This is a genomic window from Fusibacter fontis, assembly GCF_055378735.1.
This window is the reverse complement of sequence record NZ_AP042445.1, coordinates 1,326,444-1,787,816: the sequence shown is the minus strand read 5'-3', so window position 1 is coordinate 1,787,816 and position 461,373 is coordinate 1,326,444. Positions and strand designations below refer to the sequence as shown.

The window sequence follows — 461,373 nt, the reverse complement described above, 5'->3', positions numbered from 1 at the left end:
TATGCAGGAAAAATCGTAGAGTCAGCATCAGCAGTTGAAATCTTTAAAAATCCAAAACACCCATATACAATTGGACTTTTGGATTCTATCCCAAATCTTGAAGAAGACAAGAAACGTCTTAACAGTATTGAAGGGATTGTACCAAACCCATTTGAATTGCCACAAGGTTGCTATTTTGAACCAAGATGTAAATTCTCTATGGAAAGATGTAAAACAGAGCAACCTGGAACATATACAGTAGGAGAAAATCATACTTCAGCATGTTTCTTGCACTGCCAGAAGGAGGGTAAATAGTAATGAAAGAAAAAATACTCGAAGTCAGAGATATAAAAAAATATTTCCCTATTAAAGGCGGTTTTTTACAAAGAACAGTAGCGAATGTAAAAGCAGTAGATGGCGTATCATTCGACGTATTAAGAGGCGAAACGATTGGTCTAGTAGGAGAGTCTGGTTGTGGTAAATCGACACTTGGTAGAACAATTGTAAGATTATATGAACCAACAGAAGGCGAGATCATCTTTAATGGTAAAGATATCTCGGGCTTTAAAGGTCAAGAGTTAAAACAATTAAGAAAACAAATGCAGTTAATTTTCCAAGATCCATACAGCTCATTAAACCCAAGAATGAACGTAAGTACCATTGTTGGAGAAGCGATGTTGGCACATGGAATGGTAAAAAAAGGACAAGAATTCAACGATAGAGTAACAGAAGTAGTTGAAATGTGTGGACTTTCGGCGTATCATTTAAACAGATACCCACACCAGTTCTCAGGTGGACAAAGACAAAGAATCGGGATTGCAAGAGCACTTGCACTAAATCCAGAATTCGTCGTATGTGATGAGCCAGTATCGGCACTTGACGTATCGATTCAATCACAAGTACTCAACCTCATGATGGACTTACAAGAGAAAATGGGTTTATCGTACCTCTTTATCTCGCATGACTTAAGCGTAGTAAAACACATCAGCGATAGAATTGGTGTAATGTACTTAGGATCGCTTGTAGAGATTGCAGATAAAAATGATTTATATGATCACCCAACACATCCATATACAAGAGCATTGTTATCGGCAATTCCAATTGCAGACCCAACAAAACTCAAGAAAATGGAAGCGATTATGGGCGAGATTCCAAGTAACGTAAACACACCAGCAGGATGTAAATTCCATACAAGATGTCCATATGCAAAAGATATCTGTAAAGAGATGATTCCACCTACAAAAGAAGTGGGAACAAGACACTTTGTAGCTTGTCACTTTGCTGGAGAAATTTAAGACGATTAAATGCCGATAGAGTGAAATTTTAACGCGGTTGATAAAGTCGTAGTAAGTTTATAAGTGAATTAATTCATAAAAAAGGTTACCTCAATTGTGTGAACAACATATTTGTGGTAACCTATTTTTATGAAAGGAAAAGGAGGTACATGATGAATCAACGAAATAAGCCCTTTAAAATGGATTTTCATGTGCATAGTCATTTTTCGCCAGATTCGAACGTAACAATGGAAGAAATGATTAAAAAAGCGATTGAACTGAATATTACGGATTTGGCAATTACAGATCACGTCGATTTTGATGCAGATTTAGCTTCCTATCAGTCTGATTGGGATTTTGATCGAGATGAATCCGAAAGAATGATTCAGCAACTCAAGTTTAAATATCAAGATAAAATTAATCTGTATCAAGGGCTTGAAGTGGGGATTCAGCCACATCTTGGTGAAAAGAATACAAATACAGTCATGAAAAATCAGTATGATTTTGTAATAGCATCTCTTCATTCTGTTGAAGGAAAAGACCTATATAATAGGAAGTATTTTGATTTGCATTCTCCAAAAGAATCTGTCTGTATTTACTATGAAGAACTCTATCAAAGTATCTCTCGATTTGATGCTTATTCAGTACTGGGACATCTAGATTTATATCTACGATATCAACCGAGTTTATCAAAAGTCACAATAGGACAGTATTATGATGAATTGACATGTGTTTTAAGAAAAGTCATTGAAGATGGAAAAGGAATCGAAATCAACGCTGGCGGTTTTCGTTATGGACTCGGGCATACAAATCCTCATAAAGAGTTGCTAAAGATTTATAAAGAACTTCATGGAGAGATTATTACATTTGGAAGCGATGCCCATTCGTTAAATTATTTAGGCGCTAATTATGATGAAACCGTGTATATGCTTAGAGAAATAGGCTTTAAGTATCTATGCACCTTTCATCAAATGAAGCCGGAATTTCATAAAATTGAATTGTAGAAGTATCAGGTACAAGATCTTTTAAGTTGTATGAAAGAGCTAGGGAGGTAAAAATGGACTCAGCTATTTTAGAAGAATTGAAACAAATGGCTTTATCGCTTGGGAGTCGATTGCTTATGGTATTGGCAATCTTGGTCATTGGATTTAAAATCACCAAATGGATTGAGAAGCGAATGACAAAAAATAAGGCTTGGATTAAAATAGATCCAACATTACAATCGTTTTTAAAATCTTTTTTAAGAATGGGTTTAAAACTGTTGGTTGTTATAACCGCAATCTACTCCGCGGGTGTTGAGATGACCACGTTTGTAGCTATTATTGGTGCAGCTGGACTCGCAATAGGTCTTGCTTTACAAGGAAGTTTATCCAATCTTGCTGGCGGTGTCCTGATTGTCAGTCTTCGGCCATTTCGCGTAGGGGATTACATTGAAGGAGTAGGGCAAGGGGGAACAGTTACTGAAATTGGCTTGTTTTATACCCACCTTAAGACGCCGGATAATCGTGCAGTAATCATTCCAAACTCAAATATTGCGAACAGTTCAGTTGTTAATTATGGCATATTTCCAACGCGTCGCGTAGAATTAGATGTAAATGTTTCCTTTAGAAACGATGTGAGTCAGATTAAAAATCTCATTCATAGTGTTATTGAAAGTAATTCACAAATATTACAAGACCCATTGCCTTTTGTACGGCTGTGGAATCATGGAGAATCTTCATTAAATTTCAAGGTGAGAGTTTGGGTGAAGTCCGACGATTATTGGGACGTATACTTTAACATGACTGAGCAAATTCAAACGATTTTTAATGAAAATAAGATTGAAATTGCAACACACCCATTAGTTTTAAATAAACAATCAGAATGATTTAACCTAAAAGCAGATCATGTCATTACAGTCGTTACCACATTAACGCGTAAATGTAAATCTTGTTAAATGAGATGTACATTTTATAAAACTGTAAATGATCTGTTTTTTTATGTTCAAATGCTTCAAATAATGCTTTAACTGAGTTTTATCATAAATTGTATCTTCTGCAATTTAGTCAGATCTCAATGTAAATATTTAATGAGATGAGAACATCTGTGCAAAATGTTAAGATTTCTTTATGAATATTTGAGTGGGACATTTTTTGTTACGCCGACGAATTGTAAAATGGCAAATGGCTCAAATAACCAAAGTATGAGTGATGATAGAAAATGAGGTGCTTAAAGGTAAAATTTGTGTAAATGTATTGTAATTTAAAGGCTGTAATGTCACAAAAGATACTTCGAGGTTCGAATCAATTTTCATTACCTATATTTAATTTGTTCAAATGAATATTATTTTCAAATAATCATCAAATGTAACGAAGTGTTAATAATTAAAATGTGAATTTTTCTTCAATTTTATTTTAACAAGAAATGGTGTAGAATGAGAAATATCTTAAAGCAACTTGTGAACAAAATTGAAACAAATCAGATTGAAGTAAATCAGTTCAATAAGACCAAATCTGATAAAATCGCACTTTCGTTAACACAATCAAATAGTAATGAACATTTTAAATGACAAAAGCGTGACTTAAATGTGAATAAATTATGTACAAAAACATGTTTTAGATCAGATAAGAGTCAGAAATTAAGCAACAGATGCACAACAATATGGCGTGAAAAAAAGAGAAAAGCGAGTGAATTTGAACATTTATTTATTTAATGAAAATTGTCAAACTATTCGTGAAATTCGTTTTTAAAAAAGTTACCAACAGGTTAAAAGAATTATCACAGCCATAAGTACTTTATACGAGGTACTTATATATAGTAGTAAATTGAATCCGTGAGTTTAAATTTGTATTATTTGATTTGTTATAAACCAAAGGTGGTTTATATAGAGCATCATGAAATGAGACATCTCATTTCAAGTTAAGCATTATAATATAAGGAGGAATTTCAAATGAAGAAGTCGCTAGTATTATTGCTTTGTTTAGTAATGATCGCATCTACATTTATGGTAGGCTGTGGCGCTAAAGATGACGAAGCAAAAGACACAACTAAATCTTCTGGCGAAACAACATCAGAAGCAACTGCAGAACCAAGTGGTACATTAATCGTTGGTATCACAGAAGCATCAGGTAACTTTAACCCTCATTACTATTCATCAGCTTATGATGGATATGTAGTAAACATGGTGTTCGACTCATTAGTTTCTAGAAACTTTGATGGCGAATATGAGCCTGCTGTAGCTGAAAGCTGGGAATACTCAGAAGATGGAAAATCAATCACATTTAAAATGAAACAAGATCAAGTGTTCTCTGATGGTACGCCATTAACAGCACACGACGTAGTGTTCACATACCAAGTACTTGCTGACCCATCTTACACAGGCCGTTATGGTTCTGTTGTAAAAGATATGTTAGGATACGATGAGTACTATGCTGGAACAACTACAGATTTCCAAGGCGTTGTAGCTCTTGATGATTACACAGTACAATTCAACTTCAAAGAAGCACTTCGTGTTAACTTTGAAAACTGTACATCAGCAATCATGCCAAAACACTACTACGGTAAAGATTTCAAAGTTGGCGATACGTCTTCTGTAGAAGCAATCACAACTGAAGCTATGGGTTCAGGTCCATACGTAGTATCACAATTCAAAGAAAAAGAACTTGTTTACCTTGAAAGAAACCCACTTTACACAGGTGAAGGTTACATGATTAAAGAAGTTATTCTTAAATTCGTTGACCAAACAACTGAAATCGTGGAATTAACAACAGGTGGCGTTGACTTATTAGCTGGTCAAATCGAACCAGAAAAAATTGCAGAAGCTAGAAACAACGGTTTCTCGATCAACCAATACAACAGAAGCGGTTACGGCTACATTAAATTAAACTGCCAAGCTGGCCCAACTGCTGATAAAAAAGTTCGTCAAGCATTATACTATGCATTTAACGTTAAAGAATTCGTAAACAGCTACTACTATGATAAAGATACAGATCAAGTATTAGCAGTTGTTCAATACCACCCATTCTCACAAATTTCTTGGGCTATCGACGATGCACTTCTTGATTCAATGATCGAATACGATTTCGACCTTGAAAAAGCAAAAGCATTATTAGACGAAGCTGGTTGGAAAGTTGGTCCATCAGGATTTAGAGAAAAAGATGGTAAAGTATTTGAACTTAAAGTTGCAGCTATGCCAGACCACGACATCTTAGCAACTCTTATCCCAATGTGGGAAAGAGACTGGGGTCAAGGTTTAAATGTTAAATTAACAGTAGCTTACCTTGAGTTCAACACAATTCTTGACTATGTAATCTACAACTCAGATGCAAACGTTGATCAATGGAGCTTATTCTTCTTAGCTACAACAATCACAACTCCAGATCCACATACTCTTTACTCTTCATTCCACACAGATTACATCGGAAGTGGTAAAGATAACACAAGCAGATACAGTAACCCAGAAGTTGATAAATTATTAGACGAAGGTAAAGCAATCATGGATATTGAAACTGCTAAACCAGTTTATCAACAAGTTGCAAAAATCTTAAATGAAGATGCAGTTATGATTCCTGTATATGCAAACACTTACTTTGACCTTTATGCACCAAAATTAGTAGACTTTAAAACAAGCTCACTCTATGACTGGGTAAAAGCGCTTAAAGATGCTAAAATTGTTGAATAATTAGGTAAAATAACTGAAAATAGGCGGTCTTCATTGACCGCCTTTATTCAAAATAGAAATAACTATTAAAGTGCTTAAGGAGTGAAGGGATGTTAAAGTATATTTTAAGGAGATTACTACATCTGATTCCAGTATTGCTCATCATTACGATCATTTTGTTCGCATTGCTTGAGATAATGCCAGGGGACCCAGTAAATGCATACTTGGGAATCGGATCAAATGCAACAGTAGAGCAACAACAACAGATTAGAGAAAAACTTGGCTTAGATGAACCTGCGTACATGAGATATTTCAAATGGGTAGGAAGAACACTAAGCGGTGACCTTGGAACATCATACAAATTTAGAAAACCAGTAACAGAAGTTATCGGTACATTTATCTGGAACTCATTTTATTTGAACTTACTAGGAATGATCTTTGCATTCTTAATCGCAATCCCAGTTGGGATCAAATCTGCGGTGAAGAAGTATGGAGTATTTGACAATTTTTGGACGGTCTTTTCGCTCATGGGCGTATCGATGCCGTCATTCTTCTTCGCACTCGTACTGATCTTTTTCGTGGCAATCCCATCAAAATGGTTACCACTTAACGGTATGAGAACAACTATCTACCTTGCAAAAGGATATGACAGCTTTGGACAAGAAGTACTAGATGTACTTAAACATATGATATTACCACTTACAGTTGTAACGATATCAAGTTTAGCAAGCTTAACAAGATATGTAAGAAATGCTGTAATTGAGGTAGTAAATCAAGATTATATTAGAACAGCAAGATCAAAAGGCTTATCAGAGAAAGTGGTTATATACAAACATGCATTTAGAAATGCACTTTTACCAATCGTAACATTACTTGGTATGTATATTCCAGGATTGTTCGGAGGATCAATCTTACTTGAAACTGTATTTATCTGGCCGGGAATCGGTCAAATTCTCTACACTTCAATCTTAGACAGAGATTACTCAATGCTTATGGCGGGAAATACATTCTACGCAATCTTGATGTTAGCAGGTAACTTGTTATCAGATATCAGTTATGCGTTAGTAGACCCACGTGTACGCGTTAAATAATCAGTAAAAAAATTGAAGGAAGAGAAGGAGGCGCACAAATGGCTGATAATAAAAAAGCGGTAAAAACTGAAAAAGTCGCTATGAAAAAGAAAGCAGTTGGACCTTGGCGAATTGCATGGGACCGATTTAAAAAGAATAGAGTAGCGGTGATTGGAGCGAGTTTGTTCGTGATCATCGTATTAATGGTAATCTTTTTACCGATGGTATCGCCTTATGAGATATCAGAATTTAAACTAGAAGATAAAGAATTACCACCAAGTGCACAGCACTGGTTAGGAACAGATGAACAAGGTCGAGATGTTCTCCTTAGACTGTTTGTTGGAGGAAGAATTTCGATATTAGTAGGTTTAATGGCAGCAGGTGTAGACGTTATCATCGGAGCATTAGTAGGTGGTATCGCAGGTTACTACGGCGGAAGAATAGACAACATTCTCATGCGTATTGCAGAGATTATCTACTCAATTCCATTTACACCAACGATTATTTCGCTTTCAGCAGCACTTATGTGGCGAGTAAGTTCAGAGCAAAAGATGTACTTTGTAATGCTCTTAATCGGTATCTTAAGCTGGCCAGGTCTTGCGCGTTTGGTAAGGGGACAAATCTTATCACTTAGAGAGCAAGAGTTTATGCAAGCAACAGAGATTTTAGGTATCTCAGATAGATCGAAAATTGTAAAACACTTATTACCAAACACACTTGCATATATCATCGTAAGTGCAACACTTGGTATGGCAGGCGCAATCTTAACAGAAGCAGGTTTATCGTTCTTAGGTTTAGGTGTAACACCACCGACGCCAACATGGGGTAACATGGTAGAGCGTGCGAGAAATACAAACGTATTTAGATCAATGCAGTGGTTATGGATTCCACCAGGGGTTATGATCATGTTAACCGTAGTAAGTATCAACTTATTAGGTGAAGGTTTAAGAGATGCGTTCGATCCGAAAGAGATAAGGTAGGTGTAAAGATGAAAGAGATATTAGTAGTTGAAGACTTAACAACGCACTTTTTTACAGAAAAAGGCGTAGTAAAAGCAGTAGATGGCAACTCGTTCGTCTTAAGAGAAGGCGAAACATTAGGTGTTGTAGGAGAATCGGGATGTGGAAAAAGTATCACAGCGATGAGTATCCTCAACTTAATTGAAAAGCCTGGAAAAATCGTAAGAGGATCGATCAAGTTTAACGGAGAAGAGTTAGTTGGAATTGATGAGAAAAAACTCAGAACATATAGAGGAAATGAGATTTCGATGATTTTCCAAGAGCCAATGACATCGCTTAACCCAGTATTTAAAATTGGAGAGCAAATTGGCGAATCGTTAAAACTTCACCAAAACATGAAAAAACATGAAACACATGATAAAGCGATTGAACTTTTAAAACTCGTTGGTATTCCAAGAGCAGAAAAAGTAGTTAATGACTATCCACACCAATTATCGGGTGGTATGAGACAAAGAGCGATGATTGCGATGGCGCTTGCATGTAATCCAAAGATTTTAATTGCAGATGAGCCAACAACCGCACTTGACGTAACAATTCAAGCACAGATTTTATCTTTGATGAATGACCTTCAAAAGAAAACAAACACAGCGATTATGCTGATCACACATGACCTTGGTGTTGTTGCACAGATGGCACACCATGTACTCGTTATGTATGCAGGAAAAATCGTAGAGTCAGCATCAGCAGTTGAAATCTTTAAAAATCCAAAACATCCATATACAATTGGACTTTTGGATTCTATCCCAAATCTTGAAGAAGACAAGAAACGTCTTAACAGTATTGAAGGGATTGTACCAAACCCATTTGAATTGCCACAAGGTTGCTATTTTGAACCAAGATGTAAATTCTCTATGGAAAGATGTAAAACAGAGCAACCTGGAACATATACAGTAGGAGAAAATCATACTTCAGCATGTTTCTTGCACTGCCAGAAGGAGGGTAAATAGTAATGAAAGAAAAAATACTCGAAGTCAGAGATATAAAAAAATATTTCCCTATTAAAGGCGGTTTTTTACAAAGAACAGTAGCGAATGTAAAAGCAGTAGATGGCGTATCGTTCGACGTATTAAGAGGCGAAACGATTGGTCTAGTAGGAGAGTCTGGTTGTGGTAAATCGACACTTGGTAGAACAATTGTAAGATTATATGAACCAACAGAAGGTGAGATCATCTTTAATGGTAAAGATATCTCGGGCTTTAAAGGTCAAGAGTTAAAACAATTAAGAAAACAAATGCAGTTAATTTTCCAAGATCCATACAGCTCATTAAACCCAAGAATGAACGTAAGTACCATTGTTGGAGAAGCAATGTTGGCACATGGAATGGTAAAAAAAGGACAAGAATTCAACGATAGAGTAACAGAAGTAGTTGAAATGTGTGGACTTTCGGCGTATCATTTAAACAGATACCCACACCAGTTCTCAGGTGGACAAAGACAAAGAATCGGGATTGCAAGAGCACTTGCACTAAATCCAGAATTCGTCGTATGTGATGAGCCAGTATCGGCACTTGACGTATCGATTCAATCACAAGTACTCAACCTCATGATGGACTTACAAGAGAAAATGGGCTTATCGTACCTCTTTATCTCGCATGACTTAAGCGTAGTTAAACACATCAGCGATAGAATCGGTGTAATGTACTTAGGATCGCTTGTAGAGATTGCAGATAAAAATGATTTATATGATCACCCAACACATCCATATACAAGAGCATTGTTATCGGCAATTCCAATTGCAGACCCAACAAAACTCAAGAAAATGGAAGCGATTATGGGCGAGATTCCAAGTAACGTAAACACACCAGCAGGATGTAAATTCCATACAAGATGTCCATATGCAAAAGATATCTGTAAAGAGATGATTCCACCTACAAAAGAAGTGGGAACAAGACACTTTGTAGCGTGTCACTTTGCTGGAGAAATTTAAGAATAACCAAGATAAGAAAGGAACACACTATGTTTAGTAAGTTAAAAGAGGGTTTTAAAAAGAAAGAAATAGATGCTGATAAGAGAGATGTCATCTTTGAAAAAAATGATTTCTTAGCATTAACTATTGCTGCAGCAATTACTATGTTGCCAGTGCTTCTCGGAATTTTTGCTTTCTTTGGCTTAATAGCATGGTTGATGTTCGGTTAAAGAAAATGACGGGTTATCACATAGTGATAACCCGTTTTTTATTATAATGATTCGTAAAAAAGCAGTTGAACATTTTATTGTGTGAGTATAACTGTCTCAATTTTTTCAAAAACGGATTTGAAAGAATAGGGAGGAAATGTAAAACTATTACGTTAATAATACGTTAATTCTATTTTGAATAAAAAAAACACCTTCAACAAACTGTTGAAAGCGTTCTCTTTACTGGAGCCGACGATCAGAATCGAACTGACGACCTACACCTTACCATGGTGTTGCTCTACCGACTGAGCTACGACGGCACATCCTTAACAATTATAATCAAAATAAACACAAAAAACAAGCACTAGTTTGAAAATACATAAAGATTTGGAGGCTCATATGTCAGAATTTAGGTTTGCAAAAAAACATCGAGAAAAGAAGCCCATTTTTTATCGTTATTGGGTATTTTATTTTATCCTTGCAACGATATGCTTTGTTGGTCTTTTCGCTTGGAGCGAAAGAGATATAGAGATGCAACAGCCATCAGATGATTGGTCTATTGGGTATGAAGTTAAAACAAATTTGCCAGATGACTATCGATTAATGAGTCAAACTTCATTATCAAATGATCAAGGGTATGCATTAGCCTATCTAGATCAACCGAATCAAGTTGTAAAACTAGAATGCTTTGATTGGTTCGGCCACTCAACACATCAAGCTGAAATTGCTCAGGATCATTTGAAAATTCCTTATAACGATATTATGGTAGTACAGGTGTCAGAATATGAGGGACAACTTTATGTGTATTATAGCGACCGTAAGGTGCTATATCGCCTCGCGCTAGATCTTAAAACATTTGATGAAAAATCACATGAATTGTTAACGGAAAATGCTGAATTTTTTGATGTCGAAGGCGCGTATGTTCTCAGTGGAAATAACGAAGAAACGCATTTGTATCAAGGTACAGAAGTATTAATGAGCTATAATGACTATGAAGATCTCACCAATGTTGTTCTTGAAGTCAACAACGAAGTCGCATATTGTGGCATTAATTCATATGAAAAAGGCGTTGTGCTCATTCATAGTGATGACAATGAAAATGCCGTTATTGACATAGAAGATGAAGTTTCGACAAAGTTTTATGGTTATTTCAAAGACATTCATGTTGAAAACGGTCTAATTACAGTCATGTCGAGTAAGTACAATCACTTATCTGCGGGTGCACCCACTTTAATGGGGGTATGGCAATATAATGAACAGACGCTAGAGCCTAAACCACTCAAGTTGTTCTATCACGTGAAAACGAGTTTAAATCCAATTATTACACATGTGGAAAATGATCAGATAAGTTATATATTAGGAACGCAACAAACGATTGATAAAGCGAGTAAAGGTCTTTCAAGATATCCTCAAACGAACGGGGGAATTTTCACAAATGTCTCTCTTTTCACACGAGATGGGGATGTTTTAGTTGAGAATACCAGATTGACCATGACGCGTAAGTATCCAATTGGATACGAGTACTACACGCGAGAAAATGGTGTGAATCAGATTACTTGGTGTGATCGATATGCAGATACATCAACACTTGTGATGGCAGGTCAAGGTGAGGCGTGGATTAAGTACGCAAAAGAGAATTTTAGAATGGGCTTGTCATCCCTTTTATCGGCAGCGGCACTTGCGATCGGGAACACGATTTTCTTTGGAGTCATCTCATGGTTGATCAGTCTTTCGCCATTTTTCAAATATATCGCACTTGCAGGCGTGATCCTGTATCTTTTCAATCGATTCAGTAAAATTTCGAGAGAACGTAAACATGCAATTGTAATGTATATGATGATTGCAGTATTTTCAGTTACTAAACTCATCATGATAGCTGCACCTAAATCGGATTATCGTATGTTTGCTCATATTTATCCTTGGTTATTTGGAAATACAGTGATACTTGCGGTTACCTCTATTGGAACAAGTTTATTATCGCTCTTAATCTTTAAACTATGGCAAAAACAGCATTATTATTATACAAATCGAGTATCTCAATTTTTTATGTTCTTTGGATTTGATATGTATTTCTTCATGTTGAGTATTATGGCGTTTTTTATTTCAGCATTAATGAAAAATAACTTTATGCTGTAAAGCGAATGATATTCAAATTAGTAAATCAGTAGATCAATTAATCAATAAATCAATAAATCTTAAATTCTACTAAATATAAAAAAGGTGAAGGCTATTTATAAAAGCCTTCACCTAACACTTCTCTTACATTTGAAATCATCACGAAAGCATCTGGATCAATGGTTTTAATATACGCTTTTAATCGAATAAACTCTTTTTTATCCATGACAGAAGTGATGATTTCTTTCTCACTCATCGTATAGGCACCTTTTGCTGAGTATATCGTTGCACCGCGTTCTAGCGTGTCGACGATATATTTTTGTATGTGGTCACTTTCTTTCGAAATGATAGAAACATTCACTTTCAGATTAAATCCTTCTATTGCCGTATCGATAATGAAACCATTCATTAGAATCCCTAAAAACGCATAGATGGCAAGTTCAATCCCAAAACTATAAGCAGCAAGTGATACGACGATGAAATCCGCCATCAAAAGGGCTTTTCCAATTTCAATGTGGTGATATTTATTGATGACTTTCGCAATAATATCTGTTCCGCCAGTAGAAGCGTCTTGATTGAAGACAATTCCAAGCCCGATTCCTTGAATGAGTATTCCGACGATCAAATTCACAAATAAGTCATCTACCAATGGTGCTTGAATTTTGAAAAATGTATCAAGGACATAAATAATACCGGTAAGTAAAAAGCTTGCATAGATGGTTTTTGCACCGAAATCACGTCCAATGGTTAAAAATCCAACGATAAATAGAATAATATTGAGTACTAATAAAATTTGCCCGATACTAAATGTCGGGATGATGTCGTTGATGACCATGGCTAAACCGGTTATGCCACCTGTTGCAAGGTTTGCAGGAATTAAGAAAAAGCAGATGCCAATTGCGACGAGTAACGCCCCAAAGGTAATAAAGATATAATTTTTTAGTGTGTTCATAAAGCGTCCTCCTTTGAATAAATGATTTGTATGCTCACGAAGCATCTCTTTCTATTATAGTGGGTAGAGTTGATTTTATCATCAAAATTTCTTATAATTAAGTAACGTTAATATTTATGGAAATTGCATCATTACTTTTTAAGTGCCAAAATCATCTAGTATTCAATTTAAAATGGCTCAATTACGCAATTTTAAAAATTGAGATTCTAATAAATTAGAACTCGATTCTAATAAATTAGAATTATGCAATTTTCTAATTTGTGTAGTTCAAATAACGATCTAAATTTTATCGAAATACTGTAGAAATACAATAAAAACACAATAAGAACACAATAAGAACACAATAAAACTATAAATAAAATAATGGAAGGTGAATTATGACCTATACGATGTTAGAAATCGCATGGCTTTTCCTTGTATACGCGTTTATCGGATGGTTGTGGGAGACGCCTTACGTGTCAATCAAAGAGAAGAAGTTCGTCAATAGAGGGTTCTTAAGAGGCCCCGTTATTCCGATCTATGGATTTGCTGCGACGACGATGATGTTGTCCATGTCGCTAATCGAATCACTGCTTGTATATGACGCCGTAATCAATGTTGTACTCTCCATGATTTATATTGCAAGTATAGCATCTGTCTGGGAATATATGACATCGTTTATCATGGAATACTTGTTTAAAACCCGATGGTGGGACTACTCTGAAAGAAAATTCAACATTAAGGGGCGAATTGCTCTAGATGTGTCTATATTTTGGGGCGTTGGTGGATTTATTTTATGGCGATTTGTCAATACACACGTAATGGCGCTCTATCAATTGATTCCAGCGCTTTACATGGAAACTTTTTTGGTGATTTCATATATCGTCATCTTTATTGATACCGTGACAACGGCGATTGAACTCATTAGTTTACGTAAGTTAGTAGTGAAAATGCAAGAAGCTTCAGAAGAATTAATTGCTACTTTTGTGGAAAAAATGGATACCCTCACTGAGAATATCGAGGGCTTATCTGAAACGATTAGTCATAATTTAGATGAACAAAAGCAAAACTTTGTAACAAAACTTAACGATGCTAAAACAACTTTTAAAGGCAAAATGCCTTATAGACGAATCGAAGGTTTTAAGACCCCATCGGAGTTTTTAGATAATATGATGGATGTTTTAAAGTCTAAAGTTCAAGAATCTGAAACTGCCTTGACGCGTTTTTCTGACAGCTTGACGCATTTAAAATCTAGTTCAAGGTTCTTTAAAAAATATCCACAAGCACGTACAAAACAATTTGAAAGACTCTATGTCACTCGAAATCACTTAATGAATCGAAAAATGACACAAAATAACCAACAGGATATGTTGGAAAAAATCTCTAAGGATTCGATGGATTCGAAGTAAGTTATCAATAAGACAACCTATCGCTCGATAGGTTGTTTGACTATAATGACATGTGGAAACCAGTTTAACAAAGAGGTTTCCACAACGGATGCCTCGTAATACCGATCCTTTCCCTTTGGAGTTAGATCCGTATAAGTTAAATCCCAGTTATTTGGATCATAGACTTCGTAATAGAGCTTCGTATCTACGCGAACATATCCTTTGACGACAATAAAATGACCTGTGACATTTTGATAAAATGCGCCTACATGATATTCAGAATTTGACTCATAGGGAATATAACTCATATCGTTACATATAATGACAAGATTTCCTGCATCAATTGCGTTTGTAATCGTATAAACATCTTGATAATCAAGTTGATGCGCTTCTATTTGGTAGCGTTCAAGTGCAGAGAGAATATCATCAGTCGTCCACCAGCCACCTGTTGAATGGTATTTTTTTCGCGCCATTTCAGCGGTCACATCAAAATTCTCATAAGCCCATTTTCCCACCATTTCAATGCAGGAAGGCCCACAATTGTCTCCAGAATGGGTACCAGTATGACCTTGATCGACATACCACTCGTAAGCTCGGTTATTGCCAACGTAACTGATAAAAGTTGTTCCCAGTCCCCAGTTTTCGACTTGTGCTTTTATAATAGATTCTTGTACAGCATTGGCTTCTTGATTCAGCTGTGAAGGTAGCAGCGCACTTGATTCCGATTGAGAAAATCTCTCTGCATAAGGTGCGGATGTCAGAACGGATTGAACGGGATCAGGTTGAATGATGATGAGCGCCAATACCATAAGGATGAGCCATAGGATTTTTTGACTTTTACGTGCTTGAGATGAAAATGGATTCATATTGAACTCCTATCAATAAAGGAAATAATGACAATCATGCTTTTATTATACCCTTAAAACAATGAAACAACATAAAATATGTCTGAGGGTCGATAGGCGATAGGCGATAGGTGATAGGTGATAGGTCAAGAAAATTAAGATGAATCTTAAGAATTTTCTAATCGAATACTAACCATTATCGGTCATAATGAAAATGAAAGCGAAATCACTACTTATCTGTGGAAATTGCATAATTACCTTTTCGGTGTGAAAGTCATGTGTTGATAAAATTAAAATAGCTCAATCACGCCATTTCAAAAATTGAGATTCTCACAAATAAGAATGATGCAATTTTCTAATCAAATAAAAACGAAACTATTCAAAGGGGAGTACATAATGAATAAAAAATTTGGAAAAAGAGGAATCGTCATCGGATTAGTTGCACTATTGCTCGTATCAACAACGGGATGTAGTGGAAATAATGACTGGATGAACGGCAATAACATTTTAGATGCAAAAATGGATAAAAGTGTTGAACACGTATCTGACTTAAGTGATGTCAAAACATTAGAACTCAACATCGATTTATCTGTGAGCGGTGTAGAAATTGAATCCACTTCATCAGATGAATTGACTTTCAGCCAAAAAGCTTCACATGATAAGCTACTTGCCAAAATGGATGAAAATAAAAAAGGCGATAAGATGATTCTGACATTTAAAAACGACCAATCCATTGATTTAGGATCGGTCAATCAAAATGCAATGGCGACGATTTCAGTACCAGATTCAGTAGAAATTATTCTGATATCGAACTTAGACGTCGGTGGGCTTACAGTGAATATGGATGACTTAACATTCTTAGAAGTGGATGCGAGTTCGGACGTAGGCGAAGTTGTCTTAAATAGTAAAAAAGCGCAAAACAAACTAGAATTTATTCAAATGGAGACAAATGTAGGCGAAATTGTCGCAAATCTTAATGGAGAACAAAAACAGTTACAAGATATAATCACAAGTACAGATACAGGTGAGATTACCATTGACCTCGCTGGTGATTTTGGAAAAGCTCTCAATATTGCAGTAGAAACCAATGTCGGCGATGGCACGGTTAACTTAGGTGGCATATATAAAAAGGCGGTTAAAGTGATTGCCAGTTCAGATGTGGGTGAGTTGAACATAGGAATTCCTAAAAATAATGCTGTAGAAATGACCGTGGATGCACCAGAATTTACATCGGAACTTGATACCAATGGAATTGACTTTAGTCAATCAAAAAATAAATGGATTCTCGATGGCGATAAGCCTGTGATCACACTTGATTTGACTGCGAATGTAGGCGATATTTCCGTAGATTTTGCGAAGTAAGAACGTTTCCCCTATTCCATTTTAATGAAAAATGCATTAAAATAGGGATATAACATGTGAAAGGGGTGCGATTATGTCGGAGAAAAACATGGAAATGATGAAAAAACTGCTAGAAAAGAAAAAAGAGCAGCAACAGCAACACAATCAATTTCGCCCTGATAAAGGAAAAGGCATTAGCAGTAAACCGAAACGCAATCAAAAAGTAGGCGGAGCGAACAATAAAGTGTAATCATGTCAATAAGTGGAGAATGGTGTGAAATCCTATCAAATAGTGAAAGTATACAATAACAATGCAATTCTCGTTTTAAATCCAAGCACAAATGAAGAAGTCATATTTGTTGGCAAAGGCATTGGATTTGGTAAGAAACAAGGAGAGTATCAGAACATTGCATCTGAGTTAGTAGAAAAAACGTTCTTTACTTTTGATGATAAATTGAAACATGACTATATTGAATTGATGAATCAAATTGATGAGCAAGTTTTCATGACTTGCTCTGAATTTCTGCTTAAGGCAACGAAAGTCTTAGGGCCGTTGAATCAGCGAATTTACGTTGTGTTAACGGATCATATTAGTTTTGCACTTGAGAGATTAAAAGCGGGAATGGAAATCCATAATCCGTTTATGGATGAAATTAAATGTCTCTATCCGGAAGAGTTTAAAATGGGAATTCTTGCGAGAGACATGATTTTAAACGATCTTTCAGTGGATATAGGCGAAGAAGAAATCGCAAGTATTGCGCAACATTTAAGTGCAGCGAGAGAGCAAATCGATGTCAAGCAGTCTGTCAAGCAGACGCGCGTGATTAAATCGCTTGTTGAGATCGTCGAATCAGAATTGGGGATTAAGATAAAGAGGGATTTAACTTACAACCGCTTGATTCAGCATTTGAGAAGCACCATTGAGCGCGTACAAAAAGGAACTTATGCGACGAATCCGTTATTGGAATCTGTAAAACGCGAATTGCCAGAAAGTTATCAAATCGCTTTAAAGTTAAAGCAAGTCATTGAAGACGAGTTTGGAATTCCGATGAATGACGATGAAGCGGGATTTATGGCTATACACATTAACCGAATTGAACGACAATAAAATCAATATGACGTGTTACTGTTAAATCAGGCATGAGTCAACAATAGAGTTTTCTATTGTGATTCGTGCTTTTTGTTTTTTGTTTCGAAAGGCTAAATGACGATAAGAATCATCGTGACAATAAAAATCATCATGACAACAAGAATCATCATGACAACAAGAATCATCATGACAACAAGAATCATCATGACGACTCTTTTGTGAGGAGGGAAACGTGGAAAAACAACAATTTTCAAGACTTCAAAATCTCAGTAAAGCTATCATGGTGCCGCTTATTGTGATGCCTGTTGTCGCTATTTTTATGTGCTTCAGCGCGATATTACCTGATGGCGCAGGAGAAGTGATGCGAACGGTTTCTAAGGCATTATTGAGTCATCTTGGATTACTCTGTGCGATTGGGGTATCTGTAGGCATTGCAAAGGAACATCATGGAATTGCGGGACTATCAGGAGCTGTGGGGTTCATTGTGTGCCAAAGCACCTATCAATCGATGAGTTCGTCACCAGACAATGGCGTGCTGATGGGCATCCTAATGGGATTACTCGCAGGGGTGACTTATAATAAAATGTATAAATGGTCACTTCCGGCATATCTAGGTTTCTTCAGTGGCAGACGGTTGGTGCCGATTGTAACAGCTGCAAGTGCCTTGTTCATGGGTCTTTTGTTTTGGCAACTGTTACCGACTCTACACATTGGACTTCAATTGACTGAAGACCTCATCACACACATAGGAATATTGGGTGTTGGCATCTACGGTTTACTGAATCGTCTTTTGATTCCATTTGGATTACATCATGTTTTAAATACAATTATTTGGTTATTCTATGGAACGTTTACTGATGTCTCAGGTTACATTTCACAAGGTGAAATGTGGCGCTTTTTCGCTGGAGATGCTCGTGCAGGTAGTTTTATGGCAGGCTTCTATCCAATCACTCTTTTTGGTTTGCCAGCGGCATGTCTCGCGCTAAAAAACTCAGGTAAAAATCAAGTTAATTCCAAAGTCCTCATGATTGCGGCTCTGGCATCATTTTTAACGGGAATCACAGAACCGATTGAATTCCTTATTCTCTTCATTTCACCATGGCTTTTTATAACTCATGCAGTGATTACTGGATTGGTCATGATGACTACCTCGGCATTTGGAATCCTGCACGGATTTGGCTTTTCTGCTGGTGTGATGGATTATCTTCTGAATTTTCATCTTGCGACGAAACCGCTCCTGATCCTTCCCATTGGAATTGTCACGGCGGGGATTTACTATTTCATTTTCAGTCAAGTGCTTAAGCGAAAGTCATTGCGGGATGATGCCTTAAAATTCTCTCTTGATGAAAATGGTATGGATTCGGTTGTTCGAATCGAACCGGTTTCTTCAATTGCCTCACAATATATACAGGCACTTGGTGGACCTGCAAATTTACTGGAAATCGATGCATGTATTACACGTTTGAGGTGTCGCGTCAATGATGCAGCTCTTGTTCGCGAGGAGGCAATGGTTCAAATCGGCGCAATGGGAATGATAAAACCGAATGCGCATCATGTTCATATAGTCGTTGGTACTGAAGCGGAGAAAATTGCTGAAGACATTCAGCGTTATCTCAATGAAATAAATGAATGATAGAATGATTAAGGGAGAGTGAAAATGGTGAGTGAAAAAAAACAATATCACGTAATACATGCCAAAAAAATGGTTCAAGGTGAAAGCGTCATTGAAAACGTGAGCGTTATTTTTTCCAATCAAATTGAGATGATGATACCCACAGAACAATATCAAAGTGAGGCGTATCAAAGTGAGCAATCGTTAAATAAGATTGAGACTGAAACTTATGCGGATTGGCTTATGCCGGGATTTATCGATTTGCACATTCACGGTGCTAATGGAGCAGATACGATGGACGGTACGTATGAAGCGCTTGAAGTGATTTCACAAGCACTTGTTAGATCGGGGACAACAGCTTATTTACCAACGACGATGACAGTTGAACGAGAAAGAATCCTGAAAGTTTTGGAGACCGTTCGCGTATTTCAAAAAGATCAACTCAACCAATCTGCGCATAGAATAGCAGCAGGTGCAACCGTCATAGGTGTTCATTTAGAAGGGCCGTTTATCAATCCTATTTTTAAGGGGGCACAAGCGGAGACGCATATTCAAGCACCTACGGAAGAATGGATTCTCCCCAATTTAGATGTGGTGAAGATGGTGACTTTTGCTCCGGAGATGGATGTCGATTTTCAATTTACAAAAGCCATGAAAGACAAAGGCGTGTTACTGGCAATGGGGCACTCAGCATGTGATTTTGAAACAGCTCTGAAAGCTTATGATGAAGGTGTTCAGCATGTAACGCATTGTTTTAATGCCGTAACTGGATTACACCATCGAAATCCAGGTGTTATTGGTGCGACTTTGACAAAACCGTTTTCAGTGGATGTGATTGCAGATGGCATTCACATTCATCCAGGGTTTATCGGTGCATTTTTAAAACACATTGGAGTAGAGAATAGCATTCTGATAACGGATTCAATGCGAGCAGCAATGATGCCAGAAGGTGAATATGACTTAGGTGGACAACGCGTGTTTGTGAAAGACGGCGCATGTCGGCTTGAAGATGGCACCTTAGCAGGGAGCATCTTAACAACGGATCAAGCTTTACAAAATCTCATAAAATGGTCAGATTTTAAGGTCGCTCAAGTGGTTCAAATGTTATCAGAAAATCCTGCAAAAAAAATAGGCGTCTTTCATGAAATGGGAAGTCTTCACATTGGAAAAAGAGCGAATTTTGTCATGATGACGAATCAGTTTGAACTTCAAAGTGTATTTGTAGATGGCGTTAAGAACGTATAAGTAGCAGTGAACACAATGGATTAGATAAAGATAGTTGAAAAATAGAAGTGTTGACAAGTAGATGTGTCAACCAATGGAGGATAAACATGAATATCATTATTGTGAAGGATTATGAGGAAATGAGTCGAAAGGCAGCGCACCTTTTTGTCGCGCAATTACTGAATAAACCCAATAGTGTTCTGGGACTCGCAACAGGATCGACCCCACTGGGACTTTATAAGGAGTTAATCAAGTTTTATCAAGAAGGTATGATTACTTTTGAACAAGTAATTGCCTTTAATTTAGACGAGTATATGGGCTTAAAATCATCACATGAGCAAAGTTATGCGCATTTTATGGAAAAAAACTTTTTTAGCCACATTAACTTGCCACTGGAAAATCGATTCATTCCTTCTGGTGTTGCCAGTGATATTGATCGGGAAGCGCATGAATATGATCGAAAGATTACGCATGCTGGCGGGATTGATTTGCAGGTGTTGGGAATTGGCAGAAATGGACATATTGGATTTAATGAACCCGATCTGAAGTTTGAAGCGAGAACCCATCAAGTCACGCTCGATGAACAAACCATTCAGGATAACTCAAGATTTTTTGATTCTATTGAGGAAGTTCCAAAACTCGCCATTAGCATGGGCGTTAAGACCATCATGCAATCGAGAGGCATCGTTTTATTGGCATCTGGAAAGGAAAAGGGCGAAGCTATCAAGAAAATGCTCAGTGGCAATATTACGCCTGAGTTGCCAGCATCAGTGCTACAGCTCCATCCAAACGTAACGGCAATTATCGATGTTGAAGCAGCTTCACAGCTTAATCTTCAGGAACTTCGTGATCAATATCAAATCAGTTCGCCATCACAGGCAAAAGGGGCAATATGTTCGGATTTAGAAAAGTAAAAAAACAGATAATCCTACCGCCTATATCGGGTGAAATAGTCCCACTTGAAGCTGTACCAGATAAAGTGTTTTCAAAGAAAATGCTTGGAGATGGATTTGCGGTCATTGGCGATTCAAAGTGGGTCGTTGCACCTGTATCAGGTCGTTTGATTCATATATTTTCCACAAAACACGCTTTCTGCTTACTGACAGATGATGGTCTTGAAGTCTTGGTTCACGTGGGGATTGATACGGTCCATCTACGCGGGCAAGGCTTTACCGTAAAACAAAAGGAAGGCGACCATGTCTTACAAGGGGATGTCGTCTTCGAGCTGGATTTAACGATATTACAGCAGCATTCGCAGTGGTTGATGACGCCGGTAGTCATTACAAATCGTGAGCGCATACAGTCACTTAAAATTAACTATGGATGTCAGCAATCAATAGCAGGCGAAGTTCAGTTTAAGTAAAAATACAATCAATAAGGATCGCAATCAATAAGGATCGCAATCAATAATGATTTCTATAAATTAAAGTTGTATGAAATACAGGTCAGACAATAAAGGATTAAAAGGATTAAAATGATAAAAGAAGCGTGTGTAGGGTCATATTTAGAAGCTAAAAGTGCTGTTGCAAAAGGTGCAAATCGACTTGAACTATGCGATAATCTGAAAGAAGGTGGAACGACGCCAAGTTTTGGAACTATCCAACTGGCACAACAAACATTAAACGTTCCACTTGCCGTGATGATCCGTCCCAGAGGCGGGGATTTTATCTACTCAGATGATGAAATAGACATTATGAAGAGGGATATTAAAGTATGTCGTTCACTTGGCGTTGAAGGCGTCGTCTTTGGTGTTTTGACGCATGATCATCAAATAGATGTTAAAAAGATGACTGAACTGATTCAATGTGCGTTGCCGATGAAAGTGATTTGTCATATGGCATGCGATGAAGTTGAAAATCGAGACTGGATGATCGAGCAACTGATGGAGCTAGGGGTTGACCGCGTTTTAACAAAAGGTGGTAAACAGCATGCATTGGCACATTTAGACGAACTTAAAAGAATGAATGAACAAGCCAATGGGCGCATTGTTATCGTTGCCGGTGGCGGTGTAACCAGTGATAATTATCATGAAATCATTGAAAAAACTGGCATTCAAGAAGTTCATGGAACACGAATTGTATAATGAAATGAATAACGCTATCGTTGAATCGCTCAAGCATCTGTAAAAGAAGATTTCATATCCTTCTTTTTGGTGCGATTCAACCGATAGCGTTTATTTTTAGTATGAATAATCCAAAGAATCTGCTCGAAGTGACTTGATGACTTCCACTGCAAGACTAACCGTTGAATGAAGATCTTCAAGTGCTGCAAAATTATAATGCGTGTGAACGTATCTCGAAGGAACACCTAAGACAAGTACGGGAACAGCTTTGCCTTGAACATGAATTTTACCTGCATTGGTGCCACCTTTTCTTCTAACGGCACTTTGATAAGGAATGTGGTGGCTATCCGCGAGGTCTTTTGCAAAATCAATAAATCGTCTGTGGCTGATATAACTCGAATCCATGTGGCGAATTTGCGCACCTTTTTTCAGTGCGCACTGCGCTGTAAACGTATCAAAATATAAATCGTCTGCCGGTGACCCTTCAAAGACGATGGCAAAATCAGGATGTACCAACTGACTGGTCACATAAGCCCCTCTCGTTCCAACCTCTTCTTGGCTGGCTAATGCACCGATTACGTCGATGCCGATATCTCCCATTTGATGAAGTCTCTTAAGGGTTTCAATTACTGAGACGCACCCTAAGCGATTATCAAATGCCTTTCCAAATAAGATGCCGTTTTGAGCGTGATACGAAAATTGAACATCAGGCGCTACTGGATCACCTACTTGAATACCCATAAGTTCAGTGACTTCATCTCGAGTGGTAACACCGACATCGATCATGAGCGTTTCAAGTTCTATAGGTGCACTTTTTTCTTTTTCAGACATAAAATGAGGTGGTTTAGAGGCAACAATCCCTTTAACAAGTGAACCGCTTCTGGTTTTGATATGTACAGTATGAGCGGGAATGTTGGTCGTAACCCATCCGCCTAAGCTCGCTATAGCAATGAGTCCATTAGATTTTATACTTTGAACCATAAATCCTACTTCATCTAGATGCGCATCGAGCATTAAAACGGGTCGGTTGCCAGTATTGCTTTTGAGGGCAAGGTAAACGTTGTTCATAGCATCCACAGTCATATCGAATTCCGTACAATACGGTTTGAGTGCAGACACAACATCTTCTTCAAAACCCGAAGGACCAAACGCATTTGTCAAATCTTCAATTAGTTTTAACATGAGAAACCTCCAAACCATTTTATAGATATGATATAATAATTGAGAAATCGCATGATTCTGTTCGCAATTTCTACAAATAATTATATCACGAAATAGAGGCCTTTTAATGAAAGAATTTCGGCAATCGAAATAATGCTTTGTAGAGGAATGAGCTCTGTTTCTAGAACTGAGGCCCCCATGAAACTGTTAAGCAAGAAAAATCCTATTTGTCCAATCTTTACATTATCAAAGGCCATCTTGCGGCCGTTAAATTCCAATGACACACAAGATATTTTTGATCTGAGATCCAATCCGGCGATTTTTCAATACACAGATATGACGCCATATGAATCCATCAAGCGGGCTGAAAAGTTTATTCGTTCAGTCGTTAAAGATGTCAATAAACGCGAAGTATATTTCTGGGGTGTTGAAGTCGAAGGTAAAATAGTAGGGACTATCTGCCTTTGGAATTTTGATTTCTTTTATGAAAAAGGGGAGATTGGATATGAACTATCTCCGGCGTATCAGGGAAAAGGCCTTATGACTGAAGCGCTGAAACACGTTCTAAATTTTGCAGAACATGATCTCAAATTAAAGGCGGTTGAAGCCATTACACATTATGACAATCAACCTTCGGTTGCACTTTTAAAGAAATATGACTTTATCCATCAAGGCATAGCAAAAGAAGTGGATCCTTCACTGGATGAGTCGATTGAGATGATGCTTTATTTAAAAAAATTATAACAAATTTGAGGAGTGTAATGGTGAACATGGAGCAAAATTCAAAGAACCAATCCAACCAATCCAACCAATCCAAACAATCCAAGCAATCACCGAGAAAGGAAGTCAATTGGGACAAAGTGATCAGGAATCTCACCCCGTTTATTATGGTGCTGATCGTGTCGATTATCAATGTCGGATATGGACCCAATTTCGAAAAATACTATCTCAATAGCGTGAATAAGTGGATGAATCAGCTGATGAGCATCGTTTCGGGCTTTTATCGAGATTCACTCGGTGAAATGGCCGTCTATTTACATATCATTCTTCTCGTGGTGATCGGCATTGTGTTATTGTTGAAGCTATTTAAAGGCGGATTTTTAAAGAGCATTTTACAAATACTTCAATATGTCGCACTTGTTTATACTGCATTTATGATTCTTTGGGGATTTCATTACAATCGAGATGGCATCCAAGAGAGAATGAACTTTGAGGTTCAATACTATGACGAAAACGCACTATACGAGCTTGCTTTGGATCTTACAGATGAAGCAAATGCGTTGAGAAACGAACAACTTGAAGATGAAAATGGCGTCATGAGAACAAATGGCAACTACCGTTCTGTATTTGCGCGTGCTTCGGAAGGGTATGATGAGATTGCCCAAACGTATGCATTTTTAGGGGGATTTTATGGCAAGCCAAAACCAATTAAAGCATCTGAGTGGTTGAGTTATACTGGAATTACTGGGATTTACTTCCCATTTACCGCTGAGGCAAATGTCAACATCAACGTACCCGATTTGTTGCTGCCAGCGACGACACTTCATGAAATGGCACATCAACGGGGAGTTGCACCAGAAGATGAAGCCAATTTTATCGCTTATGTGACATCGTGTGTACATCCGGATGCAGATTTTCGCTATTCCGGTACGGTACTTGCCTTAATTCATACAGTAGCAGCTTTAGAAAGTTCAAATCCCGAATTATCCAGTCAAATTCGAAGTCATTATTCAGAGGGACTTAAGCGAGATTTGACGGCTTATAATCAATTTTGGAAACCTTATGAAGGAAGCATCAATGAAATTGCAACAGACGTAAATGACGCGTACTTAAAAGTAAACAATCAATCGGATGGCGTTAAAAGTTATGGAATGATGGTGGACCTATTGTTGGCGTATCGAAATCGTTAACCACGTAATATATTTTAAATATATCAGAAAATGTTCGTGACATTCCTCTCGAGAACGGTTATTATAGTAACTAAAATATAACCACTCGGGAGGTTTTTTATGCAAAAATTTAAGCGAGTCCTCGTGGCAAATCGCGGTGAAATTGCGATTCGCATCTTTAGAGCGTGCCATGAACTTGGGATTCGAACGGTTGCAATCTACTCTGAAGAGGACAAAGAATCACTTTTCAGAACGAAAGCAGATGAGTCTTATCAAATTGGAAAAGGTCTTGGTCCTCTTGAAGCCTATCTTAATATAGATGAAATTATTCAACTTGCGAAGAAAAAGGCGGTAGATGCCATTCATCCTGGGTATGGATTCCTTTCTGAAAATCCTGAATTTGCAAGAAAATGTCAAGAAGCAGGTGTTGTGTTTATTGGACCGGATCACGAGATGATGAATCAACTTGGCGATAAAATTCAATCTAAAAAGGTGGCTATTTCTGTAGGGGTTCCTGTCATACCTGGAATCGAAAAAGCCATCGCGTCGGACGAAGAGGCGGTTAATGCTGCTGAAGTTTGCGGCTATCCAGTGATCTTGAAAGCGGCAGCTGGCGGTGGCGGAAGAGGGATGCGTATCGTCAGAAAACCGGAGGATTTGATAAAAGAGTTTCACAGTGCGAAAAGCGAAGCAAAGAAGGCATTTGGCATTGACGATGTGTTTGTTGAAAAGTACTTAGAAAGTCCAAAACACGTGGAAGTACAAGTCCTCGGAGATGAATATGGAAATCTCGTACATCTCTTTGAACGCGACTGTTCCATTCAAAGACGTCATCAAAAAGTCATCGAGTATACGCCAGCTTTTACGCTTTCTCCTGAAAAACGACATGCGTTATGCCAAGATGCGCTTAAAATAGCGGGAGCAGTCCACTATAAAAATGCCGGAACATGTGAGTTCCTCGTAGATAAAAATGGGGATCATTATTTTATTGAGATGAATCCTCGAATTCAGGTGGAGCATACGGTAACTGAGATGGTAACGGGCATTGACATTGTACAAAGTCAAATTTTAGTTGCTCAAGGATACGCACTTGATTCAGATGAAATTGGGATACCCTCACAAGAAAGCATCACGCTAAATGGTTATTCCATCCAGTGTCGAGTCACCACAGAAGACCCATCGAACCACTTTGCACCTGATACGGGGAGAATTGACGTTTACCGCTCGGGATCCGGTTTTGGGGTTCGATTGGATGGTGGAAATGGATTTACTGGAGCCGTCATTACGCCACACTATGACAGCTTACTGGTCAAAGCCACGACACATGGTAGAACGTGGGAAGATGCGATGCGAAAATCAAGACGTGCATTATCGGAACTCAAAATACAGGGCGTGAAGACGAACATTGGTTTTCTTATGAATGTCCTCAATCATGAGCGTTTTATCGCGGGTACGTGTGATACCAATTTCATAGCAGCGCATCCGTCGCTTTTCAATATCGTGCCAAAGGGCGACGTTGAGAAAAAAGTGCTTTCGTATATTGGAAACATCGTAGTCAATCAAACCAAAGGAAATAAACCTGAGTTTGATAGTCCTCGAACTGTGCATTATGATCGGGAAGTTTCTAAACAACAATTACAAGGAACCAAGCAACTTCTCGATCGAGTTGGCCCAAAGGGATTGGTCGACTGGATTCAACATCAAAATAAACTTTTAATCACCGATACGACGATGCGAGATGCACAACAATCCCTTATGGCGACGCGTCTGAGGACCATTGACATGAAAAAAATAGCGTCTGCTACAGCGCATCATGCAGGCGACTTGTTTTCGCTTGAAATGTGGGGGGGAGCAACCTTTGACGTCTCCTATCGGTTCTTAAACGAATCTCCATGGGAACGACTGGATCTTTTGAGAGAAAAAATTCCAAACGTGCTCTTTCAAATGTTGATACGTGGTGCCAATACGGTCGGCTATAAAAATTATCCCGACAATGTTGTCAAAGCATTTATTCAAGAATCAGCCAAACGTGGAATCGATGTTTTTCGAATCTTCGATTCTCTTAATTGGCAAAAAGGCATGGAAGTTGCGATTGATGCGGTTCTTGAAAATGGAAAAGTCGCTGAAGCGTGCGTCTGCTATACGGGAGATATTTTAGATGCGTCAAGAGATAAATATGCGCTGAATTATTATGTAGAAAAGGCTAAGATGATTGAACGCTCGGGGGCACACATTCTATGTATCAAAGATATGTCGGCGCTCTTAAAGCCTTATGCAGCAACTAAGCTCATTAAGGCGTTAAAAAACGAAGTATCGATGCCCATCCATTTACACACACATGACACCACAGGCAATGGTGTCGCAACGATCTTGATGGCTGCTGAAGCAGGTGTGGATATCGTCGATGGTGCATTTTCAAGTATGTCCGGACTGACTTCACAACCTTCGCTGAATTCAATTGTCGCAGCATTAAAACACACAGAACGCGATACCCAGTTGAGCAGTGAAAAATTACAGCTCATCAGTGATTATTGGGAGGATGTAAGACCAGTTTACAAGCAGTTTGAATCCGATTTAAAATCGACATCTGCAGAAATCTATCAATATGAAATTCCAGGCGGTCAATACTCCAATCTAAAGCCGCAAGTTGAAAGCTTCGGACTGGGACATCGATTTGGAGAGGTCAAAGAGATGTTTCAAACAGTGAATCAGATGTTTGGAGATATCGTAAAAGTGACGCCTTCTTCGAAAGCGGTGGGAGATATGGCGATTTTTATGGTTCAAAATGACTTAGATGAGAACAACATCATGGAAAAGGGTGCAGAACTCGCTTATCCAGACTCAGTTGTGGCGTATTTTCAAGGGATGATGGGACAGCCGGACGGAGGTTTTCCAGAAGCGCTACAAAAATTGGTGCTAAAAGGGGAAAATGCCATCACATGTCGCCCAGGTGAATTGCTTGAACCTGAAGATTTTGACGCCATTCGTACTAAATTAGAAAACCAATATCATCGCGCATTTCAAATGGATGAAATACTAAGTTATGCACTTTATCCAAAAGTATTTGAAACCTATATGGAAAATCTGAATCACTTGGGAGATTTATCTCGCGTGGGATCCGATGTGTTTTTTCACGGCATGTCAGAAGGTGAAACATGTGAGGTTGAACTGGAATCAGGTAAAAAACTCATTGTGAAGCTTGTTGAAATTGGCAGTCAATCGATAGAGGGTGAGCGAAAATTGACCTTCGATGTCAATGGGAATCGCCGCGAAATATTCATTGAAGATCAGCATGAAACACAGCAAATCAAAAAAGTCACCACAACACTTGCTGATTCGGAGAATCCTTATGAAATTGGCGCATCGATTCCAGGAAAAGTCATGAAGTTACTGGTTCGATCTGGAGACGAGGTAAAAGAAAATCAATTGGTTGCAATTGTTGAAGCCATGAAAATGGAAACCAACATCCTCGCATCAGTGAGCGGTAAAGTGGACACAGTTTTTGTAACGGAAGGTCAATCGGTGAAATCAGGTGAACTTTTAATACGATTGGAAAGTTTATTTTAAGGTATATATTCAATAAGAAGTCAAATGCCTTAAAAAACAGGAGGTCATTATGTATCACTTGATAACTGGAGGAAGCTCTGGACTGGGTTATGAAATTGCAAAATTACTGATACTCATGGATGAACACGTGATTATTTTAGGTAGAAATGTTCAAAAATTAGAAAGTGCGCGTTTAAAACTCCAAGAAATCTCACAAAAAGCAGATGTCCTCGCTTATAGTCTCGATATTTCAGAAGAAAAGGACATTGAAGGGTTTATAGAAACACTTGAATCATCAGGAAGACGCATTAAGCACCTTTATAATGTCGCAGGAACGACTTTTTATGGATCGGCGCTAGAAGTGACAAAAGAAAGCATCGATGAAGTCTTAAGAGCCAATCTAATTGGGTTGATGCTCTTTACATCGAAGATGTTATCTTATATGCTAAAAGATAGGGAAGAAGGAAAGCGAATCATCAGTGTCCTCTCTACCGCAGCACTTGTGGGAAAACGATATGAAACACTCTATAACGCTGCAAAATGGGGCGCAAAGGGGTATTTAGAATCGTTACGTGCAGAACTTCAAGATGTACCTATTGAGGTGATCAATGTCTATCCAGGAGGGATGAAAACACCATTTTGGAATGACACAGCATCTGACTATGATATTGAGCAGTTTATGGATCCGGCAGATGTAGCCAGAAATATCGTCAGAGCGAGTATGGACAAAAAGGTCTATACGACAGATATTACCATCAATCGCCCGAAGTCAATTTAATCCAATCTAAATAATATTAATCCATATAAAAAACATTTGAATTTAAAGTTTCTTGATTTTTAAAGAAAAAGGCAATCGTGCAATTTTAACAAATAATAGTCTACAGGAGTTTCTATGATTGAGTTTTTTCAGTCCAATGTAACTGCACAAAAAGCGTTGATCTCCATCGTTTTGGTGCTCATCAATATTCTATCGGTTCAAATCATGAGTAAAATTCTCTTTAAAGCCATTAAAGAGACCTCGACGTATTACAATTTAAGAAAGCGATTTTACTATTTATTTACAGTAATCATGCTCATTATGATCTACTTTGTTTGGTCAGAATCCAATAACAATTTGATGACTTACATGGGATTTATTTCTGCTGGTATAGCCATTGCGCTTCGCGAGATTTTCACCAATATCGCCGCATGGTTTATCATCGTCTTTCAAAAACCGTTTGAAGTGGGGGATCGCATCCACGTCAATGGCATCACAGGGGATATTATTGATATTCGCTTATTTCAAATCGTTCTGGTGGAGGTATCGTCAAAAGAGTTTGGTGAACAAAGCACCGGCAGAATTGTCCATCTACCGAACAATTTCTTATTTCTACACGCTGTAACAAATGCCAATAGGGGCTTTGAATACATCTGGAACGAAATTGAAGTCCATATCACCCTTGAAAGTGACTGGGAAATGGCAAAAGAACTCCTGATGGAAATTATCAACAGGCACTCGCTGCATTTAACCAAGGAAGCAGAAGAAAAGCTCTATGAAGCGTCTAAAAAGTATATGATTTATTATCATAACTTGACGCCAATTGTCTATTTAAATGTCAAACCGGGTTACATTGAGCTGAATATTCGCTATCTTTGCGAACCTCGACAAGCGCGTGTAACTGAGAATCAAATTTGGCAAGACATTCTGGTAGCGTTTAAAAATGAAGGCGATATTCATTTGATTTAATATCAGATATAACAAGCGGATGATCAGCAGCATCTCTTTGTGGTTAGCGTCATCAAATTTATAATTGAATCACGAACTTTACGCACTAATAACCTATGTTTTACAAAACGATAAACCCTCCATAATATAAGCACACTATGATAACGGTGTAGCGAAAATATTATTGGAGGGTTTTTATTTATGAAAAGTATGGTAAAACGCTTTTTAGCAGGACTGATTGCAGTACTATTGGTATTTGCTGGCTCAGTTTATTTCACACAAGGAAAAGAAGTCAACTTCGCTGATGCAAAAGACAACTATTGGTCGGGGAAAACACCAAAATACATCTTTATGTTTATTGGTGATGGTATGACATATCCGCAATTTACAGCTGCAAGCGATTATCTTGGCGTTGTAAGTAATGAAAACAAAAAAATTGAATCCGATGCATTAACATTTATGGAATTCCCAGTAGCAGGAAGCGCAACGACTTTTGACTCGACTTCATTCTGTCCAGATTCTGCTTCGACTGCAACCTCATTATCGACAGGCTATAAAACACTCAGTGGTGTCATCAACATGGATGAAACTAAAAAAATCGCATACGAAACAATCGCTGAAAAGCTAAAAAAACAATTAGGCTATAAAATTGGTATTATTTCTTCAGTGCCAATCAATCACGCGACACCTGCAGCATATTATGCACATCAACCGTCTAGAAACAACTATTATGAAATTGGACTTGAATTGATTAAAAGTGATTTTGATTACTTTGGCGGTGGAGATTTCTTATTGCCAAGAGGTAAGAAAAACGATCAACAAAGTGTCTATGATTTGGCGAAAATCAACGGATACCAAGTTTTAAATACAAAAGAAAGCATCTTGGGTTTAACAAAAGCAAGTGGTAAAACGATTGCAATTGCACCAACTACAATTGGAGGTGCGCTACCGTATGAAGTAGACAGAAGCGCATCAGACTTATCATTAGCAGACTTTACAAGAAAAGGAATTGACGTATTACAAAACGAAAAAGGGTTTTTTATGATGGTAGAAGGTGGAAAAATTGACTGGGCATGTCATGCGAATGATGCGACTGCAGCGATTCAAGATACCATTGCGTTTGATAACGCAGTAGCAGAAGCTGTAAAATTCTACAATAAATATCCAGAAGATACACTCATCATCGTTACAGGTGACCATGAAACAGGTGGTATGAGCATTGGTTTTGCAGGTACTGGCTATAGCACGTATTTGACACAATTAACGGAACAAACCATGTCATACGAAGCATTTGATGCTCAGATAGAAACTTATAGAACACAAAAAACTTCTTTTGAATCTGTTCTAGTGGATTTAGAGAAAAACTTCGGACTGGTAACAGAAGCAAACAAATCAAAAACAACCTATAGTAACATGGTTTTAACAACTTCTGATGTTGAAAAACTTCAAAAGGCCTATACGTTGAGCATGATCCCTGTAAAAGAACGAAAATTAACGGAAGAAGATGCTTTACTATATGGTGGATATGAGCCACTATCAATGACAGTGACCCATCTTTTAAACAACAAATCGGGTATTGGCTGGACATCGTATTCACATACAGGAATTCCAACTGCAGTATTTGCCAGAGGTATGGGTTCAAGTATGTTCAGTGGTGCATATGACAACACAGATGTATTTTTAAAGCTTAAAGCTTTGACAAAAGTTAAATAAATCATGCATAATTGAGTACGATTAATTTTAAACGGCGTAGTGAAATGGGTTATCTCCTCGGATGACCCATTTTAATGTTTAAAAATTTTGGTGACGTAAAAGCTGAATAACGGAGGAACTTAGGATGCAACCGTTCAAACGCACAAATAATATAAATACCACAGACAATAAATGGAAATTATGGATGCCAACATTATTTATTTTTATATTAGTTCTAATACTGTTGGCCATTCCTTCTAGCTATGAGGAGAAATTATTTGAGCATACCAGCCGTGAAAAAGTTGAGATTCTCGAAACGGACAATTCCAGCATTCATACAACAGGCATGATTCAGCAAGGAGAACAAACCTGTGAAGTGCTTATAAAAAGTGGAACATTTAAAGGCCAAAAAGTAACAGCAATCAATACGCTTATGGGAAATCTGGAAAGTGATAAAGTATTTAAACCGGGAGATATCGCACTGGCAGTTTTAGATTTAGACACGAACGAACAAGTCGTTGAAAACATCACACTTGTTGATCATTATCGACTCAATTGGATTTTATGGTTATCAGTTGGATTTGTCGTTTTTATTGTTGGTTTTGCTGGAATGATTGGACTCCGCTCGCTTTTATCATTTGTTTTAACCATCCTCGCAATATGGAAATTGTTGATTCCATCCCTATTATGGGGAATCAATCCGATCTGGATGGGACTTGCATTGACGATTTTTTTAACAGTGGCAATCATCATGCTGGTATATGGATGGGATAAGCGCACACTGTCAGCTTCGCTTGGTTCGGTATTAGGTACGTTGCTGACGGCACTTTTATCTGTCATCTTTGTCAAAGCCTTTAAAATTCATGGAGCTGTAATGCCTTTTTCAGAGAGCCTATTGTACTCTGGATATTCATATTTAGATTTGACGAGTATATTCACAGCCTCTATTTTTATTGCTTGTTCTGGCGCGATGATGGATGTCGCAGTGGATATCACATCTGCAATAGATGAAATTATGAAAAAAGCCCCTCAAACATCAAAACGAGAGGCAGTTAAGTCTGGTCTTAATGTTGGAAGGGCTGTCATGGGCACGATGACCACCACATTACTACTGGCGTATTCAGGTGGGTTTATTTCACTACTCATGGTGTTTATGGCGCAGGGGACGCCAATGATCAATATGATCAATCTTAAATATGTGTCTTCAGAAATCCTTCATACGCTGATTGGCAGCTTTGGACTCTTAACAGTAGCGCCATTTACAGCACTAACGAGTGGTCTCTTCATGGGAGGTGTTCAAGTGTCTGATCTCAACAAAAAGGAAAATTGCAGTGATGACCGAAGCGATGAAGTCCGCAGTTGGTCCAGCGAGCCAAACGCCAGTTAATCCCCAGAATGATGGCAAAATAAGAAGTAGTGGAATGAGTAAGATCACTTGTCGAAGTAAGCTTAAAAAGATGGACTTATGTGCTTTTCCAACGGCTTGAAAATAATTGGCACTGATAATTTGAAAACTGACAACCGGGAGCATGGAGAGCCAAATGCGCATCCCCTTTGTAGTGATTTCCACGAGCTTTGGATCGTCATTAAAAATTTTAATGAGCGGAACCGTTAAAAACTGAGTCATTAAAAATCCAAAACATGCGATAACAGCAGCTGCAAAGATTGCGAGTTTGAGTGTGAGCTTTACGCGATCGTATTGTTTCGCACCGTAATTGTAACCAATAATTGGCTGCGTCCCCTGATTGATACCGAATAAAGGCATCAAGAAGAAGATGGCGATTGCATTGACAACGGTCATTGCACTGATAGCGAGATCACCACCAGCAGATTTTAGAGCATGATTGGCAATAATGGTTACAGCACTTGCGGCAATTTGCATTAAAAATGGGGATAGACCAATGGAAATGATGCTGATCACGATGCTTTTATCCAGTTTCAAATGCTTACGTTGAAGTTTAAGTTTACTTTTTTCAGACGTAAAATGACGAATGACTAAGACCATGCTCACAAATTGAGAAAAAATAGTCGCAACGGCTGCTCCAGCAATTCCCATTTTAAATGTAAAAATAAGAATTGGATCGAGAATGATATTCACAAGTGCACTGATAATCACGGTATACATGGCCATTTTAGGACTGCCTTCTGAACGCATGATACCTGTTAAACCAAATCCGAGTCCTTGAAAAATAGATCCATAGAGAATTATCGTCAAATAGGAATTTGCATAATCAAAAGTCGCATTGCTTGCACCAAAGAGATAAAGTAATGGTTCTTTGAACACAAGTCCTAAAGCCATGACGACAATCATGATGAGCGTGAGGAGTGTAAAGGCATTTCCTAGGATATGTTCCGCATCTTCTTTTCGTCCTTGACCAAGTCTTATGGAAATTCTTGCGCCACCACCGATTCCAACAAGCATACCAAATCCCATGAGGATGGTCATGAGCGGGAGTGATAAACCGATTCCTGTCATCGCAAGTGGACTTAGCCAACCGATGTACATTCTATCGACAACATTGTAGAGTGCATTGACGAGCATGCCGATAATTGCGGGTACGGAGAATTTCCAGAGTAAAACGCCAATGCGTTCATTTTTTAAAAGTTCATTATTTGTCATGTTGGTGTCCTTTCGTGTTGCAGTTAAAGTGTCTAAATGCACGTGCATTTTCCATGAGTTTGTCCATCAGGGGTTGGAGCATGAGAATTTCATCGTCTGAAAAATCTTTCAGCAAAATAGATTGCCATTGCTTCGTCAATTTTTTTAGATCTGCTTGTGTCGCATAACCCGCTTCAGTAAGTGTGATGCGGTTAACTCGACTGTCTTTTTCATCTTTCGTTCTCATGATTAAACCCGACTCTTCAAGTTTTTTTACAGAACGTGCGACAGTTGCCTTATCGACTTCAAGAGACTTTGTCAACTCATCTTGACTGGCACTCACGTGATGAAATAAGTAAAAAATAATGGACATATGACCAGCGCCTATATCTAAATTATTCGTTTTACCTGAATAAAATGACTGACTGGTGCGGTAGAGCATAGAAATTTGTCGTCCAATTTCAAAGTCGGATGCATGTGTGGTCTGTTCTATTGTTTTCATGTTGTTGCCTCTTCTCAAAATACTGTTTTAATTTAGTTGATAGCGCAACTAAATGCCTTTATCATCATACTGCTAAATAGTTGCGCAGTCAACTGTTTTTCGTATGAAGTTAGATTTTATTATTAGTGATTAAAAGAATTTGACTTAAAAGAAAATTTGATTAGAGCAAAATGATTGGGGTAAATTATGCACATAGAATAAAGTCATAGGAGCGTGTAAGATGAATGTAGAAAATATCATCCTTCAAATGAGTGGTATCGATTTGGCGAGTATTCGAGAAGAAGCTGTAAAGCAGTTGATAGAAGAGGATTGTAAAAAAAATGGATACGATCACGAAACGGATGAAGTGATGACCATTTATATCAATATCGAAGGGACTGCTGTGACTGCTTATTATGTAACTGATCGCTTTAGCGGATCAGTAAGAATCAACTAAGTAAAGTGTTTTTTCAAGGCGCATCGTGCCTTCCCCTCAAATAGCATTAAGCAAAAACCTGCATTCGGAATGCAGGTTTTTTGTTGCGTAAGAATGAATTCAATTTAGGATTAATCTATTTTTAAGAGAATTTTAATGAATATTGGTTATACTAAAAAAGTAAGAAAATCATATGAATCATTGAGGTGAAAGTTATGTTACAAGTAAAGAATGTTACAAAAGTTTACACTGGAGGTAAAAAAGCCGTTGACAATCTTTCTTTGGAAATCAAAGAAGGGGAAATCTTTGGTTTTATCGGACCTAATGGAGCGGGTAAAACGACGACGCTCAAGATGATTACGGGGATTATTGCACCGTCAAGTGGAGAGGTAACCATTGGTGGACATAGCATCACAGGAGATCCTGTAACTGCGAAAAAACAGTTTGCATTTGTTCCAGATCATCCAGAGATTTACGATGCAGTAAAAGGAATTGATTATTTGAATTTTATTGCGGACATGTACGAGGTATCTAAAGCGGATCGAAAATCAAGAATTGAACGCTATACAAAGCTGTTTCAAATCGATGACGCGCTAACGCAATCGGTCAATTCGTATTCTCACGGGATGAGACAAAAATTATTGATTTGTGGTGCACTTTTACCAAATCCTAAATTATTTATTTTAGATGAACCACATGTAGGGCTTGACCCACAATCGTCAAAAGTCCTTAAAGACTTGATGAAAGAGCATTGTGAAGCGGGCGGAACAGTTCTATTTTCTTCTCACGTTTTAGAAGTTGTAGAAAATTTATGTGATCGCGTAGCGATAATACATAAAGGACAATTGATTAGCTGTGCAACGCTCGATGAAATTAAACAAGATCGAACTGTTTCATTAGAAGATATTTTCTTGGAGATGACGAAAGATGAATAAATTATGGGCAATGACGCGGATTCAGCTTAAGGATTTCATGAGTCGATATACACAGCAGATGAATGTGAAGAACAAATTCTTAGGCAGATTAATGATTTTATTACCAATTGTAATTGTACTGCCTTTTGTGGCAGTGATTTCTCAGTTTTATGAGATCTTTTCAATGATCCATGCACCGGAACTCACGGTGACCTATACGTATATTATTGCGACGGTATTTGTATTTTTGATGGCAGTCCCACTGGTGATTTCAGTATTCTTTTATTCTAAAGACATGTCATTGGTCTCAACACTGCCTGTGAGTGAACGAACCATTGTATTTTCTAAGTTATCCACGGTTTACGTATACTTAATTGTCGTAAGTGGAATCGTGCTTTTACCTGGTGTTGGTTTTTATGCGTTAAAGGATGGTGTTAAAGGTTTATCCATCCTGATGGGACTAGTAGGAACCATTCTATTACCAGTTCTTCCAATGATCGCGGCCACTTTACTTACGATGCCATTTATGAATTTTATCGGGGGTAAAAAGAATCGAAATCTTATCATGGTTATTGGAAATGTGTTGATTATCGCAGCGATACTTGGTTTTCAAGTGTTGATGTCGAGAATGGATATGCGACCTGAAGAATTACAACGCATGTTATCTTCAAATGATGGCTTAATTGCCTTTATGGGGCAAAAATTCCCACCGAGTATTTGGCTGACAAAGATGGTTAAGGGTTCATTCCCAGATACGATATATTATCTCTTGTTAAATGCTGGTTTTGTGCTGTTATTAGCACTTCTTGCAAAAACTCTTTATAAAGGTGCAATGGCCAAATACAATGAACAAAGCACTTCAGTGAGCAAATCAAAAGGTAAGATTTCATATCGATCTCAAAGTAAATTAGTTTTACTGATTAAACGTCAATTTGGGATTATTTTTAGTAATCCAACTTTCATGTTGAATACTATCATGACCGTATTTTTACCACTGGTACTATTTGGCGTCTACTTGTTGATGGGCACCATGACCATGGACACACTGAGAGCGCCAGAGCTTAAACCGTTTTTAGTATTTATCTATACGGGAATTGTGTGCTCACCATGTATCATGGGAAGTATCTCAGCTACTGCAATTACACGCGATGGGAAATCATTTTGGGAGCTAAAAGTACTACCAATTACCACTGCACAAAACATTTTCTCTAGAATCATAACGACGCTGTTGATCAATTACACGGCATCCATCGTTATGGCGATTGTATCGGTATTTTTAATGCCAGTGAGTGCGATGGATATACTTGTCAGCGTGGGCGCATGTATTGTTTCGACGATATTTTTTACAAATGTTGATTTTATGATCAATATCATGAGACCGACACTCAACTGGACAAATCCAACAGCTGCAGTAAAGAATAATATGAATGTGATGATTTCATTTATTCCTAGAATTGTAGTGGGGGGCATCGTGTTTGCAATCCTTAAATTTGGTCCGAATTTAGATGCTTATGGTATCATTGGTGCATTTACTGGACTCATGTTAGTGGGCGCAGTGACAACATCCTTGTTGATTCGAGGTTCGTTTGGCAAGAAATTTGCGGCAATTGAGTCGTAAAAATACGATTGAGTCGAAAAATAAGTGTAATCGAGAGAAATTTCTATGAAAGAGATTCTCTCGATTTTTTTGTATCAAATTACTCATCAATTTCAGACATAAAATACAGGTATCCAACACAGGTATCCAACACAGGCATCCAATACAGGCATCCAATATAGGACTGAGTACTAAAGATTGGCAATAATGGATTTAGAGGGATGTTTATGATTGGATGAATCAAAATGAGATGGCTGTTCACCCAAAAATCTCAGGGCGAAATCGCGAAGTGGAAGAAAATACATACCTGGGCTTTTAAAGTTTTTCAACAGAATATTGAGTCGAATATTGAGTGATTTTGACTGATAGCGTTTATCCGCGTAATTCAATGAGAGTGAAAGCGCGTGATAGAGATTGAGCGATGTCTTAAATGCATAGCTAAATCCCTCAGCCGAAGTGGGACTTGTTGCTCCGGAAGCTTCACCGATGAATGCAAGTGGCAATCGTTTTCCAGAATCAGAATAATAATTCTGCGTAAAACAAAGCTTGCGTCCAAATGATGTTCGTTCAATAAACGCGCTTTCGGTTTTAATGCTCGTTTCAAGATTCAGCCCTAGGTGTTTTTCGAGTTTGCGTTCTAAAAGTGCCATATTTTGATGAACATTTTTTTCATTAACTGGAATCGCGGTACCTACAATGAAATGCTGACTTTTCTGAATGGTCCACGAATAATAGTTCGTCACATCTTTTGAGAAGACTCCCGTATAATAAGGCAAATTGGATTGCAATGGATACCATTTTTGAATGCTGATATAATTCGCGCGATGTTTTTGATTTGGGAAAAGATGACGTCGAACAAATGAATTCGCACCGTCTGCACCGACTAAAAATCGAGCTCTAATGGTGGTAAAGTCTGAAAACGTCACGTGCCAATGGTCTTGTTCGGCTTGAATATGGGTAATGAGCTTTCCGCAGATGGTATGAACGGTATCTGGTATCATTTGAAATAGATAACGGTCAAATTTTTCTCGGTGGATATTGAGGTAATGCCGCTTAAAATAACTTTCAATTTGGTGATCAAAGTCGATAATCTTCACTCGAAATAATTGTGGATCTTCGAGGAGATGATTTGGAAGGGTGAGTCCCATTTGACCCATGAGTTTTTGAGCGTCTGGGGACAAAAGCCCACCACAGGCTTTCTCGTAACGCGAATCATGAGGTGCATCCAAAGCGCGTTTATCGACGATAGCCACGGAGTATTTTTGATTCATTTTAGGGTCATTCCCAAGTAGTCTGGCGAGGTTTGAACCCGCTGGTCCTGCGCCACATATGAGTATATCGTACATAAGATTTCTCCTTTATTTGTCGTGATTGATAGGCTGTTTGATAAAAGTGTACAGATTTAGGTCGTATTCATGAGATAATCATAGAACTGAATTTATCGATTGTCAATAAAAAACTATCGAATATAAATCAAAATATATCGAAAAACAACTCGACACTCAGCAAAACTAATTGTATTCTTCAAAAAAATGCGTATAATAGGATGTAGGGGATTATAATCTAGAGGATTATGATGTCTACATAGAGAAATCTAATAAGACGAAATTAGAAATAAAGCGAATGGTGGGAAACGAGATGAAAAAATATCAAGAGTGGTTATTACGATCGTTTATTATATGTTTTGGAACGGGTATTGCGATGACGTGTCTGTTTTGGCTGCCTGATATTGCTGAACGTTCAGCGCAGGTATATCCTCATGTGGCGTTTTTAAAATCACCGGTTTATTGGTGGATGATCATTACGACGATTCCGTTCTACCTTGCACTTTATCAGACAAATGCACTTCTCAATCTCATTCGACAAAAAGAAGCTTTTACAAGTCGCTCTACAAAGCTGCTCGGGTCTATTGCTCGATGTGGATTTATCATAGCTGTTTCGTATGCGTTGTTAGGTGCGATACTTGTGATATTTCAAGTGTTTCATGTGGGCGTTGCACTTGCGATGGGATTTCTAATATTGACGTCATTGACGATTTCATTTTTTGCAAAACTTCTTAAAACTCTATTAGAAGAAGCGTTGCGTATTAAAAATGAAAACGATTTGACCATATGAGGTGACGAGATGCCAATCATTATTAACTTAGATGTCATGCTAGCCAAGAGAAAGATGAGTGTCACCGAATTGTCTGAAAAAGTGGATATCACCATGGCCAACTTATCCATCCTAAAAACTGGAAAGGCAAAAGCCATTCGATTTTCAACCCTTGAAAAGATTTGCGAAGTGCTTCAGTGTCAGCCAGGGGATATCATCGCCTATGAGAGCGATAAAGAATAAACACTAGAGCCATCAAAAAAAATAAGAGTGAGTTTTCTGCATGATAAAGGGCAGAAAAGCTCACTCTTTTCAGTTTGTCGAGATATTATTGCGATATTATCTCGCTTTCAACAATTTTAGAATTTTTTCTCTTTTTCAGTACAACTCCAGCAAATCCAGCTATTGCCAATAGACACACAATTCCAATGGTCACAGGTATAATAGGGAAGGCCTTTTTACGGATCACGATGCTGCTATTCCAGTTGGAATTGCCTTCAGCGGATAAAACGTAATAATCGCCTTTTTCATACTCTTTTAATTCTTCTTGAGACAACCGCATTCCATTGAATTCAATTGTCTCAATGTCGAGTTGATGATTGATTCTCAATTGATCCACATGGTCATCAGATTGTATAAATTGATCGAAATCATAAAAATCGAGTAAGTGAATTTTTGAGTCAGAAAAAATTGAACTCTTATGCGTTTCGTAGAAGGAAACTGTATTAAAGAGATTACTTGAGGTTGAGTTGAGATCAAATGTTCGAGTGAGAATCAATTTAGGCGATTTGCCTTTTTTGTATTCTGTTTCAATGCCAAGTTTTTCAAAGTATTGAACAACTGCATCCATATCATACTGTTCAGCACTGGATGGATCAAGTTCAACTTCGAATTCGGTTGTAAATGATGAACGACTTTCTAGCGTCCTAGTCAAATGAACTCTAGATGCTATTAGGCTTTTGTTGAAATCAAATGAAAACATTGCATCTGAATAGGTTGATGAGAGGACGAAGTGATCTTCAGTTTGCTCGTCAATCGTCATGTCCGTATAATATTCACATGAATCATCAAAATACCCTTCACCTTTTATCTCAAAAACAGCTCCTTGCTGGGATTCTAAATAATAATCTAAAAGAGCACTAGCGCTGATATAGGTGTCAAAATGAGCGGACTTTCGAACGGGATTTGAACCGTTCGTATCAAATACAAATGTTCCAATATCGTACTTTCTAAGGAATGATTGATAGTCAGACAAACGCTCAAACTCATAGGTGAAAAAAACTTCGTCATTTGATTTTGTCACCTTTACAGCACCTTTTTCTTTATACAAGCTTTCGATATACTGTGGGTCAAACATACTGATTTCAGATGAATCAAACACAGTAGAGATAGAGAATATAGAGTGATCTAAGTCGTTTAAAACATCCACGCGCTTGGATTTAAGTGCAAACGGTAAATTAAAGGATGCAGTATCATTTTCGTAAATGTTTGGATCGATTTCTTTAAATTGCGCACGATATTCATGGGAAGTGATAAAACTATCTGAGGACTCTGCTGTAATTCCAGAGGCTGCGACGGCATCAATTGCCCATTGTAATAAAAGTCGACTCACACCTGTTTCTTCATAAACCAAGTTGAGTTCAAAAGGGTTATCGGGATTCTTTTGTTCTTCAAATGTTGCGTTGAAATCAGTACCTAAAATAGATTGAGTCTTTTCAATATAGGTTTCAATTGTATCGAACTCGTATAAAAATTGATATCGAATACCATTTCCGTCGGGATCTTGATAGGTTGTCATTTCAAGAATGGCGGGCTTATTTTTTGTAAGAACATCCGTTAAAGCATCCGCACCACCTGTAATGCGATCCAGTGATTCGTTATCGACGTGAACATCAAAAACACGCGCACCAGAAAAGTTGTCGTCGAGGATGAGTGTTTGTTCCACGCTGGCGCCACAGCCAAAGAGGAGAAAACTAAATCCCAAAATAAGCAGGATGAGTTGAATTTTTTTAGTCATTGATTTTTACCCCCAATAATTCTACGGATAAATCTCGTAGTATTTTTTCATCTGCATTCCAAAAATAGCATTTATCATCCATATAGCATAACGCGCTACCTGAAATTGTGTCGACAGTAAGCGAAACATAGTTGGGCATTTTTAATAGTAATTCATGATTCGAAAGGGAATAAATCGCACCTTTAGATGAATCGTAATAAAAATCATGTTGAGTTGAGAACTCGTATAGTTGCGGTAAAGTCGTACTTTCGCCGGCAACGACTGAGTAAATTGTAGAATCAGTCGTTGTAGAGTAAAAAACATCTGAAATTGTTACATAATATTCGTTATATGCATCACAGATAACCTTTGTTTCATTTGATTTAAAATCATATGACAAAAGTTGACCTTCATCATCTGACACAATGGCAGTATGACCTTCAGTCAAAGCGATAAATTCATAGTCTGAGTCAATAGCTCCCTGTTCTTTTCCATTCAGATCATAAATGAACCCATCATCTACATTGTAAACATATTGACCGTCAAACGAGAATGATAGGGAGCCGTTGAGTTCAATAGACTTCTGATTGATTTTTTCACCCTTAAGATCATAAAAGTTGGTTTTAGATCCATTTTGAATGGCATAACAAGTCTTTCCAAAAGTGAACCATTTGGTTTCGTTCATTGAATCGACCTTTTGAATTGTCTTTTTATCGAGATCAATGGTATACACACCTTTTTCAGTTGCTTTAAGGAGTTGATTTGAACTTGCAATAAAGAATTCTCCAGATTGAATAAATTCTCGATTGACACGACTTTTACCCGATGCATCTGTAGAGGCATTTTCATCATCATAAGAGGAATCCTCTGAGTAGTTATCAAAATAATCGGTATCTTGATGGCTTGAACGAGTTGAATTTGAAGATTCATTGTTCAACATAGGAAGACTGAGAATGAGTGTGAGAACAAGAAGGATTCCGGAAATCCATACAAATCGATTCATAATGACAGTTACTTTGCGAATCCGCGCTAAGACGGGTTCAATGAACGCTCCTAAGTAGTAGGCAACGGCAGATATTCCCATAATCCAAACGATTGGCAACAGGATGCTAAACAACAAAGGGTTTCCAATAGACATTGAAACATTGGCATCAGACATAAATGTCGCTTCTGCATCAAAACGGACAGTTGAGCGTGACAAAAGTGCGAAAACGAAACATATGATTGCTGCAATACCAGCAAATTTACCAGCGCGCATAAAGTAGACTTTCGTTTCTTCGTGTGCCTGTTTTCTAAATAAGTGATAAAGCGAACCAATTAGAAGAATCGTAGAAATAACCCCTATTAGAATAAATCCAAATCGAATATCGCCATTCATCGTCTTGATGCCAGAAATGGAGAGCGTTTCATTTCCAGACTGCAATATCAATGGAATTGAAAATACACGCAGGATCGAATAAACAAGCGCATTGAGTATCCCCATAATCATCATCATGAGTGTGCCCAAAATACCAGAAGTATTGCCTTTTAAGCTGAACAACTGAGGTGTCACCAAATTTACAAAATTCATCATGGCGATAAGCCCGAAGTATTTGAAACACAGATGATGTTCTTTTACAAAACGCACTGGTGATGAAGAGTCGCCGAATGACTTGTTCAATGTCTTGCTGAATGTTGAAACTATAGGTGTTATCTTGATTTTTAGTATTTTACAAGCAAGCCATTGATAAATCCACACAATAATAGGCAAAATGATCAAGTTGTGAAACACACCCGATGAAATCTTAGCACTAAAAAATGATGAGTCGATTGTGATGGTAAATATAAAGGATAAGAGAGTCTGTAGGATGCCTATGATCAGCGAGGAGGCGAACAAAACAACATTTGACAACTCATTTTTCTTAGAGATCAATTTATATAGGAATAATGTGAGTGTCATAACGCCAAAGATTCCCAGTTGAAAGAAAATAAGACCTACTGAGAAGTTCATAATATTTTCATACTGATCGATACTCAAATGTAACGAGTTGTTGGATAAAATACTTAAAAAGAGTACGGGATTAAACATCTTGAGAGAGAGCCCATCCATTAGTGAAAAAAATGAAAACGTCTGGTCAAAACCATCGAGTAAATCGATCATTGAAAATGCAACCAACGACATCATAATTGTTGCGAGGACAAGTAGTAGCAGATAAGCGGGAATACCGATACATGCAGCCTCTTTTAAGTGAGATAGCTTGAATTTTGGTTTGTCAATTTGCTGAAAGTGTGCGCCACAAGACGTACAGAATTTTGCTTGATCTGTATTCTCAGATTGACAGTATGTACAATTTCTCATATAAAACTCCTTTTCTAATAATAACGATATTATAACATGGAATAATGTTTATTTGAATGAATAAATAAAGGTGCTGTCATAGCAACAGCACCCGAGGTTGATTTTACATTTGAAATTTTATTCATCCGGTATTCATTTACTCAAATACGACAATGGCTTCTTTTGTACTTGTAAGCCAAGATACTTTTGCATTTAAGTTATTCACGACAAATGAAACTGGAACGTAGGTACGTCCATTTTTAGAAAGTGGAGCGACGTCCATTTCTGCGGATTGACCATTGATCTTGATGCTTTTTTTATTGAGCCACATCTCAAGAGTTGTTCCCCTCGCGACGATTGTCACCTTTTGTGTTGGACCATCCCACGCAACAGTCCCGCCCATGGCTTCGATCATCGCCTTAATTGGAATCATCACTCGACCGCTGATGTTTAGAGGCATTGTTCCTCTTCCAGGATCGAGTTCGCTAATGGTGCCATTGACATTCATCATTTTGTTATTGAGCTGAAGGACGATTACAGATTTATTACCGGTCGCTTGAGTGATGGTTTGAGGCGTCTTCACGGTATAAAAGCCAATTCTTGCGCCTAAGCTTTCACTTGTTCCCAATGTGGGATTTGCTTCTGCTAGAACAGGTACAATCGTATAGTAATAGGTGGTATTTGGTTCGACATTGACATCTACAATGGAAGTGCCTTCAATGTAGAAATCTGTGATAGAAATGCCAAGTTCATTAGAAACTTTAGATCTAAAGACGCGATAACCAAGCCCATTTGCTACAGCCCATTCTAAGCGAACGCCATTTTCAAATGGTGTTGCGCCATATTGAACGAGTAAATCAGATGGCTCAACTTTTTTCCACTCATAAGTGTATCGCACACCAATACTTCCAGGGCTACCTGCATAAACTGTCACATATATAGCGCGTTTTGTTCCGACTTCTGCCTTGTCAAAAAAGTCTAAGGTTAAATCTGCATACGTGGAATCTTGGAAAGTAGGGTCCCCATTTTCAGCTAAAGTCATTTTTTTAACCATTGTACCATCTTGATAGGTTCCTGTTGGAACGCGTTTGCTGGCAGTTGCATATCCTAAATCAAGGTCGGCTGTATCGGCACTAATATTAGGAGAGTAACCAACGCCAAGTCCACCAAAATTGCGACTGTATACATCTTGATAAAAACGAATAGCGACTTTGCCATTAGCTGAAATGACTTTTGAAGGTTCAGTCCATGAGTATTTCGCATGTAAATCCATCACTTGTTTAAAAAAAGTGTTTGGATTATATCCTCTGATTTCAATCGTGTTACCAGTCATCTCGGCAAAATAACCATCTGTTCCATTGAAATTTGCTAGTGGAATAAAACTGGACGCTAGGTCAAATCGATGCACATCCACTCTCACCCAAGCATATTCATCAGCAGCAAAACCGATACTAGATATTGGCACTAAGATGCTGGAAACAACTAAAACTAATGCCAATAGCAGTTGGAATTTCTTTCGCATATAAACCCTCCTCTTCATTCATCTACTCATACAAGTTACTCGTAATGGTATCTTTTCATACTGTTTCATTTACCCAATTTAATGAAAAAAAACGCAAAAAGTCACGTGACTTTTTGCGTTCATTCATAAATTTGCTATTAATCATATCTTGCTATTAATCATATCTTGCTATTAATCATATCTTAATATTGATTATATTTCGAGGTGGATTAAACATCGAGGTTGATCCTATCTCGACGTTGATTATAATCTAAATTTACTGATATTGACTTGCATTTCCTCAGCGAGTTTTGCTAAAGATTCACTTGCATCGGCGATTTGATCCATTGCAGCTGTTTGTTCTTGAACTGCAGCTGAAGCTTGCTCTGCGCTTGCTGCGTTGTTTTCAGAAATATAGGCAAGGTGTTCAACGATTTCGATGATTTGTGTTTTCTTTTGAAGCATTTCATCACTTGAATGGTTTAATGATTCAATAATCGCTTGAACCTGTTCTGTTGCATCAGCGATTCCCTTAAACTTCGTTTGTGTATCATTTAAGCTTGCAATTTGAAGTTGATTAATCGATTTTGAAGCAGTCATACTTTCTACCGCTATGCCCATCTTCTGAGTTAAATTCACGATAACAGATGAAATTTCCTCAGCGAATTGATTGGACTGCTCTGCTAATTTACGAATTTCATCTGCTACAACTGCAAATCCGCGACCTGCTTCACCAGCTCGAGCGGCTTCAATAGCAGCGTTAAGTGCGAGTAAGTTCGTTTGATCTGCTATGTTTTTAATCATAGCACTTGCAGCTTCAATGGTATGAACGTTGTTGTTTGTTTCTTCAATAATGAGCGCAACCTCATTTGACGCTTTTGTATTGTCTTCAGTTTTGCGTTGTAATTCATTTAATACGACGAAACCTTCATCCTTGAGTTTTTCAACGCGGTTAGAAGAATCACTTAAGTCACGGACTAATTGTTTTTCTGTCGTGATCAAATCCCCTAGACGTTCAATTTCTTTCGCGCCATCACTAGTTTGTTTTGCTTGATCTGTTGCGCCACCTGCAATTTCTTCAATCGTTCGAGCGATTCCATCCGCCGAATGAGATGACTGTTCGCTTGTAGCAGTTAATTCTTCAGAGGAAGACGAGATGTGTTCTGCACCAGAAGCAATACTTGAAATCAAGTGAACTAAGTTGTTTTTCATATGAAGTGTCGACTGTGCAATCACACCGATTTCAGAAGCATCATTTAGCAATTTTTCTTGCTGACTTAAAGTTAAATCGGATAAATCGTATTCTGCAATTCGGTTGATTTCACTTGATAAGAGTTTAATCGGTGCAACGAATTTTTTCATGATGTACAAGATGATAAAACCAATTACAACGGCAATTAGTACGAGGATAATGCCATTGATGGCAAACATAGTCAAGATTTTTCCATTAGCGTAGGCTAAGTCATAAGAAATCTTAAATACGCCGATAACTTGCGTATTTAATGGATCATAAATAGGTTTGTAGTGATAGAGCATTTTCGTTTCACGAACGGTAAAATCTTCACCTTTATACGCACGTTCAATATTTTTTTGTGTTTTTGAGTCAAATTCTGTTAATGCTTTTCCTACAACATTTTGATTTTTTTCGTTAGTTGAATACAGTAAAGCTTCATTTGTATAAATATCTACATGAGAAGAGGATGTTTCTTTAAAACTGGTGAAAAATGAATCACTATAGCCGATTTGAAGTGTACCTACGACATTTCCTGCCGTTTGAATTGGATAAAAAGCACGAATACCAATACCTGATGTACCAGCTTCAACGCCTGCATGCTTTTCTCCCTTTAATGCAGCGGCAATGGTTGCATTACTAGACTTGTCATCGCCTGATTTTTCAGGGTTATGCGCACGATAGAGCACCACGCCCTTTTCATCTCCGATCTCAAACACGGACATCCCTGTCAATTGGCTGAACTGTTGATAAATTGGATTTGCAAAGATAGCAATCTGCTTTTCGTTGTCATTCATAATGCCGTTAAGCAATTGATTGTTGGTAGAATAGAGCTGTGCCAACGCACTTGCATCATTCATTTTGTTCTCAATCATATTATCGAGCAATCTAACAGATGTCATTAAATCGTGTTCTGCATCGTCATTAAATCCATTTGCCGTTGATAATGTTAAAAATACTAATCCCGCAGCAATGACGAGTAGTAAAACAATAAAAATACTTGCGAGTCTTCCCGCAACTCCTTTAAACATAAGTTCCTCCCTGTTATTGACACTAAGTTTACCCTTACTTTATATTACTACCCAAAACGCATAAATTCTAATACAATTTTAAGAAATGAAAAGCAGGTACTTCAATTTGTTCTTTTTTTTGAACGTTGTTCATAGAAGATATAATTAATTATGATTTTGTGCGGGTACCAAATAATTTTTTTTATATGATAAATACGTTCATATGACTTTAAGTGTGAGAAAGAAATCTGACAAACAATTTAAAATTAATGTTAATTATTTATGAATTCTAAATATTATCTACTACAACTTAATTTTTTGTAATAAGCGCGTTATTTTTTATATTAAAAGTGTATTAATAAATACGCAGGGGCTAAAAATAAGGCGTGATGTATGTTATGATACTTATACAGAAACAAAAAGACAAACCTCAGGAGCGCATATGGAAAATCAGTATGAAAGACGCAAAAAATTTATCGTAAATATCATCTACTTTCTCATACTCTTATTGATGGGGTATATTACAGTAAAATACGCCATTGGATATGTAAGCCCTTTTATTTTTGCATTCCTTGTTGCATATGTTTTGAAAGGGCCATCAAAATTTATTTCTGAAAAGTTAAAGATTCCTCGAAAACCAGTAGCTCTATTGGTAGTACTTGTATTTTATGCCACTATTGGCGTGTTATTGTCACTATTAGGTGTAAAAATTATCACAGTGCTCATCGATATTTTTTCGAAATTTCCAAGTATCTATGAAAATCAATTGCAACCATTCTTAATCGAATCGTTTGAAGGGATTGAAAAAACAGTTTATCGATTGGATCCAGCGTTAGTAGATGCCATCAATCAAGGTTTTGATCAAGTGATCAAATCGCTTGGCAATTTGGTAACAGGTGCTTCTGTAAAAATCGTTACATCTGTTTCGGGCGTTGCGACGTCGTTGCCAGCATTTTTAATTAAAACACTTTTAATGATCATATCGACTTTTTTTATCGCAGGAGATTACGACAAAATTCAATCGTTTTTTATGAATCAATTTTCGCCAAATAGCAGTCGCGTATTTGTTCAAATTAAGTCGTTTGTCATAGAGACACTCTTTGTATGCTTTAGATCGTATGCGCTGATTATGTCTATTACAGCGGTTGAATTATCAATTGGTCTATCCATTATTGGGATTCCAAATGCCATATTAATTGCCATATTAATTGCCATATTTGATATTTTGCCGGTTCTTGGAACAGGTGGCGTGATGATTCCTTGGGGTGTTATTACGCTCATTCAGGGAAACATCGCCTTGGGAATTAGTTTACTTGTTTTATATGTGGTGATCACCATCATTCGAAACATTATTGAACCTAAAATCGTGGGAAGTCAACTTGGATTACATCCTATTATTACTTTGATGAGTATGTTTGTTGGGGTTAAACTTATTGGTTTTATTGGACTCTTTGGGTTCCCGATCGGGTTAGCCCTTCTTATGCATCTTAATGATACCGGTACAATCACGATCTTTAAAAAAGTGGATAACTCTGGCGTAGATGATATAAAAGATTTACGAAAAAAATAATTAGGCATAGGAGAACTCAATATGATTAGAAAAGCGACACTCATAGATGCTCAAAGAATTGCTGAAATTATCGTGTACGGCTGGAGATTTGCCTATAAAGGGATGATTGATGACACCTACTTATATGGTGAGTTATCTGTGGTAAAACGATATCAATCTCTATCAGAAGTGCTGAGTGGAGAACATGGTTTTTTCGTTTATGAAGAAGATGGGATTATGAAGGCATTTGTGCTCGTTAGCGAGCCAAGAGAATCCGCTGAAACATCGGACTATAGCGAACTCGTCGCCATATATGTGGAACCGCAGTTTAAAGGGATGGGCATTGGACAAAAACTGATTGCTTTCGCGGAAGAACTCTCGCTAAATAATCAAAAAAATGCCATACGCCTTTGGGTGCTTGAAAAAAATGAAAAAGCGAGAGCTTTTTATGAAAAATGTGGGTTTGTGCAGTTGAATGAGAACATGTTATTAGAAAAATTGAAACAAAATGAAGTAAGATATGAAAAGGTGTTATCAAAAGCTTAGACATATAAAAAAGAGATGAATTCATTAAATGGGGGAATTATGAAAATTCAAAGCGAAGCAAAGTTGACTTTATTTGAGTCAATTAGTATGATTGTTGGAAATAGTATAGGTACAGGCATTATTGCCGTACCTTTTTTAGCGACTAAAAATAACTTTTTGGATGTCGCATGGATGATATTGGTCGCATATGGAATCAATGTGATTTTGCATCTGATCATTGCGGAATTATCCTATAACAATGGTGGTGCTCAACTCGTTAAAAGTTTTGAAGGCGAGTTATTTACGGGAAAAGGCAAAAAAGTATTTAGCTGGATGATGTTTGCTGTATATGGTTTCGCGATTGCGTTGGGAATCAGTGGAAATATCAATGGTGGTGCACAAATAATAGAAGCGTGGTTTAACGTTCCATTTGAAGTGGCCCAAATAATCTACTATGTTGCTGCTGGAAGTGTGGTTTTCGCTGGAATGAAAGCAGTCGGTATTGCACAAAAATATGCGGTAATTGCATTAATTGCAATTGTGGGAATTATGACAGTTGCAACATTTACACTGCCATTGAATACAATCGCTATTGAAACGAGATCTCTCCCCAATATGTTGGCTTTGTATAGCATGATTGTTTTTGCCACATCAGCCAATCAATCTGTTATACAATCCGTAAAGGGATTAAATGGAGATGTCAAAAAAATCCGTGCATCCATTTTTATTGGATTTGGTATCTCGTCACTGTTTGTATTTCTCGTTACTGCGACGGTTTTATTAGGTGCAAAAGGGGAAATTACAAAAGAAATGGCCTATTTACAACTTGGACGTAGCATTGGGTCATGGGGCGCACTACTTGCAGGTATATTTTCGCTATTTGCATTAGTGACGACTTTTTGGACGCATACTTTGAGCTTAAGAGATGTGGTTCATGAACAAATTGGCCTTGGAAATAAAGTGTGCTGGATCATCGCAACGATTCCAACTCTATTATTTGCAATGTTTGGAGTGAGCAGTTTTATTATTTTGACGCGCATCATGTCGGGAGTTGTCGTACTAGTGGGGATTATGCTCATTATTACGTATGGAAAATCTCGAAAAAAAGCACAATCCAGTCCTATCTGTGGATTTATGGGGACAGTTCCTTTCCAATTGCTGATGGTGACGTCTGCCATTCTTTCGGCAGTTGGCGCACTTATTCCACTAAAATAAAAAGGAGTTTGATCGATGTATCAATCAGATCGTATCATACAAAAATCTGAGGATTGTTTTGATTTAAAAATTGAAACATCTGAATTTAAAATATTACAGCTTACGGATATCCACTTTGGATTTAGTGTTTTTTCTAGAAAAAAAGATGAAAAAGCGAAAGGGGATATTCAAAAACTTATTGAGATAACTCATCCCGATTTCATTGCAATTACTGGAGACAGTATATTTCCATACTTACCCAAATCGGGAACAAGAGACAATATTCGACAAGCGCATAAATTCATTGAATTTTTTGATGGTTTTAAGATTCCTTATTCATTGGTATTTGGAAACCACGATATTGAAATGGGTTCAAAAGGCAGTAAGGATGAAATTGCAACGATCTTTGAATCTGGAAAATACAGTGTTTTTTCAAAAGGGCGGTCTGAATTAACTGGGATGGGGAACTATCAAGTTAATTTGGTGAATTCAGCCGGAAATGTGTTTAGTTCGCTGATATTCTTAGATTCGAATATGTACCGAGATGGGTGGTTTTATAGCGGATTTGACTGTATACGGGAAGATCAGACGAAGTGGTGTATGGAGTCTTTAAGAAAGACAAAGAACGAGTTTCCAGACTGTTATCATGCATTTGCATTTTTTCACATGCCTTTACCAGAATTTAAAGAAGCCTATAGAAGGATGAAATTAGGCGATCCAGAGGTACAGTATCACTTTGGAAGTATCGGCGAAGAAGAAGATTACTTTGGTATTTCAAAGTATCAGCCAGACTTTTTCGAAGCAGCTGTCGACAATGGCTTGATTAGAGGTATCTTTTGTGGTCATGATCATTTAAATACACTCTCGCTCACTTTTAAAAATATTCGCATGACTTATGGTATGTCTATTGATTATTTGGGGTATAAACACATTGGAAAAAGGAAAATTCAACGTGGTGGTACGCTGATTACATTAGAAGATAACGGAGAGTGGTCTGTGAAACCCATTCCACTAAATAGTGTCGTTTCAACGTTTGTAAGAGGCATCAAGTCTCAAACTTAGGAGCTTTATATGAATAATAAATACGACTTTAGCAAACTCAGCGCGAGTATCAAAAATCGGTTTGCATTAACATTACTCGTTGTGATTTTGACGGTTTCTTTGGGGCGCAACTTTATACAAGCAGTCATCAATGAACATGTTCAAAATGCATCTATTTTTATATTGCTTTTAGTCGTGGCTTTAAGTGTCTTGAGCTATTTGATGATTCTTCGACCCGTGTTAAAAGCGTCACGTCAGCTTTTAGAAGATATTGATCATTTAAAGAGTGATTTATATGATAAGCAAGATGTTCTAAAATCTACACTTCATTCGGTAAGTGTTGCAGTCGTCGTATTAGATGAACAAAAAAATGTAGCTTCAATGAATCCTATAGCAGAAGAAATTACGGGCTGTTCAGAGTCTGACATGCAAGGAAAACACTATAAGAATTTGTTTTATAACGTGGATATTCAATATGATCAACAACCGATTAATCCCATTGAAACGATCTATCGATCGGCTGGAGCGATTAGTCGAATGGCCTATAATGGCTCCATATACCAGACAGAATCACCTGTGAAAATTGATGGCATCGTTCAAGCCATGTATAGTCCAACCCATGAGCTCCGTGGAAGTGTCATTACATTTCAGGATGTAACGAAACAAGCAACCTTAGAATCCGAGATGAGTGCTTTTTTAGAGGTCGATCTGGATATGTTTTTTGTATTGAGTGTAGACAAAACGCTACTAAGAGTTAATAAAATGTTTTTAGATGTAATGAAATATGAAGAGCATGAAGTGTTGAATCATTCTATTGAGGAATGGATATATGAAGAGGATCATGAAATTGCGACTCGCCATTTTTACTACGTATTAAATGATGATCAAATAACCATCAGTACGCTGAGAATGAAGAATAAAGAGCATGAAGTTCGGCATATTGAGTGGCGTTCAAAGAAAAGTTGGGATTTTCTCTATACATCTGCAAGGGATGTGACAGAACACGTTTTAAATGAAACGCGTTTAAAAGAAATTGCGATAAAAGACGAATTAACTGGACTTTATAACCGATATTTTTTAGATTCCTTTATTGGTCAAGAACTCGAACGCGCAGAAAGATATCATGAAACGTATAGTTTACTCATACTTGATTTGGACCATTTTAAAGTTGTCAACGATACATGGGGGCATCCAACAGGAGATGATGTACTCAGATTTATCTCAGAAGTTATGTTGAAACACAAAAGAAGTAGCGATCAGTTGATGCGTTTTGGTGGAGAAGAATTTATTATATTGATGCCTGAGACGGATTTTCAAGGTGCCAAAATCGCAGCAGAGCACATCCGTCAAGCCGTTGAAAATAGCGTCCATCCAGTTTCAGGAAAAATCACTATCAGTATAGGACTTGCCGAACATATGCAATCAGAATCATTTAGACACTGGTACAAGCGGGCAGATGATGCACTGTATCACGCCAAACAATCGGGTAGAAATCGAGTGGTTGTCGCAGAAGAATTGGACGCAGATAAATCGTTTATTGTACAATTTGCATGGCAACCAGAATGGGAGTCTGGGTACGAAATTTTAGACAATGAACATAAAAAACTACACGAACTCGCCAATATTTTAGTGGGAGTCCTCTATGAGTCGGATGAAACTGAGAAAATTATCCATGTGTTAGACAGTCTCATTGAATTTGTGGCATTTCATTTTGCATCAGAGGAACGTCTATTATCCGATATCGGTTATGTGGATTATGACATACATGCGGAGGCACATAAAAATTTGGTCGCAAAAGTGCTTAAATACAAAGAATCCTATTTGCAAGGACAATTAAAAGAAGCGGCGTTTTTATCCTTTATCATCGACGATATTCTCATAGGACATCTCGTTAAAATGGATTCCAAGTTTTTCCCAGTTCTGCAAGAAAAGTCGTATTATAGATAACCAAATAAATAAAAGAGCGTTTGCAGTGATTGCAATCGCTCTTTTTTATTGAATATCAAGTGTGGATTATTGAGTGTTTAAATCGAGTAAATGATAGAACTCTTTTTCCGGTCGACTGAAGTAGTAGCCTTGGTAATAGTCACATCCCATGGCCTTCAAGCATTCAAATTGCTCTTGGGTCTCGACGCCCTCAGCAACAACTTTAGCACCGACATTTTTCGATAGTTCAATAATAGACTGTACGATGCTTTTAACTTTGGGATGAGTGGTAATCTGCTTGGTAAAGCTGACGTCGATCTTAATCGCATCCACTGCGAAATTCTTTAAATACGACAGTGAGGAGTATCCTGTTCCAAAATCGTCTAAATGAATCTCATAGCCACTGATTTTAAATTTACGAATGTTATCAATGGCGATTTCAAGATGTTTTGAAAACGCAGTCTCTGTAATTTCAATGACGATGCAATTGCGCGGTAACTGGGCATTTTCAATGATGGTATTTAATTTTTCCACCACTAATGGGTCCAGCAACTCAAGAATGGACAAATTGACGGCAATTGGAAGCAGTGAAAGTCCGAGTGCTTTTCTTTCCATTTGAACCTTAATGACTTCTTGAATTGCAAAGCGATCAATGGCATCGATCAGTCCAGCAGATTCAGCGATTGGGATGAAGTGGCTCGGTGGAATAAGTCCGAGTTTACCGTGATCCCAACGAATAAGTGCTTCAACGCCTGTCATTTGACATTCTGAATCGTATTTTGGTTGATAGAGCATATAGAATTCTTCTTTGTCAATGGCGTGATGTAAGCCATTTTCAATTTGATTTTCATAGACCTTATGTTGGTACATCGCGTCGTCAAACCATTTGATCAGTGTTTTCGAATGAATTGCACTCTCTGCATAATCGAGATAAGTGAGCAACAGTTCTTCGATGAATTCATCAGAGTCATATAAATAATCATTTGTAACAACAGCAGTATCTGGAATTTTATAAGCGCCAACCGTTATGTTGACTCTTATAAGAATGGTATCTTGAATTTGTAGAGTTTTAAGTTGTTTTTGTAATTGTTCAAGCCATGAATGAATGTTTGCAACTGATAAAGTGTCATCAGATGGATTAAGCGGTGGTGTCAAGATGACATAGCGACCAGGGCTCATATCATATAACTCCGCATGATGATCAAGTCTAGAAAGAGTTGACTTGATTTTATCTGCAAATAGCTTATCGACATCCTCAATGGTGGATTGACCAAGTGCTTGAAAATAATGTGCAAATTCTTCAAACGTGACAAATAAAATCGCTCGATTTGCAAGCGCTTGATTTTTAATGTGATACGTCATTCTTTGAAGTAATTTTTTTCGATTTGGAAGCGCTGTCAGTGGATTGTTAAAAGCATAGTACTCCACTTCATTTTTGTATCGTTCGAGTTCATCGTAATTTTCTCGAAGTGTTTCTTCTGTTGCAGCCATTTCTTCATAGAGTGCTTGGAGTTCTGTGGTTCTATGATGAATATTTTTGCGCATATCATCAAAAGTGAGCGCGAGAATACTGATTTCATTGTTTTGTTCTAAGAGCTCGTCACTGAGTTGTACGTCATAATCACCCTCTGCCATTGCACTTGAAATGGAAGTGAGTGTCACGATTGGATCTGAAACGCGTTTTGAGTAATGGCGCACATACATGAGTGTAATGACGCCAGCAAGCATATAAAGAAGTACAAATCCAACGAGTGTATCAATGGAGCCAGCGAGCAGAAAACGTTTTGGTACACCGATCCAAAGCGTCCAGTCTTGTACTTTTAATGGAATTGACGTATAGACCTTATCGTTGATCTCAAATTGTTTGCTGTCAAGTTCAAAAGTGGGTGCAAAATCATAGACGGTTGGTACGTGTTCATAATCATTTCGTATGAGCGAAGCATCGTTAATTGCGACGAGCTTCCCATCTTTATATAAAATCATGGCTTTTGAACCCTCTGGTAAATCAAACTGTTCCATGATTTTTGAAAGTTGTTTTAAACTAATGGCCATGTTGACCACACCTTGTGTTTCTAAGTTGCTATCTTGAATGCGTTTTCTTAATACTGCAACAAGTTGATGACTGACAGAATCTACCGCTGGAGAACCAATATATACACCATTGATTGATAGCGCTTCGAGATGCCATGAATTGTGTTCCCAAGAGTAATTAGAATCCGGTTTCCAGCCATCTGAGCTGACGAGAAAACCATCGTCTTTTGGAGTATTAAAATAAGTGTAAAGGACATCTTCTCGACCTTCTGCCATGTGCACCATAATCGTTTCCATGAAGGATTCGGAATATTCTGGTGTGAATTCTATGGCTTTTGCTTGTCCTTCTACATAACCGATATGCTTATTCATATAAGCATTCACTTCAAAAGCAATCTCATTTCCCATGGCGTGTATGTATTTCTGATTCACATTTCTGAGAAGGCTTTCAATTCTAAAAGTCCCATATAATGCCATTCCTGTGGCAATTATAAATGTAATGATGAGCGTATTTTTGGCTATTTTATTTCTTACAGATTTCATTTTTCTTCCTTTTTTATCTACAGCAAACATGAACTACCACGTCACAAAGTTGTCTCGTATGTCAGGTCAGTTTCTTAAGCCTGAATCATTCTATCATAGTGAAATCACCCTTGCAGTATAATTGTCTGAACTGTAAAAAATAAGAAGAAAGTTTAATAATCCGTCTATCACAAATGTAATAGTTATAAATTTAACATTTTATCATCATGATTTTTTTGAAGGCTTAATAATCAATCCGAACAAAACGCCAAATGAAATCCCCAGTGCAAGTTGATCTAAGATGATTCCGAGCGCAACACCGAGTCCCATGAAAAGAGGGAGATAAGGCGTTTCACTTTCTTCTTCATCTTCTGATTCGTCAACTTCACTTGTTTCAGGCGGGGTAATAGTTTTAGTGGATTCAGCAATTTCAGTATTTTTAACAGTTTCAGCAGTCTCATAAGTTTCGAGATTTTTAGCAGTCTCACTTTTCATAGCGCCTGATGATGATTTGGTATGTGATTGTTTAGAAAATAAACGTTTCATTAATAATGTCCTCCGAAAATTTAATTAAACGAGTTGTATTTGTTACTTTTAGAGTCTTTTGTTTTAGTTTAACAGATATGTCTTAAATAAAAATAAAACTTCTCTGGAATTAATTTGAAAATTTTTCTGAGAAATAAATTTCTAAATATAAAAAAGGAAAATTTGCTTAACAGAAACAAAATGGAAATATATGTAAAAATAGATTATCATTTTAAATTAATTTTGGTATACTAATTGAGGATAGAATAAACAAGTTTGAATAATATTAATGACAATACATAATGTGGAGGCGTATTGAAACATGAAAAACTACAAAATTAACTATTTAGAACACTTTACAAATGTTGTAGGAAAAGAGTGGTTAAGTAAAAAATTCGAAAAGAGAACACGTAAATTGTGGATAATGATCTTAACAATCGCGATCATAGTCATGCAGTGTGGAATGTTCGCTAAGTATCCTTCTTTCGCAAATGCTAAATCATTCCCAGACGTGCCATCGAATCACTGGGGAAAAGCATTTATTGATTCGCTGTCATCAAAGGAAATTATCACAGGATATCCCGATGGCAGCTTTAAGCCAAATGAAAACGTTAAAATCAATGAATTTATTGCCATGACCGTGAAAGCACTCGGTTATAGCTATGAATCAAAGTCAAGCGATTGGTCAAAACCATACGTGGACAAAGCGATTGAACTTAAACTGATTCTCGATCGTGAATTTACCGATTATAACGCACAGATTAACCGTGAACAAATGACATCGATTATCGTGAATGCAGTAGTGTTAAAAGAGTATAGACCAACCAGTACGCTTGACACATACGTAAAAAATGAAATGGCAGATTATCACAAAGTAAGTGACTACTACAAACAAAACATTATTGATTCATACAAATTCGGAATCGTAACAGGCTATCCAGATAAAACCTTCAGACCGAAAAACAACTCAACTCGTGCTGAAGCTTCAGCAGTAATCATCAATATGCTCACTGAAGAATCCAGAAAACCATTTGTTCAAACTGATGCAAAATACGTTATGATGCCAGTAAATGATTTAGATGAATACGGAAATGACATTCAGTACCAAAAAGCCTTTTATGCACCTCTTTACCAAGGTAAGCCAGTGAATGAACTTGTAGATATCGCAGAGATGTTCATGAAACTCTCTGATGGTGGAAAAGGATATTTAGCACCTGGTTTATCAAGATTTGGTGAACTCTATGGATTTGGTGGATATCCATCTAAAGTTGAATTTGACCAAGCAAAATCAATTGAAAACATCTATGAACGTACGGATGCCATGATTAATCTAGGAGATATCACTTTTGTTGCACAGTTTAACGACTTTTCCAGTCAATATCGACCTTATCAACTTGCAGTAACTAAAAACTATTCAAGAGCAGATTACAACAGACCGTATTCAGAATATTTTTTAGAGCGATACGGAGATCAAATGAAGCCACTATTTAAGTATCTCTTTGAATCGGACTACGATAAAGCATGGCAATCATTTATAAAGGCACTTGATTATCAAGGCAACAAAGCTGCGGAGTTGAGGATTTCGTATAACGGTAGACAAATTACAATGTTTTATACAACAAACAATGTTAATCTTTATATTTCACTTAAAAAATAGGGGGCAAGCATGAAGAAACAAAAACTCGCACTACTTCTTGTCATGGTGTTGTTGTTTCAGCTGATACCGATATTTCCACATAGTCTTTCACAGGCTTACACGTTTCAGACCAAAACACCAAATTATGACGGAACCGTTCTCTTTGTCAAAGATCCTTACTATGGACTTTCTTGGTCCGAATATCGAACGCTAGAAAGTATTCCGTCCGATATACCGTATTACGTCACCATACAAGGCAGTAAATTTTATTTCAATACCGAAACATGGGCAGACAAAAAAATCATCGTCTATGGTTCATATGAGAACATACCAAGCAATGATTTTAAAAAAGCCACTGGACATTTAGACACACAAGGCAAGTATGTAGAAACACCCAATAAAGGCTATTATGAAGGGGGAACCGGAGAATATCGCTATCATGGATTTGATGGTGCGGGCAATAAATACACCAACGGCAATTTTCCCATCGATCAAGCATCGGGCAATAAGGCATCCACAAAAAACTGGATTTATCGAATTTGGGAACCAACAAGTCCCTATTTCAATAGAGATAAATTAACCGATACAAGTGATTACAATAAAATGGCAATGGGACTAAAAACCGAGTATTCCACAACACAAATTGCCATGACAATTAAATGGATCAACGAAGGATTACCCTTTGAACTGAATACTACAACTAATCCAACAGATAAAAATGCTTATAACTATGCACACGTCTTGTCACCTTCAACCACTTTAAAAGGTGGGGAAGTAGCAATGTACCATTACCGACCAGACCTTGCGACAAAAGTGTGGTATCAAGTGTTTACTCTCGATACCGTTAAGAAAAAAGAGCCGACACCGATTGTTACAACCGTGAAAATTCTAAGTAAGAACGATGATCTTGTATCAAGTAGTGCCACAGCTAATTACACCGTTGAAGTGAGTGCCACATTAAAAGACGAAGCACTCTTTGATAAAAAGGATTCAAAAGGTGTCGCAGATGGCGGTAAGTTCGATGAAGTGCTTAAATCAGCGAAGTACCACAGAGAAGATATATCCTCATGGACATTTACAATCGTGGATCAAGTAACGAATGAACTAAAAACCATCACACTACAAAAGGATAATTCAAATACGCGCAGTGCCACTTTTGACATCTCAATACCTTATGAAAAATACAAACACCTTGTATCGGTAGAGAAACCCGTTCTCAACGTGATTTTTAACGGTACAGCCACTTGTCAATTTAATACAGGTGAAAAAGCATATGATGATGATCGTACCGACACGGCAAATAGTCCGATCGAGAATATCAAAACGAATAATGTACCAGTACCAGTACACATTGAAATTGACTATGCGAAACTTGGAGAAATTTCAGCACCACATGAAATGCTCGATACCGAAAAGTTTCATATCGTAGATACCACTAATGATCCAAGATATAAAAGAACGGTTACGCTCAATGGTCAAGTTCTCAGTGAGGCGGATGAAGAAAAATTTATTTCCGGAAACTGGACATTCCCACTGATTGGCGCAGATAAACTCTATACGTATGTAGTAAATTATAACGATGGAGATAAACAAAATCACAATTATATTAACTATGTACTCGTTTACACAACTAAACCAAAAGCACAATTCAAAGTTACTGGAACATTTAAAGAAAATCGCTTAATTGAAGCGAAATCTGATGTCGTAAATGTCAATTCGCCGTATCTCATGGCAAATGCACATATTGAACAAATGCACTTTTATGCATCCAATCTTGAGGGCAGTGATACGCTGATTAAATACGGTACTCAAACAGAAGATCAACTCAGTTTTATTGTAAAAGCTAAAACACAAATCAACATACAAATGCAAAATACTACAGAAGTCCCTTCATCAAAGATTGAAAGAAGTGATATTCCCGAAGGATATTTTGATTCAGAAGTGTTTAAGTATAGACTGTACACGCTAGAAGATTATAAACCCGCACTAATAGCCAATGTATGGAACAGTCTACTGACACGAAATGAAAAACTCGATTTTTATTATGATGCTGCAAGCGTGGATCACGATAACATATCTGTGAGTACGTATAAAATCCTTTACGATTCTAACTCGGACGGAACGCCCGAAACAATTGTTAAACAAGGCAATTACGCAGACTACACAGAATATAAACCGACAGCACTCGGAAAATACAAACTCGTGTTTTATGCAGAGGAAACTTTCGGACAACCAACACTTTCACAGTTCATCACAGCAGACGATAAACGCACATTTACAATGGAAAGAGAGTTCTTAGTCGATAACCTCGCACCAATGACCAAAGTCTATACCGACATTGAATATGAATTTCCAATCGTAGACGTGATTGTACTCAACGATCAAGACATTTCAAGAGACTTAAATAACAGCATCGTTGCAAATAGAGTGAACTGGACAAATGGACTTAGACAATCCGGAGTAGAGGGAAATGTTCAAGTATGGGATTGTCACACGTATGTCTACTCGCAAGATGCATCAACAAGCATTGTAACTGGAAGTACACCACCTTCACCAACTGTGCCATATTCTAGTGGTGGGTATAGTGGAACACTCAGTAAAATCAATGAAGTGAATAATCAAGAGCAAAAAGATTATGGAGATTGGCATACGGTCACTGATACAAGAAAAGAAACTGCTTCAAGAAGTCAATCGGGAACTGGTGAAACACCAAGTACAATACCAGATAGTGTTTACTATGATTCGGGTGGATATACAGGGACGTTGACACAAGATAGTTACGACTATGACTCGTGGAACTTATATGATAAAAACAATAAAGTAATTGGTTTTGGTTTTACGAGAACAGCAACGTATAGTGGGATGGTATCTAAATCAGTCAGTAGCTATGTTTCAGACTGGCGCACGATAGATAACTACACCGGATACTACAGCGGTAAAATCTATAAAAACGTCAAACAAGAATTTACCCCAACACTTCGCAATCGAGCAGACAAGTACATCGTTTACTTTGCCGATGCGAACGTGAATAATAAAGCGGATATTGAAAAAATAAAAGCGAGTGGGACGTTCAAAGTGATCTTAGTTGGACACGACTCGACAAAATCACAATACCCTCATGATTACTTTATTCGGTCGGGCTATAAAACGTACGACATTTTAGGAAATTTAATAACCGTGAACGAACCACTCACTGCCATTATGAGTGAAGTCAACAAAATCATTGGCACAAACAATCCAAGTGAAAATAAGCAAACAGTTTTAGTGAACCAGACATTTAACCTAGCAAAATCCGATTATGATGATGAAAAAGATCCAATCACTGAAATCGGTTATGAAGTGGTTCACAATCCAAATTACTATGATAACTCACAAGGACTTGAAACAGGAACGTTTTCAGCATTTAGTGATGTGAATACGTCTTTCAGCAATGTACCACGTACATCGTTCTCGAAGCCTGGCATGTATTCCATTTATCGAAAGGTCAAAGACGTACCAGTGGGAAAGGCGACGTTTAGTAAGGATTCCAACATTGCCAAACTGGACATATACGTACACCGTAGACCCATTGCAGATTTTACCCTCGATTGGGACTACAACCCTTCAACATCCAGTTACAAAACATCATGGGTCGATTTATCGTATGACCTCGATCATCAATACACCGATGCACAAAGAGGCATCAGAGAGCGCAAAATCATGTACCGAAAAACATCGGGTGATAATGTATGGATCTATTCTATTCCAGATAACCTCACACCAGGTACGTATGAACTGAGATACATGGTCAAAGACATTGAGGGTGCGTGGAGTGATGAAAAGACAAAGACATTTACGCTTGATTCAGAAGCGCCGATGCAGTTATGGGGACAATTAAAACCAATGGATGTGGCATTTAGTATCAGTTCAGTTCCCGCATCAGAAAGCATCGTCGTTCACCAACTCGCCACCAATTACCATTTACCACATACACTCAAAATCAAATTAAAGAATGCGCAAGGACAAACGCTGGATGAGAAGGCGTTATTATTCAGCTCGCAAATTCCAAATTATAACAAAATAGGGAATAAATATCATTATACAGATCAAGTATTTACACTGAACCCAACACTCAAAGATGGCACATATTATGTTGAATGTACCGCGCAGTCTGTTTCGAATCCAAGTATTCAAAAAGTGATAAAGCTTCCATTTACGATTCGAACGCCGATTACTGTTAAGGGTCAAGTTGATGGATTTGAAGCGGGAGGAATGATGAAATTTACAGCGGCAGTGAATAAATACGCTTCAAGTGTTGTCGTAACACTTTTTCAGGGAACACATTTTCAACAAGATGTCATTTTAACGAAATCAAAGAGCATTCCAAATACTTTTGAAGGACAATTAGAGGTTCCAGAGGATCTTCCAGACGATCAGTACCAATTTGAATTTACTGCACAGACACCAAGTGGCAATCAAGCAGTAGATGGCGTCGTAAAGAATTACGTGGGAATACAGATAGTCAAGGCAGAGATTAAAGGTTACTGGAATCATTGGCGTGGCCAGCAAGATGTATGGGGAACTAGATTAGCGCTCAATCCACTTAGATTTCTTTCGTATGAAACCGTGCGCATTGAAGTGCTCATAAAAGGCAAACCAGAACAAGTGACAATGACGTGCTCGCCTGAACTCATGGCGATGCGTTACACAAATACAAAAGGCCAAACCTATCTCTATCGCGATGAGACGGGATTTGAGGTTGCGTTTCCATTAATGTTAAAGAAAGAACAATCCACAAGCGCTGGAGATGTATATGTTGTCGAGTATGTGTTACCTTTATGTAAAATGACATTAGACTGGGAGAACAATCGATGTGCACAACCTTACTGGATTTCAATACAGGTAAAAAAAGGGTCAACTGTAAAATACAAAGAGGTCTCAGGCATTGAAATCACTGGAAATATTTATGATTTGCTCTATGTACAACCGAAATATCGATAGATTGTTTAAATGTATACAAGAATATGATGCGATATTTTACATTCAAGTTATACTTACAATTAAATGAGCATATCGATTAGAAAATCAGCGATTTTAGATAAAAATACGCACCGAAAAAATGTCAACACAACATGAAATACAAATAGTAACAACATTGAAATATCAATGTTGTTATTTTTTTGACAGTCATTTTAATTTTTCGTACAATTGTGTTAATAAACAAAGAATCCGAGCGGTTAGAGGAGGGAATCTTATGGAGAAATTCAAAGTGATGGAAATCAAAGAGAGCATCTTTGAAGACAATAATCATCAAGCAGATTTATTAAGAACAGAACTAAAAGAAAAGAAAACATTCTTATTAAATTTAATGGCATCACCAGGGGCTGGAAAAACAACAACATTGGTCAAGACGTTAAATCATTTGAAAAACAATCTCGCAATCGGCGTTATGGAAGCGGATATCGATTCTGACGTAGATGCACAAACGATTTCAGAAACAGGTGTTAAAGTCATTCAGCTCCATACTGGCGGCATGTGCCATTTAGATGCAGATATGACAAAACAAGGACTTGAAGGACTTGGATATGAAGGTCTTGACTTGGTTATTTTAGAAAATGTCGGAAATCTCGTATGCCCTGCGGAGTTTGATACAGGCGCAGTTAAAAATGCGATGATTCTTAGCGTTCCTGAAGGAGACGACAAACCACTTAAATATCCACTGATGTTTTCTATCTGTGATGTCCTATTAATTAACAAAATCGATACACTTCCTTATTTTGATTTTGACTTAGCTAAAGTGGAAGAACGCGTTAGAAAACTCAACCCGAATATGGAAATCATCCCAATTTCAGCAAAAACAGGCGAAGGTGTTGAAAAATGGGCTGCATGGCTTGAAAAATCAGTAAAAGAATTTAAATAATTTAAATCATTTAAATCATTATGAGTCAGTGCGAGTGCACAAAAGGAGTATAACATGTCAAAACCAGATCAAAAAACCAACTTAAACAAATCCAAAAGATTTGAGTTTGCATTTTCATGGGCGGATGTCAATGGCAGACCATACAGACAAGAAATATTAGACTTAGCAAACAAAATTGGCCGAACAAAAGCGGGTACAAGTAGAGAAGCGATTCCATTTGGTCCAGAATACTACTGCTTAGAGCCAATTTTAGATCCTTTTCAAGCAAAAATTGCTTGCCATTTAGAGTTTAGAAAAAAACTCAGTGCTGAAGACGTAGCAAAAGCTTCTGGTGAGCCATACGAAAAAGTAAAAGCAGCGCTTGAGCACATCGCTTGGGCAGGTGTGGCATTTGTGAACACAGTGAACGGCGTGGATATGTACTGGCAAGATATCTTTGTACCTGGCCACCTTGAAATGATTAACAACAACAAAGAACTCGTGGCAAAATACCCACAAGTTGCTGAAGCATTTTATTATTTCGGAACGAAAAAAGGCCCTATGGCTGCTGGTATCATGCCAATAGGCGCTGGTCCAATGCGCGTACTTCCAATTGAAAGAGCCATCGATGGCGATTCAAGAAGAGCGAGCTATGAAGAAGTATCTAAACATTTAAATGAAGCGACGATTTTCTCGGTGTCAGATTGTTCGTGCCGTACTTCGAGAGAAGCAATGGGCGAAGGCTGTGGTCACTTAAAAGAAGAAATGTGTATTCAATTAGGTCATGCTGCTGAATATTACATTAAAACAGGTCGTGGTCGCGCAATTACGAGAGAAGAAGCATTTGAAATCATCAAACGCGCTGAAGATAACGGTCTTATGCACTCAGTACCAAATTTAGATGAACCAGGTCACACACATGCGATTTGTAACTGCTGTGGATGTGGATGTTATGCAATGCGTCTTGCAAACGAATTTGTGAACAACGATATCGTTCGCTCAAACTATAAATCAGAAGTAGATGAAACAAAATGTGTTGCGTGTGGAGAATGTGTAGACGTTTGTCCAACCAATGCGTTAAGACTCGGTCAAAAATTATGTTCTAAAACACCAATCGATGAAAAAGTCGTAAAAGTAACGCCTAGAGACACTGAATGGACTCAAGATCGTTGGAATAGCGATTACAGAATCAACCGTAAAAATACACTCGAATCCGGTACAGCACCATGTATTACAAAATGTCCAGCGCATATACCAGTTCAAGGCTATATTAAATTGGCATCGCTTGGTAAATATACAGAAGCACTCGAACTCATCAAAAAACACAATCCACTTCCAGCAGTTTGTGGTCGTGTATGTCCAAGACTTTGTGAAGAAGATTGTACACGTGGTGAATTTGACGAAGCAGTTGCAGTAGATGATATCAAAAAATTCATTGCTGAAAAAGATATGGAATCTGGTACGCGTTACATGCCTAGAAAACGTCATGACTACAGCGATAAGAAGATTGCCATCATCGGTTCAGGTCCATCGGGTTTAACCTGTGCGTATGACTTAGCATTAGATGGCTATGACATTACTGTATTCGAAAAACAACCTAAATTGGGTGGTATGTTAACACTTGGAATTCCATCTTATCGTCTTGAAAAACCGGTTCTCGAAGCGGAAATCGACGTCATCAGAGAGATGGGCGTTAAATTCGAAACAGGCGTTGAAGTCGGTAAAGATGTCACAATCGAAGAACTCAGAAAAAAAGGTTACAATGCGTTCTATGTGGCAATCGGTGCACAATCGGGTAGAAAACTTGGTATCGAAGGCGAAGAGGCAAGTGAAGTATTAAGCGGTGTAGATTTCCTTAGAACCATTAATCTCGGAAATGAACCAAGTGTTGCAGGTAAAGTAGTCGTAATCGGCGGTGGTAACGTTGCAATCGACGTTGCAAGAAGCTCAGCAAGACTTAAAAATGTGACTCAAACTGAACTCTTCTGTCTTGAATCAAGAGAAGGTATGCCAGCACACAGAGAAGAAGTGGAAGAAGCACTTGAAGAAGAAATCGGCATCAACAACTCATGGGGACCAACTCGCATTGTAACAGAGGGTGGAAAAGTCATCGGAGTTGAGTTTAAACGTTGTATTTCAACAGTGGATGCACAAGGAAGATTTAACCCACAATTTGACGAAGCGGACAAAAAAGTGGTTTCATGTGATTATGTGTTATTATCAGTTGGTCAAACATATGATTACGGTTCACTTTTACAAGGTGAGAACGTTAAATTAACTGGTAGAAATACCATTGAAGTGGATGGCATCACATTACAATCTTCTCAAGCAGATATCTTTGCAGGTGGAGACGTTGCAAGCGGTCCAAGACTTGCAATTGATGCGATCGCAGCAGGTAAAGAAGCAGCGGTATCTATTCATAGATTTGTACAAAAAGGTCAATCGCTTTTATTTGGCAGAGATACACAATCTTATATCATGTTAAATAAACAAAACTTAGCTGATCACTTAGATTATGATGGTACTGAAAGACAAAGAATTGCACACGTAGATGGTAAAGTTTCTAAAACGACATTTAAAGATTTACGTGGGGTCTTAACAGAAGAGCAAATTAAGAAAGAAACAGCTAGATGTATGGGTTGTGGTGCAACTAAAGTAGATGAATACCTCTGTGTAGGGTGCGGTGCTTGTACATTGAGATGTAAATTTGATGCGATTAAACTCGTACGTGTAAATGATGTTGAAGGCTTTGAAATTGATGCTTTACCAAAAGCAATTATGAAAAAAGCATTGACGCGTAAAGTAAAAATCGCTGTGAAGAAAATCAATCCATTTGCTGAAAAATAAGAAAAGAGGCGACTTAGATGCATGAATTAGGCATTGTATATGAAGTGATCAAAGTGGTGGATCGATTTGTAACTGAAAACAATGTAACAGAAGTTGAAAAAATCGTTTTGGAGATTGGCCAGTTATCACAGGCCATTCCAAAATATATCGAATCTTGCTACCCAGCTGCAATTAGTGAGACCCCTTATGAAAATACAAAGTTGGAAATTGTCATTATTCCAGCTGAGGGAAAATGTCATGCTTGTGGTGAAGTGTATAATGTAGTGGATTTGAGACGCGTTTGTCCTAAATGTCAGTCAGAGGATTTTGAACTGATCTCTGGGAAAGAATTTAATATAAAAGAGATACATGCATATTAAAAAAAAGGAGGCTTTATGCTGGGGTTTTTTGAAGGAATTACTGTAGAAAGTATTGTTGCATGGTTGATTTTGATGAGTGGTTTAGTCGTAATTAATGAATTGACAAGAAGAAATAAGACCATTTCAATTATGATCTTTTGTGTATTGCCAATTGTACTTGCAGGCGGTGTACTCGCTGGTATGCTAGGGTCGCCAACTGGAAAAACGTGGTTTGGGTGGGTTAAGGTAGTATCTGCACTTGCTGGCGTTTATGGGTTTATGTTAATTCGATTTACAAAATTAGGTGACAAGAAGTTTGCGGCGATTTTCCCAGTAGCAATATTGTCTTTAAATATTGCTGAAGCTGTAGTGAGAGAAGTTCAAGTTTTTATGACATTTAAAGAAGCGACGATTGATCCTGCAGGCGTCTTAGTTTTAGGCGGCGTATGGAATCTTCTCAACGCAATTGCAGGCGTTATTTGTATCATTACTTTGACAGGGTTTGTAGGAATTCGGGTTTCAAAAGACAAGTCAAAAGATATGATATGGCCAGACATGACGTGGATGTATATTATCGGCTATACGTTATGGAATTTTGCTTATGTGTATAATTGCATTTCAACTCGCTCGATGTACGCTGGCTTTGGGATTCTTTTAGCGGCAATCGTAGCTGAATATGTCTTCAAAAGAGGCGCGTGGTTGCAACATAGAGCTCAAATTTTATCATTATACGCAATGTTCTCTTTATCGGTTGATTTTCAGAGTAAATCGTACTTTCAAATTCTTCCAACATATGAAACGACTCAGTTGTGGGGTGTAAGTATAGCATCTCTGCTATTTAATTGTTTTGTATTTGGAATGATGATTTATACGATGAAAAAGACAAACCGCAATCCGTATCGACAAGAACTCTATACGCAGACAAAAGCTTATCAAAAGAACCTGTCTGCAAATCAGTTGTAAAAATTCAAAAACCTAGAAGAATGATAAAATCAAATTCTTCTAGGTTTTATTTAATTGTCATGTTGAAATACATATGAAAAAGAGCGATAATAGAAGAGATAAAAGTTAGTATAAGTAATAGAGATCATACAAGTTTACATAGGAGGAATTTATGAGATATCTAGCATTTGATGTACTTGAAAATTTCATGAAAGAAGTCTTTGTCGCAGCTGGATTACCAGAGGCAGATGCGGCACTTTGTGCAGATGTGTTGATAGAGTCGGACAAACGGGGAATTGATTCACATGGTATTGGTCGATTGAAACCCATCTATATCGATCGTATACGAGAGGGCATCATCAATCCAATCACGAAGATCGATGTTATCAAAGAGGGGTTAACGACTGCAGTTCTCGATGCCAACAACGGCATGGGGCAAGTGGTTTCAAAATACGCCATGAATATGGCCATTGAAAAAGCAAAGACCTATGGACTTGGCATGGTAGCCGTAAGAAATTCCAACCATTATGGAATCGCTGGGTACTATGCAACTATGGCCACTGAAGCTGGTATGATTGGAATCACCGGAACCAATGCAAGACCATCCATCGCACCGACATTTGGCGTAGAGAATATGCTGGGAACAAATCCACTGACGTTTGGTATTCCAACAGATGAAGCATTTCCATTTGTACTTGATTGCGCCACTTCGATTACACAACGCGGTAAAATTGAGGTGTATCAACGCATCGGTAAAGATTTACCTGAAGGTTGGGTCATTGGCGAAAATGGTGAAGCGCGAACTGATACAGAGCAAGTTCTCGTGGATCTCGTAACGGGAGGCGCTGCATTGGCACCACTGGGTGGAATCGGCGAAGTTCTCGGTGGTTATAAAGGATATGGATATGCCACTGTCGTAGAGATTTTATCTGCAGCTTTACAAGGCGGTGCATTCTTAAAAGCACTTTCGGGGCATCAAGATGGACAAAAAGTCCCTTATCAACTGGGACATTTCTTTATGGCAATAGATGTAAATGCATTTACAGAACTCGATGCATTTAAAAAGACAACGGGAGATATTTTAAGAGAGTTAAGACACTCTAAAAAAGCGCCAGGTGTTGAGCGAATTTACACCGCTGGCGAAAAAGAACACGTTGCCTTTGTAGAACGTTCTCAGACAGGTGTGCCAATCAATGAAGCACTTGAAAAAGATATTGCAACACTTAAGACTCTTTATGGGTTATCAGTTTAAATAGGAGGAGAACTTTATATGACGACATACTCAATTTCATAGTAGCAAAGCTATTATGAAACATACACTCATGGTTGAGTCACTAGTGATTAAGTCACATGTGACTAAATGAAATATGGAAAATGATGGCTTTGGCTACACTAAACGAATTTAAAAATGTTTAGGAGGCTAAAAGTGAGCTATCAAAAGGCAATCGATGTGTTACCACAAGAAATGATCGAACTCATTCAGAAGTACATCGATGGTGAATACTTATATATCCCGAGAAAAGCAGAATCTAAAAAAGCTTGGGGAGAAGAAACACAAACGCGTTCAGAACTAGAAAATAGAAATCAGTCCATTTACCGTGATTATCAGAATGGAAAGTCTGTCAAACAGTTGGCAGAACACTATTTTTTATCTGAAAAAAGCATACAGCGCATCGTCCGTGAGTATAAAAAAACGGAAGCTGCATAATAAGATGTATTCATATGAACCCCTATCAAACCTTTATGGTATGATGGGGGTTTTTTGGCGCATGTTTATTTCTGAAAAGTCTTTGAGGCTGACGTGTGCCGCTTGAAAGGTTATAGTAATTAAGGAAATGGCATTATCAAATGACATTTGTATAGAACATAAGTAGGAGGAAATATTATATGACGACCCCTTCAATGAATGCGTAGCAGAGGCTATCGCATAAGGAGAATCAATCTATAAATAAGAATGAATCACGCGTGTGATAGTCTTTGCAGAACCTTTATAAAATATGAGGAGATGCAAAATGAGCTATCGCAAAATAGAACACTGGCAAATTATCCCCACTCAAATGCCAGTTGTCATGAAAAATTGTTCAAAATGTGGGGAGAAAACACATTTTATCAACAGCAAAAAATTTAGAGTCAATGCCAATGGAAAGTCCATTGACGTGTGGCTGATTTATAATTGTGAACACTGTAAAACCAACTGGAATATGACAATTCACGAGAGAATTCATCCAAAATCGCTTGATGAAAGCACCTATGAGAAATACCTAGCGAATGATGAAGACCTCGCTGAGAAGATCGGATTTGATCGGACATTGCATGCAAAAAACAAATCGGAGCTTATATTTTTATCAGACAGTTATGACGTCTTGATTGAGTCGCCAGATGAACGATCAATTGCAACAGACGAAAGATCAATTGTAGCAGACGAACCGACAAACACGACTCTTTTGGGACATCTAATCGAACGAGATGTGACCATCAAATGTGATTTTGCAGTGGACGTCAGAATGGATCGTCTCATCGCGGACACACTTAAGATTTCTCGTTCAGAAGTGAAGAAAAGAGTGTTTGATGAAAGGTTTCTAAAGTCAAAAGTAAAAAATGGGATCACATTTTGTTATAAATAGACTTTGGGTTGTTTTTGACATATGTTATAATACATATAGACATATGCCAAAAATAAGGAGTGACGATGATGAATAAAAGAATGATTCTGTTAGTTGTCTTATTGACATTAATGGTATTTGCATTAACCGGTTGTGTTCCTGGAGACGGAAAAATCACTTCAGAAGATCCAGCTGGATTCTTTTGGGGTGTTTGGCACGGATGGATTGCGCCTGTTTCTTTGATTCTCGGATTATTTGATCACGATATTCGCGTATACGAAGTGATTAACACGGGATGGTGGTACGATCTTGGATTCTATATATCTGTCATTGCAGGATTTGGCGGGTTTAGACTTTCAAGAAAGATCAACGAGAAATCAAAAAAGAAAAGGGAGTAACGGATATGAAAATAGCATTGCCAACAAGAGATGAAAGAATTGACGATCATTTTGGACACTGTGCATACTTTACAGTTTATACAGTAAACGAATCCAAAGAAATCATTGAAAAAGAAGAAATTGCATCCCCAGAGGGTTGTGGTTGTAAATCCAATATTGCACAAATCCTTGCAGAAAAAGGCGTGACTTGGATGCTCGCTGGCAATATGGGTGAAGGCGCTGTACGCGTACTTTCTTTTTCAGGAATTCAAGTTGTGAGAGGCTGTTCTGGTCTAGTAGAAGATGCATTAAAACAGTGGTTAGACGGAACCCTTGTGGATTCAGGGGATTCTTGCCATTCACATGAATGTCATTAATAACCAAATGTGGATTAAAGGGTGTTGATTAAACATCCTTTTGTTTTTTTTTTGAAAGAAATCAGCAGAATGTTTCTATTTTAAAACATACTAACAAAAATGTGAGAAAAGTGTGAAAATTTTGAATTCGTGTTTTGATTTTAATACATTTTGTGGTAAACTATATGTAACAAGAAATATGGGGGGATTTAAATATGCACAAGATGGAATTATTTACCGCTATTTTCGACTATATTGAGAATTTATTTTCTATGAAACTTTGTGAAAAAGAAAAATTATCGATTCAGGAATCATTTGAGAAAATTGACTGTAAGGATGGCATCCAACGTTCGATTCGAGCAATTGAATTGGGACTCGGCATTAAATTACCACAAGAATTGTTTGAAGAAGAAAGAGTTTGCAGCAGCCACGTATCGTTAGAAGCATTACTCAAACAACTCAACTTTGAAGCATCAAAATGGACGATCGAATATCGAACAGATATGTGTTCAAATGAAGCAAGTGCATAAAGTTTACCAACCAGTAAGAAACGACGACTAATCGTGTTACTGGTTTTTTATTTTTTTGTTTAAAATGAAAGTTTATTTCGGTATAGAATGGTTATAAATCTAATGCTTGATCACATGAAGCAATCGAACTAAAGAAGGTATCCTAATGAGACTATTCCATGACAAAACCCTTAATAAAACCCTTAGCAAAATCAATAAAATTAAAACCTATAAAATCAAAATCATATTTGCAGTAGCAAGTTCTTTGTTGCTGCTATTTTTTATGTATACAGAGTGGAGAGTTACCTATTGTGACGTGGCAATTCCAAGTGGCGAATTTGAAGGCAAACAAATTCTATTGTTAAACTCGTATCATCCGAGTCTCAAGTGGTCTGAAGATCTTTCAAATGGAGTTATGCAGACGATTACATCCAATTACCCAAAAGATGTCAAATTCTACGTAGAATATATGGACTGGAAAGAGTTCCCCAGCGAAGAGATGGTATCAAGATTCAATGAATTGATGCAGTTAAAATATGCGAAACGTCAATTAGATCTCGTCATTGTATCTGACGATGCAGCGCTTTCGTATGCAGTGACACATCGTGAAGAGTTGTTTAGTGACGTCCCTATTGTATTTACTGGTGTCAATGATGGAAGTTATCACGAACTCGTGAAAGAGCGCATCAATATGACGGGGGTGTTTGAAACTGTTGAGATTGAAGACACGATTAAGATCGCCAAAATGGTGAACCCTGACGTAGAAAATATGTACATCATCTATGATCAGACTGAAAGTGGAAAAGCGATGGGAAAAGCCATCGAAGAAGCGGTAGAAGATCATTATCCTGAAATTAATACCATCATGGTAACGGATATGTCGATTCAAGCCATTGAAAACTATGTGGCGAAAATTCATTCCAAAGATGCCATCATGACAACGGCTTATTATGAAGATGTCATCGGTCAAACCATAGATTTTGAAGATATGATTGAGAAAATTTGTCGGGCAACGAATGCGCCAGTGTATTCTATCTACGACTTTGCCATTGGGCATGGGGCGATAGGTGGCAATATGTTAAGTCCTGCATTAATGGGAGAACGAGTAGCAGACATTAGCGTTAGGATTTTAAGGGGTGAACTTGCGGATCAAATTCCAATTTCAGATAGTCAAACGCATATTAAAGCAGTTGATTATCATGAAGCAGTTGCTTATGGCATTGATGTTTCCAAGCTTCCTAAGGACGTAAAAATCGTCAATCGACCATTAAGTTTTTTTGAACAATACAAAAAAATGCTTATATTGGTATTATCTATTATCTCGGCGTTGACAGTGTTTATTATTGTGATTTCCTTTTACTTGCGCAAGACCATTCAACTGAAAAATGAACTTGCTCGAGTAAATTTTGATCAACGTGGATTATATGACGAACTTGCTGCATCTGATGAGCAATTGAGAGCACAGTATGAGTCGCTAAGTACCATGTATGATGAACTTCAAGAAAGCAAAGACAAAAATGAACTGCTATTAGATGCCATTCGAGATTTGATTATCGACTGGAATCTTAAAGATAATGTCTACTCAGTATCCGATAGATGGCTCACGACGATTGATGCTGTGAATTCAAGCCTCAGTTTAGTCGACTATGTGAGTCGCTATATTTATGATGAAGATATAGAACCTTTCAAGAATTATCTGGAGCGCATCAAAACACAATCGATTCATGACAAAACCAATGAGTTCTATGAATATTTAACGCAAATTCGCTTATTTACCGCCAATAGTGGCTATCGATGGTTTTTACTTAAAAGTGTCATGAAACACGATATAAAAAACGAACCAATTCGCATGATTATCTCTCTAACCGATATTGATGAACTCAAAAAGATGGAAGATCAAATTCGATATGCAGCTTTCCATGACGAACTGACGGGATTTGAAAACAAGAATGCCCTGGAAAGTCGAGTGGTTAGGGATATGAGAAAAGGAGCTCTCTCATATAGCATTTTATTAATTGATATCGATAATTTCAAACGTATTAACGATACCATGGGGCATCGATTTGGGGACAAATACATTCAAAAAGTTGGACAAATACTTGAAAATACGTTGTTTGAGCAAAGCAGAATTTATAGAAATAGTGGGGATGAGTTTATCATCTATATGAATGGTACTGGTCAAGAGGCTATTGAACAAGCAAATGCACTTCTTCAAGCATCTAATATGCCTGTACTTGTTGAAATGAGTAAGTTTTCAAACTCCATTAGCATCGGAATTGCCGAATATCCCAAAGATGGAGATCACTTAGATTCCGTTCTTTCAAAAGCCGATTTGGCGATGTATCAGGCGAAAGATAACGGTAGAGGTAAGGTTGAAAGGTACGAAATGAAACTTTCGGAACATATCATTTGGAGAACTGAGATGGAAGAAGCACTTAAATCAGCGCTTCCTAACGGTGAACTCTATTTGGTATACCAACCTCAAGTCGATACACTTTCTCGCGAGATTGTTGGCTTTGAAGCTTTGATTAGATGGCAACATCCGGAGCTTGGCTTTATTTCACCCGCTAAATTTATTCCGTTAGCGGAAGAATCTCATTTGATTATGCCGATGGGAGCGTGGATTATTGACCGTGCGTGCGAGTTTATCGCGGGATTAAACAGTCATTTTGACCGAAAGTACCACATGTCGATTAACGTTTCTGTACTTCAACTCATTCAGCAAGATTTCGAGACCATTCTCGATGCCGCGTTTGAGAAGTACCATATAGATAAATCGCTATTTGTACTTGAAATAACAGAATCTGTTTTAATTCAGGCATTTGATGTCGCTAGTGCGACGCTTGATAGACTGCAAAAGAAAGGCATCCAAATTGCGCTAGATGACTTCGGGACAGGGTATTCTTCGTTAAGTTACCTTAGAAGTCTACCGATTAATATCTTGAAGATTGACAAATCTTTCATCGATCACGTCGGTACGGATTGTCAGCAAGATGAAATCGTGTCGTTGATTGTACAGATGGGAAGACAACTTAATATGTCATTGGTGGCAGAAGGTGTGGAGACTGAAACACAACATCAATTTTTAATGAAGACGGAATGCAATTTTATACAGGGATATTATTTCCATAAACCGCTTTCCGAAGAAGATTGTTATAGTGCTATAGAAAATGAAAATAAAAAATAAAATAAAATTGAAAATTCTGAAAACTAGTGATACTATTTTATATAGGGAATCTATCATTATTACAAGCTACACCTTGCTAGCAGGATTTTCATTTCTTTCAGGGCGTTGCCCTTTTTTTTATTGAATAATCTCATGATCGTGCGATTTATCGCTTGGAGGTCCTATGGATTCAAAAGAAATTGAGCAAATTTTAAAGAAAATCATTATTTCTGATCAAAACTTAACAGATGAATTCATGCAAATTCGCAAAAATATTAACGATCGCGAGCGTGCGATTAAAAATATCCGCAATGAAATGGAATCAAAGGCAAAGCAAGCACAGCATGCACATTCTGAAAAATTGATTGAAAGGATGACTCAAAAAACCAATGAGCAAATTCAGCAGTTAAATGATCAAACACAGGCTGAAATAATGAGAATTGAAGAGATTTACCAAACACATTTGAGTGAGCTAATCGATAAAGCTTTTTCAAAATTGACGATCGAAAGATGGTCATTGGAAGGAGATGACCAACGTGAGCGTTAGGTTACATGCTGCATCCAATGCAAAAACACGTGGCATTTTAGGAAATCTTTTAAGAGAATCCGATTTTATCGAATTATTAAAAATGGATCACATTGAAGAATTTTTCGACTATTTAAGCCGCCAAACGCATTATCGAGACTGTTTAAAGCAAGTTGAGGTGGATGAAGTGATGTTTTTCCAGAAGATGAGGCAATATTTTATTGAAACATATGAAAAATTGTATCATTTTTATATAGATGACTATCGGAAATTCTATCAAGCCATGCTTTTGAGATATGAAGTGGAAAACATAAAGCACTTTTTAAGGTCGATCTCTCAGAAGGAAAAAGTATCGATGCAGCAACTTCAGATTTCTCGTGTCAATCAAAGTCAAAAGCTAGATTATACCAAACTGGAAATGGCTCAAACGATCCCGGAATTTATAGATTTGTTGAAAGATAAAAAGTATCACCATGCGCTTCAGTCGTTTTTAGATGAAGAACCTACGAAGATGATTTTTCACATGGAAATGATTCTAGATCGATACTATTTCAACACACTGCAAGAATCAGTCCGTCATTTGAATCGACAGGACCAATCTGAAATTATGGCATTACTGGGAATGAATATCGATATGCTGAATATTCAATGGATTTTGAGAGGGCGAAAGTATTTTGATATAGCACCTGAAGAATTATTTAATTTCACATTAAACAATGGAAAACTTTACGACTATAAATGGTTAAAACAGTTTTGTTATATGCCAATCGAATCTTTTATCGAGAATATTCTTAAAAGCGAATATGGCGATATCCTCTTAGATAAAGAGTACATGCTCGAACGCGCCATGGAGCGGCATTTGTATGAAGCGGTTTTAAAAATGAAAAGAACAGCGGGTCAATCTGCATTATTGCCCGTTTTGATGTTGTTTCTATTTGAATATGAACTACGGGATTTATTTACCATCTATGAAGGAATTCGGGCTAAAAGTACATCAATTGAAACGCTTTTAATTCGTAATTTAAAAGGGGTGCAATAAATGGCAATCAAAAAATTAGATATGATCAATGTCGTCTGTAGGCGTGAACAATTAAACGAGAAATTGAGAGCTCTTATTTTAACTGAAAAAGTGGAGTTTATCGATACCTTCTTAGAAATTAACGAAGGGGATTTTAATATTGGGATGTCAGAAGAGAATGCAGATGAGATTTTAGACATGGAGGACATCTATCCACTGAAAGAAAATAAAGAACTCAAGCAATTGTTTAACCGGTTAGAGCATACACTCGCGCAATTAGATATGAAACCGAGATTAAACGTCAAGTGGGTTAATATCAAGATGGATCAGGCCATGCTTAGCCAATCTGTTGATGCTTTTTGTTGTAAATATGCAGTGATTTCAGAAGAAATTGAAAGCATCAAACGACAAATGACGGATCTTAAGAAACTTCAAATTATGGACTTCATGAAATTAGTGGATGTTGACATGAAGGCGCTTTTGAATATGGAGTTTTTCACAGTAAAACTCGGATTTTTAACACGAGAAAAGGCGAAGAGAATCTCACAAAACTACGATCACATCAAAGCGATTGTCCTTCATCTTGGGACGCATGAAGAAAAAGAACTCTATATGATTATTTCTCCAAAAAGCCTAGATGTTGAAATGGGAAGGATTCTCAGAAGTACGGATTTTATGGAGATTTATTTGCCAGAATCACTATTGTCCACGCCAAATGAAATGATAAAAACGATTAAAATAGAGCTAGATGAACGTGAACATCAGTTGGAATCGCTTCATTTGACCATCAAAAAGGAACTGAAGGATCATCGCGAGGAGATGGACGCGCTGTATACTCAACTGTTTTTTGAACTGAAAGTCGATCAGGTTCGTACAAAAGTAGCTGTAACTGAAAATTTAGCCTATTTTTCAGCTTGGATTCCAAGAGATCATCAAGCGGAGATAGTGACAATCCTAAACAAATCTTCTCAGACTTTAGTGGAAGTTAAGGGCTCAGAAGATGTCAATACCAACATACCGATTCCGACGCATATGAAAAACCATTTTTTTTTTAGACCCTTCGAAACCCTTGTGACAATGTACGGAGTTCCTTCGCATAACGAGCTGGATCCGACGCCGTTTTTTGCCATCGCCTACATGTTTTTATTTGGTGCGATGTTTGGGGATCTAGGGCAAGGCATCGTGATTGCAGTTGCAGGCGCATTGCTTCAGAAGATTAAAAAAATGGATTTTGGAGGCATTCTAACGCGTATTGGATTTGGGTCAATGGCGTTTGGCGTTTTATACGACTCGTTTTTTGGTTACGAACACGTCATTTCAAAATTCTTGCCAAATTTGTTTTATCTTCGACCAATTGACAACATCAATACCATGCTAATAGCGTCTATCATAGTGGGATTAATCCTAGTTTTCATAAGTTATATTTATAGTATTATTAACAAATGGCGACTGGGGGATATTGAAGAAGGCATTTTTGGCCGCAATGGGGTCAATGGACTTATCTTGCTTGGAACACTTATTTCTCTAGTGACGGAAATATTTTTACAGCATGCGTTTATACCGATTTTCCTGTATGAGATGCTCATTGGCACCAGTTTAATTTTGTTGTTACTCAGGCAGCCACTTTCAAATGCGCTATTAAAAAGGGACCGACTTTATGATGAAGCACCTGGGGCATATTATGTCGAAAGTGGATTTGATCTATTAGAAACCCTGCTGAGTTTTATGAGCAATACCATTTCTTTTATTCGTATCGGTGCATTCGCGTTAAATCACGTAGGGTTATTTATAGCTTTTCACACTTTGGCGAATATGATTGGAGGTTCTGGTGGCAGTATTTCGATGTTTCTCCTAGGGAACGTCATTATTATTGGACTTGAAGGATTGGTCGTATTTATACAGGGATTGAGACTTTTTTATTATGAGTTGTTTAGCAAATATTACAGTGGTGAAGGCACATTGTTTTCACCTGAAAAATTTTAGGAGGTTGCTATGATCTATGTAATCGGACTTGGAATCATCGTACTCGCTACAATCGCTATTGGAATATTTTATTATGTTCAGCCCTCTGTTGTGGAAGGCAACCGCAAGTTAAAACTGATTTTGGGATCAAATAGTATCTTCTTTATTTTGATACTCATTGCAGCAACAGTTTCAATTTTTTCTCAAGCATCTTTTTCTGAAACGATGAATACACAAGTTGACGCGCAGACGACGAGTTCTAGTGGACTTGGATACATTGCGGCAGCTCTTTCTACAGGACTAGCGACAATCGGCGCTGGATATGCGGTTGGAAGTGTGGGATCATCTGCACTTGGTGCTGTATCAGAAAATCCGAAAATACTGGGTAAAACGCTTATATTTGTTGGATTGGCAGAAGGGATTGCCATTTACGGTTTGATTATTTCCATCTTGATTTTAGGTAAACTCTAATGAAAACGTATTGTATTTGTGCGAGCGAACAGACACTTGTAGCCATGAGATTTGGCGGCATAGAAGGCATTTGTGTCCCGAATAGTGACCGGGCCAACGAACTCGTCAAACAGCTTGTCGACTCAAAAGAATATGCTCTTATCATGATTTCAGAGACATTGTATTCAAAGTTAAATCAAGAGATCTTTGACGTGAAAATCAATCATAAAGAAGTATTGATTATGATGATACCAGAACCGGATGGATTGCAAGATAAAGACTACATGATGAATTATATTAAGAATTCAATTGGGTTAAAACTTTGAGAGTGAATAGAACGAATCATCACATGAGTCAGAAAACAATGGATGATTTTAGATCAAAACGAGAAGGTGATTGAATGATAACAATCGATTCAAAGATTGAACTATTTAATAAAATGATTCGAGATAAAAGCATTGCAGAAGCATCTGCAATTTTAACAAGTCTCAATCAAAAATATGCTCAAATCATCGATGAAATGGATAGCAAATTGACCGTTCAGCGCTCTGAGTATCTTGAAAAAGTTGAGTTTAAAATGATTGAACAAAGTCAAAGAACTTTGGCAAAAGCAAAAACCGAGGCGAGTCATCGCATCATGATTAAGCGCAAAGAAATCCTTAATCGTTTAAAAGAAACCCTTTATGACGAGGTTCAAAAGGAAACATATACAGAAGGATACAGGCAGTATTTGATTCAAAAGTTGCAAACTGAGTTGTCAACTTTTCCTGAAACCACTCAGATTACCATTATGGCAAATGAAAAGGATATTCAGTTGATTCGCGCGAACTTTAGACAATTTGATCTTCGAATCGAACGGCAATTAATTGGTGGATTTTATTTAGTCATCAATCAAATTGAGCTTTTTGATTACTCGCTCAATCATGAAATAGAAGGTTTAGAACCGATATTGGGCTGTATGATTCGACAACTCTTTGAAACAACTGAGGAGGCCTGCGATGAAGGAAAGTAATGCAAAAGTGATTCATATCAATGGACCGGTTGTTAAAGGCAGTGGTTTAGAGACTTTTCAGATGCGTGAAATGGTATTAGTAGGAGAAAATCATCTTATTGGTGAGATCATCGGCATGCAAGATACGGTTGGAACCATTCAAGTATATGAGGAAACAGAGGGATTGACTTTACACGAATCCATACAAGGCCTTGGGATGCCGCTTTCGTTAGCGCTTGGACCAGGCATGATTGGAAGTATTTTTGATGGAATTGGTCGACCATTGAAAGCCATTCAAGAAAACCATGGGGATTTTTTACCGATAGGTGTTGGTCTACAGTCGATTTCTTTAGATCGAAAATGGGAAACCCAAATTTTAATTGAGACGGGAGATTTTGTAAAGCCAGGGCAGGTGATTGGAACGACGCAAGAGTCTGAGTTAATCATTCACAAAATCATGATTCCACCACATGCAGAAGGTGTTGTCGTAGAAGTCGTGAAGAGCGGGCTTTACTCAGGAAATGAAATCATCGCGAAAATACAAAACAAACGCGGCAAGATTTTTGAAGTCAGTTTGTTTCAAAGATGGCCAGTAAGAAAGCCGCGTCCTATCACTGAACGCCTCAAGATCAGTAAACCACTGATAACGGGTCAACGAATTCTCGATACGTTTTTTCCCATAGCCAAAGGTGGTACAGCTGCTATTCCCGGCGGTTTTGGTACGGGAAAAACGATGACACAGCATCAATTGGCCAAATGGTCGGATGCGGATATCATCGTCTACATTGGTTGTGGTGAACGTGGAAATGAGATGACGGATGTACTTGAAGAATTTCCGAAGCTCATTGACCCTAAATCGGGAAAGGCCATTATCGAACGAACGGTTTTGATCGCAAATACCTCCAACATGCCTGTTGCGGCAAGGGAAGCGAGTATTTATACAGGCATCACCATCGCCGAGTATTATCGGGATATGGGATATGATGTTGCCATCATGGCAGACTCTACATCTAGGTGGGCAGAAGCGTTGCGAGAAATCAGTGGGCGATTAGAAGAAATGCCTGCCGAAGAAGGGTACCCAGCCTATTTATCTTATCGGTTGGCTGAGTTCTATGAGCGTGCGGGATATGTTAGAACGCTCAATGGAGATGAGGCTTCAATCACGGTAATTGGTGCAGTTTCTCCAGCTGGTGGCGATTTTTCTGAACCAGTTACTGAAAATACGAAACGGTACGTCAATACATTTTTAGCACTTGATCGCAAACTTGCTTATGCGAGACATTATCCATCTATTAACTGGATGTCGAGTTACAGTGGATACTTGAAAATATTAAAAAATTGGTATGATGATTCCGTGGATGAGGGATTTATGCCTCTTCGCAATCAAATGATGCGGTTATTGCAAGAAGAAAGCAAATTACTCGATATCGTTCAGCTCGTTGGCGAAGATGTGCTACCGGATTCACAAAGAATTATTTTAGAGGTCGCACGCGTGATTAAAACGGGTTTTTTACAGCAAAATGCCTTTCATTCGGAAGATTCATATGTCCCACTTGAAAAACAATATCGCATGTTAGAAACAATTTGGCAATTATATGAACGTGCCAATGAGTGTACTTCCAAAGGGATTCCATTATCCAAGATACGAGAAAATGACTTGTTTGAGAGGGTAGCTAAAATGAAATACACCGTTCCCAATAATGACTTGTCTTCAATCGATCTGTTAAAACAAGACATGAATCTTTTTTTTGACGATCTATTAGTACGTTATGAAGTATCATGAGTTAACGCGTTATGAAGTATCATGAGTTAACACGTTATGAAGGATCATACGAAAGATAAAAAGGTGGCAAAATGGTAAAACATTATCTCAAAATAGATAAAATCGAAGGGCCTTTAGTTTTTTTAAAGGGCATTCAAGAGGCAAAGTATGGAGAAATCATCGAGATACAATTAGACGATGAAAAACGCATCGGTAAAATCATAAAAATCGATGAAGATGCAGTCGTTGCACAAGTCTTTGAAGGCACGTCAGGTCTGAGTACCTTTAACAGTAAAATTCGATTTACCGGAGAACCCTTGACGATGGGGCTTTCAAAAGCCATTTTAGGACGAACGTTTAATGGTATTGGCAAGCCGATTGATGGTGGCGATAACGTGTATGCGAAAAAGCAATATAATATCAATGCAGCTCCAATTAATCCAGTTTCGCGAAAATATCCTAGGGATTATATTGAAACGGGAATTTCGTCAATTGATGTCCTGACGACGTTGATTCGTGGACAAAAATTGCCAATTTTTTCAGGAAATGGACTACCGCACAAAGAATTAGCAGCTCAAATCGTCAGCCAAGCGAAAATCGCCTCAGAACTCAATTCAGAGTTTGCAGTTTGCTTTGTTGCCATTGGCGTGACAAAGGATGACGCCTCTTTTTTCATTGAACGATTTGAAGAAAGTGGCACGATGGAGCGCGTTGTTTTATTTATTAATTGTGCAGATGATCCTGTAACAGAGCGTTTGAGCATTCCTAAGTGTGCACTGACTGCAGCAGAGTATTTGGCATTTGAAGAAGACATGCACATCTTAGTCGTGATGACCGATATGACCAACTATTGTGAAGCACTCCGAGAAATTGCTTCTGCTAAAGAAGAAGTACCAAGTCGAAAAGGATATCCGGGATATTTGTATTCGGATCTTGCGAATCTCTACGAAAGAGCGGGCATGTTAAAAAATAAAAACGGCTCGATTACATTTATACCGATATTAACGATGCCAAATGACGACATTACACATCCAATACCGGACTTGACGGGATACATCACAGAAGGGCAAATAGTACTCGCTCGTGACTTAGCAAATCGTGACCTCAATCCACCTGTAAATGTCATGCCTTCATTGTCTCGACTCATGAAAGATGGCATCGGTGCTGGTTACACGCGCGATGAACATCCCGATCTTGCGAATCAACTTTTCTCCTCATTTTCAAAGGTGTTAGAAGTGAGATCGCTCGCTCAAATCATCGGTGAATCTGATTTGTCGGAACTCGATCAAAAATATATGGCATTTGGACGTAAGTTTGAAGAAATGTTCATCAATCAAAGTTTTGAAAAGAGACGGACCATCACTGAAAGTTTGGATTTAGGGTGGGAAATTCTCTCGATTTTACCTCCAGAGGCATTGGATCGACTAGATGATGAGACCATTCAAAAGTACTATAAAAAAGCATGATAAAAAAGCATGATAAAAAGAGGAAACGTAATGGAGAAGATGACACCAACCAAAGCCAACTTAATCAAGTCAAAGTCGATGCTCGCATTTTCAAAGCAAGGATATCAATTGCTTGATAAGAAAAGAAGTGTGTTGATACGTGAGATGATGCAGATGATTGATGAAGTGAAAGCACTTCAACAAGACATTGACGCGGTGTTTAAAGAGGTGTACGAAGCGTTACATCATGCCAACTTAACCACAGGATCTGAGGTCGTGTCTGACATTGCAAAGACCATCCCTCCGAATAGTTCACTTGAAATTTTAAATAGAAGCGTCATGAATGTTGAAATTCCAACAATTAAGCGAGAAAAAGTCGAGCTTCAGCCTTATTATGGCTTTTATCGCACCAACTCGTCTATTGATCTCGTCGTCGTAAAAATGAATGAGGTTAAAAACTTGATATTTAGACTTGCAGAAGTTGAAAACTCCGTATATCGCCTCGCTGTGGAAATCAAGCGCACCAGCAAACGTGCCAATGCGCTCGATAAAATTCAGATTCCTAAGTTTACTGAGATCACCAAATGGATAGAAGAATCTCTTGAAGAAAAAGAGCGAGAAGATTTCTTTCGCCTCAAGAGATTGAAGGGCAAATAAGTTGAAAGGCAAGTAAATTTAAAGGCAACAAATCCTTTGATTCGAACTTGCGAGTACAACGTCGTATTGTTTATAATGTGTCACTTTTAAAGTTTCATCAAAAGCGCCATATTTTAGGTAGATTCCGAGATTCATAAGTTTTGCAATCGGTATCTTTTGGGAAAATAATTCATATGTGAGGCCTGTATAAATCATGACTTTCAAATGACGGTTTACAGCTTCTCGAACAAGATGAATAAGTTCAAATGGCTGTTCTGACCACTCTAAACCGCCTAATATAATGCCCTCGTTAAATGGATTTGCTTGAATTTGATCTAGAAGCTCAGATACTTCTATTTCAAGATCGGGCATTTTTTTTATGTCTGAGTTAAAACAATTCTTGCAACCGATATGGCAATGAATCGCGCAGATAAGACAGCCGATAAACGGCGCATCCTCAGTTCTTTCGTGTTCGATGAGTTTATACCTTATCTTCATAATTGATGCCTCTCGTTAAATTCTTGTCGCTTACCGTCATTGAAGAATTTGACATTTCTCAGGTAACCGGTAATGCGCTGATATTTATCAATTTCCTCACCGCAGATGGGGCATGAGTCGGTTGCTTCGTTGATATAGCCGTGGTGCTTGCAGTAATAGTTAACAGGAGATAAACTCACATAAGGCACTTTATATTGAGTGCAGACCGTTTGAACTATTTTTTTAGCTTGTTGTCCGGTGATGGGTTTCCCTAAAAATACATGGATCACTGTCCCACCTGTAAAGAGAATTTGAATATCATTTTGATGATCAAAAACCTGTTGGATAGACTCGATTTTACCAACGGGGATATGGCAACTATTGGTATAATAGGGCGTTTCATACGTTCCTTGAGTTTTGATATCTGGAAAAATCTGCACATCCTTTTTTGCCAAACGATACGCCGTCGATTCTGCCGGAGTGGCTTCAAGATTATAAAGATTTCCCGTTTCCTCTTGAAAGTCTTTGAGTTTTTCACGCATCCATTCTAATACTTCGATGCTGAGTGCTTTACCTCTTTCGGATAAAATATCTTCCCCTAAGAAATTCTCACACATTTCATTGAGTCCCACGAGTCCAATGGTGCTAAAATGATTGTCAAATCCTCCAACATAAGTAGTAAACGCAGGAATTAGACCGGCATTCAAGACATTTTTTTCTAAAAATGAACGCTTGATTTCAAGACTGTCTTTTGCGAGAATCATATTCTTTTCAATGAGTTTAAATAAAGCTTGCTTGCTATTCGCTTGATAGCCATATCTCGGTAAATTAAGTGTTACGACACCTATGGAACCCGTGCTTTCGCCAGCGCCAAAGAGACCGCCATTTTTGCGTTCAAGTTCCCTTAAGTCAAGGCGCAAACGGCAACACATGCTTCGTGCATCTTCGGGTTTCATCTCGCTATTGAGAAAATTTGCAAAATAGGGATAACCAAATTTTCCTGCCATTTCCCAAAGGAGATCGTTAAGTGCATTGTCAAAATCAAATCGACTATGAATGTTATAAGTTGGAATGGGATACGCAAACGGACGTGAATTGGCATCTCCTTTAATCATCAGTTCATAAAAGGCGCGATTGAATAAATCCATCTCTTTTTGACAGTCCCGGTACGTATAAGACAAACGTTCTTTACCCATATATACGCGTTGATCAATTAAATCAAGAGGAGGCGTTAAATCCAATGTAATATTGCTAAATGCGGGTTCTGCACCTCCGCGCGAGTTGGAATTAATAGAAAAAATGAAATTCTGTAAATTTTGTTTCACTTCATCATAAGTGAGATCATCTTCTTTTATAAAAGGTGCAAGATACGTATCCACAGAACTAAAGGCAACAGCGCCCATAATCTCATTTTGATAAATCGTGATGAGGTTCGATAGCTGATTTAGAATTGAAGCAAAATGCTTTGCAGGAGATGACACGGGAATATTGGGGATGCCTTTGACGCCTTCTTGAATGATGCGTCTAAGTGAGTAACCACAGCAATAAAGCGTGATGCCGCCAAGATCGTGTATATGATAATCGCCCTCAATGTATCCTTTTGAAATTTCCGCCGGATACACATGGCGAAGCCAGTAATCCTTTGATACTTCGCTTGAGAGATGTTTATTGAGTGCCCCATAACAATAAGGTGAGTTTGAATTCTCCTTGACGCGCCAATCTTGCTGATTTAAGTATTCTTCCACAATTCTTTGACTTTCTAGCATATTAAGCCTCCTTGACCAGTTCGTTGATAGATTCAATCATAGATTTAATTCAACACACAAAAAAAGCACTTCCATCCAGTGGAAATGCTTCTGTAATCAAGAGAGTGTCAAGCGAATCATCATTCTGAAAAATCTTTCGAATCATCATTCTGAAAAATCTTTCGAATCATCATTCTGAAAAATCTTTTGATATACTTCAAGACCCCATCCCCGGGTGAGTATGTTTTGTTGGCAGGTCTCCTGACTCGTCTTCATCCGCATGTATCCCTTCCCGGCAGTGCCAGTGGTTTGATACAATTGTTCGACTTACAGTAGTGGGTGCTGTTCAGGCTTATCCTGATTCCCTTTTAACATGTGCGACCAACAAAGGTAGTGCTCTTAAATTGTGTTATCAAACAAATGATAGCACTATATATTGTGGTTTGCAAGAGGCGATTTTTTGATAATGAGCCAAATTCCCACTAACAATAGTCCTAAACTCATCCATTGAGACGTTGAAAAAAGCCACTGAAAGCCTCTTTCTGTATCCCCGCGAAGATACTCTAAATTAAATCGCATCACGCTATAGAGAATGAGGTAAACACCTGCTAAAAACCGAGATGAACGTTCTTTTTTTGCATACACAAATAAAATGAAAAAAATAAACAAGTTGAGAATACTTTCAACTAGTTGAACTGGAAACAATGGAATCCCCGATGGAGCGATGGGCGAATGTGTAAAAATCACATGAAAGGGTCCGTGATATGGAATCCCATAACAACAACCTGCTGCGAAACATCCAAGTCTGCCAATTGCGTGAATGAGCGGAATCGAAGGAAGAATCACAGACATCAGTCGACTAAAAGACACCTTAAACTGTTTCGAATAAATATACGCCATGGCGATGCCACCGATAAGCCCACCGTAGAACACAAAGCCACCAGATAAAATGCCCATTAGGACATCTGGATGCGAGAATAAGAAAGCTCTCTTCACCCAAAGCAAACGGGCATTTACAATTAAATATAAAAGTTTTCCACCAACTGCCAATCCAATCACTCCATAGATGTATGTAAAAAATATATCTTCTTTTAGGATCCCTCTATTTTTACTGAGGTAAAGTGATGCCAGAATACCTAAAATGACACCAATGGTAATCAATAGCCCATAGGTGGCAATATCTTTTCCCAAGACATGTAGCACTGGATACATATGAACCTACTTAGTAGCTTCCTAAGCCTAAACTAGCAATTGCACCTACACAAGCTACGCATGCGATAAATGTTAAAGCAGTTAATACAAGTGCGATGATGTTTAGAACAACACCTGCAGTTGCCATGCCAGATGGGCGTGTTTTCTTAGAATTGATTCCCAAGATCAATCCTACGATAGAAAGAATAAGACCTAATAAAGCACCATAGCCAAAAAAGATTGTAACCAAAGAAACAATACCGAGAACTAACGAAGCAATCGCTTTACCGTCAGCAGGTTGTTGTTGATTTGGTTGAGGTTGATAATTGTTTTGTTCCATATAAATAACCCTCCTAAAATATTATGCGTCTGTATAGACACTTTCATTGTAGCATTTATTGTGGAGAGTTTCTACTAAAATAGTTATATTGTTCTACCAAAATGGAAAAAGATGTAAAATGTTGTCTTTTAAAGCGTCTTAAGTATTTGTTGTTCTGTAGCCAGTGAAATAGTGTGTGAATTGTTTGTAATAAATTCACAAAAAAAGTGACAACAGAAAAAATGCTGATTATAATTGACATAGTAAAAATAAAATTGAAAAAACTCAACTTCGTATAACCCCATTAATATGGTATGGGGGTCTCTACCAAGCACCGAATACGCTTGATTACGAGGAAAATGCCTATGTGTATTTTCTTCGTAATCAGGCGTTTTTTTATGAAAAAGATGAGCATACACGGATTTAAATATTAGGAGGAAAAACGCATGAAAGCATGGCCAAAAATCGAATTACATTGTCACTTAGATGGGAGTTTGCGACCGGAGACAGTCTTAGAATTAGCAAGGGATCAGCATCCATTTACAACCATTGAAGAGATTACGGAAGTCCTTGTAGCCCCAGCGGATTGCGATTCGCTTGATACGTACCTTAAGAGATTTGAACTTCCCATCAGCATCATGCAGACAAAGGAAGCGCTGACACGAGTAACTTATGAGTTAATGGAAGACGCATCTGCAGAAAATGTTAAATATATTGAGATTCGATTCGCGCCCCAACTGCACACACAAAAAGGTCTCTCATTAGAAGAAATTATTGAAAGTGTCGTACTCGGCATTCGTAAAGCTGAGTTTGTTCACGATATCAAAGGCAATGTGATTTTATCCTATCTTAGAAATACCTCAGTAGAAGGTTTCTATGAAGTCATCAACGCAGGAAAACATTTAATCGGTAATGGCGTCGTGGCGGTCGATTTATGTGGTGGTGAACGCGATCGCTTTTCCGAACGATTTATTGAACCAGTGGCTTATGCGCGTTCTCTTGGTTATCACGTTACGATCCATGCTGGAGAGACTGGAATTGCAGCAAACATGAAAGATGCTGTGGAGATGCTTCACGCAGAAAGACTCGGACATGGTGTTGCGATGATTCAAGATCCAGAAGTTTATGAAATGATTGTTCAAAGGGGCATCGTCATAGAGTCGTGTCCGACGAGCAATGTACAGACAAAAGCCGTACCCGTTATTACAGAGCACCCAATAGATGCTTATTATAACAAAAACGTGAAACTGACAATCAACACTGACAATCGTACAGTGTCAAATACGACGATGTCAATGGAATACGAATTACTCACTCAAACGTTTCAGTGGACACAGGATCACTGGAAATCCATCTATGAAAATAGTATCGAGGCAACATTTGCTGATGATCAAACAAAAGCATTTTTGCGAGAAAAATTAATTGAACTCTAGTTTTTGTGTTAAGAACATGTAAAATCAATCCATTCTGTAAATAATTTCCTTCTAATCGTGTGAAAATGAGTTATAATTTTATATATAACGCATTTTCACACGATTTTTTTAATTAATCTACATATAATCAATCAGTTCGATAAGTCTAGCATTTGGGGGAGAAGATGAACAGCAAACTGATTAAAGTAATAAAAGTCGCACTATCATTTTTAATCATATTGGGATTATTTAGCTTATCTGCTTATTATGAGTACGATCGGTCCGTAGAAAATGAAAAACGCATTGTCAAAGATCATTTGACGGTTGTTCAGACGAGTCTTGACCATATCATACAATCTAGAATGATCAGTGCGTCTTCACTCGTATCGTTTATATCATCGGAAAATCAGATGCCCAAAGAACATTTCGATGTGTTTGCAAAGGAAATCTTTGACGATGGCAGTCTCATCAGAGGGATTTTTTATATCACAGATACGACCATTACACATATGTACCCTGAAGACCAAAAAAACGTCATCGGGGTAGATTTAGCAGAGATTGAAGATCAAAGAGACCTACTTTTGTTCGCAAAAGAGCATATGGTGGCGGTACTCGCGGCACCTGTTAATTTAGTGGAAGGTGGCGTAGGAATCATCGTCAGAATTCCCATTGCACGTGATAACATGTACGTTGGACAAATTGCCATTATTTTTGATTATAATCAAGTGATAAAGGCATCTGGTATTGCAGCTCTTTCATCTAAATACGACATTGAGCTCTCAACTATGGACGCCATCAGTTTAGAAGAACGCATCATTTGGACCAATCGAGAGAGTGATGCTTTGATTTTTAAAAAACAAGCGTTGTCTCAAGATGTTGAACTTTATAGTTCAAATATTGTGATTAAAATGTACCCTAAATCGGGTTGGAACGTATATTCTGCTTTGTTTTTTATGCTCATTATGACAGGCATATTAGTATCTATTGTGATGGCTTATTTTACAAACTATACTGAAACATCCAACAGTAAACTTAAGTTGACCAATAAAGAACTTGAAGTAACCATCAAACAATTAATTTCAAGTGAAAAGCAGCTTACACAGCAATATGATGAGATTTTAAATAAAGAAAGCACCATTCAATATTTAGCAGAACACGATGCGTTAACGGGTCTTTTCAACCGTCGTAAGTTTGTCGAAAATTTAGAAATGAATCTTCAGTACAAACAAGTTGGAACCATCATTTTGCTGGATCTAGATAACTTTAAAAATATCAATGACTCCTTAGGGCACCTTTATGGAGACAAAATATTATCTGAAGTTGCAAGACGAATAGAACATGCTGTGAGTGATAGTTCAGAAGTGTTTCGCTTTGGTGGTGATGAATTCGTCATATTAATTCCCAATACCGTTGATCCAAACGCAATAGAACCGTGCATAGAACAAGTCGCAAATGGAATCAAACAAGGTATTCAAATTGATGCCATCAAAAATCACATCTCTGCAAGTTATGGTATTTCGAGATATCCACTTGATGGAGACACCGTCATGGATCTGATGTCAAAAGCAGATATTGCGATGTATCACGCGAAGAAAAATGGCAAAAATCAACGACATTATTATGATGCGCATATGAGCTCTGAGTTTGAAAAACGCGTAAGCATTGAGAAAAAATTGCACGATGCGATAGAAAATGATTTGTTTATGATGGTATATCAACCTATTATTGAGGTTCAAACGCAAAAAGTCGTTGGCTTTGAAGCATTAATAAGACTCAAAGATTTTTCACTTGCACCGGATGTGTTTATTCCAGTGGCTGAAGAAACTCTGATGATACTCGATATTGGAAAATGGGTGATTTGTGAAGTGCTCGATCAGATCGTGCGCTGGAAGAATAGAGGCTTAGACATTTTACCTGTTGCAGTGAACGTATCCACCAAGCAAATTATTGATGGACAAGTCGTGGATTTTCTAAGAGAGTGCCTTGAGGCGAGACATCTTGAACCATCTGTAATCGAGATAGAAATTACTGAAAGTGTCTTACTTGAAAATCGCGAAGAAAGCATTAAAGTACTCAATCAATTAAAATCGCTTGGCGTTCGGATTGCACTGGATGATTTTGGTACAGGGTATTCATCTTTGAATTATTTGACATTTTTACCTGTGGATAGCATCAAAATTGATCGAAGTTTGAAAGAACGGTTTATCCATCATGAGCATTCAAAAATTATTGATAGTTTGGTGTACATTGCACATTCACTTGGATTTAAGGTTGTGATTGAGGGCGTTGAAACTGTAGAAGAATACAACAAATTAGCTCCAAAAGAGTGTGATTTTATGCAGGGATATTTATTTAGCCGACCAGTAACTGCGGATTATGTAGATAAATATCTAGTGGATACACAATTGAATATCTGGAATATTTAATAGATTTTCTGATAAGAATATGTTACAGTAAACGTGAACAATTTAATAAGATCACTCACTAGGGGTGCCATTTTATGGCTGAGAAAAGAATTCGTTCTTTACCCTCGTACCTGATCCAGATCATACTGGCGTAGGAAAGCTGAGATATTCGAATCATTCGATTAACGCGACCCTTTGTCGCGTTTTTTTTTCGGCTTTTTACCGCACAAGACAAGGAGGATTTATGGAAAACAAGACGTATTGCACGCAGATGGAAGCGGCAAAAAAAGGCATCATCACTCCAGAAATGAGGCGTGTAGCAGAAACTGAAAAGATGGACCTGAACTGGCTGGTTCAGCAGATGGCAAAGGGGCGAATTGTCATACCCGCTAACAAAAATCACGTAAATTTACAAGCTGTTGGAGTAGGAGAAGGATTGACGACGAAGGTCAATGTCAATTTAGGTATTTCAAAAGATGCACATGACTATGATTGCGAGATGTCCAAAGCGCTTAAAGCGATGGAAATGGGCGCACACGGGATCATGGATCTGAGCAATTATGGGAAAACTGCTGATTTTAGAAAAGACCTTGTCCATCGATCTACCGCGATGATTGGAACCGTGCCAATTTATGATGCACTTGGATTTTATGATAAAGAACTCGCCGAAATTGAGGCAGAAGAGTTCTTGGCGGTAGTGGATCAACACGGGAAGGATGGCGTAGATTTCATCACGGTACACGCAGGCGTGAATCGCCACACCATGCAAACATTTAAAAACAACCCAAGATTGACCAATATTGTCTCAAGAGGCGGGTCGCTTCTCTTTGCTTGGATGACGCTTACCGGAAAAGAAAATCCTTTTGTGTCGCATTTTGACGATTTACTCGACATTTGTCGTAAATATGATATGACGTTGAGCTTAGGAGATGCCATGAGACCGGGGAGTATCGCCGATTCAACAGATGCTTCACAGATTCATGAACTGATTGTTTTAGGCGAACTCACCAAACGCGCATGGGCGAAAGATGTCCAAGTGATCATTGAAGGTCCTGGTCATATGTCCATCGATGAGATCGAAAGCAACGTCATTTTGCAGAAGAAACTGTGTCATGGTGCGCCTTTTTATGTACTCGGACCACTTGTAACGGACGTCGCACCAGGATATGACCATATTACAGGCGCTATCGGTGGTGCACTTGCAGCCTCTAAAGGTGTTGACTTTTTGTGCTATGTAACACCAGCAGAACATTTGAGATTGCCAGATATTGACGACATGATTGAGGGGCTGATCGCATTTAAAATCGCTGCACATGCAGGTGATTTAGGTAAAAAAATTGAAGGTGCACGTCAGTGGGACAATGAGATGAGCGCTGCTAGACAAGCGATAGACTGGGAAACGATGTATGCTCTTGCCATCGATCCAGAGAAGGCTAGGCGTTATAGAGAAAGTATTGCAACAGAGGAAGCGCATTCGTGTTCAATGTGTGGAAAAATGTGTGCGATGAGGACGATCAATAAAGTGTTAAACGGGGAAGACTTGACTTTATTAAGTCAATAAGTATGAATAAATCTATTGTTTTAGGAGGAAATTAATCCGATGAAATCAACACGTAAGATGGTCTTATCAGGACTATTTATCGCAATAGGAACGATCAGTGCGGGAGTGCTTCATATCCCAATCGGTCCCATCAAAGCATTCCCAATTCAACATCTCATCAATGTGCTGTCGGCGATTTTACTAGGTCCTTTTTATGCCGTAGGCAATGCATTTTGTATATCACTACTGAGAAATCTCATGGGAACTGGAACGATATTAGCATTTCCAGGAAGTCTATTTGGCGCTCTCATCGCGGGGGTTATGTATACTAAATTTAAAAATTCTATGAGTGCATTTCTAGGTGAGGTTTTTGGTACGGGACTCATCGGTGCGTCAGTAGGGGTGCTCATACTCAATGGAAGCTTTGCAAACAGTCATCTGTTTTACTTGGCTTTTGCACTAAGCAGTGCGATAGGAGCTTTGATTGCGCTCGCATTCTATCAAATGTTACTCACTACCCCAATCTTGAAAGGGCAAAGTACGCGAGGTTAATGCAACAATTCCACCACTTCAAATTGACCTTTTGAGTTCACAAAATAAATCAGTTCAAGTTCGGCTCCAGCAGATACATCAGCCAGTGACTGAGAACAAATAAAAATGACAGGTTGTTGATTGACTTTTACTTCGATGCGTTCATGGTCGAGTTGTTGTTGAAAAACGCCTGTAATTTTTTTGGTCTTTTTACCATGTGCTAAAGGAGGGGTTGGTTCTTCGTTTGTCCATTTAACTGTTTGCGTATTGGCTGTTTCAATCTGTTGTTCGCTGTTATTTGCATGGAAGGGATTTGAAAATTGATTCTCGTAAACATTCACGATATAATGAGTTTGAAAGGATTCTTCTGATATGAGCGTCCAATAGGTATACACTAAAAAGAGCAGAAGTCCAAATGAAAGCAACACGGTATGATTCGATTTTAGTTTCCATTTCCATTTATACATAAGTTACCTCCAGGCAAATTAAGGTGTCTTTTTATTAGACGTAACTTATTATAAAATAGTTTCATTAAAGTTTGATTAGACTTCAGAAATTTATCACTTTTATGACAGTAAAATAAAATGAAATGTTCATCTCAAATTAAGTTTATTTTAATTAAAACTTAACTTTTCGTGGTTATAATGACAATGGATGATGACCAAATAATGTGAAAGGTCAATTAGGTAATAAATATGAATATTAAAAATGTAAAAGCGTATTTTCATAACATCAAAAAACCGACACTCACTGTCATGTCCCTCGCGGATAAAGTGAAAGGCCAAGGCGTTGGTGCAGCTTATCTTGAACAACTTGCATTGGTCACAGAGAGATTAGATGATCAGTTTGATTTTAGAATTAATACGTTTAAAGCGGGTGAAATTACACATTATCACTCCATTAATTTTAGATTTTATCTCCACGCACTTCTTCATAGAAAACATACTGTACGCGTGGGTTCGGTGCATTTTATACCAGAGACAGTAGAAGGGAGTATCAAGCTACCAAATTGGATGAAGAGAATTTTCTACTGGTATATTATAGAATTTTACAAAACTATGGACACGCTCGTAACGGTGAATCCAGTGTTTATTGATAAGCTAGAAGCCCTTGGTTTTCCCAGAGATAAGGTAACATATATTCCAAATTTTGTTTCAAAAGAACAGTTTCATCGTGTATCAAGTGATGAGAAGAGGAAGCTAAGAAAGAAATATGACATCGGTGAAGATGAATTTGTCGTATTGGGTGTTGGACAAGTTCAAACGAGAAAAGGCATTTTGGATTTTGTCAAAGTGGCAGAGAAGTGTCCTAATATTAAGTTCTTATGGGCAGGTGGCTTTTCATTTGGAAAAATTACGGATGGATTTGAAGCGCTCAATGAAGTCGTTAAAAATCCACCAAAGAACGTCAAATTTGTAGGCATTGTTGAAAGAAGTGAGATGAACGCACTTTACAATACGGCGGATGTGATGTTTTTGCCATCGTATAGCGAACTCTTTCCAATGACGATTTTGGAATCGATGAACGTAAAGCTTCCCATGGTGTTACGGGATTTAGAACTATATGAAGATATCTTATTTGACTATTACTTAAAAGCCAACGACAACGATACCTTTGAGATTCTCATCAAAAAATTAGCGAACGATGAAGATTTTTACAGGGATTGGGCAAATCAATCTGAAAAAGGCAGTTTATTTTATGAAAGAGATTCGGTAGGCAGCATGTGGGACACCTATTATGAAGCACTCTTAGACTATGAAAGTCGAGGCAGTTATGAAAAAAAATCACAAGCGTATAATTAAAGGGCTGTTTCCAATTGTGAGCTTAGTGATTGTATTTGCTTTTTTAATGTCAAATGATAAACTCGATCAGCTCGTAAAGGCCATTCATCAAATTAAACCAACATTTATCTTGATGGCGATGGGGTGCATGGTGAGCTATTGGTTATTAGAATCCATCATTTTGCATAAACTGATCCATCACACGGACAGTTCACTCAGTTTCAAGGAATCCGTACGCATCACGCTTGCAGGGCAATTTTTTAACAACGTCACACCATTTGCATCTGGTGGTCAACCGATGCAGCTTTATATGCTCCACAAAAATGAGGTGTCTGTTGGTGAAGGCGCCTCGGTGCTTACCAAAAAATTTATCGTGTATCAGGCCGTACTTGTGGTGTATACCCTTATGGTCATCGTATTTGGAGCAAAGTTTTTCCTATCACACATTCCAAATTTTACGTACTTAGGCCTCATTGGATTTGCACTGAACGTCATCGTTATCATGGCATTGGTCTTAATCGGATGGAACTACAAATTGACGAAAGGCATGATGATTCGCTTGTCGCGTTTTGTAAGAAGGCGTTTTAAAAATAAAAAAATGAACCGTTTTTGTACGAAAACATTGAAGCAAATGACTGTTTTCCATGAACAAATGCGAAAGTCAAAGGAAACCTTCCGGACTTGGATGAGCATCGTCTTCTATACGTTGATTCAACATACGTTTTATTTTTCAATTCCGCTTGTCATTGGTTATGGGTTTCAACTCCCACATCTTTCGATTCTATATATGATTGGTGCAGCTGCATTTGTCTCTATGGTCACGGCGTTTATACCGCTCCCAGGAGCTGCATTAGGTGCAGAAGGTAGTTTTTACCTCGTATATCAAATGTTTTTCCCATCCAATATTGTCGTTGCTGCGTTGCTTATCTGGCGTCTATGTACGTACTATTTGCCGCTTTTTGTTGGAGGTACGGTTGTAATGGCTGGAAGTAGATATGATCAAAAGCCTTTATTAGAGAATCAGTCGTAAGAAGACGCAATTTATGGTATAATTGAGCCAATCATCTAAATCATATTTAATGAGTCCTTAAAAATATCGAAAGGAGGATTGGTTTTGAAAAAAAGCACACAGAAATTGCCATCGTGGCACCGCCTAGACAATGCTGCGAACGTATTTCCATTAATTTCACATAAAAATTTTAGCAATGTTTTTAGATTGTCTGTTCAATTAAAAAAGCCAGTTCTTCCTGAAGTTTTACAGAATGCCTTAGCGCTTACGCTTCCAAATTTTGGAAACTTTAACTTTAGGATACGACGCGGCTTTTTTTGGTATTATTTTGAACCTGTAAATGTCGTGCCAAAGGTTCAAGAAGAATCATTAAGACCCTGTTTTTACATCGATACGAAAAATAAGAACCATCTTCTGATGCGTGTTTTTTACTATAAAAATCGAATTAGCCTTGAAGTGTTTCATGCCATAACAGATGGAACTGGCGCGACCAATTTTTTAAAAGCATTGACCACTAATTATTTACAGCTTCTCGATGGAACTGTGGTCATGAAAGAACAAGTTCGACTCAAAGTGCATTCAGAACTTGAAGATAGCTATGTAAAATATTCTCTCAAAAAATCTACAAAGCCGGAAAAATTGCCTAAAGCATTGCGCATGCGAGGCAAATTGATTCCGGCCTATAAAATCGGTGTGATTCATACTTTTTTAAGTGTAGAAGAAGCACTAAAAGTGAGCAAATCCTATGAATTGACTCTAACGGAGTATTTGATGAGCGTCTATATTTGGTCCATCTATCAAAGTCATCAAGTGGATCAATTGACGAAGAAGCCGATTCACATTGCATCGCCAGTGAATTTGAGGCGATTTTTTGAATCCACGACGAATATGAACTTCTTTTCACACATAGCAGTTCGCGTCGACACGCATCAAAACCGATATGATTTCAACGAGCTTGCTCAAATCGTAAAACAACAGTTTAGATCGGAGATTACAAAGGAAAAAATGCAAAATGTATTGTCACATGAAGTATCTATGCGACAAAACCTTGTGACGAGAATCTTCCCATTGGCACTAAAAAATCATTTTGTTAAATGGATTCATCTCAAATCCGTTCAATCTTACACCAGCACCATGTCCAACGTCGGAAAAATCGAGATGCCTGAGCCATATAAAGATGAAGTGGATTATTTTGAGCTTCTGATGAATACCTCCGCGAACGATCCGATGAAATGTGCGATATGTTCCTACGAAGACAAACTCGTGGTGACACTGTCTTCCCAATTGGTTCATACAGATGTTCAAAAAATCTTCTTAAGAAAACTTTCGAGCGATGGTCTTGAAGTGACTATTGAAAGCAATGGAGCGTTTTATGAAGTATTGTAACCAGTGTAAAATAAAGATCAAAGACGATATGAACCGCTGTCCAATCTGCGAAGCGCCACTTGAAGCGTTGGACGACCACGTTCACGAAAAGCGCTATCCCGAACTGGATGACATACAAGTAGAATACAATTTTGTCAAAAAAATCTTTACATTTGTATCTGTTTTGATCGTCATCACGTCGATTATCGTCGATTTTAAATTTAATGAAGGCATCATGTGGTCGGTTCTCTCAATAGGCGCTGTACTCTATAGTTGGACCGTTCTATATCACGCCATTAAAAACAACGTGCATATGGCGTCCAAGATATTGGTGCAGGCCATCTCAGCGTCCATTTTTCTCTTTTTAATCGATCAAATGATTGGATTTAGAGGGTGGTCCGTCAACTACGTGATCCCACAACTGTATATACTCGCCAATATTGCGATTTTTATCTTGATGCTCATCAATCGCATGGCGTGGCGTGAATACATGATTTATCAAATTGTTATGACGGTTATTGGGTTGATCCCAGTTATCATGATCTTAAATGGCGTCGTGACGAGACCACTATTTAGCTATATCAGCATCGGTCTCTCAGCGGCCATAATCGTAGGAACGATTATATTTAAAGATAAAACAGTGAAAGACGAACTGATTAGACGGTTTCATATATAGAGAAACCCTCACAGTAAAAAAATCATCACAGTAAGAAAATCATCACAGTAAGATCACCATCATATCAGGACAAGTCATCAGAAGATATACCGACCAGCTAACTTATAATTTTCTGGCATATCAAGTTCTGAATGAGATTCGTTAAAGTCCCAAGAACCTTTAATACCCGATGCGTGCATGCCAATTTCAAAATAGAGCATCGCAATACCCGCATCAAGCCCTTCAATCACAGGTGTAATCTTAGAATCGACTTCAATTAAGAGGTCGATTTCTTTTTCTTTAATGACAAAAATCCATGGTTGACGGTTTTCGTACGAAGGTGCAACGCGCATGTAAAAGAGAGCCTCGTGAAATCCGAGCTGTTCGAGTTCTTCAAGAGTCGTTGTATTGCCGAACTTCTGAACATAAACAAAGTCCGTAATCGGTTTTCTAAAATCTTCACACACCTTTGGATCGTATGTGCTAATATTGGGATATCCTAAATCTGTCAAAGTCGACAAACTGCTCTTATGTGTCGCAGAAAAAAGCTGTGACTGCTGATGATCTTTTTTTGGGTAACCAATGGCAATGAGTGCGACAAGTTCTTTATCGCTCTTAATGCCTAAAATCTCTTTTGCAGCCAATTGATCATCTACTCGAATCCAGCATGTGCCAAGATTTTCCTGGATCGCCTTAAGGACAAACCATTCACCTTGATAACCGGCAATTTTGTAATAAGAAGCACCCGAATGACAGAGCACGGCATAATAATGTGGTGCTTGAATCATTTTACCAAAGTATCCTGCTTTACCCACGAGCTTTTCAGCCGCTTCCCAACCGTGATCGATAAACACAAACTCAATGGATTGATCCCCTTTTAGGATGGGTTTTTCTAAAAAGAGGACATTGAGAAATTTTTTATCTTGCTCGCCAAATTTCTTTTTCTTATATTCCCGAACAGATTGTCGTTTTCCTATTAATTGTAATGTGTCCATAGGCACCTCCAAAACTGGTATTCTCAAGCGCAATAAATGGGCTTAACTCATACTTACCCAGAAAAATCATGAATATAGAGAAAAATACAGAGAAACTTAAATGAACATACAAACTTAAAAGGGATGACAAACTATGATATAATGGAGGTCGCAGTGTATCTGCCAATCCACAGAAAAATAGTTCAAGGGGGAAACCTTGTGAAACAGACGATTCAGACCTTTAAGACAACTTTACAAAAACACCCACTTTTATACTTATGGCTCACAGTATTTACCTGTGAGATGACCATGCGGCTTTTTATATGGGGCACCATTTGGACCAATAGTGTACTATTTGCCTCGCTTTTTGACACCGTTGCCGTGTGCATCGCCGGCTTTCTAACGCTGAAAATCCGCAATGACGCAAGACGTAAACGCCTCTTTTTCTTTACCATCCTCGTATTTTGTACGATTTTTATGAGCCAACTCATTTTCTATAAGATGATGACGACTTTTTATACATTTTATTCACTTGAAAACGCAGGAAAAACACTGGAATTTGCCGGCATGGCATTTTTAGGCTTTCTCAAAAATCTACTGCCTGCACTCGTAATGTACATACCGCTGGTTGGAGCGCTGCACATATACAAAAAGGGCGTCCAAATTGAACCACTGGATCAAAGAAAATGGCTGTTATTGCCGATTGTTGCGGTGGGCGTTCACTTATCCACCATCGGCATCTTACACCTTTGGGAACGAAGCGAAAACTCCCCATATTCGGTGTATTATCAAATCAACTGCCCGGAATTTTCCGTCAGCAACCTGGGCCTCCTGAGCTATATGCGCATCGACGCCCAGCGTTACTTATTTGGCTGGAAGATGAAAATCGATGACATCGAAGAAGCGGCACAGAATCCAACCGATGTCCTAGAACTCGAAGAAGAATCAAAAGATAACTCAACTGCCTCAGCCGCTGGCGCAAATGGGCAAAGCCATTCAAATTCGGGTGTAAGTGGTACTGTGACAGAGACGAATTCCCAAACAGTCAAAGATCAAGTGCTTCCAATTGACTTCGATGCACTGATTCGCGAAGAAGAAGATGACATCCTGTTGTCCATGCACCAATACTTTAAAGAAGTGGAACCTTCGAAAACAAATGCCTATACAGGAATTTACAAAGACTACAATCTAATCTTTATAACAGCAGAAGCATTCTCGCATTTAGCCATCGATCCAGAATTAACACCAACACTTTACAAAATGGCGCACGAAGGCTATTACTTTCCCAATTTTTACACGCCACTTTGGGGTGTGAGTACCTCAGATGGGGAATATGTAGCAAACACGGGATTGATTCCTAAAAATGGCGTATGGAGCTTTAGTCAATCTAGCGAAAACAATATGGCATTTGCACTGGGCAATCAACTTCGTAAAGAAGGATATCAAACCAATGCGTATCATAACCACACGTACACGTATTATAACCGCCATCTATCACATCCCAACATGGGATATGATTACAAAGGGGTCGGCAATGGCCTCGTCGTTGAAGATATATGGCCAGAGTCCGACAGTGAAATGATGAAAGTCTCCATTCCGGACTATATAAACGCAGAACATTTTCACGCGTATTATATGACCGTGAGCGGACATATGCATTATGAAGTGGATTCCAATAGCATGACAGCCAAGCATTTTGACCTCGTAAAAGATTTGCCCTATTCAGAAAATGTCAAAGGATATCTCGCGGCACAAATCGAACTGGATAGAGCCGTTGCCTACTTACTAGAAGAGCTGGAAAAAGCCGGTGTTGCAGATAAAACACTTATCGCCATCGGGGCAGATCACTATCCATATGGATTGAAGTTAGAAGAAATGGAAGAACTCGCAGGTCAACCCATCGACCCAAATTTTGAACTGTATCACAATGCATTTATCTTATATACACCTAATATGGAACCACAAACCGTTGAAAAATACGGTTCGAGTTTAGATATTATGCCAACCTTGTCTAACTTATTAGGGCTTCCATATGATTCGAGATTGCTTATGGGGCGCGATTTGTTCTCAGATTCGCCTGCCTTGGTCGTCTTTAGTAATTATAGCTACATCACAGACGTTGGAAAGTGGAATACCGCAGAGAAGGTATTCGAACCCTTTGTCGACTTGCCAGAAGAGCAACTGGAAACCTACCGTGAAAAGATGACGGAGTACGTAAAATCCATGTTTTATTTTTCGGCAAAGATCCTCGACGAAAATTACTATGACATAATAACTAAACAGTTAAATAAGTGATTCGTTTCGTTGAAAATGGGTATCTTTACAATAAGTGATTTTATGTGCTTATACCCTAAAGGAGTTGATCTCCATGTTGGACATGAGATTGTTTGACCCGAGAAATCTCAATAGAATTTCGGCATACGTATCCAATCGATCAAATGAAGTCAATAATCCCTATAAAATAGTGACGCAGTCAACACAAGCGAGCACTTCAAATAGAGCTGCCTCTTCACTTTCTGAGATGCAGCCACAGCCTACTGAGGCGAAGATTCAGTCAAGAATCCAGACAGGGCTTCAATCAGGTGATGTTCAATCAAATCCTCGGACAGAACAACCTTCTAAGAACTCAAGCGTTCAGAAAAAGCCAAGCAGAGCGGAACTCTCCTATGCTGAAGCGAAGAAGTTGCCAAGTACGTTAGACGCATACAATCAGTTTCAACTGGCAATTTATGAAGAAACTGAAGATGGCGACCAACTGAGCATCAGTGCAAATGGATGGGATCAGTGGAATAAAATGAAACCAGTGGATAAACCGGACATAGAAGATGAACTGGACGTAGAAGATGAAACGGACATAGAGGATGAACTGGACATAGAAGATGAAACGGACATAGAGGTTGAACCGAATGTAGAAGTAGATCCAAACGTAGGGGATGAGCTGGATTCAATATCTGAAACAGAGGCAAACCTACAAAACAGCATTCTAAATCCCAATACACAACTGAACTAATAAAGTACACTTCGTTTAAAAGAAGTGTATTTTTTTGCGCATTTTATGAAAAAACTATATCGGCGACAAATATATCGTTGACAAGTATAACGGCTGGCGATATAATGTGATTACAGTAGACGATATAACGGTAGGCGATATAACGTCAACCGATAACAAAATAAAAGTTAGGAGGTGCTTAAATGGGCGAAGGATTAGATCGAGTGGCTCTGACAGAAGGTGTGTATTACATACTTTTATCATTATTCGAACCTATGCATGGATACGGCATCATGCAAAATGTCAAAGAACTCAGTCATGACCGCGTAACGCTTGGAGCGGGCACGTTATACGGAGCCATTAATACATTACTAGAAAAGAACTGGATTCGAAGTGTGGATGGAGATAAAGATTCGAGAAAAAAAGAATACGTCATCACCTCGCTTGGCAAACAAGCTGTGGACGGTGAAATTGAACGACTAGACGAACTACTCAAAAATGGCAAAAACATCGTCATGGGGGTGAAAGCATGAGACATGTGATTTGGAAACCATACTGGAATTTCATGAAAGAAGAAGAATGGATCAACGAGATGGCATCGAAAGGCTTTTCGATGACGAGCTACAGTTGGTGTCGATATGTCTTTGATGAAACGCCGAACAATAAGTACGAGTACCGCATCGAATTACTCGACCATGCGCCGACACATCCAGAAAGCATTGCCTACTTTCGGTTTTTAGAGGAAAGTGGCATTGATTGTATCTCGACATACATGAGATGGGCGTATTTTAGACGGGAAAAAACAGATGAACCATTTGAAATCTACACCGATACAGAATCGAAAATTATGCATTTGACGCGAGTATATAAATTTTGGAAAGGACTAATCTATCTGGAACTATTCGCAGCACTATTGAATTTAGTCGTTGGCATAATTAACTTGTATATGTCCAGTCAACGTGGGATCTACATCAGTATCTCGCCATTTTTCAATTTAGGACTTGCAACAGGACTTGGCTTAATCGGACTTAGTCTTTTACAGATGAATCACCCGCTAAGAAGACGCATCCGCGAATATCAAAAGAGGCATATCATCCATGAATAAAATAAAAAAATCCGGACAATACGCAATATCAGTTTAGCCGTCGTATTCATGAGCTTAATCATTTTTAGTTTGCGCTGGATAGGGGTGAACACGTCAGACACGCTAGTTCGAATCGTGGGCAGTCTCGATTTAGTAGCAATTGTGGTCATGAGCTTTACGACGATGAAACTCAGACAATTTTAATAGGATTCTCATGCAAGCTGGACAGAAACCATTTACACTATTAACGACAAGATTCTTAAGGAGGACAATATGATCAAAATTAACAATGTATCAAAAGTATTTCGCGATAAAAAATTAGGGGACATATACGCAGTGAACAACGTGTCAACCCATATTGAAAAAGGCGAAATCTATGGTCTTTTGGGCCCAAATGGCGCAGGAAAAACGACACTTTTAAGAATGATGTCTACCATCATGACGCCGACAGAAGGCAGTATCACGATTAACGGTTATGACGTACTTACGCAGCCAGAACAAGTGAAACAATCCATCGGATTCCTTTCGGGCAATACAAAACTTTATAAAAAGCTCACACCAGTTGAAACCATGCGTTTCTTTGGAAATTTATACGGAATTGAAAAGAAAGAACTTGAGAAAAGAATTGAACGGATCCTCAATGCACTGGACATGAATTCATTTAAAGACAAAGTAGTTGAAAAGCTTTCAACTGGTCAAGTACAGAAAACATCCATCGCTAGATGTCTCATCCACGACCCTGAAGTTTACATACTAGATGAACCGACTTTAGGACTGGATATTTTAACATCGCGCGCGATCATTGATTTTATCATCAATGAAAAGAAAAATGGCAAAACCATAATCTTCTCGACGCATTACATGGAAGAAGCAGATGCCCTATGTGACCGAATCGGACTGATTCACAAAGGCAAAATCGTCGATTCGGGTACAATGGAAGAGATGCGCTTGAAAACTGGCAAACAAAATATTCGTGACATTTTCTTACACTACATTGATAGCGAGGCGATGGCAAATGAATAAAATATTGGCAATATTTAAAAAGGAACTGCGGACCTTTTTTAGAGATAAAAAGGCGCTGATTACGTTGTTTATCCCGATACTCATCTATCCAGTGATTCTGGTTTTCCTCATGGGGATGATGAATGTCGTGAATTCGAAAAATGAAGAAAAAATGATGCGTATAATGGTGAGTGATACAGTTGCACCGGGATTTGTGTCGCTACTAGAAAAAGAGAAAAATCTTGAAATTGAACAGAAAACATTGGCACAATCCGAGATAGACGCGCTTGATTTTGAAGCGGTGGATGGTTATCTTTCGGCAAGTATCGAAGGTGAACAGACCACATTTGAGATCACGTATCATTCGAGTTTTGAATCCAGTGGCCGTTTAAAATCCCTTCTTGAATCGACGTTTGAGACGTATTCAGAGAATGAAAAGATGATGATGCTCAAATCGTACAACATCGATGAAGCATTTACATCCGTTGTTCAGGTAACCGAAGAAAATATGAAGGGTGAAGAACTTTCAAGAATCATCAGCATGGTCATTGGCATGGTGCTTCCGCTCATAATCGTACTTTACGGAATTTTGGGAACCAATGTGTTGTCCTCTGATTTGAGTGCGGGTGAAAAAGAGCGTTTTACACTAGAGACGATCTTCTCTGTGCCAATTAAACGATACGAGATCATCACAGGAAAACTCCTAGCATGTTCAACAGTTGGTCTCATCAGTGGCCTTATTAATATCTTATCATTACTCCCAATTGCACTTGTGGTATCAAGCCAAGTGAGTGGTGTAGAGATCAATATATCAGTAGGACTAGTATTCTTTATATTACTACAACTGATTCCGATTATGATTTTAAGCAGTGCAATCTTTATCGGTATCGGGATGTTTGCAAGAACGTATCAAGAATCACAATCCTTTGCATCGTTTGCACTTATCGGGATGATGGTGCTCACATATATCTTCATGATTCCAGATCTTGAAATGAGCACGGGCATCTTATTTTTACCGATTACAAACACGACGCTTGTGATGAGAGAAGCGATTTTGGGCAGCTACAAGTTGATGCCAATTCTTCAGACATTACTTGTAAATTCAGGTATTGCGATATTGGCGATTGTATTTATGAACAAAGTATTTGCAAATGATCGTGTGATTTTCGGAGGTGACGCGAAATGAATTACAAAAAAATTCTAAAAATCATAGAAAAAGAATCGAGATCACTTCTTAGAAATAAACGTATTTTGATTGGACTCATTGCGCCGTTCTTCCTTATGCCGCTTATTTTGATGGGATTTAATTACTTTTCTCAAAGTACAGAAAAATCAGTTCAAGAGACAGCGAGTATCATCTGTGTAGAAGGGCAACTTCCAGAGGCGTTTGATGCACTACTAAGCGATTCAGATGTCATTGATATTCAGGATTCTGCCCAAATCAAGGACTTTGAGAAAGCGGTTGAAGATCAGACCATTGATGCTGTTTTATATTATGAAAATAGCGGAGAGTCACATCAGTTTAAGCTCAAATATGACTTTGGACGAACTTCAGGTCAAAGAGCATCAAAACGCGTGGGAGAAATCATCTCTGAGTTTAAAATGCAAGAACAAGAAAAATTGATTCAATCGGTTCATTTGACTTGGGAGCAACTCGATATCAACAAAATCACGATTGAAGACAAAGCGAGCCAAGTTGAAGTTGCCAGCCGTTCGGCAAGTAATTTCATCCCGTTGTTCCTTGTTTTATATGTTCTATTGATGATTCTCAACTTTGCATTTGAACTCACGACGACAGAGAAGGAATCGGAAACACTTGAGACACTTTTATCGGTTCCAATTACGCGAATTGAGATGATTTTAGGCAAACTATTTGCCTGTATCTTGTTTTCCGTAGTGTCAACTGCACTTGTGATTATTGGACTTGCACTGATGATTCCACTTTTCATGGATGCTTCGACACTTGGCATCACCATGACACCACTTTTGATGTTCAATGTATTTATGGTACTATTACCACTTTTATTTATTGGTTCGGGGCTCTGTATCGCAGTGGGGATGTTTGCCAGCACATATAAAGAAGCAGGCGCATATTCAACACCGCTTGTATTCCTCTTTATGCTTCCTGCATACGCTGGAACAACACCGGGAATCGAGATGAGTACCACACTGAGCATGATTCCGATTTTAAATTCGACGATTATGCTGAGAAATGCCTTGATGAATCAAGTTAACTTCTCGTACTTTACCATCACATTTGTGGTGAACTTGCTCCTTGCAATCTTTAGTTTAGGCTTTATGTTTAAAGTCTTTGCCACTGAAAAAATTCTCTTTGGTTCAGGCAAGGAATTCTCATTTAAACTAAGACGCAAAAACATTGAAAAGAGAACGCTACTTGAGAGCATCGACGTCTTTATGATTATTTCTATTATCATCATTTTATATGTGAATTTAAGCTTGTTGCTACCGATGAAACTCAAGTCAGAGACGATTTTTTACATCAATCAACTTGGCGCGTTTTTAGCGATACCAGTGTTCTTAATTTGGTTCCTAAAAGCAGACTTTAAAAAGTCGTTTGGTTTGAAACTACCAAAACTCAACAGTTTTGTACTTGGTGGTTTGATGTGGGTGAGTGCATTTGCGATATCGTTAATTTATCAAAATGTCATCATGCCACACATCTCGGAAGCGCCAACACTTGCAGGGCTTGAAGAACAGTTATCACAATGGCCGATGTGGTTACAATTCGTGTTTATCGCATTGACACCGGGGATTTGTGAAGAGGTCTTGTTTAGAGGATTTGCACTCAGACCACTTGAAAAATCCATGGGCAAAAAAGGTGCCATCATCGTTACAGCGCTGATCTTCTCAGTTGTGCATCTGGATTTAGTCCGCCTTGTTCCAACATTTGCGTTAGGACTTGCATTTGGTGCGATGGCCATCCAATCCGGCTCACTTTTGCCATCCATCGTCTTTCATGTGCTCAATAACAGCTTGGCGATGTTCTTACCAGCTGACTTCATGCCAACAACATGGCAACTGGCAATCGTTCTCGTAGTGGCATTGGCACTATTAGCGGGATATTCGAGAATGGTTAAAGGAAAAAAGGTTAGGGGATAAGGGGAAATAAGAACAAATAAGGATAAATATAAGGATTAAAATGGAAGTTAGATTTTAACTAGATTTGAGAAACGATGGCGCTTGTGATGAGTGCCATCGTTTTATTTTGTGTTATTTTGAGAGGACAAATGGATTATTTAATCCAATTGTAGTAAAAAAAAGGATGAACAGTATTGACATAGTAGCAAAAGTATACTATCATCAAGTTAGATAGTATACTTTTGCTACTTATTTACGGAGGTGTTTAGATATGTTTGATAGCAACGAAGAACAGAACTTTATAAGTACTTACAATAAAAATGATTATGAAAAACCATCTGTGACGGTGGATATTCTTATTTTCACAATTGAAAACGATGAACTGAAAATCGTTTTAGTTAAACGTAAAGAGATGCCTTTTGCAGGGTGTTTAGCTTTACCGGGCGTTTTTGTTAAAATGGATGAAACGTTGGAGATGGCTGCACGTCGAGCAATTGAAGAAAAGGTTGGAATCTGCGATGTCTATTTAGAACAATTATTCACATGGGGCGATATTAATCGCGATCCTCGAATGAGAATCATCTCGATATCCTATTTAGCGCTTGTATCAAGTGAACAACTTAAACTGATAAACGGTAACAAAGTTCTGGAAGTGTCGTTATTGCCTGTAAACAGAATGATTGATGAAAAAGAAAAACTCGCATTTGATCATCTTGAGATGCTCAAATATGCACTAGAAAGAATTAAAAATAAAGTGGAATATACAAAAATTGCATTTGAGTTTGTAGGTGAGGAATTTTCATTGCCAGCCCTTCAAACTGTGTATGAAATCCTTCTTGGAAAGCGTTTATACAAGGCAAACTTCAGAAAAAAAATCATGCCTCTTGTAAAAGAAACAGATAAGAAAACGGAAGGGGATGCACATAGACCAAGTAAATTGTATACATTAAAGGAGACGGACGATGAATCGCATAAAGGGTTTTATTAAGGATGAGATATTTGGATGGAAGGCTTGGGAGATAATATGGTTACTCTTTTCAATAAGTGTAATGGTAACTTTATCTTTGTATTGGGGGGATAATTTTAGAGGAATAGCAGCTGGTGTTACAGGAGTTCTGTGCGTCATATTAACAGGAAAAGGGAAAATGAGTTGTTATTTGTTTGGCGCTATAAATACAATATTGTATGCGTGGATCGCATTCGAAGCAAGATATTATGGCGAAGTGATGCTCAATAGTCTTTATTATTTACCGATGCAATTTGTGGGATGGTCAATGTGGAAAAAACATATAGACCAAGAAGCAAAAGAAGTGATTAAAGCAAGGCTTAGTATAAAAAAGGAAGTAATGGTTGCAATTATTTCAATAATAAGTGTATTTATTTACGGAACTGTGCTGAAAAAAATGGGAGGAAACCTACCTTATATAGATAGTATGTCAACTTGTCTTAGTGTGTTGGCGATGATCTTAAGTGTAAAGAGGCTTATGGAGCAGTGGGTGCTTTGGATTGTTATTGATGTGATCACTGTATACATGTGGTTAGTAGATTATATCAATGGTGGCTCAGATGTCGCGACCTTATTGATGTGGAGCATTTATTTGATTAATGCCATTATTATGTTCTGGAAATGGCATAAAGAAAGTCACAAGGAGTTTAGATATGAAGTATAAAATTGGCATGTATGGAGGATCTTTTGATCCTTTACATATTGGACACATACACGATATCATTCGAGCTGCATCCATGTGCACGGAATTATATGTAGTTATAAGTTGGTGTGAAGGGCGAGAAAGTACATCAAAAGAATTGAGATATCGTTGGATTTATAATAGTTTTAAACATGTAAGTCATATAAAAATTATCATGATTGAGGATAAAGCCATCAACAAAGAGGATTATAATACGGATTACTTTTGGGAAAAGGGTGCATTGGATATAAAAAATGCGATTAGAAAGCCGATTGATGCTGTGTTTTGCGGAAGTGATTACTTAGGGACAAATCGGTTTGAAAATTTGTACTCACCTGATAGTGAAGTGGTTTATTTCGATCGAAATGAAGTCCCTATAAGCTCCACGAATATTAGAAAGTGGGTCTATGATCACTGGGCTTATATTCCTCAGATCTGTAGATCTTATTATGTAAAAAAAGTATTGATTGTTGGAAGTGAAAGTACCGGAAAGTCTACATTAACTCAAAATTTGGCATTGGCATATAACACGAATTATGTAAGTGAAATTGGTAGGGATATCACAGAGATGGCTGGAAATGAAGAATTTTTAACTAAAGATGATTTAGTTGAAATACTCATCAAGCATAAAAAAAATGAAATAGAAGCGCTTAAAGAAAGTAACAAAATTCTCTTTATAGATACTGATTCTCTTACAACTAAATTTTATGCTCAATTTTTATTAAAGAATGAAGATGAGATACAGGATTTAAGTTTGTTATCCGATGCAATCAATAAAATCAATTCATTTGATCTAATTTTGTTTTTAGAACCTACAGTAGAATTTGTTCAGGATGGTACCAGAAATGAAGAAATAGCTTCCGATCGCTGGAAGTATAGCGAACAGATTAAAACGCTACTTAATGAAAACAACTTGAAGTACTACTCTATTTCAGGAGATTACTTGTCGAGATTTAATGAAGCGAAACAATTAATTGAGAAGGACTTGGGAATAACGACACAGTGGTAGATGATGAAATTATGTATATTAACATTATAAAGTGAGGGCTAATGATGAGTGATGCGCGCGTAATCGTTTGGAGAATTACACAAAACTGCAATATGAATTGTTTGTTTTGTTCATATAGTAATGAAGTGGATCGAAAGAGAGATTCTGCTAATGAAGAAAATATTACGAATTTTATTAATATTTTAGGTGAATATAAAAGACTCAACAATCAAGAAATATTAGTGAGTTGGATTGGGGGGAGCCTTTTCTATGGGAACCTATTATTAAATTATCAAAAAAACTAAAAAAAGATTTTGATATAAAAGTCAGCACAACGACTAACGGATTATTGTTAGATTCAATAGAAATCCAAGAGTGTGTTTTAGATTATTTTGATGAAATAGTTATAAGTTTGGACGGATTTGATGAATGTAATGATATGGCAAGAAATTTAAAGGGGCATTTTGAAAAAGTAACGAAAAACATTTCTACGTTAAGTGAAAGAAAAAAAGAACGTGGGAGCAATCTTGTAATTAAGGTCAATACGATTCTTCTGAGAAATAACATAGAATATTTTGAACAATTTTGCCAAAAAATACTTGATTTAGGCGTGAATGAATTAACATTTAATCAACTAGGTGGTTTTGATAGACCTGAGTTTTATCCGGAAAATAGATTCGAGAAACAACAGGTAGATGAGTTCTATACTAATTTTGAAAAGATCAAAACAAAATTTTTAAAGTCTGGATTAATTATACATGGTGGTGAGTCTTATGAAAAAAGGATAAAAGCATCTACTGAGAATCAAAAAATCGAAATTAGTGAGTGTCATCCTGGAAGTTGGTTTTGGTTCATCAATGAAAATGGATACATAAGTCCATGTAGTTATACAACATATGAGTACATGTATGACTTGAAAAATATACAAAACGCTGCTGATGTTGAGAATGTTGAGAAAGCATTTAGAAAAGATAGGGAAACAAAATTGTCAAAATGGTGTTCCGATTGTCATTGCACCCAAGTATATAATAAATTTATTTAATCGAAAAATAGAAATATGTAAAATGGCAATTATTAAATGGATAAAAAATGAGGTGGATATTTATGAATATTACAGGTACTTCAACGTATGTGAAAATAGAATTTGAAGGTAAAGTTGTAAAGGCGACAGGGGAACTCGTAGTTGGTGGTTTTTCTGCACTCAAAAGTTCTATGAAATATTGGAAAGAACCCTATCAAAGCGAAGTTTTTAACCTTGAAATTAGAGATAAAATTGTTGAAGAAGTCAATAAGTACTGTAGAAATAAAGAGTTTAAAGTTGTGTTTGAGTGATATAACGACCTTGCTAAAGAGTACAGAGTGTTTTGTTTGGATATTTGTAAATCAAAATATGCGTTCTAAGGTACTTATAGCGATGTGCGACAGCAAATAAAAACAATAACGCTAAGGAGAATATTAAATGTCAAATGAATTCGATCAGGCAAAAATAATTTCATACAGCATAATGGAAGCCATTTTTTTATGTCTCGTGATGACACATATGAAGAGTATAAGTCGTTTAATGTTCCAAAAGAACTGGAGTTAATTTGGGTGAAAGAGATGTTCAATGACGAACTAAAAAACCTTCAAAATATAGGTACAAGTTGTTATAGCGTTTCTAAATTAACAGATAGTATTTTATCTAAAATCAGTCAATATAACATGCGGGATTACCTTGAACCACTATTTACAGGTGTAATAAGTATAATTGGTCGGTTGGATTCATTTTCTAAGCTATTAATAGCTGAGTCAGCGATTAGAACATTTGAAGACTTCCAAAAAATGCATATGGTCACGAGAACTTCAAATTTAATGGATTTAATATACTTTTCTAAAAATATTTTAAATGACATAATTGAAAAGCCAATTATTGTAGATGCGTATTATAAACAAGTTAAGGATTTAAAGAACGAAATTAACCCAGAAAGAATTAGGGAGAGAGTATTTGAATCGCTATGTGATGTTAATAAAGCGGAAACGGATTTTTCAGATTAAGGGTTTATAGAAAATACATAAACTTAGAAATACTACAAGCTTTAATTAATAATTTCGAAATAATAATTCTACCGAGTACTAAAATTGACTTGTTAAAAGTGATTTATTTGAAAGCCCTTTTATTAATAAGATCAAATAACGAATAATTCACATGATTTGTTGTAAATAATTAAAATTAAAGATTTTGAGGGAGATATATTATGATAAAATTGGAAGATTATTTAAGTCATGACAAATATGCGATTGTTCAGGAGATTGATAAAATAGCCATAAGTCAGAGGCTATCTTGTGGGATGGCTGATCAAGAAACAGGAGTAGTATTAATAATCAAAGATAATCGTTTTTTTGTTTGTGAAAAACGAAGAAATGATATTTATGTTAGAAATGAATTTGATTCTGAAACAGTAGCATACGGATTAATACTTGTTTTATGTCATAAAAGATACGAACGAAATTATAATTTTAAAGATCGTACTGACTATGAAGAAGCAGCAAGTCAAAATGATTTTAAAAAGATAGATTCACTCATCCGAAAATATTGTAATGAAGAGCATTATAGTTTGTTAGAAGAAAAAGATAAAGCCGTCTGTATGTTGAAAAATGATGAACTGTTTGATGTTGTTTATATTAACCAAAATAAAAGAAGGGTTATTGTGAAAGACTATGACCTCTGCTCAGCTTCTGTAGTTACAAGGAATTATGCAAATATACTGAGAGATTTTGAACAATTATTTATAAAATTATCAGAAGATTTAGGGTTAGAAAGCGATTTGCATGATAGCTTTTTAGAACATTATATGTGGCAATAATGGGGAATTGTGAAATACCCAATTGATGTTCAGCGCAATTGCATTTTATAGTGTTATCAAAAATGCATTACTTCGTAGCTGGCACACGCATCATGACAGCGGACGGCTTTAAACCTGTTGATAAAGAACACATTAATTTAGGAGAACGCAAATGATTAATATAGAAGACTATTTAGATTACGAAAAAATTTGTATTTATAAAAGTGACGATGAAATATCAATTTGTCGTAAACAATCAGACGGAACTGCAGATCCAGAAATTCAAATTCTATTAAAATTTAAAGAAAATCGCTTTTTGGTTTGTGAACAAAACAGAAATGATATTTATGTGAAGGGTGAATTTGAAGAAGAAAATGTAGCCTATGGATTATTCATCGCCTTATACCATGAAAGTTACGAACGAAATTATAATTTTAAAGATGATGCTGACTATGAAGAAGCAGCAAGTCAAAAAGATTTTAAAAAGATTGATTCACTCATCCTAAAATATTGTAATAAAGAGCATTTTAGTTTGTTAGAAGAAAAAGATAAAGCCGTCTGTATGTTGAAAAATGATGAACTGTTTGATGTTGTTTATATTAACGGAAATAATAGAAGGGTTATTGTAAAAGAATATAACCTCTACTTAGCATCTGCAGTCACAAGAAATTACGCAAATAAATTAAGAGATTTTGAACAATTATTTGAAAAATTATCAGAAGATTTAGGGTTAGAAAGCGATTTGCATGATAGCTTTTTAGAACATTATATGTGGCAATAATGGGGAATTGTGAAATACCCAATTGATGTTCAGCGCAATTGGATTTTATAGTGTTATCAAAAATGCATTACTTCGTAGCTGGCACACGCATCATGACAGCGGACGGCTTTAAACCTGTTGATAACGAACAAAAAAGTTAGGAGAACGCAAATGATTAAAATAGAAGACTATTTAAATTACGAAAAAATTTGTATTTATAAAAGTGACGATGAAATATCAATTTGTCGTAAACAATCAGACGGAACTGCAGATCCAGAAATTCAAATTCTATTAAAATTTAAAGAAAATCGCTTTTTGGTTTGTGAACAAAACAGAAATGATATTTATGTGAAGGGTGAATTTGAAGAAGAAAATGTAGCCTATGGATTATTCATCGTCTTATACCATAAAAGTTACGAACGAAATTATAATTTTAAAGATCGTACTGACTATGAAGAAGCAGCAAGTCAAAATGATTTTAAAAAGATTGATTCACTCATCCTAAAATATTGTAATGAAGAGCATTTTAGTTTGTTAGAAGAAAAAGATAAAGCCGTCTGTATGGTGAAAAACGATGAATTGTTTGATGTTGTTTATATTGATAAAAATGATAGAAATGTTATTGTGAAAGAATATAATCTTTGCTCAGCTTCAATAGTCACAAGAAATTATGCAAATATACTGAGAGATTTTGATCAGTTGTTTGAAAAACTATCGAAAAATTTGGGATTTGAAAGCGAACTGCATGATAGATTTTTAGATCATTATATGTGGTAGTGAAAGTGAAATCTCATATAAATAATTATAGGTCAAAATTTTTAACGTGATGACTGAGCATTAAAAGATTTGTATGATCATGAGCCATTAACCATTTGACTAGTAAGTTGAACGGTTGATGGCTCAATTACTTGATTCTCACTCAACATCTTTTTCGTCGGAAAATTTAGTAAGTTCAAAAATGCATTAAATGGACTGAAAGATGACATTTTACAATTCTTCGACAAAAAAGCCGACGACATCGCCGAGCAACTTGACGAATTTACCGACAAACTCGCCGGCTCAGGCTGCCTCGTAGCAGGCACACGCATCATGACAGCGGACGGCTATAAACCAGTTGAGACCATCGCAGTGGGAGATCTCGTATACTCCGTAAATGAAACCACAGGCGCAGTAGAGCCAAAAGAAGTTTACGGCACATACGTTGGATTCAAAGACGAACTATACACCATCACCACATCGCAAGGCGCGATCACAGCCACTGAGGAGCATCCATTCTGGGTGGTCGGCAAAGGCTGGATTGAGGCGAAGGACTTATCAGAAAGCGACCTTTTAAAGGATGCTGGTGGAAATGGCATCGCAATTCAGAGCATTGTCCACACCAGCACCGAAGGCACAACCATCTACAATTTCTCAGTAACCGACAACCACAATTATTTCGCAGGGGAAAGCAATCTCTTAACGCACAACATTAACTGCGCCGACATTCATCCAAGGCTCAAAAACATGGTGGATAATGCGGGAAAAGTGGACGGGACGCAGTTCAAATCGTTGTTAGATGATATCGCAAGTGGTAAAATAAGTGCAGAAGAAGCCAAAGTCATCAAAGAACAACTCAAGGAAATGGCTGGCGGTACGGATTTATTTAAGGCTGAGATTAAGCAGCTGGATGAAGTCGTCGTAAAAACAGTTAAGTCACTTGATGCTCAATTTGATGAATTATTTGACAGTGCAGGCAATGTCATTCCTTCAAAGCTGAACGAAATGCGAGCAGCCGTTAAGTCCGGTAAATATTCATTAGATGAAATGAAGCAACTCGCTGTTAAATTTAAGAATAAAAACACAAACACATTTAATGGCATCAAAGGGGATCTCGGTGAAGGCATATCAGACGTCACCCACAAATTGAAATTCCCAGAGTATCGCCATGTAGGAGATATTCACCTACCTGGAAACAAAGGGTTTGATAATGTGTATATCAAATACGCAGACGACGGAACTGTAGAATCTGTAAGGATTGTGGAATCGAAATATGGGAGTTCAAAACTTGGGTACATTGAGCGAGGTGCAGAAAAACGACGAATTCCACAAATGTCTGTAGAATGGGTAGAAGATGTAACTGATAGAATGCGAGCAACACAAGATTCGTATTATATAAAAATTGCGAATATTGTAAATGCATCAATAGGAACGCGTAGTTTGATTCGGGTGTTAGATGTGATTAGTAAAGATACAGGCGAGATCACTTCAAAAATATTGCCATAAGGAGCATGAGAAATGGGTAAGGATTATTTGAAAAAAGTACCTACATTATACGAAATGTATGCTAAAGATATTGAGGAAGACGAAAAAAATTATAGTTTGAATGGATTCCCAGTTAACGTGGGGGGATTTTTGTCAATTAGAGCAAGACAATTTAAAACATTTGCATTATTTACGTATTTATTAAACAAAGACGTCGCTCTCATGAAAAATAGATTTTATTGTGCAGCGCTTTGTGGCTATAAGTCAATGGAAGCGTATGATAATGAAAATTCAAATGAACTACCATTGGGAGTTCTTTCAATGATAAGAATGGATGGCTTAGAATATGCAATAATTTCAGAAAATATGGACTTGGTTTTGCGATATGCAAATAAATTGGGTGGAAGAGGTAAACTAGATTCAGATGGCGTTAACAAAGTATATTATCATCATGGGTATATACTTAAGTATGTCGTTGAAGACAAATACGATCAAGCTCAAGAACATATTGATCGTGCATTAGACAAGAAAAAGTCGGATTATGTTGATTGGTATATCGAAGCAATAAAAGGAATCATTGATCACGATCAAGATCAAGTCAATAATTCACTCGCTGAGATGCTAAATGAACATAGGAAATCTAGAACCATCCGAAATACACCGGATGAATTTATATCTATTGTTGTTCTAGCAACAGCAAAACTAGCCCTAATGAAAGGCATCGAAATCACCCTTGACGATCCATTAGCACCGAGAGAGATCATCATGCCAACAGAAAATATCAGCTATGAAGTGGTAAATTTTTTAAAGTAAGCATTTAGCCATGAGTGATCAATCAAATCAATCAGTAACACAAAAGCAGTCAGTAAAACAATGAAGTCAGTAACACAATCAACAGACCTAAATGAGCCACCAGCCATTAAATCAAGTCGATGCTTGGTATAATGGTGGGTGGCTTTTTTGATGCATTGTCCACACCAGCACCGAAGACACGACCATCTACAATTTCTCAGTAACCGACAACCACAATTATTTCGCAGGGGAAAGCAACCTCCTAACGCACAACTTAGGTTGCGCGGAACTTCATCCAAATCTCAAAAGCATGGTGGATAATGCGGGTAAAATAGACGCGACACAGTTCAAATCATTGTTAGATGATATCGCGAGTGGTAAAATAAGTGCAGAAGAAGCCAAAGTCATCAAAGAACAACTCAAGGAAATGGCTGGCGGTACGGATTTATTTAAGGCTGAGATTAAGCAGCTGGATGAAGTCGTCGTAAAAACAGTTAAGTCACTTGATGCTCAATTTGATGAATTATTTGACAGTGCAGGCAATGTCATTCCTTCAAAGCTGAACGAAATGCGAGCAGCCGTTAAGTCCGGTAAATATTCATTAGATGAAATGAAGCAACTCGCTGTTAAATTTAAGAATAAAAACACAAACACATTTAATGGTATCAAAGGGGATCTCGGCGAAGGCATATCAGACGTCACCCATAAATTGAATTTCCCAGAATATCACCATGTAGGAGATGTTCACCTACCTGGAAACCAAGGGTTTGATAAAGTGTATATCAAATACGCAGATGACGGAACTGTAGAGTCTGTAAGGATTGTGGAGTCTAAATATGGGAGTGCGCAACTTAAAACTCATGAGAAAAATGGAATTAAATATAAACAAATGTCTCAGCAGTGGGTAACAGATGTAATTGATAGAATGCGAGCAACTAATAATAAATATTATATGGAAGTAGCAAGAATTGTTGAAGCTGCACAAGATACACGTAGCTTGATTTTAGTATTAGACAGAATAAGTAAAGATACAGGAGAAGTTACGTCTAAAATATTACCATAGGAGGGCTATATGGGGAAACAGTATTTAAAAGATATTTATATAGTAGTTAATACGTTTCAAGAGTGTATCAAAGAAGATATTGAAAATTTTGAAAAAAAAGGACTTCCAATCAATGTAGGTGGATTTTACATGAGTAGATCGAACAGTTTTAAATCACTAGCGATATCTGGATATTTGCATAATAAAGATGTTGCACTATTGAAAAATCGATTCTATTGTGCAGCACTTTGCGGCTATAAATCTACGGAATGGCATGATAAGCAGAGAAAAGAAGATTTAGGATCTGGGGTTCTGTCGATGGTAAATAAAAGATATTTATGGTATGCAATTCTGTCAGAAAATCCAAACATGATAAAAATCGTTGCGAATAGTTTGGGTGGACGAGGAAAGTTGGATCAAGAAGCTACAGATAAAATAACATGTAGCATGGGGTATGCTCTCAAATATGTCGTAGAAGATAAATACGACGAGGCGAGAGAACATTTGAATTTAGTATTGAGTAAGAAAATTTCAGAATTCATAAGACTCTATGCACATATCTTGATCGCAATTATAGAAAAAGATACCGGTGTTAATGAGTTGCTTATTCAATTGATTAAAGAATACAAAAAATTCAAATCAAACCTTAATACACCAGAGGAATTTATTTGTGTACCAGCATTATCATTAGCCAAACTAGCCCTATTGAAAGGCATCGAAATCACCCTTGACGATCCATTAGCGCCGAGAGAGATCATCATGCCAACAGAAAATATCAGCTATGAAGTGGTAAATTTTTTAAAGTAAGCATTTAGCCATGAGTGATCAATCAAATCGATCTGTTACACAAAACAGTCAGTAACTCAATGAACTAACCTAAATGAGCCACCAGTCATTAAATCAAGTCGATGCTTGGTATAATGGTCGGTGGCTCGTTTTGATTTGTTGTTCACACTCAAACGTACGGTACGAATATCAAGGCTCAAACCCATAGTGGACAATGCGGGAGCTTTATATCTTGTATGATATATTTAAACCAAGAATCTATCTAATTCCATAGTATGAAAAACACCCTACTGAAAAGGATTATCTCCATGCATTCTTCGATAAACTATGAAAAGTAGCCAACAAAAAAATACTAGAAGTGATAGACCAAGTAAGCAGAGCGCGAGAATTGTTTGATTATAATAGAATGCAATATTACAACCGCTCAAGTTTCAATCTGAATTCCCTAGCGAAGTCAGAGCCGTACATGCCTTCTAACAAACCAAGCAATGCATCAGTAGAAGCGATCTTCTGAAAGTGGATCGTATGAAATAGATGTTTAAGTTCGTCTTCGGATAACTCCTGAAAAACATCTGACAAGATCGCAGTGCCTTTTTTGTAGAGCACTTCAAATGCTTTTGGGTCATTTCTGTCGATGCCAATAATCGGAGGTGTCGTGTGATAGGTTTCTTTGTATTTGGCGATTCGATGGTCATACCATGGTTCACCAAATCTTGTTTTACAGGCGAGCATGCGTGAAAACTCAGCGAAGGATTCATTTAACCAATCTTCAAAGGTAGTCAAAGGTGCTTTGAGCCACCATAGATGCGCCAGTTCATGAGCCAAATATCCATAGATATCCTCAGCATATAAGGCTTCAGAAACATCCGTACTTAAGACGATGAGGCCTTCGCGACAATACCCTCCACCTTCAGTGCGCGGCGTAATCACGATTTTAAGGTCAGACGTATCGCGGTCGCCAAATTGATGCGTATAATAGGTGAGAAGAGAATCGCACATAATAGCGATATTCTTCGCCTTAGTCTCATCCGACGCAAGGGCATAATAGACAGATAAACCAGGCTGCTGAATCACCTGATGCGTAAAGTGCTTTGAACCAATGAGGGCAAAATCAAACAGTGCCTTTTTCAAATCGGCATGAACAAAGGTCATCTGTGCATCGCATGATACAGTAAGGTCGAATGTTGCATTTCCCATATCCTCCGTCACTGGAAAAACAGGCGCATAGATGCCAAGTTCGGTAAAATCTTCTGAGATCTCGCCAATAGGAAAATCGCCAAACGTCAATTGACCATCATACGAAAATTGAAAAGTAAGTGACTCACCTGTTTGGAGGGGGTGCTTTAAACGAAAAGTGAGGGGTCTCGAACAATCTAAAAAGCTAAGAGGGTCTCCATTTTGATCCATCGAATAATGGTCGATAAGAGGGCTTTCAAACGATATGTTCTTAAAATCTTTATGTAAGTAGAGTTTTAGGGTTTGTGTCGCGTTGTTGGTATTGTGAATGTACTGAAGGGTTCCTTTCACATCCACTTCATGACTTTGTGGATGGATCGTTAAGCTGAGTTGATACTGTGGATTCATAAGATGCTCCTTAACTCGATTTATTTATTATTATATCATTTTATTATTTTATCATATAAAAGCGAGCGTTGCATGTATCAAAGTAAAAAACCTATAGAATCAGCTAAGCGTTCATTTTATTGAAGCGAGCCGAATCTATAGGTTTTTTTATAGGTGGGATAAACTTATACTCTAGATTGATATTGATCTGCCACATAGTGGAAAATCACGCCAAGCGCCATAGCGCCTGCATCTGGATGTTCAAGACTTCTTTCGCCTACGTATGAAGCGCGACCTCTTGAAGCAACCATGGTTTTTGTTTTTTCAGCGCCTTCAGCAGCGGCAATTGCGCCAAGGTGAAGCGCCTCTGCAAATGATTGTTGACTTTCAGCAGCTGAAGAAAGGGCACGAATAGAAGGAAGGAGTGCATCGAGAAGCGTTTTGTCGCCTTCTTGCGCTTTGCCTCTTTTTTGAATCGCCGCACCTGCAGCAGTCATCATCTCAGCAAATGCACCAAGTGTTAACTCTGTTTGATCAGCAGATGCTTTAGAAGCGCCTCTAAATGCCGAACCCCAGATTGGACCCGACGCGCCACCGCAATGTTCTGAGATGATTTCGCTACAATCGTTTAAAAAACTACCAATTGATGTTGTATCGAGTTCGTTCCAGTTTTCTTTTAACTTTCTAAATCCTTTAGAGATCGACATCCCAAAATCGCCGTCGCCAGCTACCGAATCTAGCTCACAGAAATAAACTTCATTTTCAATAATAACATGTGCCATATCTGAAACCATCGTTACGAGATCAGCTGTTTTAAGTGTGTTCATGATAACCTCTTTCTATTCATCATCTTTCTATTAAATCATCTTAAGCGCTACAGTATTAACTGGCGATTGATAGTATTTTTTCAGCTCGTCATCCATTTTCATAATAGATAAAGAAGCGCCTGCCATGTCGATCGCTGTCATGTAGTTGCCAACCATCGTTTTATAAACCTTCACACCAGCTGCTTCAAGCGCTGCATGTGCATCATTGCTCATGAGATAAAGTTCTTGAAGCGGTGTTGCACCAAGTCCATTCACTAAAAGCACCACTTCGTCGCCACTTGCCACTTTTAAGTCAGCAAGAAGCATTTGAATCATCTCTTGAGCAAGCTCTGCGCTCGTTTTATTTGGACGTCTTTCAATACCTGGTTCGCCGTGAATTCCAACCCCGAATTCGATTTCATCTTCACCAAGCTCAAAAGTAGGCGTTCCTTTTGCAGGAACGGTACAAGACGTCAGTGCATAACCGATACTTCTCACTGAATCGATGGCTTTTTGAGCCACGGCTTTCACTTCTTCAAGTGACAATCCTTCTTCAGCTGCTGCGCCAGCGATTTTTTCCACAAGCACAGTTCCAGCAACGCCACGGCGTCCAATAGTATATAAACTATCTTTAACCGCGATATCGTCATTAACATAAACGCGTTCTACTTTAATTTCATCATCTTCTTCAGCCATTTCAGCAGCAGTATCAAAATTCATGCAATCGCCAGAGTAATTCTTCACGATGAGCAGCGTTCCTTTGTTAGAAGCTGTATTTTTAATGGCATTGTACACTTGAATCGATGAAGGGGATGCAAATACATCGCCACATACAGCTGCATCGAGCATGCCAACGCCTACATAACCAGCATGTGCCGGTTCGTGACCACTACCGCCACCACAGATCAGCGTCACTTTATCTGGGTTCAATGTTTTTCTTTGGATGATTTTGTATTTCGGTGTGTATTTGATCATATCAGGATGCGATTTTTCCATCCCAAGACACATTTCATGAACAATTGAATCCGTTGAATTGATAATTTTTTTCATTTAAGCCCCCAAAATATTTGCTGTATAGATTGCCGCGAAAACGTCGTCAGCAGTCACTTCAAACGGCATGTTGTGAATTGTTTCGCCTTCAGCACAAGCGAGTTTCGCAACTGCCATGACTTTTTCATCTGTAATGTCTTTAACCCCTAATGCATGAAGCGTCGTTGGTAATCCCACTGATTTACAGTACTGGATTACTTTGTCGATTTCTTTAGAATCGGCATTTTCAAGAACTAAATGAACAAGCACGCCAAAGGCAACTTTTTCGCCATGGAAACAGTGGTGCGTCTCATCAAGAGCTGTTAAGCCGTTGTGAACAGCGTGTGCTGCTGCTAAACCGCTACTCTCAAATCCAAGTCCACTGAGTAAGATGTTGGCTTCAATAATATTGTCGAGAGCAGTTGTTACGACATTTGCCTCACAAGCTGCTTTCGCTTTTACTGAATCCTCCATAAGCGTCTCGTAGCAAAGTGTTGCCGCTGCGATCGCCGCCTTTGTGCTCTTGCCCCCAGGAATGTTATTTGCGCTAGCACGAGCACATGAACGTGCTTCGAAATAAGTAGAAAGTGCATCCCCCATGCCCGCTACTAAGAATCGAACAGGTGCTTTTGCAATAACGTTAGAATCAACTAATACGAGATTTGGATTGCTCTTAAAGAAGATATACTCCTCAAAAGCGCCTTCTTCTGTATATATAACTGCCAAACTGCTGCATGGTGCATCCGTTGAAGCAATTGTTGGAACAATAATAACGGGTAAATTTTCAAAATGGGAAATTGCTTTCGCCGTGTCAAGGGCTTTACCGCCACCAAGACCAATGATGACATCACAGCCATGGGAAACGGCCACTTTTCTAAGTCTTTCGATTTCAACTTTTGAACATTCGCCTCTAAATGAAGTTTCAACCATCGGACAAGCCAATTTTTCTTGTGCAATTTTGAGATCTTCTGCTACGTATTTAAGGTCGTTATCAGATGCAACGAGTAAAGGTTTTTTTCCATATTCACTCACGATTTGAGTCATTTCTTGAAGCACGTGTTTGCCTTGTACGTATTTTGACGGAGCAATTAAAATTCTTTTCATATTCTCAATCTCCTCTTAATCATAAAATGTGTGACCGGTTAAACACATTATATGCAAGTGGGACAAAATCTACATCGGATAAAATAGCATCAAAATTATATAAAGAAATTGTAAAATATCACTTTTAAGGTGCCTGAAACAATAAAAAACAGCACTTTGTGCTGTTTTGTGATATTACAAAGACTATTTAATTGGTTGTTTTGGCTGTTGCCTGTGATCAAACTGTGTTTTTTCAATGTATCGCTGTTTGTACATGGCAGGTGTCACATTGTACTCTTTTTTGAACACGCGGATAAAGTAACTTGCATTTTCATAGCCGAGTTCGTCCGAGATTTGATTGATGTTTTTATTGGTCGTGGTGATGAGTTCCTCTGCTTTTAATAGCTTGAGCCTATTTTGATAGGCTGAAAAACTCATGCCAAATGCCTTGTTAAAGCACTTGCTAAAATAACTTTCGCTGATATTACAGAGTGCAGACACTTCTTCGATATAGACTTTGTCCGAAAGATGCTGATGTAAAAATTCAATTGCGGGTTTTAAAAAAAGATATTGAGTCGGAATATGATCAATATGATCCGTTTTTAACAAACCAGACGGTGTTGAAGATGCAGCATGAGCAGAGCCAGATGTTGTTGATGCACTTGCCGAAGAACCATGTGGTAAGCCTCTGTGTGAATTTTCATCAAGTGACCGTGATGCACCGTCCAGTTCAAGTTTGAGGAGTGCGCGGTCGACGAGAACTTTACTGATGCCAAAAAGAAGATTGCCAATGGCTTCTATTTTTTCATATGTCATCACGGGAAGCTTTTCAAAACTGTCCTCTAGCTGATGTTGAACCTCAAGTTCTAAAGCATATTCTTTCTTTGCGGCAATCCATTCGAGTTTTGAATCATCGCTGATGCGCACTTGACCTGCCATCAATGCTCCTAAGTACTGATTGTTTGCGATGATGGGCACTGCAAGGTCGACGATGCCCCGATGGCAAATATAGATATATGGCTTTTGAAGTCTCGCTGCTTCAAGTCCACCTCTGGAATCGCATTTTTGACAGAGGTCTTGATAAGGCACTTGCTGTCTAAGAAGATGACAATAAGACTGGCAACTGCTGTGCTCAGTCACTGGTACGCCTTTGTAATCTACGGTTAATAGCGCCATATCCGTGGATAGAGCGATGTCGTCCTGTAACGACTGAAAATCATTTATATCAATTATGTCCAGTAGTCGAATCATTTCTTTCATCTATTTTCTCCTGAATCGTTCATATAAAATAAGTGTACCATATTTTCATACGGTACACCACTTGAGGAGGAGAATTCACGATTCATTATTGGAAGAGATCTTTCTATTGGAAGAAATCTCACTATTGGAAGCAATCTCAATCTCTTTACTGGATGCGTGCTTTTTCAAGCGCATTTTCAACGGCTTTCATGATGCCGTTAGATGTAAAGGTTGCGCCACTGACCGTATCGACATCTGTGCTTTGTGAAGCGATGATGGCTGCGGGGATTTCTTCAACAGGTCGAGCGTAATATCTCGAGTGAACTTCGTTGTGTTCGATGACTTCTATTCGAATGATTTCATCGTTTTTGATTTCCACTTCTACGATCAATCCCGGTCTAAATCCAGTGGCTTCACCTGTATAGACGCCATCTTTGTAAATGGATCCAGAGGCTGCTTCAGTAGTTGCCTCCGTGGTTGCCTCAGTCGTTGATTTCGTAGTTGTCTCGGTCTTTGCTTCTGTAGTAGTTTCATTCGTTTTTTCTGTCGATGTTTCTGAGGATGCCTCAGTATGTGCCGTCGATGAAGATTCTGTCTCTGATTCTGTCACCGTTTCGCTAGATGCAGCTGTCGCGCTATCTTGTGTGTTTTCTGTAAAATTTTCATCAGACGTATCTGAAGAATCTGTTGAGATGGATTCTGAAGCAGTTAATGCCTCAAGATCCGATAGTATGAGGTGATGGAACTGAATACCGCCCACATCGACGATGTGGAGTACGATGGTCGCGATAAATATCACGGTCAATGCGCGATGGTAAAGCATCCATCCTTTCACTTTTTTCAACCACGCACGCATCATCCAGTTGATACCAAGTAATATGGAGACGATCCACGAGAGGGTACCGATATTAAAACTCAGGACTTTTTCACTTGAAAAATAGCCGTGAATAAAGCCGGTTAATATGAGGGCGATTCCCATGATCTTGTGATGTTTTCTCAAAAACCGATTGATTTTAGTGAGTGTGGGGGAAGGATTCTTTTTATTCACGATTCGTAGAACGTATATAATGCTCAAAAGAAAAGCGAGAATTACAGCAACCCATGCAGTGATAAAATTTAAATATAAAGTCATTGATGCCTCCTTGTGTTGGACTTGTTTCTATGTGTTTGACTTATTTCTATTTTAGTTGATAAAACTGAAATAAACCTTAAATAAGATGTGGTCATATAAAAGGCAAAATAATGTTTATTTTAAAAACTACTGGGTACATATAGCCTAAGAGGACATTTTCCTCTTCATAGATTGAAGAAATGATTTAAAAGCGTTTTAAAAGTAAGTTTTGAACTGAACTAAGTGATTGTTTTAGAAATTAGTTTTAAGAAGTTTTACGAGTTGAGAATTCGAGTCAAAATCGGTAAAGTAACAAGTTCATCAGTAAATTAACAAATGAGTAAAGAACGAATCGTGTTTTTTTAGTGTATGTTATGAATCTTCAATCTATGTATTAAGGGGAATTCAATTGAATTCCCCTTATTTGCGTTTAAAGTATGAAATTTGAGCTATTTGATGGTTATTTTCTACCTCTAAAATGCATCAAGTTCTTAGAAAAGACCACTAAAATCAATATACCATTTTCCGTCGATTTTTTCTAAGTCAAGGTATTCAGCTTCACCGTCGAGTTCTACTTCTACTGAAGCATAATCATCATCGATATCTACATCTGTAATCTCGATTTTGTCGATCCAATTTTTACCGACTTCATCTTCAAACATATCATTTAAATCTTCTAAATTTTGTTCGAGATACTCATCCAAATCTTCATCGTATTCTTCCATGTATTCTTTGAGGTCTTTCATTTCATCGCCTGGAATCATGTCTAAAAACGCATCGACATCACCTTTTTCAATACATTTAAAGAACGACATAATGGCTTTTTCAGGTGTTTTTTGTGAGTATCCACCACCTAAAATAAACATTCCCCCAACGACAAGTGCGATTACCACTACGAGTGCAATGAGTACTGGAATAAGTGGTTTTTTCTTTTTAGGTGTCTCAGCAAACTGCTCAGGTGTTAAAACTGTATTTTGAGTATACACAGGTTGCGAAGCTGGAGCTGGTTGTGGTATTGGTTGTGGAGTAGGTTGTGGTGTTGGCTGTGGAGCCGGAGCCACATAAACAGGTTCTTCAGAAGCTGGAGTTTCAACAACTGGAGTCTCAACAACAGGAGTCTCAACAACTGGTTCTTTAACCACGGGAGCAGCTTTTACTTCAAGAGTTGCGCCGCAATTCGTACAAAATTTTGCGCCTTCATCATTTTTAGTGCCACATTGTGAACAAAACATGCAATAAACCTCCAATAATTAATCATTCATCTTTCTTTTACAGATAAATATGTCAACATTATACTATAAATAGTAGAAAGTTGGAATCACATAAATTTTTATACATGAATTCTGTATGCGCAAATAATGCATTTAAGTTAGAAAATTGCATAATTCTTATTTGTGAGAATCTCAATTTTTGAAATGGCGTGATTGAGCCATTTTAATTTTATCAACACATGATTTTCACACAGAAAAGGTAATTATGCAATTTCCACAAGTCAATAAATTGTTAAATTTTAATAATGATTGTCCTGCTGTTTTGTGATATGTTTATACACGGTGTAGAATTTTACAAATGAGATATGTGAGTATGAAAACTCGTTAAACCGGGAGGAAAAAATTTACATGAGCACGAAACTTAAAGGGCGAATTAGCTCGAGAATCGTTAGAATGACCCTGATACTTGTCATCGTTTTAGTCGCAGCTCTATCGGGAATTACGTATTTTTCAATTATGAAAGACATGAAAATTAGTACCAAGTTAGATGCAGAGACAGCGGCAAAAACTCTAGAACAGATGTTTACTCCTAGTTTAATCAATCAAGTTAAAGACAATCCAAAAGTAGACAACGAAGCGTATAAAACCATCAGACGAGATCTGATTAAAATCAGACGTGCAATTGATGCAAAAGACCTTCATTACGCCGCAAGTCTTAACGATCAATTCGTTTATTTAGTAGATGGTATTGATGATGTAGATATTGCAACAAAGCCAAACCAAGCACTTGAAAGCAAAGAGTTAGATGCCTACAAGGAAGTTATAAAAACAAATGAAATCGTTGAAGGTGGACAAATTAGTAGCGATGGACTCACCTTGATTTCTTATTATTTTCCAGTCAAAGATGAAAGTGGCCAGGCAATTGCCGTATTAGGCGTTACATTTGACATTTCACCTGAAATTGCAAATTCTAGATCGACATTTGTGATTATATTAGGATTCTCCTTGGTATCACTTGTATTCATTGGCTTAATTATGATGATGATGATCAATAAAATGCTAAGACCGATTAAAAATTTAGCAGATGATTGTCAAAAATTGGCGAATTTTGATCTAACGACGACAATTTCAGCTGATTATAAGGGCGAGTTTAAAGTGTTAGCAGATTCTATGACGAGCTTAAGAGATAATAGCTACGGGTTGGTTTCTGAAATTAAAAAGATTACTTCAGAAGTGGTGATGAACTTTACAGAAGTGCAAGAGTCTAGTCACAATATCACAGGCATGGTACAAGAAACAACTGCTTCTTTAGAAGAAACTTCTAAAAATATTCAACAACAAGCAACTGAAATGGGACATTTAATAGAAGATACGCATTCACTTGAAACGACCATCCTTCAGATGAAAGAATCTGTTGATTCTTCAAATGTGGAAGGCGAAAAGGTAAAAGAACATACCAAAGCATCCAGTGATCAGATTTATCAGATGAAATCTCAATTTGTGGAAACTGCAGAAGGATTCACCGTGTTAAACCGCAAAATGACAGAACTCTATGAACGTTCAGGAACCATTTTAAGCATTCTTGAAACGATTAAAGGGATTGCAAATCAAACGAACTTATTGGCACTCAATGCGTCAATCGAAGCTGCAAGAGCGGGTGAAGCTGGAAGAGGATTTGCCGTTGTAGCAGATGAAATTCGAAAACTTGCAGAAGAATCTGCTGAATCAGGTGCTCAAATTGACCAAATCATCAAATCGGTTCTTGAAGAAATCAAGGCATCCAATGAGATTACAAGTGTGAACTATGAGATGATGAATAAATCCAATGCGCAGATTGAAGAGACGTTGTTACAGTATTCAACAGCAGAGCAATCCATTAACGCAATTCTTTCAAGTGTAGAAGTTCTAAAAGATCGAATTCAAGAAGTGACAGATGTCAAAACACACGTATTATCTAGTACGCGTAATGTAGAAGTCCTTTCACATAAAAATGCAGAGATGATTGAACGCGTGAGTGCAGCTTCAGAAGAAGAATGTGCAAGCGTTGAAGAAATCACGGCGAATATGGATGCGCTTAACGAACTGATCGATCACTTAAATGACCAGATTTCAAAATATAAAATGAACTAATTTAGAAATGAACAAGCTTTAAGTTGTAAATGAACAAGCTGTTAGAATGACAAGACCTCTCACGTGAGCAAGCGTGTGAGGTCTTTGTTTTTTAGAACAATTTGAACTTTTTATTGATTAGTGTTAAGTACAAAGACTATAATGAAATAAAAGTATGACTGATGAATATACAGATCATTCTTGATTAGAAATTTTAGGAGGAACATATGGCTAAAACAATTGACCCATCTCAACTTTGGAAGGACAGAAAACGCATACTTGGTATGCCGTTATCATTTACTGTATATACATTAAAAAATCAAAGACTATTCTTAAAAGAAGGGTTTTTAAACACGCGTGAAAATGAAATGCTCCTTTATCGTATATTGGACATGAATTTGAAAAGATCAATTATGGATCGCATTTTTGGAGTGGGGACCATTACGCTATACACCGTGGATGAAACGCATAAAGAACTTCTTTTAAAAAATATCAAACATCCAGAAAAGGTTCGAGATTTAATTAGTGCAGAAGTTGAAAAAGAGCGTGCAAAACTGAAAATTAGAGGTCGAGAAATCTATGGGGCTTCTGATGCACTCGAAAATGGTGAAGCAGCTGAACTAGATGTTCAATAAAATGAATATTTTTTGTGATAGTTGTGTGATAGCTGTATTATGAGGGTATACTTTCTATGAAAACATAGAGAGGTGATCGGTGTGAGTCAAAAAACAACGTATAAAGAATTGTTAGTGACCATTATTCAATCATTGGATCTCATCAATCCAATACTTAAGAATCATCATAGGCGTGTAGCCGTTATTGCATATTATCTCGGTAAACAATATGGTTTAAATTCAGCAGATTTAAAACTTCTCGTCATGTCTGCATCCGTACACGATATAGGGGCTCTGACCGTGAAAGAACGAGACGAACTTCTATTTTTAGATGTGAGCAATCCATACGCACATTCGTATTTAGGATCGATCATGATTGAGGGGTTGCCGTATTTTGAAGATATTTCAAAAGTCATCTTGCATCATCATATCAAATGGCAATTTTCTGATGGAATTGATCCAAGAATTGTCGAAATTTGTTCGATTTTACATTTAGCAGATCGAATTGATGTGTTAATCCATCCGGACGTTGAGAATGATAAGCAAGCAAAGGAAATAATAAGGCAATTACAACCATTGGTCGGCTACCTATTTAAACCGCGTTCTTATGATGCTTTTTTAGAATGCGCAGAAAATCCGGAATTTTGGTTTGATATTGACAATATGTCGATGCAAACCGTACTAAATTTTGTGTTGGCACGAGATGGTGAAATTCCATTGACAACCGAGTTGTTAGAACGGTTCGCTGAAACACTAGCAAAAGTTATCGACTTTCGCAGTGAGTTCACTGCCACACATTCTCAAGGGGTTAGTGCGGTGGCGTGTGCAATTGCCAGACTCGACCATCTAGAATCCGACACCATCTTAAAAATCAAAATTGCTGGACTCTTACACGATATCGGGAAGATGGGGGTCGCCGTTGAATTGATTGAAAAAAATGCACCTCTGACGGACAATGAATATGAGCGTATGAAAAAACATACGAGCTATACGTACGAAATTTTGAGCAATTTATCAAATTTAGAGGATATCACATTATGGGCTTCTGCGCATCACGAGAAACAAGATGGATCGGGATATCCGTTTCATCTCGCCCATGGAGAAATTAGCAGAGAAGCAGTCATATTAGCATTTGCAGATGTTTTTACTGCTTTAACAGAAGACCGCCCGTATCGAAAAGGGTTAGATCTTGGAGTCGTCATCAAACAGATGAAAATCAGTTTTGACTCTTGTGAGTACCCAGAGTTGATGCAGCTTCTCGAAGACAATTGTGAAACGCTCAACCAAGAACGCATCACCGCTCAAGAGAACGCGAAGCGATTGTATGAACAGATAAAAAATGAACTACAGCATTACAAAATTGGTTAATTATGCAATTTTCTAAATTAATTGCGTTTAGGAGTGATCATGAAACAGTTTCTATTTACGGTTAAGCAGAAGATGATTGGATTTGTATTGCCGACGATTATCATATCGACCATTGTCTTGGCGATTTTTGTCAATTATCAAGCGACCAATATCTTATCAAAAGAACATGCTCTGCAAATGGATTATATCGAATCAAATGCCATCGTCGCAGTGGAACAAATCGACGGTGGCTTTAGCATGCTTGATAAACAACTAGAAACTGAAATGGAAACCGCTGTCCTTAAATTCAAAGAAATATATGAAGAACAATATGCTAAAAATAACGGAGAAGTCGATCTGGAAAGTATTCAATCGAGGTTGGGAAATAAGTACGACCTCATTTTAATCAATTCCGATTTAACCATCTATGAAGCGACCATTAAAGAAGCCATCCAGTTTAATTTCGCGACGTTTGATGAAAAATTGGGCGAGAGAATGACGGCTGTACTGAAAGGCAATCAAGTCGTACATGAAAAAATTAGAACCAACGTTGCTACGGGATTGTTGACGAAGTTTTCTTATGTATCTGGCATGTCAAATACGGTTATTTTTGAAATTTCTTATAGCAATGAAGCGTTTGCTGAAAATGTGAAACAACTAGATCCAATTCGCTCACTTGAAGAAATTGCAGATACCAATCCAATCGTAAGTCAAATTCACGTTTTTGACGTTTATGGCTATCAGTTCACCAATAGCGGTGAAAAATATATGCCAACAGAAGAAAGTGTTGCAATGGTAGAACGTGCAATTAGAGAATCTTCTTTTGAAACTAAAGAAGGCGTGATTATTAAACGTGTGGTTTATTTACCAGAGCAAAACCAAAATCCATTGAGTGATCATAGTCGAATTATCGAGATTACCTATGATACAAGTGCGTATCAAAATGTCGTTAAACGCTTGATTTATCTTGTTTTTGGCGTAGGAATCTCCATGATTATCATCGTGATGATTGTACTGTATCTAGGCATTGATAAGATTACAAGACCGATATCTGAACTTTCAGAGATGGCTCTAAAGGTCGCAGATGGCGATTATGAAGTGATTTTGCATCATGATATAGAAGAAACCGATGAAATTAGTCGATTAAAACGGACATTTAATCTCATGGTAAAACGCGTTAAGAGTGCTTATTATGAAATTGAGAACAAACTCACCACGACATTGTTGTCTATGGGGGATGGTTTAATTGCAGTAAATAGTGATGATGAAGTCGAAGTGATGAACAAAATGGCGGAAGCCATGACTGGATGGACGATACAAGAAGCCTATGGCCGTCCTTTAAATGACATTTTTAAGACTGAAAATAAAAAAGAGTCTACAGAAGATATTGACAATTACTCTGATGATAAGTCATTGAGTTATGAAGTGATTAGCAATCGTTTTGGAGGAGAGCTTCCGATTGAAAAAACCATTGCGCCTATTATAGATAAGAAAGGGAAAACACAAGGTCATGTATTGGTGTTTAGAGATGTCTCAGATCAACGCGAAAAAATGAATCGAATTGAATATTTAAGTTATCACGACCAATTAACAGGTGCTTATAATAGACGGTATTTTGAAGTGGCATTAAATGCTCTTAATCAAGTGAGCAAGTTCCCGCTAAGCTTGGTGATGATCGACGTCAATGGACTCAAGCTCGTCAACGATGCCCTTGGACATAGTATGGGGGATGAACTTTTGAAAGCGGCAACGCTCTTTATTCAATCTGAATGTAGACGTGGGGATATTTTTGCACGAATAGGCGGAGATGAATTTGTGCTTCTACTGCCAAATACAGATGAAGTGGAAGCAGAGCTTTTAATGAAGCGAATCGATGCGAATTCAAAAAATATCCTGATGGATAAGCTGATCTTCTCATTTTCATATGGAATAGGGACAAAATCGACATTTGATATTTCCATTGAAGATATTTTTAAAATTGCTGAAGACAATATGTATAGAAGAAAATTATCTGAAAGTACGAAGATGAGACAGCAGATGATTGAACTGATCCTCAATAATTTGTACGAACAAAATGAAAAAGAGCGCACGCATTCACAAAGAGTGAGTAATTTGTGTGAAGCGTTTGGTGAATCCTTGAAAATGACTGAAGATGAAGTGCGTGAATTAAAATTGACTGGACTTATGCACGATATCGGAAAAATTGCCATTAATCCAGAACTCCTTGAAAGAAGACAATCGCTGACAGTGGCTGAAAAATTAGAGTTTGAGCGTCATCCTGAAGTTGGATATCAGATGCTTAAAACGGTCAATGAGTTTTCAAGAGTTTCTGAATTTGTACTGTCACATCATGAAAAGTGGGATGGAACCGGCTATCCAAGGGCATTAAGTGGTGAAGAAATTCCAGCAGCAGCTAGAATTATTGCTATTATTAATTACTTTGATCGCGTACATGAAGAGATGGTTCAAAGTGGTACGCTTAATCTTCAAGTATTGGAAGAGAAGATTCGCGCGAAGAGTGGAAGCTTTTTTGACCCAGAGTTAGTGGAAATATTTATTCGATTTATGAAAAACAAAATTGAAATGAGTACAAATTGAGAATGATTAATGATATAATGAATTGTAATCAATCATAATGAATTTTCAATGGAGGAATCAATGACATTTGAACTAAAAGATATACTATTTGCATTTGGACTCACGATTTTCGCAGGTCTATCAACAGGAATTGGCTCAGCACTCGCTTTCTATACCAAGCAGACCAATCATAAATTTTTATCAGCTGCTTTAGGATTTTCAGCAGGCGTCATGATCTATGTTTCCATGATTGAGATTTTTCCAAAGGCGAAAGAATCTCTTGTGGAAGTTTACGGACAGCATACAGGATATTTGATTACGACGATTTCGTTCTTTGCAGGTTTGGCTTTAATTGCGTTAATCGATAAGCTTGTTCCAGAAGGGGAGAATCCTCATGAGATCCATGATGTCACAGAACTTGAAAGATGTCAGGATGAAGCGTGTAAGATAGAAGTGATGGAGAAACACAAAAAACATAAAGAAAGAACAGATAAAGCGCTCTTAAGAATGGGATTGTTCTCAGCACTGGCGATTACCATCCACAACTTTCCAGAAGGATTGGCGACATTTACCGCTGCACTTAAAAACCCGACTCTAGGAATTAGCATTGCAGTAGCTATTGCCATCCACAACATTCCTGAGGGAATCGCAGTTTCTGTTCCGATTTATTTTGCAACAAACGATCGCAGAAAAGCTTTTAGAATGTCCTTCTTATCAGGGCTTTCAGAACCATTAGGCGCAATTGTTGGTTTTTTCTTGTTATATAACTTCTTTAGTGAATCGTTGATGGGGATTATCTTTGCAGGTGTTGCAGGTATCATGGTGTATATTTCACTAGATGAATTATTGCCGACAGCTGAAAAATACGGAGAGCATCACATCGCCATCTATGGACTCATCTCAGGAATGGTAGTCATGGCAGCTAGTTTAGTGATGTTTTCTTAGTGAAAGCTCATTAAGAAGCGGTGGAATGATGGTACTTAAAACGATTAAAGTAGCACCAATCATGCCTTGAAGTCCAACGACTTCTCCTAATAAAAGCCAGCCGAGAAACGCTCCGAAAATAGGTTCAAAGATATAAAGTAGAGAAGCACGAGCGGCCGAAATATGGCTTTGACCATAGTTTGAAATCAGGTATGCGATGCTGGTACAACCAATACTTAGGATTGCAAGATTTCCAATAACCAGTGGCGAATAGAAAGACGATGAAAAATACGCTAAAGGGGATTCAAAGATACATGCAGGTACAAGACTCATTAACCCAACCGTTAAGATTTGTACTGTTGCAATTGTCAGAGGATCTCCTTTTTTCGTGTAAATTTCCACCTTTAGGATATAAAAGCAAAGAATTAAAGTGCCGATTAAAGTGATGACATCGCCTTTATTGAGTCCTGTTTGTTTGCCGTCAAGCGTGACGAGTGCAAGGCCAATCAACGCAAATATCGTTGAAAACCAGACGCTTTTGCTTTGCTTTTTATGATAGAGGACGCTTAAGATCATCGGTACAAAGATGACGTTGCTGCCTACGATAAAGGCATTTTTGGCAATACTCGTGTATTTGAGACCATAGGTATGAAAAATAAATCCCGCAAAGAGCAATGCGCCAGTGATGAACCCGCCTTTGATGGCATCTTTGGTCAGGGTGAGTTTCTTAAAGAGGATTAAAAAACATCCCAGTAAAATGCCCCCCGTTAAAAAACGCGCTCCCATAAACGTAAAGACGCCCATAACATCTAGAAGGGGTTTCGTCAGTGCAAATGAAGACCCCCATAGCGCTACGGCAATTAATATCAATATTTCAGCTAAAAGTGCTTGGTATTTTGCTTTCATGTCTCCTCCAATTCATTCATTCAAAATCATTGTATCGAAAATGTCAAAAGTCGTCACGATATTCTTTGAAAATTCTGCATGACAATTATTTCATCACCTTTACCACAAAATTGTGGTATAATGAGTCTTGTGTTGTTTACATAAATTTAATTAAAGAGGCAATATGGAAAATCAATTTAACTTATTTAACTTATCAAATGAAATCATCAAGGCACTTCATGAAATGGGATATGAAGCACCTACACAAGTACAAGCAGAAGCCATTCCAATGGCACTTGAAAACAAAGATTTAATCGTCGTTTCAAAAACAGGCAGTGGAAAAACAGCTGCTTTCGGCGTCCCAATGATTGAAAAAATTCAAAAAGGTCGCACAAAACCACAGGCGCTCGTCATGGCACCTACAAGAGAACTTGCTGTTCAAGTGGATCAAGAAATCCGCAACATCGCAAAATATAAACACATACGTTCAACCGTGATTTATGGCGGACACAGTATGGTGACTGAAGTTGAAAAGCTTGAAAAAGGGGTCGAACTCGTAGTGGGAACCCCTGGTAGAATATATGATCACATGAAACAGGGCAATTTAGATCTATCAGATGTGAAGTTTCTCGTACTCGATGAAGCAGACCGCATGCTGGATATGGGCTTTTTAGATCAAGTTCAGCGAATCGTAAAAGAAATTCCGCGCGACAGAGTGACGATGCTCTTTTCAGCGACGATGCCTGAAGAGATTCAGTCGTTATGTCATCATTATATGCGCAATCCACAAAAAATTGAGATTGAATCCGATACAAAAACAGTCGATGCAATTACGCAGTATTACTATAAATTGCAACCCAATGAAAAAAGATTCCAGCTCGATAGAATCCTACGAATGGAACAACCTGAAAGTTGCATGGTTTTTTGCAATACCCGCATGACCGTTGATCGCGTCAATATCTTTTTAAATGAAAAAGGATATACATCCAAAGCGCTTCACGGAGCGAATTCTCAGTCAAGTAGAATGCACTCGATACAACAGTTTAAAAAGGGTGGATTTGAAATTTTAGTGGCAACAGATGTTGCTGCAAGAGGACTTCACGTAGATGATCTTTCGCTCGTTATCAACTACGATGTGCCCCAAGATAAAGACAATTACATTCATCGAATCGGTAGAACGGGTCGTGCAGGTCAGGGCGGAAAGGCATTATCACTTGTAACAAAAGACGACCAATACACACTGTATGAGATTGAAGAACACATTGGAACACTGATTGAAGAATTGCCATTGCCGACGGATGAAGACTTGAAGGATAAACCTAAAAAAGTACCGCCAAAACCATCTCAGGCACCGGCGAAACCAAGTGCTACACAGACGAAATCAAGTGCTACACAGACGAAATCAAGACCTTCACAAGGAAAGTCTAGTTCGACGCAGTCTAGGTCAAACTCAGCGCAGCCACACACGAATGCAGCTCAGCCACGATCAAACTCAACACAGCCAAGATCGAATGCAGCGCAGTCAAGAACCAATACTGCACATCCGAAATCAAGCGCAGCGCAATCGAAACCATATCCATCGAGACGTTCAAACCACTCGACTCCAACGGCAACGAAACCTGCTACACCGGTCTCAACGAGTCCGGTTACACCTAAAGCATCTCATCCAGTTGAGCAATCAGCAGTGAAGAAAGGATTCTTTGCACGTGTTATGGACAAGCTCTTCAAAAAGAATTCGGATATGAAATAAAATAAGCAAAATAAATAAGCATTATAAATAAGCAAAATAAATAAGCAAAATAAATAAGCAATATAAATATGTATGACGCTAATGAACACCTTTTACGAAGCACGCGCTTGGTGAAAGGTGTTTTTTCTGCATTTTATTTCATCAGTCAAAACTTTTTTAGTTTGCCATGCGTCCTATGGGTGTAAGCTTACTAGAGAATACAGGAGACAGTTATGAACTCAAAGAAAAAACAAACACAAGCGTTTCAAGCCTATTTGCTGGAAAACAAAGATGCGCATTATCGGTTTATCTATTCGTATACCCGTCATGCAGAAGATGCAATGGACGTCATACAAGACAGTATTGTTAAAGCGTTAAAAGCATTTGAAAAACAGCAATTTCCAGAATCGCTCAACAGCTGGTTTTATAAAATCATGGTGAATACAGCGCTTGATTATCTGAGAAAAAACAAAAAAATCGTCATTTATGACCCAGACGATTTTGAAAAAATATTGGAGTCGGAAGATACTTATATGAACTTTGACCTACAAAGTGCCATTGAAACGCTTCCAACCGAACTCAAGATGATCATCATGTTGCGCTATTTTGAAGACTTCAAGATCAGTGATATCGCACAGATCTTACAGCAAAATGAAAACACCATCAAGACACGACTCTATAGAGGACTAAAACTACTTAAGATTGAATTACAGGAGGAGGTCTAACATGAAAAAATTAGAAAAAAACGAACAATTAGAACAATTAAATCAATTAGAACAATTAGAACAATTAAAACAAGATTATCACACCATCAAGGCGCCAGATGCTCTTGAAGATAAAATCAAAGAATCCTTTAAAAAACAACATCATAAGGTCATCTGGATGCGTACTTTTACTTCGGTTGCTGCTGCATTTTTGCTCTTTGTAGCAGGGCTCAACATGAGTTCAAGCTTTGCCATGGCTTTGTCAGAAGTACCTGTCATCGGTGAATTTGTCAAAGTGCTGACGTTTAGATTCGAAAAAATTGAAAATGATAACGTCATGGCATCTGTTGAAACACCAGTGATATCAGGGCTGTCCGACAAAGAACTCGAAGCGACCTTAAACGAGAAGTACTATGAAGAGAACAAGGCACTTTACGAAACATTTAAAAAAGAAATCCCTGAAATAGAAGCGATGGATGGACATATGGGCATAGTTTCCGGATATGAAATTCTCACGGACACAGATGAAATATTATCCATTGGGCGTTACAATGTCAATATAGTAGGGTCTTCCTCAACCACGATGAAGTACGACACCATCGACAAAGTGAACAGTGTCATGGTGACTCTTCCAAGTCTTTTCAAGGATGAACACTATATTGAGCGCATCTCGGAATATATCATAGAAACCATGATTGCAGAGATGGAGGCAGATGACTCAAAAATCTACTGGGTGCTAGAAGAGGACATCGAACCGTTCAAAGCCATCCATCCCGATCAAAATTTCTACATCACTGCAGAAGGCAAACTCGTCATAGCATTTGACAAATATGAAGTAGCTCCGGGATATATGGGACTGGTTACATTTGAAATTCCAACTGAAATCATACAAGACTTGCTTGTAAATGATTATTATGTAAAATAAATCATTTTCATATTGACACTGGCGACCTACAGGCGTAAATTAAAACTGTAGGTGTGCTGGTGTGGCTCAACGGTAGAGCAGCGGTATCGTAAACCGCAGGTTAAGGGTTCGATTCCCTTCACTAGCTCCAGTCAAAAAGCTATGATCGCCCTTGTGATGTAGTGTCACAAGAGGCGTCATAGCTTTTTTTGGTATTATCTAGATTGAGAAAGAATTCTGATTATGGACGAGTAGGTGGTTCACCACTAGGTCGCTCACCCGTTGGACGTTCACCGCTTGGTGCTTCGCCACTCGGCATCTGACCACCTTTCATGCCGCCGTTCATGCCACCAAATTGTCCTGTTACAGTCTCGCCTGTTTCTGAGACTGTCATGATTTTAGAACTTAATGTTAACGTTGTTGTGAGTTTACCGCCCACATAGATGGAGTACGTTTCATCTAATTTTAAATCATCGTTGCTAAATACGATGGTTTGGAACTCTTTTGCTGGAGTGTGTTCCATGACTGTGTTGCCAGAACTGTCTTTGAGCGTCACAGTTGTTTTTGCAGATTGAACAGCTGTGAAATAGATCATAAGCGCATTGTTTTCGCTGTCTTCACTAGGTGCCTGTGCCATACCAGAGCTACCTGCTGCGATGAGTGTTCCACCGCTAACGCTTCCAGTTCCTGTATAATCAAGTGCGCCATTGCCGTTCATCACTGGACCATCGACGATCACAGTACCACCTTCGATATAGAAAACGCCATTTGAATCAAGACCATCGCCATCGGCATTGAGGTAAAGTGTTCCACCTGTTTGTTTGAATTCATAATTGCCTCCAGCTTCTAATCCCATGCCCATGCGACCTTGTTGAGCGTTTTCGCCTGCTGCTGCCGCTGTTGTTGTTGTTGTTGTTGTTGCTGTTGTCGAGACTGAACCAGCTGCGTTGATGCCATCATCAGAAGCGTTGAGTTGCGTATCGCCACCAGTAATGAGGATCATGCGCGCTTCTAAACCTTCGTAACTTTCATTAATCGTAATCGATCCATCGTGAATGATGAGATGTGTTTCTGCATGAATGGCATCATCACCAGCTGAAATCGTGATATTGCCACCATCTATTACAACATATCCTTTTTCTAAATTGGTTTCGTGATAGGATTGAATCGCATCGCCACCTGAGGTGAGATTAATTGTTCCTGAATGAATTGCAACGCCATCTTTCCCTCGAATTGCGTCATTGACTGCTTCGACGTTCACAGTTGCTTGTGCGATGACGAGATTGTCTTTAGTATCGATACCGTGATTGTAATTACCTTCAACATTTAAAGTACCAGTACCATTAATGGTCAAATCTTGCTTGCTGAAAATAGTTGCATCCGGTTCATCTTCGCCTTCAGAAAAAGTGTAATTTTCTCCATCTGTGAGGGTGTTCGTTGTGTCATCTGCCAATGTGAGGATCACTTTGTCCGCACTGATGACATAAAGTGCTGAAGAACGATCGTGATGAATTGTCGCTTCGTTAAGGACGATTTGTACGTCGTCTTCTTCACCTGCATTGACGATGATTTGGCCATTTGTTAAGGTGCCTGAAACGATATAAGTCCCTGCTGCTGTGATGGTAATCGTTGAACTTTCAACTTCAGCACCATCGCCTTTAACCACTGCAGTTTCACCTGATAGTGTGATGCTTGTGGCGTCACTTACGCTATATGATGAATCAAGGTCTTTCTTTGAATACTCTACCGTGATATCGCTGTTAGTGAGGTCATCCCAGTTGACGGTTTCTGAACTGTTGCCCGTGGCTTCTGTTGAACTGTCGCCAGAAGATTCTGCTGAACTGGTGGTTTCAAATGCCTCCACGGATTGGGCATCGCTACCAGATGTACTGGCGCTCGATTGGCATCCAGTGATACTAAAACTTAATATGAGTAGAATGAGTAAGGTTGTTAAAAATTTTTTCATAGGGTTCACCACTTTCTTTATGGATTATTTTTAAAGTCATTTTCAATCGTTTAGGAATCGCTAGCTCTTACGATAAATTTAGTATACGCATCTAAACTTAAACAGACCTTAAGTTAGAAAATTGCATAATTTTAATTTATTAAAATCTCAATTTTTGAAATTGCGTCATTGAGCCATTTTAAATTTAATAATACATGATTTTGGCACTTAAAAGGTAATTATGCAATTTCCACAAGTAAAAACAATACATGAAAAAAAATTGAGTTTTTCCTGTTGAGTAGATAAACACATGAGTAGATAAACACATGAATAGATAAACACTTTAACTGAGTGAACTCAATCTTTCTCAAAATGGATTCACTTGACAAAATGCCCGAAACCCCTTATACTTCAACATAAGTGGACTTATATAAATCCATTTTAAGTCATATTTAAAGGCGAAGAAGAGAAGAGTAATTTAGAAGATGCGCAAAGAGAGTTCTGGTAGGTGAAAAAGAACCGTTATTGACTAAATGAAGCAAGGCTCGGAGCTGTGTCCCGGAATGAATTGATGGGATGACGTGTGTTCACGTTATAGAACATGAGATTTTATGATTCAGGAAGATTCCTATTGGGAGTCGCCGAAGCAATCATAAGACAAGTAGGGTGGTACCGCGAGACAATCGCCCCTATAGCGTAAGCTGTAGGGGTGTTTTTTTATACAAAAAAAGGAGGCGTTATATATGTATACACCAAAAAGACCGAGACCGGAATTTCCAAAACGCGCAATTATCACAGCTGGGATGCCATACGGCAATAAGTCATTACACTTCGGACACATTGGCGGCGTATTTATTCACGCAGATACGTATGCAAGATTTTTAAAAGATAGAATAGGACAAGACAATGTCATCTTTGTTTCAGGAACAGATTGCTACGGATCGCCGATACTTGCAAGCTATAAAAAGCATATAGAAGAAACTGGCGAAGCCATTAGCATGGAAGACTATGTTTACCGGTTTTATCAGTTGCAAACGCGTATCTTAGCAGATTACGACGTAGCGCCAAGTTTATATGGTTCATCTGCATTTGGAAAGACAGGTGAAATGCACAAAAAAGTATCCAATGAACTTTTTAAAGCCCTTTACGCGCAAAATACATTGAAAGTCATGTCGTCACCACAGTTTTTTGATCCAGTTGAACAAGTTTTCTTAAATGGACGACAAGTCGTTGGAAAATGTCCAGTAGATGGATGTCAATCGGACAAAGCCTATGCAGACGAATGTGCTCTAGGTCATCAATACATGCCAGAAGAACTGATCGATCCCGTCAGCACTTTATCTGGGCAAAAACCAATTCTAAAAGACGTGAACAACTGGTATTTCGTCCTTGAAGAGTATATGGAGCACCTTAGAGACATGGTCAGCAAGATGCGTGCAGAAAAACACGTTCGTGCCAATGTGACCAATACCATGGACGAGTTTTTAAAACTACCAGTCATTTATGTCAAAAGAAATGATTACAATGCGCTTATTGAAAAAGGTGTATCTCTTGGAGAGACGACATTACAAGACGATGGGAAAAAGCCATCTGTCACATACGAATTCAACACACTTGAAGCGAGAGACCATGCACGTATCATTTTAGATGAGCAGGGCATTCGTTACCGCACAGGGAAGACGTTGGTTCCATTTAGATTATCAGGAAACATCACTTGGGGCGTTCCCGTTCCTGAAAAAGATGGACTCGAAGATCTGACTTTCTGGGTGTGGCCAGAATCGCTTTGGGCACCGATTTCATTTACATTGACCTATCTTGACCAACTTCAAAAGCCACTGGAAGATTGGAAAAAATGGTGGTTAGATAAAGAGTCAAAAGTATACCAATTTATTGGTGAAGACAATATATACTTCTACGGAATCGCTGAAATGGGAATGCTCATGGCATATTTGGGCATTCATCCAGAAGACAGCAATAACTTATCAGAAGTCAATTTCCCACAACTTGTTGCCAACTGTCACTTATTGTTTTTAGACTCTAAAGCGAGTAGTTCGAGCGATATCAAACCGCCAATGGCAGATGAACTCTTAAACTACTATACAAAAGATCAATTGAGAATGCACTTCTTAAGTCTTGGACTCTCTAAAAAAAGCGTGAGCTTTAGTCCAAAACCATTTGATCCTAGCTGTCCAGAAGACGCACCAGATGTGGTTCTCAAAGATGGTAACTTGTTGACAAACGTATATAATCGTCTATTGAGATCGTGTTTCTACACCTCGCAAAAGTACTTTGATTCAAGAGTTCCGCGCGTAGCTGTTGCTGAGGAAATGAAAGACATGATTCACAAAGCCATCTACGAGTATGAGCACAATATGGCCAGACAAGAGTTTCACCTCGTGATCTATACCATTGATGACATCATCAGAAATGTGAGCAAGTACTGGTCGAAGTATATGAAACAAGCGGATGATCAAGATGACAATGATCTGAGAGCACAAGTGGTAGCGGACTGTCTATATGCAGCTAAGAGCATCTTGACACTTCTCCACCCAATTACGCCATCGAGTGCAGAATTCGTGAGAGAGTATCTCAACCTCAACGAATCCCTCTGGTCGTGGGAACACATCTTTGAAGACATCACGGCACATATGGACGCACCTGAAACGCATGTGTTAAAATTCATCGAACCTAAATTTGACTTCTATAAAAAGGATGAAAGCCAATTCTAAGGACAAATCCAATTCTAAGAACAAATCCAATTCTTAAAATGATCGCAAAGGCGCATTCTGAATTCGAGTCATTATCGGATAAAATTGCGAAATAAGCGCGTGAAATTGGTACAATTTTGTTTATTTGGTTGTAAAAATGTGTATATTATCACTATACACGCTACTGACGCCGAATGAAGTGAGACGACAATACTCAGTACTCTGTGTATTGTCGTTTTTTTGATATTTATGAGGTTGGATGGAAAAGCGAGTGTGAAAAACAAGGGGGAACCATTATGGAAGGGTTGAAAGTAAAGAGAAGTTTGAGACGCACCTTTTTTGCGATATTTATCATCGCACTTCTGGTGGCAGAATTGGCAATAGGGTTTGGTACCTCAATGCAGGTATCATCCGTATTTGAAAATTCACAGAAAAAATCCGTGGACAGTTTATCCATGCAAGTGGGGATTTCTGTCAGCAATTATTTAACCGCATTTGAAACATCGATTAAAGCACTTGCTGAAAGTGAGAACGCACGCAATATCATGACGTCTGAGACAGCTGAAAAAGCATTACTTGCTGACTTAGACAAATATGTCAAAGCCAATTCCGACATCTTGTTTATCTACTTGGGGACGGAAGATAAACGCATGATTATGAAACCGGACGATGACTTAGGCGATTATGATCCTAGGACACGCGATTGGTATATTGCTGCCAAAGAGGCAGGAACATTTATATGGACAGAACCTTATTTTGATGATACCGTAGGTAAAATGGTGGTGACTGCCTGTCAGCCAGTTTATAGCGCATCCAATCAGTTCGTAGGTGTAATGGCAGTAGATGTTTTACTAGAAACCTTAAACTTACAGACAAAAGATATTAAAATCGGCGAAAAAGGCTATCCTATTATAGTAGATACCAATAACATCATTATGGCGCATGCCGATCCAGCTAAAATCGGAACAGAACTCGTCACAGCAGAGTTAAAAGATGCCATTAAAAATAAAAAGGCTGGCGTTGAATATGAATACGTAGAAGGCAAGGCAACAAAAACCAAATACGCATCGATTTATACCATTCCAGAAATCAATTGGTCCGTCATCTGTACACTTTATTATGATGAAATCCATGCTGAAATTTGGAAAATCATCAGCATGATGATCATCATCGCTGTGATCGCTATCGTCGTAGGCGGCGTTATTATTTGGGGCTTTACAAGTAAATTTAATAAAAATATCAAACGCCTTGTAGACTCAATGTTAAAAGCAAGAACGGGTGAATTGGGCGCACTTTCAAATATCGAATCAAAAGACGAGATCGGCGTATTGAGTCGATACTTTGACGACACACTTGTGGACCTAGGTAAACTCGTTAAAAATATACAAGACGTATCTGAAATGCTCACTCAATCGTCTGAAAGCCTTGCAGCAACAAGCGAAGAAGTTAGTGCCTCTGCTGATCAAGTGGCTAGAACAGTTGAAGATATTGCAAAAGGCGCTCAAGATCAAGCTGTTGACGCGGAGAGAAGTACCCTTGTGGCAAAATCACTTTCTGATAAATTTGTTGAACTCAATACGTATACAGACAGAATGGTGGAAAGCGCAGTATCTACAAGTCATGCATATGACCAAGGTATACAATCGGTTACAGAACTGAAGTCGAGAAATGGAGAGTCCATCTCTGCCAATGAAGATATTGAAGCTGTCATTAAACAATTAAATGAAAGAACCTTAGAGATAGGATCGATACTAGATACCATCACAAATATTTCGAATCAAACCAACTTACTTGCATTGAACGCATCCATTGAAGCTGCAAGAGCTGGTGAACACGGAAGAGGATTTGCGGTTGTTGCAGACGAGATCCGCAAACTCGCAGAACAAACATCGGAATCCGCGGTTCAAATCAAGGACATCGTGGGCAATATCATGAAAGATGGCTCACAATCCGTTAAGAGCATGAACGACCTCAAAGCCATCTCTGAAAAACAAAATGTCGCAGTAACAGAAGTGATTCATTCGTTTGATACCATCAAGAATGCATATCAGCTGATCTCGACGAACATCGATGCCATCGGCAATTCTGTCAGTGGACTCAATGTCGATAAGGAATCCATTGTAAGCAGTATTGAAAACATCTCAGCGGTATCAGAAGAAACTGCTGCAGCATCTGAAGAAGTTACAGCTTCTATGGAACAACAAACGTACGCAGTTGAAGAAGTGGCAAAAGCGGCACAAAGCCTCAACCAAATTTCAATTCAATTAAATGAAGAAATCATGAAATTTAAAGTTTGATAGGCATCTCGACTGGTGTATAATATAAGAGCATAAGAGTGAAAGAGCATCATCATTTTAGGACGACTATTATGAATTATGCTCTTTCTTTTTAGGTGAAATGAAAACAAATCGAGGTCATTATGAAATTAAATAGAAAATTGCACATACCACTCTATATACAACTCAAAGATCAATTGTTGCTTGTGATTCAATCAGACGCATATGCGGTTGGAGACACCATCAAGAGCGAGCAAGAGTTGATGAAAGAGTTTCAAGTGGGTCGAGCGACTGTTAGAGAAGCCATCAACGAACTGGTAAAAGAGGGCTTTTTAGAGAAAAGACAGGGGAAAGGCACCTATATCAAACAGAAAGAGACGAGTATTGGTTTTGAACCCCTTATCAGTTTAACCTACTCCTTATCGCTTAGGGGATGGGAGCATAAAAACGAAGTGCTGGTAGCAAAAACGCTTCAGAACACCCATTCAGAAATGAACATCGAAACAGATGAAATCTTTTATTTTGAGCGGAATAGAACCATCGATGGGCATCCGCTAGGACTAGAAAAATTTTATTCTCACATCGATTTTGTCAGCCGAAAAGGAGAATACCCCTTGGAAAACTCCATCGGTAAACTGTTATTAGAAGTGATCAAACTCCCTATTGAAAAGATGACACAAGAAGTCACAGTCGTCAGTGCAGATGAACGCGAAGCCGAGATGTTGGGTTTGAAGACAGGCTCCGATCTCATGTTTATGAAAAGATGGCTGTACGTCAAAGGATTCAAAGGCGTTTATCAATATTATGAATTAAAAGTACCCGTTGGAGTATCTGCTTTTCCGACAGAATTATTATAAAATCCACAGGTGATTCCACCTTTATAAGCGTCTTGATACGCTAAAATGAAGGGATTCACCGGTGGATTTTTTTTGTTTTACTATTCTGTAACAATGTGATATGATGAAACAAAGGTTCAAACGTCCGGACGACCGAATAAATGAGGTGTATATGAGACAACAAGAAAAATGGTTGAAAAAAGTACAAAAGAAAATCCATCAAATTGAAACACTCAAGCAAGTAGAGTGTAGCATGTATCAATCGTCAATCTACCTAAAGGGAACCACTGCAAGCTACGAGGATGTATTAAAAGCCGGATACATCGCAGCAAAATCGCCTTTCAAAGAGGTCATCAATGACATCGTCGCTGAAGACAGTGAGATGAGCCGCATCCATGTGGACAAGTTAAACAAGATCGAAGCCAATCGACTGGATACAGCTTATGGAGAAAAGTGTCTTTTGGAACATAAAGGACAGACTCAAACCTGTGATGTACTGGTGATCGGTGCGGGTATCGTAGGAAGTTCAATTGCTCGGGAACTTTCAAAATATCAGCTCAATGTCATTTTAGTGGAAAAATCCTACGATGTTGCCGTACACACTTCATCGAGAAATGACGGAATGGTGCATCCGGGGATAGCCGCTCATGCCAATTCTTTGAAATGCGCGCTAAATATCAAAGGCAATCACATGTATCATCGGATTTCTGAAGAACTAGAAGTGCCCATCAGATGGTGTGGTTCCTTGATATTGTTTCGTTCAAACTGGACGAAAATCAGCAAACCCTATTTTTGGATAAAATCTAAAAAAATCGGCATGAAAGGTCTAAAATTTTTAAATCAAAAACAAGTGTATCAAGCGGAACCTCATCTCTCCAAAGGCGTCAAATGGGGGGTACTTTGCGCAGAGTCTGGGGTAACGTCCCCATATAAAATGACCGTTGCATATGCAGAAAATGCTATTGAAAACGGCGTAGAACTCCAGTTAAATACAGAAGTCATCTACATTAAAAGCGAACGAGACCAGATTCAATCCGTCGTTACCAATCGCGGGGTCATTCAGCCTAAAATCGTCATCAATGCAGCTGGCGTCTATGCAGATTACATCGCGCAGATGGCAGGTGATCGCTATTATTCCATCCACCCACGAAAAGGAGAAATCGTCCTATTTGATAAGAAGAAAGGACATTTGATCAACGGCATTTTGGGGTTTGTAAGCGATAGAAGCAGTAAAAATACAAAAGGCGGAGGCATTATCAAGACCTATGAAGGAAATCTACTAGTAGGACCGAATGCGATTGAAACGCCGGATCGTGATAATTATGAAACACACCTAGAAACGGTTAAAGAATTGCTCGATCAAAAATTACCTCAAATTGAAGGCATGAAGCGCGAAGATGACATCACGTATTTTACAGGAATTCGCGCGGCAACTTATAAAGAAGATTTTATCATTGAGGGGTCAACGAAAGTTAAAAACCTCATTCATGTGGCAGGGATCCAATCACCTGGGTTTGCATCTGCACCCGCAATTGCTGAAAGGGTAGAACACATCGCGATTGAGCAGCTTCAGTCGATTCAACAAGCACCTGTTGCGTTAAAATCCAACTGGAATCCAAAACGTCATGCCATTCCAGATTTAGCCAATATGAGCTTACAAGATCGAAAAGTCATCATTCAAAATAACCCAGAATATGGTGATATTATTTGTAGATGTGAAGAAATCAGCCGTGGCGAGATCGTCGATGCATTAAAAAGTCCCATTCCAGTGGATACAGTGGACGGTATCAAACGACGCGTCCGTGCAGGTATGGGAAGGTGTCAAGGTGGATTTTGCATGCCGCTGGTCATGGAAATTATACATGAAGTCAAAGGCATTCCAATGGATGAAATTACAAAAAAATCAGGGCAGTCTAAAATCGTCATGAAAGAAACCAAAATGGGCAAAGACACGAATTCTTCAAATCGTTAAAGCATCACATCGCAAAGCATCACATAACAAAGCATCACATAACAAAGCATCACAAGAATCGTGAAATCTATCAATGCATGGAGTGAGAAATGGAGGAGACGATGATTTATGATTGTATGGTGATCGGTGGAGGACCAGCAGGACTCGCAGCCGCACTAAAGGTACATGAAAAAGGTGGAACCGTCATTGTCATTGAACGCGAAAATCGTCTTGGCGGAATCTTGAAGCAATGTATCCACGATGGATTTGGCCTGATTCGATTTAAAGAGCAGTTAACAGGCCCAGAATATGCACAGCGGTACATCGATTTGCTGGCGCAAACCCCTATCGAGACATTGCTCAAGGCATTTGTAACGGCATTTGTAAAAACTGAAGCGGGATTTATCGCTCAAATCGTCATGGCAGAACAAGGGGTTGTGGAAATACAGGCTAAAACCATCATATTAGCAACAGGTTGTAGAGAACGCACAAGCCGACAACTCTATATCGCAGGTTCAAGACCTTCGGGGATATATACAGCTGGAACAGCACAGTACTTAGTCAACATCGATGGCATGTTACCTTGCAAGCGCTGTGTCATCTTGGGAAGTGGCGATATTGGATTGATCATGGCGAGACGTTTAACTTTAGAAGGCGCTGAAGTTTTAGGCGTTTATGAAGCAAAATCTGAACCTTCAGGGCTCAAACGCAATATTCAACAGTGTCTACATGACTATGGCATACCATTACATCTTTCTAAAACCGTCATCGAAGTGCACGGAACAGAACGTTTAGAAAGTATCGTGATTGCCTCAGTGGATAATCGGTTCAATATAATAGAGGGAACAGAAGAAACCATCTTGTGCGATGGACTCATTTTATCAGTGGGTCTCATTCCAGAGAATGAAATCGCAGAGAAATTAGGCGTGACAATAGATGAAAAGACCAAAGGTCCTTCGATTGATGCTCATCAGATGACATCTGTATCAGGCGTCTTTAGTTGTGGAAATTCATTGAAAGTATTTGATCTAGTGGATCACGTATCCAAAAGTGGGGAAACAGCTGGACTAGCGGCACTTGAATACATCAGAGAAAATTCATAAGGATTATATGAATTTAAATGAGTTTAAATGAATTTCATGAATTTACATGAATATACATGGAGGGGATATGGAACTGATCTGTATAGTATGCCCGAGAGGGTGTTTGCTTGAAGTTTACGAGTCGCAACAAACTGAGGGTGGAGCAATCAGCGTATCGGGTAATCAATGTCCAAAGGGCATCGAATTTGCAAGACAAGAGTGGTATCACCCAACTCGACTCATCACCACAACGGTGAGGGTTAATAGCTCGAAATATCCACGATTATCCGTTAAAACATCTCAAAATGTCGATAAACATCGCATATTTGACATTATGGAAGCATTGGAATCAGTCAAGGTGAACCTCCCAATCGCCATGGGGGACATCATCGTAGAAAATATCTTAGATTTAGGTGTCAACATCGTCGCAACTCAAACTCTTAAGGAGGACTAGATGTCATCACATGTAATTGCTGTGGATTGTGGAACCCAAAGTGTACGTGCATTGTTATTTGATCAGCAAGGGCATCTTAAACAAAAAGTTAAAAGAGAATTTGAACCCTACTTTAGCAAACGACCTGGATTTGCAGAACAAAATCCGGATTTGTATCATGACAAGATCATAGAATGCTTAAAGGAACTAGTGGAGCGTGTTGGTGATGATGCCATCCATGCAAAGGGAATTTGCCTATCGGTTCTGAGGGATACGGGAGTCTACCTAGACGAATCGTATCAAATCGTACGTCCCAGTATTCTTTGGCTAGATCAGCGCGTAGCGGAATGCAAAAAACCATTGAAACTCAAAGATAGGGCGATGTTTAAGGCGGTTAGAATGGAACGCGCCATACACATCACACGAAAACTTTCAAAAGTGAACTGGATTCGAGAAAATGAACCGGATAACTGGAAAAAGACAAAACACTATGTCCTGTTGCCTTGCTATTTGCAGTATCGGCTAACGGGAAATATCGTAGATTCAGTCGCCAACCAGATTGCACATGTTCCGTTTAATTATAAAACGCAAAGTTGGCCCAAATCGAGTGCGGATTATAGATGGGATGTGTTTGGGATTGAAAAAGAGAAACTGTACACGCTTGAAAAGCCCGGAAAAATTATCGGTAAAATTCTTCCAGAAATTGCACAGTTAACGGGACTTGATCCTGAGATGGTGGTCGTCAACGGCGGTTCGGACAAAGGCTGTGAAACAGTAGGCGTAGGATGCGTCCATCCAGATCAAGCCAGCGTAAGTTTTGGTACCACTGCCACGATACAGACCACATCCGATCACTATTTTGAACCGATTATGTTTATGCCAGCATATCCATCTGTCATCCCAAACCACTACAATCCAGAAGTACAGATTTTTAGAGGATACTGGATGATTCGATGGTTTAAACAGGAGTTTGCAAATCGCGAGATGGTGGAAGCCTTTGAAAAAGGCATCGAACCTGAAGTGCTTCTCAATAAGTGTCTTCAAGATGTACCGCCCGGTTCGGAAGGTCTCATCTTGCAGCCGTACTGGACTCCGGGACTTAAAAATCCAGATGCAAAAGGTTCAGTCATCGGATTTAACGATTGTCACACGAGAGCGCATTTTTATAAAGCCATCATTGAAGGCATCAATTATGGATTAATCGACGGCTTAAGAAAAATCGAACATAAATCAAAAGTAAAAGTAAAACAGATATTTGTCAGTGGGGGTGGATCACAGAGTGATGAAATCTGCCAGATTACCTCTGACATGTTTGATCTTCCTATTGTAAAGGGAGAAACGTATGAAGCAGCTGGGCTTGGAGCCGCGATTATCGCTTTTGTAGGACTGGGAATTTACCCAAACTACCAAGTCGCCGTGGAACATATGGTGAGATCTAGCAAAATCTTTTATCCACAAAAGCAAGCAGCAACGATATACCATCAACTGTATAAACGCATCTATTCCAGAATTTATCCACATCTCAAATCGCTCTACAGCGAACTCAATGAAATCATCATCAAACAGGAGGATCAATATGAGTAAGAAAAACGAAACATTTTATCCAACATGGTGTGAAGAGGCGCCTGTGAAAGGATCGTACCGATCGATTTTAAAGTGGGGTGATCCCAATGAGTTCAAGCATCCGAACAAACGTCTGTATGCACTTATGAAAAAAACATTTAACATGACAGACGAAGACTTTAAAACTCGAAAAGAAACGGGCGATGCCCTAGTGAATGTCAACATGCCGTCGAAACTTGAGCCTCATCATATTGAGTTTTTCAAAAAGGTTTTAGGCGCTGAAAACATTCGGCTTGATGAATACTCTAGACTTCAAGTGGCGTACGGCAAGACGATGATTGACCTCATGCGACTGAGAAAAGGAATTGTGGAAAATATTCCAGATTTAGTACTCCATCCGCGCAATAAATCCGATATACAACAAATCGTAACGTATTGTAACACGCATCAAATTCCAATCTATATCTACGGAGGAGGTTCTTCGGTAACGCGAGGCGTTGAATGTATGAAGGGTGGCGTATCGCTGGATATGCGCGTTCATATGAACAAAGTCGTCAAATTTAACGAAACCAATCAGACGATCACCGTGGAAGCTGGGATGAGTGGACCACAGCTGGAAAAGACGCTCAACGATGCGCAATCCTTATTTGGTGCAAAACGCGCTTATACATGTGGCCATTTTCCACAATCCTTTGAATACTCAGTTGTTGGAGGCTGGGTTGTGACGAGAGGCGCTGGTCAAAACTCAACTTATTTTGGAAATGCAGCCGATTTGGTCATGTGCCAAGAATATATCACACCAGTGGGTACGATTAAGACCAAAGAGTATCCTGCACAATCTACAGGTCCCAATATTGACCACATTATGATGGGAAGTGAAGGTGCATACGGTGTACTCGTTGAATGTACGTTAAAAGTATTTAGGTACATGCCAGAGAATCAACGTCGATTTAGTTTCATCTTCAAAAACTGGTCGGACGCACGAGAAGCTGCTCGAGAAATCATGCAGAGTCAGTTTGGATTCCCTTCTGTATTTCGATTATCTGACCCAGAAGAGACAGACGTCATGTTAAAACTCTATGGCGTCGAAGATACTCCGCTCAACAAAGTGATTGAAGTGATGGGATATAAAGCTGGTGAGCGTTGTCTTTTCTTAGGGTTTACAGATGGTGAAAAAGGCTTTACTAAGAATATTATTAAGAATTTGCATAAAGTGTGCAAACGATATGGTGGGTTTTATCTCACAGGCATCCCGACAAAAGGATGGGAGCACGGAAGATTTAGAGACCCCTACATGCGTGAGGATTTACAGGATTTTGGCATCATGACCGATACACTAGAATGTACCGTGACTTGGGACACTATGGAAGCTGTTCACAAAGGTGTACGTGCTTACTGTAAAAGCCGTCCCAACACCATCTGCATGACGCATATGTCACACGTTTATCCTCAAGGTGCCAATCTATACTTTATCTTTATCGCGAAAATCAGCGATATTGACGAATATGTTTCCTATCAGTATGGCATTTTGGATAACATCTTAAAATATGGCGCTTCCATGAGTCACCATCACGGCATCGGTAAAATGATTGCGCCGTGGCTTGAAAAGCAAGTGGGAACAGAGCAGCACGATGTATACAAAGCACTTAAAAAACACTTTGATCCCAATAATATCATGAATCCAGGAGGGACTTTGGGACTGGATTGATCATTTATTGCCATGATGCAGATTATAAAGATCTGTATCATGGCTTTATTCATCGTGTTTGTTCAAAGTATATTTACTTGTCCCACCTTTTAATTTCATGTATAATTCAAAATAGATGAAATCGACACTGTTAGCACTATTCTGACAAGAACTATAATGAGGTAAAGAGAGGACAACATGAAAGATTACTCAAAAGAACTTGAAAAGTACGCATCATTAATTGTCAATGTAGGTATGAACGTTCAACCCAACCAAGGACTCATCATCAATTCCAACGAATCGGGGCTACCGCTGGCTCGAGAAGTCATGAAAAAAGCCTATGCAAAAGGCGCAAAGCACGTAGAGTTCATGATGTCGGATGACGCAATGATACTCGCAAGATATCAAAATGCAAATGATTCTGTTTTCGAGAATTATCCAGAATGGAAAGCAGAATTACTTATTAAATTATATGAAGATAACTATCACCACTTATATATTAGTGCGCCAGACCCTGAACTCTTAAAAGATATTCCAGGTGAAAAAGTTGCAGTAGATCAAAAATCGATCTCCACTGCCATGTCACCAGCGACGAGATATCGTATGACGGGTCAAACTAAATGGTGTATCGCAGCAGTACCAAGTCTCGCATGGGCAAAAAGTGTATTTCCTGAAAAAACAGATGAAGCAGCGATTGAAGCCCTTTGGGATAAAATCTTTGATGCTACGCGTGTCAGCACAGAAGACCCAGTTGCAGCATGGGAACAACACGATGAGAATTTAAAAAAATATAAGAATTTCTTAAATGATAAGAATTTTGATAAACTGGTATTTAAAGCTGAAGGCACTGATCTTGAAATTTGCCTTGCAGATGATCATTTTTGGATGGGTGGTTCAAAACTAAGCCATGCAAATGAATCGTTTGTGGCGAATATCCCGACAGAAGAAGTGTTTACGACCCCACATCGTTATAAAGTCAATGGAACGGTAAAATCAACCAAACCACTTAGTCACAATGGAAAAATCGTAGATGATTTTGGTTTTACTTTTAAAGATGGTAAAGTGGTAGAATACTATGCGGGAAAAGGCAAGGAAGTCCTCGACGACATGCTTGCAACCGATGAAGGTGCACGTTATCTGGGCGAAGTTGCACTGGTTCAAAACGATTCACCAATCTCAAACACGGGAATTTTATTCAATAACACTTTGTTTGATGAAAATGCCTCTGTTCACTTAGCACTTGGCAGAGCATATGCATATGCCATGAGAGATGGTTCAAACCTTACTTCAGATGAACTTGAAGCAAAAGGCGCGAATTTTAGCTTGATTCATGTGGATTTTATGATTGGTGGTCCTGATATGGAAGTGACTGCTTATGCAAAAGATGGCACACCTATGAAATTGTTTGTAGATGGCAACTGGACATTTTAATGATAGGAGAAATGACGATGAATAAGATGAAGAAATTATTAGTGGTACTCGTGATTGCAATATTGACATTTTCTTTCGTGGGATGTTCGAAAGACAATTCTTCAGATGATGTGAAATCAGCGCAAGAAGCTCAAAAAGAAGCAGCGTCTGAAGCACAAAATTTTGGAACACCAATTGAATTTGAAGTGATCTCAATTGATGATTTGGCATCAAACTTTAAGTTACAATCAGACTTAATGCTGCCTGAGCGTGGATATTTTATCTGGGAAGGCGATGATGGCTTTAAATACATGTTAATTTCAATGGGAGAAAAACCAACTGGCGGTTATGGACTTTCTGTGGTATCTTTTGGCGATTACGATGGCGAGAAAAAAATCCTCGTAGCTGAAGGCAACCCACCAAAAGACTCAAACGTTCCACAAATACTCACTTACCCACATGTTGTCATCAAGTTCGCAAGCGATTTAGAAGTTACATCTGTTTTAAATGAAGCAAGTGAAGCATACGAACTGATTAATGTGACGAAAGAGAAGTAAAGAGATAGAAGGGCTATTGCAAATATGACTTTTGCAATAGCCCTTTTTAGTGCGTTTTTGAGACAATCCAGCTTACATTCTAAAAAACAAAAAACGATCAAATTAACTTAATATGTAGGATAAATCCACTTTGAATTTGTCTTTGATGAGATTTAACATATAATTATAGTTTTCTTTATTTCTAGTTGATCGGATATAGCAAAGACAATCAACAAAAGACTCAATATAAGATGGATCATTTAAATGGTATTTTGCGGCACCTTCTCTTATATAGAGGAAATAAATAAGATCCATGCAACCTTTTCGTAGTGAAAATTCTATACCTTTTTGAGCATATTCAAGAGCAAGTTCATTTTGATCGAGTCGATGGTAATTATATGAAATGGCTGCAAGCGCTTTAACAATAATCATATCCTCGGCTTTTTCATTATAAATGTCATCTTTTATAATTGTAAGGATATACATAAATATTTGATTGCTCAATTCACATTTTCGTAATTCACCAAGGCAATTCGCAGCAAGAGTTAACAATCGGATCTCAATAGAACTATAAGAAAATTGTTTGAAATTTTCAATTTCAAAATCTTTATTGGTTATTTTAAGTGCACTACAGGTCAATTCTAGCGCAGCTTGATTTTCTTCTTTATACCTCAAACTAGATGCTTGAATGAAATAATCAATTTGTGTAAGTGTCATCTTTTCAACAAGTTCAAGATCTTTACTTAAATTGAGCTTTACAAGAAAATTTTGATGACATTGCTTAATTTCATCAAATTTTGCATACAACATCAGGTGATCAAGTGATTTTAAAAAGCTAAGTAATAGGTGACTTTGTTGATATTGAGTAAATAAGTGGTTAATATCCATTTTATAATACGTTCCTAGAAGTGCAAGCGTGTCGTAACGTGGAATACACTCTCCGTTTTCAATTCTTCTAAGTGTATCAATATTAATGCGTGTACCTTTAGATACATCAAGTTGCGTATGACCAAGTAAAGTACGAATTTCTTTGATTTTAATTCCGAATTCATTTGTGTTATATGATGCAAACATAGATTACCTCCTTGGCCCGAATTTATTCGGGTTTTTTTTTTATGTGTTTTAATCTATCATGAGTTTATTGATTAAAGTATAAACGATGAGGTGTAAAATGAAAAGAAAATTATACATAAAATTTATTGTAACATTATTGGTAAATTGTAGTATTTTGTTTGGACTAAGTTCAGTTGGATTCTGTAATGGCGAAGATATCAAGCTTTCACATGATTATCAACCAAAAGTTACGGAAAGTAAAAATGGAAACAATTAAGTTATCGTAATATTTGTAATAGTTATATATACAAAGTTCTTGATAAAAACTTATCATAAATTTGAAATATTTCAGCTCTAATAAAATCATCCCAGAAAGGAACCGTTCAATGAAACCCTTTATCCACCTTTTTAAAACACCAGCACATTATTACTTTTATGATGTGAACAAAAACGAAAGCGTACGGATTGATGAAGCGAGTTTTCATTATCTGAAAGACAGTCTTTCAAATAACCAATGTGAATCTCAAGCTGTACCCGCAACAGAACGCGTTCATCAGTTAACTCAGCAAGGCTATCTATCGACAAATCGCGTTCAAGAAATTGAACATCCAGATAGTTGCTTCTTAGAAGAATACACCAACAGAAAAGTAAGTTCCATGGTTTTGCAAGTTACTCAAAACTGCAACCTCAAATGTGAATATTGCCCATACGTTGTAGGGGATAAAGGAAATAGAACGCATAGCAGTAAAAGGATGTCGCCTGAACTCATTGAACAATCACTTGCGATGTTGAACGAAAAATCAGTGGATTGTGATGAAGTATCGATTTCATTTTATGGAGGCGAACCACTGATTGAATATGAATCCATCGTGAGAACAGTCATTCTTGCAAAGACGATGCTCCACAAAAAGTCGATTTCTTATTCGATGACGACCAACGGTACATTGCTTACTGAAGACATGATTCGATTCTTTAAAGAACACAACTTTAGCTTAACATTCAGTCTCGATGGACCAAAAGAGCTTAACGATCGCAACCGTATCTTCCGTAATAGCTCAGAAAGCGTCTTCGATCATGTGATGGAAAAACTCAATCTCATCGAAACAAAGTTTCCGGAGTATCTACCAAGAATCAGTACAAACATGGTCATTGATCCAACTCAAGACTTTTATAAGTATAAAGAATTTTTCTTAGAATATCCAATCCTTCAGAAAATCTTAGTTATGCCGACTTTGGTTGAGGATTATACCACTGAAGGTAAATTCAAAGAAATCGAAGATTTTGCCATTAAGTCTGAACACAGCAAATTTCTCTATTATCTACAAGACATGAAAGCCATCGACTCAAAAGACCAATTTTTCTTACAGACGATGTTTGCATCTAATGTAGTTAAATTAAAAGAAGACTGGGCAAAACTCACCACATTAGGGACTAAATTCTGTCCGTCTGGACAATGCATCCCAGGCATGAAAAAAGTATTTGTAGATGTGGATGGTACATTGTTTCCTTGTGAACGTGTCAACGAAATGTTCGAATATAACAAGATGGGAACCGTACAAAAGGGAATCCAAATCACTGACGCCTATCGAATTTTAAATGTCGCAAAGCTCAATCAGGGCAGATGTGAAAACTGTTTCGCCTTTAGACATTGTTCACTTTGCATCAAAGGGCATGAAGAAGGCATCAACTCGCCAGAAGTCATCAATCCAAAATGTAAAAAGATGCGAGCAGATTTTCATCAGATGTTGAAAGCTAGAGCATTACATGGAGAAATGGACGAAATGAGGGCAAATATATGATGAATCAGAAGAAGCACATACACCTTTATCCTTATAGTGATACGTATTATGGTATCGTCAAACATTTGATACATCAGGAAAACATCGTATATCCACTGGTGCCAATGGGTTCCAGTTACTTAGGTAAAAGCATCGGTTTTTCCGTAAATAGAGAAGATGATAGCGCCACAGTAAAAAGTATTTATGATATTCAATCAAGCCATGTAGACCATTTGATTCTAACGGCTGTCACCAATGAAGAGAATTTAGATGAACACATAAAGACTCTCATCGAAAAAACACTCAGAAGTGAAGGAACTGTGAGTTATCGTGGAAATGATGAACACGTACTCACTATACTGCGAGAGATAGGTGATTCATTAAACCGTACAGAACAAATTCAGTTTTATCAAGAAACTTTTGAAGAACGCTTTGATGATAGTTTCGTAGCCACAGATATCCCAGTGGTCTATCTCGGTGGACTTATCGAAAGTCAAGACAGTGAAGAAATCGCACTCAGTTTAAAACATGAATTTGAGAAAATAGGCTATCGCCCATTGGTCATTAGCAGTCATCGAGATATTGAGCTCGTGTCAGGGGTTTGTCTACCGGAATTCTTTATGTCAACCCAATACACGCCAGATGAACAAGTGAAACATCTGTCGAGTTGGCTCGGTCAAGTCATCAAAGAGCACCAGCCGGACTTAATCTTAGTGGATGTGCCAAAGGGGATGCTTCTCTATAACAAAAAAATCAGCAATACCTATGGACTATACGCCATGATGTTAGCACTTGCACTCAAGCCGGACTTTATGATTTTATCGATGAACAGCCATGAAGTGAGTGGTACTGACCTTGAAAACTATAGCGCGCATTTACTTAATAAAACAGATCGTGCAGTGGATGTTTTCCATCTGTCCAACCGCTATTATAAGATTTACGATGCAGATTATGAAATTCCCGATAAACCGATGTATCTTTCACCTCAAAAGGTTGAATGGTTCATCGATCAACATAATGCAAAATCGACAGTACCTATGACGAATCTCAACCAAATGAATAACATCGCCACTGTCGCACTAAAGATCATCGCACAATTTTCATAGGAGGTTACCCGTGAGCAACTTTACAAAAGAACAACTCTTAACAGAGATATCCGAAACACTGGGTATCCCACATGAAGACTTACACCATCATCTGGACACCAATCTATTTGGTACTCCGTTTTATAAAACAGCAGAAGAAATGCTACATCTGTATTTAAAACTTACAAAAGAACTCAATCTTCCGATCAAAGTAACTGACCAAGAAAATGAAGGACACCTCTTCACAACGGCAAACCAGATTGCCCAGTTACTGTAAGAGCACCATCTAAAAAGCACCATCTGAAACAGGTAATAACGGCGCGGTAATACTTATTACACAGCAATAAAAACAGTACAGTATGTGGTTTAAAACGAACAAAAAAATAAACTAATAGAAGAGGTAATGACAAATGAAAAAACTTATGAAATCTCAAGAAACTTTAACAGTTCAAGCTGGAACAAATGGTTCATGTTATTGTACTTATCCATGTGGAACACAAACGGGTAAAACACGTGATGAATATCATGCAATACAAAGAGATTCTGCAAGCACAGGTAATGCAGCATTTTCAGTTTCTGAAAACGAATAAATAATATTGCGGTAGTACGCGCCGTATTACAAACCCTCATTTAATGGTGAGGGTTTATTTCTAATTTATATGATGATTATATTTCAGAAAATTCACACAAATAACATTTGAAATATGGTACCATAATAAAAATATTGTTAAATTTTTTATTTTTGATAACATTACATATTCTAATTGCGTAGAATAGTTTATTTCATTTCATTGAGGAGGTCTTATGTTATATAAAAAACTCACCATCAAACAACTGAAAAAACCGGTTACTTGGATCCTCACAGCTTTGATTTGCATGGTTATTGTAATGACCATGTCTATTGTAGAATCAGAGCGAAAAAATCGACCTTTTAAAGGAGATGATTCAAATTATTTATCTTCTTCTACTACTGCGTGCATTAATTCAGTTATAACTGATATGAAAAAAAGAGATAAATATCCAACAGTTGTTGAAAGCTGTAGAATATTTGATGAAGCAGTTGAAAATGTTTCAAAGGCGAGTTTGAAAGATGATTCTAAAGAAGCTTTAAGACGAAATATTATTTTTGACTTAATGTTTTTGAGAAAAAAGAGGGACTCCGAAATTAGTTTGGACAAACAACTGTTAAAGCAAGATATTTACGGAATATGGCAACAAGTTCATACGGATGTTCCATATGAATCTGTAGATTTCAGTCCATTTGGCAGCTCAGCTGGCGGAGACGAACAAGTACTTCTTGAAACTAGGTATTGGTATAATCTTTATCAAAATGACATGAGACCATTATACAAAGATGAAGCAAATAACATAACCGTTTGGTATATGTTTCTATATGAAACTGGTCCAATCATGTTCATTTTAATTCCACTATTTTTAACCTTTAGTACTATCAATCGAGATAAGAATTCTGGTGTTCTTAAACTTCTGCTGACCCAATCTGTATCAAGAAAAAAATATTACATGAGTAGTTGGCTAACAAAGTGGATTCAGACAATAGTGGTTATTGTTATTCCTGCGGTTAGTATGGGAATTTACTATGGTTTTAAAAATGGTTTTACATCACTTAAATATCCTGTGACGTATTTAACCAATGTTCTGACCAGAGTTTTACCGATTCCAAATTTTGTTGAAGTTGCTGTAAAAAATGGCGAACATCCAAGAATCAGTAACTATAGTTTTGTACACATGGCAAACGCAGACAATTTCAATAATTTCTATTTTGTACCACATCCTGAAATAGATTTGGTCGCTTTTTACCAATACGCCCTAATGGCACTATTACTGATGATTCTATATGTAGGATTTATAGTTGCGGTGGTTCAGCTGATCTCAGCGATGGTGAATAATGAAATAATGAGTTTGCTCGTTTCCGGATTGGTGGTTGGTGGAATGATAGGTGCAACACACTTTTTGACTATAGGAAATCACTTTAATATTATCCCATTTAACATGTTCAGAGTTGGTCGGATTATCGAGGGAACGCAAAACGTGACGGTGTTATCAGCGGTACTGATATTGACATTGTCCACTGGATTGATGCTTTATGGTGGGACGAAGTATTTTGAGAAAAAGGCAATCTAGGAGGAAAGAAATGAAAACAAGACAAAATATATTAAATGTCAATAAATATCTACTGATTAGTCTTATTTTTATCAGCAGCATAATGATGTCTGGATGTACTACGAAAGGTAATGATACTTTGCCAAGACAGATGGAGAAACCCGAAAAAGGTGATGAAATAGCCATCATAAAAACCAGTGAAGGTGAAATTCGAATCAAGCTTTTATCAGATGTTGCACCTAAAACAGTTGAAGCATTTAAACAATTAGTCAATAGAAAATACTATGAAAACATGGGAATTGCAAATAACTCAGGTGCAAATGTTGTTGCGACAGTATTTGAACATGATGAAGCATTGACAACTGAAGTTATCGGTAAAGAGTATATCCACGAAAATGCAGACGATGTCCGTCATTATTCTGGTGCAGTTGGCATGTTGAAGTATTATAAAAAAGACGCAACTACAGGATTTTATATAAATGCGACAGCTGAACTTGATCAAAGTTATCTCGAAGGGTTAAGTCAATTGAAAGATATGTATTCTGAAGAAGTTGTGAAAAACTATGGCATATATGGCGGTGACCCGAGAGGTGACGTGATTTATACGGTGTTTGCACATGTTTACGAAGGGCAAGAAATTGTCGATGAAATTTTTAATATCGAACTAGCACCATATACACTTGAGCCTGAAAGGAAAGTTACAATCGAATCCATAGAAATCAAAACATACGACGGAAACTAAGCGGTATCACATTACTAAATCATACATCCACAGGTTTTGAGAAATTATAGTCATATGGAGGCTGCCTATGTTACATAAAAAACTCACCATCAAACAACTAAAAAAACCAATCACGTGGATACTGATAGGCGCAATCTGTTTAATGATTGTCTTAACCATGAACCCAATTGAGGAACAAAGAAAATATCGACCATTTCAGGGGCATAATGTAATGGGTAGTAAATTGGATTCTGAGATGACTCTTTTAAAAGCATTTATGATGAATAAGGACCAGTGGATAAAATCAGTGGATAATGAAACGTTGCAAACAATCGTAAGAAGTTTAAACTTATGGGATAAAACTGGTAGAGAAACTGCGCAAAGTATTATTGAGGGTAACGCGAAAGAAACAATTAGACTCAATATATTAAAGAAACTTATAACGATTAAATTGTATAGAGATTCATATAGACCAATTGATATTGGTTTGCTCAAAGAAGACATCTCTGATATGTGGCAACATGTTAGCAATGGTGTTCCTTATGATTCAATAAATTTCAGACCATTGGCATATGACGAAAAAGCTGATAAGGAACTTTTACAGGCAAGATATTGGGATAAACTCTATCAAAATGATATGGAACCACTTTACAACGATGAAGCTAACAACATTACCACCGGGTATACGTATTTTTATGAACTTATACCATTTTTACTGACTCTACTGCCAATTCTAATTGGATATGCGTCTGTTATTAAAGATAAAAAATCAGGCGTTCTAAAACTCTTACTGACTCAGTCGGTTTCTCGAAAAAGGTATTATCTGAGCAAGTGGATAGCAACTGTTGTACAAACAGTTACCATCACAACGATTCCTGCGATTATTACGGGCATCATTTACGGCGTGAAAAATGGATTTGTATCCTTAAAATATCCAGTAACCTATCTTTCGGATATTTTTACGAGACTCGTGCCAATTCCAAATTATGTCGAAATGGCATTTAAAAAAGGTGAACACTCAACTGTAAGTTATTATAGTTTTGTAAATATGGCACCTGCGGATAATTTTAGAAATGTTTGGTATCAACCCCACAAAGGCGTAGACCTCATTCCCTTTTACCAATACGCCCTCATCGCACTTGTACTCATGATCCTCTATGTAGGTTTTATGGTTGCAGTTGTTCAGCTCATCTCAGCGATTGTGAATAATGAAATGATGAGTTTACTTGTATCCGGTATCGTGGTAGGTGGAACGATCGGTGCGACACACTTTTTGACCATCGGTAGACATTATAACATCGTGCTGTTTAACATGTTTAGAGTCAGTCGCATCGTCGAAGGCACACAGAATGTAACGGTACTCTCAGCAGTACTGATACTAACCCTGTCCACGGGACTAATGCTCTATGGTGGGATGAAATATTTTGAGAAGAAGGCGATCTAGGTCGAAGTAAATAGTTCGAGTTTTGATGAAAGACAAGATTAATTTGCAGAGGGGGTGAATACAGCAGTGCTACATAAAAAACTCACCATCAAACAACTCAAAAAACCGATCACTTGGATACTCATAGGTGCTATCTGCTTGATGATTGTCTTAACCATGAACCCAATTGAGGAACAAAGAAAATATCGACCATTTCAAGGGCATAATATAATAGGATATAAATTGAATCCTGAATTGACATTATTAAATACAATCATGAAGGACAAAGTAAAGTTGGAGAGGTCGTTAGATAATGCTACATTTGTAAAGCTTGTAAGAAGTGTAAATTTATTTGATAGAACTGAAATAGAAATTGCACAAAGTGTGATTGAATGTAATTCAGAAGAAATAATAAGGCTGAATATTTTTTTGTATCTCATAGAAGCTAAAATAGTCAAAGATTCTTACAGACCGATAGATAAGGCAACCTTGAAAAAAGAAATCTACGAGTTGTGGCAACATGTAAGTAATGGAATTCCTTATGAATCAATAGATTTTAGTCCAATAAGCAGTAATGATCAAGTATTTAATGATATTTTTGATGCGAGATACTTGGATTATATCTATCAAAATAATATGGAACCACTCTACAACGATGAAGCCAACAACATTACTGCTTGGTATACGTATTTATATGAACTCATGCCATTTTTGTTGATTCTACTGCCAATTTTATTAGGATACGCGTCTGTCAATAAAGATAAACAGTCCGGGGTTCTAAAACTCTTACTGACACAGTCGGTTTCTCGGAAAAAATATTATCTAAGCAAATGGATATCGACAGTCGTTCAAACCGTTGTGGTTGTATTAGTTCCTGCGATAATTACAGGAGTTTTCTATGGCATAAAAAATGGATTTGTATCTCTAAAATATCCAGTTACTTATCTTTCTGATATTTTTACGAGACTTGTGCCTATTCCAAATTATATAGAAATGGCATTCAAAGGAATGAAGCACCCAGTCGTAAGTCTTTATAGTTTTGCACATATGGCACCAGCTAATCAATTTGAAACTCATGATTGGTATTACCAGCCCCACAATGGCGTAGACCTCATCCCTTTTTACCAATACGCCCTCATAGCCGTTTTACTCATGATCCTCTACGTAGGCTTTATCATCGCCGTTGTTCAGCTCATCTCAGCAGTGGTGAATAATGAGATGATGAGTTTACTCGTTTCCGGCATTGTAGTCGGTGGAACGATTGGTGCAACACACTTTTTGACCATTGGTAGACATTATAACATAGTGCCGTTTAACATGTTTAGAGTCAGTCGCATCGTCGAAGGCACGCAGAATGTGACCGTGTTATCGGCAGTACTGATACTAACCCTATCCACGGGACTAATGCTCTTTGGCGGGATGAAGTATTTTGAGAAGAAGGCAATCTAAGAAGAAAATAATAAATCAGGAGGTATTTACAATGAAAAAACAAAACGTCGCATTAAAAAGATTAACACGGATCTTAAGCATGGTCATCCTGAGTTTGATGCTATTAAGTGGCTGTTCAGGAAAGAAAGATGTGCCACTGCCAAGGCAGATGGAAAAACCCAAAGTGGGTGATGAAATCGCCATCATTAAAACCAGTGAAGGTGAATTCAAGATGAAACTGTTATCGGATGTTGCACCTAAAACGGTAGAAGCGTTTAAAAAAATCGTTGAAACGAAGTATTATGAAGAAGGTACCATGGATAAAAGACCCGTATCTCATATTATCATGACGTTTAATCCAGATGACGATAAGACCTTTGAAGAATTTTTCGGAAGTACTTATGTGACTGAAACGACAAATGATATTAGACATTACACAGGTGCGGTGGGAATGGCGAGAAAAGGTGAGAGTCAGCCGAGTGGAGAGTTTTACATAGTAGCAACAGAAGAGATGGATCAAGAGTTTCTAGAGACGATGGATGATCTAGAAGATCTCTATCCAAAAGAGGTCCGTGAGACGTACGATGCGTATGGTGGCGAACCCCGTATTGATTTGGAATTCACGGTGTTTGCACAAGTCTATGAAGGGATGGATGTAGTAGATGCCATCTTTAAAATAGAACATGATGAGTATACCTTTGAAACGACAAAAATCGTTACAATCGAATCCATCGAGATTAAAACATATGACGGAAAATAGGGGGACAAGATGGGAACATTACTTAAATTTGAATTCAAACGATTTATAAAAAGTAGAGTAAACTGGTTTTTTATGGCAGTGCTCATAGCTGGAATCATTTTGTTATTTGGACTTCAACTAAAGGATGAAGCGAGTTATATGACGAAAATATCGGAACGATATGATTTGAATCAAAAGTATTCACAAAGTCTAAGCGTTTCATATTCGACATTTATCAAAAAAGAAATCTCGATGAATGGATTGTCACCAGAACAGATGATTGCTAATCGCGACTATTACAATGAGCAAGCCAAAGATGAACAGGCAATGATGGTATTTTATAAAAACAATTACGAAAAAGACTATGAATACCTCAATTTTGTCTCCAATAAACTTTACAATCGTGTGCTTCAAGGCATGAAAGCTGGCGTTGAATCAAAAGAAGAATATGAAAGACGCGGTTATGTGGAGAATGATATCCAACTAAAAGCAGACTATACGAAGTATTTGATGGATGCAAAAATCAAACCGATGATCAATGACTACAAGGTCAATGGTGCCAATGGGATGAAGCTCTTCTTCAGCTCGAAATATGTCATATTTATCCTCGTGATGATTTTGTTTATGATCATCGAAGTGTATGTAAGAGAAATCCTTGAAGGTAGCTTCAAAATGTACCAAACTATGCCGTGGAGACGCGGTAAGCTGTTCTTAGCAAGAGGGATATTTGTCGTGATGCTCAGCTTTGTTTTGCTACTTGCAGGTGCGGGAATTTATTTCCTATTATGTACTTTAAAGGGCGGTATCGGTGATTTTGCGTATCCGATTATGACAAGACAAAGTCTATTGCACTGGACAAGTGATGGAACCGCAGCAAGCCTTCTTTTGTTGCCAACATGGAAATACATTGTAATGGGATTTGTCATGGTCATGGCAGTGATTCTTTTCTCAATCGCAGTTGTCAACTGGATTGCACTACTTGTGGACAGTCAAAGTAAAACCATCGGTGTGATGGTGACGTTGATTTTAGCAGCGTTTGTATTTGCATCCTTTTTACCTAAAACAGTCCTAGTCAACTTCTGGTATCCATACTCCTACGTATTCGTAGACAAAGTACTCCTCGTGTTGAGCCGAAGCAATTTCATCATGGGGATACTCGTCAATCTGATAGGGTTTGCGATCGTAAGTGGTATGAGCTATGTGACGTATCTTAGAAAAGACTTTGTTGGTGCGAGAGAGTAGAATTACAAGCAAGCAAAATTACTCATAACTAAGGCATTCATGATGAAAATATATAAGTTGAATATACATGATTAACAATAATTCATTAAACTAATACTGAAATTCATTATACAAATGCAGAATACAGGAGGACAAAATCATGAACAATTACGTAGTAGAGGTAACAAATTTAAATAAAAGCTTTGGAAAAAAACACGTACTCAAAGATGTGTCGTTTTATGTAAAACCCCATGAAATCGTGGGTTTTATTGGACCGAATGGCGCGGGAAAATCAACGACGATGAAATGTATTTGCAACTTGATCTATCCAGATAGTGGCACCGTTAAAGTCAATGGATTCGATTTGTTTAAAGAAAGAGAAAAAGCACTTGCATCGCAAGCCTCATTGATTGAAAGTCCAGGGCTTTACATGGACATGACAGGCAGAGACAATATCGAACTCATCGCAGGACTGAGAAAAATCAGTAAAGAACGCGTCAAAGAAATCTATGAATTTACAGAGCTGAAAGAAGCACTCGACCGTAAAGTGGCGGGCTATTCCATGGGGATGAAACAAAGATTGGCGCTGGGTATCGCGATTATGAGTAAACCAAAGTTCTTAATCCTAGATGAACCAACGAACGGACTGGACCCAACTGGGATTATTCACCTGAGAAGCACCCTTGAAAAACTCATGGCAACAGAAGATATCTCGATTTTGTTTTCATCGCATCAACTGGGCGAGGTAGAAAAGTTAGCGCACCGCATCATCTGTATCAATCAAGGACGCATGATTGAACCACCAAGTGCACTCAATGAACAGTACAGCTATATTTTTCAGGTATCGGATGCAGCAAAAGCAAGTGAAATGGCAAGTTCACTGATAGCCAGCGAAAAAGTACAGCTTATCGGAGATGATTCCGTGCGAATTGAATTTCAAAACAACGCGCAACTCGACCAATATCTCGCTGCGTTAAGTACGGCAAAAGTGAAACTCATCGACATTCAAAAGGATGTCATGGACGTTGAAACCATTTACAAGGAAGTGTATGGTGCGTAGTGAGAAATAGACTAAGAATCTCACATTTTTGTAACGGATGAAGCGGGACAAAAATATATGATATAATCATATTATTATAAATGAATTTAGGGAGGCAATATGACAGCGAAAGACAGTATTCATGGATTAACGGAAAAATTGAGAACGAACATTCAAAAAGTGATTATTGGGAAAGACGAGATCATCGATATGATTACCACTTCTATGATCTGTTCTGGGCATGTTTTGCTTGAAGATATACCGGGTACGGGAAAGACGATGCTTGCAAAAGCACTTGCAAAATCAATGGATGCGGATTTTTGTCGGATTCAATTTACGCCGGACTTATTACCTTCCGATTTGACGGGGCTGAATTATTTTAATCAGCAAAAAAATGCATTTGAATTCAAAAAAGGACCTTTAATGAATCAAATCATCCTTGCAGATGAGATCAATCGCGCGACACCTAGAACGCAGTCGAGCCTTCTTGAAGCTATGGAAGAGCATCAGATTACGGTGGATGGCGTGACGTATAAACTAGAAGAGCCGTTTTTTGTATTGGCGACTCAGAATCCCATTGAAACAGGGGGAACGTTCCCACTTCCAGAAGCCCAGCTTGATCGATTTTTTATGCAGCTTTCTATGGGGTATCCAACACGAGAAGAATCCAAGGCGATTCTGACGCGTTTTAGAGAAAACAACCCGATTGAAGAACTGTCGTCAGTGATTAGTCGAGAAGAAATAGAAGCGGCGAGAAGTGTATTTACACAAACGCATATTGACGAGAGTGTGGTGAATTACATCATCGACATCGTAGAAGCGACACGTACGCATGATGATGTGGATTTGGGCATTAGTCCTCGTGGAAATATGGCGATATACAAAGCAGCACAGGCATATGCCGCTGTAAAAGGAAGAGATTTTGTCTTGCCAGACGATGTTAAACAATTAGTGAAACCGATGTTTAAGCATCGTTTAAAACTTAAAAATAGTTATTCGACAACTAGCGATCAAGTATTAGATACGATACTCGCGTCTGTGACGGTACCAACAGAAAACTTTAAGTAGGAGCCTACTATGATAGTGATAATCGTACTTCTCATCCTTGTTTCAGTGGGTGGTTTCTTGACCAATCAGTGGAACAAGCTGGCACCGAGCAAGTTTGAAGTGACGCGTAAGTATGTTCACAAAAGAGTAGAAGTGGGAGAGGTTGTTCCGATTTCCACTGTGATGACGAACAAAAAAATCCTTCCTCTTCCTTGGGTGATGATCAGTTCATTTATGCCGGATGTTTTTTCAGCAGAATGGACGGATAAGGAGCGCATCACGGCTGAAACACATATTGAATACAATATTGTCACGTCGTTTTTATTTTATGAAAGAGTGGCTAGACAGGACTATTTTGAATGCTCAAAGAGAGGATATTACAAATTGCAACCTGTCTATGCGACGTTTGGCGATCTGTTTGGGTTTACAAAAGCGGAATATACGTATGAGCAATCGGATGCCTTGTTCGTTTATCCTAAAGTGAAGCCATTACGTGCATTTAATCTGATTGCCAACACGATGCAAGGGCAGATATCTGTTAGACGCTGGATCAATCCAGACCCGATTCAAGCCATTGGCGTTAGACAGTATACGCACAATGATAGTTTCAACACTATCGACTGGAAAGCGACTGCTAAAACGGGTGCTTTGCAAGTTAAAAAGATGGACTTTACGGCAGAGCCTTCGGTTTGTATCTGTTTAGATGTCCAGACGACGGACATTCACTGGAATGAGATCGATACAGAAGCCATTGAAAGAGGTGTTGAACTTAGCGCAGCAGTGATTCAAGAGGCGATGGATGATAAAATGGATGTCGGATTTTGTTCCAATTCAGTGGATGCTATGAGTCGAACCGGTATCATTGTACCGCCATCATCTCATCCAGCTCAAAGAACGATGATCTTTGATGCATTGGCACTGGTTACTGTCTATAGAGGAATTGCCATGGATAAACTACTGAGAAAGATGCGTGTTCAGCTCAGTCGAGAGGCGCTCGTCGTTTTTATCACTGCATTTTTGACGGAAAGCGTGGTCAACGAACTCAATGATTATGCTAAAAGAGGTTCTCGTATCAAAGTGATTCTTTTAAAACCGTGCGAATGGTCATCAAAGCTGTCACCTCGAATTGAGTGGTTGTCTGCGTTTGCAGATGAAGATATGGAGGTGGCACAGTGAAAAGATGGCATCAGATAAGAAAATATCTAACGGCGGATCGATTGGGCATTGTACTAAAATCAGCTGATACAGTTCTCATGTCCATGATGATTGTGATGACTTTGACGGTTTGGTTTAGAAGCACACCCGCTGTAATGACTTCTTTATTTCCAGCGATTATCATGGGATTTGTGGTGTTCACCATCAGTGCAATCTCCACGCACATGATTTCACAGGAGAAAGCCTATCGATCGTTTGCGCTGGCGTTACTTGGGTTAGCGGTGATTGTATTTGCCGAAGGTGTGATACTCAATGCGCCGTTTGATTTATACAAATTGTTTAGAAGCGTTGCTTTTGCATATATATGGGTAGTAGGACAAAACTATGAAGTGTCACACGACCGCATTAAGACGGTGAGACAGATTACCATTCCTTCAGTTGTTGTGATGAGTTTTTTGATCTATGTCCTGTTTAGAGACAAGTTCGGCGGAACATTTCAAAGTGTGGGAGATGTGTACTTCCCATTTTATTGTGTAGTGGCATTTTTAAATCTCAATCTCGTGAATATGCGCACGGCATATGATGTTTATGAGTCCAACGGAATCAATCGCGATGCGAATTTAAGTAGATTTAGTCGAGTATCGGTGACGGTTATCATCTTACTGTTTATCGTGTTTCAAATGCGTCATCTTGGGTTATTTCAATTGCTGGTGAAAGGGTTGTTTCTTTTACAGGATGGCATCATCTTAGTGTTACAGCTTTTGACGTTGCCGTTTATCTATTTGATTACATTGCTAACGGGTTTGGTCACAAATGGAGACAAGCTTCATGAAGTTAAATTTGGTGAGATTCAGCTAAAAAGTGAAGAGTTCTTTGATGGTCATCCAGAGACGGGTGTATCGCAGGTTGCAGAGATCTTATTTACTATACTTGCTGTTGTGGGCATCATCTTAGTGGTGTATTTTATCTTGAAAAAGGTTTCTCATAAGAAAAAACGTACGATCGCGCCTGGAGCTGAAGAGGAAAGAACTTTTATCTTTGATATGAAAAATCCGCTTTCGGGTCTTTTAAAAAAATGGACCAATCGGTATCATGAAGAAGTGCTTCACTCGAAGATTCGTCTAAAATATCGTGAGGCGCTATCAAACTGGAAACAAAAGGGCTATGAAAAGAAGCGCCATTTATCGCCAGATGAGTTTTTACAGGAGCTTAAGGATAAAGGTCAGCATGAGCCTGAATTTATCGAGCTTACACAAGCCTATAAATCAGTGCGATATGGCAATAGAGACGAATGATGGAAGTTGTATAAATCTGAGTCACTAAAAAATTTTAGTTTGTACAAAAGTTGTGTAAGTGGTATAATTTTCATGGGTTTAAGGGAGTAGCTTGCAGCGTGAAAGCTGTGCAGTTGGTCGTCAGTTCGGCAGAGATGCCCGGTCAACAGCTCATGAGAAAGCGAGACTTTTACTTCGATATTTCGGGGTAAAAGTCTTTTTTATTGAAATCTACTTTGAGCAAATAAGAATTTTAGAGTCGTGGGAGGTTTTATATGGAAGAGTTTGCACAATTGTTTCAAGGTATTGTGGAATTTCAGTGGCAATATCTTGTGATGTATGCAATTGGAGGGGCACTCATTTATCTTGCAATTAAGAAAGATTATGAGCCGATGTTGCTATTACCGATTGGTTTTGGCGCAATTTTAGTGAATTTGCCTTTAAGTACAATTTGGGAGTTTGAGGGCAATGCAGGTGTTTTACAGATTTTCTATAATGCGGGCATTTTAACAGAAATTTTCCCGGTGTTGATCTTTGTAGCTGTTGGGGCGATGATTGATTTTACACCACTATTAAAAAATCCAAAGATGTTGTTCTTCGGGGCAGCTGCACAATTTGGTATCTTCTTTACAGCGCTTGCTGCGCTCTATCTCAATACATTGTTTCCTGAATTAGGATTTGATCTTAAAACGGCTGCTTCTATCGGTATCATCGGTGCTGCGGACGGTCCTACTTCGATCTTTGTGGCATCAAAATTTGCCAAAGAATGGCTTGGACCAATTTCGGTTGCAGCGTATTCATATATGGCGCTTGTTCCAGTTATTCAACCGCCGGTTATCAAGGCTTTGACGACAAAAAAAGAACGTCTTATCAGAATGCAATATCATGAAGTCAAAGTTTCTAAAACAGTTCTTGTTGCATTTCCAATCCTCATTACCATTATCGCAGGGATTATCGCACCAATCAGTGTTCCGCTCGTTGGTCTATTGATGTTCGGTAATTTAATTAGAGAATCGGGTGTACTTGAAAGATTATCGAAAGCAGCACAAAATGAACTTGCAAATCTCGTAACTTTACTTTTAGGGATTACCATCGGTGCAACAATGCACTATGAAAAATTCTTAGATGTGAAAACGTTGATTATTATGGCAATGGGTCTAGTGGCATTCGTATTTGATACAGCAGGTGGTGTACTGTTTGCGAAATTCCTCAACTTATTTACAAAAGAAAAAATCAATCCAATGGTAGGCGCGGCTGGTATCTCAGCATTCCCAATGTCTGCTAGAATTATTCAAAAGATGGCAAAACAAGAAGATCCACATAATTTCATCTTAATGCAAGCAGTAAGTGCAAATGTGGCGGGTCAATTAGGTTCAATTGTAGCTGGAGGTATGGTTTTAGCATTGGTACCTTGGCTACTGATGAGATAGGAGGCGCGTGATGACAGAGTTTGAAATGGGTTTACAGTTAATGCTTTATGGATTAGCAGGCGTATTTGTGGTACTAATCCTATTTTATGTGATTATCAGACTTCTCGTTGTTATTTTTCCTTATAAAGAAGAAAAAAAATCAGAGTAGAAGACTGTTTAGTTTTCGTAGAAATAGTTGAATAATAAGATTATAATGAGGGTGTATACGATTGTATAGACTCTCATTTTTTTTGAACTTCCTGCAATTTCATAAGAAATGATTCATAAGAGTCGATTATTTGATTGTGAGTGTTTGAATCATATAATAAAGATAGGAGGATTGGGATGCTAAAAGATTTTAAAAAATTTGTCATGCGTGGAAATGTATTGGACTTAGCTGTTGGAGTCATCATTGGGGGTGCGTTTGGTAAAATTGTCACTTCGCTTGTGAATGATGTGATTATGCCGTTAATCGGTATTTTGTTAGGAAAAGTGGATTTTAAGTCATTAAAATGGGTGATTGAAGAGGCTCAAGGTGAAACACCTGAAGTAGCGCTCAATTATGGTATGTTTATTCAGAATATTGTCGACTTTGTCATCATTGCACTTGTGATTTTCTTAATGATTCGACTCATTGAAAAACTCAGGTCAAAACCAGAACCAGCACCTGAAGCGCCTAAGGCCGTGGCAGAGGATATACAACTTTTAACGGAAATTCGAGATTTGCTTAAGAAAAGCTAAAGAGCTGAAATTGACTTAAATACGACGATGTTGCGATGCGATGGATTAACATTGTTTTTTTAAAATATTGTGCTAGAATATTAAGTGGAATATGATTTTGACAAAAAAAATACAAAGACTGTCAAAATCTGGGGAGGAATATTATGTTCTTATTTGAGTCCATACCATTTGGATCATTGATCATGTGGTTTGTTGTACTCGGCGGTTTGATGCTTTTAAATGAAATCGCACGTCTCAACAAATGGGTATCACTCGCGTTATTTGTTGCTTTACCGGCAGTATTGACCATTGCAGTTTGGCCTAAAACAGCTGGGGAGGGCACAAGCGTTGGCACTTGGTTCCACTGGGCCAAAGTGTATTCAGCATTAGCAGGTTGTTTAGGTTTCTTAGCTTTGAGACACATTAAAGGCGCAACAAACAACAAATTTTTATTGTTTTTTCCCGCACTTATACTCTCAATCAATATTTTAGAAGCTGTTGTTCGTGACTTCCAATGTTCTGGATTTAACGGTGTCGTTGATGGCATGTTAATCATCGGTGGACCATGGAACATCATGAATGGTATCGCAGGAATTTTAAATATCATCACCATCTCAGGTTGGGTGGGCATCAAGATTGGTAAAGATAAAAAGAAAGATATGTTATGGCCTGACCAATTATGGTTCTGGATCATCGCATATGATTTATGGAACTTTGCATATGTATATAACTGTGTTCCAGATCATTCATTCTATGCAGGTGCTGCACTTCTTATCTCTTGTACCATTCCAGCGTTCTTCATCAAAAAAGGCGCTTGGTTACAACACCGTGCACAAACATTGGCATTTTGGATGATGTTTGTTATGAGTTATCCAGCATTTGTAGATACATCTGATTTCGCAGTAAAATCTTCACATAGCGAAACTGCTCTTATGGTGGTGAGTGTTTTAGCACTTGCTTCTAACGTGGCAGTATTTGGATATCATTTCTACAAAATTTACAAATTTAAACGCAACCCAATTACGAGTGAAGTTCATAGCGACTTAGCGCAATTTAAAGAAATCGCGAATTCGTAAGAAGATTGAGTCGACAATTGAATGAATAATTGAATTAACTGCAAATCTAAGTGCAAAGTTCTTGAGTGAGCTTTGCACTTTCTTTATGTCTTTAAGCAATTATATCTTGTAATATAAAGTTCGGACATATAATATATTAATAAGACTATAATCTAGACTGGAGATGGCTATGAATAGTGAAAATAGAGAAAAACAAGATAAGCGTATTGCGGTACTAATTGATGCAGACAATGTGTCGGATAAGTACATCAAATACATTATTGACGAGGTGTCTAATCATGGGACCCCCACTTATAAGAGAATATATGGCGATTGGACGAAACCTCAACTCGCTTCATGGAAGACGGTGTTACTGAACCATTCAATTACACCGATCCAACAATATAGCTATACAACTGGAAAAAATGCCACCGATGCGGCACTTATCATAGATGCAATGGATATCTTGTATTCACACAACGTCGATGGTTTTTGTATCGTATCGAGTGATAGCGACTTTACAAAATTGGCTTCAAGACTTAGAGAAGCTGGCATGTACGTTCTAGGAATGGGTGAAAAGAAAACACCGACGCCGTTTATCGCTGCATGTGAGAAATTTAAGTACTTAGAGGTATTATCTGCAACAACAGCCGCTCAGAATATCACTGAAAAAGCGGGACAACCTTCAACACCTGAGATTAAATCGGGTATGATTACCAAAGATGCGTTGATCGATGTTATTCGAAACATTATCAATGAGATATCAGATGAAGATGGTTGGGCATTTTTAGGTGAAGTGGGAAGCATTCTAACAAAACGTTATCCGGACTTTGACTCAAGAAACTATGGTTTTTCAAAATTGACGCCTTTTGTAAGTTCGCTGAAGCAATTTGAAATTCATTCGAGAAAAACAAACAATCCAAGTGTGAGTTTAAAATACGTGAGAAATAAAGAATAGAGGGTTGATATGAAAATTTTAGCGATGTATTTTTCTGGAACGGGTAACACCAAGCATGTTGTGGAGAAGATGAAGTCATCTTTTGCCACTCATGGAGCAGATCTTGAGATGATCAGCGTTGAGGATTTTACAGATGAAGATATGTTGAAAATTCAAGATGCTGACTTTTTACTCTTTGCCTATCCGGTTTATGGGTCGATGTCGCCTATGATTATGTGGCGATTTATCAAGCGAATTGCAAAAGAAATCGAAGACAAGAAATCCATCGTGATTGCCACACAGTCGAGTTTTTCTGGTGACGGCGGGGCTTATTTAGCGAGGATTTTGAGAAAATGTTATGCTTCTATCGTGTCAATTGAACACTTTAAAATGCCATCAAATATTGCAGATTCAAAGTTGTTAGGCAATGAAAAAGAATCTGCCGCAGATAAAAAAATCAGATTAACTGAAAACCGAATTGAACTTTACTGTGAAGATTTTGTGAAAGAGATTCGCAGAAAAAGAGGCGATGGCGTCGGTTCTATTTTCTTAGGTTCAGTACAAAGAATTCCATTTTCAAAATGGGAAAAGAAGTTAACTGGGTCGGTTAAAATCGATCATCAAACATGCACCCAATGTGGTTTATGTGTCGACAGATGCCCGATGAAAAATTTAGAACTCAAGGAACCAAAAAAAGAGAATCAAGTAGAACAACATGGAAATTGTACGCTTTGCTATAGATGCGTCAACCTATGTCCGACAAAATCTATCAGCATTTTTTCAAAGAAAAAACCACAAGTACAGTACAATCGATTTTTATAAACGGTATAACCAACAGGTATAACCAACGGGTATAACCAACTTTTAAATCAACCGGAGGTCTTCATGCAGCAGCAACCAATACGATCTGGCAAAATGGGAATTTTGATTGCAATGATATTTGTAATTGGCATTTTCACTTGTTTGGGGATTGGAAAGTCGCTGGTATGGGGACTTTCTTTTACGTTAATACTGGCGGTCGGGTTATTAAAAACAATTGGTGTCTCTTTTAAAGAGAGCTTTCATTGGCTCGGTGAAGGGATTTACAGCATCAAAGATATCTATATTGTCGTTTTGCTCATCGGGGTCAATGTTGCCATGTGGACAGCATCGGGTATCGTTCCAAGTTTGATTTACTATGGATTTGGAATTGTAGAGCATATCAACTTTTTGTTATTTGCTTATTTACTCACTGGTGTAGTGGCATTTTTCCTAGGTACTGGATTAGGCACTTTGAGTACAGCTGGAATCGCGGTTTTAACGCTGGGCGTTAGCGTAGGACTCCCAAAAGGTATTTTAATGGGCGCGATTTTATCGGGCGCTTATATTGCTGACAGATTATCGCCTATCTCAGCCCTTGTGAATTTCACGCTTGAAACAACAGAAGTGACTTTTAGAAAGTACTTCAAAGAAACGGGATGGAGCATGCTGCCGGCCATGATTCTTACAGGTGTGATTTTTTATCTGTTCTCATTAAAATTTCCAGCTCAGATTTCGATTGATGAGATGACTCAGTTGAAGTTTCAACTTAAAGAGACATTTGTGATCTCTCCATTATTATTTATAATCCCATTGGTGATCTTGTGGACGAGTTTTAAAGGGATGAAGACCAAGAGCGTCCTATCTATCGGCATAGGACTTTCAGCGGTTGTGATTCTTTTCATCCAACAAAATTCGGTGATGGAATTACTCGATTTTATGCTCAATGGTTTTGAGAGTGGTTCGCCTTATGCATTTATTCAGTCTCTTGAAATCGGCGGTGCCATGGCTATGTTTGAAGTGGTTATCATCATCATGGCAGGTATTTCTATGAGTACGATCTATGAAAAGTGTGGATGGCTAGATCCGCTCATCGCATGGGTCGCTGGTAAAAGCAACTCTCCAAGACAACTTGTCTTGAATACAAGTGTATTGTCTATCGGACTCAATGCACTGACCTGCGATCAAACAGTTGGCATACTCATTCCAGGGAAGTATTTGAAATCGACGTTTAAAAAGCATGGTTATGACCATACAACGCTTTCTCAAGTCATTGCGAATTCAGGAACTGCCATTGCACCACTGATGCCTTGGAACGTCAATGCGATCATCATCTTAGCCATCACGGGCGTTAGTGCCTTAGAGTTTGCGCCATTCGCTGTTCTATGTTGGCTGAGTCTTCCATTTTGTTTATGGTTGACGCATCCGAAGAAAGCACAATAAATAATACCTGTTTGCATGCTCAAGCAAGCTTTCTTGACAAAATAAAGGATTCAATTTATACTGAAAATAGTTTGAATATCAAATTAATTATTGGAGTGAATATGGATTACGGGAAAAAGATCCTCAACAATCTCTTTGTCCTCATGTTTAATCAAATATTAAATATAGAAGAGGACACGCTCAAAAAGGGCGAATTTGGGAATTTGACAGTGAGTGAATTACACGTCATCGACGCGATTGGTATGGAAGATGTATCGCCTATGACTGCACTTGCCACAAAACTGAATATTACAGTGGGGACGTTAACCATTTCCATCAATAATTTGGTCAAAAAGGGATACGTAGAACGCGTTAGGAGCGAAGAAGACCGACGTGTTGTTCTGATCTCTTTGACGGACTTAGGGAGAAAGGCGTTTGTTCACCATGAGAAATTTCACGATGAGATGATTTCTTCTGCCATGTCTGAACTTGAGCCTGAAGAAACCATTGCACTTATTAAAGCGCTCTCAAAAGTGACGGATTACTTTAAGGATTTGAAGTAAAAAATTTACAACGATACTTTGATTATCAAACAAATTGAAGTTCAAAGCAATCATAAATGAGAAGTTGATTCGACAAATGAATAATTCTAAATGAATCAGAAGAGGAGATTAAGATGAAAATTCAATTGATAACGGACAGTACTTGTGATTTATCCCCTGAGGTGTTATCCTCGATAGGTGTTGAATTTGCACCGCTTAAAGTGTTATTTGGAGATACGGAATATATAGATAAAACGGGCATCACCAATAATGAATTCTATGAAAAAATGCGTACATCCCCTGCGCTTCCCACCACGTCGCAAGTAAATCCCGGTGAATTTCACGAACTTTTTGAAAAGGCGCTGATTCAACACGAATACGTGGTGTGCATGGTAGTATCTTCAAAATTAAGCGGGACGTATAACTCTGCTGTGATTGCGAAAGAGATGTTAGAGGAGCCAGAGCGTGTATTTCTTATAGATACTGCTACGACAAGTTATGCACTTGGGTTGATGATTCAACTTGTTCAGGAAAAAATTAAAAGTGGTGCAGATATCGTCGAGGTTGTGAAGTATGCCAACAAACTCTCTGAGAAATCTCAAATTTACTGCATGTTAGATACTCTTGAGAATCTAAAGCGCGGTGGCAGACTTTCAACTGGTTCTGCTTTAATTGGTAAAATGTTGAACTTAAAAGTAATCATCGAAGCAAAAGATGGACTCGTAAAAGTGTGCGAGAAGGCACGTGGAGATAAAAAAGGCTATGAATGGATGATTCAGCAATTAAGCGAGTCGTTTCCAGATGGACATGTGGATTTCCTCGCAATTGGACATTCTCATAGTCAGAAAAAATTAGAAGAGATTCAATCGATCTTAAAGTCGCGGTTCGTCATTGATCAAATTACAGTTATTGAGATTGGTTCGGTGGTTGGTGTTCATGCAGGTGAAGGCGCAGTGGGTTTTGCGTATTTTAAAAATTAACGGTACAAAGTGAGATACCCTAAAACAAATGTAAAAAGTAGTACGAGTGATACATTCATTTGATTATAATCCATTTTAAGACGTCTTATTCGTTGAAATAGGGCGTTATTTTTTTCCCCATTACGCGTCATAACGTGATGAGCTAAGTAACTGATCAGTAAGATGAGAAGATATTCAAAGAGTTTTGATAAATAGCGCGTCCAAGAATCATTCAATGAAATATGAAATACCTGATTTAAGATAGGCGATGAGAACACTCCCCATAGGATACATAGAAACGCTGTAAGTATAAGTGATGAACGCTCATATTTGGACGTGTTGACTGACTGTGTATGATCTTCAAAGGAGGAAGCACTCCAAATAACAGGGATAAATTTCATAAAAGAAAGTGCGATTCCAAAGGTGATGACATATAAATCCCAATGTTGTAAAAGTAAATTTTTCCCCATAAATCCACCGAAAAAAGGCACTCCTATGATGCTAAATGTACCGATAATCCAAAACAAGGACAATGATTTTGAATGTTTCCATAAATGATGCATATCGCTGATTTGTCGGGATTGATAGAGGTGAATCATTTGGCCTGCTGTTAAAAAGAGCAATGGTTTGTAGAGCCCATGCGCAACGAGGTGATAAAAAGATGCAGCAATAGACAGTTCTGTACCATGTCCTATTCCGATGAGGATAATGCCAGACGTTGCGATGGTTTGATAGGCGAGCAGGGACTTGATATCCGTTTGGCATATAGCGAATATAAAGCCAATACATGTTGTTGCATATCCAAGGGTTAATAAAAGTGGTCCTAATGTGACGATAGGAGAAAAAATAATGGAGATTCGGTAGATTAAATAAAGCCCAATCTGCACAAAAATACCAGATAAAATAGCAGAAACTCCCGTTGGTGCGGCTAAAGAAGCATGTGCATGAGGGAGCCAACCAAAGGCAGGAATGAGAGCTGATTTTAGACTCAGTGCTGTGAGGATAAATGCAAGGGGCAATGTCAATGACCGGAGATCCGTCCAGTTTTTTACCTGAATTAGAAGGCTGTGAATGTCAAGATTGCCAAATGTTTTGTATAAAAATCCAAGCCCCATTAAAAAAAAGGCCATGGCAACTAAATTTGACATCAGGTAGATGAGACCATCATAAAGAGATCGGGAATCTTTTTTTGCCATAATTAATAGCGTCACTAAAACTGTAGACACTTCAAATAAGATGTAGATGTTAAATAGGTCTACAGACAGTAATAGCGCATTGATGATGCCTTGAAGACTTAATAGTTCAAAGATCATATTGCGTGAAAAATAGGACTTTCCTGTGGAATAGAAAGTAGCAATTAAAAAGAGAACATTGTTTAGTACGAGCATGATCCAAGAGTAATCGTCAATAGAGAGCGCCATGCCGAACGGAAAAGGCACATCGACCAGTTGTGTCAATCCGCGTGGAGTAAGATTTATAAGCAATGAAAAAACAAAAAAAAGTTGCGTCAGCGTTATGAGCTTTGTCAAATGAACAGATAAATTTGAAAAAGCGAGATTTGAAAATCCTAATAGAAGTGGAATTAAGACGTAGACAATGGGATTCATAATCCTTCTTTTCCTTTCTTATCGTATAATTTTCTCCAGTTGGTGGTTCCGTATGTGTGATAAAGTGAAACAAATAGAGTGAGACAAAGAGCCGTTACGGATACGCCGATGACAATAGCTGTAATCATAAGGGCTTGTGGTAATGGATCAGCAACGACCTCTATGCGATGCATGAGATATGCTTGCTTACCGATGGGTGCATGATGAACCGTTTCGTTAAGCGATAAAAAGAATAAGATGATTGAAGCTTGCATAATACTCAAACTGATGATGGATTTTAATATATTGCGCCTAGAACAAACGCCATAAAGGCCTATGAAAAATAGCGCAATGCTGATATTTTCGCCTGTAAAAAGTACCGAGTTCATAACGCCTCCTCGTCTTGAATGAAGTGATAGAAGATCAATGTCAGTCCACTGGCAACTTTCAATGATATGAGTAGATTCATGATGATCAAATAAGGAATATTAAGCTGGGGCAAGAATCGGTGAACAAGCGTCGTTAAAAATCCTATGGCCACAAGATAAATCAGCAATAAGGCAATTTTTTCGATACGATGAAGTTGATGCAGGTGTCCAAAATCTTGAGGATTTGCAATGTAACTGCAAATAAAAACGCTCATAATAAGTGCGCCACCTTGAAATCCACCGCCGGGTGATAGGTGTCCATTTAAGATGATGTAGATGCTAAACAGTTGGATGATGGGGTATAGAGCGCCCATAGTTCGTGTGATGAGTTTTGAATTTTCATTCATTGGAATCCTCCTCTTCAGAAGATGGCAGTCGAGAGAATCTCACGATTCCAGTAACGCTAAATAGTAACATCAATGCTTCAAATAGGGTGTCATAATATCTAAAATAGAGATAAATGGCGGTGACAACATTTGGTGACTGAATCATGGATTCGCTATTTTTGATATAAAAAATTGTCAATGGAGATTGCGTTGATAAAGGGCTATCTCGGCTGATTAAGATCACCAATATGGCGAGTGAACTCATCAATAGGGCGATGATTTTTCGGTTCATAAGTAAACCTCCCTTTTGATGAGTTGTATAGATATACTTTCAGACATAAGGAACTCATATAAGCGTTCAGCTTTTAATGAATTTTCATTGATATAGAGAACAGGACGACGTTCAATTTCATCGATTATAATTGCGTATGGATGATTATTGAGTAACGTATCGACGCTGTCAACTGTGTACACAGTGTGGAGTTCGAGTCCTTCTTTAGAACAGAACTTACTCAATTTCTCTATCAGCGGATCTTTTGAGCGCTCAAAGTAGATGGCATCGTTTACCTGTTGAGCATCTAGTGAGATGTAGACAGAGAATACGCGATATTTTTTTAGAGCCACTAAAAACAAAAGCGTTGAAAGTGTCGTACCTATGACAGCTTCAGCGATAGCCACATCAGGCGCATAATAGAGCAAGTAGACAATTGAGATTATCAGCGAGAATAAGCTCAATAAAATAATGGCTTGTTTCAGTTTTCGAGATTGTATGATGACGACCGCTAGTGGGATTAATAGAATCATCAAAATTGTTCTCATTTGGAATCCTTTCTTGTTTTCAATCCGTTGATGTAGGCTGAACGCGTTATAATATGTGTCGTGAGTGGATTGACAAGGAGTGTCACGAGAAGAATCAATACAATTTTCATGGATAAAAATGTCCATCCACTCTTTATGATAACGCCGATAAGTATGGATAAATAACCCACAGTGTCTATTTTCGAAGATACAAGAGCGCGGGAATAAAAATTATCAAATCGGAATAAACCGATGATGCCAAAGAAAATAAAAATGATTCCTGCGATGATAAAAAATGTACCAATCATGCGATTTCCTCCTTTTAAGTCTAGTAGAGGGATATTTTATAACAATTTGCCTCTTTTTTGGATGCTGATGGCAACAAACATTAGACCTATAAATCCAAGTAGTGCATATACGATTGCAAAGTCTATAAAATAGGTTTGATTTTCAATATAAGCAAGTAATATCAATATCATTAAAAATTTAGAGGTAATCAAATTCGCACACAACAGTCGATCCCAAATAGTAGGTCCTAGGATGAGTCTTAAAAAACTAAAGAGAGAAAAAATGCCAATTAATATAACAGCTATCATCATAAGCCCTTTTTGATCCTCCTTTCGAGTTTGCCTTTGATTATTTCTCCTGCTTCAGATGAATTTTGTGTCGTTGGGTTCATCCACAAAACTAGGAGTCGTTGACCTTCGATATCAACCGTGATGGTTCCAGGTGTCAGTGTGATGGAATTACATAAGATAACAGTTTCAAAGTTTTGATCTAAATCTGTTGAGATTTCAATAAATGTGGGGGCGTGAGAATTTTGTAAAACGACTAAAATCATCTTAAATCCAGCTCGATATATTTCAATGAGTAAGGTGAATAAGTAGGGAATGGATTTGAATACATTAAAATAAAACAAGTCATAGTAGGAATCGTGGAGCAAAAAAGTTTCGCTACACACGATTGTCGCAAATGAAATCAGAGGCGCAAATAGGAGAAAAATCCAGTCAGTTCTTTCAAATAGAACGACTAGGATTAAAGACAATATGACAGTGAGTTGAAAATAATAGAGTTTTCTTCGCATAACCCCTCCAGTACCGCATTTAATTCTTTCATACCCGTGAGAGCGACGATGAAACAGTTCAATGCTCATGTTTAAGAAACTTGCTATCTCGCTAGGAAACTTCTGTAAACAAAAAGACTATGCGCCCATATGGATGCATAGTCTTAAAATTTAAGTGTATTTATTTATCTGCTCATTAAGTAGTGGTAGACGAGTTTCATGGTGTTTTCAAGCCCTGAGTAATGGGTTCTTTCCATACCGTGTGAAGCGTGTACACCTGGACCGATGAGTGCACCTTTGATGTTATTGCCTGCTCTTAGTGCTGCACTGACGTCAGAACCATAATAAGGATAGATGTCAATTGCATAGCTAAGAGAATTTCCTTTAGCGAGATCGATGAGTTTGCCTGTCATCTCGTAATCATAAGGACCCGATGAGTCTTTTGCACAGATAGAGACGTCGTATTCAGTACAAGATAGATCTTCTCCAATACATCCCATATCCACTGCTAAGAGTTCGGTAATGTCAGCTGGGATATGTGCAGAGCCATGTCCAACTTCTTCATAAGTAGAAATGATCACTTTTGTCGTATATTCAGGTTGAATCTTTTCTCTCGATAAATGTTCAAGAACGCCGAAAATACATGCTACAGAAGCCTTGTCATCTAAAAATCTCGACTTAACAAAATCGTTGATAATCGTTGTTTTAGGATCAATGCATATAAAATCGCCCACTTGAATGCCTAATGCTAAAACGTCCGCTTTGGATTTTACAGCGACATCTAGTCGAACTTCCATTGTTTCAGGTGTTCTCGCCATTGTGCTGCTGTCTTTGTGAACGTGAGCCGCAGGTGCATTGCTTAAAAATGTCCCTGAGTAAACCTGTCCATCTCGCGTGTAAATTTTACAATATTCACTATCTAATGTTGGGACGATTGGTCCACCCACCAATGTAAATTTTAAAGTACCTGATGAAGAAATGCTTCGGACCATCGCGCCAAGTGTGTCAACATGTGCAGATAGGCCGACTGTTTTTGATGCATCTTTTCCCGGAATCGTGATGATGCCATTGCCCTTAGCGTTTGATTCAAATGTATAGCCGAGTTTTGAGGCTTCTGTTGAAATAACGGACATTACCTTTTGTGTATAACCACTTGGACTATCTGTTAATAGTATGGTTTTCATAATATCTAGAACGTAATTTTTGTTAATCATGCGAACTGTCCTCCTAAAATAATATGACGCTTTCGTACCCTTTTTAAGTATACTCCACTTATAACAAGACTTCTACAAAAAACAGAAGAATCCTAGTGTTAAAACACTAGAATTCCAAATTGAAATCAAGTAAAATAAAAGAGTAAACTAAAGTATGGAGGTAATCAATGGGGGACTATCGAATCACGCGCAGAGGCATGTTGATGCTCATCATTTTAGTTGTACTTGCAACTTACTCTGTTGTAAAGGGATCCATCTATTTAGCGGTTTTTAGTTTTTGGTTTTGCTCGGTTCTCTTATTAATTACTCTTTATGAGGTTTTCATTAATAAATAACGACTGTCAGTTTAAGTTAAATATTGTGAAATCATGTCGACATCGCCATCTTCTGAGATGACGATAGCAAAACAATTGGAGTAATCTGGATTTTTCGTGATGGTTTCAACATAACGAATCGCTGAGTTATAGCGAGCACCACGTGAAGGATCACCTTTATCTGTAGCAATGCCATCTAAAATAACACCAATTCCGTGACAACAGCCGTCTAGATCCATTAAAACAGCACCGTCAATACTCGTAATTGAGCGAACTATCGAAGGAGTTAAGGGCAATGCTTCGATGCAAAATCCTTGATTTCTTAAACGGTATGATTCGCTTCTTGCATTTTTTGACACCACCAATATGGTGCCTTTAACTTGCTTAAGCGCTTCAAGTGTCAAACGATACAGATTGAGTATTTTTTTGGATTCGATTTCTGGAAATATTTTTTTGACTTCGGCACTGAAGTTAAAGTAACTAATTTTAGGCTTAGGAATATAGACTTCTTCGTGAGTCACTTGCATGAGTTTGTTGGCATTATGATTGAGCTGCCATGATGAGTAGTTGTTAAACTCAATGGTAAACAGATTTGTAGAATGATCATTTGTATGTGAAAATTCAACCGTACTATAGAGATATTCACCATCTGAAAGTAAGTAGACTTCAGCATTGCTAAGCTCTAAAATTTTACGGATATGTCGTGTACTCGATAAGGGGATTTTATTTTCAAACTGAACCAAAGGTTTTAAAATGTGCTGTGAAGCCAGTGCTTCAGCCGCCTGTGAATTGAGTAAAAGAATTTTGCCATCGCTAAATGATTTTTCATAACTGAGTGATGAAATTTTATTAAATTTCTCAAATGGATTAACGACGTGATCATTTTGCAAAATGCTTTGAATGAGGCGTCTACCAGAGATTTTTAGTAGGTCAGAATAGGATTTCTCGATGATTTCTTCTTGAGCAATCAGCCCGTTCACACATTCGTTGATATAGTCGAGCGTCGTATGAATGATAATATCGAGTAAAGACTTGTACTTAATTCCAGCCGAAGTGGGAATTTTGTAGTAAATGTCCATGATTTTTGAATCAAATTGCAAAGCAAACACATAGGATTTCTGTTGATAATCAAATGAATTGCAATAGTAGATGGCATATTTTTCTTCATCTAACATCTTTTTTAGCAATTCCGATTGAATACTGCTTTCTTCGATGAGATGAAGCTGTGGCACCATTTCATCGTCAATTTTACTGTATAAAGTAAAGCAGTAATGGTCTAAGTATTGAGTGAGTTTGCCGAGGTTTACAAAAGTCATGAATCCTTCACATCCTTTGGTGGTTTATTGTGAAAATGGGGTAAATCTATAAATATGAGAAATCTATATATCATATACCACGAATTTGTCATTTTATGTCGTAAATTGTGATAAAAATAAAATATATTCTACAAGAATGATAAAAAAAATTCGCGGGTGAATAGTGTATAATAAAAAAAATACTAGAGATGGCACTCTAGTATAAGGAATGACAGGCGCAATCCCCTTAATTGAATGTGTATCATAGGGATTTTCAGAGGGAGGTACACCTCAAATAAGAAAATTGCCTTTCATTGTCTTTAATTTTAACATAAGTAAACCATTCATTTCAATAAAAAGTGTTGAAATAACGAATAAATTCGATAGATAGGAAGTGTTTATGATAAACCTTTTACTGGTTACCGAGGATCGGAACTATGTTGAGACAATTAAACAATATCTGGACTTTAGCAGATATCAGTTAATTTTTGCGGATCATTTTGATCAGATGGTTCGAGAATTAAACGCGCAGATGATTTCCCTAGCCATCATCGACAGTCAAATTCGTCAAAAAACTGAGATCTATGAAGTGTTGAAGTTTAAGTATCCAAATGTGATTCAAGTTGGGATAGACAATTGTGATCAGCCACGACGTCATTTTATGCCCGTCGATTTGGGCTTTTCAAAGATTCAGTTGAGTAAATCCGTCTCAGTGAGCGAACTTCTATGCATGATTGATAAAATCGTCAAAATAGATGAAAAAATTCACAATCGCCAACTGATCAATCTCGTTTCAGGACTTACATCGCTTCCAACCATTCCTAAGATTTATTTCAGAATGAATGAAATGATTAAGAACAATGAATCCATAGATGATATTGCAAGAGTGATTGAAGAGGATCCATCGACAACGACGAGTATTCTTAAAATGGCGAATACGGCCTTTTACAATGCAAAGACAGCGTCCATTCGTCAGGCCATAATGTATATTGGGTTAATCAACGTCAAAAATATCATTTTGACCACTGCGGTTTTTGATAATTTCAAGATGGATATCGAGACGAGAGAACTTCATTGGAAACAGATGGCGTTAACCAATCGAATGCTCAATGCGTTCTATCTAGAGTGTCAAAATAAACCGCTTGATAACAATATATCAGCGGTTGGACTGCTTCACAACGTGGGCTCAATCGTATTTATGAGTAATTATGCCAATTTATTTGATGTCATCAATGAAACGGTTCAAGGAAATGCTGAAAGCTCGTTTTACGCGCTTGAAAAAGAGAAAATTGGATTTAATCATGATGAAATTGGCGGATATTTACTGGATTTGTGGGGATTCCCGTATCCGGTAGTGGAAGCAGCGCTTTATCATCATTCGCCGCTTAGTGGACATATCATCAATAAAAAATTGGTTATGGCGGTCCATTTAATGAACTGTTATTCATGGAAGGCACTGGATAATCACAATAAATTTTACGAACTAGATGTTCGCGTATTTGACGAACTAGAAATTACTCAAAATCAATTTGAAAGTTTTTACAGTTTATTTATAAAAAAAGCATTGGGATAATTTGCGATAGACTTATAAATCTGATAATATTAATGTTGGTGAGGACGATTGTAAGTGTTCATCGGAAAATGAAGGGAGTTATAACACTATGGAAACTAAAGTAATTGCTAGAGTTAATGGCAGAGACATTACAGAACATGATTTGAATATGTTTTATCAAACAATCGGTCCTCAAGTTCAAGGACAATTTCAAGGAGAGCAAGGCATGCAACGTCTGGTAGATGAGTTAATTTACCAAGAATTATTTTATGCTGAAGCGCTTGAGTCAAATTTAGAAGAGACAGAAGCATTCCAAACTGAATTAAATAGAATGAAAGATAACTTATTAAAACAATTCAACATCAAAAACTTAATTGAAACAGTGACGGTTGCAGATGATGAAATTGAAGCGTTTTACAAAGAAAACCCACAATACTTTGAAGGTCAAGAACAAATTCAAGCATCTCATATCTTAGTGGATACTGAAGAACAAGCAAATGAAATTTTAGCTGAAATCGAAGGCGGTTTAGACTTTGCTGAGGCAGCTCAAAAATATTCAAAATGTCCTTCAAATCAAGAAGGTGGCGATTTAGGATTCTTCTCTAAAGGTCAAATGGTTCCTGAATTTGAAGTTGCTGTATTTGATATGGCAGTGAATGAAGTATCAAAACCTGTTCAAACTCAATTTGGATATCATTTAATTTTAAAAACAGGTGAGCAACCTGCGGTAACACAACCATTTGAAGCGGTTCAACCACAAATTGCACATCAATTACTCATCCAAAAACAAAACGCAGCTTACATCAACAAAGTAGAATCTTTAAAAGCGAAATATACAATCGAAAAATTTTAGTTAAAAATTAAAACTCAGAGTAAGGCCAGCGTAAGACTGAGTCCTATTCTGAGTTTTTATACATAATGGAGGAACATATGAAACGAAGCAATCGAAGAATCATCCTAGCAATGCTCATCATCGTATTGACACTGACAGCCATCGGAATCTTTTGGTACGTGTCATCTAAAGACTCAATCAAGACGGATACCAAAGACGAGTTGTCACAAGTTGATCCTCAAGAAGTAAAGCCTCAAGAAGTTACTACGATCCCACTTGTAGATCTAGACGAACAAGCTTGGGATGTGCCATATATGAAAGAAGTCCTTACTTATTTAACCTCAGAAGAATGCGCAGGCCGTCTTCCTGGAACTGAGGGAAATGAACATGCAGTGGCATATATCCAGTCCGAAATGGCTAAAATTGGCTTAGTTGAACCTGAATTTGCCGATGACTATGAGATGTCATTTCAAATGGTGTCGCCAATCAAGCAAGCAGAAACAACCATGACAATAACAGATGGCAATCAAGTCAAGGAACTGAAGTTTGGAAGTGATTTTGCAGAGGTTGTTGGACATGCAAATTTACTTTCAAAAGGAAGTTTCTCGGGAACTTTTGGAATTATCGATAGTCCTTTTGATGTGACGAAGTTTGACAAAATAGGCAATCCAGACATCGTCGTCTATACAAAAAATGCGATGTTGGCCTATTCTGCAGCATCGCTAACAGAACAGATGAAGCAATCTGAACATCAGCCTAAGGTGATTCTTATGGAGAATCCAGATGAAAATTCTGGTTTCTTTGTTTTATCACCTTATGTGAGTGATCCGATTGTAGATGAAAATGACCAATATCTCGCATATGAGATTTCCCCTGAGATTGTGACGTATTTAAAAGAGCATCCAGAGGCGACGATTCAGGCTTCCACAGATGTTCAAGTGATGGATGTTGCAGCGACCAATGTTGTGGGGATGATCGATGGCACGGGAGACAAAGGCGTGATCATTTCGGCACATTTTGACCATCTAGGTAGCAATTTTGATGGAACTGCCAATGTCGGCGCGCTAGATAATGCATCTGGTACAACGGGTATGCTGATGATGGCAAAAATATTAAAGCAGTATGGCGATCCTGCCATGGATTATTATTTTGTGGCATTTAATGGTGAAGAAGAGGGGTTACTCGGGTCAAAGGCGTTTGGAGAGAGTGGCGTTTTGGATGCAGATAAATTTCAAGTGGTGAACCTAGACATGATTGGTTCTTCTGGTGAGTATAATATTTTAGTGTGTTCAAGTTATGATGTGTCATTTGACCTCCAAGATGACGTCATGGCAATTGGCAATCAACTTGGTCTCGATGTGGTGGAAAGCCGAATTGCGGCCAGTGACCATGCCTCAATGGAAGAGAGTGGCTTTCAGTCTGTGAGTTTAGTGGAGTTTGATACGCGCTATTATCATACTCAAAATGATACCATCGAGAATTCAATGGATTTTGAATCGTTAAAAGAGATACTATCATTCGCGTTCCAAATCGTATATCATATAACTAATAGTGTTCAATAAGGAGAAATCAGTGTTAATTAAAGAAATGAAAATAGGCGAAGAAATAACGGGCTTTTATCTCGTAAAAGCCAAAAATATTAAGACCTCAAGCGCAAACAAACCCTATATCGATTTTACACTTCAAGATATATCTGGAGAAGTGAATGCAAAACTTTGGGATGTTAAAGGCGATGTAGAAACGATGTACAATCCGGGAGAAGTTGTCAAGGTGATGGGAACTGTGACGCAGTGGCAACAATCCGTTCAATTAAAACTCATCAAACTACGTGCAATTAACGAAGAAGATGATGTGGATTTTAGTCAGTTCATTCCGATGGCACCGATTGAAGCAAAATTGATGTTGGATGAAATTCTTTCTTATGTGGATCGCATGGAATCTTCAGAAATAAGAAGACTTGTGACAGCAGTTATCGATCTTTATAAACCCAAGCTCATGTATTATCCAGCGGCAAAATCCAATCACCACGCCATTAAATCCGGCCTTTTATATCATATCCTGAGAATGCTTAGATCGGCAGAGGCTTTGGGTGGCGTCTATAAAAACCTCAACATGGATTTGGTGTATGCAGGGGTTATTTTACACGATATTGAGAAAATTAACGAGATGGATGCCACTGAAGTGGGTGTGGTGGAAGACTATACAAAAGAAGGACAGTTACTTGGTCATATTATCATGGGAATCAAACGAATTGATCGAATTTCCGACGAACTTGGAATTGATTGTGAAATTTCTCTATTGATTCAACACATGATTCTAACGCATCATTATGAACCCGAGTTCGGAAGTCCGAAAAAGCCGTTGATACCTGAAGGAGAGCTCCTTCATTATCTCGACATGATCGATGCTAGAATGTACGATATGAACAAAGCATTGAAAGATCAAGCTGAAGAGACATTTACCGATCCGATCTTTGTTTTAGATCGACGAAAACTCTATAAATCCAAATACAGCCAATCAGAAAATTGGTGATGCATTCATACAATTGCGGATGTATTCATCATAATATACAACCATAAAAAAAGGGAACTTGATGTCGTCATCAAATTCCCTTTATTTTTTAGGATTCATCTGTAAATATCAGATTATTGTGCTGCTTGATCTTTATCGAGGCAGCATTTTTTGTACTTTTTGCCGCTACCACAGTGGCAAACGTCGTTTCTGCCGAGTTTGTTTTCAACTCGAACGGTTACTGTATCCACGTAGTTTTGTTTGATCGCTTTCATTTGTTCTTTTGTTAAAATAGTTTCCCAAGCTGGGATTTTGTATAACCATTCTGCTTTTGCTTTGTGCATATTGAAGTAAAGTTTTTCAAAATCAATCGTTGCATTGAGTTCTGAGTCCTCAGTTAATGCATCGAGATCAACTTCTTCCATTAAACTTGTATGAATACCGTCTACGAAACCCACAACGAGCATTGGATCTAGATCGTATTTTTCGCCAAATGCTTTAACCGTTCCAGTTAATTTTTCTGTTTTGTTGTCTAAAATATCTTCATAGATATTTTTTTCCACGGCTAAATAGGCATTCCAAAAATCGTCTGTTTGGGCTTGTGTCAAACCTTTACCTTCAAGAATTGCGTTCCATTGTTCAAATAAAGACATGGCAACCTCCTTATAAAATTCCAAAAATAAGTCTATCATATCGATTAAAAGGTTTCAACTCTAATATTTTTTTGTTATAATCTTAGAGTATTCGGGTAGAGTCAAAATATGTGATGATGTTGAAAGGAGATTTAGACATATGAGCAATTATAATGAAGCATTAAATCGATTGAAAGAAGCACAGCATAAAATGAAGGCATTTGGCTATTCGACATCCATGCTATTTTGGGATGCCTCCACAGGCGCACCTAAAAGTGGTGCGGATGTAAGAAGTCAAGCAATCGGTGTATTAAGTGGTTATCAGTACGAATTGCTAGTGAATGAGCAAATGAAAGCGGACTTGAACCTTTTAATGCAACATCTAGACCAATTAACGGAAATAGATGCAGTTATCGTTAAAGATACCCAAAAAGAGTTTGATAAACTTACAAAAATTCCGATGGATGAGTTCCAAAAATATAACATGCTCACATCTAAATCTTCTATGGTTTGGGAAGAAGCAAAGGAAAAATCTGATTTTGAGATGTTTAAACCTTATCTCACAGAGGTCATTGACTATCTTCTTAAATTTGCAGAGTACAGAGGTTATGAAGGACATCCATACAACCTCTACATCGGAGACTTCGAAGACGGAATGACTGTAGATCAACTCAATGTATTTTTTGATGAGCTACGTGCGCGAATCGTTCCATTGCTTCAAAAAATTGCTGAAAAGCAAAAAGACATACGCACAGATTTCTTATTTAGAAATTATCCTGTAGACATCCAAGATCGAGTGTCAAAAGACCTGTTAGCAATGATGGGCTTTGATCTTGAGAGAGGGATGTTTAAGGAAAGCGTGCATCCATTTACCATGGGTGTGGATATTGACGATGTTAGACTCACAACACATTATTATGAGAATGACTTGTCAAATGCACTTTATAGCACTGCTCACGAAGGTGGACATGCTATTTATGAGCAAAATTTTGGTCGAGATCTACAAGGTACGATTTTAGCGAGCGGAACGTCAAATGGTTTCCATGAGTCACAATCGAGAATTTTTGAAAACAATTTCTGCAAAAATGAGTCTTTCTTAAAATTCTATTTACCAGAGCTCAAAAAACAGTTTCCTGAGCAATTAGCAGATGTCACTGTGGATGAATTCAATGAAGCAATCAATCGAGTGGAACCTTCGCTGATTCGTATTGAAGCGGATGAGTTGACGTATTCACTCCATATTATGATTCGCTATGAAATTGAGCTTGGTTTAATTGACGGTACGATTAAAGTAGAAGATCTTCCAAAAGTATGGAATCAAAAAGTGCATGATTATTTGGGAATTACGCCATCTAAAGATAGCGAAGGCGTACTCCAAGATGTTCACTGGTCAGAAGGTTTATTTGGTTATTTCCCTACTTATGCATTGGGAAGTGCGTATGCTGCACAACTTGCTCACTTTATGTCAAAAGACATCGATGTGAACGCTGAGCTTGGTAGTGGTAACTTTGAACCACTGACAAAATGGCTCAATGAAAAAGTGCATCAATATGGAGCACTTAAAAAACCAAACGAACTCATCAAAATGATCACAGGTGAAACATTAAATTCTAAATACTATTGTGATTATTTAGAGGAAAAATACTCTAAGATTTACGGTTTAAACTAGGAGGAAAAACATGAGTGAAAAAGTATTAAGAGGTAATTTATTGGTTGCTCAAGGTGGCGGCCCTACTGCAGTTATTAACCAATCAATGGTTGGTGTCGTTTTAGAAGCAAAAAAATACCCACAAGTAGAAAGAATCTACGGAGCAGTTCACGGCGTTGAAGGAATCGTAAATGAAGAATTTATGGATTTAACAAGAGAAACAGTTGCAAACCTTGAAGCTGTTGCTGCAACACCATCTTCAGCACTTCTTTCAACACGCGTTAAACCAACACCTGAGTTCTGTGCAAAAATGTTTGAATCAATGAAAGCACACAACATTCGTTTCTTCTTCTACATTGGCGGAAATGATTCTTCTGATACCGTGAGAATCGTTAATGAAGAAGCTAAAAAACAAAATTACGACTTTAGAGCAGTTCATATCCCTAAAACAGTCGATAACGATTTAGTGATCAACGACCATACACCAGGTTATGGTTCAGCTGCTAGATACGTTGCTTCTGCTTTTGCTGGTATCAACTACGACAATAGAGCACTTGCTGGCGTATACATCGGCGTTATCATGGGTAGACATGCTGGTTTCTTAACAGGTGCTGCTGCACTTGGTAAAGTATACGAAGATGACGGTCCACACCTCATTTACTTCCCAGAAAGACCATTTATTATTGAAAACTTCTTAAAAGACGTGAAAGAAACGTATGAAAAATACGGTAGATGTATCGTTGCTGTTTCTGAAGGGATTCAAGATGAAAATGGCGAAGCGATTATCACAAAACTTCAGGAAAACGTTGAAAAAGATGCGCATGGTAACGTTCAACTTTCTGGTACTGGTGCATTAGGCGATTTACTTGTTGCTGAAGTTAAAGCAAAATTATGCATCGGCCGAGTTCGCGCAGATACTTTAGGTTACATGCAACGTTCGTTCCTTGGTTGTGTTTCAGATACAGATCAAAAAGAAGCAAGAGAAGTTGCTGAAAAAGCGGTTCAATTTGCACTTATTGACAACATGGACGGATCTGTTGTTATGGAAAGAAAAGGCGATTATGCAGTTGACTTTAGACTCGTTGAGTTAAAAGAAATTGCAGCTAAAACAAAACACATGCCTGACGAATTCATCAATGCAGCAGGGAACAATGTCACTGAAGCATTTATGAAATACGCTAGACCATTAATCGGTAGCGACTTCAATCCAGGCGCGCGTTTAAGATCGCCAATGATTGATCCGATTTTAAAAAAATAAGCATCTAATGAACATGAATAAAGAGTGATTGGGCAGTTTCTATTGCCAGTCACTCTTTTTTTCGTGTGCCCTGCATTCATGCGCCCTCCGTTTGTGCGCCCTGCATTCGTGGGCGTTTAATTGTAGCGTTGGCAATGTTCATCTAGTATACATTGCCATTGAAGACGTGTTTAAGATATGTTCTCGCGATGGCGCTCGCCTTTTGTATGGTTTCGTAAGACGTCATGGGAATGTCGAGATGATAGTTGGGAAAATATCGCGTCAAGTGAAGGGGAATATTTGGATCAATTGAAGCAAGCCATTTTGCCATGTGCTCAATTTCATCTTCGTGCGTATTGAGTCCGTCGATGAGTAAATACGTGACTTCAACGTGAGTTTTTCCATGACAGAGCTTGATTGATTCCATGACAGGTGCGAGAGCACCGTGGCAGATATTTTGATAAAAATCAGGAGTCATCGCTTTTAAGTCAATATTCATCGCATCGATATAAGGCAGTAGTTGTAAAAGCGGTTGTTCACTTATAAACCCATTGGTCACTAAGACGTTTCTAAGGCCATTTGCATGAACGCGTTTTGCCATATGATAGACGTATTCGTACCAAACGCTGGATTCATTGTAAGTATATGCGATTCCGATGGATTGATTTTTTTGTGCAAGAGATAATATAAGGTCATCATCCGCTTCTTCAACAGGTCCTTCAAAATAGACCAATTCATGATTTTGGCAAAATTCACATGAAAAGTTGCATCCAAAAGTTCCAATGGAAAAAATCATGGAGCCAGATTCATAGCATTTCAGTGGTTTTTTTTCAATGGGATCATAACCGTAGGACACGATTTTTCCAAAGTTTTCTGTATACAGTATTCCATCTATGTTAATTCTCGCGCGACAACGCCCTGTCTGATGAGGGGAAATGATGCAGCTATGTGGACATAATTCACATTTAATTTTACCGTTGGAAAGTGGTGTCCAAAACATGGCCAAATGCCGTTTTTCATCCATAGGAACCTCCTTAGATTTCATTATTTTTACTTGCAATTTCAATGCGTCTATGACAAGATATAGGTATTGATTATCGAGTGGCATCGATAAGGGAGGACGTTATGAAATTATCAAATTGTCTAAAAGGCTTAGAATATAAATGCATCAAAGGAAACTTAGAACAAGAGGTGTCAGGAATCGCGTTTGATTCGCGAAAAGTGAATGAAGGCACTCTTTTTGTGGCGATTTCCGGATTTTCTGTAGATGGACATCAGTTTATTCCGGCAGCTATTGCAAATGGCGCATCGGTCATTGTAATTCAAGAAGAGTTGATTACACGAGAAGAGTTGCAGATACCAGATGACATAACGGTGATTCACATGAACAATACGCGACTTGGACTTGCTGGAATTTCTTCAAATTTTTATAAGAATCCAACGTCTCAACTAAATCTCGTGGGAATTACTGGAACCAATGGAAAAACATCTATAACTTATTTTATAAAGTCTTTGCTCGAATTGCAAAATAAAAAAACAGGGATTATTGGAACCATCGGTACGTTGATTGGAGAACGAAAAATTGACACGCCAAATACGACGCCTGAATCCCTCACGCTTCAGCAAGTACTCGCTGAAATGGTTTCAGAACATGTGGCATATTGCCTCATGGAAGTGTCTTCACATGCGCTTGAACTCAACCGAGTGGGATACTGCGATTTTAATGCGGGCATATTTACCAATTTAACCCCCGATCATCTGGAGCTTCATAAAGATATGGAATCCTATTATCAGGCAAAAGCAAAATTGTTTCATATGACTCAGGGAACCAATGTCATTAATGCAGATGATGCGTATGGCAGACGATTGATATCTGAACTTGCTGGAAAACCATTATTGACCTATGGACTCAATGAAAATGCGGACGTGTATGCAAAAAATATTCGTTATTTCGTGGATCATTCGATCTATACTGCTGTGACACCTAAAGGCGAAATTGAGATTTGTGTCAATGTGCCGGGTGAAATCTACATTTACAATTCATTGGCAGTTGTTGCTTGGGCTGTGTCTGAAGGATTTGAGCTTGTCGTGATTGCCGAAGGGATTGCAGCATTAAAGCATATTAAAGGGCGTTTTGAAACGGTATATGATGAGGACAATAAAAAAGTTGTCATTGATTTTGCACATACAGAAGATGGACTTGAAAAGGCCCTTCAGACGTTGCGACCATTTGTTCAAAATCGTCTGTTGCTGGTTTTTGGCGTGTATGCGGCACCTGGCGATTTAGGTTTAGATAAAAGAATCGCTATGGGAAAAGTTGCTGGTCAATTAGCAGATTATGCATTTGTGACTTCCGATAATCCTAAGGAACAAGATCCAAATGCCATTATCCGCGATGTGGTAGCAGCTGTTGAAAATGTTGGTGGTGCATATGAAGCGATTGTCGATCGACAAGAGGCTATTGAGAGAGCACTTGAAGCCATGGAATCAGGGGATATTTTATTGATTTCAGGAAAAGGACATGAAACTGCACAAGTGATTGGGAAGGTAGAAATTCCATTTAATGAGACTCAAATTGTTAGGGATAAAATGGCGCAGTTAAATAGATAGATGAAGTATTTAACAGATAGATGAAACATTTAACAGATAGTAGAACTGGCTAATAGATAAATGAACCAGTTAGCAGATAGAAAGGTGAAAAGATATGTGTGGTTTTGTAGGATATACGCATTTTGGAAAAACAGAAGATGGGAGCGACATCATCACAAAGATGACGGATGCTATTCAACACAGAGGACCGGATAGTAACGGTATATATAGCGATAGCAATGTATCTTTGGGATTTAGACGTCTGAGCATCATCGATTTGTCGGATGTTGCAAAGCAACCGATGTTTAATGAAAATGAAGATTTGGTGCTTGTTTTTAATGGTGAAATCTACAATTATCAAGGACTTCGCGAAGAACTTATCAAAAAAGGTCATCAATTTCACAGTCATACAGATAGTGAAGTAATTTTACATGGATATGAAGAATATGGCGTCGACATTTTACAAAGATTAAGAGGGATGTTTGCGTTTTCAATATGGGATACAAAAACCAAAAAACTCTTTATTGCAAGAGATTTTTTCGGAATTAAACCGCTCTATTACACGAGAAATACACAAGACGGTTCGATGATTTTCGGTTCTGAAATCAAATCGTTTATGCACCACCCAATGTTCAATAAAGAGCTCAATAAAGACGCGTTAAGACCGTATTTAACGTTCCAATATTCGTCTATGGAAGAGACGTTTTTTAAAGGTGTTTATAAACTCAAACCAGCGCATTATCTACTTTATGAAGATGGGAATCTTCAAACGGTTCAGTATTGGCATAATGAATTCAAAATAGAAGAAAATGATTTGAGTGCAAATGTCGAGCAGATTAAGTCGATTATGAAAGAATCGGTTGAATATCATAAAATCAGCGATGTTACAGTGGGATCTTTCTTATCTGGAGGCATCGACAGCAGCTATATTACAGCATTACTCAAACCACACAAGACGTTTTCAGTCGGTTTCCAAGAATATGAAGCGATGTTCAACGAGACGAAATTAGCCGCTGAACTCTCTGAAATGCTTGGAATTGAAAATCACACGAAAATTATTACAGCAGATGAATGTTTTGATGCTTTGCCGACCATTCAATATCATATGGACGAACCACAGTCGAATCCTTCTTCTGTGCCACTTTATTTTCTGGCACAACTTGCAAGAGAACATGTAACGGTTGTTTTATCAGGTGAAGGCGCAGACGAAATCTTCGGGGGCTATCCTTGGTATCAAAATTCACCAGCGATTGAAAAATATGAGAAAGTACCATTTGCCATTAGAAAGGCAGTAGGTAAAGTTGCCTCTGTTTTCCCAAAAAATAAGATGACGAACTTCCTCACGAGAAGCGGAAAATCAGTTGAAGAGAAGTTTATCGGAGAGGCTAAAGTATTTGACGAACAAGATGCGCTCGCTGTCCTCAAACCAGCGTATCGACACGGACCTGAGGTTAAAACCATTACGGGTGAGGTTTATAAGAAAGTCCAAGGTGCTGATGATGTGACAAAGATGCAGTATTTGGATCTAAACTTATGGCTACCAGGGGATATTTTACTCAAAGCTGACAAAATGAGTATGGCACATTCTTTAGAACTTCGCGTTCCATTTTTAGATAAAGAAGTGATGGCGTTTGCGTCGAAATTACCGACAAAACAAAGAGTCAATTCTATCAATACGAAGTACGCGCTTCGTGTCGCTGCACATGATATGCTACCGGAAGCGTGGGCAAAGCGACCTAAACTCGGTTTCCCTGTGCCAATCAAATATTGGATGAAGGAAGAAAAATACTATCAAATCATTAAAAATGAATTTTTAGATGCACAAACAGGTGAGTTTTTTGACCAAGAGATGCTTTTAGGCTATTTAGAAGCTCATTATACGGGAACAAAAAATTATGCGCGTTATATTTGGACTGTCTATGTATTCTTGATTTGGTATAAACAATTTTTCGGAAAGAAATAGTGGGGGAACATATGAAAAAGGAATTTTTACCAGTAATTCTTGGAACGGATAGCAACGCGTATGGTATGGCGAAGGCCTTTCATATGGCATACGGGATAAAAAGTTTGGTAGTTGGTCAAGGGGAGTTATTTACAACATCGCAGTCAAAAATCTGCGACGTGAAGATCATTCCTAATTTTGCAGATCCAGAGTTATTTGCCACACATTTATTGGATTTGGCAACGACTTTAAAAACGACTGCAGAGCATTTGATCTTGGTAGCAAGTAGTGATGGCTATGTCGAATTAATCGTCGACAATAAGCCTCAGTTGTCAAAATCCTATATTGTGCCATTTATCGATGGCGCGCTCATGAGAACATTGAATTCCAAAGAGGGATTTTATGAAATTTGTGAAGAGTATGGATTGAACTACCCACAGACAAAAGTAATTTATCCAGACGTGTTAGATGAACTTCATAAAACGGTAAATGATCTACAACTTGGATATCCAGTGGTTCTTAAACCATCGGATAGCATGCGCTATTTTGAAGCGAAGTTTGAAGGCAAACAAAAGGCCTATTTCATTGAGTCTGCTCAAGTGCTGAAAGAGACCATTCAAGCAATCTATAAATCGACGTATAACGGCGCTCTGATCTTGCAAGAGTATATCGCTGGAGATGATAGCTCCATGCGTGTTCTCAACTGCGTTTCCGGACCAGATGGAAAGGTTAAACTCATGTGTCTTGGACAACCGCTTTTGGAAGACTGTACTCCGACTTTAATCGGGAATTATACGGCGATTATCGATGCGTATGATGAGGCCGTTTTTAAAGAATATCAAGCATTTTTAGAGAAAATCGGCTATGTTGGATTTTCAAATTTCGATATGAAGTACGATGCAAAAACCGGTAAATTTAAAGTGTTTGAAATCAATTTAAGACAGGGACGAAGCAGCTTTTTTGTGACGGGGAGTGGATTTAATCAGGCTCAATTTTTAGTCGATGCGTTTGTGTATCAAAAAAATATGGACACTGTCTACGGAACCCATCCGCATCTGTGGCTTGGAATTCCGGAAAAGCTCTTATTACAATATTTAGAGCCTTCTGAACTCAAGGATCGCGCAATTAAATGCATCCAGTCTAAAAATACCAGTACAACGCTCTATTATCAACAAGATAAGAGTTTGATGAGAACTCTAAGGGTTTATCGATATTATCATCGTTATTATGAAAAATATAAGAAATATTTTGTGAAGAAAAAGTAAGCAAGGAGGCATATAATGCCCATATTAGATATTACAAATGAAAGGGATGTTCAGAGATACCAGACATTTGTAAAACATTCAACTTATGCAACTGCAACACAGGATATGAACTGGGCGACCATTAAAAAAGGGTGGTCGAGTGCACAGGTATATGTTGAAGAAAATGGCACGATTGTTGCCGCAATGTCACTTCTCATTAAAAAGATGGCAGGATTTTCTATGCTTTACGCACCAAGGGGACCTGTTGGCGATCCATATGATTTGGTCGTGATTCAAAAATTGTTAGATGAAGTCAAATCATTTGCAAAGGCCAATAAGGCGTTTGTCTTAAGGTTTGATCCTGAGATAAAAGAAGATGCAAAGCTCGTGGAAACTTATCGTAAGAACGGATTCATCGTGCGAGGTAAAGGCGTTGATAAAAATGCCCTTATTCAACCGCTTTACAATATGATTTTAAGTTTAGATGGCGAAACGGAAGAGTCTTTGTTATCGAGATTTAGTCCAAAGACGCGTTATAATATCAATCTGTCAAAGCGTAAAGGCGTTGAAGTATCCTACGATACGTCAGAAGCATACCTCAAGAAATTTTATGAACTGTACGAGATTATGTCTGTGCGTAACCGATTGGTGATTCGAAACTATGAGTATTTTCAAGATATGCTAAAAGCGTTTGAAGGCAATATTCGCATCTATTTAACCCAACACGAAGAGGATTATTTATCAGGTGCAATCGCCATCATGTATGGTGATAAATTATGGTATATTTATGGTGCCAGTTCCAATGAAAAACGCAATCTCATGCCCAATTACTTGATGCAATGGGAAATGATCAAGTGGGGTTTAGAAAACAACATGAAGCGTTATGATTTCGGAGGCGTTTTTGAACTAAACATCGAAGATGGACTCTATAAATTCAAAGAAGGATTTTGTCGTGAAGAAGGCGTAACAGAACTCATTGGTGAAGTAGATAAAGTCTACAAGCCCTTGATTTATAAACTCTTTACAGATGTATATCCTAAACTTCAAAAGATTAAAATTAAACTTTTGAGAAATTAATCTTGAATGGATTTTGTTGAGATTGAGATAGATAGAGTGACTAAAATGTTGAAAAGAAAGGACGATACTTCATCGAGGATTCTTCGATGAGTATCTGTGTAATGAAATGTATAATACGAGAAGAAAAAGAAAAACGTTCCCATTTAAACCTATATTGATCCTCATTATATTAGGTTTAGTGGGGGTTATGATTTTTAATAGTGGGATACTAATTAAACTGGGAATTCTTAAAAGTGACATCCCAGAATCTCTTGGTATCGATCCCAAAGACCCTAGAGTTGTGGAGAAAGAAAACCAAGTGTTAGACAAAACGGTCCTAGATGAAGTGGTGGATACGGCGATCCGTTGGATTACAGGGCGTGTAAAGCAAGGGAATATACAGATTCTTGCATTAGATGAAAAAAAATCATTTCCAATAGCGGGAGTGATGTTTGAGGTGAAAGACGGCAAAACAGGCGAAGTCCTTGAAACCCTTGTAACGGATGCGAAGGGGCAAGCGACATCGATGCTTTTAAACTATAGACGAGGGTATGTGGTGACGCAAGTTGAATCTGTACTTGGGTATCAGTCGACGAACATGTCAATTCCAATTGAAATGAAAGCGGAGCTGATGGAATTAACTTTTGCTCAAAAAACAGAGTCTTTTGTAAAAGCTTATGAAGGACAAACAGATGGAACGGTTAAAATCAAAGAGTTGATGTTAGACTACCCTCTGTTATTACAAAAACCTGAATTGCCAAACGGTTGCGAAATTACGGCGATGACATCGCTTTTAAACTACTATGGCTATCCAGTTGATAAAGTGACGATGTCCAATACCTATTTGTTGAAAGAACCGTTCTTTAAAAAGAATGGAAAAATATATGGTGCAAATCCCGATGTGGCATTCTCTGGAGATCCAGCTGATGCAGGTGGTTGGTTTGTGTATGCACCTCCAACTGTTCAAGCAGCTCAAGCATATATTCAATCTGTTGCTGGTCAACATCAAGCGGCTGATTTAACGGGGCTTACGCGCGATGAACTGATGAATTACGTCTCAAATGGTCATCCTGTTGCCGTATGGGTGACGCGAGATTTGAGTCTTGGAAATTTCAACTATGGTTGGTATTTAGAGGCAGACGATTCTTATTTTAAAGCAGCGACAAATTTACACTGTATGGTGGTGTATGGTTTTGTTGGGGACAAATTATACGTCATGGATCCTCTTGAAGGATTGATGCAATATGACAAAGAAAAGTTTTTGAAAAGTTTTGAAAGTATGGGCAACCGTGCGATGATGGTGGAGGTTGTTTCCAATGAACAATAAGAAACTTGGCGTTGTTGGTGGAATGGGTCCTATGGCCACTTCGATGTTTTTCGAACGCGTGATTGAAAGAACAGTTGCGCATAAAGATCAAGAGCATCTGGACATGGTGATTCTCAATCATGCGACGATGCCCGATCGAACACAGGCAATTTTATCCGGCCAACATGAGGATTTTTTGACTCAAATTGAAAAAGATTTACAATTGCTTGAATATGCAGGTGTTCATCATATTGCCATTCCATGTAATACCTCACATTTCTTTATGGACGATTTGAAAAAAATGACGTCTGTTCCCATTATCAATATGGTGGAAGAAACTGCTCAAGAAGTGGTAACGCTGTTTGGGAAAAGTAAGAAAGTGACGATTTTCGCAACGAATGGAACCATTCACAGTGGCATTTATGAACGTGCTTGTAGGCAGATGGGACTTGAATTTGAAAACCCAAGTGTAGACATCCAAGAACAAGTCATGAAGATTATATATGAAATCAAAGCAGGTAATTTTGTGGATTCAGAAGTATTTGATCAATTGATCAAAAGTGCATTAGAGCGGACACAGAGCAGTTGTGTGATATTGGCGTGTACGGAGTTATCCATTTTACCACTGACAGCGACAATCGAATCCTACACAGTGGATGCTATGGACGTCCTCATCAAAAAATCCATTCTTTATTCTGACAAAGAATACGATGATTCAAGAGCGCGATATCAATTATTGGCTTTAGATCCCGATAATAACAAATGATCTATAATTGCTGAAATGTTTTGTTTATGATGAAAACATAAATAAATTGTTTCAGCTTTTTTAATATTGTCATGGGATTTTAATGTTATTTTCATGTAGATGAAATATCCATAGTGTATAATGGTAAAGAAAACAGAGGACAGAGACATTTAGACATAAGGAGAGACTCAATGGAAAAAAGAATTCAAAAAAGGATTGTGACAAAAGTTCGAAAAGTCATGTTAACCAGCATGGCAGTATTATTACTATCAACACAACCTTTAACGGCGTTTGCCTACACAAAAATTTATGAAACAGCTTCTGAAGTAGAATACTACGCAGACGGTGTAACGCTTCAAAATAAAAAAGTCTACACCAACGAAGGTTGGATCAATATGAATATCGTAAGAGTGGATCTCGAGAAAAATATCGAGATGACGGTTTTGACAGATACGATTTTATCAAAACGAGATACACTCACGAATATCGTCAAGAAAAACAACGCCGATAAAACGGTAGCGGTTGCCATCAATAGTGATTTTTTTGATACGGCCAATAATACCACTATGGGAAATCTGGTGCGTAACAATGAAATTCTCACAACGAGTGCGGGTTATAATGAATTTGCATCATTTAATATGGGAATTGACGGCATGCCATTTATCGCATATATCAATAAACCAGATAACATTTTTACAAATGGCGTTTCATCTAAACGTTTAAGTTATATGAATAAACCTTATTTATCTTATGATCGAACGATTTATTTTGATAATAAATACACAAAAAGATCTTACGGAAAAAATCTAGGTTCGGACATCTTAGAGATGCTCGTTGTGGACAATACGATTATTGAAATTAGACGCATGGGTGAACCTTTTGATATCCCTGCAAATGGGTATGTGATCGCTTCTGTAGGAAAAGATATCGCAGAGATGGAACAAAATTTTCACGTAGGTGAAATCGTAAATATCGACTGGGATGTGAACTATCGTTATACGGATTTGAGTATTGGTGGTGGCGCACAGATCATCAAAGAAGGAAAGGTGGTCACAAACTTTTCCCATAATATTACTGGCGTACATCCTAGAACTGGACTAGGAATCACGCAAGATCGAAAAGAACTAATCATGGTGACGATTGATGGAAGAACAGCATCTTATCGAGGCGTGACTCAAACTGAACTTGCGAACATTCTGATTGAGTTAGGCGCATATGAAGGCATCAATTTTGATGGTGGTGGCTCGACACAAATGGTAGCGCAATCGCCATTTACAAATCAAATTCAAACAGTGAATCGTCCATCTGATGGTGCTGAGAGAAGGATGTATACAAGTCTCGCTGTAAAAAAAGTGATGACGGATTCCCCAACGCTAAGAACGATCAAAATTAGTATGCCAAGTGACACTGTTATGTTGGGTGCTGAGTCAAAGATTTCATTACTTGGAAGTGATTCCAACTACAACTCAGTCAGCATTTTAAATGAAAACGTCGTTTGGTCAGTGGAAGGCATTACAGGTGAATTTGCAAATGGAAAATTTAATCCAACTTCGCTTGGAAAAGGAACCATTAAAGCGACTTATGGCGGTATGACGGTGAGTCAACCAGTTACAGTGAAAAACAACGCAGTGCGTTTGATTGCAACGCCAAATGTCATCACTTCTGGTACTTTAGAGGAAAGAGACATTACGTTCACAGTTGTTACTGACGAAGGTAAAACAGTTCCAATATCATCAAAAGTTGTAAAAGCGATTGTTCCAACGACACTGGGAACTTTTAATTACGAAAAGAGTGCCTTTGTAGCAGGTGCTGCACAAGGACAAGGCTATATTTCTTGTGAGTTTGACGGGTTAAAAACATATATCCCAGTAGGTGTTGGATTAGATAAAAAGATGCTCTATGATTTTGAAACGCCAACAGCGTCTTATTCAGGCTATCCATCGACGGTTATCGGATCGTATTTAGAGACAAAAGACGATGCGAAACAAGGAGTTTCAGGTATTTTATCCTATGATTTCACTTCAACGACGGGTACACGGGCGGCATATATCAATTTTAATACGCCTTCTGTATTGCCATTTGATGCAAAGGGAATCGGCATGTGGGTCAATGGAGATGCGGGCAATGATCACTGGCTTCGCGCTTCGGTAACTGATGCCAAAGGGATCTCAACGAACTTGACTTTTGCGACACACGTGGATTGGACTGGATGGAAATATGTAAGTGCAGATTTGCCAACAGATGGATTGGCACCTTATAAATTGGATCGAATTTACCTTGCAGAAACAGAAGCAACTAAACTCGACTCAGGGTATATTTTAGTTGATAACATCGAGGCGATAACAAGTCCGAAAATTGTGGTTCAGACACCAGTTGAAGTTCAAAAAATCAAACAGATGAGCGATTACAAACTCAACGATGAACTCATTCAGTCACCCGGAAATGTCATGAGCGTTCTTTACTATGACAAATTAAGTCAATCTCTGGATGCATTTATGAAGAGCAATTCACTTAACTGGATGGTCAATAAGGGACAATATGCTTATAGCAACAGCTATAATGCACATGTGTTAAAACTCAACAATAACAACGGCTCAATTCGTAAAAATGACTACAAACAGTGGGTAAACTTACTCAACTTTGTCAAAACGACCGGCAATACCAAACCAGTGGTGATCATGATGAGTGATGTTTATAAGTTTAATGATAGTCTTGAACAAGAGTTGTTTTTAACTCAAATTGATGCATTAAAAGAAAAAGGCCTGGATGTTGCACTTATTTTTCCAACGTCAAATGACTTTTTCAGCGTTTCAAAATTGAATGGTGCTTATTTGGTAAGAGTTCCAAAATCAGGCGACACTGCGAAAATGCTCAAAATGGGAATTAGCAATAATCAAATTCTCTTCCAAGGACAGTAGAGATTCAGGCATAAGTAGAAAATTCAAGAACAACAGTAGATTCAATAAAAATGAGGAACCGCTTTTCTATGTATATAGAAGAGCGGTTTTTTTATGCAATTTCCACAGATGAGAATTCGGTTAGAAACCCGTAAGAAAATCTTAAAGGAATACTAAACAAAGTCGCCTAGAAGCACGCTCGTAAAAAAGGTAAAGTAGAATCATAAGAGGTGATGGTATGTTGAGTTTTAAACCACGTCAGATGACAGAAGTGGAATTAATAAAACAATTAAGCATGGTATTAGAACAATGTGAAAGCGAAGATTTCAAATCGAAACGATTTGTTGGACTTTTAAATGATTATATTCCCTATCAAAATGGTTTAAAAGTTCGACTAGAACTATTGGGCCGAAGTGGAACAATTGATCAAATGAGACAATTGAAAAAAGAATCCAATCATTACGCAAAGTTAGAAAAATTAGCAGTTCAATTTTCTAAGGAATATGGATTTGTATATGAGGAAATATTGGCATCAATCTTAATCGTTGCAAAAGCATTGGCATTGAATACAACGCCAACGCAGACCGCAACGCTAAAAATTGTTTCATCTGTTCAGGGCAATTTCTCAAAGAAACACATCGCACCTATTACAGAAACTGGAACAGTAAAAAAAGAAAGCGCTGGACAAATTCAACCAATAAAACTTCAACAAGGGAATACGACACCAGTCAATGGAAGTAATGGTAGTAATGGAAGTAGTGAGAAAAAATATAAAAAGAAATTTATTCGAAGTAAATCCAATTTGTTCTTATATCTTGCTTTGTTATTCGTGATTCCACTTGCGTACTATGGGCTTAACGAATCACAGGGAATTGTACAGACATTGACAGATTTATTTAGTAGAGAGATCTCACTCCCAGTTTACTCCGATCCTTGGGTCGTGGGAACGTTACTTGGTACAGGCGCGTGGATCGTTCTTGTTACCACGATGAAGTGGGGATTTAAAAAGAACATCGTCTATTTATTGCCAATGGCAGTTGCACTCTTACAAGCGATACTCATCACATTTGGTTCACAATTTCCGGATCTGTATATTGGCGGACAAGTCATGATAGGCGTGTCGATGTGGTTATCCTTCGCGGTTATGGGAAGTTACTCCATGCGATTGCCAAAAGGTGCAAAAGAATTTTTATCGTATAAGGCCATCGTTCCATATTACCTGTCAGTACTCATTTGGTTAGTGGGACAATACTGGGTCATTTACAAATAGAAGAAGTATGAGACATACAATCAGAAATAAAATCATCAAGACAATCAGCAAGACAATCAGAAATTCAATAAGGAGGTCAACATGTCAGATCAATTAAATAATGGCGACTACGTTTATGGTAGTGACCGGAAGTTTAGAGTTTTAAAAGAAATAGGTGGAGGCGGGCAAGGAAATGTCTATTTAGTAACTGAAGAAGGTCAGCAATTTGCCCTAAAATGGTACAATCAAACATCCTCAACCCCTGAGCAATATGGTGCAATAGAAATGCTCGTGGAAAAAGGTGCGCCGAGTGAAAAGTTTATCTGGCCACTTCTCATCGTTGAAGGGGACTCGAAAGACAATTTCGGCTATATCATGCCGCTCATTGATACAAAGAGATTTACAAAGCTTGCGCTTTACTTTTCAGGTGAAGTGAAAGTCAACCGATTTGAACCATTGATTGATGCATGCATCAAAATGGCACATGGATTTAACGAACTGCATTTAAGTGGATTGTGCTATCGAGATATTTCCTTTGGTAATTTGTTCGTAGATTTTGAAAAAGGCGATATTCTCATCTGCGATAATGACAATGTGACGTTTGATAATTTGACCCAGTCAAGTGAAATATGGGGAACTCATGGTTTTATGGCGCCTGAAGTCGTAAAGGGAGAAAAACCGCCAAGTTCACAAACAGACCTCTTTTCATTAGCAGTCGTCCTCTTTAGAATACTTCATTTACAACATCCACTTCAAGGGAAGCGGGAGTATGAAATTGAAATAGCAGATTACGAAGCACTTACAGAACTTTATGGACACAATCCTTTGTTTATCTATGATCCAATTGATGAAACCAATCGTCCAGTAAAAGGAAAGAAGGATATGGCAGATGCGTATTGGTATGATTATCCCGAATGGATTCGTGCACGCTTTGTTGAGGCATTTACAGTAGGTTTACACGATCCGAATCAACGCGTAAGGGAGAGTATATGGATTCAAGATTTATCGCGTTTAAAAGGTGCGTTGTTGTATTGTTACAGTTGCGGTGGACAGGTGTTTTATGACCGTAAAAAATTAGCCGCTCCATACAAGTGTCCAAAGTGCGGAAAGAAAATAAGCGTTCTGCCGCCTCGACTTAAAGTCGGTGAGCGTATTTTGATGCTCAATCACGATACGGTTCTATATACCAATCAAATAGATGATAGTCAAATTATGAATTACGATACCCTCTATGCTAAGGTAGAAATTCATCCGAGACACCCTGAAATTTGGGGACTTAAAAATTTGTCGGATGAAGTGTGGAGGTATTCAACTAAGACAGGCGAAATAAAAGAAATCTACAAAGATGGCGTCATTCCAATAACGGATGGACTTGAAGTTTATTTAGGAAGTCAAATAGGAAATTTAAAAACTGGAACAACATTATAAACAACATTATAGGAGGAAGTTATGACAATTGAAAGAGAAGGTAGAATGGGAAACAGAGATTTGCATTTATTCTTTTTAATAGATGCATCAGATTCAATGAGTTACGGTGGAAAAGCTGAAACGTTAAATAATGCAATTCGCGAAGCAATTCCACATATTCGAGAAATTGCAAGAGAAGCTGAAGGCAGCATTAAAGTGCATGCGCTTTCTTTTTCAACAGGCGCACGATGGATTACTAAAAACGTCGATATTCGAGATTTTTCATGGGAAAACATCCCGACTAAGGGCGTAACAGATATGGGACGCGGATTTGAGATTTTAGCAGAAAAATTAAGCTCAGATTTCCAAGGTGAAAGAGGCTATCAACCTGTGATGATTTTGTTATCGGATGGATTGCCAACAGATGATTATGCAGCAGGGTTGAAAAAGCTTAAAAATACCAAGTGGGGAAGTAAAGCAATTCGTATCTCCATTGCAATTGGTTCTGAAACCGATATGGATGTGCTTCAAGAATTTATCGGAGAGAGTTTTAGAGGCGAGTTAAAACCGTTACAAGCTAAAAATGCTGCGGAATTAAAAAACTACATTCGATGGGCATCAACAGCAGCTTCGAATGCATCAATTAATCCGATGAAAGGTCTTTTGCCGCCACCACCAACTGTTTCGCAAGAAGTAGCAACAGAGGAGATTGATTGGTAATGAATAAAAGCAATGATTATTGGCAAATTTCAGGGCATTCTGTTATGGGAAGTCTACATGTTAAGAAAGAGTTGCCGAATCAAGATGCTTATGGATATGAGGACTTGGGACAACTCCAAGTCCTCGTTTTAAGTGATGGACATGGTGGACAATTTCATCCCTACAGCGACATCGGTTCAAAGATTGCGATCGAAGTGGTATTGAGTCAAATTTTAATCCACTCAGCTATTTTTAAAACGGAATCACCTCAGCAATGCCGTCATCACATTGAAACGACACTTTCAAAAAAAATTCAAGAGCGCTGGAGAGAAAAAGTAGCTCAGGATTCTGCGTTTGAATCCCATATTCAGTACGGGTGTACGCTTTTAATCGCAGTGATCGTAAATGACGTTGTCTATTTTATCCAGCTTGGGGATGGTAAATGCGCCATCGTGTATCAGGATGGTACTGTCTACTATCCGGTTCCCAAAGAAACGCGATATAGTTCCAATGAAACGCTATCGTTATCGCAAGCAAATGCATGGGCAGAAATGAAGGTTGCTGTGGTTGAAGACTTAAGTGCAATTCATTTGATTGCGTTGGCCTCAGATGGTGTTGAAAATGCCTATCCAGGAGATTATTATGACGATGCTCTTTTTTTCTTGAATATGGCCTATTCAGAGACGTTAGAACAAACGATCGTCGATATGACAGAGGCGGCGATGATGTATTCACGCGATGATACCACTGTGGTTGCGATGAAGCGAAGAAGTGTTGAGATGCTTCCACGAATGGAAAATGAGGGAATACAAATTTGGAAAACAGAATATCCTGACTTTCAAATGCCACTGGCACAAAGTACAGGATGTGAGTTCAACAAGCGATTAGAACATGCGATTCAGCTGTGCAAAGCGATTGAAAACTGCGGTGGGATTGTCTCTAAAGGCATTTCTCTTCAGTCGATTTTAAGAGAGTCACAGACGGGTGAACTGTTTGGCTTACAAGAAGGTGAGTTAAAAACTTTGTCTTCCGAAGAGAAGCTCCAGCTCGTGAATGATTTGATTGATCCGGTTCCTTTTGAGTTTCAAGATTTCGAAGAAACACAGCTGTTACAAACTTTAGTAAGCATCAGAGAAAAGCTGAGATTTTGTTATGAAACCCATACTTTTTCCCTTGACCAAGATATGCATGCAGTCTCAATCAGTGGATATTCAGGGGCGTATGAGTTGTTTTACAATTCAGATCTTTACATGAGTCAGGTATTTCCTCTAACATCTTTGAAAGATCACATTGTCGGTACGGTGATTCAACATAAAAAGTATCCAGATGTTTGGGGAATCCAAAATCGAACGAATCATATCTGGTATGTATATCATATGAATGGAAGTATAGAGACAATATTTCCCGAAAAAATTGTGACGATAAAAAATGGTGTTACGGTATTTATTTATGGGGTACCAATAAGAATAGATTTAGCATAAAACAGCGCTCAAGTTAAGTAAAAACGCTTAAAATTGGGCGCTTTTTTGTCCAAATTGTTAAATTTTAAAGTTTTTATGTTTTTTTGTGTTTTTTTCGTGATTTTTTGAAAAAAATTGATTATTATTAACTAATAAAGGATATCTTATTATATATGAGGTATGTAGACGAAATTATTGGTTGGCACTTGTTATCCAATATAAATGTACCAATAGTGCTTTTTGACCATATAAGTCTTGAAAGGAGTGAAAAAAGTGAGAGAAGAAGTAATTGAACGTATTTTAGGTGAATTTTTAGTACTCGTTCCATTGTTGAACAAAAAGATTTTAAGAGAAAATGATCTTTACAAACTCGATGACTTGTACCCATCACATGTACAAATTTTGTTATTGCTCTCAAATCACAAACAATTAACAATGTCTGAGATTAGCAGAGAAATTCACGTCATCAATTCAAACTTGACACCATTAGTTGACAAACTCATCAAGATGGGATTCTTAAAAAGAACTCCGTCGAAAAAAGACCGTCGTGTTGTATATGTGTCATTAACAGCAAATGGTAAAAAACAAGTTGATAAACACAGAAAATATGCAGCGATGTATTTAAAAGAAAGATTTGATAAACTGTCTAATGAAGAAGTTGAAGCACTTGAAGCGCACGTTATGGGAATCAACAAGATTCTTGAGCAATTCATTTAGTTTTAACGGGTTTTTAATTGGAATCAAGGACAGAAGTATGTTAGGATGAAATTAGGATTATTATTAATCCTAATTTTTTTTTGAGGTGAATGCATGAGTGACAATAAATTAAGAAAATACGCTGAACTGGTAGTTAAAACAGGTATCAACATCAAAAAAGATCAAATATTGATTGTTAACGCGCCAATTGAGTGTGCGGACTTTGCAAGACAAATTTCTGAAGTTGCATTTGAAGCGGGTGCGAAAGATGTTGTAATTCGTTGGAATGACGAAGTTTCTTCAAGAATTCGATACTTAAAAGCACCGGATGAAATTTTTGATACGTTTCCTTCGTGGCAAAAAGAATTTTACTTGTCATATGTTCGTGAAGATGCGGCATTTTTATCAATTTCAGCCTCTGATCCTGAAGCACTAAAAGGGGTTGATCCTATGAGAATTCAGCGCTATTCAAAAGCGTTTGATGCATCTGTAAGAGAATACCGTACACGTCTTATGAATAATATTAACGTGTGGTGTGTGGCTTCTGTGCCAACTCCGGCTTGGGCAAAAAAAGTATTTCCAAATGAACCGATTGACGTGGCAATGAATAAACTATGGGATGCAATCTACGAAGCGGTTCGTGTCAATGAAGCAGATCCGGTGGCAGCATGGGAAGCACATAAAACACAATTAAAAACGAGAATGAACTATCTCAACGAAATGAACTTCAAATCTCTTCGCTACACCAATCAACTTGGTACGGATCTAGTGGTGGATTTGCCAGATCATCACATTTGGATTGGAGGTTCTGACTTTACACCAGAAGGACATGAGTTTATTGCAAACATGCCAACTGAAGAAGTCTTTACAGCGCCACATCGAACAGGTGTAAATGGTCGCGTCGTAAGCTCGATGCCACTGAATTTTAACGGTAGCTTAATCGATGGTTTTGAATTAACCTTTGAATATGGAAAGGTCGTATCGTATCAAGCTGAAGTTGGATATGAACATCTTAAAAGTTTGCTTGAGACGGATGAAGGCTCAGTATACTTAGGCGAAGTGGCACTTGTTCAAAATGATTCGCCAATTTCAAATATGGGCATTCTATTTTATAACACGTTATTTGATGAAAATGCTTCTTGTCATCTAGCGCTTGGAAAAGCATATCCTGTATGTGTTAAAGAAGGCGAAAATATGTCGCCAGAAGAATTGATCCAAAATGGCATCAACGATTCTATGACGCATGAAGATTTCATGGTTGGAACAAGCGACTTAAGCATCGTGGGAACCACTCATGACGGTCGTGAAATTCAAATCTTCAAAGACGGTAATTTTGCTTTTTAATGATTATTAGCTGTTGATTAAGCTTAGCAGTTACATTTTATTACAATAAAAAACAGCAGGGATCCATAGTTGGAATCTCTGCTGTTTTGTGCTTTCTACGCCTATTTAAAAAAAGTAAATAGTAACGGAACCAGTAACACGGTAATCAGTCCGGAAAGTGCGATTGCAGTTGAACTGAGCGCACCTTCGGTTTCTCCCATTTCAATAGCTTTTGAAGTGCCCACAGCATGAGATGCTGTGCCTATTCCGACGCCTGTCGCAATTGGGCTAGGGTGTTTAAAGAGTTTTTTTACAAGTGGTGCCATCATGGCACCTGCGATGCCTGTAACAATCACCATGACAATGGTAATCACGGAATTTCCTTGGATGATTTCGGCTAAAGAAATCGCCATGGGCGTGGTGATGGATTTTGGCAACAAAGAAGCCACCATATCTAAATCAAGCTTTAAGAGTTTTCCCAAAGCAATTATGGTCAAAAATGAAGTCAGAACCCCGCTGCTTATCCCGATGAAAAGACTCCAAAAATAGGTTTTAATGAGTTGTCGTTGACGATAGAGCATCATACCAAGCGCTACGGTGAGTGGCGCTAAAAAATAATGAATGCCATAACTCCCTTTTTGGTAAGTTTCATATGGAATCTGAAGCACCAAAAGAACGGCAATGATGAGTGCGGTTGCAATGAGGATTGGATTGGCTAAAACATGTTGCGTTTTTTGTTTGACCCACATGCCAATGCTATAGGCAACTACCGTTAAAATGATACTAAAAGCCGGATTAGCGATCAAATTTTGGATGAGGTTCATGATGGACCTCCTTTGCGTTTCACGAGCCAATTCGTTACGAACATGGATACCCACATCGTCGTAAAAGTCGAAATGATGGCGATGAGTAAAAGCTTCAGAAGAATCATGCCAGTTATATTGGTAAGCGCCAATAAGCCAACGCTGGCAGGCACGAAGAAGAAGGAAATATGATTCAGAAAAAAATCACAAATTTCATCAACTTGAGATTCTTTTAAAAAACCAAATGTCAATGAAAGAGCGAGTAAAATCATCCCGATGATGGCACCGGGGATGACGATTACTGAATGAATGAGTTGACTCAATCCTTCTCCTATAAGCCAAAAGCCGAGCAATACTGCCAGCTGTTGGATGAGTTTCATATAAGTTTGAGCATGAGCTGATTGTTGCGTTGGATAAATTTGCTCATATTCTCAGAAGAAAGCGGTTGATGTGACAACATTGCTAAGTCATATAAATGTTCGCAGATGAGTTTTTTCGTTTCCTCATCAATCGTTTCATTGTTGATCAGATGGTTTACAAGTGGATGATTGGTATTGAGAATTAACGTCGCCTCAGGTTTGAACATATCTGCGTTCATACCGGGCATTGCATACATTTTCATCATATCTTGCATACGTCTACTTTCTTCAGAAAGAACCATCATTGACGAAGTCGTATCGTTTTTAAGATGTTCAAGTTTTAGAAGCAGTTTATCATTTTGAAGCGTCTCTTTGAAGAGTTTATCGAGTTTTTCAAATGCTTCTTTCTTTTCTTCTTCAGATTGTGTCGATTCACCTATGAGGTGTTCGTTGAGATCCGAGTCGATTCTCAAGAATGAAATGCCTTCATTTTTAGATTCCACGAGTGATATAAAAGGCGCATCAATGTTGTGCGTTAAGATGACGGCATTTAAACCATGATCGTGGAACAATCGAACGTATTGAGCTTGCTGTAATTCGTCAGATACATAAAATACCTTGTTCTCGTGTTTTTCTTTCACTTGTTCGAGATATTCGTTTATAGTGACATATGAGCCGTCGATTGTCTTGTATAGATAGATAGAAGCCACACTTTCAAAGAATTTTTCATCTTTCAAACCACCAAATTTAATAAATGGATTGATGTCATCCCAATACCCTTCAAATGCTTCGCGTTCTGTCTTGAATGTCCCTGTTAATTTATCTGCAACTTTTTTGCTGATGTAATTTGAAATTTTGCGCACAAAACCGTCGTTTTGTAAGAAACTTCTAGAAACGTTGAGCGGTAAGTCTGGACAATCAATCACGCCTTTAAGAAGCAATAGAAACTCTGGAATCACTTCCTTAATGTTATCTGCAATAAATACTTGTGAGTTATAGAGTTTAATTTGACCTTCAATTGTATCAAATTCAGTATTCAGTTTTGGGAAATACAAAATCCCTTTTAAGTTAAATGGATAGTCCATGTTCAAATGAATCCAGAAAAGAGGTTCTTTGTAATCGTTAAACGTCGTGCGATAGAATTCGCGGTACTCTTCATCTGTACACTCAGAAGGTGATTTTGCATAAAGCGGTAATGTCGTATTGAGTGGTTTTGGCTCATCAATGATGATGTTGCCATCTGCATCCTTACTTGGTTCTTTGCCAATTACCGTTAAGTAAATTTCATACGGCATAAACGAACAATATTTTTGAATCGTTTGTCTCAACGTGTACTCGTTTAAAAATTCCTTTCCATCATCGCTGATGTAAAGTGTAATATCTGTTCCTCTCGTGTTTTTAACGCCTGTCTCTAGTTCAAACTCAGTACCGCCATCGCATCTCCATCGCGCAGATTGGGCGCCATCTTGGTAAGAAAGCGTATGAATTTCTACTTTTTCAGCCACCATAAATGCCGAATAAAAACCTAGTCCAAAGTGTCCGATAATTTGATCTTTGTCGGATTTATCTTTGTATTTATTCAAGAAATCTTCAGCGCCAGAGAAGGCAATTTGATTGATGTATTTTTTGATCTCTTCATCAGTCATACCGATTCCGTTGTCTGAGAACGTCAACGTCTTCATGGCTTCATCGAGTGTAACTTCAATTTTGAATTTTGCATGTTCTTCTAAGTGAAGTTCACCCATTGAACTGAGTTGCTTAAGTTTTGTAATGGCATCGCTCGCATTTGAAATTATTTCGCGAACAAAAATATCATGGTCTGAATAGAGCCATTTTTTTATAATGGGAAAGATGTTCTCACTATGAATAGACAAACTTCCTTTTTCTAATGACATATAATAAATCACTCCTTTTGAAAATTTATAAATCTCACTATTCATATTAACGCTAGAGGATTAAAAAGTCAAGATGGAATTAGCACTCGATAGAGCAGAGTGCTAACAGCACAAATGAAACCGGTTGTATAAAAAATTCTGTCCGTTGAAATCATCGAAATGACACTTATTTTATGAATATTCAACTAATTTTGTACAAAATGTAGAATCCAGATATCAACTGTGCTATGATATACATAATTACTTTTTAACAAAGTGGGGACTTATGTCCTAGCGATTTTGTGAACTGAAGTAGTTTTGAAATATGATTATTTAAAGGCAAGTGTTTTGTGATAAAAAGTAAAAGGAGCAAGCGATGAACTGTCTATTTGAAAATTCCAGTTTTTCATTATTTGAAGAAAATCAAGTAATTTATGTAAGAGTGACCTCTCCAGGTGTAACTGTTTTTGATTTTAACAGTGTACTCAAAAATTTTCCGCAAATAAAAGTCAGTCAGTTTGCAGTCTTACAAAATGCGTTTAAGTTAGCGGATGGCAAGAACTACGAAGTTGGCACGCTTAAACTTAAGTATGAACTTGAAATAGCATCAGATGATATGACGGTCTATATTAAAATAAATGTGCCACAAGAAGAGATCGATGCCGATCTTGTGATTATTCAAACAGAAATAATCCAATTGTTGAAAGAACAAGGGGTTAATACAGGAATACTAACAGAAGTGTTGAAAAATGAGTTGGTATCTAATAAAAAAATTGTTATTGCAAGAGGCATTGAACCCATCGCAGGAGAAGATGGTGTTTGTACTTACTACGAATTGTCAAAGCGAGAAGCAAAAATAGATGAAACAGGTAAGTCGGATCATTATGAACTCAACTTAATTGATAATGTTAAAATGGGTGACTGGTTAGGTGAAAAGACACTTCCAACAGCAGGCGTAGATGGGTTGACCGTAAAAGGCGCTAAGATTCCAGCAAAGTTTGGCCGAGAAGCGATGCTCAAATACGATCGCAATACGGTAGATGAAGTTCAAAGAGGAGATAAGTTCGTTTTGATTGCAAAAAATAATGGCGCAGTCAATTTTGCAAATGGAAAAATAAGAGTTGAAAATCACATTATTATCTATGGAGATGTGGATTTTTCAACGGGAAATATTGATTTTGATGGCAATATCACCATCAATGGAACGGTACTAGATAAGTTCTCTGTTAAGGCAACTGGTGATATTGAGATTAAGGGAAAAGATGGCATAGGAGCAGCAGAAAAAATCGAATCAACTAATGGATCTATCTATGTAAGCGGTGGCGTGAATGGTAAAAATGAAGCAGTCATCATTGCAAAAAAAGATATCTTTGTGAAATTTGCCAATGAATGTCGTATGATTGCGGGGAACTCAATCAACATTTCAAAATATGCATTTGATAGTTATTTACAGGCCGATAAGATTTATTTAGATCCTAAAAAAGGAAAAATCGTCGGTGGCGAAATAAATGCAAAACATAAAATTGTATCTGCGGCGATTGGAAATATTCAAGAACGCCAAACAAAGGTAAATGTAGAAGGATTTATACGTGGAAATGTAAAAGCAGAGCTCGACACCATGCAGATAAAGATGAGTGATTTGGTGCTCAATATCAATCGTATGCGACGAAAATTAGAAATATTTGAGCAAAATATTGATAAATTAGACGAGCGTGCGAAGAATACGTATTACGCACTTTTGCAAAACAATCAAAGCTTATTAGACGAACTTGCCAATATGTCGAGCCAACTAGAGAAGTTTGAAGATATATTGAGAACGCGTGGTGAAGGAGAGATCCAGATACATCAAGCGGTTTATCCAAAGACCATGATGAAACTGAAATCTTTACAAAAACAAGTAGCTGAGTGTATGCGTTGCTCTTTTTATATTAAAGATAACGAAATATTTACAGTTGATTAACACAGGGGGGAACAATGACTGAGAATCATGAAAAATACCATGCGTTGATTAGTAGCATTGATTTTTTTTCGCAGAATTTACATTTAGATCAGATCATTGAATATGGTTTTTCCATTTTTAATGAGTTTAAACAGCCTTTAAAATCGGCAATATATACGCTTACAAATGATAGCTTGTATTATGAACCGAGATTTTCAAATCGTTATGATATCGAACTCCCTAGAATGAATAAAAAAAGTGCGCATGATGATTTCGCTGTAAGAAATGGTTTTTTATTGACGAGTAGAGAAAAGCTAATGAGGTACTTTGAGCCAGATGAGCTAGAAACATTGTCTATATCCATGGTCATGCCGCTTATTATCGACGACAAACTTTATGGTTTTATCATTACTTCTGATGCTGAGGATATGCAGCCTGATGAAGTGGATTTTTTTAATCATTTTAATTACTTGATGAATTTGTCGCTTGAAAAGGCGTCTCGATATTTAGAACGTGCTATTTTAAGAAAAGAAATTGATATTCGCGTATTTAATATCAATACGCTTTCACACACGATGCGCGTATTGCTCTCGGAACTTGATACAAAGACGATCTTACAACTAAGTACAGATGTTATTCGCGAAATCACCACTTGTCAGGTGGCGAGCATCGGACTTTATGACGAAACAGAGAAAAAAATCATCATTCGTAAGTATGATGACATTTTTCAACCGAGAGACCTGTATGAAGATTTTAATTTAAAGCAAATGACCATTCAGAGCAATCAAAAGACGATTTTTTCAGTGGAGAATGATTTTGATGCTTTAGAGGGTATTTTTGAAGAACCTGAAAAGTTTAAATTTTTAGATGCTGAGTACGTTGTGCTTTTGGTAAAAGAGAATATTAAGGGGTTTGTAACCATTTCAAAGTCAATGACCAGTGACCATTATGATATCAACACGCTTGAAAGAATTCAAGATGTTGCATCTATCATGTATATCGGACTGAATAATGCGAGACAATACGAAACGATTGCGGAGCAAAAGGAACTTCTTAAAGAGCATTTAAATGTCCTACAAAGAATGAATAAAATCATTAAAAATGTCAATTCCGCTGAAACGTACGATGAATTATGCGAAAGAATCATGGATACTCTCGCTTTGACATTTGGTGTAGAACAATCGGTACTATTGACGGCACATCAAGGTGAGATCAAGTGTTCGGGAAGCGTTGGGTTAGAAGCAGATCAGATTAATGTGCATTTTGAAACGTTGAAAACGTTGTTTGATGCAAAATCCGAACGAATTGAAGCGGTATTTACTCAAAGCGAAGTGCTCAAAAAATATCCAGAATCATTTGTCACGCTATTTGAAGATATGAATTGTTTGATTACATGTCCGATTAAGCCTTCAAATTATATTGGTGAGCCGCTTGGTGTAATCGTAGTAGGTAAAACAGTGGAGCGTTTGAAGCAAACACAAGTGATTATGATTGATTTGTTGGCCAACAGCGTCGCACCATTGATGTCGCAACTGAAATTGCTTGATCAGTTTAGAGTGAACTATGAGCCTAAACCAAGTTATGTACTCAATCAAATATATTCGGATTATGATAAAGATGTGAAACTGTATGAAATGGATTTCCTTGTGTGGGCGACCCCGTCAGATTCAGAAGAATTGCCTGAGGATACTGCTTTTTCAGAACAGGTAGTAGGTGTAAAAAAAGTGAATTTAGGGGATATTGTGGTGAATTTTTCGCATACTGAGCTTTTGGAAGAATCAGATGTGACAAAACCGTATCTGTGGAATCCAAAATGGGAAGAAGTGGAAACTTGGCTTGAAAATATTAGAAATTTTGAAGCATAAAGTTATTAAATTCATGATATAATTGTTATAGCAATATCAAACGTGGGAATATATACAGTGATGTGAAATACGTTATACAAATGACTATTGAAACTTGAAAGGGGAAACACTATGAGAGTTAGAGCAATTATGACACCTGTTAATGAGTTAACTGTACTAAAACCTTCGGATTCTGCAAAATTTGCGATGCAACTGATTGAAGATAATGGTTTTTTATCATTACCAGTGGTTGAAGGAAAGAAATTTGTAGGTTTCTTATCAAAACAATTTATCTATGATATGTATTTTAAAGAAAAGCAAGGCGATTTTGATCAGTTTTTAAACAAAGCAGTGAGCGAGTTCATTTTTGATAAAATCGATACGATTTCACCAGATGTTTTGATTGAAGAGGCGGCAGATATCTTTTTCAAAAATAAAATTAGATTTATACCGGTTGTTGGTGAGCAAGATGAGTTTTTAGGCATCGTTACTCAAAACGCACTCTTCGGTATTTTAACAAAAATTTATGGTCTACACGATCCAAAAATTTCAATTTTGACAGACGACTTCAGAGGCGTGCTTTCGAAAATTGCTGAGACGATTTCCAAGAATGATGGTAATATCACCAATATCGCGCTGATCGATACTGAAGTTATGGGAATTCAAGAAATTTCAATCCGTTTAGAAGGTCAAGATATCGACAAAATTGTTAAAAAATTAGAGGAAAAAGGATTCAAAGTTCGCGACTATATCAAATAGAACGAGAAGATTATAGAGAAAAATAAGTTTAAAAGCGCCTTTCTATTGGATAGAAGGCGCTTTTTTTATTTGGATGTTTTTCTTAGTATGATAGCCGAAACTAAATAAAGTGCAAGAGCGCTTCCAATAACGCTGAGCCAAACCGTAGTAAAGTGAATGAAAAATTCAAGAGGCATCAGTTGAATCAAGCGATCGGTGCGTGGGTCTAATAGCCAGAGGTCATTTGAGAAGAAGATCTCGTGGAATTTTCTAAAGGCCCAATCAAAATCCGATTGATAGAGTGCAAAAAGACCTGCAAGTACAAGGAACATCATCGCCGAACTGACGCTTAAAACAGTTGAAAGGTGTTTTTTGATAAGGCCCTTTTCTTGTTTTTTAAGAGTTTGTCGAAGTGCTAAAATACAGGATCCTATCAATAGGATGTTGACGATTAGGATCACGATTCGTGTGGACTGGATTAATTTGCGAATATCTTCAAGATGAATTTGTTCTTTTTCATTGTAAAACACGACTTCTTCACCACGGACCACTTCTTTGCCTTTGATGTCACCAGAACCATCTTTGATATAGGTGATTAATGCATGTGTCACACGCGTCAAGCTTTCTTCAGAGAATCCAATGTCTTCGTGGACCTTGAGATCTAAAAAGGAACGGGTATAAAAAGATTCGTTAAATGCTAAGAACATAAACGGTAATACAAGAGTGTTAAATACTAAGCCAAAACTGATGATGAGACAAGTTAAAACGCCCAATAGTGTCTGTTTCTGTTTCATAAAATGCTCCTCTTCGTGTCATTAATTTGATTATATCGGATAAACCTAAAAATGCAAAATGGATTCTGAGTTTTCACAAGGCATTTTCTTGAAGTTGAAAAGTTCTAATGATAGAATGGAATAAACTATAAGGCATCACAATTGTATCATTTGGAGGCGCTATGATTCAGATTGTTTATGGAAAAGCAAAATCTGGTAAAACTCATGAGTTATATTCTAACATTTATCACAAAATGTCCGATCATTCTGAATCTAGGCAGATCGTTTTAATCGTTCCAGAACAATTTACACTGGAAGCTGAAAAGCAGTTGATTGAATTTGGCGATTTAAAAGGATTTATTGGAATTGAAGTTGTGAGTTTTAAAAGACTTGCATATAAAGTATTAGAAGAAATTGAGCAAATTGAAGGCGTTAAAATATCTGAAATAGGACAGATGATGCTGTTAAGGCGTCTGTTTGTTGAAAATGAGTCCAAGTTAAATGTCTATAAACACGCACATAACAAGTACGGATTTTTAACTCAATTTTACGAGTTGATTAAAGAATTCAAACAAAATACCATTGAGCCACAGAACTTAAATCGCGTGATTGAATCATTGGAACCAGAAAGCATGTTAGCAAATAAACTTAGTGATGCCAGTGTGATTTACACTGCATATGAAGAGCTGAAAGAACATGCATTTTTCGATGAAGAAGATTTTTATCAAGTGCTCTTAGAAAGGCTTCCTTTATCAAAAAAACTTCAAGATGCCGACGTGTATATCGATGGATTTGACAGTTTTACTGGACAAGAATATGCCATAATCAATCGTCTAGCGCAACTATCTCAGACATTGACAATTGCAATATGCTCAGACGGTAATTTGAGCAATCCTCTTTTTGCGCATACCAATCACATGTTTCAAAAAATCGTGACAATGGCATCTGAGTTGAATTTGCCAATCAAGATGTCAGCCTGTGACTGGAAAGGTGTTCCAGAAGATTTACGACATATTTCAGAAAATCTTCTATCGTATCCCTACCAAAAAAAAGATACCCTCGAATGCCCTGTCTCGATTTATTCTGCTGAAAATCGACTGGCAGAAGTTGAGCGATGCGCTGGTACCATTCTTCAGCTCGTGAGAGACGAAAACTATACTTGGAATGATTTTGCAGTTATTTCAAACGCAATTGAGCAATATGCCCCTAGCATCAAACGCGTTTTTGATACTTACCAGTTTCCGTATTTTATTGATGAAAAAGTTTCAGTTACCACACATCCACTGGTGCATATGATTGTGTCCTATTTAAAAATGCACGAGGAGCGATTTGCGCCAGAGTACACCATGCGATTTATCAAATCTGGCTTTTTTGGATGTGATGACATCGATATGAGCGCATTTGAACTCATCATTAAACAATTTGGGATTCGCGATAAGCGTCTTGAACACGTGATTGAACAAACCGTCGTTGAGGGCATGGATCTTGGTGGTGTGAACGTAGTACGCGAAAGATTGGTTCGTACCATTTCGCCCGTACTGAAAGAAAAGAAAATTTCAACTGAATCGGCCATTCGATGTATTTACGACATGTTGCTTGAGTTGGATGTAAAAATGCAAATAGATGCAAAAGTTGCCGAGTTCATGGCGTGTAATGACTATGAACATGCTCAGCAGTACGCGCAAATTTGGAACTTGACGATGGATTTATTGGATCAATTTTACACCATCATGGCGGATGAACACTTGTCGCTGTCTGAATGGATCGATGTGCTTGAGTCGGGATTTGACCATATGGAAGTGGGGTTGCTTCCTCAAAATGAACAACAAGTATTGGTGGGAACGCTTGATCGTTCTAAGTCTCACCCCATCAAAGTGTTGTTTGTACTGGGCATGAATGATGGCGTAATTCCGGAATCGGGTAATGACAAGCAACTGATTTTGGATGCTGAAAAAGAAAAATTGGCTGAAATGGGCGTTCAGATGATGGCAGATAGTGTCATGTTTTCCAATAAAGAAATCTTCAATATTTACTTTGCATTAACGCGTCCGTCGGAGCGATTGTATTTTAGTTTTTCTCGAGCTGATGCAGAAGGTGCTTCGCTGAGACCCTCATATCTTATAACAAAACTTCAGAAAATTGCTCCGAGTCTAACAATCGGTGATGATTTTAGAACGCCGTTAATGGCGCAAGATAAAATACAATCCGAATATGCGGTTGTTAAGCACTTGGCAGGTGCTTTGCGAAAAGCCATTGATGGCTACCCATTAGCCGATGAGTGGCGTATGACCTTTTTATGGTTTGCAGCCAATCAACCGGAGGTGTCACAGCTTTTAATTGAAGGTCTGTATCATAGTAACCTCGTTGAGAAGTTAGATAAAAGTCATATTGAAGCAGTCTATCAAATGCCGCTAAAAAGCAGTGTTTCTCGATTGGAACAATTTGTTCTTTGTCCTTTTAAATACTTTGTTGAATCTGGCTTACAGCTGATTCCACAGAAAAACTATGAACTCAATGCACCTGATATTGGCACGCTGTTTCACGGTGTTCTTGAACAGTTCGGGAAGACTATTTACGAACGAAAGCTTTCTTGGAATGCACTTTCGCAGGAGCAATCCAACACCTTTATCGACGAAATTGTCGGTCAATATGCACAAAAAGAAATCTTTCAGTCGCGCTTTCAATATCAATACCTTTTGCAAAAGTTGAGACGCGTATCTAAAAAAGCGGCGTGGACGTTGACGCGTCAATTGGCAACGGGTTCTTTTGAACCGACGGCATTTGAGGTGGCATTTGGAAACGACTTAAATAGTGCTGCTCCAATAACCATTGAGTTGAAAAATGGTGAGAAACTATTGATACGAGGCGTTATTGACCGCGTGGACAAGTTGAACACAGAAGAACGCGATTACATTCGAATCATCGATTATAAATCGGGAAATAAGTCATTGTCCATTTCAGATATTTATAATGGTTTACAAATGCAACTCATGGTTTATCTAAAAGCGTGTCTAAATAATCCTCAGTATTTTAAATCTGAGTCACTTGAACCTGCAGGCGCATTTTATTTTAAAATTGAAGATCAATTTATTGAGTCGACTGAAGTCAATCATCAGTCAGTGGATGCATTGATTCAAGGAGAGCTCAAAATGGATGGATTGGCGCTTGATCATGCGCTTGTTTTAAAAGGGTTTGATGCTCAGTTATATGAAGAAATGAAATCCAGTGTAATCCAAGTACGGATCAAAAACGATGGCGAATTCTCAAAAGATTCAAAAGTCGTTCCAATTCAAATTTTTAAAGGGCTTATTGAACATGTCAATCGAACTGTCTCAGAGGTAGGCGATGCCATTTTAGAAGGTGAAATTGGAATTGTGCCTTGTAAAATGAAAGGATCAAACAGCTGTTCATTCTGTGATTATCAGACGATTTGTCAATTCGATACGAGTTTTGAAGGCAACGCTTATCGAAAGATTAAAGAATATTCCAATGATGACATATTTCAAATTTTAAAGGAGTAATGAGATGGCAAAGTGGACATTTGAACAACGAGCAGCAATTGAATTACGCCAGGCGAATTTGCTTATTTCAGCAGCAGCTGGTTCGGGAAAAACAGCTGTTTTGGTCGAACGGATTACGCAATTGATCCAGCGAAGAGAAGCTGAAATTCATAAGATGCTCATCGTTACCTATACCAATGCTGCTGCAGGTGAGATGCGCGGAAGAATTGAGGCATCCCTTGCGCAAGCGATTGATGTATCTGCTGAAAACAGTGGCTATTTAAATGAACAAATTAAGCTTTTAAATCGGGCAAGTATCAAGACGTTTCACGCATTTTGTTTAGATATTCTTAGAAGTCATTTTCAGAAGATTGACTGTGATCCTGGTTTTAAAATGTTAGGTGAACCCGAGCGGACGATTTTAGTGAGAAAGACGATTGAAGAAGTTGTTGAGCAGTTTTACGAAGCGGCAGATCCCTCATTTTTAGCATTTGTCGATTCCTATTCGGGAAATAAGAACGATGAAAAACTGATTGAAATGGTGCTTCAACTCTTTCATTTTATTCAGAGTCAACCCCATCCTGAGTTGTGGTTAGTTGAAGTTCAGAATGTCTATGCGGATTCTGAACATCCAATTCGTCATAGATGGCACGAATTGATACGAACGCATTTTGTGGAGCAATTAAAATCGGGAATTGAACTGTTAGAACATGCGATTATGCTCTGTGAGCAATCAGGTGGTCCAGCAGTGTATATTCCAACTTTTGAAGCAGACATTAAGGGGTTTGAAGCGATGATTGAAGCGTCAACTTCGCTTGAAAAAATGGCAGAAGTCGTGAACCGATTTAGTTTTAATCGGATCGCATCCATGAAAAAGGGGGATAAAGAATCCTATGACCCTGAGATCATCCTAGAAGTCAAAGATACGATACGCGATAAAATGATTAAAAAGCAAGTGTTTGAAGGCATTAAAAAATTCTTTAGCTATAAATCTATTGAACGATATGAAGCGGAAATTCAAATCATTTCAAGTCGTGTTGAGATGCTTTGTCAATTGACAAATCGCTTCTCTGAGCAATTTTTAGCTGCGAAAAAGAAGAAAAATGTGATGGATTTCAATGATTTAGAACACTATGCCATCAAAATTCTTGAAGATGAAACGGTTGCAAACTCCCTTAAAGAGAAGGTTACGTATATATTTGTAGATGAATATCAAGATGCAAGTGGCATACAAGAACACATTATTCAAAAGATCTGCCGATCCAATAATCTCTTTATGGTGGGAGATGTGAAGCAAAGTATCTATAAATTTAGATTGGCAGACCCAGAGCTTTTTATAAAAAAATACAAGACATTTACAAAACTCGATGCTTTGATATTAGAAGATGATCGTGCATCTGATGAGTTGGAGCAACTTTCAAGTATCAACAGACGTTTAGCTGAGAGTTCGGAACCTTTTTCAGTGAGAATTGATCTAAAGAAAAATTTTAGAACGCGCGCTGAAATCCTTGAGAGCGTCAATACGATTTTTCGATCCATCATGTCAGAAAAACTCGGTGAGATTGATTATGATGAAGATGCGATGCTCTATCCAGGTATGGCATTTGAACCAGCAAAAAACCCTTATTTAGAAGTCAATATTCTTTCGAAGTCCGCTTTGACGGATGGTTCTTTAAATGAGAATGAAGCGGATAACGGGATTGAGGGTGAATGGATAGAGGATGAAGTTGAAGAAATTTTTAAAACTGAGGAACTTGAGGCGCGGGCAATTTCAAATGCCATTAAATCGAGAATAGGGACGCCCGTCTATCACCCTAAAATTCAGGCGTATCGTCCATGTCAATATAAGGATATCGTGATTTTGCTCCGAAGTTCACGTTCTTGGACACCTACATTTGAACAGATTTTTTTAGAAGAGGGAATTCCACTGTTTGCAGATAGCAATACGGGTTATTTTGACACCCTCGAAATCGGCATGATGACAGCTCTTTTAAGAATTGTGGACAATCCCCTTCAAGATATTCCGTTTTTGACAGTTTTAAGATCTCCGATGGTCCGTCTTTCTATTGAAGAGTTGATTCGAATTAAGACGGTTACACAGAGTAAGATGTTTTTTTATCAAAAATGTGTGATGTACTGTGAGCAGTCTGAGAAAACGGATGCACTCTATCAAAAGCTCAACAAATTCTTAGTATCTTTAAATCAACTTCGAGAGAAGTCGCACTATCTACCTATTGATGAGTTTGTATGGGAAGCCATCCGGTTGAATGCATTTGATCAATATGTGAGCGCTATGCCGGGGGGCGTATCGAGACAAGCCAATTTGAAACTGCTGGTTGAGCGTGCTGGGCAGCTAAAAAATTCAAAAATTGCAACTTTAAGCCATTTTATTGAATTTATCGATAAAATGAGTGCGAGTAGTGGCGATTTCGGAACGGCCAGTGTCCTGTCTGAAGAAGATGACGTGGTGCGACTGATGAGTATTCACAAGTCCAAAGGGCTTGAATTTCCAGTGGTGATGATATGTGGACTCGGGCGCAAATTCAATTTTATGGATGCTCAGGGAGATTTGATGCACCATAAAAATATCGGTGTAGCACTTGCGTTTGTAGATTTGGACTTGAGAACCAAGTCCAAGACATTGCCGCAGTTTGTGATAAAAGAACAAATCAAAAAAGAGACCTTGTCAGAAGAAATGAGAGTTCTCTACGTAGGATTAACCCGACCTGTTGACCAATTGGTGTTGTTTGCAACGGTCAATGATTATGCGGCGAAATATAGACAGTGGTCAAGGGGAATCGATGGCATTAGTTTATTACACGCCTCGGGGTATATCGATTGGATCATGCCTGCAATTTTGGGGTCGGAACAAGCGACAATTCGCGTTATGGATGTCGATCAAATAGCCAATCAACTATCGGAAGTCGAACGAGTAGCGTCGGGAAATTTATCTCATTTTAAAGGGATGATCCAAAATACTGAGTCCGAACTCGATGCCGTGAAAGCTCAGAATGACTTAAATACCCTATATCAAGAGATTGATAGGCGTATGCAGTTTAAACCTACAGTGGATTTGGCCATCCAAAAACCGTTAAAAGTGACGGTTACACAATTAAAGACACAGGGTGAATCCGATCAACAAATTCCAGCCCTGATAGAAATGCCGCAATTTATGAAAGCGGATGCATCAATTTCATCCGTTGAGCTTGGAACCGCCCTTCACACAGTATTTGAAAAAATGGATCTTGGCATTGATTCAACTGAAATTGCGATTCGTCAGTATCTGGAGTCTTTGGTTGTACGCAAGTTCCTCTCGGTAAATGCGATAGAAGCTATTGACATAAAACACGTACAGAAGTATATTGAATCCATATTAGTTAAGCGGATGAAACAAGCTAAAAAAGTTCATCGAGAGACGCCGTTTGTACTAAAATATGACATGCAGTACGTTCAAGGAATAATCGATCTTTATTTTGAAGAATTGGACGGTCTGGTTTTAGTCGATTATAAATCAGATAAAGTTGGTAAATTTTCAATGGATGAAATTGCAGAAAAATACCGTCTACAGATCGAACTGTATGAACGTGCTTTAGTTCAATTGACGCAAAAGCCGGTAAAAGAGAAGTATCTCTATTTTGTCGACACCAACATCCTCTACAAGATGTAATGGAGGCTCTATGAAGCTAAAAAAGGAACTTGAAACGGCAATTGGCGCTGCAGAACGCGCAGCTGAAAAGATAATGGAAATATACGAAAAGGATTTTTCTGTTTGTTATAAAAATGACCAATCACCTGTAACAGAAGCGGATATTAAAGCCAATCAAATTATTTTAGAAATGTTACAGCATGCTTTTCCCGAGGATGGCTACTTGTCAGAGGAAGTGCATGACGATCTAAGTCGTAAGCATAAAAAACGATTTTGGGTGATTGATCCATTAGATGGCACCAAAGAGTTTATTAAAAAGAACGGTGAATTTTCCATTAACATTGGACTTGTGGAGAACGGGGTTCCGATTCTTGGCGTCGTCTATATACCTGTGAGAAATCGTGTTTATTATGCCGTTAAAGGAGCAGGTGCATTTCGACGTGAACATACAGGAGAAATAGTAAAAATTCAGGTGTCGAATAGAAATCGACCTTTTAATCTGTTGATTAGCCGGTCACATCCTACGAAGAAAACGTTGTCACTCTTACATGTTCACGTGCGAGATATTTTGTGCATGGCGGAACTTGGAAGTGCCATTAAGGGATGCTTGATTGCCGAAGGCCTTTATGATGTGTATTACAATTTTGGACATTCCATGAAATGGGATACTTGTGCCCTTGAGTGCATCCTTTCAGAAGCGGGTGGAATCATGAAACGCCTAGATGATGCCTCAATCGATTATTTAGAAGATGAAATGAAAAATTATGGATTTTATATTATCAATCACATGGGCAATCACTTGGAGATAAAAGATTTTTAGGAGGCATTTTGAAACGACAATACGAAGTTGTTTTTATGGATTTAGACAATACGCTCTTTGATTTTGAAGCAATAGAAACCGTTGCTCTTGAGGCGACTGCGAATCAGTTTCAAGTTGAAGATGTCGATGCATTTAAAAAACAATACATCCAGATTAATTCTGCACTATGGAAACGCTTGGAACTTGGAGAGTTATCAAGCCACGAAGTTAAGTATTTGCGGTTTAAGCATTTGGTTGAAACGATGAATGTTCCGCTGGATCATGAGTTGATGAGCGGGTTCTATTTAGAGGAGTTAAGCAAGGGGATTGCACTTTTTCCGCATGCAGAATCCGTGTGCGCGTATTTAAGTGAACGGTATCGATTGGTTGCACTGACAAATGGTGTCAAATCCGTGCAAATGAGTCGTTTGAAAAAATCGGGATTTGATCGTTACTTCGAAGCTATAATCATCTCAGAAGACGTGGGATATAGCAAACCTGAAATGGGTATTTTTCAGGTTGCACTTGACCGCATTGGTCATGATGACAAATCCACTGTTCTAATGGTGGGGGATTCACTTGCAGCGGATATGAAAGGTGCAAATGCATTCGGAATAGATACTTTGTGGGTGAACTTTGCTGGAAAATCAGCATCTGAAGACGTTACCATCCATTGGGAAATTAGAGAATTGAATCAAATTTTTGATATTTTATAAAATCAACAGGAGGCGCTATGAAATATGAAATAATTCGTTCTAAGCAATACCTCGTTAACACATGGGCGCATGGAGAGACGACTCAAATGGTGATTTTTCCACCTGACGGAGATTACTCTAAGCGAGCGTTTACTTGGAGAGTGAGTTCAGCCACTGTAACGAGCGAACAATCCAGTTTCACGCCTTTGTTTGGTATCAAACGTTGGATTATGCCTTTCGACAATGAGCTGTTGCTAAAGCACTCCAATAATGGAAAACCACTCTATCAGATTTCGTTAAAACCATATGAAACACATTGTTTTAGAGGGGATTGGGAAACCGAAAGTGTTGGCATGGCAAGAGATTTTAATTTGATGTTCAAAGAAGATGCTTACGGACTTATGAAGTCCTTGCAAATGCTTGAACATGAAAAGAAGCGACTTGGCGTTAGTTTTCCAGAAGCATTTGATGAACGAATTCCGCTCGTATCCAACCAGTGGACACTTGGATTGTATTCGAGAGAAGGCGATTTCACTGTGGAAATGGATGACACTGAACTGGTGTGTCCTTCAGAAGATTTGTTGTTGATCCACTATAATTTAGAAGAAGCAAGTCAGGTTCAAATGACAGTTGTCAAAAATTTGCAAAATCATAGTCAACGGTTGGTCAGTTTCATGATTTCGTATTAACTAAAAAAGCTATTTCTTAGAGAGTGAAACAAAAATTCACTTATAAGAAATAGCTTTATTTTATTTGTAAATGCTGATTTAAAGATGCTGCTTTGAAAACGAACAGATAATCATGTGATTCCTAAGTGCATCAATTAGACGGTGTCGAAAGTGGCAAAAACAAGGTAAATGTCGTCCCTTCGTTGAGTTCACTATCGACGTGGATTGTACCGCCGTGTTGTTCAATTATGATCTTGGCAATGGAGAGACCGAGACCTGTTCCTCCGTGTTGATTATCTTTTGATTTTGTACGCGATTTATCTGCACGATAAAAACGGTCAAAAATATGAGGTAAGTCCTCTTTAGAGATACCGATGCCGTTGTCTTTAATGACAATCATGGCATGTTGCTCTGAATGACGGAGCGATAAGCTAATGGCGCCATTGTCAGGGGTGTATTTGATGCTATTGTCAATGAAGATTCGGATGGCTTGTTTGAGTTTGTCAGCTGATCCGAACAAGGAAATAGCTGGTTCGACATGATCTGTTATCTTATGCTGTGTATCGATGAGATGCGTTTCTTTGACAATTTCAGTGAATAAGTCAGAGAGCATAAAGTCACATTTGTCCATTTTTAACGTTCCTTTATCATTTCGAGCAATAAAGAGCAAGCTTTCAACTAAACTGTGCATATTATCCGTTTCGCCTAAAATTGCTTGGATACTTTCTTCGAGTATAGCAGAATCATCTTTTCCCCATCGGTTCAACATACCTGCATAGCCCTTGATAACTGCGATTGGTGTTCGGAGTTCGTGCGAGGCATCTGAAACAAATTGCTTTTCGCGCTCGTAACTTTTTTGGATATCATCTAGCATTTTGTTAAATGTCGCTGCTAAATCTTTCAATTCGTCTTTTGTACCACTGATGTTAAGTCGCGTACTCAGATTGTTTGCGGACATGTCTTTTACTTGCTCAGTCATATTGAGGATGGGGCTCATATGCTTTTTCGCCATCTTTGATGCAGATAGCACTGAGGTTAAAAGGAGCACGATGCATAAGACAATTCCAATTGGAAAAGTTGCTTCAATCGACTGTGTTTCATAATTCAAAATGACGTGTAGCGCAATGGTATAAGTACTTTGATCATCCAATGTCACGGTTTTAGATTTGGTTAAATCTGGATAATTTGGAAAATCTCGAATGTTGTACTCAACGATCTCGGTTGCTTCTGTATAAGTCAGCTCGCTTGAATCGCTCGAGTAGATTTTTTGATTGGTTGAATCAAATACATATAAATCCATTTCGTGATTTTCAAGATAGAGTGCGATACTTTCATCTTCGAATGATTGAGCAGATAAAATCAAGTCTTCAATATAGGCAAGATCGTCTTTAAGGGTTTGTTGTTTGGAATAGAATAAGTAATATGAAAAAGATAAATAGACGGTTGCAAATAAAAGCGCAATTAATACAATCAAACGAATGGCATATCCAAGGGTCAGCTTAAAGGTGATATTAAAACGAATGAGAGAAATAAACTTATTATATTGGACAGACAAATAGGATTGCCCACTTTCACGTAGAGCTTTTTCCTTGGCGATATGATCGCGTCTTTCACGAACGACATCTTTTTTCGGTTCCGGTTGTCGATTGTTCTTACTTGTCTGAACCGGTTTTGGATGAGACGGCGCAGCTTGCATTTTTGCAGGCGGAGTCGATTGAGTTTGCTTTGGCGATTGTGTCTGCTTTGTCGGTTGAGTCTGCTTGAGTGCTTGTGTCTGTTGTTTTAGCGCTTGAGGTTGCTGCTTTGGCGCTTCAGGCTGATTCTTTTGTGTTTGTTGCGCCGATGCATGAAAGTTCTGAGATTGAGTCTCTTTACTTATGATCTTCATCTTTAAATAAGTAACCTACCCCTCTGACAGTGTGAATGAATTTAGTTTGGAAACAATCATCAATTTTACTTCTTAAATAACGCACATAGACGTCGACAATTTTAGTTTCTCCAAAATAGTCATACCCCCAAACTTTATCTAAGATTTGTTCTCTCGTTAAGGCAATATTGCGATTTTCAGCTAAATAATGAAGTAAATCAAATTCAGTTTTAGTCAGTTCAAGTAAATGATCATCATAGGAAGCTGTGTATTGATTGTAATCGATTTTGAGTTTTCCAGAGACAAATTGGTTTGTGGGTGTTGTGGGTTGTAATGACGCTTTTCGAAAAACGCGTCTTATTCTTGCGAGGAGTTCTTCGATCGCAAATGGTTTGGTCATATAATCATCTGCGCCAAAATCAAGTCCCATCACTTTATCCATGGTGTCATCTTTTGCTGTGAGCATGATAATAGGCACTTCTGAATTCAGGCGTATCCGGCGGCAAACTTCCATGCCGTTCAACCCGGGAAGCATGATGTCTAAAACAATTAAATCAAAATTCCCCTCTAATGCCTTATCTAGGCCAGTTCTTCCGTCGTTTGCAGTATCTACATCAAATCCTTCGTGTTTAAGCTCGAGTTCAATAAAACGCGCTATTTTCAGATCGTCTTCAACGATGAGTATCTTTTGCATGGCTTCCTCCACTCATTTATTAGTGATACGCGAAACGATTTTGACAAATAACGGTTCATTTCACATAACGATTCACTTAAGTTTACTATAGCATTTTGAAGGGTCAATTTAAAGTAAAAAGAGAGAAACAACTGTTTCTCTCTCGGGTGTCGTATTATCTTAAACGATCTTCTGGTTCCTCAGCATCGCGGTTAGCTGTTTTTGCTTTTTCAGTTGCTTCTAAGTTGAGAATGTTCACTGATTGGCCTGCTTGGTCTTGAATGGAGATTTTATAACCAAATAGGTAAGGGATGATTAAGACAAATAGAGAAACTGGCAATGTAAATAAGATGATGAGTGATGCAATTGTCAATGGAATATCAATGATTTTCTTTTGTGAATTGCCAATGACAAAGTTTGTCTTGTGCATTTTTTGAATAAAGTTTTTTACGTCATCAAAGAAGTCAGTATTGTTTGGATTTTTTTGAGATTGAGTTCTTTGTGATCCGCTTCTATTGCTTTTTTGAGCAGTTTTGTTGGATGCTGTTTTATTTGAAGCTTCTAAATAGATAAGTGCTTCAACCATATCGCCATCATGCATTTCTAATGCTTCTTTCGCTTCTTTGTAGCTAATATTTGCACGCTCCATAAGCATGTCGATTTTTTCTAAACTAACTGACATTGTATGCCTCCTTATAATTACATGTTGTATTTGTGTTATTTATTAATGTTAGTTTACAATGGTTTCCTTAGATATAAACCAACGTTTGGTTAAAATTTGGAAAGAATTATTGATCTTGATGTTTTGATTGTGTATGTGTTTGAATCCAATCGTTCACATCTGTTGTTTGTCCATTTTCGTGAGTGAGTTTCATTCTAATTCCAAAGAATAATGGAGCAATGAGTGCGATAAGTGAAATCGGCATCAATAAGAATGCTAACAGAATCACAACGAGGAGTGGGATTTCGACTAATTTCTTATTTGCATTGCTCCAAGTCACTTTAATAGCCAAACCCTTTTGAATGAATTTCGAAATCTGTTTGAGTAAGAATTGTCCTTTTTTAGTAAACTGATCTTTCTTTGCTTCATAATCTGCTTTGCGTTGTTGCTCTCTTTGTTGTTGATCGGATGCTTGTTTTGCCTCTGTAGCTTCTTCTATTTTGAGTATAGCTTCAACTACATTACCATTGCAAGCCTCTAAAGTTTCTTTTGCAACTTTATAACTAACATTTGTTCTCGCCATAATTTGGTCGATATTCTCGAGTGTTACTGACATAAGAGTTCCTCCTTTAAAGAACGTATCCAATTGACTGGATGGTTTATGAACTTAGTATAGAGCGAGTTCGTTAATAGAAAACCAACAATAGGTTAGAAATCAGATAGAAATTCCTTAATATCCGACTAATGTTCATCCGTCAGAATCTGATACGAAGTCCGAATAACACTGTTGACTAAAATGTTACTAAACCGTAAGTAAAATGAATGAATGTTAATATTTAAACTATTGACGTTGCAACGTTCAAGTGATATTATCAGTAGCGTTGACACGTTGCTAAATAGTAACAAGTTTCACATTTATCCCCCCTTATAATAGATGTAGACTGTCAATGTTGACGCATAATGATGCGTCTTTTTTTTTGACTTTTTTTGGTAAAAATTCTAAACTAGGAACTAGGAGAGTCATTATCTTATATAAGATCATGTCACATTAAAGTAACTAATGACGTGATAGCATCTTCGGTGCATAAAGGAGCCCTATATGATCATAGGAAATGGAGTCGACATTGTCGAAATCAGTCGCATTGAGTCGATTTTATCAAAACAACCTCGCTTTCTAGAACGAAACTTTACACAAAATGAAATTCAGTTGTTCGAAAGTAAACAGATGCGAGCTGAAACCATCGCGGCAAATTTTGCTGCGAAAGAAGCACTATCAAAAGCTATGGGAACTGGAATACGTGGATTTGAACTAAAAGAAATGGAAATTCTGAGGAATTCTCTAGGAAAACCTGTTGTGACGCTTTATGGAGCCGCTGAAGCAATGGCAAACAAACTCGGGATCACGCGATTTGAAATTTCACTTTCACATCATTCTCAAGATGCCATTGCATTTGTCATCGCACTATCAGAGTAGAAAAATTCATGAATTTTGCTAGATTATTCGTGCGAAAAAGCGTAAAATAGTGGAGGCGTAATCTTTATAAGACTTAAAGCCGACATCCGTTTATCGTAAACATGAATTAAATAAACATATACACAAATCAATTTAATGTATACATGAATCAGTTTGACGTATACAGAAATCAAATGAACGTATACATGAATCTAATTAAATGAATGAAATGTGAGGTTGCTATGAAATCATTGACACGTCCTGTTTGGGCAGATATTAATTTGGATCATTTAGCACACAATATTCGAGAAGTTAGACGTGTAACAAAGCCGAGTGCGCTTGTTACAGCGGTTATTAAGGCGGATGGCTACGGTCATGGAGCTGTTCAAATTGGAGAGACCTTACTCGAAAATGGCGCGGATCGATTTGCCGTTGCAACTTTATCAGAAGCCATTCAGCTTAAAAAAGCATTTCCTCAAACTGAGGTCATGGTATTGGGATATACACCAAACGAATTAATTGAAGAAGCCATTCGATACGATTTGATTCAAACGGTTTATGATATCAATCAAGCACACTATTTTTCAGAAAGAGCCAAACATCTGAATAAGATCCTAAAAGTACATATTAAACTCGATACGGGGATGCGCCGAATTGGCATGGAGTTTCATCCAGAAACAATTGAAGCAATTGTTCAAATGTCAAAACTCGATGGACTGAATATTGAGGGAATTTTTACTCACTTTGCAGTTGCAGATGAAGTCGATAAAACCTTTACAAAAGAACAAGTACGAAGATTTGATTTTATAGTAAATGCTTTGGAAGAAAGAGGCGTGCATATCCCTATAAAACACGTTTCCAATAGCGCTGCAATTATAGACTGCCCTGAATATAATTATGATATGGTACGCGCTGGAATTATGTTATATGGGCTTTACCCATCAAATGACGTCGATAAAAGTCGTGTACAATTAAAAGAAGTCATGTCTTTAAAAGCAAATATTGCGCATGTTAAAACAGTACAAGCAGGAGAAGGCGTTAGCTATGGACATCGGTATATTGCAGAGCGTCCAACACAAATCGCGACGATTCCAATTGGATATGCGGATGGTTTTTCAAGAAGTTTGACATTTAAAGCAAAAGGAATTATTCAAGGAACCATCAAGCCAATTGTCGGCCGAATTTGCATGGACCAATGTATGTTGGAAGTGGATGGATTAGATGTTTCGGTAGGAGATACAGTGACGTTATTTGGCAGTGATGGACCTCAGTTCATCAGTATTGATGCGTACGCTAGTATGCTCGAGACGATTAACTATGAAATCGTCTGTATGATTGGGAAACGCGTTCCAAGACGATATCTTAAAAATCAAGAAATCATAGAAGTTGTCGATAAAATACTCGGGTGTTAACTTCACACTCTTTTATGGAAGTTTTATTTGCTTTATGGTATTATAAAGTGATTAGTGGTTAGTGCGATAAATTAGTCTGAATGGGAGTTGATACAAAACGTGAACATAAAAAGAGGCGATGTATTTTTTGCCGATTTATCACCAGTAAAAGGATCTGAACAAGGTGGGCAAAGGCCGGTTTTGATTATTCAAAATGACATAGGTAACAAATATAGCCCAACTGTTATTGTTGCAGCAGTTACTGCAAAGATATCGAAGGCAAAATTACCGACACATGTCGAAGTGGATGCCTCACAAGTGGGTTTACTTAAAGATTCTGTGATTTTACTCGAGCAAGTGAGAACAATTGATAAAATACGTTTACTTCAAAAGTTAGGGCAACTTGAAGAAGATGTAATGGCTAAAGTAGATAAAGCTTTAATTATAAGCTTGGGATTATATGAATAAATGACATACTGCCTGTATATTGACTTATGCAGGTTTTTTCATGATTTTGGGTAAATGGAGGACGAATTTGAAGAAGAAAATATATATCGGTGTGTTGATCATCAGTTTGTTGGCAACAAGTGTCTTATTATATGGAAGAATTAAAGTTGAAAGTCAAACAAAAAGTGTTGAAATTATTGCGGACTATGAAGAGTTTGCCATCATGGCAGAGCAACAATCACTTGACGAGGTTGAACTGTTCAAAACGTTGAATGAAGCGGGTATTCGCTCGGTGGCATTAAAAGAAGAGACACTTTATAGCATGGTGGAAGAAGGAAAACCACTTGAATATGATTTGTTTAAAACCATCCAAGAAAATATTGATTGGTCTTCATTATATGGACCTAAAGCAGTCGCTTATTTATCAAGTGAAAAAGCATCACAATATGATGTGGTTGTTCGCACAAATGACGAAGCGGTGTTTGAGTTCTTAAAAGCTGGAATTACAGCTCGATATGAAGAGTCGTTCTATCAGTTTTTTGATGAATCTGTGTATACCGTTGTATTAAAAGGCGCTATTGATGATATTTACTATACAGAAGATACACGCTATAAAGATTCGCTCACAAAAGGGGTAAAAGCGCCTAGAACTTATGTTTCTTCAGTCATTGAAGATATTGGATTGGGATATGATCCAGAAAAAATTGAGACCATTCAATCCTCAGGTATGGCGGTAAATTTAAGACCTAATAATTTTTATAAGTACAACAGTAAGTTGGTAGATGCGTATTTTAATGAGGTAGATCGACTTGGAGAGGTACCTTCAACCATCATCTTTAACGGTCGAGAAATTATGAGTTACACTAAAGAAACGGGAAATTATCAACAGGCGCTTTACGATGTTTTGAAAGAACGCAACATTCCAGTGGGAATGATCGAAGCTGCTGACCAGTTGGGATTCACGGATCAAAAAGGCGTTGAAGATATTGCCGAAGATCTTGAGTACAACGTAGTCAGAGTATTTCCAGTGATTGAATATATTCAACAGCGCTATAATTATCTTGGTTATTATGAGGGCGGAAAAGAAATTGAAAATACGCTCTATCGTGCCATTACTGAGAGAAATATTCGAGCAATTTACTTCAGACCATTTAAAGATACAAAATTTACGTATTATACAGATCTAAATGAGTATAAAAAAACATTCGAAGGATTATCTGAACGTTTGGCATCACATGGTATCTCGTTGGGAACACCAAGTGTGACACCGTACAACCAAGTATCGCCGTACTTATTGGCATTAACGAGTTTAGGTCTTTTGGTACTTGGACTGATTATCTTGCGTCTGCTCTTTGATATGAACGAGAAATTTGAATGGGTTTTATTTGTACTTGGATCCATAGGCGTCGTAGGCATCAACTTTGTTGCACCGAACTTAAGTTTGAAACTCTTCTCATTTGCTGCAGCCAATATCTTTGGAACCATTGCAGTGATTTTCACAATTGAATATTTAAAAGACCTTTTACTCAGTACAAAAGTGTTTACTTGGAAAGGCATTCTCGTAAAAAATTACTTGGGTATTTGTTTGATTACGTTGGTATGTATGCTAGGTGGACTATATGTTGCAGCGATTATGTCTCGTGCAGATTACTTAGTAGAAATGAACTTTTTCCGTGGTGTAAAAGTGAGCTTACTTTTACCGATGGCTTTATCTGTCTTGATTTATCTCATTAAATTTGGATACAAAAGAAACGTACACGAGCTAGAAGAAAATACGTATTTTATGGATGACATCAAGCGCATTTTAGTGGAAGATGTTAAAATGTATTACGCTTTAATCGTAGGTGCTTTAGGTGTTGTATTCTATGTCTATATAGCACGCTCAGGTCACGATACGAATATTGAAGTGTTAAATGTTGAATTGATTTTTAGAAACTACTTAGAAGATTTTGTCCTTGCAAGACCGAGAACAAAAGAGTTTTTATTTGCATTCCCTGCGTTGAGTGCTGCAATCTTCTTTGCTGCAAGAAATTACAAACAATTATTGTTCCCATTTGTCTTCGCATCTGTAATGGGAATGACATCCATCATTAATACATTTTGTCACTCAAGAGCACCAATTTATTTATCTGTTTCAAGAACGTTAATTTCACTTGCATTCACATTGGTAATCTCTACCGTGGTAATCATCGTACTTGAATACCTTAACAAATTTTACGTATCACATTTTGGGAGTAAAAAAATATGAGTAAAGTAGTGATTTCAGGTTTTTATGGTTTTCATAACATTGGTGATGAAGCCATCCTGAAGACGTTGATTCAACAACTCAAGAAAATGAATCCATCCACAGAAATTGTGGTTTTGTCGCATACCCCCAAAGAAACCGCAGCACTTTATGGCGTGAAAGCAATCAAGAGAAATGATCTTTTGAGTGTGTTTTTAGCGATTAAGCAATGTGATGTCCTCTTAAGTGGTGGTGGAAGTTTGCTTCAAGATGATACAAGTGCGAGAAGCATTCATTATTACTTGAGTATTTTAAGGATGGGGATTTGGCTCAAAAAGCGTGTATATCTCATCAGCAATGGCATCGGGCCATTGATTCGAGAAAAAAATAAGAAACGTGTTGCCAGCGTCCTCAACCGTGTTGAGCACATAACGGTTCGAGATTTCAACTCTGAAAAATTGTTGGTTGACATTGGCGTTCAGCCAGAAAAAATCTCCGTTTCTGCGGATATGGTCATCGGCATGGAGATGGAACCTCAAGCTACTGGTAAGCGATTGATCGAGAAGCTTCAGCTGATTCATCCGGAACGAAAGAAGATTGCCATTGCGATTCGACATAAGGATTTCAAACAAGCGGAAAAACTTGATCAATTAGTCAATTTAGCGAATCAACTTTCTAAAACGTATAGCGTGATCTTTGTTCCGTTTTATTATGATGATGACATGACCATTCATGTAGAGTTGTCACCGAAAACTTATGAAAATGTCTATTTTATCAATCAACGATATTCTGCTGAGGAAGTGCTCAGTTTATTACAAAACATGGATATACTCATGGGCTCAAGGCTACATTCGTTGATATTTTCACTTGTTGCGCAGGTGCCTTTTATTGGAATCAGTTATGATCCTAAAATTGAGAACTTCATGGAAATGATCGATATGCAACCGGTTTGCTCTATGAAGGATTTTGATGCTTTGGGACTTTTGGATTCTGTACGCGCACTGGATGAATCATATGACGCAGCGCTGCAACATGTGATTTTATCTAAAAAACAGTTAAAAGAGCGCTTAAAAGTGAATGAACACATGCTTGAAAAAGTGCTGTAAACGAAATCGTTTTTGAATAAAGAAATTTGACGAGAACATTTTATAAGAAATCTTTGAATTGAAAACTTTGAATAGAAAACTGGAGGCAATATGGCAACGGACAAAACCGTTTCATCAGTCAAAATTTTTGGCGTTAGATTTGATAATGTGAATTTAGATGAAGCAAACAAAAAATTCATTTCATTACTTGAAGCTGAGAGATTAAGAACGATATATACGCCAAATACGGAAATTATCATGATGGCGCAAGAAGACGCGGCGTTTAAATCGGTTTTATTAGAAGGGGATTTAGTCATTCCGGATGGGATTGGTGTTGTCATTGCTTCTAAAATCCACCATTTAGGTCTAACAGATCGTGTTCCAGGTGTTGAATTGATGGGGACTATTTTAGAATACTGTAACCGTGCAAGAAAATCGATTTACTTGTTTGGTGGCAAACCAGGTGTTGCGGATTTAGCTGCAGATCGAATCAGAGAAGTGTATCCTAATTTGTCAATCGTTGGAACACATGATGGCTATTTTGATGCAAATGAAGAAATGAGAATTATTGACGATATTAATGAGAAGAAACCAGATGTGTTGTTTGTTGCATTAGGTGCACCTAAACAAGAAAAATGGATTCATCAGAATAAAAAAACCATCAACGCAAAAGTTGCAATGGGTGTAGGCGGTTCGATGGATGTTTGGGCAGGAACGGTAAAACGCGCGCCTGTATTTTTCCAAAAGACAGGATTAGAATGGTTCTATCGTCTATTAAAACAACCTTCTAGAATTGGTAGAATGATGTCGTTACCTAAGTTTTTAATAAAAGTCATCTTCACAAGACATATTGAAGGATAGTATGGAGGTTCATATGGAACACTTAAGTATGAAAGATTTGTTAGATCAATACGATTCAACTGATAAAGTATACGTGGGCGATGTTGTGGAAGGCGTTGTTATTTCATCCAATCCAGATGAAGTCATGATCAACTTACAATACGTTGCAGATGGTATATTGCCAAAGTCAGAGATGCCAGATGGCAATCCGACGGATTATCGAGTTGGAGACAAAATAAAAGTTTTTGTTGTTAAGTTAAATGACGGCGAAGGCAATGTCTTGTTATCGTTGACAAAAGCTTATGAGATTATCGTATGGGAAGAGTTTCAGAGACTTTTTGAAAGTAAAAAAACTTTTTTAGTAAAGGTGAAAGAGGTTGTTAAAGGCGGAGTCGTGGCTCAATTTAAAGGTGCATCCGTATTTATTCCCGCTTCACAAGTGGCACTGCATTATGTTGAAGACTTAAAACCATATATTGGTATGACACTAGAAGTCGTATTGACAGAATATGATGCAGCGACCAAAAAAGTCGTGGCTTCACATAAAGAAATTTTAAAAGAACAAGAAGCAGCTAAAAAAGGCGATGCGATTTCGAGGATTTCTGTTGGCGATCAATTGACCGGAACGGTTGTAAAGCTAGCGGATTATGGTGCTTTTGTTGAACTTGGAAGTGTTCAAGGACTCATTCACGTGTCACAAATGTCTTGGAAACGCGTGAAGCATCCATCTGAAGTATTGAACGTTGGCGATTCGGTAAAAGTACAAGTACTCGCTGTGGATCGAGATAAAGAAAAAGTTTCGCTCAAACTTTCAGAAATTGCACAAAATCCATGGACAACGTTATCAGAGAGATATCAAGTAAACGATATCGTCACTGGAACCGTGTCACGCATCATGAATTTTGGTGCATTTGTAGAAATAGAAGAGGGTGTTGAAGGACTTATACACATTTCGGAATTAAGCGAAGATCGTGTGAACAAAGTGACAGATATCGTGAAAATTGGAATGGAAGTCGAAGCGGTAATCTTAGAAATGGATTTAGAACAGCAGAAAATAGCGCTTAGCATAAAAGCACTTTCTGATTTTACTGAAGAAGATTTTGAACTGTTAGAAGAACAGACACCATCCAACACGACGATGTCGGATTTGTTTGGGGATAAACTTAAAAATTTAAAATTTTAATCACAGGCACAATGGGCATATGTTCATTGTGCTTTTTTATATTTTGACCTAAAAACATGTGATTTAGTGTTAGCTTTTATCAAATCTGGGTAAAATAAATTTAACAGAATGGTTATTATAGAATATAAAATTCGGAGGTCGCCCATGGATCAATTAAAACTTAAACCAGAACAACTGACAAATAAGTGTGATCCCAACGTATTTGAGTTTTCCACTACGGAAGAACTCATTCCAATTCGTGGGATTATCGGTCAGGAACGCGCTAAAAATTCATTGCAATTTGGATTGGGTGTCACAAAAAAAGGCTACAATATCTATGTGTCGGGGCAATGGGGAACAGGTCGTAACAGTTTTGTCAATATGCTGACGGAAGAACAAGCAATTAAAAGACCTGCACCGTGCGATTACTTGTATGTCAATAACTTTAAAGATCCGTATCATCCGATTGCAATTAAAGTAGCCAATGGCCAAGGGAAAAATATCATCAAGCAAATTGAACGCGCCATTCGATTTTTACGCAGGGGCATAATTGAGATTTTTTCAAGTCGCGATTATGAAAATGCCAAACAAAAACTCGTGGAAGAATACAACACACAATCAAGCAACATTGTGGATAAACTCAACGAACTTGGACAAAAATATGGCTTCATTTTTTCGTTAACTGAAAAAGGCATCGTGAGTATCCCGTTAAAAGATGGAAAACCGATGAATGAAGAATATTATCATAATTTATCTCAAAAAGAGTATGAAAAGTTGATGACAAATTCACAAAAATTAAGTCTTGAAACCATTGATTTATTCAACAAATTGAGAATTGAAGAGGAAAATCTTCGCGTTAGATTGAAAAGCCTTGATGAGCAGATGGGAAGACATCTGGTGAAGTTTCATTTAGAAGGTATTAAAGAAAAAAATAAGGACAATGAAGAAATTAAGCGTTATATCGATTTATTAGAGGATGATATCGTTGAAAACTTAGAGAACTTTAAAGAAGAAGAGGAAGATGAGGACGATAAAAATCCATTAGCAGCATTGATGATGTCACAACATAATCCAGAAACCTTCTTCGAACGTTATCGCATTAATCTGTTTATCGACAATAGCGATGCGAAAAGTGCACCGGTTGTTTTCGAATCCAACCCGACGTACTATAATTTGGCTGGAAGTATTGAATATCAAAACGAAATGGGCGTTATGAAAACGGATTTTACCATGATTAAACCGGGTGCGCTTCACCGTGCAAATGGTGGATATCTTATTTTGTTGGCAAAAGACATTTTAAGTAATCCGTATTCTTGGAAAAGTTTGAAACGCAGTTTGTTAGATGAATCTGTAACCATTGATTCTCGTGCTGCTAGCACTGGTGCCCTCGTTTCTCAAACCATTAAACCTGAACCGATTCCAATTGATGTCAAAGTCATCATCATTGGTGATTATTATACGTATGCTATTTTATCTGCCTATGATGAAGAATTTCAAAAATTGTTTAAAGTTATGGTCGATTTCGATGAAGAAATGGATCGCAATAAAGAAAATATTGACCAGTTTGCACGTTTCGTATCGACAAAATGTCAAAATGAAGGATTAAGTCATTTTGCGCCAGAAGCAGTGAGTTTGCTTGTGGAATATGCGACGCGATTGGCAGATGATCAGACAAAATTAACAGCGCATCTCAAAACATTGGGCGATGTGATCATTGAATCAGATGCTTGGGCAAATTATTATAAAGAGGGCGTTGTTTCAAAAGAGCATGTCATGAAAGCACTTCATGAACGAAAAATGCGCGCAAACAAATATGAAGAAGAAACGCTTCAGCTCTTTAGAGAAGGCACTTATCTCATCGACGTCGATGGTTTTAAAATTGGTGAAATAAATGGCCTTGCTGTCATTGGAACGGGTCAATATACTTTTGGTAAACCATCAAAAATTACAGTATCCACGTATCAAGGGCGTCAAGGTATCATAAACATCGAACGCGAAGCGAGAACGAGTGGAAAAATTCATGATAAAGGCGTTATGATTTTAACGGGTTTTCTCGGAAGGTTGTTCGCTCAGGACAAACCACTTGCACTAACAGCAAGCATCGTGTTTGAGCAGCTCTATTCAGGGGTAGATGGCGACAGCGCTTCAAGTACAGAGCTCTATGCACTGATTTCTGATTTATCAGGAGTGCCAATTAATCAAGCAATTGCTGTGACAGGATCGGTCAATCAACGTGGATATATTCAGCCAATTGGCGGTGTCAATGAGAAGATTGAAGGCTACTTTAAAGTTTGTAAAATCAAAGGCTTTACAGGCAATCAAGGCGTCATGATTCCTGTTCAAAATGTCAAAAACTTGATGCTCGATCAAGAAATAGTTGAAGCCGTTAAAGCAAATCAGTTTCATATTTGGGCGATTTCAAATGTGGATGAAGGTCTAGAAATTTTAACGGGAAGAAAACCGGGTAAACGAACTAAGACGGGTGAATTTGAGAAAGGAACCATCTATGCGCTAGTGGATGAGCGATTAAAACATTTGGCGAGAGAAGCAAAACCTGCTCATGCAAAAGAAAATGCAAAAACGTCTTCAAAAACAACCGACAATAAAAAGAAAAAACCACCTGTTAAACCAAGTGGTGAAAATCAATAAGTCCTTTTTCAGTTATTAAGTGTGTAATGGGTTGATCAAATGGATCGACTGGTATGTGAGTGACGTATTGTAAATCAAAGGCGAGACCTATTTTAGGGATCGTCTTTTTGATTGCTTGGAAGAGGCGATCATAAAATCCACCACCGTATCCAAGTCGAAATCCGCGAGCATCAAAAGCCAGTCCAGGGGTTAAAACGAGGTCGATTGCATCGTTTGACACAATGTCGTGTTTAGTGGGATCCGGTTCATAAATACCATATGAACTCAGAACCAGTTCGTCAAGCGCATGTACTCGGTGAAAGGTCATTTGCTTGGACGCCATTGAAATATATGGAAGTAGTAACTCTTTTCCTGAATCAAGAATCATCTGATTGATGCGATGAGTAGAGAGTTCATCGCGAAAACTCACGAAAGAAGCCACTCGTGTAGCCTGTTGAAAATAGGAAGTTTGAACGAGTGTTGATAAAATTTTGTCCTCAAATTGAGTTCTCATTTCCCCTTGAATTTCAGAGCGTTTTGAAAGAATGATTTTTCGAAGGTCTTTTTTATCCATAGAAATCCTCAATGTAATATTTATTTAATACTTATTATCAATTATACTATTAAAAATATTGAAAAGTACAGATATAATAGTAATAGGGTTTACGATGCCCTGTGAATTGTTTATAATATGAATAGGTTTCGTGAAGCTGTAAACGTTAACAGATTGAATGGCTAATCCTTGTTTACTTGAAAGTTGGGAGAAATATATGATAGAGTTTCAAAATGTGTCAAAAACATATGACAATGGTGTGCTCGCACTAGATAACATCAATGTCAAAATCGATAAAGGTGAATTTGTTTTTATTGTCGGACCAAGTGGTGCAGGGAAATCGACATTTATTAAATCCATATTAAAAGAAGTCAATGTGACCTCTGGGCATATTACAGTAGACGAAATGGATATTACGAAGTTGCATCGACGCAGAGTTCCTTATCTCAGGCGAAAAGTCGGAGTTGTATTTCAAGATTTTAGATTGCTTCCCAATAAGACGGTCTACGAAAATATTGCATTTGCAATGGAAATTTTGGGTACGCCCCATCGAAATATTCGCAAGCAAGTCCCGATGATTCTCGCGTTAGTGGGGTTAACGGGAAAAGGTAATTTTTACCCAAATCAATTATCAGGTGGAGAACAGCAAAGGGTCTCAATTGCGCGCTCCATGATCAACAATCCGCCGATTTTGATTGCAGATGAACCAACGGGAAACTTAGACCCAGATACATCATGGGAAATTATGAAAGTTCTTAGAACCATCAACCGTCGCGGTACGACTATTTTAATGGCAACGCATGACCGAGAAATTGTAGATATCATGAAAAAACGTGTTATCGCACTTGAAAATGGTCAAATTGCAAGAGATGAAAAGGTAGGAGTGTACGGTTATGACGATTAAACCATTATTTACATTGAAGCAGGCACTTAAAAATTTATGGCGAAATCGCTTAATGAGTATTGCGTCCATCTCATCAGTTACGGCAACCCTTTTGATATTAGGCATTATATTTGCGTTAATCCTCAATATCAATTCAGTGGCACAATCGGCAAAAGATAAATTTGATTCCATTCAAGCTTATCTGCTGGATGAACTACCTGCTGAAGAAGTAGAAACCATTATGAATAAAATCGCTGCAATCGAAGGTGTAAGCGATGTAAAATACGAGAGTAAAGCAGATGCCCTAAGCAAAATGCAGACGCAATGGGAAGATAACGGCTATCTTCTTGAAGGATTGGAAGAAAATCCATTGCCAAGCTCAGTCATTATCTATTTAGATGACATTTATTATGCGCAACAAGTTTTGGATCAGATTAAAGGCATTAACGGCATTGAAGAAGTAAAATCTTATCAAGATATAGTGGAGCGTTTATTGTCCATCACAGAAGCGATTCGAAAAGCCGGAGTTGTTGTAATCTTTGTCCTGATTGCAATTTCGACTTTTATCATACACAATACCATTAAATTGACAGTGAATTCTCGAAATAGAGAAATCAATATCATGAAGTACGTAGGAGCGACTAACTGGTTTATAAGATGGCCATTTTTAATTGAAGGAACATTATTGGGTTTAATAGGCGCATTGGTATCCACCGGACTTATAAAACTCATGTATGATTATATTTTTAAAGCCATACATTCAGATTTTTATGTATTTATATCGGCTTATATTGTAACACCTTCAGTCTTAATGAAAGATGTGTTATTTTTATTCTTAGTAATTGGTGTAGGTATTGGCGCACTAGGCAGTTTGTGGTCTATGCGTAAGTACTTAAATGTCTAACGAGGTGCGTTTATGAAGAGAAGACAGACGTTTCGATTACTTACAATATGTGTGATGATAGTAACACTCTTATTGGCGGGAATCGCTTATGCAAAGGACGACATCAAAGAAAAAGAAAAAGAATTAGAAGAACTCAATCAGAAGATTAAAGCATTGGATCAATCGATTGAGAAAAATAAGAATTTGCAATCGACCACCAATCAAAAAATCAAAAATGTTCAAACGAGTATCAAAAATTTGGAAGCTGAAATTGATACCTTAACAGGCGAAATTAAAACTACCGAGAAGTCCATTGAGGTAAAAACAGAAGAATTAAAGCAAGCGGAAATCAAGCTTGAAGATAAAAAAGAGTTATTAAATGACCGATTGAGAGTCATGTACAAAAACGGTACCATTGGATATGTTGAAGTATTATTTGGTGCAGAGGATTTTACGGATTTATTGTCTCGTATTGATATGATCCAACTGGTTGTCGAACACGATCAAAATCTAATTGGTTATTTGAAAGAACAACGCGATATCATTGAAACAAAAAAATTGGAGCTTGTAGATAAAAAATCGGAGCTCGAAACGCTTACGCAAAGCAAAGTGTCTAAGCAAGATGAAATGTCTGCAGCTCTAAATAATCTCGTGAGCTATAAAACCGAATTAAAACAAGATGCAGAAGCTATGAATGAACTTGAAGATGAGTTGTTAAAAGAAGCAGATCAAATGACAAACATCATAAAGAATATGAAACTCGCAGCGACGTATGTAGGTGGTACTATGACTTGGCCAGTTCCAGGCAAATATTCCATCAGCTCGCCATTCGGAAACAGGGTGCATCCAATTTCGAAAAAATTGACTTTCCACACGGGAATTGATATTGAGTGTGCGAGAAAAACCCCTGTAGTATCCGCCAATGAAGGGACCATTGTCTACGCAAATTGGTTTGCTGGTTACGGGAAAGCAGTCATCATCGACCACGGTGGTGGATTGACAACGCTTTATGCACATTTAGACGTGATTAACGTTTCGGTGGGGGATAAAGTTTCAAAAGGTGGCAATATTGCATTATCGGGAAATACTGGATATTCTACTGGACCTCATTTGCATTTTGAAGTGAGAAAAAATGGCGACTACGTAGATCCACTAACATATGTGAAAGGGAAATGAGGTGCATAACGTGAAAAAAGTACATGTTGTATTTCTAAGTGTTTTTTTGGTAATATTCACAGGTTTATCAACCTATTTTGTAACTGCAGCGATGATGAAAAATGACGATTTACAAGCGGATCAAAAAGCACTTGATGCAATTGAGGAAGTGGTTCAAACACAAGCTTCTCCAGTGGATGCGGCTGAAGAGTATAAGGAAATTGAAGAACTTAAGAATTATGTTCTTAAAAACTATTATTTAGACGTGACTGAAGAACAGTTATATGAAGGAATGAAGAAGGGTATCTTTGAGGTGCTGAAAGACCCTTATTCAGTATTTATGAATGAAGAAGAATTCGGCGATTATATGCAGTCTTCCTCGGGTGAATATCCGGGAATTGGTATTTATTTAACGCCAAATGAAGATAACCAAATTGAAATTGTTTCTCCAATTGAAGATACGCCTGCTTATAGAGCTGGATTACTTGCTCAAGATTTAATTATTGGCGTCAATGGCGAAGAAGTGAATGCGGAAGTCATGGATGATGCCATTTCCAAGATTAAAGGTGAACCGGGTACGCCAGTAACGTTGACCATTTATCGACCTGAAACTAAAAAGAAGTTTGATGTCGAAATCGTTAGAGAATGGATCGATGTAAAAGTTGTAAAATCTAGAATGCTCAATGAAGACATCGGATATCTGAGATTAACGACATTTGATGAAAACTCTGCACCTGAATTTGACACACACATTCAGTCGTTAATTGAACAAGGATCAAAAGGTATTGTCATTGACTTAAGAAATAATCCAGGTGGATATTTAGATCAGTGTGTTGAAATCGCTGACTCACTCCTTGGAAAAGAGATGATCGTTTATACGAAGAGCCGCAACGGCGACGACGATGAGTTTTATTCTGATGAAGAAGCGTATGACGTGGAACTTGTCGTTCTTGTCGATAGCGGATCTGCAAGTGCATCAGAAATTTTAACAGGTGCGTTAAAAGATCATAAACGTGCAACCATCATTGGTGAAACAACATTTGGTAAAGGTGTCGTTCAAATCGTTGAGCGATATGTAGGCGATACAGGATTTAAGTTGACAACGTCTCAATATTTCACTCCAAATGGTGTGAACATTCATGGCGTAGGAATTCAACCTGATATTGAAGTGCCACTAGATCCAAAATACGGAGAAATTGAAAATCCAACGGATGCAGATGACAATCAACTTCAAAAAGCCATCGAAGTTATCCAGTCAAAAATTAAAAAATAGTGGCAAGATTGGAGGGGATATCTATGAATAAACAATTGTATAAAGAGGAGTCAGAGAAAATCCAAAATTTAATACAAGTGATTGAACCTCAATCTAAAGAACCCATTTCTTTTGAGGAAATACCGGATAGTGGCAAAGGCGTGGTAACCTGTTTGATAGTGGTTGTTCTCATCATCATCAGTATGATCACACTTTTGACCATTTGGCTCGTAAAATAATGAATAAATCCAATAAAAACGGTTATTGTATAGATGAACACTATATAATAATCGTTTTTTATTTGACTGAAAAAATACAAAGGTATATAATAAAATACGAACAAGTGTTTGGAGGTGCATGTGGATAAATTTGTCATTAAATCTGAGTTTAAACCAACTGGGGATCAACCAGAAGCAATAAATGCCATAGTCGAAAGGCTTAATCGTGGCGAAAAACATAATATATTATTGGGCGTTACTGGCTCAGGAAAGACTTTTACTGTAGCCAACGTCATTGAACGCGTGCAACGACCAACTTTGATTATTGCACATAATAAGACTTTGGCAGCGCAATTGGCCTCTGAATTTAAGGCGTTTTTTCCAGATAATGCGGTTGAATTTTTTGTCTCATATTACGATTACTACCAACCAGAAGCGTATGTTGCACATTCAGATACGTACATAGAAAAAGATGCAACGATTAATGAAGAAATAGATAAACTAAGACACTCGGCGACATCTGCATTATTTGAACGAAAAGATGTCATTATTGTCGCGTCGGTTTCGTGTATTTACGGTCTAGGTGACCCAATTGACTATTCGAGTATGACGCTGTCTATTCGACCGGGAATAACAAAGTCAAGAGATGAAATTTTAAGACGTCTCATTGAAATTCAGTATATGAGAAACGATCTAAATTTTACGCGTAATACATTCAGGGTGCGTGGTGACATAATAGAAGTGATGCCAGCGTATGAATTTGAGAGAGCCTATCGCATTGAGTTATTTGGCGATGAGATTGAAAGAATTGGCGAAATCAATGCTTTAACAGGTGAAATACTCGGCTATCGCAATCATCTGACCATTTATCCAGCCTCCCACTACGTAACCCCAAAAGACAAGCTCGAAGCGGCCATTGGTAAAATTGAAGCTGAACTTGAAGAACGCGTAAAGTATTTCAAAGATCACGATCAACTGATTGAAGCTCAGAGAATTGAACAGCGGACGCGATATGATATTGAGATGCTACGCGAAGTTGGATTTTGTCAAGGCATTGAAAACTACTCGAGCGTATTATCTGGAAGGCCCATTGGAAGCCGCCCATATACACTGATTGACTATTTTCCAGAAGATTTCCTACTCGTGGTAGATGAATCACATGTGAGCATTCCTCAAATTCGTGCGATGTACGGAGGCGACCGAACTCGCAAGCAGTCTCTCGTAGATTATGGATTTAGATTGCCTTCGGCTATGGACAATCGACCGCTGAACTTTGATGAATTTCAAAGCTTAATTCCTCAGTCACTCTATGTCAGTGCCACACCGGGACCATATGAGAAAGAACATTGTCAGGTGGCAATAGAACAAATTATTCGACCAACGGGTCTCATTGACCCTGAAATTATCGTGAGACCCATCAAAGGGCAAATCGATGACCTTTATGGTGAAATTATCAAGCGCGTAGCATTGAATGAGCGTATTTTAGTGACGACATTAACGAAAAAAATGGCGGAAGACCTCACCGATTATTTCAAAAAAATGGATGTGAAAGTGCGATACATGCACTCAGATATTAAAACGATCGAAAGAATGGAAATTATACGAGACTTTAGAAAAGGTGTATTTGATGTCCTCGTGGGAATTAACTTATTGAGAGAAGGTCTCGATTTACCTGAAGTTTCTTTAGTGGCCATTTTAGATGCGGATAAAGAAGGCTTTTTAAGATCTGAGACAGCCTTAGTGCAAACAATCGGTAGGGCTGCTCGTAACATCAACGGTCAAGTAATCATGTATGCCGACAGAATGACGGATTCGATGAACTTTGCAATTAGCGAAACAGATCGTAGAAGACATATTCAAGAAGCTTATAATTTGCAACACGGCATCACTCCAAAGGGAATTATAAAAGAAATTCGAGATAAAATTGAAGCGACTATTGCCGCTGAAACGGTTGAAGCATATGAGGTAGACCGAATTAAATCCATGAATAAAAAAGAGTTAAATGACTATATTAAACAACTAGAAGATGAGATGTTTGCAGCATCGAGAACGCTTCAATTTGAACGAGCTGCTGAACTAAGAGACATGATTGTGGAGTTAAAGACAATTCGTCCTAAGAATAAGTGACGATCCGTTTAAATCATGTGTATTAAAAATACTCGATATTTAAAAATACTCGATATTAAAAATACTCGATATTAAAAATACTCAATCAGTAGGGTAATAAATTCACTTAATTGAGTAAATGAAATGAGGATAATATGGCAAAAAATACAATTTTCGTAAAAGGTGCAAAAGAGCATAATTTAAAAAATATTGATGTTGAAATCCCGAGAGATCAGCTCGTCGTGATAACGGGTTTAAGTGGTTCCGGTAAGTCGTCTTTAGCATTTGATACGATATATGCTGAAGGCCAGAGGCGATATGTTGAAAGTTTATCGTCATATGCAAGACAATTTCTCGGTCAAATGGAAAAACCAGATGTCGAATCCATTGATGGATTATCACCTGCAATATCCATTGACCAGAAAACAACCAGTCGAAATCCAAGGTCAACCGTTGGAACCGTAACAGAGATTTATGACTACCTCAGATTGCTTTATGCACGTGTGGGAATTCCACACTGTACGGTATGTGGCGTTGAGATTTCACCTCAATCCATCGATCAAATTATTGATAAGGTCATGTTGCTTGAGGAAGGGAAAAAAATTCAAGTCCTTGCGCCTATGATCTATGGTAAAAAAGGGCAGCATACGAAACTTTTAGAAGCCCTTAAAAAAGAAGGTTTTATTCGCGCACGAATCAACGGAGACGTATTGGACTTATCTGAAGAAATCGTATTAGATAAGAACAAAAAACATACAATAGAAGTCGTTATCGATCGTTTGGTGATTAAATCCGACATTCAGCAGAGATTGACAGATTCGGTTGAAATGGCCCTTAAAATGGCTGAAGGAACTGTCGTGATTAACATTATTGACGGTGAGGATTTGATTTTTAATACGAAGTTTTCCTGCCCAGAGCACGGAGTGGGCATTCCCGAGATGGAACCGAGGATCTTTTCGTTTAATGCACCGTATGGTGCATGTGATGCTTGTAATGGATTGGGGTTCACTAAAAAAGTCGATCCTGAGCTTCTCGTACCAGATATGAAATTATCCGTATCAGAAGGGGCATTACTGCCAATTGCCAATAGTAGTGAAGGTACTTTTTATGTCAATATGATTAATTCAATCATCGAAAGTGCTGGATGCTCGCCTGATACGCCTTTTAGAGAGTTGCCGGAGTCCGTTAAGAATGATATTTTTTATGGAACTGGTGATAGAAAAGTTACCTTCATGTTTGAGAGTAAATTCACGGGTATGACAGAGTTTAATCGACCATTTGAAGGATTAGTCAACAATTATGAAAGACGGTACGCGTCTACAAATTCGGATTATATACGTTCTAAAATCGATGAGTTTATGAGCATGATTGAGTGCTCGAAGTGTCATGGAAAGCGATTAAAAGACGAAGTGTTAGCTGTTACAGTTGGTGGAAAAAACATCTGGGAAGTGACTCAGATGTCGGTAAAAGATGCCATCAAATTCTTTGATACGTTGACTTTAGATGCAACGCGTACACAAATCGCAGAGCTGATTTTAAAGGAAATCAACGCGAGATTGAGCTTTTTGAAAAACGTTGGACTTGAATATTTATCCCTATCAAGAGCTGCAAGTACGTTATCGGGTGGCGAGTCACAAAGAATTCGCTTAGCGACGCAGATCGGTTCGGGTCTTGTGGGTGTTCTCTATATTTTAGATGAACCTTCAATCGGTTTGCATCAAAAGGATAACGAAAAACTCCTCAAGACATTGAGAGGACTCACGAATTTAGGAAATACACTATTAGTTGTAGAGCATGATGAAGATACCATGCGAGAAGCGGATTATATTCTCGATTTGGGCCCTGGTGCTGGAGAACATGGCGGATACATCATTGCAGAAGGAACGTTAGAAGATATTTTAGCAAGTGAAGATTCCATCACAGGTCAGTATTTATCTGGAAGGAAAAAGATTTTAGTACCTGAAGTGAGAAGAACGCCCAAACAACAAAAAATTACAATAAAAGGCGCTATAGAAAATAACTTGAAAAATATTGATGTCGATATCCCATTGGGTGTTTTATGTACGATAACAGGTGTTTCAGGATCTGGAAAAAGTACGCTCATCAACGAAATTCTCTATAAATCATGCGCGGTGAAAATCAATAAAACACACATTAAACCAGGAAAGCACGAAGATATTTTGGGACTGGAATACATCGATAAAGTCATTGAAATCGATCAAACGCCTATAGGACGGACACCACGATCCAATCCGGCAACTTACACAGGGGTATTTGATCATATCAGAGATATCTTTACTCAACTACCAGAAGCTAAGATGCGAGGATACCAAAAAGGCCGATTTAGTTTCAATGTGAGTGGTGGTCGTTGTGAAAACTGTAAAGGCGATGGTATTATAAAGATTGAAATGCACTTTTTACCAGATGTGTATGTTCAGTGTGATGTATGTAAAGGAAAGCGCTACAATCGAGAAACGTTAGAAGTGAAATACAAGGGTAAAAGCATCTCGGATGTGCTGGACATGACGGTTGAAGAAGGTCTGTCGTTCTTTGAAAATGTACCTAAGATAAAAAGAAAGCTTCAAACGCTCCACGATGTAGGGTTAGACTATATTAAATTAGGACAACCTTCCACTCAATTATCCGGGGGAGAAGCACAGAGAATTAAACTCGCAACAGAACTTAGCAAAATAGGTACAGGGAATACGCTCTATATTTTAGATGAACCGACTACTGGGCTTCACACAGCAGATGTGCACAATTTGATTGATGTGATTCAACGTCTAGTGGACGCAGGAAATACCGCCGTTGTCATAGAACACAATCTAGATGTGATTAAATCATCAGATTATATCATCGACATGGGTCCAGATGGCGGTGATAATGGTGGTGAAGTGATTGCAAAAGGTACGCCTGAAGAAATTGCAGACGTAGCGCATTCGTACACCGGTCAGTTTTTAAAGAAAATGCTTCACAGTTGAGGAGTCAATGCCAAACTACGAGTTTAAAGTAAAGGAAAGTATTAAAGAACAATTGAAGACGGTTCCCCATCAACCGGGGATCTATATCATGAAAGATGCCCAAGGAACGATTATTTACGTCGGTAAATCTAAAGACTTAAAAAACCGTGTCAGTTCCTATTTCCGAGGGTTTAATTCTCATGCGCCCAAAGTCCAGACGATGGTCATCAATGTCAATGAGTTCGAATATATTATGACCGATAATGAAGTTGAAGCATTGATACTAGAAGCCAATTTGATCAAAAAAAACCTTCCCAAGTTCAACATTCTCTTGAAAGATGACAAAATGTATCCTTATATTGTCATCACAACAAATGAAAGATTCCCAAGAGTGTTTATGACGCGTCAATTGCCAAAGGGCAATGTAAAAGTCTTTGGCCCTTACACGAGTGTTGAGCAAGTGCGAATTACGCTTGATGTCATTCAATCTATTTTTCCTGTTAGAGAATGCAGTAAGAAAATAACGGACAAAGTAGATCGACCTTGTTTGAATTTTCATATTGGAAGATGTGCTGGCGCTTGTAATCACGTCATTTCTGATGAAGCGTACGAAGGGATGATTAAAGAAATCGTTCGATTTTTAAATGGAGAGAAAGACTGGTTGGTTCAGCGATTACAAGCAGATATGTTGAAAGCGGCTGAAGAGATGGCTTTTGAGAAAGCAGCGACGATTCGCGATCAAATTGCAGCATTAAAATCACTGGATGAAAAGCAAAAAATCATCCAAAACAACGAGAAAAATCAAGATTTTATTTCCGTTTATAGCTTTGAAGAGAAGACGTGTGTGATGCTATTTCAAGTTCGAAATGGAAAAATAGATGGAAGAGAAACGTATAATTTGGTCAATGCTGAAGATGACCTTCCAGGAGAGATACTTTCGTCATTTATCCTTCAATACTATTCAGGTATTGACCAAATTCCATCTGAAATATATGTTTCAGATGATATCGAACGAATTGAACCATTAGCAGAGTGGTTATCAAAATTAAATGCTCGAAAAGTGACTTTATCAGTTCCTCAAAAGGGTGAAAAGAAAAAAATGATTGACCTCGTCTCTAAAAATGCGAAAGAATATATCATGAAATTTCAAGATCGCATAGAAAAAGAGCTCACATTTAAAAATGAATCTGAATATGAATTAAAAGAATTACTGGGTTTTCCAGAGAATTTACCAATTAACCGAATCGAAGCATTTGATATTTCTAATATTTCAGGTGTTTATTCTGTTGCAAGTATGGTTGTTTTTGAAAACGGCAAAAAGAAACGCAGTGATTACAGGCGTTTTAAAGTTAAGACAATTGAAGGCCCCAATGACTATGGTTCCATGCAAGAAATTGTTTATAGACGTTATAAACGCGGTCTTGAAGAGCAGCAAATGGCGGCTGAGACGGGCATCTCCACTCAAAAATTCAATGTTTTGCCCGATTTAATTCTCATCGATGGTGGAAAGGCTCATGTCAATGCAGTTCTTGACGTAATGAATGCACTTAAACTTTATATCCCTGTCGCGGGTATGGTAAAAGACGATTTTCATAAGACCGACGATCTTTATTATGACGGTGAGAAAAAAGGACTTAAACAGTGCCGAAATGCCTTTAAGCTCGTCTATGAAATACAAGAAGAAGTGCATCGATTTGCGATTGAGTTTCACAAATCCCTTCGTTCAAAAGAGATGACGCATTCACTACTAGATGAAATTCAAGGCGTTGGCGAAAAACGGAGAATTTCACTCCTAAAACACTTTAAAACCATCGAAAATATACGAGATGCATCTGTAGAGGCTCTTTGTGAAGTACCAGGAATGAACCGTCGAGTTGCAGATGTCATATACAACTATTTTCATGAAAATAATTCACCTGAGAAAATTGCGTCAACAGCTGATGAAATCTGACTTGTGAGGTAGACTTTAAATAATAAAGTCTACCTTTTAAATTTGACAAAATTATAATAAAAAACGTCACATTTAAAAAGTATTTCGTGTATACAATGAGTTTTTTATATGTTATAATTCTTTTTGATATGGGTTAAGGAATTAACAAACCGGTCTAACCCTAGTAAATTACTAGGGATTAGGCACTTTTGACAGTGTATTATGCAGTCAGATTAGCAAGCGATAAGGAGGAACTTTTTAATGGCAAAGAACTTTTTAACAGAAGAAAATTTTGCGAAGCTAAACGAAGTCATTGAAGCACACAAAGACATGCAAGGTCCTTTAATGCCAATACTTCACGAAGCACAACATATTTTCGGGGCAATACCAATGCAAGTACAAAAAGTTATATCTGAAAAACTTCATGTACCGTTAGCTGAAATTTACGGCGTTGTAACTTTTTATTCACAGTTTACATTAGAACCAAAAGGCGATTATTTAATCAGTGTTTGTCTTGGTACAGCATGCTACGTTAGAGGTGCTCAAGATTTAATTGACAAGGTAACTGAATTAACAGGCGTTTCAGTAGGTACAACTTCAGCAGATGGTAAGTTTTCTCTTGAAGCAACTCGTTGTATCGGTGCTTGTGGTTTAGCACCAGTTCTTACTGTAAATGAAGATGTTTACGGACGTTTAACAGTAAACGATATCCCTGGCATCGTTGAAAAATACAAAGGCGCTAACTAAGGAGGCAAACATGAAAACTTTAGCTGAACTTACACAATTACGTGATGAAGCTCTTAAAAAAGTGGATTTAAGAAAAGATAGAAAAGGTACTAGAATCGTTGTTGGTATGGCAACTTGCGGTATTGCAGCAGGCGCTAGACAAGTTTTATCTTCTCTAATGGACGAAGTGCAAAAAAGAGGCTTAAAAGAAGTTGAAATTTCACAAACTGGTTGTATCGGTGTTTGTAGACTTGAGCCACTAATTGAAGTATACAAAGAAGGCGAAGAAAAAGTAACATACGTTGAGTTAACAGAAGAAAAAGCTCGCAGAATTATTGCTGAGCACATCGTTAATGGTAACATCGTTACAGAATATACTATTGGTGCAGCAAAATAGTTAAAGCATAACCATTTTAGGAGGTAAATCAATGGATTTTTATAGAGCACATGTCCTTGTGTGTGGCGGAACTGGTTGCGTCTCTTCAGGATCAGCAACTATAGAAGAAATGTTCAATACAGCTCTAAAAGCAAAAGGCTTGGAGAAAGAAGTAAAAGTTGTAAGAACTGGATGTTTTGGTCTTTGCGAAGCGGGTCCAATCTGTATCGTATATCCAGAGGGTTCATTCTACTCACAGGTTAAAGAAGCTGACGTAGAAAGAATTGTTGAAGAACACTTATTAAAAGGTCGTATCGTAAAAGACTTATTATATGTAGATAAATTAGCAGTTACAACTGAGATTGAAACATCAATCAACGAAGTAACATTCTATAAAAAACAAAAAAGAGTTGCACTTAAAAACTGTGGTGTGATTAACCCAGAAGTGATCGAAGAATACATTGCATTTGACGGTTATCAAGCATTAGGTAAAGCGTTAACTCAAATGACTCCAGCTCAAGTTATCGAAGAAATGAAAAAATCAGGACTTCGTGGCCGTGGTGGCGGTGGATTCCCAACTGGACTTAAATGGGAATTTGCATCAAAATCAGAAGGCGACATCAAGTATGTTGCATGTAATGCCGATGAGGGAGACCCAGGTGCATTCATGGACCGTTCTGTTCTTGAAGGCGATCCACATTCAGTAATCGAAGCAATGGCAATTGCAGCTTATGCAATTGGCGCTGAAAAAGGTTACGTATATATCCGTGCTGAGTACCCAATCGCTGTTAAACGTTTAGGTATTGCAATTGCTCAAGCAAATGCTATGGGATTACTTGGAAAAGGTATTTTTGGTACAGACTTTAACTTTGAAATGGAAATCAGATTAGGTGCTGGCGCATTCGTATGTGGTGAAGAAACTGCATTAATCGCTTCAATTGAAGGCGAACGTGGTATGCCAAGACCTAAGCCACCATTCCCAGCTCAAAAAGGTATCTTCGGAAAACCAACAATCATCAACAACGTTGAAACATACGCTGTTGTTCCACAAATTATTTTACACGGAGCTGATTGGTTTACATCATTCGGTACACCAAAATCACCAGGTACGAAAGTATTTGCTTTAGGTGGAAAAATCAATAACACAGGTCTTGTAGAAATTCCTATGGGAACGACTTTAAAAGAAGTTATTTTTGATATCGGTGGCGGTATTCCAAACGGTAGAAAATTCAAAGCTGTTCAAACTGGTGGTCCATCAGGTGGATGTTTAACTGAAGCTCACTTAGATACACCAATTGACTTTGATACATTAACAGCACTTGGCTCAATGATGGGTTCTGGTGGTATGATCGTAGTTGACGATACTAACTGTATGGTTGACTTTGCGAGATTCTTCCTTGACTTTACTGTTGATGAATCTTGTGGTAAATGTGTTCCATGTCGTGAAGGTACTAAGAGAATGTTGGAAATCTTAGAAAAAATCACTTCAGGTCAAGGTACATTAGAAGACTTAGATAGATTAGAAGATCTTGCTCACTCAATTAAAGATTCTTCTTTATGTGGTCTTGGTCAAACAGCGCCAAACCCAGTTCTTTCTACATTAAGATACTTCAGAGATGAATATGTTGCTCACGTTGTGGACAAAAAATGTCCAGCGGGTCAATGTAAAGATTTATTATCAATTGTCATCGTAGACGGTTGCATCGGCTGTACTGCTTGTGCAAGAGTGTGTCCAGTAGGCGCAATTAGTGGTTCAGTAAAACAACCACATATAATTGATCAATCTAAATGTATCAAATGTGGCGCTTGTATTCCTAAGTGTCCTAAGAAAGTTATTGTTAAACAATAATTGACGGGACCATAAGACTAGAAGAAAGAGGTGTACTTATCGTGAGTAAAGTAAGTTTAAGTATAAATGGCATTCAATACGAAGTACCAAGTAACTATACGGTATTAGAAGCGGCTAGATCAGTTGGTATCGATATTCCAACATTGTGTTTCTTAAAAGACATCAACGAAGTTGGAGCTTGCCGTGTATGTGTCGTTGAAGTTGAAGGTGCGAGAGCATTACAAGCTTCTTGTGTACTTCCAGTTCGTGATGGTATGGTAATCAACACAAACAGCGGAAGAGTAAGAAAAGCTAGAAAAAACACAGTAGAATTATTATTAGCAAACCATAATAGAGAATGTACAACTTGTGTAAGAAGCAAAAATTGTGAATTACAATCACTTTCTGAAGAATTAGGCATCAGAGATATTGCTTACACTGGTGAAAAAAGAGAAGGATCATACGATGATTTATCTCCATCGATCATCAGAGATTCTAGTAAATGTATTCTTTGTGGACGTTGCGTAAGCGCTTGTAAAAATGTACAAGGGATCGGCATCTTAGAATTCTTAAACAGAGGATTCAAAACGACTGTTGGTCCTGCATTTGAAATGAGTATGAAAGATGTTCCATGTATTTACTGTGGACAATGTATGGTTGTTTGTCCAGTTGGCGCTTTATCAGAAAAATCGCAAATCGACAAAGTTTGGGATTTAATTGATGACAAATCTAAACACGTAATCGTTCAATCTGCTCCTGCAGTAAGAGCTGCTTTAGGTGAAGAGTTTGGTTACCCAATTGGTACAAATGTTACTGGTAAACTTGCTACAGCTCTTAGAAGATTAGGATTTGATAAAATCTTTGATACAAACTGGGCAGCTGACGTTACAATTATGGAAGAAGGAACTGAATTACTTGACAGAATTAAGAATGGTGGCGTTTTACCAATGATCACTTCTTGTTCACCAGGTTGGGTAAGATACATTGAATTCCAACATCCAAACTTATTACCACATTTATCATCATGTAAATCACCACAAAACATGTTTGGTGCATTAGCAAAATCATACTATGCTGAAAAACATGGTATTGATCCTAAAGATATCGCAGTTGTATCCGTAATGCCTTGTACATCTAAAAAATCTGAAATTTCAAGACCAGAGCTTGAAGTAGGTGGTTTAAGAGATGTGGATGCATCTATTACGACAAGAGAACTTGCTAGAATGATTAAAGAAGCTAGACTTGAGTTTGATAAACTTGAAGAAGGTACTTTTGATCCATTCATGGGCGATTACTCTGGCGCTGGTGTTATCTTCGGAGTAACTGGCGGGGTAATGGAAGCAGCTATTAGAACTGTTGCTGATGTTATGTCAGGTCAAGATTTAGAGAATATCGAATATACTGCAGTACGTGGTATTGAAGGTATTAAAGAAGCGACAGTTAACCTTGGTGGAACAGATGTAAAAGTCGCAGTTGCACACGGTACTGCAAACGCTGAAATCTTATTACAAAAAATCGAAAACGGTGAAGCAGATTACCACTTTATTGAAGTAATGGCTTGTCCTGGTGGTTGTGTAAACGGCGGCGGACAACCAATCCAACCTTCAAATGTAAGAAATGTCATCGATATCAGAACTGAACGTGCTAAAGCACTTTACTCTGAAGATGCTGCTTTAACTGTAAGAAAATCTCATAAAAACCCTGAAATCAAGAAACTTTACGATGAGTATCTTGAAAAACCAAATAGCCACAAAGCACATGATTTACTTCATACACACTATGTGCCAAGAGAAAAATTCCCACTTAAATAGTGAGTATTTTCGATTAAGTTAATTAAAAGCTATTGTCTGTTGAATTCATTCTGAGTTCACACGGACAGTAGCTTTTTTTCGTCTTAAAATGTTTCTTTTCATTAACGAAAGATTAGTTTAAAATAGAGATAAGTTCATTATTGGAGGTAACCTTTGGAAAGTAAAAAAAAGGCACGCGTCATTTCAATTGAAGGCGGCGAAGGTGCTGGTAAATCAACGATTATTCAAGAAATTGCCCAATATTTTATAAATCAAAATATTCCTTATATCATCACAAGAGAACCTGGTGGTGTTAGAATATCGGAGAGAATTAGGGAGATTATTTTGAATAAAGAATTCTCTGAGATGGATTCAAGAACGGAAGCGTTGCTTTTTGCTGCAGCAAGGCGTCAACATTTAGTTGAGAAAGTATTACCTGCTGTTGAAGAAGGAAAAGTTGTGATATTTGATCGCTTTGTAGACTCTTCGCTTGTGTATCAAGGATATGTTCGAAATATTGGCATAGAAGAAGTTTATGAAATCAATCAGTTTGCCATTGAAGGATTTATACCGGATTTGACGCTTTATATAGACGTAGATCCAGTTGTTGGCCTCGAGCGCATCAATAAAAATCCCGACAGAGAAATCAATAAACTAGATCTTGAAGGACTAGAGTTTCACACCAAAGTCCGTGAAGGCTACCATCTCATTATGAAAACTTATCATCAAAGGATTGTTATGATAGATGGAAATCAATCCCTTGCTGACGTTGTAAAAGCTACTTTAAAAGAAATTGAAGAACGGATTTAAACATGTTATAATGTAGGTGTTAATTGTTAAATAATTAACTTTTTCTATATTATAGGAGGCAGAGATGCATTTAAATGTGATTAGAGAATTAGTCAATGCAGAAATTCTTGCTTATGAAAATGGTTTAAATATGGACATTAAGTCGGCCTTTGGATCGGATTTAATGAGCGATGTATTAGCATATGTAGAAGAAAACACCCTACTGATAACGGGATTAACCAATCAACAAGTGATTAGAACAGCAGAAATGTTGGATCTAAAAGCGATATTATTTGTCAGAGGAAAAAAACCAAGCCAAGATGTCATTGAGCTGGCTGAAGAAAAGAAAATCATTTTATTGTCAACGCGAGAGACCTTATTTACGATTTCAGGGATTTTATACGGAAACGGATTGAGGGGCATCAAAATTTAAAGGGACTCATTTGACGAGAGGATCTATTATATGAATGCATATGTTAAGAATGATTCAAACGTTGCCATGAAATTACATTATGAAGTGCAACGAGATGATTTTTCAAGAGCAGGCGAGGCTTCCAGCAGAATAAAGCAAACTTTAAGTCAATTGGCGATTGATGCGAATATATTAAGACGGATTGCAATTGCCACTTATGAAGCGGAAATCAACTTGGTGATTCACTCACACGGCGGCACAATTGATGTGTATATTAAGCCAGAATGTATAGAAGTTTATGTTGAAGACGTTGGTCCTGGTATTGAAAATGTCGATTTAGCCATGACAAAAGGGTACTCTACGGCAACGTCCGCCGCTAGAGAAATGGGATTTGGGGCTGGAATGGGTCTCCCAAATATGGAAAAAGTCAGTGATGAGTTCGTCATTGTTTCAGAATTAAATATAGGCACTAAAATTAAAATGGTAGTAAATTATTAGTCATTCAACTTCAGTTTTGGAGGCACAAATGAAAAGTTACTGGCATTCAGTCATTCTCGAACGAGATTACTGTACAGGATGTACGCATTGCCTCGATAGGTGTCCTACTCAGGCGATACGTATTGTCGATGGAAAAGCACAAATAATTGAAGAACGTTGCATTGATTGCGGGGAATGTTTAAGAGTGTGTCCATATCACGCTAAGGGGGCGCTTGTAAGCAATCTAGATGTTCTGAAAAAATATAAATATACAGTTGCACTACCTTCTGTTTCGTTTTATGGTCAGTTTGATCCGCAATACGATATGAACGTTGTCTATAACGCTCTTTTAAATTTAGGATTTGACGAAGTGTACGATATGGCCCATGCAGCAGAAGTGCTATCTGTTTATGAACTCGAATATCTAAAGAAGGATCATGAGAACAAACCGCTCATTTCCACTTATTGTCCCGTTATAACACGGCTCATTCAGACAAAATATCCAACGCTCATCCCAAATATTATTAAACTAGAATCCCCTATGGAGATTGCAGCACGTCATGTCAGAAATCGATTGAAGTCGGAGGGGTATTTAGACGAAGAAATTGGCATTATCTATATTTCGCCATGTCCTGCGAAAATTACAAGTATCAAAGATCCAATTGGTATTGCGAAGTCGAATATTGATGAAGCAGTTTCCATTGAAGAAATTTACTACAAAATCATGAAGATTATTGATAAAGTGACTGTTACTCAGCAGATACAATGTGCGACTGGCAAGGGAATTGGTTGGGCAAGGGTTGGTGGTCAAAGTTACTCCATGGATCTCGACGATTATATTGCGGTTGATGGCATCGATGAAGTCATCAAAGTGCTTGAATATATGGAACTTGGAAAATTGAGTTCACTTCTATTCTTTGAAGGGTATGCATGTATTAATGGCTGTGTAGGTGGCCCATTAAATGTGGAAAATACGTTTATAGGAAAAAACAGAGTGCGTAAACTTTCTAAACAATACGGGATGGACGTTCCGGTTCAAATAGATATCGAGATGACGCCTGAATACATGGAATGGAATCTCCCAATTGAGCCACTCCCAATTTTTAAACTGGATGTTGATTTTAAACGCGCTTTAGAAAAAATGGCGAAAATTGAAGAGTACACGCAGATGCTTCCTGGAATTAACTGTGGTGCGTGCGGTGCGCCTGCATGTAGAGTACTTGCTGAAGATGTTGTAAATGGTTATGCAAAGTTAGAGGATTGTTTCTTTTTAAATAAAAAATAGAGGTGGACTATATGAAAGTAAATGAATTAGTTGAAAAATATGGTTTCAAACATTTATCGGGAAAAGAGCTTGATAGAACCATCGAAAATGTATACTCATGCGATTTATTAAGCTGGGTAATGGCAAAAGGTAAACACGATACAGCGTGGATTACCGTTCAAACCCACAATAATATATTAGCAGTTGCTTCACTTTTGGAATTTGCCTGTGTCATTATTCCAGAAAATATTGAAGTCGATCAAGAGATTATTGATAAAGCGAACGATCAAAATGTTGTGATGCTTTCCACTCAATTAGAAGCATTTGAAATCTTTAAGATTTTATATGAGGCAGGAGTAAAATAGTGAACTATTTTTATGATTTGCACATTCATTCTTGTCTATCACCTTGTGGTGATGATGAAATGACCCCAAATAATATTGTCAATATGGCGTTTATTAAAGGCCTAGATATTATTGCGATCACAGATCACAATGCCTGTAATCATGTTAGAGTTGCGTCTGAGATTGCTCAGACGCTTGGAATCTTACTTGTTCCGGGTATGGAAGTGCAAACGAGAGAAGAAGTTCATGTCTTATGCTATTTTCCCAGTGTGGACAAAATTGAGCAGTTTGATGCTCAGTTAGCTGCATACAAGTCGCCGCTTCCCAACAATTCAAAAGTATTTGGGAAGCAATACATCTTAAATATTGAAGATGAAGTGGTGGGTGAATATCCAAGTGCATTGATCTTGTCGATAGATTTAGGGATTGATGAACTGAAAGATTTGGTATTGAAACTCGGTGGTGCAATTGTGCCAGCTCATGTGAATAAATCAGCCAATAGCATGATCGTCAATTTAGGCTTTATTCCTAAGGAACTGGATGTTCATTGTATTGAAGTACACAAAAAAAGCCCCATCAATGAGCCGTTGATTCAAGGTTACAACATCATCTATAATTCAGATGCACATTATTTAATCGATATTCAAGAACCGATTCATCAAATTGAATTAGAGGAAAAAACGTGTCAGGCAGTTATTGACTATTTTTTAGGAAAGGGCCAACTATGAGAGAATTATCGTTGCATATTTTAGACATTGCACAAAATTCAATCAGTGCAAAAGCAGAATGTATGCGAATTGTCGTGATTGAAGATCTTGTTGAAGATCAATTGATGATCAAAATAAAAGATGATGGTACCGGAATGGATTCTGAGACGGTTGAGAAAGTCATTGATCCATTTTATACGACTCGAACAACACGTAAAGTTGGGCTAGGGATCCCGCTATTCAAACTTTCTGCTGAGCAATGCGGGGGGTATTTTACCATTAAATCACAGCTTGGAGTGGGAACAGAGATTACAGCTGTTTTTCAACACAGTCATATTGATCGTGTACCACTTGGAAGTATGCCAGATACTATTGTCACAATTATTAATGCCTGTGATCAAATGGATTTAATCTATACGCATACTTATAATGGTGCTTCCTTTACGCTCAATACAAAGGAAATTAAAAAGCTATTAAATGGCGTTCCAATTAGCAACATCGATGTCATTACTTGGCTTCGAGAATACATTGCAGAAGGATTAGAAGAAATAAAAGTTAAAAGTTCTGAGGTGCCAATTGAATTTTAGAAAAATGGGTATTCAGGTAATTGTTGTATCTATATTATTTGTTATTTTGACTAATTATATCGAAATAGACGCTTCGATACGCATCGCTCTTAGTGTTTTTGGAATCGGTTCGGGCGTTTTACTGTTTTTTTTAGATGGCTATAGTCATTTAGATTGATAGAGGAGAGAGCTATGAGTAAAAAAAGAAAAATCATTTCGACAGTATTAATCATTGTCGGAATCGCAGTGGCTGCTTTTCCTATTTATGATCGAATCTATGCTTATTATTGGCAGCAAAAACTGCTTGCTGCGTTTGATGATGAGCTCGAACTCAGTATCAACGCACCTGAAGAAGTAGCATCAGATTATATCGGACTCGAAGATATTTATAGTAGCTCAAATGCTGCAGAAACAGATGGAACAACTGAAACAGAAAATCAAACAACCGCTACTTCAGAAGGAACCTCCGAGGGAACGACAGAAAAGAAAGCACCTGTAGTAGACAAAAGCGTTGTTGCCAAGATAAAAATCAAAAAGATTGATGTTTTGATGCCAGTGTTAGTAGGCGCGACGGAGAAAAATCTAAATCGTGGTGCAGCCATTATTAAAGGTAGTAGTGCATTTGGCGAAGTGGGAAATGTTTCAATCGCAGGTCACCGCGGTCGCTCTTATGGTGTGTTTTTTAATCGTCTCAATGAAATTAAAAATGGTGACGTGATTGAAATTGTCACAAAAGAAAAAATCTATAAATACACCGTTTATAAAGTGCATATTGTTGAACCGGAAGATGTTTCTGTATTAAATAGCAATGGAAAGGATAAGATTTTAACATTGGTCACTTGTGATCCTGTTAAAAACCCGACGCATCGACTCATTATTCATGCGCTACAAAATCCGTAGAAATATCAGTGTGAAAATATCAGGGTGAAAATCTCGTTGGTTTCGCCATTTGTCATGATTATTTAATAGTTTTTTGAAGTACACATGCTATAATGTAAGTAACACTTAGTGAAGAAGTATCTTTTCACGATAACGGCAAACCATTGGAAACGGTGGGACGCAAAGCCATAGGGCCTTTCGAAAGAATGGCAGCCGCGCTACCGAATGGAAAGTTTTTCTATTTTTTGAAAACTAAAAGCTAAAAATTGAAAACTGAAAATTGAATACGTGAAAGATAGTCTCTTCAACGATAATAGCAAACCATTGGAAACGATGGGACGCAAAGCCATAGGGCCTTTCGAAAGAATGGCAGCCGCGCTACCGAAAGGAGAGCAATATGAAACGATTTAACCGTTTTACAGTCTGCTTGTTTGCATTAGTTTTACTAATTGTTCAAGTAGCAGTTGTCGTTCCCTCTTATGCTTCTGATGAGATTTTGATTGAAGCACTTCATTCAAAGGGAGTTGTAAAGATTCAAATGTCTCAATTGAGTCAGACTAAAAACGTGGTCTTGATTGAAAAAGATGGAACAAGGTATACGTATCCACTAAACACGACGCAACCTGTTCAATTCCCACTGCAAATGGGAAATGGTGTGTATCAAGTTCGAATCATGGAACAAATCAGTGGAACCAAGTACAAGGAGTTATCTCAAGCTACAATTGACTTAAATCTCGAAGATTCAAATTCAGTATTTTTAAATAGCATTCAAGATATTAATTGGGAAGGTAGTTCAACAGTTGTCGAACTCGCTCAATCGTTGACACGTGATGCGAAAACAGATGAAGAAAAAGTCTTAGCCATTTACCGTTATGTCACTCAACAGTTTTCGTATGATTATAATAAAGCTAAAACAGTTTCGTCTGGCTATATTCCAAATGTTGACGAGTTAATGCGTTCACATTCAGGTATATGTTACGATTATGCAGCGGTTTTTGCAGCGATGTCGCGCAGTGTAGGTATACCGACTCAATTGATTAAGGGGTATAGCACTACGACGGGTAGCGTGTACCACGCATGGAATGCAGTATATGTAAACGGCAGCTGGAAAACAATTGACTCTACAGTTGATAGTACGAAAGGTGAACTCAAAAAGGGTTCACAAATCTACAAATCGAGTGAAGAGTATACTGTGACTAAAATATATTAAATAATTTTATTTTGAAACAAAGCATCTTTATAAAACTGTTTATAGGGGTGCTTTTTTTTTAATTTTTTGTAAATTGTCAATAATTCATATCATTTCATGTGAAAATAGGATAGAATTATAAAGTTGAATTTTTTTTTTAGAATCAGTTAGGAGAATATGAATGTCACAAAGTAATGGAATTATCAATATCGCTGTTATCGCACACGTCGATGCAGGAAAGTCAACTTTAGTCGATGCGTTTTTGAGTCAAAATAATGTTTTTAGAGAGAATGAAGTTGTACCGGATTGCGTCATGGATAGCAATGATCTTGAAAGAGAACGCGGCATTACAATCTATTCAAAAAACTGCTCGATTATGTATAAAAATCATAAAATTAATATAGTGGATACACCAGGCCATGCGGACTTCTCATCAGAAGTAGAGCGCATCATGAAAACCGTGGATACCGTAATCCTATTAGTGGATTCAAGTGAAGGCCCTATGCCACAAACAAGATTTGTTTTAAAGAAATCATTGGAAAGGGGATTAAGACCTATCCTCTTTATTAACAAAATTGATAAAAAAGACCAAAGAGCAGAAGAAGTTGTCGATTTAGCATTTGACTTATTTGTAGAGTTAAATGCCAATGATGAACAATTAGAATTCCCAATTGTATATGGTATTGCAAAAGAAGGGATTGCGAAATTATCGCTTGAAGATGAAAGCAATGATTTATCCCCACTATTTGATTTGATTTTAGACCACGTGAAGCCTTATTCTGAAGATCCGTCAGAGCCTTTGAAAATGCAAATATCATCCCTTGATTATGATGATTATGTGGGACGTTTAGGTATTGGTCGTGTGACAAGAGGCACCATTAAACAAGGGGATCAAGTGATTGTATGCAAAAGCGAAGGCGTACAAGAACGTGCAAAAATATCCAAATTATACGTGTATGAAGGTTTACACAAACGTGAAGTATCAGAAGCTATAGCGGGTGATATGGTGGTTATTGCCGGAATCGACAATATCTCTATTGGTGAGACGATTTGTAATCCAAGTTTTATTGAACCAATGGAAATGATTGAAATCGAGGAACCGACACTTTCTATGAACTTTTTAATTAACGATTCACCATTCTGTGGAAAAAGCGGAAAGTTCGTAACCAATCGCCATTTAAAAAATAGATTGGATAAAGAGCTTGAAGTAAATGTTGGTTTAAGAGTAGATGCACTGGATTCTGTTCAAGATGGATACCGCGTTTCAGGTCGTGGCGAGCTTCATTTATCCATATTGCTTGAAAATATGAGAAGAGAAGGATATGAAGTTGCCGTTTCAAAACCACAAGTTTTGATGAAAACCATCAACGGTCAAAGATGTGAACCGATTGAACGCGTGATTGCCATTGTACCGGACGAGTATTCTGGAGCTGTTATTTCAGAACTTAGTATCCGAAAAGGTTTGATGGACTCTATGCAAACAGAAGATGGATATACGCGAGTTGAGTTTCTCGTTCCAACACGTGGTTTATTAGGGTATAGAAGTGAGTTTGTAAACGTAACACGTGGTGAAGGTGTTCTCATTCGATCGTTTGCAGAATTCCAACCGTATAAAGGGGAAATTCCAAAGCGTAACAACGGAGTATTGATCTCTCAACAAGGTGGCGTTGCAATGGGATATTCACTATTTAATTTATCTGAAAGAGCGACAATGATGATTGATGCTGGAACAGAAGTATATGAAGGCATGATTATTGGGATTAATTCTCGTCGTGAAGATATGACAGTTAATCCAACTAAGAATAAAAAGATGACGAATACGCGTTCTTCAGGTAACGATGATGCCATTAAGTTAATTCCACCTAAAATTTTCAATATGGAAGAGGCACTCACGTTTATTGAAGATGACGAGTTGTTAGAAATCACACCAGATGCATTAAGAATGAGAAAAAGAATCTTAAATGAGACAGACCGTGTGAGATACCGAAACAAAGTCAATAAAGAACTTGAAAACTCAGAAGAGCTTGATACTGCTGAAGAAGCAGTATAAATAAAACATAAAACGAGTCATTTATAAATCTATAAAGCTATACATTTAAACATTCGATAGCCACTACAATTCAGCGAATCATGCTGGGGTGTAGTGGCTATTTTTATTGCGACAATTAAATAATGACAATTGACAAAATATGGAAATTGCGATATGATAAAAAGCATAATAAAAATGGTAATAAATGGAAATTTAAAAAGACAAAAGTTTTACATTTATGGAGGTAATTTGATGCATTCGCTTGAAGCAACGATGATTGTTCCCTTGATTATTATATTGGTACTGATGTTTTCGCTGATGATTTATTTTGCAGCAGGTGTGAGTTTGTCAGAAGTGAATCATTCGAAGTATTTTATCGTGAATATGACTGAAAATGGGCAAATTAATTCTTATGAAGGTAGGGAAACGTCCTTAATCATGTCCTACTCTCATGATCTTTTTAGAGAAGTCTTTTGTTACTCAGTAAGAGAAGACTTAAGTAATCCCTTTTCAACGTTGATGGATACACAAAGTTTTAATTTTGAGTCCCAATATATTCTGACAAAAGTCAAGCGACTGCAAATGGCTATATTAAAGTATTCGGTAGATTCAGTTTTTAATTATCAAGCGAAATAGCGCGCACAATCAAAGTCAGTAACAATTTGATTGATAGACGTGTGGAGGTGAGGATGAGAGATCAATTTAAGATATATATAAAACGTCAAGACGGTGTAATATCTGTTTTTATGGTGTTTTTAATTCCCGTGATGATTATTTCAAGTGTTGTGATCTATCTCTTTTTATCGAAGTACATGCTTGAAAATAAGGCGTATAAAGTGAGTTATGCCACAAGCCAAGCGTATTTATCCACCTATAATGCCATGATGTTTGAACAGTATACGATGTTTGTGACATATGACGAGGATCAATTGCAACAAATGCTTCAGCATTATTTTGAGGTAAATGAGTTAACTGAGAAGCTTCATGAGGATGCGATAGAGATTCAGTTTAAACAGTTGTCTCAGCCAAAAGTGTTTCAGAAAGTTGTTGCTGAGAGCGCAGCTGTAACATCTGGAAAACTTTTAACAAATTTTACGATTGATTTACTCAATCAATATAAGTTATGTGACAAAATTCGAGAGGTGCATGATAAGTTTTCTAGTTATGAACAATCTTTATCAGAGCAGTTTTCACTCAATCAGTTAGAACCATACATAGATGGCATTCGAGGCGTTTCGGATATTGATCGATATGTGAAAGAGGCAAAACAAGCGCTTTCGGATAAGTATCAAAAGTATTTTGATATTAAAACTGCATTTGACGATAGTATTGAACAAGTAAAAGCAGAATTTGATGAAACCGAGAAGTCTCTTAAGGCAATCTGTGAAGAAAAAACTTCCCAGTGGAATGACGCAACAAAATTGTTTGTTGACCAATATACGCAGGCAAATGACCAATTCGATCAAATCACAATCATCACAAATCAAATGGCCCCACTTACAGCACAACTTGATGAAATTCAGGTAGAACTCACGAGTATGGAAGCATCCATCGGCGAAATTGAAGAAGCCATTAAAAGTGAAAAGGACAAAAAGAAAAAGGAAGCATTGACCAATCAACTCAATCGGCTTGAAAGAGCCTTTAGTGCAAAACAAAGTGAGTATGATGCCACTTTGCAAAAGTTAAGTCAATATCAAGTCAAAATCGCGCAGTTATGCGATGCCATTGAATCTCTTTATAATACTAATGAAGCATCAGGCATCATTGAGACGTTAAATCAACTGATTGCAGGGATGGATACTCTTTTGTCAGGTGTTGAAGTAAAAGATGAAACGCTAAGTTTAAAAGAAGAAAATTGGTTTTCTCATTATGAAACGTTATCGTATTCTTGGAACTTAGGGTCTATTGCATTGGCAAATGAATACTATATGACGATTTTTAGTAGTTATGATGAGAATTGTCCTCGAAAATTTTTGCAAAACGAAGAAAATCACATTATTAAGGCAGAAGTTGAATACTTGATTTCGGGAAAAGAACAGTCGAAAGACAGTGTGTTTGAAGTGAGGATGAAGATTTTTGGCATTCGAAATTTAGCGAATTTGGTGACGATCCTATCGAGTCGAGAAAAACTGTCTCAAGTGACAAGTGCACTGAGTTTTATTCCACAGCCTTGGAAATGGGTTGCGACTGGTGTGGCGATTTTAGCGTGGGCGAGCATTGAAAGCTATGTGGATGTTAATGAACTTATGAAAGGTGAGGGGTTCTATTTTTTCAAAACAGATGAGCAATGGCATCTAGACTTTGATGCGATTATGTCAAAATCTTGGGATTCTTCCACCGTAACATCAGTTACAAATGAGCCTGAAGATAAAAATAAATCTGGAGATGAAAATAAATCTTCAAAACCAAACTTACTTGATCCTAACCTCTATTATTTGGATTACTTAAGGCTCATACTTCTCATACAAGATGCAAATGTAACGACCCTTCGTGCGATGGATTTATTGGATGCTCAAGTGAATCTACAGACAAAAGGGGAGAAGCATCTTAAAGATTTTTCTAATGGGCACGTGATTGATGTCAAATGGAAACCTTTGTTACCATTTTCTGTTCAGTTAGATTCGGAAAATCATCTACACTTCGAAAATCAATAGTAAGGGTAGTGCAAAGTACTTTATGAAAACACAAGATCAACATGTAAGTATAGGGGATAAACTATGAAAACAACCCAGAAGGGGAGCTTGACGATCGAAGCAATCCTCGTCATCAGTATTTTTATGATTCTCTCAATGACGCTATTTGGTATGATTCTTTCCGTTTATTTAGAAGAAAAAATACAATGGAATGCCTTACAAACCATAGATGAAGTTAGTGTGTACGCAATGCCCTTTACAGGGCATGAACGATTGATTCAAACCGAAGTGAATTTGCTTACGCTATCGACTATTGCCAATAGTGTGATCAAAACACATACTCAAAAAGAACTCAAGTCATTGGTTGAGATCTTGCCGTCGACGCACGTTGAATTTACAGACTATCGAACGATGGAATTCGTCATTTCGTACGAGTATCAACTGTTGAGCCTTCATCCGAAAAATGAATTGATTTTACCAATGAATGCAGCCGCCATGAGTGATGGGATCGATTTCAAAGAGGAAACTGTGTTTGTCACAAAAGTTGGGAAGAAGTATCACTTAGAGGGATGTATCCATCTTAGAAAAAGTAAATTTGGAATTTCTTTAGAAGAAGCCATAGAAAAAGGCTATACTCCATGTAAAAACTGCCATGGACCGAGTTCGTTCAATGGCACTCAAGATCAATAGAGAGCGAGTGATAAAATGAGACTAGAAGCATTTGAAATTGAACGAAGAGACGAAATAAATGAAATGATCATATGGATCAATCCCAAAACTGGGGAACGGATTTGCGAACGGACACGGAATGTTCAGCAGGGAATTCAAGAAGTCAATATACTGAAACAATTAGGCGGAAGCACCGCTTCTCAACTTGTGGAATATGAACTTAAAGGAACGGCATTTAAAGTCTATACACGCTATATTGAAGGTGTTTCATTGTCTAAGGCGATGGAGGATGCCTCTATGAAAGACATGATTTTAACAAATTTAGCGAGAATCTTTCATAATGCGATTGCGTGTGTTAAATATGTTCACGATCGGGGAATCTTACATCGGGATATTAAACCTGAAAATATGATGATTGATGCCTATCTAAATGTAACTTTAGTGGATTTTGCAACTGCAATTGAGAAAGTCAAAGTGTTGGATGAAAACACTCTCGTTGGCACATTGCAATATGCATCGCCTGAAGCGGTATTCAAACCATGGGAGTTTGACGAATCTTCGGATTATTATAGCGTTGGAAAAGTATTTGAAACGCTGTTGTCACATCAAGCGTTTGTCAATGATCTTCATTTGGAGTGTCAGATTCGAGATCTGACACAGATTCAAAAATGCAATCGAAGAAGTATTGAGTAAGAGAGATGATGTGAGACAATTGCAAGGTGTTTAATTTTTTCTTGCATTTGAAAAAAACATTCGGTATAATAACTCTTGGATAATTGTATACATTTATACAAATGGAGGAAAATATGGATAGAATGTCTCATTATGATGATCATTTAAAAACATGTAAAAGATGTGGGGATGAGAAAAAAGTTAATCGACATGGACTGTGTACAGTGTGTGAATCTGAAGTCGATCATGAATATGCTATGATGTATGAAACCAGTTCGAAAGAATCTTGAGAAAAAATGAAGCAGTCGTATAAACATCATCATTTAAAACACCACTAAACTGAAGAAAAAGGAACATTTACAGAAAAGTCACATTTATTTTTAATTTGTTAGTTGAGAATGTGGTATAATACCATTGATAGTACCGTTAGGACTATACATGACAGAACTATTTCGCATTCTAGAATACACACAGTTATGTGGATGAAAAAACAACAATTGAAAATAAACCGAATACGGCTCTGAGCAGACTTGCCCGAGACTGAAAAAATGTTGCCTTTATTAAGCTCTTTTTGTCTTGCGCAGAAAGAGCTTTATTATTTTTTTGAAGTAGGTGGATTGGATGAAAATTGGATTTATTGGCGCTGGAAAAGTGGGTCAATCATTTGGACTGTTTTTACATAACCGAAAATGTTCGTTATCGGGCTATTATAGCGCGACTTGGCAATCCGCTGTAAATGCAGCTCAGTTGACACATTCAAAACCTTATGCATCAATTGAAGCGCTTGTTCTAGAATCTGACATCATCGGAATCACCGTGAACGACGACCAAATAGATTCGGTCGTCGAACAAATTGCCAAATTGAAAGAACTGAATCCATCAAAATGGTTCTTTCACATGAGTGGGGCGAAAGATATTCGCTCGATGGCGCAACTTTCAGAACATATTTTTGCGCTCCATCCACTGAAGGCGTTTACCGATGTGGTTCAATCAGTGGATGAAATGACGGAAATTTATTATGGACTAGAGACAAAAAGTGAACCTGTTCACAGGTGGATTCAAACGCTGGGAATCCAGACCATTTCACTCACTAGTGAGCAAAAATCTTTGTACCATTTAAGTGCAGTTCTTGCATCAAATTATCTTGTTGTACTCATTCATTTAGCAATTGAACACCTAAAGCAGATCGGGATATCGGATGAACAGGCACAACAAGCACTGATGCCATTAATTAGAGATACACTCACAAATATTGAAATGAAAGGGCATCTAAATGCCCTTACAGGACCGATTGTCCGAGGTGACACCGAGACGATTCAACACCATTTGAAAGTTTTGGATCCCCAAGCGGAGATGATTTATAGAGAATTAGGAAAATACGCAGTGTCCATGACTCAACATGAACCCAATTTAAAGCAGCAATTAATTGCATTATTTGAAGGAGGCCTTTCATGAGTAAAATAACCAGTGCATCACTCATTGAAAAAAAACAAAGTGGAGAAAAAATTACTGTACTGACAGCTTATGACTATTCCATGGCGCGATTGCTTGACGAAGCGGGTGTGGACTGTTTACTCGTAGGAGATTCACTTGGCATGACCATGCTTGGATATGAAGATACATTATCTGTTACCATGGAAGATATGATTCACCATACAAAAGCCGTAAAACGAGGCGCGAAACAATCACTTGTCATAGCAGATATGCCTTTTTTATCCTATCATGTGAGCGATGCAGAAGCCGTTTTAAATGCAGGCCGGTTTGTGAAAGAAGCAGGCGCACATGCAGTTAAACTCGAAGGTGGAAAACTCATTCGTTCAAGAATTGAAGCCATACTTGCTGCTCAAATCCCCGTTATGGGACATTTGGGGTTAACGCCTCAATCTGTTAATATTTTGGGTGGGTTTAAAGTCCAAGGAAAAACGGAAGAACAGGCGAAACAGTTGATTGAAGAAGCAAAACTATTAGAGTCCTTAGGATGTTTTGCAATTGTACTAGAATGTGTGCCAGAAAAATTGGCACGTCTTGTTTCAGAACAGTTAAGCATTCCAACGATTGGAATTGGCGCTGGTGCTGGTTGTGATGGGCAAGTGTTGGTGATTCAGGATATGCTGGGCATGTACACTGAATTCACACCAAAGTTTGTGAAGAAATATGCAGATTTGAAACATGTGATTGAAACTGCTGTTCAACAGTATTGCCAAGAAGTAAAAACCGGTGCATTTCCTGAAGAGCAACATACATTTAAAATAGATGAATCAGTCATTCAAAAATTATACTAGATGAGGTGAATTATGGAAAATCAATCCCTTAAAATCGTCAAAACAGTTGAAGCTGTGCGTCAATCAATTCCTCAAAATAAAATAATTGGATTCGTACCAACGATGGGTTTCTTGCATGAAGGACATCTATCGCTGATGAAAGCTGCAAAAGAAAAGTCGGATTACGTCATTGTCAGTATATTTGTGAATCCAACACAATTTGGTCCCAATGAAGATTTGGCTTCGTATCCGAGAGATTTAGAGCGAGATGTTGAACTGTGTCGTTCTGTTGGAGTGGATTTGGTTTTTGCTCCTGAAGTTGAAGAAATGTACCCGTCCGGTTACTCAACTTATGTAGAATGTGAAGGCGATATCACAAAGAAACTTTGTGGTGCATCTCGCCCTTCGCATTTTAAAGGGGTGACATCCGTTGTGAATAAATTGTTTAACATCGTTCAGCCGCACTTGGCATTTTTCGGTCAAAAAGATGCTCAGCAAGTGGCTGTCATCGAAAAAATGGTTCGCGATCTGAATATGCCTGTTCAGATCATCTCGTGTCCGATTGTTAGAGAATCCGATGGTCTAGCGATGAGTTCAAGAAACGCCTATCTTTCTGCTGAAGAAAGAAAAGATGCATTGGTTCTGAGTCAAGCATTAAAACACGCACAATCAAGGCTTGAGAATGGTGAGAGAAATGCCAGTCGGTTAAAGGACGAAATGAGGGATAGGATTGAGTCCGTTTCTTCAGCAATCGTGGATTATATTAGCATCGTAAGCGCAACAACGCTTGAAGACTTAACCGAAGTGAAAGGCGATGTGTTATTCGCCGTGGCAGTCAAGATTGGAAAAACACGTTTAATTGATAATTTTAGAAGATTTATATAGGAGGCAATCATGTTTTTAACCATGTTTAAGAGTAAAATTCATCGAGCGACAGTCACTGAAGCAAATTTAAATTACGTTGGCAGTATCACCATTGATGAAGATTTATTAGATGCAGCGGGAATTCTACCAGGAGAGAAAGTTCAAATTGTCGATAACAATAATGGCGAGCGATTAGAAACATACACCATTGCTGGCGAAAGAGGCAGTGGCGTGATTTGCTTAAATGGCGCTGCTGCAAGAAAAGTGCAGCCTGGCGATACAGTCATCATCATTGCGTACTGTATGTTGGATGCCAATGAAGCCAGAACGTTTAAACCGAACGTAATCTTGGTGAATGAGCAAAATCAAATCGTCGAGATGAATTTTGTTGAAAAACCAGGTGTGATTAAATAGTTATTTGTATTCTCTGCCGTTTTATGATATTATTTTATGGGCAAAATACAAGGTTTTAGAGTTAATGGAGAATACACATGTTAATAGATCAATTGAAAACCATTTATTCAGATCATCAAGTTCTGATAAATGAACCGATGATGAATCATACCTCTTTTAAAATTGGCGGCAATGCTTCATACATCGTCTTACCCAATTCAATCCATCAAATTCAGGACACTTTAGCAGTATGTCGTGCTGCTCAATATCCTTGCTTGATTATGGGAAATGGCTCCAATATTTTAGTGGAAGATACTGGAATTGATGCAGTCATTATAAAAATTACCGATTCAATGAGCACAGTAACCATTGAAAATGGGGACGTGGTTGCAGAATCAGGCGTCCTGTTATCAAAACTCGCACGATTGGTCATGAAAGAATCTTTAATCGGTTTTGAGTTTGCATCTGGAATTCCAGGAACTTTAGGCGGAGCAGTTTTTATGAATGCAGGCGCTTATGGTGGCGAAATGAAAGATGTTGTAAAATGGATTGAAGTCATCACAACAGAGGGTGAATTATTACGCTTTGAAAATGAACATATTGAGTTTGGCTATAGAACCAGTATTGTAAGAGAAAAAGGTTGGATCGTGGTGAGAGTAGGACTTCACTTTGAAAAAGGAGATCCAGAAGAAATTCGTTCGATTACCAATGATTTAACTCAAAAAAGAGTGAGTAAACAACCACTTGAATTGCCAAGTGCTGGTAGTACGTTTAAGCGTCCTCCTGGATATTTTGCAGGTCAATTGATTGAAGATGCAGGCTTAAGAGGGCTGCAACACGGTGGCGCACAAGTGTCTGAAAAACATTGTGGCTTCGTTGTCAATACGGGAAATGCGACTTTCAGTGATGTGATGAACTTAATCCTGACGGTGCAAAAGGTCGTGTTCGATCAGTTTGGCGTTGAATTAGAAAGAGAAGTTCGTATTTTTGGAAAAGAATAAAAAAAATCAGCTCGCGTGTGTTTACATGAGAGCTTTTTTGTATTTATAGGGTATATAGATGTTATAATAAATACAAGGGATACAGGAGGTTCGCAATGATTGTCATATCGGATTATCACATGCATACAAAATATAGTGGCGATTGTAGTAATGAGGTCGAAGACGTCGTTAAACAAGCGATTCAAGTAGGATTAAAAGAAATTGCCATAACGGATCATGGTCCATCTCACAATGGATATGGTATTAAGAAATCAGAATTTCCGAACTTACGAAAGGAAATTGACCGCTTAAAAGAGAAATATCCTCAAATCAATATATTACTCGGAATAGAAGCTAACATCATCGGAACAAATGGCGAAATTGATGTGGATGATGACATGAGAAAACAACTCGATTGGGTGAATGCAGGATACCATTTTGGAAGTAACTTACCAAAAGATATTGGCATTCATGCCTTAAATTTTCTGTGTAAAATATTCCCACCATTGAAAGCGAAGGCACGTAAAATGAATACTGAAGCGATGGTCAATGCCATTAATAACCATTCGATTAACATGATTACGCATCCCGGCGCAAAGGGACCAATTGACATTGATGCAGTTGCGAAAGCGGCGGCAGATAGAGGAACGATTCTTGAAATCAATAACTCGCATGGTCACTTGACAGTAGAAGAGCTCAAAGTTGCCATGAAATATCCCGTACAGTTTGCGGTATGTAGCGATGCACATGTTCTTAAAAAAATCGGACAAGTCGATCAAGCGCTTGATCGTGCATTTATTGCGGGCATCGACAAATCTCGAATTAACAATGTAAAGTAAACAATCAAGCTATAAAAGAATAAATACATGAATAAATAAATTGATAAATAAATTGATAGATAAATGAACATGAGGTGGGAGGTTAAAGTGAATTTTATCATTATTTCTGGACAATCTGGCGCAGGTAAAAGTCAAGCAAAAAAAGTCTTTGAAGATTTAGGGTATTATTGTATTGATAATTTGCCGCCTTCTTTAATCCCAAATTTTTTAGAGTTATTAGAACAAAACTCAGAAAATATCACGAATGTTGCTTTGGTAATCGATATTCGTGGTGGAAAGTTCTTTAAAGATTTGGAATATCATTTACAAATGCTCCAAAGCAAAGGATATCCTTATCGCGTCTTCTATTTTGAAGCAGATGATGACGTCATTTTAAAACGATTCAAGGAGACGAGAAGAACGCATCCTCTTGATCCAAGTGGTAGGATTGAAGATGCCATTCGCGCTGAAAAAGACATATTATCCATTTTGAAAAATCAAGCTGACTTCGTCATTAATACCAACACAACCACACAAACAGAGTTGAAAAATAAAATCACAACAGCCTTAGATTTATCAGAAACGCAGAATCCTATGACGATTACATTTCTATCTTTCGGATATAAACGCGGTATTCCTATGGACTCAGATTTTATTTTTGATGCGCGTTTTTTACCGAATCCCTATTATGTAGAATCACTTCGCCCACTGACTGGAAATCAACGCGAGGTAAGTGATTATGTGATGTCTTTTGATGAAAGTCGAGCTTATTTTGATCACTTGACGCATTTTCTAGACCATGTATTACAGGCAATGGCACAAGATGGACGTCCACAACTCATTGTTTCTATAGGGTGTACAGGTGGACAGCACCGCTCTGTAACATTTGCCAATGCACTCGCTCAGCATTATGCGGTTAAAGGCTATTCGGTTCGCGCTGTTCACAGAGATGCAGTTAAGGAAGGTTGATTATGGCAGAAATTGTTGCACTTGGTGGCGGTACAGGGTTGTCGATTTTGCTGAGGGGATTAAAAGAAGTGTCTCCCAATATTACAGCAGTTGTTACGGTAGCAGATGATGGCGGTGGGTCAGGCGTTTTGCGTGAAGACTTGGGAATGCTACCTCCTGGAGATGTGAGAAACTGTATTTTAGCACTTGCAAATAAAGAACCTATATTACAGGACTTATTCCATTATCGATTTGAAGAGGGGCGTCTAAAGGGACAAAATTTTGGGAATCTCATGATTGCAGCAATGGTGGGGATCTCAGAAAGTTTTGAAGAAGCCATTAAAAAAATATCAGATATATTTGCAATAACAGGTGAAGTGTTTCCCGTCTCTGAAGAAGATTTGGTGCTCTATGCAAAATTAAATGATGGCAAAACAGTTGTTGGAGAGTCCAATATACCACATGAAGCGCTTAAGCGAAAGTCTGCCATTCACGAGATATGGATTGAACCAAAAGATGCGAAAACACACCCGCTTGTGATAGAACGCATTCGCAATGCGGATGTGATTGTTTTGGGCCCGGGAAGCCTTTACACGAGTATTATTCCCAATTTATTAGTAGAAGATATAACGCAAGCCATCAACCAGAGTCATGCAAGTGTTTTCTATGTGGCCAATATTATGACTCAACCTGGCGAGACCGATGGTTTTTCAGCGGGAGATCATTTAGAAGCGCTTTTGAAACACACACCGCTGAAAAAACTGGACTATCTTGTTGCAAATACTGGGAAAATTGAACGCTCAGTGATTCAAAGATACTCACTAGAGTCTTCAAAACCAGTCATTTTAACGGATCAGGATCGCAAGCAACTCAAGGCAATGAATATACAAATCATCGAAGGGGATTTTGTGGACGAAAAAAAAGGTTATATTCGTCACAATGCGCCACTGATTAGCAAAGAGCTCATCAAACGTGTTGAAAAAGTATACCATCCTGAAAAGTAATGAAGAATCAAACCAGACCATGATGTTGTGATGCAAAGGGAGAATTCATATGACAAAACGCGTTGTTTTGCAGATGAAAAGCATCACATTTTGAGGAACTGGTTTTTTTTTAAGACGTGTGAAATATGGCACAATATCGATGTTAAGATGCCATTTTTAGAGGATTTATGGTATACTACTATATATGAATTTTGGTCAAAAAGGTGAATCGCATGAAAATGATTTACAGTTCTGGTGGCGTTGTCTACATGAAAAATAGCATATTAATGCTACAAAAGCTCAATGGTGATTGGGTTCTGCCTAAAGGTCGGATTGAAGCCTGTGAAACACATGAACAGACTGCTGTGCGAGAAGTCAGAGAAGAGGCTGGCATTAAATCCATCGCTGTAGCGCCAATAGGTGAAACTGCTTATAAATTTAAAAATCTTTGGTCCAATAATCACGTCGTTGAAAAACGCGTTTATTGGTTTTTGATGAAAGCGATCAACACCAATCCGCATCCACAAAGAAATGAAGGATTTGTCAGTGCGAAATTCATTCATAAAGATAGCGTATTAAATTTAGCAAAATTTGACGACGAGCGTGAAATCTTAACAAGAGCGCTTGCGATATTAAATACATTTGAAGGTGAATAATGTCTTTTTCAGCAAAATCGAAAAACGAACTTGCACGTATAAAAACTGAAGGAAAATGCTGTAACCGTGCTGAATTATCGGGAATGATTCGAGTGAGTGGCGCACTTGAGTTTGGCGGAAGAAATTCGATGAATTTAAGAATTACAACTGAAAATCCAGCTGTTGCAAGATTGGTATTTTTTCTACTGAAGAAAATATACAATTTGCATACGGAACTCATCATGAAAGAGAGTAAAATTCTCAATAAGCACCATACTTATGAAATGTTCATAGAAGGTGCAAATGACATATTAACGGATTTAGGGATTCTTAAGCAAGACGAAGATGCCTATTACTTAAACGACGATTTACCAGAGGAAATTCTCAAGAAAAATTGTTGTAAAAAGGCTTATTTAAGAGGCCTTTATCTAGGTGGTGGATCGTTAAGCGCGCCAGAAAAGAGCTATCATCTCGAATTGATTCTGCACAATGAATACTATGCCAACCAATTGGTGGATTTTGTCAATGACCTTTATGATTTAGGTGCTAAAATCACAACGCGCAAGAAAAACTATATTTTATATATCAAGGAAAGTGAAAAGATCGTAGACTTTTTAAATATTATTGGGGCACATCAAACACTTCTTGAATATGAAAATATACGAATTATTAAACAAATGAGAAATGATGTCAACCGTGTGGTAAATTGTGAAACTGCGAATATGATGAAGACTGCGGATGCGGCTTTTGAGCATATCCACGCTGTTGAAACGATTAAAGAACTCGTTGGAATAGATTATTTAGATGACAAACTAAAAGAAATTGCTGAAGTACGATTAGAAAACCCAGAAGCGACTTTAAAGGAGTTAGGCGATATGCTCAACCCACCTATTGGAAAATCTGGAGTGAATCATCGACTAAAAAAAATCATGGAAATCGCAGAACACGTTCGAGCGAGAAAGGATTCCGTATGAAAAAACTTTTGATTTTAATTCTCATGATGGCATTTTTGACAACAGCCTGTAGTTTGAATCTAAACACGAATCCAGAAGTAAAGAATTGGGAGATGATTGTGGACAGTGCTGAAGAAACTTCAGTCAACTTAGTGGTTCAACATTCCAACCCCTTGACGATTACTTGGCTCGAAGATGTTTTTGTGCCATATGTGTTACAAACATATAAAATACAAGTGAAAATTATCGATCAAAAGTTGTCCAAGACGATGGAAGAACTCAGTTTGGATCAATTAAATGAGGTGGAAATCGGGAAACATGACGTCATATTATTTGAGCGAACTGGATTCAAAGAAGCGTATGAAAAAGGCCTGCTCTATGGACCTTTCAGTGATAAAATGGTGGAGCTTAAAACGAACTCAGACGTACAGTCTTTTGAATTTACAATGCATGAAGGCATTGATGCGAATCATTCGATGGTACCTTATGGAAGACGACAATTGAGCTTTATCTACAATCAAGACGTATTTTATGAAAGACCAGAAGATTTAACCATGTTTTGGGATATTGTTAAAGAGTATAAAGGCCAATTCACATATCCTGATCCAAGGTCGTCATATGAAGGCATGGCATTTATATTGACGGTGATTGGGCAAAATTTTGATTTTGAGCCTTATGTCGCGGGTGAGTTTGATCAAGTAAAATTTCGTGCAGCGATTCAATCCGGCATGCAAGCGCTTAAGGAGATAAAACCGTTCTTAAAAGATCAAGGAAAGAGTTATCCAGCGTCAACACAAGCTTTAGATGATTTATTTATCAATGGCGCGCTGATGATGTCCATGTCAATGGATTACAATTATGCCACCTCAAAGTTAAAGGAATATGAATATCCTGAAGGTGCATCGACCTTCGTTTTACCAACGGGTGTGGCGACTTTTACAGAAGTTGCGAGTATCGCGTATAATGCGCCTAACAAAGCAGGTGCTATGGTAGTGATTCAAGCGCTTTTATCGCCTGAGATGCAAGCGAGCAAATACAATCCAAAGGAATGGGGTAGTTTGACGGTTTTTGATACAGAAGTGGCACCGGATGCTTCCGTGCTGCCGTTTAAGAGCGTTAAACTTAAATCCTCAACGGTTAACTATAAAGAATTTATGGAAGCCGCAATGACGGAGTTTACGCCGGAGATGCGCGCGATTATTTTAGACGAATGGATCAAGCAAGTACTCAATGGAAATTAATGTTGTTTTAGGGACAATGATCAAGGAGAGATGATGGAACCGGGTAAATTTGTGCACTTACATTTACATACGGAATATAGTCTGCTCGATGGATTTACAAAAATTGACCAACTTTTTGAAAAAGTGAAGAAGCAAGGAATGGATGCCGTGGCTATTACAGACCACGGCGTCATGTTTGGTGTGGTTGATTTTTATAAAGCTGCGAAAAAAGCAGGCGTTCAACCAATTATCGGTTGTGAAGTCTATGTAGCACCACATTCACGTTTTGATCGTGAGGGCATACAAGATAAACAATCCGGTCATTTGGTGCTGCTTGTAAAAAATGAAACGGGTTATCAGAATCTGATTAAGTTGGTATCCGCCGGATTTGTTGAAGGTTTTTACTATAAACCGCGAATTGATTATGCGCTTTTAAAGGCCCATTCTGAAGGCCTCATCTGTTTAAGTGCATGCCTTGGTGGTGATATTCAAAGAGCGTTACTAGATGGTGATATTGAAAGTGCAACACAATTAGCGTTGCAGTTAAAAGAAACATTCAATGATGATTTTTATCTAGAATTACAAGACCATCATTTACAAGAACAAAAAATCGTCAATAGACGTCTAGTCGACTTGTCAAAACAATTAGATATTCCTCTTGTCGCAACTAATGATGTGCATTATGTAAACAAAGACGATGCTTATGCACATGACATTTTATTGTGTATCCAGACGGGAAAAGTGCTGTCGGATCGAGAACGCATGAAGTTTCCAACAAAAGAGTTCTATTTAAAAAGCCCAGATGAAATGTATGAACTATTTAAATCACGACCAGATGCGCTGGAAAATACCGTCAAGATTGCAGATAAATGCCATTTTGACTTTGACTTTTCTAAGACCCATTTACCCGAGTATGACTTAGGTCATCAAGACAGCTATCAAACCCTTCAGGCACTATGTGAAGCGGGCATGAAAGCGAAATACGAAGATCCGAGCTTACATCAGTCCAGGTTGCAATATGAACTCGAAGTGATTCATCAGATGGGATATGACGATTATTTCTTGATTGTTTGGGATTTTATACGATACGCAAAGAGCAAGCAAATCGAAGTAGGTCCTGGTAGGGGCAGTTGTGGTGGTAGTATTGTAGCCTATGCACTGGATATTACAGATGTCGATCCAATCCGATATGATTTGATATTTGAACGATTTCTCAATCCAGAGCGTGTAACGATGCCCGATATTGATATTGATTTTGAAGATGAACGGCGATCTGAAGTCATCGACTATGTCGTTCAGAAATATGGAAAAGATAAAGTCGCTCAGATTATAACCTTTGGAACGATGGCAGCACGTGCTGCGATTCGCGATGTCGGTCGAGTGATGGATATGCCCTATCAAGAAGTTGACAAGATTGCAAAAGAGATTCCGACAGAACTCGGCATGACACTAGATAAAGCGCTTCGAATGAATCCGAAGCTTACCGAGATGATGGAAAATTCTGCTGAAGCCCGTGCGTTAATCGAGTCTGCAAAAAAACTTGAAGGTGTACCTCGACATGCGTCAACTCATGCTGCCGGTGTCGTAATTGCGAAAAACCCTGTAGACTCCTACGTGCCTTTATATGTACAGGATGGAAATATTTCCACTCAATTTAATATGCTGCTTCTTGAAGAACTTGGTTTGTTAAAAATGGATTTTTTGGGTCTAAGGACATTGACAGTTCTCAAAAATGCAGTACAATTAATTGAAGAGGGACAAAATATACGAATTGATTTGAAAAATATCCCACAAAATGATCCCAAAGTGTACGAGATGATTAGTCGAGGAGATACTTTAGGGTTATTTCAACTTGAATCCACAGGATTTAGGCGGTTTATGCGTGACCTAAAGCCGACGGGATTTGAAGATATCATCGCTGGAATATCGTTATATCGACCAGGTCCGATGGAATCGATTCCGATGTATATTCGAAATAAGTATGACCCTTCACAAGTGGTTTATAAAGATGAGAAACTGAAACCTATTTTGGAAGTGACGTATGGCTGCATGGTTTATCAAGAACAAGTCATGCGCATCGTAAGGGAACTCGCTGGATACAGTTATGGTAGAAGTGATATCGTCAGACGTGCAATGAGCAAGAAAAAAATGGATGTGATGCAAAAAGAACGCATTTATTTTATCGAAGGTAAGTATGATTCTCAGGGGAATATCGAACTCCCAGGTTGTGTTCGAAATGGCGTTCCTGCAGCAGTTGCGAATCAAATTTTCGATGAAATGATCGATTTTGCCAAATATGCATTTAACAAATCTCATGCAGCTGGATATGCGATTATTGCCTATCAGACAGCTTATTTGAAATGTCATTATCCCGTTGAATTTATGGCGGCGCTTATGACGAGTGTGATGGGCAGTCAATCGAAGTTAGCGCTTTATATTCAAGATTGCAAAGATCACGGGATCAAAATACTTCCGCCAAGCGTGATTTCGAGCAAATTAGGATTTTCAGTAGAAAGTGGTGCCATTCGTTATGGATTAGGCGCAGTTAAGAATGTTGGAAAAGGCGTTATCGAAGCGATTGTCAAGGCAAGAAAAGACAAGGGATTTAAAGGATTCTTTGATTTTTGCGAATCGGTAGAGGCAGATGAGCTCAATAAAAAAGCCATAGAAAGCCTCATCAAAGCAGGCGCTTTTGACGATTTGGGACATTATCGTTCACAATTACTTGCAATTTATGAGAGAACAATCGACGGGATTCATACGGTGAAGAGAAAGACCGTAACGGGACAATTTTCTATTTTTAACATGGAAAATACGACGATTACATCTGAAGAGATGGGCCATAAAATGCCGGCGATTCCAGAACTCAGAGCGCAAACATTATTGCAGTTTGAAAAGGAAATGTTGGGTATATATTTGACGGGACATCCGCTTGATCCGTATAAAGAAAGACTTGAATCCATTGTCACAATGAATCTTGCAGAACTAAAGGAAAGTGCCACCGAAGAGAGTGTAACTGTAAAAGATAATATGAGTATGGTATTAGGTGGACTCATTGTTGCAAAAGTAGATAAAATTACAAAGTCCAATAGCAAGATGGTCTTTTTGACAATTGAAGATTTATATGATCAATTAGAAGTGATTGTTTTTCCAAAGGTATTTGATAAATTTCAAAACATGCTTCAAATTGAACAAGCAGTGGTGATTTCCGGAAGAATTCAATTAAAAGAAGACGAAGCACCCAAATTGATTGCAGATAATATCAAGGCGTTGTCAGATCCTCAAATGCCGACTTCACCTAACAAAAGCGGCGTATCAAAATTATTTATTCGTCTTGAAACAGAAGACAAAAGTCAAATGGAAACTATTTTAAAAGTACTCAAAATGCATGAACAGAGTTATCAAAATAAAGGGAATCCATCTGATGTCATCTTTTTTATACAATCCTCAGAAAAAAAATTAAAAGCAAACTGTCAGATCAGTGTGACACCCGAGTTAATACGTAAGTTGGAACAAATAGTGGGTACAGAGAATGTTAAGTTGAAATAGGAGTGATTGATGGTGAAAAAAATTGGGATATTAACAAGCGGTGGCGATGCACCTGGTATGAATGCAGCCATTAGAGCAGTTGTTCGTACAGCTATTTACAATGGCTTTGAAGTCGCTGGAATTTACAGAGGATACCAAGGTTTATTGGAAGGCGATATTGAGACGCTTAAAGTGACATCTGTTGGTGATATCATCCATCGTGGCGGCACGATGCTTAGAACGGCAAGATGCCTAGAGTTTAAAACAGACGAAGGATTTGCTAAAGGTCTTGCGATGTTAAAAATGTTTAAAATCGACAGCTTAGTTGTCATCGGTGGAGATGGGTCGTTTAATGGCGCAAAACGCTTAAATGACGCAGGATTCCCGACAATAGGTATTCCAGGTACAATTGATAATGACTTAGCATATACGGACTATACAATAGGATTTGATACGGCATTAAGCACAGTTGTAAATGCCATTGGCAACATTCGCGACACGTCTTCATCACATGGAACGGTGAACATCATCGAAGTTATGGGAAGAGATTGTGGTGATATCGCATTATATGGCGGTCTCGCTGGCGGTGCAGAAGCCGTGATTATTCCAGAGCTTGATACGGATATTGATGAACTCTGCCAGACGATTTTAAAAGGGAAAAAGCGCGGAAAACTTCACAGCATCATTTTGCTTGCAGAAGGCGTGGGCAAACCTTATGAAATCGCTGAACAGATCAAACAAAAAACCAGCTCAGATGTGAAAGTCAGCGTTATTGGATATTTACAACGCGGCGGAACACCTACACCAAATGACCGAATTCTCGCATCGCGTATGGGTGCATATGCCGTTGAACTTTTAAAAGAGGGAAAATCCGGTTGTGCAGTTGGAATTAGAGGCAATCAAATGATTGATATGCCACTGTCTGAAGTTTTAGCAATGAAGAAAGATTATGACAAGAGTATTTACGAATTGGCCAGAGTACTGGCAATTTAATAAATAAATGGATTGAATTGGAATGATAATTAGGAGGCAATACGTATGTTAAGAAAAACAAAAATCGTTTGTACGGTAGGTCCTGCAAGCGAACCAAAAGAAGTATTCAAAGAGTTAGTAAAAAGCGGTTTAAATGTTGCGAGATTGAATTTCTCACACGGAAGCCACGAAGAGCATTTAGGTAGAATTAACATGATTAAAGAAGTGAGAAATGAACTTCAAATGCCTGTTGCGATTTTACTTGATACAAAAGGTCCTGAAATTAGAACGGGTAAATTTAAAGAGCCTGTATACACTTTAATCGAAGGTCAAGAGTTTACATTGACAGTTGAAGAGTATTTAGGGGATCAAAATAAGTGTCAAATTTCATATGTAGGATTACCAAATGATGTTGTAAAAGGCGATAAAATTCTTATTGATGACGGTTTAATTGAGCTTGAAGTTCTTAGTACGACTGCAACAGAAATCAAAACAAAAGTTTTGAACGCTGGTGATGTTAAAAATAACAAAGGCATCAACGTTCCAGGCGTAAAAATTAATTTACCTGCAATTACACAAAAAGACATTGATGATATCAAATTTGGTATTGAAAATGGCATTGATTTCATCGCAGCATCATTTATTAGAAAAGCAAGCGACGTTCTTGAAATCAGAAAAGTATTAGAAGAAAATAATTCTCACGAAATCCACATTATTTCTAAAATTGAAAACCAAGAAGGCGTTGACAATTTAGAAGAAATTCTTGAAGTTTCTGATGGATTGATGGTTGCTCGTGGTGACTTAGGAGTTGAAATTCCAACTGAATTAGTGCCAATCGTTCAAAAGAAAATGATTGAAATGTGTAATAGAGAAGGCAAACCAGTTATTACTGCAACTCAAATGTTAGATTCTATGATGAGAAATCCTAGACCTACTCGAGCAGAAGCGACTGACGTTGCAAATGCAATCTACGATGGTACAGATGCGGTGATGCTTTCTGGAGAAACTGCTGCTGGTAAATACCCACTTGAATCTGTAAGAACAATGGCGAAAATCGCTTTAGCTGCAGAACAAGCATTAAACTACAAAGAATTATTAGAAAAAAGAGTACAACTTTCAAATGAGAAAGGCGTTACTTCTGCAGTAAGCCATGCAACTGCTAATTCAGCTTTAGAACTTGAAGCAACTGCAATTATCACAGCGACTTCTTCAGGCTTTACAGCTAAACGCGTTTCTAAACTTCGTCCTAAAGCACCAGTGATCGCATGTACGATTAACGAAGCTTCTTGTAGAAGATTGGCACTTGTATGGGGCGTATTCCCAATCGTTATCGGAGAAGCAACTTTAACAGATACAATCTTCGAAATGTCTCTTGATTCAGCTAGAGCAAAAGGCTACATCAAAGATGGTGACTTAGTTGTTATTACTGCAGGTGTTCCCGTAGGCGTATCTGGCGCAACAAACATCATGAAAATTCAATTAGTAGGTGAAGTTCTTATTAAAGGAACTGGCTTAGTAAAAGACTTTTTAAGAGGAAAAGCTTGCGTGGGTAGCACACCAGAAGAATTAGAAGGCAAATTTAAAGAAGGCGACATTTTAGTTGCAACTTCAACAGATAAAGATTTGATGCCATTTATCGAAAAAGCATCTGGTTTAATCGTCGAAGAAGGTGGTTATACATCACATGGCGCAATTGTTGCATTGAATCTTAAAAAACCATGTGTTGTTGGCGCAAATAATGCGACAAACTTGTTAAAAGATGGAACCGATATTACCCTTGATTCAGGAAAAGGAATCGTTTATGCTGGAAAAGGTAGAGTACTCTAGTTTTTAAGCATAATAAGGAGGTCATATGGTATTCAGAGAACTTGGTAAGACGGGACTAAAAGTTGTACCAATAGGTTTTGGTGGTATTCCAATTCAGCGATTAAATCAAGAATTGGTGACAGAGCTCGTGGATGAAATGATTCGTGAAGGGGTCAATTTTATTGACACAGCACGTGCCTATACGACGAGTGAACACATGTTAGGACATGCTCTAGCAGGCGGTAAACGCGAGAAATTTATTTTGGCAACGAAGTCCATGTCGAGAGATTATGAGTCGATGAAGCGCGATATTGAACTGAGTCTTACGGAATTACAGACGCAATACATTGATATATATCAGTGTCATCTAGTAAAAGATTTAGAACAGTATCAACAAATTATGTCTGAAAATGGTGCGTATAAAGCGCTACTTGAAGCGAAAGCAGAAGGAAAAATAGGACATATTGGAATTACAGCGCATAGTGCAGATTTCTTAAAACAAGTCATTTATGAAATGCCATTTGAGACTTTACAGTTTCCATACAATCTTGTAGAGAAGCAAGGAGAACCACTATTTGAGATGGCACATCAACGAGGCATCGGGGTCATTGTCATGAAACCGATCGCAGGTGGTGCCATCCGAAATGGTGCGTTGAGTTTAAAATATATTCTTCAAAATCAACATGTTTCTGTGGCAATTCCAGGCATGGATGCAATTGATCAGGTTGCAAAAAATCGTCAAGTTCTTGAGTCAGATGGATCATTTTCTGAAGAGGAAATGAAGGAACTGAAGGAGATTGTAGATGAATTAGGCGAGGCATTTTGCAGAAGATGCGGTTATTGTCTACCTTGTCCGCAAGGAATTGATATTCCTTCTCAGTTTTTAATTGAAGGCTATTTGACACGTTACAATTTAGCAGATTGGGCGATGATTCGATACAATGGTTTGGCTGTTAAAGCAGATGCGTGCGTTTCTTGTGGTATTTGTGAAACGAAGTGTCCTTATAATTTGCCGATTCGAAAAATGCTCAGAAATGTTGTGACACAGTTTAGTTCTTATGAAGCGACGTTGAAGGAATAAAAGAGGTCAAAAAAAGAAGAAGGGCAGGTTGCGGTGAGTGCAATCTGCCTTTTAAGCACTTTGATTAAATTTTGCCTGACGAAAACCGTCATGAGAAATTGTGCTTATTTGTGAAGAGTGGTGGAGCATATATTGTTGCTTAATTGTATTATATGTAATATATCACAAAAATGATATGACATATGTCATGTTTTTGCTATAATTTAGCTAGAAATAACAGAAAAGAACTCAATTTGTTTAGTGAAAGGTTATAAAATGCAAATTCTCAATGCGCCAAAGCGTTTAAAACGCTATATCAACGAAAATCATTTAGATGAAATATTGCCCAAAGCTACTTTAGATGCATGCGAGCTTTGCATGTACAATCGAGATGAACCTGTTTTAATTGCAAACACTCAAATGCCATACTTCTATTTTTTTGTCTCTGGGAAATTGAAAATTTTTCAAATTCATGAAAATGGAAAGGCATTTCTTATTCAATTTTATAGTGAGTTTGATACCTTAGGGGAAATTGAACTTTTAAACGGAATCGAGGCCACTTGTTCAGTCAATGCAGTGAATAGTTCTGAACTCATTCGCATTCCCATGGAGACGTTAAAAAATCAGGTTATGGACTATGCGCCATTTCTCAGACAAATCTCTCGATCATTGGCAAAAAAATTGCTCGTAGCAGACCGTCATCACTCATCCAATTTGCTTTACCCCGTAAAAAATCGATTGGCAAGTTATTTGAGGGCGCATGTGAACGAACAAAATGAAGTTGTTTTAAAAGAGTCTTTACAAGATGTTTCAGAGTATATTGGTACTACCTATCGACAGCTTCACAGGGCGTTCCAGCAACTTGAGAAAGCGGGCATTATTACGAAAGAACATAAGACCATAAAAATCTGCAATCTCGTAAAATTAGAGCAGATTGCGGGTAATATCTATAGTTAATCATAAAAGCATCATGTGAGCATTGTATAAGCATCAAATAAGCATCGTCAAATCCATTTCTATCGAGCCTAAAAACGCCTAGCACAGGATGCGTGCTAGGCGTTTGTTTTGCTTAAAACAGATATGATATGAGTCTATGGTTCTAAATTATAGTATCGATCTGGTGACAATGGCGTTGTAAAATCAAAATCAGCAGATTTCCACGGCGTACCATTGACGAGGATCGTCAATGTTTCTACTTCTGGTAAGCTCGTAAACGTATAGAGCAGACTCGATATCATGAGTTTTTCATATTCAGGATACGCTTTCAGTACGGTGAGTGCTTGACTGGATAATGTGATTGTCAGATGTGTTCCTTCTAACTGATGTCCGTCTAACGTCACTTCCGCAGGGACTGTCGGAATCATGTCTTGATTGAACAATTCCGTTTCAGAGTTCAATTTCAGTAAATTCCACGCTTCATTAACGCGGTCTTCAAATGAGCTGCTTTTTAAGGCGATCGGCAATAAAAACAAATGAGTGGTTTCATGGCTATATCCAATGAATCCAGAATTAATTGCACTATCGGTATATGTTTTACTTAAATCAACGCCCATAACACTTCCGGTTTGTTTGTTGTCCACGATAAAGTGAACCCCTTCAAGGACATCAAATGCCATATAAGTTTTGGTAATCGCTTTTGCAGAAAGCGGGAACTTATCTTCGAATCCCGTTAAATTTTTTGAATACATATAAATGTTCGCTTGATTTTTGCTGATTTTAATATTTGGAGAACTTGGAATATAAGGTGCGGTCTCGTAAAGTCCCAACCCTTTTTTAGGGCCATTATATAAAGCTGTGTACAATGTTCTAAAACGATTTTTTGAAAGATCTACAAAGCGTGTAACTGGAATAACTTCTTGGTAGTTATGATTTGGAAAATAAAGTGTTAATGCCAATTTATTCGTCGGTACTTGTTTGGCTGTTTTTAACAAAACCTTATCATACGACAGGTTGCTGGCATGCCACCAATAATCCAGCACTTCATCTTCAGATTTAAGTGCAAAAGTATAGTAGCCAGGATTGAGTCCTTCTAAAAGACTCAACTTATCAATTTCAATGGATTTTGTTTGTGCATCCCCATCCACGATTTCATATTTAACTTCGGTACACAATTTTGTCGCGACAACGGTATTGTTTTTAATCACTTCTATTTTAATCGAGTCTAAAAAGGTATCTGGAAAAACAGAAGTGGTGCTTTCGACTTCAAAAACCATTTTGGATTGATCCATTGAGTCCGAAGTTTCTGGCAAAACAATGGTCAATTCAGGGTCTATCTTAATTTCTTCAACGGGCTTATCGACTATTTTTTGCGATAAATTCAAATTGAGAATATCAGTTGTCAAAGGTAGGGCTGTCGCTAAGACGAAAATAATGACGATAAAAAGTATATTGGGTAACGTTCTGTGCACGTCCACACCTCCTTTTGAATCATTTACTATATTATTATATGATATTTTATAATTAAAGCCAATAAATAGTTCATTCTTCTCGTTATTGTAAGAAGTTTTTGATACAATAAACAGGTAAGTTAAAAAGGAGTTTAGATATGAAAAGAAAAGTATACGCATTTATTGTTGGAACACTGCTGATTCCGATGTTGATTCTTCAAAGTATATCGCCATTTTCTTATTGCATCCCAACAGATGAAAACGCTGAAAACGTATTGACATCCATTAGTGAAAATGAAAAGAAGGTCATTCAAGAATTATTTGTGTTGTCATCGGATATTGAACTTTTAAATACAGAAGCGGAAAAACTAAAAGGCGAAATCATCCAAATTAAAAAAGATATTTCTGAAAGTGAAGGAGAGATTGAAGCAGCACAGCTTGCTTATAATGACCTTCAAGAAAATTTGAAAGCCGTTCTCAAAATTGAGCAACGCTCTGGAATTGCATCTAGTGTGGAAATTATACTCAATGCAAAAAATTTGAAAGATCTCATTAGTCGAATCAATCTATTGAGAGATCTGTCAAAAAACGTCGATCAATTGATGCAAGAGACAGAGAAAGCATATGATCAGTTGGTCGTAAAAAAGGATCAGCTCAATACACTTTTAGATAAGAAAACGACAAGTGAAAAAGAATTGTTGGATACGATTCAAGAGAAGACTCAAGCCAAAGAAAAGCTCGAGGCTTATCTAAATAGTCTTGCGACTGAAAAAGCACATTACGAAAGTTATCTTAAATCCATTGAAACTCAGTGGAATTCTTTGAAACCATTATTTAGAACGACAATTGATACTTTCACAAAAATCATTGAGACGGGCGATGTGCCAGCAGACACTGCTGAACTCACCATTTCTCTCACAGGTTCAAAGGGGATAATTCGAGAAAAGAAGTTCAATGCGGTGATGTCGAAACGTGAGGACCTTCCTGAGTTGACGTTTGATTTTAAAAAAAGTGGTGTTCATTTATTGTTTCCAAGCTATGAAGTTGTTTTGTCGGGTAAGTTTGAACTACTCGATCCACAAACGATTCAGTTTACAGTTTCGGGTGGAACCTTCTACGGTTTACCCATGAGCGAAAGTGCCATCAAAGACCTTTTTAGCGAAGGTCAGATTGTCTTTAAACTGAAATCCTTAATCGGTAAAAATAAGATCAAAACTATCACGATGTTTGACGACAGAATTGAGCTTTCTGTGTCAATTAGTCTATTTTGAGGTGAATCACATGATAAAAGCACATGCATGTCAGTTGGTATATAAAGACGGAACAGAAGCGTTAAAAACATTTGATCTGGACATTCAATCGGGTGAAATGATTTTTATCGTAGGTCCAAGTGGGTCTGGAAAAACGAGTTTGTTAAAACTCATCTTGGGCATTGAATATCCTACGAGTGGGACCTTTGAAGTCATTGGACAATCCATTCAAGCCAATCAAGAAAACAATATACGAAAAATGCGGACTCAAATAGGGCCGATTTTTCAAGAATTTCGATTGTTAGAAGGTCGAACAGTACTGGATAATGTCTTATTGGGACTTCGGTTTTTATCTTATTCTCAGTCTGAAATGAAGAAAATTTCTATTGAAGCAATCGAGCGTGTTGGACTTGGCCATAAAATTTACCATACAGTGGATCGCCTTTCTTGGGGGGAATGTCAACGTGTTGCGATTGCAAGAGCGGTTGCGAGAAAACCTCGACTTATCGTCGCTGATGAACCTACGGGAAATCTAGATGAAGCCAATGCAATGAATGTATTAAATTTACTTGAATCATTTAAAACACCTGAAACCAGTGTCTTAATTACGACGCATGCAACACATCTTGTGGACAAAATCAATGCGACTTCAATCTTACGTATGAAGAATGGAGAATTTACTCTAGAAAGGTGCGAGCGACATGTTTAAAGGACTTCGAAATATCCATTACTATTTTAGTGAAATCATCACCATTCTCAAACTCAATGGTCTCTCCAGTTTTTTGTCGTTAATTAGTTTAGTTCTTATTTTCTTTATTACGGCTTTGACTGTATCCGGTTGGTGGATGAGTCATTCATTTTCAGATGCGTTGATGAATCAAGCTGAGATTAGCGTCTACTATCCACAAAATTTAAATAGTTATTCGTTAGAGACTTTAAAAGAAGACATACAAGAAATAGAAGGCGTCAAATCCATCGCGTGGATTAGCGCTGAGGAAGCCTATCAAACGATGTCGGATATTCTGGGACAAGAAGCTAAGATCCTGAAGCAATTTGATGAAAATCCGTTTGAAGCTTATTTTGAAGTCTCGATTGAACTCAATCAATTAGAGCCTGTCATGGGAAAATTATCGCAAGTCGCTTCGATTGAATATGTAAGGGACAATCGTTCGGTACTTGAAAAAATCGATCACATCACACAGATCATAGGGATCATCGGCTTAATTATGATTGTAGCAGTTGGATTTGCAACGTTTTTGATTACCTCTCACATTATTCGAGAAGGTGTACACGCACACCGAAATCAAATCAATACGTTACAGCTTCTTGGTGCACCAGATCGTTTTATTCACACGCCGTTTGTGCTAGAAGGAATTTTAGTAACGACGCTTGCTGGGATGATCTCAGCTGGAGTATTTGCACTCTTTGCGGCACAATTTAGCAAGATGACTGCAGGGATGTTGCCGTTTTTCCCAGCGATGAACACACATCAAGTGATCGAACTCGTGTGTATCGGACTTGTAGGGGCATCAGCAATTCTTGGTTTATTGTCGAGTTTATTTGGACTAAAACTCATTAAAAATAAATAGAAAAATTAAAGCTGAATGTTGAAACGACAAAGTTTACAACATTCAGCTTTTAAATTTAGAGAATAAAATGATTCTATTACATAAAAAATTGCATCATGCGAGTATCTTGATAAATTGCCTCAGTCTAATTTCTAAGCGATATTTCTTGAAGCGTCAATTTTTTATTGCGTTCTTCAAATTGACGGATAGACCACTCGTTTTGGAAAATTAAAACTGGCGTTTCATATTCGTCTTGAACGAGTAAGGTATCCATTGTCATGGAAATGTCTTTACGATCAAACGCATCCGACTTAATCCATCTGACATAACGATACGGCAATGATTCGATGATGATATCCACGCCATATTCATTTTTTAAGCGATATTCTAAAACTTCAAACTGAAGGACACCGACCACTCCGATAATGAGTTCTTCGACGCCGATGTTCGGACGTCTAAAAACTTGAATACTGCCTTCTTCAGATAATTGTTCGATCCCCTTAATGAACTGTTTACGTTTGAGGGAATTTTTCGTATAGACTTTTGCAAAATGCTCTGGTGCAAACACGGGAATACCCGCATATTTTATCCCAGAACCGTCTTCGCAAAGCGTATCGCCAATTCTAAAGATACCGGGATCATGTAACCCGATGATGTCTCCAGGATATGCCGTTTCAACAATCACTCGATCTTGTGCCATAAATTGTTGCGGCTGTGCCAGCCTGACTTTTTTGTTCTCTTGGACGTGATTAACCTGCATTCCCTTGGTGAATTTACCCGAGCAAATTCTTAAAAAGGCGATGCGATCGCGATGTGTTGGATTCATGTTGGCTTGAATTTTAAAGATAAAGCCCGTAAAGTTTTCTGACTCTGGATCCACAAGGCCCTGATCGCTTTCGCGTGGCGATGGTGGAGGTGTTAATTCCAAAAATGATTTTAAAAAGGGTTCAACACCAAAATTTGTTAATGCACTACCGAAAAATACAGGCGTTAACTCTCCATGTAAAATCTTGTCTAAATCAAATTCATCGCCTGCGTGATCTAGAAGTTCTAAGTCATCTAATAATTTCTCGTGAAGTTGAGGTCCAAGAAGCTCTGAAAATTTTGCTTCTGACAAATTCCCGGTTTCTGCTTTTGCGATGTTTTGGCCATGATTACTGTCGTTGAAGAGCTCAATTTGCTCTTTTGTTCGATTGTAAACCCCTTTAAAACTCTTATCAGAACCAACCGGCCAGTTCATGGGATACGAGCGAATGCCCAAACTGTTTTCAATATCTTCTAAAAGCTCAAATGGGTCTTTACCTTGGCGATCCATTTTATTGATAAATGTGAAAATGGGAATGCCTCTCATTTTACATACTTTAAAGAGTTTTTTTGTTTGACTTTCAACACCTTTTGACGAGTCGACAACCATGACTGCGCTATCAGCTGCCATCAGTGTTCGGTACGTGTCCTCACTGAAGTCCTGGTGACCGGGCGTATCCAGTATATTAATACAGTGATCGCCATAGTTAAACTGAAGCACACTAGACGTTACAGAAATTCCTCTTTGTTTTTCAATTTCCATCCAGTCAGATACCGCATGTTTTTGTGATTTTCTGGATTTTACTGTACCAGCTTCCCGGATGGCACCTCCGTATAACAATAATTTCTCAGTCAATGTGGTTTTACCAGCATCCGGGTGAGAAATAATAGCGAACGTGCGTCGCTTTTTGGTTTCATCAATCATCTCTTGATTCATCTCAATCCTATTCCTTTATCTCACTAGTTTAATTTTATAAGAACGCCTAGACGAATCTGTCGTGAGGCGTTTACAGTTCTTATTTCGTTGTCAGCAACCTTTAAATTTTATCTCAATTTAAAGTGTGCGTCAACTTTTGAACAAAATTGTAACGATGTCACGCATTTCTTTAAATAGACGTGCGTAATGCTTCAGCTTTTTCTTTTAGAGTTTCAAGAAGTTCCATTTTTTCAAGTAGTAACATCTCTAATGCATCTTTTTCACTGCTGAGCTGGGTCAGTTTTCCGAAATCAGTCGCAAATTGTGTGAATTCTTGTTCCAATGCTTCCAGTCTTAGTTCGATTTTTTCGATCTCAGCTGGTAAATTCTCAAGTGCTTTTGTTTCTTGATAACTCAATTTTTCTTTTCGAATTTTTCGATCTGTTTTCGTCTCGGTCTTTTCATTTGCAGTAGGTTTGGATTTGCTCATTTGATTTTGAACAGAAGCACTTTGAAGCCATTTTTCCAAATAGTCACTATAACTTTGAACGATTAGTTCAATAGTACCTGATTCAAATGCAAGGAGCTTATCGCAAGTTCGATCTAGAAAATAACGATCATGCGAAACACATAAAATCACACCTTTAAAATCATCTAGATATTGTTCAAAGACTTTTAATGTATCTAAATCTAAATTGTTGGTCGGTTCATCAAGTAGGAGTACATTTGGTGCGCTGATTAATATCCCAAGAAGTTGTAATCGTCGACGCTCTCCACCTGAAAGCTTTTCAATAGGCGTCCATTGTAATTCAGACGGAAATAAAAAGGTTTCCATTAATTCAGAAGCGCTGATCTTATAACCACTCGGTGTCACGACGAATTCTGCAATATCTCGAATATATTCGATTGCACGTTGCTCTGGATGTGAAAATTCATCAAAATCTTGAGTGAAATATCCCATTTTGACAGTGGAACCAATATCAATGATCCCGGAGGTAGGTGTTAATTTGCCCGAAATTAGGTTGAGTAGCGTCGTTTTACCTGATCCATTACTGCCAACGATTCCAATGCGGTCTTCTGCTGTGAAATGGTATTCAAAAGATTGAAAAAGCTGTTGATTGTCAAATGCCATTGAGACGTCTTTCATTTCAATGACTTTATTGCCCAAACGCGTATAACCTGTTTCCATGACAAGTTCTAAAGTTGCATCTGTTTTAAGTTGTTCTTCAAGAAGATGAAATCTTTGGATTCTAGATTTTGATTTTGTGCTTCTCGCCTGAGCACCTGCGCGCATCCAAGCAAGTTCTCGACGATACATGTTCTGTCGTTTTAATTGCGTACTGGCTTCAAGTGCTAATCGTTCCGCTTTTTTCGCTATGAAGTACTCGTAATTTCCTTGGTACTCATAAAGCGCGCCACCGGAAAGTTCAATGGTCTTATTAACGATGCGATCGAGAAAATATCGATCATGCGTAATCATGAGCAGTGCGCCATTGCGATTTTTAAGGTAGTTTTCAAGCCATAAAATCGTTTGACTGTCCAAATGATTGGTCGGTTCGTCTAAGATCAGAAGATCACAAGGTGTTACAAGTGCTTCTGCAAGAGCGATTCGCTTCTTTTGTCCGCCTGATAGTGTCTTGATTTTTGCATCAAAATCAGTAATACCAAGAGAATGAAGTATGCTCTTCACTTGAAATTCCAAATCATACAGTTGTTTAATTGCCATCAGCTCAGAAAGTTGATTAAAAGTCGCTTGAATCTCAGGATGATCGGGCGTTTTTTCCAATTGAATTGAGGCGTGTTCGTATGCTTTGATCACCTGCATTTCTTCCGTCTGGTTGTCAAAGATTTGCTCTAATACCGTATGTTCATCTTGAAAATTTTGCTCCTGAGCCATGTAGTTAATTCGAAGATGGCGCATGGTAATGATATTGCCTTCATCTGCTTGCTCAAGCCCTGATATGATTTTGAGAAGCGTGGATTTTCCAGTGCCGTTGATGCCGATGAGGCCGATTTTATCTGTAGAATCAATGGATAAATTGATTTGGTTAAATAGTTTTACGAGACTATAACTCTTCGTGATGTTTTCACATGTTAATAAATGCATAATTCACCTTTATCTTATTTAAATTTACTCTCTCTATTCTATCATAATATGATAAACTGTATAGTGGAGAACAAAAAATGACTGAATTCTTATGAGCAAAGCAACAAATGACAACTAAAACGATATCTCAGGAGGGAATGACATGAAAGCACTATATGAATCACACAGAAATCAATTGGGTAATTTGATGGAAATTGGTGATATGGCGATATTATTTGCTGGAACAGCGCCTAAAAGCACTGCGGATGCACATTATCCATTTTATGCAAATAAAAATATGTTCTATTTCACTGGTTGTACGCGAGAAAAATTCATTTTTGCGATGTTGAAAAGCGAAAAAGGACTTGAACCAGTCCTGTTTATTGAAAAACCAGACTATGATGTAGAGAAATGGGTGGGAAGAAAACTCACAAAAGAAGCGGCAATGGAACTTTCAGGAATTAAAGATATTCAGTATTTAGAAGGATTTAATACTTGGTTAAGTCGAGCTGTATACAATGGTACGGTTCAAAGATTGTTCTTAGATTTAGAAAAATTAAGTTGGGATGAAGACGATAGTCCAGCGGCGAAATTTGCTAAAGATTTTACGACGAGATTCCCATTTGTTACGATAAAATCACTTCACTATATTTTATGTGAATTAAGAGTCCTCAAATCAGAGGAAGAGATTGAAGAGGTTAAAAAGGCAGTTGAAATTACACACAAAGGCCTAGATGCAGTGCTTTCTGTTCTAAAAGAAGGTGTGTACGAGTATGAATTAGAAGCGACATTTGCCCATGCAATCCGCATGAATGGCGCTGATCGATGCTCGTTTCAAACGATTGCAGCCTCTGGAAAAGACGGCGTTATCTTACACTATGTCGAAAATGAAAAACAAGTACAAAATGGCGATTTGGTATTGATGGATTTAGGTGCTCAATATCGCGAATATGCAGCGGATATTACGAGAACTTATCCAGTGAGTGGTCGTTATTCAGAGCGTCAAAAACAAATTTACAACATTGTTTTAAAGGCGCAACAAGCAGTTATTGATGCTATGAAACCTGGACTTCCATATGATAAATTAAACGCAGTATGCTCTGAAACCCTTACTTCTGAGCTTAAGCAAATCGGTTTAATCAAAGAGGATAGTGAGTTATCGAAGTATTATTATCACGGAGTAAGCCACTACTTAGGGTTAGATGTCCATGATATTGGCAGCAGAAATGGACTACTAAAACCGGGAATGATCTTAACAGTTGAACCTGGTCTTTACATTGCTGAAGAAGGGATTGGCATTCGAATTGAAGACGATGTCCTTATTACAGAAGAAGGAAATGTCGTGCTTTCTGCTGCTATTCCAAAATCAGTTGAGGAAATCGAAGCAATTATGGCAAGTAAGTCATGATCGATACAAACAAGTATATTTTGAGCACCAAAAACAAGTAAGTCATGAGCATAAAAAAATCAAATGAATTTAAAAAAAACATTTGACAGGATTTTATTTTGCTCGTAGAATAAACACAATAACTAAAAGACGATGACGAGAAGAGTAATTTAAGACAGACGTTCAAGCGAGCCAATGGCGGTGGGAGATTGGCAACTGAGTATTAAATGAAGAACATCTCTGAGTTTTCAATCGAAAAAGCTTTGTGCTAAGTAGACTTGAACGTTTCCGAAACGTTATCTTCGGTAGATATCGACATTTAGTCCGTATCGATGAGCTGGATCTTACGATCAATTTGGGTGGTACCGCGAAATAAGCTTTCGTCCCTGTTTCTATAAACAGGAACGAGGGCTTTTTTTATTGCTCTCGATACAACAAAAAAGAAAGGAGTAATAAAATGCGACAAAGGACACATATGTGTGGAGAAGTACGAGAATCAGACATTGGAAAGACGGCTATTCTAAAGGGTTGGGTTCAAAGAAGAAGAGATCTCGGAGGCGTTATTTTTTTAGATTTAAGAGATCGTAGTGGCATTTGCCAAGTGGTTGTAGATGCAAAAAATATGCATGAGCAGTCGTTTCAGCGCGCTGAAAAATTAAGAAGTGAGTTCGTTATAGAAGTCATTGGCATCGTGGAAAAGAGAGATGAAGACACAATCAATCCACTCATACCAACCGGTACCATTGATTTAAAGGCAATGGATTTACAGATTGACTCTGAGGCAAAAAATCCGCCATTTAACATTGAGGCATCTCATAAGGTGAAAGAAGAACTGAGACTTCAGTATCGATATTTAGATTTAAGGCGCGAAGAAATGGTCAAGCACCTCAAACTGAGACATCAAATGACACAATTTGTTAGATCATATCTATCTGAACTTGGATGTATTGAAGTGGAAACCCCTATATTGACGAAAAGTACGCCTGAAGGTGCACGTGATTTTTTAGTTCCTAGTCGTTTAAAGAAAGGCGCTTTTTATGCACTTCCCCAGTCACCCCAAATATATAAACAGCTCCTCATGGTGGGAGGAATTGATCGATATTTTCAAATTGCAAAATGTTTTAGGGACGAAGATTTAAGGGCAGATCGGCAACTGGAATTTACACAAGTGGATATGGAATTTTCCTTTGTAGACGAAGAAGATATGATTATGATGCTTGAACGATTTTTTTCAGCCATTATGAAAAGCCTGCTCAACGTTGACGTGCAGTTGCCTTTTGTTCGCATTCCCTATGCGGACGCAATTGCGCGATATGGAACAGATAAACCTGATTTGAGATTCGATATGCCAGTTGTCGATGTGACAGAGATCATGAGTGAAGGTCGGTTTAAAATTTTTAATCAGGCCATCGATCAAAATCAGCGCATCAAAGCGTTGGTAATCAAAAAAGGCAGCACACTTACACGTGCACAAATAGATGAATTGACCCAAAGTGCCATTGGATACGGTGCAAATGGGATGGCTTGGATCTCCATCAGTGAAAGTGGCGAGATTCAATCGATCTTGACAAAATACTACGATCCAAGTGTTCTTGAAGCCTTATTTGAGGCAGGGGGTGCACAAGCAGGAGATTTGATTGTGTTTTGTGCGGAAAGACACGAAAAGGCGTGTGCCATTATGGGAAGCATGAGGATTGAAATTGCAGATAAGATGCATCTAAGAAAACAAACGGATTATGCATTTGCACTCATTACTGAATTTCCATTATTTGAGTATGATGCGATGGAAAAACGATATGTTGCAATGCATCACCCGTTCACTCGAGCGAAAGACGAAGATTTGGGTTATTTTGATAGTGATCCGAGCAAAATGAGAGCAAAGGCGTATGACGTAGTGCTTAACGGCATTGAACTGGGGAGTGGAAGTATTCGCATCCACGAAACGGAGATTCAAGAAAAAATGTTTCAATCTTTGGGATTTTCTGATGAACAAATTCGCAGTCGATTTGGTTTTATGCTACAAGCATTTGAATACGGTGTCCCGCCTCATGGCGGCTTTGCGTTTGGTCTGGATCGACTTTTGATGCTATTAGTAGGCGCATCGTCCATTCGAGAAGTCATTGCTTTTCCTAAAATGAGAGATGGTTCATGTCCAATGATGCAATCCCCTTCTATGGTTGATTCAGAACAGCTAGAAGAATTGTTTCTACAAATGGGACATGCAGAGGGTGTGCCTCAAGTACATCGCATGACTGAAACCATTGAGCATGTGGCAAAGCTTTCAAAACTGCATTTAACGGAAGATGAAAAGCAGTCTTTTACTTCAGATTTGGAGGAAATGATTCGATTTGCGGATCAGCTAAGTGCACTAGACGCAATTTTTGAGACGATAACGCTAGATGAAGCGTCAATAGAAAAATCAAGCAGTGAACCTCATTCTTCAGTGATATTTCAGACACAAGCAGCATTGAGAGCCGATGAGGTGATATCTCATTCGCTTGACTTAGGCGCATTGAGATTGGTGGACTGTCAAAATGCACACTATTTTAAAATTAAAACAGAGGAGGCGTAGTATGAAAGAATGGATAGAAGCATCTTTATTTGATCAAAGCAAATGGTTATCAAATCAAACCATATCCTGTACCGAGTTAACCCAAGCCTATATAACCCATGTTGAACAGACAGAACCTCATATTCAGGCTTTTATTACAACCGACTTTGAAGGTGCACTCGAGTCAGCCAAAAAAATTGATGAAAAACGACAATTAGGAAGACCCTTGTCTCAGATTGCTGGCATTCCAATGGGGTTGAAAGATAATATTTGTACAGTCGATCTACCGACGACTTGTGCTTCAAAGATGTTAGAGAATTATATTTCTCCATATGATGCATATGTCACAACACTCCTGAAAAAAAACGATGCCATCATTTTAGGAAAACTCAATATGGACGAATTTGCCATGGGATCGGATACGAGCACCTCCTATTTTAAAAGGACCAAAAATCCACATGACCTCAGCCGTGTACCCGGTGGGAGCTCAGGAGGGTCAGCGGCAGCCGTTAGTAGTCATGAAGTGACCTATTCACTGGGTTCAGATACAGGAGGATCGATTCGGCAACCGGCTTCATTTTGTGGAGTCGTGGGGCTAAAGCCAAGTTATGGTCGTATCTCTCGTAATGGCCTTGTGGCATTTGCTTCATCTCTTGATCAAATAGGTCCGATGGCTAAAAGTGTTCGAGAAGTCGCGTACATCTATCGACTCTTATCCGTTAAAGACGCCCTTGACAGTACGTTTACCGCTGCGGAAACGTTGAAATTAGATGCGTTGTTACAAGTAGATCCTAAAAAGTTGCGCATTGCACTCCCAAAACAATTTTTAGAAAGTGGAATTCAAGACTCGGTTAAATCAACCGTGTTAGAAGCAGCAAAGGTCTATGAGCAATTAGGAGCCACTGTTGAGCTTGTAGATTTAAACTATTTAGATTTGGCGCTTCCTGCTTACTACTTATTGTCGTCATCGGAGGCTTCCTCCAATCTTGCAAGATTCGACGGCATCGAGTATGGTTATCAATCGGAAAATCACGCTTCGGTTGAAGCACTTTATGAAATGACGCGCGCTGAAGGGTTTGGATCAGAAGTAAAAAGGCGGATTTTATTAGGAACCTATGCATTGAGTTCTGGCTATTATGAGGCATACTACAAAAAGGCACTCAAAATGAGAAAGCTTATTCAACAAGAATTTGATCGCCTCTTTCAGTCCTATGATGTCATTTTATCTCCAGTTACCCCGACGACGGCTTATCGGTTGGATGCATCACATACTCCGGTTGAAACATATTTAGGGGATATCTATACCGTTCCGGTAAATTTAGCGGGACTGCCAGCACTTTCATTGAATGCAGGATTTGATGACAATGGACTCCCTATTGGCATTCAGCTCATTGGCAATCGATTTTGCGAACAACATATTTTATCGGCGGCTTATTTATTTGAACAAACACAGAAAATCTGGAGGGTTAAAGCATGAGAGACAAACAGATAGATTCGTATGAAATGATCATTGGTCTTGAAGTTCATGTCGAACTCAATACCAAAAGCAAAATATTTTGTGGTTGTAGTACTGCTGTGGGAGCACCTGCAAATACTCAGGTGTGTCCAGTCTGTCTCGGATTACCTGGAGCATTGCCAGTACTCAACGAACGCGTTGTATCATCTGCAATCAAGGCGGCATATGCACTGGGGTGCTCCGTATCAAGTACCTTAAGACAAGACCGAAAAAACTATTTTTATCCAGACTTACCCAAAGCTTATCAAATTTCACAGAGCGATTTTCCCATTGGAAAGGGCGGAAGTGTGGAAATCCTAATGACGGAAGTTTCGAAAACAGCATCAAAAACAGCATCAAACCGCCAACTGACAGATGAACGCTATGTGACAGCCTCGCTTCCTTCAAAAAAAATCGGTATCACGAGATTGCATATTGAAGAAGATGCTGGAAAACTCATTCATCATCCCGAAAAAGGGACGTTGATCGATTATAATAGAGGGGGCGTCCCACTCATTGAAATTGTGACTGAGCCGGACCTACGTTCTGCGGATGAAGTAAAGACATTTCTTCAAAAGTTAAGGGGCATCATCCTGTATCTGGGCATCTCAAGTGCAAAAATGAATGAAGGTGCTTTTAGATGTGACGTCAACCTTTCAGTGAGACAAAAAGGAACGGCATCGTATGGTACGAGAACGGAAACTAAAAACTTAAACTCATTTTCTGCAATATCCAAGGCAATTGAGTATGAATACGCGAGACAAGTGCGTTTAATTGAATCGGGGCAGGTGATTTTGCAAGAGACAAGACGTTGGGATGCAGAAAGTGAAAAAACACTTTCGATGCGTTCGAAAGAAGACGCGCATGATTATCGATACTTTCCAGATCCAGATTTAAGAACGATTGAGCTTGAGGCGTCATATTTATCGGATATACAGCAAAAGATGCCGCGATTACCGGATTCGTATAAACAAGAAATTCTTCAGCGTTTTAATTTATCGGAGTCAGTAGCTGAGCAACTGGTGCGAGATGGTAGAGTGGTGAAACTGTACCTTGAAGCAGCTGAACTCACCACACACCCATACGCTTTAGCAAATGTGTTCGTGACAGAATGGGTGAAGCGTTTTGAAGAAAACGATCAACTCAGCATTTGCGCGATGCAAATGGCTGAACTTGCAGACTTGCTGGGAAGCGAACAAATTCATATGGGCATTGCAAAGCGCATTGTACCGTTGTTGATTGGCGATAGTGACCCATTAAGTCCTAGAGCGATTCTAGATGCTCGCAGTTGGTGGCCAATGAAGGACATCTCTGTTTTGATGGAACTTGGAGCTGAAATACTCAAAAAAAACCCCCAAATACAGGCAGATTACCAAAGTGGCAAAACGCAAGCAATGGGAGCATTTATCGGTCTAATGATGAAATTGACAAACGGCAACGCCGATCCAAAGTCAACCGAACAAGTTTTTTATACATTGTTAGCCGCTTGACTTTACAAGGCGATCTGATGAATCGATGCGATGGAGTTAATTGCAGAAAAAATAAAAGTTGCTGCGAGATTTGAGGTGACGTTGTCATTATCAAATCTCGGCGATACTTCTGCAATGTCGAAAAGTCTTACTTTACCAGAGCGAAAAGCCATTTTGAAAAATTTAAGCACGCGTTCAGGATTGAGACCCAGCGGTTGTGTTGCACTGACTCCAGGCGCAAACGCAGAAGAAAATACATCGGTACAAATGGTCAGATAAAGATGTTCATGCGAATCTAGATATACTTTAAAGAGTTTTAATGCATCACTGCAATCGCCTTCACCGATGTCTTTGGCCATTAAATATTGTACGCCCATACGATCGGCGGTTTTAAAGAGATCAACGGTATTACCACGCTTTTGAATTCCAATAGCAAAATAGCTAAAAGGCAAATGTGATTTTATTAAATCGTCGTAGATTTGCCGAAACATCGTTCCAGAAGACCCTTGAGTCTGATAGGGACGAATATCAAAGTGCGCATCGAAGTTGATAATGGCTGGTGTCATTCGCTGTTTCATAAGCCCTTTGTAACTGCCATATGCCACTTCATGTCCACCACCTAAAACGATGGGAAAAATGCCCATATCTAACAATCGATCCACAGCGATAGCCAATGCTTCTTGGCTACTTTCTAGATCTTCATCCTCGCAGAGGATATTGCCCGCATCAAAGAGTTTTAAAGCTTGAGTAAAGCTACATGGCAAGTTTCTGAGTTCTTTACGGATACTTGCGGGTCCTTTTGAAGCACCTGTACGGCCTTGATTTCTACGAACACCCTCATCGCTATTAAATCCTAAAAGGGCGATTCTTACACCACCTGAAGCCCGTTGAGATGCTTCGGTGGTCTTTTCAAGATTGAGCGGCTGCATCCACTGATGCCATCTGAAGGCATCATAGTTATCGACTGAGTCAATTCGGCCATACCACTGTGTCATGTCAGGTTGCTGATAGAATTTTGAAAAATTGTTCATATGAAATTGATTACTCATTTTGATTGTCTCCATTTTTAATTTCTTTCTATATTATACGCCTTTTGCGTCCATTTTGTGTCAAAATGATGATTCATTTTAAGTGGATTCATGATGAAAAATTAAAATGACTATGATATGATAATCATATAAAAACTTTAGGGACACAAAATAATAGGAGGATCAAATGAAAATTGAGTGGTTAAAGCAACTAGATTTAAAAACGGTAGAAGGGATCATCATCACCTTATCAAAAGATCAACAAAATACGTCAACACTGTCATTGCCTCTTGAAACATTAAGAGATAAAGAATTGTTCGCTGGAAAATCAGGTGAGAGCTATCAACTTTCGCTTTTAAATGAAGGACACTTGATGGAAATTGCCCTTGTAGGATTGGGAGAATCTCATGAGTTTTGTCCATCTAAGTTTAGAACTGCGCTTGCAGAAGCATTTAAAGGTCTTCAAGGGAAAAAAGTGCAGACACTTGGAATAGATTTAACATCTGTCAAAGAAATGGATGCAAAGCAATCAAGGGCCCTTGCAGAAACACTTGTTATGAGTACATATGCGTTTAACACTTACAAGTCGGATGCGCCTAAAACTGGGATTGAGTCGGTATTTATAACAGGCTGTTCTTATGATGAAAACGGTTTTGAAGAGGGGAAAATTCACGCAGAAGCGAATCTCTTTGCGAGAATGTTAACCAATACACCAGCCAATATCATGACACCCGCCTATCTTGCGGACATGGCTAAGAGTTATGGCGAAGCGGCAGGACTCGAAGTAGAAATCAAAGAAGAAAAGGCCATTAGAGACATGGGAATGCACGCATTTTTAGCAGTTGCACAGGCATCCTCCAATGCACCAAAATTAATTGTGATGCGTCATAAAGGGGCACCCAATTCTGAAGAGCAGATGGTTTATGTCGGCAAAGGGTTGACTTACGATTCAGGTGGATTGTCAATTAAACCAACAGCTTCTATGTTGACAATGAAAGACGACATGAGTGGGGCAAGTGCGGTGATTGCTGCAATGGGCGCGATTTCTAAACTACAGATTAAAGCCAACGTGACAGCAGTTGTAGCTGCTTGTGAAAATATGATTTCAGGTTTGAGTTATAAACCGGGAGATATTATATCATCTATGGGTGGTAAAAGTATTTTCATTGGAAATACCGATGCAGAAGGTCGATTGACATTGGTAGATGCTGTGACATATGCCATTGAATATGAAAAAGCGACACATATTCTTGATATTGCGACGTTAACTGGCGCTGCTGTAAGTTGTTTGGGCTCTGAAGCTGCACCCGTGATTACCAATAATGACGATTTCTATCATTTGGTAGAAAAATCGTTTGAAAAAGCGGATGAGAAAATTTGGAGAATGCCTGTATATGAAGCGTACAAAAAAATGCTTAAACACGAGCAAGCTGATTTGACGAACTCTGCAGGAATGCCAGGTATGATGACAGCAGGACTATTTATTGGAGAATTTGTCAAAGACTTACCATGGGTGCATGTGGATATTGCTGGAACGGCTTATACTGAGAAAGCAAAAGGTCCTTATTCAGCTGGTGGGACGGGTTCCGGTACGATTCCTCTGATTTATCTCGCTAAAAAATGGAGCAAATTGCAATAAATAGCGTATGTAGTAATAAATGGAACAAGTTGCAATAAATAGAGCAAATGAATAAATACATGCAAATCATATGAAAATACCCTATAATAAAGAAAAATGCATTTAGGATGTGAATCAGTGAGAGAACTCACCCATGAGACAGAAACTGGTATTGAGACAGAACTTAGTATTGAAACAGAACTTAGTATTGAAACAGAACGTTTGAAAATCGTCGCTTTAGATTTAAATAATTTATATCATTATGTACATGATTATGGTGAAGTGCAAAAAAATTTAGGCGTTAAAGTGACGATGGAGAAACAGGATCCTGAGATGGCCTATACCTTTAATCAACTTTACTACTATGCAACTTGTCATCCAGATCAGTATTTTTGGTACACTAGTTGGGAAATGATTCTTAAAAGTGAACAAGTAATAATTGGAGGCCTTTGCTTTAAAGGGCCTCCAAATGAATCTGGCGAAGTTGAAATTGGTTATGGCATAGAAGTCGATTTTCAGTATCAACATTTTGCGACAGAAGGTGTATGTGCCTTAGTCAAATGGGCAAGTCAAGATCAGACGGTGAAAAAAGTTGTCGCTTTTGTTGAACCGAATAATGGTGCGTCACAACATGTTTTACTGAACGCTGGATTTGTTTTGTCTGAGGATGTATATGAAGAGCGTCTACAAGTTTGGGAGTTCTCTGTTCATCATGCGGAAACATGCACGATAATAAAGTAAAAATGAATTTGTATGAAAATAACTGCGAGGGGCTACTAGGATGGGAAATGTAGAGACGGACTTACACGAACCCGTTAAAAATTGGCTGATATCAGAAAAACAGTGCATTGTTAAATCAGAAGTTCATTCAATTGATATGGTTGGACTCGTCGACCCCTCTTTTTTAATTGCAATTGAAATGAAACTAAAATTAAATTTAGAGGTCATCAATCAAGCCGTCGAACGACAAGGTCTTGCAGATCTTGTGTACATTGCAGTCGTACACGATTTCAAGGCAGTAGAGACCAAACGATTTAAGATGACGTTGCTTACTTTGAAAAGACTGAATATAGGCTTGTTGCTTGTTAATTTCAGGGCAACAACACCTATGGTGACTGAGGTAATCAAGCCAGAATCTTTCGATTTTCAAAAAAGTCGACAGTTGAAAGATAAAAAGAAAATGGCTCTCATTCGTGAATTTAACAAACGACATGGTGATTTTAACAAGGCTGGATCCACAAAAGTAAAACTAATGACTGCCTATAAAGAACAATGTCTACTCGTTGCACATTATATGCATCTACATGCTTTTAAAAGTGCCAAGGAATTTGTATCTGTTGGACTAGTCACTACAAAGGTTTCTGGTATTCTCAATCGCAACTTTTATAAGTGGTTTGAACGCATAGATAAAGGAAAGTATCAGCTTACAAATAACGGTATTGAGGCACTTGAACAATACAAAGAAGTGGTTTCGTTCATTTTGAATGAACAATGAATCATTTAACATGAAATGCGATGTGGGGTAAGCATGGATTACAAAAAAAATAGAAGTTTACAGGATCGTTTAGACCGAAATGTTTATATTGATGTTCAAATTAAAAAAATGATGTTGATTGCAGTGGTAGATGCAATTATTTCTGGTTTTTATCTGAAGATTTTTCCATTTGACTATACCATTAATCTCGCTGTTGTGATCTTGCCAATCTACTACTATTTGGATAAGCGATTGGTTCCAATCTATACAGCAGTTGGAATTTCTACTTTTGGACTTTTATTTCGAACGGTTACAGGGTATTACTTTTACGGAAGTTTTGCCAATGCCTTTTGGGCGGATTTTAATTTTTTATTCTTCGACTTAACCTATGGTGTTGTCTTTACGTTTATTTACTTTAGAAATCCCAATAAATCGCTCTATTCGCTATTTGTTGCTGCACTGTGTAGTGATTTTCTTGGAAATGCTGCTGAATTTATATCGCGGTATAGCATTCAGGCGTATTTTTCTAACTCAGTGATGGCGACGTTGCTTCTTGTTGCCATTATTCGGGCAACTGTGGCGGTTCTGTTAATTAGTCTAATTGGCTATTACAATTCATTTTTAAGAAAAGAAGAACACAACGAGCGTTATCGCATGCAAATGAATCTCCTTTCCAATTTAAGGAGCGAAATTTATTTTCTTAAAAACAATACTGAACATGTCGAATCAGTTATGGATGAAGCATTTGGTCTATATCGAGAATACGATCAGCTGACCTGCGAAGAACAAAAATCGAAAGCACTAAATATCGCAAAGAACGTCCATGAAATTAAAAAGAATTATTTCAAAGTCATTGAGGGAATCGATGACATTATTCTCAAGGAAACACCGATGGATCAACTGGCGCTGAGAGACTTATCAAAATTACTTTACGAGAGCACTCAACGCATGCTAGAAAAAGATCATCGTGAAATTGTTTTACATTTTGATATCAAGAGCGAATCGGTTATACATGAACATAGTATGCTGATGTCAGTTTTGAAAAACTTAGTGAACAATGCCATTGAAGCGATTGTGAAAAGCGGAGAAATTCACATTTCTCATAGCGAAGATATGAATATGCATCGATTTGAAATCAAAGATACGGGAAGCGGCATGTCAGAAGAAACCGTTTCATATATTTTTAGACCAGGGTTTTCCACAAAATATGACGAAATAACTGGAAATTCAAATCGCGGGATTGGATTAACTCTTGTAAAAGACATCGTAGAAGGGTATTTTGAAGGTTCTATACACGTCACCTCACTTCTAGGAATTGGCACAAAATTTATCATTCAGATTCCAAAAATAAAATGTTGATTCTATCATTGGAGGAAATATGCGGATTTATATACTGGACGACGATATCGGGATTGTAAGAATGGTTGAGGAAATTGTCATTGATGAAAAGCTTGGAGAGGTCATCGGTACATCTGATAATAGCCTTGTGGCAATTGAAGAAGTGTGTCTGTTAAAACCGGACATTTTACTTGTCGATTTACTGATGCCTGAAATGGATGGTATTACGTTTGTTGAGAAATTTAAAGCCATTTGCCCGCAAAGTAAATGTGTTATGATTTCTCAAGTTTCATCAAAGAAAATCGTCGGAGAAGCCTATGATAAAGGCATCACTTTTTTTATCAGTAAACCCGTCAATAAAAAAGAAATCATGCAAGTGATTCGTAATTTAAATGAACAATTGACACTTGAAAATCATTTAAAGAAAATCAAACAAGTGTTGTCCTTGTCAGATCATGTTTCAGTGACAAAAGAGTCACATTTTCCAGAAAAAACAAAAGACAATGAAATCGAGAAAAAATTTAAAATGGTCTTTTCTAGATTAGGGATTTTAGGTGAAGTAGGATGCGAAGACATTATTAAACTTTGTTCGCATATTATGCATTCAGAGAAAAGTAGCTCCACCATCAAGCTAAAAGATTTATCAGGTGATCTTTCAGATAATCCCAAAGCGATGGAACAGCGTATCCGAAGAACCGTAAACAAGGGACTTAGTAACATTGCAAATTTAGGAATTGAAGATTACCTAAATGAGACGTTTGTCAAATATTCCAATACGTTATTTGATTTTGATCAAGTGCGCCAAGAGATGGAGTATATACGTGGAAAACAATTTGCAGGTGGAAAAATCAACATCAAAAAGTTCATGGACAACTTAATATTGATTGCCGAAGAGATGTGATATGAAGAAAAATTAAAAAAAATATAAACAAAATGTATTTTTTTGAATTTTTCGAATTTTTTAAGAAATCTTTAAATATAATTAACACAATAACAACACACAGAAAAAGTTGTTAATTATGAAGGGGGATATAAAGATGGAAAAAAGAAATGTTTCACCATGGATCGCATTGATTCCAGTCGTATTTCTTATTGCTTCACTTCTTTATGGTATCAACGTAGCGGGAGCAGATCCACACATTCCGTTATTTACTTCAGCGATTTTTGCCGCACTTATTGGGATGTTTGTCTTAAAAATGAAATGGGCTGAAATTGAGGAAGGTATCGTTGATACGATTAAAATGGCTATGGGCGCAATTATTATCCTGATGATCATCGGTATGGTAATTGGTACATGGCGTCAGTCAGGCGTAGTTGCAGCGATGATTTACTACGGCTTGAAAATTTTATCACCAAAAATTTTCTTATTGGCAACATTATTAATCACTTCTATCGTTTCTTTAGCAACTGGTTCTTCTTGGACAACTGCTGGTACAGTCGGCGTTGCACTTATGGGAATCGGTACTGGTTTAGGAATTCCAACACCTATCATTGGTGGTGCGATTATCTCAGGTGCTTACTTTGGCGATAAAATGTCTCCACTTTCTGATACAACAAATTTAGCTCCAGCTATGGCAGGATCTAAATTGTTTGATCACATTAAACACATGATTTATACAACAGGTCCATCATATATTATTTCAGCAGTTTTATTCCTCGTGATTGGCCTTGGCTATTCAAACGATGGTGGAAGCACAGCAACTGTGGACTTAATTAATGATATTCTTTCTTCAAACTTTGCAATTTCTCCTTGGTTACTTCTTATTCCAGTGATTGTAATTGGTATCGTTGTAATGAAAGTGCCTGCAATCCCTGGATTATTTGCTGGTGCAATCTTAGGCGGAATTGGTGCAATCATGACACAAGGAAAATCAATTGCTGATGTTATTGGTTCATTGCACTATGGTATTGAAATCGAAGGTTTATCAGATGCTATCACAAATAATTCGATATTCCAAAGTATTTCATTTGCGTCACCTGAACAACAAGAAAAATTCTTAGATAAAATCGTTTCTCTTGTAAACGGCGGTGGTCTTGATAGTATGATGTGGACTATTTCACTCATCCTTTGCGCGATGATCTTCGGTGGCGTTATGGAGAAAACAGGTATGCTTGAGTCATTAGCAAGCGTTATCTTAAGATTTGCGAAATCTACAGGTACATTAGTAACTGCGGTTATCTTTACATCAGTAGGCATGAACTTCCTTGCAGGCGATCAATATTTATCAATCGTTATCCCAGGTAGAATGTTCAAAGATGCATTTGATGAAAGAGGACTTGCTCCTAAAAACTTATCACGTTGTCTAGAAGATGCTGGTACATTATCATCACCACTGATTCCATGGAATACATGCGGTGCCTTTATGATTGGCGCACTTGGATTAACACCTTGGACATACGTACCATATTGCTTCCTCAACCTCATTAATCCATTAGTTTCAATCTTCTATGGATTTACAGGAATTACAATGGAAAAAGTAAAACCAGAAGCTAAATAATTGCTTCAAACGATTTGTTAAATTAAGAGTACTCAAAAATACTCAAAACAGTATATAAATGACAGTAGAGGTGCTTACGAGTACCTCTTTGTTTTTTTGAGATTTCATTGCATAATCCCTGAATCTGCACTATATTAGAATCAGAATGGAGGTTCATATGAAAGCAGAAGATCAACTTATTGAAGCACTTTCTAAGAATGCACTTTTTCGAGATATTGTATTTGAAGATATTCGGACGATGCTTGGGTGTTTGAATCCAAGACGCGTCACTTATGATAAAAATGAAAACATCGCCAACAGTGGAGATTCTTTTACAGGCTTGGGTGTGGTAATAGAGGGAGAAGTGGTCGTTTCTAAGGAGAATGCAGCGGGAAATCGCATGATCTTAACGACGCTGAGAAAGGGCGATATGTTTGGTGAAATGATCAGTTTTAGCGATAAAAAAATTTGGCCTGTAACAGTTTATTCGCAAAGTGATTCGGTCGTTTTGTTTATTTCGCCAGAGAAAATTATTACGCAGTGTGAGAAAATGTGTGCATTTCACCAGCAATTGATTCAAAATATGTTGCGTATTATGGCACAAAAGGCACTCATTTTGAGTCGGAAAGTGGATTACTTGTCCATAAGAAGTTTAAGAGGGAAGTTATGCGCGTATTTGATAGAGCAATCCAAAAAACAAAATACAGCAATTTTTACATTGCCGATGAATCGCGATGAACTCGCAGACTTTTTTAATGTGGCAAGACCATCTATTTCAAGAGAGTTGAGCAATATGAAAGCCAATCATCTCATCGATTTTCACAAAGCATCGTTTAAAATCGTCGATATAGAAAGAATGAAATCTGAAATTTAGCCATTTAGTCTGAATGGAGGTGGTGGAAATGTTGGGAACTCGTGTGGAAATTGATCTGGATGCACTTGAGTTTAATTATCGTGGAATGAGACAATTGATTCCTGAGACTGTGAAAGTGGCTGGAGTCATCAAGGCCAATGCCTATGGACATGATTTAATTCAAGTAGGTAAATCGCTTGAAACATGGGGAGTTGACTATTTAGCAGTTGCAAATGTCGCTGAAGGCTTGGCGCTTCGTCAACATCAAGTCTGCATCCCGATATTGATCATGGGAAAGACATTTGAAGCGGATTATCTAGCAGCCATTGAGCACCACTTAACCCTCACAATTTTTGATACAAAAGACGCAGAAAGGTTAAATCAGTATGCACAGAAGAATCAAAGTCAAGCTAAGGTGCACCTAAAGTTAGATACGGGATTTAACCGCTTGGGATATCCATCAAAGGAAGCATTTATTGAAGCAATAAAAGTGATTCTCACATATCCATATATTGAAGTGGAAGGTGTTTTTTCTCATTTGGCACTTAAAAACGAAATGACTGATGCGCTTCAATTTGAAAGATTTGATTCTGCATTGACGAGCCTTGAGACTGATAATATTTTAGTTCCCATAAAACATATCTGTGACAGTATTGGGACAATTGCATACCCGAATCAATTGTACGATATGGTTAGATGGGGATCTTTGCTCTATGGGTATTGTAGTCGCGAAACGCCGATAAAATTAAAACCAGTTATGCGGTTTATTACCAATATTTCTCAAGTTAAGACCATTGAACCTGGAGAAGGTGTGAGCTATGATTATACTTTTGTTGCAAATCGACCAACCACTATCGCCACATTACCTGTAGGGTATGGAGATGGACTGCCGAGAAATTTAAGCAATGTAGGCGTCGTCGCGATCCAAAATCATCTTGCCCCTATTATAGGCATTATCTGTATGGATCAATGTATTATCGATGTGACTGAAATTGTGGAAAATGGCGGAGTTGTAAAAGCCGGAGATGAGGTCGTCTTGTTTGGTAATGAAGTTCTCAGTTTAACCACCGTCGCTCAACTGGCGAAAACTAATCGCAACGAACTATTAGCGCGCATCACGTCGAGAGTACCACGGATATTTACTCAAAGAGCGAATGAAGTTTCTATTAGAGATGAATCAGGTTATAGATGAATCAGGAGGGTTACAAATGATTGATGAGCATCCCCTTTATAAAGAACTGCTAAACTATAAGGACTGGCAAATTGGCATTCGTAGAGATTTTCACATGTATCCAGAGTTAAGCGAGATTGAATACAGGACACAAGAAAAAATTATTGAGTATTTAAATGAAATGAATATGAATCACTTTCCATGTGCTGAAACCGGTGTTTGCGGGGTTTTACTCAAAAATGGATCGAATAAAACCATTGCACTACGTGCAGATATAGATGCCTTGCCATTAATCGAACTGATGGATTCAGATTTTCGATCAAAGCAACCTGGCGTCATGCATGCATGTGGGCACGATGCACATATGGCCATCCAACTATTAGTGGCAAAGTATTTTTCTGATCATCCAGAAGAATTAAAATGTCATTTAAAATTCATCTTTCAACCTGCAGAAGAGACCGTTGGTGGTGCAGAACGACTCATACATGAGGGCATTATGGAGACACCTCAAGTAGATTATGTTCTCGGTCTTCATGTGATGCCGTATCTTCCAATTGGTACGATCGAGTACAAGTATGGCAAGTTAAATGCAGCTTCAGATACTTTCAAATGGACAATTCGTGGTAAATCGGCACACGGAGCCTATCCGGATCAAGGAGTAGATGCAATCATTGTGGCGTCTGAGATTGCCATTCAAGTTCAGACGATTATTAGTCGGGAGATTTCACCGTTGACTCCAGCTGTTTTGACCATTGGGACATTTAATGGAGGCAGTAAAAGCAATATCATTTGCGATGAGGTCATCATGACAGGTGGCATACGCACGACTGACGAAACTACTCGAAAGACCTTAAAAAAGCGGATCACTGAGGTTGTAGAGGGCGTTGCTGCGCTTCACGGTGCAGAGGGAAACGTTGAGTTTGAAGCGGGATACAAAGCCTTAATCAATCACGATGAAGTTGTATCCGTCATCAAGCAAGTGGCATTAGAAACTTTAGGTAATGATCATGTAGTGGAAAAAGAATTGCCTTCCATGGGGGTTGAAGATTTTTCGTACTATTTAGATTATGCAAAAGGTGCATTTTTCCATCTCGGCTGCGGCATATCTGAAAATGGACTACATTCAAGTGATTTTACATTAGATGAAGACTGTCTGCTCATTGGCTCCTTTATTCAAATAGAAGTGATTAAGCGTCTTGCAGAATCATGGAATGAATCAACCGATATGTAATAAAAGAATTGACAATGAGCAATCACATTGATAAACTATTAACAAGACATGTGTTGGAGAGTATTCTTCAACTTGTGTGATGAAAATGGAGATCCCCTAACAAAAAAGAGTCATCTGATTTGAAAGGCCGGCAAAATAAGACGTTTTCCTATTTTTATAGGAAGCTTTATTGGATTGTGACCTTCTCAGCGATGAGGAGGTTTTTTTAATTTTTAAGCAAAAGTATAAGGCGTTTTATCAAGGAGGCAATTATTATGGAGAAGAAGATCGCGGTAATCAGTGCTATTTTAGAAGAACCAATTGAGATTCAAGGAAAATTCAATGAGATTGTCTCAGAGTATAAGGCAATTGTAAGAGGAAGAACGGGAATTCCTTTTGATCAGTATGGTATTTCGGTAGTCACGATTATTATTATGGGGACTGTAGATGAAATCAATAGCTTTACAGGAAAATTAGGCAACCTGAGAAGCGTATCAGTTAAGACTTCAATTTCTAAAAAGACGATTGAAGAATAAGGAGGGCATTATGACGAAATACGGTGACCACAATTTTAAAGAGGCAAATTTTATCGATCATGATTTGATCGAGTCGATTTTGGAAAAAACAAAAGATGCCACAGATGAGACAATTGATGCCATTATTGAAAAGGCGAAACTGAAAAAAGGCATTAGCCTTGAGGAAGTTTCTATTTTACTTCAAGCACATACGCAAGAGCAAATGGAAAAGATTTTTAATCTAGCGCATGACATTAAACACTCTATTTACGGCAATCGCGTGGTTTTATTTGCCCCTTTATATGTGAGCAATTATTGCGTCAACAATTGTGTGTATTGTGGATATAAACGTACCAATACGTTTTCAAGACGTAAATTAAATGAGGAAGAAATACGAGCAGAAGTCTGTATTCTTGAAAAAATGGGACACAAACGACTTGCACTTGAGGCGGGTGAAGATCCTGTAAATTGCAATATCGACTATATTGTAGATACATTGAGAATTATCTATGATGAAGCGACTGAAAAGAGCAATATTCGTCGCGTAAATGTCAATATTGCTTCGACGACTATTGAAAACTATCGAAAACTCAAAGAAGCAAGCATCGGAACGTATATTTTATTCCAAGAAACTTACTATCGTCCGACCTATATTGACATGCATCCTCAATCACTCAAAGGCAATTATGAATATCATTTAACTGCATTTGATCGCGCGATGCAAGCGGGAATTGACGATGTTGGAGCAGGTGTTCTTTTTGGCCTTTCAGATTATCGATTTGAAGTATTGGCAATGATGATGCACAATCAACATTTAGAGGATACGTATGGCGTTGGTTTTCACACGATTTCAGTTCCTAGAATAAAAAAAGCGGAAGGCATGGAACTTGCAGAGTTTCAGCATATAATAGATGATGAAACGTTTAAGAAAATCGTTGCCATTTTAAGAATTGCCGTTCCATATACGGGTATTATTCTATCGACTCGTGAGACGCAAGAAATGAGAAAAGAGTTAATTCACTATGGTGTTTCTCAAGTAAGTGCAGGCTCGTGTACAGGTGTTGGTGGATATAAGGAACACGAAGATGGAAATGGCGAAGTGGCACAATTTAAAGTAGCGGACGAACGTTCACCAATTGAAGTCATTGAAGGGCTTATCGACGATGGCTATATTCCAAGTTATTGTACATCTTGCTATCGAATGGGAAGAACGGGCGATCGTTTTATGAAGTTGGCTAAAACAGGAGAAATTCAACATGTATGCCAACCAAATGCCATGATGACTTTAAAGGAATATGCACTGGATTTTGGCGATGAAGCGTTCAATGAAAAAGTGGATGCCTTTATTGAAAAACAAATTAAAACGATACAAAGCGAACAAACGAAAGAGACTGTCATTAAAGGCTTAGTGGATTTGAAAAGTGGTAAAAGAGATATCTTTTTATAAGTGCTCACATAAGTTTTGTTTAATGTTAACGACATTATTTGCAACATAAGCAACAACATAAGCAACAACATAAGCAACAACATAAGCAACAACATAAGCAACAACATAAGAACAAAGTGATCAGCTTTAAATACATTTAAAAATAGACGATTTTATATGAAACGAGGGAAGAGATGAATCAAACGCCAAATGCAAATAGACATCATATAGGCATCTACGGCAATCGTAATGCTGGTAAGTCTTCGCTGTTCAACGCGATTATTGGCCAAGACATCGCAGTTGTTTCAGCGATTGAAGGTACAACGACAGATCCCGTTTTTAAAGCGATGGAACTGATTCCATTTGGACCTGTTGTATGGATCGATACAGCGGGATTAGACGATGAGGGAATCCTAGGAAATCTAAGGGTTGAAAAAACAAAAAAAATGTTACAAAGAACCGACTTTGCCATCTATGTGATGGACGGTATAGCATCAGATATCGAAGGGTATTTAAAGATGAAAGAAGTCTTTAAACGCCACAATATCCCACATTTTCTTGTGATTAATAAAAAGGATCTTATGACGGAGATTCATTTTCAACAGATAAAATCCTTAGATGAAGATAAAATGATCATCAGTACGCAATCGCTTTCGGATATTCACGATCTCAATGATGAAATTATCAAAAGACTTCAAACACTTGATGAAGAGTCGTCTTTAATTGGGGGGCTATTGCCTTACGGGTCAACTGTGGTAATGGTCGTACCTATCGATTCTGAAGCGCCGAAAGGGCGCATTATATTACCTCAAGTGCAGCTCATACGCGATTGCCTCGACCACGGAATAAAGTGTCATGTGGTACGGGATACAGAACTTGAAGAGACGCTTGCTGAACTTAATCGCGTCGACCTAGTGGTTACGGATTCTCAGGCATTTGCTGAGGTTAGCAAAATTGTACCGGAGTCTATCCCGTTGACGGGATTTTCAGTACTGATGTCTCGTCAAAAAGGGGATATAGAGCAACTCTTAGAAGGTGTTGAGGCACTTAAATCTTTAAAAATGGGTTCAAAAGTGTTAATTTCAGAGAATTGTACACACAATCATTCACATGAAGATATTGGACGTGTCAAAATTCCTCGACTCATTCATTCAAAAATTAACGAGGGCATCGAAATTGAGTTTGCTATGGGACATGATTTTCCAGAAGATGTATCTCAATATGACTTAATTGTGCATTGTGGTGCGTGTATGGTCAATCGTAAAACCATGCTTTACCGCATAGATCAAGCACAGTCAGTGGAAGTTCCAATCACCAATTACGGTTTGACATTGGCCTATTTTTCTGGAATACTTGAAAGAAGTATAGAGATTTTCAAAGATAGGATGTGAATCAAGGGTGAATCGATATTATGGTGTAAGTGATTACTTAAAAAAACGATATGGTGAAAAATTGGTGAAGTTATCTTTAGATGGTGGGTTTACGTGTCCCAATCGAGATGGCACATATTCAAGTGAGGGATGTATATTTTGTAGTGAAAGAGGATCTGGTGAATTTGCAGGTTCAATGGAGGCAGCAATTAAATCCAACGATTCATTTACAAAAGTTGAAGATCAGTTACACAGCCAAATGGCACTATTAGAGCATAAATGGCCCAATCACAACTATATCGCATATTTTCAAAATTACACCAATACGTATAAACCTATTGACGAGCTGAAAGAGTTGTACGATCGTGCATTAAATCATCCTAAAGTTAAAGCTCTTGCAATTGCCACAAGACCAGATTGCATTGAACCTAAACATGTAGAACTCATGCATCATTATCCTATGGCCTGGGTAGAACTTGGATTGCAAACGATTCATGATGAAAAGGCAAAATGGTTGAATCGACATTATGATTTACAAGATTTTGAACGTGCATTTTATCGCTTAAAAGAGGCAAATATTCCTGTCGTCGTACATTTGATCGTGGGATTGCCAGGAGAGACTAAGGGCGATTTTATCCGTTCAGTTCAGTATTTATCACGTATCCAACCTGCGGGTGTCAAATTTCATATGCTCAATGTATTAAAACATACAGGTTTAGAAAGACAGTTTCATGCACGCCCTTTTGAACTATTATCCTTAGAGACATATATCGATTGGATTTGTGATGCAATTGAATGGCTTGATCCGGAGATTGCAATACACAGACTCACTGGAGATGGTGAAAAAAACGCTTTGATTGCACCTCAGTGGATATTAAATAAGCGTGCAGTACTCAACGGAATTAATAAATGCCTTGTTGCGAGAAACACGCATCAAGGCATTCGACTAACGATGTAATGATATTAAAATAACGGCAAATTGTTCACGGATGCTAGGTTGATAACAATCAGCAGTATGGTTGCTGCGATGACTGTAGTCACGATAAGCGTCCAGTGGATGGTGCTGTTATTTTTTTTGACTTCTCTTAAGTTGAGGATAAGACCAGCAACACCTAAAATAATAACTGCTGCAGATAAAATGACTGCTACGGAAAGGTAGTAAGCATCCCAAATCTGTGGGCGATGGAAATCAAAAAAGTAATCTAAAACGTACATTTTTTTCGGTTGAGCGAATAAAAATGTGATCAAAGTGACAAAAATTAAGATCAAACTAGAAAGACTAATCAGTTGAAGGATGCGATATGACTTGGTCGTTGTATCGACTAAACCTTTCGAATCCACGTCAAAGAACTGGTTAATTTTATTACTCGTCTTTGGGTCGAGATGGATCATTTCGGTTTGTTTAGAATACAGATATTGAATGAGCAATCGCGAATCTTGTTCTGAGAGCCCGACGAACTGTATTCGGGTCAAGTAGCGGCGAATTTCAACTTGTGGCACACTATCGAGCACTTTGCATTTGAGTTCGAAAACCTTGGATTCGCTATAATCCGAGTCGAGTGCATTTTTGGGTTTAGGATTGGCATCAAATTGAATTGAAAATATGCTGCCAGCAGGAAGTTGAATAGGCGTTAGCGTCAACATCCCGGTGCAGCTGATATCTTTAGAAACCAACTCTTGCTGTACACCTTTATAGGTAAATGCGTAAGTATTGTAGATATTGACTCTAAAAGCAAGACGTCTTTGAATTTTTTCAGGTTTTGATATAACGTTTAAATCAATCGTGGAAAGTTCTTGAGAAAAATGTCGATCGACTACTTTACATGTGATAGAATATAAATCTTTATTGATTGCTTCTGAGGAGCAAAAGCAAACTTGAACGGTTTCACCAATATGAATATTGTAAACCAGACCGTGATAAATAGGTGCAATAATTCTAAAGATATTATCCTCTATGTTCCTTTCGATGACCGTTTTTAGAATGAGTTCTTGCATCCGATTTTCATCGTCACGAGTTTTTACTGTTACTTCAACTGAATGAGAGGGTAGAAGAAAGTTTGACAGATCCATTTTTAACCTCCGAGAGTATCGTTATTTTAACGCCATTTTTAATTGAATCGATGTTTATTTTAGTATTCTAAGGGTATGAATGTAGTATAACAAACCGCGTTGGTTTATTATAGATTGGATTCTAGGACGTTCTTTTAGGCATCGGCCTATTGCATCAAGATGAATTCCCAAAATGAATAAATTCCCTTTAACATAACTACCGTTAATCGAATGGGAGGAATGCTTATACAAAATGAATCGTTTATTACAACTGAATATGTAAAAATTTATCGTGCTAGAATCCAGTAAAATGGACTTTCATTCATATGATGAGAGTCCATTTTTTATGGGCTTAAGGCGTGTTCGAGTGACTTTTGTGGATTAACAATGAAATCGTCAGTACTCTATATTTCTATACTTTTTATATCTGTACTTTTAATTATGGAAATGAATTCATAAATCATTCGCGCGGTTAATCCCCAAACGGTATAATCCTTATAAGTATAAAACAAAATAGGGTATGACGCAAATTTGAAGTGGTATTCTTTTCCGCCAGGGATACTTTCAAATGGAAAATCTTCATCGAGATCAAAACGAGAGTTTGCTTGATACATCTGAGGTTCTGTATGAATTAAAAAATCCAATGGAATAGTAAAAAGAGAATCGACTTCGTCTTTTGAATACTCAATTTGGTTAAGCTCACAAGAAATTGAACCTACATAGCAGTGGATTAGCATCTCAAAACTCGTTAAAATGGAATTGATTTGACCCATTAACTGAATGGTATTTTGATCCAGATTTAACTCTTCACACGTTTCTCTTATGGCAGTTTTTTCAGGCGTTTCTCCGATTTCAACACGCCCTCCAGGAAAACATACCTCTCCAGGTTGCTGTTTGAGTTGATGTGAGCGCACTTCAAATAGAAGGTGATAGGTTCCTTCACATAAAATTAATGGAATAAAAACAGATGACTCTCGCTTTACACCTTTTACGTTAGGTGTAAAGCGATCGAGTACGGATTGTAAATGCGTTAATCGGAGTGAATTCATATTAAAACTCCTCGTGTATATGTGAGAAATGTAATATCTCAAACAGTAGTAATTGTTCTCATTTAAAATGAAATGAGGTATAATAAGGAAGAACTCAATTTCATCATACTATAAATGAGTCGATTTTGAAACAAGTGTTATTCATTTTGATAAGGAGCCTAAAATATGATCTATTTATTCATCGTTCTTGCAAAAATCGTAGAAGTGTCCATGGCGACAGTGCGAATGGTTTTGATCACAAAAGGTGAGAGAAAAATCGGATCAATTCTCGCTTTTTTCGAAGTGTCTTTGTGGGTTATTTTAGTGAGTTCCGTTTTGAATAAAATTTCTGAAGATCCACTCAAAATAGTGGCATATGCGTTAGGATTTTCAATTGGAAGCTATGTTGGCAGCTGGATAGAAGAAAAAATAGGCATCGGTTTAGCTGAGATGCAAGTGATTTTAAAAGAAGAACATGGAGATGCTGTAGCTGAAATGTTAAGAGAAATGGGTTATGCAGTCACTGTGTTAAAAGGTGAGGGTAAAAATCATCCAAGAAATATATTGCTAATGTACGTTCCTAGAAATAAAATAAAAGAGTGTGCAAAAAGTATCAGTCTTGCACAGCCCAATTCAGTGATTACAGTATCCGATAAAAAATCCATTTATGGTGGGTATGGGATGCTTCGTAAATAGAAATGTGAGGAAAAAATGAAATCAAATTATCAGATTAAATGCGTTCAAGTAGGTGATGTTTGTATTGGTGGAGATAAACCTGTCATCATTGCTGGGCCTTGTTCAGTGGAAAATAGAGATCAAATTATTCAAATTGCTGAAAGCGTTAAAATGTCAGGAGCAGATTTTCTAAGAGGTGGCGTTTTTAAACCTCGAACCAATCCATATGATTTTCAGGGGATGGGTTTAGACGGTTTAGAATATATGCTTGAAGCCAAGAGCATCACGGGCTTACCAATCATTACGGAATTGATGGACACACAATACTTAGATTTATTCGTTGAAAAAGTGGACATCATCCAAGTTGGTTCAAGAAATATGTATAATTACGCATTATTAAGTGCCCTTGGACAGACTAAAAAACCAATTCTTCTTAAACGCGGCTTCAGTGCGACCATCAAAGAATGGGTGTTGGCTGCAGAGCACATTATAAAAGGTGGCAATGAAAATATAATCTTCTGCGAACGTGGTATTCGTACCTTTGAAGACTACACTCGAAATACACTCGATTTGTCGGCTGTTCCAATTATTCAAAAAGAGACAGGTTTTCCTATTATTGTGGATCCTAGTCATGGGACTGGCGTTCGAGAGTTAGTTGGAATTATGTCAGAAGCAGCAATTGCTTGTGGTGCAAATGGTTTGATGATTGAAGCGCATATGAAACCAGAACTTTCGATATCTGATAAGGCACAAACGGTAGATTTAGACGAGTTATCTCAGATCATAAAAAGAATCAATCGCTATCAGCAGCTATAAAAAGATTCTATCACTATTAGCAACTATAATTAAACAACAAAAAGACAACCGGTATGGTTGTCTTTTTTAATGAATTCATCAGGATTTAATTTTGTAATTAGTTTGAGCCATTAGAGAAGAAATTCATATATTCGTTGTTTCTATCGATATACATAATAGTATCTTCGTCAATAGTCTCTTCGTATGACTTCATGGTTCTCCAGAATTTATAAAACTCTGGATCTTTGCTGAAGCCATTTGCATAGATCTCTAAAGCTGTAGCATCTGCTTCACCTTTGATTTTTTCAGATTCTTCAATAGCGCTCGATTTTATTTGAGCGACATTTCGATCCGTATCTGCAACTGTGTTTTGATAGATTTCAAGACCCTCTGAACGAATTTGTTGAGCAATCGCTTCACGTTCAGCAATCATTTTTTTATAAGTGGATTCAATATTCGAAGCAGGAACAACTGTTCTAAATACGTCTATATCTGCTAACTGAATACCTTGCGATGCTAAATTTTGATTTAATAAAACCATCGCTTCATTTAATACTTCATCTAACATGACTTTATTCGTTAAGAAATCCGTACTATTTAATCTGTTGATGCGATCGATAATAACTGAGTAAGTGATTTCATCAATTTTTTGATTTGCTCGTGTAACCGAACCAAGTGCAGATCGGAAAATACCTGGATGAGTAATTTGCCACTGAGCATACATATTGATTTCATATTTGATTTTATCTTTTGTATTGATTTTTGCAGTATTTGATACATAGGTCATAAGTTTACTTGTGTCAATATCAACTGTAGTGATAAAAGGTACTTTAAATTTTAAGCCTTTGTTTGTATCGATTACCACATCTTTAAATCTTGGATCTAGCTGACTTTGCTCCATTGCTTGCGTATTGCTTGCATCAACTACGACTTTTTTTATTTCACCTAACTCACGAACAGTTGCTATTTCGTCTTCTCTGACGATGTAAAAACAATTACTAACCAGTACGATTAGAGCAAATATCACGATTACGCCAAAAATAGTTTTCGCACTTGCCTTGGCGTGTTTTTTATAGTTTGGTTTTTGCTTCCCTGAAAAAGGATTTTCAAATTGTTCTTGAGACTCTTGTTTTGGTTCGCCTTGATTAATATTCATAATTAGTTACCTCCTTGTGTAGAAGTGGATTCTGCAGCTGGAGTTTGACCACCTTGAAGTGGCAAGAATTTTAACACATTGCTGCTATCTAAGTCGATAATGTATTTGTCTTTAACTTTTGAAAGGATGGTTTCCATTGTTTCGATATAAAGACGTGTTTTAGTGATATCTTGAGATAATTTGTATTTTTCGTACACTTGATTAAAGTTTGTGACATCACCTTTTGCTTGAGCGATTTTCTCAGCCTTATAAGATTCTGCTTTTTGAATCATTTGGTAAGCTTCAGCTCTTGCTTTTGGCAACATTTCATTTGAGTACTTATCTGCATTACTTTTGTAAGCATCTTTTTCATTAGATGCAATATTCACGTCATCATATGCGTATTGAACATCTTCAGGTAATAAGATATCAGTAAATTTGACATCTGTTAATGTGATTCCCACGTTGTATGTCGCGAGTTTTCTAGCTAAGTCGGGTTTGATTTCATTGGCGATGGTATCTTTATTGACCAATGCATCATCTAATAATTGTGTTTGAATATTGCTTCTTAATACACTTTCAAACGCAAGGCGAATGGTACCTTCTTGATCATCAACATTGTAATGATAAGCGGCTGGGTCAGTAATTTTATACTGGATGACCGCTCCGATATTGATGAGGTATGAGCCTTTTGTCAAAACGATTTGTTCACTATCTACATTTTGATATGTTGCGCCTTCAGATGTCGTAGGATCCGTCAAAGGACGATATCCGTATTGAAGAGAGTAGATTTCATTGGTTTTGTATACTGTTACACGGTCGATAAATGGTATTTTAAAGTGAAGTCCTGCTGTTTTACTCACTTCAATGAGTTCCCCAAAACGTTCAACAACTGCTTCTTCTGCGTTATCTAATGTATAATAACTACCGAAAAAAAAAGCAGCAATTACGACGAGCACAGGGATTAAAATAATAAATTTAGCTGATTTCATCAATGCCTCCTATTTTTAATAAATCACTATACATCTATCATATTCGTTTAGTAGGAAAATTACAATTAACAAATCATTAAGGAAAGGGTAAAATAGAGGCTGAGTTATTAAAAATTTATTATCAGAGGATTAAAGAAGGATAACCAAATATGAAAAAGATTTTCGACTATATCAACGAAATTAATCAAAAGATGAAAATACATCAAACAAGTGCATTTGCTGGACAGATGGCCTACTTTTTTGTTCTGTCTTTTTTTCCACTTTTGATTTTTTTAATCTCCATAGTTTCAAAACTTAACATCAATTATGAATACATTGTTGAAGGACTTCAAGAATTTCTTCCGTCGAATATCAGCGTGTTAATCACGGATTTTATCAGTCAAACGATCACTCTAAAAGGGACTGTTGTTTTGTCTGTGTCGGGTTTAACAACATTATATTCAGCATCAAGAGCTGTGAATGCACTTCAAAGAGTGGTGAATACATCTTATGAAGTCACTGAGACGAGAAATATACTATTTGTTAAATTAATCGGGATGTTCTATACTTTGATGTTTACCGTAATCATCGTCCTTTCTTTAATTATTCCGACACTTGCTAAAAATATCACATTATCAGTTGCAGAGTTTATGTCCATGGAGGTAGATACTGAGTTTGTGGTCTGGCTTGAGATGCTAAGAAATATTTTGCTATTTTCATGTGTGATCATAGTGATTGTAACAATTTATGCATTTTTACCTAACAAAAAAATGCACCTGAAGGAAATTATTCCAGGTACACTATTTGCATTATCGGGTTCTTTTGCAACCAATATGATATTTTCAAAAATCGTCGTACAGCTTACAGATTATTCTATTCTATATGGCTCTCTTTCAGCCATGATTGCTTTTATGGTCTGGGTTTATTTTTTGGCCCTAATTATTATCATTGGAGCTGAAATCAACGCACTTTATTTTACTAGACATAAACCTGAAAAATAGCGGATTTAAGCTTTAAAATCAATAATCATACCAACTTCAGATGAGCGGTCTGAAATGTTTTGAATTTTTAAGTGAATTGAAGACAGTTGTTCAATTAGACCTTTTGGAATTTTAAACAAAAATTCGAAAGCTTCTGGATGATCGCATAACATATTAAAGAAGGTATATCGATTGACTGTGAATTGATGTTTTTTATGTGTAATGCCAATCGCATGAAGTTCGTCTTCAAAATCATTGAGAATACTTTCAATAAGAAATTTAAAATGAGACAAGTGTTGCTGATCACAGTTTTCACTTGACTTTATTAATTCGTTGATGGCATCAATTAAATCAAGTGCGCCAGAGAAAACTTCTTCCTCATGTTGTTTATAAAACTGTCTTAATGAATGTTTGTCGCCGCTGTTCACAAGACGATGGTAGGATGCTTGAAGATTGTGTGCATTTGAATAGAAATGATCTAAAATAAATTCACGATTTCCAGAAGAGTGATCTGGTTGTAAGTGATTTTCGCCTTTACCATGTATTTGTGAAACTGTGTAGTGAGATTTCACTGACGAAGTATGATTGGTAGCAGTGTGTTGATAGTTATTAACTGAAGGGCTTTTAGTAATGTTAGACATAAAATCACTCCTTTCTGGATTAGATTTTTTTGCAAATTGATTCTATTCTATATATCGGCACTTATGTGTGAAATCATGAGGTTTTAGTTATGTAAACTCCTTGTTCTGAAAAATGTGCAAATAATTTGCAGAATTTTCAAAAAATACTTTTACTTTTTTTAAAAAGTGGTATAATAATATTAACAAACCAGTTCTTGAAAATGTTGAAATTATAGTCGTTAAAACGTTTTTTTAGTGTGTTATTTCAAAGGAGTGAGACCACCAAAAACAGTGATTTGATGAATTAGGAAATTTTCAGGAAAGAGTAAGATAATAATTGTTATGTGAGTTATGTAAACTGCATAAAGTTTTGTGCGACGTACCATGTTTCGGGATCACAAAGATTCCTTTTATAAGTTGGATCGTAGAATGCACAAGATGATATCTGAACTGGTTGTTAAAATATATTTTTTTAAGAAAGGATGAGTCCACCAGAATTGTTAGATAGTACAAATGAATTGGAAGTAAATATTTAAAAGAGCCTCTCGAATGAATTAACCGGAGAGGCTCTTTAATTTTGCTATTCTTTTAAATGAACAAAGAGGTTACACTGTTCGCTATTTCTCATTGCAGAAAGAATATTTTTTCTGCTAGACGGAACATCTTTGTATAAATTTTTCAAAAATTGATTCACATCTTCTCTTTTTGTCTTTCGATCCATTGGACACGGACTTTTGAGAATGGGAAGCTGATGTTCATGAATATAACCGATAATATCTGCTTCAGCAGTATCTAAAAATGGCCGAATAACGTGAATATTAGTACGAGATAAATAAGATTTATACTCTAAAGTATTCAGTTTGCCTGCATAAAGCATGTTTAGAAAGAGTGTTGAAACGGCATCGTCGGAATGATGTCCAAGTGCCAGATGTGTAAAATTAAAATCATTCATCGCTTGTGCAAGTGCACCTCTTCTCATATTCGCACAAAGTGCACAAGGATTCTTTTCATCTCGAATATCAAAAACAACTTTTGCAATTCCTGTTGGAATAATCTCATATCGAACATCTAATTGGGCACATAGGTTTTTAGCTTCTTCAAGATCGAAATTATCAAAACCCATATCGACAGTGAGCGCCATCAGTTCAAAATGAAATGGGCTAAAACTTTGAAAACGCTTCAATGCGTGCAATAATGCAATACTGTCTTTTCCACCTGAGAGGCCAACTGCAACGCGGCCTCCTTCGGGTATTAATTCTTTTTCTTGTATGGTTTTACGCATACTTCCTAAAACATTTCCCATCATATTTCCTTTTCTTACGGTGTTTGATTTTCAGTGGATTCAGTTGTTTCTGTTGTGTCTTTACTTGCTTTATAGTCGTACGTTACAGCATAGGGTTTGCTCCAGTTTCCGTCTTTGTCTTTTACTTTCAGAACAATTTTATAGGTGCCTTCGGTTTGAAAAACAGGGAACAAATTTTCGTCACTGAACGTCTGAACTAAAGTGTTTGAATAGTAAATTTCCCAGGTATATCGATCGATATTTTTGCCCCCAGTTGATTGATTCATGCAAGCAATTTTTTCATTGCGCAAAGATTCGATTTCAAACTTCGCAACAACAGGTTCGTTTTGGAATAGTCCTTTTAAACCGCTGGCAATTAAAAAGAGAGAACCAATGACAAGAACTGCAACAAGGAACATTTTAACATTTATCTTGCGATTTTTACGAGGGGGTTCAAGGTCATCAAATATTTGAGACATATCATTATCGAGTAAATCATCTTCTTCATCATCTTCCCAAACCCGTGTTTTTACCGGTTTGGATGCTTTAGGAAGGGATTCTGGTAAATGAGCATCTTCTTCATAAATCGCTTTAAATGACTTCGTGTTATTTTTACTTTTTTCTAATCGTCTCAATCGGTTTAATTCTTCAAGAGCATCTTCATCATCAAAAATTTCATCTTGAAGGGTCGATTTAAATAAGGCATCCTCATCTGAAGAGAGTGTTTCAGTAAACAGTGTATTCACACTCAACGGTGCATCTTCACTCAATAGTGTATCCACATCTTCAGTTGAATTTTCCAAAATAGACGCATTTGGAGTTTCGTTTGCTTCGTTGAATGAATCCTCAAGATCAAGTGAATCATTTACAGGATCAGGAGTGGAATCGTTAACTAGATCATCACCATCAAATTTGCCATTTAATTTTTCATCAGCATCAAAATCTTCATCAGCATCAACATCATCGTCTTCGTCAATTTCATTCTGACTTTCTACATCTTCAGTGGTTTTATTCATCCAACTCATAATATGAGATGGATGAGAATTAGTATCTTCTGATGTAGAAGACGGTGTAGTTGAACGACTTGATAGCAACTCAGCTAACTCACTTTGAAGTTCATCGTGAATAAGTACAGGTTTTTCAATAGCTGAAAGCGATACAAGTGACTCAGCCTTTTTATTGCGTTCAATTTCAGTTTTGGTTAAATGAATTGGGGGACCAGCCTCTAAGTCATTGATGATAATGGTGTATTCTGAATTAATCGATTCAAGTGCTTCCGGTTTCTCAAAGATAAAGACGTCTTTAAATTGATTTTTAAGTACTTCGAAAGAACTAAATTGATGATTTCCAAGTAGAAGATTATCAATAAATTGACTATGATATCCATCTGCATCATGCAAAATACATTCAATCGTCTTTCCAACTTGCTTAAAGACATCGGTTAATGAATACGATTTTGTGAGCGTATAATCAATCAATTCTCTAAATGCCATACCATCATCAGATATCAGTAGTTGCTCATCATCGACGAGTTGTATTTTAATAGCATTCGGAAACGAATCGTATTTTTCGATGAGTTTTAAGTACTCATAGACAATTTGTACGCGATCGTCATAATCTAAACGCGATTTCTTTATAAAATTTTTAATGGAATGTCCTTGTTGTTCTTTTAAGATGATATGAAGTTTTCCATCTTCTTCTATGAGGGCAACATAATTGTGTAAATGTTCAGATGCAAGATGTTTTGTTGCAATAGACATTTTATCTGGAGTAAAAAGTGTGATAAAAAACACCTTACTTTGTGTCGGTTCATGTATCGCTTTTGAAAAACAAATATCATTGTCTTCATATAGTAGTTTCCACGATTTGAAATGCTTAAGGTTCATCGAGACCTCCGGTTTTTTCATCTGCTACTATTTTAGCATATCTCATGCAGACTTGCATGGAAAATAATTGAAATCAGATGAGGTTTTTAAATGAGTCATTGTACCTATATGTTGTATTTACACAGTTTTTTATTTCAATAATTCTACAATATAATGGATTGTTTGTCTATGGTGTATTATAATTAAAGGGACAATCATTTTGATATAAATAAGATCAAAAGAGAGATTTAAAGACTTGTGGAAAGGGCATCATGACTTTTCTTAACTTAATAAATTGCCAATAATTTGGTGAAATGACCCGCTTTTACAATGGTCACTTAGGAGGAAAAAATGAGATTTTTACATCTTTCAGACATTCATATAAATGCAGGATTCTCTGCAAAAACAGAATCCGTTCGAACGAGACTCAAAGAGGGATTAAGACACTCTTTTTCTAGAGCAATCGATTACGTTCTAGAAGAAAACTTAGAAGGCTTAATCGTTGCAGGTGATTTTTTTGATCATGATAAAGTATCGTTTAAAGATGAAGTCTATTTAACAGATACATTATTAAAACTCTTAAATCATCAGCGAAAGATATTTTGGGTAACTGGTAACCATGATCCGATGAACACGATTCGATTTCATCATGAGGTCGTGAAACATCCAAACTTTTTTATCTTTGAAGAGGATCGTTATAATAAAGTGGAACTTATGAGTCTTAACAATGAACCCTATTGCGTTGTAGGAATTGGACACAAATCTAAAAATGAAAAGCGCAATTTGATCAAAGAATTTCCTGTGAAAAATTCAACTATTCCTTGGATTGGCATTGCACATGCCAGTGTTCCTTCTGCACAAACAACTGCTGATAAAGAAAGCTATATGGCAGTCGCATTGGCGCAAATAGAAGCACTTGGTTATGATTATTTTGCACTTGGACATATTCACATTCGACAACAGCTCACGTCCAACATTGCATATTCTGGGAATATACAAGGGCTAAACATCAAGGAGACGGGAAATAGAGGCGGTTTTGAAGTGTCAGTGACGGATCACGGGACGATTTTAACGCCGGTTGATTTTAATGAGATTCTATGGGATCAACTTACAGTAAACGTTGATGAAACCATAGAAACGATTGACAGTTTACACTCTTTACTGACAAATCAGATTATGAACTTGGTCAATCAGTATCCAAAACCAGCAAGCAGCATGATTTTTAGGGTTCATTTAGAGGGAAAGACTGTTCTTAAAAAACAAATTCAAGAAACAGAAAATTTGCGCTTTCTTGAAGCTTCAATACAAGCCAAGACAGGAATCCTTGATGTAGAGATTAAATCTGAACGTTTATCGGGTCTTTATAAACTTGAGAAATTATGTGATGAAAATACGGTCTTATCTTTAATCTTGAAGCAGATTAATAATAATGCCTATGATGATATATTGTTAGAGAAACTCTGTGAGTTACCTATTTTTGATCGCCAAATGGTAAAAGCAGAGAAAATTCAGTATCTTAATCAAATGAGTTCAATCTTACAAGATGAAGTGATACAAAGAATGGTGGTGGACAAAAATGAGGGTTAATCGCCTTAATTATAAAGTATATGGAAAGTTAATTGATAAGAATATTGAATTGAATGAGGGGTTGAATATTCTATACGGAGAAAATGAGGCGGGTAAATCCACTATTTTTAATAGTCTTTATACGTTATTTTATGGATTTGAGACAACCAATCGTGACAAACACCCGTATACCAACTGGACAAAAAACGAAATACATTTTTCTTCAGAAATTCAAGTAAAGAACGAACTTTTTGACGTTGAACGGCGTCTAATGAGTGTGCCCAAAGCGAGTATCGTAAACAAAGAAACAAATTTTGTACAAACATTGAGAAATGAAGCGCTTCCATTTATCTCAAATATTAGTGATTCACTTTATAAATCGGTGTTTCATTTATCTTCTGAAAGCTTAAATCAAATGGAGAAGCAGTCTTGGGAGAGCATTCAAGAAAAGTTGATTTTTAACTATGGAACAGAGTATCTGCAAAAAACATCCGATGTTTTAGCGAAACTAGAGCAAGATATTAACAGTCTTTGGAGAAAAGATAAACGCGGAAATCCCAAAATCAATCAACTGCAAAGCGACATTTCGGCACTTAAACTTGAAAAAATTCAGATTGAGCAAAGCTATGAACAGATAAAGGAAAAGTCTGAGCGACTGGAACAAAGTCGACAGAGATTACGACAAATTCAAGAGGAAAAATCAAATCAAACACTTCAAATGAAGCATATCAACAAGTATTTACCAATGGTTGAACGGCAAAATCGTTTAAAAATGTTAGAAAATTCTTTGGTTCAACCGAATGTGTTCAGGAGTATGCCAACTCATATTGATACTCAATACAAAGAACTTTCAAGACAAATTGAAGATTTGAGCCAAAAAATTGCGTCAATTGATGAGCAGTTAAAGAGCGTTCGTGGCGACCTTTATCGTTATTCGGATTATGATCATAAATTGATTGCTTTTAAGCAAGATTCCGAGAGTTTGGTGATCATGCTTGGTGAACTCAAACAATTAGATCAAGAAGAGCATGCGAAAGCAGAAGAACACATAAAATATAGCGATAAAGCAGAAAATCAGTACGTACAGTTGTTTGAGATACCCTTTGCGAAGGAACAAGCAGATGCCATAAAAAAAATATCTGTAATTGAGGTTATGTCATCGGTTCAAAAATTGATTGAGACACATGATAAAAATGAGCTGACGCGTGCTCAAGAAAGTGAAAACCGAAAGAAGAATAATGCGTATCATTACATTCTAATGGCATTTGGAGTGCTTTTAATGGGACTTGGAATTGCAATAGAACCAATCCGCGTTGTTGCTTTACTTGGAATGGGACTTTTAGGATTTTCTCTTGCAAAAGTCGATTTTAAAGGACGTAATAAAACTTTCGACTTTGCTGATGAAACACAGTATAGAACGCGCATACAAGAATTGTCTTTCGGAATTCAATATCCTGAGTATGTTTATCATGATACGAGTTTTAGATTTTTCAATAAACTCGAACAACTCATAACGAGTCTTTATGAGGCTGAGCAAGCGTATGAAAAGTGGTCACAAGCGAAGGATAGAATTCAATCACTTGAAAATGACATTGAACAAATTTTGACTCACTATCAGTTGGATACATCTCGTGGTGGCAGAATCAGTGCACAATTTGCATTAGCACAATTAAGCCATTTAGCGGAAACTGAAGTTGATGAGCAAAAGAAACAGTTGAAAATAGAGCAGCTCATTTCCACTCAAAATGAGTATCTAAACGAGAAATCAATTCGACTTGAAGCTTTAAAGCAGATTGAGGAGACGTTATCACTATTAGGATGTCATCAAGTGGACGATGCGCTAGCGTTGTTTGAGAAAAACAAACAAACAGATCAGAAAATTCGCTTGTTATTAGAAGAAGTGGAGATGAGTTCACTTGAGAATATTCGAGTTGATGAAATAACAGAGGACGCCTTGGAAATCTGCGAGAAAACACTTCTTGAGTTACAGAGTGAAGAAAAACAGTTAAATGAACTGGTTCAGACAATTCAAATGGAAATCTTTAAATATAATGAACTTCGAACCATTGATGAAATTGATAGTGAGTTGCTGAATATGGAAGAACAGTTAAATTTATGGATTGAAGAACGCAACAAATGGATGATTGTGTATGAAATCATTAAACATTCAGACGAAGCCTACAGGTTATTGAATCAACCAGATTTAATTACACATGTCAGTCAGTATATGAAACGTATGACGGATGGTAAGTATTCTGAGGTTCTCATCAGTGAAGAAAATGGTTTCTTTGAGCTCCAATTCCTTGTAGAGGGTGAAATAATGCCGATTTCAAAAGCGTTCAGTAAAGGAACGATACAACAGTTGTTCTTTGCATTTAGAATGGCGGTGATTGATTCACTTGATCCAGAAGGTGTGTTGCCATTTGTACTAGATGAGACTTTTGTACACTGGGATAACAGTCGATTGGTTCGAACGATTGAACTTCTGAAAGAGATTAGTTTTAAAAGACAAATTTTATGTTTTACTTGCCACAAGTCGTTGGCAGAAAAAATGGCACAAACAGCTGATATACAGATGATTGAGGTGGCGGTATGAGTAAAGAAATTTTAGATCAACTTCAATTTGAGAAAAATAAACGAGAGATTTTAAAACAAAACGCATCTAGTCAAACGAAACCCAAAATTCAGTTTGAAGATCAGGAGAGTAAAAAATATGCATGGGAGTATGAACTCGAACGTTATAAAAAAGATAAATTAAAAAGTCGCTTTTTTATGTTCGGATCGATTTGTGGCATTTTAGCGCTTATATTGACAATTGTATTCAATTGGGAACACATCTTAGGTCTTTTTATATAGAAAACTGCCTTGTTTTTAAAACGTTAAAAGATTTCTAATGAAAATTTAAGTTTTTTCTTAAGAAACTTCAAGATGATAAGGATATAATGAAATAGAATGTGAGAATCTGTCAGAAAGGAGGTTGAAGCGTGGTACAAAAAGAAAGAAAATCGACAAGTGTGATTGAAGTTAAAAATCTTCGTAAAGTCTACAAAATTGGAAATGAAAAGGTTGTTGCACTTAACAACATTAATTTATCCATTAACAGAGGCGAAATTTGCTGTATATTAGGAACCTCAGGTTCTGGTAAATCCACTTTACTTAATATGATGGCGGGTTTAGAAAAACCAACTAAAGGAACTGTTGAAATTAAAGGTCATGCCATTGAGAAAATGAATGAAAAGAAGTTGGCACAGTTTAGACAAAAGTATATCGGCTTTATATTTCAATCCTATAACTTAATGGGGGCATTAACAGCACTGGAAAACGTTGCAATGCCACTTATATTTAGAGGAACACCAAAATCTATTCGAGAAAAAGCAGCAAAAAAATCATTGAAAATGGTTGGGCTAGGTGATCGTTATAAGCATAAGCCGAATCAGATGAGTGGAGGTCAACAGCAACGCGTCGGCATTGCGCGTGCATTTGTTGGAAATCCAGAGATTATTTTTGCAGATGAACCTACGGGTAACCTTGATACGAGAACGTCCATTGAAATCATGCATATTATGTGGAAGATGGCTCGTGAAAAGCAACAAACCATTATCATTGTAACGCATGATTCAGAGGTTGCACTATATGCAGACAAAGTTGTGAATATTCGAGATGGAGATATACAAAGTATCGATATAAGAGACGCAGATGACGTCTATGATAAGTATATTAAACCCTATGAAGAAAGTTACAGTCATCCTCAAATTCCAGAAGATATGCAACAACGATTATTAAAAGAATCCGGTAAACAAGACTTGTTAAACAGTGAAAATACAGAAGTAAGTGAATAGGGAAAGGGGAATACCATGAGAAATACAGTCAAAAAATCCATTTCGTGGGTTTTAATTATGATAATTGCATTGGGATCGTTTAGCTATGCTGCAAATGATCCGTCACAACCCATCTTAGGGGTTCTTGCAGATGAAAAAGTCCAAGTATTTAAAGCAGGAGAAAAATCAACTTTTACAGTGAGCCTTAAAAATACGTCATCAATTGGTGCAAGTGATTTGGTATTAACATTAAAAGGAAATCATCCTTTTAGAAGTGATATTGCAAATTTAACAAAAAAAGTAACTTATTTAAATCCAAATGACGTTGCTAAAGTAACGTTTGACGTTACCACAAGTCCAACTGCGACTTCAAAAGTGTATGAATTTGAACTACAAATTAACTATAGTAATTATGTTGAAGGAAGTTATACGACAACAGAAAAAGTATATGCACGCGTTGAAAATGGCAATTTACAACCAATCGTTGGAGTAAATTCATACAATACATCACAAGATGAATTGGCATCAAACACGCCAGATTCATTGGTACTTAAACTGTTAAATTCAGGAAATACTGTTGCAAGAGATGTCAAAGTAACCATTTCTGGATTTTCAAATGAAGGCGTTGTTCTTTATAAAGAGACAGATACAAAATTTGTAAAGTCAATTGATGCAAATTCAACGGAACTTGTCTATTTCAATATTGTCGCAGGAAAGGATGCCGTTCAAAAAACTTATCCCATCACCGTCTCTATGACATATAACGACGATATTGGAAATGAGTTCAAAAAAGAATCGGTTGCCTATGTGAGTGTAGAAGGCAAAACGGCAACCAATGCAAACTTAGAAATTAAAGACGTAAAATTTCCAAGTTCTGTCAAAGTCAATGAAAATTTTACTGTTTCATGCGTGGTGGAAAACAAAGGAGATGTAGAGCTTAAATCGGTAGATGTGACTTATGAGTATGCAGCTGGCTTTATTGCGAAAACGCCAGCGAAAGTAGTCGTTAAAAATCTTGCGCCTAAGGCAAAGCAAGAAGTAAAGTTCACTTTAATGGCAAAAACAGATACCGTTACAGAAAGCTACCACAATTACATTAAAGCGACATTTGTACCAAAGGGTGAAAAGGTTGAAAACGCACAAACTGTACAAGAGTATGTGGGAATTTACGTTCAAGGAAAAGACACATCAGAAGGCAGTAAACCTAAATTAATTGTTGAAAACTATGAGTATGGTGGAGAATATGTTTATGCGGGTCAAAATTATCCATTGACTATTAGTATTAAAAACACAAGTAAAACTGAAAGCACTAAAAATATCAAAGTAACATTAACAAGTGAAGAAAATGTATTTACCCCAGTGGCATCATCATCTTCATTCTTCATCAATAGCATTGGACCTGGAGAAGTTTACACGGAAACCATTGAGTTAAAAACAAAAGTGGATGCAAATGTGAAAATCTATACAGTAACGGCTAAAATGCAATATGAAGATGGTAAAGGGAATTCTTACGACGCGAATAAAGTCGCTTATGAAGAAACTGAAACATTGAGTGTAGCGGTTGCGCAACCAGTTAGACTTGAAACCGGCGATATGGTGATTCCTATGGAAGCATATGTTGGTCAACCGTTTACAGTTGAACAAGAGTTTTATAATATGGGAAAATCCATTATGTATAACATGATGGTTAAGTTAGAAGGTGCTGAATCAGCTGAAAGTAATTACTTTGTAGGTAATTTCGAGGCTGGCAGAAGCGATCGTTATTCTGCAACAGTGACACCTTTTGAAACGGGAACATTTAATGGAAAACTCGTTTATAAGTTCGAAGATGCACTAGGCACAATTACTACTGTTGAAAAAGAGTTCACTTATACAGTAATGGAAGCAGCTCCATATGTAGATCCAACAATTCCACCCGTTGATCCAACGATTCCAGAGGACGGTAAAGACAAATTACCGATGTGGAAAATTGCAGTAGGTGCTGCTGTTGCACTAATCGTTATTGGGATCATCATCAAGATGATCTTAAAACGCAAACGTTTAAAAAAGGAGATGGAGGATTTAGATGAATAGTATTGATCTCGCTTTGATGGGCATAAAGAATTTATTGCGTCGAAAAGCTAGAACAATCCTCACGGTCCTTGGTGTCGTCATCGGAACTGCATCCATTGTCGTCATGGTATCATTAGGTCTTGGTATGGACATTGCATTTAAAGAACAACTCGAGCAATTTGGTAGTTTGACGATGATTGATGTGAGTGCAAATTCTTACTATGAAGGCGGTACTTCAAATAAATCTGAAGACAGTAAAATACTGTTAGATGATGAAGCAATTGCCTCAATTGAAGCATTAGAAAATGTCGAGTATGCTGTGGGATTTAAGCGTTTCGATTCAAAATTGTATTCAGGAAAATTTGAAAGTTATACAAGTATAAAAGCAGTGGATTTTGACAAACTTAAGAAAATGGATATTGAACTTAGCAGTGGCGTTATGCCTACTAAAGAAGGCAAAAATGAAGTGTTGGTTGGTTTTTATGTCAACACGAGTTTTTACAATCCGAAATCTCGAGATCCATGGATGAATCCGCCAGTATTAGATGTCTTTAAAGACAAAATTGAGATGATTCCCAATTCAGAGTATTATGACAAAAAGCGTCCAAAAGGATATATATTGACTCCAACGGGCGTGACAACTGAGATGAACTGGGCATATTCAAGTGACGTATTTATGGACTATGATACCTTTGTCAAATTGAAAAAAGAATTTGAGCGAAAAAATAAAAAGCCAAATGATGGCACAAATCCAAACACCAGTAGCTCAAATAAAAAAGTTAAAGAAAACAAATACGATGAACTTAAAGTCAATGTAGCTGAAATTGAAGATGTAAAAGAGGTACAAGACGCTATCAAAGAGATGGGTTTTCAAGCCTATAGTATGACAGAAGCGCTTGAACAAAATAAAAAGACATCTAGTATGATTCAAGCAGTTTTAGGTGGTATTGGCGCAGTTTCGCTGTTTGTTGCTGCTATTGGGATCACCAATACCATGGTTATGTCAATTTACGAAAGAACCAAAGAAATCGGAGTAATGAAGGTTATTGGCGCTCAAGTAAGAGACATTAAGAGACTCTTCTTGTTTGAGTCTGCAATGATTGGATTAATCGGAGGTATCGTCGGGATCGGGTTGAGTTATGGGACCTCCCAGCTGATTAATCAAGTCCTTGCCAATATGAGCAATGGCCAAGAGTATTCAGGTATGGCCCTATCATCTTATATACCTGCATGGCTCGCACTAGCTGGTATGAGTTTTTCAACCATGGTTGGTTTAGTGGCAGGTTATTATCCTGCGGTTAGAGCGACTAAGTTAAGTGCATTGGAAGCCATTCGAACAGAGTAAATGTGATGAAGTCAATTTATACAGATTAAGTTAGAGTGTAAAAAGCTGGAAAAGTAAAATTTTCCAGCTTTTTTAATTAGAAAACGCGATATTCATCTCTGAAAGACTTCATAATCCTTTCAGTTTATCGTATACTAATAGAGAAGACTAACCGAGGAGGTTCTATGTTAAACCAGATTGAACCAACCATGGTGATTGACGGAAAACTCATCCGTCAGCAGCAAACGGTTGAATTTATTGAACCACCAATTTATGAGGTGATTCGCGTTAAAGAGGGCGTTCCACTTTTTTATGAGGAGCATTTAGAACGCCTTTTTGCTTCTTTAGATCTGATGAATATTTCTTCTGATTTTAATGAGTATTTGTTTTTAAGTGCACTAGAACAGTTGATTCATGAAACGCATATCATCAACAATAATATCCGCTTAGAAATTGGTAAAGTATCCAACGAGACCATTTCGTGGGTGCTATTTTGGGTGCAATCCGTCTATCCTGAAAAAAGTGTTTATACAAGAGGTGTACCCGTGGTCTCTTTAAAAAGCAGTAGACCGAATCCGCATGCGAAAGTTTTTCGGAAATCATTTGTAGATGAAGTGAATCAATTGAAATCCGAGACGGGAGCTTTTGAAGTCCTTCTCATTAGAGAAGATGATATCATCACAGAAGGCAGCCGATCGAATCTATTTTTTATTAAAGAGGGCGCGATCTATTCACCAAAGGAAACGGATGTCTTAAAAGGGGTTTCGCGTAAAAAACTACTGGAAATATTGCATCAAGAAAAGTTTTCATATATTGAACGAAATATTACTAGTGATGAAATAAATGAATTTGACGCATGTTTTTTAACGGGAACTTCCATTCACTTATTGCCAATTCATCAAATAGATGAACATGTATTTCATTCAGAAACAAACGACGTTCTAAAAGCATTAATTCAATTATTTGATTCAAGAATAGAAGACTATATTCAAACAACAAGGAGGCAATTATCATGCTAAAAGTTCATGAAAGATTTCTAAAGTATGTGGCATTTGATACCGAATCTGATCCTGATTCAGAGTCCTGCCCATCATCGCTCAAACAGTTGGAATTAGCAAAAGCATTGGTAACAGAAATGAAAGAAATGGGTGTTCAAGGTGTTCAAATGGACGAAAATGGCTACGTATATGGTCATATTCCTAGCAATACTAGCAACGAAAACGCACCGAAACTGGCATTGATCGCTCATATGGATACATCTCCTGATATTTCAGGAGCAAATGTCAATGCTAAAGTAGTTCATTACAATGGTGGTGAAATCATATTAAACAATGAACTCGGTATTAAAATGACACCTGAGATGTTTGATCATTTAAATCATTATGTGGGTCAGGATCTGATTGTGACGGATGGAACGACGCTATTAGGGGCTGACAATAAGGCGGGTATTGCAGAAATTTTAACGTTGGCAGAAACATTGATTCAAAATCCTTCAATTGAACATGGTCCGATTAAGATTGCATTCACACCTGACGAAGAGGTTGGTCGTGGAGCAGATTTGTTTAACCTTGAGATCCTTGACGCAGATTTTGGATACACGGTTGATGGCGGTGAATTAGGTGAAGTTGAGTATGAAAACTTTAATGCTGCATCTGCAAAGATAAAAATTAATGGCACCAATATTCATCCTGGTTCTGCAAAGGGCAAAATGAAAAACGCATTGCTCATAGCGATGGAGTTACACCAAATGTTACCGGTCTTTGATAATCCTGCTTATACTGAGCATTATGAAGGATTTAATCATTTAAATGATCTTCATGGGACTGTTGAAGGTGCAGATATGCTCTATATCATCAGAGACCATGATTTAGCGAAATTTGAAAGTAAAAAACAGATGTTTAGGGAAATTGAAAAATTCCTAAATCATAAGTATGGAGTGGGAACTGTCGAAGTGAAATTGACAGACTCTTATTTCAACATGAAAGAAAAGATCGTACCACACTTTCATTTGATTGAAAATGCTAAGGCAGCGATGCAATCACTTGGAATTGAGCCGATTGTTGTGCCAGTAAGAGGTGGCACAGATGGTGCGAGATTATCCTTTATGGGATTGCCTTGTCCAAATCTTTGTACTGGTGGACATAACTTCCATGGGCGTTATGAGTACATCCCAGTTCAGTCGATGGAGAAAACGGTCTCCATCTTAATTGAAATTGTGAAGCTTTATGCAAAATGGCAATAATTGATAAGTGCGCCCAAATTCAATGAATTGCATGGATGAATGACCGATAAAAAAAGATGCTTGAATCCAAAATCCGGATGAGATCCGAGGTATGTGGATTTGAGCATCTATTTTTTATCTTCAAATTAGTAATGTTCGTTTCGATTTAGTAACGTTCATTTCGATCTTTTTGATACGTTTCATCCTCATCGCCATAGATGAAGTTGTCTGGTTTTCTTAACATAAAAAGACCGATAATGATCAGACCACCAAATACAACTAGGTCAAATTGGATGTTGATGAAGCTATTTACAAAGAAGATAGCGGCAATTGCCAACATGATAAACCCTTTTTTATAGTTGCGTTTTGGACTGTGTCCATAATGTGCCATTTGTAAAAAACCGAGTGCAGGACCAAGGATGAAGACAGGCCAAAAGTTAATATCAAAGTTCCAAATTGAGAAATTTTCAATTAAGAAATAAAGGCCGTATACAATTAAAGTTGCACCTGTGAGTAGATTTCGACTGCTTGCTTGCCCTTTAAAATAATCTCTTTCTGACTTAGCGCCAATATAGACAAGCATAAGCGGCCATAAGTCCCAAACATTGAAGCGTATAAAATCATAGTGATCTAAAATAAGCACCGCACCTATGATAATAAGAAAAAAGCCAAGTAATCTGTTGCGAGAATTTTCCATGAAACAACCTCCAAAATAATTTCATTATAAATGACTATTTTTATTATAGTTCATATTTCTCTATCAGTGTAGTCTTCAAAGATTAATATCTTATTAGAACCATATTAAAATGGATTAAAAGTTTCAAGTGAACTTTGATTTGACATTTAAAACGAGATTGTTTATAATGAGAGCAATCGAAAATGTGTCTATGAAGATGAGGAGTAAGTTTTCCCAGTTATTAGAAAGGCGGATTCACCGGCTGAAAGGTCTGCTTAATATGGTTTACTGAAGGTAGCATCGGAGATGATAAGCTGAACTAGAGTAAGTTTATCCGGGTAACGACGTTATACGTATTGAGGTGCTATGGGTAATTGACATAGAATTAGGGTGGTAACGCGATCATTCGTCCCTGTTTGGGGATGAGTGATTTTTTTATTTTTTGCTAAAAAATGAGACGGTGTGACCATATCCTTAAAGAACATATGAAAAATTTCATTAAGCAAATAAAGATATGATGAGGACATCAAGGAGGTAAATATGCAAAGTAAGTATAATCCAAAGGAATTCGAAGATCGAATTTATGCAAAGTGGTTAGAAGAGAAAAGTTTTAAAGCGACAGTTAATCCAGATAAGACACCGTACTCAATCGTATTGCCACCACCAAACATCACTGGTCAACTCCATATGGGGCATGCACTTGATCATACGTTACAAGACATTCTTATTCGTTGGAAGCGTCTTCAAGGATTTGAAGCTCTATGGCTTCCGGGAACGGATCATGCGAGTATTGCAACTGAAGTACGTGTTTTAAAGGAAATTGAAGAAAAGGAAGGCATTACAAAAGAGGAACTTGGTAGAGAAGAATTTTTAAGACGTGCATGGAAATGGCGCGATGATTATGGTCGCATCATTGTGAATCAAATGCAAAAATTGGGTTCTTCATGTGATTGGGATAAAGAAAGATTTACAATGGATGAAGGTTGTAATCACGCAGTAAATGAAGTGTTTATTCGCCTTTATGATAAAGGGTTAATCTACAGAGGCAATCGTTTAATTAACTGGTGTCCTGATTGTAAAACAACTCTTTCGGATGCAGAAGTTGAGCATGAAGAAAAACCAGGCAATTTCTGGCATATTAAGTATCCAATCGTTGGTACAGATGAATTCTTAGAAATTGCAACGACTCGCCCTGAGACGATGGTAGCAGATACAGGTGTAGCAGTTAATCCAAATGACGATCGATATAAACACTTAATTGGTAAAAAATGCTTATTGCCTCTTATGAATCGAGAAATCCCAATTATTGCTGATGAATATGTAGAGCTTGATTTTGGAACAGGTGCACTGAAAGTTACACCAGCTCATGATCCTAACGATTTTGAGATTGGATTACGACATGGACTTGAGCAAATCAATGGCATGAACGAAGATGCTACTATGAACGAAAATGCTGGAAAATACAATGGTATGGACCGTTTTGAGTGTAGAAAAGCGATTGTTAAAGATTTACAAGAGGGTGGTTACTTAGTTCAAATTAAAGAACATCCTCACAACGTTGGAACTTGTTATAGATGTAATACCATTATTGAACCAAGAGTATCAGATCAATGGTTTGTTAAAATGGAACCGCTTGCTGGACCAGCAATTGATGTTGTTGACTCAGGAGAGATTCGCATCATTCCTGAAAGGTTTAATAAAATCTACATGAACTGGCTAGATAATATCAGAGATTGGTGTATTTCTAGACAGCTCTGGTGGGGACATAGAATTCCAGCCTACTACTGTCAATCGTGTTCTGAAATTATCGTTGCCAAAGAGATGCCGGATGTGTGTCCAAAATGCGGAAGCCAACATTTTGTACAGGATAAAGATGTTCTCGATACTTGGTTTAGTTCAGCATTATGGCCATTTTCAACTTTAGGATGGCCAGAAAAAACACCTGAACTTGATTACTTTTACCCAACAAATGTATTGGTAACTGGTTATGACATTATATTCTTCTGGGTAATTCGTATGGTTTTCTCAGGGCTAGATTCAATGGGAGAAAAACCATTTAACGATGTTTTCTTACATGGTTTGGTTCGTGATGCAAATGGCAAAAAAATGAGTAAATCACTTGGAAATGGAGTGGACCCACTAGACGTAATTGAGCAATATGGTGCAGATGCACTTAGATTTATGTTAGCAACGGGTAATAGCCCAGGTAATGATCTTAAGTTCCAAATGGAACGCGTTGAAGGTGCACGTAATTTTGCGAACAAACTTTGGAATGCATCACGATTTGTTGTAATGGGAATCGAAGGAGAACTTCCAGAGTTTGATGGCACAGAAGAGTTGACATTGGCAGATCGATGGATTTTATCACGTCTTGAAACAATGATTAGCGAAATCACCACTTCACTCGACAAATATGAGCTTGGGATTGCCGCAAATAAAATCTATGAATTAACTTGGAATGAGTATTGTGACTGGTATATCGAACTTGCCAAAAAACGTCTCTATGGAGAGGATGTAAAGGCGAAGCAAACAGTTCAGAAAGTATTGGTAAAAGTATTGAAAGACATTTTGAGATTGCTTCATCCATTTATGCCATTTATTACAGAAGAAATTTGGAGCTTTATGCCAAATGTTAAAGGGTTATTGGTTACAGAGCAATGGCCTACTGCTGATTCAACTTGGTTAGACGAGTCTTCAGAAAAACAAATGAACTCAATTATGGATGCAATTCGTAACTTGAGAAATGTTCGTGCGGAGATGGATGTTGTACCATCGAGAAAAGCAAAATGCATGATTTGGGCAATTGATTCAAATGTGGGTCAATTACTAGTGGATCAAGCTGAGTATTTGATGACATTGGCATCATGTTCTGAAGTGATGCTCATCTCGGATAAAAATCTGATTCCTGAAGATGCCGTTTCAGCTGTTATTCATGGCGCAGAGCTTTATTTGCCACTAGATGACTTGATTGATTTCGAAAAGGAAATGGATCGTCTTCAAAAAGAAAAATCAAAACTTGAAAAAGAAGTTGAACGCGTAAGTGGAAAACTCAAAAATGAAGGATTTACAAGTAAAGCGCCCGCACACTTGTTGGAAGAAGAGCGTCAAAAAGAAGCAAAATACAACGAAATGCTCGCAACGGTAAATGCTCGTATTGAATCCATTTCGTCAAAACTCAAGTAGATGAGTGAGGTAATTATGACATATGAAGAAGCATTAGCTTTTATTCATGGAACACATAAATTTGGGAGTAAGTTAGGTCTTGATAATATCAAGACCTTACTTGAACTTCTGGATTCGCCTGAAAAATCATTGAAATTTATACACGTAGCTGGGACCAATGGAAAAGGATCCACCTGTTCCTTTTTACATTCGATTCTCATTGAAGCAGGCTACAAAGTAGGACTGTATACGTCACCATTTATAGAAACCTTTAATGAAAGAATGCGTGTCAATCACAGTTTAGTAACTTCAGATGAACTCACTGAATTAACAGGCCTGGTGAAAGAAAAAATTGATATCATGGTATCGAATGGAATGAATCACCCTACGGAGTTTGAAGTTGTGACGGCTATCGCCATGCTATACTTTAAAAAACATCACTGTGATATTGTCGTGCTAGAAGTGGGATTGGGCGGAAGATTGGATGCGACAAATGTGATTGAATCGCCACTTGTATCCGTTATTACACCATTAGATTTTGATCACGTGGAATATCTCGGAGATACGATTGAGAAAATCGCGTTTGAAAAAGCAGGGATCATTAAACCTCAAGGTTTTACAGTGACTTATCCACAAGATGTAAAAGCACTAGAAGTGATCCGTGAAAAATGTGTAGCTTGCAATAATGAATTGACAATCGTTGATTATTCAACACTTCGTATAAACTCAGTTGATTTCGGAAACCTAAAGTTTTCATATGAAGACACTCAGTATGAACTTCAATTATTCGCACCTTATCAGCCTGAAAATGCGGTGATGGCAATAGAGACGATTCGCGTATTAATCCATCGATATGGCTATGGTATTTCTCAACAAGCAATCCAAAGTGGTTTAGCTAAAACGCAGTGGATTGGACGTTTGGAAATCATTTCAAATGACCCTTTTATTATGATTGACGGTGCACACAACCTTCACGGAATTAGAGGTCTTGCAAGAAGCTTTGATGCGCTAAAAAGCAACCGCAAAATTGTTGGCATTGTAGGCATTCTAAAAGATAAAGATGTCAAAGGTATGCTAGAAGTGATTTCGCCGTATTTAGAGGGTGTCATCGTGACTCGACCAGATAATCCTCGTGCAATGTCTTCTGCGGAACTGGCAACATACTTTGATCCTAAAAAAGTAATTGCTATTAGCGATGATATTTCATCAGCTGTCGATGCGATGTACCGTGATAATCAGGCAAAATCAGATGAGACGATCTATATTGCATTTGGGTCACTTTACATGATTGGTGAAGTCAGAACCAATGTATTTAATCATCGTAATGATCAAGAATCCTAACAGATTCTGCATAGCATATAGGTGTTCATGTCATCAGGATTATAATCAGTAGTAAAATTAGCAACAAATTGAGCAACAAATTGAGCAACAAATTAAGCAATAAAATAAGCAGGTAGAACTGAAATGGTGTGACCAATCAGTTAATTACCTGCTTTTATTTTGGTGATTTCATTCCGTTTCATCTACGAGTTTGTTTAAAATATCCCCATAAAGATACTGGGCTTTCTTTTGCCAGTTCTCACAAATTTGTTTTGCATGTTTATTGGAGACGACATTGACATTGATATCCATGAGTGTATAAATGCCCTCTTTAACTGAAAGATGAACGATATAGTCATTGTCATCTTCTTTGTAGTAGTCCGCGGAGATGTTTGTTTTGATTACGAATGACTTCTTTTTCATATCGATGCTGTCGTTGATGGTACGACGAAGACTTTGAGAGACTTTATCGACAAACAGCTCAAGGGTATTTCGACCACTTTCTGTGATGATATAGTATTTTTCACCTTCGCTTGAACTGTATTCGAGCATGGAGGTTTCAACTAAATCGGTTAAATACTGTTGCAAATCAAAAAAATTAAGGATATCATGTTCTAAGACGAAGTCTGTTAATTGCTGATTTGTCAACGGAACAGAAAACTGATTGATAATATACAGTAAAATGATTTTATATTTTAATTGTTGTTCTGGATTCGTATTCAACGAAATTGCCCCCTAAAAATATAATGTCAGTTGTTAGTATAACATATAATAATACAAACGCAAAAAGAAACCTATAAATTCTCTATAATTAAATGGTCTGAAGAGGTGAAGGGATGGATTATTTGAAACTTGAATGGATTGGTATTTTCTTATTTTTTATGATTTTAATATCAATTCAATTGACACTGAATAAAATCGTGATGCTGTTAAAAGAACTCATTAAACAGAATCGATACAAGAATCAGTAAAATTAAATCTGCGCGTTATTCAATAACATATTGAAATAAAAAGAGGCTTTCATTTAAATAAGGTTGAATCGTGACCTTATTGTCAAGATGAAAAGCCTCTTGTTTTATAAACGCAAATACGTGTCAGTGTTTGATTAGAGCATACTAAAGAGTAAGAAGAGGTAATGTGCGGAAACACCAGCAACGAGACCTCCGATGGTATGTGAGATGATTGCTTTTGATGCCAATTTTCTCACATTTAAAGCATCCATCATTCCAACGTGAGTACTTAAGTAGCCACTCCAACACATGCCCATCGCAGTAAAAACAGCGATGTCATTTGGACCGATTAAATTATTTTTTATAAAATCTTTCACTAAACCGAGAGCAGCTCCTGCAGATCCCAATGAAGTGATAGGAAATGCAATCGCTTCAGCACTTTTAAAACCAAATAAAGGTTGTAGAATTGGACTTAAAAATTCACCAATTTTTGGGAAGAGTGCGACCCCTTCTTTTTTTGCACCAGTATAAACGGCAACACCGTCGACCATAGATGGACCAAAAGTAAACAACATAACAAAGGTACATATAATAACCACACCAGGAATAATCGCAAGACCAAGATCAACTCCTGACTTTCCACCTTCAAGCATCGCATCTAATATGCGTTCAAACGTACTTCCATCTCTGACTTCGCGTGTTTTATTGTAGTCGCTGCTGCTAATTTTATCTAGTTTTTGTCCTTTTGGAACTTGATAGTATTTCTTTGTGGAAATCATCATCAATCGTACACTGACAACACTGCCGATGATCGCGCCTAAATTACCAACGATTACTGGGAGGATATATTCAGTGCCAGTGCCCGCTCCAATCATAAATGTACTGACGATTAATCCCATTCCAAAAGCGGTTCCTAAGTTACAAAGTGTTGGAACTTCAAAATCTCGGAAGTATTTCTTAAACCCTTTATCATGAGCAAGTGAGATAATAGCTGGATTATCCGATAAATAAGTCGTAATCATACCAATTGAAGCTGCTCCTGGCAATCCGTATATTGGCCTCATAATTGGTGAAATGATTTTGTTGATGAGTGCAACTACACCGAATTCTGAAAGTAGTGCTCCAAATGCACCTGCGAGAACGGCAATTGCCATAATGAAAAATACAACATCAATCAGTAAATAGTGTGCCGTATTCATCAATGTGTTAAACATTTTGTCAACGCCCATTGTAGAACCCAAATACCCAAAAATAATACCGCCAACGATTAGAAAGACAAAAGTTTCAAGCGAAATGGCTTTCTTCGTTTTCTTAATGTGATCCATAGTTACCCCCTATAAAGTCGTCATTACTATTGTACTATTATACAGACAATTTGAGAAATCATTTCTATTGAAACTCGATTAATTTCTTGTAATAATTACAAAATTTATTGAACGCTGCTAAAAAAATAGCAAATCCAATTTTCTGTGATTTAGCAAAATGAATGCCGCAAAATGTTCAATTTATTTGAATTTGCTGAAATTAAACTTGAAAAACACTATTGACTACTATAAAATATTGATAATTACTTAGAGGAAATGAGATGGAGGTTAACATGAGCATTGAGAATAAGAGAAGAGAAATCTTATTATCAAAAAGCGCAATTGAAGAGCGAGTAGCAGAATTAGGCAAAGTGCTTACTGATGATTATAAGGATAAAAATTTATTGGTGATTTCGCTATTAAAAGGTAGCTTTATATTTACTGCAGATTTAGTGAGGAAAATTGATTTGCCTGTTCGAATTGAGTTTATGACAACATCGAGTTATGGACATGGTGAAGAAAGCACTGGACATGTTAAAATTGTTCAAGATATTACAACGGACTTGACCAACTTTGATGTCCTAATTGTCGATGATATTACGGATTCGGCGTTGACTATGACAGGTGTGATGGAGATTCTTTCAAAGAGAAATCCTAAAAGTATTAAATCATGTGTGCTTTTAGATAAACCCTCTAGACGAAAAGTCGAGTATCAACCAGATTATGTAGGATTTGAAATACCAGATATGTTTATAGTAGGGTATGGATTGAATTATGGCGATTATTTCAGAAATATCGATCATGTTTTTGCATTTGTAGATTAAAAATAAAAGCAATACTTATCAAGATTAGAACCATTAAAAGGCTCAACTTGAATAAGTGTTGCTATTTTTATTTGAACTCCTTAAAATAAAGATAGCATTATGGAAAGTAAAACACTTGCCAGGAGGCGTTTAAGCCGTGATACGTCAGGGTGCAAAAAAAATAAGTGATCAATAAGTAATCTATACGATCTAAATAGTTTTTACTATATAAATAATCAATAGCGAGGTGCAATATGACAACATTAGAACAATTAAAAGACCAAATTTATGAAGATAGACGCTCGCTTCATGAGATTCCAGAAGTGGGATTTAGTGAACACAAAACCTCAAAGTACATAAAATCTGTCTTGAGTGAGTTGCAAGTACAGTATGAAGAAGTTGGCGAAACCGGAATTCTTGCTTATGTCAAAGGCAATAATCCCAAAAGAACCATCGCATTTAGGACAGATATAGATGGCTTACCGGTTACAGAGAAAAGTACCTATCCTTCACCTTCTAAACACCCAAATCATATGCACGCTTGTGGACATGATGGACACATGGCGATGGCACTTGGACTCACGCGCTATTTGAAAGCTAATCAAGAGAAGCTAAACGATAACGTCGTTGTGATTTTTCAACCAGCTGAAGAAGGTCCGGGAGGTGCAGAGGTCTTTATCCAAAAAGGACTTTTGAAAAAATATCAGGTGGATGAAATCTATGGAATTCATATATTTCCAGCAGTTGAACAAGGTAAAATCGGTCTGTGTTCAGGTCCTATGATGGCCATGACGGGAGAATTTGATATTCACATCACTTCTACAAGTGCACATGGCGCGATGCCGCATACAGGCATCGACGGATTGACCATTGGCGCAGAAATTTTATTGGGACTACAAACCATAATTTCGAGAAATGTCAATCCCGTTAAGCCTGCAGTTTTAACAGTTGGCAGAATGGAAGGCGGAGAAAGACGCAATATCATCGCTGGAAAAGTTGTGATGGAAGGGACAATTCGGGCATTTGATGAGTCGGTCTATGATCTTGTAAAAACGCGTATGGAACAATATTTAAAAGGCATCGAAATCGCTTATGACGTAAAAATTGAGTTGAAATTCTTTGATAAGTACCCAGCTGTGGTAAATGATGTGAATTTATTTGAAGCGTTTTATGCACATCATCAATCACGATGTGAAATTATTGAACCGCAGATGATTAGCGAGGATTTTGCGTATTATCAACAAGAAATTCCAGGACTTTTCTATTTTATTGGTTCGCTAAATGAAGCAAAAGGAATGGTTTATCCACTTCACAGCTGCAACTTTATTTTTGACGACAAGATCCTACTAGATGGAATAGAGACTTATCTCAATATTTTAACCTATCGAGAAAGCTTGAATCTCTAATTTAAGGTGATGGTCCGCGTCGTCTTTTAGAGTGTGCGTTTATAATTGAAAAAATGAAAGTGAGATAATAATGGAACATAAACAATCGTTTTCGATTGCTCAAGTAAATATATTGTATGTTGTGCTTTTAGTGGCATTTATTGTAATTGGAACAGCCATGTCAAAAGTTGGCGTGATTCAGCAACTGCTAGTAACTGAATTTGGAATTGTATTTGCGACGAGTATTCTTTATACATGGTTTTTAAAAAAAGATTTTAAGCATGTATTTAGACTGAAGAAGATACCATTTTCTGCAGTCTTTAAAATTGTTGTTTTGGCAGTGTTGATGTTACCATTTATTGCAATTGCCAATATGGTTACCCTTTATATTATTTCATATTTTGGAAAACCTATTATTTCCGGGGTTCCTGAAGCTTATAATATGAAACAGTTTATTCTTTATTTTCTCGTCATTGCAGGTTCTGCTGGTTTGTGTGAAGAAACCCTTTTTCGTGGAGTAATCCTGAATGGATATGAAACGACATTTGGTCGAAAATGGGGAGCGATATTTTCGGGGCTTCTCTTTGGATTATTTCACTTGAATCCACAAAATCTCTTTGGACCAATCATACTGGGCATCATGTTTTCCTTGTTGGTGCAAATTACAGGCTCGATTTGGGCGGGGGTTATTGCTCACACGACGAATAATGGGATGGCTGTTTTAATTGGCTATTTATCAAATATTGGAAAAACTCAGATGTCTATGGACTCAGAATTGATTTATATGCAAACTGGTGTTATAATCGAAGCTATTGTGATTTATGGGATCATTGGATTGTTTAGTTACTTAGGGGTTAGAAAAATTCTCAGAAGTTTAAAAAAACAATTTGATGAGAGCAAACTGGAAGCAAATAGCGTTGAAACACTTAGTAGTGAAACAGCTAGTGTGGATACAGATAGCGGTAGTTTTCAAATGAGCAAATTTCCATTTTTGACAATTGGGTTTACAGTGTGTGTGTATGTGTTTTTGGTAGTTTCCATGTATCAATAAATGCATGATGAACTTAGTTTTGAAAGTAAGGTGAAAAAATGAGTAGTTATGAAGCGTTTGCTTCGGTTTATGATATGATGCAGTACGATGTTGACTATGATTACTGGATTGATCAGTTAAGTCAATATGCGAAAAAAAATCAAGTAAAATCCATTTTAGAATTGGCGTGTGGTACGGCAACAATTGGAATTGGTCTTTGTCAGAAAGGATTTTCTGTTGAAGGACTTGATATATCGGATGATATGTTGACCATTGCGCAAGCAAAAACGGCTGAAAATCAGATGAAAATGCGTTTTTATCATCAAGATATGATGGAGTTTAACACCAAAAAAACGTATGATATGATTTTTAGTATGTGTGATGGCATCAACTATATTTTGGATCTTCAGTCGCTTGAAGCGGTTTTTGAAAATGTTTCAAGACATTTAAATACTGGGGGATTATTTATTTTTGATGTAAGTTCAGAATATAAACTTGAACACGTGATTGGCAATAATACATTTGCTGAAACCTTTGATGAAGAGGCTTATATTTGGGAAAATGAGTATGATAAAGTATTGAAACAATTGAATTTTTCACTCACATTATTTAAATCACAAAACGGACACTATGACCGTTACGAAGAATATCATGAGCAAAAAGCCTATTCTATAGAAGAGCTAATATCAATAACGAAACCGTATTTCGAACTTTTAGAAGTTGTCGATGGCGACACATTTAGCGCTTATACAAATACTTCTAATAGAATTTGTTTTATTGCAAAGAAAAAATAGGAGGAACGATGAAAGGTACTTTGATTACAGGCATGACTCACAATAGAGAAGTGCGTATATATGTAGCAGAAACCACTCAAATGGTGGATGCAGCGCGAAAAATTCACGACTTGTCACCTATGTCCACTGCTGCGCTTGGACGTGTCATTACAGCAGCGTCTATGATGGGAATGATGTCCAAAATAGATCAAGAAAAAATGACATTGCAAGTGAAAGGATCTAACGAGATTCCGTTAATGGTTGCAGTATCCGATACACACGGAAATGTGAAAGCCTATACGTCCAATCCAATTGCGGAACTCCGATATAATCAAGCTGGAAAATTAGATGTTGGGCAAGCTGTCGGGCAAGATGGGCAAATTATCGTCATCCGTGATTGGGATATGAAAGAACCCTTTATTGGACAAAGTCAATTGGTGAGTGGTGAAATAGCTGAAGATATCGCTCAATATTTTGCTCAATCTGAACAGCAGGCAACAGCGGTAGCATTGGGCGTGACGTTATCAAAAGATGCAACTGTGAGTTATGCCGGTGGTTTCATAGTGCAATTATTACCAGAAACAACAGAACCAACAATCGAACAGTTAGAATCCAATTTAAATCAATTGCCTTCTTTAACACAGTTGTTTGAAGAAGGCTTAGATATGCTTCAGATTGCACATCAAGTATTAGCAGGTCTTGGTTTAGACGAATTAGAATCGTATGAGCTGAATTATCAATGCGATTGTAGCGAAGAACGCATGACGCGTGCACTACTGAGCATCGGAAAAGACGAAATTAGAAATATATTGGAAGAAGATCACCAAGCTGAAATGGTGTGTCATTTCTGCAATAAAAAATACACATTTTCAGAAGAAATGTTGAAAACACTTATCGACGAACCAAGTGAAAAGCTTTCCTAAAACGATTTGACATGTGGTTTAAATAGAGGGATGATCAAACGAATGAATGGATTTATATTTGCCAGTGAAGCTATTATAAACAAGATTCGATCTCATAGAGGTTTTCAGACGAAGTGTTTGGTGGTCATTCCAGAACAAACACTTGTCGATGCAAGGCTAAAAGAACATACGGATTTGTCTTTATTTGTTGGAAATCGAGTCTGGATTCACGAAAGTATCGAATCTGTTGTTAAACCTCAAATACTCCAGATTGTTGATGAAAAATGGTATCATTCACATGTTGTTGTGGGTAATTCGCCATTATCAAATGTTTATCCACAAGATATTTCCTATAATGCTGTTCAGTTAAGCCGACATTTTTTTCATCGATTAGATATAACAGAACCAAAGATTTTAGAATTTATAAGAAATAGTACGTCGTTAGAATCAATTCATGTAAAGCAAGGTTATACAAGATGCTCAAGTCTTGTTGTTGGAAATCAAGCTGTCATCACCGAAGACAAAAAACTGTATGAAATCTATGTGACAAACGGTTATTGCGCATTGTTCATTGAGCCTGGTCAAATCGTCCTTGAAGGATTTGAACACGGATTTATCGGAGGGGTTGGCGGAACAATAGAAAAGACAGTGGTAATCAATGGTTCGCTAAAACACCATACTCAAGGAGATGTCATGAGAGATTTTATTTTAGCGCAAGATTATCAAATTCTTGAATTGAGCAGTGAAAAATTAGAAGATTGTGGATCGATTTTTTATTATCCAGTAACAGAAATGAAGGTGTAAAATATGATGAAAATTGCAATACTTGCGATCGTTGGTGCCTTGATTGGTTGGATGACCAATGTGATTGCCATAAAGCTAATGTTTAGACCGATTCATCCAGTGGGCATAAAAGGAACGCCTTTCGTATTTCAAGGACTAATTCCAAAGCGTAAGGCAGATATCGCACGCTCCATTGGAGAAGTTATTAGTGAAGAATTAATTTCCATGGATGCAATTATTGATCGGGTAATTGAAGACATGGACAAAGAGTCAATCATACAGACAATTAAAACGAAAGTCACTTCAATTGCGGAAGAAAAAATGCCATCGTTGATACCTTCTATGTTTAAGGGAATGATTATTCAGTCAATTGAAAAAATCATCGATGAAAATGGAGAACAAATTATTGTCGAAATGGGTGAGAAACTCAGTCATCATGCGATAAAGGCAATTGATATCAGCAAAATGGTAGAAGAAAAAATCATCGCATATGATTTTGAGAAAATTGAAGAAATGATTTTAAAAATCTCAAAAAATGAACTTAAGCATATAGAAATCCTTGGAGGCGTATTAGGGTTTCTCATCGGTGTTGTCCAAGGAATTATCGTTATCGGTTTAATGTGATGAAATTGTAAACAATTATCATTTGTTATTGACAAATTTGAAGACATACACTATTATAATGAATAATTAGATATTTAAGCGATTATAAAGACCAGTAATAAAGCAATGTCTTTTAGAGAGCAAATCACGTGGCTGAAATGATTTGTAAGAATAGTTTTATGAAGACTCACTTTTAGCTCAAACTGAGTAGATTTCGAAATGTTTGCGTTCACCACGTTACGGTGTTCAAGTGACTTGTCAAACAAGTTATTAGGGTGGAACCGCGAGTAACTCGTCCCTAGCAGATGCTAGTGACGGGTTTTTTTATTTTCAGCGATTCACCGAACACTTCATTTAGAAAAGAGAACCAGTGTTAAAAAATGAAAATATAGGAGGTAACATATGATTAAAATTACACTTAAAGATGGCAGTATTAAAGAAGTTGAAAAAGGAATGTCTGTCTATGATGTCGCTGCATCTATCTCAGGAAGACTTGCGAAAGAGGCGATTGTTGGAACTGTGAATGGAAAAACAGTGGATTTATCATATAAGCTAGAAGAAGATTGTGAACTGAATATTTTAAAATTTGAAGATTCTGAAGGCGCGCATGCCTTTAGACATACAGGATCCCACATCTTAGCTCAAGCAGTAAAAAGATTGTTTCCGGATGCCCAACTTGCAATTGGACCAGCAATTGAAAATGGTTTTTATTATGATTTTGATACTGAACACAAGTTTGTCCCAGAAGATTTAGAAAAAATTGAAGCTGAAATGAATAAAATTGTAAAAGAGGATCTAAAACTAGAAAGATTTGAACTTCCAAGAAATGAAGCGATTCGTTTTATGGAGGAAAAAGGTGAAAAATATAAAGTTGAACTCATCAACGATTTGCCAGAAGATGCGATTATTTCATTCTACAGACAAGGTGATTTTGTTGATTTATGTGCAGGTTGCCACGTAGCCTCAACTAAAGATGTTAAAAGCGTTAAATTACTCTCATTAGCAGGTGCATACTGGAGAGGCGATGAAAAAAATAAAATGCTTCAAAGAATATACGGAACTGCATTTCCAAAAGCTTCTATGCTTGAAGAATACGTAAATATGCTTGAAGAAGCTAAGAAGAGAGATCACCGAAAACTCGGAAAAGAGCTCGGACTCTTTGCATTGATGGAAGAGGGCCCTGGATTCCCATTCATTTTACCAAAAGGTATGGTTGTAAAAAATAACCTACTCAAATATTGGAGAGAAGTACACGACAAAGCAAACTATGTTGAAGTTGAAACTCCAATTATATTAAATAGAAAACTTTGGGAAACTTCAGGACACTGGTTCCATTATAAAGACAATATGTACACTGTGCTTATTGACGAAGAAGACTTTGCTATCAAACCGATGAACTGTCCAGGGGGCATGCTCGTTTATAAAACAGAACTTCGTTCTTATAAAGATTTTCCACTTAGGGTGGGTGAAATCGGTAGAGTTCACAGACATGAATTGTCAGGGGCATTGCATGGCTTAATGCGTGTGAGAGCATTTACTCAAGATGACGCACATATATTTATGTTGCCAGAACAAATCAAAGGCGAAATCATCAATGTAGTGAACTTGATCGACGAAGTGTATAAAACTTTTGGATTTAGTTACCATGTTGAACTATCAACTCGACCTGAAAAATCAATGGGTAGCGAAGAAGATTGGAAATTAGCTGAAGATTCACTTCAAGGCGCTCTTGAAGAATTGGGAATACAATATAAATTAAATCCAGGTGATGGTGCTTTCTATGGTCCTAAAATTGACTTCCATTTAAGAGATTGTATCGGAAGAACATGGCAATGTGGTACTATTCAGCTTGATATGCAGTTGCCACAACGCTTTGAATTATCTTATATCGGCAGTGATGGCGAAAAACATCAACCAATTGTTATTCATAGAGTTGCGTATGGATCGATTGAGCGCTTTATGGGAATCTTGATTGAAGAATTCGCAGGAAAGTTCCCAGCTTGGTTAGCACCAGTTCAAGTAAAACTTCTGACAATTGCAGATAGACATATCCCATATGCACTTGAAGTATCAAATAAACTTAAATCCATGGGAATTCGTGTTGAAATGGATGATCGTGCAGAAAAAATTGGATATAAAATAAGAGAAGCACAACTTGAAAAAAATCCTTATATGCTCATTATTGGAGATAAAGAAGCTGAACTAGGTCAAGTTTCAGTAAGATCAAGAGATAACGGAGAGCTTGGAAACTTAAGTTTAGACGTATTTGCACAAACACTTGTTGCTGAAATCAATGAACGTTCACTTAAATCAAAATTCGAAAAAAATGAAGCATAAGATTGAACGTTTCACAGTAGTTAAAAGTAATTTAAAGATATTTCTTAAAAAAGATTGACACGGTAAGCAATAATATGTTATATTAATTGAGGTTAACAAGTAGAAGTCCGCTTCTCACCATATAACGTAGAGTTCATATGGTTAATAGTATTAATGCTTACGTAATGTATGTGTATTAATAACGGCGGATTTTTAATCTGCCGTTTATTTTTTTATATAACCTAGGGGGTGTATCGTATTAAAACTGCTGAAATCAATGAAGAAATTCGCGACATTGAAGTAAGAGTCATAGGTGAAGAAAATGAGCAATTAGGTGTTATGTCTGGTAAAGAAGCGTACGCTCTAGCAATGGAACGCAAATTAGACTTAGTAAAAATTGCACCAAATGCAAAACCACCTGTATGCAAAATAATGGACTTTGGTAAGTTTCGCTATGAACAACAAAAGAAGGATAAAGAAGCACGCAAAAAGCAAAAAAGCGCGTCGCTTAAAGAAATTCGTCTTGGTTTGAACATTGAGAAAAATGATTTAGAAACCAAGTCTAAAAATGCAATTAAATTCTTACAAAGTGGTGATAAGGTGAAAGTTTCTTTACGATTCAAAGGTCGTGAAATGGGTTACACAACTCAGGGATTTGAAGTCATTAAAAAATTCACCGCAGAAATTGAAGAAGCTGGAGTTATTGAATCTCCTGCTAAATTAGAAGGTAGAAGCTTAGTTGCAACATTTGCACCTAAAAAATAAAGCGAACAATCTGGAAGGAGGAAATCAACTATGCCAAAAATGAAAACACATAGTGGTGCTGCTAAAAGAGTTAAAAAAACTGGTGGCGGAAAACTTAAAAGAAGCAAGGCATTTACAAGCCATATCTTAACCAAAAAAACTTCTAAAAGAAAAAGAGGCTTAAGACAATCAACAGTTGTTAGTGAGTCAGATATGAAACGAGTAAAAACATTATTGCCTTATTTATAGGATAATCAGAAAAAGAAGGAGGTTATGAACCATGGCAAGAATTAAAGGCGCTGTAAACGCAAAGAAAAAACACAAAAAAATTCTTAAATTAGCTAAAGGCTTCTACGGCCAAAAAAGCTTAGTATTTAAAGCAGCAAACCCTGCAGTTATGAGATCATTAAGATCTGCATATGTAGGTAGAAAATTAAGAAAAAGAGATTTTAGAAAATTATGGATTGCACGTATCAATGCAGGTGCAAGACAAAATGGTTTAAGCTATTCTAAATTTATGAATGGTCTTAAAAAAGCAAACATCGAAATCAACAGAAAAGTGTTGTCAGAAATGGCAATCAATCACCCTGAAGATTTTGCTAAATTAGTAACTGTTGCAAAAGGTCAGTTATAATTTAGTATAAAGATTAAATAAAGGAGCATTTAGATGAAATTTCAGCTAAGCTCCTTTTTTGTGCGTCTAAGTGTGAAATAGCTTGAAGAATCAAGAATTGTATCTTGTATACATGCTATAGATAGCATATAATGTTGATGTAAATAAATTATAAGGAGTGTGTGTTATGGCATTTTTAGACAAAGTGATTGAAATTGCTCGTAAAGACGTCCAAACGATCGTTTTACCAGAAGCGTTTGACCCTAGAACAATTGAAGCGACTCATAAAATATTAGAAATGGGCATCGCAAAAGTTATTTTAGTTGGAGATAGAAGCAAAATATTAGCTTCTGCCGGAGAATGGAAAATCGAAGAGGCTATTTTTATTGATCCAAATAATTTCGATCAATTAGATGCATTTGCTGCTGAACTTGCGAACATTCGAAAAAGCAAAGGCATGACAATTGATGAAGCAAAGTCCATTTTACTTGAAAGTGAATTGTTCTTTGGCGTGATGTTAGTTAAAATGGGATTCGCTGGTGGAATGGTTGCAGGTGCAGCTAATTCAACTGCAAACGTATTAAGACCAGCACTACAAATTTTAAAAACAGCTCCTGGTACAAAACTCGTATCAGCAGTATTCTTGATGGAAGTTCCAGATTGTGATTTAGGCGAAAATGGATTGTTCATTTTTGGCGATTGCGCACTTAATCCAAATCCAACTGCAGAAGAATTAGCACACATTGCCATTAGTTCTGCTAAAACATTTGAATCGATCGTTCATGCTGAACCAAAAGTAAGTATTTTATCCTTCTCATCAAAAGGATCTGCATCGCATCCAGATGTTGATAAAGTTGTTGAAGCAACACGTATTGCAAAAGAACTCGCACCAGAATTAGCGCTTGATGGCGAGCTTCAATTTGACGCTGCTGTTGTCGCTTCTGTTGGAAAGAAAAAAGCGCCAGAATCAAAAGTTGCTGGAGAAGCAAACGTTATTATCTTCCCTGACCTCGATGCTGGTAATATTGGATATAAATTGGTTCAAAGATTGGCTAAAGCAAATGCATATGGCCCAATTTGCCAAGGTCTTGCAATGCCAGTGAATGACTTATCACGAGGCTGCTATGCAGACGATATCGTTGGCACAGTGGCATTAACCGCTTTACAAGCGCAAATGCAAAATAAATAGCTCTAAAGTACCTTACAATTACATGTAAAAATCAATGTAAAATTTCGTGTTTTACATTGATTTTTTTTGCATTTTACATAAGACTTTGATACAATGATTGTTGTTGTTCATGAGAATAACTTCATGGAGGAAATATGCAAAAAAGACGTTTAATCAATCGACCACTGAATCCATCTCAGATCGTACTACTAAGTTTTTTAGGTGTTATTATAATGGGCGCTTTAGTATTGATGCTTCCCATTAGTTCGGCATCAAGAGAGATAACGCCATTTATTGATACATTGTTTACATCCACTTCAGCTGTTTGTGTTACAGGATTAGCTGTTGTCGACACTGGGACTTATTGGTCTGTGTTTGGAAAAACAGTCATCTTAATTTTAATTCAAATAGGTGGCCTTGGCTTTATGACATTGACCACGTCTATCGCAATTCTTTTTGGTAAAAAAATAGGTCTTCGCAATCGAATCATCATGCAAGAAGCACTCAATCAGTTCTCATTGGCTGGTGTTATCCGACTCACGCGATATGTCATTTTTGCCACTTTTGCAATTGAAGGGCTCGGCGCATTTTTTCTATCGACTCGATTTGTTCCCCTATATGGACTAAAAAATGGCCTATATTATTCTGTTTTTCATTCAGTTTCGGCTTTTTGTAATGCTGGTTTTGATATTATTGGTCATTACAGAGGCTTAACACCATTTGTTACGGACCCAATTGTGAATTTCACTATTATGTCTTTGATCGTTTTAGGGGGTATTGGTTTTGTCGTTATCGCCGATTTATCAAGATTAAAGCGCATTCGCGAATGGTCACTTCATACTAAATTAGTGGTATTAGTGACTGTACTGTTGATATTTATTGGTTTTACCTTGATTTTTGGATTAGAATATCACAATCCGAAAACGATGGCGTCTTTGACGTTGCCACAAAAAATAATGGCTTCACTCTTTCAAGCGATTACACCAAGAACCGCAGGATTTAATACTGTAGATGTTGCAGGGTTAACTTCAGCAACACGTTTTGTCATGATGCTCCTGATGTTTATCGGTGGTTCACCTGGTTCTACAGCCGGTGGTATTAAGACGACGACGTTTGGACTCATGATTTTGTCTATTATTTCAGTTTTCAATGGTTCAGAAGAAATTAACTTCGCAAAAAGACGGATTTCGAAAGATACCATCAATAAGGCACTATCTGTTATATTAATCTCAATTATTTGGATTATGTCCATGATTTTTGTTTTGTTACTTATTCAACCCGATATGACATTTGAGCAGTTGTCATTTGAAGCCTTAAGTGCTTTTGGTACGGTTGGTCTTTCAACAGGAATCACCCCATTTTTGAGTATTCCAGGTAAAAGTGTATTGGCACTGATGATGTTTTTCGGCAGAGTAGGTCCATTAACGGTTGTTATTTCAATTAGTAGTAAAGCAGCAGCAAATAAGAGAGATTTAATTAAATATCCAGAAGGAAAAATTATCGTCGGATAATATGGAGGCATAAAATGGTAAAGCAATTCGTTGTAATTGGTTGTGGTAGATTTGGACAAAGTGTCGCGATTAAATTAGCAGAACTCGGATGCGAAGTTATGGTTGTCGATGACAATCAGGAAATTATTCAAAGTATTTCGGATAAAGTAACGTACGCGGTTCAGGCAGATGCCACAGATGAAAATACGATTAAAGCACTTGGCATTCGAAATTTTGATGTTGCAATTGTAACAATTGGTTCAGACATTCAATCGTCAATACTTGTGACGTTATTGGTGAAAGAATTAGGCGTTAAACATATCGTTGCTAAAGCACAAAATCCAGCGCACGCAAAAGTACTTTATAAAATTGGCGCTAATCGCGTTGTTTTTCCAGAAAAAGAGATGGGCGTACGCGTTGCAAAGAGTTTAGTATCAAGTAATGTCCTTGATTTAATTGATTTAGCTCCTGAATATAGTATTCTTGAAATTAAAATGAATGACGAGTGGGTCGGAAAAAGTTTGGTGGATATCAACATGAGACGTACTCATCAGATTTCAGTAATTGCCATTCGCAGAGGCGATGAGGTAGATATCAATGTAGCACCAGATCGCATTTTGTTGAAAGATGATATTTTAATCGTTATCGGAAATAATAATGATTTGAAGAAAATAGAAAAGAACTAGTTAGATTGCTTGATCAATGGAGGTGTGAGTGGAGAAACAAAATTCTATTTATGAAATTGCATCTGCTCAAAATAAGACATTTAAACTTTTTAAGTCGCTACTGACAAAAAAATACAGAGAACTTGAAAACTGTTTTTTAATGGAAGGGCAGCGATATATTGAAACCTCTATTAATAGTGGCGCACCCATACAGTCTGTCATCGTCAGCGATGTTTTTTGGAACGCTCAAAATGATGCGATTAAGTCTTACTACTTAAACGTGACACCGGTGTATCTTTTAAAGGAAAATTTGTTTAATGAACTCGTACAAACTGAGCAATCTCAAGGCATAATTGGCGTTTATCCGATAAAACAAGAAGGCGCTGAGGATCATTACGGTCAAAATATTTTGTTTTTAGATAGAATTCAAGATCCCGGAAATATGGGAACGATTATTCGAACTGCAGATGCTGCCGGATTTAGGCATATTCTATGCGCAAAAGGTTCAGTGGATCCTTATAATCCAAAAGTCGTAAGAAGCACTGCGGGGTCGATATTAAATGTTCACCTTCAAGAAATTGATCATATTGAAGAGGAAATTTTATCGCTAAAAGAACTTGGATATCGCATGGTCGTTACAGCGTTAGAACATTCTACAGATTATGATGACAACTCTAACTATGGAAAAAAGAATTGTCTCATCATTGGAAATGAAGCCAATGGAGTGTCTGATTCTTTGTTAAAGTTGGCGGATTGTCGGGTTAAGATTCCAATCGTTGGACAGGCAGAATCACTCAATGCGTCGGTAGCAGCGGGAATTATGATGTATAAAATTCATTCTGTATCGGTAAATTTGAGGTTGTGACGCAAGCTATATTGTGTTATGATAGCCGTATCGTAAATAGTTAAAGTCAGTGAAAGAGAGAGTAAATTGTAAAGCTATTCAGAGAGGAAGAGGTTGCTGAGAATCTTCTATAGTGGTTATAATTGAAGTTCACTCTGGAGATGTATTTCTGAAATCACAGTAGGAAATAACGTTAACCACGTTAAGGTTTCAAGTGATTTGTCAAATGTATTTGGCAGTAATTTGGGTGGTACCGCGGAGTTAACTTCGTCCCATGTAGGGACGGAGTTTTTTTGTGCTTAATTATCGCTTAGGACAAATAATAACCCTTACAAATAAAGGTAACCAAAGATTAGTTTGAGGAGGAAAATATGAAAGAAAAATTATACGAATTGCTCTCACAGGCAAAAAACGAAATCCATCTTGCACCTGGGTTAAAAGAATTAGAAGATATTCGAATTAAGTTTCTAGGTAAAAAAGGTGAAGTGACTCAAATACTGAAAAATATGAAAGACTTATCTCAAGAAGAAAGACCCTTAATCGGTAAAATTGCCAACGAAATTCGCGAAGAAATTGAGCAATTATTAGATCAATTGAAAGAAACTAAAAAATCTTCTGAGTTGGATCGACAATTAGAAAAAGAAGCCATCGATGTGACCATGCCTGCTAAGCAATTTGAAAGAGGACATAAACATCCAATCAATGTTGCACTTGATGAAATTATTGATATTTTCTTAGGTATGGGATTTAAAATCGCTGAAGGTCCTGAAGTAGAAACGGTTTATCACAATTTCGATGCCCTAAATGCACCTATCGATCATCCGTCGAGAAGTTTATCTGATACGTTTTATATCACGGAAGAGTTGATTTTAAGAACTCAAACGTCTCCAATTCAAGTACGAACAATGAAACAACAAAAACCACCGATCAAGATTATTGCGCCGGGAAGATGTTTTAGAAACGACGAAATTGATGCGACACATTCACCAATGTTCCATCAAATCGAAGGTCTTGTCATTGACAAGAACATTACAATGGCAGATTTAAAAGGAACACTCGACATGTTCGCTAAACGTTTATTTGGAAGCCAAACTAAAACAAAGTTTAGACCACACTATTTCCCATTTACTGAACCAAGCGGAGAAGTAGACGTTTCTTGTTTTAAGTGTGGCGGTGAAGGATGTAGATTCTGTAAAGGCAGTGGATGGATTGAAATTCTTGGCTGTGGAATGGTTCACCCAAATGTTTTAAAAGAATGTGGCATTGATCCTACAGAATATAATGGTTTTGCATTTGGAATGGGACTTGATCGCGTTACGATGCTCAAATATGAAATCGACGATATTCGAGTTCTCTTCGAAAATGATGTCCGATTCATAAAACAATTTTAGTAGAGCAAAGGGAGGAAAATATGAGAGTACCCGTTCAATGGATAAAAGATTATGTTAATATTAATGAAATTTCACATAGAGATTTAGTAGATAAACTCGTTTTAACTGGATCCAATAATGAAGGTAGCCATCAAATTTGTGAAGGTGTTGAAAATATTGTCGTTGGAAAAATTGTCAAAATTGACTCGCATCCAAATGCAGAAAAATTATGTATATGTCAAGTTGATGTTGGAACGGAAGTGATTCAAATTGTTACAGGCGCAACCAATGTTTTTGAAGGCGCGTATATCCCAGTGGCGATTCACGGTGCGGTTATTGCAAACGGTATTAAAATTAAAAAAGGTAAACTCAGAGGTGAAGCATCAAATGGTATGTTGTGTTCGCTTGAGGAAATGGGATTTGATAAGGCGAGTATTCCCAAAGAGTTTGACGAAGGCATCTTAATCCTCGATCGCGAATATCCGCTTGGGATGGATATATTAGAAGCACTTGAAATAAAAGAAGAAGTCATCGAATTTGAGATTACACCCAATCGTCCTGATTGTTTGAGCATGATTGGAATGGCAAGAGAAATTTCTGCAAGTTTTGATTTAAGCACACAACTCCCAGAACTTTTTCAAGATCAACAAACATCTGAAATCGAGAAATATGCAGCGGTAGAAATTGAAAATACTCAACTTTGCACGAGATATATTGCAAAAGTTGTCAAAGACATCCACGTAAAAGCATCCCCGCAATGGATGCAACTTAGATTAATGCAAGCAGGTATGCGACCAATCAATAATATTGTCGATATTACAAATTACGTTATGTTAGAGTACGGTCAGCCAATTCACGCATTTGACTATGAAACTTTAAAAGACGGAAAAATTATCGTTCGCACATCAAAAAACGGTGAAGTATTTGAAACTTTAGATGGTAAAGAGCGTACATTAACGGATGAGATGTTAGTAATTGCTGATTCTGAAAGAACAATTGGAATAGCTGGAGTTATGGGGGGTGCAAATACTGAAATCACACCAGAAACGAAAACTATATTAATTGAAGTTGCAAGTTTTGATAAATCGAGTATTCGTAAAACATCTAAAAATTTAGGTCTTAGAACAGAAGCTTCTTCAAGATTTGAAAAAGGTGTCAGCAATGTGCTTCCACTTGATGTAGTGAATCGCGTTTGCTATTTAATTGAATCTTTAGGCGCTGGGAATGTTGTTTCTGGGATAATTGACATTTTCCCTGAAGGGGTTAAAACAACTCAAATCCCATTTACGGTGGATGGCATCAATCGCGTGATTGGAACGAAACTTACTGAAGCTCAGATGATTGAATGTTTAAGAAAGTTAGAAATAAGAGTTGAAAAATTAAACGATACGTTAATCGCAATCATTCCACATTTTAGACTAGATTTAACGAAAGAAATTGATTTGGTTGAAGAAATTGCTCGTATCTATGGATATGAGAAAATCGGTATGACTTTACCTAAACTAGATGTTTGGGGGGCGAAAACAAACGCACAGATGATTAAAGATCGCGCTAAATTTGAACTGTTGGCTTGCGGAGCAGATGAGATGCTGTCTTATTCATTTGTATCGAAACGTGATCTCGATAGAATTAATGTTCCTGAAGAGAGCTTGTTGCGTAAACAAGTAGCACTTATTAATCCATTGGGTGAAGAGTTCAGTGTGATGAGAAGTACACTTGTACCTAATTTGTTGGAAGTATTAGCTCGAAACAGCAATCGAAAAAATAAAAATGTTCGATTGTTTGAGATCGGTAGTATATTTATTCCAAAAGAAGTACCAGTTGTTCAATTGCCAATTGAAAAAGAAGTGTTAGTAATTGGTGCAATAGGAGAAAAAGAAGACTTTTTTACGCTTAAAGGTATGGTAGAAAGCTTATTGACTGGACTGGGGATTGATAATGTCACTTATGAAAAAGAGACGAATCATCCAACGTACCATAAAGGCAGATGCGCGAACATTTTATGGAATGGACATATTTTAGGTGTTATGGGAGAAATTCATCCGCTTGTGCTTGAAAACTTTGACTTAGCAGAGCGTGCTTATGTAGCAGATCTTGATTATAACATTTTGATGCAAATAGCTCGAGATGGTAAGAAATATCAAGCGGTACCGAAATTCCCTGCAATTGAAAGAGATATGTCGATTCTTGTAAAAGATGAAGTGACTTCTTTACAAATTGAAACCCTTGTTAAACAAGTATCTGGTCAGCTACTTGAAAAGGTTCGACTATTTGACATGTATAAGGGAAAACAAATTACTGAAGGCTATAAATCTTTAGCATATGAACTGATTTTCAGAGCAAAAGATCGCACACTTGTGGATGAAGAAGTCAATAAGATCTTTGATAAAGTTCTCAAAACACTTGAAACTGAAATCGGCGCACAATTAAGATAGGGATTCAAGGAACAAAATACTAAGATAATTTAATGAATCGTTGCATATTGAAAATCCTATATTTTGGGTGATCGATGCAACGATTTTTTTGTAAGCAGTTGTACTTGTTCCAAAAAATGATATAATAAATATTTGAGTGTTATAGTGCATTTAGATGCATGATCGGATAAAGTTTGGAAAGGTGGAAACAAATGATACAAGTAACGGATGTTAGCTTAAGGTTTAGTGATCGTAAGCTTTTTGATGAAGTAAATTTAAAATTCACACCAGGTAACTGCTATGGTGTAATCGGCGCAAACGGCGCAGGTAAATCGACATTTTTGAGAATTCTTTCAGGTGATATTGAACCATCAACGGGAGATGTGTTTATAACTCCTGGTGAAAGACTTGCAGTATTAAAACAAAATCACTTTGAATTTGATGCATATTCTGTTATGGATACCGTTATTATGGGACATAAGCGCCTTTATGAAATCATGAAAGAGAAAGATGCTCTTTATATGAAAGAAGATTTCAGTGAAGATGATGGGATGCGCGCAGCAATCTTAGAAGGTGAATTTGCAGAATTAGAAGGATGGGATGCAGAATCCAATGCTGAAAAGTTGTTAAATGGTTTAGGGGTTACGCCTAGCTGTTTTTCTAAACAAATGTCAGATGTACATTCAGATGACAAAGTGAAAATTTTGCTTGCACAATCTCTATTTGGAGCGCCGGATATCCTGTTAATGGATGAGCCAACCAATCACTTGGATTTTAAAGCGATTAAATGGTTAGAAGAGTTTTTAATTACTTATGATAAAACAGTCATTGTCGTATCGCATGACCGTCACTTTTTAAATAACGTATGTACACACATGGTGGATATCGATTTTGGTAAAGCAAAAATGTTCGTTGGAAACTATGATTTTTGGTATGAATCTAGTCAATTGATGTCGAGACTTTTAAAAGAGCAAAACAAGAAAAAAGAAGAGAAAATTAAAGAATTACAAGACTTTATTGCACGTTTTAGCTCAAATGCATCTAAAGCAAAGCAAGCGACATCGCGTAAAAAAATGCTTGATAAAATCAATATTGAAGACATTCAACCTTCTTCACGTCGTTATCCATTTGTTGGTTTTACTCCAGAACGTGAAGCTGGTAAAGATATTCTATTGGTTGAAAGAATCACAAAAACAGTGGATGGCGTAAAAGTATTAGACAATGTATCGTTTACAGTGAATAAAGGCGATAAAATTGTTTTTATGAGTAGAAATGACCTTGTAAGAACCATGCTATTTAAAATTTTAATAGGCGAAGAAACTGCAGATTCAGGGACATTTAAGTGGGGCGTAACAACGTCACAAGCGTATTTCCCAAAAGATAATACAGAGTATTTTGACGGAATGGACATGAACTTAATTGATTGGTTGCGTCAGTATTCTGAAGAAAAAACAGAAACATTTATTCGTGGTTTCTTAGGAAAAATGTTATTCTCAGGGGATGAACCTCTTAAAAAGGCAAATGTACTATCCGGTGGAGAAAAAGTGAGATGTATGTTTTCAAAGTTGATGTTATCAAAAGCAAATGTTATTTTGCTAGATGAACCAACGAATCACTTGGATCTTGAATCTATTGAAGCTGTTAATAATGGCCTTATTGCATTTAAAGGAACGATGCTGTTTACGTCTCATGACCATAAATTCATCGAGACAATTGCTAATCGTGTCATAGAGATTACACCAAGTGGATTATTTGATAAACCAATGAACTTTGATGAATTTTTGGATTCAGAAGAAATTCAAGCTCAAATTGAGGCTATGTATAACGTATAGGAATAATCAGAAAATTCAAAACCACAACAATTTTTTCAGCATGTATAGAAAAAAATTGTAAGAAAGGGTTGCATTGTTTTTTTTAACGGTGTAATATAAAGATGTACCTTAGATTCACCTATCAATTAATAAATTGGAACGGCCGTTGTCAAAACTGTACTTCCAAAATGTTATTAATGCATGAAGTTTAGGTTTTCTAGGAATTAAAATTTTGGAGGAACAAACGATGAACGGAACAGTAAAATGGTTTAACTCAGAAAAAGGATTTGGTTTTATCACTGGTGAAGATGGTAAAGATGTATTCGTACACTTTTCACAAATCAACAAAGATGGCTTTAAATCTTTAGAAGAAGGCGAAGCAGTAAGCTTCACAATCGCTCAAGGACCTAAAGGCCCACAAGCTGAAAACGTAACACCAATCAGATAATTGAACGAAGCCTCGGTGAAGCCGGGGCTTTTTTTTATATGAGATTTAGTAGCTATAATGCGCACGAAGTGATACAATTTAGGGATAGAGTGAAAGGTTAAGGTATATAGAATGATAACAGTAGGAAAAAAACAAACATTATTTGTGAATCGATTTTCGGATTTTGGGGCATTTTTAAGTGATGAAATGAATGGCGAAAATGAAGTATTGATGCCAAAAAAATTCGTTTCAAAAGAACTTAAAGTCGATGATGAAGTAGAAGTGTTTATTTATAGAGATTCAGAACAACGCATTACAGCAACTGTTCAAAAGCCGTTTATTGAAACTGGTGAAATTGGTTATCTTGAAGTGGTTGGAAGTATTAAAGATGGTTATTTTTTAAACATGGGGCTTGATAAAGATTTATACATGCCATATAACGAAACAAAGGGACATCCGCAAAAAGGAAAAAAAGTATTGGTATTAATGTATAAGGATTTTACGGATCAACTATGTGCAACGATGAAAATCTTTAATCATTTAAAAGATAATACGACCTATAAAGTTGGCGATCGTGTTAAGGGAACCGTATATGAAATCAAACCTGAAATGGGCGCGTTTGTTGCTGTGGATAGTCAATTCCACGGACTGATTCCAAAACATGAATTTTATAAAGAAATTAAGGAAGGCGCAGTTATTGAGGCAAGAGTTACAAAAGTTCGAGACGATGGGAAGCTCAATTTAAGTATTCGAGATAAAGCGGCAGTTCAGATACTAGATGATGTGGAACGACTCATGAAAGTGCTTCAAGAATCTGACGGAACCTTATATTTAAATGATGAAAGTGATCCCGAAGATATTAAAAGAAGACTGAATTTAAGTAAACGAGCTTTTAAACGAGCAGTGGGAAAACTGTTGAAAGAAGGCAAAATTCAGATTTTTGAAGATGGCATTCGCCTGATTCAATAAATAGTGAATAATATGATGATAAAATAATCATCTTTTTCTGTGAATTATATGAATCTTCTAGTATAATAGAATTAATTAAGGATGCATTAGGGGTGATTGGATGAGCAATAAAAATAAAGTGACCGTAAAAATCATGGATCGAGATTATACATTAGTTAGTGAAGATTCGAGAGAGCATATGCAACGCGTAGCAAATTACGTAGATGATAAAATGAAGGAAACTTATGAGAGCAATAAAAAACTCAGCACATCTATGATTGGTGTCCTAACAGCACTTAATATCGCAGATGAATTATATAAGGTATTAGAAGAAAAAAATGAACTGGAAAAGAGAATTAACTCGCCTCAGTATGAATTAAAAAGTGCTCGAGATGAGCTCGATGCCGTTGTAAATGAGTATGAAAAAAGAAGTGCTGCTTATGAAAAAATGATTCAAGAGTTTTCTCGTTTAATTGATTCTTCAAACATCTACGAAACTGGTGTCGCTCAATTGCGTAAGCGAATGGATAAATTAGATAACGAATTGAGAGTAAAAGAAGAGAATTTAAAAAAATCGAGAGATGAAGTGCTAGAAATGGAAAAAGAATTTTCTCATAAAGATCCGATGCGTGTCATTGATTTTGATGAAGAAACGACTTGATTAGTAATGCGCCTTGAGAAAGGCGCTTTTTTAATGAATAATAAGAACACACAACTCACATAATTTACAGGATTAAATTAGAATATTGCATAATCATTTGTGAGAATTTCAATTTTCAGAATAGCTATTTTGAGTTAAATGATACATGATTTTCACACTAAAAAGGTTCTAATGCAATTTCCACAAATACTTATTAGGAATGAACAATTCCTTTTTTTAAGGAGACTCAAATGAACGAAAAAGCATTGCGCGTATTAGAATATAATAAAATAATTGAACTACTTTCAGAAAAAGCAGCATCATCACTTGGCAAAAGTGTCTGTGTATCGCTAAAACCGTCATCTGATTTTAATGAAGTGATCGCTTGGCAAAAAGAAACTGCAGAAGCAACGAATTTAATGTTACAAATCGGAACGCCTCCAATAGGCCCGATTTATGATTTGTCTGACGCACTTAAATTGTCCACAATTGGCGGATGTTTATCGCCAAAACAATTATTAGAAGTAGGAGATAGCTTAAGAACGGCGCGAATTCTTAAAAAATTTATTGCATCCAATAGTGAACATGCAGAACGTTATCCCGTCTTATTTACATTAGCCAATCAAATTGCAAATTTTATTGAATTAGAAAAACACATTGAACAGTGCATTATAAGCGAAACGTTAATTGCAGATGATGCATCTTCTGAGTTGAGAAGAATTCGTAAGAGCATCGAAAGTAAAAATGCGTCTATAAGAGGTAAATTGGAGTCCATGATTACGTCTCCTGCTTATCAAAAGTACTTACAAGATTCATTGATTACCATTCGCCAAGATCGTTTTGTTATACCTGTTAAAAGTGAATATAAAAGCCAGGTAAAAGGACTCGTTCATGATCAATCTTCGAAAGGGAGTACGTTTTATATTGAGCCATTAGCAGTGGTTGAACTTAACAATGAGCTACGTGAACTCAAAATAGATGAGCAAAAGGAAATCGAACGAATTTTAAGAATGCTAACAGGTGAAGTGGCAAATGCTGCAGATGCCATCATGACGAATATTGAGTCGATGACGCGTTTGGATTTTTTATTTGCAAAAGGCAAATTTGCTTTGGATTACAAAGCAGTCGAACCAGAAATGAATCAAGAGAAACGATTCAGAATTAAAAATGGGCGACACCCACTTCTTCCAAAAGAAACAGTTGTCCCTTCAAATATTTGGTTAGGAGATAAATTCAACACCCTACTCATAACAGGTCCAAATACAGGTGGGAAAACAGTGACACTTAAAACAGTGGGCCTGTTAACCTTAATGGCTCAAGCAGGGCTTCATGTTCCAGCGGATTACGGTACGGAACTTTCGATATTTGATGAGGTTTTTGCAGATATTGGAGATGAACAGAGCATTGAACAAAGTTTAAGTACGTTTTCATCACATATGACGAATATTGTAAAGATCTTGCGGGATGTCACAAAAGATTCTTTGGTTCTCTTTGATGAACTTGGCGCAGGAACAGATCCTACTGAGGGTGCGGCACTTGCTATGGCCATATTGGATCAATTAAAAGATAAAAACATTCGAACACTTGCAACGACGCATTATTCCGAATTAAAAGAGTATGCAATTATCACAGACAAGATTGAAAATGCTTGTGTGGAGTTTAATGTTGAAACATTGAGTCCGACATATAAATTACTTATTGGAATTCCAGGAAAATCAAATGCTTTCGAGATTTCTCAAAAATTAGGTTTATCAGATGCGATTGTTCATCACGCAAAAGAATACATTCACAAAGATGATATCCGTTTTGAAGATATTCTCGCGAATATTGAAAAAAATCAAAGACAAATTGAAGAAGAACGCGATGCGGCAATTCGCATGAGATTAGAAGTTGAAAAAATGAAGCGTTCTTATCAAGAAAAAGAAGACAAGTGGTTAAGACAAAAAGATGAACTAGCAAAGAAAGCAAAAGATGAAGCAAGAGAACTGTTAAAAGCAGCCAAAGAAGAAGCAGATGAAATCGTCAAAGAGTTAAGAACGATAAAACTCTCAGCCGATCAATCGAGAAATAAAGACATTGAAGGTATGAGAAAGCGTTTGATGGATGGAATAGATGATTTAGCTGAAGAAGTGATTAAGACAGAAGCAGTTAATGAATTTGCACCTAAAAACCTTTTAATTGGCGATTCTGTTCGAGTGCTCAGTATCGATCAAGAAGGAACCGTATTATCCTTGCCAAATGATAAGGGTGAACTGACTGTACAGGTAGGTTTAATGAAGATGAACGTGAACATTAAGCAGCTTTCAGTTATCAGTAAAAAGAAGAAAGATGAGAAGGTGTTTAACAAAGTGAAGTCATTCACTATGAAAAGTGCTACAATTAGTCCGGAAATCGACGTCAGAGGAAATAACATTGACGAGGCGATTACTATCATTGATAAATATCTGGATGACGCGGCAATATCGAGCCTCAGTCAAGTTCGCATCATTCATGGAAAGGGAACCGGCGCACTTCGAAAAGGTCTACATGAGCATTTTAAAGGGCACCCCCATATTAAAAAATTTGAAGATGCCGCTTATAATGAAGGTGGTAGTGGTGCAACCACTATAGTATTAAAATAGTCAATAAATTGTTCTTAAAATTGATTTCATATTTTATATGACCAATTCATATCTCGTATTATTAATTTGTATCTGACAATATTAATTCATATCCTGTTCAATTTCATCTATCCACTCTTGATAGATACTTTGATCAGGATATTTTTTTTGCCCTTTTTCTAACGTTCTGATGGCTTTTTCCGCTTTTCCATCTTGATAATAATAAGCTGCTCCTTGTAAGAAGATTTCAGGATCAGCTTGAACTTTCAGCGTTCCCAAAACAATAGGAACGACTAACAATAGTACGGAAATGACTTGAACAGGTAATCGTTTTAAATGGAAAATTTTTTCGTGACTCAATCCAACAGAGTAAGCTAAGAAAAAACCACCAATTAAGCCTCCAATATGTCCTGCCATATCGATGTTCGGTTTTACAAGACCGATGAGTAGGTTGATTCCAACGAGTAAGATTAAATCGGACCCAAATAATTTTTTATAGACAATAGGATTGAGTTTGTATAAAAACAAGTTAGCGCCCATTAAACCAAAAATCGCGCCTGATGCGCCGACCGAAGTTGCCGTACTAAACAAAAAGCTTGCTCCAGAACCGATAAGTCCTGAGATAAAATAGATGATTAAAAAGTTGCGTTTCCCATAGAATCGTTCAATATCTCGACCGATGACGTAAAGTGCCATCATGTTAAACATTAAATGTAAAAAGTCCGCATGTAAAAACATCGCTGTAAATAATCGCCAAAATTCTCCTAGGCCAATGAGGGCATTTACCTTTGAACCAAGAAACAAAAGTCCGTTTCCAGTAAAATAATCTGCAATCTGAGTCAAAAGAAACATAAAAATGTTGATGCCAATTAACCATTCGGTCAATGAAAGATGCTTGAGTTTATGCTTATAATAATTTAAATTTGCCATAGTATCTCCTCGAATTTTCTTTAAATGAACATATCGTTATTATACAATAATTTCCCAGATAGTGAAGTCATATGCAGAGGTTTTCATAAATATTTTACACTTCATTCAAGAATTTCATTATATATTGACAGATAAACATTACTATGGTAAAGTAAGACTCAAATTAACAAAATCAAAATGAAATGAACATAAGTAAAATCTACGATTGGAACAGTAGTGTAAATGTCCCTTAAAGCGAGCAGGAGTTGGTGTGAGTCCTGTAATACATGAACATGAAGAGAGCCCATGAGATGCCAAAGGCCGGTAGTCACCGTTAAAGACTTCGAGTGAGAAAGAGGAATCTTTCTAAAAAGAGTGGCAACGCGGAAACCTTCGTCTCTTATTATTATAATAAGAGGCGTTTTTATTTTTTGAGGAGGGGAAATATGATTAATTACAAAGAACTAATTGCAAAGCAATTAAAAGAAATCATTGATCAGATGAATGGCGATTTAAGTTATGAAGAGATTCTGTCTTTAGTTGAGCACCCTAAAAACACAGAGATGGGAGATTATGCTTTTCCATGTTTTAAACTTGCAAAAGCATTTAGAAAATCACCTGTGGCTATTGCAGATGAGGTCGTTCAACAATTACCGGTTGATTCAAATTTTCAAAAAGTCGAAGCTGTGGCTGGTTTTCTAAATTACACAGTCAATACAGAACAATTTGCTAAAAATGTTCTTGAGGAAGTATTGAGAGAAAAAGATCAATATGGAACCTCTACTTTAGGAAATGGTAAGAAAACTATCATTGAGTACTCATCCGTAAATATCGCAAAGCCATTTCATATGGGACATATTAGAAGTACGATGATAGGAGAGTCGCTTCACCGTATTTACAAGTATCTAGGTTATGATACTGTTGCAATTAATCATTTGGGAGATTATGGGACTCAATTTGGAAAGCTGATTGTAGCCTATAAATTATGGGGAGATCGAGATGTTATTGAAGCCGATCCAATCCCTGAACTATTAAAAATATACGTGAAATTCCATGATGAAGCTGAAACGCATCCGGAACTTGAAGATGAAGCAAGAGCTTGGTTTACGAAACTTGAGAACGGTGACGAAGAAGCGGTAGCGCTTTGGACACTTTTTAGAGATATGTCGCTCAAAGTGTTTAATCGCGTGTATTCTAAATTGGGTGTTACATTTGATTCGTATGCAGGCGAAAGTTTTTATTCCGATAAGATGCCAGCGATTATCAATGAACTTCGAGAAAAAAATCTCGTTCAGAAGGATGAAGGCGCTGAAATTGTCAATTTAGAAGCATATGGAATGATTCCTGCGTTGATTACCAAAAAAGATGGTTCATCCCTCTATTTAACTCGTGATTTAGCTGCTGCAAAGTATAGAAAAGACACCTATAATTTTGACAAAAATATTTATGTTGTTGGTAGTGCGCAAAAATTGCATTTTCAACAATGGTTTAAGATTGTAGAATTAATGGGTTACGATTGGGCGAAAGATTGTATTCACGTGGACTTTGGAATGGTTTCGCTTGAAGAAGGGGCATTGTCAACTCGTAAGGGAAATGTTGTATTCCTCGAGGATGTATTGGATAAAGCGGTTGAACAAACACTTCAAATTATCAACGAGAAAAATCCAAATCTCGATAACAAAGAAAAAGTGGCTGCTCAAATTGGTATTGGAGCGGTTGTATTCCAAGAATTAACGACCTCAAGAACAAAAGATTATGCCTTTTCGCTGGATAAAACATTGTCATTTGAGGGGGAAACTGGGCCTTATGTTCAATATACGCATGCGAGAGCTTGCAGTGTTTTGAGAAAAGTGGAAGATACTCAACTCGCTGCACCTGATTATAGCGCACTTTCAGATTCTGTATCTAAAGACGTTATTCGACTTTTATCAAAATTTGGTGAAATCGTCATTTTAGCACATAAGAACTATGAACCACACACAATTGCAAGATACGTCATAGAAGTTGCGCAAGCATTCAACCGATTCTATCACGACAATGCAATTTTGGTTGACGATGAGGCTGTTAAATCGGCGCGTGTTGCACTCGTTAAGAGTGTTCAAATTGTGATCAAAAACGCTTTACAACTCTTATGTATGGATGCACCTGAACAAATGTAAAACAAAGGGGCTACCACATCTAATATTTAGATTGTGGTAACCCCTAATTTTATTCAATCAAATGGGTTATGTAGAGAAAATACTTTAAAATTAATTCGTAGAATCAAAACGAGACATACATTTTTTAAAGCTTTCTACATTTAGACTTTCTTTCAGAATAAAATCATTGAAGATAAGTTCTTTCAATCTTTTATGAATATTATCTATTTCAAGTGAAGTCAATATGACAATGGGAACCTCATTGTATTTCGAGCTCTTAATATTCGCAATAAGCGTTTCTGCTTTCATATCGCTAAGCTCCATACCTGTTATGATGACATCGACTTCGTGCTTGCTAATTAATTTCATAAAATCTTCACCGCGACTTGTTCCAGTATAATCAAAACCTAGTCGTGAAGACATATCGTGAACAACTTGTCTAAAAAAGTCACTGTATTCAAAGTGGAGAATTCTCATACGACCTCCTTGTAGAGTCTGTAACCTCAGATATTGTTTGTAATCTCGGATAGTGTTTGTAAATTCTGATAGCGTTTGTAACCTTGGTTCGTGTTTTAATCAATAGGTTCAACTTCAGTATATCATAGAAAAAGTACGACCTAAAAACTATTTATTCCGGTTGAGGAGTATGACGTGTTATACTAGAACATATATTGAAACAACTCATTTACATACAGTGATTGACATTGTAAATGCAAGGAGAATGTATGAAAATTTTACTGATGGCATTAAACTCTAAATTTATTCACTCAAATCTAGCAATTCGCTCGATTGCTGCATATTATCAAGAATACTATTGTCACTTAGATTATATGATCGAGGTTAAAGAATATACCATAAATAATGAAATGGATTTAATATTACAAGACATGGTCAAAGGAAGTTATGATGGTATTTTCGTTTCATCCTATATATGGAATATAGAAGCCCTCAATGTAATATTTACCAATTATCGCAAAATTAAATCAAATTCTTTTGTCATTTTTGGAGGACCAGAAGTTTCATTTGATCCAAAAGACCAACTGAAACAACATCCATATTTAAACGGGATTATTTGTGGAGAAGGCGAACGCATATTTTCCGAATTTTTACTTCATCTTCAAAATACTTGTTTGGAGGAAGCTTTTCGTCAAACACCGGGAATGGCCTATAGAGTAGGAATGGATTATTTTGAGAATCCACCAATGCCATTGATTGACCATTTAGAGGAAATTCCATTTCCATACTCAGACATGGCTCTTTATCAAAATCGGATAATTTACTATGAAAGTTCGAGAGGATGCCCTTATAATTGTAGTTACTGTCTTTCGTCTGCACTCAAGGGCGTTAGGCATCTGTCAATTGAACGTGTAAAACGAGATTTAAAGTTTTTTATTGACCAAAAAGTACCACAAGTTAAGTTTGTCGATCGTACCTTTAATGCAGTCAAATCACATGCACTTGCAATCATGAACTATTTAATGGAAATTGACAATGGCATTACCAATTTTCATTTTGAGATTACAGCATCGTTACTAGATGAGGATTATATTCAGTTGATTCAAAAATCGAGAAAAGGTCTTTTTCAATTTGAAGTCGGCATTCAAACAACGAATCAAATGACTCTAAGTGAAATACATCGTCCAATTCAGTTTGATCGCGTAAAAGAAAAATGTCTTCAAGTCATTCGAACTGGAAACGTACATCTACATGTGGATTTAATTGCCGGACTTCCATACGAAAATTATACGTCATTTCTAAATTCGTTTGATGATGTTTATGAAATTGGAGCTGAACAGCTGCAACTGGGCTTTCTTAAGATTCTAAAGGGAACGGCCATTTCGCGAGAGATTGAAAAACATGGATACGTAGTTAGAGTCCAAGCCCCTTATGAAGTTCTTTATAATAAACACATCTCATATGATGAGATGATTCAGTTGAAGGAATTAGAAAGAATACTTGAATATTATTATAATTCGGGAAAGTTTACTCATACACTGAAATTCTTAATGTCTTATAGTCAAGAAAGGCCAAGTCAGTTCTATCTGAAAATGTGTCAATATTTCAGAGATCAGAATCTTTTAAATACGTCCATTGGCACGTATCGATTATACGAAATTTTATATGATTACTGTAGTGTAACACCACCGTTTAATCTAATTGATCAAGATGTCCTTCGGGATTTTTTAAAACTGGATTATTATTTTTCAAATTTGAAAGGCAATAAGGAACTTTTTCACTATCCTGAAATTCCTCAGTTTAATAATAAGCGCTTTGAACTACTAAAAAATAAAGAATTTGTTGATCAGTACTGGACCAGTCAAAGTGACTTATCAACGAAAGCCTTAGTAAAAAATGTTGAATTCATAACACTCAAATATGATATAATCAATTTCATTCAAAGTAATTATCAACACCTTGAACCATCGTTGTCGGTGGTCATGTTAGATTATTTAGAAAGCGAGCAAGTGAAAATCTATCCAATTGACCTGAATTACTTTATTGATCACAAGGAGGAAACATGAATCATGTACTCGTGCACCACAATACCAAGCCTATTTCAATGGAAGTTAAGCACAAATTAGTTGCTTTATTAGAAGAAAAGGGCAAAAAAATTGTTACGACGAATCCAGATGTCATCATCGTTATTGGTGGTGATGGAACCATGTTGAGTGCGATCCGAAAATATAAACATTTAAAAAAGCCCTTTGTGGGAATTGATACAGGAACGTTAGGTTTTTTAACGACGATCATGCCTGATAATCTGGAGCGTATTTTTGACGTATTAGACGGAAAACAATTTAGAATCAATGCATATCCATTGTTAATGGTAAGCACCAAGACATTAAGTGGTGATATTTATACAGAGTATGCATTTAACGAAATCACCATCAAACACGTAGAACCTAAGCTAATGGAAGCAAAAGTGTACTTGAACTCAAAACCGTTTAATTATTATACAGGAGATGGGCTTATTATTTCGACTCCAATGGGCGCAACAGGATATGCAATTTGGGCAGGTGGAGCAGTTGTACATTCTGATATTCCCGTTTATCAAATTACACCACTGACGCCAAATGATAATAGTGTGAATCGCCCCATGAGCTCGACTATGATTGTGCCAAACCAGACGGTATTGGATGTAAATATTGTAAAAGCCCATAAACGAAAAGTCATTGTGGCTTGTGATGGAATCAAACTATCGAATGAATATATAGAAGAAATTCACATCAAGATAGCAGAAGATATGAAGATTGAAGTTATTCGATCGGACGAGTTTGACTATTTTGACTTGTATAAAAGAAAAATTATCGATAAGAATATAAGACGCGTATTAGAATAAAGAATATATGAATTAGATGATAGTGAAAGGTGAAAAATGGACGAGAAATTTCAACAAATTTTAAAAAAAATTCTAAAAAAACATTTAGATGACATTGTGTTTATTGAAATGAAGGAAGGTAAGAAAATTCAAATTTCTGGATTTGAAACGCCTGAGGGATTTTTACTTCCTGTTTTTATTCAAGATTTAGCTGAAAAAATTAAAGAAAATGAAATTGACAATATTCCGATTACCGCGATATTAAAGGGGTTAGTCTATTCAGTTGGTGCGCAAGCCGAAATTAATTTTCTATCAATGTATGAGACCATTCTATTGAGTTTAGATGCTTCAATTGTTCAAAGTATCTTAAACGATGGCATTCGATATGCAAACGAGAGAAATTATAGTACAGCAATATTGTATTTCAATGCAGCAGTTTTATTAGATGCCAACAATCTAGATGCATATTATAATATGGGACGTGCTTTTGAAGCGCTTAGCGAAGTAGAGGAAAGAACAGATCTTAAAAAACTCGTAAAATATTGCTATGAAAAATGCGTGAATATCGATCCGAGTTTCGCATATAGTTATTTCAACTTGGGAATCATTTACTATAATGAAGGTAACTATCAAAAAGCTGAAACTAATTGGATTAAAGCGCTTAGTTATGATCTTCCAGAAGAAATGCGTGAAGAAATTGCTACTGGTTTAGGCAAGGTAAGAGATCGTGCAACCTTTGAAAAGGGATATCAATATGTATTGGCAGGAAGGATTGATGATGGCTTAGAACTGCTAAAAGCACTCGAAGAAGAACATGACGAGTGGTGGGACTTAATGTTTTACATTGGTCTTGGCAATCGCATGTTAGAGCAGTATGAAGATGCTCTAAGTTATTTTTTAAAAGTCATGACTTTGAACACAGGTCACATTCAAACAATGAACGAAATTGGTATTTGTCTTATGTCGCTGGGTGATTATGACGAAGCTGAAAAGTATTATAAAGAAGCACTTAGATTGTCGCCAGAGAATGCAGAATTAATGTGTAATATGGGGATTGTAAAATACTCCAAAGGCAATACAGATGAAGCACTTAACTTGATTGAAAGGGCTATTGAAATTGCTCCAGATGATGAAGTCGCTGCTATGTGGCTCGCACACATACAATCTCGAAACTGAGATTTATGAATTAATTAGAACTTTAAATATAATATATGAGAATCAATTTATGGTACTTAAAGAATGCAGCTATTTTCAGTTGCATTCTTTTATTTTAAGCATTTGACATCTTTGTAAAAACTATTGAAGGCTTCAAAAAAATATAGTAGAATGAAATGAACTTAAAAAAATTGTTGAAGGCATCAAAAAAATATATAAAAGGTGATGACGATGATAAAAAAACTTGATGAGTTGATGCAAGTAGCAAGACAAGGATCAACAATGAGACTTGTAGTTGCCGCGGCACATGATGAAGATGTTTTAAGCGCAATATGCAAAGCCGCTGAAGAAAAATTAATCACCCCTATTCTTGTCGGGGATAAAAATGAAATCTTACGAATAGCAAAAGAAGAGCAATTAGAAATTGATTCATATGAAATAGTGGATATTCCTAATTTAGAAGAAGCTGCACAGTATTCTGTAAAACTTATATCAGATGGGAAAGGCGATTTTCTGATGAAAGGTTTGATTGATACAGCCATTTTGCTCAAAGCAGTTTTAAATAAGGAGTATGGACTCAGAACCGATCGCTTATTAAGCCATGTTATGATTTATGAAGTTCCTAAGTATCATAAGCTGATTTTTTTAACAGATGGCGGAATGAACATTGAACCGTCTTTTGATGAGAAAGTTAAAATTACTGAAAATGTTATAGATGTGTGCCGTGCGATGGGAAATCCACAAGTAAAAGTTGCATGTATCGCTGCTAAAGAGAAAGTGAATGAAAAAATGCCAACGACAGTGGATGCTAGAAAACTTCAAGAAATGTCGCAATCTGGACATTTTGGTAAAGATGTAATTGTTGAGGGTCCCCTTGCGCTTGATTTAGCGGTATCAAAAGAAGCCGCTGAAGTTAAAAAATTCTCAAGTCAAATCGCAGGGGATGCAGACGTATTGTTAGTACCTACGATTGAAGTTGGAAATGGAATTGGAAAAACATTAACGTATTTAGCTGGCGCAGAATCTGCAGGAATTATTATGGGCGCAAAGGTGCCTGTTGTTCTTGTATCGAGAGCAGATAGCTATGAAGCGAAACTAAATTCAATTGCACTGGGCAGTGTCATCGCTGCAAATAAATAAAAATTGAGTAAAGACAAAATATAAGGAGTAGGCGAATGAAAGTTTTATTAACTGGAAATGAAGCGGTTGCAAGAGGAGCTTTTGAAGCTGGCGTCACATATGCAAGCGCATATCCTGGTACACCTAGCACTGAAATACTCGAAAATATGATTGAGTACAAAGAAGATTTGATTGCTGAGTGGGCACCTAATGAAAAAGTAGCTCTCGAGTCAGTAATTGGGGCATCAATGGCTGGCGCAAGAACAATTGCTGCGATGAAACACGTAGGAGTGAATGTAGCAGCAGATCCACTTTTTACAATCGGTTATACCGGAATTACGGGTGGATTGGTTTTGGTTTCAGCAGATGATCCAGGTTGCCACAGTTCACAAAATGAACAAGATAATCGTTACTATGCAAAATTTAGCAAAATTGCGATGCTTGAACCAAGTGATTCACAAGAATCTCTTGACTATGTAAAAGCTGCATTTGAAATATCAGAAAAATTTGATGTGCCAGTTTTATTTAGAATGACAACTCGTGTCTGTCACTCAAAGGGATTAGTTGAACTTGGAGAAAGACAAAAATTCGATATAATACCATATAAAAAACAACCACAAAAATTTATCGCTGCGCCAGCTCATGCTAAAATGTTGCATCCAATTGTAGAAGATAAATTGATCAGAATGGAAGCTTTTTCAAATGAAACAGATTTAAATAGAATTGAATGGGGAAATAAAAAAATTGGTATAGTAACTTCTGGTGTTGCTTATACGTACGCTAAAGAAGTATTTGGAGATGATGCTTCTTATTTAAAACTTGGATTTACTTTCCCATTACCTATGGATAAAATCCGTTCGTTTGCAAAAGAAGTTGAAACTTTATATGTCATCGAAGAACTAGAACCATTTATTGAAGAACAAATGAAAGTTGCTGGTATTGAGTGTATTGGCAAAACAATGATTCCAAGAATTGGAGAATTGAACCCTGATATTGTTGCTAAATCACTTCTTGGCATAGAAAGAGAAACCATTCATCCAAATCCAGAACAAATTGTTGGTAGACCCCCTACTTTATGTGCAGGGTGTCCTCATAGAGGGTTCTTCTATTCATTGAGTAAAAAGAAGAATGTCGTGATTACAGGCGATATTGGATGCTATACTTTAGGTTCCGCAGAACCATTAAATGCGACAGATTCAGTAATTTGTATGGGCGCATCTATTTCTATGGGACATGGAGCATCAAAAGCATTTGAGAAAAACAATGTAGATAAACGTGTAGTATCGGTAATTGGCGATTCAACATTTTTCCATACAGGCATCAATTCGCTTATTCATGTTGCATATAATAGAGGAAATACAGTTAGTGTTATTTTAGATAACCGAATCACCGGTATGACTGGACACCAAGAAAATCCAGGTACAGGTTTTACTTTACAAGGTGATCCAGCGAACATCATAGACATTCCAAATTTGGTAAAATCAATTGGAATTGAGCACGTTGTGACGATAAATCCATTAAAACTTTCAGAAGTGGATCAAGCATTAGAAGAAGCATTTGCATACGATGGTCCTTCTGTTATCATTACAAGATGGCCATGTGTCCTTAAAAATTTCTCAGATGCTGACAAAAAAGAGTTCGATTTATCTAAAAAACAATGTCACGTAATTGAAGATCAATGTAGAGGCTGTAAAGTTTGTACAAAAACAGGTTGTCCAGCGATTAGCTTTGACAATGAAACAAAAAAGGCGAAAATCGACAAATATATGTGCGTAGGCTGTGAAGTTTGTCTTCAATCATGTCCATTCAAAGCAATCGAAAGAGTAGGTGAATAATATGTCAGACGTTAAAAACACATCAGATGTAAAAAATATATTACTATGCGGCGTAGGTGGTCAAGGTATCATTTTAGCTTCAAAAATATTATCAACGGGTCTGATTAAAGCCGGTTATGATGTGAAAATGAGTGAAGTTCACGGTATGGCACAACGTGGTGGTAGCGTAACTACTCAAGTTCGTTATGGTAAAAAAGTTTACTCACCTATAATCGGTAAAGGTCAAGCTGATGTCCTCGTATCATTTGAAACAATGGAAACACCTAGATGGATTGATTTTGTAAAACCAGAAGGAAAAGTTGTCGTGAACGCTTATGAAATTCCATCGGCAACTATTTTGTCAGGTGCGGCAAATTATCCTCAAGGCGTTATTGAAGATATTAGCTCGAAAATCAATACAACAGTATTCAAAGCTGCAGAATTAGCAGAATCGCTTGGGAACATAAAAACAATGAATGTTATTATTGTAGGTGCTCTTATTAAAGCGATGGGGTTAGAGAACATGGTTGATTGGACTGAAGTAATCCAGGAAACAGTAAAAGGGAAGTTCGTAGATATTAATATTGAAGCGTTAAACCTTGGAATGGCACAAGTTCATTAAGTCTAAGTAATCAAACCTAAAATTCATAGACAAAATAGTTACTTAAATAGATGATCTAGTAATAAGAAGATCATCTATTTTTTTATCTGTGGAAATTGCGTAACTACCTTTTATAGTGTGAAAATCATATAACATCAATTTTTAATCCATTACATGTCAGTTATAAAGAACGAAGCGTATCAAATGTTTCCAAATTGTTTCTCTCTATTTAAAAATGAAATCAAAATTCATTTAGCGATATATTATTTCAATCAGAGGTATTCTAATTAAGGGTTATGATCAGTTTATGCTGTTTTTCTCTTTTAAAATGCTATTTGCAGTTGAAAAACTACACATTTTATTACTTGAAGAGCTAAGATGATAATTGGTTTAGTTGTAGGATATATTGAATGAATTTTTTGAATAATTTTTCTTTTAAAATGAGGGTTGACTCATAATTTGAATGATGTTATTATAACTAAGCAGTTGTTTCTTAGACATAAATTCAATAGTTAATTTTCAATTGCACAGATAAAATAAAACCAATTACCAAAAACAAAAATATATTAAAATCTCAAATAAAGATATTGACATCTGGATGAAACGATGTTAATATAAAACAGTCGTCTCAAGCAATTGAGAACGATTACAAGACATCAACCAGGACCTTGAAAATTGAATAGCGCAAATGAAAAAAACCAAAAACGCAATTCTTTTGAAGAGTCGAGTTAGAGCAATTTAATGAGACACTCCAAAGAAAAGTATAAAACAACTAAACAGTTGTTTCCGGATAAACTTTGCAAGAAGTTTATACAAAAAAGCAAGTTAGCTCATTTATGAGATAACAGGCAAACTTTAAAATTAATTTTAAGAGTTTGATCCTGGCTCAGGATGAACGCTGGCGGCGTGCCTAACACATGCAAGTCGAGCGAGATTAAGTGGAGTGAGGACTTCGGTCCAAGTGAAGCTTATGAAAGCGGCGGACGGGTGAGTAACGCGTGGGCAACCTGCCCCATACAAAGGGATAGCCACTGGAAACGGTGATTAATACCTTATAAGTCGGTAGCATCGCATGATGTAGTCGACAAAGATTTATCGGTATGGGATGGGCCCGCGTCTGATTAGCTAGTTGGTGAGGTAACGGCTCACCAAGGCGACGATCAGTAGCCGACCTGAGAGGGTGATCGGCCACACTGGAACTGAGACACGGTCCAGACTCCTACGGGAGGCAGCAGTGGGGAATATTGCACAATGGGCGCAAGCCTGATGCAGCAACGCCGCGTGAGTGAAGAAGGCCTTCGGGTTGTAAAACTCTGTCCTATGGGAAGAAACAAATGACGGTACCATAGGAGGAAGCCCCGGCTAACTACGTGCCAGCAGCCGCGGTAATACGTAGGGGGCAAGCGTTATCCGGAATCACTGGGCGTAAAGGGTGCGTAGGTGGCTTATCAAGCCAGAGGTGAAAGGCATTGGCTCAACCAATGTAAGCCTTTGGAACTGATTAGCTTGAGTGCAGGAGAGGTAAGTGGAATTCCTAGTGTAGAGGTGAAATTCGTAGATATTAGGAGGAACACCAGTGGCGAAGGCGACTTACTGGACTGTAACTGACACTGAGGCACGAAAGCGTGGGTAGCGAACAGGATTAGATACCCTGGTAGTCCACGCCGTAAACGATGAATACTAGGTGTCGGGTGTCAAAGCTCGGTGCCGCAGCAAACGCATTAAGTATTCCGCCTGGGGAGTACGCACGCAAGTGTGAAACTCAAAGGAATTGACGGGGACCCGCACAAGCAGCGGAGCATGTGGTTTAATTCGAAGCAACGCGAAGAACCTTACCAGATCTTGACATCTCTCTGACCGATCCTTAGCCGGATTTTTCCTTCGGGACAGAGAAGACAGGTGGTGCATGGTTGTCGTCAGCTCGTGTCGTGAGATGTTGGGTTAAGTCCCGCAACGAGCGCAACCCTTGTGTTTAGTTGCAAACAGGTTAAGCTGTGCACTCTAAACAGACTGCCGTGGATAACACGGAGGAAGGTGGGGATGACGTCAAATCATCATGCCCCTTATGATCTGGGCTACACACGTGCTACAATGGTCGGTACAACGGGCAGCGAAAGAGCAATCTGGAGCGAATCCTAAAAAGCCGATCCCAGTTCGGATTGTGGGCTGAAACTCGCCCACATGAAGTTGGAGTTGCTAGTAATCGCGAATCAGAATGTCGCGGTGAATGCGTTCCCGGGTCTTGTACACACCGCCCGTCACACCATGGAAGTTGGGGGCGCCCGAAGCCAGTGGTCCAACCCGTAAGGGAGGAAGCTGTCGAAGGTGAAATCAATGACTGGGGTGAAGTCGTAACAAGGTAGCCGTATCGGAAGGTGCGGCTGGATCACCTCCTTTCTAAGGAGAAATAGACATTTGCGCTGTTCAATTTTGAGGGTCTTGTGACTGCTTAAAGATAAGAGATTATCAAAGAGTGGAAATAAGAACTTCATAAATGAATAGAAAACGATGGTTCACATAAAGAGCCGAAAGTGTGTGAGGATAAGCCCTCTTGGAAACTACGTTTCCCACGTCAGGTTCGATAAAATGTGAAACATTTTATCTCATGGGGGTTTAGCTCAGCTGGGAGAGCACCTGCCTTGCACGCAGGGGGTCAAGAGTTCGAATCTCTTAATCTCCACCATGAATCACATGTCTTTAAAGGATATGTGATTAAAAAATCGTACCTTGAAAATTGCATATAGAGAAGACATGAAAAAAGTGTAAAAAAAAGATCGAATGATGACACAGTAAGTCACAACGCTCTAGAAACTAACGTTTCTCACGAGCGCATGATGACACTACGTGCCACATGTAGGTCAAGTTAATAAGAGCATAGGGCGAATGCCTTGGCACTAGGAGCCGAAGAAGGACGTGGTAAGCTGCGAAAAGCTACGGGGAACTGCAAGCAAGTGTAGATCCGTAGATGTCCGAATGGGGAAACCCGGCTGGAGTAATGTCCAGTCATCCATAGCTGAATACATAGGCTATAGGAAGGGAACTCGGGGAACTGAAACATCTAAGTACCCGAAGGAAGAGAAAACAAAAGTGATTTCCAGAGTAGTGGCGAGCGAAATGGAAAGAGCCCAAACCTGAGTCTTCGGACGAAGGGGTGTGGACAGTCAATAAAGTGAAACTGTATTCTAGCAGAACTACTTGGGAAAGTAGGCCGAAGAGTGTGAGAGCCACGTAAGCGAAAGAAGAAGGATAACGAGACTGATCCGGAGTACCACGAAACACGAGAAATTTTGTGGGAAGCAGGCAGGACCATCTGCCAAGGCTAAATACTACCTAGTGACCGATAGAGAATAGTACCGTGAGGGAAAGGTGAAAAGAACCCCGAGAGGGGAGTGAAAAGAACCTGAAACCCTATGTTTACAAGCAATGGAAGTTCGTTAAAGAACGACCATGTACTTTTTGTAGAACGGGCCAACGAGTTACGTTATGCAGCAAGGTTAAGTGCTTCAGGCACGGAGCCGCAGCGAAAGCGAGTCTGAAAAGGGCGAAATAGTTGTATGGCGTAGACCCGAAACCGGGTGACCTATCCATGTGCAGGGTGAAGCGAGGGTAAAACCTCTTGGAGGCCCGAACCCATATCTGTTGAAAAAGGTTGGGATGACATGTGGATAGCGGAGAAATTCCAATCGAACCCGGAGATAGCTGGTTCTCCTCGAAATAGCTTTAGGGCTAGCCTTGAGGTAAAGAGATACGGGGGTAGAGCACTGAATGACCTAGGGGCTTTCACCGGCTACCGAAGTCTATCAAACTCCGAATACCGATATCTTATACTCAGGAGTCAGACTGTGTGTGATAAGATTCATAGTCAAAAGGGAAACAGCCCAGACCATCAGCTAAGGTCCCAAAATGTAAGTTAAGTGGAAAAGGATGTGGAATTGCACAGACAACTAGGATGTTGGCTTAGAAGCAGCCATACATTTAAAGAGTGCGTAATAGCTCACTAGTCGAGTGATTCTGCGCCGAAGATTACCGGGGCTAAAACTTACTACCGAAGCTATGGAATTAGAGTAATCTAATTGGTAGAGGAGCATTGTATACGGGGCGAAGCAAGATCGTAAGGACTTGTGGACTGTATAGAAGAGAGAATGTTGGCATGAGTAACGAGAGACGGGTGAGAATCCCGTCCGCCGAAAACCCAAGGTTTCCTGAGGAAGGTTCGTCCGCTCAGGGTAAGTCAGGGCCTAAGCCGAGGACGAAAGTCGTAGGCGATGGACAACAGGTAAAGATTCCTGTACCACCGAGAACCGTTTGAGAGAGGGAATGACACAGGAGGTTATGCTAAGCGCACGATTGGTTGAGTGCGTCCAAGCAGCGAGTCTGAGAGGTAGGCAAATCCGCCTCTTATAAGGGTGAGCTGTGATGGGGAGTGAAAATAGTAGCGAAGTAGCAGATATCACACTGTCAAGAAAAGTTTCTATCGAGGGAGCAGGTGCCTGTACCGTAAACCGACACAGGTGGGAGAGTAGAAAATACTAAGGCGAGCGAGAAAACTATTGTTAAGGAACTCGGCAAAATGACCCCGTAACTTCGGGAGAAGGGGTGCCGACTCAGGTTCAGAGCTAGAGTCGGCCGCAGAGGATAGGTCCAAGCGACTGTTTACCAAAAACACAGGTCTCTGCTAAATCGAAAGATGATGTATAGGGGCTGACGCCTGCCCGGTGCTGGAAGGTTAAGGGGAAGTGTTAGAGCAATCGAAGCACAGAACTGAAGCCCCAGTAAACGGCGGCCGTAACTATAACGGTCCTAAGGTAGCGAAATTCCTTGTCGGGTAAGTTCCGACCCGCACGAAAGGCGTAACGATTTGGACGCTGTCTCAACAATAGACTCGGTGAAATTGTAGTACCGGTAAAGATGCCGGTTACCCGCAGCTAGACGGAAAGACCCCGTGGAGCTTTACTGCAGCTTGGCACTGGATAATGGTATATCATGTACAGGATAGGTGGGAGACTGAGAAGTTAGGACGCTAGTCTTAGCGGAGTCGCCGTTGGGATACCACTCTTGATATAACGTTATTCTAACTATGACCAGTTACCCTGGTTTAGGACAATGTCAGGTGGGCAGTTTGACTGGGGCGGTCGCCTCCTAAAGAGTAACGGAGGCGCCTAAAGGTTCCCTCAGCGCGGTTGGAAATCGCGCGAAGAGTGTAAAGGCAAAAGGGAGCTTGACTGCGAGAGAGACATTTCGAGCAGGTACGAAAGTAGAGCTTAGTGATCCGGTGGCACCGCATGGAAGGGCCATCGCTCAACGGATAAAAGCTACCCCGGGGATAACAGGCTTATCTCCCCCAAGAGTCCACATCGACGGGGAGGTTTGGCACCTCGATGTCGGCTCGTCTCATCCTGGGGCTGAAGTAGGTCCCAAGGGTTGGGCTGTTCGCCCATTAAAGAGGCACGCGAGCTGGGTTCAGAACGTCGTGAGACAGTTCGGTCCCTATCTGCTGTGGGCGTAGGAAATTTGAGAGGAGCTGTCCTTAGTACGAGAGGACCGGGATGGACGAACCGCTGGTGGATCAGTTGTCATGCCAATGGCACAGCTGAGTAGCTAAGTTCGGACGGGATAAGCGCTGAAGGCATCTAAGCGCGAAGCCCCCCTCAAGATGAGATTTCCCATCCAGAAATGGAGTAAGATCCCATGAAGATAATGTGGTAATAGGCCTGAGGTGTAAGTGCAGTAATGCATTCAGCTGACAGGTACTAATAGATCGAGGACTTGACCTAACGATCCAAACACTTTTAAATGAACCTCTATATGTGATTTTCAGGGTCTGATGACCTAGGGTTTGATAACCTTAACTTTGTGTAGATTCATTTATGTGAAAGCATAAATGATTTATATAAGGAGCGAATATATGTTGTGCGTAAGCAATCCGCAGGACGAAGTCCGAGGACGCTTGCTGAAGCAGAAGCATATATGAGCGTAGCCTAGTCAATTTGCTTCGCAAACTGACCTACGGCTGAAATTGTAAACAATTTCATATCTAGTGATGATGGCGGAGGGGAAACACCTGTTCCCATACCGAACACAGAAGTAAAGTCCTCCAGCGTCGATGGTACTTGGCGGGTAGCTGCCTGGGAGAGTAGAACGTCGCTAGTTTGTTCTTTAAGAACTAAAAAGTATTCCAAGGTAGCTCAACAATCATGGAGCAAAGCGAAATGTGATGTTTATAAGTGATTGTTACACCAAAGAATATGAAATGCTTTTAAAAGTATTCCAAGGTAGCTCAACGGTGGAGCACTCGGCTGTTAACCGATAGGCTGAGGGTTCGAATCCCTCCCTTGGAGCCATTTATTTGTGGCCCCTTGGTCAAGCGGTCAAGACACCGCCCTTTCACGGCGGTAACAGGGGTTCGATTCCCCTAGGGGTCACCATTTACGTTTTACTAAGTAAAACGGTCGACGTTAAATTCGAAGAATTTTAGGAGACTAACGAAGTAAAATAGTCGATGATTTATCGAAAAGTAATAAAGAACATAAGTGTTTACGTGGAAGTTTAGCTCAGCTGGGAGAGCATCTGCCTTACAAGCAGAGGGTCATAGGTTCGATCCCTATAACTTCCACCATTTAATGCGGGTATGGCGGAATTGGCAGACGCGCTAGACTTAGGATCTAGTGACTGGTTCGTGGGGGTTCAAGTCCCTCTACCCGCACCAATTTGCGGAAGTGGCTCAGTGGTAGAGCATCGCCTTGCCAAGGCGAGGGTCGCGAGTTCGAATCTCGTCTTCCGCTCCAATTTTGCGGGTGTAGCTCAATGGTAGAGCCCCAGCCTTCCAAGCTGGTTGTGAGAGTTCGATTCTCTTCACCCGCTCCAATTTTTTAATGAGGTTCATTAGCTCAGTCGGTAGAGCACCTGACTTTTAATCAGGGTGTCCCGCGTTCGAATCGCGGATGAATCACCAAATCGGCGGCGTAGCCAAGTGGTAAGGCATAGGTCTGCAAAACCTCTATTCACCAGTTCAAATCTGGTCGCCGCCTCCATTTATTTATGCGCTCTTAGCTCAATTGGATAGAGTGTCTGACTACGAATCAGAAGGTTAGGGGTTCGAATCCCTTAGGGCGCGCCAATTTAATAGTGGAAGTTTAGCTCAGCTGGGAGAGCATCTGCCTTACAAGCAGAGGGTCATAGGTTCGATCCCTATAACTTCCACCATTTTATGTGTACATGAACTGAAGTGCAAATCCGGTGTTACACGTAACTCATTTATACTTATTATAAATGAGATTTTTATTTAGCGGGTATGGCGGAATTGGCAGACGCGCTAGACTTAGGATCTAGTGACAAGTTCGTGGGGGTTCAAGTCCCTCTACCCGCACCAATTTGCGGAAGTGGCTCAGTGGTAGAGCATCGCCTTGCCAAGGCGAGGGTCGCGAGTTCGAATCTCGTCTTCCGCTCCATCTAAAAAAGAACATGATGAAAATCATGTTCTTTTTTATTTTGCTAATCGTTCAAATAGAGACATAATGATTTTAAATACAGGCACAGCTAAATCTAAGATAAACCAAAATAAACCAAAATAAACCAAAATAAATCAACGACAAATCAACGACAAATCACCGATGAATCAAAATTAATTCAATGAGTAAATCAAATTTTTTTGAATGAAGTTCATTTGATAAAAAAAGCAAAACTATATATTAGAACGGGACTTCAAAAAGAAGATAAGTGATTTTCATTATGATGGGTATATAAAAACAAAATAACGTTACCTAGAGTCTGTCATATAATGACAACTTATATACGTCTAGATGAGGCTATGGTATAATGTGAATATAAAAATGTATGTAATTATAAGGAGATTAAGCATGACGGAGTTTAAAAAGTATATTCCAATTGTGACTTACGCAATTTTTTTGTATTTAGGTATTTCAAATATTGATATAATTGGTGGAGTTATAAGTAATATGTTATCGATATTTACACCTTTAATTGTCGGAATCGTTATTGCATTTATTTTAAATCTTTTGATGAAAATTATTGAAGAGCGCGTATATCCCAAGAAAACAAAAAATAAGTTTTTATTAAAGAAGAAGCGTATGATTTCATTACTTTCAACATATATTATAGCTATAACATTTATCGTAGTTATTATTCTATTTATAATTCCTCAAGTTATTGATAGCAGCAAGACTTTGGTTGAAAAATTACCTGAGTATGGTTCGAAAATCACTGACTACGGAATAAAGTTGTATGAAGAGCTAGGATTGTCAAATGAGATTGTAATGAATGTTTTTGGAAATTTAAAATCATTACTATCAGGACTTACGAATTTTACAGCAAATACGCTAAAAGCCGTTTTATCAGTAACAATGGGGATTACATCTGGTGCTTTGAACTTTTTTATGGGACTTGTATTTTCTGTGTACTTACTTGCACAAAAAGAAAAGTTTATCTCAATTATTAGTAGAATAAATTTAGCATTCAATAAAGAAAAAGTAGCAAAATATTTGGCTAATTTAGCATGGGATATCAATCATACATTTTCACGTTTTGTAGGGGGGCAAATAACAGAAGCGATTATTTTAGGAACATTATGTTTTATAGGTTTATTAATTTTCAATATACCTTATGCACCTTTGGTAAGCGTTTTGATTGCAATCACAAGCCTAATTCCGATAATTGGAGCTTTTATCGGCACAGTTCCGTCGGTACTAATGATCGCTATGGAAAGTCCAACTAAAGCATTGTTCTTTGTCATTTTCATATTAATACTACAACAATTGGAAGGAAATTTGATTTATCCAAGAGTTGTAGGTAATGCAATTGGAATAGATGGATTTTGGGTTTTTCTCGCAATTGTCGTAGGTGGTGGCTTATTTGGTATTATTGGAATGCTGATTGGTGTACCAATGATGGCAGTAATTTATTCTATTGTTAGAAATATCGTGAATTACAGGCTGAATAAAAATCAAAGTGAGGTAAAAATCAACATTTAGGCATTAAGCATTTAAGTATTAAAGCAGTTGAACATTTATACATTTGAACAATCCAATATTCAAATATGAAAATAAATGATTAATCTAACAATTCAATATTTGGTATTATAAACGTATCTGAATTTGATTCTTACACAGATTTTCTATGTGACTATGGAGGTATGATGAAACCTTTGCTAGAAGAAATTCGAAATGTGATACATGAGCAATTAAATTTTGAAGATTATGACTTAACTTCTTATGGAAGTCATGACTTAAAGAATTATTTAACTTACATGATTTCTCATAATAATCGTAAGTTTATGATGAAAATTTTTTTGAACGAGAATGATTTTTTACGGGAACAAAGAATTTTACCATCTCTATATGAAGTCAATCCAATTAAAATTGTGAAAGTTGGAAAATTTGATCGAGAACTTACTTGGATGATTTATGAGCATATTGAAGGCTGGCATTTAGATCACATTATGGGTGATTTGGATTTAGATCAATTGAGAATGCTTTTTTATGAAATTGGAGTTCATCTTGCAAAAATACACACTATTACTCCGTTTGAACATTTTGTAGATAAACAAACCAATTGTCATCTTGAACTGCATCAATATAAGGAATATATCATTTCTGATACTGAAAAAGCCATAGAAAGCATTTCTTTTCAAGACATCGAACAGCTAGATATTTTAAGTCGTTCTATTGATGTTACTAGAAGTCTTTATGAAAATATAAGAACATTAAAACAGGGTCGATTGACTCATGGTGATATTAATGGACACAATATTCTTATTAACTTGCAAGTGGATAAAAGTGTTCATATAAAGCGTATGCTCAATTTTGATAATTGTGTGGTGTTTAACGAGTATGAAGATATTATAGGATTATATAAAAACTATTTTCTGAATGAACCCAAGCTAATTCCACATTTTTTTAAAGGATATGAGTCGCAATTAGAAGTTACAAAAGAGTTTAATCAAGAATTGATTTTTAACCTTTTTAGAAAAGGAATTATAGATATAACAAGAAGGAAATTAGATAATGATTCTTCTTTTTTAAAGGATGTCCAGTATCTAAGTAAATTGTTAAAAAATTTCAATTTATTAAATAAGCTTTATGATAAGAAATAGATAGATATAAAAAATAAGATATAAGATATGAGATATTAGCCGCAAGATATGATATGAATTCAAAACAAATATAAAAATCACAATCTACCAATAGCGGTGACTGTGATTTAAAAAATTGTGATAGGTTTATTGAAATAGATTTATTGAAATAGATTTAATGTATTATGATTCTAAGTGATAGTAATCCTTGAGTTCTAATAAGACACGTTCAGCTAGTGAATCTTCTATAATACAAGCAATTTTCGTTTCAGAAGATGAGATCATTTCTATATTTATACCGAGTTCGTATAGTTTTCCAAAAAGTGTCGATGCAATTTTTACATCAGATGAAATTCGGTGTCCTTCAATTGATAATTTAGAAACGTGGCGTTTTAAAACTGAAGGTGATGCACCTACATTTTCAATGAAAGAATTCAACAAGGTCTGAACCTTTAAAAAATCCTCATCTTGAAGTGTAAATGAAATATCAATAAGGCCGTCATGATTGATATTCTGTACAATCATATCGATTGAAACTTGATGATCTTCAAAGGACGAAAAAAGTTGATAAGCAATCCCGGGCTTATCTGGAACATTTGGAATTGTAATACGCGCAATATTTTTTTGAAGGGTTATATTGCTAATCGTTGTTTGTAAATTTACATTTGAGTTTGTCATAAGTATTCATTGCCTCTAATCGTCTAGTATGTCATGAATCATTGAAGGATCATATTTTAGCATTTACTTAAATTAAGACTTAATCTAATGGAAATCAAAGTTAAATAATTCTATATCATCTGAATATTCCTATTCGGTGGAGCCTCAGTTCCGGTGTGGCGTGAGCCACTTGTCCGGAACCATTGAGCCACCAGCGAGTTTTTAGTTATTCGCTTAATCGTTTATCTAGACCATAGACTTCTCGCATGGATAAATCTTTTGTAGGGTCTACACTTTCGATGTTTATCTTGTATGAATCATGTACGATGCGATCTAGTATTGCATCTGCTAAAGGTGAATCATCTCCACCAAGTTGATCATACCAACCTTCGTGTCGGTATTGTGAACAGAAGATTGTAGATGAGTGTTTTCTTCTTCTGTGCAAAAGTTCAAATATGTCTTTTGCTTCCGTAGCTGTAGGTTTTAATAGCAACCATTCATCAATAATCAGCAGCAAAGGATTAGAATATTTTGCCATTACTTTTTTATAGGTACCTTCGTTTCTTGAATGTTCAAGATCAAGAAGTAAGTCAGGAAGTCGCACATATTGTGTTTTAAACTTATGTTTACAGGCTTCCATGCCAAAAGCATTAGCAAGATATGTTTTGCCACTTCCAGTCGCACCTGTTATAAATATATTTCTAAATTCAGCTATATACTCACAAGTTGCAAGACGTTTAATCAAGTCTTTGTTGATTTTTCGACCTGAGGAATAATTAATATCTACGATACTTGCGCCGGGTTGTTCAAACTCTGCATTTTTTATCAAACGATACAGTCGATTATTTTTCCTTCTTGTGTACTCAATATCAACCATCATTCCAATACGATCTTCAAAATCAATATCTTTCATTTGAGGATCGGTAATTTGTTGACGATAAGCATCTGCCATTGCGGTTAATCGCATTTCTATAAGTTTATCAATAGTCGAATTATTTATCATTATTTTTACCTCCATAGTAGTTAGATCCGCGTGTTACACCGAATTTGTTCTTTACGATCTGCTCAGGTATAGGCTTTGGCTTATCAAGTATCCTAGCGGCAAGAATATTTTTGATACTCTTGTAACTTGGACTCGAAGTATAACTCAAAGCTTTTTCACAAGCTGCTTCAAGGCTTTCTTCAGAATGTCTCTCGGCTAGCCTGAGTAATCCCATGCAGCTTTTATAGGTTTGTTGCTCCACGCGACTGGAGGCAAGAATAGCGCTGATAACTTTATGTGTATGTGTGCCAATTTGTTCGGCCCATTTTCTAAAGCGATCGCCATTCCATTCAAGATACTTTTGATGATCTAGAGGCATATGCTCCAAGATGGTACTGTATTGACCCTTGCGTCCATAAAGTCGCTTGTGGGAGGCAATACGGTTATGATTGTAAAAGATTTCGATGACTCTATCTGTTACCCGCACATCTACTTTACGTTTGATATACTCATACGGAACGGAATATAGCATTCCATCCAAAGATATGTGATAATTAAACTGAACGGTGGCTTGTTTCCAGTCTGCCAGTTCGTAAGAGGTAGTGGGTAGTGGGCTTAGGAAAGGCAACTCTTCGTAGTGGAAGAGACTCCACCTGCTGCCTTCTTTCTTTTGGAAATCCTTTGAGTTAAAAATCTCAAGTTTTTCTTTAATCGCAGCATTGAGTTCCACTAAAGTGAAGAACTGTTCATTTCTTAAAGCAGCTGTAATCCAAGTAGAAATGTTACCAACGGTACCCTCGACATTTGCTTTGTCTTTCGGTTTTCTAACCCTTGCTGGAATGATTGCAGTACCATAATGTTCAGCCATTTCATGATACGTGGCATTGAGTTTTGGCGTGTACCAATCTTTGGTGTGAACTACCGCTGTTTTGCAATTATCTGGAACTAGAATCTTAGTAACACCACCAAAGTAGTTGTACATATGAACATGGGCCGTTATCCAAGCACGTTGCTTTTCATTGATGAAGGCTTCAACATACGCGTATTGACTATAAGTCATGACACTAACAAAAAGATATGCATCTATGACTTCGCCGGTATCGGGATCAATTATTTTGGCTGGATCACCAGCCCAATCTACCTCGACTTGTTCTCCAGGTTTTCGACTAATATGCATAGTTGCACGACGCTTTTGTTCATCCTCTTGAAGGTAACGACAAAACTGAGAGTACATGAGTGGTGTTTCACCGCTAAGTCTGCATTCTTCCATGTACTCAGCCCAAAGCAACTTCTTGCTTACACCGTTTTTAAGCAGTTCGCCTCGGATGTACGCATAGTTGGGTTGGCGCTTGCCATGAGGCTCTTTCTGAGCAGGGAAAAGTAATGTTTGCCACTCATGGTTGGTTCTTGTGTTACTCTTTGTCCACTGGACACCTAATTCGGTCGCTTTTTTAACTATTTTTGCGACTGTGTTGCGCGAACAAGAACAGCTGAGCGCAATATTTCGCTCACTAAACCCAAGACTTTTAAGTCTCAGAATTTCATTATAATCGGTCATTAAATGACCTCCTTTACATGTATTTACATCTTTTGGATGTATGATTACAGTATAAAGGTTTTATTTCAAATGGCTCACACAACGGAATGGTGGCTCAATCTAAAACGGAATGATGGCTCAATTATATCGGACAGGTGGATCAATTTAGTGCGGATTATTCAATCATCATTTGTTTATAATCTTTTTTACATTATAATTGATAATAAAGACCTAATCAAACGATTTAATAAGTGTGACGTTTATTTAATAAAAAAATTTACTATGCGTATTCACAATTGCTTAGGTAGGCAATTATTCTAGCTTTATAGTTCGGTATTTGTATTAAGTGGTTTTTTATAGGGAATTTTATTAATTTTACTTAAGATGATTATAGAATACATTGATATTTGAATAGGAGCGAGGGATAAATCGGTTTTATTCTTAGGTGTGAAAATTTAGATTATTTAGGAGGTTATATGAACTACTTCAAAGAACAGTTTTCGCTAAAAGCGACGAATGGTAAAATTGTTGATTTGGAATTATTGAAATCTCAGAAGTTTATCCTTTATTTTTATCCCAAAGATCTTACATCAGCTTGTTCACTCGAAGCAATTGAGTTTGCGCAGTTATATGACGAGTTTAGAATGTTGGGATATCATATTTATGGTATTAGTAAGGATTCGCTGACTTCTCATGAAAAATTTAAGGATAAAAATACCTTACCATTTACACTGATCAGTGATCCTGATAAGTTGTTAATTCAGTGGTTTAGTGTATTAAAAGATAAAAAATTATATGGAAAAATTGTAAAAGGCATTGAGAGATCCACGTTTATTTATAAAGAAGATTTACTCTTGATTAATGAGTTTAGAAATGTTAAAGCACCTGGGCATGCAAAAAAAATTCTAGATTTTTTACAAGGGATTGAAATCAAATAGGAGTTCGCAGTAATGAATCTTTTGTCATATTTGAAATTCACCTAAATCCTTGACACGTGCTATCTCAAATAATATAATGAACATGTTAAGTTAACTGAATAGGAATAAAGGTGCTTAGTTAAAAGCTAAGAGGGAAAGAGGTTAAAATCCTCTGCAGCCCCCGCTACTGTAAGTAGGGATGAAATTCGCATTGCCACCAATTTTGGGAAGGCGCGATGAGTAAGTTGATCTACAAGCCAGGAAACCTGCCTTTGTTTTGAATGTTTTATCGGCTTCGGTGGGAGGCAGGGTGATTTATACAATGATTCATTGTATTCAACACACGTTTCCGACGTGTGTTTTTTATTTAGATGGATAAAATTTGACTGAGTTCAAAGGTCTAAAAGTTAATGGTTAAACTTTAGAATTATAAGTCATAATTTAAAGATGGACGTCAGATTTTAAAGTTTGAAGTCGGAAATTAAAATTTGGAGTCGGATTTTTGGTTTGAAATCGGAATTTTTGAATGGATATTTAGAATTTTGATAGTGAGTAAGATTCTTTCATATATGCGAGGGATTATGTCAAAAAAAATTATGTTTCAAGGAACGGGCTCTTCTGTTGGTAAAAGTATCACAGTAGCTGCTGTTTGTAGAATTTTAAATAATAGAGGCTTTTCGGTTGCGCCATTCAAATCTCAGAACATGTCGTTAAATTCTTTTATTACCGATGATGGTAAAGAGATGGGAAGAGCTCAAGTTGTTCAAGCTGAAGCCGCACGAATTAAGCCATTAGTTGAAATGAATCCGATTTTATTAAAACCTACAAATGAAATGGGTAGTCAGGTAATCCTTAATGGTGAAATCTTTCAAAATATGGAATCAAGCCAATATTTTTCGTCAAAAGAATACTTAATTCCACATATCCAGAAGGCGTTTAATACCTTGTCGTCTCAGTATGAAGTCATTGTGATTGAAGGCGCTGGTTCCCCTGCTGAAATCAATTTGAGAAGTCGTGATATTGTCAATATGGGATTGGCTGAAATCATTGATACAGACGTTATATTGATTGGAGATGTCGATAAAGGCGGGGTATTTGCATCACTTTATGGGACATTTATGTTGTTCTCAGAAGCTGAAAGAAAGAGAGTCAAAGGCTTTATTATTAATAAGTTTCGTGGACATGTCGATTTATTAATGCCCGGTGTTGAAATGCTTGAAAAATTAATTGATCGCCCGTGTTTAGGTGTGCTTCCCTTTATTTCAAATTTAAAAATTGATGATGAGGATAGTGTTTCAGAACGCTTAAATTATCAATCGGATAAGCAAATCAAAATTGGTGTAGTTAAATTGCCTTATATGTCAAATTTTACTGATTTTGTACCGTTTGATTTGGAAAGTGATGTAAGTTTAGAATATGTGATGACACCTGATCAATTGAAAAATTGTGATGCCGTGATTCTCCCTGGAACTAAAAATACAATGAACGATTTGAAATTTTTGATCACATCTGGATTCAGTCAAGCAATTTATAATGCGCATCGACATAATGTGCCTGTTATTGGCATATGTGGCGGCTATCAGATGTTAGGCAAATCAATTGAGGATATTTATCATGTAGAGTCTTCGGAACAAAAAATGAATGGATTAGGACTCTTAGATGTAAGCACAAAGATGGCACTCACCAAAACAACACGACAGGCGTCTGGAGTGACGATGAATCCGTTTTTAGACATAGAGATGAAACAAATGGAACTAAAAGGCTATGAAATTCATATGGGAGAAACAGAGTATTTGAATCATCAAGTTCAGCCATTTATGAAAACGGATTGTTCTGAATTCGATGGTGCGATTTCAAGTGATGGACTTGTTCTTGGAACATATTTTCATGGTATTTTTGAAAATGATGATTTTCGAACCTTATTATTAAATGCGTTAAGAAAGAAAAAAGGTATCGAAGAATGTAATAACGGACTCGACTACGAGGTGTTTAAAGACCAAGAATATAATCGATTGGCACAAACTGTCGAAGAGCATTTGAATTGTGAATTACTACTTAAAATATTAAACGAATCAAGAGAGTGAATCCGTGGATAATTTTGAAAACATGCTTATTTATAGTTTTATCAATATTGCAATTGCATTATTGTTAGACGCATTGCTAGGTGATCCTCCTAATTGGCCGCATCCAATTAGGTTCATAGGATGGATGATTGCTAAAATCGAAAAAATCGTTCGAAGATATGTGAAAAATCTTTATCTCGGAGGATTCATATTAATGATTGGAACCTTGACTTCTGTCGCTCTTCCAATATTTTTGATGAAAGCAATCATTCATCCGACTTTTTTTAGATTCATAGAAATATATTTGTTATATACCTGTGTCGCTGCACGCTGTTTATCAATTGAAGGCATTAAAGTAAGACAAAGTTTACAAGCAGGTAAAATTGAAGTTGCTAGGAAGCAGTTATCCTATTTGGTCGGTAGAGATACGGAGCAATTAGAAGAAAATGAAATCACTCGAGGTGTAATAGAAACAATTGCAGAAAATACCATTGATGGCGTTTTAGCACCTCTTTTTTACATGATTATCGGTGGTATTTTTGGATATGCTTCACTTTTTGCGATGTTTTATAAATCAATCAATACATTAGATTCAATGGTAGGATATGTTCAAGAGCCGTATAAGGAAATTGGATTCTTTTCAGCTAAAACCGATGATGTATTTAATTGGATTCCCGCACGTATCGGTTCTTATATTATTTTGATCTCAGGATTCCTATGTGGCAATGACTTCGTTCGAGGATTTAATGTGTATCATAGAGACAAATATCATCACAAAAGCCCTAATTCTGGACACCCTGAATCAGCCGTTGCTGGACTTTTAGGAATTCAGTTAGGTGGAACAAATAGTTATTTTGGATCCATTGTAGTAAAACCAACTATTGGCGATTCTATACATGTTATGAACGCAAAACATATCACCCAAACGATTCGAATTATGTTTGTTTCAGAAGTTGTGTTGTTTTGCATAAGTATGTCAATCTTATTTTTAGCCTTTAGCTTTTAACCTTTTGCTTTTAGCATGGTTAATAGTTAGATGGATTCATTTAATTAATACAATTGAATCGTAGTCGTTCATAAGACTTAATGATTTTATAAGATGTAATGGCTATATAAGATGTAACAACTATATAAAGTGTAACAACTAGGTAGATGACACAAAGGATATCAGTGAGGCGTAATGTGAATTTTCATGGTGGGCAATATAAAAAAAATGGAATAAATGATTTTAGTGTAAATATCCCTCAAATACCGTTTGATTCTTCGTATCAAGCATTGTTGACTCAAACAATTTGCAAACTATACGATTATCCGGAAATTGATGGAGAAACTGCAAGAGATGCTGTTTCTAATTATCTTAATTGGCCAAGTGAAAATATTGTACTAGGGAATGGCGCAACAGATTTAATTTATTTGATTGCCCGTGCGTATCGGTTTAAACGAGCAATGATCATGGAACCGACGTTTACAGAATATAGACGTGCTTTAATGCAATCAGGATCTGAGATGATTTCGTATCATTTGAATCGACATGGATTAAATGAGAGTCTGCAAGAGACGCATGCTGAGGATTTTGGATTCTTTGAAGCGGATCCAAAAGATGTTGCTCGAACGATTAATCAGTATGAGTGTGATGCTCTATATGTATGTAATCCCAACAATCCTACAGGTACATTTTTCAACAGTGATTTTTTTGAAGAGATACTGAAAAATGTTAACACAGCGTCATTCACGCTTGTTATAGATGAGTCCTTTATAGAGTTTACAAATCAGGAAGTTCATCACGAGAGTATGAATCGATTGATGAAGCGTTATAATGTTTTGGTTATACGATCGATGACGAAGACGTTTAGCGTTCCAGGATTGAGAATTGGCTATGTATTTGGCGATAAAAATGCAGTCGACCCAATAGCTAAACTGAGAGATCCTTGGGCAGTCAACCGATTTGCACTTGAAAGCATCCCGTATTTTTTAAATAATAAAATGCATTTGAAAAAATTACAAGCGTGGTGCGAAAAGGAAAAATACTACTTAATGAACCAGTTGAGTGGTTTAAAGGATATCACAGTTTATCAAGCTACAGCAAATTTTATCTTAATTCATTTGTCGAATAAGCAACCTACAAAATGGCATGAAGCGCTTATTCAAAAAGGCTTTTACTTAAGAACCTGTCTAGATTTTATAGGGCTGGATGAGTCGTATTTTAGGATTGCTGTAAAAGATAGAGTTTCCAGTAAACAATTAATAGAGGCAATTATAAGCCTTGAAACAGAACAATTTTAGCGATAGTTCATTCTTGCGAAATGCTATCAATCATGTATGAACAAAATTAAAGATGGAGGAACTTATGAAAACTAAAAAAATAGGGATTTTGTTATTGGTGATGATGCTTATGATGACATCTTTACCATTGACATTTGCTACAACGATTCGATTTAATAATAAGGCAACTCAAGCGTTGACTGAAACAAAGTACGATCGTACTTATATCGCGACTTCGTCGTTGAAAGAATATGGTCTTAAGACTAAAATTTCAGGTGATAGCATCACGATTTCAAACAGTGATGTGAAATTTGTCATGAAAAAGAACTCAAATGAAATCAAAGTAAATGATATTGTGGTGACATTAGATGCAACTCCTTATTTTAAAGGAACTGAAACTTATGTACCAATGAAATTTATATTTGAGACGTTAAACTATAAAGTTGGATTTGATTCAGCAAAAAAACAAATAACGACAACTAAAAATACGGATATCAAATTTCCGATTAAAATAACAGATAGTGGCAATACGTATACATTTACTAAGCCTTCAAAAAAAATCGTTTCATTGGCACCATCAATAACAGAAATTTTATTCGCTATTGGCGCAGGTGACTTGGTTGTAGGTAGAACGAAATACTGTACGTATCCAGCTGAAACAAGCAAAGTTAAATCAATCGGGACATTGTATGAACCAGATTTAGAAGCTATTTTAGATTTAGAGCCAGATACAGTAATCGCTGCAACACATATGAATGAAGATGTCATGAAAACGCTTGAAAAGGCAAAAATCGAAACGCTTACTCAAACATCACCAGCAAAAATCAAAGAAATCTATACTCTTATTGAACAATTAGGTTTGTTAACTGATAAAATGTATGAATCACGTGCGGTTGTTTCTTCTTTAAAAAGCAAAGAAGAGCGAATTACAAATATTGCAAAAACAATTCCTACTGCAAGCAAAAAGAGAGTGTATTATGTAGTTGGAACTGGTAAAAGTGAGTACACAGCAGGAAATCAAACTTTTATTAATGAAATTTTAGTGGATGCAGGTTGTATCAATGTTGCATCAGATGTGAATGGTTGGAGCTATACACTTGAAAAATTGATTGAAAAAAATCCAGAATATTTAATTGGCGGCGATTATAGTTTTAACGATATGAAAGCAAGTTCAAATTATTCGAGCCTTTCTGCTCTAAAAAATGGTAAAATGATAGAAGTAGATACAAGTGTTTTCTCAATCCCGGGACCAAGAACGATTGACTATAGCATGAAGAGTATTATTGAAAAATTATATCCTGAATATGCGAAACAATTGAGATTTTAGGAGAGTAGATGGATTACGCAAGTAAAAGAAAATACAACTTCATAAAAATAATCATACTCGTTAGTGTATTGATTTTATTTGCTATGTATGCTGTGACACAGGGGTCTGTAAAGATCCCTGTTTCTAACGTTTTAAAAATAATTTTTTCTTCAGATTCTGCAGATGAAATTAAGGCGTCGCATGTATTCATAGTCAATAATGTTCGATTACCGCGAATTATCGTCGCTGTTTTAGTTGGTGGATTGTTATCCATTATTGGCGCTGCGTTTCAAGCAATTTTCAAAAATCCGATGGCGGATCCGTATGTAATGGGGGTTTCCGCTGGAGCCTCATTTGGAGCTACTTTAGGGATTATTTTTGGAATCGGAGTCAATCTTCTGGGCATGGGAATGATTTCTGTGATGGCTTTTGCAGGTGCAATGGTGACGATGCTAATAGTTTATAGTTTAGCACGTGTAGGGGGTAAAGTTTCAACAACCGGTATTTTATTGGCTGGAATTGTCATGAATGCCTTACTGTCATCCATCGTATCTTTTATCATGATTATGCATCACGATGAAATCGATAAAGTCATTATTTGGACAATGGGAAGTTTTAATGCCGCTTCTTGGGAACATGTCAAATTGATTGTCATCCCAACCATTATTGGCGTGGGGTATCTAATGAGTTTGTCAAGAGAGCTCAATACGTTGATGCTGAGTGAAGATGATGCTAAAAATATTGGCGTAAATGTCGAAAAAATCAAAAAGACGGTATTAGTTGTTTCTTCTTTCTTAGCGGCATTTTCAGTATCTGTGAGTGGTATTATTGGATTTGTAGGTTTAATTGTTCCACACTTTTTTAGAATGATTTTTGGTTCAGATCATCGCATCTTATTACCAGTTTCATTTATTGGCGGTGGATTATTTATGTTGGCCTGTGACACTTTGGCACGAAGCATCATACCTAATATGGAAATCCCAGTAGGGATTATAACCTCAATAATTGGTGGACCATTCTTCTTAATATTGCTTCAAAAGTATAAGAAGCGCTTAAATGGATAGGAGTGAAATGATGATACAGGTTGAACATTTGGATTTTAAATATGGTCAAGAACCTATTTTAAAGCAATTGGAATTTAAAGTGAAGAAGGGAAGTTTTGTCAGTATTATTGGACCGAATGGATCTGGGAAAACGACACTGTTGAAAAATCTCTGTAAAATATTAAAACCAGATTCTGGTGTGATTGAAGTGGATCATACAAAATTAGATCATTATAAATCAAAACATCTCGCAAAAAAAATGGCTGTTGTTCACCAAGGTGCTATGAGTGAGTTTGATTTTAATGTTGGAGAAGTTGTCCTCATGGGTCGATATCCATATCTCAATAAATTTCAATCAGAATCTGCAGAGGACTACCAAATAGCCAATCATGCCATGGAGCAAACTGAGACCTATCATTTGAGAGAAAAAAGTCTACATGGTATTAGCGGTGGCGAAAGACAACGTGTGATGATTGCCAGAGCTTTAACTCAGCAACCAGACATCTTATTGTTAGATGAACCGATTTCTCATCTTGATATTAAATATCAAGTTGAAATTATGAAATTATGCAAACAACTCAATCAAGAAAAAGACATTACTGTCCTTACAACGTTACATGATATTAATTTGGCAAGCCGATTTTCGGATGTGATTATCATGATGAAAGATGGTAAAATATTTACGTCGGGAACACCAGAACAGGTGATTACAATAGAGAATATCAAGGCAGTGTATGATATTGATGTTGAGGTAAGCAATCTACCTCATCCAATGATAATTCCTGTTATTTAAGGGGGACAAATGGGAAAGATTCACTTAATCGTTGGCGGAGCTAGAAGTGGAAAATCCACTTACGCTGAAAAGTGTGCTGTAGAGTCAAATCAAACTGTTACATATATTGCAACTGCACTTGTGACAGATCAAAACATGCAGCGTCGAATTGAAAAACATAGAGAAAGTCGACCTTCACACTGGCCAACCATTGAACAGTATGAGCACTTTGACGATTTAGTTCATCATGAGGCATTTCGGACTTCACAAGTCTTTTTATTGGATTGCTTGACTATCATGATGAGCAATTTAATGTTTGATCAAGAGGTGGATTATGATCAAATATCGCCAGATGCTCTTGAACAAGTTGAAATGCGTATTTGGAATGAAGTTGAAACATTGCTTCACGTGATGCGATCAAACGACAAAGAGCTTATTATCGTGTCAAATGAGGTTGGCATGGGACTTGTACCTTCGTACCTTTTAGGCAATTATTTTAGAGATATTTCTGGTAGAATCAATCAAAAAGTCGCAAATTTTGCAGACGAAGTCACTTTTGTCATAGTGGGTCAGCCTTTAAAATTAAAGGGAGGCCAAGTATGATTCGTGCTTTTTTACTGATGATTTCTTTTTTCACGCGAATTCCAATCGGAAGACACATTGAGTATTCTGATGACTTATATAAACGTAGCCTCGTAACGTTTCCCCTTGTTGGGTTGGTTATTGGGGCTTTTTTGGCTTTACCAGCATTGGTTTTAGATTTGCAGTCCTCTATGCGAGCTCTTTTAATGATATTTATATATATATTTATTTCAGGAGGCATTCATTTAGACGGATTGGCTGATAGTTGTGATGGATTATTTAGCAATCGAAACAAAGATCGCGTTTTAGAAATTATGAAAGATTCACACATCGGAAGCTTTGGTGTAATCGGTTTGATACTGTATTTCTTAGTGTTTTATACTTGCGCAGGCGAGTTAACTTGGCAGTGGTTGCTGCTGATGCCGTTGGTAGGAAAAATTGCAGGCTACTTCACTGCAGGTTTTAGTCGTTATGCCCGTGTTGATCATGGAATGGGCTATTTGTTTATCGAGAATATTAAGCCGATTCATGCAATTTTCATATGTATAGTAGGTGCAGCGATCGTCTTTGGTTTACTTGGAGTAACAGGTCTGTTAGCATACGCAGTTTCAATTGTCGCAAGTATTGGTCTAAATGTTGCTATTTATAGAGTTATCGAGGGTCAAACAGGGGATACAATCGGTTTTACAGTTGAGTTTTGTCAGATGATTTTTTTGATGAGTGCCGTGATTCTTATTTAACATGTAGGTAAAGTTGTAATATGATGAAAATGTAATGCTGTATTAGAGTTGAAAGTGAAAAGTCATATTAGATCTGAAAATAAATAGTTGTTCATAAGATAAATGTGTATAGTTTTTTATAAGGAGTTTTAAATGGGAATTGTGATAGCTGGTGTTTCAAGTGGTTCGGGTAAAACGACATTAACAATTGGACTAATGCGTTCGCTCAAAGATCGAGGCCTTAAGGTGGGGGCATTTAAAGCAGGTCCAGACTATATTGATCCGATGTTTCATCGGATGGCAATTGATGACTGTTCTTATAATTTGCCGTCATGGATGATTGAAGACTCTACGCTGCGGTATCTGTATCAAAAAAGATCAGAAGATAAGGATATCAGCATTGTTGAAGGCGTTATGGGCTATTTTGATGGTCATAGTGCGGATAGCATATTGGGAAGTACGGCTCACCTTGCAAATGCTATAAATGAAGGCGTGCTGCTAATTATGGATGCGAGTAGCATGGCGTTAACATCCGCAGCGATCATAAATGGCCTTGTCACTTTTCATCAACCTACGGCAATAAAAGGGGTTATTTTTAATAAAATTCGCTCGAAAATGCACTATGATTTACTGAAATCATGCGTTGAAACACATACACCTGTAAAATGCTTTGGCTATTTAATGCCAGCAGATGAGATACAATTAGAAAGTCGACATTTAGGACTTGTTCAGGCCAGTGAAGATCAAGCGATTGAATCCAAAATAGTCAAGATGAAAGAATTGGTTGAGGCAACAGTTCAGGTAGATGAGATTTTGGCAAAATTTTCAAATCGTCCATTTGATGTAAGTGAGAGCATTTGCATCGAGTCAGAACGAGTTGGGGAAAATAGCGAAGAATTATACCGTAATGAAAAAATCAAACAGACACTGAACAATTGTAAAGACTTGATAGAACAATCTGGCGGACTCAGACTTGGCATTGCAAAAGATCAGGCATTTTCATTTTATTATGATGAAAATCTGGAAACACTTCGCGAATTAGGTGTCGAGCTGATTCCATTTTCGCCACTAAAAGATTCTAAAGTACCGGAGGAGTGTGATGCGCTCTATTTAGGCGGTGGTTATCCAGAGGTCTTTTCAAAAGAACTCGAAGCAAATAGTCTGGTCATTCAATCGATTCAATCTTTTGCGAAACAAGGGAAACCTATTTATGCAGAATGTGGTGGATTGATGTATTTGACTGATAAAATTGTGGATTTGTCAGGGAATCAATGCTTCATGACGGGAATTTTAGGGGGCATTTCAACCATGACAGAAAAACTTCAAAGGTTTGGTCATGTGGAAGCGACCATTGATCCATATACGTTACTAAATCGGAATAACGATTCAGGAGTACATGAAAAAGAAACATCAATAACCTATCGTGGTCATGAGTTTCACCATTCACTCGTTTTGGAGTGTCCTCAACAAACGCTTTTAACTGTGAATAAGAATCAGAAGAGTTGGAAATGTGGATATGTGAAAAATCGGGTTTTTGCTACGTATGTTCACTTTCATTTTTATAGTGAGCTAAAAATGTTAGAGGCGCTTATTCAGTTTTTTTTAAGCAAATAGTGTTAAAATAGTAATTGAGACGCGTTTTAGAAACATCCACACATAAAGTGAGTTTTAATAATAATGAGTGGATTTTTATAATACAGAGTGATTTTTTAAATACAGAGTGATTTTTATAGTATTGAATGAGTTTTTATAAGGATGGGATCATGATCTATTTAATATTAGCAATTTTTTGTAGTGCGTCGATTGCGCTGTTGTTTAAGTATGCGGCGATTAAATCTCTGGATCAAAAGGTTTTGACGATTTCAAATTATGTAATAGCGTCACTTATCGCGGTTTATTTTATTGCGGAGCAGCAACTTTTTACGAAAGTCGATCTCAATGATTGGAATTTTATCAAGTCATTGCTTATAGGAATGGGGACGGGAATCTTTTTTTTACTGAGTTTTATCTTTTATCAGATGAGTATTAAGCAAAATGGTGCGAGCTTATCAGGGATGTTTGCAAAATTGGGAATATTAATTCCCATGCTTGTTTCCATTTTTGTTTGGCAAGAATATCCTTCTTATGTACAGTCCATTGGAATTTTCATTGCACTAGGTGCTATTGTCGTGGCAAATTCATCTGGAACAAGTCGAGGTCATGAACTTCACTCAAATGTGAAACATGGATCTAAAATTTTACTCCTGATGCTTTTATTTGTCACGGGTGGTATTGGTGATTTTTTAAATAAAGTCTTTCAAATGACAACAGACTTGTCGTATAAACCCATTTTCTTGTTATGTGTTTTTTTGACAGCCTTAATTTTAAGCATCGGAATGAATGGTTTAAGAAAAGAGCCAGCCTTGAAAAGACGTGCTTCGTGGATTGTCGGGATTTTAGTCGGAATTCCTAATTTATTTGCTTCGTATTTTTTAATCGATGCTTTGGAATCACTACCGGCTTCTATTGTGTTTCCAGTTTTTAGTGCGGGAACTATATTGATGATTACTGTTTTGAGTGTGCTATTTTATAAAGAAAAATTGCTAAAAAAAGACATGACAGCGATTCTGTTAACTGCAGTGAGTTTAGTTTTTATGAATTTATAGATGAGAAAGGATAATGAGTGTAGCTCGACTACTTGTTCATTAGATAGGGTGATGCGATGAAAATGTCCAATTTATATATGCCGACATTAAGAGAGAATCCAAATGATGCAGATATTGCAAGTGCACAGTTATTGCTGAGAGCAGGCATGATACGCAAGCTGGTTTCAGGTGTGTATGCCTTTTTACCGATGGGTTTCAGAGTCCTAAAAAAAATCGAGGGTATCGTCAGAGACGAGATGGATGCACATGGTTCTCAAGAAGTCTTGATGAGTGCGATTCAACCACGAGAAATATGGGAAGCAAGCCATCGCTTGGAAAATTTTGGACCTGAAATGTTTAAATTAAAAGATCGAAATCAACGCGAATTTTGTCTTGGGCCTACACACGAAGAATATTTCACCTATATGATTCAAAACGAGCTTAAGTCCTATAAGCAATTGCCACTTAATCTCTATCAAATTCAAACGAAATATCGAGATGAAAGGCGTCCAAGATTTGGGCTAGTCAGAGCGAGAGAGTTTATTATGAAAGATGCCTATACATTTGATTGTGACATGAATGGTCTAAATCGTTCATATGAAACAATGGCGCATGCCTACAATCGCGCATTTGATAAGATGGCACTTCATTATAAAGTCGTACAAGGTGATTCGGGAAACATGGGCGGAAATATCTCTCATGAGTATATCGCAATTACACCAACAGGTGAAAGTCTAATTGCGTATTGTCATCATTGTGATTATGCTGCTACGGAAGAAGTTGCCGCTTCACGTTATCAAATTTTACCGAAAGAAGAATCCATTTTATCTGAAAAACGCATTTACACCCCAGATATCAAGACGATTGATGACTTAAAGGAGTTTTTGAACTGTGATGGTGATCGCTTTATCAAGACGTTGTTGCTAAAAAAAGAAGATCAATCTAGAGTGATAGCAGCATGTATCCCAGGACATAGAAGTCTCAATTTGACTAAACTTGCGAAAGTTATAGGTGAAAATGAAGACGATTTATTGATGTTAGAGATTGATGAAATCAAGAATTTAGCTGGATCGGTACATGGGTTTGCAGGTCCTATTGGACTGAGTTCGAATGTGGAACTGATTGCAGACCGAAGAATATTTGAAATTGCCAATCCTATTTGTGGTGCAAATGAACAGGACTATCATATTGAAAATGTGCAGCTTAACCAAGAGAATTTCATCATTTCAGATGATTTATTGAGTGTCGAAGCGGGTGATTTCTGCCCGTCGTGTGGACATGCACTTTTACTTGATCACGGTACTGAAGTGGGGAATATATTTCAGCTGGGAGATAAGTATTCAAAAGCGCTCAATGCGACATTTTTAGACTGCGATGGAAAAGCAAAACATTTTATGATGGGTTCTTATGGAATCGGAATTTCAAGATGTGTGTCTGCTATTGTGGATCAATATCAGGATGAACATGGTATTAAATGGCCACTGTCGGTTGCGCCTTATCAAGTGCTTATTACGATTGTCAATGTAAAAAATGAGCAACAATATGAAGCGGGATTTGAAATTTACAATACGCTGATCAATCAAGGCGTTGAAGTTCTTATTGACGATCGAGATGAACGTGCTGGTGTGAAGTTTGCAGATGCAGATCTAATTGGGATTCCATTTAGAATTACGGTGGGTAAACGTATCAGTGAAGATGTGGTAGAAGTGTCCAAAAGAAGCGATCTCATTAAGCGTGATATGACAAAGAATGAAATGTATAAATGGCTGAGGGAAAACGGGTCATGTTAGTGATAGAAAGCGCTGTGAATTTTTTAAGTATGGGTCGTATATGTATGAATCATATAGGTATGGGTCATATAGAAAAAGGTTTTATAGGCGAGGGTTTATATGAAGAAAATAGATAAAATACTCATTGGAATCATTTTAGTCATCGGCCTATTGGGTTTTGTTTACCAAAAATGGATTCAAAATGATGCTGCCGATAAAGTTGTGATGATCCGATATGAGGGAAAAGTTGTGGCTTCATTTGAATTAACCGATGAAACAGAAGAATCTTACACGTTTGAAGAAAATGGTAATACTAATATCGTGAAAATTCACGCTGGTAAAGTCAGTATAGTTGAATCAAACTGTAAAGATCAAATCTGCGTTAAAACGGGTGAAATTTCTCGCGTAGGTGAAACCATCGTTTGTTTACCACATCAATTTTCCATCGAAATTTATTCAAATGGAACGAATCCTGATAGCAATACAAATTCAACGTCTGAGCTAGACGATATAGCAAATTAGAGGTTTATAATGAATCAAAATCAAAAGACTAAATATATGATATATATTGCGGTTTTAGTGGCTCAGGGGCTTGTGTTGTCGTTTATAGAATCACTACTACCGGTACCCTTTATTGCGCCAGGCGCTAAGTTGGGACTTGCCAATATTGTCACAGTAACCGCCATCTACATTTTGCCTTTTTCAGGAGCGCTTTCAGTTGTGATCTTAAAAGTTTTGCTTATGGCCGTGACCTTTGGGTCACTGTCGAGCTTGCTTTATAGTTTAGCTGGGGGGCTGTTAAGTTTGATGATGATGATAATGACAAAAAAACTGTTTAAACTAGATGTCAGCATCATAGGTGTGAGTATTGTTGGCGCAGTGTTTCACAATGTCGGACAATTAGTCATCGCTTCACTCATCATAGAAAATCAACTGATATTTAGTTATTTGCCAATACTTCTTATCGCAGCTATACCAACTGGTTTTTTTGTGGGTGCGGTTTCAAAAATATTAATAAGCTATTTGAGTCGTGTAAAATGACTCAAATAGCTTTTTTGTTAAAGGGTATTTGGAAAATCGATATACGTTAAAATGAATTCGACGATTTTTTCGAGTTCAATACGATCTACTTCTTTAAATCGGTCGATTTCAGGGCTATCAATATCAAGTACGCCGAGTAAAACACCCTCTTTTATAATGGGAACAACAATTTCGCTGTTTGAAAACAAATCACAAGCGATATGCCCTGGATACTGATGAACATCAGGAACAAGAATACTCTTCCTTGCTTTTGCGCTATCGCCACAAACGCCATTACCAATGGTAATACGTGTAACTGCAGGTCTTCCCCAAAAAGGTCCTAATACGAGCTCATTACCTTGTTTTAAATAGAACCCAGCCCAGTTGAGCTGTGGCATTAAAAAACCAAGTGTAGCTGCTGTATTGGCTGCGTTAGCGATCCAATTGGTTTCATTTTCAAATAATTTTTCAAGTTCTTTTCGAATGTAAGGATAGAGTACTTCAGGAGCAGTACTGGGTGCTGGATACATACAAGCCATAATTACCTCCTAATATTTTCTTTAGTATAGCGTATTTGTTCAATCACAACAACGAAATTATTGTAAAAAAAATATAACATTTCGAACGGCGAAAAATATATTTCGTCTTTCGAAATATATGCTATAATATTTTAGGGTGATAAAAATGAGAGCAGCGTTATCGGTCTACATAGACTTTTTTAAAAATATCTCGAAGAATGTGAAACTCTATTTTGGGATTATATTTTTCGCAACGATTGTCAGTTCAGCTTACAATATGCTTTTCGGAATCTACTTAAAAAACTTAGGATTCGACGAAGCTTTTGTTGGAAGTATTTTATCTATCAATACGTTAGGTGTTGCGATTGGAGCAGTTCCGGTGGCGCTATTGGCGGATCGATTGAATCGGAAGCATACGCTGATTTTGGGGCTTTTTATCATGGCGATGACAAATTTAATCGTGCTAAATGTTCACATCCCTATTGTCATGCAAATTTTCTCATTTATATTCGGGATTGGGAATTCGACGATAATGATTTTACAAGCGCCGATCATTTATGATAGTACGCCGGATGAACATCGCGTAACGGCTTTTAGCATGGCCTTTGTCCTACAAAATGCAGCGTTTGTTATTGGAAGTTTTATTTTAGGTCATGTTTCGCAGTGGCTTACAGCACAGTCCACGATGGTATTTGCCAATCAAGTGGTTTTAAATTTTGCAACATCTCTCCTTTTTATAGGTGTCATCATTGCACTTGCTTTTGAAGATGAAAAAACACCTCGGGATATAAATAATTTAAACGGCGAGGAGTCGCCTTCAATTAAAGATAATTTTTCTCAGTTGTTGAAAGGATATAAAAGGTTATTAAGCGGAAAAATTGCCTACTACTTGATCCAGGTATCGCTCATAGGATTCGGAGCGGGGATGATAGTTCCTTTCTTTAGCATGTATTTAAAGTATAGCCTTCAAACGAGCGATGGCGTAGTAGGAACCATCATGTCGATTAGTCAATTTGGAACGGTTCTTGGAGGACTCATTGTTCCGCCTTTAGCCAAAAAACTTGGTAGAGTGAATACGGTCATGCTATGTCAGCTTCTTTCAATTCCATTTTTAATATCGATTTCATTTCCACAAGGAATTATTATTATTACGATATCATTTTTCTTTAGATCTTCTCTTATGAATATGGCAGGACCTGTTATTAGCAGTCTTGCAATGGAGATTGTTGAGGACAGAGATCGTACGTATATGAGTAGTTTTGTCTCTTTGATGAATCATTTATTTAGAGCGTTGGGTATTTTTGTGGGGGGGATTTTGATGTCGACCTTTACCTATAATACCCCTTACTACTTTACGATTGTCTGTTATCTCATTGGTACGTATGTACTTTATAGAATTTTTCGTCAGGTGGATCAAAAAACGACATAGACATCCCTTCGGCGCTTACAGTGAATTTAGCTGTAGGCGCTTTTTTTATGCTTTTTATGGAGAAAATGAAGCGGAGAAAATGATAAAAAAAAGAAGCCATTTACTCTACGAGAGAAAATTTGGGCTTCTAATTGATTAAATAATGGATTAAATGGTAGATTGAGTGATGAATTGCGTGTTCAATTGGAATTGTAATGAATTCAACTTTATTTGTTCGGCCGGATTATAGAAGTTCGATAATTTGAATTTTAACAATGCCATTAGGTGAGTTTGCTTCTACTGTAGTTCCTGCTTTTTTACCCATTAATGCGCTACCAATAGGGGATTCATTCGAGATTTTATTGTGAAGTGGATCCGATTCAATCTTAGTAACGATTTGAATTTCTTCATCTTCATTGAAATCTAGATATTTAATTTTAACTTTTGAACCAATCGTGATGCTGTTTTTGTCTTTTGGTTCTTCTACAAGCTCATAGCTCTCAAGAATTTCTTTTAATTTTAATATGTCAGTTTCATTATGAGACTGAGCTTCTCTTGCTGCATGGTATTCAGCGTTTTCTGATAAATCGCCAAATCCTCTAGCACGCTTAATCTCTTCAGAAATTTGATGTCTTTTTTCAATGAGTTCATCATACTCTTGTTGTAATTTAGCAAGTGCTGATTCCGTTAATAAAGTTTTCTTCATTCCAGACAACTCCTTATGTGATATGGATATGTAACATATAATATAGTACCAAATTAAGTGGTGTTTGTAAATAATTAATCGTGTGACTGCCAGAATTGTTTAAAATATCGTACAACTTTTCTTTTAATTTATCACGGGACTGCTATAATGGTAAGTGTGCATAACAAATGAATATGAGGTGACTGAATGCAGAATTTGTTAAATGACTTAGTGGAAGAATTCAGACCCTACTCAAAACAGGGGAAAGTAGCAAGCTATATACCAGAACTCGGAAAAGCAAATCCGGAGCAATTAGGTATTGCCATTATAGATTGTGATGGGAATATTTATCAAGCTGGCGATGCGTCACAAAGCTTTACCATACAAAGTATATCCAAACCCATGGTGCTATTATTGGCGCTACTCGACAATGGTGAAGAGGTTGTCTTTAGCAAAGTCGGAAAGGAACCTACGGGAGATCCTTTTAATTCAATTGTTCGTTTAGAAACATACGATGAACACAAACCTTTAAATCCGATGATCAATGCTGGCGCTATTTCGGTCACTTCGTTGATTAAAGGAAATACAGGCGCCGAAAAAATCAGTCGAATTCTTGATTTTTTTAAGAAAATAACACATAATGATTCGATTTGTGTCAATGAATCTGTTTATTTATCAGAATCAAAAACGGGACACAGAAACCGCGCTATGGCATATTTTTTGAAAGATGTCGGAAATATTACTGAAGATGTCGAATCGGTATTAGATGTTTATTTTCAGCAATGTTCAATTGAAGTGAATACATTGGATTTGGCGTATATGGGAGCGTTACTTGCTAAAAACGGCGTCGATATTTTAACAGGCGAAAGAATATTTCCGGAGAGATATGCGCATATAGTCAAGTCGTATATGGCAACTTGCGGTATGTACGATGGTTCGGGGGAATTTGCCATAAATGTAGGCATGCCTGCTAAAAGCGGTGTAGGCGGAGGCGTTTTATGTACGGTTCTAGACCGCATGGGGATTGGTGTTTTTGGTCCTGCGCTTGATAAAAAAGGAAATAGTTGTGCAGGTGTCAAATTACTAGAAAAGTTGTCTTCTGAGTTGAAACTTTGTATCTATTAGGTCGAATGACGTATTCATCCGTTAAGCCTATAATGAGGATTTTAAATGCAGTTTAAAAAATTGAAAACAAATTCAAAGTGGATTGCGTTTTTTGTTGCAATGATCATAACAGTAATCGCATATGTTTTTATACAATCGATAAGTAATCAGTTGGAAATTGATGAAAATCGCACAGCGAGTCGAGAACTTCTTGAATTTTTACCCAATTCTTTAGAAGGGTACGGTGGTGAAAATGGCTATTTTCATCAAATTGAAAAAATTGAAAAGACGTTGGACAAAGGGAGTCAAACATGGTCTTTAACTGGTACAGTGAAAGATCGTTCTTCCGTTCAATCGCTGAAGGATGATCAGTTTAGAATTGATTTAACTGTAACGAGTAAAGAAATCATTCAGACTGTAAAAGGAGATCTTCTGAATGAAACGGATTATCAGGAGATGATTTTACTTCAATTACCACTTAAGGTAGGACATAAATGGTCAAAATCCTGTAAAAGTGAGTTGGGAAATTGGGCAAAGATAACGGGTGAGATTCTATCAATTAGCGAAGATGGTTCAAAAATTACCGTGAGTTATAGTTCGAATAATGGCAGCTACGAAGAAAGAACTCTACAAAAGGGTCTTGGTGTCACGGATTATATCGCAAAGGTAAATTTTAAAAGCGCTGAATCATGGACGGGATATCATAGCGAAACAGCAGCAAGTGAACGCTCAGAGGATTCGTCTAGCCAAGAATTGCCAACGACTGAAGTGAAAATTTCAACGGAAGCTTATGAATTGATTTTGCAATTTAATCAGAGATGGGAAACATTTATACAAGCGGATTCAACGGATGAAACCTCTCTTAATCAATTGACAGAACTTGTCAAAATTGAGTCGCCAGCTGCACAAAAAATTCAATCTGTAGATCGCAATGTCTCTACAGATTATCATTTTGTTCGATTTTATCCTTATGAAGTAGATGTTTCAGATACTGTAACGCATATTTATGTCGTTGAAATTCTTGAAACCATGTCTGGGAAAACAATTTATAATAAAGTACTTTATACGTTATACTCATTAACGGATAACATGATTATTTATGATTTTGAAGTGCAATCGAACCAGTGATTGCACTTTATTTTTTTAGGATTGGCACTTTCCCGGTATAAGAGACTTTATTTTTACCGGTTTCTTTAGCGTGGTAAAGACCCTTATCAGCTGCTTCTAAGAGCTCTGAGAAAGTTCTACCATCGTAAGGGTAGGTTGCAATTCCCATGGAAATGGTGAATTTTGGATTTGACTTTTGTACGACTTCAAGTCTCAAACGGTCGCAAATTTCCATTGCTGCAGGCGCATTGACGTGAGGCATTACCAAGATAAATTCATCACCACCAAATCGACCCAACATATCTGTTTTACGGTTATTCGACATAAACGCGTAGGCTAAAAATTTTATACATTCATCGCCAATAGCATGGCCTCTTGTGTCGTTTATCGTCTTGAAAAAATCAATATCGAACATGCAGATAGAGAATATTTTGACGCTTGTATCATTGATTAATCCATTGATTTCATTTGTGATGCCATTGCGGTTATAAGCCTTTGATAAAGGATCTTTCTGAGACTTTTCTCGAATGTATTCCACTTTATCTGCCATAACAGCGGTTCTTTTTTTAGCTTCAAACTCAACGGTTCGTTCAAAACGCTCTTCTAAATCATTCAGTCGAGCGAGGATATTCGCATGTGTTTGATTAAAATGATTGACGTGAAGGGCAATTTCAGCCATTTGGTAAATAATCCATATCAAAAGCCCAATGTACAAATAAAATCCTGAATTTCCAATCCCGACCGCTAGAGCGCCAATATAACCGATAAATGAAATTTCCATAATTTCCTTATGCTGCTTAGAATGGCTTTCGTTGTAATCATAAAGTCTGAAAACGATTGAAAACGTCGCACTTAAGATCAAAGTGACGTTGATGATGAGTAAAGGCATTCGTATATGGGATGAAAACATAAAAATGACAGCTAAGGCAATAAGGGTATTGAGTAATGAAAAATAGGGACTGGTCAATTTTTTTTGGAAAAGACGATCCACTATAAATAGAATAAAGGTAAGTCCAAGAGCTAATTTAAAAACAGTAAAGCTCGTATTGTAAAGAGAAATATTCTGAGTTCCAATGAGTGCGAAAAAAGGTATGAGTCCGGAAGATGCGCTTAGCGTATTGTTTTTCTTGATAAATTGCTGAAAAAAGACGTTCAACAGAAAGAGTGAACTGCTGATGAGTAACCAATCTATTTTATCCATATAACCTCCATAGAATTCAATGCATTTTTAATTATACCCCATTGTAAGAAAATGCTCAAAAGTTATTCGAAAAAAATAGGAGAGATTCAGAGATTTCTTTGGTATATTTTAACAGTAGTTTTTGACTAAATGCGTTGCATGTATTATAATTTAATAGAATTTGAGTAACTTTCCGAGTAACACTAAATCGGACTATCGGAGGCTATATGAAAAACATCGTGATTAGAGAATTATTTCTTAAACCAGAATTATATGTAGAAAAAGAGATTCAAGTATCTGGTTGGATCAGAACTTCAAGAAGTTCAAAGACATTTGGTTTTATTGAATTAAATGATGGCACTTACTTTAATAACTTACAAATTGTTTATGATGATACATTAAGTAATTTTGCTGATATTGAAAAATGTGCAATTTCTTCTGCGCTTGTTATAAGAGGAAAATTGATTCCAACACCTGAAGCGAAACAACCTTTTGAGCTTAAAGCAGATAGCATTGTTGTAGAAGGGTATTCCACTCAAGATTATCCATTACAAAAGAAAAGACATACAATGGAGTACCTTAGAACCATCGCGCATTTAAGACCGAGAAGCAATACTTTTTCAGCTGTCTTCAGAGTTCGATCGGCTGCATCTTATGCCATCCATAAGTTTTTCCAAGATAGAGGATTTGTGTATGTGCATACGCCAATTATTACTGGAAGTGACGCAGAAGGCGCAGGGCAAATGTTTAGAGTAACGACACTTGATCTGAATAATTTACCGATGAACGAAGAGGGTAAACTGGATACAGAACAAGATTTCTTCGGAAAAGAAACGAATTTAACTGTAAGTGGTCAGCTTGAAGGCGAAACATTTGCGATGGCATTTAGAAACATTTATACTTTTGGACCGACTTTTAGAGCAGAAAACTCGAACACCAAACGACATGCTGCTGAATTTTGGATGATCGAACCTGAAATCGCATTTGCAGATTTAGAGGATGATATGGAGTTGGCAGAGGATATGGTGAAATACATTATTTCTTATGTCCTTGAAACGTGTCCAGAAGAGATGAAGTTCTTTAATGAGAGAATTGATACAGGTCTATTAGAAAGATTGAATCACGTTCTCAACTCTGAATTTGGTAAAGTCACTTATACAGAAGCAATTGAAGCGCTCTTAAAATCAGGTGAAACGTTTGAATATCCAATCTATTGGGGCGCTGATTTACAAACTGAACATGAAAGATACTTGTCTGAAGTCATCTATAACTGTCCGGTATTTGTAACGAACTATCCAAAAGAAATTAAGTCGTTCTATATGAGAATGAATGAAGATCAAAAAACTGTTGCCGCAATGGATTTATTGGTACCAGGAGTTGGCGAGTTGATCGGAGGTTCACAAAGAGAAGAGCGTTACGAGCAATTAATTGAACGCGTCAAAGAACTTGGATTACACGAATCGGATTACTGGTGGTATTTGGAGCTAAGAAAATTTGGAACGGCAAAACATGCTGGTTTCGGGTTGGGATTTGAACGTATGATTATGTATTTAACAGGTATGTCGAATATTCGTGACGTTGTACCTTTCCCAAGAACAGTAAAAAACGCAGATTTCTAACATTGAGCTATTTTGATGAGGCATGTCCGATGAGGCGCCTGATCAAAATAGCTTTTTTTATGTTAATTACGATGTCGAAAGGGTAAATGTAATGTACTAAATGATTGTTTTACACGGCATGAGCATTTTACCACAGGAGGCATTATGAGAATACTGATTGTAGATGACAGTAAAATGAATCTGAAAATCGCAGAAGATGCGCTTAGAACGATGCCATATGAACTTGAAATTATCACGGCAATTGATGCAGAAGAAGCACTTGATATTATTGAAAATGAAGGCGTAGATCTGATTTTACTGGATATTATCATGCCAGGACTTTCGGGAGTCGATATGCTTCGAGAGCTGAAAGAAGAAAAACTACTCGATCAAATCAAAGTTATCATGATGACAACAGTGGATGATGTGCATATATTTAAAGAGTGCTTTGAACTCGGTGCACTTGATTATATTCATAAGCCTTTTAACGGAGTTGAGTTTTCAGCAAGGATACAATCCGCAATCCATATGATACAAGAACATAAGCAACTATTTGAAATGACAAAAATAACCGAAAAGAAAAATAGTGAACTATTAAAATTAAATCAAGAACTGAGTGAAACACAGAACTATCTTATTGAAAAAGGCAAGATTACCATTATTGGGCGATTGGTGGGAGGACTCATGAATGAGATTCAAGAACCACTCCAAGAGATGGAAGATGTTTTAGCGGATACGTTTAATGAAATATCTCATTTTGATAAAATGATGAGTATGAATGAAGTCATTGAAAAACAACAATTTTTGTTGCCAAAATTAGAATTCGCTAAGCAAATTAGTGAGAAAATAGGTAAAGTGATCGAAGAGTTAGAAAGAGAAGCAAATTCGTCAATTCGTTCAGGATATTCATATGTTAAAACTTCTGAAGCAGTCGAGCAAGCCATCATGCTTTTGACGCATGAACTTAAAACGATCCAGATCATTGAGAAGGATTATAAAGAAGAAGGGCTCATATATGCAAATCGAGGCGAGTTAATTGAGGCGATTATCTGCGTGATGTTGAATGCAATTGATGCATGTAAAGATAGAAAAGACAGCATGATTCGGCTAAAAACTTATGATTTTGAAGCACACACGTTCATTGTCATAGAGGATAATGGCGAAGGCTTAGCTCGTGTGCAGGATACAAAACTTTTTCAACCATTTTATACGACAAAATGGCGTCAAAATAATATTGGACTCGGTTTAAGTATTGTCTATGATATAATAGTGAATAGACATGGTGGCCACGTTGAACTCTCCACAGATTCTTTGATGACCCGTTGTGTCATTACACTAAAAAAATAGCAAGGAGGAAATGCATGAAATCATTGAAAGGAACACAAACAGCTGAAAATTTACTAAAAGCATTTGCAGGTGAATCACAAGCGAGAAATCGGTATACTTTTTATGCGTCTGTCGCGGATAAAGAGGGTTATAAGCAAATGCGAAATATTTTCTTAGAAACAGCAGAAAATGAAAAAGAACACGCAAAGCGCTTTTACAAGTTATTACTTGAAGGGTTGAAAGATGAGTTACCGACAGCAATTGATATTCATGCGATGTATCCTGTTGCTCAAGGAACGACACTCGAAAATTTGAAAGCCGCTGCAGATGGGGAAAATGAAGAGTGGAGTGAACTTTATCCTGAGTTTGCAAAGATAGCTGAAGAAGAAGGGTTCACTGAAGTAGCGGCTGCTTTTAAGTTTATTGCATCCGTAGAAAAACATCACGAAGCAAGATATCGAAAATTAGCTGACAATATTGAAAAAGATGAAGTGTTTAATAAAAATGAAAAAATCCAGTGGAAATGCAGCAATTGTGGATATGTTCATGAAGGGGATTCAGCACCAGAAAAATGCCCTGCATGCGTACATCCAAAGGGATATTTTGAAGCAAATGTTGAACGTTATTAACTCGATATAAACGGTAAAATCAAAAAAAGGAAAATGTTTGGACATTTTCCTTTTACTTATGTGGGGATTGTTTAATCTTCCTTGCTGTTTGGATCAGCAGGAATTGATTCTTTATACTTGTTATTTTTATTGTGGATGCGCTTTCTGTAGAGGTCTTCTAATTGCCCAAGTGTTTTCAGGATAATGACCATTACAAGAGATGCAAAGATAGCCATCAGATAAAATCCAGCGCCAATGACAATCCCGAGACATGCCACTGCCCATAAACCAGCTGCAGTCGTAAGACCACGGATATGATTGCCTTCTTTGATAATTGTACCAGCGCCCAAAAAGCCCATTCCGCTGATGACTTGAGCACCTAGGCGCATTGGATCAGAGGGCACATAGATACTTGCCATTGCAAGATTAACATCCATAACCATTGCGCTCGCAACACACACGAGAATATGTGTTCTAAGGCCGGCAGGGCGACGAGAAGCTTCTCTTTCAAGTCCGATTAAGCCGCCAATGAGAACGGCAACTAATATTTTGATAATACTTTGACCACTAAGTTCCATAGAATCACCTTCTAAAATTAATATGAAATCATTATACCCTTATTTCATCAAAAAATATACTCATGATCATCTCATGTGGAGGAATAATATGTTAAAGACTATGACAGTTATCTGGGCGGTACTTAATGTAGCGGTATACATCTTAATGATGCTGGATAAATGGTATGCAAAAACAGATAAATGGCGGATTTCTGAGTCCATGCTCATTGGACTTTCCATTATTGGTGGAAGTTTTGGCCTGGCAATGGGCATGATTTGTTTTAAGCATAAAATCAATAAATTGATCTTCAAATTGGTCGCTTGTTTAGGTATGACCGCATTTATTGCGTTTATCATCTATTTGGTGATGAATCAGTCATTGCAACTCGTCAATTTTTAAAAGAAAATCATGTGAATTTCTAAAAAATTAACAATTGTTAAAATATTTTTGAAAACATTTGTTTTACTCTTAAAATCAATCATGTAAAATAATAATGGTATGTACTTTTTTAAATAACTTAATAAAAGGGGAGCGCTAAATGAAGAAAATATTAGTTACGGGAGCTTGTGGCCAAATAGGCACAGAATTAACAGTCGCTTTAAGACAAAAGTACGGTGTTGAAAATGTTGTCGCTACAAGTATTCGTCCATGCAAAAACACTTGTGTTGAAGATGAGGGTATTTTTGAAATTCTTGATGTAAAAGACCACGATAGATTACTTGAACTGGTGAAAAAATATGAAATTGATACAATCATGAATTTAGCTGCTTTGCTTTCCGCAGTTGGCGAAGCAAATCCACAGTTACTTTGGGATGTGAATATGAATGGTCTGTACAACTGTCTAGAAGTGGCAAGAGAAACAGGCGCTATGGTATTTACACCAAGTTCAATTGCTGCGTTTGGACCTTCTACACCAGCGGATTTAACACCTCAAGATACTATCCAACGTCCAACGACAATTTACGGTGTTTCTAAAGTAGCGGGTGAATTACTTTGTGACTATTATTTTAAAAAGTATGGCGTTGATACAAGAGGGGTACGTTTCCCAGGCTTGATTTCATATGCTGCTTTACCAGGCGGTGGAACGACAGATTATGCTGTTCATATTTACTATGAGGCAATTAAAAATAAAAAATTTACATGTAACTTAGCGGCTGATACTTATATGGATATGATGTATATGCCAGATGCAATTGAATCAATTATTCAAATGTGTGAAGCAGATGGCTCTAAACTCATTCATAGAAACGCATTTAATATTACAGCGATGAGTTTCTGTCCAGAAGACATCAAAAACGAAATCAAAAAACACATTCCAGAATTTGAGATGGATTACGCAGTCGATCCAATCAAACAAGACATTGCAAACTCTTGGCCAAACTCACTGGATGATTCTTGTGCGAGAGCTGAATGGAATTGGAATCCAAAATTCAATTTAGAAACGATGACAAAAGATATGCTTGAAAAATTAAGCGTTAAATTAAACGTAAAATAGACGGTTATTTGTTATGCTCATCATATTAAATCAACTTGGAGGTTAGTATGAATCAAATCATTCAATGTGTTCCAAATTTTAGTGAAGGTAGAGACTTAGAAAAAGTTGAAAAAATTCTGTCTGCTTTTAGAGCAAAAGAAGGCGTAAAACTTTTAGATTATAGCGTTGATGGAGACCACAATCGAGTGGTTGTCACTGTTGTTGGTGAAAAACAACCTTTAAAAACAGCTGTTATTGAAGCGATGGGGATTGCAGCAACAATTATTGACTTAACAAAACATGAAGGTCAACATCCACGTATGGGCGCAACGGATGTAGTGCCATTTATTCCGATTAAAAATGTAACGATGGAAGAATGTGTTGAACTTTCAAAAGAGGTTGCTGCAGAAGTATATAAAACGCATGGCATTCCAAGTTTCTTATATGAAAAATCTGCAACATCAACAGCTAGAGAAAATTTAGCCAATTTAAGAAAAGGTCAATTTGAAGGCATGCCTGAAAAAATTAAAGATCCAGAATGGGCGCCTGATTTCGGTACTGAAATCCATCCAACTGCTGGGATTACAGCAATTGGAGCTAGAATGCCGCTCGTTGCATTTAATGTGAATTTAAATACAAATGACCTTGAAATTGCCAATAAAATTGCTAAAAATGTAAGACATTTAAGTGGTGGTTTAAGATACTGTAAAGCGCTTGGAATTGCCCTTGAAGAAAGAGGCATTGTTCAGATTTCAATGAACATGACGGATTTCACAAAAACACCTCTCTATAGAGCATTTGAACTTGTAAAAATCGAAGCACAACGTTACGGCGTTTCTATTGTTGGCAGTGAAGTGATTGGATTGGTTCCAATGGATGCGTTAATTGGAACAGCAGAATACTATTTAGGAATCGAAGCATTTTCTTACGATCAAGTTCTAGAAAAAAGAATAATGGAGTAATTTCATGAAAAAAGGCAGTTTAGTCGTTTATAATGCATCTGAAGTTGTCACTTGTAGTGGTTTTAAGGGCAAAGCAGGCGCCCAAATGCAGGATTTGAAAGTGGTAACAAATGCATCTGTTGTTGTTGAAGACGGGATCATTACGAAAATAACCACAGATGAGCTTGATTTACAATCTTATATTGAAAAAGATTTCAAAATTATTGATGCAACTAATAAGTGCGTACTCCCAGGTTTTGTCGATTCTCATACACATTTTATCTTTGGTGGCTACAGAGAAGAAGAATATAACTGGCGTTTAAATGGCGTATCCTATATGGATATTATGTCAAAAGGCGGCGGGATCATTAACTCTGTAAGAGGAACCAAAAATACAACCAAAGAAGAACTGATTCAAATCGGTGTTAAACGGTTGAATTCTATGACGAGCTTTGGCGTGACAACTGTTGAAGGAAAAAGTGGTTACGGACTTGACTTAGAGACGGAAATCAAACAACTCGAAGTTATGAAGGAACTGAACAAGTTACATTCACTCGATATTGTAACGACGTTTTTAGGCCCTCATGCTCGACCAAGTGAGTATAAAGAAAATCCAGATGCATTTATCGATTTTATGATTGATGAAGTATTGCCAATTGTTGATGAGAGAGGATTAGCGGAGTTCGCTGATATTTTCTGTGAACAAAACGTGTTTTCGATAGAACAATCGAGAAAATTCTTAAGTGCTGCGAGAAAACGTGGATTTAAACTCAAGGTGCATGCAGACGAGATTGTTCAATTAGGCGGAGCTGAACTTGCAGCTGAACTCGGTGCGGTATCTGCTGATCATTTACTTCAAGCATCTGATGAGGGCATTCAGCGCATGAAAGAGGCTGGAGTAGTTGCGACGTTACTTCCATGTACAGCATTTTCATTGAAAGAGCATTACGCGAGAGCGCGTTATATGATTGATCAAAATTTGGTAGTGGCATTATCGACGGATTTTAATCCTGGAAGCTGCTTTACAGAGTCGATTCCGTTATTAATTGCCTTAGCGACAAACCAAATGGGAATGACCATTGAAGAAACAATCACAGCTCTTACTATAAATGGCGCAGCAGCCCTTGATAGAGCGGATCAAATTGGCAGTATCGACATCGGTAAAAAAGCAGATTTAGTCATACATGAGTTTCCATCATATAAGTTTTTACCTTATCATATCGCAGTGAGCACGGTAGAAAAAGTGATTAAGAACGGTGTGTTAATTTTAGATAAGGAATACAATCAACCATACTAATTGGAGGGTTACATGTTAAAAGAATTAGGATTACAAGGGTTTATCGAACAGTTAGAATCAAGTGAACCAGTTCCAGGTGGTGGGAGTGTAGCAGCACTTTCTTCGGCTTTATCATCCGCTTTATCTGCTATGGTAGCAAATTTAACAGTAGGTAAAAAGAATTATGAGTCTGTTTCAGATGAAATGGCTGCTATTGCAGAAAGAATGCATGCAAGAAGACTGGAATTTGTCGATTTAATCGATAAAGATGCCAACTCATTTGACAGCGTCATGAAAGCATTTAAACTGCCTAAAGAAACGGATGAAGAGAAGGCATTTAGAACTGCTCAAATTCAAGATGGAATGAAGTATGCAGCATCTGTTCCTCTTGAAGTTGCAGAAAAAACGGCTGTTTTATTTGATGACATTGCGTTACTTGTGAAGTCTGGGAACTCAAATGCTCAAACGGATGCGTTAGTATCTGCAATGATGGCAAGAACTGCAATCCTTGCGGCTCTTTACAACGTAAAAATTAATTTAGGTTCAATCAAAGATGAGGCTTACGTGGCTCAGATGAAAGAGCAAGTTGCGAAATTAGAGCAATTAGCAATTGAAAAAGAGCAAGCAATCTTAGCGTTGTCTGATTTATAGTAGTGTAGAGCGAGGCTCTTATTAAAATACAATGAGTTAAATGTAAAACTGCCAGAAATGGCAGTTTTTTTATAGTTTGAAATTCAAAACGAACTACAGTATAATAAAGGTATTAATTGATTAGGAGATGACTTCATGTACAAAATTGTTGGCGATAGTTCTACAGATGTGGATGCAGATTTTCAAAAAAAATATCCAACAACCATCGTGCCATTTAAACTATTCATCGATGGAATAGAATATATAGATGACGAAACATTAGACGTAGATGCCTTTGTTGAAACAATGAAAAAATCACAAGAAACACCAAAATCTGCTTGTCCTTCACCCAATGACTTTATGTCGTATTTTGAAGGAGAAGAGGATGAAGTTTATGTTGTGACGATTTCGTCTAAATTGAGCGGTACGTATAACACGGCGGTGTTGGCAAAGAATTTATATGATACAGAGCATGAAAATGATCCTAATAAAGCGTTTATTCATGTGTTTGACTCTCAGGGAGCAGCTGCAGGTGAGACGTTGGTTGCGCGCATGATTCATGAATTCAAACAATTGAATTATTCTAAAGAAAAACTTGTTGAGTCTGTGACTGAGTTTATCGATGGAATGCGAGTGTTCTTTATTTCAGAGTCGCTGGACAATTTAGTAAAAAACGGCAGAATTTCAAAATGGAAAGGACTTTTAGCTTCTACTTTGAATATCTTACCGATTATGGGATCAGATGGTCATGGAGAAATTAAGTTATTTGAAAAAGTTCGAAATACAAACAAAGCGTATTCGCGCTTGATTGAAATGATGCAAGAAGAGTTGAAAAAAAGTGGTAGAAAGATTGTTTCTATTACGCATGTTGGGAACCCAGAGCGTGCGAATCAAATTGAAACAGAACTCAGAAATACATTAGATTTAGACGATGTCATCAATATTAAATGTGCAGGGCTCTCTTCGCTTTATGCAGATAAAAAAGGTATTATTGTGGCGTTTTAGTGCTTTTAAACAAATAGATGTTTTCAATTGTTGATTCAGCAATAGTGTGCTGTTCAAGCGATTTGAATGCATCTATTCTTTTTTTTTTGTACAAATAAGCTATTTTTTTGTATTTTGTCTAAATTTTTTATCAATCTTACACAAATATTTGAATTTATGAAATAAATTTAAAACTTTTTAGCGATTTCAAGGTGGGACAAATGTTGTTATTCCACAGATTAAATGTTATGATTAGGGTGATTAAAATATTAATTTTGAGGTGACTTAAATGCATAAGAAATTATTTATTCCAGGTCCAGTTGACGTAAGAGAAGACGTTCTTTTAAAAATGGCAACACCACAGATCGGTCATAGAACGAAAGACGCTTCTGCATTACAAAGAAGTATATCTGAGAAACTCAAAAAATTGATGTACACAGAAAATGAAATCTTATTATCGACTTCATCAGGTAGTGGTCTTATGGAGGGTGCTGTTAGATCATGTACTCGCAAAAGAGCAGCTATTTTCTCTGTAGGCGCTTTTGGAGACAGATGGTACAAAATGGCAACTTCTAACAATGTTCCGGCGGATATTATCAAGTCTGAACTTGGACAACCAACGACACCAGAGATGGTTGAAGAAGCACTCGCAACTGGCAAATACGATTTAATCACCATTACACATAATGAAACTTCTACAGGTATTATGAATCCAGTGGATGAAATTGCTGAAGTGATGAAAAAATACCCTGATGTCATCTTCTGCTTAGATACAGTAAGCTCTTTAGGCGGTACTAAAATTGAAGTGGACAAATTAGGCGTAGATATTTGTATTACATCAACTCAAAAATGTCTTGGTTTACCAGCAGGATTATCAATTTGTTCGATTTCACAAAAAGCTGTTGAAGCTGCTAAACAAGTAGAATTTAGAGGTTTATACTTCGATTTACTTGAACTTTATGAATATATCCAAACAAAAGATTATCAATATCCGTCAACACCATCGTTGTCTCATATGTTTGCTTTAGATTATCAATTAGACAACATTCTTGCTGAAGGATTAGAAAACAGATTTGCTAGACACCTTGAAATGGCAAAAGTAACAAGAGAATGGGCAAATAAACACTTCGAAATGTTAGCGGAAGAAAAATATGCATCAAACACTTTAACAACGATTAAGAATACTAAAAACTTAAGTGTTTCTGATTTGAATAAAGCACTCGGCGAACGCGGCTACATGATTTCAAATGGTTACGGTAAGTTGAAAGACGTTACATTCCGTATCGCTCATATGGCGGATACTCAAATGGATGAATTGAAAAAATTATTGTCAATCATTGAAGAAATTCTTGGTTTATAATCACTTTAGAGGCAATTGTAACCAATTGCCTCTATTTATGAAACCTGTTTGTTAAATGCATAGGAGTTGTTAAGTGCATAAGAGTTGATAAATCATACTATTGGAGGGAATAGCATGCAATTGAAAATTTTAGCAAATGATGGCATGGATAAGAGTGCAGTGGATGCACTTGTTGCTCAAGGACATCTTGTGGATACGACTCATTACGATGGAGAGGCGCTTGTTGAGCAATTAAGAGACTCAGATGTTGTGGTTATTCGTTCAGCAACAAAAATTCGTAAAGATCTCATTGATCAAGTTAAAGATAGCAGACTTAAACTGATGATTCGTGCTGGCGTTGGTATTGATAATATTGATCATGAATATGCAGCTGAGCATGGATTTACAGTTAAAAATACACCGAATTCAAGTAGTGCAGCAGTTGCTGAACTTGCAATTGGTCACATGTTTTCTTTGGCTAGATTTATTCATATTTCTAATGTGACCATGAGAAATGGCGAATGGAATAAAAATAAATATAGCGGTATTGAATTAAACAGTAAAACGCTTGGTTTAATTGGAATGGGAAGAATTTCATATGAAGTGGCTATTCGCGCGAAAGCATTGGGCATGAAAGTTATTTACACGAATAGAAGCGGTAGAGTTTCTGCATATGATGGCCAATTCGAATACTATGAGTTAAACGATTTGCTGAAAATGGCTGACTTTATTTCTCTTCATATACCGTTTGACAAGAAAACAGGCGCAACAATTAAGAAAGAACAATTTGACTTGATGAAAGATGGCGTTTACCTAATCAATACTGCTAGAGGTGGTGTTGTATGTGAAGCGGATCTTTTAGATGCGTTAAATTCAGGTAAGGTCGCTGGCGCTGGTATCGATGTATTTGAAGAAGAGCCAACGAAAAATCAAGCATTAATTGATCATCCGAGAGTATCTGCAACACCGCACATTGGTGCTTCAACGAGCGAAGCTCAAGAGAGAATCGGCGATGAGACAATTGCAGTGATTAGAGCGCACTTTAACGTTTAATAATTTTATTTGAATTTTGGAGGTAATATCGTGGCAGTAGTAAGACCGTTTAAAGGCATCACACCAAAGCAAGAATTGGCTGAAAAAGTAGCTTGTTTACCATACGATGTAATGAATCGAAAAGAAGCAAAAGAAATGGCTGAAGGCAATCCTTTCTCGTATTTACACGTTGTGCGTTCAGAAATCGATTTACCGGATTCGGTTGGCGATTACGATTCGCTTGTTTATGATACAGCAAGAAAAAATTTAGATCAGTTCATCACAGATGGCATCATGACACAAGATCAAGAACCGATTTATTACATTTATCGTCAGTTAATGAATGGTAGAGTTCAAACGGGTATTGTAGCATGTACATCGATTGATGATTATATCAACGATATCATTAAAAAACATGAATTTACACGTGTTGCAAAAGAAATCGACAGAATCAATAACTTTGATCGATGCGATGCGAATACGGAACCGGTATTTTTAACATACAGAAAAAATGATGAAATCAATCAAATTGTGAATGATTGGATTAAATTCCATATGCCAATTTACAATTTCACTTCAGAAGATGCCATTACGCATATTTTCTGGAAGCTTGATGATGCAATGCTTGTAAAACGAGTTGGAGAAATCTTTGACGGGATTGATTATCTATATATCGCTGATGGTCACCATAGATCCGCTTCATCTGTAAAAGTTGGATTAAAAAGAAGAGAAGAAAATCCTAACTATGATGGAACTGAAGAATTTAACTACTTTATGGCAGTTATATTCCCAGATGAAGATTTGTTTATCATGGATTATAATCGCGTTGTGAAAGATTTAAATGGTCGTTCGAAAGACGCATTTTTATCAGAAATCAGCGAGAAATTTATCGTTGAAAAATTATCACAAACAGAACCTTATAAGCCAATGGCACGCGCTACATTTGGTATGTATTTAGACGGTGGCTGGTACAAACTTCAAGCAAAAGAAGGCACTTATGATGCAGCTGATCCAGTAAATCGTTTAGATGTGTCAATTCTTCAAAAGAATCTTCTTCATCCAGTTTTAGGAATAGAAGATCCTAGAACAGATAATCGAATTGACTTTGTTGGTGGTATTAGAGGATTAGGAGAATTAGAAAGACGTGTTAAAGAAGGTTTTGCAGTTGCGTTTTCTATGTATCCGACAACGATGAACGATTTGATTAGCATTGCTGATGCTGGTGAAGTGATGCCGCCTAAATCAACTTGGTTTGAACCGAAATTAAGAAGCGGATTATTTGTTCACAAATTAGGCGAGTAAGCTTACTTGATAGATTTTGTGGTTAATTGATAGACATTTTGGATTGTTAGATTAAAATGACGAAATAATAAAACTCTAAACGCATTGAGAAATGGGTTTAGAGTTTTTTAATTGCTTGTGTAGTTGAGCGTGAATTGTTATAATGCTACTATGGCAAAAATGATAGATTTTATTGAGAGGATAACTGAAACAAGCTCTGATAAACGGTTTGAATCGCTTCGTGCATAATTGCACATAGTATGGAGGAAAAAATGACTGAATTACTAGCTCCTGCAGGTAGCATGGATGCTTTAAAAGCCGCAATTTCAAATGGATGTGATGCCATTTATTTGGGAATGCAAAAATTTGGCGCACGCGCTTATTCATCTAACTTTGATTTTGAAACTTTGAAAGAAGCGATTCAATATGCGCATCTAAGAAATGTTAAGATCTATGTGACGATGAATACCATCGTTTTCGAAAGCGAAATTGAAGAAATGAAGCAACAAATGTATCAGTTGAATGATATAGGGGTTGATGGTGTCATTGTACAAGATCTCGCTGCATTTGATTTCATGGTTAAAAACTTTGAAGATATGGAAGTTCATTGTTCCACTCAAATGGGAATTGATGATTTGGAAGGCACATTACTCTTTAAGGAATTAGGTGCAGATCGAGTTGTGCTATCGCGTGAAGTGCCTATTGAAAAAGTAAAAGAAATACGAAAAATAGCTCAGATACCACTGGAAATATTTGTTCACGGCGCTCTTTGTGTATCGTATTCTGGGAATTGTTTGATGTCGGGACTCATTGGTTATAGAAGTGGGAATAGAGGAAGATGCGTCGGTTCATGTAGAAAAGAGTACGAAGTTATAGATAAAACGTCGGACGCTTGTTTGGGAAAAAGCTATATTTTGTCGACGAAAGATTTAAATACAATAGAAAATATAGAAGAATTAGTGGAAATTGATTCTCTTAAAATAGAAGGTAGAATGAAAGAACCTGCATATGTCGCGAATGTTGTTTCTAAATACCGAAAGGCGATAGATCATCAAATAACGGAAGTGGATAAAGCAAATTTGCATAAAACTTTCAACAGAACTTTTACTAAAGGGTATCTGTTTCATGAGGATCCAAAGGAAATTGCGAATATTGAGCGTCCGAATAATGTTGGGTATGAAATTGGCAGAATTAGCAAGGTGCTGAAGGATATGTATGAAATAACCTTGATAAAACCGCTGAATCAGAATGATATCATTCGAATTAGTCATAATAATGAAGATGTAGTCTTTACAGTTGTTAAGCTATATGACAAAGATGACAACTTGGTGAATCGTGCGACAGACATCTGTTATATCAAAATAAAAGAAAAACTTTCTAAAGGCGATCAAGTATTTGTAACAAAGGACTATTTCTATTACAAAGAACTTGAAGCGTCTGGTGATAAAGAATTTAAAAAGTTCGATCTCAATATGAAAGTGTATGCAGCTCCTGATGAAAAACTTCGTGTTGAAGCTGAAGGGTTTGGTTTTATTTGTGTTTATGAAAGCGACGAAGTCTTAGGTGCTGCGATTAACAATCCAACGACAAAAGAACAAGTTATCAAGCAGCTTTCTAGATTGAACGATACTCTTTTTGAACTCAATCATGTCGAGTATGAAGACCGAAATGCTTTTATCCCGGCGAAGCTGCTAAACGGAGCAAGAAGAGATATTGTCCAAGGCCTTTATGATATGAAAATCAAGAGTCATAAGAATCGAACAAAAGAAGCGCATATAAAAGATCAAATAAGTTTTCAACCGGTTGAACCGTATATAACGGCAACAGTAATAAATCAAGCGCAGTATGATATGTGTGTCAAACTGGGAATTGAGAACATTTATTTTGAAAATATTGTTCGAAGAAATCAAAATGAATATGTCTCAAAAGATGGAGAGTTATTAATTGGCGGATATGGCGGAGTGTATCGCTATAGAGAAACGAATCCTTTTGTTGCGGATTATTCCTTTAACGTAGTGAATGCAGTGAGCTGTTATGAACTGTATCGATTGGGTGCCAAACGCGTCACATTATCTTATGAACTGAATAAAAATCAGTTGGAGGATATCTTTAAAGTTTACCAAGCGGAGAATGAAGGAAATCCAGCTCTTGAAATGATCGTTTATGGTAAAGCGCCTTTGATGTTTACGAAGTACTGCCCACTTAAGAAGATGAACCAATGTGGCATCTGTAAAACGAAACAGTATGAGTTAAAAGATGAGCATGGTACGTTTCCAATTTTGACCCACGACGATTGTTCGACAACGCTCTTAAATGGTAAAAATCTCAACCTTCTAGATGAACTATCGAGTATTCAAGGGGTTGAAGCGTTTAGGTTGAATTTCACTACAGAATCCGCAGAACAAGTTGAAATGATTGTTAAAATGGCATTTGATAAGTTAAATGGCAACATGAAATATTCTGCATTTAATCCAGAGACAGATACAAGAGGTCATTTTAATAAAGAAATTATGTAAAACTAAAAAGTGTATATAAAAAACGCTCCTTGAAAAATCAAGGAGCGTTTTGTTTATGGATACGTCTGTTTATAACACGAATGTTTGAATGTAAATCCTAAACTATTAATTTCTAAAAAACTTAATCTCTTACCTAATCTCTTAAAACGATTAATCTCTTAAAACAATTAATCTCTTAAAACAATTAAGTTGCGTCTATAGTCTGCGTATAATTTGGTCAATAGAGACATTTGAGCATTCATTTCGATTTGAAGCAAGGAAGCTTTTGAGTAGTTTTCTTCTCCCAATGCCTCTTTTATACGGGTAAAGAGAGATTTTGTGTCTAATGAATCTTTCATCAAGTGATGTTTGATGGTCTTAATTCTTTCCCAATTCACAACATCTAAATCGGTAATTTCATCATCGGTATGAAGCTTGGCAAAACGTCTAATCGTTTGCATGTGTTCTGGAATGATGCGATCCTTTAATTCTATAGACCATTCACTTAACATATAGGATTTGTATGAAGCGATGATTTTATCTGTGAATACTTGATTGCTGAGCAAGATATCTGCTTTCTTCACATTTTGCTCAAATGAAAGCAAGTTTTCATAAACTGTTTTTGGAGGAACTCCAAAGAATTTATCGCGCTCTTCTGCGGTAAAATCATCAAATACGTCTTCTTCAGAACGATAAACGCGGTGTTCATCTAAATAAAAGTGTTTTTCGCCATATTGCTTATTGAAACCTTTTTCGATGGCGTCAAGTGATTCTTTGCTGTCAATTACTGCACGTATCCCGTCGAGGCAAGATTGGTATACAGCAGCCATCAATAGGTATGAGTTCGAATTTGGATTTGGCGCGCGTAGCTCAAATCTTGTTGCGTATTTGTTGTTGATATCGCGAATAAGTCCGATTAAAACGGTTCGATTTCTAGATGGAATTTCTGGAGAATGACCAAGTGATGAAACGATACAGATAGGCGCTTCAAAACCAGGTTTTAAACGATTTAAGCTGTCATTGGTTGAAGATACAAATGGATTGATGACTTCGTAATTGTGCAGAATGCCCATAAGTGATCCGTAGCCAATGCGTGTCATAAAATTTTGTGTCATGTTTTTTGGAGAAAATAAATTGATGGATTTTCCGTTTTTGAGTTTTAATGCTGCGCCAATATGATGATGTTCTCCGCTGCCAGCTACGCCTTCGAGTGGTTTTGCTTGGAAAGTGACAGATAACCCATTTGCTTCAAAGATGTCTTTAATAATATCTTTTGCAATCAACTCTTTGTCAGCAGTATTGACAGTTGTGTCGTATTTCCAGTCGATTTCTAATTGTTCCATTACGTGTGTGTGAATGTTGGTGCCAGAAAGTTTTGAACTTACGCCACCCACTTCTTTATGTCCCATTTCTGGTTCGTATCCATAGTTTTCAAGTGCAATTAGTGATTTTTCCATTGCAGTACGAACTTGTCCGTATGTTCGTTTCCAGTATTGTTCTTTCAAATTCTGAGATGTCGCGAGTTTTTCAACGTCGGTTTTTGAATCGGGCGTTTTTACCCAAAATTCTAATTCTGTAGCACTTGTTAATACAACATCTTCGATATCGTCAGCAGAGTGTACCCCCTCGTAATCCGCTAATAATTCGGGATTTTCTGAGAATAAACGAATCACTTCCGATTTAAAATTGAGAGTTGCGTTTTTAAGAACGCTTCTTGAACACACTTCTTTTCCTTCGTGTTTTAAGAAAGCTGGAATGATAAGGGAACCGCAAAAAGTACCGTCTTCAAGCGGATGCGACATGTTGTAATCTACGATCCAACGGGCATCCATATCTGGAATAAGGTCGATTTTGCCGTTATTGATCGATGCAATTTCAGGAAGATTAACAGAGGAACCATCTGTTTGAATACCGTATTTAAAAAAGTCCTCTAGTTCGTCTATAACAAGCTGGACTGGAATCTTCTCGTCGGTATGATTATTGCCAAAATCTACAGCAAGTAATGAAATAAACTTAATTTCAGGATGGTCCTTCAATAAGGATGCCAGTTTTTTAGGAGACTTGTCTTCCTCTTTAATTACATAAATCATAATTTCACCTCTTTAACATATAATGAACAATTATAACATTAATTGAAAAAATGTAAACAAAAATAGCGAAAAAAAATTTCGAAAAATTACCGAAACCTATTATGTTAACAAGATGTGGACGCTGCGAGTCCCTATGATTTATAAAATGCAAAATTTGATTAATGTTCGTGTTTTTAAAAGCGATTTTGTATGGTTGAATCATTTCATGTATGCAATTTAACAAAAATGATTAGAATGGGTAGTTGGAAAGGTGTCTTCACAGATATTGAAATTAGAATGCTCTATAAAATATTAAATTTATAGAATCGATGATAAGGAGTGTATGTTTTAAAAACAAAACGCATACATAAATTAACCACAAAGCTTCAACAAGATGTTGAATATTCGGAAATTTGCAGGTTTATGGGCATGACGAATTCATAAAAATCTGATTTAGAGGAAGAAGCCTTTTGGATAAGAGGAGAGACACTTTTTTATTGTGAACGGTATGCTATATATGAACGGTATGCTATAATTGTAGATATCTAACTCAATAAACTGCGAGAAGGTGATTTGATGAAGTATTTTGATTTTAGAAGTGATACGGTAACTCAACCGACTGATAAAATGAGAACAGCCATGTTTAACTCTGTGGTTGGGGATGATGTTTATGGGGACGACCCGACATTAGTAGAACTTGAGAAAAAGGCAGCTGAATTGCTTGGAAAAGAAGCGGCCATTTTTGTTCCAAGTGGTACATTTGGAAATCAATTAGCAATTTATACGCATACGAAGCGCGGAGATGAAATCATTGTTGGAGACGCATGTCATATAGTGATGCACGAAGTGGGTGCTGCGGCTGTCATTTCAAGTGTTCAATTAAGACAAATTCCTACAATTGATGGCTCCATGGATCCTGACGTGCTCAGTCGAATGATTCGAGAAGATGATATCCATTATCCTGAGACGGGGTTGATTTGTGTTGAAAATGCACATTCGTGTGGCAGGGTGATTCCGATAGATGAAATGAAATGCATTTATGAAATTGCACAGAATCATTTGATTCCCGTTCATCTAGATGGTGCTAGAATTTTTAATGCTGCAGTCGCATTGGGCGTTGAAGCGAAAGAAATAGCAAAGTATGCAGATAGTATGATGTTTTGCTTAAGTAAAGGGCTTTGTGCACCTGTGGGTTCTATGTTAGTGGGGACAAAATCATTTATTGATAAAGCGCGTAAAAATAGAAAATTAATGGGCGGCGGCCTAAGACAAGCAGGATTTTTAGCGTCTGCAGGATTAATTGCACTGGAAGATATGATTCCGTGCCTTTCAGATGACCATAAAATGGCGATGTTGTTAGCCGAGCAATTATCTCATGTTGAGGGTGTTGAGATCCTTTGGAATCGAATGGACATTAACATGGTGTTTTGCCACATAGCTTTGAATTTACCAGAACACGTATTTGTGAATCGGTTGTTTGAATCTGGCATAAAGATTAACGGTTCTGAGGATGGAGAGTTTAGATTTGTCACCAACCATTGGACGCGTGTTGAAGCCGTTGAAAAGTTAGTGACTTCAATAAAACAAATTTTGGGGGAATCATGAGTTATCAAATTGAAGATTTGCGTGAGGCAGTGAATCGGTTGAGTGATTCACTACTGCGGGAAGATGCTGAAGATGTAGATATGTATGTGCGTTTAATTCGCAATATCTCTACTCAAATCAAGAATGAATACTGGGCACAGCATGTCAATGAAACAGATGTTGTGATTCAACCTGTTCATAATGCGGCAAAAGAGTACAAAACCATCAATACAATTGAATTTTTATATAAGCCTATGTATTTTCAAAATATTTACGAAGGAAATGAAATTGAATACTATTCTAAAGATCGGACAGAGGAGCTGATTGAGTCTGGGACGATTGAAGCGCACAATGAATTTTGGCAAACACATGACATTGTTTATGGAAATGTCTATGGTTCGCTTCCGATTGAACTGGCCTCAAAAGACGGCGTGGCAAAGCTTTTGAAATGTGGTTGGAAAAAAACCAATGTTGACATCATTGAATTTTCAAAAGTTTTGACAGTTGAAGAGGTTCGAAAAATTGCCGAGATGAAATACAGGCATTATATTTTATTGAGAGAAATCGAAACTCAAAGTTTGCTGTTGCTCAGATATAATTTTTAACAATGCAGGCGGCATATATTTGCCAATAACCCAATAGAGGAGTTTTATGTTTGTAAATAAAGAGTCTTTGAGATTGGACTATCAAGTAGAAGCCAATGATGATGGCCTAAAAGTCATTGATGTTTTAGCGACATCGATGAATATCTCCAGTCGACTCATTAGAAAGTGTAAAAATCATCAAAATATTTTGTTGAATCAAAAATCAGGTTCAGTCAACAGAATTGTTCACGAAGGCGATATCATCTCAATGATGCTCGATCACGATGAAAATACTTTTGATCCTAACCCGATTGATACAGTTGTTATTTATGAAGACGGAGATTTGCTTATTGTAGATAAACCCCCTTTTTTAGTGGTGCACCCGACAAAAGGTCATCCAGAAGGAACGCTAGCAAATGCAATTTCTTATTATCAATATCAACAAAAGCAAAATTATAAAATTAGATTTATCAACCGACTTGATCGAGATACATCAGGAATTGTACTGATTGCAAAAAATGCGTACTCTCAACAGATTGTATCCGAACAAATGCAGGAAAACACAGTTGATAAGTTTTATCTTGCAATCGTAGAAGGCGTGCTTGAAAATGATCACGGGACCATTGATTTGCCAATTGATCGCGAAGCAGAAATGGATATTAAACGAATTGTGATAGACTCTGGTCAACCTTCTGTTACTCACTTTGAAGTCGTTGAGCGATATAAGGAACATACGCTGGTTAAAATCATGCTTGAAACTGGCCGTACACATCAAATACGTGTTCATTTTTCTCATATTGGTCATCCGATTTTAGGGGATGCGTTGTATGGCAGTTCATCGGAACTCATTAATAGGCAAGCACTTCACTGTTATCAAATGTCTTTGATTCCACCGAGAGAGAAGGAGCGACATGTGTTTGTAAGCGAGTTATCGGTTGACATAAAAAATGCAATCGATCAACTGAAAAATCAATTATAGAGGTTGAAAAATCATAGAAAATGGCGTATAATGACAGTAAGTTAAATCTGGGATGTTGGTTATCTTTTTAAATTTTACCACTGATTATTTATAGGGAAGACGCGTTCCGTTGCGTATGACAAGCTGCTTTAGGTAGAAGTCAAAAACAATAGATAGTCCACCCACCTAGTAGAGGTGTGGTGTGAGATTTTTGGGATAACGGCATTCTGGACCCTTATTTGTTGAAATGCTAATGAAGACATATTTTCTGTCTTTCATTGGCTTTTTTTATTGCTTTTCTATTTAAAACAGAGTTGTAATCATTTTCGAATTGTAAACGAAATGTTAAAGAAATATTATTGAATTGTTTACATTAGCCACATATAATGGATAAAGTGGAGGAATGCGGATATGAATTTAATGAATTTGATTAAAGATAAATATAATTACTTAAAATACCCAATCATTTTGATTTTGACGTACATAATTAAAGTCGGTTATTTTAGTTTTGCAACAGGCATGCCGTTATCAAAAATAAAGTATATGTTTGTAACGGTCTCAGTATTTTTACTGGTACTTACACTGTTCTATAAACACAAAAAAATGTATTTGATTACGAGTGGTCTTCTAACGGTGATCATGTTCGGCGATATCTTGTATTTTAGATATTTCAATGATTTTTTATCGGTTAAATTGGTAAATCAAGCAACATTTGTAGGCTCTGTTACTTCGATTATTTTTTCGATATTAAGAGTAACGGATGTCATTTTATTTATTGATTTGCTCGCATATCATTTATTAACACGTAAGAATAGCAAATTTCAATTTTTTGCTCATAAATTTACATTTGTCATGATGATTGCAGTATTGCCAACGATTATTTTAAGCATTTCATTTTCATCGGTCTATACAGGAATTAAAAAATATGAGTTTTTCAACTATCATGTTTACGATATTATCTCGCTTGATATGGAAAATTCGAAATTATACTCTGAAGAGCGTAATGCACTTGTTGATCGAATGAGAGAAATACAAAGAGAAAGCACATCTGGCGAATATTTTGGAATTGCAAAAGATCGTCGCGTGATTTTAGTTCAAGTAGAATCGCTTCAAAACGAACTCATTAATAAAGAGTACAATGGGCAAGAAATTACCCCTAACATTAACAAAATCATCGGAGAAAATTCGATTTATTTTACGAATTATTATCAACAACTTGGAAAAGGAAATACATCAGACGCAGAGTTTACATCTTTAAACTCACTTTATCCAATTATTACGGGTAACACTTATAATGTATATGAAAAAAATACATTTAATGGTTTACCTTGGGTGATGAGAGATCAAGGGTATTCGGCAACTTCTTACCATGGTTACAAAGCGGCGTTTTGGAATCGTGAAAATATCTATCCACAAATTGGATTCCAAGAGAGCAAGTTTGAATCGGATTATGTCATGGGAAGAAAAGTTGGTTTTGGTCTAGACGATCATGATTTCTTTGCCCAAACAGTACAAATGATTAAAGCACAGCCAAAAAATAGTTTCCACTTTTTAGTGACACTTACGTCTCATAAGCCATTTGAGTTACATGATGATCAAAAGGCCATTATGCTTGACGAAGATGATGAAAACTTTTTTGGACATTATATTCAATCTGTAAATTATATGGATGATGCTTTTGGTGATTTTATTGAAGAATTAAAAGCTGAAGGATTGTATGAAGATTCTGTTATTATTTTCTATGGTGACCACTACGGCATCGGCATGGAAGATGAACTCGCTAAAGAACGTATGGAAAACTTTTTAGGGAGAGAATATACTCACGAAGACATGTTCAATGTACCACTAGTGATTCACATTCCAAATTCAGGCGTTACAGAAGTAAAGGACATTTCAGGTGGACAAATCGACTTGTTACCAACTTTACTCAATGTATTGGGAATTCGAAATGAGTATTTAACACTTGGACAAGATTTGTTAAATGCAGAGAATGGATTTGTTGCTTCACAGACGTTTATGGAAAAAGGATCTTATATAGATAATAATGTGGTGTTCAAAATCGCGCGTGATGGCGTATTTGAAAATTCAACTGCTTATGATCGAGACACACATGAACCGGTATCGATTGAGTCATGTAGAGAAAGCTACGAACGTGCAGTGAGAGAAGTCAATTTGAGTAAAAAAATAACAGAGACCGATTCGGTTGGTAGTATTATTTCTGAATTACAAAGCATCGATAGTATTTATGAAATTGAGTGATCAAGCATCCTATATTGTCCAATAGAGGACATGCATAAACAGATGCAGATAGAAAAGCCATATATCTTATAAGTGCTAATAAAAAACAAGGCGTTAATGCAATGAAACAGTTGAGTTTTCATGCGTTAACGCCTTTTGATTATGTGTTTTAAATTATGTGTTTTAATTATATGCTTTAATGTCTATGCGTTTGCTTTCTTGATAGATTCAACCTCAGATTCGATGGAGTCTGACGTATCTGAGTAACCAAATAAATCGATGTAAGGGGTTTCAGGTGCGTTATTACTGATGGGAATGATGTTGATTTGAAGCTCTTCTTCTGGATCAACGAAGCAATTGCCTTTAAAAGTAGAACCTTCGTTTGTATTGAAGCTTTTAGCGACAATATCGCCTATCAGAGTTGCTTTGTGATGTAGATTGATTTTTCCCTTTACTTTTACATCGCCGTGACATTGTCCATAAATGTCGGCATTTTGTGATAAGATGTTGCCTTTTACAAAAGCGTTCTCAGATATGATGACGTTCCCAAGTGAAGTAATATCTCCTTGGATTTTTCCTTCAACTCGGATACTTCCTTCGCTTTGAATATCGCCTTTAATAATTGAATAGGCGCCAATGACAATATCGTAATTTACTTCAACGGTTCTCTTTGGAAACATAACCCCTCCTGATTATTGGATAAATTTTAATGGATTAATTGGTGTTTGATTATAGCGAATTTCAAAGTGGAGATGTGGACCAGTCACGCGCCCTGATGTTCCGATTGTCGCAATTTTTTGACCTTTTGCAATAGAATCTCCTGGTTGATATAAAAGCGTTTTACAGTGTGCGTATACGGACTCATAGCCGTATCCGTGATTGATAATGAGAACATTTCCAAAATTGCCATCATAACCGGCAAATGTCACAACGCCTGTGCCTGCAGCATAGATGGGTGTTCCAACCTTATTGCTAATATCAATGCCATTGTGCATGGTTAAACGCCCGTTTTTAGGATCTCTTCTGTATCCAAAAGGTGAACTAAAAGTACCACTCGTTGGATAAAAATCAGGTCTTGAATCTAAATAATTGAGCTGTTTATCCATTTTTTTAGAAAGCGCTTCATAAGCGAGTGTCTTTTCTTGGATAATGGCTGTTATCTCATCTGTTGCTACAAGTGCATCCATTTGAGAAAGTAATAATTCGTCTGTTTCGATAAAAGTCCCATCCGCGTTGGCATTTTCAGACGTCTGTAGGCGATTATAAGAACGACTAATAGGTGCTTCGATGTTTGAGTTGGTTTCCGAGTTGAAAAGCGTCACTAAATCTGCCACGTAGGTTTCAGCTTTTTCTAGGTCATCTAAACGTTCAACTAAGTAGTTATTGGATTCTTTTAAAGAATCTTTTAACGTTTTGATTTCTTCGGTTTTATTCGCATTGATATTTTCAAGTAGTAAAAGTCGATCTTGGGTCATTAATAAACTGTCAGATAAGGTTGTATTCTTGCTAAATAACGATTGAGAAGTGGCTTTTGATGAAATTGTATTGATGAGGAGTGCTATGTTGATTGTGATGAGTAGGATTAGTATAAAAAAAGCGATTGCAATATTTAATTTCCACTGTTTTATTGATTTTTCAGTACTTGGGATGACCATCAGCGTGACTCGATGTCTTGACAAGTACGCTTTTAATTTGCTCATTTTACCTCCAATTGTAATAAAAACTTAATATATTTTACCACATATTCGCAATAATAAACACTATATTAATAAAATTAGTTTACCTAAGGCAAGATATTTTGTAAAATAGAGTGAAGAGATATATTATGGGAGGCACTGTCAATGAATGAGAGAACCATTAGGATTGAAGAGAACTTAAGAAGGGTTTGCTATAAAATCAAGAAAAAAGGTAGAGAAATATTAAATGATGTGGATATCACACCTCCGCAATTTGAAGCGTTACAGTATTTAATCAACGATGAAAATATGACCATTGGTGAACTTAGTGCAAAAATGTATTTGGCATGTAGTACGGTTACTGACTTGTTAGATAGAATGGAACGCAACGAACTTGTAAAACGTGTTAAAGATGAAAATGATCGAAGAATTGTCCGCATTTTTGTTTTACCTAAAGGTCATGAACTCATTAAATTAGTGATGGAAAACAGAATTAATTATATTGAAAGTATTATTAATGAATTAGATGAATCAGTGATCAACTCAATTGATGAGAGCTTTAAAATTTTTAATGAAAAAGTAGAATTATAAAGAAAAAGTAGAATTATAGAGTACGTGATGGTAACGTAGGGGGAAGTTTCAGTGAAGATTATAAACGACAGATACGAAGTTATTGAACTGTTACACAAAGATAACAGCTTTATAGAGTATTTAGTATCCGATAGAAAAAAGAATCATGCGGTTAAACGCATACGGATTATTGACACTGAAATGTCTAACTATGATTTCATTAGGCATATGGAAGAACAATTCGTTGAAATATCGACTCTTGTTCACGAACACTTGCTTTGTGCGTACGAGTTTCAGGCTATAATGACGATTGATGGCAATTATATTAATCGCAAACAGTATTGTTATACGTATGAACATTATGATGAAGAGTCGTTAGTTTCTTATTTGGAACTGACGAAATCAGAGATTAATACGGTTATAATGCAACTTTGTAAAATTATACGATTCCTTCATTTTAGAGGGTTTACGTATAAGTTTTTGAATTTTGACCAAGTGATTATTTTGAAAAAGAATGGCATGATTACCTTAAAACTCAAAGATGTTGCGGGTAATTATATCAATGATTATTATTTCAAAATGGACCATGAAAAATTTAGTCAGTTTATTGCACCTGAAATCATATGGGGAGAAGAAGTTGACAAGAGAGTGGATTTATATTCACTTGGATCGATGATTTACTATTTGTATTATCGTATTGATTACAAGACCAATGTTTTAGAAAATGCGATCAAAATTAGTACTGGAAATGAAATTCATAAGTTCATTATGAAAGCGGCAAATCATATTCGCGAAGAGCGTTATGAAACGATTAATAAATTTATTGAAGTTTTATCAAACTTAATTTGGATAGAAGTGGATCATGATGATGCTAAGTATTATGACAAAATTCATGAAAACACCAAAATTATCGGCAGAGATAGTTTGATTAAAGAGATTAAGGGACTCGTAGATGCAAAATCTAAAAAGTCACTTTCTGAAACTGCGATGTTTATACAAGGTGATGTTGGAACTGGAAAATCTCGTTTACTAAATGAGGTCTACTATATCGCTAAATTTAGTCGATTTAATTATGTGTATTTGAGACCAAATGATTTTTCAGAACCCTTTTACATGCTTAAGACGATTGTAAAATACATCGCAGAACAAGAAGATTTATCTCCAATGCTGATTCAAAAATATGGATATGAATTGACTTGTCTCGTTCCTGAACTCGCATCCAAGTGGAATTTGAAAGAAGTTAAAGAACTTGATTTAGATGCGCATTTTTTAAGAATAATTAATCGCGTGTTCAATTTTTTTGTCGACTACACAAATTCCAAGTTTTTAATGATTCTCGTGGATGATTTTGAAAAGCTAAGTCATTATGAACATGCATTTTTCAAATTACTCATTGATAATAAACTTAAATCAAATTATTACATCGTTTGTACGGGCGTAGAACATGAAAATGTCATTACACAATGCAGTGATAGTTGCAGACATTTTAAATTGACATCTCTTAATCTAGAAGAGACGGGGCAGTTGATTCGTACTTCATTGGGACTTGACTACATCCCTTATAAATTAACGCATCGTCTGATGTTAGAGAATCAAGGAAAACCAAGTGTTACGAAGAGAATGATTCGAAAATTATGGGCTGAAAACATCATTTTCTTTGACAAAAACAAAATGACTTGGAATCTTGATAAGGTGGATGATAGTTTTACTTTTGACTATATGAGTCACAAAAGTGAAGACTTTGATTCGCTTACTTCACAAATCAAGAAAGAGTATTATGAAATCCTTCGAAAACTGTCAGTTTTAAAGGGTTCATTTAACATGCAAATCATCTTTGAACTTGCTGAAATAGAAGAGGAGTTCGGGTATTATTTTCTCTATGACATGGAAGAAAAGCAAATCCTCAATAAGAGAATTAGCGATGTTGAATACGTGTTTGTGTTTTATTCAAATGAGCTTAGAACAGCATTTTTAGAGACACTTACTCCGGATGAAATTATTGATTTGAGCAAGCGCGCAGCAGATATTTTTGATAGAAGATATACGGAAAAACGCGACATTAACGAGAGTTTAATTGACTATTTAGTTGCTAGTAACAATATTCGAAAAGCAGCAGAGTATTGTATTACCTTTGCAAAAGATTATATTGATATGAAAAATAGTCATAAGGCGATTTCTCTTTATGAACAAGGTCTAGAAATCTATAAAAAATTAGAGAATATTGAGCAAATAAACGAAATCTCATTTGAACTTGTAAAGCAGTTAATTCTTGTAGGAAAACTTGATCGTTCAGCAGAAATATTAGATCACTTAGATGTTTATATTGAAGGTAAGTCTATCTCAAAAGTACGATCAATGGTCTACCATATTGAAATTCTCATGTTTAAAAATGACATTGAACGTGCAGAAATGTTAGCAGATCGTGCAATTGAATTAGCAGAAGATATCAGCTATGTAGAAGGAATTTTTAATGCTGCACTTTATAAATGTAACTGTCTTTCCAGTAAAAATGATTGGAAACAACACTTTTCTAAAGCGAGCTTTTATTTATCAGAAAGCATTCGATTGAATCAAACTCGACACCGTGCGAATTTTGAAAATGAATGCGCAATTAATTACTTGTATTCGAATTTGTTTAAACAAGCCATTGAAATGCTCGGTGAGAGCTTGAAGCATTATCGAGAAGCAGAAGATGAAGATGGCATTATTAAGGTTTATAACAATTATGGTGTCGTCTATTTAGATGGTTTGGGTGAATTTGTCACTGCCCGTGATTTTTTCAGGAAATCTTACACGCGTTCTAATCAAAAGAATAGCTTTGTGAAATTACCAATTTATTTGAACAATATCGGTGAAACGTATCGAATTGAAAGCCGATATGAAATGGCGATTAAATACTTTACGGAATCATATGAGTTAGCGGAAACAGTGGGCGATAAGACCATGACGATTTTAGCGCTCATGAATTTAGCGCATTCTTATTTGCTCAATGAAGATTACAGCGACGTATACAAGTTGTTGACGAGAATTGAGCACGAAGTGCAAATGTTTGAAAAAAGAGGATTTGATAAGTTTGACTACTATTTGTTGCACTTTGAATTCTTCTTGACGATGAACAGCTTAATGAAGATCAATCAGCTAAAATACGAATTTACAAACGAAGATATCATTGATGAGTTCAGGCGATATCGACTGTCAATTGTGGAAAATCGCATTCGGTTTAAGAAGAATACTATTTTAATGGGCAATAAGGAAAATGGTATTTCCAATAAATTGGTACAGGTTGATGAGATTAAAGAACTCCTTAGCCGGACACAAAATCCTTCTCACGCAAAACTTCTACGAGAATTGATTGTTGAGTATGTGATTGATTGCATTGAAGAAAGAGATTTCTTCTCAGCCCAAGAACTCGTGGATATTGATGACAAACTCATTCGACTTTATAACACGAAACTGATCCGCATAAAGAGAGATTTTATTGATGCGTGTCTTTCTGATTATGCTATTGAGCGCATTACATCACTTGTACCTCAGATTAAAGAGCAATCTAAAGAACTTCTTTGGAGAACCTATTACGTGCTTGGAAATGAGTACAATGAAAAGAAAAATTACTATGATGCACTCAAGTATTATTTGATGGCGCTTGACGTGATAGAAACACTTGCTTCAACAATTCCTTTTGAGTATAAGGAAACTTACGTCCTTCACGACGACATTAAATTGGCTCTAAAATCAAAAACAGATAAAATTATTAAGCTGTTACTGACTTTTGAAGGGTTGAAATACCAACATATTTTAGATAATCGAATTGATACTGTGGAAGATTATTTTGATTTGACTCAGCTTAGATTGTTGTATTCAAACAAAGATTTCCTCAACTTAGTTTATAAGAATTTAAAAACCGAGAATCACTATATCTTTGATAGCTCTACTGACTTGATTAAGCATCTGGAAAAGGAAGAGATCTCTAACTTAAAAATGATTCTTAAGTACCTAGAGCAAATCGCCGTTGGCGAGCGTGCATTTATTTACTTGCTAGATGAGAATGATCATATTAGCGAGGTGATTAGCTCTAAAGACAATGCGATGCCTTATGATATTACGCGACTCATCAATAATATTGGAAATGAGTTAGATGGTATATATGTTTCGAAAATAGAGTCATTTACGAACCGACAATTACTGACAGATGATCAAAAAGGATTGATTTATTTTCCAATATTAGAGACGATCAACCACAGTCCAAGAGGAGAAAAACGTCGAGATGATATTTTTGCATCGAAGAAAAATATCGTTGGATACGTCTATATTGATTCTAGTAATGTCATCAATCGTTTTAGTGCAGAAACATTTGAACAGGCAAAGTCATTTTCAAACTTGATTTATGTATTTATTAACAATTATAATTTGAAGAAACTTTCAACGATTGACAAATTAACCGGTGTTTATCTAAGAAAATATATTGAACAACAATTTGCTTTACAAATGAGTGTTTCTAGGCAACAAGCATATAATTTGTCCGTAATTATGATGGACATCGATAAGTTTAAAACGGTTAATGATACGTATGGACACCGTAAAGGCGATGAAATATTAGCACAAATTGGCGATATACTGATGAAATCCATGCGTGTAACGGATTTAGTAGGGCGCTATGGTGGTGAAGAGTTTGTGATGATTCTTCCTGAAACGGATGCTTTGGGAGCTTATAAAGTTGCTGAAAAAATTCGATTGTTGATTCAACAAAAGAAACTCTTAGGAGAAGAAAGTCCATTGACGGTTAGTCTAGGTGTTTCGACATATCCTGAAGATGGCGCAAATGAAGAAGAATTAATCGAAAAAGCAGATCAAGCCCTATACTACAGTAAAAATAACGGACGAAATAAGGCAACTAGCTGGGATGAAAAACTCATTAAAGAAGGCCATCGTTACGACCGATTGACGGGTATTTTAACGGGAAACATTTCTTCTGATACTAGAAATATGCAGGCGATATTAGACATTATTAATCAACTAAATTACTCTGCGAGCAAAATGACAAATATCAAAAACACATTTATCTCGTTACTAGATATAACTGAAGGTGAAGAAATTCAGTTCCTTCAATATGATCACACTGGTGAAGTAACGTCGAGTTATTTCAAGAAAAAAGGACAGGATAGTGTTGAACTGGATCATGATATGAGTGAAAGGCTCTTAGCACAGTATAGACATACCAATGCCAGCCATTATTTTATTGACTGGGACGAAAATGTTACCATGGAGTCTGATTCAGAAGAAATCATGATGCCTGATTGGAAATCTTACATTATGATGGATTTTGAGTTTGAACAGGAACATGGTCTTATGGCAATCTCAGTTCCGATTAAAATTAAAGAGTTTGATTTTAGTAATTTTAACTTTGTTGAATCATTGAGACCTGTCTTGACAAAAATATTTTTTATGAAAGAATGAGAGTAGGCTCAAAGTAATTGAATAAAATAGTCAAATCAACTTATAATACCCTGCTGACTTAGATTTTTCGCAGGGTATTTACTATGATAGATGGAATCATGCGATTTGCTCATTTCATCTTTCCTTGTTAGCGAAAGGCAAAAAGAAAGGTTAGAAAATTGCATAATTTTAATTGATGAGAATTTGAAAATGTTTGATTTTCACGCAAAAAGGTCATTATGCAATTTCCACAGGTAAAAACATGATATTAAATAATTTTCTCCCAATTAACGGGGAAGAAATGAAACAATTAGGTTGGGATGGCGTCGATTTTGTCCTCGTGTCCGGTGATGCGTATGTGGATCATCCGAGTTTTGGCCCCGTCGTAATCGCAAGAACGCTTTTAGATGCAGGATTTAAGGTGGGAATTATTCCGCAGCCAGATTGGAATGACCCTGAAAGTATCGCCTTATTTGGAAAGCCGAGACTTGGGTTCCTTGTCTCTGCAGGTAATATGGATTCAATGGTAAACCACTATTATGTTTCTCGAAAAAAGAGACAGTCGGATAGCTTTTCTCCAGGTGGCGAAATGGGACATAGACCTGATCGTGCAACGATTGTCTATACGAATCTCATCCGTAGAAAGTATAAAAAAGATCCCATTATAATCGGCGGAATAGAAGCGTCACTTAGACGTTTCGCCCACTATGATTATTGGGATGATTCTGTAAGAAGATCCATTTTATTTGATAGTGGCGCAGATTTACTGGTTTATGGAATGGGTGAAAATCAAATCGTGGAGATTGCAGAATATCTGAACAATGGTATTGAAATTCAGTATATTCAGCACATACCAGGTACATGTTATTTAACAGAGTCATTAGACTCTTTACCGAAATATATCGAGATTGATTCGTATGAAACAGTTAGTACAGATAAAACGGCTTATGCAAGAAGCTTTAAACAAATTTATGATGAACAAGATCCTGTACGGGGAAAGATCATCGTGCAAAAACACAATGATCGTTATCTAGTACAAAACATTCCAACGATGCCACTGGAACGAGATCGACTTGATTGGACTTTTAATCTTGGTTATCAAAGAGACATTCATCCAAGCTATATTGCAAAGGGTGGCATACCGGCGATACAAGAAGTAAAACTTAGCATTATCAGTGAACGGGGTTGTTTTGGAAACTGTTCATTTTGTGCATTAGCATTTCATCAAGGTAGAATTGTAAGCTCGCGCTCCCATGAATCTATACTTGAAGAGGCAAAAGAAATCACAAGGGATAAGGATTTTAAAGGCTATATTCACGACGTAGGCGGCCCCACTGCGAATTTTAGACATCCAGCTTGTGACAATCAGCTAAAACATGGCGCGTGTAAACATAAACAATGTCTATATCCAAAACCTTGTGACAAGCTCAACGTAGACCATACAGATTACTTGGAATTGCTTCACAAATTAAGAGGACTCGACAATGTTAAAAAAGTCTTTATTAGAAGTGGTATCCGTTACGATTATCTAATGGCAGATCCATCAAAAGAATTTTTCGTTGAGTTGTGTGAGCATCATGTGAGCGGACAATTAAAAGTTGCCCCTGAGCACATTGATGAAACGGTTCTGGACTACATGGGAAAACCGAGCGGGAAGCTTTACAGCCAATTTGTGAAGGCGTTTGATGATATCAATCATTCGCTTGGAAAAGATCAGTACATTATTCCCTATTTAATGAGTTCGCATCCAGGTAGTACGATAAAATCTGCAATTCGCTTGGCTGAATACTTACGCGATATCAATTATACACCTGAGCAGGTCCAAGACTTTTATCCGACACCAGGCACTTTAAGTACGTGTATGTACCATACGGGGCTAGATCCTAGAACGATGAAACCCGTATATGTGCCTAAAACTTCACATGAAAAGGCGATGCAGCGCGCATTACTCCAATATAAAAACCCTAAAAATTACGAACTCGTCTATGAAGCATTGGTGCTGGACAATCGTTTGGATTTGATCGGGACACATGATAAAGCACTTATACGACCTCGAAAAGAAGAGGGGAAAAAAGTCTCTTATTCGAAGACTTCGAGTAGCCAAAAGACAAAAAAAAGACGCTAGTCTAGTATAATGTAAAACATAAAATTTATAAAAGGGGATAAGCTATGAAAAATGTTGTTATGATTGACGGTCAAAGTCTCACAATTGACTTGGTGATGGATGTTGCCAGATTTGGACACAAAGTAGAATTAGCTGAAGAAGCAAGACAAAAAGTTGTTAAAGCTAGAAAGTTTGTCGATGAAATTGTAGATGCAAAAAAAGTCGTTTATGGAATCACGACAGGATTTGGCAAGTTCTCCGACGTAGTTATCTCAAAAGAAGAAACAAAAGATTTGCAAAGAAATCTCATTATCAGTCATAGCTGTGGCGTTGGAAATCCACTATCAGAGGAGATTTCTCGTGCCATTATGCTATTAAGAGTAAATAATCTTGCGAAAGGACATAGCGGTGTTCAAACGCAGACAATTGATACTTTAATTCGCATGCTTAATGAAGGCGTTAGTCCGATTATTCCTGAAAAAGGTTCATTGGGCGCGAGTGGTGATTTAGCGCCTCTTTCTCATATGGTACTCGTTATGTTGGGACTTGGCGAAGCAACGTATAAAGGCGAGCGTCTTAGTGGCGCTGAAGCCATGGAGCGCGCTGGAATTCCTACGATTGAATTAACTTCAAAAGAAGGCTTGGCACTGATTAATGGCACTCAAGTCATGACGGCTGTTGGAACTGTCGTTGCTTATGAAGCGATTCAACTTCTCAAATTAAGCGATATTTCTGCTGCCTTAACGGTTGAAGCGCTTAAAGGCATTACAGATGCATATGATCCTAGACTCCATCAAGTGAGACCACATCAGGGTCAAATTGAGACAGCTGAAAATATGCTTCGTATACTTGCAGATAGTAAGTTGACAACGCGTCAAGGTGAAATCAGAGTGCAAGACGCATATACACTTCGCTGTATTCCTCAAATTCACGGCGCTTCAAAAGACGCAGTTAAATATGTAGTAGATAAAATCAACATTGAAATCAATGCAGTGACAGATAATCCGATTTTATTTCCAGAAGATGAAGTGGTCTTCTCAGGTGGAAATTTCCACGGGCAACCAATGGCACTTCCTTTTGACTTCCTAGGAATTGCACTTTCTGAAGTTGCTAACGTATCTGAAAGAAGAATTGAAAGACTTGTCAATCCTCAATTAAGTGGATTGCCAGCATTCTTAACGCCACATGGTGGTTTGCATTCAGGATTTATGATTGCACAATATGCAGCAGCAGCTCTCGTATCTGAAAATAAAGTATTGGCACATCCTGCAAGCGTGGACTCGATTCCATCTTCTGCAAATCAAGAAGATCATGTAAGTATGGGAACTATCGCAGCAAGAAAAGCGAGAGATATTTTATTTAACGCGCAAAATGTCATTGCGATTGAACTTTTAAGTGCTGCCCAAGCAGTTGATTTTTCTGATTCGACTAAACTTGGAAAGGGTACAAAAGTAGCATATGAAATTATTCGTTCTCAGGTAGCAAAAATAGAGGAAGACCGAGTAATGAATATAGATTTTAACAAAATCTATGATATAATTAAAACAAATCAAATTGTAAATGAAGTTGAAAAAGTACTTGGAACTTTGAAAGCCTAGTTGATTAAAGGCTCACTGGTTTCGTGCTTTTCAAGTATTAGAAAGGTGATATTTTGATAGGACAAGATAAACTCGATAGAATTAATGAATTGGCAGCAAAAGCCAAGCGAGAAGGTTTAACTGAAAGCGAACAAAGTGAGCAAAAGGTATTAAGAGCAGAATATCTGAAAGCTTTTAGAAGCAATTTTAAAAGACAGTTAGATAATATTGATATCGTCTATAAAGACTAGCAGGAGGCATGTATGGCGGAAAAACAGTATATCATTTTTAGGTTAAACAATGAGAAGTTTGCAGCTAATATCAATCAAATTGCATCGATCAGTGAGTATGCTTCTATTACCGCATTACCAGACGCGCCTGCTTATGTAGATGGTCTTTTAAATCTAAGGGGTGACATTATCCCGGTGATTAACTTAAAGAAACGATTTAATTTAGAAGAACAACGCATGAATCAAAAGCGCATCTTGATTTCACAAAGTCAAGGTCGACATATTGGTTTCTTGGTAGATGATGCTTCACAGTCAATGTCTGTGGACGTTGCCAATGTTCTTCCTGCACCGATGATTGCGATTAAACGCGATAACGATTATATTTCAGAAGTGTGTATCCACAAAGATGAATTGATAATTGTTGTGGATTTAGAGCGTGTTTTATCATCAGATGAAGTGGATAAGCTGACTGGATTTTAAAGTTATTTGCAGTATAGTGTCGTAATATTATGTTGTTATAGTCATTTAAACCCTGCCTAGATAGGTCTGGAGTTTCAAAAAAGCCCACGTTATTTTTATGCGTGGGCTTTTATGATATAATTATCAATAGACCGTATTACAGGAGTATTGTGTGAAAAACTATGTAAATATCTCGCACCTCGATGACGTCATTGGCAAGACAGTTAAGGCAATTGAAGATGGAAAAAAGGAAATCTTTGAGATTTCAGAAAAAACCAGACATGATTATATCTCTTATGAGCAAGAGTTGTTGGGGATTAAGGCGAAACTGACCATACTCATCAACGAAGTGGATAAACTCGAGATACGTTCAAAAATGGCGCGAAATATGATTAAGACGATTAGTGATCACTTTGACGAATTTAACGAGGCGGATATTAAAGAAGCTTATGAGCTTTCTCAATCTGTTCTGCTTTTGTTATCCGCTAAGAGACAAGAAGAAAAAGAACTGATTGAACGCAGAAATGAACTTGAAAGACTGATGCGCAACAGCGTAGAAGTGCTTAAAAAATCTGAAATTCTCGAAACAAAAGTCAGTGTTGCGTTGGAGTATTTAACCAGTGGCATCTTTGAAGAAATTGAAGACATTAAACAGAAAAAAGAGTTGAGTATTAAAATTATTGAAGCACAAGAAAATGAGAAAAAACGCATCTCTAGAGACATACACGACGGACCGGCACAGTCTCTTGCCAATATCATTTTTAAAGCGGAATATGCTTCTAAAATTATTGATTCATCTCCTGTTAAAGCAAGACGCGAGATTTCAGAACTACAAGAAGATGTTAGAAATACATTAAAAGATATTCGGCGAATTATCTACGATTTAATGCCCATGTCCCTTGATGATTTGGGACTTGTCCCGACGATTAAGAAACTGATATCCAACACAATGGAGACATCGTCTATCCATGTGGATTTAGACGTGACGCAAACGTCTGTGATTTCAGATCAGCTGATTAATTTGATGCTGTTCAGGGTCATTCAGGAGGCATTTAACAATATTTTAAAGCACGCACAGTGTAAACGCGTAAAAGTCGCCATTCATATCAGTGATATTGAAGTCAATGTGTCCATCTCTGATAATGGAATAGGATTTGATGTTGATAAAACTGTTGAAAATCCATTGGGATATGGACTTTACAATATGAAAGAACGCATTGAAATTATTAATGGATCACTTGAAGTAACATCAGAACTTCACAAAGGAACGACCATTCGCATCAAAATTCCGAACAACTAGCTGGAGGAGAACATGAAAAAGATAAAAGTTGTAATAGTGGATGATCACGCTTTAATTAGAGAGGGCATAAAGAAACTGCTTGAGCTAGAGGATACACTTGAAATGGTTGGACTTGCAGGGGATGGATATGAGGCGTTACGCGTGATTTCTGAAACACGTCCCGACGTCGTACTTTTGGACATTAATATGCCAAGTATGAATGGAATTGATTGCTTAAAGCACATCAAAAAAGAATTTCCAGATATTAAAGTGATTATGCTCACAATTCACGAAGATGCAGAGTATTTAATTGAGACGATTAATATCGGCGCTGAAGGTTATGTTTTAAAGGATGCAGAAGTTTCCTCGCTGATTAAAGCGATTAACAACGTCGTTAATGGTGAAGTCTATATTCACCCAACACTCTCGGGAATTCTTGTAAGAGAGTATAAAAAGAAAGATCGAAATTCAGATGAATACTCTGAGAATGAACTGACTAAACGTGAATATGAAGTCATCCGATTAATTTCTAAAGGATATAATAATAAAGAAATCGCAATAGAATTGTTTATTAGCGAGAAAACCGTGAAGAATCACGTCTCCAATATCTTCAAGAAAATCAAGGTCACAGACCGAACACAAGCAGCATTATATGCAATAAAAAACAATATTACAAAAATTTAATTTTCTTGAAGGTAAGCAGATATTTCGATATCCTATGTATTAGAAAGATATAAATTTTTTTATATCGCTTTGATTAACTTATGGAAGTTTGACGAGGGGGCACTTATGAAAAAGTCTACGAATTATGAAGATTTATCAAAATCATTATCTCATAGCTTTAAAAATGCTTGGGAAGCATTGAGTGAAGCTGAAGTTAAGACATGCTTTGAATTCAACGAAAACTATAAAAAGTTTCTTGACGCTGGTAAAACAGAGAGAGAAAGTGCACGTGAAATTTTAAGACAAGCTGAAGCAAATGGATACAAAAATATCGATTTATTTATTTCTGGAAAAGAAAAAATTAAAAAAGGTTCAAAAATCTACGCAATGAACAGAGATAAGTCAATTGTTCTATTTGTCGTAGGTGAAAAACCAATCAAAGAGGGATTAAACATCGTAGGCGCACATATCGACGTACCAAGAATTGACCTCAAACCATTCCCAATTTATGAAGACAGTGATATGGTGTTCTTAAAAACACATTATTACGGTGGCATCAAAAAATATCAATGGGTAGCAACACCACTTGCTTTACATGGTGTGGTATTCAATAAAAATAATGAACGCATCGAAGTGATTATTGGTGAAGATGAGTCAGACCCAATCTTTGCAATTACTGATTTATTGCCGCACTTAGCGAAAGATCAAGCATCAAAATCACTCGCAGAAGGAATTGATGGCGAAACACTCAACGTGTTAGTTGGAAATATGCCTTATGGTGATGACAAAACAAAAGATAAAGTTAAATTACACGTTCTTAAAATTCTCAATGACAAATATGGCATTACAGAAGAAGATTTCCTCTCAGCTGAGTTCGAAATTGTGCCAGCGGGCAAAGCAAAAGATCTTGGTTTTGATAGAAGCATGATTTCAGCTTATGGCCATGACGATAGAGTTTGTAGCTATGCTGGACTTGCAGCGATGTTTGAACTTAAAAACCTCAAGACAACAGCTTGTGGTATGTTTATGGATAAAGAAGAAGTTGGAAGCCAAGGCAATACTGGTTCTCAATCGAGATTCTTTGAAAATATCGTAGCGGAACTTATCGCATTACAAGAAAAAGACTACAATGATATTTATTTAAGACGTTGTA

Annotated in this window: 387 protein-coding genes, 15 tRNA genes, 3 rRNA genes, 1 other RNA gene, 4 pseudogenes, 6 riboswitches and 7 other annotated features (2 of these 423 running past the window's edge); of the genes and pseudogenes, 335 read left to right on the top strand and 75 right to left on the bottom strand. The window is 37.4% G+C overall.

Features of this window, described 5'->3' with window-relative positions; translation table 11 throughout:
• The 10 genes from ACZ41W_RS08025 to ACZ41W_RS07980 all read left to right on the top strand — a co-directional run.
• Positions 1-294 carry the end of an ABC transporter ATP-binding protein gene (locus ACZ41W_RS08025; protein ID WP_464311474.1) on the top strand. It extends 684 nt beyond the left edge of the window, so the window shows 294 of its 978 coding nt (coding positions 685-978); its start codon lies beyond the left edge, outside the window; its stop codon occupies positions 292-294.
• A 2-nt stretch (positions 295-296) separates the two neighbouring features.
• Positions 297-1,274 carry an ABC transporter ATP-binding protein gene (locus tag ACZ41W_RS08020; protein WP_464311467.1) on the top strand — a complete coding sequence of 326 codons (978 nt, stop codon included), beginning with the start codon at positions 297-299 and terminating at the stop codon, positions 1,272-1,274.
• Between the two features lie 152 nt (positions 1,275-1,426).
• Positions 1,427-2,257 carry a histidinol-phosphatase HisJ family protein gene (locus ACZ41W_RS08015; protein ID WP_464311473.1) on the top strand — a complete coding sequence of 277 codons (831 nt, stop codon included), beginning with the start codon at positions 1,427-1,429 and terminating at the stop codon, positions 2,255-2,257.
• Positions 2,258-2,310: 53 nt separating this feature from the next.
• Positions 2,311-3,120 carry a mechanosensitive ion channel family protein gene (locus ACZ41W_RS08010; protein ID WP_464311472.1) on the top strand — a complete coding sequence of 270 codons (810 nt, stop codon included), beginning with the start codon at positions 2,311-2,313 and terminating at the stop codon, positions 3,118-3,120.
• A 1,062-nt stretch (positions 3,121-4,182) separates the two neighbouring features.
• On the top strand, positions 4,183-5,913 hold the full coding sequence (locus tag ACZ41W_RS08005) for an ABC transporter substrate-binding protein (protein WP_464311471.1): 1,731 nt from the start codon (positions 4,183-4,185) through the stop codon (positions 5,911-5,913).
• 89 nt (positions 5,914-6,002) lie between these two features.
• Positions 6,003-6,983, top strand: a complete 981-nt coding sequence (locus tag ACZ41W_RS08000; protein WP_464311470.1) for an ABC transporter permease — start codon at positions 6,003-6,005, stop codon at positions 6,981-6,983.
• A gap of 38 nt (positions 6,984-7,021) precedes the next feature.
• The gene (gene opp4C, locus ACZ41W_RS07995; RefSeq protein ID WP_464311469.1) at positions 7,022-7,942 is read left to right on the top strand and encodes an oligopeptide ABC transporter permease; all 921 of its coding nucleotides are present in this window, start codon (positions 7,022-7,024) and stop codon (positions 7,940-7,942) included.
• A gap of 8 nt (positions 7,943-7,950) precedes the next feature.
• The gene (locus ACZ41W_RS07990; RefSeq protein ID WP_464311468.1) at positions 7,951-8,928 is read left to right on the top strand and encodes an ABC transporter ATP-binding protein; all 978 of its coding nucleotides are present in this window, start codon (positions 7,951-7,953) and stop codon (positions 8,926-8,928) included.
• A 2-nt stretch (positions 8,929-8,930) separates the two neighbouring features.
• Positions 8,931-9,908 (top strand): ABC transporter ATP-binding protein, encoded by a 978-nt coding sequence (locus ACZ41W_RS07985; protein ID WP_464311467.1) that lies wholly within the window; start codon positions 8,931-8,933, stop codon positions 9,906-9,908.
• Positions 9,909-9,937: 29 nt separating this feature from the next.
• Complete coding sequence (locus tag ACZ41W_RS07980) at positions 9,938-10,117, top strand: hypothetical protein (protein WP_464311466.1); 180 nt, start codon at positions 9,938-9,940, stop codon at positions 10,115-10,117.
• A gap of 223 nt (positions 10,118-10,340) precedes the next feature.
• Here ACZ41W_RS07980 and ACZ41W_RS07975 read toward each other — a convergent pair.
• Positions 10,341-10,416: transfer RNA gene (locus ACZ41W_RS07975), tRNA-Thr, on the bottom strand.
• Positions 10,417-10,495: 79 nt separating this feature from the next.
• Between ACZ41W_RS07975 and ACZ41W_RS07970 the strand changes: the two genes are divergently transcribed.
• Positions 10,496-12,232, top strand: a complete 1,737-nt coding sequence (locus tag ACZ41W_RS07970; protein ID WP_464311465.1) for a hypothetical protein — start codon at positions 10,496-10,498, stop codon at positions 12,230-12,232.
• Between the two features lie 91 nt (positions 12,233-12,323).
• Here ACZ41W_RS07970 and ACZ41W_RS07965 read toward each other — a convergent pair whose 3' ends face one another.
• Positions 12,324-13,163: a YitT family protein gene (locus tag ACZ41W_RS07965; RefSeq protein ID WP_464311464.1), complete on the bottom strand. Its 840-nt coding sequence runs from the start codon at positions 13,161-13,163 to the stop codon at positions 12,324-12,326.
• A gap of 377 nt (positions 13,164-13,540) precedes the next feature.
• Here ACZ41W_RS07965 and ACZ41W_RS07960 point away from each other — a divergent pair, with 377 nt between their 5' ends.
• The gene (locus ACZ41W_RS07960; RefSeq protein WP_464311463.1) at positions 13,541-14,551 is read left to right on the top strand and encodes a putative ABC transporter permease; all 1,011 of its coding nucleotides are present in this window, start codon (positions 13,541-13,543) and stop codon (positions 14,549-14,551) included.
• A gap of 17 nt (positions 14,552-14,568) precedes the next feature.
• On the opposite strand, the gene ACZ41W_RS07955 is transcribed toward ACZ41W_RS07960, so the two are convergent.
• Complete coding sequence (locus ACZ41W_RS07955; protein WP_464311462.1) at positions 14,569-15,396, bottom strand: cysteine peptidase family C39 domain-containing protein; 828 nt, start codon at positions 15,394-15,396, stop codon at positions 14,569-14,571.
• 375 nt (positions 15,397-15,771) lie between these two features.
• On the opposite strand from ACZ41W_RS07955, the gene ACZ41W_RS07950 reads away from it, so the two are divergent.
• The 8 genes and pseudogenes from ACZ41W_RS07950 to ACZ41W_RS07915 all read left to right on the top strand — a co-directional run bounded on the left by ACZ41W_RS07950 (position 15,772) and on the right by ACZ41W_RS07915 (position 22,725).
• Positions 15,772-16,737, top strand: coding sequence for a hypothetical protein (locus ACZ41W_RS07950; RefSeq protein WP_464311461.1), 966 nt, complete (start codon positions 15,772-15,774; stop codon positions 16,735-16,737).
• 73 nt (positions 16,738-16,810) lie between these two features.
• On the top strand, positions 16,811-16,966 hold the full coding sequence (locus ACZ41W_RS07945; RefSeq protein ID WP_464311460.1) for a hypothetical protein: 156 nt from the start codon (positions 16,811-16,813) through the stop codon (positions 16,964-16,966).
• Positions 16,967-16,990: 24 nt separating this feature from the next.
• Positions 16,991-17,824: a PRD domain-containing protein gene (locus ACZ41W_RS07940; RefSeq protein ID WP_464311459.1), complete on the top strand. Its 834-nt coding sequence runs from the start codon at positions 16,991-16,993 to the stop codon at positions 17,822-17,824.
• A 214-nt stretch (positions 17,825-18,038) separates the two neighbouring features.
• Positions 18,039-19,439: a PTS transporter subunit EIIC gene (locus ACZ41W_RS07935; protein ID WP_464311458.1), complete on the top strand. Its 1,401-nt coding sequence runs from the start codon at positions 18,039-18,041 to the stop codon at positions 19,437-19,439.
• A gap of 24 nt (positions 19,440-19,463) precedes the next feature.
• The gene (nagA, locus tag ACZ41W_RS07930) at positions 19,464-20,663 is read left to right on the top strand and encodes an N-acetylglucosamine-6-phosphate deacetylase (protein WP_464311457.1); all 1,200 of its coding nucleotides are present in this window, start codon (positions 19,464-19,466) and stop codon (positions 20,661-20,663) included.
• Positions 20,664-20,749: 86 nt separating this feature from the next.
• Positions 20,750-21,472: pseudogene (gene nagB, locus ACZ41W_RS07925) on the top strand (glucosamine-6-phosphate deaminase); the annotation flags it as partial.
• 62 nt (positions 21,473-21,534) lie between these two features.
• Positions 21,535-22,005, top strand: coding sequence for a PTS sugar transporter subunit IIA (locus ACZ41W_RS07920; protein ID WP_464311456.1), 471 nt, complete (start codon positions 21,535-21,537; stop codon positions 22,003-22,005).
• Positions 22,006-22,116: 111 nt separating this feature from the next.
• A complete protein-coding gene (locus ACZ41W_RS07915) occupies positions 22,117-22,725 on the top strand; it encodes a copper homeostasis protein CutC (RefSeq protein WP_464311455.1) in 609 nt (202 codons plus the stop codon).
• A 96-nt stretch (positions 22,726-22,821) separates the two neighbouring features.
• Here ACZ41W_RS07915 and ACZ41W_RS07910 read toward each other — a convergent pair whose 3' ends face one another.
• Positions 22,822-23,886 carry a M42 family metallopeptidase gene (locus tag ACZ41W_RS07910; RefSeq protein ID WP_464311454.1) on the bottom strand — a complete coding sequence of 355 codons (1,065 nt, stop codon included), beginning with the start codon at positions 23,884-23,886 and terminating at the stop codon, positions 22,822-22,824.
• A gap of 177 nt (positions 23,887-24,063) precedes the next feature.
• On the opposite strand from ACZ41W_RS07910, the gene ACZ41W_RS07905 reads away from it, so the two are divergent.
• The 7 genes from ACZ41W_RS07905 (at position 24,064) to ACZ41W_RS07875 (ending at position 34,084) form a co-directional block, all read left to right on the top strand.
• Positions 24,064-24,609, top strand: coding sequence for a GNAT family N-acetyltransferase (locus ACZ41W_RS07905; RefSeq protein WP_464311453.1), 546 nt, complete (start codon positions 24,064-24,066; stop codon positions 24,607-24,609).
• Positions 24,610-24,635: 26 nt separating this feature from the next.
• On the top strand, positions 24,636-25,775 hold the full coding sequence (locus ACZ41W_RS07900) for a DUF3810 domain-containing protein (RefSeq protein WP_464311452.1): 1,140 nt from the start codon (positions 24,636-24,638) through the stop codon (positions 25,773-25,775).
• A gap of 99 nt (positions 25,776-25,874) precedes the next feature.
• Positions 25,875-29,321, top strand: coding sequence for a pyruvate carboxylase (locus ACZ41W_RS07895; protein WP_464311451.1), 3,447 nt, complete (start codon positions 25,875-25,877; stop codon positions 29,319-29,321).
• 49 nt (positions 29,322-29,370) lie between these two features.
• Positions 29,371-30,078, top strand: coding sequence for an SDR family NAD(P)-dependent oxidoreductase (locus ACZ41W_RS07890; RefSeq protein WP_464311450.1), 708 nt, complete (start codon positions 29,371-29,373; stop codon positions 30,076-30,078).
• A 114-nt stretch (positions 30,079-30,192) separates the two neighbouring features.
• Positions 30,193-31,026 carry a mechanosensitive ion channel family protein gene (locus tag ACZ41W_RS07885; RefSeq protein WP_464311449.1) on the top strand — a complete coding sequence of 278 codons (834 nt, stop codon included), beginning with the start codon at positions 30,193-30,195 and terminating at the stop codon, positions 31,024-31,026.
• A gap of 180 nt (positions 31,027-31,206) precedes the next feature.
• Positions 31,207-32,718 carry an alkaline phosphatase gene (locus tag ACZ41W_RS07880; RefSeq protein WP_464311448.1) on the top strand — a complete coding sequence of 504 codons (1,512 nt, stop codon included), beginning with the start codon at positions 31,207-31,209 and terminating at the stop codon, positions 32,716-32,718.
• Between the two features lie 124 nt (positions 32,719-32,842).
• Positions 32,843-34,084 (top strand): YibE/F family protein, encoded by a 1,242-nt coding sequence (locus ACZ41W_RS07875; protein ID WP_464311447.1) that lies wholly within the window; start codon positions 32,843-32,845, stop codon positions 34,082-34,084.
• Here ACZ41W_RS07875 and ACZ41W_RS07870 read toward each other — a convergent pair.
• A complete protein-coding gene (locus ACZ41W_RS07870) occupies positions 33,965-35,317 on the bottom strand; it encodes an MATE family efflux transporter (protein WP_464311446.1) in 1,353 nt (450 codons plus the stop codon). The two genes, ACZ41W_RS07875 and ACZ41W_RS07870, sit on opposite strands and share 120 nt — an antisense overlap.
• Positions 35,307-35,798 carry a MarR family winged helix-turn-helix transcriptional regulator gene (locus ACZ41W_RS07865; RefSeq protein ID WP_464311445.1) on the bottom strand — a complete coding sequence of 164 codons (492 nt, stop codon included), beginning with the start codon at positions 35,796-35,798 and terminating at the stop codon, positions 35,307-35,309. The genes ACZ41W_RS07870 and ACZ41W_RS07865 overlap by 11 nt, the downstream gene beginning before the upstream one ends.
• A 220-nt stretch (positions 35,799-36,018) precedes the next feature.
• Between ACZ41W_RS07865 and ACZ41W_RS07860 the strand changes: the two genes are divergently transcribed.
• The 3 genes from ACZ41W_RS07860 (at position 36,019) to ACZ41W_RS07850 (ending at position 38,745) form a co-directional block, all read left to right on the top strand.
• On the top strand, positions 36,019-36,234 hold the full coding sequence (locus tag ACZ41W_RS07860; protein WP_464311444.1) for a hypothetical protein: 216 nt from the start codon (positions 36,019-36,021) through the stop codon (positions 36,232-36,234).
• A 194-nt stretch (positions 36,235-36,428) separates the two neighbouring features.
• Positions 36,429-37,148 (top strand): ABC transporter ATP-binding protein, encoded by a 720-nt coding sequence (locus ACZ41W_RS07855; RefSeq protein ID WP_464311443.1) that lies wholly within the window; start codon positions 36,429-36,431, stop codon positions 37,146-37,148.
• Positions 37,141-38,745, top strand: a complete 1,605-nt coding sequence (locus tag ACZ41W_RS07850) for a putative ABC transporter permease subunit (RefSeq protein WP_464311442.1) — start codon at positions 37,141-37,143, stop codon at positions 38,743-38,745. The genes ACZ41W_RS07855 and ACZ41W_RS07850 overlap by 8 nt, the downstream gene beginning before the upstream one ends.
• Before the next feature lie 170 nt (positions 38,746-38,915).
• Here ACZ41W_RS07850 and ACZ41W_RS07845 read toward each other — a convergent pair whose 3' ends face one another.
• Positions 38,916-40,070 (bottom strand): FAD-binding protein, encoded by a 1,155-nt coding sequence (locus ACZ41W_RS07845; protein ID WP_464311441.1) that lies wholly within the window; start codon positions 40,068-40,070, stop codon positions 38,916-38,918.
• A gap of 292 nt (positions 40,071-40,362) precedes the next feature.
• Here ACZ41W_RS07845 and ACZ41W_RS07840 point away from each other — a divergent pair, with 292 nt between their 5' ends.
• Complete coding sequence (locus tag ACZ41W_RS07840; protein WP_464311440.1) at positions 40,363-40,839, top strand: DUF2975 domain-containing protein; 477 nt, start codon at positions 40,363-40,365, stop codon at positions 40,837-40,839.
• 9 nt (positions 40,840-40,848) lie between these two features.
• Positions 40,849-41,061: a helix-turn-helix domain-containing protein gene (locus ACZ41W_RS07835; RefSeq protein WP_464311439.1), complete on the top strand. Its 213-nt coding sequence runs from the start codon at positions 40,849-40,851 to the stop codon at positions 41,059-41,061.
• An 85-nt stretch (positions 41,062-41,146) separates the two neighbouring features.
• On the opposite strand, the gene ACZ41W_RS07830 is transcribed toward ACZ41W_RS07835, so the two are convergent.
• The 4 genes from ACZ41W_RS07830 to ACZ41W_RS07815 form a co-directional block, all read right to left on the bottom strand.
• Entirely contained in the window at positions 41,147-42,835 is a 1,689-nt protein-coding gene (locus ACZ41W_RS07830) for a hypothetical protein (protein ID WP_464311438.1), read from the bottom strand.
• Positions 42,828-45,152 carry a zinc ribbon domain-containing protein gene (locus ACZ41W_RS07825; RefSeq protein WP_464311437.1) on the bottom strand — a complete coding sequence of 775 codons (2,325 nt, stop codon included), beginning with the start codon at positions 45,150-45,152 and terminating at the stop codon, positions 42,828-42,830. Before ACZ41W_RS07825 ends, ACZ41W_RS07830 begins: the two co-directional genes overlap by 8 nt.
• A gap of 136 nt (positions 45,153-45,288) precedes the next feature.
• On the bottom strand, positions 45,289-46,653 hold the full coding sequence (locus ACZ41W_RS07820; RefSeq protein WP_464311436.1) for a stalk domain-containing protein: 1,365 nt from the start codon (positions 46,651-46,653) through the stop codon (positions 45,289-45,291).
• Positions 46,654-46,896: 243 nt separating this feature from the next.
• Complete coding sequence (locus ACZ41W_RS07815) at positions 46,897-48,894, bottom strand: methyl-accepting chemotaxis protein (protein ID WP_464311435.1); 1,998 nt, start codon at positions 48,892-48,894, stop codon at positions 46,897-46,899.
• Between the two features lie 421 nt (positions 48,895-49,315).
• Between ACZ41W_RS07815 and ytvI the strand changes: the two genes are divergently transcribed.
• Genes ytvI through ACZ41W_RS07790 form a run of 5 tightly spaced genes read left to right on the top strand, consistent with a single transcriptional unit; the run spans position 49,316 to position 55,129 of the window.
• On the top strand, positions 49,316-50,443 hold the full coding sequence (gene ytvI, locus ACZ41W_RS07810) for a sporulation integral membrane protein YtvI (RefSeq protein ID WP_464311434.1): 1,128 nt from the start codon (positions 49,316-49,318) through the stop codon (positions 50,441-50,443).
• A 21-nt stretch (positions 50,444-50,464) separates the two neighbouring features.
• A complete protein-coding gene (locus ACZ41W_RS07805) occupies positions 50,465-50,968 on the top strand; it encodes an N-acetyltransferase family protein (RefSeq protein WP_464311433.1) in 504 nt (167 codons plus the stop codon).
• Between the two features lie 39 nt (positions 50,969-51,007).
• Positions 51,008-52,162, top strand: a complete 1,155-nt coding sequence (locus tag ACZ41W_RS07800; RefSeq protein WP_464311432.1) for an aromatic amino acid transport family protein — start codon at positions 51,008-51,010, stop codon at positions 52,160-52,162.
• Positions 52,163-52,177: 15 nt separating this feature from the next.
• The gene (locus tag ACZ41W_RS07795; RefSeq protein ID WP_464311431.1) at positions 52,178-53,203 is read left to right on the top strand and encodes a metallophosphoesterase; all 1,026 of its coding nucleotides are present in this window, start codon (positions 52,178-52,180) and stop codon (positions 53,201-53,203) included.
• Positions 53,204-53,212: 9 nt separating this feature from the next.
• Complete coding sequence (locus ACZ41W_RS07790) at positions 53,213-55,129, top strand: diguanylate cyclase (protein ID WP_464311430.1); 1,917 nt, start codon at positions 53,213-53,215, stop codon at positions 55,127-55,129.
• A 66-nt stretch (positions 55,130-55,195) separates the two neighbouring features.
• Here the strand turns inward: ACZ41W_RS07790 and ACZ41W_RS07785 are convergent, their stop codons facing one another.
• A complete protein-coding gene (locus ACZ41W_RS07785; protein WP_464311429.1) occupies positions 55,196-57,682 on the bottom strand; it encodes an EAL domain-containing protein in 2,487 nt (828 codons plus the stop codon).
• Positions 57,683-57,886: 204 nt separating this feature from the next.
• The gene (locus tag ACZ41W_RS07780) at positions 57,887-58,207 is read right to left on the bottom strand and encodes a hypothetical protein (RefSeq protein ID WP_464311428.1); all 321 of its coding nucleotides are present in this window, start codon (positions 58,205-58,207) and stop codon (positions 57,887-57,889) included.
• Positions 58,208-58,508: 301 nt separating this feature from the next.
• Here ACZ41W_RS07780 and ACZ41W_RS07775 point away from each other — a divergent pair, with 301 nt between their 5' ends.
• The 22 genes from ACZ41W_RS07775 to ACZ41W_RS07670 all read left to right on the top strand — a co-directional run bounded on the left by ACZ41W_RS07775 (position 58,509) and on the right by ACZ41W_RS07670 (position 85,649).
• Entirely contained in the window at positions 58,509-59,843 is a 1,335-nt protein-coding gene (locus ACZ41W_RS07775; protein WP_464311427.1) for an S-layer homology domain-containing protein, read from the top strand.
• A gap of 9 nt (positions 59,844-59,852) precedes the next feature.
• On the top strand, positions 59,853-64,802 hold the full coding sequence (locus ACZ41W_RS07770; RefSeq protein WP_464311426.1) for an Athe_2463 domain-containing protein: 4,950 nt from the start codon (positions 59,853-59,855) through the stop codon (positions 64,800-64,802).
• A 253-nt stretch (positions 64,803-65,055) separates the two neighbouring features.
• A complete protein-coding gene (gene hypB / locus ACZ41W_RS07765; protein ID WP_464311425.1) occupies positions 65,056-65,721 on the top strand; it encodes a hydrogenase nickel incorporation protein HypB in 666 nt (221 codons plus the stop codon).
• Positions 65,722-65,775: 54 nt separating this feature from the next.
• Positions 65,776-68,547 carry an FAD-dependent oxidoreductase gene (locus ACZ41W_RS07760; RefSeq protein ID WP_464311424.1) on the top strand — a complete coding sequence of 924 codons (2,772 nt, stop codon included), beginning with the start codon at positions 65,776-65,778 and terminating at the stop codon, positions 68,545-68,547.
• A gap of 17 nt (positions 68,548-68,564) precedes the next feature.
• The gene (locus ACZ41W_RS07755; RefSeq protein ID WP_464311423.1) at positions 68,565-68,906 is read left to right on the top strand and encodes a hydrogenase maturation nickel metallochaperone HypA/HybF; all 342 of its coding nucleotides are present in this window, start codon (positions 68,565-68,567) and stop codon (positions 68,904-68,906) included.
• Between the two features lie 15 nt (positions 68,907-68,921).
• Positions 68,922-69,848 (top strand): DUF5692 family protein, encoded by a 927-nt coding sequence (locus ACZ41W_RS07750; RefSeq protein ID WP_464311422.1) that lies wholly within the window; start codon positions 68,922-68,924, stop codon positions 69,846-69,848.
• 151 nt (positions 69,849-69,999) lie between these two features.
• Positions 70,000-71,079, top strand: coding sequence for an Ldh family oxidoreductase (locus ACZ41W_RS07745; RefSeq protein ID WP_464311421.1), 1,080 nt, complete (start codon positions 70,000-70,002; stop codon positions 71,077-71,079).
• A 174-nt stretch (positions 71,080-71,253) separates the two neighbouring features.
• Positions 71,254-71,535, top strand: coding sequence for a CD3324 family protein (locus ACZ41W_RS07740; RefSeq protein ID WP_464311420.1), 282 nt, complete (start codon positions 71,254-71,256; stop codon positions 71,533-71,535).
• A gap of 304 nt (positions 71,536-71,839) precedes the next feature.
• Positions 71,840-72,451, top strand: a complete 612-nt coding sequence (locus tag ACZ41W_RS07735) for a DUF1062 domain-containing protein (protein ID WP_464311419.1) — start codon at positions 71,840-71,842, stop codon at positions 72,449-72,451.
• Positions 72,452-72,519: 68 nt separating this feature from the next.
• Positions 72,520-72,828: a hypothetical protein gene (locus ACZ41W_RS07730; RefSeq protein WP_464314281.1), complete on the top strand. Its 309-nt coding sequence runs from the start codon at positions 72,520-72,522 to the stop codon at positions 72,826-72,828.
• A 5-nt stretch (positions 72,829-72,833) separates the two neighbouring features.
• Positions 72,834-73,184: a NifB/NifX family molybdenum-iron cluster-binding protein gene (locus tag ACZ41W_RS07725; RefSeq protein ID WP_464311418.1), complete on the top strand. Its 351-nt coding sequence runs from the start codon at positions 72,834-72,836 to the stop codon at positions 73,182-73,184.
• Between the two features lie 194 nt (positions 73,185-73,378).
• Entirely contained in the window at positions 73,379-73,693 is a 315-nt protein-coding gene (locus ACZ41W_RS07720) for a hypothetical protein (RefSeq protein ID WP_464311417.1), read from the top strand.
• Between the two features lie 145 nt (positions 73,694-73,838).
• A complete protein-coding gene (locus tag ACZ41W_RS07715) occupies positions 73,839-76,859 on the top strand; it encodes an ABC transporter substrate binding protein (protein ID WP_464311416.1) in 3,021 nt (1,006 codons plus the stop codon).
• A gap of 163 nt (positions 76,860-77,022) precedes the next feature.
• Positions 77,023-77,385 (top strand): hypothetical protein, encoded by a 363-nt coding sequence (locus ACZ41W_RS07710; RefSeq protein WP_464311415.1) that lies wholly within the window; start codon positions 77,023-77,025, stop codon positions 77,383-77,385.
• On the top strand, positions 77,375-78,403 hold the full coding sequence (locus ACZ41W_RS07705; RefSeq protein WP_464311414.1) for a V-type ATPase subunit: 1,029 nt from the start codon (positions 77,375-77,377) through the stop codon (positions 78,401-78,403). The genes ACZ41W_RS07710 and ACZ41W_RS07705 overlap by 11 nt, the downstream gene beginning before the upstream one ends.
• Positions 78,404-80,365: a V-type ATP synthase subunit I gene (locus tag ACZ41W_RS07700; RefSeq protein WP_464311413.1), complete on the top strand. Its 1,962-nt coding sequence runs from the start codon at positions 78,404-78,406 to the stop codon at positions 80,363-80,365. It begins immediately after the preceding gene.
• A gap of 9 nt (positions 80,366-80,374) precedes the next feature.
• Complete coding sequence (locus ACZ41W_RS07695) at positions 80,375-80,815, top strand: ATP synthase subunit C (protein WP_464311412.1); 441 nt, start codon at positions 80,375-80,377, stop codon at positions 80,813-80,815.
• Positions 80,815-81,120: a V-type ATP synthase subunit F gene (locus tag ACZ41W_RS07690; protein ID WP_464311411.1), complete on the top strand. Its 306-nt coding sequence runs from the start codon at positions 80,815-80,817 to the stop codon at positions 81,118-81,120. Before ACZ41W_RS07695 ends, ACZ41W_RS07690 begins: the two co-directional genes overlap by 1 nt.
• Positions 81,121-81,194: 74 nt before the next feature.
• Positions 81,195-81,806, top strand: coding sequence for a hypothetical protein (locus ACZ41W_RS07685; RefSeq protein ID WP_464311410.1), 612 nt, complete (start codon positions 81,195-81,197; stop codon positions 81,804-81,806).
• Positions 81,793-83,568, top strand: coding sequence for a V-type ATP synthase subunit A (locus ACZ41W_RS07680; protein ID WP_464311409.1), 1,776 nt, complete (start codon positions 81,793-81,795; stop codon positions 83,566-83,568). Before ACZ41W_RS07685 ends, ACZ41W_RS07680 begins: the two co-directional genes overlap by 14 nt.
• 71 nt (positions 83,569-83,639) lie before the next feature.
• Positions 83,640-85,013 (top strand): V-type ATP synthase subunit B, encoded by a 1,374-nt coding sequence (locus ACZ41W_RS07675; protein ID WP_464311408.1) that lies wholly within the window; start codon positions 83,640-83,642, stop codon positions 85,011-85,013.
• Positions 85,014-85,043: 30 nt separating this feature from the next.
• The gene (locus tag ACZ41W_RS07670; RefSeq protein ID WP_464311407.1) at positions 85,044-85,649 is read left to right on the top strand and encodes a V-type ATP synthase subunit D; all 606 of its coding nucleotides are present in this window, start codon (positions 85,044-85,046) and stop codon (positions 85,647-85,649) included.
• Between the two features lie 18 nt (positions 85,650-85,667).
• Here ACZ41W_RS07670 and ACZ41W_RS07665 read toward each other — a convergent pair whose 3' ends face one another.
• The 4 genes from ACZ41W_RS07665 to ACZ41W_RS07650 form a co-directional block, all read right to left on the bottom strand.
• The gene (locus ACZ41W_RS07665) at positions 85,668-86,126 is read right to left on the bottom strand and encodes a 4Fe-4S cluster-binding domain-containing protein (protein WP_464311406.1); all 459 of its coding nucleotides are present in this window, start codon (positions 86,124-86,126) and stop codon (positions 85,668-85,670) included.
• Positions 86,123-87,871, bottom strand: coding sequence for a ribonucleoside triphosphate reductase (locus ACZ41W_RS07660; protein ID WP_464311405.1), 1,749 nt, complete (start codon positions 87,869-87,871; stop codon positions 86,123-86,125). The genes ACZ41W_RS07665 and ACZ41W_RS07660 overlap by 4 nt, the downstream gene beginning before the upstream one ends.
• Positions 87,872-88,084: 213 nt before the next feature.
• Positions 88,085-88,251: riboswitch (cobalamin riboswitch) on the bottom strand.
• 28 nt (positions 88,252-88,279) lie between these two features.
• Positions 88,280-89,062: a prolipoprotein diacylglyceryl transferase gene (locus ACZ41W_RS07655; RefSeq protein ID WP_464311404.1), complete on the bottom strand. Its 783-nt coding sequence runs from the start codon at positions 89,060-89,062 to the stop codon at positions 88,280-88,282.
• A 10-nt stretch (positions 89,063-89,072) separates the two neighbouring features.
• Entirely contained in the window at positions 89,073-89,381 is a 309-nt protein-coding gene (locus ACZ41W_RS07650; protein WP_464311403.1) for a DUF4190 domain-containing protein, read from the bottom strand.
• Between the two features lie 250 nt (positions 89,382-89,631).
• Positions 89,632-89,731, top strand: a riboswitch (purine riboswitch).
• A gap of 75 nt (positions 89,732-89,806) precedes the next feature.
• On the opposite strand from ACZ41W_RS07650, the gene add reads away from it, so the two are divergent.
• From add to thiW, 4 genes are all read left to right on the top strand, one after another.
• Positions 89,807-90,793, top strand: a complete 987-nt coding sequence (gene add / locus ACZ41W_RS07645; protein ID WP_464311402.1) for an adenosine deaminase — start codon at positions 89,807-89,809, stop codon at positions 90,791-90,793.
• Positions 90,794-90,957: 164 nt separating this feature from the next.
• Positions 90,958-93,198, top strand: coding sequence for a bifunctional diguanylate cyclase/phosphodiesterase (locus ACZ41W_RS07640; protein WP_464311401.1), 2,241 nt, complete (start codon positions 90,958-90,960; stop codon positions 93,196-93,198).
• A 50-nt stretch (positions 93,199-93,248) separates the two neighbouring features.
• Positions 93,249-93,352, top strand: a riboswitch (TPP riboswitch).
• Between the two features lie 69 nt (positions 93,353-93,421).
• Entirely contained in the window at positions 93,422-94,738 is a 1,317-nt protein-coding gene (gene thiC / locus ACZ41W_RS07635) for a phosphomethylpyrimidine synthase ThiC (protein ID WP_464311400.1), read from the top strand.
• A gap of 39 nt (positions 94,739-94,777) precedes the next feature.
• Entirely contained in the window at positions 94,778-95,269 is a 492-nt protein-coding gene (gene thiW, locus ACZ41W_RS07630; RefSeq protein ID WP_464311399.1) for an energy coupling factor transporter S component ThiW, read from the top strand.
• Here thiW and ACZ41W_RS07625 read toward each other — a convergent pair.
• The gene (locus tag ACZ41W_RS07625; protein ID WP_464311398.1) at positions 95,266-95,715 is read right to left on the bottom strand and encodes a hypothetical protein; all 450 of its coding nucleotides are present in this window, start codon (positions 95,713-95,715) and stop codon (positions 95,266-95,268) included. The genes thiW and ACZ41W_RS07625 overlap by 4 nt on opposite strands.
• Before the next feature lie 228 nt (positions 95,716-95,943).
• On the opposite strand from ACZ41W_RS07625, the gene ACZ41W_RS07620 reads away from it, so the two are divergent.
• The 4 genes from ACZ41W_RS07620 to ACZ41W_RS07605 all read left to right on the top strand — a co-directional run bounded on the left by ACZ41W_RS07620 (position 95,944) and on the right by ACZ41W_RS07605 (position 100,079).
• Complete coding sequence (locus ACZ41W_RS07620; protein ID WP_464311397.1) at positions 95,944-97,050, top strand: glycosyltransferase family 4 protein; 1,107 nt, start codon at positions 95,944-95,946, stop codon at positions 97,048-97,050.
• The gene (locus ACZ41W_RS07615; protein WP_464311396.1) at positions 97,022-98,059 is read left to right on the top strand and encodes a lysylphosphatidylglycerol synthase transmembrane domain-containing protein; all 1,038 of its coding nucleotides are present in this window, start codon (positions 97,022-97,024) and stop codon (positions 98,057-98,059) included. The genes ACZ41W_RS07620 and ACZ41W_RS07615 overlap by 29 nt, the downstream gene beginning before the upstream one ends.
• Positions 98,060-98,143: 84 nt before the next feature.
• Positions 98,144-99,424: a hypothetical protein gene (locus ACZ41W_RS07610; RefSeq protein ID WP_464311395.1), complete on the top strand. Its 1,281-nt coding sequence runs from the start codon at positions 98,144-98,146 to the stop codon at positions 99,422-99,424.
• Positions 99,411-100,079: a DUF6320 domain-containing protein gene (locus tag ACZ41W_RS07605; protein WP_464311394.1), complete on the top strand. Its 669-nt coding sequence runs from the start codon at positions 99,411-99,413 to the stop codon at positions 100,077-100,079. The genes ACZ41W_RS07610 and ACZ41W_RS07605 overlap by 14 nt, the downstream gene beginning before the upstream one ends.
• A gap of 77 nt (positions 100,080-100,156) precedes the next feature.
• Here ACZ41W_RS07605 and ACZ41W_RS07600 read toward each other — a convergent pair whose 3' ends face one another.
• Complete coding sequence (locus ACZ41W_RS07600) at positions 100,157-101,053, bottom strand: nitroreductase family protein (RefSeq protein ID WP_464311393.1); 897 nt, start codon at positions 101,051-101,053, stop codon at positions 100,157-100,159.
• 198 nt (positions 101,054-101,251) lie between these two features.
• Between ACZ41W_RS07600 and ACZ41W_RS07595 the strand changes: the two genes are divergently transcribed.
• From ACZ41W_RS07595 to ACZ41W_RS07495, 21 genes and pseudogenes are all read left to right on the top strand, one after another.
• Complete coding sequence (locus ACZ41W_RS07595) at positions 101,252-103,327, top strand: LTA synthase family protein (RefSeq protein WP_464311392.1); 2,076 nt, start codon at positions 101,252-101,254, stop codon at positions 103,325-103,327.
• 73 nt (positions 103,328-103,400) lie between these two features.
• Positions 103,401-104,042 carry a hypothetical protein gene (locus ACZ41W_RS07590; RefSeq protein ID WP_464311391.1) on the top strand — a complete coding sequence of 214 codons (642 nt, stop codon included), beginning with the start codon at positions 103,401-103,403 and terminating at the stop codon, positions 104,040-104,042.
• A gap of 182 nt (positions 104,043-104,224) precedes the next feature.
• Entirely contained in the window at positions 104,225-104,554 is a 330-nt protein-coding gene (locus ACZ41W_RS07585; protein WP_464311390.1) for a PadR family transcriptional regulator, read from the top strand.
• Complete coding sequence (locus ACZ41W_RS07580; RefSeq protein ID WP_464311389.1) at positions 104,551-105,126, top strand: DUF2812 domain-containing protein; 576 nt, start codon at positions 104,551-104,553, stop codon at positions 105,124-105,126. The genes ACZ41W_RS07585 and ACZ41W_RS07580 overlap by 4 nt, the downstream gene beginning before the upstream one ends.
• A gap of 252 nt (positions 105,127-105,378) precedes the next feature.
• The gene (locus tag ACZ41W_RS07575) at positions 105,379-106,128 is read left to right on the top strand and encodes an ABC transporter ATP-binding protein (RefSeq protein ID WP_464311388.1); all 750 of its coding nucleotides are present in this window, start codon (positions 105,379-105,381) and stop codon (positions 106,126-106,128) included.
• Entirely contained in the window at positions 106,121-107,293 is a 1,173-nt protein-coding gene (locus ACZ41W_RS07570) for an ABC transporter permease (protein WP_464311387.1), read from the top strand. Before ACZ41W_RS07575 ends, ACZ41W_RS07570 begins: the two co-directional genes overlap by 8 nt.
• Entirely contained in the window at positions 107,290-109,227 is a 1,938-nt protein-coding gene (locus ACZ41W_RS07565; protein ID WP_464311386.1) for a CPBP family glutamic-type intramembrane protease, read from the top strand. The genes ACZ41W_RS07570 and ACZ41W_RS07565 overlap by 4 nt, the downstream gene beginning before the upstream one ends.
• A 250-nt stretch (positions 109,228-109,477) precedes the next feature.
• Positions 109,478-110,194, top strand: a complete 717-nt coding sequence (locus ACZ41W_RS07560) for an NUDIX hydrolase (protein ID WP_464311385.1) — start codon at positions 109,478-109,480, stop codon at positions 110,192-110,194.
• Entirely contained in the window at positions 110,169-110,876 is a 708-nt protein-coding gene (pnuC, locus tag ACZ41W_RS07555; RefSeq protein ID WP_464311384.1) for a nicotinamide riboside transporter PnuC, read from the top strand. Before ACZ41W_RS07560 ends, pnuC begins: the two co-directional genes overlap by 26 nt.
• Positions 110,866-111,903: an AAA family ATPase gene (locus ACZ41W_RS07550; RefSeq protein WP_464311383.1), complete on the top strand. Its 1,038-nt coding sequence runs from the start codon at positions 110,866-110,868 to the stop codon at positions 111,901-111,903. The genes pnuC and ACZ41W_RS07550 overlap by 11 nt, the downstream gene beginning before the upstream one ends.
• Positions 111,904-112,129: 226 nt before the next feature.
• Positions 112,130-112,924, top strand: coding sequence for a radical SAM protein (locus ACZ41W_RS07545; protein ID WP_464311382.1), 795 nt, complete (start codon positions 112,130-112,132; stop codon positions 112,922-112,924).
• Between the two features lie 62 nt (positions 112,925-112,986).
• On the top strand, positions 112,987-113,214 hold the full coding sequence (locus ACZ41W_RS07540; RefSeq protein ID WP_464311381.1) for an Imm74 family immunity protein: 228 nt from the start codon (positions 112,987-112,989) through the stop codon (positions 113,212-113,214).
• 189 nt (positions 113,215-113,403) lie between these two features.
• On the top strand, positions 113,404-113,916 hold the full coding sequence (locus ACZ41W_RS07535; protein WP_464311380.1) for a hypothetical protein: 513 nt from the start codon (positions 113,404-113,406) through the stop codon (positions 113,914-113,916).
• A gap of 200 nt (positions 113,917-114,116) precedes the next feature.
• Complete coding sequence (locus ACZ41W_RS07530) at positions 114,117-114,725, top strand: hypothetical protein (RefSeq protein ID WP_464311379.1); 609 nt, start codon at positions 114,117-114,119, stop codon at positions 114,723-114,725.
• A gap of 151 nt (positions 114,726-114,876) precedes the next feature.
• The gene (locus ACZ41W_RS07525) at positions 114,877-115,485 is read left to right on the top strand and encodes a hypothetical protein (protein WP_464311378.1); all 609 of its coding nucleotides are present in this window, start codon (positions 114,877-114,879) and stop codon (positions 115,483-115,485) included.
• A gap of 150 nt (positions 115,486-115,635) precedes the next feature.
• Positions 115,636-116,241 (top strand): hypothetical protein, encoded by a 606-nt coding sequence (locus ACZ41W_RS07520; protein WP_464311377.1) that lies wholly within the window; start codon positions 115,636-115,638, stop codon positions 116,239-116,241.
• Between the two features lie 312 nt (positions 116,242-116,553).
• Positions 116,554-117,726, top strand: coding sequence for a polymorphic toxin-type HINT domain-containing protein (locus ACZ41W_RS07515; RefSeq protein WP_464314256.1), 1,173 nt, complete (start codon positions 116,554-116,556; stop codon positions 117,724-117,726).
• A gap of 12 nt (positions 117,727-117,738) precedes the next feature.
• Positions 117,739-118,518, top strand: coding sequence for an Imm49 family immunity protein (locus ACZ41W_RS07510; protein WP_464314255.1), 780 nt, complete (start codon positions 117,739-117,741; stop codon positions 118,516-118,518).
• Positions 118,519-118,672: 154 nt separating this feature from the next.
• Positions 118,673-118,741: pseudogene (locus ACZ41W_RS07505) on the top strand (hypothetical protein); the annotation flags it as partial.
• Positions 118,742-118,807: 66 nt separating this feature from the next.
• The gene (locus tag ACZ41W_RS07500; protein ID WP_464314254.1) at positions 118,808-119,560 is read left to right on the top strand and encodes a hypothetical protein; all 753 of its coding nucleotides are present in this window, start codon (positions 118,808-118,810) and stop codon (positions 119,558-119,560) included.
• Positions 119,561-119,569: 9 nt separating this feature from the next.
• Entirely contained in the window at positions 119,570-120,346 is a 777-nt protein-coding gene (locus ACZ41W_RS07495; protein ID WP_464314253.1) for a hypothetical protein, read from the top strand.
• A 393-nt stretch (positions 120,347-120,739) separates the two neighbouring features.
• Here ACZ41W_RS07495 and ACZ41W_RS07490 read toward each other — a convergent pair whose 3' ends face one another.
• The 6 genes and pseudogenes from ACZ41W_RS07490 to ACZ41W_RS07465 form a co-directional block, all read right to left on the bottom strand.
• A complete protein-coding gene (locus tag ACZ41W_RS07490; protein WP_464314252.1) occupies positions 120,740-121,909 on the bottom strand; it encodes a gluzincin family metallopeptidase in 1,170 nt (389 codons plus the stop codon).
• Positions 121,910-122,073: 164 nt separating this feature from the next.
• Positions 122,074-123,744: pseudogene (dhaK, locus tag ACZ41W_RS07485) on the bottom strand (dihydroxyacetone kinase subunit DhaK).
• Positions 123,745-124,827 carry a glycerol dehydrogenase gene (locus tag ACZ41W_RS07480; RefSeq protein ID WP_464314251.1) on the bottom strand — a complete coding sequence of 361 codons (1,083 nt, stop codon included), beginning with the start codon at positions 124,825-124,827 and terminating at the stop codon, positions 123,745-123,747.
• Positions 124,828-125,010: 183 nt separating this feature from the next.
• Positions 125,011-126,066 carry a PocR ligand-binding domain-containing protein gene (locus tag ACZ41W_RS07475; RefSeq protein ID WP_464314250.1) on the bottom strand — a complete coding sequence of 352 codons (1,056 nt, stop codon included), beginning with the start codon at positions 126,064-126,066 and terminating at the stop codon, positions 125,011-125,013.
• Between the two features lie 145 nt (positions 126,067-126,211).
• Positions 126,212-127,177 carry an FMN-binding protein gene (locus ACZ41W_RS07470; protein WP_464314249.1) on the bottom strand — a complete coding sequence of 322 codons (966 nt, stop codon included), beginning with the start codon at positions 127,175-127,177 and terminating at the stop codon, positions 126,212-126,214.
• Positions 127,178-127,647: 470 nt separating this feature from the next.
• Positions 127,648-128,388, bottom strand: coding sequence for a zinc ribbon domain-containing protein (locus tag ACZ41W_RS07465; RefSeq protein ID WP_464314248.1), 741 nt, complete (start codon positions 128,386-128,388; stop codon positions 127,648-127,650).
• Positions 128,389-128,775: 387 nt separating this feature from the next.
• Between ACZ41W_RS07465 and ACZ41W_RS07460 the strand changes: the two genes are divergently transcribed.
• The 5 genes from ACZ41W_RS07460 to zupT all read left to right on the top strand — a co-directional run bounded on the left by ACZ41W_RS07460 (position 128,776) and on the right by zupT (position 135,959).
• The gene (locus ACZ41W_RS07460) at positions 128,776-130,497 is read left to right on the top strand and encodes a methyl-accepting chemotaxis protein (RefSeq protein ID WP_464314247.1); all 1,722 of its coding nucleotides are present in this window, start codon (positions 128,776-128,778) and stop codon (positions 130,495-130,497) included.
• A gap of 206 nt (positions 130,498-130,703) precedes the next feature.
• The gene (locus ACZ41W_RS07455; protein ID WP_464314246.1) at positions 130,704-131,111 is read left to right on the top strand and encodes a PH domain-containing protein; all 408 of its coding nucleotides are present in this window, start codon (positions 130,704-130,706) and stop codon (positions 131,109-131,111) included.
• 81 nt (positions 131,112-131,192) lie between these two features.
• Positions 131,193-132,458: an HD domain-containing phosphohydrolase gene (locus tag ACZ41W_RS07450; RefSeq protein ID WP_464314245.1), complete on the top strand. Its 1,266-nt coding sequence runs from the start codon at positions 131,193-131,195 to the stop codon at positions 132,456-132,458.
• 39 nt (positions 132,459-132,497) lie between these two features.
• Positions 132,498-135,035, top strand: a complete 2,538-nt coding sequence (locus ACZ41W_RS07445) for an HD domain-containing phosphohydrolase (protein ID WP_464314244.1) — start codon at positions 132,498-132,500, stop codon at positions 135,033-135,035.
• A gap of 60 nt (positions 135,036-135,095) precedes the next feature.
• Complete coding sequence (zupT, locus tag ACZ41W_RS07440) at positions 135,096-135,959, top strand: zinc transporter ZupT (RefSeq protein WP_464314243.1); 864 nt, start codon at positions 135,096-135,098, stop codon at positions 135,957-135,959.
• On the opposite strand, the gene ACZ41W_RS07435 is transcribed toward zupT, so the two are convergent.
• Positions 135,942-136,844: a DMT family transporter gene (locus tag ACZ41W_RS07435; protein WP_464314242.1), complete on the bottom strand. Its 903-nt coding sequence runs from the start codon at positions 136,842-136,844 to the stop codon at positions 135,942-135,944. The genes zupT and ACZ41W_RS07435 overlap by 18 nt on opposite strands.
• Positions 136,845-137,007: 163 nt before the next feature.
• On the opposite strand from ACZ41W_RS07435, the gene ACZ41W_RS07430 reads away from it, so the two are divergent.
• The 4 genes from ACZ41W_RS07430 to ACZ41W_RS07415 all read left to right on the top strand — a co-directional run bounded on the left by ACZ41W_RS07430 (position 137,008) and on the right by ACZ41W_RS07415 (position 140,311).
• Positions 137,008-138,573 carry a DEAD/DEAH box helicase gene (locus ACZ41W_RS07430; protein ID WP_464314241.1) on the top strand — a complete coding sequence of 522 codons (1,566 nt, stop codon included), beginning with the start codon at positions 137,008-137,010 and terminating at the stop codon, positions 138,571-138,573.
• Between the two features lie 212 nt (positions 138,574-138,785).
• Positions 138,786-139,277, top strand: a complete 492-nt coding sequence (locus ACZ41W_RS07425; protein ID WP_464314240.1) for an RNA polymerase sigma factor — start codon at positions 138,786-138,788, stop codon at positions 139,275-139,277.
• Between the two features lies 1 nt (position 139,278).
• Positions 139,279-140,181 carry an anti-sigma-V factor RsiV gene (rsiV, locus tag ACZ41W_RS07420; RefSeq protein WP_464314239.1) on the top strand — a complete coding sequence of 301 codons (903 nt, stop codon included), beginning with the start codon at positions 139,279-139,281 and terminating at the stop codon, positions 140,179-140,181.
• A 55-nt stretch (positions 140,182-140,236) separates the two neighbouring features.
• Positions 140,237-140,311: transfer RNA gene (locus ACZ41W_RS07415), tRNA-Thr, on the top strand.
• A gap of 90 nt (positions 140,312-140,401) precedes the next feature.
• Here the strand turns inward: ACZ41W_RS07415 and ACZ41W_RS07410 are convergent.
• The gene (locus ACZ41W_RS07410) at positions 140,402-142,126 is read right to left on the bottom strand and encodes a carbohydrate-binding domain-containing protein (RefSeq protein ID WP_464314238.1); all 1,725 of its coding nucleotides are present in this window, start codon (positions 142,124-142,126) and stop codon (positions 140,402-140,404) included.
• A 431-nt stretch (positions 142,127-142,557) separates the two neighbouring features.
• Positions 142,558-142,799 (top strand) — a binding site (T-box leader).
• A 49-nt stretch (positions 142,800-142,848) separates the two neighbouring features.
• Between ACZ41W_RS07410 and ACZ41W_RS07405 the strand changes: the two genes are divergently transcribed.
• From ACZ41W_RS07405 to ACZ41W_RS07360, 10 genes are all read left to right on the top strand, one after another.
• Positions 142,849-144,834 carry a class I tRNA ligase family protein gene (locus ACZ41W_RS07405; protein ID WP_464314237.1) on the top strand — a complete coding sequence of 662 codons (1,986 nt, stop codon included), beginning with the start codon at positions 142,849-142,851 and terminating at the stop codon, positions 144,832-144,834.
• Between the two features lie 275 nt (positions 144,835-145,109).
• A complete protein-coding gene (locus ACZ41W_RS07400) occupies positions 145,110-147,110 on the top strand; it encodes a methyl-accepting chemotaxis protein (protein WP_464314236.1) in 2,001 nt (666 codons plus the stop codon).
• Between the two features lie 122 nt (positions 147,111-147,232).
• Positions 147,233-147,946, top strand: coding sequence for a GntR family transcriptional regulator (locus ACZ41W_RS07395; RefSeq protein ID WP_464314235.1), 714 nt, complete (start codon positions 147,233-147,235; stop codon positions 147,944-147,946).
• Between the two features lie 151 nt (positions 147,947-148,097).
• Positions 148,098-149,897: an FAD-dependent oxidoreductase gene (locus ACZ41W_RS07390; protein ID WP_464314234.1), complete on the top strand. Its 1,800-nt coding sequence runs from the start codon at positions 148,098-148,100 to the stop codon at positions 149,895-149,897.
• A 101-nt stretch (positions 149,898-149,998) separates the two neighbouring features.
• Complete coding sequence (locus tag ACZ41W_RS07385) at positions 149,999-150,979, top strand: NAD(P)/FAD-dependent oxidoreductase (RefSeq protein ID WP_464314233.1); 981 nt, start codon at positions 149,999-150,001, stop codon at positions 150,977-150,979.
• A 67-nt stretch (positions 150,980-151,046) separates the two neighbouring features.
• The gene (locus tag ACZ41W_RS07380) at positions 151,047-151,412 is read left to right on the top strand and encodes a DUF1667 domain-containing protein (protein WP_464314232.1); all 366 of its coding nucleotides are present in this window, start codon (positions 151,047-151,049) and stop codon (positions 151,410-151,412) included.
• The gene (locus ACZ41W_RS07375) at positions 151,413-152,975 is read left to right on the top strand and encodes an FGGY-family carbohydrate kinase (protein ID WP_464314231.1); all 1,563 of its coding nucleotides are present in this window, start codon (positions 151,413-151,415) and stop codon (positions 152,973-152,975) included.
• Positions 152,968-154,662: an FAD-binding oxidoreductase gene (locus tag ACZ41W_RS07370; RefSeq protein WP_464314230.1), complete on the top strand. Its 1,695-nt coding sequence runs from the start codon at positions 152,968-152,970 to the stop codon at positions 154,660-154,662. The genes ACZ41W_RS07375 and ACZ41W_RS07370 overlap by 8 nt, the downstream gene beginning before the upstream one ends.
• Before the next feature lie 177 nt (positions 154,663-154,839).
• Positions 154,840-156,072 carry an aminopeptidase gene (locus ACZ41W_RS07365; protein WP_464314229.1) on the top strand — a complete coding sequence of 411 codons (1,233 nt, stop codon included), beginning with the start codon at positions 154,840-154,842 and terminating at the stop codon, positions 156,070-156,072.
• A 17-nt stretch (positions 156,073-156,089) separates the two neighbouring features.
• Positions 156,090-156,608: a protease complex subunit PrcB family protein gene (locus ACZ41W_RS07360; protein ID WP_464314228.1), complete on the top strand. Its 519-nt coding sequence runs from the start codon at positions 156,090-156,092 to the stop codon at positions 156,606-156,608.
• 102 nt (positions 156,609-156,710) lie between these two features.
• On the opposite strand, the gene ACZ41W_RS07355 is transcribed toward ACZ41W_RS07360, so the two are convergent.
• Positions 156,711-157,661, bottom strand: coding sequence for a helix-turn-helix domain-containing protein (locus ACZ41W_RS07355; RefSeq protein ID WP_464314227.1), 951 nt, complete (start codon positions 157,659-157,661; stop codon positions 156,711-156,713).
• Positions 157,662-157,758: 97 nt separating this feature from the next.
• Between ACZ41W_RS07355 and ACZ41W_RS07350 the strand changes: the two genes are divergently transcribed.
• From ACZ41W_RS07350 to ACZ41W_RS07235, 24 genes are all read left to right on the top strand, one after another.
• A complete protein-coding gene (locus ACZ41W_RS07350; RefSeq protein ID WP_464314226.1) occupies positions 157,759-157,917 on the top strand; it encodes a hypothetical protein in 159 nt (52 codons plus the stop codon).
• Positions 157,918-158,026: 109 nt separating this feature from the next.
• Entirely contained in the window at positions 158,027-159,439 is a 1,413-nt protein-coding gene (locus ACZ41W_RS07345; RefSeq protein WP_464314225.1) for a radical SAM protein, read from the top strand.
• Positions 159,436-160,524 carry a P-loop NTPase family protein gene (locus tag ACZ41W_RS07340; RefSeq protein ID WP_464314224.1) on the top strand — a complete coding sequence of 363 codons (1,089 nt, stop codon included), beginning with the start codon at positions 159,436-159,438 and terminating at the stop codon, positions 160,522-160,524. Before ACZ41W_RS07345 ends, ACZ41W_RS07340 begins: the two co-directional genes overlap by 4 nt.
• 10 nt (positions 160,525-160,534) lie before the next feature.
• Complete coding sequence (locus ACZ41W_RS07335; protein ID WP_464314223.1) at positions 160,535-160,780, top strand: hypothetical protein; 246 nt, start codon at positions 160,535-160,537, stop codon at positions 160,778-160,780.
• Between the two features lie 133 nt (positions 160,781-160,913).
• A complete protein-coding gene (locus ACZ41W_RS07330) occupies positions 160,914-161,093 on the top strand; it encodes a hypothetical protein (protein ID WP_464314222.1) in 180 nt (59 codons plus the stop codon).
• 214 nt (positions 161,094-161,307) lie between these two features.
• On the top strand, positions 161,308-162,645 hold the full coding sequence (locus ACZ41W_RS07325) for an ABC transporter permease (protein WP_464314221.1): 1,338 nt from the start codon (positions 161,308-161,310) through the stop codon (positions 162,643-162,645).
• Between the two features lie 10 nt (positions 162,646-162,655).
• A complete protein-coding gene (locus ACZ41W_RS07320; protein ID WP_464314220.1) occupies positions 162,656-163,366 on the top strand; it encodes a peptidylprolyl isomerase in 711 nt (236 codons plus the stop codon).
• A 67-nt stretch (positions 163,367-163,433) separates the two neighbouring features.
• Entirely contained in the window at positions 163,434-164,789 is a 1,356-nt protein-coding gene (locus tag ACZ41W_RS07315; RefSeq protein WP_464314219.1) for an ABC transporter permease, read from the top strand.
• 66 nt (positions 164,790-164,855) lie between these two features.
• A complete protein-coding gene (locus ACZ41W_RS07310; protein ID WP_464314218.1) occupies positions 164,856-166,217 on the top strand; it encodes an ABC transporter permease in 1,362 nt (453 codons plus the stop codon).
• Positions 166,218-166,248: 31 nt separating this feature from the next.
• Positions 166,249-166,956 (top strand): peptidylprolyl isomerase, encoded by a 708-nt coding sequence (locus ACZ41W_RS07305; protein ID WP_464314217.1) that lies wholly within the window; start codon positions 166,249-166,251, stop codon positions 166,954-166,956.
• A 9-nt stretch (positions 166,957-166,965) separates the two neighbouring features.
• Positions 166,966-168,177: a hypothetical protein gene (locus ACZ41W_RS07300; RefSeq protein ID WP_464314216.1), complete on the top strand. Its 1,212-nt coding sequence runs from the start codon at positions 166,966-166,968 to the stop codon at positions 168,175-168,177.
• Between the two features lie 139 nt (positions 168,178-168,316).
• The gene (locus tag ACZ41W_RS07295; protein WP_464314215.1) at positions 168,317-169,216 is read left to right on the top strand and encodes an ABC transporter ATP-binding protein; all 900 of its coding nucleotides are present in this window, start codon (positions 168,317-168,319) and stop codon (positions 169,214-169,216) included.
• A 99-nt stretch (positions 169,217-169,315) separates the two neighbouring features.
• A complete protein-coding gene (locus tag ACZ41W_RS07290; RefSeq protein ID WP_464314214.1) occupies positions 169,316-170,263 on the top strand; it encodes an AAA family ATPase in 948 nt (315 codons plus the stop codon).
• Between the two features lie 9 nt (positions 170,264-170,272).
• Complete coding sequence (locus tag ACZ41W_RS07285; RefSeq protein ID WP_464314213.1) at positions 170,273-171,418, top strand: DUF58 domain-containing protein; 1,146 nt, start codon at positions 170,273-170,275, stop codon at positions 171,416-171,418.
• Positions 171,415-172,692, top strand: a complete 1,278-nt coding sequence (locus ACZ41W_RS07280) for a DUF4129 domain-containing protein (RefSeq protein WP_464314212.1) — start codon at positions 171,415-171,417, stop codon at positions 172,690-172,692. The genes ACZ41W_RS07285 and ACZ41W_RS07280 overlap by 4 nt, the downstream gene beginning before the upstream one ends.
• Before the next feature lie 254 nt (positions 172,693-172,946).
• Positions 172,947-174,101, top strand: a complete 1,155-nt coding sequence (locus tag ACZ41W_RS07275; RefSeq protein WP_464314211.1) for a sodium ion-translocating decarboxylase subunit beta — start codon at positions 172,947-172,949, stop codon at positions 174,099-174,101.
• 10 nt (positions 174,102-174,111) lie between these two features.
• A complete protein-coding gene (locus ACZ41W_RS07270) occupies positions 174,112-174,249 on the top strand; it encodes an OadG family protein (protein WP_464314210.1) in 138 nt (45 codons plus the stop codon).
• Positions 174,250-174,425: 176 nt separating this feature from the next.
• Entirely contained in the window at positions 174,426-174,821 is a 396-nt protein-coding gene (gene mscL, locus ACZ41W_RS07265; RefSeq protein WP_464314209.1) for a large-conductance mechanosensitive channel protein MscL, read from the top strand.
• 143 nt (positions 174,822-174,964) lie between these two features.
• A complete protein-coding gene (locus ACZ41W_RS07260) occupies positions 174,965-175,876 on the top strand; it encodes a DUF5692 family protein (protein ID WP_464314208.1) in 912 nt (303 codons plus the stop codon).
• 169 nt (positions 175,877-176,045) lie between these two features.
• Entirely contained in the window at positions 176,046-176,813 is a 768-nt protein-coding gene (locus tag ACZ41W_RS07255) for an NYN domain-containing protein (protein WP_464314207.1), read from the top strand.
• Between the two features lie 9 nt (positions 176,814-176,822).
• Positions 176,823-177,614: an EFR1 family ferrodoxin gene (locus tag ACZ41W_RS07250; RefSeq protein ID WP_464314206.1), complete on the top strand. Its 792-nt coding sequence runs from the start codon at positions 176,823-176,825 to the stop codon at positions 177,612-177,614.
• A 63-nt stretch (positions 177,615-177,677) separates the two neighbouring features.
• Entirely contained in the window at positions 177,678-179,033 is a 1,356-nt protein-coding gene (locus tag ACZ41W_RS07245; RefSeq protein ID WP_464314205.1) for a Na+/H+ antiporter NhaC family protein, read from the top strand.
• A gap of 101 nt (positions 179,034-179,134) precedes the next feature.
• Complete coding sequence (locus ACZ41W_RS07240; RefSeq protein WP_464314204.1) at positions 179,135-179,575, top strand: MarR family winged helix-turn-helix transcriptional regulator; 441 nt, start codon at positions 179,135-179,137, stop codon at positions 179,573-179,575.
• A gap of 113 nt (positions 179,576-179,688) precedes the next feature.
• Positions 179,689-180,534, top strand: coding sequence for a DegV family protein (locus ACZ41W_RS07235; RefSeq protein ID WP_464314203.1), 846 nt, complete (start codon positions 179,689-179,691; stop codon positions 180,532-180,534).
• On the opposite strand, the gene ACZ41W_RS07230 is transcribed toward ACZ41W_RS07235, so the two are convergent.
• From ACZ41W_RS07230 to ACZ41W_RS07190, 9 genes are all read right to left on the bottom strand, one after another.
• The gene (locus tag ACZ41W_RS07230) at positions 180,531-182,120 is read right to left on the bottom strand and encodes a complex I subunit 5 family protein (protein ID WP_464314202.1); all 1,590 of its coding nucleotides are present in this window, start codon (positions 182,118-182,120) and stop codon (positions 180,531-180,533) included. The genes ACZ41W_RS07235 and ACZ41W_RS07230 overlap by 4 nt on opposite strands.
• Positions 182,117-182,488 (bottom strand): sodium:proton antiporter, encoded by a 372-nt coding sequence (locus ACZ41W_RS07225; protein WP_464314201.1) that lies wholly within the window; start codon positions 182,486-182,488, stop codon positions 182,117-182,119. Before ACZ41W_RS07225 ends, ACZ41W_RS07230 begins: the two co-directional genes overlap by 4 nt.
• Positions 182,485-182,874 carry an MnhB domain-containing protein gene (locus tag ACZ41W_RS07220; protein WP_464314200.1) on the bottom strand — a complete coding sequence of 130 codons (390 nt, stop codon included), beginning with the start codon at positions 182,872-182,874 and terminating at the stop codon, positions 182,485-182,487. Before ACZ41W_RS07220 ends, ACZ41W_RS07225 begins: the two co-directional genes overlap by 4 nt.
• Positions 182,867-183,145, bottom strand: coding sequence for a hypothetical protein (locus ACZ41W_RS07215; protein WP_464314199.1), 279 nt, complete (start codon positions 183,143-183,145; stop codon positions 182,867-182,869). Before ACZ41W_RS07215 ends, ACZ41W_RS07220 begins: the two co-directional genes overlap by 8 nt.
• Positions 183,142-183,672 (bottom strand): Na(+)/H(+) antiporter subunit B, encoded by a 531-nt coding sequence (locus ACZ41W_RS07210; protein ID WP_464314198.1) that lies wholly within the window; start codon positions 183,670-183,672, stop codon positions 183,142-183,144. Before ACZ41W_RS07210 ends, ACZ41W_RS07215 begins: the two co-directional genes overlap by 4 nt.
• Entirely contained in the window at positions 183,669-183,959 is a 291-nt protein-coding gene (mnhG, locus tag ACZ41W_RS07205) for a monovalent cation/H(+) antiporter subunit G (protein ID WP_464314197.1), read from the bottom strand. The genes ACZ41W_RS07210 and mnhG overlap by 4 nt, the downstream gene beginning before the upstream one ends.
• Before the next feature lie 36 nt (positions 183,960-183,995).
• Complete coding sequence (locus ACZ41W_RS07200; RefSeq protein WP_464314196.1) at positions 183,996-184,250, bottom strand: monovalent cation/H+ antiporter complex subunit F; 255 nt, start codon at positions 184,248-184,250, stop codon at positions 183,996-183,998.
• Positions 184,247-184,735: a Na+/H+ antiporter subunit E gene (locus ACZ41W_RS07195; protein ID WP_464314195.1), complete on the bottom strand. Its 489-nt coding sequence runs from the start codon at positions 184,733-184,735 to the stop codon at positions 184,247-184,249. The genes ACZ41W_RS07200 and ACZ41W_RS07195 overlap by 4 nt, the downstream gene beginning before the upstream one ends.
• Before the next feature lie 164 nt (positions 184,736-184,899).
• Positions 184,900-185,928, bottom strand: a complete 1,029-nt coding sequence (locus ACZ41W_RS07190) for a M42 family metallopeptidase (RefSeq protein WP_464314194.1) — start codon at positions 185,926-185,928, stop codon at positions 184,900-184,902.
• A gap of 167 nt (positions 185,929-186,095) precedes the next feature.
• Between ACZ41W_RS07190 and ACZ41W_RS07185 the strand changes: the two genes are divergently transcribed.
• Positions 186,096-186,263 carry a hypothetical protein gene (locus tag ACZ41W_RS07185; RefSeq protein ID WP_464314193.1) on the top strand — a complete coding sequence of 56 codons (168 nt, stop codon included), beginning with the start codon at positions 186,096-186,098 and terminating at the stop codon, positions 186,261-186,263.
• Positions 186,264-186,274: 11 nt separating this feature from the next.
• Here ACZ41W_RS07185 and ACZ41W_RS07180 read toward each other — a convergent pair whose 3' ends face one another.
• A complete protein-coding gene (locus ACZ41W_RS07180; protein WP_464314192.1) occupies positions 186,275-187,558 on the bottom strand; it encodes a DNA integrity scanning protein DisA nucleotide-binding domain protein in 1,284 nt (427 codons plus the stop codon).
• A gap of 379 nt (positions 187,559-187,937) precedes the next feature.
• Here ACZ41W_RS07180 and ACZ41W_RS07175 point away from each other — a divergent pair, with 379 nt between their 5' ends.
• From ACZ41W_RS07175 to ACZ41W_RS07160, 4 genes are all read left to right on the top strand, one after another.
• On the top strand, positions 187,938-189,110 hold the full coding sequence (locus tag ACZ41W_RS07175) for an HDOD domain-containing protein (protein ID WP_464314191.1): 1,173 nt from the start codon (positions 187,938-187,940) through the stop codon (positions 189,108-189,110).
• A gap of 88 nt (positions 189,111-189,198) precedes the next feature.
• Positions 189,199-189,942 carry a peptidylprolyl isomerase gene (locus tag ACZ41W_RS07170; protein WP_464314190.1) on the top strand — a complete coding sequence of 248 codons (744 nt, stop codon included), beginning with the start codon at positions 189,199-189,201 and terminating at the stop codon, positions 189,940-189,942.
• A 77-nt stretch (positions 189,943-190,019) separates the two neighbouring features.
• Positions 190,020-191,483 carry a M28 family metallopeptidase gene (locus tag ACZ41W_RS07165; protein ID WP_464314189.1) on the top strand — a complete coding sequence of 488 codons (1,464 nt, stop codon included), beginning with the start codon at positions 190,020-190,022 and terminating at the stop codon, positions 191,481-191,483.
• Positions 191,484-191,493: 10 nt separating this feature from the next.
• Positions 191,494-192,453 (top strand): 3'-5' exoribonuclease YhaM family protein, encoded by a 960-nt coding sequence (locus ACZ41W_RS07160; protein ID WP_464314188.1) that lies wholly within the window; start codon positions 191,494-191,496, stop codon positions 192,451-192,453.
• A gap of 113 nt (positions 192,454-192,566) precedes the next feature.
• Here the strand turns inward: ACZ41W_RS07160 and ACZ41W_RS07155 are convergent, their stop codons facing one another.
• Positions 192,567-193,085: an SEC-C metal-binding domain-containing protein gene (locus tag ACZ41W_RS07155; RefSeq protein ID WP_464314187.1), complete on the bottom strand. Its 519-nt coding sequence runs from the start codon at positions 193,083-193,085 to the stop codon at positions 192,567-192,569.
• Positions 193,086-193,224: 139 nt separating this feature from the next.
• Here ACZ41W_RS07155 and ACZ41W_RS07150 point away from each other — a divergent pair, with 139 nt between their 5' ends.
• The gene (locus ACZ41W_RS07150) at positions 193,225-194,733 is read left to right on the top strand and encodes a carboxypeptidase M32 (protein WP_464314186.1); all 1,509 of its coding nucleotides are present in this window, start codon (positions 193,225-193,227) and stop codon (positions 194,731-194,733) included.
• 10 nt (positions 194,734-194,743) lie between these two features.
• Complete coding sequence (locus ACZ41W_RS07145) at positions 194,744-195,970, top strand: 6-phosphofructokinase (protein WP_464314185.1); 1,227 nt, start codon at positions 194,744-194,746, stop codon at positions 195,968-195,970.
• Between the two features lie 142 nt (positions 195,971-196,112).
• Here ACZ41W_RS07145 and amrS read toward each other — a convergent pair whose 3' ends face one another.
• Positions 196,113-196,973 (bottom strand): AmmeMemoRadiSam system radical SAM enzyme, encoded by an 861-nt coding sequence (amrS, locus tag ACZ41W_RS07140; protein WP_464314184.1) that lies wholly within the window; start codon positions 196,971-196,973, stop codon positions 196,113-196,115.
• 101 nt (positions 196,974-197,074) lie between these two features.
• Between amrS and ACZ41W_RS07135 the strand changes: the two genes are divergently transcribed.
• From ACZ41W_RS07135 to ACZ41W_RS07075, 13 genes are all read left to right on the top strand, one after another.
• Entirely contained in the window at positions 197,075-198,559 is a 1,485-nt protein-coding gene (locus tag ACZ41W_RS07135) for a UDP-N-acetylmuramoyl-L-alanyl-D-glutamate--2,6-diaminopimelate ligase (protein ID WP_464314183.1), read from the top strand.
• Positions 198,560-198,653: 94 nt separating this feature from the next.
• Positions 198,654-200,501: an asparagine synthase (glutamine-hydrolyzing) gene (gene asnB / locus ACZ41W_RS07130; RefSeq protein WP_464314182.1), complete on the top strand. Its 1,848-nt coding sequence runs from the start codon at positions 198,654-198,656 to the stop codon at positions 200,499-200,501.
• Between the two features lie 11 nt (positions 200,502-200,512).
• Positions 200,513-201,745, top strand: coding sequence for a carboxylate--amine ligase (locus tag ACZ41W_RS07125; protein ID WP_464314181.1), 1,233 nt, complete (start codon positions 200,513-200,515; stop codon positions 201,743-201,745).
• 15 nt (positions 201,746-201,760) lie between these two features.
• Positions 201,761-202,801, top strand: coding sequence for a lipid II:glycine glycyltransferase FemX (locus ACZ41W_RS07120; RefSeq protein WP_464314180.1), 1,041 nt, complete (start codon positions 201,761-201,763; stop codon positions 202,799-202,801).
• A 187-nt stretch (positions 202,802-202,988) separates the two neighbouring features.
• Positions 202,989-204,107 carry a C39 family peptidase gene (locus tag ACZ41W_RS07115; protein ID WP_464314179.1) on the top strand — a complete coding sequence of 373 codons (1,119 nt, stop codon included), beginning with the start codon at positions 202,989-202,991 and terminating at the stop codon, positions 204,105-204,107.
• Positions 204,097-204,852: a cysteate racemase gene (gene cuyB, locus ACZ41W_RS07110; RefSeq protein WP_464314178.1), complete on the top strand. Its 756-nt coding sequence runs from the start codon at positions 204,097-204,099 to the stop codon at positions 204,850-204,852. Before ACZ41W_RS07115 ends, cuyB begins: the two co-directional genes overlap by 11 nt.
• Positions 204,853-205,022: 170 nt before the next feature.
• A complete protein-coding gene (locus ACZ41W_RS07105; RefSeq protein ID WP_464314177.1) occupies positions 205,023-207,749 on the top strand; it encodes a phosphodiester glycosidase family protein in 2,727 nt (908 codons plus the stop codon).
• Positions 207,750-207,966: 217 nt separating this feature from the next.
• The gene (locus ACZ41W_RS07100) at positions 207,967-208,998 is read left to right on the top strand and encodes a hypothetical protein (RefSeq protein WP_464314176.1); all 1,032 of its coding nucleotides are present in this window, start codon (positions 207,967-207,969) and stop codon (positions 208,996-208,998) included.
• 81 nt (positions 208,999-209,079) lie between these two features.
• Positions 209,080-210,405: a protein kinase domain-containing protein gene (locus ACZ41W_RS07095; protein ID WP_464314175.1), complete on the top strand. Its 1,326-nt coding sequence runs from the start codon at positions 209,080-209,082 to the stop codon at positions 210,403-210,405.
• 21 nt (positions 210,406-210,426) lie between these two features.
• Positions 210,427-211,104 (top strand): vWA domain-containing protein, encoded by a 678-nt coding sequence (locus ACZ41W_RS07090; RefSeq protein ID WP_464314174.1) that lies wholly within the window; start codon positions 210,427-210,429, stop codon positions 211,102-211,104.
• On the top strand, positions 211,104-212,564 hold the full coding sequence (locus ACZ41W_RS07085; RefSeq protein ID WP_464314173.1) for a PP2C family serine/threonine-protein phosphatase: 1,461 nt from the start codon (positions 211,104-211,106) through the stop codon (positions 212,562-212,564). The genes ACZ41W_RS07090 and ACZ41W_RS07085 overlap by 1 nt, the downstream gene beginning before the upstream one ends.
• A gap of 252 nt (positions 212,565-212,816) precedes the next feature.
• A complete protein-coding gene (locus ACZ41W_RS07080) occupies positions 212,817-213,260 on the top strand; it encodes a MarR family winged helix-turn-helix transcriptional regulator (RefSeq protein WP_464314172.1) in 444 nt (147 codons plus the stop codon).
• 93 nt (positions 213,261-213,353) lie between these two features.
• A complete protein-coding gene (locus ACZ41W_RS07075; RefSeq protein WP_464314171.1) occupies positions 213,354-214,583 on the top strand; it encodes an aminopeptidase in 1,230 nt (409 codons plus the stop codon).
• A 101-nt stretch (positions 214,584-214,684) separates the two neighbouring features.
• Here the strand turns inward: ACZ41W_RS07075 and ACZ41W_RS07070 are convergent, their stop codons facing one another.
• The 3 genes from ACZ41W_RS07070 to htpG are packed head-to-tail and all read right to left on the bottom strand — an operon-like array spanning position 214,685 to position 217,619.
• The gene (locus tag ACZ41W_RS07070) at positions 214,685-215,386 is read right to left on the bottom strand and encodes an LrgB family protein (RefSeq protein WP_464314170.1); all 702 of its coding nucleotides are present in this window, start codon (positions 215,384-215,386) and stop codon (positions 214,685-214,687) included.
• The gene (locus ACZ41W_RS07065) at positions 215,383-215,688 is read right to left on the bottom strand and encodes a CidA/LrgA family protein (RefSeq protein WP_464314169.1); all 306 of its coding nucleotides are present in this window, start codon (positions 215,686-215,688) and stop codon (positions 215,383-215,385) included. Before ACZ41W_RS07065 ends, ACZ41W_RS07070 begins: the two co-directional genes overlap by 4 nt.
• Before the next feature lie 53 nt (positions 215,689-215,741).
• Positions 215,742-217,619 carry a molecular chaperone HtpG gene (gene htpG / locus ACZ41W_RS07060; protein WP_464314168.1) on the bottom strand — a complete coding sequence of 626 codons (1,878 nt, stop codon included), beginning with the start codon at positions 217,617-217,619 and terminating at the stop codon, positions 215,742-215,744.
• 355 nt (positions 217,620-217,974) lie between these two features.
• Here htpG and ACZ41W_RS07055 point away from each other — a divergent pair, with 355 nt between their 5' ends.
• The 3 genes from ACZ41W_RS07055 to ACZ41W_RS07045 all read left to right on the top strand — a co-directional run bounded on the left by ACZ41W_RS07055 (position 217,975) and on the right by ACZ41W_RS07045 (position 222,140).
• Entirely contained in the window at positions 217,975-219,558 is a 1,584-nt protein-coding gene (locus ACZ41W_RS07055) for a DUF342 domain-containing protein (protein WP_464314167.1), read from the top strand.
• 14 nt (positions 219,559-219,572) lie between these two features.
• Positions 219,573-221,402 (top strand): GAF domain-containing protein, encoded by a 1,830-nt coding sequence (locus tag ACZ41W_RS07050; protein WP_464314166.1) that lies wholly within the window; start codon positions 219,573-219,575, stop codon positions 221,400-221,402.
• A 111-nt stretch (positions 221,403-221,513) separates the two neighbouring features.
• Positions 221,514-222,140: a CBS domain-containing protein gene (locus tag ACZ41W_RS07045; protein WP_464314165.1), complete on the top strand. Its 627-nt coding sequence runs from the start codon at positions 221,514-221,516 to the stop codon at positions 222,138-222,140.
• A 65-nt stretch (positions 222,141-222,205) separates the two neighbouring features.
• Here the strand turns inward: ACZ41W_RS07045 and ACZ41W_RS07040 are convergent, their stop codons facing one another.
• Entirely contained in the window at positions 222,206-222,913 is a 708-nt protein-coding gene (locus ACZ41W_RS07040) for a TIGR01906 family membrane protein (protein WP_464314164.1), read from the bottom strand.
• Positions 222,914-223,074: 161 nt separating this feature from the next.
• Between ACZ41W_RS07040 and ACZ41W_RS07035 the strand changes: the two genes are divergently transcribed.
• From ACZ41W_RS07035 to ACZ41W_RS07015, 5 genes are read left to right on the top strand one after another with little or no spacing between them, the layout of a single operon-like run.
• Positions 223,075-226,413 carry a PD-(D/E)XK nuclease family protein gene (locus ACZ41W_RS07035; RefSeq protein WP_464314163.1) on the top strand — a complete coding sequence of 1,113 codons (3,339 nt, stop codon included), beginning with the start codon at positions 223,075-223,077 and terminating at the stop codon, positions 226,411-226,413.
• A 4-nt stretch (positions 226,414-226,417) separates the two neighbouring features.
• Positions 226,418-230,059, top strand: coding sequence for a UvrD-helicase domain-containing protein (locus ACZ41W_RS07030; RefSeq protein WP_464314162.1), 3,642 nt, complete (start codon positions 226,418-226,420; stop codon positions 230,057-230,059).
• A gap of 10 nt (positions 230,060-230,069) precedes the next feature.
• Entirely contained in the window at positions 230,070-230,858 is a 789-nt protein-coding gene (cysQ, locus tag ACZ41W_RS07025) for a 3'(2'),5'-bisphosphate nucleotidase CysQ (protein ID WP_464314161.1), read from the top strand.
• An 8-nt stretch (positions 230,859-230,866) separates the two neighbouring features.
• Positions 230,867-231,553 carry a YjjG family noncanonical pyrimidine nucleotidase gene (locus ACZ41W_RS07020; RefSeq protein WP_464314160.1) on the top strand — a complete coding sequence of 229 codons (687 nt, stop codon included), beginning with the start codon at positions 230,867-230,869 and terminating at the stop codon, positions 231,551-231,553.
• A gap of 17 nt (positions 231,554-231,570) precedes the next feature.
• Positions 231,571-232,221, top strand: coding sequence for a HutD family protein (locus ACZ41W_RS07015; protein WP_464314159.1), 651 nt, complete (start codon positions 231,571-231,573; stop codon positions 232,219-232,221).
• Between the two features lie 130 nt (positions 232,222-232,351).
• Here the strand turns inward: ACZ41W_RS07015 and ACZ41W_RS07010 are convergent, their stop codons facing one another.
• From ACZ41W_RS07010 to ACZ41W_RS06995, 4 genes are all read right to left on the bottom strand, one after another.
• A complete protein-coding gene (locus ACZ41W_RS07010; protein WP_464314158.1) occupies positions 232,352-234,088 on the bottom strand; it encodes a HAMP domain-containing sensor histidine kinase in 1,737 nt (578 codons plus the stop codon).
• On the bottom strand, positions 234,072-234,761 hold the full coding sequence (locus ACZ41W_RS07005) for a response regulator transcription factor (RefSeq protein ID WP_464314157.1): 690 nt from the start codon (positions 234,759-234,761) through the stop codon (positions 234,072-234,074). Before ACZ41W_RS07005 ends, ACZ41W_RS07010 begins: the two co-directional genes overlap by 17 nt.
• Before the next feature lie 154 nt (positions 234,762-234,915).
• Positions 234,916-235,422 (bottom strand): DUF4342 domain-containing protein, encoded by a 507-nt coding sequence (locus ACZ41W_RS07000; RefSeq protein WP_464314156.1) that lies wholly within the window; start codon positions 235,420-235,422, stop codon positions 234,916-234,918.
• Positions 235,423-235,528: 106 nt separating this feature from the next.
• Complete coding sequence (locus ACZ41W_RS06995) at positions 235,529-236,017, bottom strand: DUF4342 domain-containing protein (RefSeq protein WP_464314155.1); 489 nt, start codon at positions 236,015-236,017, stop codon at positions 235,529-235,531.
• Between the two features lie 483 nt (positions 236,018-236,500).
• Between ACZ41W_RS06995 and ACZ41W_RS06990 the strand changes: the two genes are divergently transcribed.
• The 8 genes from ACZ41W_RS06990 (at position 236,501) to ACZ41W_RS06955 (ending at position 246,652) form a co-directional block, all read left to right on the top strand.
• Positions 236,501-236,875, top strand: a complete 375-nt coding sequence (locus ACZ41W_RS06990; RefSeq protein ID WP_464314154.1) for a holo-ACP synthase — start codon at positions 236,501-236,503, stop codon at positions 236,873-236,875.
• Positions 236,876-237,096: 221 nt separating this feature from the next.
• Positions 237,097-238,266 (top strand): alanine racemase, encoded by a 1,170-nt coding sequence (alr, locus tag ACZ41W_RS06985; RefSeq protein ID WP_464314153.1) that lies wholly within the window; start codon positions 237,097-237,099, stop codon positions 238,264-238,266.
• Positions 238,267-238,365: 99 nt separating this feature from the next.
• A complete protein-coding gene (locus ACZ41W_RS06980) occupies positions 238,366-238,713 on the top strand; it encodes a type II toxin-antitoxin system PemK/MazF family toxin (RefSeq protein ID WP_464314152.1) in 348 nt (115 codons plus the stop codon).
• A gap of 67 nt (positions 238,714-238,780) precedes the next feature.
• Positions 238,781-240,940, top strand: coding sequence for a DUF5693 family protein (locus ACZ41W_RS06975; protein WP_464314151.1), 2,160 nt, complete (start codon positions 238,781-238,783; stop codon positions 240,938-240,940).
• On the top strand, positions 240,937-242,022 hold the full coding sequence (csaB, locus tag ACZ41W_RS06970) for a polysaccharide pyruvyl transferase CsaB (RefSeq protein WP_464314150.1): 1,086 nt from the start codon (positions 240,937-240,939) through the stop codon (positions 242,020-242,022). Before ACZ41W_RS06975 ends, csaB begins: the two co-directional genes overlap by 4 nt.
• A 90-nt stretch (positions 242,023-242,112) precedes the next feature.
• A complete protein-coding gene (locus ACZ41W_RS06965; RefSeq protein ID WP_464314149.1) occupies positions 242,113-242,862 on the top strand; it encodes a WecB/TagA/CpsF family glycosyltransferase in 750 nt (249 codons plus the stop codon).
• Positions 242,863-242,875: 13 nt separating this feature from the next.
• Positions 242,876-244,024, top strand: a complete 1,149-nt coding sequence (gene rpsA, locus ACZ41W_RS06960; protein ID WP_464314148.1) for a 30S ribosomal protein S1 — start codon at positions 242,876-242,878, stop codon at positions 244,022-244,024.
• A 144-nt stretch (positions 244,025-244,168) separates the two neighbouring features.
• Complete coding sequence (locus ACZ41W_RS06955; protein ID WP_464314147.1) at positions 244,169-246,652, top strand: Lon protease family protein; 2,484 nt, start codon at positions 244,169-244,171, stop codon at positions 246,650-246,652.
• Here ACZ41W_RS06955 and ACZ41W_RS06950 read toward each other — a convergent pair.
• Positions 246,627-247,205, bottom strand: a complete 579-nt coding sequence (locus tag ACZ41W_RS06950) for a 5-formyltetrahydrofolate cyclo-ligase (RefSeq protein ID WP_464314146.1) — start codon at positions 247,203-247,205, stop codon at positions 246,627-246,629. The genes ACZ41W_RS06955 and ACZ41W_RS06950 overlap by 26 nt on opposite strands.
• Before the next feature lie 196 nt (positions 247,206-247,401).
• Here ACZ41W_RS06950 and ftsE point away from each other — a divergent pair, with 196 nt between their 5' ends.
• The 43 genes and pseudogenes from ftsE to ACZ41W_RS06735 all read left to right on the top strand — a co-directional run bounded on the left by ftsE (position 247,402) and on the right by ACZ41W_RS06735 (position 294,299).
• Positions 247,402-248,088 (top strand): cell division ATP-binding protein FtsE, encoded by a 687-nt coding sequence (ftsE, locus tag ACZ41W_RS06945; protein ID WP_464314145.1) that lies wholly within the window; start codon positions 247,402-247,404, stop codon positions 248,086-248,088.
• Positions 248,078-248,971 carry a permease-like cell division protein FtsX gene (ftsX, locus tag ACZ41W_RS06940; RefSeq protein ID WP_464314144.1) on the top strand — a complete coding sequence of 298 codons (894 nt, stop codon included), beginning with the start codon at positions 248,078-248,080 and terminating at the stop codon, positions 248,969-248,971. Before ftsE ends, ftsX begins: the two co-directional genes overlap by 11 nt.
• 12 nt (positions 248,972-248,983) lie before the next feature.
• The gene (locus tag ACZ41W_RS06935; RefSeq protein ID WP_464314143.1) at positions 248,984-250,126 is read left to right on the top strand and encodes a murein hydrolase activator EnvC family protein; all 1,143 of its coding nucleotides are present in this window, start codon (positions 248,984-248,986) and stop codon (positions 250,124-250,126) included.
• Between the two features lie 10 nt (positions 250,127-250,136).
• Positions 250,137-251,378, top strand: coding sequence for a S41 family peptidase (locus tag ACZ41W_RS06930; RefSeq protein ID WP_464314142.1), 1,242 nt, complete (start codon positions 250,137-250,139; stop codon positions 251,376-251,378).
• Positions 251,379-251,401: 23 nt separating this feature from the next.
• Entirely contained in the window at positions 251,402-251,596 is a 195-nt protein-coding gene (locus ACZ41W_RS06925) for a hypothetical protein (protein WP_464314141.1), read from the top strand.
• 120 nt (positions 251,597-251,716) lie between these two features.
• The gene (uvrB, locus tag ACZ41W_RS06920; protein ID WP_464314140.1) at positions 251,717-253,702 is read left to right on the top strand and encodes an excinuclease ABC subunit UvrB; all 1,986 of its coding nucleotides are present in this window, start codon (positions 251,717-251,719) and stop codon (positions 253,700-253,702) included.
• 134 nt (positions 253,703-253,836) lie between these two features.
• Entirely contained in the window at positions 253,837-256,662 is a 2,826-nt protein-coding gene (gene uvrA / locus ACZ41W_RS06915) for an excinuclease ABC subunit UvrA (RefSeq protein WP_464314139.1), read from the top strand.
• Positions 256,663-256,669: 7 nt separating this feature from the next.
• Positions 256,670-258,592 carry an excinuclease ABC subunit UvrC gene (uvrC, locus tag ACZ41W_RS06910; RefSeq protein ID WP_464314138.1) on the top strand — a complete coding sequence of 641 codons (1,923 nt, stop codon included), beginning with the start codon at positions 256,670-256,672 and terminating at the stop codon, positions 258,590-258,592.
• Positions 258,593-258,832: 240 nt separating this feature from the next.
• On the top strand, positions 258,833-259,318 hold the full coding sequence (locus ACZ41W_RS06905) for an NADH-quinone oxidoreductase subunit NuoE family protein (RefSeq protein WP_464314137.1): 486 nt from the start codon (positions 258,833-258,835) through the stop codon (positions 259,316-259,318).
• A gap of 10 nt (positions 259,319-259,328) precedes the next feature.
• On the top strand, positions 259,329-259,694 hold the full coding sequence (locus ACZ41W_RS06900; RefSeq protein ID WP_464314136.1) for a (2Fe-2S) ferredoxin domain-containing protein: 366 nt from the start codon (positions 259,329-259,331) through the stop codon (positions 259,692-259,694).
• A 31-nt stretch (positions 259,695-259,725) separates the two neighbouring features.
• Entirely contained in the window at positions 259,726-261,522 is a 1,797-nt protein-coding gene (gene nuoF / locus ACZ41W_RS06895; RefSeq protein ID WP_464314135.1) for an NADH-quinone oxidoreductase subunit NuoF, read from the top strand.
• 41 nt (positions 261,523-261,563) lie between these two features.
• Positions 261,564-263,312 (top strand): NADH-dependent [FeFe] hydrogenase, group A6, encoded by a 1,749-nt coding sequence (locus ACZ41W_RS06890; RefSeq protein WP_464314134.1) that lies wholly within the window; start codon positions 261,564-261,566, stop codon positions 263,310-263,312.
• Between the two features lie 153 nt (positions 263,313-263,465).
• Positions 263,466-264,101 (top strand): dTMP kinase, encoded by a 636-nt coding sequence (tmk, locus tag ACZ41W_RS06885; protein ID WP_464314133.1) that lies wholly within the window; start codon positions 263,466-263,468, stop codon positions 264,099-264,101.
• A gap of 64 nt (positions 264,102-264,165) precedes the next feature.
• Positions 264,166-264,513, top strand: coding sequence for a DRTGG domain-containing protein (locus ACZ41W_RS06880; protein WP_464314132.1), 348 nt, complete (start codon positions 264,166-264,168; stop codon positions 264,511-264,513).
• A gap of 30 nt (positions 264,514-264,543) precedes the next feature.
• On the top strand, positions 264,544-264,990 hold the full coding sequence (locus ACZ41W_RS06875; RefSeq protein ID WP_464314131.1) for an ATP-binding protein: 447 nt from the start codon (positions 264,544-264,546) through the stop codon (positions 264,988-264,990).
• Between the two features lie 28 nt (positions 264,991-265,018).
• On the top strand, positions 265,019-266,254 hold the full coding sequence (locus ACZ41W_RS06870) for a [Fe-Fe] hydrogenase large subunit C-terminal domain-containing protein (RefSeq protein ID WP_464314130.1): 1,236 nt from the start codon (positions 265,019-265,021) through the stop codon (positions 266,252-266,254).
• Positions 266,255-266,265: 11 nt separating this feature from the next.
• Complete coding sequence (locus ACZ41W_RS06865) at positions 266,266-266,598, top strand: DRTGG domain-containing protein (RefSeq protein ID WP_464314129.1); 333 nt, start codon at positions 266,266-266,268, stop codon at positions 266,596-266,598.
• Positions 266,598-267,305: a PHP domain-containing protein gene (locus tag ACZ41W_RS06860; protein WP_464314128.1), complete on the top strand. Its 708-nt coding sequence runs from the start codon at positions 266,598-266,600 to the stop codon at positions 267,303-267,305. Before ACZ41W_RS06865 ends, ACZ41W_RS06860 begins: the two co-directional genes overlap by 1 nt.
• Positions 267,302-267,871, top strand: coding sequence for an ATP-binding protein (locus ACZ41W_RS06855; protein WP_464314127.1), 570 nt, complete (start codon positions 267,302-267,304; stop codon positions 267,869-267,871). The genes ACZ41W_RS06860 and ACZ41W_RS06855 overlap by 4 nt, the downstream gene beginning before the upstream one ends.
• Positions 267,872-268,042: 171 nt before the next feature.
• Entirely contained in the window at positions 268,043-268,750 is a 708-nt protein-coding gene (locus ACZ41W_RS06850; protein ID WP_464314126.1) for a class D sortase, read from the top strand.
• Between the two features lie 124 nt (positions 268,751-268,874).
• A riboswitch (cyclic di-GMP riboswitch) is annotated at positions 268,875-268,955 on the top strand.
• A gap of 79 nt (positions 268,956-269,034) precedes the next feature.
• Positions 269,035-269,115: riboswitch (cyclic di-GMP riboswitch) on the top strand.
• Between the two features lie 11 nt (positions 269,116-269,126).
• Positions 269,127-269,939 carry a transglutaminase-like domain-containing protein gene (locus ACZ41W_RS06845; protein WP_464314125.1) on the top strand — a complete coding sequence of 271 codons (813 nt, stop codon included), beginning with the start codon at positions 269,127-269,129 and terminating at the stop codon, positions 269,937-269,939.
• Positions 269,940-270,099: 160 nt separating this feature from the next.
• The gene (gene typA / locus ACZ41W_RS06840) at positions 270,100-271,968 is read left to right on the top strand and encodes a translational GTPase TypA (RefSeq protein WP_464314124.1); all 1,869 of its coding nucleotides are present in this window, start codon (positions 270,100-270,102) and stop codon (positions 271,966-271,968) included.
• 231 nt (positions 271,969-272,199) lie between these two features.
• Positions 272,200-272,583, top strand: coding sequence for a hypothetical protein (locus ACZ41W_RS06835; protein ID WP_464314123.1), 384 nt, complete (start codon positions 272,200-272,202; stop codon positions 272,581-272,583).
• Between the two features lie 53 nt (positions 272,584-272,636).
• Positions 272,637-274,601 (top strand): DUF5702 domain-containing protein, encoded by a 1,965-nt coding sequence (locus tag ACZ41W_RS06830; protein ID WP_464314122.1) that lies wholly within the window; start codon positions 272,637-272,639, stop codon positions 274,599-274,601.
• A gap of 63 nt (positions 274,602-274,664) precedes the next feature.
• Positions 274,665-275,270: a hypothetical protein gene (locus ACZ41W_RS06825; protein WP_464314121.1), complete on the top strand. Its 606-nt coding sequence runs from the start codon at positions 274,665-274,667 to the stop codon at positions 275,268-275,270.
• 15 nt (positions 275,271-275,285) lie between these two features.
• On the top strand, positions 275,286-275,942 hold the full coding sequence (locus ACZ41W_RS06820) for a protein kinase domain-containing protein (RefSeq protein ID WP_464314120.1): 657 nt from the start codon (positions 275,286-275,288) through the stop codon (positions 275,940-275,942).
• Positions 275,943-276,055: 113 nt separating this feature from the next.
• A complete protein-coding gene (locus ACZ41W_RS06815; RefSeq protein ID WP_464314119.1) occupies positions 276,056-276,211 on the top strand; it encodes a hypothetical protein in 156 nt (51 codons plus the stop codon).
• A gap of 331 nt (positions 276,212-276,542) precedes the next feature.
• Positions 276,543-277,376, top strand: a complete 834-nt coding sequence (locus ACZ41W_RS06810) for a Rossmann-like and DUF2520 domain-containing protein (RefSeq protein WP_464314118.1) — start codon at positions 276,543-276,545, stop codon at positions 277,374-277,376.
• Entirely contained in the window at positions 277,373-278,203 is an 831-nt protein-coding gene (gene panB / locus ACZ41W_RS06805) for a 3-methyl-2-oxobutanoate hydroxymethyltransferase (protein WP_464314117.1), read from the top strand. The genes ACZ41W_RS06810 and panB overlap by 4 nt, the downstream gene beginning before the upstream one ends.
• A gap of 12 nt (positions 278,204-278,215) precedes the next feature.
• A complete protein-coding gene (gene panC, locus ACZ41W_RS06800) occupies positions 278,216-279,067 on the top strand; it encodes a pantoate--beta-alanine ligase (RefSeq protein ID WP_464314116.1) in 852 nt (283 codons plus the stop codon).
• A 9-nt stretch (positions 279,068-279,076) separates the two neighbouring features.
• The gene (gene panD, locus ACZ41W_RS06795) at positions 279,077-279,460 is read left to right on the top strand and encodes an aspartate 1-decarboxylase (protein ID WP_464314115.1); all 384 of its coding nucleotides are present in this window, start codon (positions 279,077-279,079) and stop codon (positions 279,458-279,460) included.
• A gap of 77 nt (positions 279,461-279,537) precedes the next feature.
• Positions 279,538-280,440 carry a UDP-N-acetylmuramate dehydrogenase gene (gene murB, locus ACZ41W_RS06790; protein WP_464314114.1) on the top strand — a complete coding sequence of 301 codons (903 nt, stop codon included), beginning with the start codon at positions 279,538-279,540 and terminating at the stop codon, positions 280,438-280,440.
• 95 nt (positions 280,441-280,535) lie between these two features.
• Complete coding sequence (locus ACZ41W_RS06785; protein WP_464314113.1) at positions 280,536-281,258, top strand: PHP domain-containing protein; 723 nt, start codon at positions 280,536-280,538, stop codon at positions 281,256-281,258.
• A gap of 87 nt (positions 281,259-281,345) precedes the next feature.
• Positions 281,346-282,206: an RNase adapter RapZ gene (gene rapZ, locus ACZ41W_RS06780; protein ID WP_464314112.1), complete on the top strand. Its 861-nt coding sequence runs from the start codon at positions 281,346-281,348 to the stop codon at positions 282,204-282,206.
• A 2-nt stretch (positions 282,207-282,208) separates the two neighbouring features.
• On the top strand, positions 282,209-283,189 hold the full coding sequence (locus tag ACZ41W_RS06775) for a gluconeogenesis factor YvcK family protein (protein WP_464314111.1): 981 nt from the start codon (positions 282,209-282,211) through the stop codon (positions 283,187-283,189).
• Positions 283,190-283,401: 212 nt separating this feature from the next.
• A pseudogene (locus tag ACZ41W_RS06770) lies at positions 283,402-283,713 on the top strand (NUDIX hydrolase); the annotation flags it as partial.
• A gap of 110 nt (positions 283,714-283,823) precedes the next feature.
• Positions 283,824-284,777, top strand: coding sequence for a DNA-binding protein WhiA (whiA, locus tag ACZ41W_RS06765; RefSeq protein WP_464314110.1), 954 nt, complete (start codon positions 283,824-283,826; stop codon positions 284,775-284,777).
• Complete coding sequence (locus ACZ41W_RS06760; RefSeq protein WP_464314109.1) at positions 284,774-285,997, top strand: ABC transporter substrate-binding protein; 1,224 nt, start codon at positions 284,774-284,776, stop codon at positions 285,995-285,997. Before whiA ends, ACZ41W_RS06760 begins: the two co-directional genes overlap by 4 nt.
• Positions 285,998-286,030: 33 nt before the next feature.
• Entirely contained in the window at positions 286,031-289,525 is a 3,495-nt protein-coding gene (locus ACZ41W_RS06755; protein WP_464314108.1) for a DNA polymerase III subunit alpha, read from the top strand.
• A 12-nt stretch (positions 289,526-289,537) separates the two neighbouring features.
• Positions 289,538-290,497 (top strand): 6-phosphofructokinase, encoded by a 960-nt coding sequence (gene pfkA, locus ACZ41W_RS06750; protein ID WP_464314280.1) that lies wholly within the window; start codon positions 289,538-289,540, stop codon positions 290,495-290,497.
• 45 nt (positions 290,498-290,542) lie between these two features.
• On the top strand, positions 290,543-292,303 hold the full coding sequence (gene pyk, locus ACZ41W_RS06745) for a pyruvate kinase (RefSeq protein WP_464314107.1): 1,761 nt from the start codon (positions 290,543-290,545) through the stop codon (positions 292,301-292,303).
• A 25-nt stretch (positions 292,304-292,328) separates the two neighbouring features.
• On the top strand, positions 292,329-293,363 hold the full coding sequence (locus ACZ41W_RS06740; protein WP_464314106.1) for an aldo/keto reductase: 1,035 nt from the start codon (positions 292,329-292,331) through the stop codon (positions 293,361-293,363).
• 255 nt (positions 293,364-293,618) lie between these two features.
• Complete coding sequence (locus ACZ41W_RS06735) at positions 293,619-294,299, top strand: Crp/Fnr family transcriptional regulator (RefSeq protein ID WP_464314105.1); 681 nt, start codon at positions 293,619-293,621, stop codon at positions 294,297-294,299.
• A 134-nt stretch (positions 294,300-294,433) separates the two neighbouring features.
• Here the strand turns inward: ACZ41W_RS06735 and ACZ41W_RS06730 are convergent, their stop codons facing one another.
• Positions 294,434-295,750, bottom strand: a complete 1,317-nt coding sequence (locus ACZ41W_RS06730) for a GerMN domain-containing protein (protein ID WP_464314104.1) — start codon at positions 295,748-295,750, stop codon at positions 294,434-294,436.
• Between the two features lie 137 nt (positions 295,751-295,887).
• Between ACZ41W_RS06730 and ACZ41W_RS06725 the strand changes: the two genes are divergently transcribed.
• The 3 genes from ACZ41W_RS06725 to ACZ41W_RS06715 are packed head-to-tail and all read left to right on the top strand — an operon-like array spanning position 295,888 to position 298,568.
• Complete coding sequence (locus ACZ41W_RS06725) at positions 295,888-297,000, top strand: coiled-coil domain-containing protein (RefSeq protein WP_464314103.1); 1,113 nt, start codon at positions 295,888-295,890, stop codon at positions 296,998-297,000.
• A 10-nt stretch (positions 297,001-297,010) separates the two neighbouring features.
• Positions 297,011-297,688 carry a cell division ATP-binding protein FtsE gene (locus tag ACZ41W_RS06720; protein ID WP_464314102.1) on the top strand — a complete coding sequence of 226 codons (678 nt, stop codon included), beginning with the start codon at positions 297,011-297,013 and terminating at the stop codon, positions 297,686-297,688.
• Positions 297,681-298,568, top strand: a complete 888-nt coding sequence (locus ACZ41W_RS06715; protein ID WP_464314101.1) for a cell division protein FtsX — start codon at positions 297,681-297,683, stop codon at positions 298,566-298,568. Before ACZ41W_RS06720 ends, ACZ41W_RS06715 begins: the two co-directional genes overlap by 8 nt.
• 124 nt (positions 298,569-298,692) lie before the next feature.
• On the opposite strand, the gene ACZ41W_RS06710 is transcribed toward ACZ41W_RS06715, so the two are convergent.
• The gene (locus tag ACZ41W_RS06710; protein WP_464314100.1) at positions 298,693-300,288 is read right to left on the bottom strand and encodes a peptide chain release factor 3; all 1,596 of its coding nucleotides are present in this window, start codon (positions 300,286-300,288) and stop codon (positions 298,693-298,695) included.
• Between the two features lie 169 nt (positions 300,289-300,457).
• Positions 300,458-302,374 (bottom strand): ABC-F family ATP-binding cassette domain-containing protein, encoded by a 1,917-nt coding sequence (locus ACZ41W_RS06705; RefSeq protein WP_464314099.1) that lies wholly within the window; start codon positions 302,372-302,374, stop codon positions 300,458-300,460.
• A 142-nt stretch (positions 302,375-302,516) separates the two neighbouring features.
• Here ACZ41W_RS06705 and ACZ41W_RS06700 point away from each other — a divergent pair, with 142 nt between their 5' ends.
• The 4 genes from ACZ41W_RS06700 to gatB all read left to right on the top strand — a co-directional run bounded on the left by ACZ41W_RS06700 (position 302,517) and on the right by gatB (position 309,276).
• On the top strand, positions 302,517-303,761 hold the full coding sequence (locus ACZ41W_RS06700) for an aminopeptidase P family protein (protein WP_464314098.1): 1,245 nt from the start codon (positions 302,517-302,519) through the stop codon (positions 303,759-303,761).
• A gap of 123 nt (positions 303,762-303,884) precedes the next feature.
• Positions 303,885-304,131: a binding site (T-box leader), on the top strand.
• Between the two features lie 66 nt (positions 304,132-304,197).
• Positions 304,198-306,312: an aspartate--tRNA ligase gene (gene aspS, locus ACZ41W_RS06695; RefSeq protein ID WP_464314097.1), complete on the top strand. Its 2,115-nt coding sequence runs from the start codon at positions 304,198-304,200 to the stop codon at positions 306,310-306,312.
• A 1-nt stretch (position 306,313) separates the two neighbouring features.
• Positions 306,314-307,768 carry an Asp-tRNA(Asn)/Glu-tRNA(Gln) amidotransferase subunit GatA gene (gene gatA / locus ACZ41W_RS06690; protein WP_464314096.1) on the top strand — a complete coding sequence of 485 codons (1,455 nt, stop codon included), beginning with the start codon at positions 306,314-306,316 and terminating at the stop codon, positions 307,766-307,768.
• On the top strand, positions 307,765-309,276 hold the full coding sequence (gatB, locus tag ACZ41W_RS06685; RefSeq protein ID WP_464314095.1) for an Asp-tRNA(Asn)/Glu-tRNA(Gln) amidotransferase subunit GatB: 1,512 nt from the start codon (positions 307,765-307,767) through the stop codon (positions 309,274-309,276). Before gatA ends, gatB begins: the two co-directional genes overlap by 4 nt.
• 2 nt (positions 309,277-309,278) lie before the next feature.
• Here the strand turns inward: gatB and hutG are convergent, their stop codons facing one another.
• Positions 309,279-310,304: a formimidoylglutamase gene (gene hutG / locus ACZ41W_RS06680; RefSeq protein WP_464314094.1), complete on the bottom strand. Its 1,026-nt coding sequence runs from the start codon at positions 310,302-310,304 to the stop codon at positions 309,279-309,281.
• A gap of 166 nt (positions 310,305-310,470) precedes the next feature.
• Here hutG and ACZ41W_RS06675 point away from each other — a divergent pair, with 166 nt between their 5' ends.
• From ACZ41W_RS06675 to mnmL, 13 genes are all read left to right on the top strand, one after another.
• Positions 310,471-311,922 carry a leucyl aminopeptidase gene (locus ACZ41W_RS06675; protein WP_464314093.1) on the top strand — a complete coding sequence of 484 codons (1,452 nt, stop codon included), beginning with the start codon at positions 310,471-310,473 and terminating at the stop codon, positions 311,920-311,922.
• Positions 311,923-312,039: 117 nt separating this feature from the next.
• On the top strand, positions 312,040-312,642 hold the full coding sequence (locus tag ACZ41W_RS06670; protein ID WP_464314092.1) for a GNAT family N-acetyltransferase: 603 nt from the start codon (positions 312,040-312,042) through the stop codon (positions 312,640-312,642).
• A gap of 40 nt (positions 312,643-312,682) precedes the next feature.
• Positions 312,683-313,396 carry a DUF2161 family putative PD-(D/E)XK-type phosphodiesterase gene (locus tag ACZ41W_RS06665; protein ID WP_464314091.1) on the top strand — a complete coding sequence of 238 codons (714 nt, stop codon included), beginning with the start codon at positions 312,683-312,685 and terminating at the stop codon, positions 313,394-313,396.
• Between the two features lie 33 nt (positions 313,397-313,429).
• Positions 313,430-314,734 (top strand): sensor histidine kinase, encoded by a 1,305-nt coding sequence (locus tag ACZ41W_RS06660; RefSeq protein WP_464314090.1) that lies wholly within the window; start codon positions 313,430-313,432, stop codon positions 314,732-314,734.
• Between the two features lie 19 nt (positions 314,735-314,753).
• Complete coding sequence (locus ACZ41W_RS06655) at positions 314,754-315,614, top strand: response regulator (RefSeq protein ID WP_464314089.1); 861 nt, start codon at positions 314,754-314,756, stop codon at positions 315,612-315,614.
• 136 nt (positions 315,615-315,750) lie between these two features.
• Complete coding sequence (gene nhaC, locus ACZ41W_RS06650; protein ID WP_464314088.1) at positions 315,751-317,211, top strand: Na+/H+ antiporter NhaC; 1,461 nt, start codon at positions 315,751-315,753, stop codon at positions 317,209-317,211.
• Positions 317,212-317,368: 157 nt separating this feature from the next.
• Positions 317,369-318,064, top strand: coding sequence for a Crp/Fnr family transcriptional regulator (locus tag ACZ41W_RS06645; protein ID WP_464314087.1), 696 nt, complete (start codon positions 317,369-317,371; stop codon positions 318,062-318,064).
• Positions 318,065-318,092: 28 nt separating this feature from the next.
• On the top strand, positions 318,093-319,235 hold the full coding sequence (alr, locus tag ACZ41W_RS06640; RefSeq protein ID WP_464314086.1) for an alanine racemase: 1,143 nt from the start codon (positions 318,093-318,095) through the stop codon (positions 319,233-319,235).
• Positions 319,236-319,251: 16 nt separating this feature from the next.
• On the top strand, positions 319,252-320,445 hold the full coding sequence (locus ACZ41W_RS06635; RefSeq protein WP_464314085.1) for a M20 metallopeptidase family protein: 1,194 nt from the start codon (positions 319,252-319,254) through the stop codon (positions 320,443-320,445).
• Between the two features lie 254 nt (positions 320,446-320,699).
• Positions 320,700-320,960: a TM1266 family iron-only hydrogenase system putative regulator gene (locus tag ACZ41W_RS06630; RefSeq protein ID WP_464314084.1), complete on the top strand. Its 261-nt coding sequence runs from the start codon at positions 320,700-320,702 to the stop codon at positions 320,958-320,960.
• 10 nt (positions 320,961-320,970) lie between these two features.
• Positions 320,971-322,386, top strand: coding sequence for a [FeFe] hydrogenase H-cluster radical SAM maturase HydG (gene hydG / locus ACZ41W_RS06625; protein WP_464314083.1), 1,416 nt, complete (start codon positions 320,971-320,973; stop codon positions 322,384-322,386).
• Positions 322,387-322,559: 173 nt separating this feature from the next.
• Positions 322,560-323,756 (top strand): [FeFe] hydrogenase H-cluster maturation GTPase HydF, encoded by a 1,197-nt coding sequence (gene hydF, locus ACZ41W_RS06620; RefSeq protein ID WP_464314082.1) that lies wholly within the window; start codon positions 322,560-322,562, stop codon positions 323,754-323,756.
• A gap of 7 nt (positions 323,757-323,763) precedes the next feature.
• Positions 323,764-324,693 carry a tRNA modification radical SAM protein MnmL/YtqA gene (gene mnmL, locus ACZ41W_RS06615; protein ID WP_464314081.1) on the top strand — a complete coding sequence of 310 codons (930 nt, stop codon included), beginning with the start codon at positions 323,764-323,766 and terminating at the stop codon, positions 324,691-324,693.
• Between the two features lie 5 nt (positions 324,694-324,698).
• Here mnmL and ACZ41W_RS06610 read toward each other — a convergent pair whose 3' ends face one another.
• Both ACZ41W_RS06610 and ACZ41W_RS06605 read right to left on the bottom strand, forming a co-directional pair.
• Positions 324,699-325,805, bottom strand: coding sequence for a PilZ domain-containing protein (locus ACZ41W_RS06610; protein ID WP_464314080.1), 1,107 nt, complete (start codon positions 325,803-325,805; stop codon positions 324,699-324,701).
• A gap of 383 nt (positions 325,806-326,188) precedes the next feature.
• The gene (locus tag ACZ41W_RS06605) at positions 326,189-326,833 is read right to left on the bottom strand and encodes an NUDIX hydrolase (RefSeq protein WP_464314079.1); all 645 of its coding nucleotides are present in this window, start codon (positions 326,831-326,833) and stop codon (positions 326,189-326,191) included.
• 165 nt (positions 326,834-326,998) lie between these two features.
• On the opposite strand from ACZ41W_RS06605, the gene ACZ41W_RS06600 reads away from it, so the two are divergent.
• Together ACZ41W_RS06600 and aroF are read left to right on the top strand one after the other, a co-directional pair.
• Entirely contained in the window at positions 326,999-327,508 is a 510-nt protein-coding gene (locus tag ACZ41W_RS06600) for a DUF2179 domain-containing protein (protein WP_464314078.1), read from the top strand.
• A gap of 15 nt (positions 327,509-327,523) precedes the next feature.
• A complete protein-coding gene (gene aroF, locus ACZ41W_RS06595) occupies positions 327,524-328,303 on the top strand; it encodes a 3-deoxy-7-phosphoheptulonate synthase (protein ID WP_464314077.1) in 780 nt (259 codons plus the stop codon).
• A gap of 97 nt (positions 328,304-328,400) precedes the next feature.
• On the opposite strand, the gene hflC is transcribed toward aroF, so the two are convergent.
• Both hflC and hflK read right to left on the bottom strand, forming a co-directional pair.
• Entirely contained in the window at positions 328,401-329,438 is a 1,038-nt protein-coding gene (gene hflC / locus ACZ41W_RS06590; protein WP_464314076.1) for a protease modulator HflC, read from the bottom strand.
• 2 nt (positions 329,439-329,440) lie between these two features.
• The gene (hflK, locus tag ACZ41W_RS06585; RefSeq protein WP_464314075.1) at positions 329,441-330,409 is read right to left on the bottom strand and encodes an FtsH protease activity modulator HflK; all 969 of its coding nucleotides are present in this window, start codon (positions 330,407-330,409) and stop codon (positions 329,441-329,443) included.
• Positions 330,410-330,558: 149 nt separating this feature from the next.
• Between hflK and ACZ41W_RS06580 the strand changes: the two genes are divergently transcribed.
• Positions 330,559-331,389: a YihY/virulence factor BrkB family protein gene (locus tag ACZ41W_RS06580; RefSeq protein ID WP_464314074.1), complete on the top strand. Its 831-nt coding sequence runs from the start codon at positions 330,559-330,561 to the stop codon at positions 331,387-331,389.
• 5 nt (positions 331,390-331,394) lie between these two features.
• On the opposite strand, the gene ACZ41W_RS06575 is transcribed toward ACZ41W_RS06580, so the two are convergent.
• The 3 genes from ACZ41W_RS06575 to ACZ41W_RS06565 all read right to left on the bottom strand — a co-directional run bounded on the left by ACZ41W_RS06575 (position 331,395) and on the right by ACZ41W_RS06565 (position 335,156).
• Complete coding sequence (locus ACZ41W_RS06575) at positions 331,395-332,009, bottom strand: hypothetical protein (protein WP_464314073.1); 615 nt, start codon at positions 332,007-332,009, stop codon at positions 331,395-331,397.
• A gap of 559 nt (positions 332,010-332,568) precedes the next feature.
• Positions 332,569-333,291: a tRNA lysidine(34) synthetase gene (locus ACZ41W_RS06570; RefSeq protein WP_464314072.1), complete on the bottom strand. Its 723-nt coding sequence runs from the start codon at positions 333,289-333,291 to the stop codon at positions 332,569-332,571.
• A 14-nt stretch (positions 333,292-333,305) separates the two neighbouring features.
• Positions 333,306-335,156 (bottom strand): hypothetical protein, encoded by a 1,851-nt coding sequence (locus tag ACZ41W_RS06565; RefSeq protein WP_464314071.1) that lies wholly within the window; start codon positions 335,154-335,156, stop codon positions 333,306-333,308.
• Positions 335,157-335,486: 330 nt separating this feature from the next.
• On the opposite strand from ACZ41W_RS06565, the gene ACZ41W_RS06560 reads away from it, so the two are divergent.
• From ACZ41W_RS06560 to pepT, 8 genes are all read left to right on the top strand, one after another.
• Positions 335,487-336,722 (top strand): metallophosphoesterase family protein, encoded by a 1,236-nt coding sequence (locus ACZ41W_RS06560; protein ID WP_464314070.1) that lies wholly within the window; start codon positions 335,487-335,489, stop codon positions 336,720-336,722.
• Positions 336,712-339,297 carry an AAA family ATPase gene (locus ACZ41W_RS06555; RefSeq protein ID WP_464314069.1) on the top strand — a complete coding sequence of 862 codons (2,586 nt, stop codon included), beginning with the start codon at positions 336,712-336,714 and terminating at the stop codon, positions 339,295-339,297. Before ACZ41W_RS06560 ends, ACZ41W_RS06555 begins: the two co-directional genes overlap by 11 nt.
• A complete protein-coding gene (locus ACZ41W_RS06550) occupies positions 339,294-339,557 on the top strand; it encodes a hypothetical protein (RefSeq protein ID WP_464314068.1) in 264 nt (87 codons plus the stop codon). The genes ACZ41W_RS06555 and ACZ41W_RS06550 overlap by 4 nt, the downstream gene beginning before the upstream one ends.
• A 128-nt stretch (positions 339,558-339,685) precedes the next feature.
• Positions 339,686-340,540 (top strand): ABC transporter ATP-binding protein, encoded by an 855-nt coding sequence (locus ACZ41W_RS06545; protein ID WP_464314067.1) that lies wholly within the window; start codon positions 339,686-339,688, stop codon positions 340,538-340,540.
• A gap of 15 nt (positions 340,541-340,555) precedes the next feature.
• A complete protein-coding gene (locus ACZ41W_RS06540) occupies positions 340,556-342,592 on the top strand; it encodes a COG1361 S-layer family protein (protein WP_464314066.1) in 2,037 nt (678 codons plus the stop codon).
• A complete protein-coding gene (locus ACZ41W_RS06535; RefSeq protein ID WP_464314065.1) occupies positions 342,585-343,916 on the top strand; it encodes an ABC transporter permease in 1,332 nt (443 codons plus the stop codon). Before ACZ41W_RS06540 ends, ACZ41W_RS06535 begins: the two co-directional genes overlap by 8 nt.
• 164 nt (positions 343,917-344,080) lie before the next feature.
• Entirely contained in the window at positions 344,081-344,914 is an 834-nt protein-coding gene (locus ACZ41W_RS06530) for an aminotransferase class IV (protein WP_464314064.1), read from the top strand.
• Complete coding sequence (pepT, locus tag ACZ41W_RS06525; protein ID WP_464314063.1) at positions 344,908-346,137, top strand: peptidase T; 1,230 nt, start codon at positions 344,908-344,910, stop codon at positions 346,135-346,137. Before ACZ41W_RS06530 ends, pepT begins: the two co-directional genes overlap by 7 nt.
• Before the next feature lie 145 nt (positions 346,138-346,282).
• Here the strand turns inward: pepT and ACZ41W_RS06520 are convergent, their stop codons facing one another.
• Entirely contained in the window at positions 346,283-346,813 is a 531-nt protein-coding gene (locus tag ACZ41W_RS06520; RefSeq protein WP_464314062.1) for a LiaF transmembrane domain-containing protein, read from the bottom strand.
• A gap of 181 nt (positions 346,814-346,994) precedes the next feature.
• Positions 346,995-347,209: a binding site (T-box leader), on the top strand.
• A 123-nt stretch (positions 347,210-347,332) separates the two neighbouring features.
• Between ACZ41W_RS06520 and ACZ41W_RS06515 the strand changes: the two genes are divergently transcribed.
• On the top strand, positions 347,333-349,975 hold the full coding sequence (locus ACZ41W_RS06515) for a valine--tRNA ligase (RefSeq protein WP_464314061.1): 2,643 nt from the start codon (positions 347,333-347,335) through the stop codon (positions 349,973-349,975).
• Between the two features lie 15 nt (positions 349,976-349,990).
• Complete coding sequence (locus ACZ41W_RS06510) at positions 349,991-351,295, top strand: bifunctional folylpolyglutamate synthase/dihydrofolate synthase (RefSeq protein ID WP_464314060.1); 1,305 nt, start codon at positions 349,991-349,993, stop codon at positions 351,293-351,295.
• Between the two features lie 168 nt (positions 351,296-351,463).
• Here the strand turns inward: ACZ41W_RS06510 and ACZ41W_RS06505 are convergent, their stop codons facing one another.
• Complete coding sequence (locus tag ACZ41W_RS06505) at positions 351,464-351,997, bottom strand: DUF4364 family protein (protein ID WP_464314059.1); 534 nt, start codon at positions 351,995-351,997, stop codon at positions 351,464-351,466.
• 113 nt (positions 351,998-352,110) lie between these two features.
• Here ACZ41W_RS06505 and ACZ41W_RS06500 point away from each other — a divergent pair, with 113 nt between their 5' ends.
• Positions 352,111-352,245 (top strand): hypothetical protein, encoded by a 135-nt coding sequence (locus ACZ41W_RS06500; protein ID WP_464314058.1) that lies wholly within the window; start codon positions 352,111-352,113, stop codon positions 352,243-352,245.
• A gap of 134 nt (positions 352,246-352,379) precedes the next feature.
• Here the strand turns inward: ACZ41W_RS06500 and ACZ41W_RS06495 are convergent, their stop codons facing one another.
• Positions 352,380-353,549: a CD0519/CD1768 family membrane protein gene (locus tag ACZ41W_RS06495; protein ID WP_464314057.1), complete on the bottom strand. Its 1,170-nt coding sequence runs from the start codon at positions 353,547-353,549 to the stop codon at positions 352,380-352,382.
• 278 nt (positions 353,550-353,827) lie between these two features.
• On the opposite strand from ACZ41W_RS06495, the gene hpt reads away from it, so the two are divergent.
• The 22 genes from hpt to ACZ41W_RS06385 all read left to right on the top strand — a co-directional run bounded on the left by hpt (position 353,828) and on the right by ACZ41W_RS06385 (position 377,878).
• The gene (hpt, locus tag ACZ41W_RS06490; RefSeq protein ID WP_464314279.1) at positions 353,828-354,352 is read left to right on the top strand and encodes a hypoxanthine phosphoribosyltransferase; all 525 of its coding nucleotides are present in this window, start codon (positions 353,828-353,830) and stop codon (positions 354,350-354,352) included.
• Positions 354,353-354,585: 233 nt separating this feature from the next.
• Complete coding sequence (locus ACZ41W_RS06485) at positions 354,586-355,737, top strand: M20 metallopeptidase family protein (RefSeq protein ID WP_464314056.1); 1,152 nt, start codon at positions 354,586-354,588, stop codon at positions 355,735-355,737.
• Positions 355,738-355,807: 70 nt separating this feature from the next.
• Positions 355,808-356,767, top strand: coding sequence for a CPBP family glutamic-type intramembrane protease (locus tag ACZ41W_RS06480; protein ID WP_464314055.1), 960 nt, complete (start codon positions 355,808-355,810; stop codon positions 356,765-356,767).
• Between the two features lie 38 nt (positions 356,768-356,805).
• Positions 356,806-357,540, top strand: coding sequence for a class I SAM-dependent DNA methyltransferase (locus ACZ41W_RS06475; protein ID WP_464314054.1), 735 nt, complete (start codon positions 356,806-356,808; stop codon positions 357,538-357,540).
• 8 nt (positions 357,541-357,548) lie between these two features.
• Complete coding sequence (gene hslO / locus ACZ41W_RS06470) at positions 357,549-358,442, top strand: Hsp33 family molecular chaperone HslO (RefSeq protein WP_464314053.1); 894 nt, start codon at positions 357,549-357,551, stop codon at positions 358,440-358,442.
• A 42-nt stretch (positions 358,443-358,484) separates the two neighbouring features.
• Positions 358,485-359,225 (top strand): DUF6873 family GME fold protein, encoded by a 741-nt coding sequence (locus ACZ41W_RS06465; RefSeq protein ID WP_464314052.1) that lies wholly within the window; start codon positions 358,485-358,487, stop codon positions 359,223-359,225.
• Positions 359,226-359,228: 3 nt separating this feature from the next.
• Positions 359,229-359,828: a DUF445 domain-containing protein gene (locus tag ACZ41W_RS06460; protein ID WP_464314051.1), complete on the top strand. Its 600-nt coding sequence runs from the start codon at positions 359,229-359,231 to the stop codon at positions 359,826-359,828.
• A 72-nt stretch (positions 359,829-359,900) separates the two neighbouring features.
• Positions 359,901-360,110, top strand: a binding site (T-box leader).
• 99 nt (positions 360,111-360,209) lie between these two features.
• Positions 360,210-362,144, top strand: a complete 1,935-nt coding sequence (gene thrS / locus ACZ41W_RS06455) for a threonine--tRNA ligase (protein WP_464314050.1) — start codon at positions 360,210-360,212, stop codon at positions 362,142-362,144.
• 91 nt (positions 362,145-362,235) lie between these two features.
• Positions 362,236-362,362, top strand: a sequence feature (ribosomal protein L20 leader region).
• 10 nt (positions 362,363-362,372) lie between these two features.
• Positions 362,373-362,888, top strand: coding sequence for a translation initiation factor IF-3 (gene infC / locus ACZ41W_RS06450; protein WP_464314049.1), 516 nt, complete (start codon positions 362,373-362,375; stop codon positions 362,886-362,888).
• Positions 362,889-362,918: 30 nt separating this feature from the next.
• Positions 362,919-363,116, top strand: coding sequence for a 50S ribosomal protein L35 (rpmI, locus tag ACZ41W_RS06445; RefSeq protein WP_464314048.1), 198 nt, complete (start codon positions 362,919-362,921; stop codon positions 363,114-363,116).
• 31 nt (positions 363,117-363,147) lie between these two features.
• Positions 363,148-363,501: a 50S ribosomal protein L20 gene (rplT, locus tag ACZ41W_RS06440; protein WP_464314047.1), complete on the top strand. Its 354-nt coding sequence runs from the start codon at positions 363,148-363,150 to the stop codon at positions 363,499-363,501.
• A 166-nt stretch (positions 363,502-363,667) separates the two neighbouring features.
• Positions 363,668-364,669 (top strand): phosphate acetyltransferase, encoded by a 1,002-nt coding sequence (gene pta / locus ACZ41W_RS06435; RefSeq protein ID WP_464314046.1) that lies wholly within the window; start codon positions 363,668-363,670, stop codon positions 364,667-364,669.
• A 134-nt stretch (positions 364,670-364,803) separates the two neighbouring features.
• Positions 364,804-366,159, top strand: a complete 1,356-nt coding sequence (locus ACZ41W_RS06430) for a TrkH family potassium uptake protein (RefSeq protein ID WP_464314045.1) — start codon at positions 364,804-364,806, stop codon at positions 366,157-366,159.
• A gap of 14 nt (positions 366,160-366,173) precedes the next feature.
• A complete protein-coding gene (locus tag ACZ41W_RS06425) occupies positions 366,174-366,824 on the top strand; it encodes a potassium channel family protein (protein WP_464314044.1) in 651 nt (216 codons plus the stop codon).
• A 28-nt stretch (positions 366,825-366,852) separates the two neighbouring features.
• Positions 366,853-367,668, top strand: coding sequence for a TrmH family RNA methyltransferase (locus ACZ41W_RS06420; RefSeq protein ID WP_464314043.1), 816 nt, complete (start codon positions 366,853-366,855; stop codon positions 367,666-367,668).
• A 40-nt stretch (positions 367,669-367,708) separates the two neighbouring features.
• Positions 367,709-367,925, top strand: a binding site (T-box leader).
• 93 nt (positions 367,926-368,018) lie between these two features.
• The gene (pheS, locus tag ACZ41W_RS06415) at positions 368,019-369,038 is read left to right on the top strand and encodes a phenylalanine--tRNA ligase subunit alpha (protein ID WP_464314042.1); all 1,020 of its coding nucleotides are present in this window, start codon (positions 368,019-368,021) and stop codon (positions 369,036-369,038) included.
• 20 nt (positions 369,039-369,058) lie between these two features.
• Positions 369,059-371,452, top strand: a complete 2,394-nt coding sequence (gene pheT, locus ACZ41W_RS06410; RefSeq protein ID WP_464314041.1) for a phenylalanine--tRNA ligase subunit beta — start codon at positions 369,059-369,061, stop codon at positions 371,450-371,452.
• A gap of 191 nt (positions 371,453-371,643) precedes the next feature.
• Complete coding sequence (locus tag ACZ41W_RS06405; protein ID WP_464314040.1) at positions 371,644-373,263, top strand: ABC-F family ATP-binding cassette domain-containing protein; 1,620 nt, start codon at positions 371,644-371,646, stop codon at positions 373,261-373,263.
• 226 nt (positions 373,264-373,489) lie between these two features.
• The gene (locus tag ACZ41W_RS06400) at positions 373,490-373,690 is read left to right on the top strand and encodes a cold shock domain-containing protein (RefSeq protein ID WP_459848878.1); all 201 of its coding nucleotides are present in this window, start codon (positions 373,490-373,492) and stop codon (positions 373,688-373,690) included.
• A 111-nt stretch (positions 373,691-373,801) separates the two neighbouring features.
• On the top strand, positions 373,802-374,638 hold the full coding sequence (locus tag ACZ41W_RS06395; protein ID WP_464314039.1) for a CvfB family protein: 837 nt from the start codon (positions 373,802-373,804) through the stop codon (positions 374,636-374,638).
• Between the two features lie 100 nt (positions 374,639-374,738).
• The gene (locus tag ACZ41W_RS06390; protein ID WP_464314038.1) at positions 374,739-375,278 is read left to right on the top strand and encodes a cell division protein ZapA; all 540 of its coding nucleotides are present in this window, start codon (positions 374,739-374,741) and stop codon (positions 375,276-375,278) included.
• A gap of 230 nt (positions 375,279-375,508) precedes the next feature.
• Entirely contained in the window at positions 375,509-377,878 is a 2,370-nt protein-coding gene (locus tag ACZ41W_RS06385; protein ID WP_464314037.1) for an endonuclease MutS2, read from the top strand.
• 81 nt (positions 377,879-377,959) lie between these two features.
• On the opposite strand, the gene ACZ41W_RS06380 is transcribed toward ACZ41W_RS06385, so the two are convergent.
• Positions 377,960-378,787 (bottom strand): rhomboid family intramembrane serine protease, encoded by an 828-nt coding sequence (locus ACZ41W_RS06380; RefSeq protein ID WP_464314036.1) that lies wholly within the window; start codon positions 378,785-378,787, stop codon positions 377,960-377,962.
• Between the two features lie 192 nt (positions 378,788-378,979).
• Positions 378,980-379,170, top strand: a binding site (T-box leader).
• 45 nt (positions 379,171-379,215) lie between these two features.
• Here ACZ41W_RS06380 and argS point away from each other — a divergent pair.
• Positions 379,216-380,925 carry an arginine--tRNA ligase gene (gene argS / locus ACZ41W_RS06375; RefSeq protein WP_464314278.1) on the top strand — a complete coding sequence of 570 codons (1,710 nt, stop codon included), beginning with the start codon at positions 379,216-379,218 and terminating at the stop codon, positions 380,923-380,925.
• A 90-nt stretch (positions 380,926-381,015) separates the two neighbouring features.
• Here the strand turns inward: argS and ACZ41W_RS06370 are convergent, their stop codons facing one another.
• Complete coding sequence (locus tag ACZ41W_RS06370) at positions 381,016-381,381, bottom strand: response regulator (RefSeq protein WP_464314035.1); 366 nt, start codon at positions 381,379-381,381, stop codon at positions 381,016-381,018.
• Between the two features lie 248 nt (positions 381,382-381,629).
• On the opposite strand from ACZ41W_RS06370, the gene ACZ41W_RS06365 reads away from it, so the two are divergent.
• From ACZ41W_RS06365 to ACZ41W_RS06250, 24 genes are all read left to right on the top strand, one after another.
• Positions 381,630-383,426 carry a B12-binding domain-containing radical SAM protein gene (locus ACZ41W_RS06365; RefSeq protein ID WP_464314034.1) on the top strand — a complete coding sequence of 599 codons (1,797 nt, stop codon included), beginning with the start codon at positions 381,630-381,632 and terminating at the stop codon, positions 383,424-383,426.
• Positions 383,423-384,244, top strand: coding sequence for an NAD(+)/NADH kinase (locus ACZ41W_RS06360; protein WP_464314033.1), 822 nt, complete (start codon positions 383,423-383,425; stop codon positions 384,242-384,244). Before ACZ41W_RS06365 ends, ACZ41W_RS06360 begins: the two co-directional genes overlap by 4 nt.
• Before the next feature lie 36 nt (positions 384,245-384,280).
• Positions 384,281-385,399, top strand: a complete 1,119-nt coding sequence (locus ACZ41W_RS06355) for a tetratricopeptide repeat protein (protein WP_464314032.1) — start codon at positions 384,281-384,283, stop codon at positions 385,397-385,399.
• Positions 385,400-385,609: 210 nt separating this feature from the next.
• Entirely contained in the window at positions 385,610-386,518 is a 909-nt protein-coding gene (locus ACZ41W_RS06350) for a bifunctional enoyl-CoA hydratase/phosphate acetyltransferase (RefSeq protein ID WP_464314031.1), read from the top strand.
• A 35-nt stretch (positions 386,519-386,553) separates the two neighbouring features.
• Positions 386,554-388,332 carry an indolepyruvate ferredoxin oxidoreductase subunit alpha gene (gene iorA, locus ACZ41W_RS06345; RefSeq protein WP_464314030.1) on the top strand — a complete coding sequence of 593 codons (1,779 nt, stop codon included), beginning with the start codon at positions 386,554-386,556 and terminating at the stop codon, positions 388,330-388,332.
• Position 388,333: 1 nt separating this feature from the next.
• Entirely contained in the window at positions 388,334-388,933 is a 600-nt protein-coding gene (locus tag ACZ41W_RS06340; RefSeq protein WP_464314029.1) for an indolepyruvate oxidoreductase subunit beta, read from the top strand.
• 842 nt (positions 388,934-389,775) lie between these two features.
• Positions 389,776-391,309 (top strand): 16S ribosomal RNA (locus ACZ41W_RS06335).
• 210 nt (positions 391,310-391,519) lie between these two features.
• Positions 391,520-391,595, top strand: a tRNA-Ala gene (locus ACZ41W_RS06330).
• A gap of 173 nt (positions 391,596-391,768) precedes the next feature.
• Positions 391,769-394,686, top strand: a 23S ribosomal RNA gene (locus ACZ41W_RS06325).
• 259 nt (positions 394,687-394,945) lie between these two features.
• Positions 394,946-395,062: ribosomal RNA gene (rrf, locus tag ACZ41W_RS06320) — 5S ribosomal RNA — on the top strand.
• The 16S, 23S and 5S rRNA genes sit together here with 13 tRNA genes alongside, the layout of an rRNA operon.
• 116 nt (positions 395,063-395,178) lie before the next feature.
• A tRNA-Asn gene (locus ACZ41W_RS06315) sits at positions 395,179-395,253 on the top strand.
• A 9-nt stretch (positions 395,254-395,262) separates the two neighbouring features.
• Positions 395,263-395,337, top strand: a tRNA-Glu gene (locus tag ACZ41W_RS06310).
• A gap of 115 nt (positions 395,338-395,452) precedes the next feature.
• A tRNA-Val gene (locus ACZ41W_RS06305) sits at positions 395,453-395,528 on the top strand.
• A 6-nt stretch (positions 395,529-395,534) separates the two neighbouring features.
• Positions 395,535-395,618 (top strand) — tRNA-Leu (locus ACZ41W_RS06300).
• A gap of 4 nt (positions 395,619-395,622) precedes the next feature.
• A tRNA-Gly gene (locus tag ACZ41W_RS06295) sits at positions 395,623-395,697 on the top strand.
• Positions 395,698-395,702: 5 nt separating this feature from the next.
• Positions 395,703-395,776 (top strand) — tRNA-Gly (locus ACZ41W_RS06290).
• A gap of 12 nt (positions 395,777-395,788) precedes the next feature.
• Positions 395,789-395,864 (top strand) — tRNA-Lys (locus ACZ41W_RS06285).
• Between the two features lie 4 nt (positions 395,865-395,868).
• A tRNA-Cys gene (locus tag ACZ41W_RS06280) sits at positions 395,869-395,943 on the top strand.
• Between the two features lie 9 nt (positions 395,944-395,952).
• Positions 395,953-396,029 (top strand) — tRNA-Arg (locus ACZ41W_RS06275).
• 10 nt (positions 396,030-396,039) lie between these two features.
• A tRNA-Val gene (locus tag ACZ41W_RS06270) sits at positions 396,040-396,115 on the top strand.
• Positions 396,116-396,197: 82 nt separating this feature from the next.
• Positions 396,198-396,281, top strand: a tRNA-Leu gene (locus ACZ41W_RS06265).
• 4 nt (positions 396,282-396,285) lie between these two features.
• Positions 396,286-396,360 (top strand) — tRNA-Gly (locus tag ACZ41W_RS06260).
• A 408-nt stretch (positions 396,361-396,768) separates the two neighbouring features.
• Positions 396,769-397,899 carry an AI-2E family transporter gene (locus ACZ41W_RS06255; protein ID WP_464314028.1) on the top strand — a complete coding sequence of 377 codons (1,131 nt, stop codon included), beginning with the start codon at positions 396,769-396,771 and terminating at the stop codon, positions 397,897-397,899.
• Positions 397,900-398,063: 164 nt separating this feature from the next.
• Positions 398,064-399,020 (top strand): phosphotransferase family protein, encoded by a 957-nt coding sequence (locus tag ACZ41W_RS06250; protein ID WP_464314027.1) that lies wholly within the window; start codon positions 398,064-398,066, stop codon positions 399,018-399,020.
• Positions 399,021-399,182: 162 nt separating this feature from the next.
• Here the strand turns inward: ACZ41W_RS06250 and ACZ41W_RS06245 are convergent, their stop codons facing one another.
• The 3 genes from ACZ41W_RS06245 to istA all read right to left on the bottom strand — a co-directional run bounded on the left by ACZ41W_RS06245 (position 399,183) and on the right by istA (position 402,196).
• Positions 399,183-399,677 (bottom strand): ACT domain-containing protein, encoded by a 495-nt coding sequence (locus ACZ41W_RS06245; RefSeq protein WP_464314026.1) that lies wholly within the window; start codon positions 399,675-399,677, stop codon positions 399,183-399,185.
• A 205-nt stretch (positions 399,678-399,882) separates the two neighbouring features.
• On the bottom strand, positions 399,883-400,659 hold the full coding sequence (gene istB, locus ACZ41W_RS06240; RefSeq protein WP_464311843.1) for an IS21-like element helper ATPase IstB: 777 nt from the start codon (positions 400,657-400,659) through the stop codon (positions 399,883-399,885).
• A complete protein-coding gene (gene istA, locus ACZ41W_RS06235) occupies positions 400,649-402,196 on the bottom strand; it encodes an IS21 family transposase (protein WP_464311844.1) in 1,548 nt (515 codons plus the stop codon). Before istA ends, istB begins: the two co-directional genes overlap by 11 nt.
• A gap of 455 nt (positions 402,197-402,651) precedes the next feature.
• On the opposite strand from istA, the gene ACZ41W_RS06230 reads away from it, so the two are divergent.
• The 14 genes from ACZ41W_RS06230 to ACZ41W_RS06165 all read left to right on the top strand — a co-directional run bounded on the left by ACZ41W_RS06230 (position 402,652) and on the right by ACZ41W_RS06165 (position 417,273).
• Entirely contained in the window at positions 402,652-403,113 is a 462-nt protein-coding gene (locus tag ACZ41W_RS06230; RefSeq protein WP_464314025.1) for a peroxiredoxin, read from the top strand.
• Positions 403,114-403,204: 91 nt separating this feature from the next.
• Positions 403,205-403,380, top strand: a riboswitch (cobalamin riboswitch).
• A gap of 293 nt (positions 403,381-403,673) precedes the next feature.
• On the top strand, positions 403,674-405,176 hold the full coding sequence (locus tag ACZ41W_RS06225; RefSeq protein ID WP_464314024.1) for a cobyric acid synthase: 1,503 nt from the start codon (positions 403,674-403,676) through the stop codon (positions 405,174-405,176).
• A gap of 4 nt (positions 405,177-405,180) precedes the next feature.
• Positions 405,181-406,161 (top strand): adenosylcobinamide-phosphate synthase CbiB, encoded by a 981-nt coding sequence (gene cbiB, locus ACZ41W_RS06220; protein WP_464314023.1) that lies wholly within the window; start codon positions 405,181-405,183, stop codon positions 406,159-406,161.
• A 176-nt stretch (positions 406,162-406,337) separates the two neighbouring features.
• Positions 406,338-407,438, top strand: a complete 1,101-nt coding sequence (locus tag ACZ41W_RS06215; RefSeq protein ID WP_464314022.1) for a pyridoxal phosphate-dependent aminotransferase — start codon at positions 406,338-406,340, stop codon at positions 407,436-407,438.
• Positions 407,439-407,502: 64 nt separating this feature from the next.
• Positions 407,503-408,744, top strand: coding sequence for a helical backbone metal receptor (locus ACZ41W_RS06210; protein ID WP_464314021.1), 1,242 nt, complete (start codon positions 407,503-407,505; stop codon positions 408,742-408,744).
• Between the two features lie 8 nt (positions 408,745-408,752).
• Entirely contained in the window at positions 408,753-409,787 is a 1,035-nt protein-coding gene (locus ACZ41W_RS06205) for a FecCD family ABC transporter permease (protein ID WP_464314020.1), read from the top strand.
• Between the two features lie 10 nt (positions 409,788-409,797).
• The gene (locus ACZ41W_RS06200) at positions 409,798-410,559 is read left to right on the top strand and encodes an ABC transporter ATP-binding protein (protein WP_464314019.1); all 762 of its coding nucleotides are present in this window, start codon (positions 409,798-409,800) and stop codon (positions 410,557-410,559) included.
• 9 nt (positions 410,560-410,568) lie between these two features.
• Positions 410,569-411,141, top strand: a complete 573-nt coding sequence (gene cobU / locus ACZ41W_RS06195) for a bifunctional adenosylcobinamide kinase/adenosylcobinamide-phosphate guanylyltransferase (RefSeq protein WP_464314018.1) — start codon at positions 410,569-410,571, stop codon at positions 411,139-411,141.
• Positions 411,138-411,860, top strand: a complete 723-nt coding sequence (gene cobS, locus ACZ41W_RS06190; RefSeq protein ID WP_464314017.1) for an adenosylcobinamide-GDP ribazoletransferase — start codon at positions 411,138-411,140, stop codon at positions 411,858-411,860. Before cobU ends, cobS begins: the two co-directional genes overlap by 4 nt.
• A 132-nt stretch (positions 411,861-411,992) precedes the next feature.
• Positions 411,993-413,453, top strand: coding sequence for a cobyrinate a,c-diamide synthase (locus ACZ41W_RS06185; protein ID WP_464314016.1), 1,461 nt, complete (start codon positions 411,993-411,995; stop codon positions 413,451-413,453).
• A 149-nt stretch (positions 413,454-413,602) separates the two neighbouring features.
• The gene (locus ACZ41W_RS06180; protein ID WP_464314015.1) at positions 413,603-414,484 is read left to right on the top strand and encodes an SMR family transporter; all 882 of its coding nucleotides are present in this window, start codon (positions 413,603-413,605) and stop codon (positions 414,482-414,484) included.
• Between the two features lie 56 nt (positions 414,485-414,540).
• Positions 414,541-416,253 (top strand): proline--tRNA ligase, encoded by a 1,713-nt coding sequence (locus ACZ41W_RS06175; RefSeq protein ID WP_464314014.1) that lies wholly within the window; start codon positions 414,541-414,543, stop codon positions 416,251-416,253.
• Positions 416,254-416,352: 99 nt separating this feature from the next.
• Positions 416,353-416,754 (top strand): NusG domain II-containing protein, encoded by a 402-nt coding sequence (locus ACZ41W_RS06170; protein ID WP_464314013.1) that lies wholly within the window; start codon positions 416,353-416,355, stop codon positions 416,752-416,754.
• Between the two features lie 9 nt (positions 416,755-416,763).
• Complete coding sequence (locus tag ACZ41W_RS06165) at positions 416,764-417,273, top strand: Gx transporter family protein (protein ID WP_464314012.1); 510 nt, start codon at positions 416,764-416,766, stop codon at positions 417,271-417,273.
• Positions 417,274-417,290: 17 nt separating this feature from the next.
• Here ACZ41W_RS06165 and ACZ41W_RS06160 read toward each other — a convergent pair whose 3' ends face one another.
• Positions 417,291-417,791, bottom strand: a complete 501-nt coding sequence (locus tag ACZ41W_RS06160; RefSeq protein WP_464314011.1) for a GAF domain-containing protein — start codon at positions 417,789-417,791, stop codon at positions 417,291-417,293.
• A 145-nt stretch (positions 417,792-417,936) separates the two neighbouring features.
• Here ACZ41W_RS06160 and ACZ41W_RS06155 point away from each other — a divergent pair, with 145 nt between their 5' ends.
• Positions 417,937-419,199, top strand: coding sequence for an MFS transporter (locus tag ACZ41W_RS06155; protein ID WP_464314010.1), 1,263 nt, complete (start codon positions 417,937-417,939; stop codon positions 419,197-419,199).
• 223 nt (positions 419,200-419,422) lie between these two features.
• Here the strand turns inward: ACZ41W_RS06155 and greA are convergent, their stop codons facing one another.
• Entirely contained in the window at positions 419,423-419,884 is a 462-nt protein-coding gene (greA, locus tag ACZ41W_RS06150; protein ID WP_464314009.1) for a transcription elongation factor GreA, read from the bottom strand.
• A gap of 186 nt (positions 419,885-420,070) precedes the next feature.
• Here greA and glsA point away from each other — a divergent pair, with 186 nt between their 5' ends.
• Positions 420,071-420,988: a glutaminase A gene (glsA, locus tag ACZ41W_RS06145; RefSeq protein WP_464314008.1), complete on the top strand. Its 918-nt coding sequence runs from the start codon at positions 420,071-420,073 to the stop codon at positions 420,986-420,988.
• A gap of 45 nt (positions 420,989-421,033) precedes the next feature.
• Positions 421,034-422,095, top strand: a complete 1,062-nt coding sequence (locus tag ACZ41W_RS06140; protein ID WP_464314007.1) for a hypothetical protein — start codon at positions 421,034-421,036, stop codon at positions 422,093-422,095.
• 7 nt (positions 422,096-422,102) lie between these two features.
• Here the strand turns inward: ACZ41W_RS06140 and ACZ41W_RS06135 are convergent, their stop codons facing one another.
• The gene (locus ACZ41W_RS06135) at positions 422,103-423,275 is read right to left on the bottom strand and encodes a GGDEF domain-containing protein (protein WP_464314006.1); all 1,173 of its coding nucleotides are present in this window, start codon (positions 423,273-423,275) and stop codon (positions 422,103-422,105) included.
• Positions 423,276-423,481: 206 nt separating this feature from the next.
• On the opposite strand from ACZ41W_RS06135, the gene asnS reads away from it, so the two are divergent.
• The 3 genes from asnS to rbr all read left to right on the top strand — a co-directional run bounded on the left by asnS (position 423,482) and on the right by rbr (position 426,807).
• Positions 423,482-424,873, top strand: coding sequence for an asparagine--tRNA ligase (gene asnS / locus ACZ41W_RS06130; protein WP_464314005.1), 1,392 nt, complete (start codon positions 423,482-423,484; stop codon positions 424,871-424,873).
• A gap of 144 nt (positions 424,874-425,017) precedes the next feature.
• On the top strand, positions 425,018-426,199 hold the full coding sequence (locus ACZ41W_RS06125; protein WP_464314004.1) for a response regulator: 1,182 nt from the start codon (positions 425,018-425,020) through the stop codon (positions 426,197-426,199).
• 14 nt (positions 426,200-426,213) lie between these two features.
• Complete coding sequence (rbr, locus tag ACZ41W_RS06120) at positions 426,214-426,807, top strand: rubrerythrin (RefSeq protein WP_464314003.1); 594 nt, start codon at positions 426,214-426,216, stop codon at positions 426,805-426,807.
• Between the two features lie 71 nt (positions 426,808-426,878).
• Here rbr and ACZ41W_RS06115 read toward each other — a convergent pair whose 3' ends face one another.
• A complete protein-coding gene (locus ACZ41W_RS06115; RefSeq protein WP_464314002.1) occupies positions 426,879-427,364 on the bottom strand; it encodes an MgtC/SapB family protein in 486 nt (161 codons plus the stop codon).
• Positions 427,365-427,452: 88 nt separating this feature from the next.
• Here ACZ41W_RS06115 and ACZ41W_RS06110 point away from each other — a divergent pair, with 88 nt between their 5' ends.
• The 10 genes from ACZ41W_RS06110 (at position 427,453) to ACZ41W_RS06065 (ending at position 438,817) form a co-directional block, all read left to right on the top strand.
• Complete coding sequence (locus tag ACZ41W_RS06110; RefSeq protein WP_464314001.1) at positions 427,453-427,743, top strand: DUF1294 domain-containing protein; 291 nt, start codon at positions 427,453-427,455, stop codon at positions 427,741-427,743.
• A gap of 139 nt (positions 427,744-427,882) precedes the next feature.
• Positions 427,883-428,839, top strand: coding sequence for an L-threonine 3-dehydrogenase (locus ACZ41W_RS06105; protein WP_464314000.1), 957 nt, complete (start codon positions 427,883-427,885; stop codon positions 428,837-428,839).
• Positions 428,840-428,886: 47 nt separating this feature from the next.
• Positions 428,887-429,780 (top strand): glutamate formimidoyltransferase, encoded by an 894-nt coding sequence (gene ftcD / locus ACZ41W_RS06100; protein WP_464313999.1) that lies wholly within the window; start codon positions 428,887-428,889, stop codon positions 429,778-429,780.
• A 4-nt stretch (positions 429,781-429,784) separates the two neighbouring features.
• Positions 429,785-431,056, top strand: a complete 1,272-nt coding sequence (hutI, locus tag ACZ41W_RS06095) for an imidazolonepropionase (RefSeq protein ID WP_464313998.1) — start codon at positions 429,785-429,787, stop codon at positions 431,054-431,056.
• 12 nt (positions 431,057-431,068) lie between these two features.
• Complete coding sequence (locus tag ACZ41W_RS06090; RefSeq protein WP_464313997.1) at positions 431,069-431,686, top strand: cyclodeaminase/cyclohydrolase family protein; 618 nt, start codon at positions 431,069-431,071, stop codon at positions 431,684-431,686.
• Positions 431,687-431,821: 135 nt separating this feature from the next.
• Positions 431,822-432,670, top strand: a complete 849-nt coding sequence (locus tag ACZ41W_RS06085; protein WP_464313996.1) for a DegV family protein — start codon at positions 431,822-431,824, stop codon at positions 432,668-432,670.
• Positions 432,671-432,938: 268 nt separating this feature from the next.
• Positions 432,939-434,009, top strand: a complete 1,071-nt coding sequence (locus ACZ41W_RS06080) for a pyridoxal-phosphate-dependent aminotransferase family protein (protein ID WP_464313995.1) — start codon at positions 432,939-432,941, stop codon at positions 434,007-434,009.
• Between the two features lie 114 nt (positions 434,010-434,123).
• On the top strand, positions 434,124-435,041 hold the full coding sequence (locus tag ACZ41W_RS06075; RefSeq protein ID WP_464313994.1) for a D-2-hydroxyacid dehydrogenase: 918 nt from the start codon (positions 434,124-434,126) through the stop codon (positions 435,039-435,041).
• A 30-nt stretch (positions 435,042-435,071) separates the two neighbouring features.
• Positions 435,072-436,322 carry a DUF1015 domain-containing protein gene (locus tag ACZ41W_RS06070; protein WP_464313993.1) on the top strand — a complete coding sequence of 417 codons (1,251 nt, stop codon included), beginning with the start codon at positions 435,072-435,074 and terminating at the stop codon, positions 436,320-436,322.
• Between the two features lie 251 nt (positions 436,323-436,573).
• Entirely contained in the window at positions 436,574-438,817 is a 2,244-nt protein-coding gene (locus ACZ41W_RS06065; RefSeq protein ID WP_464313992.1) for a peptidase U32 family protein, read from the top strand.
• Positions 438,818-438,984: 167 nt separating this feature from the next.
• On the opposite strand, the gene ACZ41W_RS06060 is transcribed toward ACZ41W_RS06065, so the two are convergent.
• Entirely contained in the window at positions 438,985-440,886 is a 1,902-nt protein-coding gene (locus ACZ41W_RS06060; RefSeq protein ID WP_464313991.1) for a type I glutamate--ammonia ligase, read from the bottom strand.
• A gap of 555 nt (positions 440,887-441,441) precedes the next feature.
• Here ACZ41W_RS06060 and ltaE point away from each other — a divergent pair.
• From ltaE to ACZ41W_RS06035, 5 genes are all read left to right on the top strand, one after another.
• Positions 441,442-442,470 (top strand): low-specificity L-threonine aldolase, encoded by a 1,029-nt coding sequence (ltaE, locus tag ACZ41W_RS06055; protein ID WP_464313990.1) that lies wholly within the window; start codon positions 441,442-441,444, stop codon positions 442,468-442,470.
• Positions 442,467-443,054: a hypothetical protein gene (locus ACZ41W_RS06050; RefSeq protein ID WP_464313989.1), complete on the top strand. Its 588-nt coding sequence runs from the start codon at positions 442,467-442,469 to the stop codon at positions 443,052-443,054. Before ltaE ends, ACZ41W_RS06050 begins: the two co-directional genes overlap by 4 nt.
• 46 nt (positions 443,055-443,100) lie before the next feature.
• Positions 443,101-444,012: an RluA family pseudouridine synthase gene (locus ACZ41W_RS06045; RefSeq protein ID WP_464313988.1), complete on the top strand. Its 912-nt coding sequence runs from the start codon at positions 443,101-443,103 to the stop codon at positions 444,010-444,012.
• A gap of 41 nt (positions 444,013-444,053) precedes the next feature.
• Positions 444,054-444,229, top strand: a non-coding RNA gene (gene ssrS / locus ACZ41W_RS06040) — 6S RNA.
• Between the two features lie 173 nt (positions 444,230-444,402).
• Complete coding sequence (locus tag ACZ41W_RS06035) at positions 444,403-446,250, top strand: LTA synthase family protein (protein WP_464313987.1); 1,848 nt, start codon at positions 444,403-444,405, stop codon at positions 446,248-446,250.
• A 182-nt stretch (positions 446,251-446,432) separates the two neighbouring features.
• Here the strand turns inward: ACZ41W_RS06035 and ACZ41W_RS06030 are convergent, their stop codons facing one another.
• On the bottom strand, positions 446,433-446,909 hold the full coding sequence (locus ACZ41W_RS06030) for a bactofilin family protein (RefSeq protein WP_464313986.1): 477 nt from the start codon (positions 446,907-446,909) through the stop codon (positions 446,433-446,435).
• 12 nt (positions 446,910-446,921) lie between these two features.
• Positions 446,922-447,929, bottom strand: a complete 1,008-nt coding sequence (locus tag ACZ41W_RS06025; protein WP_464313985.1) for a M23 family metallopeptidase — start codon at positions 447,927-447,929, stop codon at positions 446,922-446,924.
• A gap of 141 nt (positions 447,930-448,070) precedes the next feature.
• On the opposite strand from ACZ41W_RS06025, the gene ACZ41W_RS06020 reads away from it, so the two are divergent.
• From ACZ41W_RS06020 to ACZ41W_RS05980, 9 genes are all read left to right on the top strand, one after another.
• Entirely contained in the window at positions 448,071-448,496 is a 426-nt protein-coding gene (locus ACZ41W_RS06020) for a MarR family winged helix-turn-helix transcriptional regulator (protein ID WP_464313984.1), read from the top strand.
• 51 nt (positions 448,497-448,547) lie between these two features.
• Positions 448,548-453,929: a diguanylate cyclase gene (locus tag ACZ41W_RS06015; RefSeq protein ID WP_464313983.1), complete on the top strand. Its 5,382-nt coding sequence runs from the start codon at positions 448,548-448,550 to the stop codon at positions 453,927-453,929.
• Positions 453,930-454,170: 241 nt separating this feature from the next.
• Entirely contained in the window at positions 454,171-456,033 is a 1,863-nt protein-coding gene (locus tag ACZ41W_RS06010; protein WP_464313982.1) for a YgiQ family radical SAM protein, read from the top strand.
• Between the two features lie 44 nt (positions 456,034-456,077).
• Positions 456,078-457,610, top strand: coding sequence for a histidine ammonia-lyase (gene hutH, locus ACZ41W_RS06005; protein WP_464313981.1), 1,533 nt, complete (start codon positions 456,078-456,080; stop codon positions 457,608-457,610).
• 53 nt (positions 457,611-457,663) lie between these two features.
• On the top strand, positions 457,664-457,840 hold the full coding sequence (locus ACZ41W_RS06000; RefSeq protein ID WP_464313980.1) for a DUF896 domain-containing protein: 177 nt from the start codon (positions 457,664-457,666) through the stop codon (positions 457,838-457,840).
• Between the two features lie 12 nt (positions 457,841-457,852).
• The gene (locus ACZ41W_RS05995) at positions 457,853-458,299 is read left to right on the top strand and encodes a chemotaxis protein CheW (RefSeq protein WP_464313979.1); all 447 of its coding nucleotides are present in this window, start codon (positions 457,853-457,855) and stop codon (positions 458,297-458,299) included.
• A gap of 151 nt (positions 458,300-458,450) precedes the next feature.
• Positions 458,451-459,578: a sensor histidine kinase gene (locus ACZ41W_RS05990; protein ID WP_464313978.1), complete on the top strand. Its 1,128-nt coding sequence runs from the start codon at positions 458,451-458,453 to the stop codon at positions 459,576-459,578.
• Positions 459,579-459,590: 12 nt separating this feature from the next.
• Positions 459,591-460,241: a response regulator gene (locus ACZ41W_RS05985; protein ID WP_464313977.1), complete on the top strand. Its 651-nt coding sequence runs from the start codon at positions 459,591-459,593 to the stop codon at positions 460,239-460,241.
• A 105-nt stretch (positions 460,242-460,346) separates the two neighbouring features.
• Positions 460,347-461,373: the 5' portion of an aminopeptidase gene (locus ACZ41W_RS05980; protein WP_464313976.1), read on the top strand. 401 nt of this gene lie beyond the right edge of the window; only the first 1,027 of its 1,428 coding nucleotides appear in the window; it begins with the start codon at positions 460,347-460,349; its stop codon lies beyond the right edge, outside the window.

Excerpts from the sequence above, each read along its gene's own strand:
- ACZ41W_RS08020 (WP_464311467.1), top strand. The coding sequence starts at position 297 with ATGAAAGAAAAAATACTCGAAGTCAGAGATATAAAAAAATATTTCCCT.
- ACZ41W_RS08015 (WP_464311473.1), top strand. The coding sequence starts at position 1,427 with ATGAATCAACGAAATAAGCCCTTTAAAATGGATTTTCATGTGCATAGT.
- ACZ41W_RS08010 (WP_464311472.1), top strand. The coding sequence starts at position 2,311 with ATGGACTCAGCTATTTTAGAAGAATTGAAACAAATGGCTTTATCGCTT.
- ACZ41W_RS08005 (WP_464311471.1), top strand. The coding sequence starts at position 4,183 with ATGAAGAAGTCGCTAGTATTATTGCTTTGTTTAGTAATGATCGCATCT.
- ACZ41W_RS08000 (WP_464311470.1), top strand. The coding sequence starts at position 6,003 with ATGTTAAAGTATATTTTAAGGAGATTACTACATCTGATTCCAGTATTG.
- opp4C (WP_464311469.1), top strand. The coding sequence starts at position 7,022 with ATGGCTGATAATAAAAAAGCGGTAAAAACTGAAAAAGTCGCTATGAAA.
- ACZ41W_RS07990 (WP_464311468.1), top strand. The coding sequence starts at position 7,951 with ATGAAAGAGATATTAGTAGTTGAAGACTTAACAACGCACTTTTTTACA.
- ACZ41W_RS07985 (WP_464311467.1), top strand. The coding sequence starts at position 8,931 with ATGAAAGAAAAAATACTCGAAGTCAGAGATATAAAAAAATATTTCCCT.
- ACZ41W_RS07980 (WP_464311466.1), top strand. The coding sequence starts at position 9,938 with ATGTTTAGTAAGTTAAAAGAGGGTTTTAAAAAGAAAGAAATAGATGCT.
- ACZ41W_RS07970 (WP_464311465.1), top strand. The coding sequence starts at position 10,496 with ATGTCAGAATTTAGGTTTGCAAAAAAACATCGAGAAAAGAAGCCCATT.
- ACZ41W_RS07965 (WP_464311464.1), bottom strand. The coding sequence starts at position 13,163 with ATGAACACACTAAAAAATTATATCTTTATTACCTTTGGGGCGTTACTC.
- ACZ41W_RS07960 (WP_464311463.1), top strand. The coding sequence starts at position 13,541 with ATGACCTATACGATGTTAGAAATCGCATGGCTTTTCCTTGTATACGCG.
- ACZ41W_RS07955 (WP_464311462.1), bottom strand. The coding sequence starts at position 15,396 with ATGAATCCATTTTCATCTCAAGCACGTAAAAGTCAAAAAATCCTATGG.
- ACZ41W_RS07950 (WP_464311461.1), top strand. The coding sequence starts at position 15,772 with ATGAATAAAAAATTTGGAAAAAGAGGAATCGTCATCGGATTAGTTGCA.
- ACZ41W_RS07945 (WP_464311460.1), top strand. The coding sequence starts at position 16,811 with ATGTCGGAGAAAAACATGGAAATGATGAAAAAACTGCTAGAAAAGAAA.
- nagA (WP_464311457.1), top strand. The coding sequence starts at position 19,464 with ATGGTGAGTGAAAAAAAACAATATCACGTAATACATGCCAAAAAAATG.
- ACZ41W_RS07920 (WP_464311456.1), top strand. The coding sequence starts at position 21,535 with ATGTTCGGATTTAGAAAAGTAAAAAAACAGATAATCCTACCGCCTATA.
- ACZ41W_RS07915 (WP_464311455.1), top strand. The coding sequence starts at position 22,117 with ATGATAAAAGAAGCGTGTGTAGGGTCATATTTAGAAGCTAAAAGTGCT.
- ACZ41W_RS07910 (WP_464311454.1), bottom strand. The coding sequence starts at position 23,886 with ATGTTAAAACTAATTGAAGATTTGACAAATGCGTTTGGTCCTTCGGGT.
- ACZ41W_RS07905 (WP_464311453.1), top strand. The coding sequence starts at position 24,064 with ATGAAACTGTTAAGCAAGAAAAATCCTATTTGTCCAATCTTTACATTA.
- ACZ41W_RS07900 (WP_464311452.1), top strand. The coding sequence starts at position 24,636 with ATGGAGCAAAATTCAAAGAACCAATCCAACCAATCCAACCAATCCAAA.
- ACZ41W_RS07895 (WP_464311451.1), top strand. The coding sequence starts at position 25,875 with ATGCAAAAATTTAAGCGAGTCCTCGTGGCAAATCGCGGTGAAATTGCG.
- ACZ41W_RS07890 (WP_464311450.1), top strand. The coding sequence starts at position 29,371 with ATGTATCACTTGATAACTGGAGGAAGCTCTGGACTGGGTTATGAAATT.
- ACZ41W_RS07885 (WP_464311449.1), top strand. The coding sequence starts at position 30,193 with ATGATTGAGTTTTTTCAGTCCAATGTAACTGCACAAAAAGCGTTGATC.
- ACZ41W_RS07880 (WP_464311448.1), top strand. The coding sequence starts at position 31,207 with ATGAAAAGTATGGTAAAACGCTTTTTAGCAGGACTGATTGCAGTACTA.
- ACZ41W_RS07875 (WP_464311447.1), top strand. The coding sequence starts at position 32,843 with ATGCAACCGTTCAAACGCACAAATAATATAAATACCACAGACAATAAA.
- ACZ41W_RS07870 (WP_464311446.1), bottom strand. The coding sequence starts at position 35,317 with ATGACAAATAATGAACTTTTAAAAAATGAACGCATTGGCGTTTTACTC.
- ACZ41W_RS07865 (WP_464311445.1), bottom strand. The coding sequence starts at position 35,798 with ATGAAAACAATAGAACAGACCACACATGCATCCGACTTTGAAATTGGA.
- ACZ41W_RS07860 (WP_464311444.1), top strand. The coding sequence starts at position 36,019 with ATGAATGTAGAAAATATCATCCTTCAAATGAGTGGTATCGATTTGGCG.
- ACZ41W_RS07855 (WP_464311443.1), top strand. The coding sequence starts at position 36,429 with ATGTTACAAGTAAAGAATGTTACAAAAGTTTACACTGGAGGTAAAAAA.
- ACZ41W_RS07850 (WP_464311442.1), top strand. The coding sequence starts at position 37,141 with ATGAATAAATTATGGGCAATGACGCGGATTCAGCTTAAGGATTTCATG.
- ACZ41W_RS07845 (WP_464311441.1), bottom strand. The coding sequence starts at position 40,070 with ATGTACGATATACTCATATGTGGCGCAGGACCAGCGGGTTCAAACCTC.
- ACZ41W_RS07840 (WP_464311440.1), top strand. The coding sequence starts at position 40,363 with ATGAAAAAATATCAAGAGTGGTTATTACGATCGTTTATTATATGTTTT.
- ACZ41W_RS07835 (WP_464311439.1), top strand. The coding sequence starts at position 40,849 with ATGCCAATCATTATTAACTTAGATGTCATGCTAGCCAAGAGAAAGATG.
- ACZ41W_RS07830 (WP_464311438.1), bottom strand. The coding sequence starts at position 42,835 with ATGACTAAAAAAATTCAACTCATCCTGCTTATTTTGGGATTTAGTTTT.
- ACZ41W_RS07825 (WP_464311437.1), bottom strand. The coding sequence starts at position 45,152 with ATGAGAAATTGTACATACTGTCAATCTGAGAATACAGATCAAGCAAAA.
- ACZ41W_RS07820 (WP_464311436.1), bottom strand. The coding sequence starts at position 46,653 with ATGCGAAAGAAATTCCAACTGCTATTGGCATTAGTTTTAGTTGTTTCC.
- ACZ41W_RS07815 (WP_464311435.1), bottom strand. The coding sequence starts at position 48,894 with ATGTTTAAAGGAGTTGCGGGAAGACTCGCAAGTATTTTTATTGTTTTA.
- ytvI (WP_464311434.1), top strand. The coding sequence starts at position 49,316 with ATGGAAAATCAGTATGAAAGACGCAAAAAATTTATCGTAAATATCATC.
- ACZ41W_RS07805 (WP_464311433.1), top strand. The coding sequence starts at position 50,465 with ATGATTAGAAAAGCGACACTCATAGATGCTCAAAGAATTGCTGAAATT.
- ACZ41W_RS07800 (WP_464311432.1), top strand. The coding sequence starts at position 51,008 with ATGAAAATTCAAAGCGAAGCAAAGTTGACTTTATTTGAGTCAATTAGT.
- ACZ41W_RS07795 (WP_464311431.1), top strand. The coding sequence starts at position 52,178 with ATGTATCAATCAGATCGTATCATACAAAAATCTGAGGATTGTTTTGAT.
- ACZ41W_RS07790 (WP_464311430.1), top strand. The coding sequence starts at position 53,213 with ATGAATAATAAATACGACTTTAGCAAACTCAGCGCGAGTATCAAAAAT.
- ACZ41W_RS07785 (WP_464311429.1), bottom strand. The coding sequence starts at position 57,682 with ATGAAATCTGTAAGAAATAAAATAGCCAAAAATACGCTCATCATTACA.
- ACZ41W_RS07780 (WP_464311428.1), bottom strand. The coding sequence starts at position 58,207 with ATGAAACGTTTATTTTCTAAACAATCACATACCAAATCATCATCAGGC.
- ACZ41W_RS07775 (WP_464311427.1), top strand. The coding sequence starts at position 58,509 with ATGAAAAACTACAAAATTAACTATTTAGAACACTTTACAAATGTTGTA.
- ACZ41W_RS07770 (WP_464311426.1), top strand. The coding sequence starts at position 59,853 with ATGAAGAAACAAAAACTCGCACTACTTCTTGTCATGGTGTTGTTGTTT.
- hypB (WP_464311425.1), top strand. The coding sequence starts at position 65,056 with ATGGAGAAATTCAAAGTGATGGAAATCAAAGAGAGCATCTTTGAAGAC.
- ACZ41W_RS07760 (WP_464311424.1), top strand. The coding sequence starts at position 65,776 with ATGTCAAAACCAGATCAAAAAACCAACTTAAACAAATCCAAAAGATTT.
- ACZ41W_RS07755 (WP_464311423.1), top strand. The coding sequence starts at position 68,565 with ATGCATGAATTAGGCATTGTATATGAAGTGATCAAAGTGGTGGATCGA.
- ACZ41W_RS07750 (WP_464311422.1), top strand. The coding sequence starts at position 68,922 with ATGCTGGGGTTTTTTGAAGGAATTACTGTAGAAAGTATTGTTGCATGG.
- ACZ41W_RS07745 (WP_464311421.1), top strand. The coding sequence starts at position 70,000 with ATGAGATATCTAGCATTTGATGTACTTGAAAATTTCATGAAAGAAGTC.
- ACZ41W_RS07735 (WP_464311419.1), top strand. The coding sequence starts at position 71,840 with ATGAGCTATCGCAAAATAGAACACTGGCAAATTATCCCCACTCAAATG.
- ACZ41W_RS07730 (WP_464314281.1), top strand. The coding sequence starts at position 72,520 with ATGAATAAAAGAATGATTCTGTTAGTTGTCTTATTGACATTAATGGTA.
- ACZ41W_RS07725 (WP_464311418.1), top strand. The coding sequence starts at position 72,834 with ATGAAAATAGCATTGCCAACAAGAGATGAAAGAATTGACGATCATTTT.
- ACZ41W_RS07720 (WP_464311417.1), top strand. The coding sequence starts at position 73,379 with ATGCACAAGATGGAATTATTTACCGCTATTTTCGACTATATTGAGAAT.
- ACZ41W_RS07715 (WP_464311416.1), top strand. The coding sequence starts at position 73,839 with ATGAGACTATTCCATGACAAAACCCTTAATAAAACCCTTAGCAAAATC.
- ACZ41W_RS07710 (WP_464311415.1), top strand. The coding sequence starts at position 77,023 with ATGGATTCAAAAGAAATTGAGCAAATTTTAAAGAAAATCATTATTTCT.
- ACZ41W_RS07700 (WP_464311413.1), top strand. The coding sequence starts at position 78,404 with ATGGCAATCAAAAAATTAGATATGATCAATGTCGTCTGTAGGCGTGAA.
- ACZ41W_RS07695 (WP_464311412.1), top strand. The coding sequence starts at position 80,375 with ATGATCTATGTAATCGGACTTGGAATCATCGTACTCGCTACAATCGCT.
- ACZ41W_RS07690 (WP_464311411.1), top strand. The coding sequence starts at position 80,815 with ATGAAAACGTATTGTATTTGTGCGAGCGAACAGACACTTGTAGCCATG.
- ACZ41W_RS07685 (WP_464311410.1), top strand. The coding sequence starts at position 81,195 with ATGATAACAATCGATTCAAAGATTGAACTATTTAATAAAATGATTCGA.
- ACZ41W_RS07680 (WP_464311409.1), top strand. The coding sequence starts at position 81,793 with ATGAAGGAAAGTAATGCAAAAGTGATTCATATCAATGGACCGGTTGTT.
- ACZ41W_RS07675 (WP_464311408.1), top strand. The coding sequence starts at position 83,640 with ATGGTAAAACATTATCTCAAAATAGATAAAATCGAAGGGCCTTTAGTT.
- ACZ41W_RS07670 (WP_464311407.1), top strand. The coding sequence starts at position 85,044 with ATGGAGAAGATGACACCAACCAAAGCCAACTTAATCAAGTCAAAGTCG.
- ACZ41W_RS07665 (WP_464311406.1), bottom strand. The coding sequence starts at position 86,126 with ATGAAGATAAGGTATAAACTCATCGAACACGAAAGAACTGAGGATGCG.
- ACZ41W_RS07660 (WP_464311405.1), bottom strand. The coding sequence starts at position 87,871 with ATGCTAGAAAGTCAAAGAATTGTGGAAGAATACTTAAATCAGCAAGAT.
- ACZ41W_RS07655 (WP_464311404.1), bottom strand. The coding sequence starts at position 89,062 with ATGTATCCAGTGCTACATGTCTTGGGAAAAGATATTGCCACCTATGGG.
- ACZ41W_RS07650 (WP_464311403.1), bottom strand. The coding sequence starts at position 89,381 with ATGGAACAAAACAATTATCAACCTCAACCAAATCAACAACAACCTGCT.
- add (WP_464311402.1), top strand. The coding sequence starts at position 89,807 with ATGAAAGCATGGCCAAAAATCGAATTACATTGTCACTTAGATGGGAGT.
- ACZ41W_RS07640 (WP_464311401.1), top strand. The coding sequence starts at position 90,958 with ATGAACAGCAAACTGATTAAAGTAATAAAAGTCGCACTATCATTTTTA.
- thiC (WP_464311400.1), top strand. The coding sequence starts at position 93,422 with ATGGAAAACAAGACGTATTGCACGCAGATGGAAGCGGCAAAAAAAGGC.
- thiW (WP_464311399.1), top strand. The coding sequence starts at position 94,778 with ATGAAATCAACACGTAAGATGGTCTTATCAGGACTATTTATCGCAATA.
- ACZ41W_RS07625 (WP_464311398.1), bottom strand. The coding sequence starts at position 95,715 with ATGTATAAATGGAAATGGAAACTAAAATCGAATCATACCGTGTTGCTT.
- ACZ41W_RS07620 (WP_464311397.1), top strand. The coding sequence starts at position 95,944 with ATGAATATTAAAAATGTAAAAGCGTATTTTCATAACATCAAAAAACCG.
- ACZ41W_RS07615 (WP_464311396.1), top strand. The coding sequence starts at position 97,022 with ATGAAAAAAAATCACAAGCGTATAATTAAAGGGCTGTTTCCAATTGTG.
- ACZ41W_RS07605 (WP_464311394.1), top strand. The coding sequence starts at position 99,411 with ATGAAGTATTGTAACCAGTGTAAAATAAAGATCAAAGACGATATGAAC.
- ACZ41W_RS07600 (WP_464311393.1), bottom strand. The coding sequence starts at position 101,053 with ATGGACACATTACAATTAATAGGAAAACGACAATCTGTTCGGGAATAT.
- ACZ41W_RS07590 (WP_464311391.1), top strand. The coding sequence starts at position 103,401 with ATGTTGGACATGAGATTGTTTGACCCGAGAAATCTCAATAGAATTTCG.
- ACZ41W_RS07585 (WP_464311390.1), top strand. The coding sequence starts at position 104,225 with ATGGGCGAAGGATTAGATCGAGTGGCTCTGACAGAAGGTGTGTATTAC.
- ACZ41W_RS07580 (WP_464311389.1), top strand. The coding sequence starts at position 104,551 with ATGAGACATGTGATTTGGAAACCATACTGGAATTTCATGAAAGAAGAA.
- ACZ41W_RS07575 (WP_464311388.1), top strand. The coding sequence starts at position 105,379 with ATGATCAAAATTAACAATGTATCAAAAGTATTTCGCGATAAAAAATTA.
- ACZ41W_RS07570 (WP_464311387.1), top strand. The coding sequence starts at position 106,121 with ATGAATAAAATATTGGCAATATTTAAAAAGGAACTGCGGACCTTTTTT.
- ACZ41W_RS07565 (WP_464311386.1), top strand. The coding sequence starts at position 107,290 with ATGAATTACAAAAAAATTCTAAAAATCATAGAAAAAGAATCGAGATCA.
- ACZ41W_RS07560 (WP_464311385.1), top strand. The coding sequence starts at position 109,478 with ATGTTTGATAGCAACGAAGAACAGAACTTTATAAGTACTTACAATAAA.
- pnuC (WP_464311384.1), top strand. The coding sequence starts at position 110,169 with ATGAATCGCATAAAGGGTTTTATTAAGGATGAGATATTTGGATGGAAG.
- ACZ41W_RS07550 (WP_464311383.1), top strand. The coding sequence starts at position 110,866 with ATGAAGTATAAAATTGGCATGTATGGAGGATCTTTTGATCCTTTACAT.
- ACZ41W_RS07540 (WP_464311381.1), top strand. The coding sequence starts at position 112,987 with ATGAATATTACAGGTACTTCAACGTATGTGAAAATAGAATTTGAAGGT.
- ACZ41W_RS07535 (WP_464311380.1), top strand. The coding sequence starts at position 113,404 with ATGTCTCGTGATGACACATATGAAGAGTATAAGTCGTTTAATGTTCCA.
- ACZ41W_RS07530 (WP_464311379.1), top strand. The coding sequence starts at position 114,117 with ATGATAAAATTGGAAGATTATTTAAGTCATGACAAATATGCGATTGTT.
- ACZ41W_RS07525 (WP_464311378.1), top strand. The coding sequence starts at position 114,877 with ATGATTAATATAGAAGACTATTTAGATTACGAAAAAATTTGTATTTAT.
- ACZ41W_RS07520 (WP_464311377.1), top strand. The coding sequence starts at position 115,636 with ATGATTAAAATAGAAGACTATTTAAATTACGAAAAAATTTGTATTTAT.
- ACZ41W_RS07515 (WP_464314256.1), top strand. The coding sequence starts at position 116,554 with ATGACAGCGGACGGCTATAAACCAGTTGAGACCATCGCAGTGGGAGAT.
- ACZ41W_RS07510 (WP_464314255.1), top strand. The coding sequence starts at position 117,739 with ATGGGTAAGGATTATTTGAAAAAAGTACCTACATTATACGAAATGTAT.
- ACZ41W_RS07500 (WP_464314254.1), top strand. The coding sequence starts at position 118,808 with ATGGTGGATAATGCGGGTAAAATAGACGCGACACAGTTCAAATCATTG.
- ACZ41W_RS07495 (WP_464314253.1), top strand. The coding sequence starts at position 119,570 with ATGGGGAAACAGTATTTAAAAGATATTTATATAGTAGTTAATACGTTT.
- ACZ41W_RS07490 (WP_464314252.1), bottom strand. The coding sequence starts at position 121,909 with ATGAATCCACAGTATCAACTCAGCTTAACGATCCATCCACAAAGTCAT.
- ACZ41W_RS07480 (WP_464314251.1), bottom strand. The coding sequence starts at position 124,827 with ATGAAAAGAATTTTAATTGCTCCGTCAAAATACGTACAAGGCAAACAC.
- ACZ41W_RS07475 (WP_464314250.1), bottom strand. The coding sequence starts at position 126,066 with ATGAAAGAAATGATTCGACTACTGGACATAATTGATATAAATGATTTT.
- ACZ41W_RS07470 (WP_464314249.1), bottom strand. The coding sequence starts at position 127,177 with ATGACTTTATATTTAAATTTTATCACTGCATGGGTTGCTGTAATTCTC.
- ACZ41W_RS07465 (WP_464314248.1), bottom strand. The coding sequence starts at position 128,388 with ATGTTTTGTTCACAATGTGGCACTAAAAATGATGAAGGCGCAAAATTT.
- ACZ41W_RS07460 (WP_464314247.1), top strand. The coding sequence starts at position 128,776 with ATGAGCACGAAACTTAAAGGGCGAATTAGCTCGAGAATCGTTAGAATG.
- ACZ41W_RS07455 (WP_464314246.1), top strand. The coding sequence starts at position 130,704 with ATGGCTAAAACAATTGACCCATCTCAACTTTGGAAGGACAGAAAACGC.
- ACZ41W_RS07445 (WP_464314244.1), top strand. The coding sequence starts at position 132,498 with ATGAAACAGTTTCTATTTACGGTTAAGCAGAAGATGATTGGATTTGTA.
- zupT (WP_464314243.1), top strand. The coding sequence starts at position 135,096 with ATGACATTTGAACTAAAAGATATACTATTTGCATTTGGACTCACGATT.
- ACZ41W_RS07435 (WP_464314242.1), bottom strand. The coding sequence starts at position 136,844 with ATGAAAGCAAAATACCAAGCACTTTTAGCTGAAATATTGATATTAATT.
- ACZ41W_RS07430 (WP_464314241.1), top strand. The coding sequence starts at position 137,008 with ATGGAAAATCAATTTAACTTATTTAACTTATCAAATGAAATCATCAAG.
- ACZ41W_RS07425 (WP_464314240.1), top strand. The coding sequence starts at position 138,786 with ATGAACTCAAAGAAAAAACAAACACAAGCGTTTCAAGCCTATTTGCTG.
- rsiV (WP_464314239.1), top strand. The coding sequence starts at position 139,279 with ATGAAAAAATTAGAAAAAAACGAACAATTAGAACAATTAAATCAATTA.
- ACZ41W_RS07410 (WP_464314238.1), bottom strand. The coding sequence starts at position 142,126 with ATGAAAAAATTTTTAACAACCTTACTCATTCTACTCATATTAAGTTTT.
- ACZ41W_RS07405 (WP_464314237.1), top strand. The coding sequence starts at position 142,849 with ATGTATACACCAAAAAGACCGAGACCGGAATTTCCAAAACGCGCAATT.
- ACZ41W_RS07400 (WP_464314236.1), top strand. The coding sequence starts at position 145,110 with ATGGAAGGGTTGAAAGTAAAGAGAAGTTTGAGACGCACCTTTTTTGCG.
- ACZ41W_RS07395 (WP_464314235.1), top strand. The coding sequence starts at position 147,233 with ATGAAATTAAATAGAAAATTGCACATACCACTCTATATACAACTCAAA.
- ACZ41W_RS07390 (WP_464314234.1), top strand. The coding sequence starts at position 148,098 with ATGAGACAACAAGAAAAATGGTTGAAAAAAGTACAAAAGAAAATCCAT.
- ACZ41W_RS07385 (WP_464314233.1), top strand. The coding sequence starts at position 149,999 with ATGATTTATGATTGTATGGTGATCGGTGGAGGACCAGCAGGACTCGCA.
- ACZ41W_RS07380 (WP_464314232.1), top strand. The coding sequence starts at position 151,047 with ATGGAACTGATCTGTATAGTATGCCCGAGAGGGTGTTTGCTTGAAGTT.
- ACZ41W_RS07375 (WP_464314231.1), top strand. The coding sequence starts at position 151,413 with ATGTCATCACATGTAATTGCTGTGGATTGTGGAACCCAAAGTGTACGT.
- ACZ41W_RS07370 (WP_464314230.1), top strand. The coding sequence starts at position 152,968 with ATGAGTAAGAAAAACGAAACATTTTATCCAACATGGTGTGAAGAGGCG.
- ACZ41W_RS07365 (WP_464314229.1), top strand. The coding sequence starts at position 154,840 with ATGAAAGATTACTCAAAAGAACTTGAAAAGTACGCATCATTAATTGTC.
- ACZ41W_RS07360 (WP_464314228.1), top strand. The coding sequence starts at position 156,090 with ATGAATAAGATGAAGAAATTATTAGTGGTACTCGTGATTGCAATATTG.
- ACZ41W_RS07355 (WP_464314227.1), bottom strand. The coding sequence starts at position 157,661 with ATGTTTGCATCATATAACACAAATGAATTCGGAATTAAAATCAAAGAA.
- ACZ41W_RS07350 (WP_464314226.1), top strand. The coding sequence starts at position 157,759 with ATGAAAAGAAAATTATACATAAAATTTATTGTAACATTATTGGTAAAT.
- ACZ41W_RS07345 (WP_464314225.1), top strand. The coding sequence starts at position 158,027 with ATGAAACCCTTTATCCACCTTTTTAAAACACCAGCACATTATTACTTT.
- ACZ41W_RS07340 (WP_464314224.1), top strand. The coding sequence starts at position 159,436 with ATGATGAATCAGAAGAAGCACATACACCTTTATCCTTATAGTGATACG.
- ACZ41W_RS07330 (WP_464314222.1), top strand. The coding sequence starts at position 160,914 with ATGAAAAAACTTATGAAATCTCAAGAAACTTTAACAGTTCAAGCTGGA.
- ACZ41W_RS07325 (WP_464314221.1), top strand. The coding sequence starts at position 161,308 with ATGTTATATAAAAAACTCACCATCAAACAACTGAAAAAACCGGTTACT.
- ACZ41W_RS07320 (WP_464314220.1), top strand. The coding sequence starts at position 162,656 with ATGAAAACAAGACAAAATATATTAAATGTCAATAAATATCTACTGATT.
- ACZ41W_RS07315 (WP_464314219.1), top strand. The coding sequence starts at position 163,434 with ATGTTACATAAAAAACTCACCATCAAACAACTAAAAAAACCAATCACG.
- ACZ41W_RS07305 (WP_464314217.1), top strand. The coding sequence starts at position 166,249 with ATGAAAAAACAAAACGTCGCATTAAAAAGATTAACACGGATCTTAAGC.
- ACZ41W_RS07300 (WP_464314216.1), top strand. The coding sequence starts at position 166,966 with ATGGGAACATTACTTAAATTTGAATTCAAACGATTTATAAAAAGTAGA.
- ACZ41W_RS07295 (WP_464314215.1), top strand. The coding sequence starts at position 168,317 with ATGAACAATTACGTAGTAGAGGTAACAAATTTAAATAAAAGCTTTGGA.
- ACZ41W_RS07290 (WP_464314214.1), top strand. The coding sequence starts at position 169,316 with ATGACAGCGAAAGACAGTATTCATGGATTAACGGAAAAATTGAGAACG.
- ACZ41W_RS07285 (WP_464314213.1), top strand. The coding sequence starts at position 170,273 with ATGATAGTGATAATCGTACTTCTCATCCTTGTTTCAGTGGGTGGTTTC.
- ACZ41W_RS07275 (WP_464314211.1), top strand. The coding sequence starts at position 172,947 with ATGGAAGAGTTTGCACAATTGTTTCAAGGTATTGTGGAATTTCAGTGG.
- ACZ41W_RS07270 (WP_464314210.1), top strand. The coding sequence starts at position 174,112 with ATGACAGAGTTTGAAATGGGTTTACAGTTAATGCTTTATGGATTAGCA.
- mscL (WP_464314209.1), top strand. The coding sequence starts at position 174,426 with ATGCTAAAAGATTTTAAAAAATTTGTCATGCGTGGAAATGTATTGGAC.
- ACZ41W_RS07260 (WP_464314208.1), top strand. The coding sequence starts at position 174,965 with ATGTTCTTATTTGAGTCCATACCATTTGGATCATTGATCATGTGGTTT.
- ACZ41W_RS07255 (WP_464314207.1), top strand. The coding sequence starts at position 176,046 with ATGAATAGTGAAAATAGAGAAAAACAAGATAAGCGTATTGCGGTACTA.
- ACZ41W_RS07250 (WP_464314206.1), top strand. The coding sequence starts at position 176,823 with ATGAAAATTTTAGCGATGTATTTTTCTGGAACGGGTAACACCAAGCAT.
- ACZ41W_RS07245 (WP_464314205.1), top strand. The coding sequence starts at position 177,678 with ATGCAGCAGCAACCAATACGATCTGGCAAAATGGGAATTTTGATTGCA.
- ACZ41W_RS07240 (WP_464314204.1), top strand. The coding sequence starts at position 179,135 with ATGGATTACGGGAAAAAGATCCTCAACAATCTCTTTGTCCTCATGTTT.
- ACZ41W_RS07235 (WP_464314203.1), top strand. The coding sequence starts at position 179,689 with ATGAAAATTCAATTGATAACGGACAGTACTTGTGATTTATCCCCTGAG.
- ACZ41W_RS07230 (WP_464314202.1), bottom strand. The coding sequence starts at position 182,120 with ATGAATCCCATTGTCTACGTCTTAATTCCACTTCTATTAGGATTTTCA.
- ACZ41W_RS07225 (WP_464314201.1), bottom strand. The coding sequence starts at position 182,488 with ATGAACTCGGTACTTTTTACAGGCGAAAATATCAGCATTGCGCTATTT.
- ACZ41W_RS07220 (WP_464314200.1), bottom strand. The coding sequence starts at position 182,874 with ATGAATGAAAATTCAAAACTCATCACACGAACTATGGGCGCTCTATAC.
- ACZ41W_RS07215 (WP_464314199.1), bottom strand. The coding sequence starts at position 183,145 with ATGAACCGAAAAATCATCGCCCTATTGATGAGTTCACTCGCCATATTG.
- ACZ41W_RS07210 (WP_464314198.1), bottom strand. The coding sequence starts at position 183,672 with ATGAGAACAATTTTGATGATTCTATTAATCCCACTAGCGGTCGTCATC.
- mnhG (WP_464314197.1), bottom strand. The coding sequence starts at position 183,959 with ATGATTGGTACATTTTTTATCATCGCAGGAATCATTTTTATTTTCTTT.
- ACZ41W_RS07200 (WP_464314196.1), bottom strand. The coding sequence starts at position 184,250 with ATGATGATAGCTGTTATATTAATTGGCATTTTTTCTCTCTTTAGTTTT.
- ACZ41W_RS07195 (WP_464314195.1), bottom strand. The coding sequence starts at position 184,735 with ATGCGAAGAAAACTCTATTATTTTCAACTCACTGTCATATTGTCTTTA.
- ACZ41W_RS07190 (WP_464314194.1), bottom strand. The coding sequence starts at position 185,928 with ATGATTAACAAAAATTACGTTCTAGATATTATGAAAACCATACTATTA.
- ACZ41W_RS07185 (WP_464314193.1), top strand. The coding sequence starts at position 186,096 with ATGGGGGACTATCGAATCACGCGCAGAGGCATGTTGATGCTCATCATT.
- ACZ41W_RS07180 (WP_464314192.1), bottom strand. The coding sequence starts at position 187,558 with ATGACTTTTGTAAACCTCGGCAAACTCACTCAATACTTAGACCATTAC.
- ACZ41W_RS07175 (WP_464314191.1), top strand. The coding sequence starts at position 187,938 with ATGATAAACCTTTTACTGGTTACCGAGGATCGGAACTATGTTGAGACA.
- ACZ41W_RS07170 (WP_464314190.1), top strand. The coding sequence starts at position 189,199 with ATGGAAACTAAAGTAATTGCTAGAGTTAATGGCAGAGACATTACAGAA.
- ACZ41W_RS07165 (WP_464314189.1), top strand. The coding sequence starts at position 190,020 with ATGAAACGAAGCAATCGAAGAATCATCCTAGCAATGCTCATCATCGTA.
- ACZ41W_RS07155 (WP_464314187.1), bottom strand. The coding sequence starts at position 193,085 with ATGTCTTTATTTGAACAATGGAACGCAATTCTTGAAGGTAAAGGTTTG.
- ACZ41W_RS07150 (WP_464314186.1), top strand. The coding sequence starts at position 193,225 with ATGAGCAATTATAATGAAGCATTAAATCGATTGAAAGAAGCACAGCAT.
- ACZ41W_RS07145 (WP_464314185.1), top strand. The coding sequence starts at position 194,744 with ATGAGTGAAAAAGTATTAAGAGGTAATTTATTGGTTGCTCAAGGTGGC.
- amrS (WP_464314184.1), bottom strand. The coding sequence starts at position 196,973 with ATGGATGAAAAACGGCATTTGGCCATGTTTTGGACACCACTTTCCAAC.
- ACZ41W_RS07135 (WP_464314183.1), top strand. The coding sequence starts at position 197,075 with ATGAAATTATCAAATTGTCTAAAAGGCTTAGAATATAAATGCATCAAA.
- asnB (WP_464314182.1), top strand. The coding sequence starts at position 198,654 with ATGTGTGGTTTTGTAGGATATACGCATTTTGGAAAAACAGAAGATGGG.
- ACZ41W_RS07125 (WP_464314181.1), top strand. The coding sequence starts at position 200,513 with ATGAAAAAGGAATTTTTACCAGTAATTCTTGGAACGGATAGCAACGCG.
- ACZ41W_RS07120 (WP_464314180.1), top strand. The coding sequence starts at position 201,761 with ATGCCCATATTAGATATTACAAATGAAAGGGATGTTCAGAGATACCAG.
- ACZ41W_RS07115 (WP_464314179.1), top strand. The coding sequence starts at position 202,989 with ATGATTTTTAATAGTGGGATACTAATTAAACTGGGAATTCTTAAAAGT.
- cuyB (WP_464314178.1), top strand. The coding sequence starts at position 204,097 with ATGAACAATAAGAAACTTGGCGTTGTTGGTGGAATGGGTCCTATGGCC.
- ACZ41W_RS07105 (WP_464314177.1), top strand. The coding sequence starts at position 205,023 with ATGGAAAAAAGAATTCAAAAAAGGATTGTGACAAAAGTTCGAAAAGTC.
- ACZ41W_RS07100 (WP_464314176.1), top strand. The coding sequence starts at position 207,967 with ATGTTGAGTTTTAAACCACGTCAGATGACAGAAGTGGAATTAATAAAA.
- ACZ41W_RS07095 (WP_464314175.1), top strand. The coding sequence starts at position 209,080 with ATGTCAGATCAATTAAATAATGGCGACTACGTTTATGGTAGTGACCGG.
- ACZ41W_RS07090 (WP_464314174.1), top strand. The coding sequence starts at position 210,427 with ATGACAATTGAAAGAGAAGGTAGAATGGGAAACAGAGATTTGCATTTA.
- ACZ41W_RS07085 (WP_464314173.1), top strand. The coding sequence starts at position 211,104 with ATGAATAAAAGCAATGATTATTGGCAAATTTCAGGGCATTCTGTTATG.
- ACZ41W_RS07075 (WP_464314171.1), top strand. The coding sequence starts at position 213,354 with ATGAGTGACAATAAATTAAGAAAATACGCTGAACTGGTAGTTAAAACA.
- ACZ41W_RS07070 (WP_464314170.1), bottom strand. The coding sequence starts at position 215,386 with ATGAACCTCATCCAAAATTTGATCGCTAATCCGGCTTTTAGTATCATT.
- htpG (WP_464314168.1), bottom strand. The coding sequence starts at position 217,619 with ATGTCATTAGAAAAAGGAAGTTTGTCTATTCATAGTGAGAACATCTTT.
- ACZ41W_RS07055 (WP_464314167.1), top strand. The coding sequence starts at position 217,975 with ATGAACTGTCTATTTGAAAATTCCAGTTTTTCATTATTTGAAGAAAAT.
- ACZ41W_RS07050 (WP_464314166.1), top strand. The coding sequence starts at position 219,573 with ATGACTGAGAATCATGAAAAATACCATGCGTTGATTAGTAGCATTGAT.
- ACZ41W_RS07045 (WP_464314165.1), top strand. The coding sequence starts at position 221,514 with ATGAGAGTTAGAGCAATTATGACACCTGTTAATGAGTTAACTGTACTA.
- ACZ41W_RS07040 (WP_464314164.1), bottom strand. The coding sequence starts at position 222,913 with ATGAAACAGAAACAGACACTATTGGGCGTTTTAACTTGTCTCATCATC.
- ACZ41W_RS07035 (WP_464314163.1), top strand. The coding sequence starts at position 223,075 with ATGATTCAGATTGTTTATGGAAAAGCAAAATCTGGTAAAACTCATGAG.
- ACZ41W_RS07030 (WP_464314162.1), top strand. The coding sequence starts at position 226,418 with ATGGCAAAGTGGACATTTGAACAACGAGCAGCAATTGAATTACGCCAG.
- cysQ (WP_464314161.1), top strand. The coding sequence starts at position 230,070 with ATGAAGCTAAAAAAGGAACTTGAAACGGCAATTGGCGCTGCAGAACGC.
- ACZ41W_RS07015 (WP_464314159.1), top strand. The coding sequence starts at position 231,571 with ATGAAATATGAAATAATTCGTTCTAAGCAATACCTCGTTAACACATGG.
- ACZ41W_RS07010 (WP_464314158.1), bottom strand. The coding sequence starts at position 234,088 with ATGAAGATCATAAGTAAAGAGACTCAATCTCAGAACTTTCATGCATCG.
- ACZ41W_RS07005 (WP_464314157.1), bottom strand. The coding sequence starts at position 234,761 with ATGCAAAAGATACTCATCGTTGAAGACGATCTGAAAATAGCGCGTTTT.
- ACZ41W_RS07000 (WP_464314156.1), bottom strand. The coding sequence starts at position 235,422 with ATGTCAGTTAGTTTAGAAAAAATCGACATGCTTATGGAGCGTGCAAAT.
- ACZ41W_RS06995 (WP_464314155.1), bottom strand. The coding sequence starts at position 236,017 with ATGTCAGTAACACTCGAGAATATCGACCAAATTATGGCGAGAACAAAT.
- ACZ41W_RS06990 (WP_464314154.1), top strand. The coding sequence starts at position 236,501 with ATGATCATAGGAAATGGAGTCGACATTGTCGAAATCAGTCGCATTGAG.
- alr (WP_464314153.1), top strand. The coding sequence starts at position 237,097 with ATGAAATCATTGACACGTCCTGTTTGGGCAGATATTAATTTGGATCAT.
- csaB (WP_464314150.1), top strand. The coding sequence starts at position 240,937 with ATGAGTAAAGTAGTGATTTCAGGTTTTTATGGTTTTCATAACATTGGT.
- ACZ41W_RS06965 (WP_464314149.1), top strand. The coding sequence starts at position 242,113 with ATGGCAACGGACAAAACCGTTTCATCAGTCAAAATTTTTGGCGTTAGA.
- rpsA (WP_464314148.1), top strand. The coding sequence starts at position 242,876 with ATGGAACACTTAAGTATGAAAGATTTGTTAGATCAATACGATTCAACT.
- ACZ41W_RS06955 (WP_464314147.1), top strand. The coding sequence starts at position 244,169 with ATGGATCAATTAAAACTTAAACCAGAACAACTGACAAATAAGTGTGAT.
- ACZ41W_RS06950 (WP_464314146.1), bottom strand. The coding sequence starts at position 247,205 with ATGGATAAAAAAGACCTTCGAAAAATCATTCTTTCAAAACGCTCTGAA.
- ftsE (WP_464314145.1), top strand. The coding sequence starts at position 247,402 with ATGATAGAGTTTCAAAATGTGTCAAAAACATATGACAATGGTGTGCTC.
- ftsX (WP_464314144.1), top strand. The coding sequence starts at position 248,078 with ATGACGATTAAACCATTATTTACATTGAAGCAGGCACTTAAAAATTTA.
- ACZ41W_RS06935 (WP_464314143.1), top strand. The coding sequence starts at position 248,984 with ATGAAGAGAAGACAGACGTTTCGATTACTTACAATATGTGTGATGATA.
- ACZ41W_RS06925 (WP_464314141.1), top strand. The coding sequence starts at position 251,402 with ATGAATAAACAATTGTATAAAGAGGAGTCAGAGAAAATCCAAAATTTA.
- uvrA (WP_464314139.1), top strand. The coding sequence starts at position 253,837 with ATGGCAAAAAATACAATTTTCGTAAAAGGTGCAAAAGAGCATAATTTA.
- uvrC (WP_464314138.1), top strand. The coding sequence starts at position 256,670 with ATGCCAAACTACGAGTTTAAAGTAAAGGAAAGTATTAAAGAACAATTG.
- ACZ41W_RS06905 (WP_464314137.1), top strand. The coding sequence starts at position 258,833 with ATGGCAAAGAACTTTTTAACAGAAGAAAATTTTGCGAAGCTAAACGAA.
- ACZ41W_RS06900 (WP_464314136.1), top strand. The coding sequence starts at position 259,329 with ATGAAAACTTTAGCTGAACTTACACAATTACGTGATGAAGCTCTTAAA.
- nuoF (WP_464314135.1), top strand. The coding sequence starts at position 259,726 with ATGGATTTTTATAGAGCACATGTCCTTGTGTGTGGCGGAACTGGTTGC.
- ACZ41W_RS06880 (WP_464314132.1), top strand. The coding sequence starts at position 264,166 with ATGCATTTAAATGTGATTAGAGAATTAGTCAATGCAGAAATTCTTGCT.
- ACZ41W_RS06875 (WP_464314131.1), top strand. The coding sequence starts at position 264,544 with ATGAATGCATATGTTAAGAATGATTCAAACGTTGCCATGAAATTACAT.
- ACZ41W_RS06870 (WP_464314130.1), top strand. The coding sequence starts at position 265,019 with ATGAAAAGTTACTGGCATTCAGTCATTCTCGAACGAGATTACTGTACA.
- ACZ41W_RS06865 (WP_464314129.1), top strand. The coding sequence starts at position 266,266 with ATGAAAGTAAATGAATTAGTTGAAAAATATGGTTTCAAACATTTATCG.
- ACZ41W_RS06855 (WP_464314127.1), top strand. The coding sequence starts at position 267,302 with ATGAGAGAATTATCGTTGCATATTTTAGACATTGCACAAAATTCAATC.
- ACZ41W_RS06850 (WP_464314126.1), top strand. The coding sequence starts at position 268,043 with ATGAGTAAAAAAAGAAAAATCATTTCGACAGTATTAATCATTGTCGGA.
- ACZ41W_RS06845 (WP_464314125.1), top strand. The coding sequence starts at position 269,127 with ATGAAACGATTTAACCGTTTTACAGTCTGCTTGTTTGCATTAGTTTTA.
- typA (WP_464314124.1), top strand. The coding sequence starts at position 270,100 with ATGTCACAAAGTAATGGAATTATCAATATCGCTGTTATCGCACACGTC.
- ACZ41W_RS06835 (WP_464314123.1), top strand. The coding sequence starts at position 272,200 with ATGCATTCGCTTGAAGCAACGATGATTGTTCCCTTGATTATTATATTG.
- ACZ41W_RS06830 (WP_464314122.1), top strand. The coding sequence starts at position 272,637 with ATGAGAGATCAATTTAAGATATATATAAAACGTCAAGACGGTGTAATA.
- ACZ41W_RS06825 (WP_464314121.1), top strand. The coding sequence starts at position 274,665 with ATGAAAACAACCCAGAAGGGGAGCTTGACGATCGAAGCAATCCTCGTC.
- ACZ41W_RS06820 (WP_464314120.1), top strand. The coding sequence starts at position 275,286 with ATGAGACTAGAAGCATTTGAAATTGAACGAAGAGACGAAATAAATGAA.
- ACZ41W_RS06815 (WP_464314119.1), top strand. The coding sequence starts at position 276,056 with ATGGATAGAATGTCTCATTATGATGATCATTTAAAAACATGTAAAAGA.
- ACZ41W_RS06810 (WP_464314118.1), top strand. The coding sequence starts at position 276,543 with ATGAAAATTGGATTTATTGGCGCTGGAAAAGTGGGTCAATCATTTGGA.
- panB (WP_464314117.1), top strand. The coding sequence starts at position 277,373 with ATGAGTAAAATAACCAGTGCATCACTCATTGAAAAAAAACAAAGTGGA.
- panC (WP_464314116.1), top strand. The coding sequence starts at position 278,216 with ATGGAAAATCAATCCCTTAAAATCGTCAAAACAGTTGAAGCTGTGCGT.
- panD (WP_464314115.1), top strand. The coding sequence starts at position 279,077 with ATGTTTTTAACCATGTTTAAGAGTAAAATTCATCGAGCGACAGTCACT.
- murB (WP_464314114.1), top strand. The coding sequence starts at position 279,538 with ATGTTAATAGATCAATTGAAAACCATTTATTCAGATCATCAAGTTCTG.
- ACZ41W_RS06785 (WP_464314113.1), top strand. The coding sequence starts at position 280,536 with ATGATTGTCATATCGGATTATCACATGCATACAAAATATAGTGGCGAT.
- ACZ41W_RS06775 (WP_464314111.1), top strand. The coding sequence starts at position 282,209 with ATGGCAGAAATTGTTGCACTTGGTGGCGGTACAGGGTTGTCGATTTTG.
- whiA (WP_464314110.1), top strand. The coding sequence starts at position 283,824 with ATGTCTTTTTCAGCAAAATCGAAAAACGAACTTGCACGTATAAAAACT.
- ACZ41W_RS06760 (WP_464314109.1), top strand. The coding sequence starts at position 284,774 with ATGAAAAAACTTTTGATTTTAATTCTCATGATGGCATTTTTGACAACA.
- ACZ41W_RS06755 (WP_464314108.1), top strand. The coding sequence starts at position 286,031 with ATGGAACCGGGTAAATTTGTGCACTTACATTTACATACGGAATATAGT.
- pyk (WP_464314107.1), top strand. The coding sequence starts at position 290,543 with ATGTTAAGAAAAACAAAAATCGTTTGTACGGTAGGTCCTGCAAGCGAA.
- ACZ41W_RS06740 (WP_464314106.1), top strand. The coding sequence starts at position 292,329 with ATGGTATTCAGAGAACTTGGTAAGACGGGACTAAAAGTTGTACCAATA.
- ACZ41W_RS06735 (WP_464314105.1), top strand. The coding sequence starts at position 293,619 with ATGCAAATTCTCAATGCGCCAAAGCGTTTAAAACGCTATATCAACGAA.
- ACZ41W_RS06725 (WP_464314103.1), top strand. The coding sequence starts at position 295,888 with ATGAAAAGAAAAGTATACGCATTTATTGTTGGAACACTGCTGATTCCG.
- ACZ41W_RS06720 (WP_464314102.1), top strand. The coding sequence starts at position 297,011 with ATGATAAAAGCACATGCATGTCAGTTGGTATATAAAGACGGAACAGAA.
- ACZ41W_RS06715 (WP_464314101.1), top strand. The coding sequence starts at position 297,681 with ATGTTTAAAGGACTTCGAAATATCCATTACTATTTTAGTGAAATCATC.
- ACZ41W_RS06710 (WP_464314100.1), bottom strand. The coding sequence starts at position 300,288 with ATGAATCAAGAGATGATTGATGAAACCAAAAAGCGACGCACGTTCGCT.
- ACZ41W_RS06705 (WP_464314099.1), bottom strand. The coding sequence starts at position 302,374 with ATGCATTTATTAACATGTGAAAACATCACGAAGAGTTATAGTCTCGTA.
- ACZ41W_RS06700 (WP_464314098.1), top strand. The coding sequence starts at position 302,517 with ATGAAAGCACTATATGAATCACACAGAAATCAATTGGGTAATTTGATG.
- aspS (WP_464314097.1), top strand. The coding sequence starts at position 304,198 with ATGCGACAAAGGACACATATGTGTGGAGAAGTACGAGAATCAGACATT.
- gatA (WP_464314096.1), top strand. The coding sequence starts at position 306,314 with ATGAAAGAATGGATAGAAGCATCTTTATTTGATCAAAGCAAATGGTTA.
- gatB (WP_464314095.1), top strand. The coding sequence starts at position 307,765 with ATGAGAGACAAACAGATAGATTCGTATGAAATGATCATTGGTCTTGAA.
- hutG (WP_464314094.1), bottom strand. The coding sequence starts at position 310,304 with ATGAGTAATCAATTTCATATGAACAATTTTTCAAAATTCTATCAGCAA.
- ACZ41W_RS06675 (WP_464314093.1), top strand. The coding sequence starts at position 310,471 with ATGAAAATTGAGTGGTTAAAGCAACTAGATTTAAAAACGGTAGAAGGG.
- ACZ41W_RS06665 (WP_464314091.1), top strand. The coding sequence starts at position 312,683 with ATGGGAAATGTAGAGACGGACTTACACGAACCCGTTAAAAATTGGCTG.
- ACZ41W_RS06660 (WP_464314090.1), top strand. The coding sequence starts at position 313,430 with ATGGATTACAAAAAAAATAGAAGTTTACAGGATCGTTTAGACCGAAAT.
- ACZ41W_RS06655 (WP_464314089.1), top strand. The coding sequence starts at position 314,754 with ATGCGGATTTATATACTGGACGACGATATCGGGATTGTAAGAATGGTT.
- nhaC (WP_464314088.1), top strand. The coding sequence starts at position 315,751 with ATGGAAAAAAGAAATGTTTCACCATGGATCGCATTGATTCCAGTCGTA.
- ACZ41W_RS06645 (WP_464314087.1), top strand. The coding sequence starts at position 317,369 with ATGAAAGCAGAAGATCAACTTATTGAAGCACTTTCTAAGAATGCACTT.
- alr (WP_464314086.1), top strand. The coding sequence starts at position 318,093 with ATGTTGGGAACTCGTGTGGAAATTGATCTGGATGCACTTGAGTTTAAT.
- ACZ41W_RS06635 (WP_464314085.1), top strand. The coding sequence starts at position 319,252 with ATGATTGATGAGCATCCCCTTTATAAAGAACTGCTAAACTATAAGGAC.
- ACZ41W_RS06630 (WP_464314084.1), top strand. The coding sequence starts at position 320,700 with ATGGAGAAGAAGATCGCGGTAATCAGTGCTATTTTAGAAGAACCAATT.
- hydG (WP_464314083.1), top strand. The coding sequence starts at position 320,971 with ATGACGAAATACGGTGACCACAATTTTAAAGAGGCAAATTTTATCGAT.
- hydF (WP_464314082.1), top strand. The coding sequence starts at position 322,560 with ATGAATCAAACGCCAAATGCAAATAGACATCATATAGGCATCTACGGC.
- ACZ41W_RS06610 (WP_464314080.1), bottom strand. The coding sequence starts at position 325,805 with ATGGATCTGTCAAACTTTCTTCTACCCTCTCATTCAGTTGAAGTAACA.
- ACZ41W_RS06605 (WP_464314079.1), bottom strand. The coding sequence starts at position 326,833 with ATGAATTCACTCCGATTAACGCATTTACAATCCGTACTCGATCGCTTT.
- ACZ41W_RS06600 (WP_464314078.1), top strand. The coding sequence starts at position 326,999 with ATGATCTATTTATTCATCGTTCTTGCAAAAATCGTAGAAGTGTCCATG.
- aroF (WP_464314077.1), top strand. The coding sequence starts at position 327,524 with ATGAAATCAAATTATCAGATTAAATGCGTTCAAGTAGGTGATGTTTGT.
- hflC (WP_464314076.1), bottom strand. The coding sequence starts at position 329,438 with ATGAATATTAATCAAGGCGAACCAAAACAAGAGTCTCAAGAACAATTT.
- hflK (WP_464314075.1), bottom strand. The coding sequence starts at position 330,409 with ATGAAATCAGCTAAATTTATTATTTTAATCCCTGTGCTCGTCGTAATT.
- ACZ41W_RS06580 (WP_464314074.1), top strand. The coding sequence starts at position 330,559 with ATGAAAAAGATTTTCGACTATATCAACGAAATTAATCAAAAGATGAAA.
- ACZ41W_RS06575 (WP_464314073.1), bottom strand. The coding sequence starts at position 332,009 with ATGTCTAACATTACTAAAAGCCCTTCAGTTAATAACTATCAACACACT.
- ACZ41W_RS06570 (WP_464314072.1), bottom strand. The coding sequence starts at position 333,291 with ATGGGAAATGTTTTAGGAAGTATGCGTAAAACCATACAAGAAAAAGAA.
- ACZ41W_RS06565 (WP_464314071.1), bottom strand. The coding sequence starts at position 335,156 with ATGAACCTTAAGCATTTCAAATCGTGGAAACTACTATATGAAGACAAT.
- ACZ41W_RS06560 (WP_464314070.1), top strand. The coding sequence starts at position 335,487 with ATGAGATTTTTACATCTTTCAGACATTCATATAAATGCAGGATTCTCT.
- ACZ41W_RS06555 (WP_464314069.1), top strand. The coding sequence starts at position 336,712 with ATGAGGGTTAATCGCCTTAATTATAAAGTATATGGAAAGTTAATTGAT.
- ACZ41W_RS06550 (WP_464314068.1), top strand. The coding sequence starts at position 339,294 with ATGAGTAAAGAAATTTTAGATCAACTTCAATTTGAGAAAAATAAACGA.
- ACZ41W_RS06540 (WP_464314066.1), top strand. The coding sequence starts at position 340,556 with ATGAGAAATACAGTCAAAAAATCCATTTCGTGGGTTTTAATTATGATA.
- ACZ41W_RS06535 (WP_464314065.1), top strand. The coding sequence starts at position 342,585 with ATGAATAGTATTGATCTCGCTTTGATGGGCATAAAGAATTTATTGCGT.
- ACZ41W_RS06530 (WP_464314064.1), top strand. The coding sequence starts at position 344,081 with ATGTTAAACCAGATTGAACCAACCATGGTGATTGACGGAAAACTCATC.
- pepT (WP_464314063.1), top strand. The coding sequence starts at position 344,908 with ATGCTAAAAGTTCATGAAAGATTTCTAAAGTATGTGGCATTTGATACC.
- ACZ41W_RS06520 (WP_464314062.1), bottom strand. The coding sequence starts at position 346,813 with ATGGAAAATTCTCGCAACAGATTACTTGGCTTTTTTCTTATTATCATA.
- ACZ41W_RS06515 (WP_464314061.1), top strand. The coding sequence starts at position 347,333 with ATGCAAAGTAAGTATAATCCAAAGGAATTCGAAGATCGAATTTATGCA.
- ACZ41W_RS06510 (WP_464314060.1), top strand. The coding sequence starts at position 349,991 with ATGACATATGAAGAAGCATTAGCTTTTATTCATGGAACACATAAATTT.
- ACZ41W_RS06500 (WP_464314058.1), top strand. The coding sequence starts at position 352,111 with ATGGATTATTTGAAACTTGAATGGATTGGTATTTTCTTATTTTTTATG.
- ACZ41W_RS06495 (WP_464314057.1), bottom strand. The coding sequence starts at position 353,549 with ATGGATCACATTAAGAAAACGAAGAAAGCCATTTCGCTTGAAACTTTT.
- ACZ41W_RS06485 (WP_464314056.1), top strand. The coding sequence starts at position 354,586 with ATGACAACATTAGAACAATTAAAAGACCAAATTTATGAAGATAGACGC.
- ACZ41W_RS06480 (WP_464314055.1), top strand. The coding sequence starts at position 355,808 with ATGGAACATAAACAATCGTTTTCGATTGCTCAAGTAAATATATTGTAT.
- ACZ41W_RS06475 (WP_464314054.1), top strand. The coding sequence starts at position 356,806 with ATGAGTAGTTATGAAGCGTTTGCTTCGGTTTATGATATGATGCAGTAC.
- hslO (WP_464314053.1), top strand. The coding sequence starts at position 357,549 with ATGAAAGGTACTTTGATTACAGGCATGACTCACAATAGAGAAGTGCGT.
- ACZ41W_RS06465 (WP_464314052.1), top strand. The coding sequence starts at position 358,485 with ATGAATGGATTTATATTTGCCAGTGAAGCTATTATAAACAAGATTCGA.
- ACZ41W_RS06460 (WP_464314051.1), top strand. The coding sequence starts at position 359,229 with ATGATGAAAATTGCAATACTTGCGATCGTTGGTGCCTTGATTGGTTGG.
- thrS (WP_464314050.1), top strand. The coding sequence starts at position 360,210 with ATGATTAAAATTACACTTAAAGATGGCAGTATTAAAGAAGTTGAAAAA.
- rpmI (WP_464314048.1), top strand. The coding sequence starts at position 362,919 with ATGCCAAAAATGAAAACACATAGTGGTGCTGCTAAAAGAGTTAAAAAA.
- rplT (WP_464314047.1), top strand. The coding sequence starts at position 363,148 with ATGGCAAGAATTAAAGGCGCTGTAAACGCAAAGAAAAAACACAAAAAA.
- pta (WP_464314046.1), top strand. The coding sequence starts at position 363,668 with ATGGCATTTTTAGACAAAGTGATTGAAATTGCTCGTAAAGACGTCCAA.
- ACZ41W_RS06430 (WP_464314045.1), top strand. The coding sequence starts at position 364,804 with ATGCAAAAAAGACGTTTAATCAATCGACCACTGAATCCATCTCAGATC.
- ACZ41W_RS06425 (WP_464314044.1), top strand. The coding sequence starts at position 366,174 with ATGGTAAAGCAATTCGTTGTAATTGGTTGTGGTAGATTTGGACAAAGT.
- pheS (WP_464314042.1), top strand. The coding sequence starts at position 368,019 with ATGAAAGAAAAATTATACGAATTGCTCTCACAGGCAAAAAACGAAATC.
- pheT (WP_464314041.1), top strand. The coding sequence starts at position 369,059 with ATGAGAGTACCCGTTCAATGGATAAAAGATTATGTTAATATTAATGAA.
- ACZ41W_RS06405 (WP_464314040.1), top strand. The coding sequence starts at position 371,644 with ATGATACAAGTAACGGATGTTAGCTTAAGGTTTAGTGATCGTAAGCTT.
- ACZ41W_RS06400 (WP_459848878.1), top strand. The coding sequence starts at position 373,490 with ATGAACGGAACAGTAAAATGGTTTAACTCAGAAAAAGGATTTGGTTTT.
- ACZ41W_RS06395 (WP_464314039.1), top strand. The coding sequence starts at position 373,802 with ATGATAACAGTAGGAAAAAAACAAACATTATTTGTGAATCGATTTTCG.
- ACZ41W_RS06390 (WP_464314038.1), top strand. The coding sequence starts at position 374,739 with ATGAGCAATAAAAATAAAGTGACCGTAAAAATCATGGATCGAGATTAT.
- ACZ41W_RS06385 (WP_464314037.1), top strand. The coding sequence starts at position 375,509 with ATGAACGAAAAAGCATTGCGCGTATTAGAATATAATAAAATAATTGAA.
- ACZ41W_RS06380 (WP_464314036.1), bottom strand. The coding sequence starts at position 378,787 with ATGGCAAATTTAAATTATTATAAGCATAAACTCAAGCATCTTTCATTG.
- ACZ41W_RS06370 (WP_464314035.1), bottom strand. The coding sequence starts at position 381,381 with ATGAGAATTCTCCACTTTGAATACAGTGACTTTTTTAGACAAGTTGTT.
- ACZ41W_RS06365 (WP_464314034.1), top strand. The coding sequence starts at position 381,630 with ATGAAAATTTTACTGATGGCATTAAACTCTAAATTTATTCACTCAAAT.
- ACZ41W_RS06360 (WP_464314033.1), top strand. The coding sequence starts at position 383,423 with ATGAATCATGTACTCGTGCACCACAATACCAAGCCTATTTCAATGGAA.
- ACZ41W_RS06355 (WP_464314032.1), top strand. The coding sequence starts at position 384,281 with ATGGACGAGAAATTTCAACAAATTTTAAAAAAAATTCTAAAAAAACAT.
- ACZ41W_RS06350 (WP_464314031.1), top strand. The coding sequence starts at position 385,610 with ATGATAAAAAAACTTGATGAGTTGATGCAAGTAGCAAGACAAGGATCA.
- iorA (WP_464314030.1), top strand. The coding sequence starts at position 386,554 with ATGAAAGTTTTATTAACTGGAAATGAAGCGGTTGCAAGAGGAGCTTTT.
- ACZ41W_RS06340 (WP_464314029.1), top strand. The coding sequence starts at position 388,334 with ATGTCAGACGTTAAAAACACATCAGATGTAAAAAATATATTACTATGC.
- ACZ41W_RS06255 (WP_464314028.1), top strand. The coding sequence starts at position 396,769 with ATGACGGAGTTTAAAAAGTATATTCCAATTGTGACTTACGCAATTTTT.
- ACZ41W_RS06250 (WP_464314027.1), top strand. The coding sequence starts at position 398,064 with ATGAAACCTTTGCTAGAAGAAATTCGAAATGTGATACATGAGCAATTA.
- ACZ41W_RS06245 (WP_464314026.1), bottom strand. The coding sequence starts at position 399,677 with ATGACAAACTCAAATGTAAATTTACAAACAACGATTAGCAATATAACC.
- istB (WP_464311843.1), bottom strand. The coding sequence starts at position 400,659 with ATGATAAATAATTCGACTATTGATAAACTTATAGAAATGCGATTAACC.
- istA (WP_464311844.1), bottom strand. The coding sequence starts at position 402,196 with ATGACCGATTATAATGAAATTCTGAGACTTAAAAGTCTTGGGTTTAGT.
- ACZ41W_RS06230 (WP_464314025.1), top strand. The coding sequence starts at position 402,652 with ATGAACTACTTCAAAGAACAGTTTTCGCTAAAAGCGACGAATGGTAAA.
- ACZ41W_RS06225 (WP_464314024.1), top strand. The coding sequence starts at position 403,674 with ATGTCAAAAAAAATTATGTTTCAAGGAACGGGCTCTTCTGTTGGTAAA.
- ACZ41W_RS06210 (WP_464314021.1), top strand. The coding sequence starts at position 407,503 with ATGAAAACTAAAAAAATAGGGATTTTGTTATTGGTGATGATGCTTATG.
- ACZ41W_RS06205 (WP_464314020.1), top strand. The coding sequence starts at position 408,753 with ATGGATTACGCAAGTAAAAGAAAATACAACTTCATAAAAATAATCATA.
- ACZ41W_RS06200 (WP_464314019.1), top strand. The coding sequence starts at position 409,798 with ATGATACAGGTTGAACATTTGGATTTTAAATATGGTCAAGAACCTATT.
- cobU (WP_464314018.1), top strand. The coding sequence starts at position 410,569 with ATGGGAAAGATTCACTTAATCGTTGGCGGAGCTAGAAGTGGAAAATCC.
- cobS (WP_464314017.1), top strand. The coding sequence starts at position 411,138 with ATGATTCGTGCTTTTTTACTGATGATTTCTTTTTTCACGCGAATTCCA.
- ACZ41W_RS06185 (WP_464314016.1), top strand. The coding sequence starts at position 411,993 with ATGGGAATTGTGATAGCTGGTGTTTCAAGTGGTTCGGGTAAAACGACA.
- ACZ41W_RS06180 (WP_464314015.1), top strand. The coding sequence starts at position 413,603 with ATGATCTATTTAATATTAGCAATTTTTTGTAGTGCGTCGATTGCGCTG.
- ACZ41W_RS06175 (WP_464314014.1), top strand. The coding sequence starts at position 414,541 with ATGAAAATGTCCAATTTATATATGCCGACATTAAGAGAGAATCCAAAT.
- ACZ41W_RS06170 (WP_464314013.1), top strand. The coding sequence starts at position 416,353 with ATGAAGAAAATAGATAAAATACTCATTGGAATCATTTTAGTCATCGGC.
- ACZ41W_RS06165 (WP_464314012.1), top strand. The coding sequence starts at position 416,764 with ATGAATCAAAATCAAAAGACTAAATATATGATATATATTGCGGTTTTA.
- ACZ41W_RS06160 (WP_464314011.1), bottom strand. The coding sequence starts at position 417,791 with ATGGCTTGTATGTATCCAGCACCCAGTACTGCTCCTGAAGTACTCTAT.
- ACZ41W_RS06155 (WP_464314010.1), top strand. The coding sequence starts at position 417,937 with ATGAGAGCAGCGTTATCGGTCTACATAGACTTTTTTAAAAATATCTCG.
- greA (WP_464314009.1), bottom strand. The coding sequence starts at position 419,884 with ATGAAGAAAACTTTATTAACGGAATCAGCACTTGCTAAATTACAACAA.
- glsA (WP_464314008.1), top strand. The coding sequence starts at position 420,071 with ATGCAGAATTTGTTAAATGACTTAGTGGAAGAATTCAGACCCTACTCA.
- ACZ41W_RS06140 (WP_464314007.1), top strand. The coding sequence starts at position 421,034 with ATGCAGTTTAAAAAATTGAAAACAAATTCAAAGTGGATTGCGTTTTTT.
- ACZ41W_RS06135 (WP_464314006.1), bottom strand. The coding sequence starts at position 423,275 with ATGGATAAAATAGATTGGTTACTCATCAGCAGTTCACTCTTTCTGTTG.
- asnS (WP_464314005.1), top strand. The coding sequence starts at position 423,482 with ATGAAAAACATCGTGATTAGAGAATTATTTCTTAAACCAGAATTATAT.
- ACZ41W_RS06125 (WP_464314004.1), top strand. The coding sequence starts at position 425,018 with ATGAGAATACTGATTGTAGATGACAGTAAAATGAATCTGAAAATCGCA.
- rbr (WP_464314003.1), top strand. The coding sequence starts at position 426,214 with ATGAAATCATTGAAAGGAACACAAACAGCTGAAAATTTACTAAAAGCA.
- ACZ41W_RS06115 (WP_464314002.1), bottom strand. The coding sequence starts at position 427,364 with ATGGAACTTAGTGGTCAAAGTATTATCAAAATATTAGTTGCCGTTCTC.
- ACZ41W_RS06110 (WP_464314001.1), top strand. The coding sequence starts at position 427,453 with ATGTTAAAGACTATGACAGTTATCTGGGCGGTACTTAATGTAGCGGTA.
- ACZ41W_RS06105 (WP_464314000.1), top strand. The coding sequence starts at position 427,883 with ATGAAGAAAATATTAGTTACGGGAGCTTGTGGCCAAATAGGCACAGAA.
- ftcD (WP_464313999.1), top strand. The coding sequence starts at position 428,887 with ATGAATCAAATCATTCAATGTGTTCCAAATTTTAGTGAAGGTAGAGAC.
- hutI (WP_464313998.1), top strand. The coding sequence starts at position 429,785 with ATGAAAAAAGGCAGTTTAGTCGTTTATAATGCATCTGAAGTTGTCACT.
- ACZ41W_RS06090 (WP_464313997.1), top strand. The coding sequence starts at position 431,069 with ATGTTAAAAGAATTAGGATTACAAGGGTTTATCGAACAGTTAGAATCA.
- ACZ41W_RS06085 (WP_464313996.1), top strand. The coding sequence starts at position 431,822 with ATGTACAAAATTGTTGGCGATAGTTCTACAGATGTGGATGCAGATTTT.
- ACZ41W_RS06080 (WP_464313995.1), top strand. The coding sequence starts at position 432,939 with ATGCATAAGAAATTATTTATTCCAGGTCCAGTTGACGTAAGAGAAGAC.
- ACZ41W_RS06075 (WP_464313994.1), top strand. The coding sequence starts at position 434,124 with ATGCAATTGAAAATTTTAGCAAATGATGGCATGGATAAGAGTGCAGTG.
- ACZ41W_RS06065 (WP_464313992.1), top strand. The coding sequence starts at position 436,574 with ATGACTGAATTACTAGCTCCTGCAGGTAGCATGGATGCTTTAAAAGCC.
- ACZ41W_RS06060 (WP_464313991.1), bottom strand. The coding sequence starts at position 440,886 with ATGATTTATGTAATTAAAGAGGAAGACAAGTCTCCTAAAAAACTGGCA.
- ltaE (WP_464313990.1), top strand. The coding sequence starts at position 441,442 with ATGAAGTATTTTGATTTTAGAAGTGATACGGTAACTCAACCGACTGAT.
- ACZ41W_RS06050 (WP_464313989.1), top strand. The coding sequence starts at position 442,467 with ATGAGTTATCAAATTGAAGATTTGCGTGAGGCAGTGAATCGGTTGAGT.
- ACZ41W_RS06045 (WP_464313988.1), top strand. The coding sequence starts at position 443,101 with ATGTTTGTAAATAAAGAGTCTTTGAGATTGGACTATCAAGTAGAAGCC.
- ACZ41W_RS06035 (WP_464313987.1), top strand. The coding sequence starts at position 444,403 with ATGAATTTAATGAATTTGATTAAAGATAAATATAATTACTTAAAATAC.
- ACZ41W_RS06030 (WP_464313986.1), bottom strand. The coding sequence starts at position 446,909 with ATGTTTCCAAAGAGAACCGTTGAAGTAAATTACGATATTGTCATTGGC.
- ACZ41W_RS06025 (WP_464313985.1), bottom strand. The coding sequence starts at position 447,929 with ATGAGCAAATTAAAAGCGTACTTGTCAAGACATCGAGTCACGCTGATG.
- ACZ41W_RS06020 (WP_464313984.1), top strand. The coding sequence starts at position 448,071 with ATGAATGAGAGAACCATTAGGATTGAAGAGAACTTAAGAAGGGTTTGC.
- ACZ41W_RS06010 (WP_464313982.1), top strand. The coding sequence starts at position 454,171 with ATGATATTAAATAATTTTCTCCCAATTAACGGGGAAGAAATGAAACAA.
- hutH (WP_464313981.1), top strand. The coding sequence starts at position 456,078 with ATGAAAAATGTTGTTATGATTGACGGTCAAAGTCTCACAATTGACTTG.
- ACZ41W_RS05995 (WP_464313979.1), top strand. The coding sequence starts at position 457,853 with ATGGCGGAAAAACAGTATATCATTTTTAGGTTAAACAATGAGAAGTTT.
- ACZ41W_RS05985 (WP_464313977.1), top strand. The coding sequence starts at position 459,591 with ATGAAAAAGATAAAAGTTGTAATAGTGGATGATCACGCTTTAATTAGA.